Origin of the sequence: Streptomyces sp. NBC_00400, assembly GCF_036048035.1 — a bacterium.
GTDB lineage: Bacteria > Actinomycetota > Actinomycetes > Streptomycetales > Streptomycetaceae > Streptomyces.
Map to the genome: position 1 here is coordinate 3,525,546 of NZ_CP107940.1, position 461,373 is coordinate 3,986,918.

At 71.2% G+C, this 461,373-nt stretch carries 357 protein-coding genes, 8 tRNA genes, 1 other RNA gene and 3 pseudogenes (2 of these 369 running past the window's edge); 174 read left to right on the plus strand and 195 right to left on the minus strand.

The window, feature by feature from the left end; genetic code table 11:
* On the plus strand, positions 1 to 669 hold the 3' portion of the coding sequence (locus OHS81_RS15470; protein ID WP_328385352.1) for an NACHT domain-containing protein. Its footprint begins 2,577 nt before the window's first position; 669 of the gene's 3,246 nt are visible here — the last part of the coding sequence; the start codon falls outside the window, past its left edge; it ends in the stop codon at positions 667 to 669.
* A gap of 289 nt (positions 670 to 958) precedes the next feature.
* On the opposite strand, the gene OHS81_RS15475 is transcribed toward OHS81_RS15470, so the two are convergent.
* A complete protein-coding gene (locus OHS81_RS15475; RefSeq protein WP_086720454.1) occupies positions 959 to 3,484 on the minus strand; it encodes an ATP-dependent Clp protease ATP-binding subunit in 2,526 nt (841 codons plus the stop codon).
* Positions 3,485 to 3,982: 498 nt separating this feature from the next.
* On the opposite strand from OHS81_RS15475, the gene OHS81_RS15480 reads away from it, so the two are divergent.
* Positions 3,983 to 4,672 (plus strand): SCO3374 family protein, encoded by a 690-nt coding sequence (locus OHS81_RS15480; RefSeq protein ID WP_328385353.1) that lies wholly within the window; start codon positions 3,983 to 3,985, stop codon positions 4,670 to 4,672.
* On the opposite strand, the gene OHS81_RS15485 is transcribed toward OHS81_RS15480, so the two are convergent.
* From OHS81_RS15485 to OHS81_RS15530, 10 genes are all read right to left on the minus strand, one after another.
* Entirely contained in the window at positions 4,603 to 4,941 is a 339-nt protein-coding gene (locus OHS81_RS15485) for a histone-like nucleoid-structuring protein Lsr2 (RefSeq protein ID WP_328391183.1), read from the minus strand. The two genes, OHS81_RS15480 and OHS81_RS15485, sit on opposite strands and share 70 nt — an antisense overlap.
* 156 nt (positions 4,942 to 5,097) lie before the next feature.
* On the minus strand, positions 5,098 to 5,616 hold the full coding sequence (locus OHS81_RS15490; protein ID WP_328385354.1) for an amino-acid N-acetyltransferase: 519 nt from the start codon (positions 5,614 to 5,616) through the stop codon (positions 5,098 to 5,100).
* A 9-nt stretch (positions 5,617 to 5,625) separates the two neighbouring features.
* Entirely contained in the window at positions 5,626 to 6,096 is a 471-nt protein-coding gene (locus tag OHS81_RS15495; RefSeq protein WP_443058854.1) for a BlaI/MecI/CopY family transcriptional regulator, read from the minus strand.
* A 171-nt stretch (positions 6,097 to 6,267) separates the two neighbouring features.
* Entirely contained in the window at positions 6,268 to 6,447 is a 180-nt protein-coding gene (locus OHS81_RS15500) for a hypothetical protein (protein ID WP_129294912.1), read from the minus strand.
* Between the two features lie 45 nt (positions 6,448 to 6,492).
* A complete protein-coding gene (locus OHS81_RS15505) occupies positions 6,493 to 7,110 on the minus strand; it encodes a hypothetical protein (protein ID WP_328391185.1) in 618 nt (205 codons plus the stop codon).
* A gap of 194 nt (positions 7,111 to 7,304) precedes the next feature.
* The gene (locus tag OHS81_RS15510) at positions 7,305 to 8,102 is read right to left on the minus strand and encodes a type III pantothenate kinase (protein ID WP_030081646.1); all 798 of its coding nucleotides are present in this window, start codon (positions 8,100 to 8,102) and stop codon (positions 7,305 to 7,307) included.
* Between the two features lie 109 nt (positions 8,103 to 8,211).
* Positions 8,212 to 9,309: a carboxylating nicotinate-nucleotide diphosphorylase gene (gene nadC, locus OHS81_RS15515; RefSeq protein ID WP_443058709.1), complete on the minus strand. Its 1,098-nt coding sequence runs from the start codon at positions 9,307 to 9,309 to the stop codon at positions 8,212 to 8,214.
* Between the two features lie 47 nt (positions 9,310 to 9,356).
* A complete protein-coding gene (locus OHS81_RS15520) occupies positions 9,357 to 11,246 on the minus strand; it encodes an L-aspartate oxidase (protein ID WP_328385357.1) in 1,890 nt (629 codons plus the stop codon).
* Positions 11,243 to 12,478: a pantoate--beta-alanine ligase gene (gene panC, locus OHS81_RS15525; protein ID WP_328385358.1), complete on the minus strand. Its 1,236-nt coding sequence runs from the start codon at positions 12,476 to 12,478 to the stop codon at positions 11,243 to 11,245. Before panC ends, OHS81_RS15520 begins: the two co-directional genes overlap by 4 nt.
* Positions 12,475 to 13,437, minus strand: coding sequence for a Rossmann-like and DUF2520 domain-containing protein (locus tag OHS81_RS15530; protein WP_328385359.1), 963 nt, complete (start codon positions 13,435 to 13,437; stop codon positions 12,475 to 12,477). Before OHS81_RS15530 ends, panC begins: the two co-directional genes overlap by 4 nt.
* Positions 13,438 to 13,732: 295 nt before the next feature.
* Here OHS81_RS15530 and OHS81_RS15535 point away from each other — a divergent pair, with 295 nt between their 5' ends.
* Positions 13,733 to 15,037 (plus strand): threonine aldolase family protein, encoded by a 1,305-nt coding sequence (locus OHS81_RS15535; protein WP_443058710.1) that lies wholly within the window; start codon positions 13,733 to 13,735, stop codon positions 15,035 to 15,037.
* Between the two features lie 314 nt (positions 15,038 to 15,351).
* Positions 15,352 to 16,461, plus strand: coding sequence for a DUF5937 family protein (locus tag OHS81_RS15540; RefSeq protein ID WP_328385360.1), 1,110 nt, complete (start codon positions 15,352 to 15,354; stop codon positions 16,459 to 16,461).
* A 58-nt stretch (positions 16,462 to 16,519) separates the two neighbouring features.
* Here the strand turns inward: OHS81_RS15540 and OHS81_RS15545 are convergent, their stop codons facing one another.
* Entirely contained in the window at positions 16,520 to 17,203 is a 684-nt protein-coding gene (locus OHS81_RS15545) for a response regulator transcription factor (protein ID WP_328385361.1), read from the minus strand.
* Positions 17,204 to 17,324: 121 nt separating this feature from the next.
* On the minus strand, positions 17,325 to 18,527 hold the full coding sequence (locus tag OHS81_RS15550) for a sensor histidine kinase (protein WP_328385362.1): 1,203 nt from the start codon (positions 18,525 to 18,527) through the stop codon (positions 17,325 to 17,327).
* A 173-nt stretch (positions 18,528 to 18,700) separates the two neighbouring features.
* Between OHS81_RS15550 and OHS81_RS15555 the strand changes: the two genes are divergently transcribed.
* Positions 18,701 to 19,747: an SAM-dependent methyltransferase gene (locus OHS81_RS15555; RefSeq protein WP_328385363.1), complete on the plus strand. Its 1,047-nt coding sequence runs from the start codon at positions 18,701 to 18,703 to the stop codon at positions 19,745 to 19,747.
* A gap of 44 nt (positions 19,748 to 19,791) precedes the next feature.
* Complete coding sequence (locus tag OHS81_RS15560; RefSeq protein WP_328385364.1) at positions 19,792 to 20,934, plus strand: NADH-quinone oxidoreductase subunit D; 1,143 nt, start codon at positions 19,792 to 19,794, stop codon at positions 20,932 to 20,934.
* Between the two features lie 140 nt (positions 20,935 to 21,074).
* Here OHS81_RS15560 and OHS81_RS15565 read toward each other — a convergent pair whose 3' ends face one another.
* From OHS81_RS15565 to OHS81_RS15600, 8 genes and pseudogenes are all read right to left on the minus strand, one after another.
* The gene (locus tag OHS81_RS15565) at positions 21,075 to 22,409 is read right to left on the minus strand and encodes a hypothetical protein (protein WP_328385365.1); all 1,335 of its coding nucleotides are present in this window, start codon (positions 22,407 to 22,409) and stop codon (positions 21,075 to 21,077) included.
* 83 nt (positions 22,410 to 22,492) lie between these two features.
* Positions 22,493 to 22,687, minus strand: a pseudogene (locus OHS81_RS15570) (glycine betaine ABC transporter substrate-binding protein); the annotation flags it as partial.
* 152 nt (positions 22,688 to 22,839) lie between these two features.
* Positions 22,840 to 23,331, minus strand: a complete 492-nt coding sequence (locus OHS81_RS15575) for a DUF3180 domain-containing protein (protein ID WP_328385366.1) — start codon at positions 23,329 to 23,331, stop codon at positions 22,840 to 22,842.
* A 123-nt stretch (positions 23,332 to 23,454) separates the two neighbouring features.
* Positions 23,455 to 24,102 (minus strand): 2-amino-4-hydroxy-6-hydroxymethyldihydropteridine diphosphokinase, encoded by a 648-nt coding sequence (folK, locus tag OHS81_RS15580; protein ID WP_328385367.1) that lies wholly within the window; start codon positions 24,100 to 24,102, stop codon positions 23,455 to 23,457.
* The gene (folB, locus tag OHS81_RS15585) at positions 24,099 to 24,458 is read right to left on the minus strand and encodes a dihydroneopterin aldolase (RefSeq protein ID WP_030077148.1); all 360 of its coding nucleotides are present in this window, start codon (positions 24,456 to 24,458) and stop codon (positions 24,099 to 24,101) included. The genes folK and folB overlap by 4 nt, the downstream gene beginning before the upstream one ends.
* 486 nt (positions 24,459 to 24,944) lie before the next feature.
* Complete coding sequence (locus OHS81_RS15590) at positions 24,945 to 25,424, minus strand: nuclear transport factor 2 family protein (RefSeq protein ID WP_129294924.1); 480 nt, start codon at positions 25,422 to 25,424, stop codon at positions 24,945 to 24,947.
* Positions 25,425 to 25,429: 5 nt separating this feature from the next.
* Positions 25,430 to 26,368 carry a dihydropteroate synthase gene (folP, locus tag OHS81_RS15595; RefSeq protein WP_328385368.1) on the minus strand — a complete coding sequence of 313 codons (939 nt, stop codon included), beginning with the start codon at positions 26,366 to 26,368 and terminating at the stop codon, positions 25,430 to 25,432.
* A gap of 136 nt (positions 26,369 to 26,504) precedes the next feature.
* Positions 26,505 to 28,352, minus strand: coding sequence for a phosphatidylglycerol lysyltransferase domain-containing protein (locus tag OHS81_RS15600; RefSeq protein WP_328385369.1), 1,848 nt, complete (start codon positions 28,350 to 28,352; stop codon positions 26,505 to 26,507).
* A 141-nt stretch (positions 28,353 to 28,493) separates the two neighbouring features.
* Between OHS81_RS15600 and OHS81_RS15605 the strand changes: the two genes are divergently transcribed.
* Positions 28,494 to 29,609: an alpha/beta hydrolase gene (locus OHS81_RS15605; RefSeq protein WP_328385370.1), complete on the plus strand. Its 1,116-nt coding sequence runs from the start codon at positions 28,494 to 28,496 to the stop codon at positions 29,607 to 29,609.
* A gap of 177 nt (positions 29,610 to 29,786) precedes the next feature.
* On the opposite strand, the gene folE is transcribed toward OHS81_RS15605, so the two are convergent.
* From folE to dacB, 6 genes are all read right to left on the minus strand, one after another.
* The gene (gene folE, locus OHS81_RS15610) at positions 29,787 to 30,392 is read right to left on the minus strand and encodes a GTP cyclohydrolase I FolE (protein ID WP_088799191.1); all 606 of its coding nucleotides are present in this window, start codon (positions 30,390 to 30,392) and stop codon (positions 29,787 to 29,789) included.
* 116 nt (positions 30,393 to 30,508) lie between these two features.
* The gene (gene ftsH, locus OHS81_RS15615) at positions 30,509 to 32,521 is read right to left on the minus strand and encodes an ATP-dependent zinc metalloprotease FtsH (RefSeq protein ID WP_328385371.1); all 2,013 of its coding nucleotides are present in this window, start codon (positions 32,519 to 32,521) and stop codon (positions 30,509 to 30,511) included.
* A gap of 282 nt (positions 32,522 to 32,803) precedes the next feature.
* Positions 32,804 to 33,343, minus strand: a complete 540-nt coding sequence (gene hpt, locus OHS81_RS15620) for a hypoxanthine phosphoribosyltransferase (RefSeq protein WP_328391189.1) — start codon at positions 33,341 to 33,343, stop codon at positions 32,804 to 32,806.
* Positions 33,344 to 33,429: 86 nt separating this feature from the next.
* Positions 33,430 to 34,488: a tRNA lysidine(34) synthetase TilS gene (gene tilS, locus OHS81_RS15625; protein WP_328385372.1), complete on the minus strand. Its 1,059-nt coding sequence runs from the start codon at positions 34,486 to 34,488 to the stop codon at positions 33,430 to 33,432.
* A 188-nt stretch (positions 34,489 to 34,676) separates the two neighbouring features.
* On the minus strand, positions 34,677 to 35,825 hold the full coding sequence (locus OHS81_RS15630) for a zinc-dependent metalloprotease (RefSeq protein ID WP_328385373.1): 1,149 nt from the start codon (positions 35,823 to 35,825) through the stop codon (positions 34,677 to 34,679).
* Between the two features lie 291 nt (positions 35,826 to 36,116).
* Entirely contained in the window at positions 36,117 to 37,712 is a 1,596-nt protein-coding gene (dacB, locus tag OHS81_RS15635) for a D-alanyl-D-alanine carboxypeptidase/D-alanyl-D-alanine endopeptidase (protein WP_328385374.1), read from the minus strand.
* Positions 37,713 to 37,798: 86 nt separating this feature from the next.
* On the opposite strand from dacB, the gene OHS81_RS15640 reads away from it, so the two are divergent.
* A complete protein-coding gene (locus tag OHS81_RS15640; RefSeq protein WP_030077125.1) occupies positions 37,799 to 38,293 on the plus strand; it encodes an inorganic diphosphatase in 495 nt (164 codons plus the stop codon).
* A gap of 155 nt (positions 38,294 to 38,448) precedes the next feature.
* Here the strand turns inward: OHS81_RS15640 and OHS81_RS15645 are convergent, their stop codons facing one another.
* Entirely contained in the window at positions 38,449 to 40,197 is a 1,749-nt protein-coding gene (locus tag OHS81_RS15645; protein WP_328385375.1) for a threonine/serine exporter family protein, read from the minus strand.
* A 224-nt stretch (positions 40,198 to 40,421) separates the two neighbouring features.
* Positions 40,422 to 41,129 (minus strand): DedA family protein, encoded by a 708-nt coding sequence (locus OHS81_RS15650; protein WP_328385376.1) that lies wholly within the window; start codon positions 41,127 to 41,129, stop codon positions 40,422 to 40,424.
* A 208-nt stretch (positions 41,130 to 41,337) separates the two neighbouring features.
* Between OHS81_RS15650 and OHS81_RS15655 the strand changes: the two genes are divergently transcribed.
* Entirely contained in the window at positions 41,338 to 41,706 is a 369-nt protein-coding gene (locus OHS81_RS15655; protein WP_088799183.1) for a YbjQ family protein, read from the plus strand.
* 97 nt (positions 41,707 to 41,803) lie between these two features.
* Here the strand turns inward: OHS81_RS15655 and OHS81_RS15660 are convergent, their stop codons facing one another.
* A complete protein-coding gene (locus OHS81_RS15660) occupies positions 41,804 to 42,562 on the minus strand; it encodes a MerR family transcriptional regulator (protein ID WP_328385377.1) in 759 nt (252 codons plus the stop codon).
* A 115-nt stretch (positions 42,563 to 42,677) separates the two neighbouring features.
* Here OHS81_RS15660 and leuE point away from each other — a divergent pair, with 115 nt between their 5' ends.
* The 3 genes from leuE to OHS81_RS15675 all read left to right on the plus strand — a co-directional run bounded on the left by leuE (position 42,678) and on the right by OHS81_RS15675 (position 45,559).
* Positions 42,678 to 43,343, plus strand: a complete 666-nt coding sequence (leuE, locus tag OHS81_RS15665; RefSeq protein WP_328385378.1) for a leucine efflux protein LeuE — start codon at positions 42,678 to 42,680, stop codon at positions 43,341 to 43,343.
* 160 nt (positions 43,344 to 43,503) lie between these two features.
* Positions 43,504 to 44,127: an NAD(P)H:quinone oxidoreductase gene (gene wrbA / locus OHS81_RS15670; protein WP_328385379.1), complete on the plus strand. Its 624-nt coding sequence runs from the start codon at positions 43,504 to 43,506 to the stop codon at positions 44,125 to 44,127.
* A 16-nt stretch (positions 44,128 to 44,143) separates the two neighbouring features.
* The gene (locus OHS81_RS15675) at positions 44,144 to 45,559 is read left to right on the plus strand and encodes a glutamate decarboxylase (protein WP_328385380.1); all 1,416 of its coding nucleotides are present in this window, start codon (positions 44,144 to 44,146) and stop codon (positions 45,557 to 45,559) included.
* A 98-nt stretch (positions 45,560 to 45,657) separates the two neighbouring features.
* Here OHS81_RS15675 and OHS81_RS15680 read toward each other — a convergent pair whose 3' ends face one another.
* The 6 genes from OHS81_RS15680 to OHS81_RS15705 all read right to left on the minus strand — a co-directional run bounded on the left by OHS81_RS15680 (position 45,658) and on the right by OHS81_RS15705 (position 51,492).
* Positions 45,658 to 46,449: an ABC transporter permease gene (locus OHS81_RS15680; protein WP_328385381.1), complete on the minus strand. Its 792-nt coding sequence runs from the start codon at positions 46,447 to 46,449 to the stop codon at positions 45,658 to 45,660.
* On the minus strand, positions 46,446 to 47,534 hold the full coding sequence (locus OHS81_RS15685) for an ATP-binding cassette domain-containing protein (RefSeq protein ID WP_328385382.1): 1,089 nt from the start codon (positions 47,532 to 47,534) through the stop codon (positions 46,446 to 46,448). The genes OHS81_RS15680 and OHS81_RS15685 overlap by 4 nt, the downstream gene beginning before the upstream one ends.
* A gap of 80 nt (positions 47,535 to 47,614) precedes the next feature.
* Positions 47,615 to 48,322 carry a PadR family transcriptional regulator gene (locus tag OHS81_RS15690; protein ID WP_328385383.1) on the minus strand — a complete coding sequence of 236 codons (708 nt, stop codon included), beginning with the start codon at positions 48,320 to 48,322 and terminating at the stop codon, positions 47,615 to 47,617.
* 63 nt (positions 48,323 to 48,385) lie between these two features.
* Positions 48,386 to 48,934 (minus strand): DinB family protein, encoded by a 549-nt coding sequence (locus OHS81_RS15695; protein ID WP_328385384.1) that lies wholly within the window; start codon positions 48,932 to 48,934, stop codon positions 48,386 to 48,388.
* Positions 48,935 to 49,086: 152 nt separating this feature from the next.
* The gene (locus OHS81_RS15700; protein WP_328385385.1) at positions 49,087 to 50,544 is read right to left on the minus strand and encodes an aldehyde dehydrogenase family protein; all 1,458 of its coding nucleotides are present in this window, start codon (positions 50,542 to 50,544) and stop codon (positions 49,087 to 49,089) included.
* Between the two features lie 84 nt (positions 50,545 to 50,628).
* A complete protein-coding gene (locus OHS81_RS15705) occupies positions 50,629 to 51,492 on the minus strand; it encodes a helix-turn-helix domain-containing protein (RefSeq protein ID WP_129294940.1) in 864 nt (287 codons plus the stop codon).
* 313 nt (positions 51,493 to 51,805) lie between these two features.
* Between OHS81_RS15705 and OHS81_RS15710 the strand changes: the two genes are divergently transcribed.
* A complete protein-coding gene (locus tag OHS81_RS15710) occupies positions 51,806 to 52,288 on the plus strand; it encodes an ATP-binding protein (protein WP_328385386.1) in 483 nt (160 codons plus the stop codon).
* Between the two features lie 95 nt (positions 52,289 to 52,383).
* Here the strand turns inward: OHS81_RS15710 and OHS81_RS15715 are convergent, their stop codons facing one another.
* The 5 genes from OHS81_RS15715 to rpmG form a co-directional block, all read right to left on the minus strand.
* On the minus strand, positions 52,384 to 52,623 hold the full coding sequence (locus OHS81_RS15715; RefSeq protein WP_086718280.1) for a DUF397 domain-containing protein: 240 nt from the start codon (positions 52,621 to 52,623) through the stop codon (positions 52,384 to 52,386).
* A gap of 389 nt (positions 52,624 to 53,012) precedes the next feature.
* On the minus strand, positions 53,013 to 53,249 hold the full coding sequence (rpsR, locus tag OHS81_RS15720) for a 30S ribosomal protein S18 (RefSeq protein ID WP_328385387.1): 237 nt from the start codon (positions 53,247 to 53,249) through the stop codon (positions 53,013 to 53,015).
* Positions 53,250 to 53,389: 140 nt separating this feature from the next.
* The gene (locus OHS81_RS15725; protein ID WP_328385388.1) at positions 53,390 to 54,538 is read right to left on the minus strand and encodes a CobW family GTP-binding protein; all 1,149 of its coding nucleotides are present in this window, start codon (positions 54,536 to 54,538) and stop codon (positions 53,390 to 53,392) included.
* Positions 54,538 to 54,831, minus strand: a complete 294-nt coding sequence (locus OHS81_RS15730; RefSeq protein WP_328385389.1) for a type B 50S ribosomal protein L31 — start codon at positions 54,829 to 54,831, stop codon at positions 54,538 to 54,540. Before OHS81_RS15730 ends, OHS81_RS15725 begins: the two co-directional genes overlap by 1 nt.
* A gap of 5 nt (positions 54,832 to 54,836) precedes the next feature.
* On the minus strand, positions 54,837 to 55,001 hold the full coding sequence (gene rpmG / locus OHS81_RS15735; RefSeq protein WP_006604069.1) for a 50S ribosomal protein L33: 165 nt from the start codon (positions 54,999 to 55,001) through the stop codon (positions 54,837 to 54,839).
* Positions 55,002 to 55,074: 73 nt separating this feature from the next.
* Here rpmG and rpmB point away from each other — a divergent pair, with 73 nt between their 5' ends.
* The 3 genes from rpmB to tatA all read left to right on the plus strand — a co-directional run bounded on the left by rpmB (position 55,075) and on the right by tatA (position 55,963).
* The gene (gene rpmB, locus OHS81_RS15740) at positions 55,075 to 55,311 is read left to right on the plus strand and encodes a 50S ribosomal protein L28 (protein ID WP_328385390.1); all 237 of its coding nucleotides are present in this window, start codon (positions 55,075 to 55,077) and stop codon (positions 55,309 to 55,311) included.
* Entirely contained in the window at positions 55,311 to 55,616 is a 306-nt protein-coding gene (rpsN, locus tag OHS81_RS15745) for a 30S ribosomal protein S14 (RefSeq protein ID WP_328385391.1), read from the plus strand. Before rpmB ends, rpsN begins: the two co-directional genes overlap by 1 nt.
* Positions 55,617 to 55,729: 113 nt before the next feature.
* Positions 55,730 to 55,963, plus strand: a complete 234-nt coding sequence (tatA, locus tag OHS81_RS15750; protein WP_328385392.1) for a Sec-independent protein translocase subunit TatA — start codon at positions 55,730 to 55,732, stop codon at positions 55,961 to 55,963.
* A 35-nt stretch (positions 55,964 to 55,998) separates the two neighbouring features.
* Here the strand turns inward: tatA and OHS81_RS15755 are convergent, their stop codons facing one another.
* The 7 genes from OHS81_RS15755 to OHS81_RS15785 form a co-directional block, all read right to left on the minus strand.
* Positions 55,999 to 56,844: a nitrilase-related carbon-nitrogen hydrolase gene (locus tag OHS81_RS15755; protein WP_328385393.1), complete on the minus strand. Its 846-nt coding sequence runs from the start codon at positions 56,842 to 56,844 to the stop codon at positions 55,999 to 56,001.
* A 393-nt stretch (positions 56,845 to 57,237) separates the two neighbouring features.
* Positions 57,238 to 57,855 (minus strand): chaplin, encoded by a 618-nt coding sequence (locus OHS81_RS15760; protein WP_328385394.1) that lies wholly within the window; start codon positions 57,853 to 57,855, stop codon positions 57,238 to 57,240.
* A gap of 134 nt (positions 57,856 to 57,989) precedes the next feature.
* Complete coding sequence (locus OHS81_RS15765; RefSeq protein WP_328385395.1) at positions 57,990 to 58,385, minus strand: rodlin; 396 nt, start codon at positions 58,383 to 58,385, stop codon at positions 57,990 to 57,992.
* A gap of 458 nt (positions 58,386 to 58,843) precedes the next feature.
* Positions 58,844 to 59,242: a rodlin gene (locus OHS81_RS15770; protein ID WP_328385396.1), complete on the minus strand. Its 399-nt coding sequence runs from the start codon at positions 59,240 to 59,242 to the stop codon at positions 58,844 to 58,846.
* Between the two features lie 323 nt (positions 59,243 to 59,565).
* Positions 59,566 to 59,853 carry a hypothetical protein gene (locus tag OHS81_RS15775; RefSeq protein WP_328385397.1) on the minus strand — a complete coding sequence of 96 codons (288 nt, stop codon included), beginning with the start codon at positions 59,851 to 59,853 and terminating at the stop codon, positions 59,566 to 59,568.
* A gap of 269 nt (positions 59,854 to 60,122) precedes the next feature.
* Complete coding sequence (locus OHS81_RS15780; RefSeq protein ID WP_328385398.1) at positions 60,123 to 60,356, minus strand: chaplin; 234 nt, start codon at positions 60,354 to 60,356, stop codon at positions 60,123 to 60,125.
* Positions 60,357 to 60,722: 366 nt separating this feature from the next.
* A complete protein-coding gene (locus OHS81_RS15785) occupies positions 60,723 to 61,121 on the minus strand; it encodes a rodlin (RefSeq protein WP_328385399.1) in 399 nt (132 codons plus the stop codon).
* 480 nt (positions 61,122 to 61,601) lie between these two features.
* Here OHS81_RS15785 and OHS81_RS15790 point away from each other — a divergent pair, with 480 nt between their 5' ends.
* Positions 61,602 to 63,284, plus strand: coding sequence for a bifunctional 3'-5' exonuclease/DNA polymerase (locus OHS81_RS15790; protein ID WP_328385400.1), 1,683 nt, complete (start codon positions 61,602 to 61,604; stop codon positions 63,282 to 63,284).
* Between the two features lie 194 nt (positions 63,285 to 63,478).
* Positions 63,479 to 64,639, plus strand: a complete 1,161-nt coding sequence (locus OHS81_RS15795) for an alpha/beta hydrolase (protein WP_328385401.1) — start codon at positions 63,479 to 63,481, stop codon at positions 64,637 to 64,639.
* Positions 64,640 to 64,645: 6 nt separating this feature from the next.
* Here OHS81_RS15795 and OHS81_RS15800 read toward each other — a convergent pair whose 3' ends face one another.
* Complete coding sequence (locus OHS81_RS15800; protein WP_328385402.1) at positions 64,646 to 65,809, minus strand: FAD-dependent oxidoreductase; 1,164 nt, start codon at positions 65,807 to 65,809, stop codon at positions 64,646 to 64,648.
* A 425-nt stretch (positions 65,810 to 66,234) separates the two neighbouring features.
* Here OHS81_RS15800 and OHS81_RS15805 point away from each other — a divergent pair, with 425 nt between their 5' ends.
* Together OHS81_RS15805 and OHS81_RS15810 are read left to right on the plus strand one after the other, a co-directional pair.
* The gene (locus OHS81_RS15805; RefSeq protein WP_328385403.1) at positions 66,235 to 66,375 is read left to right on the plus strand and encodes a hypothetical protein; all 141 of its coding nucleotides are present in this window, start codon (positions 66,235 to 66,237) and stop codon (positions 66,373 to 66,375) included.
* Between the two features lie 267 nt (positions 66,376 to 66,642).
* Positions 66,643 to 67,089 (plus strand): RidA family protein, encoded by a 447-nt coding sequence (locus tag OHS81_RS15810; RefSeq protein ID WP_328391191.1) that lies wholly within the window; start codon positions 66,643 to 66,645, stop codon positions 67,087 to 67,089.
* A 212-nt stretch (positions 67,090 to 67,301) separates the two neighbouring features.
* Here OHS81_RS15810 and OHS81_RS15815 read toward each other — a convergent pair whose 3' ends face one another.
* The 14 genes from OHS81_RS15815 to eccD all read right to left on the minus strand — a co-directional run bounded on the left by OHS81_RS15815 (position 67,302) and on the right by eccD (position 147,875).
* Complete coding sequence (locus tag OHS81_RS15815) at positions 67,302 to 68,570, minus strand: acyltransferase family protein (RefSeq protein WP_328385404.1); 1,269 nt, start codon at positions 68,568 to 68,570, stop codon at positions 67,302 to 67,304.
* A gap of 374 nt (positions 68,571 to 68,944) precedes the next feature.
* Positions 68,945 to 69,829 (minus strand): glycerophosphodiester phosphodiesterase, encoded by an 885-nt coding sequence (locus OHS81_RS15820; protein WP_328385405.1) that lies wholly within the window; start codon positions 69,827 to 69,829, stop codon positions 68,945 to 68,947.
* Positions 69,830 to 70,274: 445 nt separating this feature from the next.
* On the minus strand, positions 70,275 to 71,792 hold the full coding sequence (locus OHS81_RS15825) for an RICIN domain-containing protein (RefSeq protein ID WP_328385406.1): 1,518 nt from the start codon (positions 71,790 to 71,792) through the stop codon (positions 70,275 to 70,277).
* 28 nt (positions 71,793 to 71,820) lie between these two features.
* Positions 71,821 to 75,075: a hypothetical protein gene (locus OHS81_RS15830; RefSeq protein ID WP_328385407.1), complete on the minus strand. Its 3,255-nt coding sequence runs from the start codon at positions 75,073 to 75,075 to the stop codon at positions 71,821 to 71,823.
* Positions 75,076 to 75,415: 340 nt separating this feature from the next.
* Positions 75,416 to 76,366 (minus strand): type VII secretion system-associated protein, encoded by a 951-nt coding sequence (locus OHS81_RS15835; protein ID WP_443058711.1) that lies wholly within the window; start codon positions 76,364 to 76,366, stop codon positions 75,416 to 75,418.
* Positions 76,367 to 76,437: 71 nt separating this feature from the next.
* Positions 76,438 to 138,981 carry a lonely Cys domain-containing protein gene (locus OHS81_RS15840; protein WP_328385408.1) on the minus strand — a complete coding sequence of 20,848 codons (62,544 nt, stop codon included), beginning with the start codon at positions 138,979 to 138,981 and terminating at the stop codon, positions 76,438 to 76,440.
* Positions 138,982 to 139,413 (minus strand): hypothetical protein, encoded by a 432-nt coding sequence (locus tag OHS81_RS15845; protein ID WP_328385409.1) that lies wholly within the window; start codon positions 139,411 to 139,413, stop codon positions 138,982 to 138,984. It lies immediately after the preceding gene.
* Positions 139,410 to 139,877, minus strand: a complete 468-nt coding sequence (locus OHS81_RS15850) for a YbaB/EbfC family nucleoid-associated protein (protein ID WP_328385410.1) — start codon at positions 139,875 to 139,877, stop codon at positions 139,410 to 139,412. The genes OHS81_RS15845 and OHS81_RS15850 overlap by 4 nt, the downstream gene beginning before the upstream one ends.
* A gap of 43 nt (positions 139,878 to 139,920) precedes the next feature.
* Positions 139,921 to 143,286 (minus strand): AAWKG family protein, encoded by a 3,366-nt coding sequence (locus OHS81_RS15855; protein WP_328385411.1) that lies wholly within the window; start codon positions 143,284 to 143,286, stop codon positions 139,921 to 139,923.
* 83 nt (positions 143,287 to 143,369) lie between these two features.
* Positions 143,370 to 143,882: a type VII secretion system-associated protein gene (locus tag OHS81_RS15860; protein ID WP_328385412.1), complete on the minus strand. Its 513-nt coding sequence runs from the start codon at positions 143,880 to 143,882 to the stop codon at positions 143,370 to 143,372.
* Positions 143,883 to 144,010: 128 nt separating this feature from the next.
* Positions 144,011 to 144,337 (minus strand): WXG100 family type VII secretion target, encoded by a 327-nt coding sequence (locus OHS81_RS15865; protein WP_328385413.1) that lies wholly within the window; start codon positions 144,335 to 144,337, stop codon positions 144,011 to 144,013.
* Positions 144,338 to 144,424: 87 nt separating this feature from the next.
* Positions 144,425 to 144,754 carry a hypothetical protein gene (locus OHS81_RS15870; protein ID WP_328385414.1) on the minus strand — a complete coding sequence of 110 codons (330 nt, stop codon included), beginning with the start codon at positions 144,752 to 144,754 and terminating at the stop codon, positions 144,425 to 144,427.
* Positions 144,755 to 144,975: 221 nt separating this feature from the next.
* Positions 144,976 to 146,457: a type VII secretion protein EccB gene (gene eccB / locus OHS81_RS15875; RefSeq protein WP_328385415.1), complete on the minus strand. Its 1,482-nt coding sequence runs from the start codon at positions 146,455 to 146,457 to the stop codon at positions 144,976 to 144,978.
* Between the two features lie 17 nt (positions 146,458 to 146,474).
* Positions 146,475 to 147,875 carry a type VII secretion integral membrane protein EccD gene (gene eccD / locus OHS81_RS15880; protein WP_328385416.1) on the minus strand — a complete coding sequence of 467 codons (1,401 nt, stop codon included), beginning with the start codon at positions 147,873 to 147,875 and terminating at the stop codon, positions 146,475 to 146,477.
* Between the two features lie 324 nt (positions 147,876 to 148,199).
* On the opposite strand from eccD, the gene eccCa reads away from it, so the two are divergent.
* Both eccCa and OHS81_RS15890 read left to right on the plus strand, forming a co-directional pair.
* On the plus strand, positions 148,200 to 152,162 hold the full coding sequence (eccCa, locus tag OHS81_RS15885) for a type VII secretion protein EccCa (protein ID WP_328391193.1): 3,963 nt from the start codon (positions 148,200 to 148,202) through the stop codon (positions 152,160 to 152,162).
* A 303-nt stretch (positions 152,163 to 152,465) separates the two neighbouring features.
* On the plus strand, positions 152,466 to 153,227 hold the full coding sequence (locus OHS81_RS15890; protein ID WP_328385417.1) for a DUF3152 domain-containing protein: 762 nt from the start codon (positions 152,466 to 152,468) through the stop codon (positions 153,225 to 153,227).
* 173 nt (positions 153,228 to 153,400) lie between these two features.
* Here OHS81_RS15890 and OHS81_RS15895 read toward each other — a convergent pair whose 3' ends face one another.
* Complete coding sequence (locus tag OHS81_RS15895; RefSeq protein ID WP_328385418.1) at positions 153,401 to 153,628, minus strand: hypothetical protein; 228 nt, start codon at positions 153,626 to 153,628, stop codon at positions 153,401 to 153,403.
* Between the two features lie 304 nt (positions 153,629 to 153,932).
* The gene (locus OHS81_RS15900; RefSeq protein WP_328385419.1) at positions 153,933 to 155,165 is read right to left on the minus strand and encodes a S8 family serine peptidase; all 1,233 of its coding nucleotides are present in this window, start codon (positions 155,163 to 155,165) and stop codon (positions 153,933 to 153,935) included.
* A 197-nt stretch (positions 155,166 to 155,362) separates the two neighbouring features.
* On the opposite strand from OHS81_RS15900, the gene OHS81_RS15905 reads away from it, so the two are divergent.
* Complete coding sequence (locus tag OHS81_RS15905; protein ID WP_328385420.1) at positions 155,363 to 158,677, plus strand: right-handed parallel beta-helix repeat-containing protein; 3,315 nt, start codon at positions 155,363 to 155,365, stop codon at positions 158,675 to 158,677.
* A gap of 243 nt (positions 158,678 to 158,920) precedes the next feature.
* The gene (locus OHS81_RS15910; RefSeq protein ID WP_328385421.1) at positions 158,921 to 159,187 is read left to right on the plus strand and encodes a hypothetical protein; all 267 of its coding nucleotides are present in this window, start codon (positions 158,921 to 158,923) and stop codon (positions 159,185 to 159,187) included.
* 379 nt (positions 159,188 to 159,566) lie between these two features.
* Here the strand turns inward: OHS81_RS15910 and OHS81_RS15915 are convergent, their stop codons facing one another.
* From OHS81_RS15915 to OHS81_RS15930, 4 genes are all read right to left on the minus strand, one after another.
* Positions 159,567 to 161,546, minus strand: coding sequence for an AAA family ATPase (locus OHS81_RS15915; RefSeq protein ID WP_328385422.1), 1,980 nt, complete (start codon positions 161,544 to 161,546; stop codon positions 159,567 to 159,569).
* Positions 161,547 to 161,618: 72 nt separating this feature from the next.
* Positions 161,619 to 162,224, minus strand: a complete 606-nt coding sequence (locus OHS81_RS15920) for a hypothetical protein (protein WP_328385423.1) — start codon at positions 162,222 to 162,224, stop codon at positions 161,619 to 161,621.
* 788 nt (positions 162,225 to 163,012) lie between these two features.
* Positions 163,013 to 163,663 (minus strand): response regulator transcription factor, encoded by a 651-nt coding sequence (locus tag OHS81_RS15925; RefSeq protein WP_328385424.1) that lies wholly within the window; start codon positions 163,661 to 163,663, stop codon positions 163,013 to 163,015.
* On the minus strand, positions 163,660 to 164,298 hold the full coding sequence (locus tag OHS81_RS15930) for a sensor histidine kinase (protein ID WP_328385425.1): 639 nt from the start codon (positions 164,296 to 164,298) through the stop codon (positions 163,660 to 163,662). Before OHS81_RS15930 ends, OHS81_RS15925 begins: the two co-directional genes overlap by 4 nt.
* Before the next feature lie 342 nt (positions 164,299 to 164,640).
* Between OHS81_RS15930 and OHS81_RS15935 the strand changes: the two genes are divergently transcribed.
* Both OHS81_RS15935 and OHS81_RS15940 read left to right on the plus strand, forming a co-directional pair.
* Positions 164,641 to 165,396 (plus strand): class I SAM-dependent methyltransferase, encoded by a 756-nt coding sequence (locus OHS81_RS15935; RefSeq protein WP_328385426.1) that lies wholly within the window; start codon positions 164,641 to 164,643, stop codon positions 165,394 to 165,396.
* Positions 165,393 to 166,109, plus strand: coding sequence for a DedA family protein (locus tag OHS81_RS15940; protein WP_328385427.1), 717 nt, complete (start codon positions 165,393 to 165,395; stop codon positions 166,107 to 166,109). The genes OHS81_RS15935 and OHS81_RS15940 overlap by 4 nt, the downstream gene beginning before the upstream one ends.
* 201 nt (positions 166,110 to 166,310) lie before the next feature.
* Here OHS81_RS15940 and OHS81_RS15945 read toward each other — a convergent pair.
* The 5 genes from OHS81_RS15945 to topA form a co-directional block, all read right to left on the minus strand.
* Positions 166,311 to 166,384 (minus strand) — tRNA-Thr (locus tag OHS81_RS15945).
* A 103-nt stretch (positions 166,385 to 166,487) separates the two neighbouring features.
* Positions 166,488 to 168,077: an alpha/beta hydrolase gene (locus OHS81_RS15950; protein ID WP_328385428.1), complete on the minus strand. Its 1,590-nt coding sequence runs from the start codon at positions 168,075 to 168,077 to the stop codon at positions 166,488 to 166,490.
* 370 nt (positions 168,078 to 168,447) lie between these two features.
* A complete protein-coding gene (locus OHS81_RS15955; RefSeq protein WP_328385429.1) occupies positions 168,448 to 169,761 on the minus strand; it encodes a DNA polymerase III subunit delta' in 1,314 nt (437 codons plus the stop codon).
* A 280-nt stretch (positions 169,762 to 170,041) separates the two neighbouring features.
* Entirely contained in the window at positions 170,042 to 173,539 is a 3,498-nt protein-coding gene (gene tmk, locus OHS81_RS15960; RefSeq protein WP_328385430.1) for a dTMP kinase, read from the minus strand.
* Positions 173,540 to 173,719: 180 nt separating this feature from the next.
* Positions 173,720 to 176,626: a type I DNA topoisomerase gene (gene topA, locus OHS81_RS15965; protein ID WP_328385431.1), complete on the minus strand. Its 2,907-nt coding sequence runs from the start codon at positions 176,624 to 176,626 to the stop codon at positions 173,720 to 173,722.
* Between the two features lie 505 nt (positions 176,627 to 177,131).
* Between topA and OHS81_RS15970 the strand changes: the two genes are divergently transcribed.
* Both OHS81_RS15970 and OHS81_RS15975 read left to right on the plus strand, forming a co-directional pair.
* Entirely contained in the window at positions 177,132 to 177,833 is a 702-nt protein-coding gene (locus OHS81_RS15970; protein WP_328385432.1) for a hypothetical protein, read from the plus strand.
* Positions 177,830 to 178,270, plus strand: coding sequence for a DUF2752 domain-containing protein (locus OHS81_RS15975; RefSeq protein WP_328385433.1), 441 nt, complete (start codon positions 177,830 to 177,832; stop codon positions 178,268 to 178,270). Before OHS81_RS15970 ends, OHS81_RS15975 begins: the two co-directional genes overlap by 4 nt.
* Before the next feature lie 108 nt (positions 178,271 to 178,378).
* On the opposite strand, the gene OHS81_RS15980 is transcribed toward OHS81_RS15975, so the two are convergent.
* The 7 genes from OHS81_RS15980 to bldG form a co-directional block, all read right to left on the minus strand.
* Complete coding sequence (locus OHS81_RS15980) at positions 178,379 to 178,783, minus strand: hypothetical protein (protein WP_328385434.1); 405 nt, start codon at positions 178,781 to 178,783, stop codon at positions 178,379 to 178,381.
* Positions 178,784 to 179,059: 276 nt separating this feature from the next.
* A complete protein-coding gene (locus OHS81_RS15985; protein WP_328385435.1) occupies positions 179,060 to 179,257 on the minus strand; it encodes a hypothetical protein in 198 nt (65 codons plus the stop codon).
* A gap of 129 nt (positions 179,258 to 179,386) precedes the next feature.
* Entirely contained in the window at positions 179,387 to 180,925 is a 1,539-nt protein-coding gene (locus OHS81_RS15990) for a DUF7059 domain-containing protein (protein WP_328385436.1), read from the minus strand.
* A gap of 150 nt (positions 180,926 to 181,075) precedes the next feature.
* Positions 181,076 to 181,660 carry a small secreted protein gene (locus OHS81_RS15995; RefSeq protein ID WP_328385437.1) on the minus strand — a complete coding sequence of 195 codons (585 nt, stop codon included), beginning with the start codon at positions 181,658 to 181,660 and terminating at the stop codon, positions 181,076 to 181,078.
* 218 nt (positions 181,661 to 181,878) lie between these two features.
* Positions 181,879 to 184,284, minus strand: a complete 2,406-nt coding sequence (locus OHS81_RS16000) for a sodium-translocating pyrophosphatase (RefSeq protein WP_328385438.1) — start codon at positions 184,282 to 184,284, stop codon at positions 181,879 to 181,881.
* 947 nt (positions 184,285 to 185,231) lie between these two features.
* Entirely contained in the window at positions 185,232 to 185,672 is a 441-nt protein-coding gene (locus OHS81_RS16005) for an ATP-binding protein (protein WP_328385439.1), read from the minus strand.
* A 111-nt stretch (positions 185,673 to 185,783) separates the two neighbouring features.
* Complete coding sequence (gene bldG / locus OHS81_RS16010) at positions 185,784 to 186,125, minus strand: anti-sigma factor antagonist BldG (protein WP_004571875.1); 342 nt, start codon at positions 186,123 to 186,125, stop codon at positions 185,784 to 185,786.
* A gap of 162 nt (positions 186,126 to 186,287) precedes the next feature.
* Between bldG and OHS81_RS16015 the strand changes: the two genes are divergently transcribed.
* Positions 186,288 to 188,651 carry a DEAD/DEAH box helicase gene (locus tag OHS81_RS16015; RefSeq protein ID WP_328385440.1) on the plus strand — a complete coding sequence of 788 codons (2,364 nt, stop codon included), beginning with the start codon at positions 186,288 to 186,290 and terminating at the stop codon, positions 188,649 to 188,651.
* A gap of 117 nt (positions 188,652 to 188,768) precedes the next feature.
* Here the strand turns inward: OHS81_RS16015 and OHS81_RS37440 are convergent.
* The 7 genes and pseudogenes from OHS81_RS37440 to ssd all read right to left on the minus strand — a co-directional run.
* Positions 188,769 to 188,984, minus strand: a pseudogene (locus OHS81_RS37440) (Rv3654c family TadE-like protein); the annotation flags it as partial.
* 31 nt (positions 188,985 to 189,015) lie between these two features.
* The gene (locus OHS81_RS16025; protein ID WP_443058712.1) at positions 189,016 to 189,474 is read right to left on the minus strand and encodes a TadE family type IV pilus minor pilin; all 459 of its coding nucleotides are present in this window, start codon (positions 189,472 to 189,474) and stop codon (positions 189,016 to 189,018) included.
* A complete protein-coding gene (locus tag OHS81_RS16030; RefSeq protein ID WP_381854467.1) occupies positions 189,461 to 189,598 on the minus strand; it encodes a DUF4244 domain-containing protein in 138 nt (45 codons plus the stop codon). Before OHS81_RS16030 ends, OHS81_RS16025 begins: the two co-directional genes overlap by 14 nt.
* Positions 189,599 to 189,902: 304 nt before the next feature.
* On the minus strand, positions 189,903 to 190,751 hold the full coding sequence (locus OHS81_RS16035) for a type II secretion system F family protein (protein ID WP_328385442.1): 849 nt from the start codon (positions 190,749 to 190,751) through the stop codon (positions 189,903 to 189,905).
* 13 nt (positions 190,752 to 190,764) lie between these two features.
* The gene (locus tag OHS81_RS16040; RefSeq protein ID WP_328385443.1) at positions 190,765 to 191,685 is read right to left on the minus strand and encodes a type II secretion system F family protein; all 921 of its coding nucleotides are present in this window, start codon (positions 191,683 to 191,685) and stop codon (positions 190,765 to 190,767) included.
* Positions 191,682 to 192,848 (minus strand): TadA family conjugal transfer-associated ATPase, encoded by a 1,167-nt coding sequence (locus OHS81_RS16045; protein WP_328385444.1) that lies wholly within the window; start codon positions 192,846 to 192,848, stop codon positions 191,682 to 191,684. The genes OHS81_RS16040 and OHS81_RS16045 overlap by 4 nt, the downstream gene beginning before the upstream one ends.
* Positions 192,845 to 194,125 carry a septum site-determining protein Ssd gene (gene ssd / locus OHS81_RS16050; protein ID WP_328385445.1) on the minus strand — a complete coding sequence of 427 codons (1,281 nt, stop codon included), beginning with the start codon at positions 194,123 to 194,125 and terminating at the stop codon, positions 192,845 to 192,847. Before ssd ends, OHS81_RS16045 begins: the two co-directional genes overlap by 4 nt.
* Before the next feature lie 455 nt (positions 194,126 to 194,580).
* Here ssd and OHS81_RS16055 point away from each other — a divergent pair, with 455 nt between their 5' ends.
* Entirely contained in the window at positions 194,581 to 195,489 is a 909-nt protein-coding gene (locus OHS81_RS16055; protein WP_328385446.1) for an HAD family hydrolase, read from the plus strand.
* A gap of 366 nt (positions 195,490 to 195,855) precedes the next feature.
* On the opposite strand, the gene OHS81_RS16060 is transcribed toward OHS81_RS16055, so the two are convergent.
* Positions 195,856 to 196,758: an oxidoreductase gene (locus OHS81_RS16060; protein WP_328385447.1), complete on the minus strand. Its 903-nt coding sequence runs from the start codon at positions 196,756 to 196,758 to the stop codon at positions 195,856 to 195,858.
* Positions 196,759 to 196,859: 101 nt separating this feature from the next.
* Here OHS81_RS16060 and OHS81_RS16065 point away from each other — a divergent pair, with 101 nt between their 5' ends.
* From OHS81_RS16065 to OHS81_RS16095, 7 genes are all read left to right on the plus strand, one after another.
* Positions 196,860 to 197,846, plus strand: coding sequence for an ATP-binding protein (locus tag OHS81_RS16065; RefSeq protein ID WP_328385448.1), 987 nt, complete (start codon positions 196,860 to 196,862; stop codon positions 197,844 to 197,846).
* Between the two features lie 451 nt (positions 197,847 to 198,297).
* Positions 198,298 to 200,646, plus strand: a complete 2,349-nt coding sequence (locus OHS81_RS16070) for a SulP family inorganic anion transporter (RefSeq protein WP_328385449.1) — start codon at positions 198,298 to 198,300, stop codon at positions 200,644 to 200,646.
* 148 nt (positions 200,647 to 200,794) lie between these two features.
* A complete protein-coding gene (gene acs, locus OHS81_RS16075) occupies positions 200,795 to 202,762 on the plus strand; it encodes an acetate--CoA ligase (RefSeq protein WP_328385450.1) in 1,968 nt (655 codons plus the stop codon).
* A gap of 429 nt (positions 202,763 to 203,191) precedes the next feature.
* Entirely contained in the window at positions 203,192 to 204,544 is a 1,353-nt protein-coding gene (nhaA, locus tag OHS81_RS16080) for a Na+/H+ antiporter NhaA (protein WP_328391197.1), read from the plus strand.
* A gap of 44 nt (positions 204,545 to 204,588) precedes the next feature.
* Entirely contained in the window at positions 204,589 to 205,047 is a 459-nt protein-coding gene (locus OHS81_RS16085; RefSeq protein ID WP_311623969.1) for a phage holin family protein, read from the plus strand.
* Positions 205,044 to 205,982, plus strand: coding sequence for an alpha/beta fold hydrolase (locus OHS81_RS16090; RefSeq protein WP_328385451.1), 939 nt, complete (start codon positions 205,044 to 205,046; stop codon positions 205,980 to 205,982). The genes OHS81_RS16085 and OHS81_RS16090 overlap by 4 nt, the downstream gene beginning before the upstream one ends.
* Before the next feature lie 278 nt (positions 205,983 to 206,260).
* Positions 206,261 to 206,458 (plus strand): hypothetical protein, encoded by a 198-nt coding sequence (locus OHS81_RS16095; RefSeq protein WP_088799112.1) that lies wholly within the window; start codon positions 206,261 to 206,263, stop codon positions 206,456 to 206,458.
* A gap of 267 nt (positions 206,459 to 206,725) precedes the next feature.
* Here OHS81_RS16095 and OHS81_RS16100 read toward each other — a convergent pair whose 3' ends face one another.
* The 3 genes from OHS81_RS16100 to nth are packed head-to-tail and all read right to left on the minus strand — an operon-like array spanning position 206,726 to position 209,822.
* Positions 206,726 to 207,925, minus strand: coding sequence for a MarP family serine protease (locus OHS81_RS16100; RefSeq protein WP_328385452.1), 1,200 nt, complete (start codon positions 207,923 to 207,925; stop codon positions 206,726 to 206,728).
* A gap of 13 nt (positions 207,926 to 207,938) precedes the next feature.
* The gene (locus tag OHS81_RS16105) at positions 207,939 to 208,691 is read right to left on the minus strand and encodes an NUDIX hydrolase (protein ID WP_328385453.1); all 753 of its coding nucleotides are present in this window, start codon (positions 208,689 to 208,691) and stop codon (positions 207,939 to 207,941) included.
* 51 nt (positions 208,692 to 208,742) lie between these two features.
* Positions 208,743 to 209,822: an endonuclease III gene (gene nth / locus OHS81_RS16110; protein WP_328385454.1), complete on the minus strand. Its 1,080-nt coding sequence runs from the start codon at positions 209,820 to 209,822 to the stop codon at positions 208,743 to 208,745.
* A 443-nt stretch (positions 209,823 to 210,265) separates the two neighbouring features.
* Between nth and OHS81_RS16115 the strand changes: the two genes are divergently transcribed.
* Positions 210,266 to 210,940, plus strand: a complete 675-nt coding sequence (locus OHS81_RS16115) for a Crp/Fnr family transcriptional regulator (RefSeq protein ID WP_006604164.1) — start codon at positions 210,266 to 210,268, stop codon at positions 210,938 to 210,940.
* A 221-nt stretch (positions 210,941 to 211,161) separates the two neighbouring features.
* On the plus strand, positions 211,162 to 211,983 hold the full coding sequence (locus OHS81_RS16120) for a nucleotidyltransferase domain-containing protein (RefSeq protein ID WP_328385455.1): 822 nt from the start codon (positions 211,162 to 211,164) through the stop codon (positions 211,981 to 211,983).
* A 120-nt stretch (positions 211,984 to 212,103) separates the two neighbouring features.
* Here OHS81_RS16120 and OHS81_RS16125 read toward each other — a convergent pair whose 3' ends face one another.
* From OHS81_RS16125 to OHS81_RS16140, 4 genes are all read right to left on the minus strand, one after another.
* Positions 212,104 to 212,940 carry an MBL fold metallo-hydrolase gene (locus tag OHS81_RS16125; RefSeq protein ID WP_328385456.1) on the minus strand — a complete coding sequence of 279 codons (837 nt, stop codon included), beginning with the start codon at positions 212,938 to 212,940 and terminating at the stop codon, positions 212,104 to 212,106.
* Positions 212,937 to 213,971 (minus strand): NUDIX hydrolase, encoded by a 1,035-nt coding sequence (locus OHS81_RS16130; RefSeq protein WP_328385457.1) that lies wholly within the window; start codon positions 213,969 to 213,971, stop codon positions 212,937 to 212,939. The genes OHS81_RS16125 and OHS81_RS16130 overlap by 4 nt, the downstream gene beginning before the upstream one ends.
* A 170-nt stretch (positions 213,972 to 214,141) precedes the next feature.
* Positions 214,142 to 214,606, minus strand: a complete 465-nt coding sequence (locus OHS81_RS16135) for a RidA family protein (protein ID WP_088799107.1) — start codon at positions 214,604 to 214,606, stop codon at positions 214,142 to 214,144.
* Positions 214,603 to 214,761: a DUF4177 domain-containing protein gene (locus OHS81_RS16140; RefSeq protein WP_003967454.1), complete on the minus strand. Its 159-nt coding sequence runs from the start codon at positions 214,759 to 214,761 to the stop codon at positions 214,603 to 214,605. Before OHS81_RS16140 ends, OHS81_RS16135 begins: the two co-directional genes overlap by 4 nt.
* Before the next feature lie 210 nt (positions 214,762 to 214,971).
* Here OHS81_RS16140 and OHS81_RS16145 point away from each other — a divergent pair, with 210 nt between their 5' ends.
* Together OHS81_RS16145 and OHS81_RS16150 are read left to right on the plus strand one after the other, a co-directional pair.
* A complete protein-coding gene (locus OHS81_RS16145; protein ID WP_328385458.1) occupies positions 214,972 to 216,030 on the plus strand; it encodes an ArsA-related P-loop ATPase in 1,059 nt (352 codons plus the stop codon).
* Positions 216,027 to 217,439 (plus strand): ArsA family ATPase, encoded by a 1,413-nt coding sequence (locus tag OHS81_RS16150; RefSeq protein ID WP_328385459.1) that lies wholly within the window; start codon positions 216,027 to 216,029, stop codon positions 217,437 to 217,439. The genes OHS81_RS16145 and OHS81_RS16150 overlap by 4 nt, the downstream gene beginning before the upstream one ends.
* A gap of 391 nt (positions 217,440 to 217,830) precedes the next feature.
* Here the strand turns inward: OHS81_RS16150 and OHS81_RS16155 are convergent, their stop codons facing one another.
* A complete protein-coding gene (locus OHS81_RS16155; RefSeq protein WP_328385460.1) occupies positions 217,831 to 218,172 on the minus strand; it encodes a WhiB family transcriptional regulator in 342 nt (113 codons plus the stop codon).
* Positions 218,173 to 218,554: 382 nt separating this feature from the next.
* Between OHS81_RS16155 and OHS81_RS16160 the strand changes: the two genes are divergently transcribed.
* Positions 218,555 to 220,762: a transglycosylase domain-containing protein gene (locus OHS81_RS16160; RefSeq protein WP_328385461.1), complete on the plus strand. Its 2,208-nt coding sequence runs from the start codon at positions 218,555 to 218,557 to the stop codon at positions 220,760 to 220,762.
* A gap of 169 nt (positions 220,763 to 220,931) precedes the next feature.
* Here OHS81_RS16160 and OHS81_RS16165 read toward each other — a convergent pair whose 3' ends face one another.
* Positions 220,932 to 221,396, minus strand: a complete 465-nt coding sequence (locus OHS81_RS16165) for a GatB/YqeY domain-containing protein (RefSeq protein WP_328385462.1) — start codon at positions 221,394 to 221,396, stop codon at positions 220,932 to 220,934.
* A 127-nt stretch (positions 221,397 to 221,523) separates the two neighbouring features.
* Here OHS81_RS16165 and OHS81_RS16170 point away from each other — a divergent pair, with 127 nt between their 5' ends.
* The 3 genes from OHS81_RS16170 (at position 221,524) to OHS81_RS16180 (ending at position 223,614) form a co-directional block, all read left to right on the plus strand.
* Positions 221,524 to 222,450 carry a metallophosphoesterase gene (locus OHS81_RS16170; RefSeq protein WP_328385463.1) on the plus strand — a complete coding sequence of 309 codons (927 nt, stop codon included), beginning with the start codon at positions 221,524 to 221,526 and terminating at the stop codon, positions 222,448 to 222,450.
* Between the two features lie 352 nt (positions 222,451 to 222,802).
* Complete coding sequence (locus tag OHS81_RS16175) at positions 222,803 to 223,528, plus strand: integral membrane regulator (protein WP_328385464.1); 726 nt, start codon at positions 222,803 to 222,805, stop codon at positions 223,526 to 223,528.
* A gap of 12 nt (positions 223,529 to 223,540) precedes the next feature.
* Positions 223,541 to 223,614: transfer RNA gene (locus OHS81_RS16180), tRNA-Pro, on the plus strand.
* A gap of 34 nt (positions 223,615 to 223,648) precedes the next feature.
* On the opposite strand, the gene OHS81_RS16185 is transcribed toward OHS81_RS16180, so the two are convergent.
* Positions 223,649 to 224,110: a class I SAM-dependent methyltransferase gene (locus tag OHS81_RS16185; protein WP_328385465.1), complete on the minus strand. Its 462-nt coding sequence runs from the start codon at positions 224,108 to 224,110 to the stop codon at positions 223,649 to 223,651.
* Positions 224,111 to 224,609: 499 nt separating this feature from the next.
* Between OHS81_RS16185 and OHS81_RS16190 the strand changes: the two genes are divergently transcribed.
* Together OHS81_RS16190 and OHS81_RS16195 are read left to right on the plus strand one after the other, a co-directional pair.
* Positions 224,610 to 228,623: an nSTAND1 domain-containing NTPase gene (locus OHS81_RS16190; protein ID WP_328385466.1), complete on the plus strand. Its 4,014-nt coding sequence runs from the start codon at positions 224,610 to 224,612 to the stop codon at positions 228,621 to 228,623.
* A 473-nt stretch (positions 228,624 to 229,096) separates the two neighbouring features.
* Positions 229,097 to 229,885 (plus strand): GntR family transcriptional regulator, encoded by a 789-nt coding sequence (locus tag OHS81_RS16195; RefSeq protein WP_328385467.1) that lies wholly within the window; start codon positions 229,097 to 229,099, stop codon positions 229,883 to 229,885.
* Between the two features lie 54 nt (positions 229,886 to 229,939).
* Here OHS81_RS16195 and OHS81_RS16200 read toward each other — a convergent pair whose 3' ends face one another.
* A complete protein-coding gene (locus OHS81_RS16200; RefSeq protein ID WP_328385468.1) occupies positions 229,940 to 231,157 on the minus strand; it encodes an amidohydrolase family protein in 1,218 nt (405 codons plus the stop codon).
* A gap of 187 nt (positions 231,158 to 231,344) precedes the next feature.
* Here OHS81_RS16200 and OHS81_RS16205 point away from each other — a divergent pair, with 187 nt between their 5' ends.
* Positions 231,345 to 231,794: a DoxX family membrane protein gene (locus tag OHS81_RS16205; protein WP_328385469.1), complete on the plus strand. Its 450-nt coding sequence runs from the start codon at positions 231,345 to 231,347 to the stop codon at positions 231,792 to 231,794.
* A gap of 87 nt (positions 231,795 to 231,881) precedes the next feature.
* Here the strand turns inward: OHS81_RS16205 and OHS81_RS16210 are convergent, their stop codons facing one another.
* A complete protein-coding gene (locus tag OHS81_RS16210) occupies positions 231,882 to 233,057 on the minus strand; it encodes an LCP family protein (protein WP_328385470.1) in 1,176 nt (391 codons plus the stop codon).
* Between the two features lie 576 nt (positions 233,058 to 233,633).
* Positions 233,634 to 235,730, minus strand: coding sequence for a bifunctional polysaccharide deacetylase/glycosyltransferase family 2 protein (locus tag OHS81_RS16215; protein ID WP_328385472.1), 2,097 nt, complete (start codon positions 235,728 to 235,730; stop codon positions 233,634 to 233,636).
* An 832-nt stretch (positions 235,731 to 236,562) separates the two neighbouring features.
* On the opposite strand from OHS81_RS16215, the gene OHS81_RS16220 reads away from it, so the two are divergent.
* Both OHS81_RS16220 and OHS81_RS16225 read left to right on the plus strand, forming a co-directional pair.
* A complete protein-coding gene (locus OHS81_RS16220; protein ID WP_328385473.1) occupies positions 236,563 to 237,249 on the plus strand; it encodes a TetR/AcrR family transcriptional regulator in 687 nt (228 codons plus the stop codon).
* Positions 237,250 to 237,471: 222 nt separating this feature from the next.
* Positions 237,472 to 238,764, plus strand: coding sequence for a cytochrome P450 family protein (locus OHS81_RS16225; protein ID WP_328385475.1), 1,293 nt, complete (start codon positions 237,472 to 237,474; stop codon positions 238,762 to 238,764).
* A 152-nt stretch (positions 238,765 to 238,916) separates the two neighbouring features.
* Here OHS81_RS16225 and OHS81_RS16230 read toward each other — a convergent pair whose 3' ends face one another.
* Positions 238,917 to 239,750 (minus strand): class I SAM-dependent methyltransferase, encoded by an 834-nt coding sequence (locus OHS81_RS16230; protein ID WP_328385476.1) that lies wholly within the window; start codon positions 239,748 to 239,750, stop codon positions 238,917 to 238,919.
* A 270-nt stretch (positions 239,751 to 240,020) separates the two neighbouring features.
* On the opposite strand from OHS81_RS16230, the gene OHS81_RS16235 reads away from it, so the two are divergent.
* On the plus strand, positions 240,021 to 241,850 hold the full coding sequence (locus tag OHS81_RS16235) for a S9 family peptidase (protein WP_328391199.1): 1,830 nt from the start codon (positions 240,021 to 240,023) through the stop codon (positions 241,848 to 241,850).
* A gap of 204 nt (positions 241,851 to 242,054) precedes the next feature.
* Here the strand turns inward: OHS81_RS16235 and OHS81_RS16240 are convergent, their stop codons facing one another.
* The 11 genes from OHS81_RS16240 to ffs all read right to left on the minus strand — a co-directional run bounded on the left by OHS81_RS16240 (position 242,055) and on the right by ffs (position 254,599).
* Entirely contained in the window at positions 242,055 to 243,230 is a 1,176-nt protein-coding gene (locus tag OHS81_RS16240; protein WP_328385477.1) for a cation diffusion facilitator family transporter, read from the minus strand.
* A 101-nt stretch (positions 243,231 to 243,331) separates the two neighbouring features.
* Positions 243,332 to 244,207, minus strand: coding sequence for an SURF1 family protein (locus tag OHS81_RS16245; RefSeq protein WP_328385478.1), 876 nt, complete (start codon positions 244,205 to 244,207; stop codon positions 243,332 to 243,334).
* A gap of 72 nt (positions 244,208 to 244,279) precedes the next feature.
* Positions 244,280 to 245,890, minus strand: a complete 1,611-nt coding sequence (locus OHS81_RS16250) for a hypothetical protein (RefSeq protein ID WP_328385479.1) — start codon at positions 245,888 to 245,890, stop codon at positions 244,280 to 244,282.
* Positions 245,887 to 246,552, minus strand: a complete 666-nt coding sequence (locus OHS81_RS16255) for a SigE family RNA polymerase sigma factor (RefSeq protein WP_311624809.1) — start codon at positions 246,550 to 246,552, stop codon at positions 245,887 to 245,889. Before OHS81_RS16255 ends, OHS81_RS16250 begins: the two co-directional genes overlap by 4 nt.
* Before the next feature lie 506 nt (positions 246,553 to 247,058).
* Positions 247,059 to 248,174 carry an aspartate-semialdehyde dehydrogenase gene (locus tag OHS81_RS16260; RefSeq protein WP_328385480.1) on the minus strand — a complete coding sequence of 372 codons (1,116 nt, stop codon included), beginning with the start codon at positions 248,172 to 248,174 and terminating at the stop codon, positions 247,059 to 247,061.
* Positions 248,171 to 249,442 (minus strand): aspartate kinase, encoded by a 1,272-nt coding sequence (locus OHS81_RS16265; RefSeq protein WP_088799022.1) that lies wholly within the window; start codon positions 249,440 to 249,442, stop codon positions 248,171 to 248,173. The genes OHS81_RS16260 and OHS81_RS16265 overlap by 4 nt, the downstream gene beginning before the upstream one ends.
* A 410-nt stretch (positions 249,443 to 249,852) precedes the next feature.
* The gene (locus OHS81_RS16270; protein ID WP_328385481.1) at positions 249,853 to 250,515 is read right to left on the minus strand and encodes a DUF5063 domain-containing protein; all 663 of its coding nucleotides are present in this window, start codon (positions 250,513 to 250,515) and stop codon (positions 249,853 to 249,855) included.
* Positions 250,508 to 251,107: a recombination mediator RecR gene (gene recR / locus OHS81_RS16275; RefSeq protein ID WP_018089931.1), complete on the minus strand. Its 600-nt coding sequence runs from the start codon at positions 251,105 to 251,107 to the stop codon at positions 250,508 to 250,510. Before recR ends, OHS81_RS16270 begins: the two co-directional genes overlap by 8 nt.
* Positions 251,108 to 251,158: 51 nt before the next feature.
* Complete coding sequence (locus OHS81_RS16280; RefSeq protein ID WP_093484352.1) at positions 251,159 to 251,509, minus strand: YbaB/EbfC family nucleoid-associated protein; 351 nt, start codon at positions 251,507 to 251,509, stop codon at positions 251,159 to 251,161.
* A 306-nt stretch (positions 251,510 to 251,815) separates the two neighbouring features.
* Entirely contained in the window at positions 251,816 to 254,455 is a 2,640-nt protein-coding gene (locus OHS81_RS16285; protein ID WP_328385482.1) for a DNA polymerase III subunit gamma and tau, read from the minus strand.
* A 45-nt stretch (positions 254,456 to 254,500) separates the two neighbouring features.
* Positions 254,501 to 254,599: signal recognition particle sRNA small type (ffs, locus tag OHS81_RS16290), an RNA gene on the minus strand.
* A 142-nt stretch (positions 254,600 to 254,741) separates the two neighbouring features.
* Here ffs and OHS81_RS16295 point away from each other — a divergent pair.
* The 5 genes from OHS81_RS16295 (at position 254,742) to OHS81_RS16315 (ending at position 258,819) form a co-directional block, all read left to right on the plus strand.
* A tRNA-Ser gene (locus OHS81_RS16295) sits at positions 254,742 to 254,829 on the plus strand.
* A gap of 396 nt (positions 254,830 to 255,225) precedes the next feature.
* Entirely contained in the window at positions 255,226 to 256,200 is a 975-nt protein-coding gene (locus tag OHS81_RS16300) for a helix-turn-helix domain-containing protein (RefSeq protein ID WP_328385483.1), read from the plus strand.
* Positions 256,201 to 257,076: 876 nt separating this feature from the next.
* Positions 257,077 to 257,406: a type VII secretion target gene (locus OHS81_RS16305; RefSeq protein WP_328385484.1), complete on the plus strand. Its 330-nt coding sequence runs from the start codon at positions 257,077 to 257,079 to the stop codon at positions 257,404 to 257,406.
* A 1-nt stretch (position 257,407) separates the two neighbouring features.
* On the plus strand, positions 257,408 to 258,562 hold the full coding sequence (locus OHS81_RS16310) for a WXG100-like domain-containing protein (RefSeq protein ID WP_328385485.1): 1,155 nt from the start codon (positions 257,408 to 257,410) through the stop codon (positions 258,560 to 258,562).
* Positions 258,559 to 258,819 carry a hypothetical protein gene (locus OHS81_RS16315; RefSeq protein ID WP_328385486.1) on the plus strand — a complete coding sequence of 87 codons (261 nt, stop codon included), beginning with the start codon at positions 258,559 to 258,561 and terminating at the stop codon, positions 258,817 to 258,819. Before OHS81_RS16310 ends, OHS81_RS16315 begins: the two co-directional genes overlap by 4 nt.
* Before the next feature lie 74 nt (positions 258,820 to 258,893).
* Here OHS81_RS16315 and OHS81_RS16320 read toward each other — a convergent pair whose 3' ends face one another.
* From OHS81_RS16320 to OHS81_RS16335, 4 genes are all read right to left on the minus strand, one after another.
* On the minus strand, positions 258,894 to 260,549 hold the full coding sequence (locus tag OHS81_RS16320) for an APC family permease (RefSeq protein WP_328385487.1): 1,656 nt from the start codon (positions 260,547 to 260,549) through the stop codon (positions 258,894 to 258,896).
* Between the two features lie 177 nt (positions 260,550 to 260,726).
* Positions 260,727 to 262,568 carry an ABC transporter ATP-binding protein gene (locus tag OHS81_RS16325; protein WP_328385488.1) on the minus strand — a complete coding sequence of 614 codons (1,842 nt, stop codon included), beginning with the start codon at positions 262,566 to 262,568 and terminating at the stop codon, positions 260,727 to 260,729.
* Positions 262,569 to 262,903: 335 nt separating this feature from the next.
* On the minus strand, positions 262,904 to 263,038 hold the full coding sequence (locus tag OHS81_RS16330; protein WP_328385489.1) for a hypothetical protein: 135 nt from the start codon (positions 263,036 to 263,038) through the stop codon (positions 262,904 to 262,906).
* A 279-nt stretch (positions 263,039 to 263,317) separates the two neighbouring features.
* A complete protein-coding gene (locus tag OHS81_RS16335) occupies positions 263,318 to 264,214 on the minus strand; it encodes an MBL fold metallo-hydrolase (RefSeq protein WP_328385490.1) in 897 nt (298 codons plus the stop codon).
* A 128-nt stretch (positions 264,215 to 264,342) separates the two neighbouring features.
* On the opposite strand from OHS81_RS16335, the gene OHS81_RS16340 reads away from it, so the two are divergent.
* Complete coding sequence (locus OHS81_RS16340; protein ID WP_328385491.1) at positions 264,343 to 264,915, plus strand: TetR/AcrR family transcriptional regulator; 573 nt, start codon at positions 264,343 to 264,345, stop codon at positions 264,913 to 264,915.
* 7 nt (positions 264,916 to 264,922) lie between these two features.
* Complete coding sequence (locus OHS81_RS16345) at positions 264,923 to 266,134, plus strand: SLC13 family permease (RefSeq protein WP_328391201.1); 1,212 nt, start codon at positions 264,923 to 264,925, stop codon at positions 266,132 to 266,134.
* An 81-nt stretch (positions 266,135 to 266,215) separates the two neighbouring features.
* Here the strand turns inward: OHS81_RS16345 and OHS81_RS16350 are convergent, their stop codons facing one another.
* Positions 266,216 to 266,380, minus strand: coding sequence for a hypothetical protein (locus tag OHS81_RS16350; protein WP_328385492.1), 165 nt, complete (start codon positions 266,378 to 266,380; stop codon positions 266,216 to 266,218).
* 177 nt (positions 266,381 to 266,557) lie between these two features.
* On the opposite strand from OHS81_RS16350, the gene OHS81_RS16355 reads away from it, so the two are divergent.
* Positions 266,558 to 267,811, plus strand: a complete 1,254-nt coding sequence (locus OHS81_RS16355; protein ID WP_328385493.1) for a sensor histidine kinase — start codon at positions 266,558 to 266,560, stop codon at positions 267,809 to 267,811.
* Complete coding sequence (locus OHS81_RS16360; protein WP_328385494.1) at positions 267,799 to 268,443, plus strand: response regulator transcription factor; 645 nt, start codon at positions 267,799 to 267,801, stop codon at positions 268,441 to 268,443. The genes OHS81_RS16355 and OHS81_RS16360 overlap by 13 nt, the downstream gene beginning before the upstream one ends.
* A 67-nt stretch (positions 268,444 to 268,510) precedes the next feature.
* Here the strand turns inward: OHS81_RS16360 and OHS81_RS16365 are convergent, their stop codons facing one another.
* Positions 268,511 to 269,233 carry a TetR/AcrR family transcriptional regulator gene (locus OHS81_RS16365; RefSeq protein ID WP_328385495.1) on the minus strand — a complete coding sequence of 241 codons (723 nt, stop codon included), beginning with the start codon at positions 269,231 to 269,233 and terminating at the stop codon, positions 268,511 to 268,513.
* 75 nt (positions 269,234 to 269,308) lie between these two features.
* On the opposite strand from OHS81_RS16365, the gene OHS81_RS16370 reads away from it, so the two are divergent.
* Positions 269,309 to 271,042, plus strand: coding sequence for an FAD-dependent monooxygenase (locus tag OHS81_RS16370; RefSeq protein WP_328385496.1), 1,734 nt, complete (start codon positions 269,309 to 269,311; stop codon positions 271,040 to 271,042).
* 1,438 nt (positions 271,043 to 272,480) lie between these two features.
* Here OHS81_RS16370 and OHS81_RS16375 read toward each other — a convergent pair.
* The 3 genes from OHS81_RS16375 to OHS81_RS16385 all read right to left on the minus strand — a co-directional run bounded on the left by OHS81_RS16375 (position 272,481) and on the right by OHS81_RS16385 (position 277,002).
* Positions 272,481 to 274,823 (minus strand): terpene synthase family protein, encoded by a 2,343-nt coding sequence (locus OHS81_RS16375; protein WP_328385497.1) that lies wholly within the window; start codon positions 274,821 to 274,823, stop codon positions 272,481 to 272,483.
* 155 nt (positions 274,824 to 274,978) lie between these two features.
* Positions 274,979 to 276,016 carry an ATP-grasp domain-containing protein gene (locus OHS81_RS16380; protein WP_328385498.1) on the minus strand — a complete coding sequence of 346 codons (1,038 nt, stop codon included), beginning with the start codon at positions 276,014 to 276,016 and terminating at the stop codon, positions 274,979 to 274,981.
* Positions 276,013 to 277,002, minus strand: coding sequence for an ATP-grasp domain-containing protein (locus OHS81_RS16385; RefSeq protein ID WP_328385499.1), 990 nt, complete (start codon positions 277,000 to 277,002; stop codon positions 276,013 to 276,015). The genes OHS81_RS16380 and OHS81_RS16385 overlap by 4 nt, the downstream gene beginning before the upstream one ends.
* 409 nt (positions 277,003 to 277,411) lie before the next feature.
* Between OHS81_RS16385 and OHS81_RS16390 the strand changes: the two genes are divergently transcribed.
* The 3 genes from OHS81_RS16390 (at position 277,412) to rocD (ending at position 280,252) form a co-directional block, all read left to right on the plus strand.
* Positions 277,412 to 277,906, plus strand: coding sequence for an Lrp/AsnC family transcriptional regulator (locus OHS81_RS16390; protein ID WP_328385500.1), 495 nt, complete (start codon positions 277,412 to 277,414; stop codon positions 277,904 to 277,906).
* A gap of 283 nt (positions 277,907 to 278,189) precedes the next feature.
* Positions 278,190 to 279,020, plus strand: a complete 831-nt coding sequence (gene ddaH, locus OHS81_RS16395; protein ID WP_328385501.1) for a dimethylargininase — start codon at positions 278,190 to 278,192, stop codon at positions 279,018 to 279,020.
* A complete protein-coding gene (rocD, locus tag OHS81_RS16400) occupies positions 279,017 to 280,252 on the plus strand; it encodes an ornithine--oxo-acid transaminase (protein ID WP_328385502.1) in 1,236 nt (411 codons plus the stop codon). Before ddaH ends, rocD begins: the two co-directional genes overlap by 4 nt.
* Positions 280,253 to 280,358: 106 nt before the next feature.
* On the opposite strand, the gene OHS81_RS16405 is transcribed toward rocD, so the two are convergent.
* Positions 280,359 to 280,763, minus strand: coding sequence for a hypothetical protein (locus OHS81_RS16405; RefSeq protein ID WP_328385503.1), 405 nt, complete (start codon positions 280,761 to 280,763; stop codon positions 280,359 to 280,361).
* Positions 280,764 to 281,233: 470 nt separating this feature from the next.
* A complete protein-coding gene (locus OHS81_RS16410) occupies positions 281,234 to 281,776 on the minus strand; it encodes a CGNR zinc finger domain-containing protein (RefSeq protein ID WP_328385504.1) in 543 nt (180 codons plus the stop codon).
* A gap of 144 nt (positions 281,777 to 281,920) precedes the next feature.
* Here OHS81_RS16410 and OHS81_RS16415 point away from each other — a divergent pair, with 144 nt between their 5' ends.
* The 3 genes from OHS81_RS16415 (at position 281,921) to OHS81_RS16425 (ending at position 283,661) form a co-directional block, all read left to right on the plus strand.
* Positions 281,921 to 282,235, plus strand: a complete 315-nt coding sequence (locus OHS81_RS16415; RefSeq protein ID WP_328385505.1) for a VOC family protein — start codon at positions 281,921 to 281,923, stop codon at positions 282,233 to 282,235.
* 13 nt (positions 282,236 to 282,248) lie between these two features.
* Positions 282,249 to 283,136, plus strand: coding sequence for a pyridoxamine 5'-phosphate oxidase family protein (locus tag OHS81_RS16420; RefSeq protein ID WP_328385506.1), 888 nt, complete (start codon positions 282,249 to 282,251; stop codon positions 283,134 to 283,136).
* A gap of 66 nt (positions 283,137 to 283,202) precedes the next feature.
* Positions 283,203 to 283,661, plus strand: coding sequence for a nuclear transport factor 2 family protein (locus OHS81_RS16425; protein WP_088798999.1), 459 nt, complete (start codon positions 283,203 to 283,205; stop codon positions 283,659 to 283,661).
* A gap of 115 nt (positions 283,662 to 283,776) precedes the next feature.
* Here OHS81_RS16425 and pdxR read toward each other — a convergent pair whose 3' ends face one another.
* Positions 283,777 to 285,297, minus strand: coding sequence for a MocR-like pyridoxine biosynthesis transcription factor PdxR (gene pdxR, locus OHS81_RS16430; RefSeq protein WP_328391203.1), 1,521 nt, complete (start codon positions 285,295 to 285,297; stop codon positions 283,777 to 283,779).
* 187 nt (positions 285,298 to 285,484) lie between these two features.
* Here pdxR and OHS81_RS16435 point away from each other — a divergent pair, with 187 nt between their 5' ends.
* From OHS81_RS16435 to OHS81_RS16445, 3 genes are all read left to right on the plus strand, one after another.
* Positions 285,485 to 286,306 carry a methyltransferase domain-containing protein gene (locus OHS81_RS16435; RefSeq protein WP_328385507.1) on the plus strand — a complete coding sequence of 274 codons (822 nt, stop codon included), beginning with the start codon at positions 285,485 to 285,487 and terminating at the stop codon, positions 286,304 to 286,306.
* Between the two features lie 422 nt (positions 286,307 to 286,728).
* A complete protein-coding gene (locus tag OHS81_RS16440) occupies positions 286,729 to 286,980 on the plus strand; it encodes a hypothetical protein (RefSeq protein ID WP_086716653.1) in 252 nt (83 codons plus the stop codon).
* 12 nt (positions 286,981 to 286,992) lie between these two features.
* Complete coding sequence (locus OHS81_RS16445; RefSeq protein ID WP_328385508.1) at positions 286,993 to 288,153, plus strand: flotillin family protein; 1,161 nt, start codon at positions 286,993 to 286,995, stop codon at positions 288,151 to 288,153.
* Between the two features lie 82 nt (positions 288,154 to 288,235).
* Here OHS81_RS16445 and OHS81_RS16450 read toward each other — a convergent pair whose 3' ends face one another.
* Entirely contained in the window at positions 288,236 to 288,766 is a 531-nt protein-coding gene (locus OHS81_RS16450) for a MarR family winged helix-turn-helix transcriptional regulator (protein ID WP_328385509.1), read from the minus strand.
* A 323-nt stretch (positions 288,767 to 289,089) separates the two neighbouring features.
* On the opposite strand from OHS81_RS16450, the gene OHS81_RS16455 reads away from it, so the two are divergent.
* The 4 genes from OHS81_RS16455 (at position 289,090) to OHS81_RS16470 (ending at position 293,035) form a co-directional block, all read left to right on the plus strand.
* Complete coding sequence (locus tag OHS81_RS16455; RefSeq protein ID WP_328385510.1) at positions 289,090 to 290,328, plus strand: cytochrome P450; 1,239 nt, start codon at positions 289,090 to 289,092, stop codon at positions 290,326 to 290,328.
* Positions 290,329 to 290,420: 92 nt separating this feature from the next.
* On the plus strand, positions 290,421 to 290,636 hold the full coding sequence (locus tag OHS81_RS16460; protein WP_088798993.1) for a ferredoxin: 216 nt from the start codon (positions 290,421 to 290,423) through the stop codon (positions 290,634 to 290,636).
* Between the two features lie 222 nt (positions 290,637 to 290,858).
* On the plus strand, positions 290,859 to 292,358 hold the full coding sequence (locus OHS81_RS16465) for an MFS transporter (RefSeq protein WP_328385511.1): 1,500 nt from the start codon (positions 290,859 to 290,861) through the stop codon (positions 292,356 to 292,358).
* Positions 292,355 to 293,035 carry a TetR/AcrR family transcriptional regulator gene (locus OHS81_RS16470; protein ID WP_328385512.1) on the plus strand — a complete coding sequence of 227 codons (681 nt, stop codon included), beginning with the start codon at positions 292,355 to 292,357 and terminating at the stop codon, positions 293,033 to 293,035. The genes OHS81_RS16465 and OHS81_RS16470 overlap by 4 nt, the downstream gene beginning before the upstream one ends.
* A 34-nt stretch (positions 293,036 to 293,069) precedes the next feature.
* Here OHS81_RS16470 and OHS81_RS16475 read toward each other — a convergent pair whose 3' ends face one another.
* Positions 293,070 to 293,501: a nuclear transport factor 2 family protein gene (locus tag OHS81_RS16475; protein WP_328385513.1), complete on the minus strand. Its 432-nt coding sequence runs from the start codon at positions 293,499 to 293,501 to the stop codon at positions 293,070 to 293,072.
* A gap of 108 nt (positions 293,502 to 293,609) precedes the next feature.
* On the opposite strand from OHS81_RS16475, the gene OHS81_RS16480 reads away from it, so the two are divergent.
* Positions 293,610 to 294,179, plus strand: coding sequence for a PadR family transcriptional regulator (locus OHS81_RS16480; RefSeq protein WP_328385514.1), 570 nt, complete (start codon positions 293,610 to 293,612; stop codon positions 294,177 to 294,179).
* 102 nt (positions 294,180 to 294,281) lie between these two features.
* Positions 294,282 to 294,629 carry a hypothetical protein gene (locus OHS81_RS16485; RefSeq protein WP_328385515.1) on the plus strand — a complete coding sequence of 116 codons (348 nt, stop codon included), beginning with the start codon at positions 294,282 to 294,284 and terminating at the stop codon, positions 294,627 to 294,629.
* Here the strand turns inward: OHS81_RS16485 and OHS81_RS16490 are convergent.
* Positions 294,584 to 295,489, minus strand: a complete 906-nt coding sequence (locus OHS81_RS16490) for a helix-turn-helix domain-containing protein (RefSeq protein ID WP_328385516.1) — start codon at positions 295,487 to 295,489, stop codon at positions 294,584 to 294,586. The genes OHS81_RS16485 and OHS81_RS16490 overlap by 46 nt on opposite strands.
* Positions 295,490 to 295,607: 118 nt before the next feature.
* Here OHS81_RS16490 and OHS81_RS16495 point away from each other — a divergent pair, with 118 nt between their 5' ends.
* Positions 295,608 to 296,663: an NAD(P)-dependent alcohol dehydrogenase gene (locus OHS81_RS16495; RefSeq protein ID WP_328385517.1), complete on the plus strand. Its 1,056-nt coding sequence runs from the start codon at positions 295,608 to 295,610 to the stop codon at positions 296,661 to 296,663.
* A 292-nt stretch (positions 296,664 to 296,955) separates the two neighbouring features.
* A complete protein-coding gene (gene rpmF, locus OHS81_RS16500; protein ID WP_328385518.1) occupies positions 296,956 to 297,126 on the plus strand; it encodes a 50S ribosomal protein L32 in 171 nt (56 codons plus the stop codon).
* Between the two features lie 66 nt (positions 297,127 to 297,192).
* Here the strand turns inward: rpmF and OHS81_RS16505 are convergent, their stop codons facing one another.
* The gene (locus tag OHS81_RS16505; RefSeq protein ID WP_328385519.1) at positions 297,193 to 299,496 is read right to left on the minus strand and encodes an MMPL family transporter; all 2,304 of its coding nucleotides are present in this window, start codon (positions 299,494 to 299,496) and stop codon (positions 297,193 to 297,195) included.
* A 189-nt stretch (positions 299,497 to 299,685) separates the two neighbouring features.
* Here OHS81_RS16505 and OHS81_RS16510 point away from each other — a divergent pair, with 189 nt between their 5' ends.
* From OHS81_RS16510 to OHS81_RS16545, 8 genes are all read left to right on the plus strand, one after another.
* Positions 299,686 to 300,075 (plus strand): ArsR/SmtB family transcription factor, encoded by a 390-nt coding sequence (locus OHS81_RS16510; RefSeq protein ID WP_328385520.1) that lies wholly within the window; start codon positions 299,686 to 299,688, stop codon positions 300,073 to 300,075.
* Complete coding sequence (locus tag OHS81_RS16515) at positions 300,072 to 300,308, plus strand: hypothetical protein (RefSeq protein ID WP_328385521.1); 237 nt, start codon at positions 300,072 to 300,074, stop codon at positions 300,306 to 300,308. The genes OHS81_RS16510 and OHS81_RS16515 overlap by 4 nt, the downstream gene beginning before the upstream one ends.
* Before the next feature lie 239 nt (positions 300,309 to 300,547).
* Positions 300,548 to 301,171: an LPXTG cell wall anchor domain-containing protein gene (locus OHS81_RS16520; RefSeq protein WP_328385522.1), complete on the plus strand. Its 624-nt coding sequence runs from the start codon at positions 300,548 to 300,550 to the stop codon at positions 301,169 to 301,171.
* Between the two features lie 39 nt (positions 301,172 to 301,210).
* Positions 301,211 to 301,915 carry an RNA polymerase sigma factor gene (locus tag OHS81_RS16525; protein ID WP_328385523.1) on the plus strand — a complete coding sequence of 235 codons (705 nt, stop codon included), beginning with the start codon at positions 301,211 to 301,213 and terminating at the stop codon, positions 301,913 to 301,915.
* Positions 301,912 to 302,691 carry a hypothetical protein gene (locus OHS81_RS16530; protein ID WP_328385524.1) on the plus strand — a complete coding sequence of 260 codons (780 nt, stop codon included), beginning with the start codon at positions 301,912 to 301,914 and terminating at the stop codon, positions 302,689 to 302,691. The genes OHS81_RS16525 and OHS81_RS16530 overlap by 4 nt, the downstream gene beginning before the upstream one ends.
* Before the next feature lie 342 nt (positions 302,692 to 303,033).
* A complete protein-coding gene (locus tag OHS81_RS16535) occupies positions 303,034 to 303,666 on the plus strand; it encodes a DUF4232 domain-containing protein (protein WP_328385525.1) in 633 nt (210 codons plus the stop codon).
* A 197-nt stretch (positions 303,667 to 303,863) separates the two neighbouring features.
* Complete coding sequence (locus OHS81_RS16540) at positions 303,864 to 304,160, plus strand: type II toxin-antitoxin system VapB family antitoxin (RefSeq protein ID WP_030084955.1); 297 nt, start codon at positions 303,864 to 303,866, stop codon at positions 304,158 to 304,160.
* 162 nt (positions 304,161 to 304,322) lie between these two features.
* Positions 304,323 to 304,970, plus strand: coding sequence for a LytR C-terminal domain-containing protein (locus OHS81_RS16545; RefSeq protein WP_328385526.1), 648 nt, complete (start codon positions 304,323 to 304,325; stop codon positions 304,968 to 304,970).
* Positions 304,971 to 305,046: 76 nt separating this feature from the next.
* Here OHS81_RS16545 and upp read toward each other — a convergent pair whose 3' ends face one another.
* The gene (upp, locus tag OHS81_RS16550) at positions 305,047 to 305,682 is read right to left on the minus strand and encodes a uracil phosphoribosyltransferase (protein WP_328385527.1); all 636 of its coding nucleotides are present in this window, start codon (positions 305,680 to 305,682) and stop codon (positions 305,047 to 305,049) included.
* A 175-nt stretch (positions 305,683 to 305,857) separates the two neighbouring features.
* Here upp and OHS81_RS16555 point away from each other — a divergent pair, with 175 nt between their 5' ends.
* From OHS81_RS16555 to OHS81_RS16570, 4 genes are all read left to right on the plus strand, one after another.
* Complete coding sequence (locus OHS81_RS16555) at positions 305,858 to 306,076, plus strand: hypothetical protein (RefSeq protein ID WP_328391205.1); 219 nt, start codon at positions 305,858 to 305,860, stop codon at positions 306,074 to 306,076.
* A gap of 190 nt (positions 306,077 to 306,266) precedes the next feature.
* Positions 306,267 to 306,833, plus strand: coding sequence for a tRNA adenosine deaminase-associated protein (locus tag OHS81_RS16560; protein ID WP_328385528.1), 567 nt, complete (start codon positions 306,267 to 306,269; stop codon positions 306,831 to 306,833).
* A gap of 71 nt (positions 306,834 to 306,904) precedes the next feature.
* On the plus strand, positions 306,905 to 307,486 hold the full coding sequence (locus tag OHS81_RS16565; protein WP_328385529.1) for a nucleoside deaminase: 582 nt from the start codon (positions 306,905 to 306,907) through the stop codon (positions 307,484 to 307,486).
* A 78-nt stretch (positions 307,487 to 307,564) separates the two neighbouring features.
* Positions 307,565 to 307,651, plus strand: a tRNA-Ser gene (locus OHS81_RS16570).
* A 179-nt stretch (positions 307,652 to 307,830) separates the two neighbouring features.
* Here OHS81_RS16570 and OHS81_RS16575 read toward each other — a convergent pair.
* On the minus strand, positions 307,831 to 308,616 hold the full coding sequence (locus OHS81_RS16575; protein ID WP_241720962.1) for a hypothetical protein: 786 nt from the start codon (positions 308,614 to 308,616) through the stop codon (positions 307,831 to 307,833).
* Between the two features lie 291 nt (positions 308,617 to 308,907).
* On the opposite strand from OHS81_RS16575, the gene OHS81_RS16580 reads away from it, so the two are divergent.
* On the plus strand, positions 308,908 to 309,123 hold the full coding sequence (locus OHS81_RS16580) for a hypothetical protein (RefSeq protein WP_143034551.1): 216 nt from the start codon (positions 308,908 to 308,910) through the stop codon (positions 309,121 to 309,123).
* Positions 309,124 to 309,265: 142 nt separating this feature from the next.
* Here the strand turns inward: OHS81_RS16580 and OHS81_RS16585 are convergent, their stop codons facing one another.
* Together OHS81_RS16585 and OHS81_RS16590 are read right to left on the minus strand one after the other, a co-directional pair.
* On the minus strand, positions 309,266 to 309,742 hold the full coding sequence (locus OHS81_RS16585; protein ID WP_328385530.1) for a hypothetical protein: 477 nt from the start codon (positions 309,740 to 309,742) through the stop codon (positions 309,266 to 309,268).
* 33 nt (positions 309,743 to 309,775) lie between these two features.
* A complete protein-coding gene (locus tag OHS81_RS16590) occupies positions 309,776 to 310,555 on the minus strand; it encodes a DUF2127 domain-containing protein (protein ID WP_328385531.1) in 780 nt (259 codons plus the stop codon).
* A 711-nt stretch (positions 310,556 to 311,266) separates the two neighbouring features.
* Here OHS81_RS16590 and OHS81_RS16595 point away from each other — a divergent pair.
* The 6 genes from OHS81_RS16595 (at position 311,267) to OHS81_RS16620 (ending at position 315,622) form a co-directional block, all read left to right on the plus strand.
* Positions 311,267 to 311,431 (plus strand): hypothetical protein, encoded by a 165-nt coding sequence (locus tag OHS81_RS16595; RefSeq protein ID WP_164993001.1) that lies wholly within the window; start codon positions 311,267 to 311,269, stop codon positions 311,429 to 311,431.
* A gap of 139 nt (positions 311,432 to 311,570) precedes the next feature.
* Positions 311,571 to 311,864 carry a Dabb family protein gene (locus OHS81_RS16600; protein ID WP_328385532.1) on the plus strand — a complete coding sequence of 98 codons (294 nt, stop codon included), beginning with the start codon at positions 311,571 to 311,573 and terminating at the stop codon, positions 311,862 to 311,864.
* Between the two features lie 223 nt (positions 311,865 to 312,087).
* Complete coding sequence (locus OHS81_RS16605) at positions 312,088 to 312,897, plus strand: RNA polymerase sigma factor SigF (RefSeq protein ID WP_026169670.1); 810 nt, start codon at positions 312,088 to 312,090, stop codon at positions 312,895 to 312,897.
* Between the two features lie 190 nt (positions 312,898 to 313,087).
* The gene (locus tag OHS81_RS16610) at positions 313,088 to 313,924 is read left to right on the plus strand and encodes an RNA polymerase sigma factor SigF (RefSeq protein WP_026169669.1); all 837 of its coding nucleotides are present in this window, start codon (positions 313,088 to 313,090) and stop codon (positions 313,922 to 313,924) included.
* Positions 313,925 to 314,114: 190 nt separating this feature from the next.
* Positions 314,115 to 314,981 (plus strand): hypothetical protein, encoded by an 867-nt coding sequence (locus OHS81_RS16615; protein ID WP_328385533.1) that lies wholly within the window; start codon positions 314,115 to 314,117, stop codon positions 314,979 to 314,981.
* Between the two features lie 167 nt (positions 314,982 to 315,148).
* Positions 315,149 to 315,622: a VOC family protein gene (locus OHS81_RS16620; protein WP_328385534.1), complete on the plus strand. Its 474-nt coding sequence runs from the start codon at positions 315,149 to 315,151 to the stop codon at positions 315,620 to 315,622.
* Between the two features lie 166 nt (positions 315,623 to 315,788).
* Here the strand turns inward: OHS81_RS16620 and OHS81_RS16625 are convergent, their stop codons facing one another.
* A complete protein-coding gene (locus OHS81_RS16625) occupies positions 315,789 to 316,340 on the minus strand; it encodes a MarR family winged helix-turn-helix transcriptional regulator (RefSeq protein ID WP_328385535.1) in 552 nt (183 codons plus the stop codon).
* 76 nt (positions 316,341 to 316,416) lie between these two features.
* Between OHS81_RS16625 and OHS81_RS16630 the strand changes: the two genes are divergently transcribed.
* On the plus strand, positions 316,417 to 317,754 hold the full coding sequence (locus tag OHS81_RS16630; RefSeq protein ID WP_328385536.1) for an amidohydrolase family protein: 1,338 nt from the start codon (positions 316,417 to 316,419) through the stop codon (positions 317,752 to 317,754).
* A gap of 74 nt (positions 317,755 to 317,828) precedes the next feature.
* Complete coding sequence (locus tag OHS81_RS16635; protein WP_328385537.1) at positions 317,829 to 318,506, plus strand: class I SAM-dependent methyltransferase; 678 nt, start codon at positions 317,829 to 317,831, stop codon at positions 318,504 to 318,506.
* A gap of 1 nt (position 318,507) precedes the next feature.
* Here the strand turns inward: OHS81_RS16635 and OHS81_RS16640 are convergent, their stop codons facing one another.
* Positions 318,508 to 319,422 carry an SMI1/KNR4 family protein gene (locus OHS81_RS16640; protein ID WP_328385538.1) on the minus strand — a complete coding sequence of 305 codons (915 nt, stop codon included), beginning with the start codon at positions 319,420 to 319,422 and terminating at the stop codon, positions 318,508 to 318,510.
* 58 nt (positions 319,423 to 319,480) lie between these two features.
* Between OHS81_RS16640 and OHS81_RS16645 the strand changes: the two genes are divergently transcribed.
* The 6 genes from OHS81_RS16645 (at position 319,481) to OHS81_RS16670 (ending at position 322,825) form a co-directional block, all read left to right on the plus strand.
* Positions 319,481 to 319,648, plus strand: a complete 168-nt coding sequence (locus OHS81_RS16645) for a hypothetical protein (protein ID WP_328385539.1) — start codon at positions 319,481 to 319,483, stop codon at positions 319,646 to 319,648.
* A gap of 57 nt (positions 319,649 to 319,705) precedes the next feature.
* Positions 319,706 to 320,002, plus strand: a complete 297-nt coding sequence (locus tag OHS81_RS16650; protein WP_328385540.1) for a WXG100 family type VII secretion target — start codon at positions 319,706 to 319,708, stop codon at positions 320,000 to 320,002.
* 22 nt (positions 320,003 to 320,024) lie between these two features.
* Positions 320,025 to 321,284, plus strand: a complete 1,260-nt coding sequence (locus tag OHS81_RS16655) for an amidase domain-containing protein (RefSeq protein WP_328385541.1) — start codon at positions 320,025 to 320,027, stop codon at positions 321,282 to 321,284.
* Between the two features lie 65 nt (positions 321,285 to 321,349).
* Positions 321,350 to 321,724, plus strand: a complete 375-nt coding sequence (locus OHS81_RS16660; RefSeq protein WP_328385542.1) for a hypothetical protein — start codon at positions 321,350 to 321,352, stop codon at positions 321,722 to 321,724.
* A gap of 34 nt (positions 321,725 to 321,758) precedes the next feature.
* Entirely contained in the window at positions 321,759 to 322,145 is a 387-nt protein-coding gene (locus OHS81_RS16665) for a hypothetical protein (RefSeq protein WP_328385543.1), read from the plus strand.
* A 194-nt stretch (positions 322,146 to 322,339) separates the two neighbouring features.
* Positions 322,340 to 322,825: a hypothetical protein gene (locus OHS81_RS16670; RefSeq protein ID WP_328385544.1), complete on the plus strand. Its 486-nt coding sequence runs from the start codon at positions 322,340 to 322,342 to the stop codon at positions 322,823 to 322,825.
* A 75-nt stretch (positions 322,826 to 322,900) separates the two neighbouring features.
* Here the strand turns inward: OHS81_RS16670 and OHS81_RS16675 are convergent, their stop codons facing one another.
* Positions 322,901 to 323,137: a GntR family transcriptional regulator gene (locus OHS81_RS16675; protein WP_328385545.1), complete on the minus strand. Its 237-nt coding sequence runs from the start codon at positions 323,135 to 323,137 to the stop codon at positions 322,901 to 322,903.
* A 4-nt stretch (positions 323,138 to 323,141) separates the two neighbouring features.
* Positions 323,142 to 323,417 (minus strand): GntR family transcriptional regulator, encoded by a 276-nt coding sequence (locus tag OHS81_RS16680; protein ID WP_328385546.1) that lies wholly within the window; start codon positions 323,415 to 323,417, stop codon positions 323,142 to 323,144.
* Positions 323,418 to 323,568: 151 nt separating this feature from the next.
* Here OHS81_RS16680 and OHS81_RS16685 point away from each other — a divergent pair, with 151 nt between their 5' ends.
* Together OHS81_RS16685 and OHS81_RS16690 are read left to right on the plus strand one after the other, a co-directional pair.
* Entirely contained in the window at positions 323,569 to 323,805 is a 237-nt protein-coding gene (locus tag OHS81_RS16685) for a hypothetical protein (RefSeq protein ID WP_328385547.1), read from the plus strand.
* Positions 323,802 to 324,080 carry a hypothetical protein gene (locus OHS81_RS16690; protein WP_328385548.1) on the plus strand — a complete coding sequence of 93 codons (279 nt, stop codon included), beginning with the start codon at positions 323,802 to 323,804 and terminating at the stop codon, positions 324,078 to 324,080. Before OHS81_RS16685 ends, OHS81_RS16690 begins: the two co-directional genes overlap by 4 nt.
* A 112-nt stretch (positions 324,081 to 324,192) precedes the next feature.
* On the opposite strand, the gene OHS81_RS16695 is transcribed toward OHS81_RS16690, so the two are convergent.
* Positions 324,193 to 324,411 (minus strand): hypothetical protein, encoded by a 219-nt coding sequence (locus OHS81_RS16695; RefSeq protein WP_128509230.1) that lies wholly within the window; start codon positions 324,409 to 324,411, stop codon positions 324,193 to 324,195.
* A gap of 347 nt (positions 324,412 to 324,758) precedes the next feature.
* On the opposite strand from OHS81_RS16695, the gene OHS81_RS16700 reads away from it, so the two are divergent.
* The 4 genes from OHS81_RS16700 (at position 324,759) to OHS81_RS16715 (ending at position 329,971) form a co-directional block, all read left to right on the plus strand.
* Positions 324,759 to 325,247: a MarR family winged helix-turn-helix transcriptional regulator gene (locus tag OHS81_RS16700; protein WP_443058713.1), complete on the plus strand. Its 489-nt coding sequence runs from the start codon at positions 324,759 to 324,761 to the stop codon at positions 325,245 to 325,247.
* A gap of 11 nt (positions 325,248 to 325,258) precedes the next feature.
* On the plus strand, positions 325,259 to 327,883 hold the full coding sequence (locus OHS81_RS16705; RefSeq protein WP_328385549.1) for an MFS transporter: 2,625 nt from the start codon (positions 325,259 to 325,261) through the stop codon (positions 327,881 to 327,883).
* Between the two features lie 218 nt (positions 327,884 to 328,101).
* Entirely contained in the window at positions 328,102 to 328,944 is an 843-nt protein-coding gene (locus OHS81_RS16710; protein ID WP_328385550.1) for a YceI family protein, read from the plus strand.
* 346 nt (positions 328,945 to 329,290) lie between these two features.
* On the plus strand, positions 329,291 to 329,971 hold the full coding sequence (locus OHS81_RS16715; protein ID WP_328385551.1) for a hypothetical protein: 681 nt from the start codon (positions 329,291 to 329,293) through the stop codon (positions 329,969 to 329,971).
* Positions 329,972 to 330,271: 300 nt separating this feature from the next.
* Here OHS81_RS16715 and OHS81_RS16720 read toward each other — a convergent pair whose 3' ends face one another.
* The 6 genes from OHS81_RS16720 to OHS81_RS16745 all read right to left on the minus strand — a co-directional run bounded on the left by OHS81_RS16720 (position 330,272) and on the right by OHS81_RS16745 (position 339,233).
* The gene (locus OHS81_RS16720) at positions 330,272 to 331,036 is read right to left on the minus strand and encodes a TetR/AcrR family transcriptional regulator (protein WP_328391208.1); all 765 of its coding nucleotides are present in this window, start codon (positions 331,034 to 331,036) and stop codon (positions 330,272 to 330,274) included.
* 193 nt (positions 331,037 to 331,229) lie between these two features.
* Positions 331,230 to 332,828: an MFS transporter gene (locus OHS81_RS16725; protein WP_328385552.1), complete on the minus strand. Its 1,599-nt coding sequence runs from the start codon at positions 332,826 to 332,828 to the stop codon at positions 331,230 to 331,232.
* A gap of 132 nt (positions 332,829 to 332,960) precedes the next feature.
* On the minus strand, positions 332,961 to 335,204 hold the full coding sequence (locus OHS81_RS16730) for a glycosyltransferase family 39 protein (protein ID WP_328385553.1): 2,244 nt from the start codon (positions 335,202 to 335,204) through the stop codon (positions 332,961 to 332,963).
* Entirely contained in the window at positions 335,201 to 336,523 is a 1,323-nt protein-coding gene (locus OHS81_RS16735) for a dolichyl-phosphate beta-glucosyltransferase (RefSeq protein WP_328385554.1), read from the minus strand. Before OHS81_RS16735 ends, OHS81_RS16730 begins: the two co-directional genes overlap by 4 nt.
* Before the next feature lie 126 nt (positions 336,524 to 336,649).
* On the minus strand, positions 336,650 to 338,212 hold the full coding sequence (locus OHS81_RS16740; protein WP_328385555.1) for a sensor histidine kinase: 1,563 nt from the start codon (positions 338,210 to 338,212) through the stop codon (positions 336,650 to 336,652).
* Positions 338,213 to 338,531: 319 nt separating this feature from the next.
* A complete protein-coding gene (locus OHS81_RS16745) occupies positions 338,532 to 339,233 on the minus strand; it encodes a response regulator transcription factor (RefSeq protein WP_328391210.1) in 702 nt (233 codons plus the stop codon).
* A 385-nt stretch (positions 339,234 to 339,618) separates the two neighbouring features.
* Here OHS81_RS16745 and OHS81_RS16750 point away from each other — a divergent pair, with 385 nt between their 5' ends.
* Positions 339,619 to 340,224 (plus strand): NADPH-dependent FMN reductase, encoded by a 606-nt coding sequence (locus tag OHS81_RS16750; protein WP_328385556.1) that lies wholly within the window; start codon positions 339,619 to 339,621, stop codon positions 340,222 to 340,224.
* Between the two features lie 86 nt (positions 340,225 to 340,310).
* Here the strand turns inward: OHS81_RS16750 and OHS81_RS16755 are convergent, their stop codons facing one another.
* From OHS81_RS16755 to OHS81_RS16770, 4 genes are all read right to left on the minus strand, one after another.
* A complete protein-coding gene (locus OHS81_RS16755) occupies positions 340,311 to 341,186 on the minus strand; it encodes an amidohydrolase family protein (RefSeq protein ID WP_328385557.1) in 876 nt (291 codons plus the stop codon).
* 322 nt (positions 341,187 to 341,508) lie between these two features.
* Positions 341,509 to 342,462, minus strand: coding sequence for a DUF2797 domain-containing protein (locus OHS81_RS16760; RefSeq protein WP_328391212.1), 954 nt, complete (start codon positions 342,460 to 342,462; stop codon positions 341,509 to 341,511).
* Positions 342,463 to 342,688: 226 nt separating this feature from the next.
* On the minus strand, positions 342,689 to 343,216 hold the full coding sequence (locus OHS81_RS16765; RefSeq protein WP_328385558.1) for a DinB family protein: 528 nt from the start codon (positions 343,214 to 343,216) through the stop codon (positions 342,689 to 342,691).
* A 302-nt stretch (positions 343,217 to 343,518) separates the two neighbouring features.
* Positions 343,519 to 344,685, minus strand: a complete 1,167-nt coding sequence (locus OHS81_RS16770) for a GlxA family transcriptional regulator (protein WP_443058714.1) — start codon at positions 344,683 to 344,685, stop codon at positions 343,519 to 343,521.
* Between the two features lie 45 nt (positions 344,686 to 344,730).
* Between OHS81_RS16770 and OHS81_RS16775 the strand changes: the two genes are divergently transcribed.
* Complete coding sequence (locus OHS81_RS16775; RefSeq protein WP_328385560.1) at positions 344,731 to 345,522, plus strand: NAD(P)H-dependent oxidoreductase; 792 nt, start codon at positions 344,731 to 344,733, stop codon at positions 345,520 to 345,522.
* An 87-nt stretch (positions 345,523 to 345,609) separates the two neighbouring features.
* Here the strand turns inward: OHS81_RS16775 and OHS81_RS16780 are convergent.
* Positions 345,610 to 345,683: transfer RNA gene (locus OHS81_RS16780), tRNA-Met, on the minus strand.
* A 158-nt stretch (positions 345,684 to 345,841) separates the two neighbouring features.
* Here OHS81_RS16780 and OHS81_RS16785 point away from each other — a divergent pair.
* The 4 genes from OHS81_RS16785 to OHS81_RS16800 all read left to right on the plus strand — a co-directional run bounded on the left by OHS81_RS16785 (position 345,842) and on the right by OHS81_RS16800 (position 350,637).
* Positions 345,842 to 346,516, plus strand: a complete 675-nt coding sequence (locus OHS81_RS16785) for a hypothetical protein (protein ID WP_328385561.1) — start codon at positions 345,842 to 345,844, stop codon at positions 346,514 to 346,516.
* 79 nt (positions 346,517 to 346,595) lie between these two features.
* Positions 346,596 to 346,760, plus strand: coding sequence for a hypothetical protein (locus OHS81_RS16790; RefSeq protein ID WP_328385562.1), 165 nt, complete (start codon positions 346,596 to 346,598; stop codon positions 346,758 to 346,760).
* 263 nt (positions 346,761 to 347,023) lie between these two features.
* Entirely contained in the window at positions 347,024 to 349,423 is a 2,400-nt protein-coding gene (locus OHS81_RS16795) for an IPT/TIG domain-containing protein (protein ID WP_328385563.1), read from the plus strand.
* A gap of 332 nt (positions 349,424 to 349,755) precedes the next feature.
* Positions 349,756 to 350,637: a hypothetical protein gene (locus OHS81_RS16800; RefSeq protein ID WP_328385564.1), complete on the plus strand. Its 882-nt coding sequence runs from the start codon at positions 349,756 to 349,758 to the stop codon at positions 350,635 to 350,637.
* A 177-nt stretch (positions 350,638 to 350,814) separates the two neighbouring features.
* On the opposite strand, the pseudogene OHS81_RS16805 reads toward OHS81_RS16800, so the two are convergent.
* A pseudogene (locus OHS81_RS16805) lies at positions 350,815 to 350,928 on the minus strand (NUDIX hydrolase); the annotation flags it as partial.
* A gap of 763 nt (positions 350,929 to 351,691) precedes the next feature.
* Here OHS81_RS16805 and OHS81_RS16810 point away from each other — a divergent pair.
* The 11 genes from OHS81_RS16810 (at position 351,692) to OHS81_RS16860 (ending at position 362,254) form a co-directional block, all read left to right on the plus strand.
* Positions 351,692 to 352,849 carry a putative T7SS-secreted protein gene (locus tag OHS81_RS16810; protein WP_328385565.1) on the plus strand — a complete coding sequence of 386 codons (1,158 nt, stop codon included), beginning with the start codon at positions 351,692 to 351,694 and terminating at the stop codon, positions 352,847 to 352,849.
* A gap of 32 nt (positions 352,850 to 352,881) precedes the next feature.
* The gene (locus tag OHS81_RS16815) at positions 352,882 to 353,292 is read left to right on the plus strand and encodes a hypothetical protein (protein WP_328385566.1); all 411 of its coding nucleotides are present in this window, start codon (positions 352,882 to 352,884) and stop codon (positions 353,290 to 353,292) included.
* A 624-nt stretch (positions 353,293 to 353,916) separates the two neighbouring features.
* Positions 353,917 to 355,269, plus strand: coding sequence for an IS4 family transposase (locus tag OHS81_RS16820; RefSeq protein WP_328384961.1), 1,353 nt, complete (start codon positions 353,917 to 353,919; stop codon positions 355,267 to 355,269).
* 335 nt (positions 355,270 to 355,604) lie between these two features.
* On the plus strand, positions 355,605 to 356,858 hold the full coding sequence (locus OHS81_RS16825; RefSeq protein ID WP_328385567.1) for a helix-turn-helix domain-containing protein: 1,254 nt from the start codon (positions 355,605 to 355,607) through the stop codon (positions 356,856 to 356,858).
* 350 nt (positions 356,859 to 357,208) lie between these two features.
* Positions 357,209 to 357,448 carry a hypothetical protein gene (locus OHS81_RS16830; RefSeq protein ID WP_235449927.1) on the plus strand — a complete coding sequence of 80 codons (240 nt, stop codon included), beginning with the start codon at positions 357,209 to 357,211 and terminating at the stop codon, positions 357,446 to 357,448.
* Positions 357,449 to 357,921: 473 nt separating this feature from the next.
* A complete protein-coding gene (locus OHS81_RS16835; RefSeq protein WP_328385568.1) occupies positions 357,922 to 358,080 on the plus strand; it encodes a hypothetical protein in 159 nt (52 codons plus the stop codon).
* A gap of 207 nt (positions 358,081 to 358,287) precedes the next feature.
* Positions 358,288 to 359,193, plus strand: a complete 906-nt coding sequence (locus OHS81_RS16840; protein ID WP_328385569.1) for a radical SAM protein — start codon at positions 358,288 to 358,290, stop codon at positions 359,191 to 359,193.
* 28 nt (positions 359,194 to 359,221) lie between these two features.
* Positions 359,222 to 359,350, plus strand: coding sequence for a hypothetical protein (locus OHS81_RS16845; RefSeq protein WP_328385570.1), 129 nt, complete (start codon positions 359,222 to 359,224; stop codon positions 359,348 to 359,350).
* A gap of 60 nt (positions 359,351 to 359,410) precedes the next feature.
* Positions 359,411 to 359,719, plus strand: a complete 309-nt coding sequence (locus tag OHS81_RS16850) for a transposase (protein ID WP_328385571.1) — start codon at positions 359,411 to 359,413, stop codon at positions 359,717 to 359,719.
* Positions 359,716 to 360,588, plus strand: coding sequence for an IS3 family transposase (locus OHS81_RS16855; protein ID WP_328385572.1), 873 nt, complete (start codon positions 359,716 to 359,718; stop codon positions 360,586 to 360,588). Before OHS81_RS16850 ends, OHS81_RS16855 begins: the two co-directional genes overlap by 4 nt.
* 1,480 nt (positions 360,589 to 362,068) lie before the next feature.
* Positions 362,069 to 362,254, plus strand: coding sequence for a hypothetical protein (locus OHS81_RS16860; protein ID WP_328385573.1), 186 nt, complete (start codon positions 362,069 to 362,071; stop codon positions 362,252 to 362,254).
* Here the strand turns inward: OHS81_RS16860 and OHS81_RS16865 are convergent.
* Complete coding sequence (locus OHS81_RS16865) at positions 362,251 to 362,685, minus strand: GntR family transcriptional regulator (RefSeq protein WP_328385574.1); 435 nt, start codon at positions 362,683 to 362,685, stop codon at positions 362,251 to 362,253. The two genes, OHS81_RS16860 and OHS81_RS16865, sit on opposite strands and share 4 nt — an antisense overlap.
* 169 nt (positions 362,686 to 362,854) lie before the next feature.
* Here OHS81_RS16865 and OHS81_RS16870 point away from each other — a divergent pair, with 169 nt between their 5' ends.
* From OHS81_RS16870 to OHS81_RS16895, 6 genes are all read left to right on the plus strand, one after another.
* Positions 362,855 to 363,202 (plus strand): SCO3933 family regulatory protein, encoded by a 348-nt coding sequence (locus OHS81_RS16870; RefSeq protein ID WP_266738976.1) that lies wholly within the window; start codon positions 362,855 to 362,857, stop codon positions 363,200 to 363,202.
* 194 nt (positions 363,203 to 363,396) lie between these two features.
* The gene (locus tag OHS81_RS16875) at positions 363,397 to 364,734 is read left to right on the plus strand and encodes a cell division protein FtsK (protein ID WP_328385575.1); all 1,338 of its coding nucleotides are present in this window, start codon (positions 363,397 to 363,399) and stop codon (positions 364,732 to 364,734) included.
* Between the two features lie 121 nt (positions 364,735 to 364,855).
* Positions 364,856 to 365,593: a DUF2637 domain-containing protein gene (locus tag OHS81_RS16880; protein ID WP_328385576.1), complete on the plus strand. Its 738-nt coding sequence runs from the start codon at positions 364,856 to 364,858 to the stop codon at positions 365,591 to 365,593.
* Between the two features lie 129 nt (positions 365,594 to 365,722).
* A complete protein-coding gene (locus OHS81_RS16885; RefSeq protein ID WP_328385577.1) occupies positions 365,723 to 367,306 on the plus strand; it encodes a replication initiator in 1,584 nt (527 codons plus the stop codon).
* A 22-nt stretch (positions 367,307 to 367,328) separates the two neighbouring features.
* Positions 367,329 to 367,463: a helix-turn-helix domain-containing protein gene (locus tag OHS81_RS16890; RefSeq protein ID WP_323139209.1), complete on the plus strand. Its 135-nt coding sequence runs from the start codon at positions 367,329 to 367,331 to the stop codon at positions 367,461 to 367,463.
* Complete coding sequence (locus OHS81_RS16895) at positions 367,463 to 368,749, plus strand: site-specific integrase (protein WP_328385578.1); 1,287 nt, start codon at positions 367,463 to 367,465, stop codon at positions 368,747 to 368,749. The genes OHS81_RS16890 and OHS81_RS16895 overlap by 1 nt, the downstream gene beginning before the upstream one ends.
* 102 nt (positions 368,750 to 368,851) lie before the next feature.
* Here OHS81_RS16895 and OHS81_RS16900 read toward each other — a convergent pair.
* The 3 genes from OHS81_RS16900 to OHS81_RS16910 all read right to left on the minus strand — a co-directional run bounded on the left by OHS81_RS16900 (position 368,852) and on the right by OHS81_RS16910 (position 370,302).
* Positions 368,852 to 368,924 (minus strand) — tRNA-Arg (locus OHS81_RS16900).
* Positions 368,925 to 369,057: 133 nt separating this feature from the next.
* Complete coding sequence (locus OHS81_RS16905) at positions 369,058 to 369,729, minus strand: HD domain-containing protein (protein WP_328385579.1); 672 nt, start codon at positions 369,727 to 369,729, stop codon at positions 369,058 to 369,060.
* A 482-nt stretch (positions 369,730 to 370,211) separates the two neighbouring features.
* Positions 370,212 to 370,302, minus strand: a tRNA-Ser gene (locus OHS81_RS16910).
* 243 nt (positions 370,303 to 370,545) lie between these two features.
* Here OHS81_RS16910 and OHS81_RS37445 point away from each other — a divergent pair.
* Both OHS81_RS37445 and OHS81_RS16920 read left to right on the plus strand, forming a co-directional pair.
* A complete protein-coding gene (locus tag OHS81_RS37445) occupies positions 370,546 to 371,349 on the plus strand; it encodes an SSI family serine proteinase inhibitor (RefSeq protein ID WP_443058715.1) in 804 nt (267 codons plus the stop codon).
* A 192-nt stretch (positions 371,350 to 371,541) separates the two neighbouring features.
* Positions 371,542 to 376,209, plus strand: a complete 4,668-nt coding sequence (locus OHS81_RS16920) for a PAS domain-containing protein (protein ID WP_328385580.1) — start codon at positions 371,542 to 371,544, stop codon at positions 376,207 to 376,209.
* 94 nt (positions 376,210 to 376,303) lie between these two features.
* On the opposite strand, the gene OHS81_RS16925 is transcribed toward OHS81_RS16920, so the two are convergent.
* Positions 376,304 to 377,953: a long-chain fatty acid--CoA ligase gene (locus OHS81_RS16925; RefSeq protein WP_328385581.1), complete on the minus strand. Its 1,650-nt coding sequence runs from the start codon at positions 377,951 to 377,953 to the stop codon at positions 376,304 to 376,306.
* Between the two features lie 334 nt (positions 377,954 to 378,287).
* On the opposite strand from OHS81_RS16925, the gene OHS81_RS16930 reads away from it, so the two are divergent.
* Positions 378,288 to 378,527, plus strand: a complete 240-nt coding sequence (locus tag OHS81_RS16930; RefSeq protein WP_328385582.1) for a hypothetical protein — start codon at positions 378,288 to 378,290, stop codon at positions 378,525 to 378,527.
* 83 nt (positions 378,528 to 378,610) lie between these two features.
* Here OHS81_RS16930 and OHS81_RS16935 read toward each other — a convergent pair whose 3' ends face one another.
* Complete coding sequence (locus OHS81_RS16935) at positions 378,611 to 380,449, minus strand: SpoIIE family protein phosphatase (RefSeq protein ID WP_328385583.1); 1,839 nt, start codon at positions 380,447 to 380,449, stop codon at positions 378,611 to 378,613.
* A gap of 300 nt (positions 380,450 to 380,749) precedes the next feature.
* Between OHS81_RS16935 and OHS81_RS16940 the strand changes: the two genes are divergently transcribed.
* Entirely contained in the window at positions 380,750 to 385,060 is a 4,311-nt protein-coding gene (locus OHS81_RS16940) for a HAMP domain-containing protein (protein ID WP_328391214.1), read from the plus strand.
* On the plus strand, positions 385,057 to 385,908 hold the full coding sequence (locus OHS81_RS16945; protein ID WP_328385584.1) for a response regulator: 852 nt from the start codon (positions 385,057 to 385,059) through the stop codon (positions 385,906 to 385,908). Before OHS81_RS16940 ends, OHS81_RS16945 begins: the two co-directional genes overlap by 4 nt.
* Before the next feature lie 203 nt (positions 385,909 to 386,111).
* On the opposite strand, the gene OHS81_RS16950 is transcribed toward OHS81_RS16945, so the two are convergent.
* From OHS81_RS16950 to OHS81_RS16965, 4 genes are all read right to left on the minus strand, one after another.
* Positions 386,112 to 386,267 (minus strand): hypothetical protein, encoded by a 156-nt coding sequence (locus OHS81_RS16950; protein WP_328385585.1) that lies wholly within the window; start codon positions 386,265 to 386,267, stop codon positions 386,112 to 386,114.
* 580 nt (positions 386,268 to 386,847) lie between these two features.
* Positions 386,848 to 387,435, minus strand: a complete 588-nt coding sequence (locus tag OHS81_RS16955) for a Uma2 family endonuclease (protein WP_328385586.1) — start codon at positions 387,433 to 387,435, stop codon at positions 386,848 to 386,850.
* A complete protein-coding gene (locus OHS81_RS16960) occupies positions 387,416 to 388,423 on the minus strand; it encodes a helix-turn-helix domain-containing protein (RefSeq protein ID WP_328385587.1) in 1,008 nt (335 codons plus the stop codon). The genes OHS81_RS16955 and OHS81_RS16960 overlap by 20 nt, the downstream gene beginning before the upstream one ends.
* Positions 388,424 to 388,773: 350 nt before the next feature.
* Positions 388,774 to 389,187, minus strand: coding sequence for an ATP-binding protein (locus OHS81_RS16965; RefSeq protein ID WP_328385588.1), 414 nt, complete (start codon positions 389,185 to 389,187; stop codon positions 388,774 to 388,776).
* A gap of 111 nt (positions 389,188 to 389,298) precedes the next feature.
* Between OHS81_RS16965 and OHS81_RS16970 the strand changes: the two genes are divergently transcribed.
* Both OHS81_RS16970 and OHS81_RS16975 read left to right on the plus strand, forming a co-directional pair.
* Positions 389,299 to 390,147 carry a helix-turn-helix domain-containing protein gene (locus tag OHS81_RS16970; protein ID WP_328385589.1) on the plus strand — a complete coding sequence of 283 codons (849 nt, stop codon included), beginning with the start codon at positions 389,299 to 389,301 and terminating at the stop codon, positions 390,145 to 390,147.
* Positions 390,144 to 390,470: a DUF397 domain-containing protein gene (locus tag OHS81_RS16975; protein WP_328385590.1), complete on the plus strand. Its 327-nt coding sequence runs from the start codon at positions 390,144 to 390,146 to the stop codon at positions 390,468 to 390,470. The genes OHS81_RS16970 and OHS81_RS16975 overlap by 4 nt, the downstream gene beginning before the upstream one ends.
* A gap of 52 nt (positions 390,471 to 390,522) precedes the next feature.
* Here OHS81_RS16975 and OHS81_RS16980 read toward each other — a convergent pair whose 3' ends face one another.
* Positions 390,523 to 390,873 carry an SH3 domain-containing protein gene (locus OHS81_RS16980; protein ID WP_328385591.1) on the minus strand — a complete coding sequence of 117 codons (351 nt, stop codon included), beginning with the start codon at positions 390,871 to 390,873 and terminating at the stop codon, positions 390,523 to 390,525.
* Between the two features lie 527 nt (positions 390,874 to 391,400).
* Here OHS81_RS16980 and OHS81_RS16985 point away from each other — a divergent pair.
* Complete coding sequence (locus tag OHS81_RS16985; RefSeq protein ID WP_328385592.1) at positions 391,401 to 391,934, plus strand: GNAT family N-acetyltransferase; 534 nt, start codon at positions 391,401 to 391,403, stop codon at positions 391,932 to 391,934.
* 34 nt (positions 391,935 to 391,968) lie between these two features.
* Here OHS81_RS16985 and OHS81_RS16990 read toward each other — a convergent pair whose 3' ends face one another.
* A complete protein-coding gene (locus OHS81_RS16990) occupies positions 391,969 to 392,337 on the minus strand; it encodes a cupin domain-containing protein (RefSeq protein ID WP_328385593.1) in 369 nt (122 codons plus the stop codon).
* A 49-nt stretch (positions 392,338 to 392,386) separates the two neighbouring features.
* Between OHS81_RS16990 and OHS81_RS16995 the strand changes: the two genes are divergently transcribed.
* The gene (locus tag OHS81_RS16995) at positions 392,387 to 393,247 is read left to right on the plus strand and encodes a helix-turn-helix domain-containing protein (protein WP_328385594.1); all 861 of its coding nucleotides are present in this window, start codon (positions 392,387 to 392,389) and stop codon (positions 393,245 to 393,247) included.
* A gap of 345 nt (positions 393,248 to 393,592) precedes the next feature.
* Here OHS81_RS16995 and OHS81_RS17000 read toward each other — a convergent pair whose 3' ends face one another.
* From OHS81_RS17000 to OHS81_RS17030, 7 genes are all read right to left on the minus strand, one after another.
* Positions 393,593 to 394,126: a SigE family RNA polymerase sigma factor gene (locus tag OHS81_RS17000; RefSeq protein WP_328385595.1), complete on the minus strand. Its 534-nt coding sequence runs from the start codon at positions 394,124 to 394,126 to the stop codon at positions 393,593 to 393,595.
* A gap of 316 nt (positions 394,127 to 394,442) precedes the next feature.
* The gene (locus OHS81_RS17005) at positions 394,443 to 395,609 is read right to left on the minus strand and encodes a lipid-transfer protein (RefSeq protein WP_328385596.1); all 1,167 of its coding nucleotides are present in this window, start codon (positions 395,607 to 395,609) and stop codon (positions 394,443 to 394,445) included.
* Complete coding sequence (locus OHS81_RS17010; RefSeq protein WP_328385597.1) at positions 395,606 to 395,998, minus strand: MaoC family dehydratase; 393 nt, start codon at positions 395,996 to 395,998, stop codon at positions 395,606 to 395,608. Before OHS81_RS17010 ends, OHS81_RS17005 begins: the two co-directional genes overlap by 4 nt.
* Positions 395,995 to 397,209: an acyl-CoA dehydrogenase family protein gene (locus tag OHS81_RS17015; protein WP_328385598.1), complete on the minus strand. Its 1,215-nt coding sequence runs from the start codon at positions 397,207 to 397,209 to the stop codon at positions 395,995 to 395,997. Before OHS81_RS17015 ends, OHS81_RS17010 begins: the two co-directional genes overlap by 4 nt.
* Before the next feature lies 1 nt (position 397,210).
* On the minus strand, positions 397,211 to 398,233 hold the full coding sequence (locus OHS81_RS17020; RefSeq protein WP_328385599.1) for a bifunctional MaoC family dehydratase N-terminal/OB-fold nucleic acid binding domain-containing protein: 1,023 nt from the start codon (positions 398,231 to 398,233) through the stop codon (positions 397,211 to 397,213).
* The gene (locus OHS81_RS17025; RefSeq protein WP_328385600.1) at positions 398,233 to 399,471 is read right to left on the minus strand and encodes an acyl-CoA dehydrogenase family protein; all 1,239 of its coding nucleotides are present in this window, start codon (positions 399,469 to 399,471) and stop codon (positions 398,233 to 398,235) included. Before OHS81_RS17025 ends, OHS81_RS17020 begins: the two co-directional genes overlap by 1 nt.
* A 226-nt stretch (positions 399,472 to 399,697) precedes the next feature.
* Positions 399,698 to 400,003, minus strand: a complete 306-nt coding sequence (locus OHS81_RS17030) for a hypothetical protein (RefSeq protein WP_129295224.1) — start codon at positions 400,001 to 400,003, stop codon at positions 399,698 to 399,700.
* A 713-nt stretch (positions 400,004 to 400,716) separates the two neighbouring features.
* Between OHS81_RS17030 and OHS81_RS17035 the strand changes: the two genes are divergently transcribed.
* A complete protein-coding gene (locus tag OHS81_RS17035) occupies positions 400,717 to 401,697 on the plus strand; it encodes a bifunctional DNA primase/polymerase (protein ID WP_443058855.1) in 981 nt (326 codons plus the stop codon).
* Between the two features lie 71 nt (positions 401,698 to 401,768).
* Here the strand turns inward: OHS81_RS17035 and OHS81_RS17040 are convergent, their stop codons facing one another.
* From OHS81_RS17040 to OHS81_RS17055, 4 genes are all read right to left on the minus strand, one after another.
* On the minus strand, positions 401,769 to 402,527 hold the full coding sequence (locus OHS81_RS17040; RefSeq protein ID WP_328385601.1) for a class I SAM-dependent methyltransferase: 759 nt from the start codon (positions 402,525 to 402,527) through the stop codon (positions 401,769 to 401,771).
* 75 nt (positions 402,528 to 402,602) lie between these two features.
* On the minus strand, positions 402,603 to 403,139 hold the full coding sequence (locus OHS81_RS17045) for a GNAT family N-acetyltransferase (protein WP_328385602.1): 537 nt from the start codon (positions 403,137 to 403,139) through the stop codon (positions 402,603 to 402,605).
* Positions 403,140 to 403,175: 36 nt separating this feature from the next.
* On the minus strand, positions 403,176 to 403,463 hold the full coding sequence (locus OHS81_RS17050) for a DUF4186 family protein (RefSeq protein ID WP_328385603.1): 288 nt from the start codon (positions 403,461 to 403,463) through the stop codon (positions 403,176 to 403,178).
* Between the two features lie 883 nt (positions 403,464 to 404,346).
* Entirely contained in the window at positions 404,347 to 404,583 is a 237-nt protein-coding gene (locus OHS81_RS17055) for a hypothetical protein (RefSeq protein WP_328385604.1), read from the minus strand.
* 393 nt (positions 404,584 to 404,976) lie between these two features.
* On the opposite strand from OHS81_RS17055, the gene OHS81_RS17060 reads away from it, so the two are divergent.
* On the plus strand, positions 404,977 to 405,381 hold the full coding sequence (locus OHS81_RS17060) for a hypothetical protein (RefSeq protein ID WP_328385605.1): 405 nt from the start codon (positions 404,977 to 404,979) through the stop codon (positions 405,379 to 405,381).
* Between the two features lie 348 nt (positions 405,382 to 405,729).
* Here OHS81_RS17060 and OHS81_RS17065 read toward each other — a convergent pair whose 3' ends face one another.
* The 3 genes from OHS81_RS17065 to OHS81_RS17075 all read right to left on the minus strand — a co-directional run bounded on the left by OHS81_RS17065 (position 405,730) and on the right by OHS81_RS17075 (position 408,412).
* Positions 405,730 to 406,038: a hypothetical protein gene (locus OHS81_RS17065; protein ID WP_328385606.1), complete on the minus strand. Its 309-nt coding sequence runs from the start codon at positions 406,036 to 406,038 to the stop codon at positions 405,730 to 405,732.
* Between the two features lie 193 nt (positions 406,039 to 406,231).
* Entirely contained in the window at positions 406,232 to 406,492 is a 261-nt protein-coding gene (locus tag OHS81_RS17070; RefSeq protein WP_328385607.1) for a DUF7683 domain-containing protein, read from the minus strand.
* Positions 406,493 to 406,969: 477 nt separating this feature from the next.
* Positions 406,970 to 408,412: a hypothetical protein gene (locus OHS81_RS17075; protein ID WP_328385608.1), complete on the minus strand. Its 1,443-nt coding sequence runs from the start codon at positions 408,410 to 408,412 to the stop codon at positions 406,970 to 406,972.
* Between the two features lie 81 nt (positions 408,413 to 408,493).
* Here OHS81_RS17075 and OHS81_RS17080 point away from each other — a divergent pair, with 81 nt between their 5' ends.
* Positions 408,494 to 408,670 carry a hypothetical protein gene (locus OHS81_RS17080; protein ID WP_328385609.1) on the plus strand — a complete coding sequence of 59 codons (177 nt, stop codon included), beginning with the start codon at positions 408,494 to 408,496 and terminating at the stop codon, positions 408,668 to 408,670.
* 336 nt (positions 408,671 to 409,006) lie between these two features.
* Positions 409,007 to 409,201, plus strand: coding sequence for a hypothetical protein (locus tag OHS81_RS17085; RefSeq protein WP_328391216.1), 195 nt, complete (start codon positions 409,007 to 409,009; stop codon positions 409,199 to 409,201).
* 91 nt (positions 409,202 to 409,292) lie between these two features.
* Here OHS81_RS17085 and OHS81_RS17090 read toward each other — a convergent pair whose 3' ends face one another.
* Positions 409,293 to 410,639, minus strand: coding sequence for a transcriptional regulator (locus tag OHS81_RS17090; protein ID WP_328385610.1), 1,347 nt, complete (start codon positions 410,637 to 410,639; stop codon positions 409,293 to 409,295).
* Between the two features lie 225 nt (positions 410,640 to 410,864).
* Here OHS81_RS17090 and OHS81_RS17095 point away from each other — a divergent pair, with 225 nt between their 5' ends.
* The 3 genes from OHS81_RS17095 to OHS81_RS17105 all read left to right on the plus strand — a co-directional run bounded on the left by OHS81_RS17095 (position 410,865) and on the right by OHS81_RS17105 (position 413,428).
* A complete protein-coding gene (locus OHS81_RS17095; RefSeq protein ID WP_328385611.1) occupies positions 410,865 to 411,302 on the plus strand; it encodes an ATP-binding protein in 438 nt (145 codons plus the stop codon).
* Between the two features lie 463 nt (positions 411,303 to 411,765).
* A complete protein-coding gene (locus OHS81_RS17100) occupies positions 411,766 to 412,860 on the plus strand; it encodes a radical SAM protein (protein ID WP_328385612.1) in 1,095 nt (364 codons plus the stop codon).
* 22 nt (positions 412,861 to 412,882) lie between these two features.
* Complete coding sequence (locus OHS81_RS17105) at positions 412,883 to 413,428, plus strand: class IV adenylate cyclase (RefSeq protein WP_328385613.1); 546 nt, start codon at positions 412,883 to 412,885, stop codon at positions 413,426 to 413,428.
* A 431-nt stretch (positions 413,429 to 413,859) separates the two neighbouring features.
* On the opposite strand, the gene OHS81_RS17110 is transcribed toward OHS81_RS17105, so the two are convergent.
* The 5 genes from OHS81_RS17110 to OHS81_RS17130 all read right to left on the minus strand — a co-directional run bounded on the left by OHS81_RS17110 (position 413,860) and on the right by OHS81_RS17130 (position 418,908).
* Positions 413,860 to 414,390, minus strand: coding sequence for a hypothetical protein (locus tag OHS81_RS17110; RefSeq protein WP_328385614.1), 531 nt, complete (start codon positions 414,388 to 414,390; stop codon positions 413,860 to 413,862).
* Between the two features lie 158 nt (positions 414,391 to 414,548).
* A complete protein-coding gene (locus OHS81_RS17115) occupies positions 414,549 to 415,151 on the minus strand; it encodes a hypothetical protein (protein WP_328385615.1) in 603 nt (200 codons plus the stop codon).
* 235 nt (positions 415,152 to 415,386) lie between these two features.
* Entirely contained in the window at positions 415,387 to 416,841 is a 1,455-nt protein-coding gene (locus OHS81_RS17120) for a pentapeptide repeat-containing protein (RefSeq protein WP_328385616.1), read from the minus strand.
* Between the two features lie 414 nt (positions 416,842 to 417,255).
* A tRNA-Ser gene (locus OHS81_RS17125) sits at positions 417,256 to 417,342 on the minus strand.
* 54 nt (positions 417,343 to 417,396) lie between these two features.
* Entirely contained in the window at positions 417,397 to 418,908 is a 1,512-nt protein-coding gene (locus OHS81_RS17130; RefSeq protein WP_328385617.1) for a S1C family serine protease, read from the minus strand.
* A 626-nt stretch (positions 418,909 to 419,534) separates the two neighbouring features.
* On the opposite strand from OHS81_RS17130, the gene OHS81_RS17135 reads away from it, so the two are divergent.
* From OHS81_RS17135 to OHS81_RS17145, 3 genes are all read left to right on the plus strand, one after another.
* Complete coding sequence (locus tag OHS81_RS17135) at positions 419,535 to 420,380, plus strand: glycerophosphodiester phosphodiesterase (RefSeq protein WP_328385618.1); 846 nt, start codon at positions 419,535 to 419,537, stop codon at positions 420,378 to 420,380.
* A gap of 140 nt (positions 420,381 to 420,520) precedes the next feature.
* The gene (locus tag OHS81_RS17140; protein ID WP_328385619.1) at positions 420,521 to 421,123 is read left to right on the plus strand and encodes an ATP-binding protein; all 603 of its coding nucleotides are present in this window, start codon (positions 420,521 to 420,523) and stop codon (positions 421,121 to 421,123) included.
* Positions 421,124 to 421,310: 187 nt separating this feature from the next.
* Complete coding sequence (locus OHS81_RS17145) at positions 421,311 to 422,279, plus strand: DUF5926 family protein (RefSeq protein ID WP_328385620.1); 969 nt, start codon at positions 421,311 to 421,313, stop codon at positions 422,277 to 422,279.
* Between the two features lie 248 nt (positions 422,280 to 422,527).
* Here the strand turns inward: OHS81_RS17145 and OHS81_RS17150 are convergent, their stop codons facing one another.
* Both OHS81_RS17150 and OHS81_RS17155 read right to left on the minus strand, forming a co-directional pair.
* Positions 422,528 to 423,160, minus strand: coding sequence for a hypothetical protein (locus tag OHS81_RS17150; protein WP_328385621.1), 633 nt, complete (start codon positions 423,158 to 423,160; stop codon positions 422,528 to 422,530).
* Positions 423,161 to 423,503: 343 nt separating this feature from the next.
* Positions 423,504 to 424,214 (minus strand): bifunctional DNA primase/polymerase, encoded by a 711-nt coding sequence (locus OHS81_RS17155; RefSeq protein ID WP_328385622.1) that lies wholly within the window; start codon positions 424,212 to 424,214, stop codon positions 423,504 to 423,506.
* A gap of 697 nt (positions 424,215 to 424,911) precedes the next feature.
* Here OHS81_RS17155 and OHS81_RS17160 point away from each other — a divergent pair.
* Both OHS81_RS17160 and OHS81_RS17165 read left to right on the plus strand, forming a co-directional pair.
* A complete protein-coding gene (locus OHS81_RS17160; protein WP_328385623.1) occupies positions 424,912 to 426,570 on the plus strand; it encodes a PP2C family protein-serine/threonine phosphatase in 1,659 nt (552 codons plus the stop codon).
* A gap of 255 nt (positions 426,571 to 426,825) precedes the next feature.
* On the plus strand, positions 426,826 to 428,286 hold the full coding sequence (locus tag OHS81_RS17165; RefSeq protein ID WP_328385624.1) for an aminopeptidase P family protein: 1,461 nt from the start codon (positions 426,826 to 426,828) through the stop codon (positions 428,284 to 428,286).
* A gap of 85 nt (positions 428,287 to 428,371) precedes the next feature.
* On the opposite strand, the gene OHS81_RS17170 is transcribed toward OHS81_RS17165, so the two are convergent.
* Positions 428,372 to 429,019 carry a TetR/AcrR family transcriptional regulator gene (locus OHS81_RS17170; RefSeq protein ID WP_328385626.1) on the minus strand — a complete coding sequence of 216 codons (648 nt, stop codon included), beginning with the start codon at positions 429,017 to 429,019 and terminating at the stop codon, positions 428,372 to 428,374.
* A gap of 373 nt (positions 429,020 to 429,392) precedes the next feature.
* On the minus strand, positions 429,393 to 429,890 hold the full coding sequence (locus tag OHS81_RS17175) for an ATP-binding protein (RefSeq protein ID WP_328385627.1): 498 nt from the start codon (positions 429,888 to 429,890) through the stop codon (positions 429,393 to 429,395).
* A gap of 246 nt (positions 429,891 to 430,136) precedes the next feature.
* Between OHS81_RS17175 and OHS81_RS17180 the strand changes: the two genes are divergently transcribed.
* The 9 genes from OHS81_RS17180 to OHS81_RS17220 all read left to right on the plus strand — a co-directional run bounded on the left by OHS81_RS17180 (position 430,137) and on the right by OHS81_RS17220 (position 440,897).
* Positions 430,137 to 431,027, plus strand: a complete 891-nt coding sequence (locus OHS81_RS17180) for a hypothetical protein (protein WP_328385628.1) — start codon at positions 430,137 to 430,139, stop codon at positions 431,025 to 431,027.
* Between the two features lie 139 nt (positions 431,028 to 431,166).
* Entirely contained in the window at positions 431,167 to 431,955 is a 789-nt protein-coding gene (locus OHS81_RS17185) for a YcnI family copper-binding membrane protein (protein ID WP_328385629.1), read from the plus strand.
* Positions 431,956 to 432,042: 87 nt separating this feature from the next.
* Entirely contained in the window at positions 432,043 to 432,687 is a 645-nt protein-coding gene (locus tag OHS81_RS17190) for an SCO family protein (protein WP_328385630.1), read from the plus strand.
* A complete protein-coding gene (locus tag OHS81_RS17195; RefSeq protein WP_328385631.1) occupies positions 432,684 to 433,133 on the plus strand; it encodes a copper chaperone PCu(A)C in 450 nt (149 codons plus the stop codon). Before OHS81_RS17190 ends, OHS81_RS17195 begins: the two co-directional genes overlap by 4 nt.
* 138 nt (positions 433,134 to 433,271) lie before the next feature.
* Positions 433,272 to 435,455, plus strand: a complete 2,184-nt coding sequence (locus OHS81_RS17200; protein WP_328385632.1) for a copper resistance CopC/CopD family protein — start codon at positions 433,272 to 433,274, stop codon at positions 435,453 to 435,455.
* The gene (gene efeB, locus OHS81_RS17205; RefSeq protein WP_328385633.1) at positions 435,455 to 436,900 is read left to right on the plus strand and encodes an iron uptake transporter deferrochelatase/peroxidase subunit; all 1,446 of its coding nucleotides are present in this window, start codon (positions 435,455 to 435,457) and stop codon (positions 436,898 to 436,900) included. Before OHS81_RS17200 ends, efeB begins: the two co-directional genes overlap by 1 nt.
* Positions 436,901 to 437,118: 218 nt before the next feature.
* Positions 437,119 to 438,045: a prephenate dehydratase gene (gene pheA / locus OHS81_RS17210; RefSeq protein ID WP_328385634.1), complete on the plus strand. Its 927-nt coding sequence runs from the start codon at positions 437,119 to 437,121 to the stop codon at positions 438,043 to 438,045.
* A gap of 750 nt (positions 438,046 to 438,795) precedes the next feature.
* The gene (serS, locus tag OHS81_RS17215; protein WP_129295253.1) at positions 438,796 to 440,085 is read left to right on the plus strand and encodes a serine--tRNA ligase; all 1,290 of its coding nucleotides are present in this window, start codon (positions 438,796 to 438,798) and stop codon (positions 440,083 to 440,085) included.
* Positions 440,082 to 440,897: an HAD family hydrolase gene (locus OHS81_RS17220; RefSeq protein WP_328385635.1), complete on the plus strand. Its 816-nt coding sequence runs from the start codon at positions 440,082 to 440,084 to the stop codon at positions 440,895 to 440,897. The genes serS and OHS81_RS17220 overlap by 4 nt, the downstream gene beginning before the upstream one ends.
* 13 nt (positions 440,898 to 440,910) lie before the next feature.
* Here OHS81_RS17220 and OHS81_RS17225 read toward each other — a convergent pair whose 3' ends face one another.
* Positions 440,911 to 441,723 carry a rhomboid-like protein gene (locus tag OHS81_RS17225; RefSeq protein ID WP_443058856.1) on the minus strand — a complete coding sequence of 271 codons (813 nt, stop codon included), beginning with the start codon at positions 441,721 to 441,723 and terminating at the stop codon, positions 440,911 to 440,913.
* A 5-nt stretch (positions 441,724 to 441,728) separates the two neighbouring features.
* Complete coding sequence (locus OHS81_RS17230) at positions 441,729 to 442,946, minus strand: Lrp/AsnC family transcriptional regulator (protein WP_443058716.1); 1,218 nt, start codon at positions 442,944 to 442,946, stop codon at positions 441,729 to 441,731.
* A gap of 221 nt (positions 442,947 to 443,167) precedes the next feature.
* Between OHS81_RS17230 and OHS81_RS17235 the strand changes: the two genes are divergently transcribed.
* Entirely contained in the window at positions 443,168 to 444,787 is a 1,620-nt protein-coding gene (locus OHS81_RS17235) for an MFS transporter (RefSeq protein ID WP_328385637.1), read from the plus strand.
* Positions 444,788 to 444,974: 187 nt separating this feature from the next.
* Positions 444,975 to 446,045 (plus strand): LysR family transcriptional regulator, encoded by a 1,071-nt coding sequence (locus tag OHS81_RS17240; protein ID WP_328385638.1) that lies wholly within the window; start codon positions 444,975 to 444,977, stop codon positions 446,043 to 446,045.
* On the opposite strand, the gene OHS81_RS17245 is transcribed toward OHS81_RS17240, so the two are convergent.
* On the minus strand, positions 446,035 to 447,030 hold the full coding sequence (locus OHS81_RS17245) for a MerR family transcriptional regulator (RefSeq protein WP_328391220.1): 996 nt from the start codon (positions 447,028 to 447,030) through the stop codon (positions 446,035 to 446,037). The genes OHS81_RS17240 and OHS81_RS17245 overlap by 11 nt on opposite strands.
* A gap of 382 nt (positions 447,031 to 447,412) precedes the next feature.
* Between OHS81_RS17245 and OHS81_RS17250 the strand changes: the two genes are divergently transcribed.
* From OHS81_RS17250 to mltG, 5 genes are all read left to right on the plus strand, one after another.
* On the plus strand, positions 447,413 to 447,727 hold the full coding sequence (locus OHS81_RS17250) for an SAV_915 family protein (RefSeq protein ID WP_328385639.1): 315 nt from the start codon (positions 447,413 to 447,415) through the stop codon (positions 447,725 to 447,727).
* 14 nt (positions 447,728 to 447,741) lie between these two features.
* Entirely contained in the window at positions 447,742 to 449,232 is a 1,491-nt protein-coding gene (gene lysA, locus OHS81_RS17255) for a diaminopimelate decarboxylase (RefSeq protein ID WP_328385640.1), read from the plus strand.
* Between the two features lie 301 nt (positions 449,233 to 449,533).
* Positions 449,534 to 450,244: a FadR/GntR family transcriptional regulator gene (locus OHS81_RS17260; protein ID WP_328385641.1), complete on the plus strand. Its 711-nt coding sequence runs from the start codon at positions 449,534 to 449,536 to the stop codon at positions 450,242 to 450,244.
* A 176-nt stretch (positions 450,245 to 450,420) separates the two neighbouring features.
* A complete protein-coding gene (locus tag OHS81_RS17265) occupies positions 450,421 to 451,707 on the plus strand; it encodes a CynX/NimT family MFS transporter (protein ID WP_328385642.1) in 1,287 nt (428 codons plus the stop codon).
* 169 nt (positions 451,708 to 451,876) lie between these two features.
* Positions 451,877 to 452,719, plus strand: a complete 843-nt coding sequence (gene mltG / locus OHS81_RS17270; protein WP_328385643.1) for an endolytic transglycosylase MltG — start codon at positions 451,877 to 451,879, stop codon at positions 452,717 to 452,719.
* A gap of 143 nt (positions 452,720 to 452,862) precedes the next feature.
* Here mltG and OHS81_RS17275 read toward each other — a convergent pair whose 3' ends face one another.
* The 4 genes from OHS81_RS17275 to OHS81_RS17290 all read right to left on the minus strand — a co-directional run bounded on the left by OHS81_RS17275 (position 452,863) and on the right by OHS81_RS17290 (position 456,637).
* Complete coding sequence (locus OHS81_RS17275; protein ID WP_328385644.1) at positions 452,863 to 453,639, minus strand: ABC transporter permease subunit; 777 nt, start codon at positions 453,637 to 453,639, stop codon at positions 452,863 to 452,865.
* A 23-nt stretch (positions 453,640 to 453,662) separates the two neighbouring features.
* The gene (locus tag OHS81_RS17280; protein ID WP_088798904.1) at positions 453,663 to 454,574 is read right to left on the minus strand and encodes an ABC transporter ATP-binding protein; all 912 of its coding nucleotides are present in this window, start codon (positions 454,572 to 454,574) and stop codon (positions 453,663 to 453,665) included.
* A 76-nt stretch (positions 454,575 to 454,650) separates the two neighbouring features.
* A complete protein-coding gene (locus OHS81_RS17285; protein ID WP_328385645.1) occupies positions 454,651 to 455,592 on the minus strand; it encodes an ABC transporter permease in 942 nt (313 codons plus the stop codon).
* A complete protein-coding gene (locus tag OHS81_RS17290; RefSeq protein ID WP_328385646.1) occupies positions 455,582 to 456,637 on the minus strand; it encodes an ABC transporter ATP-binding protein in 1,056 nt (351 codons plus the stop codon). The genes OHS81_RS17285 and OHS81_RS17290 overlap by 11 nt, the downstream gene beginning before the upstream one ends.
* A 206-nt stretch (positions 456,638 to 456,843) precedes the next feature.
* On the opposite strand from OHS81_RS17290, the gene OHS81_RS17295 reads away from it, so the two are divergent.
* The 3 genes from OHS81_RS17295 (at position 456,844) to OHS81_RS17305 (ending at position 460,898) form a co-directional block, all read left to right on the plus strand.
* Positions 456,844 to 457,710 carry a M24 family metallopeptidase gene (locus OHS81_RS17295; protein ID WP_328385647.1) on the plus strand — a complete coding sequence of 289 codons (867 nt, stop codon included), beginning with the start codon at positions 456,844 to 456,846 and terminating at the stop codon, positions 457,708 to 457,710.
* A complete protein-coding gene (locus tag OHS81_RS17300; protein WP_328385648.1) occupies positions 457,707 to 459,557 on the plus strand; it encodes an SDR family oxidoreductase in 1,851 nt (616 codons plus the stop codon). Before OHS81_RS17295 ends, OHS81_RS17300 begins: the two co-directional genes overlap by 4 nt.
* Before the next feature lie 156 nt (positions 459,558 to 459,713).
* Entirely contained in the window at positions 459,714 to 460,898 is a 1,185-nt protein-coding gene (locus tag OHS81_RS17305; RefSeq protein WP_328385649.1) for a MerR family transcriptional regulator, read from the plus strand.
* Positions 460,899 to 461,089: 191 nt separating this feature from the next.
* Here the strand turns inward: OHS81_RS17305 and OHS81_RS17310 are convergent, their stop codons facing one another.
* A protein-coding gene (locus tag OHS81_RS17310; RefSeq protein ID WP_328385650.1) for a carotenoid oxygenase family protein crosses the window boundary here: on the minus strand, positions 461,090 to 461,373 show its final stretch. The gene runs 1,063 nt beyond the window's last position; only the last 284 of its 1,347 coding nucleotides appear in the window; its start codon lies off the right edge, out of view; it ends in the stop codon at positions 461,090 to 461,092.

A 461,373-nucleotide genomic window follows, 5' to 3' on the forward strand; every position in this document is an offset into this window, starting at 1 on the left:
GTGGACTGCCCCGGGGTCGGCAGCCTCGGGCCACTCGCCGGAATGCCGTTGACCGCGCTGGCGGTCACGGAACGGGACCGCGTCGGGATGCACTGTCCGGACGGACTGCACCTCCTGAAGCACCTCCGCCACCTGAATCTCCTCGTCCCCCTCCCGCCGGCGGGGCTGCGGGCGCTGCCGGCGGATGCCCCGCTGACCTCACTGATGCTCGGCCACCCGGTCGAGGCCGGGTTCTCCGCGCTGCGCCACTGGCAGCAGCTCAGCGCCCTGCAACTGCGGAGCCTCACCGGAGCCTTCACCGACGACGCCTGGGACACGCTGGCGCACCTGCCGGGCCTGGAGGATTTCTCGTTCGGCCTGGCGGCCGGGGAGACCGCCCTGCGGATCCCGGCGGGCCTCCGGCTGCCGCAGGTGACGACGCTGAGCGTCATCAACGTCGCACACGGCCCGCTCGCCGACCTGAGCCGTTCCGTGGCCGCCGCCCTCCCGGCGTTCCCCGCCCTCCGCAAACTCCAGCTCTACGGCCTCACCGGCGGCACCATCGCACTGCCGCCGCTGACCGGCCTGCCCGAGCTGCGCGAGGTCTTCCTCTCCTACCTGCGCCCCGAGCCCGCCCCCGACCTCCCGCCGCCCATCGAACTCACCCGCTTTCCCCGCCCGCGCGCATAGGCCGGCCGCCTTTCCGAAACTGGACACTCTGCGCATCGGCCGTCGCATTCCGCCGGTGCGGGGTGTTCCCGCGGGAATGCGCGTCGTGCAGAGGTATAGAGGTAAGGGGCGAGCGTCGGTGACGTTGTCCAGAAACGGCTGAAAATGACCTAGCAATTACGGAGCTGAATTTCCCCGCCACATACGGCGTCGCATACGGCACGGCATACGGCGTCACAAACGGCGCTGCCCCGGAACCGTAAGAAACGATTCCGGGGCAGTGCCGTATGCGGGATATCCGCGGTGCCGCTCAGGCGTCCTTGCTCAGGTTCGGGCCCGAACCGCCGGTCGCGGACTCGATCGGCGGGGCGTCGGGCAGGGCCGACTTCTCCTCGCCGCGGAAGGTGAACTTGGCGGTGTCACCCTCGCCCTCGACATCGACGACCACGATGTGGCCCGGACGCAGCTCGCTGAAGAGGATCTTCTCCGAGAGGGCGTCCTCGATCTCGCGCTGGATCGTGCGGCGCAGCGGACGGGCGCCGAGCACCGGGTCGTACCCGCGCTTGGCCAGCAGCGACTTGGCCTCGCCGCTGAGCTCGATGCCCATGTCGCGGTCCTTGAGCCGCTCGTCCACCTTGGCGATCATGAGGTCGACGATCTGGATGATGTCTTCCTCGGTCAGCTGGTGGAAGACGACGGTGTCGTCCACACGGTTGAGGAACTCGGGGCGGAAGTGCTGCTTGAGCTCTTCGTTGACCTTGTTCTTCATCCGCTCGTAGCTGGACTTGGTGTCGCCCTGGGCCGCGAAGCCGAGGTTGAAGCCCTTGGAGATGTCCCGGGTGCCGAGGTTGGTCGTCATGATGATGACCGTGTTCTTGAAGTCCACGACCCGGCCCTGGGAGTCGGTCAGCCGACCGTCCTCCAGGATCTGCAGCAGCGAGTTGAAGATGTCCGGGTGGGCCTTCTCGACCTCGTCGAAGAGCACGACGGAGAACGGCTTGCGGCGCACCTTCTCGGTGAGCTGGCCGCCCTCTTCGTAGCCGACGTAGCCGGGAGGCGAACCGAACAGCCGCGAGACCGTGTGCTTCTCGCTGAACTCCGACATGTCGAGGGAGATCAGCGCGTCCTCGTCGCCGAACAGGAACTCCGCCAGCGTCTTGGACAGCTCCGTCTTACCCACACCGGACGGACCGGCGAAGATGAACGAGCCACCGGGACGCTTGGGGTCCTTCAGGCCGGCACGGGTACGGCGGATGGCCTGGGAGAGCGCCTTGATGGCGTCCTTCTGGCCGATGACGCGCTTGTGCAGCTCGTCTTCCATCCGCAGCAGCCGGGAGGACTCCTCCTCGGTGAGCTTGAAGACCGGGATGCCGGTGGCCGTCGCCAGGACCTCGGCGATCAGCTCCTCGTCCACCTCGGCGACGACGTCCATGTCGCCGGCCTTCCACTCCTTCTCCCGCTTCGCCTTCGCGGCCAGGAGCTGCTTCTCCTTGTCGCGCAGGCCCGCGGCCATCTCGAAGTCCTGCGAGTCGATCGCGGACTCCTTCTCCCGGCGCACATCGGCGATCTTCTCGTCGAATTCGCGCAGGTCCGGCGGCGCGGTCATCCGGCGGATCCGCATCCGGGAGCCGGCCTCGTCGATCAGGTCGATCGCCTTGTCCGGCAGGAAGCGGTCGGAGATGTAGCGGTCGGCGAGGGTGGCCGCCGCGACCAGCGCGGAGTCCGTGATGGACACGCGGTGGTGCGCTTCGTAGCGGTCCCGCAGACCCTTCAGGATCTCGATGGTGTGGGGCAGCGACGGCTCCGCGACCTGGATCGGCTGGAAGCGGCGCTCCAGGGCCGCGTCCTTCTCCAGGTGCTTGCGGTACTCGTCGAGCGTGGTGGCACCGATGGTCTGCAGCTCGCCTCGCGCCAGCATGGGCTTGAGGATGCTCGCGGCGTCGATCGCGCCCTCGGCGGCGCCCGCACCCACCAGGGTGTGGAGCTCGTCGATGAACAGGATGATGTCGCCGCGGGTGCGGATCTCCTTGAGCACCTTCTTCAGACGCTCTTCGAAGTCACCGCGGTAGCGGGAGCCGGCGACCAGGGCACCGAGGTCGAGGGTGTAGAGGTGCTTGTCCTTGAGGGTCTCGGGCACCTCGCCCTTGACGATGGCCTGCGCCAGGCCCTCGACGACCGCCGTCTTGCCGACGCCGGGCTCGCCGATGAGGACCGGGTTGTTCTTGGTACGGCGGGACAGGACCTGCATGACCCGCTCGATTTCCTTCTCGCGCCCGATGACCGGGTCGAGCTTGGTCTCGCGAGCGGCCTGCGTCAGGTTGCGGCCGAACTGGTCCAGGACGAGGGAGGTCGAGGGAGTGCCCTCGGCGGGGCCGCCGGCCGTGGCGGCTTCCTTGCCCTGGTAGCCGGACAGCAGCTGGATGACCTGCTGCCGCACGCGGTTGAGATCGGCGCCCAGCTTCACCAGGACCTGGGCGGCGACGCCCTCGCCCTCGCGGATCAGGCCGAGCAGGATGTGCTCCGTACCGATGTAGTTGTGGCCGAGCTGGAGGGCCTCGCGGAGCGAGAGCTCCAGGACCTTCTTGGCACGGGGGGTGAAGGGGATGTGCCCGGACGGGGCCTGCTGGCCCTGCCCGATGATCTCCTCCACCTGCTGGCGGACCGCCTCGAGCGAAATCCCGAGGCTCTCCAGGGCCTTAGCGGCGACACCCTCACCCTCATGGATCAGGCCCAGGAGGATGTGCTCGGTGCCGATGTAGTTGTGGTTGAGCATCCGGGCTTCTTCCTGAGCCAGGACGACAACCCGCCGCGCACGGTCGGTGAACCTCTCGAACATCGTTAATCGCTCCTCAGAGCGGTCAGGCAGTTAGGGGTCGGTCCCCTCCCTGTCCTTCCGCATGCTAGTCCCGCGGGGCGGGACAGCTCATTCCAACTGCCGACACCCGTCCGGATCACCCCCGCTCCGGCGGGGAAATTTACTGCCGAACAGCTGACATCTGCTCCAACTCGATGGTGCGAGACGATGTTCCCGCAGGCCAGGCATATACGCCCACTGCCACTACGCCCGTGGCGAACGCGCCCTGTACCGACACGCCGTCCGCCGCCGGCCGTCAGCCGGGGAGAAGCGCCTCGGGCGCCGGTCACACCGTCTCTTCCCACTGAGACTGTCTTACCCGCCGGCACGGACACTCCATGCGGCGCGGGGCCCTTCCATCCGCTACGGGCGAACATCCGCACGCCACCGGATACTCCCTCACGCCCCTCACCTGAGCACGATGCGTATCCATAGTTCTACCCAGCGTAACTTCCCGGGTCTCCGGGAGTTGCACCGGGCATGGCTCGCGTGCTTCCGCGCCCCCGCACTCCCCTCGCCCCCCGCGCCTCGGTGCGCCGCCGGTACGAGGAGGAGCTGGGCTGGCCGACCACCGGCACGGAGCCGGTGGAACTGCTGACGGGGCTGCGCTTCGATGTCCTGGAGATGCCGGCCGATGCGGGAAGTGCCGTATTGCAGCGGCTGCCGCGCACCGGCCCGGTGGCGCTCCTCCGGGACCGATGCGGCGGGAAACAACCGGGTGATCGGCCGAAATTGCTCATGCTCATCGCGGCCGGTGGCGCGGAAGAACTTCCGGGAATCCTGGAATGGCTGGAGTGGGGCACACTCGCAGCGGATCTCACGACCCGGGGGACCGGCGACCGGATGCCCGCGCCGGCGTTCCCGGGCGGCACGGCACCGTCATACGGATTTGGCTCTTGGGAGGCCGCGAGTTGGGTGCGGCCTCCCCGGCCCGGGTACGAGGCGGAGAATTCCCTGCCCACCACGGGGTTGGGAGCAGGAATCGGGGACGTTGGGGGCGCCCCCGACCTCGTACGGCTCGTGAGCGCGGCAGCGACCGAGTGCCACCGTGCCCGGTTGTGGCGTGCTCGTAATGCCCAATCGGACCGCGAGTGCGGCGATCAGCCGTTGGCCTTCTCGAATGCCTCACGAATGTCGGCGGGGACGCGGCCACGGTCATTGACGTTGTAGCCGTTCTCCTTGGCCCAGGCGCGGATCTTCGCAGTGTCCTGGCTGCCACCGGAAGCCGCCGCACGCGACTTGCCACGGCCCGAAGAAGCGCGGCCACCGGTACGGCGCCCCGCCTTCACGAAGTCGGCAAGCGAGTCGCGCAGCTTCTGCGCGTTGCTGTCGGAGAGGTCGATCTCGTAGGACTTGCCGTCGAGAGCGAACGTCACCGTCTCGTCCGCCTCGCCACCGTTGAGGTCATCGACAAGAAGAACCTGAACCTTCTGTGCCACCGGTTTCCCTTTCATCGAATGCGGATTACGACGGAAAGCAAACCGCTTTTCCGGGAAAAACACAAACCCTTGGGTAGGGTTCACTTGCCCGCAGACCGGGGAACGCATGCTTCCGCAGCCATGAGATAGGGGAGCGATTCGGACATAGAACACTCATCACAGGTGCAGAAGCATCCGGCTGTTACCCAGGGTGTTGGGCTTCACTCGTTCGAGACCCAGGAACTCCGCAACGCCCTCGTCATAGGAACGCAGCAGCTCACTGTAGACATCACCGTCTACCGGAGCTTCGCCGATCTCCACGAAGCCGTGCTTGGTGAAGAAGTCGACTTCGAAGGTGAGACAGAAAATGCGCCGCACTCCGAGCCAGCTCGCAGTGCGCAGCAGCTTGTCCAGCACTTGGTGGCCGACGCCCGATCCCTTCGCCCTCGGATCCACGGCCAGGGTGCGGACCTCCGCGAGGTCTTCCCACATGACGTGGAGCGCTCCGCAGCCGACCACCTCGGCGTCTTCGTCGCGCTCCGCCACCCAGAACTCCTGGATGTCCTCGTAAAGCGTGACGGTGGCTTTGTCGAGCAGGATCCCGTCACGTGAGTAGGAGTCGATGAGGCGGCGTACGGCCGGTACATCGGCGGTCCTGGCACGGCGGACGGTGAGGCCTTTTGAATGCGGAGGCATGCCGGGACGCTATCGCCCGTTGCCGGTGGCACTCGCCCCGGGTTCATCCCCTTCGGCCGGTCCGGCTTCGCCGGTGCCTTCCGGTGCCGCGGGCGCTTCGCCTTGTTGTGCGGGGGCGGGCCGTGGTGCCTGTTGTTCCGTGCCGTCCGCCGGTTCGTCGACTTGCACCATCCGTACGGCATCCCGCAGGGCATGCCGCTGTTCCGGGGACATCATGCCGAAGAAGGCCACAAGAGCGGCCGCGGGGTTGTCACTGGCGGACCACGCTTCGTTCATCAGTGCGGCCGCGTAGGCGGCGCGAGTGGAGACCGCCTCATATCGATAGGCGCGGCCTTCGGCTTCGCGGCGCACCCAGCCCTTCTGATGGAGGTTGTCCAATACGGTCATGACCGTGGTGTAGGCGATCGACCGTTCCTTCTGCAGATCTTCCAGGACTTCTCGAACGGTGACCGGGCGGTTCCACTCCCAGACCCGCGTCATGACCGCGTCTTCCAGATCACCCAAGCGTCTCGGCACACAAGAACAATAGTGGGAGATGTCGCGAATGCCCGTTGATCTTGTTGCGTTTGGGCCGGAAAAGGAGGCACGGCCCGGGAGAATGCCTCCCGGGCCGTGCGGTGCGTGCGGGCCGCCGAACGGGCGGCGGGCGGCTCAGGCGCCGTGCGCCGTGGGCTCCTGGCCGGCGGACTCGGCGCGGGCCAGCACGGCGTCCGCGGCGGCGTCCTCCTTGGCCTTGTTCGCCCCGCCCTGGCTCTTGACGATCGTCACGATCAGGGCGGTGAAGGCCACGGCCATCACTACGGGCGGGAGCAGCGCTGCGACGTAATCCATGGCGTTCGGCCTCCTTTGGGGCGGGGAGTCCAGAGTACGCAGCCCTCAGGCGGTGCGGCTCTCGGGGGGCCGGGCGGGCCTGCGGCGGGGCGGGAACACCTCGCCCGGGGTGGGGATCGGCCGGTCCCGCCGCGGAGTCTCCGGCCGCGGCGACGGCGCGGGCTCCGGTTTGCGCTCCGGCTCGGGCTCCCGCTCGGGCTCCGGCTCCCGCCCGCCGCGCACTGCCGACCGGCCGCCCGGCAGTGCGCGGAGCCGGGTCCGCACGGACTGCTCGGCCAGCTGCTCGCAGTGCCGCAGGAGGACTCCGCGGCGTTCGCGCTCGGCCGGGCCGGCGGACCGTGTGGTCAGCGAGCGCAGGGCGGCGAGGTCGTCGGGACCGGGGACATGGCCGGCTGCCAGTGCCTCGGCCAGCTGCGCGAGGTAGCCGGCGGCCGAGCCGGGCAGGGCTTCGCGGTACCGGGCGAGGTCGGCGAGCAGGAAGGCACGCAGCCGGCCGCCTTCGCGGACCGCCTCGTCGACCGCCTCCGCCAGCCGGAGATATTCCTGGATGTCCTGTGACCACTCGGGGCCGAGGGCGCCGAGCGGAGCGGGGTGGGACGTCGTCTGCAGGGCATGGGCGAGGGCGCGACGGAGCACACGCAACTCATCGGCGCTGAACGCCATGCCGCCGCGGGTTCCGTTTGGCATTGGCATGTGGCGACTTTACGACCGTTTTCGACAAAAGCCGCTTAATTCGTGAACGGTGGCGCGGCAGCGAGCCGCACCACCGCGCACCCGGCACCGGGTACGGCCCCGCGGGCCGGGCAAGGCGCGTCCAGGACCGGGCCGGGCGCGACTCGCATCCGGGCCAGGCGCGGCTACGACCGGGCGATGTTCCGCTCGTAGACCAGCCGCAGGCCGATGAGGGTGAGCCACGGCTCGTGCGCGTCGATCACCGACGACTCACCGAGCACCATCGGCGCCAGCCCGCCGGTGGCGATCACGGTCACCTCGTCCGGATCCTCGGCCAGCTCGCGCGCCATCCGCTGCACCACACCGTCGACCTGGCCCGTGAAGCCGTAGAGGATGCCGGACTGCATGGCCTCCACGGTGTTCTTGCCGATGACGCTGCGCGGCCGGGCCAGTTCGATCTTGCGGAGCTGGGCGCCCTTGACGCCCAGCGCGTCCACGGAGATCTCGATGCCCGGAGCGATCACGCCGCCGACGTACTCGCCGCGCGCACTGACCGCGTCGAAGGTGGTGGCCGTGCCGAAGTCGACGACCACCGCCGGGCCGCCGTAGAGCTCGACGGCCGCCAGGGCGTTGATGATCCGGTCGGCGCCGACCTCCTTCGGGTTGTCCATCAGGATCGGCACGCCCGTCTTGACGCCCGGCTCCACCAGGACGGCGGGGACGTCGCCGTAGTAACGGCGGGTCACCTCGCGCAGCTCGTGCAGGACGGAGGGGACCGTGGAGCAGATGGAGATGCCCTCGATGCCGTCGCCCAGGTCGTCGCCGAGCAGCGGGTGCATGCCCATCAGGCCCTGGAGGAGGACGGCGAGCTCGTCGGCGGTGCGCCGGGCGTCGGTGGAGATCCGCCAGTGCTCGACGATCTCCTCGCCGTCGAAGAGGCCGAGCACGGTGTGGGTGTTGCCTACGTCGATGGTCAGGAGCATGCTCCGCACCGCCTCCGGTTCACGTCATGCAGGAAGGGCTCGCCCGGGGTGGCGGGCGGGGCGACGGGTGGGCGCGGGGCGCCCGCGTCGATGGTCGGGGGCATGGCCGTCAGCTGCCCTCACGCGCGTCGTCGTCCGCGTCCTCGGCACCCTGCCCGTCGTCCTCGCGCAGGTCGAGGCCGATGTCGAGGATCGGGGAGGAGTGCGTGAGCGCACCCACCGCGAGGTAGTCGACGCCGGTCTCGGCGTAGGTGCGGGCGTTGTCCAGGGTCAGCCGGCCCGACGACTCCAGCATGGCCCGCCCGGCGACCAGCTCCACGGCCTCCCGGGTCTGCTCCGGGGTGAAGTTGTCCAGGAGGATCAGATCGGCGCCCTCGGCGAGGATCGGCGGGAGCTGGTCGATCCGGTCGACCTCCACCTCGATCGGCACACCGGGGAACTCGGCCCGTACGGCCGTGAACGCCGCGGCGACGCCGCCCGCCGCGACCACGTGGTTGTCCTTGATCAGCGCCGCGTCCGAGAGCGACATCCGGTGGTTGACGCCGCCGCCGCAGCGCACCGCGAACTTCTCCAGGGCGCGCAGTCCCGGCGTCGTCTTACGGGTGTCGCGGACCTTCGTCCTGGTCCCGTCGAGCACATCGGCCCAGGCCCGGGTCGTGGTCGCGATGCCCGACAGGCGGCACAGGATGTTCAGCGCACTGCGCTCGGCGGTGAGCAGATCGCGGGTGCGGGTGGTGACGCTCAGCAGCGGGGTGCCGGCCGCGACCCGGTCGCCGTCCTCGACGTGCCGCTCGACCGCGAACTCGTCGGTGCACACGATGGACAGCACGGCCTCGGCGATCCGCAATCCGGCGACCGTACCGGCCTCACGGGCCGTGAAGTCGCCGGTGGCGACCGCGTCCTCGGGGACGGTGGCCACGGTCGTGACGTCCACGCCTTGGTCGAGGTCCTCCTCGACGGCGAGGTGCGCGATGTCCTCGACCTGGACGGGGTCGAGCCCGGCGGCCACCAGGAGGGCGGCCAGGTCGGGGTCGAGGCCGCAGGTCAGCGGGTCGAGCTCGTAATCGCCCTCGTCGCCGCCGCTGCAGCCGCAGGCGTCGCCGCAGCTGCCGGCCGAGGCGCCGCCGGTGGGCCCGCCGATCTGGAGGAGGGGGAGGTCGTCGCGGGTGCTGCTCACGGGCTGGGCTCCGTCTTCGTGGAAAGTCATCGGCGGGTCGGCGATCGGTGGATCGGCGGGATCGGCGGGATCGGTGGTCAGGAGGGCGTGGTCGGCGGGAAAGCGGCGGTTTCCGTCGTATGGAGGGTCAGCGCGCGGTCCGCGTCCAGGGTGATGCGGAAGTGCCGGCGCCAGGAGGCATCGTCCCGGTCCGGGTGGTCCTCGCGCCAATGGCAGCCGCGGGTCTCCGTACGGCGCTGTGCCGCGGCGACCAGCACCCGGGCGACACACAGGAGGTTGGTGGCCTCCCAGGCCTCCACGCCGGGCTCGGGGGACTTGGTGGTGCCGGCGCTCGCCTCCGTCGCCTCGCGGTGGAGACGGTCCAGTGCGGCGGCGGCGCGGGCGAGGCTCCCGGCGCTGCGCAGCACGCCGGCTCCGGCCGTCATGATCCGCTGCACGGCGGTCCGGGTCTCGGGGGCGAGGAGGGGGAGGGTGGTGCGCGGCGCGGATGCCGGGGCGGGATCCGTGGCGGGCGCCGGGCCGGGGTGCGTGACGGACGCCGGCGCGGGATCCGTGGCGCGCGCCTGGTCGGGATCCGTGGTGCATGCCTGGCCGGGATCCGTGGTGCACGCCGGCGCGGGGCCTTCGGCGATGTCGGCGGCGATGCGCTCCGCGAAGACCAGGCCCTCCAGGAGGGAGTTGGAGGCGAGCCGGTTGGCGCCGTGGACACCGGTGCAGGCGACCTCGCCACAGGCGTAGAGGCCGGGGACCGTGGTGCGCCCGCGCAGGTCGGTGCGTACGCCGCCGGAGGCGTAGTGCGCGGCCGGGGCGACCGGTATCGGCTCGGTGACCGGGTCGATGCCGTGGCTGCGGCAGGCGGCGAGGATGGTCGGGAAACGGGTCTCCCACATCTGCGCGCCGAAGTGCCGGCCGTCCAAATACATGTGCTCGACGCCCTGTTCGTGCGCCCGGCGCATGATCGCCTTGGCGACGATGTCGCGCGGCGCCAGCTCGGCGAGTTCATGTTGGCCGACCATGAAGCGGGTGCCGTCGGCGTCGACGAGGTGTGCGCCCTCGCCCCGGACGGCCTCGGAGATCAGCGGCTGCTGGCCTTCCGCGTCCGGGCCCAAATACAGGGGGGTGGGGTGGAATTGGACGAATTCCAGGTCGGAGACCTCCGCGCCGGCGCGCAGCGCCAGGGCCACCCCGTCGCCGGTGGAGACGGCCGGGTTGGTGGTCGCGGAGAAGACCTGTCCCATGCCCCCGGTGGCGAGCACCACCGCCGGGGCGCGTACGGCGCCGACGCCGTCGTGCTGGCCCTCCCCCATGACGTGCAGGGTGACGCCTGACGTATGGCCGTCGGCGTCCGTGAGCAGGTCGAGGACGAGGGCGTTCTCGATGGTCCGCAGCCCGGCGGCGCGGACCGCCTCGACGAGCGCGCGGGAGATCTCGGCACCGGTGGCGTCACCGCCAGCGTGCGCGATCCGACGGCGGTGGTGGCCGCCTTCGCGGGTGAGCGCTATCTCGTCGCTGTCCGGTGCGGTGTCGAAGCGGGCGCCGGTGCGGATCAGCCGGTGGACGGCGTCCGGGCCCTCGGTGACCAGGGTCCGTACGGCCGCCTCGTCGCACAGTCCGGCGCCTGCGACGAGGGTGTCGGCCAGATGCTGCTCCGGGGTGTCGCCGTCGCCCAGGGCCGCCGCGATACCGCCCTGCGCCCAGCGCGTGGAGCCGTCGTCCAGGCGGGCCTTGGTGACGACGACGGTGCGGCGGCCGGCCGCGGCGCAGCGGAGCGCGGCGGTCAGCCCCGCCACTCCCGAGCCCACGACCACGACATCCGCTTCGATGGACCAGCCGGGGGCGGGGGCCTTCAGGCGTATGCCGCTGCCTGGTGCGGGGCCGGGTCCGAGGCCGGGGCCGTTGCCTGCTCCGCTGCCGGTTCCGGGGCCTGTTCCGGTGCCTGTTTCGGTGCCTGTTCCGGTGGCGGTCATCGGGTCGCTCCGAGGGGGCCTTGGGGGGTGGTGGGGGGTGTGGCGGGTGTGGTGGAAGTGGCCGCGTCCGTAGTGCCGCCGCCTTGCCTGGTGGCGCCGCCGTGGTGGGCGGCCGTTGACTCCGGTCGTCCGGCTCCGAAGACGAGACGGATGTTGTCGATGAGCCGCGTGCTGCCGACCTTGGCGGCGACCGCGAGGATGGCCTCGCCCTCGTACGCATCCGGGATCTCGGTGAAATCGGACGGGTCGACCAGAGCCAGGTAGTCCAGCGTGAGCGGCGGGTCGAGCCGGGCGGCGTCCTCCAGCACCGCGCGGGCCGCGGCGCGCGCCACGGAGGGGCCGTGCAGGGGGCCGGCGGCGGCGTAGGCGACGGCGTGCGCGTCGGCGGCCGCCCGGTCCTCGCCGAGGGCGGCCAGGGCGGCGGAACGGTGCTGGGCCGCGTGGCCCACGGAGGCGGCGCGGGCGCGCAACGCCTCCTCGGCGGCGAGCCGGTCGCGGGCCGCGAACAGCGCCGCCGACAGCGCGAGCGCGGTGCTCCGCTCCGGGGCCGAGAGATAACGGTTGCGGCTGGAGAGGGCGAGGCCGTCCTCCTCGCGCACCGTGGGGACGCCGATGATCTCGACGGGAAAGTTGAGGTCGGCGGCCATCCGGGTGATGACCGCGAGCTGCTGGGCGTCCTTCTGGCCGTAGAAGGCGAGGTCCGGCGCGGTCAGGTGCAGCAGCTTGGCGACCACGGTCAGTACGCCGTCGAAGTGGCCGGGGCGGCTGGCGCCCTCCAGGAGGGTGCCCATGGGGCCCGCGGCGATCCGGATCTGCGGTTCTCCGCCGGGGTAGACCTCGTCGGCGGACGGGGCGAAGACCGCGTCCGCGCCGGCCGCTGTGGCCAGCTCGACATCCGCGTCGAGGGTGCGCGGGTAGCGGTCCAGGTCCTCCCCGGCGCCGAACTGCAGCGGGTTGACGAAGACCGTGACGACGACCTGGCCCCCCGGACCGACGCGGCGACGGGCGGCGCGGATCAAGGTGGCGTGGCCTTCGTGCAGTGCGCCCATGGTCATGACGACGGCGCGCGCGCCGTCGCGCCGGGGTACGTCGCGCAGGGCGGCGGCGGTGTGGACGAGGTGGACGGGGTGGCCTGCGGCGACGGGCGGGGCGGGGTGGCCGGCGTCGGCGGAGCGGGCCTGGCGTGCGTCCATGGACTGGTCCGGGTCCGGAATCTGCGGCGCGGCGGTCATCGGTCGCCTTCCTCGGGGCCGTGGTCGGGGGTGTCAGGGCCTTGGCCGGGAGCGTCGGGGCCGTCCCCGGAGTCGGCGAGCACATCGAGGAGGTCCGCGGCCAGTTCCGGCTTCAGCAGGCCGTGGTCCAGGGCCCGGTCCGCGGTCGTACGGGCCATGGCGACGTACCCGGCAACGCTCTGCGGCGCATGCCGGCGCAGCTCCGCGATATGGGCGGCGACCGTGCCGGCGTCCCCCCGGGCGACCGGGCCGGTCAGCGCCGCGTCACCGGAACGCAGCGCATTGTCCAGGGCGGCGCCGAGCAGGGGCCCCAGCATCCGGTCCGGGGCCTGCACACCCGCGTCGTGCAGCAGCTCCATCGACTGGGCCACGAGCGTGACCAGGTGGTTCGCGCCGATGGCGAGCGCCGCGTGGTAGAGCGGACGCGCCGATTCCGTGATCCACTCGGGCTCCCCGCCCATCTCGATGACCAGCGCCTCGGCGGCCATCCGCAGCTCGTCGGGCGAGGTCACCCCGAACGAGCAGCCGGCCAGCCGCTGGACGTCCACGGACGTGCCGGTGAACGTCATGGCCGGATGCAGGGCGAGGGGCAGGGCGCCGGCCCGGGTGGCCGGGTCCAGCACCGCGGTTCCGTACCGGCCCGAGGTGTGCACCAGCAGCTGGCCGGGCCGTACGGCGCCGGTCTCGGCGAGGCCGCTCACCAGGTCGGCCAGGGCGTCGTCGGGGACGGTCAGCAGCACGAGGTCGGCACGGGCCAGCACCTCGGCCGGGGTGACCAGCGGGACATCGGGCAGCAGCTCGGCGGCACGGCGTACGGAGGCGTCGGAGACGCCCGACACGGCGACCGGACGATGCCCTGCGAGCTGCAGCGAAGCGGCGAGGGCGGGCCCGACACGGCCCGCGCCGACGACTCCGACGGTCAGCCGGGCGGGGCGGTCCTGGGCCTCGGTGGGTGGCATTGCATTCACGCGGCGATGGCCTTCCGTTCCAGTCCGCGGGGGGTACCGGACGATTCCTCGCCATGCTACGCGAGTGTTTCCGGCGGCCTTCAGAGCTGTACGGAAGGTGAGACGGGGGTCTCTCACGAGGTTATCCACAGGGGTCGCGGCCTCGGGCGGGTCTGCGTGATGCTCGGTGCAGTGCCGCGCGGAGGAGCGGCAGGGACGTGGCAGAGGCATGGCAGAGGCATGGCCTCGGGCCGTGAGAGAAACAGCAGCCAGGGGGGCGTTGAAACACATGAGGCACATGAGGCACATGAGGCACATGAGGGAAGCGGGCGCGGGCGTCACGGGCGCAGACGTCACGAACGCGGGCATCACCGATGCAGGCGACACGAGCCCCGGCGTCACGGCCCCGGGCCTCACGAGCCCGGGCATCCCGGGCGGCGCTCCGGGGGAGGAGGGGACCGCGTCGGCCGAGCTCGCGCGCAGGCTGGCCGCTTTCCGCGGCGCGGAGCGGATGCTGACGGGGAACGCGTCCCTGGAGACGGTCCGCGAGCGGCTGGAGGGCCTGGTCGCCGAAGCACCGGCCGTCTACGACCTGGACAACCGACCCGATTTCTACGGCGACGACGACAGCATCGTCGGCGAGCTGGAGCGCCGGACCGCCGACACCCTGGGTACCGAGGCCGCCGCCTTCTTCCCGAGCGGCACGATGGCCCAGCAGGTGGCGCTGCGCTGCTGGGCGGGGCGTACGGGCAACGCCACGGTCGCCGGACATCCTCTGTCGCATCTGGAGATGCATGAGCGCGACGCCTATGCGGTGGTCAGCGGGCTGCGCATGGTGCATCCGACGGACGCACCGCGGCTGCCGACCGCCGCGGAGGTGTCCGGCCTGGCGGAGCCCTTCGGAGCCCTTGCGCTCGAACTCCCGCTCCGCGATGCCGGATTCGTACTGCCGTCGTGGGACGAGCTGACCGCGGTGGTGGCGGCGGCCCGGGAGCGGGATGCGGTGGTGCACTTCGACGGCGCGCGGCTGTGGGAATGCGGCCCGCACTTCGGCCGTACGCTCCCGGAGATCGCGGCCCTCGCGGACAGCGTGTATGTCTCCTTCTACAAAACGCTGGGCGGCATATCGGGCGCCGCGCTCGCGGGCAGCGAGGACTTCATCGAGGAGGCGCGGACCTGGCAGCACCGCTACGGCGGCCGGCAGTTCCAGCAGTGGCCGGCCGCGCTGGCCGCCCTGATCGGCCTGGACCGTGAGCTGCCGCGCCTGCCGGAGTACGTGGCCCAGGCAGAGATCGTGGCCCGCGCGCTGGGCGAGGGCTTGGCCGCGGCCGGTGTCCCGTGGTTCAGGGTGCACCCGGAGGTGCCGCACACCCATCAGTTCCAGGTGTGGCTGCCACACCCGCCCGCGCTGCTAGACGAGGCCGTCGTACGCCAGGCGGAGAAGGCCGGGACGGCGCTGTTCCAGAGGTGGTTCGAGCCCGCCCCGGGCGGTCCGCCCGGGGTGGCGCTGACCGAGGTGACCGTCGCCGCCTCCGCCCTGGGCTGGACGGCGGACGAGGTGCGGGCGGCCGTCAGGGAGTTCGTGGAGTTCGTGGGCCGGGTCGGGGGGTGAGGCGGCGCAGCCAGGCCGTGAGGCCCGACCGCCCGCCCCGCCGGACCCGTCCCCGAAGACGGCTGCCGGGGTCCGTGACGACGGCCTGGAAGCGGCGCCATTGCCGGATCTCACGCGCGGTGCGGACGGTGTGGGTGCCCGGGGCGGGTGGGGCTGCTTCGCCCCGCCGGGCGGCCCGGTAGGTGTCGAGGAGGTGCTGCTGAGCGGCGTTCATATGCCTCACTGTGGGGCGGTTCCGTGGCCGGTGGCCCGTCGATTGACGGGAGCCGTCAATCGACGTCCGTGCAGGTGGTGGCTTCGCGCATGATGGGCGCATGGCCAACGTCATCGACATCACCGGGCTGCCGCCGGAGCGCGTCGTCTTCTGCCCCTCGCCGTTGGCGGAGCTGGGCGCCGCGCTGCATGCGCTCTCCGAGCCGGGCCACCACCCCGGGCTGCACGGCTGGGTCACCGCCACCAACGCGGCGCTGAAGACCGACCTGGCCGACCGGCTGTGCGAGGCGGACTTCCTGTGGCGGTCCTCCCGTGCCGACATCCTGCTGCCGGCCCGTCCCGGGGCGACGCTGGCCGCGGAGCTGGACGAGCTGGACACGATCGACGACGAGCGGTTCGTGGCCTCCGCGTTCGAGATCACCTGTTCGGCGAGCTACACCTCCCCCACGCCCTCGCCCCTCGTCGATGCGGGTGAGCGGGCGCGGGTACGGGAGATGGCCGCCGCACGCGGTCCGCGGCAGGCGGCCTTCACCGACCGGATGCTCACCGACCCCGACGGCCTGCGGGTATGGCTGCGCCGCCTGTTCGAGGACTGCGAGGAGGCGTTCTTCGGCGACATCTGGCGACGGGTGGGCATCCAGCTGGCGGCGGATGCCCGGCACAAGACCGAACTGCTGCGCCACAAGGGCCTGGCCGAGACGCTGTCCGCGACGTCGAAGGCGCTGTCCCTGGAGAGTGCGCGGGACGGCAGCGGCGGTACCCGCATCCTGGTCGACAAGCTGGCCCGGGGGCGTACGACGGCCTTCTCCAGGCCCGAGGATCCGGGCGTCACCTTCCTGCCGACGTCGTTCGGCTGGCCGCATCTGCTGTTCGGCCACGCCCCGGGCTGGCGCCCCGTGCTCCAGTACCCGGTCGCCGACCGGGAGTTGCCGGCGCCGGCCGCACTGGAACTCGTCCAGCAGCGGCTGGAGGCGCTGGGCCACCCGATGCGGATGCAGCTGTGCCGGACGCTGTCACGGGGGCCGCATACGACGGGAGAGCTGGCGCACGCTTTCGGGATCACCTCGCCGGAGGTCTCGCGGCATATCGCCACGCTGAAGAAGGCCGGGCTGATCCAGACGCGGCGTCGCGGGCGCTATGTGCTGCACCAGCTGGACCTCCAGGTGGTGGCCCGGCTGGGCAGCGACTTCCTTGAAGGCGTGCTGCGTTGACGGCGGTCCGGCCGGAGGAGGGCAGAGCGCGCTGAAGCTCCCGCGCCGCGCGCTCCTGCTACGCCCCCGCTCCCCCTGCCCGCACCAGCCCCGTCTCGTACGCGAGTACCACCGCCTGGACCCGGTCCCGCAGGCCCAACTTGGCGAGGATGCGGCCCACATGGGTTTTGACCGTGGCCTCCGAGAGCACCAGCCGTGCCGCGATCTCGCCGTTGGACAGGCCCTGCGCGACCAGCAGCAGCACCTCCCGCTCACGCTCCGTCAGCCGCTCCAGCTCGGGCCGGGCCGGCTCGGCGGAGGTGGCGGGCAGCATGGGGGTGAAGCGGTCGAGGAGCCGGCGGGTGGTGGACGGGGCGACGACCGCATCGCCGCTCTGCACCGCCCGGATCGCGGCGAGCAGGTCACCGGGCGGGACGTCCTTGAGCATGAAGCCGCTGGCCCCGGCCTTCAGCGCGGAGAAGGCGTATTCATCGAGGTCGAAGGTGGTCAGGATGAGGACCTTCGGCGCGTCCGCCTTCTGCCCGCCCTCGCAGATCCGGCGGGTGGCCTCCACGCCGTCCAGATGCGGCATCCGTACGTCCATGAGGATCACGTCGACGTGGGTGGCGCGCAGCACCTCCAGGGCTTCCACACCGTTCCCCGCCTCCGCGACGACCTCCATGTCGGGCTGTGCGGCCAGCACCATCCGGAAACCGGTGCGCAGCAGCACCTGGTCGTCGACGAGCATCACACGGATGGTCATGGGCAGGGGGTCCTTTCGTGCAGGAGTGGGGGCCGAGCGTACGGGGTGAAGTGCGGCGGGCCGGATTCCGGGGCGGGCGTCCGCGGGCCGGCCGCCCGCGGCACCGGCCCGGTCGTCCCGCTCACCGCACCGGTTTGAGCGGCAGGACGGCGCTGACCCGGAAGCCGCCCCCCGGCCGCGGTCCGGCAGCCAGGGTGCCGCCGACCATGCCGACCCGCTCGCGCATCCCGATCAGGCCGTGGCCGAGGCCGTCCGCCCCGCCCTCTTCGTAGAGCTCGCGCTGCGCGCCCCGTCCGTCGTCCTCGATGAGCAGATCGAGATCGTCGTCCTGGTAGGAGAGGCGGACGGTCGCGCCGACGGCGGGGCCGCCGTGTTTGCGGGTGTTGGTGAGTGCTTCCTGGACGATGCGGTAGGCGGTGAGTTCGACGCTGCTGGGCAGCTCCCGCGGCTCGCCCTCGACCTGGAAGTCGACCGGCAGCCCCGCGCCGCGGACCTGCTCCATGAGGTCGCTGAGCTGGTCCACGCCCGGCTGGGGGACGTATTCGCCGCCCTCGGGCTGTTCGCCGGTGCGCAGGACGCCCAGCAGCCGGCGCATCTCGGCCAGCGCCTGGCGTCCGGTGCCGGAGATCGTCTCCAGGGCCTGCCGGGTCTGCTCCGGCGCGGCATCGAGGACGTATGCGGCGCCGTCGGCCTGGACGACCATCACCGAAACGTTGTGGGCGACGACATCGTGGAGTTCGCGGGCGATACGGGCGCGCTCGGCCGCGACCGCGATCCGGGACTGGGCCTCGCGCTCCTTCTCCAGCCGGGCGGCCTTCTCCTCCAGTTGTGCCCAGTAGGCGCGGCGGGTGCGCATGGAATCGCCGAGCACCCAGGCCAGGACGAAGGGCACGGTGAACAGCACCGTACCGAACAGGCTCTGGCCTATCGTCCGCCCGCCGAAGGCGTCATTGAAGCGAATGGTGGAGAGGGCGGGACCGACGAGGGCGCCGGCGAGGGCGCAGCGGGAGGCCCAGCGGGGGACGGCGGGTGCCGACGCGACGGTGTAGGCGATCACGAACATCGCGAAGTCGGCGGGAACGATCTGGACACCGGTGATCAGCTGGCCGACGCCGATGGCCGCCGTCAGCAGCAGCATTTTCACCGGAGCCTTGCGGCGCAGCGCGATGACGAGGCACAGGCCGGCCGAGAAGATCGCGCCGAAGATCCGGGGGCTGCCGGCCTCGGTCATTGCCCACAGGCCGCTGAGCCCGAGCAGGAGGACGGCCCAGAAGGTGTCCACTCCCGTCGGGTGCCTGCGGAGGAAGTCATAGAGGCGCTGCACGTAACCCAGCGTAGGCACCACGCATACGTGTACGAGTCAACCGGAGGAGCGATCCTGTGCGCCGGGCCTACTCCCCAAGGTGGAGACTCCATGCGCCAAATGTGTGGGAAGGGGGGACGGCCCGCGTACCACCCCGCCCGCGCGGGGCGGCGCCCGCCCGTACCGTGGGGCGGGTGACGAACGAGTGGTGCGGGTGGCGCGAGGCCACGGAACGGGCGCTGTACGGTCCCGGTGACGGCTTCTACACACGCCCTGGAGGCCCCGGTCCGGCCGGCCACTTCCGCACCTCCGTGCACGCCTCCCCCCTGTACGCCGAAGCCGTCGCCACCCTCCTGCGCCGGGTGGACGCCGCGCTGGGCCGTCCGGACCAGCTGGCGCTGGTCGATGTGGGCGCGGGGCGCGGTGAGCTGCTGACCGGTGTGCTGGCCGCGCTGCCCGACGAGGTGGCCGCGCGGCTGCGCCCGTGCGCGGTCGAGCGCGCCGCGCGCCCCCGGGGTCTCGATCCGCGGATCGCCTGGCGCAGCGAGCTGCCCGCCCCCGGCTCGGTCACCGGCCTGCTGTTCGCGAACGAATGGCTCGACAATGTGCCGGTGGACGTCGTCGAGACGGACGCGGACGGGGTGCCGCGCCGGGTTCTCGTCCGTGCCGACGGCACGGAGCGGCTGGGCGAGCCGGTGGACGGCGCGGACGCACAGTGGCTGGGCCGGTGGTGGGCGCCCCCGCCCGCGGGTGCCGCCGTGAACGCCCCGGATGCCGCCTCCCCCGGGCTGCGTGCCGAGATCGGCAGGCCCCGGGACGAGGCCTGGGCGCAGGCCGTCCGTACGCTGCGCGCCGGGCTCGCCGTCGCCGTGGACTATGCGCACGAGCAGGGCGACCGGCCACTCTTCGGCACGCTCACCGGCTTCCGCGACGGCCGCGAGGTGGCGCCCGTACCGGACGGGAGCTGCGACATCACGGCGCATGTGGCGCTGGACGCCTGCGCCGGGCCGTCGGCGCAGCGCCTGACCCAGCGCGCGGCGCTGCGTGCCCTGGGGGTGGACGGCCGCCGTCCGCCGCTCGCCATGGCCGCCACCGACCCTGCCGGCTACGTACGGGCCCTGAGCGCGGCCGGGGCCGCGGCGGAGCTGACCGATCCGGCGGGCCTCGGCGGCTTCGGCTGGCTCCTGGAGCCGGTGGGCGGGGCGTGCGCGGGCCTGCTCGGGCCGGCGGACGCCGCCTGAGGGCCAGGGCGGCTCCCTCGGCGGCGTGCTGCAAGACTGTTCCCATGACGGAGACGACGGTCGGCATCGGCGGCGCGGCGGAGAGCACCGACATGGTGCTGAACATCGGCCCGCAGCATCCCTCGACGCACGGCGTGCTGCGACTGCGCCTCGTCCTGGACGGCGAGCGCATCCAGCACGCCGAGCCGGTGATCGGCTATATGCACCGCGGCGCCGAGAAGCTCTTCGAGGCGCGCGACTACCGCCAGATCATCATGCTCGCCAACCGGCACGACTGGCTGTCGGCGTTCTCCAACGAGCTGGGCGTGGTGCTGGCCGTCGAGCGGATGCTCGGCATGGAGGTGCCGGAGCGCGCCGTATGGATGCGGACGCTGCTCGCCGAGCTGAACCGGGTGCTGAACCATCTGATGTTCCTGGGCTCGTACCCCCTGGAGCTCGGCGGGATCACCCCCGTCTTCCACGCCTTCCGTGAGCGGGAAGAGCTCCAGTCCGTGATGGAGGAGATCTCCGGCGGCCGGATGCACTACATGTTCAACCGCGTCGGCGGCCTCAAGGAGGACCTGCCGGCGGGCTGGCTCGGCCGGGCCCGGCACGCCGTCGCCGAGGTGCGCTCCCGGATGGACGTCTTCGACAATCTGGTCCTGGGCAACGAGATCTTCCGCGGCCGGACCCGCGGGGTCGGGGTGCTCGCGCCGGAGACGGTGCACGGGTACGGCGTCTCCGGGCCGATCGCCCGGGCCTCCGGTGTGGACTTCGACCTGCGGCGCGACGAGCCGTATCTGGCGTACGGGGAGCTGCAGTCCACGCTCAAGGTCGTCACCCGCGAGGAGGGCGACTGCCTGGCCCGCTTCGAATGCCTGCTGGAGCAGAGCCACAACGCGCTCGATCTCGCCGATGCCTGCATGGACCGGATCGCGGAGCTGCCGCCGGGGCCGGTCAATCAGCGGCTGCCGAAGGTGCTGAAGGCCCCCGAGGGCGCGACGTACGCCTGGACCGAGAACCCGCTCGGCATCAACGGCTACTACCTCGTCTCCAAGGGCGACAAGACCCCCTACCGCCTCAAGCTGCGCTCGGCGTCGTTCAACAACATCCAGGCGCTGGTGGAGCTGCTGCCGGGCACGCTGGTCGCCGATATGGTCGCCATTCTCGGCTCGTTCTTCTTCGTCGTCGGGGATATCGACAAGTAGACCGGACGGCCGCCTTTGCGCCCTCGTCACGGCCCGGGCGCCTTTGCGCCCTGCCCGTCACGGCCGGCTCGGGCCTGCCGAAAGCCGTCCGGCCCCGGAGCCGGTGAACGCTCCGGGGCCGGACGGCCGTCAGCTCAGGATCAGGAGATGGCGCTGCGCAGGGCGCCGAAGGCGAACTGCTCGGTCTCCTCGTGCGCGGTCAGGTCGATGACCTCGCCGGTGCCCGCGGTCGTGGCGCCGTCGCTCTGCTCGTCCGCGCGCCCGCCGTCCGTCCGCTGCTCGTCGCGGGGCTGCCCGTCGCGGGCGTTCCCGTCACGGGTGTGCTCGCCATCGGCCGCGGCGTCCTCCGCGGACGGCTGTGGACGCGCGTCCGTACGGGCCGCGCGGGCCGTACGTGCCCGCGCACGGGCCGACTGTTCGGCAAGCGCCTCGTCGCCGACGACATCCGCCAGGTCGTCCTCCAGCGGCGTGGACAGCTCCCGGGGGCCGGCGGCGGTCGCATTGCCGAAGAAGTCGAAGCCGCCCTGTGCGCGGGATGCGGCGGGGCGGGACGGGGCGAGGGCGGCTGCGGTGGCCGGGACCGGGCGGAGCGCGGGTCCGGAGGCGGCGGCCGTACGGGCCGGCGCGTCGCCCGTGCGCGGTGCGGCGGCCGCCGGCGGGGTCCCCCGGCCGTTCTCACCGTCCTGGCCGTCCCCGGCATCGCGGGCCGCGGGCGGCCCGGACCGGGTGGCCCCTTCGGCACCGGCACCGGCGCCGTCCCGCGCCAGGCGCGCGGCCTTCTGGGCGGTGCGCTGCCGGGCGGCGTTGCGGGCCAGCTGACGCAGCGCCCGGTCGGCCTCGGCGAAGGTCGCGGTGGCCCGAGCCGGGGCCGGAGCCGGGGATGCGGACGGGTCCTGGCCGTCCCCGTTCGCGGCGGGCTCGCGCCGGACCGGGAACGAAGCCGTCGAGGTCCCCCCTGTCCGGACGAAGTCGAGCGCGCGGGGCAGAGCGGCAGCGGCCGGCAGCGCCTTGGCCGGGGCGGCCGCCTCGATGGCGAGCAGCCGGCGGCCTTCCAGGGCGCTGGCCCGCTCGGTCTCCGCGGTGGCGTAACGGCGCAGCAGGGCGGCGTGTTCGCTGCGCAGCCGGGCCAATTCGGCGCGCTTGGCACGGAGTTTGGTCTCCAGGGCGGCGCGGCGCTCGCGGGATTCCTCCACATCCGTTTCGAGCTCGGCTATCCGCTCCTCGGTGCGCCACTCGTCGCGCACCCGGGCGCGGTCCAGTTCGGCGACCCGTCGGCCGGCGGTACGGTCCCAGCTCCGCAGAAGGACGGCGCCGGTGAGGGCGGCGGCCGCCGCGCCCGCGGCGAGCACCCGTTGCACCAGATCGTCGCCGACACACCACGCGCCCGCGGCGCAGGCAATTGACGCACCGGCGACCGTCGCGGGAGGAAGCAGCCGGTGGAGGGGTGGTGATTGGCGGTGGCGTCCTCGTGGCATGGCCAGAAACTTACCGTGCGTGCGGGACCTATGGGGCCCTGCACACGAATCCGTTTCCCGCTGGTTACTTCTCGACCAGATCCCTGGACTCCGGTCACCGTCTTACCGGTGCCGCCGGAGGCGACGGGCTTCGCCTTGGTGCCGTTCTTCTTCGCGTTGAGGAATTCGGCGAGGGTGGAGGCGTATTCCGGAACGACGTCGAACTGGCCCTTCTCCAAGGCCGGTTCCTACAGCTCGCGACGGTCCAGGGTCTGAACCCGTGTGCGGTAACCGGCATCGTCAGGACGCGGGAAGAGATCTACACACGTGTAACACCGCTTTCACGGCCGCCCGTCCACAAGGGGGCTCCACCACTGGGGACTCCTCGGCCCGCCCCCGTCGGCCGCACCGGCCGCACCGGCCTCAGGCCACCCCGCCGACCGCCCCGGCCTCACACCGACACATCCGCCCCGCCGTTCCCGTTGCCGTCGTCCTCCGGGAGCTTGCACACCCGCTCCAGGAAGACCGCCGCGGCGACCACCGCCACCCCGGCGGCCACCGACAGACCGGCGTAGATCGCCTGGTCCCGGCGCGGCACGGCATCGAGGCCGGTGGTCAGCAAAAACACGCCGACGCCGCCGTACAGCCCCGCGACCAGCGAGGCCACCAGCGCGCTCGCCTGGCCGAAGACCACCGCGCGGGCGGCCACCAGCGGATCGACGCCCTTGGCGCCCGGCCGGCGCTCGCGCTGCGCGCGCAGCCGCGCCCGGAGCGCGAGCGCGGTGGCGGCGAGCACCGCGGCGATCAGCGCCAGCACGATCGGCGCCGCCACCGGAACGCTGGGGAGGGTGCCGAGGGAGTCCCACAGCCGGGCGCCTCCCCATGCCAGCACCCCGGCCGCCAGAAACAGCCCGACCAGCACCTTGATGTGTAGCTGCTTCACCGAGCGATCGCCCCTCGCGCCGTCATGACCATCCCTGCCGCGGCAACCATTCTTACCGTTATGGCCGCCTTGTCCGTCCCGTACGCATGCATCCCGCAGGGAACCGACCCGCAACCCTAACGGCTACTCCGGCAGCCGCAGTTCCAGGTCCGCCCGCGGCGCCACGCCGTCACGGCCGACGGCCGACAGCAGCGCGGCCACCGCACCGTGCCCCGGAACCTCCGCCTCCGGGTCGATGTCGTGCCAGGGCGCCAGCACGAACGCCCGCTCATGGGCGCGCGGGTGCGGCAGCGTCAGCCGCGGGTCGTCGGAGAGCACATCCTGGTACGCCACGATGTCGACGTCGATCGTGCGCGGACCCCAGTGCTCGTCGCGGACCCGCTCGAAGGCCTCCTCGATGGCGTGCCCGCGCTCCAGGAGAGAGGCCGGCGGCAGCGTCGTCTTGATCAGCACCACGGCGTTGAAGTACGCCGGCTGGGAGCCCGGGGCCACACCCCACGGCTCGGTCTCGTAGACCGGGGAGACCGCCTTGACCCGCAGACCAGGGGTGTCCTCCAGCGCGTCGACGGCGCCCTGCAGCGTCTCCAGGCGGTTGCCGAGGTTGCTGCCCAGCGAGATCACGGCGCGTTTGGGGTTGGAGAGCGTCACATCCGCGGCGTCCACCTGCTCCACGACGGAGGCGGGCACCGGCTGTACGGTCGGGTCACCGGGCTGGGGGCGCCGCACGGCGGTGCCATCAGTGGTGGTGGTCGGCTGACGGGCGGAATTCATACTCGGCTCCGAGTGATGGTGATGGTCACGTCATCGAAGGGGACGGTGATGGGCGCGTCCGGCTTGTGCACCACCACCTCCACCTCCTGCACGCCCTCGTGCTTGAGGCACTGGCCGGCGATGCGCTCCGCCAGGGTCTCGATGAGGTCAACGGGCTCGCCCTGCACGACGGCCACCACCTCCTCGGCCACAACGCCGTAGTGCACGGTCTTCGCGAGATCGTCGGAAGCCGCTGCCGGGCGGGTGTCCAGGCCGAGCACCAGGTCGACGATGAAGGTCTGCCCTTCCTCGCGCTCCCGGGGAAACACCCCGTGGTGGCCCCGGGCCTTCAGCCCACGCAGCGCGACACGATCCACGCGAATCACTCCCACTGGTCCACGGCACCTCTGGCGCCACTGTTCGTCGGATTCCGGGCAGCCGCCGGAGCGATCCGGCAACACTGCCCCGGCGTCGAATCTACCTTCGAGGAACGACAGTCCTCGCCTACGGGGGCTATGGACAAGACCCCGTCCTGCTGCTAGAAGCCGCCCTTCGGGACAGCGTCCGGCAAACCGGGAGATCGTCCGCGCGGCCTCTTACCCCCCTGCCCACGCCCCACCCCTACCCGTGCCGCACTTGGCTCGAACGGGTGCGCCCTCGCCCGGATGGCTGACCCCCACCACTGACGACGGGGCAGGGCGCCGCCCCGGACGCAAGGGCGGGCGGCATGGCGAGGCTCACACCCCGTCCGCATCTCGATCGCGCCCCCGTCCGCCCCCGGATCGCGTCCCCGGGCGCACCGCCGCACTCGGACCCGCGCCCCGGGCGCACCGTCCCCTGACAGGGACGCCCCGGCAGCGGGCTCAGAGGGCGTCCTCGTCGCCGTCGCCGGCTCCCCCGGCCTCGTCGTCCTCGTCCTCCTCGTCGCGGTCCGCCAGCACCGGCGAGCCGTGGTGCGACCACACCCGCCAGCCGTCTTCCGTACGCCGGAAGACATTGGTCGCCACGACCAGCTGGCCGATCAGCGGCCCCACCGAGCCGTCGTCCTCGGCGGGCCCGCCGCTGAGGATGTTCTCGGTGCAGGTCACCAGCGCGGTGTCACCGACGACATCGATCTCCACATCGGTGAGGAAGAACTGGATGTACTCGGTGTTCGCCATGATCAAGGCGTACGAGCGCAGCACCTCGCCGCGCCCCCGCAGCACCGGCCACCCGGGGTGGACCACACTCACCTGACCGTCCAGCCACAGCTCGGACAGCGCCTCGTGATCGCCGCGCTCGATGGTCTCGTACAGCGTGGTGTTCGCCTGCTCGACCAGCTCGATGTCCGTCCGTGGGCCCAAGCCGCTCACACCGTTCCCGTCGTGTTCGCCGTCGTGTCGCTCATCTCACCCGCACCGGCCGCACCGGCCGTTCCGCCACGCCGGGCCGCCGCCGCGTCCTCCACGGCACGGGCCACCCGTACCGCGTCCGCGCTCGCCCTGACCTCGTGCACCCGCACCGCCCAGGCCCCCTCTCGCGCCACGATCGCCGACACCGCCGCCGTCGCGGCGTCCCGCTCCCGGGCCGGCGGCGGGGCAGCTCCCTCGTCCCCTGCCAGCACCCTGCCCAGGAACCGTTTCCTCGATGCCGCCACCAGCAACGGACGGCCCAGCGCCCGCAGCCGTGCGAGCCCGGCGACCAGCGCGAGATCGTGCTCCGCGTTCTTGGCGAAGCCCAGGCCGGGGTCGATGACGATCCGGTCCGGGTCGATCCCGCCGGCCACCACGCGCTCCACGCTCCGGGCGAGTTCGTCGACGACCTCCGCGACCACGTCCCCGTAGACGGCGCGGTTGTTCATGTCGATGGACTGGCCACGCCAGTGCATCACCACGAACGGGACGTGGTGCGTGGCCACCACGGGCACCATCGCCGGGTCGGCGGCGCCCCCGCTGACGTCGTTGACCAGGCGTGCCCCGGCCTCCACGGCCTGTTCGGCGACCGAGGCGCGCATGGTGTCGACGGAGACCACGACACCGGCGGCGGCAAGCTCCCGGACGACCGGGACGACCCGGCGCAGCTCCTCGGCCTCGTCCACCCGCGCCGCGCCCGGCCGGGTCGACTCACCGCCCACGTCCACCATGTCGGCGCCCTGCGCCACCAGGTCGAGGCCGTGTTTGACGGCGAGTTCGGTATCGAACCAGTCACCGCCGTCGGAGAACGAATCGGGCGTCACATTGACGACGCCCATCACCGCGCAGCGTTCCCAGTCCGGCAGTCCGGCCACCCGGCCACGCAAGGTACTCATGGCACCAGCCTAGGCCGTGTGCCGACCGGCCGGATTGCTGCCGTCGGCTGCGGGGCCGCCCGGGCGCCGGCACGCTCCGGGACGATACGGAACGACTCCCTCCGGCGCCTGGTCCGGCAGTCGGTCAGGCGGTCGGTCAGGCCGCCCGCTCGACCGCGCCCGCCGCCCTGACCGGCTCCGGCGTGTGCACGCACGGCCGCGGCTCGGCGGGCTTCCGGCGCCGCAGTACGCGCGGCAGGCTCAGCTCCAGATAGCCCTCGGCCTGCAGCGCCGCCAGGCCGATCCGGGGGATGTCGCGGCTGTTGCGGAAGACCACGAAGCGGGGCTCCCAGCGCGGCCGGAACTTGTCGTTGAACTTGTACAGCGACTCGATCTGGTACCAGCGGGACAGGAAGACCAGCATCCCGCGCCAGACCCGGATGACCGGCCCCGCGCCCAGCTTCTCGCCCCGCTCCAGGGAGGACCGGAAGACCGCGAAGTTCAGCGACACCTGCTTGATCCCGAGGTCCGGGGCGGCCTGCAGTGCGGCGACGATCAGCAGCTCGTTCATGCCGGGGTCGGCACTGCGGTCGCGCCGCATCAGCTCCAGGGAAATGCCGCTGTCGCCCCACGGCACGTAGTGCTGCATCGCCTTCAGGTCCCCGTACGGGCCGGGCTCCTCGCCCTCGCCGGCCGCCAGATGCGCGGTGGCGATCACCGCGTCGCCGTCGGCCACCGGGTCGATCCGGCCCAGCGCCATGGAGAAGCCGCGCTCGGTGTCGGTGTCCCGCCAGGCGTCCGCGGCCTTCTGGACCTGCGCCAGTTCGGCCGGGTCCAGATCGCGCACCCGGCGCACCCGGGTCTCGTAACCGTTGCGCTCGATGCGCTTGACCATCTGCCGTACGTTGCGCATCGCGCGGCCGGCGAGGGTGAAGTCGGCCACCTCCACGATCGCCTCGTCGCCGAGCTCCAGCGCGTCCATCCCGGTCTCCCGGGTCCACACCTGGCCGCCGGTCTCGCTGCAGCCGGTGACCGCCGGGGTCCAGGAGTGCGCCTTGGCCTCCGCCATGAAGCGCTCGATGGCGCCCGGCCAGGCCTCGACATCGCCTATCGGGTCGCCGCTGGCGAGCATCACACCAGAGATCACCCGGTAGCAGACGGCGGCCTTGCCGGTCGGGGAGAAGACCACGCCCTTGTCGCGGCGCAGCGCGAAGTAGCCGAGCGAATCACGGGCGCCGTGCCGGGCGAGCAGTTCGCGCAGCTGCTGCTCGTCGTCGCCGGTCAGCCGGGCCGCCGGGTGCTCGGGGCGGAAGGCGAGGTACGCGGTGGTGGCGACCGTCAGCAGGCCGAGCGCGCCGAGGGAGTAGCCGACGGTGTAGTCCACGTGCTCGGTGTAGCCGATCGGACCCTCGAAGCCGCACAGGCCCCACAGGACGTGCTGGACACGGTCCCAGACGGAGGGCGAGCCGATGATCTTGTTGGGGTGGGAGCTGACGATGATCATGCCGATGCCGAAGCCGGCACCGCCGAGCACGACGAAGTTGGCCACCGCCTTCCAGCGGCTGCGCGGGTCGGGCAGCGCCGCGAACTCCCTGCGGTGCCACACCAGGAACGCCAGCAGGGCCAGCGAGAGCACCGCGCCGAACACGGAGTGCCGGTAGACCAGCTGAGCGGCGATCCCCACCGGGAGCAGCGCCACGGCCGCTCCCCAGGCCCGCCGCTTACGCCGCTTGAGCCCGTGGGCCAAAAGGAGCAGCAGGATGCCCACGACGAGGGACGCGGCGGCCGCCAGCGGGCTCACCGCGCCCGGCAGCACCTCCGCGAGGGCGTGCACCCGGCTGTGCCGGAACCGCGGGAACATCCCGGCGGCGAGGTTCAACAGGCCGACGACCACACCGGCCGTGCCGACGCACGCCGGCACCACTTCGGGCCGCGGACCGCGGAGCCAGCGTGGCGGACGCCACGCAACCTTCTCCGACTTTTCGCCATCTAGCCTGTCAGACATCACTTTCCCGTCGCCCCGGTCGAGAGAACGTGCGAGCCTTGTCGCAGCATCTGGACTTTATGCGCCCTGTATGACGGCGTTTCAGGGCTAAGGGTTCCACCAGCGGTACGGATGGCCCGGCCGCCCGGAAGAAAGCACCACATGGGTCTCACCAGCAAGAAAGTGCTGCTTCTTGCCGTCCTCGTTGCGGTGGCACTGTTCGCCCTCACCGTTTGGCTCTGGCCCCGCCTGGCCAAGGGGAACTGGCGCGCCGTCCTCGGCCGTGTCGGACTCCTGTTGGCGACCCAGCTTTCCCTCTTCGCCGTGATCGGCCTGTCCGCCAACAACTCGTTCGGCTTCTACGCGTCCTGGGCCGACCTCTTCGGCCAGGAGCAGGAGCCGGGTGTGGTCACCAATTACCAGACCGGACCGAACGGCACCAAGCTGCAGATGCTGGGTACCGAGCGGGTCAGCGTCCGGAACGGGTCGCGCCCGGCGGTCGGCGGCCGCATCGACAAGGTGTTGATCCAGGGCGAACACTCCCGGATCGCCAGCCCCGCCTTTGTCTATCTGCCGCCGCAGTACTTCCAGAAGGAATACGCGCACAAGAAATTCCCGGCGGCCCTGGTGCTCACCGGCTATCCGGGCACCGCCCAGGCGCTCTACAAAAAGCTGCATTTCCCGCAGACCCAGCACGAACTGCTCAAGAAGCACAAGATGCGGCCGACCGTCCTGGTGATGATGCGTCCGACGGTCGCGCCGCCCCGCGACACCGAGTGCATGGACATACCGCGCGGCCCGCAGACCGAGACCTTTTTCACCAAGGACCTGCGTGCGGATATCGCCGGGCACTACCGAATAGGGCGCGAGGCCGAGAGCTGGGGTGTCATCGGTGACTCCACCGGCGGCTACTGCGCGCTGAAGATGACCATGCGCCACCCCGACGCGTACTCCAGCGCCGTCGCCCTCTCCGGTGTCTACAAGGCCCCCCTCGACGCCACCACCGGCGACCTCTTCGGCGGCAACCCGCAGCTGCAGCGCGAGAACAACCTGCTGTGGCGTCAGCAGCACCTGCCGGCCCCCGAGGTGAACCTGCTGGTCACCAGCAGCAAACAGGGGGAGGGCAATTACCACCAGACGCTGCGGTTCATCCAGCAGACGAAGTCACCGAGCCGGGTCTCGTCGATCATCCTCGACAGCGGCGGCCACAACTTCAACACCTGGCGCCGCGAGATCCCGGCCGCCCTGGAGTGGCTGGGCAACCACCTCAAGGCCTGACGGGGCGGTACGCGTCCATATGGCCCTGCCCTCGGCCGGGTTCCTCAAGCAGCGTCTTGAGGGGCCCGGCCGTTGGCGTTCTCGGGCACGCGCCACGGCGAGCGAGTACCGGGCTCGCGCCTCGGCGGGCGGGTATCGGGCTCCTCGCCTCGGCGGGCGGGTATCAGGCTCCTCGCCTCAGCGGGCGAGTATCAGGCTCATCGCCTCGGCACGCGTGGCGGCGTCGCGCAGCTGGCCGCGGACGGCCGACGTCGTCGTCTTGGCTCCCGGCTTGCGTACGCCGCGCATGGTCATGCACATGTGCTCGCACTCGATGACGACGATCACGCCGCGCGGCTCCAGGATCTCCATCAGCGAGTCCGCGATCTGCGTGGTCAGACGTTCCTGCACCTGCGGCCGCCGGGCGTACACATCGACCAGCCGGGCCAGCTTGGACAGGCCGGTGATCTTGCCGTCGGCGGACGGGATGTAGCCGACGTGCGCCACGCCGACGAACGGCACCAGATGGTGCTCACAGCTGGACACCAGCTCGATGTCCTTGACCAGCACCATTTCGTCATGGCCGAGGTCGAACGTGGTGGTGAGCACGTCCTCCGGCTTCTGCCACAGCCCGGCGAAGATCTCCTTGTACGCCCGTGCCACCCGCGCCGGCGTCTCCAGCAGTCCCTCTCGGTCCGGGTCCTCGCCCACCGCGATGAGCAGCTCGCGGACGGCGTTCTCGGCGCGCTTCTCGTCGAATGTGCCGATCTTGCCGTCGACGCCCAGCGTCACAGGGTCGGTCATGTGGTGCCTCGTTCCTTCTGCGCCCGCTCGTAATCGCGGTGGAATCGCGAAATGCCGCGCCCCCCAGATTAAGCCTGGGGGGCGCGGCATTTATTCCGGGGCCGTGGGCCCGGGAATCAGCTCTCGGGACGCTGGTCCTCGGGGGCTTCCGCCTTCTCCGTGGAGACGGAGGCGGTCGTGGTCACCGAGCCGTTGGCCGGGGCCAGCTCCCGCGGCGAGAGCACCGGCGGGCGGCTGGAGGGCGTACGGCGCGAGGAGCCGGTCCAGGCCGGGCGGGCCGGGCGCTTGACCACGTGCTTGAAGAGCTCGGCGATCTCCTCCTTGTTGAGGGTCTCCTTCTCCAGCAGCGTCAGCACCAGGTTGTCCAGCACATCGCGGTTCTCGACCAGGATCTCCCACGCCTCGTTGTGCGCGGTCTCGATGAGACTCTTGACTTCCTCATCGACCAGCGCGGCGACCTCTTCCGAGTAGTCGCGCTGGTGACCCATCTCACGGCCCAGGAAGGGCTCGGAGTTGTCGGTACCGAACTTGATCGCGCCGAGCCGTTCGGTCATGCCGTACTGCGTGACCATCGCGCGGGCCGTTGCGGTGGCCTTCTCGATGTCGTTGGCGGCACCCGTGGTCGGGTCGTGGAAGACCAGCTCCTCGGCCGCGCGGCCGCCCAGCATGTACGCCAGCTGGTCGAGCATCTCGTTGCGGGTCGTGGAGTACTTGTCCTCGTCGGGCAGGACCATGGTGTAGCCCAGGGCCCGGCCGCGGGACAGGATCGTGATCTTGTGCACCGGGTCGGAGTTCGGTGAGGCCGCCGCGACCAGGGCGTGTCCGCCCTCGTGGTACGCGGTGATCTTCTTCTCCTTCTCGGACATGATCCGGGTCCGCTTCTGCGGGCCGGCCACGACGCGGTCGATCGCCTCGTCCAGGAAGTGGTTGTTGATCAGCTTCTCGTCGCTCCGGGCCGTCAGCAGCGCGGCCTCGTTGAGCACGTTCGACAGATCGGCACCGGTGAAGCCGGGGGTGCGCTTGGCGACGGCCGAGAGGTCGACGTCCTGGGCGACCGGCTTGCCCTTCTGGTGGACCTTGAGGATTTCGAGACGTCCCTGCAGGTCCGGGCGGTCGACGGCGATCTGCCGGTCGAAACGGCCGGGGCGCAGCAGCGCCGGGTCGAGGATGTCCGGACGGTTCGTGGCGGCGATCAGGATCACGCCGCCCTTGACGTCGAAGCCGTCCATCTCGACCAGCAGCTGGTTGAGGGTCTGCTCGCGCTCGTCGTGGCCACCGCCCAGGCCCGCACCGCGGTGCCGGCCGACGGCGTCGATCTCGTCGACGAAGACGATCGCCGGGGCGTTCGTCTTGGCCTGCTCGAAGAGGTCACGGACACGGGAGGCACCGACACCGACGAACATCTCGACGAAGTCGGAGCCGGAGATCGAGTAGAACGGGACGCCCGCCTCGCCGGCGACGGCACGCGCCAGCAGCGTCTTGCCCGTTCCGGGCGGGCCGTACAGCAGCACGCCCTTGGGGATCTTGGCGCCGACGGCCTGGAACTTCGCCGGCTCCTGCAGGAACTCCTTGATCTCGTGGAGCTCCTCGACCGCCTCGTCCGACCCCGCGACGTCCGAGAACGTCGTCTTGGGGGTGTCCTTGGTGATCAGCTTCGCCTTCGACTTCCCGAAGTTCATCACTCGGGAGCCGCCGCCCTGCATCTGGTTCATCAGGAACAGGAAGACGACCACGATGAGGACGAAGGGGAGCAGCGAAAGCAGCACCGAGACGAATGGGTTCTGCTTCGACGGGGAGACGGTGTACCCGTCCTTGATCTCGCCGGTCTGGTACTTGGCCTGCAGGTTCTTGGCCACGTCGACGCCCTGGTCGCCGATGTAGCTCGCCTGGAGCTTGTTGGAGCCGTCGATCTTGTTGGAGCCCGACAGCTCAATCTTGATCTTGTTCTCGTCACCGGTCGTCAGCTCGGCGGATTTCACCTTGTTGTCAGCGATCGCCTTGACGACCTGACCGGTGTCCACCGTCTTGTAGCCGCCGGACGAGCCGACGACCTGCATCAACACGACCACGGCGAGGACGGCCAGCACGATCCACATGACCGGCCCACGGAAGTATCGCTTCACGTCCATCCATACGGAGCCGCTGAGGCCCCGTCCCTCCTGCCACAGTGAGGCACAACGCCCTTGGGAGGGCTGGTCGTGCGTACGGTGTATTACTGGCCCGAAAAAGAACTGCCTTCGGACGGTACCCCAGCATTGTCACCCGGCGCCTGCGCCGAGGGTGAACACGAAGCCGAGGATTCCGTTCTCCCTGCTCCAACGGCGGGAGGCCCCGAAGGGTTCCCGCCGCCCCGCGGCAGCCGGTCCGGGCCCCGCCCGGCCAGGCCGGCCGGACGGGCACACAAAGCGCCCTCAGCCGCCGTAGACGTGCGGCGCGAGAGTACCGACGAACGGCAGATTGCGGTACTTCTCCGCGAAATCGAGGCCGAACCCCACCACGAACTCGTTGGGGATGTCGAAGCCGATCCACTTCACGTCGATGGCGACCTTGGCCGCGTCCGGCTTGCGCAGCAGCGTGCAGACCTCCAGCGAGGCCGGCTCCCGCGAGCCGAGGTTCGACAGCAGCCACGACAGCGTCAGACCGGAGTCGATGATGTCCTCGACGATCAGGACGTGCTTGCCCTTGATGTCGGTGTCGAGGTCCTTGAGGATGCGGACCACACCGGAGGACTGGGTGCCCGCGCCGTACGACGACACGGCCATCCAGTCCATCGTGACGGGGGTGGACAGCGCGCGCGCCAGGTCCGCCATGACCATCACGGCGCCCTTGAGGACACCGACGATGAGCAGGTCCTTGCCCGCGTACTCCGCGTCGATCTTCGCGGCCAGCTCCGCCAGCTTCGCGTCGATCTCTTCCTTGCTGATGAGAACCGACTGAAGGTCGGAGCCCATGTCCTTGTCGTCCACCCGTGCCACTCTCGCTCTGTTCGGTGTTCGCGTCAGTCGTGAGACTTCGGATGCGGGGCAGCGTCTGCGGCTCAGCCCTGCCGGATCACCAGTCTGCCACCCTGCCGTCGCACACCCACTCGCCCGGGGAGGTTGATGGCCCCCTGCCCCCGCCAGGCCGTGATGAGCCGGTCCACTTCTTCGATGTGGCGGGCGAAGAGCGAACCGGCCGGTGCGCCGGCGCCGATGACGGCCCGGCGCAGCACCCGGCGGCGCACCGCGGGAGGCAGGGCGAAGAGAGCGGCGACGTCGAGGGTGCCGGTGTCGTCGAGGACCGTGCCCTCCGCGTCCGCGGCCCAGGCGTCCAGGGCGTCGGCATCGTCGCGGGAGAGCTGGGCGGTCCGGGCCAGCGCCTCGACGACGCCCTTGCCGAGCGCCTTCTCCAGGGCGGGCAGGCCCTCGTGGCGGAGGCGTGAGCGGGTGTAGGCGGGGTCGGTGTTGTGCGGGTCGTCCCAGACGGGCAGCGACTGGATCAGACAGGCCTTGCGGGCGGTCTGGCGGTCCACGTCGAGGAAGGGGCGGCGGTAGCGGCCGTCCCTGCCGCTGGTCGCCGCCATACCGGAGAGCGAGCGGGTCCCGGAGCCGCGGGCGAGGCCGAGCAGCACCGTTTCCGCCTGGTCGTCGCGGGTGTGGCCGAGGAGGACCGCGGTGGCGCCGTGGCGCTCGGCGGTGGCATCCAGGGCGGCGTAACGAGCGTCACGGGCGGCGGCTTCCGGTCCGCCCGCCCCTCGCCCGCCACCACCCCGGTACGCGGTGCCGTGCGCCACCCTGTTCGGCGCTTCCACATCGACGGCGACGACCTCGACGGGGTCCAGTCGCAGGCTCCGCAGCCGCAGGGCGACCTCGGCGGCGCGGAGGTCCGAGCCCTCCTGGAGGCCGTGGTCGATGGTGACGCCCCCGGCGCGGACCCCGAGCTTGGGGGCCTCGAAGGCGAGAGCGGAGGCGAGCGCCATCGAATCGGCGCCGCCGGAGCAGGCGACGAGCACGAGCGGGGGCTCGTGCCGGTCCTGCGCGCAGTGGTGGGTGAGGACGTCGTGGAGTACGCGGCGGACCGCCAGGCGTATCGCGGCGACCGCTGGATGGGGACCCATGTCCGTTTCCAATCGTTCAGCTGGGAGCCCGCCGGTGAGGGCATCTTCGTCACACAGAGTGCCTAGATGGTGACAGAGGCGAGCGGTTCCCCGAGCATTGCACGCCTATCCATCCGTAACGGTCCCTCAGACGGGTGATTGAAGGGGCGCGCTACTGCCACCCGGCGTGCCCAGCTCACGCCGTTCGATTACGGTGCCCCGTCCGCTTTGCGGTGCACCCGCGCGACCCAGTCCGCCGGTTTGGCGATCTCTTGTTTGGTCGGGAGGGTGTTCGGCGACGTCCAGACGCGGTTGAAGCCGTCCATCCCGACCTCCTCGACGACCGCGCTGACGAACCGCTCGCCGTCGCGGTACTGCCGCAGCTTGGCGTCCAGGCCGAGCAGCTTGCGCAGCGCCTGGTCCAGCCGCCCGGCGCCGCTGGCCCGGCGCTTCTGGAACTTCTCGCGGATCTCGGCGACCGACGGCACGACATCGGGGCCCACGCCGTCCATCACGTAGTCGGCGTGGCCCTCCAGCAGGGACATCACCGCCGTCAGCCGGCCCAGGATCTCGCGCTGCGCGGGCGTCTGGACGAGATCGACGAGGGAGCGGCTGCTCTCCTCCTCGCCCTCCTCGCCCTCGGGCTTGGCGCCGGCCAGCGACTGGGCGGCCTCGCGCAGCCGCTCCAGGAGGGTGCCCGGATCGATGTCCGTCTCGCCGAGGAACGCCTGGATCTCGCCCTCGATGTGGTCCCGCAGCCAGGGAACGGCGGTGAACTGGGTGCGGTGGGTCTCCTCGTGGAGGCACACCCACAGCCGGAAGTCGTGCGGTTCCACGTCCAGCTCGCGCTCCACGTGCACGATGTTGGGCGCGACGAGCAGCAGCCGTCCGCCCTGTGCCCCCGCCGGCAGGTCCCGGGAGGCCGGGGCGAAGGTCTCGTACTGGCCGAGGACCCGCGAGGCCAGGAACGACAGCAGCATGCCCAGCTCCACGCCGGTGACCTTGCCGCCCACCGCGCCGAGCACCGCGCCGCCGGGGACCGCCGAGCGGCGGTCCTCCATCTTGGCCAGCAGCGGCTTGAGCACGGCCCGGAAACCAGCGACGTTCGCCTTGATCCAGCCGGGCCGGTCCACGACGAGGACCGGCGTGTCATGCGGCGCCTCGCCCGTCGCGTCGGGCTGTGCCATCCGCGTAAAGGCCCGGACGTGCGCCTCGGAGGACTTGGCGTGCTTGCGCAGCTCGGCGACGATCGCGCGCGCCTCGTCCCGGCTCACCTCTGGCCCCGGCCGTACGAACCGGGTCGCGGTCGCGACCGCGAGGTTCCAGTCGACCATCTCGGTTCCACCGATGCTCGTCATGAGTTCACCGTACGTGGGCGCCTCGCCGGGGGGTAGCGGACTGTGGGTTTCGCGGTGCGCTGCGCCTTGTTTGCGGCCCACGTTTTTGGCTTTCCCGCCGTGGGGGTTGCTCGCCTTTGCGCCTGCGGCGGGCGGGGTCCGCTGCGCGGGGCTGTGGGTGCGGTGACGGGCCTGCGGGGCAGGGGTGTGGGACTGCTTCGCTTTACGTCCCACACCCCTGCCCCTCCGGCCCGTCACCTCCCGTGAGTGGATGAGTGGCAGGTGGGTGGGGGCGGGCGGAGGTCTCGGGGTCTAGCGGCAGCCGCAGTTGGCTACTGCGGAGGCGAGTTTGTCGAGGGCGTTCTGGGCGCCCTGGGGGTCGGTGGTGCCGGTGGTCATGAAGGAGAAGACCAGGAGGCGGCCGTCGGCGTCGACGACGGTGCCGGCCAAGGTGTTCACGCCGGTGAGGGTGCCGGTTTTGGCGCGTACGGCGCCGGCGCCGGCGCTCTGGCCCCGGTAGCGGTTGCTGAGGGTGCCGGTGAAGGCGGCCACCGGAAGGCCGGTGAGGACGGGGCGCAGCGCGGGCCGGTCGGGCGACGAGGCCTGCAGCAGGAGGTGGGAGAGCAGGGCGGCGGTGACCTTGTCGTCGCGGTCCAGGCCGCTGCCGTCCTCGAAGACCGCGCCGGACAGGGGCAGGTGCTGCCGGGCGAGGGCGGTGTGGACGGCCTTTCCGGCGCCGGTGAAGCTGGCCGGCTGGTGTGCGGCGAGGGCGGTCTGGCGGGCCAGGGCCTCGGCGATGTCGTTGTCGCTGTAGGTGAGCATCCGCTCGACGAGCGCGGACAGCGGCAGCGAGCGGACGGTGGCGATCCGGTCGGGCTTCTTGGGGGCCTTGGCGGCTGCCGGGTCGCCGTCGACCGTGATGCCGCGCTCGTGGAGCAGTCCGGCGAAGGTGCGGGCCGCGTCGCGGGCCGGGTCGGTGCTGCGGGGGGCGGTGCCGTGGTCGCTGTCGTCGAGGCGTCCCTCGTCGGTCATCAGGGCGGTGACGGGGGCGATGTTCTCGTTCGGGCCGATGGGGTGCAGGGCGGAGCCCGTGTACGCGCCGGTGTCGTAGCCGAGGCCGACCTTGGTGGTGTGGCGCTTCTTGAGGGCGCGGGCGGTGGCGTCGGCGAGGGTGCGCAGATTCGCGGGCTGTTCCTCGGTGCCGTGCCGCGGGGCGCGGGCGGTGAGGGTGGGGTCGCCGCCGCCGGCCAGGACGATGCGGTTCTTGCCGCCCATGACGACGGTGGTGTCGATGCGGTGGTCGGGCCCGAGCGCGGAGAGCGCGGCGACGGCGGTGGCGAGCTTGACGGTGGAGGCGGGGGTGGCGGCCTTGCCCTGGCCCTCGCCGAAGACCTCGCGGCCCGCGGCGACGTCGAGGACGGAGGCGGTACGCAGGGGGCCGAGCGCGGGGTCCTTCAGCAGCGGTGCGAGCGCGTCGGCCAGCCCCCCGTCGGTGGGCACGGGGGCCGCGCCGCGGCCCGCTGAGCCGGGCGCCGCATCGCCGAGCGCGGGCAGGACGGGCGGGGCGCTGGGCGCCGGCCCGGGGTCGGCGGCGTGATGCTCACCACTGGCACCGTCCATGGAGCCCGCCTGTGCGCGCTCGGCCGTACGCTGACCCGAGTCCCACGGCCCCGCCGCTGCCACCGCGGCGAGCGCGACCGCCAGGCCGGTGGCTGCGGAGACCGCCGTCAGCCGCCAGGTTTGCCGGGTATGGCGCGGTGTGGCCTCCCATGCCTGCCGCGCGGCCTCGGCCGTACGTCGCGCCGCGTCGCCCGCGCGCTGCGCCGCACGGACCGCCGCGCGCGTCGCCGCCCGCCCGGACCGCTGCGCCGACTGCCATCTGACCTGCCACTTTCCGGTCTCCGGCACCTCGGACCAGCCCCTTTCGCCACCACACACCTGCGTGGGGGACACTTAATCACCAGACGTATGTGTTGATCATGGAGGAGCCACCCGTGGAGTTCGACGTCACCATCGAGATCCCGAAGGGTTCGCGGAACAAGTACGAGGTGGACCACGAGACCGGTCGGATCCGCCTGGACCGTCGACTCTTCACCTCGACCAGCTACCCGGCCGACTACGGCTTTGTCGAGAACACCCTGGGCGAGGACGGCGACCCGCTGGACGCGCTGGTCATCCTGGACGAGCCGACCTTCCCCGGTTGCCTCATCAAGTGCCGTGCCATCGGCATGTTCCGGATGACGGACGAGGCCGGCGGCGACGACAAGCTGCTGTGTGTCCCGGCGTCCGACCCGCGTGTGGAGCACCTTCGGGACATCCACCACGTGTCGGAGTTCGACCGCCTGGAGATCCAGCACTTCTTCGAGGTCTACAAGGACCTGGAGCCCGGCAAGTCCGTCGAGGGCGCCAACTGGGTCGGCCGCACCGAGGCCGAGGCCGAGATCGAGGCCTCGTACAAGCGCCTCGAGGCGCAGGGCGGCAAGCACTGACACAGCCGTACGGTCCCGGCGCGCGGCGGGGTTTTTCCGACCGCGGCGCGCCGGGATCCGCGGACTGATTTTCTTACGCGAACGGGCGGCACCCGGTTGGGTTGCCGCCCGTTGTGCGTGTCGCGGGCGGTGTGCCGCCCGCCGGGGACCGCCGCCTAGAAGCCGCGGGTGCGCTTGGCGGCGCGGCGGCCGCCGGCCTCCTCGATGCCGGGCGCCCGCAGGAACAGGCGGGCGACCTCGGCGCCGAGGTTGACCCCCACCGCGATGGCCAGCGCCAGCGAAGCGGCCTGGACCAGCGACGTCAGGCCCTGCGGCAGATGCCCCTGGGCGAAGTTGAGCAGGCCGAAGTACGTGGCGCTACCGGGCAGCAGCGGGCCGATGGCCGCGGTGACGTACGGCAACGCGGACGCATAGCGGTAGCGGGAGAGCAACTGGCCGAAGAGGCCGACCAGTCCGGCCGCGATCGCGGTGGCGGGCACGGCGTTTATCCCGGCGACGTAGGTGAGCGCGCCGTACACCACCCAGGCGACGCCGCCGTTCAGGGTCGCAAACGCCACGGTGTGACGTTCCTGCTGCAGCAGCACGCAGAACGCCAGCGCCAGCAGCATCGCCGCGACCGTCTGCACCAGCGGCTCGTTGTAGTCCCCCAGCGACTGCTCGGGGTTGAGCCGCCGCAGGCCGGGGTTCAGCTGAAGACCGATGTAGAGCACGCTGAGCACGCCGACGACGATGCCGACGATGAGGTAGCCGACCTCCAGCAGACGGGCGGCGGCGGTGATGTAGTAGCCGGTCAGCCCGTCGTGGACGCCGGCGACCAGGGCCCGCCCCGGGATCAGCGCGAACAGTCCACCAGTGATCACCGCGGACGCCTGCACATTGAGGTGGGCCAGGCCGAAGGCGACGCCCACCGCCGCGGGCGGCATCGCGGCGACCACGAACTGGTAGAACTCCGGCAGTCCGCGCCCGGACGCGAGCCAGGCCAGCCGGTCGCCGAGCATCGAGCCCACTGCGGCCGCGACGAACACCAGCATGGTGCCGCCGACCAGCATGGAGGCCGCACCGGACAGCAGCCCGGAGGCCACCGTCAGCGCCCAGCTCGGGTACGGATGGCGGTTACGGCGGATCTCGGCGAGTCCGCGGTAGGCCTCTTCGAGGGTGATGTCCTCGGAGGCGATGTCGTCGACGAGCCGGAAGACCGCGGACAGCCGGTTGTAGTCGACGCCGCGGCGCCGGACCGTACGGCTGGCGGTGACCGGGTCGTCGACCAGCGACGGCTGGTAGGAGATCGACAGCAGGGTGAAGGTGACCGTCGGCTCGACGCGCTCCAGCCCGTAGGCGTGCGCCACACCGAACATCGCGGCCTCGACGTCCTCGGCGCCCTCGCCGCCGGCGAGCAGGATCTCCCCGATACGCAGCGTCAGGTCGAGCACGCGGGGTACGGCCGGGCCGCTCTCGTCGTCGGCCCGCTCCAGGCGCTCGGGGACCGGCCGCTCCCCCACCGGCATCCGGAGCATCGTGCGCATCCGGTCCTGCCAGGGAGCCTCCTTGGTGAGGCGGACGGCGGGGATGCCGTGCGGCGGGGTGAAGGCGTAGCTCAGGGCGGTCGAGCCGGCGGGCATCGGGGTCTGGCCGGTGGTGCCGCTGGGCGGCGCGAACGCCGAGCCCTCCTGCTCCGCGGGAGTCTCCGGGCGCAGGCCGGTGGGCAGCGCGAATTCGGAGGTGGGGTGCTCGTCCTCGGGCAGCGGCGGATACGGCACACCCAGCGGCGGGGTGAAGGCGCTGTGCACCTCGTCCGGCTGGGGCTTGCGCTCCTCGGAATCTGCCGGGTCCGAGCCGCCGCCGCTGCCGCTGCTGCTGCCACTTCCGCTCGCGCCGCGCTGGCCGCGTTGTGGGTCCGACGCCACGGTTCTTCGCTCTCCTCGTAAGCCTCCTGACGGATACGAAGGACACGATGCCTGATAGGGGTGGGCGGCGCGTGCGCGGGGGCGACGTTTCGGCTGCCGGTCCGCTGCGCTTTGCCGGCGGGCGGCGGGGGCAGGGGGGCGTTTTCGGCTGTCACGCCGCCGTGGCGTCTGTGACGGTTGCCGCTGCGCGGGGCCGTGGGTGGGAAATGAGGGGTGGCTGGTTGTCAGCGCTTGGCGTGGCGGCCGCGGCGGGTGTCGGGGGCGGTGCCGTGGGCGCGGTCCGCCGGGTGGGACGGGGCGGGCTGCTCGTTCTTGGCCTTGCCGCGGGCGCGGAGGTACTCGATGGCGATCGGCACGACGGAGACCAGCACGATCGCGACCAGGATCAGCTCGATGTGCTTGTGGACGAACGCGATGTTCCCCAGCGAGGCGCCGAGCAGCGTGACGCCGGCGCCCCACAGTGCGCCGCCGATCAGGTTGAAGGTGATGAAGGAGCGGTAGTTCATCCGGCTCACACCGGCGATGATCGGCGTGAACGTCCGCACGATCGGTACGAAGCGGGCCAGGATCAGCGACTTGGGGCCGTGCTTCTCGAAGAACGCATGCGCTTTCTCGACGTTCTCCTGCTTGAAGAGGCGGGAGTCGGGGCGCTTGAAGAGCGAGGGGCCGACCTTGCGGCCGAAGAGATAGCCCGCCTGGTCACCGAGGACCGCGGCCAGCACCACCAGGGAACACACCAGCCACAGCGGCCGGTCCAGCTGGTTCGTCGTCACCAGCAGTCCGGTGGTGAACAGCAGCGAGTCGCCCGGCAGGAAGAAGCCGATCAGCAGGCCGGACTCCGCGAAGACGATGACCAGGACGCCGGCCAGGCCGAAGGTCGCGATCAGATAGTCCGGGTCCAGCCACTGGGGGCCGAGCGCGAGAGTATTCACGGGGTGAAGGCTCCTGGGTCGAGGGCGCCGGATCGTGCGGTGCGACGAGCGAAGCGACGAGGGTGCAGGCGCGTGTGCGGCCCAAAACTATCAACGCCACACGGCCCCCCGTGGTTCCAGGCGGGCCCCGGGGGCCCCACCCGAGCGCCCCCGACCGCTGGCCGCGCCCGAGGGACCGGGTGATGCTGGCCGCAAGGAGGTGCGCGCCATGGGCATCGAGGAGTACGGCGGCGGGCAGCATGCGCAGTCCGATGTGCTGGTGGTCACGACCAACGACGTCCCGGGGTTTCACGTGGAACGTGTCATCGGCGAGGTCTTCGGCCTGACCGTGCGCTCGCGCCACCTCGGCAGCCAGATCGGCGCGGGCCTGAAGTCGATGATCGGCGGCGAGCTGCGGGGCCTGACCAAGACCCTGGTCGAGACCCGTAACCAGGCGATGGAACGGCTGGTGGAGCAGGCCCGCTCGCGCGGTGCGAATGCGGTACTGATGTTCCGCTTCGATGTCACGGAGGCCGCGGACGTGGGCACCGAGGTGTGCGCCTACGGGACGGCTGTGGTGCTCTCCCCGCAGGGCTGAGCACCGGTCCGGGATGTGCGGAGGGTGGCGTACCGCCCCCGGAGCAACAGGCAGAAGCAGGCCGTACGGGCCGGGGCGCGCTCCCGGCCCGTACGGATCACAGGTGGCGGACGGCGTTGGCCAGCATCGCGTCCCGCATGTAGACGGCGAGGCCGGGCCTGATGGCCTCGTAGGTGGCGGTGAACCGCTCGTCGGTGACATACATCTCGCCGAGCCCGCTGTGCATCTCGTAGGGGCAGTCGTAGTACGTGCCGCTGATGAACCGGCGGTGCTCCTCCGCGACGTTCATGGCCGCCTCGGAGTCCGCCGGCACGTCCTGTGCGAGCAGGTCCGCCATCCTGCGGTGCAGGGCGTCGAACTCCGCCGTCAGCCGCTTCCAGTCGTCCTTGGTGTACGTGGCCGCCCTGCGCTGCGACTCCTTGTAGGCGTCCGTGCCGCCCCAGCGTTCCTCGGCCTCCGCGGCGTACTCGTCGGGGTCGAAGTCCCCGAAGACCTCGAACTTCTCCTCCGGTGTGAGCCGTACGTTCATCCTGCGTGCCTCCATCGCGTGTTCGACGGCCGCGGCCATCTCCTGGAGTCTGCCGATCCGCCCGGTCAGCAGGTCGTGCTGGCGCCGCAGATGTTCCTGCGGGTCCGCGTGCGGGTCGTCCAGGAGGGCCCCGACCTCGTCGAGCGGAAACCCGAGCTCCCGGTAGAACAGGATCTGCTGCAGCCGGTCCAGATCGTCCTCGCCGTAGCGCCGGTGACCTGCGTGGTTGCGTTCGCCGGGCAGCAGCAGCCCGATCTCGTCGTAGTGGTGCAAGGTGCGCACCGTGACGCCGGCGAAGGCGGCGACCTGCCCTACCGAATAGCTCACTTCCGCTCCCTTCTCGGTACGCGCTCCACGATGTGTCCTCACGTCGCGTGAGGTGCAAGTCCGCATCATGAAAAGCCGGTGAGGCGGCGAACAGGGGGATGAGATCCTGCCGCACATGCTGGGGATAACGGATCTGTCCACGTATCTGGTGGGTCTCGCACTGATCATTCTGCTGCCGGGGCCGAATTCGCTGTACGTCGTTTCGGTGGCGGCCCGGCGCGGCCCGCGGGTGGCCTACCGGGCGGCGGCCGGTGTGCTGTGCGGTGACACGGTGCTGATGACGCTGTCGGCCGGCGGGGTGGCCTCGCTGCTGCAGACCAGCCCGGTGCTGTTCGCCGTCGTGAAGTTCGCCGGCGCGGGCTATCTGACATGGCTGGCGGTCGGGATGCTGCGCGGCGCCTGGGCGCTGTGGCGCGGGCGGGAAGTGCGCCGGGCCGAGCGGCGGGGCGGGGCCCCCGAGGCGCCGAAGGAGACCGTGGAGCGGCCGTACCGCAGGGCGCTGGTGGTCAGCCTGCTCAACCCGAAGGCGATCCTGTTCTTCATCTCCTTCTTCGTGCAGTTCGTCGACCCGTCCTATGCCCATCCGGTGCTGTCGTTCCTGACGCTGGGTGCCTGGGCGCAGCTGTTCAGCTTCACCTACCTGTCGGTCCTGATCTTCAGCGGGACGTTTCTGGCGGCGACCTTCCGCCGCCGCAAGCGGCTGACGGCCGGGCTGTCCGCGGGTGCGGGGGCGGCGTTCCTCGGCTTCGCCGCGAAGTTGTCGCTGGCGAGCGCGAGCTGAGCCGCCGCCGGGCGGGCGAGCCCGGCGGCGTCCCGCAGAGACGGATACGGGCGGGTGGCCATCCCTCGGGACGGCCCCCGCCCGTTGCGCTTCCACTGGGTGAACCCTGGAGGCCGCTTACCCCCTATGCCCTTATTGTCGGGTTCCAGGAGGTACGCCGATGCCCGTGCACGATGTGAAGGTCGCCGTCATCTACTACTCGTCGACCGGCACCATCGCCGAGCTCGCCCGGCGGATCGCGGACGCCGCCGAGCACGCGGGGGCCGATGTACGACTGCGCCGGACCGCGGAACTCGCGCCGCAGACCGCGATCGACGCCAACCCGGCATGGGCGGCGAACGCCGCGGCCACCGCCGACATCATGGAGGCCACCCACGAGGACATACTCTGGGCGGACGCGGTGATCTTCGGGACCCCCACCCGCTTCGGGAATGTGTCCTCGCAGCTCAAGCAGTACCTCGACACCCTGGGCGGCCTCTGGCAGCAGGGCAGACTGGCAGACAAGATCTACAGCGGCTTCACCGCGAGTGCCACCAAGCACGGCGGCCAGGAGTCCACCCTGCTCGCGCTCTACCAGACCGTCCACCATTTCGGCGGCATCCTCGTGACGCCGGGCTACACCGACCCGGCGAAGTTCACCGACGGCAATCCCTACGGCACCTCTCACGTCGGCGGCCCGGACACCCCGCCCGACGACGACGCGCGCACTGCCGCCCGCATCCAGGCGGAGCGCGTAGTGAAGTTCACCAAGGCCGTCAAACACGGCCTTTCCTTGGCCAGTTGACGGGTAGGGGCGAGAGATGACTCTGCACAAAGGCGCATCGGCATCCGACCGCAAGCACATCGGGCATCCGGTCAACCCGTTCTACGGGGAGGCCGACCCCATCGCCGGTATGGAGTCCGCCCCACCGCGGCACACCCTGCCCGACGGCCCGGTCTCCCCGCGTACCGCCTACCAGTTCGTGCACGACGAGCTGATGCTGGACGGCAACTCGCGGCTGAATCTGGCGACGTTCGTCACGACCTGGATGGAGCCGCAGGCCGGGGTGCTGATGGCGGAGTGCCGGGACAAGAACATGATCGACAAGGACGAGTACCCGCGCACCGCCGAACTGGAGAAGCGGTGTGTGGCGATGCTCGCCGACCTGTGGCACGCGCCCGTCCCGTCCGAGGCCGTCGGCTGCTCCACCACCGGGTCGAGCGAGGCCTGCATGCTCGCGGGCATGGCGCTCAAGCGGCGCTGGATGCAGCACAACAAGGACCGGTATCCGGGTCAGGCCCGGCCCAATCTCGTCATGGGCGCCAACGTCCAGGTCTGCTGGGAGAAGTTCTGCAACTTCTGGGAGGTCGAGGCACGCACGGTCCCGATGGAGGGCGACCGCTTCCATCTGGACGCGGACTCCGCCGCCGCGCTGTGCGACGAGAACACCATCGGCGTGGTGGCAATCCTCGGATCGACCTTCGACGGGTCGTACGAGCCGGTGGCCGAGATCTGCGCGGCGCTCGACGAGGTCCGGAAGCAGAAGGGCTGGGACATCCCGGTCCATGTGGACGGAGCGTCCGGCGCCATGATCGCGCCGTTCCTCGACCCGGACGTGGTCTGGGACTTCCGGCTGCCGCGGGTCGCCTCCATCAACACCTCGGGGCACAAGTACGGCCTGGTCTACCCGGGCGTCGGCTGGGCGCTGTGGCGCAATACGGAGGCGCTGCCCGAGGAGCTGGTCTTCCGCGTCAACTACCTGGGCGGCGATATGCCGACCTTCGCGCTCAACTTCTCCCGGCCCGGCGCCCAGGTGGCCGCGCAGTACTACACCTTCCTCCGGCTCGGCCGGGCCGGCTTCCGCGCCGTCCAGCAGGCGACCCGCGACGTGGCCCGTTCGATGGCCGAACGGATCGGTGCACTGGGCGACTTCAGACTGCTCACCCAGGGCGACCAGCTGCCGGTCTTCGCCTTCACCACCGCGGACGACGTCACCGCCTTCGACGTCTTCGACGTCTCCCGGCGGATGAAGGAACGCGGCTGGCTGATCCCCGCCTACACCTTCCCCCCGAAACGCGAGGACCTGTCCGTCCTGCGGGTGGTCTGCCGCAACGGCTTCTCCCTGGATCTCGCCGACCTGTTCATCGCGGACCTGGAAGAGCTGCTGACCGAACTCCGGCAACAGCCCGGGCCGCTGCAGCGGCCGGAGAATGTCGCGACGGCGTTCCATCACTAGGGCCTGAAGACGGGCTCCAGGGCCTGAAGACAGGCCCCAGGGTGCCGCCGGGCCGTCCGACTGCTGCCGGACGGCCCGACAACCGCGCCCCGCCGGCCCTAACGCCCCAGCCCCCGGTACCTCCGCACCGCCGCCGGAAAGAACACCGCGAGCAGTACCAGTGGCCACACCACGGCCAGCAGTCCGGCGTGGCCCGCCGCCCAGCCGTCCCCGGACCACCGCGGGTTGGCGAACAGCTCACGCACGGCGCTTGCGGTCGCCGACATCGGGTTCCACTCGGCGATCGCACCCAGCCAGCCGGGCATCGACGCGGCGGAGACAAAGGCGTTGGAGAGGAAGCCCACCGGCCAGACCAGGATCTGTACCGCCTGCACCAGCTCCGGTCTGCCCGCGAGCAGGCCGAGATGGATGCCGATCCACAGCATCGCGAACCGCAGCAGAAGCAGCAGCCCCACCGCCGCCAGAGCGTCGGCCGCGGTGCCGTGCCAGCGCCAGCCCATCGCCAGCCCGACGCCGATCATCACCAGCAGACTCAGCGCCGACTGCAGCATGTCCAGGACGCTGCGTCCGACCAGCACCGCGGACGGCGCCATCGGCATCGACCGGAAGCGGTCGAGCACCCCCTTGCCGAGGTCCTGGGTCACCGCGACCATCGTCGATTCGAGCCCGAACGCCATGGTGAGCGCGAACATCCCCGGGACCAGGTACTCCTTGTAATCGCCGCCGCCCGGCACGGCCATCCCGCCTCCCAGGAAGTACCCGAACATCAGCAACAGCATTACCGGAAAGACCAGTTGTACGACGATCTGCACCGGCTGCCGCGCCCAGTGCGCGAGACCGCGCCGGGTCATGGTCCAGGAATCGGCGACCGCCCACGTCATACCGCTCATACCGCCGTGCCCTCCTTGTCCGCCTTGCCCGCCTTGCGCGCGTCCACCGCCGCGGCAGCCGACCGGCCCGCACCGGCCGCACCGCCCGTGTCGCCCGTACCGCCCGCCCTGCCCGTACCGCCGGCCGCCCCGTCCCCCGTCAGATGCAGAAACACCTCGTCCAGCGTCGGCCGCCGCACCGCGAGGTCCGCCGCCTCGATCCCTGCCGCGGCCAGCACCCGTACCGCCTGGGCCAGCCCCGCCATCCGGTCGGCGACGGGTGCGCTCAGCCGCCGGGCCTCGGCGTCCGCGGCGACCGCACCACCGCCCGCCGCACTCCCCAGCGCCTCCTCCAACAGGGCGGCCGCCCGGCCCAGTTGCCCGGCGTCGTGCAGGACGACATCGATCCGGTCGCCTCCGGTCGCGGACTTCAGCTCGTCGGGGGCACCGTCCGCGACCACCCGGCCGCCGTCCACCACCGAGATCCGGTCCGCGAGCTGGTCGGCCTCCTCCAGATACTGCGTGGTCAGCAGCACCGTCGTACCGTCGTCCACCAGCGAGCGCACCGCCTGCCACACCTCGGTACGGCCCCGCGGATCGAGCCCGGTCGTGGGCTCGTCGAGGAACAGGATCCGCGGCGCCCGCACCAGACTTGCCGCCAGATCGAGCCGGCGCCGCATCCCGCCGCTGTAGTGGCGTACCGCCTTACGGCCGGTATCGGCGAGCCCGAACCGCTCCAGCAACTCGTCCGCGCGCTCGCCCGCCCTGCGCGCCCCGAGGCGGCAGAGCCGACCGAACATCTCCAGGTTCTGCCGCCCGCCGAGCTCTTCGTCGACCGCCGCGTGCTGGCCGAGCAGCCCGATCCGCATCCGCACCTCGTCCGGCTGCCGCAGCACATCGAAGCCGGCGACCTCGACCCGGCCGCCGTCGTGCCGCAGCAGCGTGGACAGGATCCGTACGAGGGTGGTCTTGCCTGCGCCGTTGGGTCCGAGGACACCGTGCACCACTCCGCGCGCAACGGTGAGGTCCAGCCCGTCCAGGGCCGCTTTGGCGCCGTAGTGCTTGTGCAGTTCTTCGACGACGATCGCTTGATCGCGGTCCGTCACGACATCTCCTCCCGGCTGTAGTCAAGTTTGACTACATGTCGCCGCAAGGTATGCCCCGCGGTGCGGTTAGTCAAACTTGATTAATGAGCTTCCGTGGCAGCAACGCCGCCGCCGCTCTTGCGCCCGGCGGCCCCGCCGCCCTCGGACTCCGCACCCTCTCCGGAGCGCGCATCCTTTGTCGCGTACGGGTTCTCCTGCCCCTCGGCGAGCACGCCGACGAACGGTTCGCCCTCGCCGGCGAAGACATACGCCCCGCCCTCGATCCGCTCGATCAGCCCGCGCGTCCACACCGCCCCGCTGTCCGCGGAGTGCACCCACATATTCATGATCTCGCCGATGTGGCCGAGCTGTTCGGTCCCTCCCTCGGGCGTGTAGTGGCTGGTGACCGCGGTGCGCCACTCCTCCAGCGCCCGCACCCGCTCCTTGAGCAGCGCCACCGCCTCGGCCCGCGGCAGGTCGACGACGAAGCCGATGCCCGCACTGAGCACGTCGACCTTCTGGTCGTGCTGGGCGAGCGCCGCGCGCAGCAGCGCGAAGTACTCCGCCTCGCCCGCCGCGGTCAGCTCGTACTCGGTACGCGGCGGGCCGCCGGCGGTGCTGGGCGCGATGTCATGGGCGTGCAGCAGCCCTTGCTTGGCCATCTGCTTGAGCGCGTGGTAGATCGAGCCGGGCTTGGCGTTGGACCACTCATGGGCGCCCCAGTACTCCAGGTCGTTGCGCACCTGATAGCCGTGCGCCCGTCCGTGCTGCCGCACCGCGCCCAATACCAACAGCCGGATCGCCGACATCGTCTCCTCTATCCTTCACGCGCCCCTGCCGTCAGCCTAGAACGCCCCGGCAGGGCCCCGCGCTCACCCCTGCCGCGCCGCGCGCTCCTCGTCCACCAGGGCAAAGGCCGTCTTGCCGTCCAGGGACTCGCGGAGGATGTCGGCGTGACCGGCGTGCCGGGCCGTCTCCTCGATCAGGTGCAGCAGCAGCCAGCGCATCGACTGCCGGGCCTGCGGCGGGAACCACGGCGCCTCGGGCAGCGGGAAGGTGTCGTTCAGGCTCGGCACGGAGCGGATGAAGTCCTCCGTACGCCGCGCGACCTTGTCCCAGAACGCCAGCATCTCCGCCAGGCTCTCGTCGTCCGCGAGCCGGAAGCTCAGGGGCCAGGTCTCGGGGGTCCGATGGATGGAGTGCGGCCGTTCCTGGGCGGTCTCGAGCCAGGTCTGCTCGGTCTGCGCGACATGCTTGACCAGCCCGGCCAACGACAGCTCACTGGCGCTCGGCCGCCGGGCCGCCTCGGCGTCGGTCAGCCCCAGGACCGCCCGCCGCAGCCCGCCGCGCTGGGCCTCCAGGAAGGCCAGCAGTGCGCCGGTCTCGTCGCCGTGGGCCTCGGCAAGAACGTGAGTGGGCATGAGATCCGCCTTTCCTGACGCCTTGTGACGTCTCGTGACATCCCCCGGCGGCCGGCTCGTCGCCGTCCGCCTTCGACATCACTCAAGGTAGGAACCCATGCGGTCAGCTTCTGTCCGCAACCCGCGGCCGATGCCCCCGGATCATCCGCCGCTCAGAACGGGAACCGGGACCGCCCGTGCTGGATGGAGATCCACTTGGTGGTGGTGAAGGCCTCCACCATCGCATCGCCGTTCAGCCGCCCCACGCCGGAGGCCTTCGCGCCGCCGAACGGCACGATCGGCTCGTCGTGCACCGTGGCGTCGTTGACGTGGAACATCCCGGTCTCGATCCGCTTGGCGAACCGCACACCGCGCTCGATGTCGGCGGTGTGCACGGCGCCGCTGAGCCCGTACGGCGTGGTGTTGGTGAGCCGCACCGCCTCGTCGTCACCGTCGAACGGCACCAGCACCACCACGGGCCCGAAAATTTCCTGCTGCAGCAGCGGGGAGTCGTCCGGCAGCCCGCTCAGCACGCTGGGTGCCACCAGCGTGCCCCGGGTCTCACCGTGCAGGAGCGCCGAGGCGCCGTCGGCGACCGCCCGGTCCACCAGCGAGGTGATCGCCTCGGCCTGCCCCTCGTTGATCAGCGGGCCGATATGGGTCTGCGGGTCGGTGGGGTCGCCCACCTTCAGGGCCGCGACCCTGGCGACGAACTTCTCGGTGAACTCCTGCTCCACGGCGCGGTCCACGAGCACCCGGTTGGCGGCCATGCAGACCTGGCCCTGGTGGACGAAGCGGCTGAAGACGGCCGCGTCCACCGCGTAGTCGACATCGGCGTCGTCGAGCACGACCAGTGCGCTGTTGCCGCCCAGCTCCAGCACGGAGTGCTTGAAGTGGGACGCGGCGACCGTGGCGACATGCCGGCCGACCTTCTCGGAGCCGGTGAAGGAGATGGTCTTGGGCACCGGGTGCTCGATGAGCGCATCGCCGATCTCGGCGATATCGGTGACCACGACATTCAGCACGCCTGCCGGCAGCCCCGCCTCCTCGAAGATCTTGGCGACCAGACCGCCGCCGCACACCGGGGTGTTCTGGTGCGGCTTGAGGACGACCGCGTTGCCCAGCGCAATGGCCGGCGCAACGGACTTGAGCGACAGCAGGAAGGGGAAGTTGAAGGGGCTGATGACACCGACGACACCGACCGGCAGCCGGTAGAGACGGTTCTCCTTGCCGTCGATGGGCGAGGCCAGAATGCGGCCCTCGGCGCGCAGCGCCAGCTGGATCGCCTCGCGCAGGAACTCCTTGGCCAGATGCAGCTCGAAGCCCACCTTGACGAGCGTGCCGCCGACCTCCGCGGCGATCGTCTCGGCCAGCTCCGCCTCACGGTCGTCGATGATCCGCAGCACCCGCTCGAAGACGGTCCGCCGGTTGTACGGATTGGTGGCGCCCCACTCCCGCTGCGCGCGCTCGGCGGCACGGTAGGCCTGGTCGATCTCCTCGACCGTGGCGACGGGTATGGAGGTCAGCTTCTCACCGTTATAGGGATTGAAGTCGACGATGTCCCACGAACCGCTGCCGGCCCGCCACTCGCCGTCGATGAACTGATACGCCAACTCGTCGAAGTAGGACATGCCATCCCGATCTGGAGAACAGGGCGCTCAGGGCGCCGCATTGGGGGGTGCTGACTCCTGATGGTGCGCCATCCTACCGACGCGTCACATCAGTTGGAGCAGCCCGCGCAGCAGGTCCCTGGTCTCGGCCGGATTCGGCCCCTCCTCCTGGAGGCGGTCCATCACCCGGGCGTATTGCGCCACTTCTTCGGGCTTGTCCACATAGAGCGCACTCGTTAGCTGCTCCAGGTAGACGACGTCCGGCAGACCGGACTCCTGGAAGCCGAGCATCGTGAAGGCTCCGCTCTCGCCCGCATGCCCTCCCAGACTGAAGGGCATCACCTGGAGCCGCACATTCGGTCTCTCGGACACCTCGATCAGATGCTTCAGCTGCTCGCGCATCACGGACCGTTCGCCGTAGGGGCGGCGCAGCGCGGCCTCGTCCAGGACACAGTGGAACTGCGCCGACCGCTCGGTCACCAGCAGCTTCTGGCGCTCCATGCGCAGCGCGACGCGGCGCTCGATCTCGGCGGGCCCGGCATCCGGCATGCCCCGTCTGACGACGGCCTGCGCATAGCTCTCCGTCTGCAACAGCCCGTGCACGAACTGGACTTCGTAGACCCGGAGGAGGGAAGTGGCGCCTTCCAGACCCACATACGTCTGGAACCAGCCGGGCAGCACATCGGTGTAGCTGTGCCACCAGCCGGCCACATTCGCCTCGCGCGCCAGGGACAGCAGCGCCTCGCGCTCCTGGGCGTCACCGACCCCGTACAGCGTGAGCAGGTCCTCCACATCCCGTGCCTTGAAGCTCACGCGGCCCAACTCCATGCGGCTGATCTTCGATTCGGACGCACGGATCGAGTAGCCGGCCGCCTCACGGGTTATCCCGCGCGATTCACGCAGCCGACGGAGCTGCGACCCGAGCAGGATCCGCCGCACCACCGACCCGCTCGACTCACTTGCGGACACCTCTCAGACCCTCCTGTGACCCCACCCTGTCCAACAGTGGGCCGCAGTCTGCCACGTTCGGGCTTCGTTGAGTGCTCATCCGGTTACTGATATGTGAGGTCCCCGCAACCCCTCCACACGAACCGGCGGGAAGAATCCGGAGGAAAACCGTCCGGGCTGGCGCAATCACGGCACGTGCACGTGCATCTGCCCTTGCATCTGTCCCGCGCATTGGGAACCATAGGCGTCGCACGCATGCACGCTCGTGAAAGATCCGCCAGATCCGGCTGACCGGCCAGGGTCATGACGTCCGCGAACGCCAGGAGTGCCTCGCATGGGGACCAAGGTTTTGACCATGCTCGAGCCGTTATGGCAGGGCTTTCCTCCCGTCGACCCCTTGGCTGTCTCCGGATCGGCGTCCCGCACACTCCCGCCGCGCTATGAATCGGTGCGCAGTGCACGTGCGTTCACTCGCGAGACCCTGCAGAGCTGGGATCTTGACGATCTCTTCGACTCGGTCGCCCTCGTGGTCTCCGAGCTCGTCACCAATGCCCTGCGGCACGCGATCCTGGCCGCCCCGGAGCACCACGACGCCACCCCGCCCGCCCGGCTGCATCTGATGCGCTGGTCCTCCCGGCTGATCTGCGCCGTACGGGACCCGAGCGATGACTCACCGGTCGCCGGGGAGGCGGACTCCGCCGCGGAGTCGGGTCGCGGCCTGTATCTCGTGGACTCCTTCAGCGACAGCTGGGGCTGGCATCCGCTGGCCGGTGCCGCACACGGCAAGATCGTGTGGGCCCTCTTCCGGCTGCCGTAGCCACTTCCCGCGCACCGGGCGCACCGTCACGTACGGGCGCCCGGTTGCCGTGTACGGGGAGTCGCCCCCTACAACCGCCGGGACCCCACGGGCACTCAGTCCCGCACGAGATGGTCGAACTCCCCGTCCTTGATGCCGAGCAGCATCGCCCGGACCTCGGCCGGCGTGTAGACGAGCGCGGGACCGTCCGGGAAGCGGGAGTTGCGTACGGCGATGTCACCCCCGGGCAGCTTGGCGAACTCCACGCAGGAGCCCTGGGAGTTGCTGTGCCTGCTCTTCTGCCATGCCACATCACGGAGATCTGTGGCGGCCATGCCGTTGTATGCGTGGAGCACAGGGGTCTCCCGGTGATAAATGGTGTCAACTGCCCGGGAGCATAGCCGCGTTCTCATGCGGATGCATGCGCAGATGCACGTGCACGACAGCCGGTGCAGAGGCGGTCACAGCTCGTCGAGCACCCGGGCCGGCCGCCCTCTCGCGGCCGGCTTCCGCTCGTCGCCCCTGCTCAGGTGCGCCCTGCACCTGGTACGGATCACGGGACCGAAGCCCTCACGGCCTTGGGAGAGACGTGCACCACGCCCTGTGGGTTCCAGAGGGGCGGGCCGGCCGACGCGCGGACGCCCAGGGGGCGCCCCGCCCCGTACACGCCAGAGGTCCCCTGCGCGCAATCCGCAGGGGACCTCCCGCCCGTCACCGGACGGCACCCGTCACCAGGAGGCGGTCGTCACCGTGACGCGTACGGGAGCAGCGCCATCTCCCGGGCGTTCTTGATCGCCCGGGAGAGCTGCCGCTGTTGCTGCGCGCTGACGCGGGTGACCCGGCGGCTGCGGATCTTGCCGCGGTCGGAGAGGAACTTCCGCAGCAGATCGGTGTCCTTGTAGTCGATGTAGGTGATGCCCGCGGCGTCCAGCGGGTTGGGGCGGGGCGTGGAGGTCCGGCGCGGGTCGTGCCGACGGGGCATGAGAGCTTCCTTGTACGGGGTGCGGGGGCGTGGTGGTGCGTACGGGGTGCGGGGGTGTACTGACGTGGACGAGCCTGGGGGGACCGGCTCCGTGCGGGCGGGCGGGCATGCGGGCGGACGGGCTGACGGCCGCGGCCGGCTCACGAAACAGGGTCGAGGAGGGCGTCGAAGGCGGACGGCAGGCTCTTCCAGGCCGACCGGCCGCCCGCGTACTCGGCGTCGGTGAGCAGGCAGGACTCCAGGAGGGACGCAAGGCCCTCACGGTCCAGGCCGGGCGAGGTGAAGACCAGATGCTGGGCGCGGTCACCGTGCTCGGGGTGCCAGTCCAGCGCGGCGGCGGCCCGGCGCATCGGTGGCACCATCTCCCAGGCGGCGTCCGGCAGTGCGGCCAGCCAGGGCCCGGCGTTCTCCACACACAGCGCTCCCCCGGCCGCGTCCCACGACAGCAGGGTGTCGGGGCGGTCGGCCAGCCAGAACCTGCCCCGGCTGCGCGCGGCCGCACAGGCCAGGTCCTCCAGCGCGCCGTAGAGCCGCTCGGGGTGGAAGGGCCGGGTGTGCTGCCACACGAGAGTGCCGACCCCCTCCGCTTCGGCCTCCTGCGGCAGCAGCGCGCAGGCCGGGTGCTGGCGCGCCGCGGCCGCCGCCACATCGAAACCGGCCCTCGCGACGCCGGCCAACTCCCCCGATTCGACGGGGACCTGGTGTGCCATCGGATGCAGCTGGGCGAGCAGGGCGAGGTCGGCCGGGTCCGCCGCTTCCTCCCCCGTGGCGAGCGCCAGCACCGGCGCGTACTCCAGCTGACGCGCCCAGGTGTCGGCGACCGTGCGCTGGTCGGAGGCCGCGGCGGCGAGACCGGCCTCGGCGAGGTCGTCACCGCAGCCGAGGTAGGGCAGCACCAGCGCCGGGTCGACGGCGGTGATCACCCCCGTCAGCGCGAAGTTCTCGCTCCCGCACGCGGTGACCACCTCGGCCATCGCCTTGGGCTCGACCGAGTCCCACAGCTCGACGATCGCCAGCCGGCAGGTGCGCCCGGCGGCCAGCCGCTCCAGCTCGGGCACCAGGTCCTCGCGGAGCGCACAGCAGGCGCAGTCGTTGACCAGCGGTGCGTCACCGGTGTCGAGCGTGCCGCCCGCGTCACGGACGGTGCGCCGCACGGTGCCTTCGGCGGCCGAGGCGAGGTCGTGGTGGAGGGCGACGCTGCCGGGGACGGAGCGCAGCAGCCGTTCGACGGCGGCCTGCCGCGCCTGTGCATGCAGGCCGCCCACCAGCACGACGTGAAGCGGCTCCATCAGCGGGCCCCGCGGGTGCCGTAGCGGCGCTCGAACCGCTCGACGCGGCCCGCGGTGTCCATCACCCGGGCGTTGCCCATGTAGAAGGGGTGGCTCGCCGAGGAGATCTCGACGTCGATGACGGGATAGGTGCGGCCGTCCTCCCACTCGATTGTCTTCTCGCTGGTGGCGGTCATTGGGGTCTCCCCTGGTCGAGCGGAGCCGAGAGCTCGGGGAAGCGTCAGAAAGGCGACGTCAGCGGCCCGGTCGCGGAAGACGACCGGCCCGTAGGCGGGGTGGATTCCAGGCTTCACGGTGCTCAGCGCTCCTCTCGGAAGGCCACGTGGCGGCCGGCCACCGGGTCGTACTTGCGCAGTTCCAGGCGGTCGGGGTCGTTACGGCGGTTCTTGCGGGTCACGTAGGTGTAGCCGGTGCCGGCGGTGGACCGGAGCTTGACGACCGGGCGTAGTTCGTTGCGGGCCATGGGGTTAGTATACGGAAATGGTTTCCATTTTCAATAGCCTCTCACCAGGGGCCCCGGCCGAAGGGACCGCACCATGTCCGCCCACTGCCAGCTGACCGGCCGCACGCCGGGCTTCGGCAACTCCGTCTCCCATTCGCACCGGCGCACCCCGCGCCGCTTCGACCCCAACATCCAGCGCAAGCGCTACTGGCTGGAGAGCGAGGGCCGGCACATCCGGCTCACGCTGAGCGCCAAGGGCATCAAGACCGTGGACACGATCGGGATCGAGGCGGCCGTCGCCCGGATCCGCGCACGAGGGGAGAAGGTCTGATGGCCAAGCAGAGCAAGATCGCCAAGAACGAGAAGCGCCGTATCACCGTCGCCCGCTACGCGGCCCGGCGCGCGGTCCTCAAGGCCGTCATCCGCAGCCCGCACACCCCCGAGGAGGAGCGCACCGCCGCCCGGCGCGAGCTCTCCCGCCAGCCGCGGGACGCCAGCGCCACCCGGGTGCGCAACCGCGACAGCGTCGACGGGCGCCCGCGCGGCTACCTCCGCGCCTTCGGCCTGTCCCGCGTAAGGCTGCGCGAGCAGGCGCACGCGGGCTACCTGCCGGGGGTCCGCAAGGCGAGCTGGTAGCCGCGCCGCCGGCCGTCCGGCCCCGGGGGCGACCCCTGGACCGGACGGCCGGACCGTTGGGGTAATACTGGACAGAACGTCCGCCGCCCCTCCCGACGAAAGCGAGCGCGCGCATGCTCCGCAACGCCTTCGAACCCTGGCACCTGATCCTGATCATCGCGGTACTCGTGCTGCTCTTCGGCTCGAAGAAGCTGCCCGACATGGCGCGCGGCCTGGGCCGCTCGATGCGCATCCTCAAGGCCGAGGCCAAGACGCTCAAGGCCGACGAGCCGGACGCGACGCCCCGCCCGGACGCCACCCCCCGCCCGGAGGCCACCCCCCGCCCGGAGGCCGCCGCCCGCCACTGAGGCCGGGCCGCGGCCGCTCCATCGTCTCCGGCCGCTCAGTGATCGCCGCCCTCGTCGATCAGCCGCCGCACCTCGCGGTCGATCAGCCCGAGCCGGGCCTCGGCGACCAGCGGCACCGCCCGGCGCTGCCGCCGCGCCTCGGCGAGATCGATCTCCACGGTGACCAGCGAGGTCTCCCACTTGGGCGCCTGCGCCACCACCGCGCCCCGTGGGTCCACCACCCGCGAGCCGCCCCAGAACGCCGCGCCGTGCTCATTGCCCACCCGGTTCACGAAGACCACCCAGCACTGCAGCATCTTCGCCGTATAGGACAGCAGGGTGTCCCAGTAGAGCCCGGTGTCCATCGCCTCCGGATCCAGGCTCGCCGCACTGTTCGTCGGGATGAACAGCACCTCGGCACCGTCCTGCACCGCCAGCCACGGCAGGGTCGGCTGCCAGGCGTCATTGCACACCAGCGTCGCGCCCCGGCCCCCGCTCTTGTCCCGCTTCAGCTCGTACGCACGCAGTGACTGCCCCGGACTGACGTGCTTGCGCTCCTCCCAGGCCAGGTAGTTGGGGAGGTACAGCTTGCGGTGGGCATGCAGCAGTTCACCGGCCGCGTAGTGGGCCGCGGTGTTGTAGGCCCGCAGACTGGTGTGCTCGTGGAAGCCGACCAGCGCATCGGGGCCGAGGGTGCTCAGCTCCAGCAGCCTCGGATCGCTCGCCGCGAGCGACTCATCGCGCTCCAGCGCGCCCAAGTGGTAGCCGTGCAGGCTCAGTTCGGGAAAGACGACAAGATCCGCACCCTGCGCCGCCGCCTGCTCGATCTGCTCACGGGCGACATCGAGGTTCTCCGCCACCCCGCCCAGCACACAGTCCGTCTGCGCCAGCGCAACGAGCATGGCCCCACCTCATCGACCCATCGCCTTTGCGGCTTTCACCCCAATTTTGCCAGAGGGTGCAGCGCGCGGCACGGCTCCGCGGCGCTTCCGGTTCCGCCCTGCTCCACACACCCGGAGAACGGGTCCCCACCAATGAGCGAAAGAACGATCCTGCCCGTGCCGGACACGGCCTTCGCGCGTTGATCCGCACGATCCGTCGTACGACCCGCCGGGCCGCTTCCAGCCGCAGCGCCGCCCTGGGCGGCGTGGCACGACGGCCCGCGGTCGAGTCGTCCGGCGATGCCGACGGCCGGCTCGACCGGGCGGGCCCGGCCGAGCGGCCCGCCGGACCCGCTCGGCCGGCCGTCCCGCCCGCCGCATCCAGGGCACAGGCCGCCGCGGACGGAGCCGGGCTCATCGGCGTCGCGTACCGGCCCTGCGCAGCAGCAGCACCCCGCCCACCAGCAGCCCGCCGCCCGCACCGGCCACCATGCCCAGCTCGCCGGGCCCGGTGGCGGCCAGCAGCGCGGAGCCCTCCGACGCCCCGTCCCGCGCCGACGCTCCCGCCCGCTCCTCCTGCGCGGGCCGCGGGGCGGGCCCGGGGGCGGGCTCCATCGGCGCCGCGGCAGGGTGCTCGGCCCGCTCCGGGGCCGGTCGCCGCTCCGGCTCCGTGCGGTGCTCCGGCTCCGGGGTCGTCCACCGCACCCCCGGGGCCTGCCCGGCCCCCGGTGGCCGCTGGGCCAGGGGAGTCCGCTGCACCGGCGGCCGGCGAAAGGCCGCCGCGGGCGGCGCACCGTTACCGCACGCGTTGCCCATGGCGGGATTGAGCGCCGCGCCGCCGTCCACCGAGTTGCCACATACATTGACCGGGGCGTCCACGGTCACCTGGATGTTGTTCCCGGACAGCACCCCGGGAGAGTTCGCCGTGCCGCCCCCGGCGCCGGCATCCGCGTACGCCACGCCACCGCCCGCGCCGAGCACACCCGACGCCGCCGCTGCCACGACCGCCCACGTCTTCAGGCTCTGTCCCATCTCTTGTCCCTCCTTGGCAGTCAGTGCGTACGGCCCGCCGCCCGCACCGCTCGCACGACCGGGCGGCCGGCAGCACATACGCGGCGCCGGCCGCCCGGGGGCACAAGCGGTGGAACGGCCGAGGCCGTCGGCCGTCAGCGGTTGCCGACACCGTTCCCGGACAGGACCGGGATGTTGTCGAGGATGTGCGACAGCGGCTCGTCGCCCTTGGCCTGCGTCGAGTTCTCCGTGCACTGCTGGTTCTGCGGGTTGGACAGCAGGTTGAGGTCAGAGACATGAGCCACGTGCGCGAGGTGCACGGGCACCTTGTTGATAGCGAGGCAGGGCTTGTTCAGCGAGCCCTGGACGAGGCCGAGCTGGGGGCTCAGACTGCCGCGCGTGGTGGAGTTACCGAAAACCGACTGCGCGCCGTTTCCGTTGACCGTCCTGGTGCCCTCTTGGTCGCCGATCGCCATGGCCTGTGGAGCGGCCGCAGCGGAAATTCCGACCAGCGACGCCGCCACAGCCACGCCCGCGAACATCTTCTTCATCACGAAACCCTTCAGGAGAAGGAACTCCCGAAACGGGAGCCCTGTTTGAACAACCCGCCATACCGGATTGAGTTCTGCACCATCACCCGAATAGCTGGCACCAGGCCCTCCGGGAAGGCGTCACCCGTCATCGCTGCCACCGCGGGTGCATCAATTCGGATACAGCCACGGCCGACTTATCGCGCCGGAGCATCAATTGACTTTGCGTGCCGCAGGCCTGCGCTACCGGTGGGCGGCCCACATGCCCCGCTCTCTTTCGGACAGCGTGCCAATGCCCTGGCAGCCCCATCAAACTCGCCAGGGCATTGGCACGCCTCCCTCCACACATCATTCCTAACGATCCGGCGCAGCGGAGTTCAGTCACAGGGGAATAACATTTCCGCCCCGGTGCCGGACAGCAGAAACCCGGGGCGCCCGGAAGAAGGAGGACCGGGCGGCCCGGGTGCTGTTCGCCAGGGTCAGTGGTTGTGGGCGCCGTTGCCCGAGAGGATCGGGATGTTGTCCAAGATGTGCGACAGCGCCTCGTCCCCCTTGGCCTGGGTGGAGTTTTCGGTGCACTGCTGGTTCTGCGGCGACGACAGAACGTTGATGTCACTGAGGTGGCCCAGGCCGACGCCATGAACGGGCAGCTTGCCCACAGCGAGGCAGGGCTTGTTCAGCGAGCCCTGGATCAGGCCGATCTGCGGACTCATGTAGCCGTACGTGGTGGAGTTGCCGAAGTACTCCCGCGCACCGTTGCCATTGACGGAAGACGTTCCGTGCTGGTTACCGATCGCCATCGCCGCGGGGGCCGCCGCTGCGGCTACACCGACGATGGAGGCAGCCGCTGCCGCGGTCGCCAAAACCTTCTTGATCATTTTGGTCCTTCGTGTTTCGGGATGCCCTTGGGCCGGGCAATCTGCCCAACTCACAGGGATGATTTTGGTTGCCCTCATTCACTCAAATGAGCTGGCCGGTCTGATCCGTCTTTCCGATCGGGAGCACGACCGGAAGGCGGAGCGGGAATAACCGGGATGCGGCGGAGTTCCGGTTCCCATCAATTCCATCGTCGAGTGTCGCGGAATATCGATACCGTGCCGAACTCACCGGCGCGACGGGGGAACAGTGAAGTCCACACCTGCGTCACCGCGCCCGGGGCGGTCGGGTTTCGCCGTCCGTCCGCCGCCGGCGCGCCCGGTACTTACGTGAGAGGAAGGCCACCGAGCAGCGGGGTCTTCTTGGTCGCCCCGGTAACGCCACGGAGCACCTTCTTCGGGTTGGTCGACCCGATCTTGCCCTGCGCGGTCTTGACCGTGCTGACCAGCGGCATGAGCTGGTGGCCGTCCAGCTGCTTGCTGCTCAGCGCATCGTTCAGTCCGCCGTTGAGGCTCATGGTCGGAGCTCCGGGCTGAGCGGCGAATGCGGGCGCGGCCGCACCCAGCGCCATGACGGAACCGGCAACAACCGCGGCAGACTTTGCGTACTTCACTTCAACTGTCCCTTCTCGGGCGGTGCTTGACGGTCCGGCGGCAGCAACGCCACATGAGCAATCATTTCGCTACTCGGGTGACCGATTTCAGCGTGACTAACGAGTGCCTGCGTCCTGAGAAACCCTGGAGTTCCACTCTTCTCGGACGAGCCGCCCGAAATTGCGGGCGTTATACGTCCACCCACACAAAGCCAATGGCGACCGGCCCCGGTACGCTGGAGACCGCGCACCGGGGCCAGGTCACATCGACAGGCTCGATTTCCTTCGAGTCAGGCGTTCACGCAGGTGTTGCCGAACGCCGGGTTCAGCAGCGCAACGATGTTGACGGTGTTGCCGCAGAGGTTGATCGGGATATGCACCGGGACCTGGATGGCGTTGCCGGAGAGCACACCGGGCGAGTTCTTGGCGCCACCCGCAACCCCTGCGTCGGCGAAGGCCGGCGACGCCGCACCCACCGCCATGATCGTACCGGCAGTGATCGCTGCGACCTTTGCGTACTTCACTTTCAGCCCTTCCTTGCAGCGGGTCCGTAGCGACCACGACCGTCGTGTCCCGCACGGGCGCTGTTCTGCTCGCCCGTAACACCGCTGCGACATTGGTAACGATTTCCCCTCGTGCACGAAACTCTTGCCGGGAGGTTTTCGGAGGAATCGCCCGAACGATGCAACACCGCTTCAGGAGATTGTCACCGCGCATACGACGCGGAAAAAACACCGGAGTTCGAACAGGCGAGGTACCCGCCGAATACGAATTCCTACCGAAAGGGGGATCGAGGAATTCCGTCCCTACGGTTCATAACGGGGTGCACAGGCTCCGGACCGCTCTGGAAGCGAGAGCCGGCGGTCCAGGCCTGCGACCGATGGGCCGGCTCAGTGGTTGCCGACACCGTTCCCGGACAGGACCGGAATGCTGTCGAGGATGTGCGACAGCGGCTCGTCGCCCTTGGCCTGCGTCGAGTTCTCCGTGCACTGCTGGTTCTGCGGGTTGGACAGCAGGTGAACCTCGGAGACGTGGAACGCCCACAGGATGTGAGCGGGCACCTTGTTGATGGCGAGGCACGGCTTGTTCAGCGAGCCCTGGACGAGCTCCAGCTGCGGGCTCATCTTGCCCACGGTGGTGGAGTTACCGAAGGCGCTCTTGGCGCCGTTGCCGTTGACCGTCGACGTGCCGTTGTGGTTGCCGATCGCCATCGCCTGGGGGGCGACCGTTGCCGAGATGCCGACGACGGACGCGGCTACAGCCGTCGTGGCCAGGACCTTCTTGATCACGATTTACCCTTCTCGAAGCGGAGTGCCCGTTTCCGGAGCGCACTGGTCAACTCGCTTCTGGGGGTGCGGTTTCGCCGTTTCACCCGAATGCCACGAAACCATAGATACATATCACTGCACCCGGGCCAAGTTCGCCTTCCGGATGCCGTTTTGGCATTTCAAAGGCCGGTACGAAGAATTCGTACCGGCCTTTGCCGGCGGGCGGCCGGCCCACTGGATTCCGTCCTCAAATGCCACGGAGAGAACCTGAGTTGCCGCAGGTGTTGCCGCACGCCGGATTCGGCCGGGCGGCGACATGAGGGGCGGTGTGCACACCGCACGGTGCGCGAAACGCCAACCTGCCGCAGAGCGCGTCCGGTTGGGGTCGGCGCCGTGGGCAAGGGTGCCAGGAGGTGACCGTCGCCGGCATAAGAGGTGCCGGGGTCGTGTCGTCTGCGCTGGTCAGGGCGAATGTCAGACCCTGGTGGAAGACTCTGAGGCATGAGATGGGCGGTGGTGGAGACGGGCGACGGGGGTGCTCGTCTCTGCCCGCTCGGCCGGGACGGGCGGCCCGCCGGACCGGTGTTGCGGGAGCCCTCGCTCGCCGAGGCCGTGCGTACCCGGCCCGAGGTCGAGCGGTGGGTGTGGCGGTCCACCGCGGAGATCTACCGGCGGCTGTCGGCGGCGGGGGTGCGGGTCGAGCGCTGCTATGACGTGGAGGCCGCCGAGGCGCTGCTGATCGGCCATGAGGAGGGCCAGTCGGGCCAGCCGCATTCGCCGGCCGCCGCCTGGGCGCGGCTCCACGGCCTGCCCGTCCCGCAGGATGCCCCGGTCCGTTCGGCTCAGGCCCAGCCGTCCCTGTTCGAGCCGGGCCCGGTGCCGCTGCCGCCCGGCACGGACGAGCTCACGGCGCTGCTGGAGGTCTACGCCGGCCACCTGACGCGTACGGAGAGGGCGGAACACCCGGACCGGATGCGGCTACTGCTCGCCGCCGAATCCGCGGGCATGCTGGTCGCCACGGAAATGGGGCGGGCCGGGGTGCCCTGGCGCGCCGATGTGCACCGCAAGCTGCTCGACGAGCTGCTGGGAGAGCGCTATCCGGGCGGAGGGGAGCCGCGCCGGATGGCGGAGCTGGCCGACGAGGTGTCCCGGGCCTTCGGGGCGGGCCGGCGGGTGCGCCCGGATCTGCCCAACGACATCATCAAGGCCTTTGCCGGTGCCGGGATTTCCCTCACCTCGACCCGTAAATGGGAGCTGCAGCAGATCGATCACCCCGCGGTGGCACCGCTGCTGGAGTACAAGACGCTCTACCGCCTCTACACCGCCCACGGGTGGGCATGGCTCCAGCAGTGGGTGCACGACGGCCGCTTCCGCCCCGAGTATCTGCCCGGTGGCACGGTCTCCGGTCGCTGGACCACCAACGGCGGTGGTGCGCTGCAGATCCCCAAGGTGATCCGGCAGGCCGTACGCGCCGACCCGGGGTGGCGCCTGGTGGTCGCCGACGCCGCCCAGATGGAACCCCGCGTACTGGCGGCCGTCTCCCGCGACCGGGGCCTGATGGAGCTGGCCGGCCGCGGCGAGGATCTGTACGCGGATCTGGCCGCCCGCGCGTTCGGGGGCGACCGCGACCGGGCCAAGCTCGGCCTGCTGGGCGCCATTTACGGCCAGACGTCCGGCGACGCCCTCAAGCACATGGCCGATCTGCGCCGCCGCTATCCGGCCGCGGTGGCGTATGTGGACGAGGCGGCGCGCGCGGGCGAGGAAGGACGGCTGGTGCGCACCTGGATGGGCCGTACCTGCCCGCCGGCTTCCGTGGCACCACCCGACGAGGCGGGCCTGCCCCAGGAGGAGGAACCGTCCCCGGCATACGGCAGCGGCTCGGCGGCCGCCCGCGCGCGCGGCCGGTTCACCCGCAATTTCGTCGTCCAGGGCAGCGCTGCCGACTGGGCCCTGCTGCTACTGGCCGCGCTGCGCCGCTCGTTGTCTGAGGGCGGGCTCCGCGCCGAACTGGTCTTCTTCCAGCATGACGAGGTGATCGTGCACTGCCCCGCGGCGGAGGCGGCGACGGTCGCCGAGGCGATCACGGCGGCCGCGGCGACTGCCGGGCGGATCGCGTTCGGGGAGACCCCCGTCCGCTTCCCGTTCACCACGGCGGTGGTGGAGTGTTATGCGGAGGCGAAGTGAGCGGCACGGTCGGGCGGCGGGCACGGCGGGGCCGGTGCAGCGGGGCCGTCGTGCAGCGGGCCGGAGCAGGCTGTGGCTGTGCGCGTGCAGGCTGTGAGTGTTCACGTACAGCTGGCCGGCGGGCGCGGGCGCGTGCGGGCGGAGATCGTGAGCAGAAGCTGTGGCATGTCCGTTCTGAACGAGGAGCACTCCGTATGAGCGTCCAGCCCGAGACGAATGACCGGACCGTGATGCGGGTGCACCCCGAACTCGTGGCGGCCTTTGAGGCGTTGCCGCGGAACTCCGATCCGTATGAGGACATCGAGGCCGCGCGCGCCGGATTCCACGAGCTGCTGGCCGCCTTCCCGGCGGACCGTACGGGCGTGTGCAGTGAGCGGTTCGACATCCCGCGAAGGGGCGGCGGCGCACCTACGGACGGCGGCACGCCGACCGATGGCGGCACGCTGACGGTCGAGGTCTACCGTCCGGAGGGGGCGGTGGGCGCCGATCCGGGGGCCTGTCCGGAGGGCGACTCGGGCGCCGAGCCGGGAGTGGGCAAGCACGGTGATGCCGCCGCCGAGGAGACCGGGAGCGCCGGGAGTACCGGTAGCGCCGGGAACGTGCTGCCCGCCGTACTGCACTTCCACGGGGGCGGGTTCGCCCTCGGCCGGGCGCTGCCGGGGCAGGACCGGGTGGCCATCGAGCTCTGCCGTGAACTGCCCGCCGTCATCATCACCGTCGAATACCGCCTCGCCCCGGAGCACCGTTATCCGGCCGCGGTGGAGGACTGCTATCTCGCGCTGGAATGGGTGGCCGGGCGGGCCGCCGAGCTGGGCATCGATCCCGCGCGGATCGCTGTGGCCGGCAAGTCGGCGGGCGGTGGACTCAGCGCCGCGGTCGCCCTGATGGCCCGCGACCGCGGCGGGCCGGAGCTCGCCTGTCAGTCGCTGTGCGTCCCCGACCTGGATGACCGGGTCGGGGCGGACCCGGCGGCCGACGGGGCGGCCGACGCGGAGGGAGCCCCGGACGCACGGGTGCTCACCGGGCGCGGCGTCCAGTCGTCGTGGCAGCACTACCTTCCGGAAGGGACGACGGAGGCGGAGGCGTATGCCGCGCCCGCTCGCGCCACCGAGCTGGCGGGGCTGCCACCGGCCCATGTCCTGGTCTGCGATCTCGATCCGATGCGCGAGGCGGGGCTGGCCTACGCCCGGCGCCTGATGGACGCCGGGGTGCCGGTCACGGTCCGCAATGTGCCCGGCGCCTGGCACGGCTTCGAGCTGTACGCGCCGGACACCCGGGTGGCGAAGGAGATGACGGCCCACTGGACGGGGCAGTTGCGGGCGGCGCTCCATCCGGTGTCCCCGGCGGTGGTGTGAGGCCGCTCAGTCCGTCCCTCCCGGCGGGCCGGGAGTGTCCTCCCCCGCCGGTGCCGCGGCGGCTTCGGCGTCCTGTCCGTTGCCCCCGTGCCCGCCGCCCGGGGCCTCGACGGTGGAGATCAGACCACGGGTGATCCGTACGCTGCGGGGGAACATGGCCTGCTCGTACTCGGTGAGTGCGGCCTCGATGTCGTCGGGGCGGGTGGCGAGGGCCTTGCCGAGTTCGGCGCCGTCGTACATGGCCAGGTTGGCGCCGTCGCCGTTCGGGGGCGCGAGGTGGGCGGCGTCGCCGAGCAGGGTGACCCCCGGCACCCGGTCCCACCGGTGCCCGGTCGGCAGAGCGTACTGGGGGCGCAGGACCGGCGCTGTGTCGCCGTCGGTGATGAGCGTGGTGAGTTCCGGTGCCCAGCCGTCGAACTCGCGCGCGATCCGGGCGGTGGCCGCGGCGGCATCGGTGAAGTCGATGGCGGCGAACCAGTCCTGTGGCCTGGTCAGCGCCACGTAGGTGTGCAGGGTGTCGCCGTTCTCCCGGTGAGCGAAGATCTCCTTGCCCGGAGAGGGCGCGATCAGCAACCCGCCACCGACCGCTTTCGCGGCGGCTGGGTGGCGGGTGTCGGCGTGGAACAGGTACGTCTCGACGACCGACGTGCCGGCGTACTCGGGTGTGGCGGTGGTGAGCAGTGGCCGTATCCGTGACCAGGCGCCGTCCGCGCCGACCAGCAGGCGGGTGACGACGGTGCCGCCGTCGGCGAACGTCACCTCGTGGCGGCCGCCGCCGAGGGCGCGGGTGCCGCTGGCCTTGTGCCCCCATCGGACGGTGCCGGCCGGGAGTGAGTCGAGCAAGATCTGTCGTAAGTCGCCGCGTTGCACCTCGGGGCGTCCGCCCATGCCGTCGTCGACCTTGTGGAGCAGGACGGTCCCGTCCGGGTCGAGGACCCGCGTCGCCTGGCGGCCCTCCAGGACGATGGCGTGGAACTCGTCCATCAGGCCGGCCGCCTTGAGGGCGATCTGTCCGTTGTAGTCGTGGATGTCGAGCATCCCGCCCTGCGTGCGCACCGTCGGGGAGGACTCCGCCTCGTAGACCGTGACCGGGATTCCGTGGACGTGCAGGACGCGGGCAAGAGTGAGTCCGCCGAGTCCGGCGCCGATGATCGTGACGGGCATGTGCATGGTGACTCCTGGGGATCGGGGCCGCCCAGTGAGCTCCGGCCGGCCGTCTCTGGAACGGTGCCGGACCTCGCCGACAAGCCACCGACCTCGAACCGGCAGCCGCCGATGGATGACCGACACCGCGCATCAGTCCCGACACCCACCCGGCATGGGGTTCCGCTCGGCATCCGGGTCGACCGTGCTCATGCTCTCGTTCTCGCATCGCTCCCCGAGCGACGAAGCCCGGCCTGCACGGAGGGACAACGAACGGCCCGACGGGCACGGTGGCCGGCCGACATGATCCAGGAGGCGTGAGCGAGGGGTGCCTCCCGTTCTCGCGTACATCGGATATGCGCGCGAGCGTGCGACTCCCCATCTCGTGTCGAAACGACGTCGCAACTCGCGTACACAGCCATGGACCCCGATGCCGGCCGAAACCGACCCCGGTGGAAGCGGTCAAGGAGCACGCGGCGAAGCCCTTCCACCACGAGGCGGCGTTTCTGCGCTGCCGTCCCTATGGCGTCCAGGGCACACTGGACGGCCATGAGCCGATGGCAGTGGCCACGAAAGCGGCGCGGACCCCCTAGCCAGGCGGGCCCCGGCCGAGGGCCAGGTGAACGGCGTGGGCGGGATGAGCGGTGAAGGGCTACCCGGACGGAACGGAACGCGCTTCAATTCCCGGGAGTGCGCAACACGTTGGCGGCCAAGCCCATGGGCCGCGAATCCCATTGACCGCGAGACACAGTGCTCGCGGGACGCCCTCACTGCGAGGCACATTGACCGCGAGACACGTTGACGGCGGAGGGGAGCCGGTGAGGATGAGTGACGAGAGCAGGACGGACGCGGGGGTGGGAATGAGTGCCGGGAGTGGTGACGACGGTGCCGGCGCGGGCGCGCGCGGCGGCGAGCTGGAGCGCATCAATCCACCGCATCTCGCGCCGCCGACCGGATTCAGCCATGCCGTGCGCGCCGCCCCGGGAACCATGGTCTTCCTCGCCGGGCAGACCGCTCTCGACGGTTCGGGCCGGATCGTCGGGGACGGCATCGTCGAGCAGTTCGAGCGGGCGCTGACGAACCTCCTGGACGTCGCGGCGGCCTCCGGCGCCCGCCCGTCCGACCTCGCCAAGCTCACCGTCTTCGCCGTCGATGTCGCCGACTACCGCCGCCATGCCCGTGACCTCGGCGCGGTGTGGAAGCGCCTGGCCGGCAGCGACTACCCGGCAATGGCCGTGATCGGCGCCACCCGTCTGTGGGACGAGACGGCCCTGGTCGAGATCGAAGGCATCGCCGTCGTCCGCTGACCGCACGACGCCGGCGCCCGGCCACTGCGCCACCGTGGCACCCCCCAGGGCGCCGGCGCACCAGGGGCCGCCCGGCCACTGCGACTCCCCCACGCACGAGGGGCGCCCGCCCCGCCGGTCTCCCGGCGGAACGAGCGCCCCTCGCGCTGTTCACGGACGTACGCTTCGGTCGCCCACCCGCTGACACCTCACCGAGCACAGAGCACGATCACTCAGTTCCGGCCGCGGGCCATCCCCACCGGGTCCTTCTTGAAGGCCCAGGTCATCTTGGGCTCCATGGCGAAGCGGAAGATCCGCTGCACAGGTGGTGTGCACAGCAGCGTGATGACGGTGCCCGCGATGAGCGTCAGCAGTACCGCGCCCCACGGGGTCTGCATCCAGTCCGCGTCGTACCAGTTCCAAAAGCGCGACCCCTTGGCGAGGAAGCCGTGCAGCAGATAGCCGTAGAGCGTGCCCGCGCCCAGCGCCGTGCACCACATCGTGCGCCCCGGAATCCAGGCGAAGAAGCAGGCCACCAGAACGAGTGAGCAGCCGAACATCGCCAGCGTCATCACCGCACCGCTCCACCACGGGGCGGCCAGCTCCTGCGCGGCGTCGCGGTGGTAGAACCACGCGGCGTTCATCCGCGGCGCCGCCCAGTACGCGAAGACCAGCGCGGCCGCGAAGACCGGTACGGCCAGGATCCGCGCCTTCCTGCGGCGTACGAGCTTGAAGTGCTCCGGCCGCAGCGACAGCCCGATCACGAAGAACGGCAGGAACTGCAGCACCCGCTGAAGGTCCAGGTCGTCGCCGATGTCCGGCGAGAGGGAGGCGAGCACGGCAATGGACAGGGCCAGCGGGACCGGCCAGCGCACGATCTTCCACAGCGGAGTGGTCAGCCGCCAGATGAACAGGGCGGCCAGGAACCACGTCAGATACCAGGGATCCATCAGGCTGATCGGATAACCCGGATCGTCATCCGCCCACCTCTTGAAGAGCGTGTAGGCGACTTCGAAGAGGATGTAGGGAACCGCGACACCGGTAATCAGCCGCTGCAGCCGGTCCTTGCGCATATCGAAACTGCGCGAGAAATAGCCGGAGATGATGATGAAGGCCGGCATATGGAAGGCGTAGACGGTGATGTAGAGCGCGGCCGCCGTCCGGCTGCCGTCGCGCAGCGGTTCCCAGGAGTGGCCCATCGCCACGAGCACGATGGCCAGGTACTTCGCATTGTCGAAGAACGCGTCGCGCGGCTTCGCCTTGGCGTCGCCCGCCTCGGCCTTCCCGTCGCGGCCCGTGCCCCGGCGCTTGGCATGACTGCCGGGTCCGGCCTGCGAAGTACCGGCAGTGGAAGCGGATTGACGGTCCGTCGCCGAACCGGGGGCGGTCGTCGCCGCCGGCCCGGATGCGGTCGCCCTCGCGGCCGCCGTCACCGGTGCCATCGTTGCCGTCGCAGCGCCGGCCGCGGCCGCGCCCGCCGGACTCAGCTCGTCATGCGGCATCTGCCGAGGCGGGGGAAGCGGCACCCGCCGTTCGCCGTACGCCGGAAAATTGTCTTTCAAGGAGCCTCCCGGAAGGATCCCAGAGGAGGAGCTGGACGCTGGCCCGCACCGGGCCGCAAATCGGAACCCAAAAGCCAAATCCTGCGTCTTAGTTCTTTTACGGGGAGTGTGGCGGCGTCGAACATCTCAGGCACCTTAGCCTCGCGGCGGGAATCACGTAAATCCCCGCCTCCAGCGGCCACACGCGCCGCATCCGCCCTCCACAGGTCCTTCACGCGGCACGGGCGGCAGCGCGGCCCGGACCATCATCCGGCGCACCGCGAGACCGGGGCCGAGATCCGGACAATGTCGCCCCCATCCCCGCCCCTTGCCCATTATTCAATAACACCTTCGGCACCTCGGGCTCTCACCGACCGGGCGCTGGTGTTCTTCGCCACGTCCCACACATAGACCTGCAGCCGGCGGCCGTGCGGGCCGCGCAGCCGGTGCACGGCCGCCAGCCATCGTGAACTGAGCGCGGACGCACGGGGGTTGATCTGATCGGCGAACCGCGCATAGCGGGCCAGTTCGTCCACCGCGGGCGCCCCGAGAATCCCCGTACGGATCTCGGGCACCGCCTCGTGCACGGCCTTGACGCACGATGCGGAGAAGCTCTGGACGACCAGCCGGCTCCGGACATGGGCCCGGTCCAGCCACCCCCGTGCCCGCAGTTCGCGGATGACCTGCGCCTCGATTCCGGGATACTTCTCCGGGGCCTTGATCTCCAGCAAAAGGCGCTGCCCGTTGTGGTCCAGGCGGCGTAGATAGCCGGCGAGCGTCGGCACCCGCTCCCCGGTGAACCGCCTGCCGAACCAGCTGCCGGCGTCCAGCCGCGCGAGCTCGGCGGCCGTGAAGTCCCCCACCCGCCACGGCGCCCGTCCGGGAAACACCTTCGCGGCGTCGGTCGTCCGCCGCAGGGTCGCGTCGTGCATCACCACCAGGCGGCCGTCCTTGGTGCGCTGCACATCGTTCTCGACCCATATGAGCCCGCGGTGGTGTGCGGCGTCGACGGCGGCGAGGGTGTTCTCGGGGGCGTAGCGGGAAGCGCCGCGGTGGGCGATCACCAGGGTTGCCGCGGTACCGGGGCCGGCCCGTGTCCCGCTGCTCACGGCGACATCCGCGAACTCCTGCGGACCGGAGGCCATCGCGGACGACGTCACCGCGGCCGCCACCAGGTAGGCGACCCCGGCGGCGGGTATCCGCAGCGATCTCCGATGCATGCGGGAGCCTCCTGGTCCGCTCACCCGCGGACGGCCCGTCCGCGTCAGGTACGCCCCCTGAGGCCCTTCCTTCCGTCCAGGAATGCGGCTGCCTCCCCAACATGCCCGCATCCCCCGTCACCCGCCACGCGAGCAGCCCTGCGACGGCGGTGCACCACCCGCCCCGCTGGTCGCCTTTTCCCAGGCCAGCAGGGTCGGACGGGGCGGTGGAGCAGGTGAGCCGCGGCTTCCGGACCGCCCGCCATCCGTGCGTACGCCGTCGCCGAAGCGCCGTGGGTGCGGTGCGCGGTGTTCCCGCACCGGGCCGCATCCGGGACGGTGGCCGGGCGCATGACGAGGCCCCCGCGGACGTGTGGTGGTCCACGGGGGCCGGGTCGGGCAGTCAGCCCGGTCAGGCGGAGCCGGTCAGGGCCGGGGGATCACAGGGGGGTCCCCCGGCGGGGGATCAGGTGAGCCGCCACTCGTGGTCGTCGGCCGGGTAGCAGTTCGCGACGCCGAGCCGGGCGGCTCGGCCACCGGTGCCGAACTCCTTGCCCCAGACGTCCAGGCACATGTTGTTGCTGGTGTAGTTGCGCAGCCAGAACTTCCCGTTGCCCCGGTCCTCCTTCCACCAGAGCTGGTTGTCCCCCAGGGTGCCGTCGCAGGTGTACTCGGAGACCGCCGTCGCCCCGGGCACGGCGCCGTAACCGGGCAGGTCCATGCACAGCCCGTCCGTGCTGTTGCGGACCACGAACAGGTCACCGCCGCCGGGGGCCTTGCCCTTGAGCTTCACATCGATGTCCCACATCTCGTTGTCCGTGGTCCTGGGGTCGATGCAGGTGAACTGGTCCACCTCCCCGTTGATTTTGCCCTTCCCTCCGTAGCCCGGAATGTCGGCGCACATTCCGGTCATGACGTTCCGCAGTTGCAGCTGCTTCGTGCCGAGGACAGCGGGGCCGGGCCCCCCGAACAACCCGATCTTGCCCGCCGGCGAGGCGGGCTTGCCCTTCTCCCCGCCCTTCTTGCCCTTTCCGGGGGCGGGCGCCCCGGACTGGCCTTTGCCGTCCGGACCGGACGGGGAGCCCTCCGCCTTCTCCCCGCCCTTCGTGTTCTTACTGCCCTTATCGCCCTTCGGCGGGGTCAAGGGCGACTTGCCCGTATACGAGCCGGGCGCCCGCAGACCGTCGCCCTTCGGAACGGTGATCTCCGCGGCAGCCTCAGCCGTCTTGTCCTTTTTGTCGTCATCCCCCATCGTGAGGGCCAGCAGCGGCACGGCAATCAAGAGCGCGCCCGCGATGGCCGCGGCGGCGCGCAGCGCCTTGGTGGGCCGGCCCGAGGGGGGTTCCTCGCCCCCGCCCGTCCCGGTGGACGCCTCCGGCGGCTTGCCGCCGGCCGCGGCCGCCGTGCCACCGGCGGCACCCGCGCCACGCCCTCCGCCGTGCTCCGACGAGAAGGACGCCGTGGCGGCCGTCGATCCGGTGGCCGACGCGGACGAGCCCGCCAGGGCCTTGGGTGCGGCGGGCGTCGTCGGAGCCTTCGCTTCGGACGTGCCCTCCTCGCCGCCCGACGCCGCCTCGGATCCCGCTTCCGGGGCCGGGGCGGAGCTCGGCCCGGACGACGCGGCGGACTCGGACTCGGACTCGGCAGGCTCGGACGCCGCGGAGCCGGCGGACGCGGTGGGCCCGGACGCCGCAGTTCCGAACGACTTGGGCGGCTTCGGCGCCGTGAACCCGGCCGACGCGGTCGGCCCGGACGCCGCGGACCCGGCCGGGCCCTTCGCGCGGGCCGACGAGGCCGGTTCGAAGGAGGCCGGCGGAGTGGGCGGCGCGGACGGTCCGTCCGGCGCCGGCGTGCTCGACGGGCCGCTCACGTCACCGGTCTTGTCCGGCGGCGCGTCCGGCTCGGGTTGGCCTGCGGAGCCGGGCAGCGGCACGGCGCGGCGCACCGCTGGTCCCCTCAGGCCCGTTGGTTCCTTGTTGGGCATCGTGACTCCGTTTCGGTTCGCGGGTCGGTCAGCGGGCGGCGCCGGACGCGGTACCGACCGCGTCCCCGCGCCGCCCCAATGGCCCCTCGCACAACTCCGGCCAGCGAAACAGCCCCGGTGCGAGAGGGTGACGGCGCAGGGCCTGGTCCAGCCTGTCCAGCGCCGCACGGTCGTGGTCGTCGAGTTCGGTGCTCTGCGGCACCGCTGAGGTGGTCGCGGTGGCGGGGGTGGCGGGCACCTCGCGCAGCAGCACCAGCGGGGCGCCGTCGCTCTCGCGCACGTCGAGCACCCGCAGCAGCGAGCCCGGCGCGAAGACGACCTCGTCGCGGCCGGCGGCGCCCGGCCCGCCCGCCAGCTCGCGTACCCGGCGTCCGGTCGCCGACCAGATCGCGTACTGCGGACCGCCCGGCCGCGGCGCGCCCACCCCGGCCGGCAGCGCGCTCACCGGGGCCGCCTCGCGCAGCAGGTTCCCCGGCGCGAGGGCGGCGTCCGCCGCGTCGGTGCCCCGGAAGGCGAGCCCGCGGTACGAGGGGAGCCGGCGCAGGGCGGAGGCCACGCACGCGGCGTAGGGCAGCAGCCGCGGCTCGCCCGCCCGCAGGCTCCGGGCCAACTCGCCGTGAGTCAGCGGGCCTTCGGTGGCATGCAGATACATGTGCAGTGCGATCAGGTCGTCGCGGGCATCCTCCTGCTCCGGCCCGCGCAGCGCGGGCATCCTGGTGAGCGCCCGCATGACGGCGGAACTGTGCCGCTCCCACCTGTCCTCCGCCAGCCCGCGGAACGAGGTGCGCTCCGCCGGGCTACTGACGTACCCCGGCAGGAACGGGACCGGCGGCAGCGGGTCGGCAGCCACGGCGGCGGGCCGCCGCGCTCCGGACGGGTCGACCGCGCGCGGTGCCGTAGGTGCCGCCGGCGAATCGGGGGCCGTAGGTGCCGCCGGCGTCTCGGGTGCCGTAGGTGCCTCGGGCTTTGTGGGGGTCGCGGGTGGTGTGGGTGGTGTGGGTGCCCCGGGCATGGTGGGCGCCGTCGATGCCGTGGGCGCCATAGGCCGCGTCGGTGCCGTGGGCGGCGTGGGCGCCTCCCGGGCAGGCGGCTCGCCCGGCCGTTCACCGGATAACGGCGTGACCGGGTCCGGCATGACCCCGCGCTCCGGCGACGAGGTGCGGTCCGGAGCGGCCCCGGTGGATCCCGGGCCTCGGGGACCGGGACCTGGAACGCTCCGCGAAGGCGGCTGTGCACGGGACCAGTTCGACGGTCCGGCGCCGAGCGTTCGCGCGGAGGGCTCCGGTGCGCGCTCGGGCTCCGGCGAAGGGCCGGGAGCCGCCGCGGGCCCGGAGGGCTCGGTGCTCCGGGGGGCGGGGGGCTCCGGGTGCGGGGCGGGACCGTCCGGGCGGGGGCCGGCGCGTCGCGGCTCGGGGGCCGGGTCCGGGGCCCCCGTCAAGGCCCGGGAGATCGAGGCGGGTTCGGGTACCGGAGGCTCGGGGTCCGCCGGGGGCCGGGGGCGGCTCGGAGCGGAAGGGCGTCCGGAGCGCTCGGCCGAGCCGACGGCAGCCGCCTCCGGTGCGGGAGCACCGGCGGGCGCCGAGGCGGCGGGGCGGGCGGTCGAGGCCGATGTCGTCGGCAGCGTGGGCGGGGGACCCGGCAGGGGCGGCGACTCCGGCTTCCCGGCCGGGTTCGCCGGGTTCGCCGGGTTCGCCGGGAGCGCGGGCGGGGCGGGCAGAGCAGCCGGCGCGGGCGGGGCGGACGGGGCGGGCAGGACAGCCGGGGCGGCCTGCGCGTGGGGGGAGGCTGCCTGCGGCGGGGCGAGGGCGCTGCCGAAGCGGATGGCGCGCAGGCCGTGTTCGGCGGCGATACGGCGCAGTTCACGTCCGCCGTCCACGCTCGTACCGTGCACGAACAGCCGTGCCCTGCTGCGGACGTCGACGCCGAGGCTGCTCAAGAGCGTGCCGAGCGCGGGGAACAGCGACGCCTCAAGGGACTGGCCGGGCCGGCCCACCTCGATTGCCGGGCCCTCCGCGTCCGCCGGCCGGGCCGCCGCCGGGGGACGCCCCTCCGCGGCATCGGTGATCCACAGGCCCGCCCGGGTCACGCCGGCCTGCCACCCTTCGGAGAGGGAGACGACGCCGTGTTCGGACAGCTCCCGGCCCGCGGTGCCGTGGATCTCGGGGAGCCGGCCCCAGCGCAGCAGCCGGGGGGCCTGTGCCGGTGCGTTCTCCCCGGCCGGCAGGCACATCACCGCGTCCACGAACGCCTGCCAGCGGGGCGCGCCGTCGGCGCCGACGAGTACCGAGCGGACCGTCCCGGGGTGGGTGGGCGTGCCGTGGGACAGCAGCGGCATACCGGTGTACACCACGACCTGGGTCCCCAACGCGTCGGAAACCCATTGACCGGTACGCAAAATGTCACGGGGGCTGCCCGGGGCGAGCCGGACCTGCTTCCGCACGGCCTCCGGCAGGGCGCTGAGCACCTCCACGAGGTCGCCCGCCGAGACGTCCTCGCCCTCCGGGACGCCCACCAGCACGGTGGGCCCCCCAGGGTCGGCGGGTACGGAGTAGCACAGATCGCCGAGGCGGGGCGGGGCGGCGTCCCGGGAACGGGTCAGCACTCCGGCGGGGATCTGCTCGATCACACAGCCGCCCGCGACCTGGTCGGGCAGCTGGTCGACGGCCGGCTGCCAGCCGGGGGCAGGCTGCCGGGGGCCGATCCGCTGCGGCTCCGCCCCCGGCCGGAAACGCCACCAGCTGCCGCGTTCCGGCACACCCACGCCGACCGTGGCACCGGGCTCGGCCTGCCGGACCGGCACGAACAGCCCGCCGCCGGGCACCACGAGGGCGAGCCCGTCGGGGGCGATGACCTCCAGCTCCCAGGCGTCGGCGATCCGGCGGGCCAGCGCGGGCGCGCCGGGCCGGTCGTCCCCGGCGGCGGTCATGACGAGCCGGACCGTGCGGATGCCGTCTTCCCGCAGCTCGTCGAGCAGCCCGCCGAGACGGGGCCACAGGTCGGCGGACTGCGGCGCGTCGACCCCGGCCACCACCGTGACGGTGTGCGCGTCGGCGGCGAGGGCACGGGCCAGGTCGAGGACATCGGAGTTGCTGAGCGTGTCATCGGAGGGCGTACGCAGCAGCCTGATGCCGTCGTACTCCTCGATGAGCAACCGTTTCGGACGCCCCTCGTCGGCGCCCTCGTCCCCGGGACGGTGCCCGCCTGCCGCCGCCGGCGCGGCCGGGGCAGGCCGGCCTCCCCTTTTGCCGAACCACCGCGCCCGGCCGCTGTCGGAACGGCTCACGCCTCTTCTCCTCGGTCGGGAGCCGACCCGGACGGGTCGGCCGGGGTCGCACGGCAACTCGGGGTCTGGCACATACCGTTGTCACCTGATGGAGTCGACATGTCCTGATTCCGTGGTTCTAGCGGTGGAGAGAGTCATGGTGCGGCGGTGGAACCAAGGGGCCGGTGCAGTTCCCTGACGTTTCGGTGAAGCGGCGGCAACGCAGCCGACGTTCAGGGAGGTTCAGGGAAACTCCGCCCTGATATGTGGGATGCGCGTACAGCCCGAAAAGTTCACCTCTGCACGGAGAATCTCGCGCCCCGGGGCCGACGACGTTCCCGCCGCCGGCCCCGAAGCGGTCTCAACGCCCGTTCTCCGCACCGGCGTCGGGGTCGGTCCCGTCACCCGGATCCGGGGCGGACGCCTGCTCCGGCTCCGGCAGGAGAAGGTCCTCCACGCGGCTGCTCCCGTCAGCCTGGGCAGCGCGGGACCGGCCGCGCTTGACCGCGCCCTTGACCACGCCGTTCGCCGAGTCGTTCGCTTCCGGCTCGTTCGCCTCCTGGCCGGACGCCTCTTGGCCGGACGCCTCCGACCAAGAGGCGTCATCGGTGCTCATCGTCGGCGGCCAGACGGACCCGGCGGCGGAGCCGGACTGTGCCCCGTCCCCCTCGGGCGCCTCTTCGGCCGCCTTCATGACGTCCGCCAGGCCGTCGGTGGTCATCACCATGCTGACCGGACCCGAGCTGTTGATGCACAGGCTGTGCCCCTCGGGGATCCGCTCCAGGAACTCCGGCACCCGCGTCGTCTCGAAGGCCAGCCGGCCGGCCAGGTGCAGGTACTTCGGGGAGCTGTAGACCAGGACCACCGGGGTACTGTCGGGCGCCGCCGCGCGCACCGGGTCGCCGTCCGCCGTCACCAGTACCGCCACTTCGGCCTTGGCCAGGGCCTTGGTGACATCGTCGGCGGGGCCGTAACCGGTGGTGGCGAGCTGGATGGCGGCGTCCACGTCGTCGGCGGGCTCCGGCCAGCCCATCGCCGACGGAGAGGGCCGGTAGTCCTCGTTGTCCTGCCATTCGACGATCTCGCCCTCGGCGTCGGAGCGCCACTGGCCCACCACGGCCCACTCCGGCGGCGGGCCCTCGTCGGACCAGGTCGGGTCGATCAAGTACAGCCAGTGGTCGGGCGCGAGCTTGGCCGCCTCGATGAACTCCTCGGGCGGGGCGGGGTCCACCGTCGTGGTGGCGGTGCCGCCGTCCGGTGCCGCCTCCGCGGGGTCGATGGCGGCACGGGCCTCGCCGCTGGTCTCACTCATCTTGTCCTCACTTACTGGTTTTCCCGGTCGTACTGTTCAAATATCGTCACGTTCCCGCTGTTTCCGGTCTCTCACCGATTGTCGTCGGCGCCCTCCCGGAAGTGCGGGTTGGGGAGGTAGTCGCCGACGGGCACCCCGTTCTCCAGCCGTTGCGCGCCCTGGATGAAGCGGCGGTGGACGCCTCCGGGGAACAGCACCTCCCCCTGGTCGGGGAAGGGGGAAGCGAGGCCCAGAGTGGCGTTCACATCGATTCCGCCGGGAGCCTCGATGCCGAAGCGCCAACTACTGCCCTGAGAGGGGCCGGTGGACAGGTTCGCCGTCGCACTGACCCACGCCGAGGTGGACCGGTCATCGCCGTATACGTGGTCAATCGGATGGATCCATTCGTCTCCGCCCGGCCGCAGCCCCTCCTCGAAGACCCGTCGGGTCGACCAGGAGCTGAAGGTGTACAAGGGACCCGTGTGAGCGCGCCACTGGGCGGCGGCAAGCAGGTCGTCCGGCGGGAGCAGGAGAGGCGGCACCGCCGCAACAGTGGCCGGGTCGACCGGCGGCGTCGCGCTGACGGGGCCGGTGGCCGGCCAGGCGGCCGGCACCGGCAGGACACCCGAGTCGTTCGGGTCGCCCTCGGCGTCTTGTGCCAGGAGGATCATCCGCAGCCGGGAGGAGGCGACCAGGCCGCGGCCCGCCAAGTACCAGTCCCAGGCGGGGCCTTCACTGTACAGCCGCCCCTCCGCATCCGTCACCCGGCCGGCGGACGGCCCGGCCGGGTTGTACTCGCCGCGCAGCCCGAGCCCGGGCAGCTCGGCCACGAACAGGTGCAGGTCCGGATCGTGGTGTCCCTGGCCCCACACCGTGCTGCGCTCCGTGGAGATGACGAGCGGGGACGGGAACTGCTCCCGGGTGCCCGCGAAGCTCTCGTCGAACCAGCCGTCGACCGAGTACGGCACGCCCCGCGGGATCTGCGCGGCCCGCGCGGCCGGCCCGGCGGGCCGGGTGCGGTACCAGCCGCCCGCCGACCCGGTTGCCTGGTCCGGGAGGGCGGTGAGCCAACTCGGCTCGGCCGGGTCGCCCTCGGACAGCAGGACCGTGCCGCTGTAGCTGACCGCGGTCCGGTTCTCCCGCTCGGAGTACGCCCGCTGCTCCGCCCGCCGGGACTCTGTGCTCGGGCCGGCGGACAGCAGCGCGACCCACCGGTCCGGGTCGGCCCGGCGCAGTTCCGGGTCGGCGGCCAGCAGCGCGAACAGCTCCGCGTCGGAGAGCGACACCGTGCCGCCCGGCAGGCAAAGGACGTGGGCGCCGGTCGCGTCGTCGGTGCCGGTGTCGGTGTGCACGAAGTACGGCGGTGGTCCGCCGTGTCCGGCCCACGGGGCGAACTTCAGCTCGGTGGTGTTCCCGTGGGGCCCGGGTCGGACCGTGTACATCCGCAGCGGCTCCAGCCCGCCGGGCGTGCGCGTGCTGCCGTAGTTGCGGCCCTGGTGGTTCCCCTCGGAGTCCAGGAGCCGGGTGGCGTCCGAGAACGCGCCGAGCCTGCCCAGGTGCAGGAGCGCCACAACCGCCGGGTCGGCCGGGTCCTGCCCGGTGGCGACGGCCTGTTCCTGGAGTTCCGCCAATTCGGCGTACTTCTCCGCGTCCCACACGGTGTCCGGGGCGAGGTGCAGCGCCGCGCGGCCCAGCTCCTCCGCCGCGCGGACGTCCTCCTCCGGCGGCGTCACCACGATCTCCGGTACCGGCGACTCGTCCGGCGGCGGCGTCACCACGATCTCCGGCACGGACACGGGTTCCGGCTCGGGCTCCGGCTGCGGCTCGGGCTCGGGCTCGGGCTCGGGCTCCGACTCAGGCTCCGACTCAGGCTCGCCCTCCGGCTCCGGCTCCGGCTGCGGCTCGGGCGCCGGCGGCGCGGGCGGTACCGGTGCGTCGTCCGGCCCCCGCTCCGGCGGGGTGAAGGGCAGGTGGACCGGGCCGGCGGGGGTGCGCAGGACCAGGGTGACGGGGCGGCGGGCGAGGCCGGCGGCGTGGGCCGCGGCGCCCATGACAGCCGAGAGGCCTTCGGGGAGTTCGGCGCCCGCGGCCTCCCGTGCGTCGGCGAGCGTGCCGCCGTCCAGCAGGGCGGTACGCGCGCTGAGCAGCGCCCGCCGTGCCGCCGTCGGGACATCGCCGGGGTCGAGCCACACCTGCGGGGCCGTGTCCTCGTCGGTGAACGCGGCGGCGAGCTGTTCCCCGAAGAACTCGGGGTCCAGCACCCGGTCGGAGGCGTCGTGCGCGGCGAGGACGGCCGGGGCGTCGTAGACGTTGGGGGACGACCGGGGCGGCATCTGGGCAATGCCGAGACCGAGGACGTCCTCCAAGGTGGCCCGCGCCACGATGTTGCCGGTCACCCACCGGGTGCCCTCGGGACCGCTGACCTCCATGAGCACGTGCGCGGTCACCGTGAATCCGAGCACGCCGCTGTCGTCCTGTTCGTCGTCCTCGTTCTGCGACAGGCCCGTGCCGTACTTGATGATCTCGCGGCGGAAGCTGGTGACTCCGGTGGAGTGCCCCGTCGTGATGTTCTCGCCCGCGAGGGGGATCGAGCCGCTGAAGGTGTCCGCGTTCCCCTCGGTAAGCCCGCCGCTCAGCGGCACGTTCACGCCCGGTGAGTACGTCTGGCTGCCGGTGGACGAGGCGCTGCGGATGGTGGTGCGCATCCCCATCAGGGTGATGGAGCGGCCGGCGGACTCGGTCTGCGGACGGTAGAGGGTCAGCTGGACCGACGCGGAGCCGCCGGACGGCAGCTTGCCGGTGAAGCGGGAAGCCTGCGCCGGGGTCAGCGTGACCTTGCCGGAGCCGACGAGGTTGCCGATGCGGAGCATGGTGGCCTCGTGGGACTCCGAGGAGTTCGGCAGGCCCTCGCCGCGCAGGGCGGGGTCGACGGTGCGCAGCGCGTCGGCGAGTTGGTCCACCGCGTCGAAGTCGCCGACGATCAGCGTCTGCTCGGGCGTCCAACGGGCGGTGTCCGCCAGCGGATCCGGAGCCGGAGCCGGAGCTGGAGCTGGAACTGCTGTCGGGTCCGCCGTCGGGTCCGCGGCCGGCTCCGGGCGCGGGAGGGGCCGGATCTCGCGCGGGTCGCTCTCGTGGATCTGCGGGGCCAGCAGCTCGGGCGCGGCGGACCACTCCACGGTGCCGTCCTCGCGCTCGTACGGCGTCTCGCTCGCGGGGAAGCGCAGCTTGACGGTGACGGGCGTGCTGGAGACGGGGGTGCCGGACGGGGGCTCCCAGTCCGGCACGGCGGTCTCGGTGGTCGTGGCCGACTCGGCGGTCTCGCCCTCCGCGGCGGCGGACTCGCCTTCCGCGGCGACGACGGGCCGCTCGCCGGAGGCGGTCAGCGGGCCGAGGGGGATCCCGTCGCCGGAGGCGGTGGCCGGTGCGGGTAGCGTCCCCTCCTCCGGCAGCGTCTCCTCCGCCGGGGTACCCGACGCCCGGCCCAGGGCCCGCCCCAGCCGGCGCGGCACGCTCGTCATGCCGTCGGCCAGGGCGCTGATCAGCCCGCGCAGTCCGGTGGTCTCACTCGCCGACAGCGTGCCCGCGGCCAGCAGCTCGGTCAACTGCCCGAGCGAGACGACCTGGTTGACCAGGAAGCCCGGCACCGTGTCGGGCAGCCGCTGCGAGGAGGCGGCCACCCGGTACTCGTACTCCACATCGAACTGCGCGGACGGCGCGTAGGTGCGCAGCCACTGCTGGCGGTTGCGGGAGAGGGTGAGGGAGGTGGAGCGGGAGCTGTTCGAGGAGAAGGACGCCGAGGCCCCCGCGCTGCCCGTGTTGCCCGTTCCGGTCGCGACCGTGTAGCCGGCCGACGGGCTGAGGCCGAGGGTGAAGGTGCCCGACCGGGAGGCCGTGCGCGTCACCGAGCTCGGCGCCGAGGAGTAGATGACCTCCACACCCGACTTCGGGCGCAGCGCGCCGCGTACCTCACCCAGTTCGCGGTGCGGGGCCGGGCGGGCGTTGACCGCCAGCGTCACCAGGTACAGGCCTCCCCAGCCCTTGTGCACGAAGGTGATCGGCCGCTGCCACTTCTCGGTGCCGGTGCCGGCCAGTGCCCGCGTGCCGATGACCGAACCGACCTCCGCGATACGGGAGTCCAGGCCGTAGACCTGCGTACCGCTGCCCGGGGTGAGCGAACCGGGGGCCTCCCGCGTCGCCTCGGCGCCAAGCGCCTCGACGAACGCGTCCAGCGGACCGGCCGGGAGGGCTTCCGGCACGGTGGCGGGGCCCAGGGCCCGGCCCTTCGAGCGGACGAAGTACGGCGGGAGGAGCCGGTCCGGCTTCGGCACCGCGTGGGGGAGCCCGGCCAGCGCCGCCAGCCGCAGATCCTCCCGGACGTCGGTCTCGGAGACCCAGAAGACGACGCCGCCCGGCACCCGCTCCGCGCTGGTCCGGACACCGCGCGGACCGAATCCGACGGCGTTGGCCGGCGCGTTGCGGTAGCCCTGGGCCAGCGCGAAGACATAGGTGATGTCGGCGCGGAAGGCGTGCAGCGGTTCCCTGGCGTCGGCGTTCATCCGGTCGGTGAACACGCCGTCGGTGTCCGTCTCGCTCCACGACACCGAGAAGCTCTGAGTCCCGCTGCCCGCGACCGTGCCCGAGGCGTCCCCGACGGTGCGGGTGCCCGAACCGCTGAATCCGAGCTGCACGGTGCGCTTGCCGCTCCTGCCCCGCCAGGCCGAGTCGGTGGCGGTGACGTCGCTCTCCATCCAGTCCAGGTTGCCCCCGAAGTCCTCCCCCGGCGGGAGGCCGGGCCCCTCGTAGACCACGTCGTGCAGGTAGCCGCGCACCTCCCCCTGGGTGTCGGTGCCCAGCAGGGAGCCGGCCGCCCCGGCGTCGAAGGCGTAGACGCCGCGCAGGATCTGGTGGGACCGGGCGAAGACGACGGTGCTGGACAGGGCGGCCCGGCCGGCCTCCTGGGCAGGGCTCTCCGGGTGCGTCAGGGACTCGCCGAGCGTGACGTCCTTCAGCCACTGGGCGGGCTGGGTGACGAACGACGGCAGCATCCGGCCCACCTGGCTGCCGTGCTCGGCGGTCCAGTTCAGGATCCGGGCCAGCGCCCCGGGCTCGGCGTCGCCCCCGGGGAGGCCGCCCGCCAGGAGCTGCTGGAACGCCGTGAACAGCTCGGCGCTGCCGAACGCCACCGTGACGTGCGCGGCGGCCGGGAGCAGCAGGGCCTCCTGCGGCCGGTTGCCCTCCTCGTCCGGCTGCATCCGGGCCAGCCGGTAGTCCTCGTCGGTGGCGGGCCGGCTGGTGGGCGCGGGAAGCGGGGCCGGCCGCTCGGCGAGGGTGCGGGCCAGCGGGAGGGTCACCGCGAGGTTCCCGTTGCGCGGGGCGGACGTCCACACGGGCTCGGTGCCCCGTCCGAAGTAGAGCTCCGCGGAGTGGGTGACCGGGATGTCGAACTGGGCGAGGCCGGTCTGGGGGTACAAGAGCATGTCCAGGCCGAACCCGGAGGAGGAGCCGGCCGTGTGCGCGCGCTGCCCGCCGATCGAGGCGCTGGAGGGGATGCCGCCCTTCATCGTGGTGTCGCCGGAGACCGGGCCGTGAGCCTCACCGGAGAAGTCACCGGACAGTGTGTGCGTGGAGGTGACCGACTCGCCGCTCGCCGTCGACATGCCGTTGCCGGTCAGCGAGGACCAGTTCGGGAAGTTCCTGCGGTGGCGGGGGTAGGTGCCCTCCTGCGGCTTGGCCCGCACCACCGCGCAGGCCCGCCAGCTGTCGTACTCGAAGGGCAGGTCGAAGTAGATCGCGTGACCCGCGCCCACCATGTCCCGCGAGGCGCAGCGCAGCCCGATCTGCGAGCGGGCCAGGGACAGCGCGCGCTGGTTGGCCGCCCAGGCCTGGAGAATCTTCTTGCGGCCCACCTCGTCCATCCAGGACAGCGACCGGCGTTCGGCCGGGGGCAGCAGATGGAAGGTGCGCAGCTGCGTCTCCAGCTCCTCGAACTGCTCGTCGGTACCGGTGATTTCGAGCGGCGTGGCGAACATCCCGAACGAGCGCAGCTCCAGCGTCTCCGGCGGCAGGTGCCGCTCCTGGCCCGGCAGGACCGGGACGCCGTCGACCTCGGCCCGGCTCGGCACCCGCAGGAGGTGGCCCGCGGGCCGGCTGAAGGTGAACGGATCGGTGCGGCCCCCCTCGGGGAAGACCAGTACGACCTCGAACTCGATGTCCGCCTCCACCAGGAGCTGCGGGTTCTCGCTGACGAGACCGAACCAGTCGTAGGCCGTCCCGCCCGAGTGGAAGGCGTGGTCGCGCTGGTACTGGTAGGCGCCGGAGAAGGCCGGGCCGCCGCCGACGCCCGAGCCGCCGGGGTCCGCGAAGGCGGGGGCGAGCGAGAAGCCCGGCTTCACGGCGTTGGACACCGTGTGGGAGTTCTTGGGGCCCACCGTGTAGAACACGCTGTTCTCCAGCACCACGTTCTTCGACCTGGCCAGCACATCGGGGTTCAGCCACGTCAGCCGCGCCCTGACCTCCATGAAGGCCAGCGGGTCTCCGGCGCGGTCCTGCAGCACCGGTGACGGGTAGGCGTTGGCCAGCATCAGCGGCAGCCCGGCACGCTGGTTGTTCTCCGAAAGGAATTCGCTCAGCTCCTCCGCCGACTCCGGCGACAACCGGCGCAGATGCGGGCGCAGTTCATCGGCCGCGACGATCGCGTCGTGCAGCGCGGCCGGGTCGCGCACGGTGTCCGTGCGCATCGGCAGCACTCCGCCGGTGAGGGTCTGCGGATCGGCCGGCAGCTCCTCCGCCGACGCGAAGAGCGGGCCGAACGGGCGCGGCTCCGGGTCCTGGGTGAGGTAGTCCGGGAACAACGCGGCGAGCCGGCCGGGGGCGGGCTCGGGCACGATGCCGTCCCAGCCGTCGTCTTCGGCCGCCTCGTCGGTCTCGGGGGCGGGGTCGGGGACGGGGGCGGGGTCGGGGACGGGGGCGGGGGCGGGGGCAGGGTGCGCGCCATCGAGCGGTTCGACCTTGATCTGCGACGCCATGCCGTAGTCGTAGGCGCGCGACGATTCGGCGGCGAAGGCCAGCGCGGACATCGCCATGTAGTCCCGCACCACCGTCACCGAGGTGGCTTCCTGGTTGTGCGTGAACGTCAGCTTCGGGGTGAATCCCAGGGACGCCAGCCCGGGGATCCCCGAGCCGTTGACCGCCCAGGTGCGGCCGTAGGAGAGCGGGATGCTCCGCACCGTCTGCCGTCCGCTGGTGTCACTGGACGTGACGGTGGTCTTGTTCCGCTCCTCGATCTGGATCCGCTGCCCCTCGGGCACGTCGGGGGCCATCGCGGGCGCGGGCCGGGCATCCCCGAGATCGAGCCGCCACGTCACCCGGTACCAGCGACCCCGGTAGGTCACGATCCGGACCATGCCCTTGGCGCTCAGCACATACGGCAGCGCCTCCAGCACCGCGTCCTGGGCGAACTCGGCCGCCACCTCCTTCTCCAGCGCCGCGCTGCCGCGCCGGTCCTGCGCCTCCAGGTCCTCGGCCGTCGCGCCCACGACCGCCTGGTGCCGGGCGCGGACGGCGGCGCCGATGCCGGCGTGCAGCCACTGAAGCGTCTCGTCCGGGAACGGCATGACGTGCACCGAGCCCAGGAGCCCGCGGTGCCCGTGGCCCAAGTCCGCGACGAGGGCGGAGGGGGCGTCGGACTCAGGGTCGCTGTCCGGGGCGTGGTCCGAGTCGCCATCCGGGTCGTCGTCCGGGTCACTGTCCGGGTCGCCATCCGGGTCGTCGTCCGGGTCACTGTCCGGGTCGTCGTCCGGGTCGTCGTCCGGGTCGCTGTCCGGATCCGAGTCGGGCGCCGGTTCCGTGTGCTGCTCGGCGGGCGGTGACGTGGGGTCGGGGGCGGACGGGTCCTCGGGCGCGGACTCGGAAGCGGGCCCGGACCCGGACCCCGGCGCGGACTCGTCGCGCGGCCCGTCGCCGTCCTCCACCGTCGCGGGGGCGGCGGACTCGCGTACGGGCGGCGGCACGGACAGGGAGGACACCTCCGGGACCGGGAAGGGCGGTCGGGGACGCGCGGTCTCCCAGCCCTCGTCGGCCGGCGCCGGCGTTCCCGCGCCGTCCGTGCCGTCCGTGCCGGGGCGGAACGTGAGGACCGGCAACCCGCTGTCGCCCACGCCGGACAGGTCCGTCGGCACCCTCGTGAACAGCACCTTCCGGCCGAGCCTGCCGGCGGCCCGCTGCGCCACCAGGGCGACGGACGGGTTGACCTGCGACAGGCTCAGCACGACGGGAGTGGCCGGCTTCCACAGCAGCAGCTTGCGATCGGCGGCCAGCATCTCCAGCCAGGTGTCCACCGACACCCACTGCTCCACTCCGGCCACCTCGATCCGGACGAGGTCCGGGTCCGTCGGGTGCAGGGCGGCGCCCGCCAGGAAGGGGCACGGTCCGCCCGTCCAGGGCGCGTCCTCCAGTCCGGCGGACGTACGGATCCGGGACAGGTCGACGCGCTGGGGCCGCGGGCCCGGCCGAAGGTCCCGCCCGCAGCAGTCGAACCCGCGCCCGCTCTCCGCCACCCGCTCCAAGGTGGCCGGCTCGGAGACGGTCAGTACCAGTGAGTCGCCGTCCTGCGCGCCGAGCCGCTCCAGGCGGTGGGCGGCGACCGCGTCCGGGTTGGACCCGTCCCAGCCGGCCGCGTACGCGTACGTGAAGTCCCTCCGCAGCTCCGCGTGCGGCGCGTCGTCCGGTTCGGCGGCCGGGTCGATGCCGAGCACCTTCGGCAGCAGCGCGTCGGCGTCGAGCCCCGCCAACGTCTCCTCGGCCTTGACCCGCGCCCAGAACATCCGCGAGCGCTCCGCGTCCGTCACCGCGTCCCGGTCCGTCCGCAGGGCCTCGGCCGCCTCCCCCGCCAGGTCCGCACCGCTCGCCCAGACGGCCGCCCGGTCCACCGCGTCCGGGAGCCCCGGCACGAAGTCCCGCAGCGACGTGCCCGCCGGCTGCCGCCCGGCCGCCGCCAGCACCGCCCGGTACGCACCCTGGTCCGCATCCGCGCCACCCTCCGGCCGGGCCGCCACCACCCGGTGGAACATGTCCAACGTGAACCGGCCCAGCCCCGCGAACCGGTCGTCGGCCCGCCACATGTCATCCAGCGCGGCGAAGCCCCGCAACAACTCCTCGTAGCCGCCCTGCCGCGCCGCCTCGGCCAGCGCCTTGACGTTCCAGCCGAACACCAGCCGCAACGCCCGCACCCCGCGCAACACCCGCAACCGGACCTCGGCCGACGCCTCACCCGAACCGTCATGCCGGCCGACCACCTCGGCCAACCGGTCCAACTCGGCGCCCTTGGGCTCCGGCAGGAAGATCAGCCACCGGCCGCGCCGGCCCCAGGGATCCGTGTGCAGGATGCGGACCCACCTGCCGTCCGGCAGCTGAGCGCCGGTCTGCGGACGATTGGGGGTGCGCACCGCGCGGTCGTCGTTGTTCGCCCTCCGCTGCCCGACGGGAACGTGCGTGAGCGGATCCGGTACGAACGCCTCCTCGTCGGCCCACAGGTACTTGCGCGGCGGAACCGACCGGTCCTCGTAGGCGCCCGGCCGGCAGCCCGCGATGTCGGTCCAGCCGTCGGGGTTCGCGGTCACGCTCGGCCGCCGGCCCCACCGGCGCAGCTCCTCCGTCCCGGACACCTCCCGCGGCCCCTCCAGCCCGGCGAGGAGCAGGCCGCGCTGGTTGGCGTGCAGGTCCTCGTAGTACGCGTCGCGCTCGTCGCCGGGAGCCGGCACGGAGAGCTCCTCCGAGACATCGTCGGCGTTCAGGTCGAGGTGCACGAACGTCCTGGCCTCGCGCAGGTGGCGGCCCAGCTCCTCGTACCCCTCCTCGACCAGGTCCGCGTCCGTGTGGGAGCCGCGGCCGAACTGCTCGCCGGTCCCGGGGTCGATGAGGGCCCGGGTGAGCACGTCGCGGAACTCGGCCATCGGGTCGCCGTTCCGCGGGTCGCGGCCCATACCGGGCGGGTTGGGGATCCAGTCGCCCTGCGGCTTCGACGGCCGGTGCTCGACCTGGAGGGTGACTGCCTTGCCGGGCTGCACCCGCAGCGCCACCTCGCCACTGTGGGCCAGCACCAGCAGACCGGTCCGGTCCGCGAGCCACCGCGGCCAGTCCAGCAGCCCGTCGCCGGCGAGCGGGATCGCCAGCACGATCCGGGTGCCCGGCGGCAGCTCCAGGCGCCGCACGTCGGCGGTCACCAGCTCGATGAACTCCTCGAAGTCGACGAGCACTTCCCGCCCGCCGACACCGCCCGGCCGCACGACGAGCTTGCCGGCCCGCACGTCGGCCGCCACGGCGTAGGGGCGCGGCACGGGCTTCGGGTCCGCCTGCCGGCCGGCGGCGCGGTGCTTCCCCGTCACATGGACCGGGATGCCGTCCAGGTCCAGTTCGACGACCTCGGACTCGCTGAAGTTCAGGCCGGGGACGCGGACGCCGCCCATCGTGAAGTACCGGCCGTCGCCCGTCGAGGCGCGCAGTTCGTCCAGGTGGAAGGCGGCCAGCGCGGCCAGGCTCGTCGCCCGCCCCGCCGCCCGAGCGCGCTCCACCAGGTCGAACAGCTCGGCACGCTGCGGCACGTCCACCGGCGTGTCCTGGCCCAGGTGCAGGATCTGCCGCGCCGACGCGTCCAGGTCCAGCGGCTGTCCGTCCAGCCGCCGGTCCTGCCCGTGCAGCACGTCCAGCAGCTCCACGGCCGCCGGGGTGCCGTCGCTGGTCGGCGACTTCGCCTCGGTGTCCGCCGGTTCGGTGTCTGCCGGGGTGGTGTCCGCCGGGGCGGGCGGCTCCGGTTCCGTGTCCGCCGGGGCGGGCAACTCCGGCTCGCTGTCCGCCGGAGCGGGCGTTTCCGGCGCGGCGTCCATCGGCTCCGGGTCCGGCTCGGCGTCCATCGGCTCCGGCTCCGGCTCGGCGTCCATCGGCTCCGGCAGGAGTACCGGCAGGGGCGCGACGGTCATCACCGTGGCGGCCGTCGACGGGTCGGGCAGCGGTGCCGATACGGGCAGCGGGTCCGGTACCGCGAGCGGGGCGTCCTGCGGCTGGGCCGGGGTGCGGGGCGCGCTGCGGTTCCAGGCCGGCGGGGTGTCCGGATCCGCCGGCGAGGGCCGCAGGGTGAGCACGGAGCTGCCGTCCCGCCCGGTGGGCTCCAGGCCGGTCGACGCGGCCGTCGACCAGACGCCGCGGCCGAGCAGTTGGGCGAGGTCGTCGGCCAGGCCGGGCGCCAGCCGGTCCAGCTCGGGGATGTCCAGCACGACATCGACGGCCAGGTCCATGGCCAGCAGGGCGGGGTCCGCGGCGAGCAGGTGGGGGATCTCGCTGTGCGGTGCCCGGTGCGTCGTCCCGTCCGGCAGGGTCAGCAGGAGGTAGCGCCGGTCGGCCGGGTCCAGCGTGCCGCGGACCAGGGTGGGCATCCGGCGGCGCCACTCGTCCTTGTGCGGGTACGGCCACGGAGCCGGCTGCCGTGCGCCGTCCACCTCGACGGTCGCCAGGTCCGCCACCGGCAGGGTCCGCAGGCCGGTGAAGTCCCGCCCCCGGCCGGTCTCGTCCCCGGTGCCGAGCGTGCCCGAGGCGGTGCCGTCGCCCAGCATTCCGGCCTGTTCGAGGTGGTAGGCGGCGGCCACGTCCGGGTCGGTGGCGGCGCGGCCCTCGGCGAACGCCCAGGTGAGCACCCGGCGCAGCTCCTCCTCGCGGGCCGCGTCCACGTCCTGGTCCGGGCCCAGGTGCAGCACCTTCCGGGCGAGCGCGGGGAGGTCCGCGCCGGCCAGCGCGTCGTACGTCTTCACCCGCGCCCAGAACATCCAGGAGCGCAGGTCCGCCCCGGTGTAGGCGGTCTCCGGGGTCCGGGCGGTCAGCGCGTCGGCGCCCGCCTCGCGCAGCCACTGGACGGTCCGCGCCACCGCCGGCATCGGGGCGAACCCGTCCAGCAGGGTGCCCGGCGCGGCGCGCCGGGCGGCGGCCAGCACGGCGCGGTAGCCGTCCTGGTCCACGCCCTGCCGGCCGTCCGGGTGTGCGGCCACCGCCCGTTGGAACGCGTCCAGGGTGAACGGGCCCATCCCGGACAGCGCCGGGTCGTCCCGCCACATCCGCTCCAGGGCCGCGGCGCCGCGCAGCAGGTCACGGAAGTCCGCGGCGTCCTGCACATCGCGGCCGAAGGTGATCTTCAACGCCCGTACCAGCCGCAGCGTGCGCACCCGCGCCGCGTCGGAGGCCGGCCAGGGGCCCCGGTGCAGCCCGGCCACCCGCGCCAGCCGGCCCAACTCGGCCGACCGCGGCTCCGGTCGGAAGTACCGCCACCGGGTGCGCCGTCCCTGCGCGTCCGTGTAGAGGGCGTGCACGTACCGGCCCGCGTCGTTCCGCATCGGGGCGTGGATGTGGTCCGGGGCCCGCACCGGGAGCCGGCAGGCGTTGGCGACCGGCTGGCCCGCCGGGACGTCCCGGAGCGGGTCGACGACGAACGGCACTCCGGCGGCCTCGCCCCGGCCCATCCGGCCCCGGCCGCCGTCGAGGTCGAGCGGTGTCCCGCCCCAGCAGGCCACCAGGCTGATCCAGCGGACCCGGGAGCGGCGCAGCAGCCGGCCGGCCCAGGTCTCCGTCTCTCCCTCGCCGAGGAGCCAGTACGTACCGTCCCGCATCGCCTGGAGGAGGCGCCCCGGCAGGCCGTGCCCGAACAGGTGCGCGGCCTTCTCCTCCGAGTCCTCCGGCGTCGGGCCCGCCAGCGGGAATTCCTCGGATATCTCGTTCGTGGCCGGGTTGTAGTGCACGAACGCCGGCTGCTGTGCCAGTTGGCGGCTGAACTCCTCCCGGGGTCCCGCCAGTTCCGCTGCCGAAAAGAAGGAGCTGCCGATCCGCCGGTGGTCCCGCGTGTCGACCGCGGGGCGCAGGTACGTCTCCCGGTGCCAGTCCGGCCCGTCCTCCGCGGGCTCGGACGGACGGGGGGAATCGACGGCCAGCCAGTCGCCCTCCGGCTGCCCTTCCTGGTGCACCACACGGATCACATCGGAGCCGGCGCGGAAGTCCACCAGGCCGCTGTGCACCCACACCGTGCGGTCCGTGAGGTGCGCGAACAGCTCGATCAGTGCCAGGTCGGCCTCGTCCGCGACGGAGGTGGGCCACACGATCGGGACGTCCCGGCCCAGGCCCTCCCGGGCCAGGTCCGCGCGCATCACGACGGCGGCCTCCTCGACGCTCTGCTCCCGCACCGAGCCGTCCGGCAGCCGCATCCGTACCAGCCCGTCCCGCAGGGCGGCGGAGACGGGGTAGACCGGCCCGCGCCACGGGGCCGGCTGGTGGCCGGCCCCGCCCACCAGCGAGCCGTCGGCCGACCGGCGCAGGATGTCGAACTCGGCGGCGTCGAACTCGGCGACCTCCTGCTCCCCCCAGTTCAGGCCCGGGATCCGCTGCCCCTGGTGGGTGAAGTGCCGCACCCGGTCCCCGGCGGCCACCCCCAACCGCTCCAGGACACCCGGCTGCCGCAGATGGAAGGCCGCCAACTCCCCCGTCGACCGCGCCTGACCGGCCGCCCGCGCCTGCCCCACCAGGGTGTAGAGCGCGCCGAGCACCGCGAGGTCCACCACGGCGTCCGGAGCCAGGTGCAGCACCTGGCGCGCCTGCTCCTCGGGCGTCATCCGGGGCCGGCCGAGCCGGTCGGCCTCCCGCGCCGCCAGCGCGCCCAGCGTCCGCCGCGCCTCCGCGACCGACGGGCCGGACACGTTGACCACGGTGTGCCGCCGCGCGCCGTCGGTGCGCGGCGGTACGGCGGCGGCCCGTCCGCCGCCGTACCGGGCCCGCACGGTCACATCCGCCGCCCGCAGCGGCACCTGACTGGCCGTCAGGCCCGCCTGGAGGGCGGCCAGTTCCCGGTCCAGCGCCCGGTTGAAGACGGCGGCCACCGCCGCGGCCCGCGCCGTGCCGACCCGCTCGGCCCACCACTTGGTGCCGGGCAGCCCGTCGCTGTAGCCGACGATGTCGACCTCCTGGGGCGCCACCCCCAGCTTCCGGTGCGACAGGGCGACCCGCGCCACCCGGCGGGCCGACTGCTCGATCGACGCCCACTCCTTGCGCGCCGGCTGGGTGGATGACCGCCAGAACGGTACGAACGTCGCCGAGGAGCGGGCGGGAAGAGCGGGCGCCGTTCCCGTGCCGCGCGTCGGCGCGGTGACCGGGGCCGCGAGCACCGGCTTGGCGACGGCCGGGACCGGTGCGGCGCTCGACACCGGTGACGGCTGGGCGCTCAGGGCGGACTTGAGAGGGGGAGCGGAGGGGCGCCGCACAGCCGCATCCGGCTCGGAGCCCGGCTCGGAGTCCGGCTCGGAGTCCGGCTCGGAGCCGGCGTACCCCGAGTCCTCGGTCGCCTCGGAGTACTCGGTCAGCTCGGAGGAATCGGTCAGCTCGGAGGACTCGGTCGCCACGGAGCCGGCGTACCCGGAGTCCGAGTACGCCCCCTCCGAGGTGACCGAGGCCGAGTCGTCCGGGTCCGAGAGGTCGGAAACGTCAGAGGCATCAGAGACGTCAAAGGCGTCCGCTTCGAAGACGTCCGCGGCGAAGACGTCCGACGCGGAGACACCGGACCCCAGCGCGGCGCGCACCGCGGCGCGGTCGGCGGAACGGGACACCGGCGGCGGGACGGAAACGGAGTACGCCGCCGGAGAGTTGTGGTGTCGGGGCCCCGTCCTTCCCCAGGCGTCGGCGGTCGGTGCGGGCGTTCCCGGGTGGCCCTTCTTCAGTTCGAGCAGCGAGCGTCCGTCTGGTCCCCCCTTGACCAGTTCCACCGGCAGGCTCGTCCACCACACGCCCCGGCCCAGCCGGTCGGCCAGCCGCTGCACCAGGAGGGGAGCAAGCCTGCCCAGCTCCGACAGGGCCAGCACGACGTCGACGTCCCTCGGACGCCCCTTCAGGAGGCGGTCGGCGGCCACCAGCTCGACGAACGCGTCGAGCGTGACCCGCCACTCCCTCCCGCCCACGTGCACCTTGATGCGGCCGGGGTCGAGCGGGTCCGGGGTGGCCACAATCAGGTGGGGGCACTGTGCTGGGCCACTCTTCGGATCCGTGGGCTGCCACTTGGCGCGCTCCGGCCCGCTCGGAGTCCGGATCCAGGACAGATCCACTTCCCGGTGCTCATCGGCCGGCCCGAAGTTCCGCCCGTCGCCGAGGGATGTTCCCAGGACGGTGTCCTGCAGGCTGTCCGAGCCCATCGCGCCGTCGATCTCCAGCTCGTGCGCGGCCACCACGGCGGGGTTGGAGGCATCGCGTCCGGCAGCGTAGGCGACGGTGAAGGCCTGCCACATCTCTTCGCGCAGGAAGTCGTCGGGTACCAGCCGTGGGTTGAGGTTGAGCACGCCGGCGATCAGACCGTCCGGATCCACTCCGGACGCGCGCAGTGTCTCCTCCGCCTTGACCCGGGCCCAGAACATCCGCGAGCGCTCGGGGGCACCCACCGCGGTCTGGCTCACGGCCAGGGCGTAGGAGGTGTCCTCGTCCAGGTTCACCTTCCCCCGCCACGCCAGGGCAGCGTCCACCGCCGGAAGGGTCACGAAGCCGGCGAGCGTGGTGCCGGGCCCGGCCGCCGCGGCCTGGGCCAGAACCGCCCGGTACGCGGCCTGCCTGGCGTCGGGGCCGCCCTCGGGGCGGGCCGCCACCACCCGCCGCAGCAGGTCCATCGTGAACGGGCCCAGGCCGTCGAACCGGTCGTCCGCCCGCCACATGTCGTCCAGCGCCGCGATGCCGCGCAGCAGGCCGAGGTACTCCGCCTCCGTGGACGTCCGCTCGATGTCCCAGCCGAACGTCAGCCGCAGCGCCCGGACCGCGCGCAGCGTCCGCTCCCGCGCCTGCGTCCGCGCCTCGTCCGTGTCGGCGAGCCAGCCCACCTCGGCGGCCAAACGGTCCAGCTCGGGGTCCTCGGGCTCCGGCAGGAAGATCATCCACTCTCCCGGCCGCCCCCAGGCATCCGTGTTCAGGTACCGGACGTACTTGCCGTTGATCCTCGTCAGCCCCTGGGAGCGGTTGGCGGAGCGCACCCCGAGGCGGGTGAGGTTCGCGATGCGCTGCCCGTGCGGGACCACCGCCAGCGGATCCGGGACGAAGCTCCCCTCGACAAAGTGGGTGAGGTCGCGTATCCGCGGCATGGACGAGTCCTGGAACGCACCGGCCGAGCACCCCCCGATCGACAACCAGGTGCCGGAGATGCTCTTGCGCCGGTACCAGTCCCGCAGGGGCTGGTCCTCGGAGAGCTGCAGGTCGCTGCCGTCGTCCCGTGGCAGAGCTTGTCCCTGAGGGGAGGCGTGGGTGTCCTCCTGGAAGGCGTCGCTCTCCTTGCCGGGCGCCGGCAGCGGCAACTCAGCCGAGAGTTCCCCGGTCAGGGGGTTGCGGTGAACGAACGTCGTGATCTGGTCCAGATAACGGCCCTGGTCCTCGAACTCGAAGTCGACCAAGTCCTCGACAGAGTGCGCGGAGCGGCCGATCTGCAAGCCGGTCCGCTCACTGATGATGGCGTGGGTCAGTACGTCACGGAATTCGGCCAGCGGGTCGCCGTCCCGCGGGTCCCACGCCATACCCGGCCGACTCGCTGCCCAGTCACCCGTTCGTTCCCTCCACCGGTACACCACGTCCACGGTGCTCGCGGCGCCGGGCCGCATGCAGAGCGCCGCCTCACCGGTGTGCGCCCAGACCGTCCGTCCGGTCCGGTCCGCCAGCAGCCTGGGCAGATCCATCAGCCCGTCAGCGGCCTCGGCGAAGGCGAGCACGATCGGGTTGGCGGCGGGCAGCTCCGCCAGCGCCGGATCGGCCGCCACCAGCTCGGCGAACTCCTCGATGTCCAGCTGGTGCGACGACCCGTCCGGCAGCCGTGCCTGGATCCCGTCGGACGAGCCGACACCCGTCACCACGTAGGGCCGCTGCCAGGAGTCGCTCCCCCACGGAACGGTCCGCCCCGGCAGCTCCTGCCACGAGTCCGTGCCGTCCGCCGACTGCCGGTGGACGAAATGGCGGGTGGTGTCCAGCTCCAGGACCTCGGACGCCGGGGCCCAGTTCAGGCCGGGTACCCGGACCTTGTCCTTGGTGAAGTGCCGGGCCCGGTCGCCCGCCACCGTGCCGCGCTCCACCAGATCGAAGGCCGCCAGCGCCGCGAAGCCCCGCGTCATGCCCGCCTTCCGGGCCCGGAGGACCAGCGCGAAGAACCTCTCGCGCACCGCCGCGTCCACGACCGCGCCCTCGCCCAGGTGCAGCACCCGGCGGGCGAGCGCCGGGATGTCCAGCGGCTTGCCGTCCCACCGCCGGTCCTCCCCGCGCAGCACGTCCAGGAACTCCACCGCCTCCGCGTCCGCCTCCTGCCAGACCTGAAGGGTGGCGTGCCGGTCCTTCGCCTCCCGCAGATCCGCCCGCTCCGGCGCGGTCGCCGCCCAGGTGCGGTCCGAGACACTCGCCTTGCTCCGCGTCCGGACCCTGAAGTGCTTGGCCTTCAGACGCTCCTCGGCCGGCAGGTCCTGCTGAAGGTCCCGCAGCTCCAGAGCCAGGCGCCGCATGAACGTCCGGAAGGTCCGCTGCGCACGCTGCTCACCGGACTGCCGAGCGTCCGCCTCCCAGTCCTGGCCGGGACCGCCGCGCACGGTGTCGGCGCCGTAGCCGCTGATGTCGATCTCCGGCAGCGACACACCCAGCCGCCGGTTGCGCAGCCCCGCCCAGGCCACCTGCTCCGCCAGCCGCCCCACCGTGTCCTCGTCGCCATCGGTGAACACCGCGGTGAAGGGAACGAACGGCACCAGCGTCGCGTACGGCAGAGCCGGCAGCGGCGCCTCGACCGGCTCCGCGACCGGCTCCGCGACCGGCGAGGACGGCACGGGTGAAGCCGGTGCCGACGGCACGGGCGAAGCCGGCGACGGCGTGGGGGAACCCTCCGCCCCCACCCCGGGCATCGGCTGCCCGGAGGTGGAACGAGCCAGCACCCGGGCCCGGTCGCGGGTCCGGGCACGGGCGCGGGCGCGCCGGTCGGCGGCGGTGCGCCCGCCGTCCGGGGCCGCGGCCCGGGTCCGGAGCTGTCCGGCGGAACCGCCGGTCCGGTCGGCGGGCGCGGCGGAGTCGGGCCGGTCGAACGGCGCGGCGCCACCCGGCCGCGGGACCTCCGCCGGGTCCTCGGGGTCCTTCGGCCGGGCCTGCTGCCAGCCGCTGTTCCGCAGCGTCGGTCCGGAGTCGGAGTCGGAGTCGGAGTCGGAGTCGGAACTCGAGTCCGTGTCGGAGTCCGGCTCGGGACCGGGATCGAAGTCCAGCGTCAGCACCCGCACGCCGTTGATGTCCTGCTTCGACGTGCCCACCTCGAAATCGGTCCAGAAGACGGTCCGCCCCAGCCGCTGCGCGATCTGCTGGGCCAGTCCGGGCGCCCGCCGGCCCAGGTGCGATATCGCGAGGACCACCGGGACGTCCAGCGGCTGCCGGCGCAGCTGAGGGTCGACGGCCAGCAGTTCGACCAGTTCGCCGACGGGGACGCGGTCCGTTTCACCGTCCAAGGTCAGGGACACGAAACCCGGGTCGGCCGGGTCGAGTTCGGCGCGCACCAGGGCGGGGACGGGCCTGTTCTTCGTTCCCGTCCTCTTGCCCGCTCCGCTCCACGGCGTCGCCTTCGACCCGGCGCGGGTCTCGATCCGCGCGAGATTCACCTTCGCCGGCTTCTCTCCGCCGGTGAAGTCGCGCCCCTCGGCCGTGTCCGGGCCCATGAGTGTGCTCAGGGCCGTGCCGTCATCCAGCAGGCCGGTCCTCTCCAGGTGCAGGGCGCCCACCACGTCCGGGCCCGTCACCTCACGGCCCTGGGCGAAGGCGATGGTGTAGAGGGAGCGCAGGGCGGCGTGGTCGGCGCCCTTCCCGGTACTCGCGTCGGACAGGTGCAGCACCTTCGCGGCGAGCCGGTTGCGCTCCGCACCGGGTGCGGGCAGTGCCTCGGCGGTCTTCACCGCCGCCCAGAAGACCCGCGACCGGTCGGCGTCGCTCACCGCGTCCGGACCGGGCAGTTCGAGGATGTCCACGACTCCGGCCGCCAGGTCCACGTTCCGTGCCCAGGCCAGGGCCTCTTCCACGGCCGGGAGCGAGACGAAATCGCGTATCCGGGTGCCCGGCGCGGCGTCCCGGGCCGCGGCCAGCACCGCACGGAAAGCGGCGTCGTCCGGATTCTGCCCACCGGCCGGGTGCGCGGCCACCACCCGCCGGAACAGGTCCATCGTGAACCTCCCCAGCCCCGCGAACCGGTCGTCGGCCAGCCACATCCCGTCCAGCGCGGCGACCCCGCGCAGCAGGTCCTCGTAGTCCTTCCCGTACTCCACCCGGTACCCGAACGCCAACCGCAGCGCCCGCACCGCCCGCAGCGTCCGCACCCGCACCTCCTCCGGAGCAGGGCCCGTGCCCGCGTGCCAGCCGACCACCGCCGCCAGCCGGTCCAACACCCGCTCCGACGGCTCCGGACGGAAGATGTCCCACCATCCCCGGCGGCCCTGGGCGTCACCGATCATCGCCCGCCGGTACCTCCGCAGCAGCTTCGTGCCCCTCGTCGCCTGCATGAGGTACGAGACCCGGGTGACCATTCCCAACCCGTTGGCGATCTGCTGCCCAAAGCTGATCGTGTCGAGCACATCGGCGACGAAGGGCCCGGAGTAGGAGTCGTTCAAGAAGTGGGGGTCGACGGCGTCGTCCTCCAGTGCCCCGGCATAACAGAGCACCAGGTCCAGCCACTTCTGCGCGGGGCGCCCCGTGCCACCCCGCTCGGGGGGCACGGGGAGAAGGGGCGCGGTCAGGCTCTTGCGCCGCTTGAGCCAGCGCACGAACCCCCGCCTCAACCGCTTGCTCCCGCCCCCCTCCATGGGGACCGTGACGCCGCCCGGTTCCGCGTGGGCGTCCAGGGCGTACGGGTCGCCGAAGGGCTCCTCGCCCGGGCCCGGTTCGGGCCGCGGCAACGGCCGCTCGACGGAGACGCCGCCGGTCGCGGGGTTGACGTGGACGTACGTGGTCATCTGGTCCAAGTACGAGCTGTGCTGCGTGAGCGTGAAATCGTCTTCCTTGTGCAGTGAGCGCCCGATGTGCTTCCCGGTCAGGGCGCTGATGATGGCCCGGGTGAGCACCTTGGGGTACCAGTCCGCAGGGGCGTCGTCGGGGTCGGGCGCCATCCCGGGCGGGTTCTCGATCCAGTCGCCCCGCCGCGTCCCGGGGGAGAAGATCTGGACCTCGCCCACCCCGTCCTTGCCGGTACCGAGCCGTGCCTCGCCGCTGTACGCCCACACCGTCCTGCCGGTGCGGTCCGCGAGCGTGCGCGGCAGGTCCAGGGTGCGGTCTCCGGCGAACGGGATCGCCAGCACGATCGGCGTCCCCTCCGGCAGTCCGCGCCGCTGGGTGTCCGCGGCCACCAGCTCGACGAACTCCTCGATGTCCAGTGTCAGCTCGGAGTCGTCCGGCAGCCGGACCACCACCCGGTCGTACCGCCCCTCGGCCGCCACCACGTACGGCGTCGTGCCCGTCGGCCACTTGGCCGGGAGCGCGTACAGGGAGTCCTTGGTGCCGGGCACGCGGACGCCGACGGCGCCCGGCCGCAGTTCCTGGACCTGCACGCCCGACCAGTTGAGCCCCGGGACCCGGGTCTCGTCCACCGTGAAGTGCGTGGTCCGGTCGTCGTCGAGCAGCCCGAGCCGCTCCAGGTGGAAGGCGCCCAGTGCCCCCAGGCTCCCCGCCCGGTCCGCCGCCCGCGCCGCCTCGGTGAGCGCGAACAGTTCCTCCCGCGCGGCGGTGTCCACCGGCGCGCCGTCCGGCAGGTGCAGCACCCTGCGCGCCACCGCCGCCAGGGTGAAGTCGCCGCCGCGCAGCCGCGCGTCCCGCCGCCGCAGCGCGTCCAGCAGGTCCCGCAGTTCCAGGCGCGGCGGAACGGCGACGCGCACCGCGGCCTGCGGGCTCGCCGCCGCGCCACCCGTTCCGGCGGCCGGCGCGGCGGGGGCGCTCTCCTCGTGCCCCTCCCAGTCGATGCTGAAGTCCGAGACCCGCAACGGTGTCGCGTCCGTGGTGAGCCTGCGCTGGAGCCGCTTCAGCTCCTTGTCCAGGCCGCGGGTGAACTCCTCGTACACGGCCTCCGCACGACGCTCCGCCACGGATGTCCGGCCGGAGGCACCCGCGCCGTAGCCGTGGACGGTGACCGACGGCAGCGGAAGCGCCTCGCCCCGCGCCCGGATGCCGAGCGCGGCCACCTGGCCGACCAGCTTCCGGATCCCGTCCCGCTCCACCGCGGTCAGCTCGGTCCGGTCCGACGCCGGGTCCGCGAACAGCGTGGGGAGCAGCGAGGGAACGTCCGCCGCCGGGTCCGCGGACGGCGCGGCGGCCTGGTCGGTGACCGGCCGGGTGTGGACCGGCCTGGTGTGCACCGGCCTGGTGTGCACCGGGAGGACGGTCGAGGTGCTGGACGGACCGTCCTGCGGTCCGGGAGCGCGCGCGGTGTCCGCCGCCCGGCGCAGATAGGGGCCGGACTCGTCGTCGGACGTGTCGTCGGACTCGACGTCGGACGTGTCCGGGGTCCCGTCGTCGGATGTGGCGGTGGTGCCGGTGTCCGACAGCACGGAGAACACGTCGTCGGACATGACCGAGGAGGCGTCGTCCGGGGTGGCGTCGGTTCCCGCGTCGGATACGACGGAGCGTCCGTCGTCCGCCGTCCCGGCGTCCGTATCGCTGTCCGAGTCGATGTCCGTCTCGAAGTCCGAGTCCGCGTCGAAGACGTCCGCCGCGTACGCATCCGCCGCGGACACGCCCCCCAGGGCGGCGCGCACGGCGGCGCGCGCCGCGGCGGACGGGTCCGGGTCCGGGGACGGGGCGGGGGCGGAGTCGGCGGCACGGCCGCCGGAGTGCGGCACGGGGGGCGCTACCGCGAGCGAGGCTCCCGCCTGCCCAACGGATCGGGGCAGCCTCCGCCGCCAGCCTCCGTTCGGCGGCACCGTCGAGCCGGGCGGGGCGTGCACGGTGAGCACCGGCAGTCCGCTGTCGCCCTTCTCGGACAGGTCCACGTCGTATTCCGTCCACCACACCGTCCGGGCGAGCCGGTCGGCGAACCGCCGCGCCACCTTCTTGGCGTTCGAACCCAGCCCGTCCAGGCACAGCACGAGGGGAACGTCCGGCCCCTGCTTCATGAACTCGCGGTCGGCCGCAAGCAGTTCGAGGAAGACGTCGAGCGGTGCGTCGTGGTCCGTCCCGTTCAGCCGTACCCGGACGACGTCCGGGTCCCGCGGGTCCACGGCCGCCCGCACCAGAAGAGGGCTCGGGGACGATGCCGCATGGTCCTTCGGGCTGGTCCAGCTCACCTTGCCGAGCCCCCACGGCGTGTGGACCTGGGACAGGTCGACACGGTCGGGCTTCGGACCCGGCCCGAAGTCCCGCCCCGGGCTGTCGTACAGGTCGGCGGAGAACGTGGCCTCCGGCTGTCCCGACTGCTCGTTGTCCTCCCGCTCCCTCTTCAGCGCCGTCAAGGTCTCGGCGGTGTAGGCCGCCCTCAGCAGGGTGTCCTCGCTCTGGGCGCCGATCCGCTCCAGGCGGTGGGCGGCGACCACGTCGGGGTCGGACCCGTCCCAGCCGGCCGCGTACGCGTAGGTGAAGGCCGTCGTCACCTGCGCGCGCAGCGCGTCGTTCGGGTCGATGGCCGGGTCGATGCCGAGCACCTTCGGCAGCAGCGCGTCGGCGTCGAGCCCCGCCAACGTCTCCTCGGCCTTGACCCGCGCCCAGAACATCCGCGAGCGCTCCGCGTCCGTCACCGCGTCCCGGTCCGTCCGCAGGGCCTCGGCCGCCTCCCCCGCCAGGTCCGCACCGCTCGCCCAGGCGACCGCCCGGTCCACCGCGTCCGGGAGCCCCGGCACGAAGTCCCGCAGCGACGTGCCCGCCGGCTCGGCCGCCGCCAGCACCGCCCGGTACGCACCCTGGTCCGCATCCGCGCCACCCTCCGGCCGGGCCGCCACCACCCGGTGGAACATGTCCAACGTGAACCGGCCCAGCCCCGCGAACCGGTCGTCGGCCCGCCACATGTCATCCAGCGCGGCGAAGCCCCGCAACAACTCCTCGTAGCCGCCCTGCCGCGCCGCCTCCGCCTGCGCCTTGACATTCCAGCCGAACACCAGCCGCAACGCCCGCACCCCGCGCAACACCCGCAACCGGACCTCGGCCGACGCCTCACCCGAACCGTCATGCCAGCCGACCACCTCGGCCAACCGGTCCAACTCGGCGCCCTTGGGCTCCGGCAGGAAGATGACGATCCGGCCCTCCCGGCCCCAGAAGTCGGTGAACAGCACCCGGACGCGGCGGCCGTTCACCGTGTCGAGGGTGTCCATGCAGGTGGTGGCACGTACCGGCTGCTCGTTGTCGTTCGCGACACGCTGCCCGTAGGGGAGCTGTGCGAGCGGGTCCGCGGTGAACTTGCCCTCGTTCGTGCGGGAATCGGCCGTGCTCGGCACGGAGACGTCCCGGTAGTCACCCGTCGCGCATCCCTGGATGTCCATCCAGGGGCGGGGCCGCTCCAGCACGCTCTTGCGCCGGTGCCACCGCTTCTGGGGCTCGCGCCCGAACAGCGCCCGCGAATCACCGTTGCGCAGCGCGAGGTGCGGCCCCCGCGGATCAGCGTGGAAGTCCTCGAAGAACGCGTCGCTCAGCGGGCCGGGCGCCGGCATGGTGAACGGTGCCGAGTACGTGTGGGTGACGGGGTTGTAGTGCACTGCCTCCGTGATCGTGTCGAGGTGGCGGCTCGCCTCCTCGAAGCCGTTGTCGACGAGGTCCTTGCGGTGGAAGGAGCGGCGCCCGATCTGCTCGCCCGTCCGGTCGCTGATGATGGCCTGGGTCTGCACGTCCCGGAACTCGGCCATCGGGTCTCCCCGCAGCGGGTCGAGCGCCAGACCCGGCCGGCTGGGAATCCACTCGCCCTTCCGCTCCCCCTTCCGGCGGACGACGAGCGCCGTGGACACCGTGCCGTCCGGCTGGGCCAGCCCCACCTCGGCGCTGTGGGCGAACACCGTCATCCCGGTCCGGTGCGCCAGCAGGCGCGGCCCGTCCAGCAGCCCGTCGCCGGCGAACGGGATCGCCAGCACGATCGGAGTGCCCCGGCGCAGCTTCTGGCGCCGCACGTCGAGCGCCACCAGCTCGGCGAACTCCTCGAAGTCGATGAGCACTTCGCGGCCGTCGTCCGGCCGCACCACGTACTTGCCGTCGCGCATGTCGCCCGCCACGACGTAGGCCTGCGGGGTCTTCCGCCACGGGACACCCGACCAGTGCTCCGTGTAGGTGGTGCTGCTGTCCAGGTCGCGCGTCCGCAACCGGGTGGTGTCCAGGCCGGTGACGGACTTCTCGCTCCAGTTCAGGCCGTAGGTCCGGTTCGTGCTCATCCCCTGGGTGAAGTGCCGCTTCCGACGGGGCGCCAGGACGCCCAGCGTCCGCTCCAGGTGGAAGACGGCCAGCGCCGCCATGCTCGTCGCCCGTCCCGCTTCCCGGGCGTCCCAGCACAGCGCGTACAGCTCGGCGCGCTGTTCCGCGCTCACCTCCGCGTCCTCGGTCAGGTGCAGGATGCGCCGCGTCGCCGCGTCCAGGTCCAGCGGCCTGCCGTCCAGCCGCCGGTCCTGCCCGCGCAGCTTGTCCAGCGTCTCCACCGCCGCCGTTTCCGGGTCGTACAGGAACTCCAGCGTCGCCTGCCGCTCGATGTCCGCGGCCCCGGCCGTGCCCGCCAGCGCGGCGATCACCGGGTCGCCCTCCGGCAGCCGCACCTGGCCGGTGGCGCGCGTCACGAAGTCGGAGGCGTGCAGGCGCAGTTCCGCGGGCACGCCGGACTGCCGGTCCGCCAGCTCGTCGTCGAGCTCCGCCAGGAATTCGTCCTGCGCGGCCTCCGCGCGCTCGGTGCCGAGCCGGAGCGCGCTCCGCATCCGGTTCCGGTCGCTGTCGCGCGGCGCGTCCGCCCCGTATCCGGTGAAGTGGAGGTCCGGCAGGGACACTCCCAGCGCGCGGTTGCGCAACCCGGTCTCGGCCACCCGGACGATCAGCCGCTGGAGGTCCAGCGAGTCCGCGGGGGTGTCCGACCCCGCGGCGAACGGCACCAGCGTCACCTCCGGCAGCGGCTGCACCGGCTTGGCGGCCACCGGCTCGGTGTGCGGCGCGGAGGCCGGGCGCGCGGCGGTGCCGGTCATCTCCAGGCCCGGCATCGACTGGCCGGCCCCGGACCGGGCCATGACCCACTTCCGGGCCGCATCCTTCCGGGCGGCATCCAGAACTCCGGGGTCCGGCCGGGAGGATGCGGAGGACACGGAGGACATCGACGATATGGAGGACATCGACGACACGGATGCCGACGACGACACGGACAACGAACGGGACAGGCGGTACGAGACCGAGGATTCCGACGCGGTGGACGCGGTGTCGGACCAGGCCGAGTCCGTGCGCCCACGGTCCGCCAGGCGCGTCGGCGCGTCCGCCCTCATCGCCATGGCGATGACCCGTGTCGCGGCGACGTTCCGCGGGCCGGGGTCGGCGGGGCGCGCGGAGCTGAACTCGCTGTCCGTGTCCGACGCGGTGTCCGTGTCGGCCCCGGTGTCCAGGTCGGCCGCGCTGGCGACGTCGGCGCCGACGGCCGGGCGCATGCCGGCCCTCTGGCCACTCGCGCCGGCTGCTGCCGGAGCGGACGGAGCCGCCTCGCCCGGCAGCGGCGCATGCTCGGGCACCGGGTCCGGTATGGAGCCCGGGGATTCCACCGGCTCGGCCGGGTCTTCGGGCTGGCTCTCGGTCCACGTGACGCCGGACGACGTGCCCGAAGCGGCGGCCCGGTCCCGCACGCCGAGCACCGAGCTGCCCTGCCGGCCGCCCTTGCGCAGCTTGGTCCGCAGGGCCGTCGACCACACGTGCCGGCCGAGCCGCTGGGCGAGGCGCCGCGCCATGCCGGGCGCCAGCCGGTCCAGCTCCGGGATGTCCAGCACGACGTCGACCCGCAGCGAGGACCGCCGGAAGACGACGTCCTTCAGGTTCTGCAGCACCGGGTCCTCGGCGAGCAGTTCGATGAACTCCCGCTGCGTCACCCGCCAGGTACGGCCCCGGGCGACGAGGAGCAGATGGTTCGGGTCGGCCGGATCCAGCTTGGCCCGTACCAGGTAGGGGTCCGGGCGCGAGCTCTTCACACCCTCGGTCAGCCACGGCGCCTCCGACGGCCGGCCGTCGGACCCGCTGTAGGCGAGATCCACCACCGGGCGGGGCGACTCGCCGGTGAAGTCCCGGCCCTTCCGTGCTGCGCGCACGAGGTCCAGCGTGCTCAAGGAGGTGTCGGAACCCAGCAGCTTGACGTGCTGGAGGTGGTACGCGGCCGCCACATCGGGATCGGCCGCGTCGCGCCCCTCGGCGAACGCCCGGGTCAGCGTCCAGCGCAGCTCCTCCAGCCGCGCCTCGTCCACGGTCTCGGCGGACTCCAGGTGGAGCACCCTCCGGGCCAGCGCCACCGCGTCCGTACCGTCCCGGCCCAGCACGTCGTACGCCTTGACCCGCGCCCAGAACACCCGCAGCAACTGAGTCTCTCCGGGCCGGTCCTTCTCCAGCACCTCCCGGATCACCTCGTCCGGGTCCCTGCCGTCCAGCCACCGGAGAGCGGCCTCCACCGCCGGCATCGTCACGAACGCGGTCAGCCCGGTGCCCGGAGCGGCCTGGGTGGCGGCGGCCAGTACCTGGCGATAGCCGACCTGGTCCACGCCCTTCCGGCCGTCCGGGTGCGCGGCGACCGCCCGCTGGAAGGCATCCAGCGTGAAGAGCCCCGCCCCACGCAGGCTCGGGTCGTCGCGCCACATCCGCTCCAGCGCCGCGGCCCCCCGCAGCAGTTCCGCGAAGTCCTCGACATCCTCATCCTCCACATCCCGGCCGAACGTGATCTTCAGCGCCCGCACCAGAATCAGCACCCGCTCCTGCGAATGGGCCCGCCACATCTCGGTGTCGGTGCGCATGCCCAGCTCGGCCGCCCACTGGTCAAGGTCGGTTACCGACGTCTCCGGGTGGGCTGCCGACGGCTCCGGACGGCAGAGCTCCCACTGGGTACGCCGCCCCTGGGCATCCGTCCGCAGGGCATGCGTGGGCTTGCCGTCGGAGTCCTCCCGCGACAGGTGGATACGCTTGCTGCCCAGCACCCACTTCCGTGACCTGTTGGACGCCCGCTGCAGCGGCGAGATCTCCCGGAGCGGGTCGACGACATACGGCGCGGACACGGAGTCCTGCGCCCCCCGGGCGTGTCCGGGCACGGTGCCCTGCCCGCAGCGCACGATGTGCAGCCAGGTGCCCTTGAACGTGCGCACCAGATGGTCGATCCACTGGTCCTGCTCCGCCTCGTTGAGCCGGCGAATGCTGCCGTCCAGCAACTGGACGCTCATGTGGCCCTCAGCGTTGCCGTGCCCGTAGTCGTGGATGGCCCCGGCTGCCGTCTCGCCGGGGGGCGTCGGCGCCGCATACTCCCGGGACACGGTGTCCGTTGCCGGGTTGCGGTGGACGAACGTCGCGATCGCGTGCAGTTTGCGGCTGAACCGCTCCCGCAGCCCCGCCAGGTCGTCGGCGTCGAAGCTCACGCTGCCGATCGGCCGGTGCGAGGTCTCGCTGACCGCGGTCCGGGTGTCGACCTGCCAGAGCCAGTCCGGCATGTCCTCGTCCAGCAGCGAGTCGGGGTCGATGCGCATCCAGTCGCCCTCGGGCCGCCCCTCCCGGTGGGTCACCACGATCATGCCGGTACGCGGGTCGAAGGCGGTCTCGCCGCTGTGCGACCACACCATGTGTCCGCTGCGGCGGGCGATCATCCGCAGCAGCAGTTCGTGGTGGAGGTGCGCGGGGGCGGCGCGCACCACGAGGGGGACGCCCTTGTCCAGGCCCGCGCGCTCCAGCCCCAGGGCCACCACTTCGGCGACCTCCTCGTGGGCGGCCGGCCGCTCCCCGCCGGGCAGCGGCAGCATCATGCCGGACGGGTCGTCGTCCAACACCATGAACGCCTTGTGCTTCCAGGGGCCGGACTTGGTCACGGTCTTGCCCCGCCGCTTCCCCGCGCCGTCGCGGCGCACCAGGCCGAAGCTGGTTCGGTGCAGCTCGGCCTTCCGCTGCGCCGTCCAGTTCAGCCCCGGAATCCGGCGGCCCTTCGAGTCGGTGAAGTGGCGCTCGGAGTCGGTGGAGTGGCCCTTGGGGTCCGGCCCGAGCAGGCCCAGCTCCTCGGCCACGCCGGGCTGCCGGAGGTGGAAGGCCGCCACCTGCCCCAGGCTCTTCGCCTGCCCCGCCGCCTCGGCCTGGCCCACCAGGCCGTACAGCGCGTTGAGGACCGCACCGTCCACCTTCGTGTCCGGGTGCAGGTGCAGGATCCACTGCGCCTGCTCCTGGGGGCTCATCCGTTCCCCGCCGAACCGGCGCACGTCCCGCTCGTCCAGCGCGACCAGCGTCTCCTTCGCCTTCTTGTTCGGCGGACTGACGACGTCGATCATCGTCTGCCACCGGGCGTCCGCCGCCTGCGGCGAGCCGGGGCCCGCGGGTGCGTCGTCGCCCCGCACGGTCAGCGTGAAGTCGCCGACCGTCAGCGGCCGCCGCCCCTTCGGGAGCTTCTTCCCCTGCGCGGCCAGCTCCCGCTCCAGCTCCCGCCGGAAGACCGCGGCCACCGCCTCGGCCCGCTGCCGCCCCACCTCGGTGACGTGCGAACGCTCGCCGTCCGGCAGGCCGTTGCCGCGCCCGACGATCCGGACCTCCTCGGGCCGCACGCCGAACGTCCAGCGCGGCAGCGCGCCGGTCACCATCTGCCGGGCCCGCTTCTGGACCGACTCGCGCTCCTCGTCGGACAGTTCGGCGGCCCCGCCCGAGAACGGCACCAGCGTCGCCGAGCGCGGGGTGGCCGCGCCCCTGCGCTCGGCCGGGACCGCCGGTGCGTCCGGTCCGGTGGCGGGCGCGGTGAAGACCGGGCCGGCGGAGGTCGCCAGCAAGGTGGGCGGCCGGTGCGCCGACGCGGCGCTGTCGGACCGGGGGCGGGAGGTGACGTCGGCGGAGCTTCCCTCGGCGAAGGACGGCAGTTCGGAAGGCGCCACAGGCCGGGGGGCCGCCGGGCCGGTCCTCCTCGCGGGTACCCGTCCGGACGGCGCCGTCGACCCGGGCCGGGCCCCGGCACCGGGCGCTCCCGGACCGGCGGGGCCCGGGAGGGCGGCGTGCCGCGGCGGCGTGTCGTCGGGGCGGGGGGAGACCCACTCCCCGGTCACCCGCCCGAACCGGCTGATCAGCACGGCCCGGCCGGTGTCGTAGGAGAAGGTCACCACCCCGGAGTGCCCGAACGCCTGGTGGCCGGTGTACCGCTGCAGCAGCCGCAGCAACTTGAGGTCGTTCGCGGTCGGGGACGGGACGATCGCCACGATCGGGATGTTCCTGTCCAGGCGCACCCGTGCCACGTCCGCCGCCACCACCACGGCGGCCTCTTCGACGCTCAGCTCCCGGCGCGACCCGTCCGGCGTGCGCCACTCGATCACACCGCGCTGTCCGTTGGCCACCCAGAAGTAGGCGTCCCGGCCCCGCCACGGGAGTTCCGCGCCGGCCGGGCCGGGCATCTGGACCCCCAGCTGGACGCCGTCCTCGTCCAGCTGCTTGAGCCCGATACGGGTCGTGTCGAGCCGGACCGTCGGCCGGTCGGTCCGCCCCTCCGCCATCGACTCATCGATGTTCACCGTGGGGCGGCCCCAGTTCAGGCCGGGCATCCGGCGGCCCCGCGCGTCGGTGAAGTAGCGCTCGCGGTCCGGCTCGTTCCAGCCGAGCCGGTCCAGCACCCCTGGCTTGCGCAGGAAGTAGGCACCCAGCTCGCCCAGGGTCCGGGCCTGTCCGGCCGCCTCCGCCTCCCCGAAGAGGGCCAGCAGCGCCTGCATCAGGTCCTCGTCCATCTCCACGGACTCGTCCAGTTGCAGCACCCGGCGTGCCTTCTCCCGAGGGTTGCCCGTGCGCGGGTCCTGCCTCACCAGCGCCGCCAGCTTCCGCGTCGCGACGGTGGGGTGGACCGTGGTCACCTGGATCAGCGCCACTCGCCGCTGCTCGCGGTCGGCCATGGCCGGCGGCACGGCCACCAGGCGCGAGACACCGTTGCGCACGGACACGATCTCCCGTGCCCTCCGCGCGATCTGACCGCCCGTCCACCCCGGGTGCCGAACCCCCAGCTCCCGCTTCAGCGCCTCGTCGAAGACACTGAGCACCCACCCCGCCCGCTCACGGCCCCGGGTCTCCGCCGACCGGCCCCTCGACCTGCGCGAGCCGTTGCCGTAACCGGTGATGACCACCTTCAGCTGATCGTTCGAGGCGAGCGCCGCCACCTGCCGCGCCAACTCCGCGATCGGCGCCTCCTGCTCCCGCGACAGGGCCGAGGACGCCCGGTCGAACGGCACCAGGGTCAAGGCCGCCGGCCCGTCCTGACCCCGGCCCGCCGGCCTACCGTTCGCCTCCGGCGCGTCGTCGGACTCCGACTCGTCAAAGTCCGACGAGTCGCTGTCTCCCCCGAAGAGGGAGTCCACGTCGACGCCCGCCAACGACCTGTCGTCCTCGTCCGACTCGCTGTCCTCGATGAGGGTCGATGAATCGGAGTCGTAGGCGGTCGACGACCCGGAGTCGCCGGCGTCCGGCGCAGCGGCGTCGTCGGCGTCCGACGTCGACGCTCCGCCGACCGGCGCGGCGAGCACCTCGCCGACGTTCGCCGCCGCCGGAGTGGCGGCCGGCGTCCGGCCGGCCGCCCCGGCCGGGGACCCGGGGGCCGCCGGGGCCGCGGTCGCCTCGCCGGGCAGTGGCGCCGACGCCGGGACCGGGTCCGGTATCGGGCGCGGGGCCTCCACCGGCCGGTCCGACCAGCGCGGGGTGCTCTCGTTCCAGGCCAAAGGCGCGTTCGCGTCCACGGACGAGGGCAGCAGCTTGAGCACCACGACGCCGTCCTGGCCGGTCGGGGAAAGCTCGGTCCGTACGGCCGCCGAGGCCACGTGCCGCCCGAGCCGCTGGGAGGCCGCGTCGGCGAACCCGGGTGCCAGCCGGTCCAGTTCCGGGATGTCCAGCACGACGGCGGTGACCAGGCTCTTGGCCTGCAGGGCGGGGTCGGCGGCGAGGAGTTCGAGGAACTCGCCGTGCGTCGCCCGCCGGGTCACGCCCCCGCTGGTGAGGAGGAAGACACCCGGGTCGGCCGGGTCCAGCCCGGCCCGCACCAGGTAGGGTGCCGGCTTGTCCTTGCCCCAGGGGTCCTTGCCCACCCAGGGGGCGGCTCCCACCCCGAGCTCGCCCTCGATCCGCGACAGGTGCACGGTCGGGAGGTCAGCGGCTCCCGTGAAGTCCCGGCCCTCCCCGGCCGTGTCACCGGCGTACCGGGTGCGCAGCGCGGTGGCCTCGCCCAGCAGCCCGGCGTACTCCAGGTGGTAGGCGGCGGCCACGTCCGGGTCGGCGGCATCGCGGCCCTCGGCGAACGCCCGGGTCAGCGTCCGGCGCAGTTGGTCGTGGCGCGCCTCGTCCACGGTCTCCGCCGGGCCCAGGTTCAGCACCTTCCGGGTGAGCGCCGTCAGTTCGTCCTCGTTGAGTTCACGCGTGCTGTCGTACATCGCGGCCCGCGCCCAGAGCATCCAGGACCGCAGCCGGTCCGGCCGGCCGGACAGCGGGGATTTCGGGGCGGTGGCGGTCAGTTCGTCGGCGCCGGCTGCGTCCAGCCAGTCGAGGACGTCCGCCACCGCCGGCATCGTCACGAAATCGGTCAGCGCGATGTCGCCCCGCTGCCGGGCGTCGGCCAGCACCGCGCGGTAGCCCACCTGGTCCACGCCCTGCCGGCCGTCCGGGTGCGCGGCGACCGCCCGGCGGAACGCGTCCAGGGTGAAGCCGCCCAGCGTGCCGAGCACCGGGTCCTTGTGCCACATCCGCTCCAGGGCGGCCACACCGTGCAGCAGGTCCCGGAAGCCCACCGCGTCCGCCGTGTCCGCTGCGTCCGCCACGTCCACCGCGTCCACCGCGTCCTCGATGTCCCGGCCGAACGTCAGCTTCAGCGCCCGCAGCAGGACCAGCACCCGCTCCCGCACCTCGGGCGCCGCCTCGCCGGTCCCCGCGTGCAGCCCCAGGTCCCTCGCCCACGTATCCAGCTCATCGGCCAGCGGCTCCGGGCGCGGGCTCTGCCAGCGGGTGAGCCGCCCCTGCGCGTCGGTGTACAGGACGTGTACGGGCCTGCCGTCCTTCACGATCCCGCCGTTGCTGCGTTCGGAGATGTGCTTCTCCTTCCGCGTCGCGTTGGCCCATCGCTGCCCCGCGGAGATGTCCCGCAGCGGGTCGACGACGTACGGCGGCGCGGCGGCCTCCCCCACGCCCCGGTTGCCTGCCGACGCGGCGGCGTCGACGGGGGTACCCGCATAGCAGGACACGGGGCGCTGCAAGTTGGGGAGCAGGCGGCCGAGCCAGCCGGCCCAGCGGTCCAGCTCCTCCCCGCCGAGGGCGCGTTGGCTCCCGTCCCGCATCGCCACGACCGCCTGGCCCGGCACGCCGTGCAGGTACGCATGGTCCGCTTCGTCTTCCGGACCGGGGCCCGGCAACGGCTGCTCGTCGGACCACTCATTCGTCGCGGGGTTGAAGTGGACGAACGTCCGTACCTGGTCCAGCCAGCGGCTGAAGGGCTTCCGCAGGCCGGCCAGGTCTTCGGGGGTGAAGCTCATGACGCCGTTCTGCCGGCCCGTCCGCTCGCTGACGGTCGGCCGGAGGTCCACGTCCGCGTACCAGGCCGGCGCCCCGGGCGGGAGCTCCTTCCAGTCGCCCTTGTCCCGCCCGTCCTGCTGGATCAGTTGGAGCACGCCGGAACGGGTGCTCAAGCCCACCTGGGCGGCGTGCATCCACACCCGGTGGCCCGTGCGGTGTGCCAGCAACGCGGCCAGCACCATGATCTGCCCGCCCGGGACGGAGCGGGGCAGCACGATCGGCACGTCCTTGGCCAGGCCCTCCCGTTCCAGGTCCCGGGCCACCACCTCCGCCAGTTCCTCGACGCTCAGCTCCCAGACCGACTCGTCCGGCAGCCGCAGCGTCATCGCGCCGGACCGCTCGCCCGGCAGCACGACGTAGGCGTCCCCGTCCCAGGGGACCCGCTGGTGGAGGTCGATGCCCTGCATCGTGCCGTCGGCCGCCAGCCGCACGATGTCGGCCTGGGAGGTGTCCAGCTCGGCGACCTGCCGTGTCCACCCGTTCAGGCCCGGGATCCGGTTGCCGTCCCGGGTGAAGTGGCGCTCCCGGTCCGCGGCGCTCACGCCCAGGCCCTCCAGCACACCCGGCTGCCGGAGATGGAAGGCGGCCAGCTCGCCCATGGTCCGGGCCCGGCCTGCGGCCTCGGCCCGCCCGACCAGGGCGTGGAGCGCGTCGAGGACCGGGCCGTCCACCGCCGCGCCCGGCGGCAGGTGCAGGATCCGGCGCGCCTGGTCCTCGCTGCTCGTCCTCGGCCTGTCGAACCGTCGTGACTCCAGACCGTCCAGCGCCGCCAGCTTCTTCTTCGCGCTCTCGGCCCGGGGGCCGGCGGGCGGCGCAACGAGCTGGACAGCGGCGGTGTCCGGCCTGGCGACGGGCGCCACGAACACCGGCCCGGCGTCCGTGGCCACCGGGGTGGGTGCCGCCGCGTCGGCCACCGGCGGCTCGGCGAGAACTGCCGGGCCGGTGCTGTCCGGGAGGCCCGCCAGGTCGGACAGCTCAGCCGTCGTCAGCACCCTGCCGGGGCCCTGGCTGGTCGTGCCGGCGGAGGCGGTCTCCGCACCGTCGGCCGGCGCCGGTTCCGGGGTGGCGTCGGGCTCCGGGGCGAGCGCTTCGGCCGGCTGCCGGCGCTTGCGCAGCCCCAGTTCGTCCTGCCGCAGCGTGTCGGCCAGTTCGGCGGCCGAGGCCACGCCCGTCCGGCCGACGTCCATCAGGTGCAGCGCGACCTTGTGGACCGCGCTCCGGAAGGGGGGCTCGGCGTAGCGGGAGTCGGCGAGCACGTCGTGCAGCTCCAGCGGCAGCACCAAGGAGACAGCGGCGGCCCAGGCCGGCTCGACGCCTGTCTCCAGGGGACCGTCGGGAGCCATGCTCGTGAACTTCCCGTCCATGGCGTTCACGAACTCCTGCTTCGCCTCGCTCCACAGCCGGCGGGCGGTGTTGGCGGCCGCCGTGTGCAGCTCCGGCTGCCAACTGTCCTGCACCGACCGCAGCTTCGCCTGCGACAGCGGCTGCTTGAAGCCGTCCAACGACACCCACTCGCCGCCGTTCAGCACCAGCTCCATCCGCTGGTCGCCGGTCAGCTCAAGGCCCGCAGCCTCGACTTCCGCAGGGCGGACGCGCTCGCCCGGGGCAGCGCCCCGCAGGCCGGCGGGCAGGTCCTCGCCGGTCATCGCGCGGGCCAGCCACCTGCGGTGGTCCGCGTCCCTGGGCACGAGGGGGGCGGGGGGCGGGCCGTCGGAGCCGGAGCCGGTCCCCGCGTCGGAGTCGGCGGTCTCGGATTCGGTGATCGGCGCCGTGCGGGCCGCGGTCAGGTCCGGCAGCGGGACGCCCAGGCTCCGCAGCCGGGCCTCGGCGTCCTCCCACTCCGCGCGGGCCTCGGCGACCCGGGTCCAGGGCTCCGCCGCCGGCTCGGCAACGGTGGCGGCACCGGACCGCGCGTCCGCCTCGGCCGCGGCGATCGCCTCCCGCATGCCTGCCAGCGCCTCCGCGTGCGCGCGCCACGCCGAGTCGAGCGTCGGGTCCGGCGCGGGCTCGGCCTCCGGCGTGGGCTCGGCCTCCGGCGCGGGAAGGGCGGCCGGGGGTACGGGCTGCGCCGGGCGGCCCTCGGCGGCGGCAGAGGGGACCTCGTCGCCTTCGAACGCCGGGGCGGGCAGCGCGTGGTGGTCCGGATCGGTGGTGCCCGGCGCCGCGAAGGTCCCGGTTCCGGCAGCGGATCCCGAGGCGGCGGGGGCTGAAGGTGCCGCGGTCGCCGCCGGCTGCGGCGAAGGGGCCGGCAGCCCCATCGGCTCAAGGTGGGCCGGCCCGTCGCCCAGGTCGGGGTCGGCCTTCCGGATGGAGTTCTCCGGGGCCTCGGTCTGACCGGGGGCCGGGACCACGGCGAGGGTGAAGACCCCGGTGACCGGATCGGGCCAGAGCACCATGCCGTTGGTGGAGGCGTACGTCGTCCGGGCGGTGCTGCTGGCGAACGCTCCCAGCAGTCCGCCGCCCACGGGCGCGGAGCCGGCCGGCATGGGGCCGGCAGGCAGGGTCAGGATCAGCGGACCACGCCACATGGAAGCCCGCACGCGCGGGTCACGGTAGGCCAGGTCGGCCAGCACCTCGACCCGGTGCAGCCAGTGGACGGGCACGTCGTACACGAAGACCGGGCCGGTGTCCCCGGACCACGGGGCCACCTCCCTCCCGCACGCCTCGAACGTGCCGTCGGCGTTCCGTTGCAGCCGGGTGAGCCAACGGGGGTCGAAGGACTGCCCGCGCGGGCGGAGTACGTCGTGGAACTGCCGTCCCCAAGCGTTGTCGGACGTGCCCAGCACACGCGAGCGCGACAGCATCCCCTTCAGCTCCAGCTGGAAGGACGCCAGCTCGGCACGCCGGAGGTAGTTCCGACCGGCGGCGATCGCCCTGAGCGCCACATCCCAAGCCTCCGGGTCGGTGGACGCCTGCGCTGCGGGCCGGTCCAGGATGAACCCGGCGAGCTCCGCCCATCCCGCCTCGGTGAGCTTCGCTTTGTGCTGCCGGTACTTGATCACGGTCCACACCGCTCGGGACCAGTCCGACTCCTCCAGCGCCTGCGACGCGGGGTAGCTCAGGATCATCCGGGCTTGGCCGCCGCCGTCCGGAGTGGCCAGGAAGCTCAGCGCGTTGGACAGGAACCCCACGGGCATGAAGCGGGTCAGCGGCATCCCTGGCTGCGCCTGCCACGCCCGGTTCACCACCAAGAGGAAGTCGCGGAGGATGGTCGGCACATCCGACGCCATCGCCAGCCCCTGTGCCCGCATCTGGTCGGCGTAGGCGTTCAGCAGAGCCCCGCTCAGCTCGATGGTGAACTCACGACCGCCGGGAAGGTCCAGACTCCGATCGGCCGCCCGCATCCGCTCCAACTGCCCCATGCCGCGCAAGAGCTGCGGGAAGTCTGCGGCCTTCACCACATCGCCGTCCATCCAGTGGACCAGCACGCGTGCCAGGGCCAGGGTCCGCTCCCGGGCCTCGGAGCGCTCCCGCTCCGAGGCCCCGGGGCGCGGAGTGAGACCGGCCGCGCTCACCCACGGGTCGAGCGCCTCGCCCTTCGGTTCGGGATGCTGGACGTACCACTTGAGCGCGCCTTCGCCGCGCTCATCCGTGTACATCGTGACCGAATGCCGGTACGCGGGAGGGTTGCTGCCGGGGATCAGGTCGGTACGGCTACCGAACGTATCGCGGACAGCGAATCCCGACCTTTCCGACCGGTTCGCCACCTCGCGGAGGGTGGAACGGTCGCGGTCGGAGAGGACATTCGACACTCCCATCTGCGCACCGGAAGCAAACCAGGACGGCAACGCCGCGTCCCGCCCACCGGGAGCCGCGCCATAGCAGTTGACCAGCACGAAGCGAACGTCCAGCGGAGCCCCGGTCAGGGCCAGTTGGTGGGCGATACGCCGCCCGCTTTCCTCGACCTGCACCGCCACTTGCCCGCTCGGGGTGTTGAAGGCGCACCGCCCCGGCAAACCATGCAGGTCGACGCTGATGACGGGCCGGCCGCGCCACGGCACCTGGAGCGGACCCGCGAGGGGCGTGGACCGACGGGGACGCGTGAAGTAGAAGTCCTCGATCTGGTGGAGGTTGGTGGCCCACAGGGTGACACTCCAGGCACTCATTGCCTTGGAGAACTCCATCGACACGAAGCCCACCATGCGGTGCGACCGGCCGCGATAGTCCCTTCCGCTGACGGGCAGGGCCATGATGTCCCGGTCCCACACGAGGTCCCCGCCCGGCAGGGCAGCCACCGCGGCCAGGGTCTCCCGGTCCCGCACCAGCCAGCGCGAGCGGGGCGCGACACGCGTGCGGTTGTCGTTGTCCAGTTCGAGCTGGTACCTGCGATTGTCCGCGCGTCGCCCCCAGCGGGTCGGGCCGGTCGCGGCCCAGGTGTCGTTCCCGTACCGGCGCACGAGCTCGTCCTGGAGGTAGGTGTTCCACAGGTTGATGTCCGGCATCACCAGCAGGAAGGCGTCGTCCCGTCCCATTACGGTGGGCCCCTGCGGATCGCCCGTGACCGGTTCGAGCCGCTGCGGATCGAACGTGACCAGTTCGACGAACACCTCGAAGGGAATCGTCTCCTGGAAGCCCCCGATGCCCCGTACGGTGACGGACTGCTTGTCGGCCGGGGCGCAGTAGAGGTACGGCTGGTAGTCGGCCGCCCGTCCTTCGGTCCAGGGGGCGGGCCCCTCCTCGTCGAAGACGTACGCGGTCCCCCTTCTCCCCGTCGTCAACGTCCGCGTCCGGGTCAGGTCGAGCTCGGGCATCAGCAGCGAATCCCAGTTCCAGCCGCGCGGATTACCGGGGGAAACGGGGATGCGGTACTTGCGGTGGAACACCCCCTTGCGCACCAGGTAGAAGGCGGACACCGTCGCCAGGCGCGACGCGTCCCGCACCTCGTCGGCCATCGCCGCCTTCATCAGGTCCTGCTCGTCCTCCGGCATCACCACCCGGCCTTGCTCGAACATCAGAACCCGGGGGATGAGCTCTTCCAGGTCGAGCCGCCCGCCGCTCAGCTCCGGAACCTTCGCCCGCAGCCGGTCCAGCAGGGCCAGCGCGGCCCTCCGCTTGCGCCAGATCGCGGCACCGGTGGGCTTCTGGCCGTACAGACCCGTGAGGATGTCCTCGTAGTGCTGTGCCACGGCCTGCGGTACCGGGACCACGGCCACGGCACCGGGGGCCTGCGTCCCGGCCGACGCGTCCGCGTCCGGCATCTCGGTATCGGCGCCGGGCATGGCCACGTCCGCCATGTGGGCGCTCACCGGCCGGGTGAACACCGGCCGGGCCGCCGGGGCCGGAGCCCGGAAGTTGGTTTGTGGCTGGTGCAACCGGGCGGGGGCCGGGCGGGGAGCGGGCGGGGGCCCGGGTACCGGAGACGTCGCGGCCGCGGACGCCGACGACGCGGGCACCAAAGACCCGGGAACCGGGGACGCGGGAGCGGACGGCACCTGAACCGGGGACCCGGCGGAAGAACTCGACGAGCTGCTGGACGAAGCCGACCCGAGGGGCGAGGAGACCGGCAGGTCGGCGTCCTCCGGGAGGGCCAGTCGCAAGGCCGTCTGGGCCTGGGGGTCCCCGGGCTCCGGGTACACCGCGACCGTGCAGACTTCGGACTTCGGATCGATGAACAGCTTGCTCGGGACGCTCCAGCCGAACGCCCCCTTACCGGTGTTGCGCGCCAGGGCACCCGGCCCGTGGAGAACAGGATCCTCACCGGCCGGTACGGCCCGGTCACTCGTCAGCAGCATCATGCCGTCGTGCGGGGCCTGCCGCACCCAGTGATCGCGGTACGCCAGGTCGCCGATCTCGCCATCCGTGGCATGGTCGCCGGCCACGTCGTAGATGAGCGGAGCCGGCATGCCCCGCAGGGACCAGGGGGACCGGACCCGGCCCACGACCATGTCCGAGCCGTCGGCCGCCTTCCGCAGCAGCGTGACGTGGCCGGGGTCGAAGCTGCGGAAACGCCGAAGGCCCCTGCCGAATGAACGGGCCCACACAGTCCGCTGGGAGTCGTGCGCCCAGGTGGCAGGGGTGAAGGCACCGCCCCGTTCCTTGACGTGGGAGGCCAGCTCGTCGAGGTTCCTGCTGTCGCGGCCGTCGGCCACCGCTCTGCGTACCGCTTCCCATGCCTCCGGCCAGCGCGTCGGGTCGGGGCCGGGCAGGAGCAGCATCCTGCGCGCCAGCTCGCCCCGGTCCTGGCCGCCGCGCGAGAAGCGGGCTGTTTCGACGTCGGCCCACACGGTCCGCGCCCACTGGCGCTCGGCGACCGGCGCGCCGGCGTGCATCCCCAGCACGTCCCGGATCATCGGCTCCGGGTCGGCCAGGGACGACAGCCACTGCAGTGCGTCCGTCACGTCCGGCAGGGGCAGCCATCCGGTCAACGGACCCTGTTCGCCCGCCTGCCACCGACGTGCCGAATCCTTCAGCAGGCCGGTGTAGTCGTCGACGGTCACGTCCGGCATGTCCTGCCCGCCGCCGGCGTGCTCCCAGGCCAGCGCTTCGAACAGGTCCATGGTGAACTGCTCGCCACCGGGACGGTGCAGGGCCGGGTCGGCTTCCCGGCGCGCCTCCAACGCCCCGATGCCGCTGATCAGTTGCCCGTAGTCAGGCCGGTCGCCCACGTCCGCGCCGAAGACCAGCCGCAGCGCCCGCACCAGCCGCAGCGCCCGGTAGCGGTTCGCCTCCGACGCCGGCCCGCTGCCGTCGTGCAGATGCGCCAGGCGCGCCACCTCGTCGAGCTGGTGGCCCTTCGGCTCCGGACGGAACTTCTCCCACCCCGCCTCGTCGCCCCGCAGGTCCCCGATGACGATCATCAGGGCCTCGTCGGGAGGAAGTTGCGGGGCGTACTTCTCCGCGAATTCGACGGCGTTCGTGAAGTTGGTGGTGAAGACGGTCCGGTCGGACTCGTTTGACGTGTGCTGGCAGTCCGGCGGTTCGGAGAGCGGGTCGGCCCCGGCCGGCATCCGCGCACGAGAGGTCGCCGAGCGGCGGCCGTCGGCGACCGGCGGATTCGGTACGTCGCGGAACTTCCCACCGGGCATGGCGCCGAAGCAGGACAGCAGCACGATGGGGTGGTCTAGCGGCAGACCGGACAGCGCCACCTGGCGCGCGACCCGGCGCCCGGTCTCCGGCCCGGCGGCTCTCTCGTGCCCGTCCTCGGTGAACCACTCGGACCACCCGGCTCCCCCGTGCATGTTCGCGAAGAACGGGGTGGGCCGCTTCTCCCCGACCCACGGCAGGAGACGCGCGGTGCGCAGTTCGGCGCGGCCAGGACGGAAGAGGACCCACCGGGTGGTCTGGGCGAGCCGGCTGTAGATCCGGCTGCGGTAGCTTCCGCCGTCCGGCTGCTCGCGGAAGTCCATCGAGATGTAGGTGTTGAAGCGGTGGTCCGGGCCCGCGACCGGGATGGCGATCTCGCGCCTGCTCCAGTCGACCGGGCCGCCGTGCGGCAGCTTGGCGGCCGCGGCCACCGTCGCCGGTTCCCGCAGCAGCCACTGTCCGTGGAACCCCGTGCCCTCCTGGACCTGCCGCACGAGCATGGCCGGGGTCGACTTCCCCTGCGGGACCCATCGCAACAGGCCGTTGGAGGCCCACACGTCGTGGCCGTGCTGAGCGACCAGCGCGTCCTGGAGGTTGAGGTTCCAGCCGCTGGCCTCGGACATCGCCAGCAGGACGGGGACGTCCGGGCCCACCTTGGGCCCCGCCGGCTTCGGGTCCGCCGGGTCCGCCGGAGCCAGGTCCTCGTTGAGCGCCATCAGCGCGGCGAACACCTCAGGGGTCACCACCTGCTGGAAGCCCTTGTCGCCCCGCAGCAGGATCCCCGCCTGGTCGGACTCCGCGGCCAGCAGATACGGATCGGTGCCCCACGGCGCGGAACCCTCCTCCTGGAAGGAAACTCCGCCCTGCGCGTCGGTCACCTCCAGTGCCGTCCTGCCCAGATCGGCGTTGAGCGGCACCCGCGAGCCCTGCGGGCTCCAGTCCCAGCCCCTCGGCTCGCCGTTCTTGCCGTAACGGCGGAACGCGTCATGGAACACGCCCCGGCGCACCAGGTGGACCGCAGTCAGGACCACCAGATTCGGGGCGCCCTCGGCCCGCGAGTCCATCGCCACGTTCAGCAGCTCGCGGCGCTGCTCCTTCGTCACCGCTGCCGCGGGGTCCAGCAGCAGCACGTGACGGGCCAGCTTGTCCAGGTCGAGCGGGCCGCCGTGGAGAGCCGGCTTCTTCTTCCGCAGCGCGTCCAGCCGGGCCAGGGCCACCCGCGCGTTCGACCAGCCGGCCGGGTCACTGCCCGGCGGACCGTACAGCTCGGTGAGGAGCTGCTCGTGGGGGTCCGCGAGAGGCGACGGCCGCGTGGCAGGGGCCGCCGCAGCCGTGCCGGGCGCGGTGGTGGCGGTGCGGGGCCCGGCCGGGGGCCTGCTGCTGCCGGCCGGGGACGTGCCGGGCCCGGTCGAGGACTTCGTACGCCCGCCGGAGGACTTGCCGCGCTTGCTCGACGGCGCCGTCCCGGCCCCGGACCGGGGCATGTTCGTCCGCGGCTCCGGGCGGTCCGCGTACGCCGCGATCAGCGGTGCGGCGCTCTCCCACCCGGGCGCGGGCGGACGCAGCGGGGACTTCGGGTCGTCCACCGGCTGGGTGTACACCGGCCGGGTCGCGGCGGGCCGGTCCGCGCGGTCCGCCGGGGCGCGGTGGGCCGGCGGGGCGGGCAGGCGGGTGGGTACCCGGCCCGAAGACTCCTCGGCGGAGGAGGAGAGTGCGGGCAGGGGATCGCCGTGGACGGGGTTGGCCCATCGCCATGTGCCCTGCGGGGCCCGCTGCTCCCAGGTCTCCGGGTACACCGCGAGGGTGAGCACCCCGGTCTTCTCATCGCGGTGCAGTCCGGTCGTCCGGGTGGAGGCCCACGCCTGCTTGGCCATGCTGCGGGCGAGTTCGGCCAGCGCGCTGCCGAAGGGGCCACGGCCGGCCCCGGGGGCGCGCACGAGCGTCGTGACCACCGGGACGTCGGTGGGCAGCGCCCGCAGCGCCGGGTCCCGGTAGGCCAGATCGGCGAGCTGTCCGAGCGGCGGAAGCGAACCGAAGCCGGCGTAGACGAAGGGAGACGACTCGCCCGCCGCGTTCCAGGGAGCGTCCTCGGTGATACCGCTGGGTACGAACGAGCCGTCCGGCGCCCGTTCCATCAGCGTGATCTTTGCCGGCTCGAACGTCTCCGGGGCGTAGGACTGCCCGGACTGCTGGGATATCCCCCTGCCCCACGACGAGCCGTCCGGCGCCTTCAGCAGCCGCTCCGGGGACAGCAGGCCGGCCAGCTCCAAGCCGTGCGAGGCCAGCTCGTCCAGGTTCTGGGCGTCCCGGCCGGCCGCCAGCGCCCTGCGTACCGCGCCCATCGCCTCCAGGTAGCGGCCGGGATCCGGCTCGTCGAGGCGCAGCATCCGCTGGGCGAACCCGCCCTGGTCGGTGACCCCGGCCGCGATCTGCTCGGTCCTGACCAGCGCCCACAGAGCCCGGGAGTAGTCCGCCTCCCCCAGCGGCGCCTCGGCACGCAGGCTCAGGATGTCCCTGGCCGCGTTGTCCCGGAACTGCCGTGCCGACATCGCCTCCAGCGCCCGGGTGACCTCCGGCAGCCTCAGCCAACCGGTCAGTGCAGCACCGCGCTCGCCGTCCTCCCACCGATCCGCCGACTCCGTCAGCAACGCCAGGTAGTTGTCGGGGGAGACTGCCGGGATACCCGGCCCGCTCTCCGCGTGTTCCCGGGCCAGCTCCTCGAACAGCTCCATGGTGAACTGCTCGCCACCGGGACGGTGCAGGGCCGGGTCGGCTTCCCGGCGCGCCTCCAACGCCCCGATGCCGCTGATCAGTTGCCCGTAGTCAGGCCGGTCGGCCACCTCCGCGCCGAAGACCAGCCGCAGCGCCCGCACCAGCCGCAGCGCCCGGTAGCGGTCCGCCTCCGACGCCGGCCCGCTGCCGTCGTGCAGATGCGCCAGGCGCGCCACCTCGTCCAGCTCCGCGCCCTCCGGCTCGGGCAGGAAGAACACCCAGTCCGCCGGGACGCCCCGCTCGTCCGTGAAGAGGACCCACACCAACTCGTCGGAGGTGCTGCCCTCCACGACGTCGCGCTCGGGCTCCAGGGCGATCTCGTACGGGGCGGCGTACGCCCCGCGCTTGGCCTCGTTCGCGGCGTACTGGCCGACGGGCAGGTCCGCCAGCCGGTCGAAGACGGCGGGCCCCGGCGTCGCGGCGGAGCAGGAGCCCACCAGGAGGGGGGCGCCCTGGTCCAGCCCGGCCCGGTCCACCTGGCGGGCCATCCGGCGTGCGGACTCCCGGGCGGGCAAGCGCTGTTCCCCGCGCACCGTCTGCCAGAAGGTGACCGCCGGCCGGCCGTGCGTGGCCGCGTTGAACGGCGATACCTTCCAGCGCACCTCCTTGGGAGGTTCGGCGGACTTACCGCGGCCCTTCCCGAGCACGACATAGCGCCTGACGGCGGCGGCTCGGGCGTAGTTCCTGGTGCGGCTGCGGCCCTTGTCCGGCTCAGCCGCGAAGTCGAACGAGACCGAGCCATGCAAGCGGTGGTCCGGGCCCGGCAGGGGCCAGGTGATCTCTTCCTGGTACCAGTCGACCGCCCCGTCCCGCACCTCGGCCGGGTCCCGCCGCAGCCAGCTCGCCCAGACGCCCTCGGAGCCCCGGTTGTCGAGCGCGGGCACGAACCGGGGCTGCGGCCCGGGCAGCGGGGCCCAGACCAGGTTGCCGCCGGTGGCGAAGACGGACCGGTTCTGCTGGTGCGCCAGGGCGTCGGGAAGGTTCAGGTTCCGCGCCAGGGCGTTCGGCGTCCACAGCAGCAGCGGGACCTCGGCCGGGACCTCGGGCAGCACCGGGTCGAGATCCACCAGTTCGGCGAACACCCGGTGGGGGGCCCGGCGGGAGAAGCCCTGCAACCCGCGCACCCGCACCGAGCGCGCGGTGCTGTTGGCGGCGTAGAGGTGCGCTTTGTCACCCCACGGGGCGGTGCCGATGTTCGTGACGGCCGTCGCGCCGCCCTGATCCGTCGTCACCATTCCCGACGTGCTCAGGTCCGCCTGTGGCGGAACACCGGAGCCCCAGTCCCAGCCCTTCGGGTTCCCCTGGTCGTCGAGAATGCGGAACCGGGCGTCGAACACGCCCTTGCGCACCAGGTGGACCGCGGACAGCCGGTCCAGGCTGCGCGGCCCCTTGGCGCGCGGGTCCACCGCCGCCTTCAGCAGGTCGCGCAGGTCCGCCGGCGTCGCGGGCTCGGTCCGCTCCAGCATCAGCACCCGGCGGACCAGCGCCTCCAGATCGAGCGAGCCGTCCGGCCGAAGCCGCGGGTCGCCCGCGCTCAGCGCGTCCAGCCGCTCCAGTGCCGCACGTACGCGCGTCCGCTCGTGATCCCTACCGGCCGACGCCCCGAACAGCTCGTGGAGCACCGCGTCGTAGCCCGGTCCCACCGCCTTCGGGAGCGGCACCGGCACGACCCGGGACGCGGACCGGACGGGGGCCGGCTGTCCGGTGCCCGGCGACGGGGCGTTCGTCGGGTGCGCCCGCAGCCTGGACGCCGTGTTCACCGGCGCCGGCACCCTCGGAGGCGCTCCCGGACCGGGCTTGGGCGCCGGCCCGGCCTGGGGCCCGGTCTCGGAGCCGCTGTCGGAGTCGGATTCGGAGCTGGAACCGGGGCCGGGGCCGGGGCCGGGGCCGGACTCGAAGCCCGAGTCGGTCTCGGAATCCAGGCCGGGGCCGGGGTCGGAGTCGGTCTCGAGGCCCGAGTCGACGCTGTCGTCGGAGTCGGACTCGTCGTCGGAGCTTGAACTCGAACTCGAACTGGAACTGGAGCTGGTCTCGTCGTCGTAGTCGGACTCGTACTCCGAGCTGGAGCCGGAACTTGAGCTGGAGCTGGAGCTGGAGCCGGACTCGGAGTCGGTCTCGTGCTCCGATCCGGACTCGGAGCTGGAGTCGGAGCTGGAGTCGGACTCCGACTCCGCTTCCGCGTCCGCGTCGTCGGCCGGCTCCTCCACCGGCCGCGCGAAGATCCGCCCGGGGGTGCCCGAGGCGTTGGTCGGGATCGACGTCGTCGGGGCCTGCTGCGAGTTCGAGTCGCCGTACCAGGGGGCCGCCAGCGGATCCGGCGCCGGCGCGGGGGCCGCACCGGGGATCCCCTGGGAGAGCACGTCGGCCTCGTCGGGACCGATCTTGTTCCACGTGCCGGGCGGCGCCTGTGTCATGCCCTCCAGCGGGAACACCGCAACCGTGTAGACCTGCTTCTCCTGGTCGAAGTGCACGCCGACCGAGAGCGTGGAGAAGTGCTGCCCCCTGCCGGTGTTGCGGGCCAGCTCCACCGGCAGGCTGCCCGCCACGGGCGGCCCGGCCGGGCCGGTCCGGCGGATGGCCTGCACCACGTGGTGCTGCGTGGTCAGCGCGCTCAGGAAGGGGTCGTGGGAGGCCAGGTCACCGAACTGCCCGGCCGGCGCGAAGTCCTCGTCCGCCACGTAGACGATGGGGGCGGCGGCGTCCTTGCCGAACCAGGGGGCCGGTTCGGTGCCGTACGGCTCGACGGAGCGGCCGTCGGCCGTCCGCTGCATCAGCGTGACCACTCTGAGGTCGACGTTCCGCGGCGGGTACGACTCGCCGTTCAGGATCCTGGCCCACGTACCGCCCTGACGGTTCTTCAGCAGCCGGTCCGGAGACAGCGCACCGTCCCGCTCCAGCCCGTGCGAGGCCAACTCGTCGAGGCTGCCCGGGTCACGGCCGGCCGCGATCGCCCGGGTGGCCGCCATACGGGCATCCCCGAACCGCGCCGCCGCATCCGCCGCGCCCAGGCGCAGGATCGTCGCCGCGAAGGCACCCCGGTCGGCCGCGCTGGTCATCCCGTCGGTGAGCCGTTGGGCCTTGACCCCCGCCCACAGCGTCCGGGACCACTCCCACTCCCCGACCGGCGCGCTGTCGTCCAGGTCCAGCACGTCCCTGATCACCGGCTCCGGGTCCGGGAGGGAGGCCAACTGCCCAAGGACCTCGATCATCTTCGGCAGTCCGAGCCAGTCCGTCAGCACCGGCCGCGCGCGCTCGTTCCACCGGTTCCCGGCGTCCTCCAGCAGTCGGCCGAAGTGCTCCTCGACGAGCGGCGGCACCGCGCCCGCCGCGCTGCTCCGGGCCGCCGGCGCCTGCCCGAACAGCTCTCGGTGCTTGTCGGCCAGCGCCTCGAACAGGTCGACGGTGAACAGCCGGGCGCCGGGCCGCCGCGGGTCGTTGAGTGCGGGATCGGCTGCCCGCATCAGCTCCAGCGCGCCCATGCCCCGCAGCAGCAACCGGGCCCGGTCGTGCCGCGGATCCGGTACCAGCCGCGCGTCCGGCAGCGGCAGCGCGTGCTCGTCGACGGCCAGGAACCGCCCGTTCATGTCCTTGAAGGGAGGGGCGATCCGCCGCAGCGCCCGCACCAGCCGCGTCGTCCGCGCCCGCACGTCGTCGGACGCCGGGCCGGTGCCCGGGTGCAGACCGGTGAGGCGCGCGCACTCGTCCAGTGCCTCGTTCTTCGGCAACGGCCGGAGGGCGACGATGCCGGTCTCGACGGTCACCCCCTTGCCCCGGGGGTCCGTGCCCGACCCGAGAACCGGCTGCTGGGGGTGCAGACCCAGCTGCGGGACCTCCGAGCCGACGCCGAGATAGCCCTCGCCCGGCAGCGCGAACACCGTCTGGCCCCGGCCGTCCGCCAGCAGTTCGAGTTCCGACATGTCCGCGAGCGGATCGGTGCCGCGTGCTTCGCGGCCGTAGACCGACCCGCTCATCTGGGGGCGGTGCCGCTCTCGCCCGGACGCCCCGAAGCAGTTCTGCGCCACGATGGGGTGCCGCCTGGAGCGGCCCAGCTGGTCGATCGCCGCGCTCATCCAGGCGACGGACTCCGCCCCGGAGGTGGTCCTCGTCCCGCTGGACGTGGGCAGGATCGTGCCGCCCCGTACCCCGTGGATGTCGAGGTAGACCGGCGACGGGAGATCGAACTCCACCCACGGCACCTGTCGCAGGTCCGCAGCGCGCACCTTGCGACCGAAGCGCATCAGGACGGACCACGAGAGCCCCGTCAGCAAGGTGTCCCGCACGCTGCGGCGCCAGCGCTCGGGCCCGGACATGGCGGTGTAGTCCATCGCCGCGACCACGCTGGGACGGCGGTCCGGACCGCCGAACGTGCGGAAGGCCAGCTCCCGGCTCCAGCGGGCCGCGACGCCCTCTCCCGCGGCCACCGCTGCCCGGGCGGTGACCGGATCCACCCGCAGCCAGTTCCCCCACGCGTCCTCGTGCTCCCTGGCGAACAGCGTGAGCATGAACGGATCCGAGGTGCCGCGAGGCTGCACCCACTTCGGGACGGTGTCGGTGCTCCAGGTCTCCCGCCCGTACTTGGCCGCCAGCCCGTTCGGCAGCACGAGGCCCCGCTCGCGGATCCGGCCCATCGTCAGCAGGAAGTCGGCATCCGCCGGGACCTGCCCGAGATCCGGGTCGAACGCCGGCAGCTCGACGAAAACCCGGTGCGGTACGCGCCGCCAGAAATCGCCCCGCCCGGCGATCCTCATCTCCGTCGGGCTGCTCGGCGCGGAGTACACGTACGGCTCGGGCTTGCCGTCCCTGAGCCACGCACTGCGGTCCACGTTCACGGAGGGCGTGCCGTTCCGGCCGACGATGACCGTCGCCGACTGCCCCAGGGTGAAGTCCTTGGGCATCTGCCCGGTCCAGTCCCAGCCCCGGGGGCGGTCGCCGGCGCCGGGCGCGAGGCGGAACTTCTCGTCGAACGCCCCGTTGCGCGCCAGGTATCCGGCGGAGAGCACGGCCAGGCTGTCCACCTTCAGTCCGCGGGCCTCCAGTGTCCCGGCGTTCCGGGCCAGGGCGAGCAGCTCCCTGCGCAGCTCGGGTGTCGGCTCTCCCTGCCCGAGCATCAGCACATGGCGGGTGAGCGCGGCGATGTCGAGCGGTCCGCTCGCCGGCTCCAGCTCCGGCTCCAGCTGCCGCAACCCGTCCAACCGGGCCAGCGCCGCCCACTCTTCGGAGCCCCGGCCCTTGCCCTGCCCGGCGTACAGCTCGTCGAGGATCTCCTGGTAGCGCTCCTCGACCGCCTGCGCCTCCTGCGGGCTGTCCAGCTCCATCGGCGAACCGTGGGACGCGGAGCCGGCCGACGGCGCCGGGGCGCCGGACCGCGGGGCGTGGGTCACCACCCTCGGCCGGTCGGCCAGGGCGGCGTCCCGCCTTCTGCGTGACGCCCTCCGGTCCTCTCCCCGCCCGCTGTTGGCGTCCCGCATCGTGTCCGCCACCGGCAGGATCGGGATGCGCGGCGTGGGCCTGGCGGGCGGGGGCGCCGTCGGCGCCGCACCGCCGTAGCCGCGCCCCGTGGGCCGGTCCACCAGCGCCTGCCCGGTGGAGCCGGACTCCGCGAAAGGTTCCAGCACGTCCGGCTCCACCTGGCCCGAAGCGCCGACGATCACCGCCCGCCCGGCCAGCGGCGGCAGCTCCAGCGGTGAGCGCCCCTGCCCCTGCCGCCACAGCAGCTCCGCCGGCGGCTGCCCCTCCTGCGTCGCCGAGAGCCGGCCGTCCGGCTCACCCGTCAGGTTGATCCATGCCACCTGGTCGTCCGCCAGGAGGTACGCCGCCCACGCGTGGCCCGGCCGGCCCGCCCGCAGCTGTCCGCCGTCCTGCCGCCGCCCCAGCACGAGCGCCAGCGACCCCGCACCGGACCTGCGGAGTCCACGCTCCACCTGCGCCCACGACTCCACCGAACCCCAGCCCGGCCCCGCCGCGAGCGCGTGCTCGGTCGTCGTCCGGCCCACCACCAGGTCGTCCAGCGCGAGCGCCGCCCGCGCCCCGCCCGCGAGCACCCCGGAGCCGGGGAACACCGCGGCGGCCAGGCCCCGCACCAACGCCGCGCACTCGCCCAGCCGCGGCTCACCCACCGGGCCCCGGTCGGCGACCGCGTCCACCCGGGCGGTCAGCTCGGCGCGGGTGAGCACCCCGCCGGGCGCGGGCCCGGCGGCCGGCGAGTCGGCCGCCGAGCCGTCGCGCGGCCCGCGGCGCGCGGACGAGGCGGAAGCCGCCGGCCGGCCGCCGGGGGCGGCCTGTTCCTTGCCCGTGTGGGCGGATTCCCTGCCCGCGTGGTCGAACGCGTGCCAGGTGCCCTCCGGTGCTTGCGAGTGGCCGTCCTCCGGATACACGGCGATCGTGTAGACGCCGCTGTCCTCGTCGAAGTGGAGCGCGACCGGATGGTCGGAGCCCCACGTCCCACCGGTCGTGCCGAGGGCGGCCTGGGCCGCCAGACCCTTCGGCTGCCCGGCGCGGTCGACCACCAGGATCCGGACGTCGTCGGAGCCCGCGGAAGGGTCGTGGTGGAGCAAGTCGGCGAAGGGGCCGGGGGGCGCGAAGTCCTCGCCCGCGGCATACACGAACACGTCCCGCGACAGCACGTCCTCGCCGCTCTTCTTCCACGGAGCGGTCTCCGTGGCGTACGGCTGGAAGGAGCCGTCCTTGCGTTCCATCAGCGTGACGACGCCGCGTTTGAAGGTTCCGCGCGGGGGATTCTTGCGGTCGGGTTGCCGGCCCCACATCCGACCGCCGCGGCTCCGGAGCAGCCGGTCGGCGGACAGCGCTCCCTCCAGCTCCAGGCCGTGCGAGGCCAGCGAGTCCAGGCGCCCGATATCACGGCCGGCGGCCACCGCCTTGACGACCGCCGTACGGGCCTGGCCGAACAGCTTCGGATCGTGCTGGTCGTGCTCGTCCAGGCGCAGAATCCTGGCGGTGAACGCGCTCTTTTCGGCGTCGCTGCGGATCCGGCTCGTGAGCTGCTCGGTCCAGATCCCCGCCCACAGCGCCCGGGACCAGTCCGCTGCCCCGACCTCCTCGGCGCCCGTCAGGCCCAGTGCGTCCCGGACCAGTCGCTCGGGATTCTCCACAGCGGCCAGCGTCCGCACCGCGTCGGTCACCTGTGGCAGCGGCAGCCAATTGGTGAGCCGAAGCGTCTCGGCCGCCGGCCCCACCTTGGCCGCGTCCATCAGCAGACGAAGGAAGCTCTCCCGAGTGACCGGCGGCAGCCCGAGCGCGAGGGTGGCCTGAGCGAGAGACGCCTGAACGCGAAGAGCGTGCTCCCACGCCAGCGTTCCGAACAGCTCGACGGTGAAATGACCGACGGCCGGGTGAGCCAGCGCCGGATCGGCCTGGCGCATCCGGTCCAGCGCGGCCACGCCCTGCAGCAGCTGTCGGCTCTCCTCGCCCACCGGGTCGCGCCGGTCCCGGAGCAGCCGCGCGTGCTCGTCCACGGCACGCAGCACCCCGTCCGCGTCCGTGAAGGGGGGGAAGACGTCTCGCAGCAGCATCACCAGGCGCAGCGTCCGCTCGCGCACCGTCTCGTCCGCCTGCCCCGGCCTGGTGTGCAGACCGGCGATGCGCGCGATCTCGTCGAGCGCCACCCGCGTCGGCCTCGGCCTGGCCGTGTGCACCGCGTTCTCCGGGGTCACTCCCTGGCCCCGCGCGTCCGGGTACGCCTGGAAGACGGCCTCCCCGGCGCCCGCGCCGGGGATGTCGTTCTCCAACCGGGAGACGCCGCTCACGTAGTAGCCGAGGGAGTACACGGTCGTGCCGGGGACGTCCGCCATGTGCTGGATCTCCGGCACGTCCACGAGCGGATCGGCCCCGCGCGGCTCCTGCCCGAGGAGACCGGGCTCCGTCGTACCGCGGCGCGTCCTCGTACTGGGCATCGCACCGAAGCACTGGCTCTTGAAGACGGAGTAGTCCCCGGACGGCCCGGTCAGCGCCAGCAGGGCCTGGACCATCCGGCCGGACCTGCGCCCGGAGGTGCGCATCTGCCCGTGCGGGGTGTGCCAGATGGTGAAGCCGGGCCTACCGTGGTTGTCCGCGAAGAGGGGAGCCGGCTGCTCCAGCTGCACCCAGGGCAGCTGAAGCGCTTCCCACCGGCTCTCGTCAGGGTCCTCGATGACGTACGACCGGGCGGGGCGGCCGAAGGTGAACTCGGCGAAGAACGCGGTGGACCACCAGCCCTCGTCCGCCTGTTCGGAGAAGTCGTCCGACGAGTAGCCCTGGAGGCGGTGGTCCGCGCCGATGACCGGCCAGAAGATCACCTTCCGGCTCCAGTGGGCGGCGTCGCCCAGCCCCAACTCGGCCACGGTGCGCACGGTGTCCGGATCCCGCCGCAGCCAGCCGCCCCGGGGTCCCCGGTCCTCCGGGGCCGTGAGTGTCAGCACGGGCCGGATCTGGGCCGGGTCGGAGTCGGGCACATCCCAACCCGGCTTGCCGCTGGTGGACCACACCGTGCGGTCGAGCCCGGTGACGAGCCCGTCGGCCGCGTGGATGCCCTGCGCGCTGATCTGCGGCACCACCAGCAGAACGTGCGCGTCCTTCGGAACCCGGGCCAGGTCCGGGTCGAGGGCCACCGCTTTGCTGAGCACCTCGAACGGCCACTGCCGCATGCGCCCGGCATAGCCCGGCAGCGAGACCTCCTCCGCGTCGCCGTCAGCGGAGTACAGGTGCGGCGGCACGTCGCCGTTCATCCAGGGAGCGGGGGAGAGCACCTCCTCGCGTGTCCCGTCCGCCCGCTCGACGACATCCAGTGCCCGGCTCGGATCCATGTCGGCCGGCACGTCCGCCGTGCCCCAGCACCAGCCCCGGGGACGGCCCTGGCCGTCGGGCGAAAGGCGGTACCGGTCGGCGAACAGCCCGTCCCCATGGGTCCACAGGTGGTGGACCGACAGCTCCGTCCAGGACGTCGCCTCGGGCCGCTCCACCGCCAGCCGCACCAGTTCCTTGAGCCCGGCGTCCGACTCCTCGAACGCCTCGCCGTCCTCGAGGTGCATCACATGGCGGGCGATCTCCTCCATGTCGTCCAGGTCGAGCGGGCCGTTCTGCGCATTCGGAACCGCGTCGGAGCTAGGGTCCGAGCCGTAGTCCGAGTCGGAGTCCGGGTCGAAGTCCGAGTCCGGGTCCGGTTCGGAATCCGCGTTCGGGTCCGGGATCGGGTCCGTACGGTACAGCCGGGCCAGCCGGGCCAGCGCCTCCGCGCGCTCCCGCCAGGAAGCCTCCCCCTGCGCGTCCCGCGGGCCGTAGAGGTGCTCCAGAAGGTCCTCGCTGACCGGCTCGGGCGACCCCTGGCCCGCCGATCCGAACAGGGACCGGGGCGAACCCGCGGACACCGGGCCCGGCGTCCGCGGGGAACGGACCGGCTCCTGGATCCGGCCGCTGCGCCGGCCGCGGGGCACCTTTGGCCCGGAGGCCGCCCCCTGCCGGGAGCTGCCGGGCCGGTCCCCCACCTCCGACACCGGGCGCGTGAACACCGGCCTCGGCGGCCGGGCGGCGTTCGTCCGTACCGACGCCGTCGCCTCCGGCTCGGCGCCCAGCGCCTGCGACGGCGATGCGGCACCCGGGCCGGCGGACGGCACGCCGCGCCGCGCCCTGGTGGCGGAGGACCGGCCGGGCCGGTACGCGCGCGGCGGCGACGAGGCGATGTGCGCGTCGGAGGAGGCCGAGGACGCGCTGGAGGCCCCCGCGATCTCGTCCTGGACGTCCTGGTAGGGCAGGTAGCCCCACACGTCGTCCGGAACCGTGGAGCTGCCCTCCTCCGGGTAGACGGCGAGGGTGACGATGCCCCGTGCGTCGCGGTACGGCTTCACCGGGTGCGTGCAGGCGTGCCAGTCCAAGGACGTGTGCAGGGCGACCTGCGCCGGAAGACTGTCCACGTCGAGGTCGTCGCCCGACGGCATGGCCCGGCCGATGGCCAGGATTCCCTCGGACGGCGGGTTCTGCGTGCGCAGCACGGGGTCACGGGAGACGAGATCGGCGAACGCGCCGGTCGGTGCGTAGCCCTCGTCCGCGACATACATGAACGGCACCGGGTAGTCCGGGTCGTCCTCGTCATGCCACGGGGCGAAAATCCGCCGGTCCGGCATGAACGAGCCATCGGGCAACCGCTTCATCAGCGTGATGACCCGGTGGTCGAAGGTCCCGTCCACGAGATTCCCGGTGAAGTCCCTGACCCACGCATCACCGTTCCAGTTGGCCCGCAACGCGTCCGAGGACAGCACGCCCGCCAGCTCCAGGCCGTGCGAGGCCAGCGCGTCGAGGTCGCCCGGGTCACGGCCGGCGGCGATCGCCCGGACCGCCGCGAGATGAGCCTTCGGGAACAGTCCGGAGTCCGGCTGGTCCAGGCGCAGGACCGCCGCCGCGAACTCCCCCTTGGCCGCCGCGCCGGCGTCCCAGCCGACGATCCGCGCGGCCTTGACCTCCGCCCACAGCAGACGCGACCACTCCCGCTCCCGCACCGGCGCGTCATCCGGCAGCCCCAACGCCTCCCGCGCCAGAGCCTGCGGGTCGCTCGCGCGCCCCAGCATCTCCAGCGCCCCGGACACCTCCGGCAACGCGATCCACTGGGTCAGCCCCAGCCCCGGCTGCGCGGCCCGTGCACTGACCGCGTCCTCCAGCAGACGGGCGAAACTCCGCTGCCGGTCCGCCGACGACAGCGCCACCGCACCGCCGGGCTGCCCACTCGAAGCCCGGTGCTTCTCCCCCAGCAGCCCCAGCAGATCCGTGGTGAACAGCGGGGCGCCGGGGCGTCCCAGCCGGGCGTCCTGCTGCCGCATCAGCTCCAGCGCGCCGATGCCCTGGACCAGCACCCGGCTCAGCTCTCCCCGGGGGTCGTCGGGGTCCCGGAGCAGCAGCGCGTGCTCGTCCACAGAACGGTAGTTTCCGTTCCGGTCCTTGAAGGGCTGGAAGAACCTGCGCAGCACCCGCACCAGAAGCAGGGTCCGCTCCCTGACCTCCTCGGTCGCCGGTCCGGAGTCCTGGTGCAGACCCGCGCCGCGCGCGAGCATGTCGAGCGACTCGGACTGTGGCCTCGGCGGGACGGCGACCCACGCGTCCTCCGGGGTCACGTCCCGCGACCCCAGGTCGGCAATGACCTCGAACTCGCCCTCGTCGACGCCGGCCTCCGGCGTGGACTTGACGAGGGAGGCGGTGGCGGTCACGTGTGCGAGCACCATCTTGCGGAGTGCGTCCGCCACGTGGTCCGCCTCGGACAGGTCCACCACCGGATCGGCCCCGCGCGACTCCGTGTCGTAGACCGAGTCATCGCCCCCCTGGAGGGTGCCGGGCTCCCTGGACAACGCGCCGTAGCACTGGTCCATCACGAAGGGGTGGTTGTCGGGCAGCCCGGTCAGCGCCACCAGGGCGGCGATCCTGCGGCCGGACTCCGGCCCGGTGGTGGCCTCATCCCCGTGCGGGGTGGACCAGACGGTGGAGCCGGCCACCCCGTGGCCGACCCCGAAGACGGGAGACGGCAGGTTCTGCGCGACCCACGGCACCGGGCGTGCCGGCGACCGCTCGCCTTCGCCGCGGCGGACGACGTACGTCTCGACCGGCGTACCGGCGGTGAACAGGGCATAGAACGAGGTGACCTTCCAGCCCCCGTCCTCCTCCTCGGCGAAGTCCATCGAGATGTAGCCGGTGAGGCGGTGATCGGAGCCGATGACGGGCCAGTAGGACAGGCGCCGGCTCCAGTAGGCCGCGTCGCCCAGGCCCCGGGCGGCGGCGGCGCGTACGGTCTCCGGGTCCCGCCGCAGCCAGCCGCCCAGGGCGTCCTGCTCCTCCCGCGCGGTGATCGCGAGCACGGAGCGGTCCGGGTCCCCGGCCGGCCGCGTCCACTCCAGCCTGCCGCTGGTGGACAGCACATTGATGCCGTACTTGGCCACGAGCCCGTCGGCGAGGTGGATCCCCCGGGAGCTGACCGCGGACATCGCCAGGAGGCGGTCCGTACCCTCCGGGACCCGGGCGGCGTCCGGGTCGAACGCGGGCAGCTCGATGAATACCTCGAACGGCACGCGCCGCATCCGGCCGCCGTAGCCCGGCAGCAGGATCCAGGACGCGCCACTGGACGCGGAGTAGAGATACGCGGGCCCCCACGGGGCGGGGGTCAGCTTCTCCAGAAGCGTCCCGCTCTCCCGCTCGATGACCTGCGCCGCGACGCCGAGATCGGCATCGGCCGGCACACCCTCCGGGTTCCAGTTCCAGCCCCCGGGTCGGCCCTGCGCGCCGGCCGGAAGACGGTACCGGCCGGCGAACAGACCCTCCCCGAAAGACGCCAGATGGTAGGCCGACAGCTCCGCGAGGCTCCGCGCCTGCGGACGCTGCACCGCCACCCGCAGCAGCTCGGAGATCGACTCGTTCGTCAGCTGCTCCTCCCCATCGAGGTGCAGCACGCCGCGGGTCAGCTTCGGCAGATCGAACCGGCCCCGTGCCAGGTCGGGGTGCTGCTTGCGCAACCCGTCCAACCGCTCCAGCAGCCCGTCCAGCGCCCCGTCCTGGGCCGCCGCAACCGGGTCCAACGACGCGAACAGCCGCTCCAAGGCGTCCAGCTGGGCCTGCGGAACAAGCTGCCCCTGCTCGTCCTCGGAACTGTCCAGGGACATGTCCGAGCCACCGGACTCCGACGTGACGGGGGACATCGGCACCGGACCGGGCCGCCCGGAGCGGGGCCGCGAGGGGAGGACCCTCTCCCCGGGCCGGGCGCCCCGCCGGCCGGGGCCTGCCGGTGCCCCGGAGGCCGCCCCCGACGTGCGGGAGGTACCGGGCCGGTCCCCCACCTCCGACACCGGGCGCGTGAACACCGGCCTCGGCGGCCGGGCGGCGGGGGCCGACTCGACCATTCGCCGCGCCCCGGTGGCGGAGGACCGGCCGGACCGACGGGCATGAGGGGATGCCGAGTCGAGGAGCGCGTCGGCGGAGGTTGCTGCCGTGCCGGAGGCAGCCGCGAGCTCCTCCCGGACACCCTCGTAGGGCACATAGCCCCAGATGTCTTCCGGAACCCGCGCGCTGTGCTCCTCCGGATACACGGCGACGGTGAAGGTGCCGTCCTCGCCCCGGTACAACGTCACCGGGTGCGTGCAGGCGTACCAGTCCTTGGACGTGTGGAGGGCGACCTGCGCCGGAAGGCTGTCCACCTCGAGGTCGTCGCCCGGCGGCATGGCCCGGCCGACTACCAGGATGCCCGGGGTTCCCTTGTCCAGCTCCCGCAACACCGGGTCGCGGGAGGTGAGATCGGCGAACGCGCCGGTCGGTGCGTAGCCCTCTTCCGCGGCATACACGAACGGAACCGGGTTGTCCGGATCGTCCTCGTCGTACCAGGGGGCGGGGACCTGCCGGTCCGGCACGATCGCACCATCGGGCAACCGCTTCATGAGCGTGATGACCGTGTGGTCGAAGTCCCCGTCCTCGAACTCCCCGGTGAAGTCCCTGGCCCACAGGTTGTCGTCGGAGTCGGAGAGCAGCGCGTCCGAGGACAGCACGTCCGCCAGCTCCAGGCCGTGCGAGGCCAGCGCGTCGGGGTCGCCCGGGTCGCGGCCGGCGGCGATCGCCCGGACCGCCGCGAGATGAGCCTTCGGGAACAGTCCGGAGTCCGGCTGGTCCAGGCGCAGGACCGCCGCCGCGAACTCCCCCTTGGCCGCCGCGCCGGCGTCCCAGCCGACGATCCGCGCGGCCTTGACCTCCGCCCACAGCAGACGCGACCACTCCCGCTCCCGCACCGGCGCGTCATCCGGCAGCCCCAACGCCTCCCGCGCCAGAGCCTGCGGGTCGCTCGCGCGCCCCACCATCTGCAGCGCCCCGGACACCTCCGGCAACGCGATCCACTCGCTCAGGCCACGTTCCGGCTGCTCGACCCATGCCCTGACCGCATCCTCCAGCAGTCGGACGAAACTCCGCTGCCGGTCCGCCGGCGACAGCGCCACCGCACCGCCGGGCTGCCCGCTCGAAGCCCGGTGCTTCTCCCCCAGCAGCTCCAGCAGATCCATGGTGAAGAGCGGGGCATTCGGCCGGTTCAGCTGGACGTCCCGCTGCCGCATCAGCTCCAGCGCGCCGATGCCCCGCAGCAGCACCCGGCACCTCTTCCCCCTCGGGTCGTCGGGGTCCCGCAGCTGCAGCGCATGCTCGTCCACGGAACGGAAGTTCCCGTTCCGGTCCTTGAAAGGCTGGAAGACCCGGCGCAGCGCCATCACCAGAAGCAGGGTCCGCGCCCGGACCTCGTCGGACGCCGGTCCGGAGCCCTGGTGCAGACCCGCGCCGCGCGCGAGCACGTCGAGCCACTCGGCCTTCGGCCGCGGCCGGTCGACGGCCCACGCGTCCTCCGGGGTGATCTCCTTGAACCGCTGGTCGGGCCGCACCTCGAACACGCCCTCGTCCGCACCGATCCCCGGCATGGACACGCGCGTGACGCCGACGGTGGCGAGGTAGCGGAAGGGGAACACCGTTTTGCCGAGGTCGTCCGCCCGGTACTGGCTCTCCGACAGGTCCACCAGCGGATCGGCCCCGCGCGGATCGGTGTCGTGGACCGAGCCGCCTTCCTCCCAGGGGCTTCCCCCCTCCCTGGGCGTGGCGCCGTAGCACTGGTCCATCACGAAGGGGTGGTCATCGGACAGCCCGGTCAGCGCCACCAGGGCAGCGGTCCTCCGGGCGCCCTCCCGCCCGGAGGTGGTCTCCGTCCCGTGCGGGGTGTACCAGGCGGTGGCGCCCACTTCACCGTGGTTGACCCCGAAGACCGGAGACGGCAGGTCCTGCGCGACCCAGGGCACCGGGCGCGCTGCCAGCCGCTCGGCATCGGGGTAGCGGATGACGTACTTCTCGACCGGCGTACCGGCGGTGAACCGGGCGTAGAACGAGGTGACCTTCCAGCCCCCGTCGCCCTCCTCGGCGAAGTCCATCGAGATGTAGCCGGTGAGGCGGTGATCGGAGCCGATGACGGGCCAGTAGGACAGGCGCCGGCTCCAGTAGGCCGCGTCGCCCAGGCCCCGGGCGGCGGCGGCGCTCACCGTCTGCGGATCGCGCCGCAGCCAGCCGCCCAGGGGGTCTCGCTGCTCTCGCGCGGTGATCGCCAGCACGGAGCGGTCCGGGTCCCCGGCCGGCCGCGTCCACTCCAGCCTGCCGCTGGTGGACAGCACGTTCATGCCGTACTTGGCCACGAGCCCGTCGGCGAGGTGGATCCCCCGGGAGCTGACCGCGGACATCGCCAGCAGGAGGTCCGTACCCTCCGGGACCCGGGCGGCGTCCGGGTCGAACGCGGGCAGCTCGATGAACACCTCGAACGGCACACGCCGCATCCGGCCGCCGAAGCCCGGCAACGCGACCCAGGACGCGCTGCTGGACGCGGAGTAGAGATACGCGGGCCCCCACGGAGTGGCGACCAGCTTCTCGTCGCGCGTCCCGTCCTCCCGCTCGATGACCTGCGCCGCGACGCCGAGATCGGCATCGGCCGGCACACCCTCCGGGTTCCAGTTCCACCCTCCAGGACGGCCCTGCGCGCCGGCCGGAAGACGGTACCGGCCGGCGAACAGACCCTCCCCGAAAGACGACAAGTGGTAGGCCGACAGCTCCGCGAGGCTCTGCGCCTGCGGGCGCCCCGCCGCCACCCGCAGCAGCTCGGAGATCGACTCGTTCGTCAGCTGCTCCTCCCCATCGAGGTGCAGCACGCCGCGGGTCAGCTTCGCCAGATCGAACCGGCTCCGCGCCAGGCCCGGGTGCGCCCTGCGCAACCCGTCCAACCGCTCCAACAGCCCGTCCAGCGCCCCGTCCTGAGCCGCCGCGACCGGGTCCAACGACGCGAACAAGCGCTCCATGGCGCGCAGCTGAGGCTCCGGAACAAGCTGCCCCTGCTCGTCCTCGGAGCTGTCCAGGGACATGTCCGAGCCACCGGACTCCGACGTGACGGGGGAGGTCGGCACCGGACCGGGCCGCGACGCGTGGGGCCGTGAGGAGAGGATCCTCTCCTCGGGCCGGGCGCCCCGCCGGCCGGGGCCTGCCGGTGCCCCGGAGGCCGCCCCCGGCGTGCGGGAGCTGCCGGGCCGGTCCCCCACCTCCGACACCGGCCGGGTGAACACCGGCCTCGACGGCAGGGCGGCGGGGGCCGACTCGGTTGCCCGGAGCGGAGGGAGGCCGGGGTTCAGGTCGGCGTCGGTCGCGAGCGGTTCGTCCGGCTGCACCGACCCGTCCGGGGTGGTCGACTGCAACGGATGCAGTGCGTCAAGCGCATCGCTGCCCTCGTAGTGCTCCTCCCCCGCCGGAACCCAGCGGGTGGTGGTGACGCCGTCCTCGGTGCCGGCCCGCTGCTCGTAGGACGTGCTGTGGAACAGCTCGATGGTGCGGGTAGCGTCCGCCGGGCCGACGGGCTGGTGTATCCGGAAGTCGAGCGGCCCGGCCTCGCCGTACCGGCCGGCCCGGAAGACGTCGACGCGTACGTCGAGGACGTGTGCCAGCAGCGGCAGGAACGCCTCGCCCTCGGCGGAGTTCCAGTGGTCCGCCCAGTCGAGGACCGCGGCGGTGAGGGCGGTCAGCTCCTCGTCGCTGAGCGGCTCGTGGCGGAGCAGCAGGTCGGCCAGTTCGCCGCGCAGCCCCCCGTCGGTCGCGAAGCGGCCCTCCGCCGGCAGCTGGACGTCGAGTTCGCCCAGCCTGGTGACCAGTTCCGCCAGGTCCATCGCGGCGGCGCGGGCCGCGAACGAGTCGTCCCCGAGGTTGCTGAGGCGGTACTGCCACAGTGCCTCGGTGGCGCCCCGGCCGCGGCGCGTCAGCAGCTCGTCCGCGACCAGCCCGCGGGCGGCGGCGAGCACGGCGGCGTGCGGGGTGTCCGCCAGTGCGTCGGCGGGTCCGGCCAGATCGCGCCGGACCCGGGCCGGGTCGGACAGCCACGCGTGGGCGTCCGGGTCGCGCTCGGCCAGGCCCGGAAGGCGGTCGCGCAGCAGCGTCGGGTCGCTCGCCAGAACGGCGGACAGCAGACCGTTGCCGTCCTGCGGCACCGACTGCCGGGCGCCCCGGGGGCGGGGCGGGAGAGCGATCGCCTCGCCGGTGGCCTCCTCGTTGACGCTCTCCTCGTCGTCCTCGCGCCGCCCCGCCGCGGCGGGGGCGGGGAGCGCCGCAGTCGTGACGTCGCGGTCGGGTGAAGCGGGGGCGGCGTCGTCCGCCAGGTCGCTGGACGTGGTGACGGTGGCGGTGGCCGTGGCGGTCGGCGGAAGCGGGGTTGCGGGGTCCGGGGAACCGGAGCCGGTGGACGTGGTGGCCGCGCGCCCGAGGGGCGGCAGGCCCAGCTCGCTGCGGGCCTCGTCGGCGCGCGCGACGCCGGACTCCGCGTCCGGTCCGTGGGTCAGCAGGTGGCCGGCGACCTTCCGTACCGCGCCGCGGAAGCCGGCGCCCGCGAACCGGGAGTCGGCCGACGCCGGGTGCGGACCGGGCGGCAGCACCAGCGAGAGGGCCATGTCCCAGGCGCGGGCGACGTCCTGGGGCGCGGTGCTCCCGGGGGCCGTGCCGGCGAAGTCCTGGTACGCCGACTCCCAGATCCGGCGGGACGCCTGTGCCGCGACGGTGTCGAGCCGGTCCGGCCAGGGGCCGGGCCGCACCATGAGCAGCCGCGCCTGGTCCAGCGGCGTGAGCCCGCTGTCGCGCACGGGCAGCTTGCCCTCGTTCAGCTCGGCGGCGGTGCGCTGAGCGAGGTCCGGGGTGAAGCCCGCCGCCTTCAGCTCGGCGACGCCCACCATCTCGTCCGGACCGAACGGCGCGGGGCCGTCGGCCAGGTCGGGGGCCACCAACTGCTCCGCTATCCAGCGGCGTTGGGCGTCGTCACGCTGGACGCGGGGCACCTGGCCGGCGGGGGTCCCCGTGCCAGGCGTGGTGCCAGGTGCGGTGCCCGGCACGGTGCCAGGTGTGGTGCCGGCGCCCGGTGTGCCGGTGGTCTGGGTGGACATGGGCACCGGGGGCGTGGGGGCACCCTGTTCGTCGCGCTGCCCGGGGGCGGAGGCCGGGGTGCGGCGCGACGTCGCCTCGTTGTCCGGGTCCGTGTCCGGGTCCGTGTCCGTCCGTGCGTCCGGGTCCGCCTGCGGATCCCCGGCCGTCACCGCGTCCGGACGGGAAGCGGCGTCCGGCTGCGACGTCTCGGAGCCCGTCGCCCCGGACACATCCCGGGCGCCGGGGCCGCGGGTCCCCTGACCGCCGGGCTGCTGGCTCCCCTGGTGCTGGCCCGACGGCTGCTGGCCCGACGGCTGCTGGCCACCGGGCGTGCCCGGCGTCTGCGGGGTGGACGAGGCAGGGGGCGGGCCGCTCATCTCCGGGTTGAGCGCCGGGTCCGCGTTGAGCACCGGGTCCGCGTTGAGCACCGGGTCCGGGCTGGAGGCGGTGGGCTGGCCTGCCGGGCCCGCGACGGACCCCGGCAGCCCGCCACCCGGCATCGGGGGCGTGCCGACCGTGCCCGGCCGGACGCCGGAACCCGGCCCCAGGAGACCCTTGTCGGTCGTCATGCCCGTGGTGCCGGGGTCGGCGTCGGGGGTGGGCAGCGGACCGCCGTCGGTGCCCTCGTCGTCCGGCATCGGGTTGAGGGCGTCGTCCGGGGCGAGCCCGTCGCCGTAGCCCGGGGTGCCGTCGAAGCCCTTGGTGAGGGACGTGTTGAGGTTCGACACCTGCGGGAGGTTGCCCGTGGACGACCCGAGGCCGCCGGTGGGGTTCGCTCCGGGCATCCGCGCGGGCGGGATCTCGGAGACGGTGGAGCCGGAGTCGGACTCGTTGCCGGACTCGTAGCCGGAGTCGTAGTCGAGGTCCGAGGAAACGGTGGTGGGCGGCGTCGAGGACGGGGTGGTGCCCGTGCCGGGGGTCGGCGTCGGTCCGGTGAGGGGGTTGTTCCCCGTCACGGGCGGCGGCGGGGCGAGCGGCCCGGGGGGAGACGTGACCGGGGGCGTGTCGGACCCGGTGGCGGGGCCGTTGCCCGTGTTCACGTCTCCTCCGGAGCCGCCCGACCCGCTGGAGGAGCGGTTCGAACTGCCCGGGAAGTAGGCCTTGTTGATGTACTTGGTGAGGAGGTTCCCGTCCGGGTAAATCTTGGTGTGCAACCAGTGGCCGGGGGCGGTGAGCCCGGTTTGGATGCCCTCGTGGGCCAGGCTGCTGACCCCGGGGCCCACGAAGTTGTTCCAGCCCCAATCCGCCTGGCCGTAAACCGCCTGCATGACGGCCGCCCCGCCCAGTCCTTCGCCGGCCCCGTGGGCCACGATCGTCACGGGGACGTGCCAGATGACGTTCGCGACCGGGTCGGGCTTCTTGAAGACGCGCGCGAGGTCCGGGTTGTCGAAGATCTTCTTCTTGTTGAGCTGGTTCTTGTCGACGGGCGGGAATTTGTTCTTGTCGAACTTGAAGAACAGGTCCGTGTCGAAGTTCTTCTTGAAGATTTTCGAGATGTGGTTCTTGAGGATGTTGCTGATCTTCGTGAACAGATGGGTGAAGCCCCCGGCCGCGAGCCCCATCAGGCCGCTCACCCCGACGTTCTTCCAGTCGACCCCGTCCGGACGCCACTCGGGCGGGTTGATCGTCAACTGGGCCAGGTTGACCGCCAGGGACTGCAGCATCTCCTCGAACATCTCGAAGATGCTCGGCCCCAGCGGCAGGTAACTCAGCAGCCGGTGCAGCGACATCAGGATGTTGAACGCCGCCCGGATCTTGGCCATCGTCGCCTGGAACAGCGACGCGCCACCCGTGAAGGGCGCCAGCGCCACGGATATCGCGATCTCGATGAGCATGGTGGCCAGCTCGGCCCAGATCTCCCATATCGACGCCTGGAGTTTCTGCGACTGGGTGTTCCGCTGGTCGCCCATCGTCCGCAGATCACGCCGGTAGCTGTCGAAGACGTTCTTGCCCCCGACAGCACCCGTCAGCAGCCCGACGGCCGCCTCGAACGCCTCGGCGGCCTCCTCCGGGAACGCCTCCGCCACCCTGCTGATGGCGTCCTGCAACTCGGACTCCAGGGCAGTGAGCTTCTCCGACATCTCATCGAACATCGCCTCACTGGCGAAACCGAGCTCCGGGATACCGGACGGAGGAAACTCACCGATGAGCGTGAACATCCATCCGCGCTCCTCCTCCGTCCAGGCCGCGCCCTCGTACTTTTCGAGCATCTAGTGCTTACCGCCACCGGTGTGGTCGGAATCGCCGCTCTCGTAGCCGCTGTCGTCGCCGTCCGACTCGTCGCCGTTCAGCACCGACTCCGCCTTGGCCTTCGCGTCCTTGACGAGGTCGTCGGCGAACCCCTTGGCGCCGTCGATGCTGTCGGCGGTCGTCAGTGTGGCGCTGACCGCGCCGTGCATGGCGTCATCGATCCCCGAAGGCTCGGTGAGCGACTTGATCATCTTTTCCTGCTCGGGCTGGGTCTGCTCGTAGAAGCTGTCCGCCACGGCGCCCGGCCGGCCGTTCCACCCCTCGAAGTCCTTGTAACGGGCCCGCGTTTCTTCCCGGATCTGCTTCGGGCGCTCCGCCAAGCTCAGGAGATACTGCGCGGTTTCGCGCATCTTCTGGGGGTTGGCGTTGTAGCCACCACCGCCGCCGCTCATGCCCGGCCTCCCGGTGTCACGTCGGTGTCGTCCTCGATGATCTCGTCACGCAGCCGGGACCTGGACCGCCCGGCGCCGGTGCGCTGACCGCCGGAGAGGGCCGAACCGAAGATCTGCTCCCAGTCGATGCTGACGCCGCCGGCCTCCGGCGCGTGCGGATTGGGTCCGGTCAGCGGCGCGAACGTCTCCATGACGCGCTCGGCGACCCGCCTGCGCGCCTCGTCGGACGCCTCCAGCACCGAGGCCGCCAGCTGCGGGCCGGTCATGCCGCTGAACTTGTTGTCCGGGAACGTGAGTCCGGTCAGCTCGCCCTGCGGTCCGACGGTGACCTCCACCGAGCGGTCGCGTGAGCGCACCGTCTCCGAGGTGTTCCGCAGGTCCTCCCCGGCCCTGCCGATCGCCGCCCGGGTCTCCTCCAGATGGGCCCGCGCCTTGGCTATCCGCTCCGCCATGGATTCCGTCATCGTGTCCTCCCCATCCGCTCGTCGCGCATCGTCCGATCACGGCTCATCGTCCGATCACCGCCGGTGACCCGCCCTCGTCGGAGCCCCAGACGTCCTCGTCCTCCGGCACCCACGCCTCGCGCTCGCGGTCTCCGCTCTGCGTCTGCTGCCGGCCCGGCCCGGCCGCACCGTTCCCCCCGGGCGCGAAGGGCGTGCCGCCACTGGTGTTGATCACGGCTTCGCGATCATCGTAACGTCCCCCGCCTGCACGGCCGTTGGACGGACGACGCCGGTTGCTGACCACGTCGCCGCCGTCGATGACGTTGCGGGTGCGCTCCGAGGGGCCGCCCTGGCCCTGGCCGCCGCCGCCCCCCATTCCGCCCATGCCGCCGCCCATCATCCCCGGGCTCATCGGCATACCGCCGGGGGCTCCGCCCTGGCCGCCGGGGGGCCCGCCCAGGCTGGCGGCGGCGCTGCCGGCGCCCTGCTGCCCGCCGGAGCCGCCGGACTGGGGGTCGTACAGCTCGTGCTCGTAGTCGGACTGGCCGCCGAACGACCGGGACTGGCCGCCGGAGCCGTGCGCGTCCGGGCCCGAACCACCGGTCAGATAGCCGGAGTTCGTCGTACCGTCCGGGCTGGTCTGCGACGCGGCGCCGGTGCGCGGGTCGACCGTGCTCGTACTGCCGTCCCGGTACTCGGTGACCACCTGGCCGTGCGAGTCGAGGTGGCTGACGCTGCCGTCGGGATTCCTGAGCACGTCACCCGCGTTCAGCGGCCCGGTGTGGGTCCTTCCGTCGGAGCCCGTGACGCTCGACGTCTGCGTCTGCGGGTCGATCGTGGCCTTGCTGCCGTCCGGGTACTCGGTGACCACGCGGCCGTGTGAGTCCACATGCGAGTGGCTGCCACCCGGGTTCGTCAGCGAGTCGTCGCCGTTGACCGGGCCGGTGATGCCGTCCGGCGCATAGCTCTGGTGGTCGCCGTACGGGGAACCCCCGTGCTGGCCACCCAGGATCTCGCCGGCCTTGTCCTGGTACTGCTGCTGCCGCTGCTCCTGCCGCTTCTGCAGCTCCTCCTGGCGGCGCTCCTGCTCCTTGCGCTGCTCGTCCTGGCGCTGCTGCTGCTGGTCCTGCCGCTGCTCCTGGTGGCGCTGCTGCTCCCCCTGCTTCTGCTCCTGCTCCTTCTGCTGCTGCTCCTGCTTGGCCTGCTGCTCCTCGCGGATCCGGTCCTGCTTGGCCTCCTGCTCCTCCTGCTTCTGCTCCTGCTTCCGCTGCTGCTCCTCCTGCTTGGCCTCCTGCTCTTCCTGCTTGGCCTCCTGCTTCCGCTGCTGTTCCTCCTGCTTGGCCTCCTGCTCCTTCTGCTGCTGCTCCTGCTTCTTCTCCTGCTCCTCGCGGATCCTGTCCTGCTTGGCCTCCTGCTCCTCCTGCTTCTGCTCCTGCTTCCGCTGCTGCTCCTCCTGCTTGGCCTCCTGCTCCTTCTGCTGCTGCTCCTGCTTCTTCTCCTGCTCCTCGCGGATCCTGTCCTGCTTGGCCTCCTGCTCCTCCTGGCGCTTCTGCTGCTCCTTCTCCTTCTTCTCCTGCTCCTTCTTCTGCTGCTCCTGCATGATCCGCTGCTGGAGCACCTGCTGGTCCTGCCGCTCCTCCTGGCGGTGCTGCTGCTCCTCCTGCTTGGCCTCCTGCTCCTTGCGGATCTGGTCCTGCTTGGCCTCCTGCTCCTTCTCCTTGGCCTCCTGTTTGGCCTCCTGCTCGTGCTGCTTGGCCTCCTGCTCCTTCTGCTGCTGCTCCTGCTTGGCCTCCTGCTCCTTCTCCTTGGCCTCCTGCTTGGCCTCCTGCTCGCGCTGCTTGGCCTCCTGCTCCTTCTCCTTGGCCTCCTGCTTGGCCTCCTGCTCCTTCTCCTTGGCCTCCTGCTTGGCTTCCTGGTCCTTCCGGATCTGGTCCTGCCGCGCCTTCTCCTCCTCCTGGCGCTTGAGGTCGTCGGCGCGCTGCTTGTCCGCCTTGGCCTCCTGCTCCTTCCGGATCCTTTCCGCTTCCGCCTTTTCCTTGAGCCTCTCCCTCTCCATCCTTTCTTCTTTTTCTTTGTTTAGTTTGTCTTGCAAGGCCTTGTCATCGATGGCCTTCTTCTTGTCCTTGGCGGCCTGGTCCTTCTGGAGGCTCTGCTGGAGGTCCTCACCGCGCGGCGGGCGAATGCTGCCGATGTCGGCCTCACTCGTACTCCACGCCTTCATGAGATTCTGCTTCGCGGCTTCCGCAGGCTTCCCCAAATCATTGCGGATATCCCGCCACCAGCGGTCCAGCGCCTCTTGGCCGATGTTCTTCCAGGTCTGCGGCGAGTCCAGCGCCCCGTACGAACGGTCGTCATCCCTGGCCTCGCTCGAAAATCCCGGTTGCGCCGCAAGGTATTCTGAATCCGGCTTGTAGCCGCTCGCCCCGGTAGTATAGCCACTGGCGTTCGAACTGTATTTCTTGCTGACCTTGAAGATATTCTTTTCCCAGACATTGTTCATGACCTGGTTAAGAATCCGGTTGAGATAGAACAAGGGGTTGGCCTTGGGAGTCGGGCTGAACCCGCCATACCCTCTGGTAAGCCCCGACCAATCCACCCACGCATCGTGAAGTTTTTGGGCTTCGTCGAGCAGCGCCATTCCTGCATAGCGGACCGCGGCGCCCTGCTTTGACCCGTGGGCCGTCCCGGTCAGCCCAACGGTCCTCTCCGCGGTCGCGTGCATGTCTTCGGAAAGGCGTTCATAGCGCCGCACCAGCAGATGGACCAGATTCCACCAGACGCCGGCCGCTTGCCCTTTCCAATTTTCATTCTCGACCGCACCGAAGTCCTTCTCCCAGCCATCGAGGACTTCCTTGCGGCTGTTGACAAAGTTCTCCACGCGGTCGAACGCCTGCGCCGTCGCCTCGAAGGTGGACGGATCGACGTAAGCCTTGTCCTCAACGCCGGGTCCCCAGTCGAAACCCCTCGTACCTTGGGGCTTGGTGAGCAGCCAGTCCAGGACGTGCCCCGCCCCGTAGGAGTACCGGGCCAGCGCCGTGGTATCCCATTTCGACTCCTCCCCACCGTCCTCGGCCTTGAACGATCCGGCGGCGCCCCCATCATGCATTGCCGCTTTTGTGTCCTGGATACCGATCAGTTGAATCGAGACGTAGCGCTTTTTCAGACCACCGTTATTTGTGTAGAACGGGATCTTGATGTGCATCGTCTTGATTTCATTGTAAAAATTCTCGCTCTGCCAATTGGTCTCCTCCAGCTCGGGCATTTTGCTGTCGCCCGCGTCCTCGATCGTGACATGCATCATCGGAGTACCGTCGTGGCCTTTAAGATTGTCAAGGACTTCCTTGACCGACGGCACCGGGTATCCGGTGAAAGTATGGACGACCTTCTGCCAGTCGTCGTTACCCGGATTGATCGGTGTGTCATCTGGCATAACGAAACTCCAACGGCACTGACGCGAGCGGGACTCGGAGGTTGCCTCACAGGGCAGGGATCACCGGCGACGGTGAAGAGATATCAGTGCTTGCCACCGCCGCCATCGCCGTCGCCGCCACCGCCGGCGAGAGAGTCGGCAATGTCGTCCACCACGTCCTCGAAGGCGGTCATGAACTTGTCGCCGTCGATCTTGTCGAGGCTTTCACCTTCGGTCGTGAGCAGCGTCTTCATCGTTTCCCGCAGGTTGTCCTCGATGTCATCGAACAGCTTCTTCTGGTCCGTGATGACGGTCTCCAGCTCTTTGGCCGCACCCATGACCGCCTTGACCAGGCCCCCGGCGAGGCCCTCCGGTCCTGCCAAGGCACCGAGCGCCAGCGGAGTGTGGTTCTCGCTATGGATGTTGCCCCGGGGTTCTCCGAAGGAGAGAACGCTCTGCACGTCCACGCCGTGCATGTCACTCGCGAACCGCTCCGAGGGGCCGTCCTTCGATATCTTGTCGATCGCCGTCTGGAACTCCTCGACTTTCGTGTCGATGAAGTTCTTCATCCACTCCTTGTTCAGGACGATCTTTCCGCCGCCATCGCCGTCCGCCATGGTGCCGCTCCCTTTCTACTTCCGTAGTCCGCCCACGGCGCGGCTCCCGCGCCCCCCTGCAACCAGCACGGGCGGCGTCCGCGTTCGCCCCTACGCCGACAGCCGCCCGTTACCGAATCCGCCGCGGGTCAGGCGCCGACCCGCAGGTTCGAGAAGCCCTGGGCAGCGTTCTGCTGGTTCTTCCGGAAGGCGTCGGTCACACCGTTCAGCGTGCTGCCGTACCGGGTGAGCAGGTTGCCCATCTCCTCGGCCGCACGGTTCCACGCCGCCTGCTTCTGCTCGTAGACGTCCTTGTCGTCACCGACCCACGTCGCCTTGAGGGCCTGGAGCTCCTGGTCCAGCTCCGCGAGCCACTTCTTGATCTGAGCCGTCTGCAGGGCCAGATCCTCCGCCGCGTTGTCGCTGCGGCCGAAGTCGATGTTGATCTCGCCGTCCATGAAGTTGCCACCGGCCATGCCGGACCTCTTTTCGATCGTTGTGTACGTTCCGAGAGATACCGATTCGAGAAGACAGGGCCGCGGTGGGCGCACCCCGCGGTCGGCTCAGCCCGCGAGCGAGTTGAAAACGGACTGGGACCGGGTGAACTCCTGGTTCACTGCCTCGTCCGAGGAACCGATGGTCAGGCCGCTGTTCCGCAGAGTGGTGTTCAGCTCATCGATCATTTCCTTGAGGTTCTTCGAAATGATCTCCGCCTGGTCGTCCCACTGCTGCAGCAGCGTGTTGAAACTGCCGCCGACCTGACCTTGAAGCCCCGAATCGTTCTTCGTGTTCTCCAGTTCCTGACGGCTGCGCTGCACACCGGTGAACGCCTGCTCCAAGGCGTTGATGCCGTTCCGCGTGGCTTGCTCTTGCTGCTGTGCCATCTGTCCCATGGGCGTACCCTTCGGCCGTAATTCGCCGCCAGGCGAGGCGCGCTGGCAGCCGGTGCCCTCAATTGCATGGAGCCGTCCTCCAGTTGGCCCATACAAAGCGATACTAGAAGTCCGTAAACCTCATTTGCAACACTATTTGGGAAGAATCTGCGTGATGTTCCGCATTTCCCGATACTGCTGTGAGCAGATCGCTACGGCATGAACTCACCACCGCCCGCCCTTCATTCCGCCGGCTGCCGAGGCTGTGTTGTCTTCCGCTGGTTCCCGCACTTCGGTGCCGTCGATTTACCGTTCCCGGAACTCGCCGCCTGTGGCGTGAGATCCGGCCCGGTCGGAATCATGGAAAGCAGTGAGGACGGAAGTCCCTGTGCGCGGGCCCCGGTATAGCCGAGCGCTTTCAGCGTTTCCTGCGACGGCAGCCGGTACTTCATTCCGGTGTCGGTCACCAGATACAGCGTGCTGCCGACATCGCTGCCGTCGGCACCCAGCGCGTGCACCAGCGCACCGCGGCCCGGTCGCACGGCGATCCGGTTGACGGTCACACACGCGGGGACCATCCCCTCCGTCGACGCCTGCGCGGTGGGGCCCAGCTCCCGGGGGTCGGCCAGGGTCACGCTCACCCGCGTACCGTCGCCGCCCGACCGCACCCCCACGCACGGCGTCTGCCCCGTGCCGAGGTCCACCGGCTCCGGCGGCGCCTCGGGCATGCCCTCCGCGCGGTCGGCCGGACCCGGGTCCTTCGCCAGATTCCCGTTCAGCGCATCGGTGCCCAGGCTGCGCGCGGCGGCCGAACCGCCCCCGTACGTCTTCTGCTTGGTCTCCGGGTCGCCGAGCACCAGCGCCGCGCCGGTGGCGGTGAGCGGGGCCAGGCCCTCCTTGCGCAGCTGGTAGTAGCGGGCCCGCGCGCCGGAGGCGGCGACCTTGAAGATCTCGCCGACCCGGGTCTGCCCCCCGCCCAGCGCCGGTCCGGCGTCGCCCAGGCCCGGTACCTCGGGCGGGGTCAGATCGGGGCCGGTGGGCAGCGAGTTGAGGAGTGCGGCCGACACCGGCACGGGCTTCTCCGCGCCGTAGCCGAGTGCCGCGAGGGCGTTCGCCTTGCCGTCCAGGCGCAGCTTGCGGCCCTGCCACACCAGGTAGTTGTCCTTGTCGGGGCCGGTGACCAGCAGTCCCTGCCCCTGCTTGAGGCCCGGCCCGTCGGGCTCGGTGCCCACGGCGACCGTGGTGCCGGTCGAGCCGGTGCCGGTTCCCGAGCACACCTGCCACGGGCCGTCGTCCAGGTTGCCGGTGCCGGGCGGGTCGTCCGGGGCACCCGGTATGCCGACGGGTGCGCCGTGCGGGGTGCCGTCCAGCGACTGGCCGCCGACCGTCATGACCTTCATCTGGTCGCCGGCCAGCAGCCGCGCCGAGGTGAAGTTGCGCACCGGCCGCAGCCTGCCGCCGAGGAAGAGATAGCGGGCGCCGGTGTCCCTGTTGACGACCAGTGTGCCCGGGGCCCGCCAGGACTCCTTGGTACCGGGCTTGATCAGTCCGAAGACGAAGGCTCCGGCGCAGATCAGTACCGCGATCAGCACGCTGATCGCGATCCCGCGGTTGGTGCGGCCCTGCGGGCTCTCCGGCGCGTCGGGGTCGGCACGCAGCATGCCGGAGGTCAGCCGCCCCATGATGAACAGGTGCGCCTGGACCTGGTCCCGTTTGTCCTGCATCGCTCACACCTCCCGTCTCAGCCCATCAGCCCGCGCAGGGCGCCGTACACGCCGAGCACCCACAGCGCCAGCGGCAGCAGGCTGACCGCAGCCAGGGTGTGCAGGATCTCCGCCGCCCGGCCCCAGTAGGGCACGAGCCGGCGGCCCGGCACCGTCCAGGAGGCGATGGCCACGGCGGCGGCCAGGGCCAGCAGCGCGACCACCACCAGCGGACGCCCCTCGGGTGCGAAGGAGACGGCGCAGGCGAGGATCAGCAGGAGCGGGCCCACCGCGCCCGGAAGGGTCAGCGAGAGCCGCTGCCAGGCGTTGCCCAGACCGCGGCCGTGCAGCAGCAGGAGCAGCGACAGCGCCACGACCATGATCGAGGCGGCCAGGTCCGCGTACCACGCGAGCACTCCCAGGCAGCCGGCACAGACCGCGCCCACGGCCCCGTACAGCGAACTCATCCAGCCGTCCGCGAGCACCGCGCGAGCGGCGACGCCGCTGGGCGAGTGCGGCTCGATGCCCACTTGCAGCTGCTGGGCGTTGGTGGGCAGGGGCGGCATCCGCAGCCCGGACATCCGGAAGGACAGCGAGGGGACGAACGCGCCGAGGATCACCGCCACCAGGGCAACGACCCCGGCGACCTGGTGCGGTGCGAGGTCCACGGTGAGCATCAGGGCCCCGGCGAGCGCGCCGAACACCGCGACGACGGCGATACCGAGAAACAGCGAGGCGAAGGCGGAGACCGCCGCGAGGACGACGATCGCGCCGCCGGCGCCCGCCGCACAGCCGGCCAGCAGCCGGAAGCCCACCATCGCGTGGGCGTCCGGACCGGTCAGCTCGCCGCCGGGCAGCAGCCAGCCGGCGCACGCGAGGTAGGGCGCGGCCATCGCGCCCAGTGCCGCGCCCGCTCCGGCGTCGCCGACGGCGCGGCTGGCCGAGCCCGCGCCGGCGATCAGCAGCAGACCGGCCACTGCCGCGCACACCGCGCGCAGCCCCACCGATCCGCCGGGCAGCGCGAGGACGGCCAGTCCGCCGGTGAGGGCGAGGACCGCGAGGCCGCGCAGCAGCCGGCGGCTGGCCTGCGGGGTCCAGCCGTAGGGGCTCGCGGCCATGGTGGTGGAGATACCGTCCACCAGGTCGTCGAGGTGGACCTCGGGGAGCGCCTCGGTGCGCGGCCTGAGGTAGAGGGTCTCGCCGTCGCGCAGGTCGTAGGAGTCGAGGGTGCGTTCCTCGTCCATCGGCTCGGCGCCCAGCCGTTGCAGGACCCAGCCGCCGTGGTCGATCCCCGCCTCTTCGAGGTCGTCACCGCCGTAGCCGACGACGGCGGGCAGCAGGTCGGCCACGGGCACGTCGGAAGGTACCGCGAGGTCGACGCTCTTGCCGGGCGCGCGGACCGTCAGACGGCACAGTCCGGCCGTCTGGATATCACTCATGGGGCTGGCTCACGCTTCTCCGGACGGATTCGGAAAGTGCTCCGGACCCGTATGAGGGTGGCTGGGTCGATCGGTTTTGGTGCGGGCGAAGGTGAACTCCCGCCCACACGTGGTGTTGTCGGGCATTCGCCGTACGGTGCTTTCGACCGTACGGGGGAAAGGAGCGAACCGATAGTCCCGTTGGACAGAGTGGGCAGAAGAAAGGGCATGTTGGCCACGCATTGACACAAGAATGAGCACGGCAATTCTGACAACGACCCTTCCCGCCCTCGAAGATGCCCTTGTGCCGCGCAGCATTGCCCGTGAGGAGACCGTCCGTTGAGTGTGGTTCTGTTCCGCAGGCCGGCCCGCCGCCGCGGCCCGGACATGCCCGAAGGGGAGTTGACCCTCCAGGAGCCGCCGACACTGCCCGAAGTGGTGCCCGACAGCTCCGCCGTGTGGACCTATCTGCCCATGGCGATGATGTCGGTCTCCATGATGCTGATGTTCATGCGGCCGGGCACGGGCGGTTCCTCCGGGGGCCACTTCATGTACCTGGCCGTCGGCATCATGGTGGTGGCGTCCGGCGCGATGATGGTCGGCCAGATGATGCGCAAGTCCAGTGAGCGCAAACAGCGGCTCAAGGGCGAGCGCCGGGACTACCTGCGCTACCTCACCCAGACCCGGCGCAAGGTGCGGGCCGCGGTGGCCGACCAGCAGAAGGCGCTGGCCTGGCGGCACCCCGAGCCGGCCGCGCTGTGGTCGGTGGTGGGCACCACCCGGCTGTGGGAACGCCGCCCGCAGGACGAGGACTTCGGCGAGGTCCGGGTGGCCGTGGGCGACCAGCAGCTGGGTCTGCGGCTGACGCCGAACGCCACCACCCCCGTGGAGGACCTGGAGCCGCTGTCCGCGCATGCCCTGCGCAGCTTCATCCGGGCCTACGCCACCGTGCCCGAGCAGCCCATCGCCATCTATCTGCGGGCCTGGGCCCGGGTGCTGCTGCGTGGTGACGAGGAGCGCATGCGCTCCCTGGCCCGCGCCATGATCGCCCAGCTGGCGACCTTCCACGCGCCGGACGACGTGTGGGTGGCGCTGTGCGTGTCGGATGAGCGGCGCGCCGAGTGGGAGTGGGTCAAGTGGCTCCCGCACAACCTGCACCCGCAGGAGAGCGACGGCGCCGGCCCGGCCCGGATGTTCGTCTCCGCCTTCAACGAGCTGGAGGACCTGCTCGGCGCGGAGTTCCTGGAGCGCCCGTCGTTCGACCCCGAGGCGGTCGCCGGGCGCGAGGAGCCCTTCACCGTGATCGTGGTGGACGGCGGGAGCGTCCCCTCCGGACACCGGCTGGACGGCTCCGGCTTCCGCAACACCGTGGTCCTCGACCTGAGCGGGGCGCTGACCTGGCGGCCGGGCCGGGTCACGCTGCGCTTCGACGTGTCCGAGGACGACTTCTCGCTGGTGCGCACCGACCGCGAGCGCAAGGAGCAGACCACCCGGCTCGGCCGTCCCGACCGGTTCGGGCCGACCGGCTCCACCGCACTGGCCAAGCGGATCGCCCCGTACCGGATGGGGGTGGGCGCCGACACCTCCGCACCGCTGTCCACCACCTTGGAGTTGACCACGCTGCTGGGCATATCCGACCTGTCCCGCCATGAACCGCAGGCTCATTGGCAGCGCAGCACCGGCCCCGCCCGGCTGCGGGTGCCGATCGCGGTGAGCGCCGACGGCGCCCCGGTGGAGCTGGACATCAAGGAGTCGGCGCAGGGCGGCACCGGGCCGCACGGCATGCTCATCGGGGCCACCGGCTCCGGAAAGAGCGAGCTGCTGCGCACGCTGGTGCTGGCGCTGGCGCTCAACAACTCCTCCGAGACACTCAACTTCGTCCTCGTCGACTTCAAGGGCGGCGCCACCTTCCTCGGCCTGGACGAGCTGCCGCACACCTCGGCCGTCATCACCAACCTGGCCGGCGAGGCCGCGCTGGTGGGCCGGATGCAGGACGCGCTGCACGGCGAGCTGATGCGGCGCCAGGAGTTGCTGCGCTCGGCGGGCAACTACACCTCGGCGCTCGACTACGAGAAGGCGCGCGCCTCCGGCGTCCCGCTGGAGCCGCTGCCCAGCCTGTTCGTCGTGGTCGACGAGTTCAGCGAGCTGCTGGCCGCGCACCGGGAGTTCATGGAGCTGTTCGTGATGATCGGGCGGCTCGGGCGCAGCCTCGGCGTCCATCTGCTGCTCGCCTCGCAGCGGCTGGACGAGGGCCGGATGCACCAGCTGGAGAGCCATCTGTCCTACCGGATCGGGCTGCGCACCTTCTCCGCCATGGAGAGCCGCGGCGTGCTCGGTGTGCCGGACGCCTACCAGCTGCCGCCGCAGCCGGGCAGCGGCTACCTCAAGTCAGGGGTGGAGGCGCTGACCCGCTTCCGCGCCGCCTATGTCTCCGGCCCGTACCAGGAGCGCCATTCCAGCGCCAACCAGGCCCGGGTGGCCAGCCAGACCGTGCCGTGGACCTCCGGCTACGTGGTGCCGCGCCAGCTGCCCGACCTTCCGGAACCCGAGCCGGAGCCGGACGAAGAGAGCGGTGACACCCTGCTGTCCGTCGCCGTGGACCGGCTGCGTGACGCCGGCCCGCCCGCCCACCAGGTGTGGCTGCCGCCGCTGGACCGGCCCGCCACCCTCGACCAGATCCTGCCGCCGCTCACCCCCGACCCCGAGCTGGGGCTGACGACCGTGGGCTGGCCGGGCCGCGGCCGGCTGACCGTGCCCATCGGCATCGTCGACAAGCCCTTCGAGCAGATGCGCGACCTGCTGACGGTCGACCTGTCCGGGGCCGGCGGCCATGTGGCCATCGCAGGTGGCCCGCAGAGCGGCAAGAGCACCCTGGTGCGCACCATCCTCACCGCACTCGCCGTCACCCACACCCCGCGCGAGGTGCAGTTCTTCTGCCTCGACTTCGGTGGCGGCACGCTGGCCTCGCTGTCCGAGCTGCCGCACACGGCCGGCGTCGCGGCGCGGCTGGAGAGCGAGCGGGTGGGCCGTACGATCGCCGAGATCACCTCGCTGCTGAGCGCGCGGGAGCGGTTCTTCCTGGAGCACGGCATCGACTCGATGCCGACCTTCCGCCGGCGCCGGGCCGCCGGGGAGTTCCCCGAGCAGCACTACGGCGACGTGTTCCTGGTCATCGACGGCTGGTCCACGGTGCGGGCGGACTTCGACCGCTACATCCAGACGTTCAACGGGATCGCGGCCCGCGGCCTCAACTACGGCGTGCACCTCATCGTCACCACGGCCCGCTGGGTCGAACTCTCCGCGGGCGTGCGCGATCAGGCGGCCACCCACCTGGAGCTGCGGATGGGTGACGCGATGGACTCCGAGATCGACACCCGCCGCGCCTCGACCGTCCCGAGGCTGGCCGGCCGCGGACTGACCCGGGAGGGCAAGCTGCACTACCTGGGCGCGCTGCCCCGCATCGACGGCATGGAGAGCGCCGAGGACCTGGCCGACGGGGTGGCCGGCCTGGTGTCCGCCCTCAAGGAGAGCTGGCCAGGGCAGCAGACCCCGCAGGTGCGGATGCTGCCGACCCGGCTGCCCGCCGGGCAGCTGCCCGCCCCGGAGGGCGGTATGCGGATGCCGATCGGTCTGGAGGAGAACGAACTCTCCGTGGTCTGGCACGACTTCGCCGAAAACCCGCACCTGTTCGTGGTGGGCGACACCGAGAGCGGCAAGACGAACATGCTGCGGCTGACCGCCAAGGCCATCATGGACCGCTACACCCCGGCCGAGGCCCGGATCATGGTGGTCGACTACCGCCGCGACCTGGTCGAGGCGATCCCGGACGAGTACCGCCTCGGGCACGCCGTCTCCATCGACGCGCTCAAGGACCTGGTCGACGGCGCCGCCCGCGCGGTCCGCACCCGGCTGCCGGGGGAGGAGATCACCCCGGCCCGGATGCGGCTGTGCGACTGGTGGACGGGGCCGCGGCTGTTCATCCTCGTCGACGACTACGACATGCTGGGCACCGGCATCGGCAACGCGCCCTTCGACCCGCTGCTCTCGCACCTCGCGCTCGGCTACGAGGTCGGGCTGCACATGGTGGTCGCCCGCTCGGCGGCCGGCGCCAGCCGCGGACTGACCGAGCATCTGATGCGGCGCCTCCAGGAGGTCAACACCCCGGCCCTGCTGCTGTCCTGCCCGCCGACCGAGGGCTACCTCATCGGCAACATCAAGGGCCGCACCATGCCGCCGGGACGCGCCACCCACGTCGTCCGCCGGAAGGCGACCCAGGTGCAGACAGCACTCGTGGACGACGGGGAGTGAGTGCCGCGCCCGGCGGGAGGGCCGCCCGCCGGGCCGCGCGCCACGCGCCACGCGCCACGCGCCACGACGATCCGGTGCGGTTCCCCGTGAACATTTCTTGCTGTGCGTGCATCTGACATACCGCAGGAGGCTGAAGCGGCCTCTGCGGATGGGGCAGAGCACGATGAATGAGCAATACGGCAACACCGGCGTCACCCGCACCACCGGGGCGCGCGGGCGCATGGCCTGGCACGCCGGCGGCGCCCGCACACCGAACACCGGACGCAACCGATGAGCAAGCCGCGGTCCGACGGGAAGTCATCGATGTCATCCGCCCCGCCGTCGCAGGGCAACGGGCGTCGGCGTTCGCGGTCGCGCTCCGTGTTGCTGGCGGTGTGCGGTGTCACGCTGGCCGCCGCGGCCGCGGTCCTGGGCGTCGGGTTCGTCTCGGAGCACCATCCCGGGTGGGCCGGCGGCGAGGCGACCGCGTCGCCGCCGGGTGACTCCGATGCGCGCTACCCGGCGGACGGCCCCGGGGAATTCCGTATGGCGACCGCCTCAGGAGGGCGGATCGGCACCGCGGGCCGGTTCTTCCGCTACGAGGTCAAGGTGGAGAACAACCTGGCCCAGACCCCGAAGGCGCTCTCGGACGAGGTGCATCGGATCCTGGCCGATCCTCGCGGCTGGACGGCCGGTGGCGAGGCCTCCTTCCAGCAAGTCACCAGCGGCGCACACGACTTCACCGTGGTCGTCGCCACGCCCGGCACCGTGGACCGCATCTGCGGGCAAGGCGGCCTCGACACCGGGGGCGAGGTCAACTGCCGCGTCGGCAAGAACGTGGTGGTCAACATCAAGCGCTGGCTGCTGGCCAACCCGTACTACCAGCACAGCCTGCCCGGCTACCACGCGCTGACGATCAACCACGAGGTGGGACACTTCCTCGGGCACGGACACGCGTCATGCCCCGCGCCGGGCCGGCCCGCTCCCGTGATGATGCAGCAGATAAAGGGGCTGCACGGCTGCGTGCCGAACCCGTGGCCGTACGACCGCCACGGCACCTATCTCACGGGGCCGCCGGTCGCCTGACCGGCGGGAACCGGCGCCGGCCGGGCGACGACAGCGGGTCATTCCCCGGAGGATTGCTCCGCGGCGAACCCTTCCAGGGTGCACGCGCCCCGGAAACCTGAAAAACCTCTGCCCCGGCGTGACACCGGGGCAGAGGAAGACGCGGTCCTACCGGTCGTGAGGAAATGAACCGGTCACCAGGGGTACATGATGACCTCAAAGCCGTTGTCGACACAGTCGAACCCCGTCAGCAAACCCTGCTGGGCAGCCTGGTTACCGAGCGTCTGGCACTCCTGGAGGGATGCCGTGTGGTGGGGCAGGAGACGGGTCTCAGCGGAAGCCGGACCCGCCATGGCGAGGACCAGGGCTCCCGTGGCGAGGACGCCGAGACCGGCCTTTGCGGCCAGTGCGGTCTTGAACATGACTTCTCTCCCGTTTCGGTCACAACGTAGCGACCATGACGGGATAGAGCACCGCCCGGTCCTACGGAGCATCTGCGCGCAAGCGCGCCATCACTGGCGTGATGGGCGCAATGCTGGAACATCACGATGCTCACCACAAGGTCAGGACATATCCAGCACGAGGTCAGCCCGCGCCCACGACGACGAGCCGGGAGCGAAGGGGAACGAGGCGCGAGCACGACAACGGCCGAGCGGGCCACGGCCGGTTGCCGCGGGCCGGCCGAGACCCGGCCGGCCGCCTCACCGGCCCGCCGGGGCGGCGTCCCTACAGGCCCCCGCCGCTTGCGGGGGCCGGATGCCCGGCCTCGGGCGCCCCGGCCGGCCGCCAGCCCCTGGCCCGGCCCCGGGGGATCACCACGGCGCCGCCGGCCACCAGCAGCACCAGCCCGCCGCACGCTCCGGCGATGAGCAGCGCACGGTTCTGCGGCCCGCTCGGCGCCGCCGCCGGGACGTGCGCCGCGGCCTGCCGGGGTGCGGTGCCCTGCTTGTCGGTGAGCAGCGTCGTGAGTGCCGCGTACGGGTCGAGCCGCGGCGGGTCGTCCGGGTAGCCGGCCACCGTGAGCTGGCGGGCGACGTCCTGGGCCGTCATCTTCGGGTGCCGGGCACGGACGAGGGCTGCGGCACCTGCCACATGCGCGGCTGCCAGCGAGGAGCCGGAGCCGAAGTAGTGGCCGTCGCCCTTGGGCCCGACGCTGACCACCGCGTCGCCCGGGGCCGCCAGGTCCGCGTTGAGCGCCCGCGGGGCGTCCTGCGGACGCTGCCCGTCGGGGCCGTAGTCCATGACGGAGAGCACTCCGGGCGCGGACGCGGGCCAGTACCAGGGCGCGGGCTGCACCGGCTTGCCGGTGTTGCTGTCCTTCGGGAGGGTGTCCGGGACGACCGGAGCGACGACGAGGGCGCCCCGCTCGGCCGCGTGCGCGACGGCGGCAGTCAGCTCGTCCTTGCCGGTGGCCACCGCCCGCCCGACGTAGATGACACCGGCTCCCCGGTCGGCCGCCGTGCGGATGCCGTCGGCGAGCTGGCCGGCCGTCGTCTCGCCCCGGGTGTCCGTGCCGCGCACCGCCAGGATCCGGGCCTGCGGCGCGAGCCCGGCCACCCCCACGCCCGCACCGGGTGCGGCGGCGATCAGGCCCGCCGCGAAGCTGCCGTGGCCCACGCAGTCCTCGCCCGCGTCACCGACCGCCTCGACCCGGCCGGACAGCGCGGGGATACCGGTCCCGACGCCGGTGTCCACCACCGCGACGGTCACCCCGGCGCCCTCGCTGAACTTCCAGGCCTGGGACAGCCCGAGCGGCCGGCGGGTCCATGGCTGCTTCTCGGCCTTGTCGGTCGACGCCTTGGCGCACGACGCGCCGGCGGGCAGCACCGGGGTGACGGTGGGCAGTTGGATGTCGGCGGCGGCGGCCGGCGCCGCTGCGGCGGCCGGCGTGAGCGCGGCCAGCAGTGCGGCGGCCACCGCCCGTGCCACCGGATGACGGTGTGAGAGTGCGCGTCGCATGCGCGCATGGTACGTGGCACCTACCCGCGTTCGGCAGTGCGGGAGGCCCGGTAGGACGTGAACTCCTCGGTCACGCCTGGCTGATGGCGGCCGGGTTCCCGTAGCCTGCTCACGTGCGCGTCCCTCTGACCGCAACCACAGCCCCCACATTCTCGGGTCACCGGGGCCGGCAAGCACCACAACGAGGAGGTCCCAGCGTGTCACGGCAGTTGCTCAGGGTCGACCCGGACGGGACGGACGGTTTCCCGACGATCGGCGGGGCCCTGGCGCAGGCGCGCACCGGAGCCGTCATCCGCGTCAAGCCCGGCCGCTACCGGGAGAACCTCACCGTCAAGACCCGGCTGACCATCGTCGCCGACGGCGAGCGCGGCAGCGTGGAGATCTGCCCGGCGCGCGGCACCGCCGTCGTGCTGGTGGCCGACGCCGTGATGCTCACCGACCTGATGCTGCGCGGCGGCAGCGAGGACCTGCCGGTGGTGGACGCGCCGCGCGGCCAGGTCGCCATGGACGGCTGCACCGTGGTGGGTTCGGGCTGGACCGCGGTCCTGGCCCGGGAGACCGGCTCGCTGGCGATGCGCGACTGCCGGGTCTCCAACCCGGAGGGCGCCGGCGTGGTGGACACCGCGCCCACCGACAGCGTCGTCGCCGACTGCCTGATCGAGCACCTGGGCACCTCCGGCGTCGTCCTCGGCGAACAGGCCCGCACCACGGTGCGCGGCTGCCGGATCCGGGACGCGCAGGGCAACGGCGTGCTGGCCAACGGCGAGGCGCAGGGCCGGGTGGAGGACTGCGACATCTCCGGCACCGAGAAGCCGGCCATCGCCCTGGAGGGCCGGTCCGCCACCCGCGTGGTGCGCACCACCGTGCACGACACCTCGGTGGGCGTCTACGTGACCAGCGGCTCCCGGCCCATCCTGGAAGAGGTCACGGTCACCGACACCAGCGGCCCCGGCATCGTGCTGGCCCAGGGCGCCGACCCGGAGCTGCTGCGCTGCGGCACCGCGCGGACCAAGGGCAACGGGCTGGCGGTGACGGAGCGCTCCCGGGGCGTCCTGGAAGGCTGCAGGTTCGACACCGCCGCCGTCGCCGCGATCCGGGTGGCCGGGTCCAGCGCCCCGCTGCTCACCGGCACCACCGTGCGCGAGTGCGCCGACAAGACGGCCGCCGTCCTGCTGGCCGAGGACTCCTCGGCGGAGTTCGACCGCCTGGAGGTGCTGGACGCGTCCGGCGTCGGCGTCTCCATTCGCACCGGCGCCAACCCGCTGCTGAGCAAGGCCCGGATCACCGGCGCCGGGGGCCACGGAGTGGAGGTCCTGGAGGACGGCCGCGGCCGGCTGCACGGCTGCACGGTCGAGCGCTCCGAGGGCGCCGGCGTGCACATCGCGAACGGCGGCGCGCCGGAGCTGGCCGACACCGTGCTGCGCTCCACCGGCCAGGCCGGCGTGCACATCGGATCCGAGGGGCGGGGCACGGTACGCGACTGCGAGATCGACGCCGTCCACGCAGCCGGCCTGCACGTGGACAGCGGCGGCGAGTTGACCGCGAGCCGCACCCACGTGACCGGCTCCGGGGCGCACGGCCTGCTGGTCGCCAACGGCGGCCGGGCGGCGCTCGACGGCTGCCAGCTGAGCGGCAGCACCGGCGACGGCGCCCGGATCGACAGCTCCGAGCAGGTCGCCCTCACCGACTGCGCCGTCCGGGACAACCGCGGCGCCGGGCTCAAGCAGACCCGCGCCACCGAGCGGCTCACCGTCGAGGGGCTCAACAGCAGCGGCAACACCGCCCCGGACTCCTGGGGCGAGAGCGCGGGCGACCTCGCCGCCGAGGGGGCCGGCAGCGGGTCGGGGCAACAGCGGGCGCAGGGCCCGCTGGCGGAGCTGGAGTCGCTCATCGGGCTGGGCGACGTCAAGCACCAGGTGCGCACCCTGATCAACCTCAACCAGCTCGCGCAGCGCCGTGCCAGCCTCGGCATGCCGGCCCCGCCGATGAGCCGCCACCTGGTCTTCTCCGGCCCGCCCGGCACCGGCAAGACCACCGTGGCCCGGCTCTACGGCGGCATCCTGGCCGAGCTGGGCGTGCTGCCCTCCGGCCATCTGGTGGAGGTCTCCCGGGCCGATCTGGTCGCCCAGGTCATCGGCGGTACGGCCATCAAGACCACCGAGGCGTTCAACGAGGCCATCGGCGGCGTGCTGTTCGTCGACGAGGCGTACACCCTCTTGTCCGACGGCAAGGGCTCCGGTGCCGACTTCGGCCGGGAGGCCATCGACACGCTGCTGAAGCTGATGGAGGACCACCGGGACGACGTGGTGGTCATCGTCGCCGGATACACCGAGGAGATCGCTTCGTTCCTGACCTCCAACCCCGGTCTGGCCTCCCGCTTCACCCGCACCATCGAGTTCGCCAACTACTCCGTCGCCGAGCTGGTGACCATCACCGAGAGCATGTGCGAGGCGCACCGCTACGCACTGGACCCGGGCACCCTGGACGCGCTCGCCCGGCACTACGAGCGGATGCCGCGCGACGCCGGGTTCGGCAACGGCCGTGCGGCACGCCAGGTGTTCGAGGAGATGGTGGACCGGCAGGCGTACCGGCTCGGCTCGCTGGACAACCCGGCCGAGGCCGACCTGTCGCTCCTGCTGCCCGAGGACGTCGCGGACCAGGCGGCGGCCGCCCAGGCCGCGGACGGGCGCGGCTCCGCCGAACTGCTGGCCGAACTCGACGCCATGATCGGCCTGCACGCCGTCAAGCAGGAGGTCACCGACCTGGTCAACCTGCTCTCGGCCACCCGGCAGCGGCAGGCCGTTGGCCTGCCCGTCCCGAAGATCAGCCACCATCTGGTCTTCTCCGGCCCGCCCGGTACCGGCAAGACCACCATCGCCCGGCTCTACGCGGACCTGCTGCACTCCCTCGGGGTGCTGAACTCCGGCCGGCTCGTGGAGGTGGCCCGCGCCGATCTGGTGGGCCGCTACGTGGGCCACACCGCGCAGCTCACCAAGGAAGCGTTCGACAGTGCCCTGGGCGGCGTGCTGTTCATCGACGAGGCCTACACCCTCACGCCGGAGAACGCCGGCTCCGACTTCGGCCGGGAGGCGGTGGACACGCTGCTGAAGCTGATGGAGGACCACCGCGACGAGATCGTCGTCATCGTCGCCGGATACACCGAGGAGATGCACCGCTTCCTGGCCTCCAACCCGGGCCTGGCCTCCCGCTTCGCGCGCACGGTGGAGTTCGGGAACTACTCCACCGACGAGCTGGTGGAGATCATGAGCCGCTACGCGACGGCCTCCGGCTACGACTGCGCGCCCGAGACCCGCGAGGCGCTGCACGCCTACCTGGACCGGCTGCCGCGCGACCGCTCGTTCGGCAATGCCCGCACCTCGCGGCAGACGCTGGAGGCGATGATGACGCGCCAGGCCCGCCGGATCGGGGCGATCGCCGCACCCAGCCTGGACGACCTGCGGCTGCTGCTGCCCGCGGACCTGCCCCAGGAGGCCCGGCTGACGACGGGGTGACCACCGGCCGGCCCCTGCCGGGCGCTCCCGAGCCGTCCACCGCGCCTGCGGGAGCGCCTGCTCCCGGACCCGGGCGGCACCGGCCCGAAACACACCCCGGAAAAAACCCGCCCCCGGTGAACTTCCGTCCCCGTGCGCGCATCAAACCAGGTGAACGACGCACAGAGCCGGGGACTTTCGGCCGCGGCGTCTCTCCAAGAGAGCTGTGCGGAACACGACTTGAAGTAGCACACGGAGGATTTCATGAAGTCCTGGCGCACTCGTATCGCTCTCGGTTTCGCCGTGGGTGCCGCTGCGGTCACCATGCCGCTGACCGCCACGGCCGCTTTCGCCGACACCAAGCCCAATGACGGCTGGGTGCAGGTCGGTGGCGAGCAGTTCGACTCCTTTCAGAAGTGCGTCGACCAGGTGAAGAGCGACCTGGCGCTGAACCCCCAGTACCACGAGGCCACCTGCCAAAGCGACCCCCAGCCCGGGCTCCCCAACTACTACATCGAGTGGATGCGCTGAGCTTGTTCTTGACGGTCTGGCCTCGAACGATTCCCCGAACGTGATCGCTCGTACAAGGATTCCGGGGACGTGAAGACGGCCTTCGTCCGGTCCTGTGCTCCGGTCCAAGGGGCACAGGACCAGGGCGAAGGCCGTCTTCGTCTGTTCCTGTGCTCCGGACCCAAGGCCCCACAGGAACCACAGGACCCGCACGAAGGCCGTGGGGGAATGATGTCTGCGGCAACCCACCGTCCGCAGGCCGCGTTTGCGGTGGTGTCACACGCCAGGGACGGCCTCGTCGACCGCCCGACCGTGCGCGGGGACCTGCTGTTCGTCCCTCAGAACCGGTTCAGCCGCTGCTCACCGGTTCGCGCAGCCCCGCCCCGGGCCGGGTGCGGCCTCACCGCGGCACCGACCCGTACAGCTCGCGCTCGCGCAGCAGTTCCGCCGCCCTCGTCAGCGCGGCGGACAGCCGGCGCCGGTAGGTGCTGAAGGACAGGGACGCCCGGCTCGCCGCGGCCTGCTGGCTGCGCGGCCCGTTCAGATAGGTGATCTCCAAAACGTCGCCTAACTGCCGCTGTCCGGGCAGCGCACGCAACTGCGCCACGGTCTCGGTCAGCACCGTGCGCAGCGCCGCCGGGTCCGCGCCGGGTGCCACCAGCCGGGTCCCCAGCAGCGCACTCTCCGCGAGCTGCCGCGGGTTCAGCGCGCTGCGGTAGGCGTGCTTGACGGCATCCGCGAACTGCGGCCACGGCATGACGGGAGCCGCCCCGTCGGTGACCGGCGCGGGGATCGCCGAGGGCTCGTCGGCCAGCAGCCGGGTACGCAGCGCCGCGGCCCAGCGGTCGAAGGGTGCGCTGCGCCAGTCCTGCACGAACGGCGACACCCGCTCGCCGTCCGGGCCGTCGACCGGGGTCGTGCGCTGCTGCCCGTACAGCTCCAGCAGCGACGACAGCGCACGCTGGTCCTGCGCCGTGCACGTCCAGCTCATCGCCAGGCCGGGCGTGGTCGCCCACAGCGTGGTCAACGCGCCGCAGGCCACCGCCGCGCCGCCGGTGCTCCAACGCCCCAGCAGCAACCGCTCGTTGCGCCGCAGCGGCGACCGGTCGGCCGCGTGCTCCAGCGCGGCGTGCGCCACCGGATCGTCGGGCAGCCCGGTGGCACCGGCCTCAAGGCAGGGCGCGACGACCACGCCGGTGATCCGGCGGCGGCCGTCCTCCGCGACGATGAAGGCCGCCGGCTGGTGGTTCCACCACTGACGGGCCAGGCGGCCGGCCGCCCAGCCGTGCTCCTTCTCGATCGCGGCCAGCACCTCGTCCAGGTCCGCCGGACGGGCAGCCCGCAGCTGCTGACGGTCCGCGCCGTGCCAGTCCACCGCCTCCCGCGCGATCCGGTTCGTCCGGCCCAGGTAGGCCAGCCCCGCACCGAATACCCAGCGGCCGCCCCCGCGCTCCGCCAGCCGCTCGGCCAGGTGCGCGTGCAGCCGGCGGAAGAGGCGCTCGTACGTCTCCAGGCTGCGCCAGCGCAGATCGGCCACCAGCGCTTCCCGCACCAGGTCGTGCGGGACCAGGCCGTCAGCGGTGCTGTGCACGAACGACAGTCCGCTCAGCCAGGCGCACAGCGTCCGGGCCTCGGCCACCGGAACTTCCAGCGTGTGCCGCACCAGTTCCTCGGTGGTCACCCGGGCCAGCGCCAGCACGCGGAGCGCGTCGGCCCGGTCCGGCGAGGGGCTCTCCCGCAGCAGCAGTCGCAGTAGCTCGCGCACCACGTCGGGGGAGTCGCCCAACTCCCAGCCGCGGTACGGCTCCCCGGCCCGCGTGGCACGCTCCCTCGCGTCGGCGAAGAGCGCCAGGGCCAACGGCAGTCCGTGTGCGGCCCGTACGAGGTCAGGGACGGCCGGCCCGGACACGTCCCGGTGGTGCAGCAGCTGCGCGGCCTCGGCTTCGTCCATGCCGTCCAGCTCCACACTGCGCAGCGCGTGCCACCACTGCGCGTCGGTGCGCCACTCGGCCGACGGGGGCCGCCGGCCGCCGACCGCGACCAGCACATGCGCGGGCATGCGCGGCAGGAACTCGTCGCGCAGCCACTGCTCCAGCGCGCCCAGCGACTCCGCCGAGTCGACCAGCAGCACCTGCGCCTCTTCCAGCGGGCCCTGCGCCTCCAGCGCGGCCAAGAACGCCTCCGGCGTCGGATCCGTGCCCCGCATGTCGACCCAGCGGGCGGTCCTGCCGTGCGCCGTCGCCTCGTCCGCGAACCGGCGCAGCAGGGTGCTCTTGCCCATGCCACCCATGCCGTGCAGCCACACCACGAAGCAGCTCCGGCGGTCGCTGAGCAGCAGCTCCCGCAGCAGCCGCAGTTCGGCGGCTCTGCCGGTGAACACCCTTTTCCGCAGGGCCGCCAGCGCGTCCCCGTGCGAGTCGACCGGTAGGGGTGGGGGAGGTGTCCGCACCGTCTACCCGCTGAACCGCTGGTTGCCGTCGGCGTGCGCGCCGAGGACGCCGGCGATGTCGCAGCCGGTCGCCGCCCCGCGCACCCGCGCCTGCCCGGCCACGAGTTCCGTGCTGCCCGGTGGAGCCGCAAGTGTGATCATTGAGCCTGTGTTTCCTGCTTCGGGGGCCGACGCCCTGATGGCGGGTACCAACGATGCCGCGCCGAAGGGCACCGGCACCTCGGCGAAAACTACGTGGCCCGGACGGTTGCGCCATATGACGCCCGATGGATACAGGGGCATCTCCCGCAGCCGGCGGCGCGGGGAAAGGCCCGGTGTGCGGAAGGCGTTGCGCAGCTGTGCGTCGACCGTGCGCGGGCTGAGGAACAGCACCGTCGCCACTTCCTCGGACGTCGCCCCGGCGGTGGCCTTCCCGGCGACGAGCCGGCCGAGCGGGTTCTCGCCGGGCCGGCGCGGCTGCGCACCGGTGGCCTCGAACCGGCCGGCCACGACCCCGGCGATCGTCTCGTGGCACAGCGCCTGCGGCGGTACGACAAGGGCTCCTTGACGACGCGTCACCTCCGCCCGCCGGTCCGCGATCTCCTCCATCAGCTCGTCACCCCGCAGCACGATGACGAGCCGGCAGTCCAGCTTTCTCCGCCACCGGCCCGTCCACGCCCGCCCGGCGGCACGGCACGCCCCCGCGCCGCACATCGCCCGCCGCCAACCGCCGCACCCGCCACGTGATCTGCTCCCGCTGACGAAAGGCCGGGGCTCACGCGGTGACCACTGCGCCCGTCTCGCTTGCCGGTCCCGGGTCCGGGCGGCCCCGAATCAAGCCGGCACCCGGAGCCACCCCACAACGCCTGATCTTCACACCCCACCCGCGAACCGGGGCCCGTCGCAGTCGCGTTGACGAGCCGGCCGAACACCACCTCAAGGGCTCCGCGTGCCGACAGCGCGCCGGGTGCGGCGACGAACGGTGGGACAGTGGCGCTGGAGCTCATTTCGGGTCCCCTGGGGCAGTTCGGTGTCGCCGTCTCCTCGGTACGTCACCCACCCTGACCGGGACCGCTATCGCAAGCCTGCCGCACTGCTAACGTCCGGTTAACACGGGCATGAGCAGCACAGACACCAAGGAGAACCCGAAGAACCAGGCGCCGGCCGCCCGGTCGGGATCACGCAGCCGCAGGCGAGTATCCGGTGTCGTCCCCTTGGGTCCCCACCGTTCCTGCAGCAGTCTTGCCGGCGATCCAGACCGGGCGACTTTCCGGCGGCCCGCAGCCAGCTGACGATCTCTCAGGTGCTGCGCCCGGCGGCTCGACACGGTGAGCCGGCGACCGCGTCCTCAAGGTACTGCTCCCGCCCAGCAGCGGTCGTAGGTGATCTTCGCTACGCCTGCTGGATCGACGTGTCCTTCAGCACATCAACCCGGCATCCTTGGCGCACAGCGCGGCCTGCACCCGGTTGTCCACCTCGAGGGCGGCCAGAATACGGCTGACGTGCGCCTTCACCGTGCTCTCCCGCATACCCAGACCGGTGGCGATCTCAGCGTTGGACGCACCGCCGGCCAGGAGCCCGAGCACGTCGGTCTCGCGCGGTGTCAAGCGCTCCATCCGGGCCCGGGCAGCGGCCGAGGCGCCGTGCGCCGTGTGGTGATGGTGCGCGATGAGTCGTCGGGCGGCAGAGGGGTGCAGCATCGCCTGCCCGTCGGCGACGACCTCGAAGGCCCGGATGATCTCCGCAGGGTCGGTGTCCTTCAGCAGGAAGCCGACCGCGCCGGGGGCCAGCCCGTCGTAGACGTACTGGTCCAGGTCGAAGGTCGTGAGCATCACGACCTTGGGCGGCTCGGACAGCGCGCTCAGCCGCCTGGTGGCCTCGATACCGTCCATGTGGGGCATCCGCACGTCCATCAGCACGACGTCCAGGCGCTGCACGGTGGCCCGTTCGAGGGCTTCCCGGCCGTCGGAGGCCTGTGCGGCGACGGTGATGCCGGGGGCGTCCTGAAGGATGTCGGCGAGTGCCAGCCGCACCAGGCCGTCGTCGTCGACGATCATCGTCCGGATCACGCCGCCCCCCTGCTGCGCTGGTCGTCGAGCGGGATGGTGGCGGCCACCCGCCAGCCTCCCGATCCCGTAGGACCGTACTCCAGATGGCCGTTGAGCGCGGCGACCCGCTCGGCCAGTCCGACCAGGCCGTAGCCGGAACCCTCGGCCGCGGCCTCGGACGAGGCTCCGGCCGGGTTGCGGATCACCACGGTGGACTGCGGCGGCCCGTAGCGCACCTCAAGCTGTGCGGTCGCTCCGGCGGCATGCTTGCGGGCGTTGGTCAGGGCTTCTTGTGCAAGTCGGTGAATGGCGAGCCGGTGGCTGGCCGGTACGGAGCCGGGGTCGCCCTCAATGACGGCTTCGATCGGCGCTCCAGCCGCCCGCGCCTCGTCGATCACCGTCGAGAGTTCCGGCAGACCGGGTACCCGTGAGGCCGGTGTCTCCCCGGTGTCGTGGCCGCGCAGCACACCCAGTACGTCCCGCAGATCGCCGAGCGCTTCGGTGGACGCGGTGCGCAGCAGGCCGATCCGGTTCGCCACCGGCCCGGGCAGGTCGGCGGCCCGCTGCTTGAGAGCACCGGTGTGCAGGGCGATGACCGTGAGCCGGTGGGCGAGCACATCGTGCATCTCGGCGGCGATCCGGGTGCGTTCCTCCAACCTGGCCTGCTCTGCGCGGAGTTCGCGCTCCACCCGCAAGCGGTGGACCTGTTCGGCGAGCGAGGGTCAGCACCACGGCCGCCCCGACACGGGGGCTGAGCAGCGTGCCCCCCGCAGCTACATACGCCTGTTGCACCCCTCCCGCTCCGACGACGCAGGTCATCAGCGCCTCGGCCCACCACGGCCAGGCCCGGCCCCTCACCTTGTTCACCAGGTCAGCATAGGTGGGCAACTCCCTTGCCGGCTTGGCTGATTGGCGGTCGGCACCCCCTACTTTCGTACCGGGTGGCCGCGGCGGAACGGCCGATGGAACAGGGCCGGCCGCTTCCTAGCGTGGTGAGCATGAACCAGACACCGGCTACTGCCCCAACCCCTCCCGGGACCACCGCCCTCACCGGTCCTCGACAGCGCCATGCCGCCGTCGCGTTCTTCCGGGAGTCGGTCCTTTCCCGGCAGACCACCGGCGCTGTCGCCCCGAGCGGCTCCCCCCTCGCCCAGCGGCTCGCCGCGCCGCTGCCCGCCCCCAGCGGCCGCAGCCCCCTGCGTGTCCTGGAGGTCGGCGCGGGTACCGGTACGGTCACCCGCGCGCTGGCCGAGCGCATCGGTCCTGGCGACCGGCTGGACACCGTTGAGGTCAACCCCCGGTTCGTACAGCTGCTGACCGGGGCGCTGCGCACGGACCCGGTGCTGGCCGCCGCCTCCGAACAGATCCGGATCGTCCCGGAGTCGATCAGCCACACGCCGCTGCCCCCGAAGAGCTACGACGTGATCGTCTCTTGTCTGCCCTTCATGAACTTCGCCCCCGACATGGTGCGTTCCCTGCTGGAGCGGTACATGGCCGCCCTGGTCCCTGGCGGGCATCTGACCTTCTTCAGCTATCTCGGCACGCTGTCCCTGCGGACCCTGTTCGCCCAGCGCACCGAGGCCGCCCGGTACCGCGCAGTGGCGGCTGTACTGGCCGAGTTCTCCGCCCGCTACGGCGGCGGGGACGGTGGCGGCGTCGCATGGCGCAATCTGCCGCCCGCCCGGGTGACGCACCTGAGGGCACCCCGGCCGTGTGCAGACATCGCGGACCCGGATTCTCTCGCTCAGCGATGACGATGACGCCCGGCGACCTGCTGACGGCGGTGCCGCCCCCGGCCGCGTACCCCGTGATCACCACGCTGGTGGCGCTGGAGTCGGTGCTCTTCCTCGGCCCGTTCGTGCCCACCCTCGGACTGCTGCTGGTCACGGGCGGCCTGGCGTACGCGGGCACGCTGACGCTGCCCGCCGTCATCGCCTGCGCCGCGGCCGGCGCCGTCCTCGGGGACTTCCAGGCGCACCGGACCGGACACCGGCTCGGCGACGGCCTGCGCACCGGCCGCTCGGGCCGCCGGATACCGGGACCGGCCTGGGACCGGGCCTATGGCGCGATCCGCCGCCGCGGCCGCCACACCCTGCCGGTCTGCCGCTTCGTACCACTGGTCCGCACCCTGGCACCGCATGCGGCCGGCGCCGCCGGGATTCCCTACCGCCGCCTGGCCCCGTTCAGCGCGACGGCAGGAGTCGCCTGGGCCTGCACCGAGGCCGGCGTCGGCTACGCCGGCACAGCGTCCTGGAGCCAACTCCCCTGCACCCAGGACGTCGTGCTCACGGTGGGTGCCGTCGCAGCCACACTGTTGCTCGCACTCGGCGTACGGGCCGTGGTGACATGCCGCCGGTCCGTCCTGCGTCCCTTCGCGCCCCGCACCAGCACGGCTACGAACCGTACGATCGCCTGTGCCACGCCGGGCCGCCGTCGACCCGGGCCCGGCCCCCGTGCCGTCCGGTGACGGAGTCCCGCCTCGGCGTCGGACGGGTGCTCAAGGCCCAGGAAACCGAAGCGGTTGCCACCCGGCAGCACCGTCCGGCCGGCCCCCTGAGACCAGAACGGAGACCGTCGCCACCCGCACGGAGAGCTCCCGGCGTCGCCACCCCCTCCGGCAAAAGCAAAAGCCCCAGGTCACGGCGAGTGAGTCCTGGGGCTTCCACGGAGCCGCCTTCGGGATTCGAACCCGAGACCTACGCATTACGAGTGCGTTGCTCTGGCCAACTGAGCTAAGGCGGCGTGGTGCGCGGCCCAGTCTACACATCGCGGAGGGGTGCTCTGTAACCGGTTTAGGAGCTGGTCAGGGGTGGGCGGGAAGTGAGGCGTGGAGGTGTGAGGTGGGTCACTTGCAGTGTTTGTTCTTCGGGGGGACGGTGCCGTCGAGGAGGTAGGCGTCGATCGTGGAGTCGATGCACTTGCTGCCGCGGCCGTAGGCGGTGTGGCCGTCGCCCTCGTAGGTGAGGAGGGTGGCGCTGGAGAGCTGGGAGGCGAGGGCCTGGGCCCAGCTGTAGGGGGTGGCCGGGTCGCGGGTGGTGCCGACGACGAGGATCGGGGCGGCGCCCTTGGCCTCGATGCGGTGGGCGGTGCCGGTGGGCTTGACCGGCCAGTATGCGCAGTTCACGGCGGCCCAGGCGAAGGTGTCGCCGAAGACCGGGGAGGCCTTGCGGAAGCTGGGCAGGGCCGCGCGGACCTGGCCGGGGCCGGTGAAGGCGGGCGCGAGGTCGAGGCAGTTGACGGCGGGGTTGGCGTACATCTGGTTGCTGTAGGAGCCGTTCGGGCTGCGCTCGTAGTAGCTGTCGGAGAAGGCGAGCAGCCCGCGGCCGTTGCCGGCCTTGGCCTGGGCGAGGTATTCGCGCAGGAGGGGCCAGGCGCGCTGGTCGTACATGGCGGCGATGACGCCGGTGGTGGCGAGGGATTCGGTGAGCTTGCGGTCCTCGCCCGTGGCTGCCGGGTGGGCGTCCAGCTTTTTGAAGAGGGCGGAGAGCTGCTTGGCTGCGTCCTCGGTGCTCTTGGTGCCGAGGGGGCAGTTCTTGCGCTGGATGCAGTCCTCGGCGAACGCCGTGAAGGCGGTGTTGAAGCCGGCGGTCTGCTGGACGTTGGTGGCGCGGGCGTCGAGTTCCGGGTTCATCGCGCCGTCGAGGACCATGCGGCCGACGCGGGAGGGGTAGAGGCCGGCGTAGGTCGCGCCCAGGAAGGTGCCGTAGGAAGAACCGACGTAGGTGAGTTTCTTGTCGCCCAGGACAGCGCGCAGCAGGTCCATGTCGCGGGCGGCCTCGACGGTGGAGATGTGCGAGAGCAGCTTGCCGGAGCGGGATGCGCAGCCCTTGGCGAAGTCGCGGTAGGCAGTGGCGAGCTTGTTGACCTCGGCGGGTGAGTCCGGGGTCTGGTCGGTCTCGGTGTAGCGGTCCATCTGCTTGTTGGTGAGGCACTCGACCGGCTGGCTGTGGGCCACGCCGCGCGGGTCCATCGCCACCATGTCGTAGCGCGCACGGACCGCGGCGGGCTGTGGCGCGTACCGCTCGAGGTATTCGATCGCCGCGCCGCCGGGGCCGCCCGGATTGACCAGGAGGGAGCCGAGCCTGTGGCCGGCCGCGCCGGTGGCCTTCTTGCGGGCGACCGCGAGCTTGATGTCGCCCCCGCCGGGGTGGGAGTAGTCCAGGGGCGCCTTCATCGTGGCGCATTCGAAACCGCTGCTCGCACAGGGATGCCAGCTCAGCTTCTGGTCGTAGTACGGCCGGAGGCTTGCCGGGGTCGAGGCCGGGAGGGGCGCGAGGGTCGGCTCGTCGGCGGGGCGCTGGGCGCCGGCCTCCGTGGTGCGGCCCGGGGACGCCTCGTCGTCGGGGGAAGAACTCCCCGAGGAGCAGCCGGAGATCAGCAGAGCGGTGGCCGCGAGGAGAGCGGCGGAGGTGCGGAGCAGTCGGCTGGTGGCCATGGACGGTCCCTTGGTCTCGGTCCCTGGGATAGGGGGTGAGGTGAGTGCGGTGTCGGTCTCTGGAGGTCCCTGGAAGGTGGAGTGCGGGGGAAGTACCGGGAGGGGCTAGGAGGCGGTGCCGGGGGCGGTGGCAGTCGTGAGGGTGATGGTGAGCGCGTGACGGATGTCGGGGGGCGGGGAGAGCAGTGGCGCGTTCGGACGGAGGGCATTCGGAGGTTATTCGGAGAGTATCCGGGCGGGGACGTTGTGTGCGCGTCTCCTTGAAGGGGCGAGCCGGGTGAGCGGCGGGGGCGGATGGGCTGCAGTGGGTGGACTGAGCCAGGTGGACTGAGGCAGATGGACTGCGGTAGGTGGACTGCGGTGGCGGTGGTCAGCCGGCGCGGAGGGCCGCCGTCATTGCCTCGACCGCGAGGAGGGGGGCCACATTGCGGTCCAGGGCCTCTCGGCAGGCGATCACGGCTTCTATACGGCGGAGGGTTCGTTCGGGGGACGAGGCGGTGGCGATGCGGTGGATGCTGTCGCGCACCTCGTCATTGGCGAGGGGTACCGAGGCGCCCATCTGGAGGGCGAGGACATCGCGGTAGAAGCCGGTGAGGTCGACCAGGGCCAGGTCGAGGCTGTCGCGCTGGGTACGGGTCGAGCGGCGCTTCTGCTTGTCCTGGAGCTCCTTCATGGCACCGGCCGTGCCGCGCGGCAGGCGTCCGCCGGTGCCGGCGGCGGCGCCGAGCGCGGCGCGCAGCTCCTCGGTCTCCTTGGTGTCGACGTCCTCGGCGACCTGCTTGGCGTCCTCCCCCGCGGCGTCGATCAGCTCCTGGGCGGCCTTGAGGCAGCCGCCGATGTCGTCCACGCGGAGGGGGAGTTTGAGTACGGCCGCCCGGCGGGCCCGGGCGCGCTCGTCGGTGGCGAGGCGGCGGGCCCGGCCGATGTGGCCCTGGGTGGCGCGGGCGGCCCGGTCCGCGGCCTCCGGCTCGATGCCGTCCCGCCGGACGAGGACGTCGGCGACCGCGCCGACCGGCGGGGTCCGCAGGGAGAGGTGGCGGCAGCGCGAACGGATGGTGGGGAGGACGTCCTCCACGGAGGGGGCGCACAGCAGCCAGACCGTACGGGGCGCGGGCTCCTCGACGGCCTTGAGGAGGACATTGCCGGCGCCTTCGGTGAGGCGGTCGGCGTCCTCCAGGACGATCACCTGCCAGCGGCCGCCGGCCGGGGAGAGGGAGGACCGGCGGACCAGGTCGCGGGTCTCCTTGACGCCGATGGAGAGCAGGTCCGTACGGACGATCTCGACGTCGGCGTGCGTGCCGACCAGGGACGTATGGCAGCCGTCGCAGAAACCGCAGCCGGGGGCGCCCCCGAGGGCGCGGTCCGGGCTGACGCACTGCAGGGCGGCGGCGAAGGCGCGGGCCGCGGTGGAGCGGCCGGAACCGGGCGGGCCCGTGAACAGCCAGGCGTGGGTCATCTGGGAGGCGCTGCCGCGGTCGCTGGACGGCCGCGGTTCCGACTCCGGCTGGTGTCCCGGCTCCGGTTCCGGCTCCGGTGCCTGCTGCGGCTGCTCACCGGGCCTGCGCCCCGCCTCCGCTCCCGCTCCCGCATGCTCCACGGTGACGAAGGCGTCCGCGTCGCGCGCGGCCGCGGCCAGCTGTGCCGTCACCCGGTCCTGGCCGACCACGTCGTCCCATACCGCCATCGCTGTCCGCCGTTCCTGTCCGTGCCGTCCTGCTCGTGCCGTGCGAGGTGGGTGTGTGCCCGGCCGCACACCGCGCATTGCTCCACACCTGACCCATTGTGGTGCAACCCACTGACAAACGAATCCGGAAGCCGGGGCCGGTCGGCCGAAGGGGGACCGACCGAGGACCTACTGAGAGCCGAAGGAGCCCGCCCGGGAACCAGGAACCGGCCGTGGCCGCAGCTGTTGCGCTGCGGCCACGGCCGGTTCGTCCGGGCTTCGTCCGGGCTGCGCGAGGGGGTCAGCCGCGCCGTCCCCGGCCGCCGCGACGGCCGTTGTCGTCCGCACCGTCGTCCGCCTCGTCGTCGCCGCGCGAGCCGAGCAGTTCGTCGGCGAGCGTCGGCAGATCGTCCAGCGGGGTCTCCTCCGCCCATTCGGGGCGGGGGCGGCTGCGTTGCGGGGGCTCCACGGGGTGGCCGGTCGCCGGGTCGATCTGCGGGAGTTCGCGGGTGCGCTCGACGTGCGACTCGGCAGGGGCGGCGGGGTGTCCCGAGGCCGCACCGCTTCCGCCGTGCGCACCGTTCGCCCCGTGCCCGCCGTGGGGCGTCTCCTTGCGGAACATCCACGGCGGCACGCGGTCGGCAGGGGCGTCGCCCCGGCCGTCCACGCCCCGCGTGCCTTCGCCCCGTACGGGCGGCAGCACGGCGGTCTCCTCCGCGTCCGAACCGGCGCCACGGCCGCTCCAGGCGTCGTGCGTGTCGCGCACCGACGGCAGCACCGCCGTCTCGTCCGCCGCGCCGCCCTGCTGCGTCCCGGAGTGCCGCGTCCCGCCCCGCGGCCTCCCGGGCTGCGGCAGCGACTCCTCGGTCCGCTCACCGTCCGAACCGGAAGCGCCCGATCCGGAAGCGCCCGATCCGGAACTGGAGAGGCCGGAAGCGCCCGATCCGGAACCGGAAGAGCCAGAACCGGAGGAGCCGGAACCGGACGCACCGGAACCCGACGCCCCGGAGTCATCGGCCGCGTCCTGCCCCAGCCGCTTCCGCAGATCCGCGACGTACGTCTCCGCGGTGGCCGCCTCGGCTGCCTCGGCTTCCTCGGCCGCCGCCCTGGCCTCCGCCGCGGCCGCCGCCTCGGCTGCCGCGATCCGGGCCTTCTCGGCGCGCAGCAGAGCGTCCTCGGCCTTGCGCTGCTTCTCCAGGCGGCGCTCCTCGGCCTCCTTGCGCAGCCGCGCCTCCTCCTCGTGCTGCTTGCGCAGCCGCTCCTGCTCGGCCTCGCGGGCCCGCTCCTCGGCCTCGCGCCGCTGCCGCTCCGTCTCCGCGGCCTGGCGGGCCTCCTCGGCGCGCTTGCGGGCCTCTTCCGCCTGGCGGGCCTCCTCGCGCGCCCTGGCCTCCTCGGCCTCGCGGCGCTTGCGCTCCTCTTCCTCGGCGCGCAGCTTGGCGAGCTGCTCCTGGCGCTCGTGCTCCAGGCGCTCCTCCTCCGCCTTGCGCGCGGCCTCCTCCTCGGCCTTGCGGCGGGCCTCTTCCTCGGCTGCCTTACGGGCCTCGGCCTGCGCCGTGATCTCGGCCTCGGACAGCGGGAGCACCTGGTCGAGGCGGTGGCGTACGACGGTGGTGACGGCTTCGGGCTCCTGCCCGGCGTCGACGACCAGATAGCGCGCGGGGTCGGCGGCGGCCAGTGTCAGGAAGCCGGCCCGCACCCGCTGGTGGAATTCGGCGGGCTCGGACTCCAGCCGGTCCGGTGCCTCGGTGAAGCGTTCCCGTGCGGTCTCCGGGGAGATGTCGAGCAGGACCGTCAGGTGAGGGACGAGGCCGTCGGTGGCCCAGCGCGAGATCCGGGCGATCTCCGTGGGCGCGAGGTTGCGTCCGGCGCCCTGGTAGGCGACCGAGGAGTCGATGTACCGGTCGGTGATGACGATCGCGCCGCGCTCCAGGGCGGGGCGGATGACGCTGTCGACGTGCTCGGCCCGGTCGGCGGCGAACATCAGCGCCTCCGCACGGTCCGAGAGCCCGGAGGTCGAGACGTCGAGGATGATCGAGCGCAGTCGCTTGCCGATGGCGGTGGCGCCCGGCTCACGGGTCACCACGACCTCGTGGCCCTTGTTGCGGATCCACTCCGCAAGCGCCTCGACCTGGGTGGACTTGCCGGCCCCGTCGCCGCCTTCCAGGGCGAGGAAGAAGCCGGTGGGGGCGGGCGCCTGGGCCGGGTCGCCGCCGCGCAGCGCCTCGCGCAGATCACGCCGCAGCGGTACGCCCTGCCGGTCGTCGACCTTGCCGAGCACCAGGGCGGCGACCGGCAGCAGCAGCGCGCCGGCCAGCATCAGGGTGTAGGCGGCGCCGCCGTAGGCGAAGTTGAAGGTGCCGCTGCCGAGGTGGTGCGGGCCGATGATCGCCGCGAGCAGCGGCGCGAGGACGGCGGCCAGCGCGACCGTCAGCCGTACGACGGCGTGCAGATGCTCCGTCGTACGGGCGCTGCGGGATTCCTCGGTCTCCTGCTCCAGCAGCACATGGCCCGTATTGGCGGCGATACCGGCGCTGACGCCGGACAGCAGCGCGAGGACCAGCACCGTCGTCGGGTCCGGGACCAGCCCCATGGCCAGCAGCCCGAGGCCGGTGGCGGCCACCGCAAGGGCGAGCAGCCGGCGCCGGGAGAGGGCGGGCAGCACGCGGTGGGCGCCACGGATGCCGACGGCCGTACCGCCGGTCAGCGCGAGCACCAGCAGCGCGAAGGTGGCCGGACCGCCGGCCAGGTCGTAGCCGTGCAGGACGGCGAGCGAGACGGCCGCGGCGATCGCCCCGGCCACCGCGGCGCAGGACGCCACCAGCAGCGGGAGCGCACCCGTACGGCCCTTGTCGGCGCCCGCCCGGGCCGCGCCGTTCTCCGGCTTGTCGTCCGTGCCCGTCGCCGCTCCGGCCTTCGCTCCCGCGGCCTTCGGGCGGCGCAGCCCCTCCAGAGGGGAGCGCGGCCGCGGCGTCGGCACTCCGGGGAGCTCGATGAAGTAGAGGATCGATACGGAGGCGGCGAACAGACCGGCGGCGACATACGAGCCGAGCGCGGCCTGGTGAAGGTGGAACCAGTCGATGCCGGTGCCCAGGAGCTTGCTGACGAGCGTGACGACCACCAGGGCGGCGGCCGCGATCGGCAGCGAGACGAAGCCGGTGCGCAGCGAGAGACGGCGCAGGGCGTCCATGTTGTCCGGGAGGGGCCGCACGGCGGCGCCCTCGGGGGGCGGGGCGGGCAGCAGTCCCGGTGCGGCGCTCTCCCTGGCGACGGTCCAGAAGCGTTCGGCGACGCCGGTGACGAAGACCGTGACCAGTAGCCAGGCCAGTGCGTCGTTGGGCGTCCAGTCGATCCAGAGGGGCGCGATGACCAGCAGCGCGAGCCGCAGCACATCCGCGCCGATCATGGTCCAGCGCCGGTCCAGCGGCCCGCCGGACGAGGCTCCCCCCGCGCGCGAGGCGGGGGACGTCATCGCCGACAGCGGGCCCAGCAGGACGGCCCCGAAGAGCAGCATCGCCAGCATCCGGGCCGCGAAGACCACGGTGACCGCAAGGGCTGCTCCCCGATAGCCGCCGCCGAAGACGGGCTCGCCGCCCAACGGGACGTACAACGCCGCCTGCAGGGCGAGGAGTACGAGGACAAGCATGGACAGGGCATCGCCGATGCCCCCGACAAACTGGGCGCTCCACAATCGCTTCAGTGGGGGGAAGCGGAGCAGGGCTCGCACGGCGCGCTCGCGGGAATCCGCCGCTAGGGCGCCTGATGTGGGGGTCACGACCGTTGGCTGCTCGGCACGCGTCATCCCGCCAGCCTAGCGGGACGGTGCACGCCGTCGAGCGCCCACCCGAACAAATGGGCGGGTACAACGGAACGCATCCGTTGTACCCGCCCATGTCCTGCGCTTTTACCGGCGCGGCCGTGCCGGGACCGGCACGGGCCTCGGCCCTCCGCCTTACCGGCGCGGCCGGGAGCGGCGCGGGCCTCAGTCCTCCGCCGGCGCCGCCGTCTTCTTCGCCGCCGCCGTCTTGGCGGTGGCCTTTTTGGCGGTCGTCTTCTTGGCGGTCGTCTTCTTGGCCGCCGTGGTCTTCTTCGCCGTGGTGGTCTTCTTGGCGGCCGTCTTCTTCGCAGCCGTCTTCTTGGCCGGCGCCTTCTTGGCCGCCTTCTTCGCGGTCTTCTTCGCCGGCCCCTTGGCGCGCTTCTCCGCCAGCAGCTCGTAGCCCCGCTCGGCGGTGACCGTCTCGACGTCGTCGTCCCGCCGCAGCGTCGCGTTGGTCTCGCCATCGGTGACATACGCACCGAACCGGCCGTCCTTGACCACCACCGGCTTGCCGCTCACCGGGTCCGTGCCCAGCTCCTTGAGCGGCGGCTTGGCGGCGGCCCGCCCGCGCTGCTTGGGCTGTGCGTAGATCGCCAGCGCCTCTTCGGTCGTGATCGTGAAGAGCTGCTCCTCAGTCTCCAGGGAGCGCGAGTCGGTGCCCTTCTTCAGATACGGGCCGTAGCGGCCGTTCTGCGCGGTGATCTCCACGCCCTCGGGGTCCTTGCCGACGACGCGCGGCAGCGACATCAGCTTGAGCGCGTCCGCCAGGGTCACGGTGTCCAGGGACATCGACTTGAAGAGCGAGGCGGTGCGCGGCTTGACCGCGTTCTTGCCGGTCTTCGGGGTGCCCTCGGGCAGGATCTCGGTGACGTACGGGCCGTAGCGGCCGTCCTTGGCGACGATCTGGCGGCCGGACTCCGGGTCCATGCCCAGCTCGAAGTCTCCGCTCGGCTTGGCGAGCAGCTCCTCCGCGTACTCCACGGTCAGCTCGTCGGGCGCCAGGTCGTCGGGGACGTCGGCGCGCTGATGGCCCTCGGCGTCCTTCTCCCCGCGCTCGACGTACGGGCCGTAGCGGCCGACCCGCAGCTTGATGTCGTCGCTGACGGGGAAGGACGAGATCTCCCGGGCGTCGATGGCGCCCAGGTCCTCGACCAGTTCCTTCAGGCCGCCGAGGTGGTCGCCGTCGCCGTTTCCGGCGTCCGAGGCGGCTCCCGCGGCATCGCCCTCGCCGAAGTAGAAGCGCCGCAGCCACGGCACGGCCTGCGCCTCACCGCGGGCGATGCGGTCGAGGTCGTCCTCCATCTTGGCGGTGAAGCCGTAGTCGACCAGCCGGCCGAAGTGCTTCTCCAGGAGGTTGACCACCGCGAACGAGAGGAAGGACGGGACGAGCGCGGTGCCCTTCTTGAAGACATAGCCGCGGTCGAGGATGGTGCCGATGATCGAGGCGTACGTCGACGGGCGGCCGATCTCGCGCTCTTCCAGCTCCTTGACCAGCGTGGCCTCGGTGTAGCGGGCGGGCGGCTTGGTGGCGTGCCCGTCGGCGGTGATCTCCTGCGCGGCGAGCGCATCGCCCTCGGCGACCTGCGGCAGCCGGCGCTCGCGGTCGTCGAGCTCGGCGTTGGGGTCGTCGGCGCCTTCCACATAGGCCTTGAGGAAGCCGTGGAAGGTGATGGTCTTGCCGGACGCGCTGAACTCGGCGTCCCGGCCGTCGGCGGCCCGGCCACCGATCTTGACGGTGACGGAGTTACCGGTCGCGTCCTTCATCTGGGAAGCGACGGTCCGCTTCCAGATCAGCTCGTAGAGCTTGAACTGGTCGCCGGTCAGACCGGTCTCGGCCGGGGTGCGGAAGCGGTCGCCGGAGGGGCGGATCGCCTCGTGCGCCTCCTGCGCGTTCTTGACCTTGCCGGCGTAGGTGCGCGGCTTGTCCGGCAGGTAGTTCGCGCCGTACAGATGCGTCACCTGCGCCCGGGCCGCGGTGACCGCGGTGTCCGAGAGCGTGGTGGAGTCCGTACGCATATAGGTGATGAAGCCGTTCTCGTACAGCTTCTGCGCCACCTGCATCGTCGCCTTGGCGCCGAAGCCGAGCTTGCGGCTGGCCTCCTGCTGGAGGGTGGTCGTCCGGAACGGTGCGTACGGCGAGCGGCGGTAGGGCTTGGACTCGACCGAGCGCACCGCGAAGTCGGTGTTCTCCAGGGCGGCGGCGAGCGCGCGGGCGTTCGCCTCGTCCAAATGGAGGACGCCCTCCCGTCGCCCACCGCCGCCCTTGCCGGAAGTCGCTTCGCTCCCCTCTTGACTCTTGAGCTGCCCGTTGGGACCGAAGTCACGGCCCTGGGCAATACGGCGGCCGTCAACGGTGTTCAAGCGGGCGGTCAGCACCGACGGGTCGCTGGCGTCGCCCGCCCGGCCGGTGGCAAAGGTGCCGGTCAGGTCCCAGTACTCGGCGGATCGGAAGGCGATGCGCTCGCGCTCCCGCTCGACGACGAGCCGGGTCGCGACGGACTGCACCCGGCCGGCCGACAGCCGGGGCATGACCTTCTTCCACAGAACCGGCGAGACCTCGTAGCCGTAAAGGCGGTCGAGGATCCGGCGGGTCTCCTGGGCGTCGACCAGCTTCTGGTTCAGGTCGCGCGGATTGGCGACGGCCTCGCGGATCGCGTCCTTGGTGATCTCGTGGAAGACCATCCGGTGGACGGGGACCTTGGGCTTGAGGATCTCCTGGAGGTGCCAGGCGATGGCCTCGCCCTCGCGGTCCTCATCTGTGGCGAGGTAGAGCTCGTCGGACTCGGCCAGCAGCTCCTTGAGCTTCTTGACCTGGTCCTTCTTGTCACTGTTGACGACATAGATCGGCTGGAAGTCGGCGTCGACATTCACGCCGAGGCGGGCCCAGGGCTCGCCCTTGTACTTCGCCGGGACCTCTGCGGCGCCATTGGGCAGGTCGCGGATGTGTCCGACGCTCGCCTCGACCACGTAGCCAGGGCCGAGGTAGCCCTTGATCGTCTTCGCCTTGGCAGGCGACTCGACGATGACGAGTCGGCGGCCGCCGCCGTCTGTGGTCTCGCTGGTCGGGGACAACTTCGCTCTTCTCTCCGGTCGACGCTGGAAATGCCTCCCGGCCGGACGCCGGGGACGCAATGCGGTGACGCTTGACGCTGCGGAGTGTGACGGTACCTCCCGGCCCCGTGTCAAACGGAAAAACCCCGCAACGCCACTCGAACGGTAACCCGACTACATGCCTTCCTGCCGCCCGGACCGCATCGGGCGCTCACTACGGGCCCGGGGCGCGCCTTGTGGATCACGGCGGTGCCGTACGGCTCCCCGGCGCCCACCTCGGACGTTCCCCGTGCGGCGCAGCTGCGGCACCCTCGGTGATGTCACACAGTGACGGATCCTGGCCGTCCGCCACCCGCCCGCAGTCGCACGCCGCACCGTCCGCGGACCGGCGACTGTCACAGGGCGGCGCCGGTTGCCGTCATTGCCTTGATACAGCACGTAAGCGGGCTGGCAGGATGGAAACGGCACGGCTCGCCGTTCGAGTCGAGTACTGCCGTCATCACGCACTCTCGGGGGGACCTCACCCATGGCGAACCAGTACCCCGGACCGCCGCCGGACCAGCCGCCCGGTCAGTCCGGCCAGTCCGGCCAGTCCGGCCAGAACCCTTACGCCAAGCCGGACGGCCCGCAGCCCGCCGACGCCGGTTACGGCAACCCGCAGGGCGGCCGCCCCGGGGAGCCCGGATACGGCTATCCGCAGGCCGGCTCGCCGCCGCCACAGCCCCAGGCCCAGCCCGGATACGGCTACCCGAGCGACGTCCTGGCGCCGCCCACGCCCGGATTCCCGCCGGGCGCTCCGCCGCAGCCGGCCCCCGGCGGGTTCCAGGCCGGGCCCGGCGGGTTCCAGGCCGGGCCCGGCGGGTTCCAGGCCGGGGCCCAGCCCGGCGGGATGGTGCTGTCGCTCGGCGACATAGCGGTGACCGGCGACACGATCATGACGCCGGCCGGGCCGATGCCGCTCAGGGGCGCGGTGTGGACGGCGACCGATATGTCGCGCACGGAGGAGAAGATGCCGACGCACGCGGTCGTGCTCGCCATCGTTTTCTTCTTCTTCTGCCTGCTCGGGCTGCTCTTCCTGCTGATGAAGGAGCGGGTGACCACCGGGTTCGTGCAGGTCACGGTGAACAGCGGAGGCCGGCACCACGCCACGATGATCCCGGTCCAGTCGCGCGAGCAGGTGATGTTCATCCTCAACCAGGTCAACTACGCCAGGTCGCTGAGCGTGTGAGCCCCGGCACGCCGTGGGGTCCTGCCGAGCCTGCGGAACCCAGCGCGACATCGGTCCGGGTACGTACCGTCCGCCAGGCGTCGATCGCCCTCGGTGCCGGGGCGGCGGCCGCCGTCTATCTCTGGCACACCGACCCGCACCAACCGGGGCAGCTGCTGCTCCCCTGTCCGTTCAAATGGACCACCGGGCTGCTGTGCCCGCTGTGCGGCGGGACACGGATGGCGTACGACCTGATGCACGGCGATGTCGTGCGGGCCTTCCACGACAACGCCGTGCTGCTCACGCTGGCCGGCCCGGTCGTGGCGTACGCCGTCGGGCGCTGGCTGGTCGCCGGGATCGGCGGGCGGGTCTACCGGCCACGCCTCCGGGCCCGCGGCAACGCCGTGGTGCTCGGCATTGCCGCGGCCTGGACGGTCGCCCGCAACCTTGTCGGTTAGGGGTTTGATCCAGGGACATCACGGATGATCCGGGCGCGGTCCGGACCGTCCGGTGTCAGCGGACCGTCCGGTGCCGGCAACCATCCGGTGCCGGCGGACCGTCCGGTGTCAGCGGACGGTGACCTTGACCACCGGGGAGACGGTGCTGCCGGCTCCCATACGGAGCTGGTTGACGCCCTTGATGCCGAGCTTGACCCGCACCGAGTACGTGCCGCTGGCGTTCACCGGCGTCTGTGCGGGCAGCGAGACCCACTTCGTGCCCTGCTTCTGCTGGACGGTGACCTTGGTACCGGCCTTGATGCCCTTGGCGGTGCCCGAGATCCGGAACTCCTGCCAGGCGTTGACGGTGGACACGCTGGCCTTGGCCGTCAGTGCGGCTGCGGCCGGAGCGGTGGCCACGACCGGCGTGGGCGAGTGGAGGTCCTGCGGCGCGGCGAAGGCCGCGGCCGAGCCGCCGGCGAGCAGGGAAACGGCAATGGTGCCGACGGCGACGTAGCGGAGTGCACGGTTCATGTTGGTTCCTCACTGAAGGGTCGTGAGCGTGCCGGTCGTTGCTGACCTTCACTGAGGAACATGGCCAACGGCCCGGAAAAGTTCCCGTGTACCACCACACATCGGCCATCTGTCACAGAACTGGCGTGAAGTGAACGTAGCCCCACGCAACGGCAGTTGAGAGGCGCCGTGTCCTGGCGGCGGAAAGCCGCCGTCAGGTGGCTCTCCGCACCGCGGCGCCCGTGGGACGACGGCCGGCGGGACGGCACAGGGACAACAGGTCCCGGCGCCCCACGGCTACAACGCTGCCAGCAACCAGCAGCCCGTGGCCAGGAACACCACGCCGGCCAGCAGCGCCGTCACAGCGGCGACCGGCCGGCTGACGCCCTCGGCGACCGGCGCACCGGTCCGTGCGCAGACGCCCGTCCACACCAGCAGTCCGGCGCCGAACAGTGCGAACGCCGCACCGGCGAACACCTCGGGTCCACTCTCCATGCGGGCAGCGTGGCACCCCAGGGCGGCATTCCGGCGAACGCCGGATGAACTACACCCGTTCGCCTCGCGCCTCTCCCGTCCTGCTCCCCCACATCCCCCTTCCCCCGTTTCCCCCGTCGCTCTCCCCTGTCAGCCGCCCGCGGCCACCGGCTCCAGGAACCCCTGCTCGACCAGCGTCCGGATCGAGGCCGGCGTACGGTCCCGCAGCAGAACCGGATCCTCGCCGACGAGTTGGGCGATGGCGTCCAGAATCCGCCCGGCCGGGAGGGATCCGTCACACACTCCGGCGAAGCCCGCGCCGACCGTGTCCACCTTCGTTGCCCGCCGCATACCGCGGTTCTGACGCAGCACCACATGCTCGGGGTCCTCCGCCCCGGGCAGCCCGACCTGCTCCTGCACCACCTCGTCGGCGAGCCGGAAGTGGCCGGCGAGCAGCGCCGCATCGTCGGTGGCCCGCAGATAGTCCTGGCGGTCGAAGTGCCGTACGACCGACTCCCCCAGCGGCTGTTCCACCGGATGCGGCCATTCCTCGACCGTGATGGACGGGGAATCCGACCCGGACTTGCGCAGCGTGATCCAGCCGAAGCCGATGGCCTTGGTCTTGCGTGCCTCGAACTCGTCGAGCCAGGCGTCGTAGCGCGCGGCGTACGCCTCGTCCCCGGCGCGGTGGTCGCCCGCGTCACGCAGCCACAGTTCGGCGTACTGGGTGACGTCCTGTACCTCGCGCTGCACGATCCAGGCGTCGCAGCCGGGCGGCACCCAGGAGCGCAGCCGGTCGTGCCACTCCTCGCCCGCCACATGCTGCCAATTGGCCAGCAGCTGGCAGTACCCGCCGTCGTTGAGATGCGCGGCGGACTGCTGGACGAGCGTCCGGCACAGGTCGTCACCGCCCATGCCGCCGTCGCGGTAGGTGAGCCGGGCGCCCGGCGAGATCACGAACGGCGGGTTGGACACGATCAGGTCGTACGTCTCGTCGCCCACGGGCTCGAACAGCGAGCCCTCCCGCAGATCCGCCGGCCCCGCCCCGGAGAGCGCCAGGGTCAGCGCGGCGATCCGCAGCGCGCGGGGGTTGAGGTCGGTGCCCGTGACGCGGGTGGCGTGCTGAGCGGCGTGCAGTGCCTGGATGCCGGAGCCCGTGCCGAGATCGAGCGCCTTGGCGACCGGCCTGCGCACCGTGATCCCCGCGAGGGTCGTGGAGGCACCGCCGACACCGAGCACCAGCTGTGAGCGGTCCGGTTCCCCGGCGCCCCGGATGCCGCCGGCGCCACCGACCGCACAGCCCAGGTCGGAGACGATCCACCAGTCCTGTCCCTCGGGGCCGCCATACGGGCGCACGTCCACACTGGCGCGCAGCTCGTCGCCGTCCTGCACCAGCCAGCCGTCGGCGAGGCAGTCCGCGACCGGCAGCGCGGCCTGCGCCCGGCGCAGCTCCACCGGCCGCTGCAGCAGGAACAGCCGCACCAGGGTCTCCAACGGGCTGTCGCCGCGCGTCGCCCGCAGGGCGGGGACGGTCTCGCTGCGCGCCAGCGCGGCGTAGGCCGGCGCGCCGAGCAGCTCCAGCAGCCCGTCGGCGGTGAAGGCGGCGGCCCGCAACGCCTCGCGCAGCCGGGCGGTGCGGGCGGTGCTCTCGGGGTCCTGGACATCGGCGGTGGGGAGGTGCGTACTCACATCCACCATTGTCGGCCCTGCCACTGACAATCGGCGACGGCCCGGCGCCACACCCTTCTCGGGCGCGTCGCCGGGCCGTACGGAGCCGCTGCGGTGGACGTTCGCCGCAGGCTCCCCGTGCTCACAGGACTCCTGGGACTTCTTGGGCTCCTAGGACTTCTTGGACTGCGTGGGTGCCGGGGAGCCGGACGCGGCCGGGTTCTGGCAGCCCTTCTGGGCGGCCATCGCCGTGCCGACCTCGCCGGACTCCAGGTTCTTGAAGGCCGCCTCGCTCTGCTTGTTCAGCTTGTTGATGCCGCTGGAGAGGTCGCGCAGACCGTCCGCGAACTTCAGCTTGTCCGAGGTGTCGAGCTTGTTGACCTGCTTCTGAAGGTCCGCATAGCCCTTGGAAAGCGAGTTGAGCTCCTTGACGGCGTTCTGCTGTGCCTGCTTCCCCTGGTCGGTGGGCGGCGGCCCGGCCTTCTCCAGGGAGGTGGCCAGCGAGGCGTAGGCCTGGGAAATCTTCTGGAAGGCCGCCGAGTCCGTCTGCTGGACCTTCTTGGAGTCGGTGCTGCCGTTGTCGGCCGTCTGCATGGCGCCGTTGGCGTCCTGGATCTTCTTGAACTGAGCCTGCGCAGGGTCGCAGAAACTCTTCGCCCAGTCATTGAGCTTCTTGTTGCTGTCGTCGCTGCAGCCGGTCAGCGCGAGCACCAGTGCCGCACCGCCGGACAGTGCAGCCACAAGCTTCTTGTTCACCGGATTGGTCCCTTCCATGGCTCTCGGCCCCGGAACATACACGTCCAAACGGCCTGGGCCACCGGTCGGGCATCCCGCCCTGCCCTCATTGCAGCCATTTGCACCAAGGACCGCAGGGCCACCCGAGCACGCGGAAGGCGGGTGGGCGGCGTCTGCAACATACGCCGTCCACCCGCCCAGTTGAGCGGCCCGCGGGCCCTTCCGGAGGTGCTTTCCGGCTAGGACGCCACCGCCGTCTCGGCCGACTTGGCGATGCTTTCCGGGTCTTCGGAGTTGTCTTCGTCACCCACGGCGATTCCGCGCCGCTTGGAGACGTACACCGCACCGACGATCACGGCGAGCGCCAGTACGGAGACGACGATGCGCACGCCCGTGCTCTTGTCCTGGCCGTATGAGAACTTCACCACAGCGGGCGCGATCAGCAGCGCCACCAGGTTCATGACCTTCAGCAGCGGGTTGATCGCCGGGCCCGCGGTGTCCTTGAACGGGTCACCCACGGTGTCGCCGATGACCGTCGCGGCATGCGCCTCACTGCCCTTGCCGCCGTGGTGGCCGTCCTCGACGAGCTTCTTGGCGTTGTCCCACGCGCCACCGGAGTTGGCGAGGAAGACCGCCATCAGCGTGCCGGTGCCGATCGCACCCGCCAGGAACGAGCCGAGCGCGCCGACGCCGAGCGAGAAGCCGACCGCGATCGGGGTGAGCACGGCCAGCAGCCCGGGGGTGGCCAGCTCACGGAGCGCGTCCTTGGTGCAGATGTCGACGACCCGCCCGTACTCGGGCTGCTCGGTGTAGTCCATGATTCCGGGGTGCTCGCGGAACTGCCGCCGCACCTCGAAGACCACCGCTCCCGCCGACCGCGACACCGCGTTGATCGCCAGCCCGGAGAACAGGAAGACGACCGAGGCCCCGAGGATCAGCCCGACCAGGTTGTTGGGCTGCGAGATGTCCAGGCTGAGCCCCATCCCGCTCGCGGCGTTGCCGATGTCGCGCACCGCGGTGGCGATCGCGTCCCGGTACGAGCCGAAGAGCGCAGCAGCGGCCAGTACAGCGGTCGCGATGGCGATGCCCTTGGTGATGGCCTTGGTGGTGTTGCCGACCGCGTCCAGGTCGGTCAGCACCTGCGCGCCGTCACCGGTGACATCGCCGGACATCTCGGCGATGCCCTGCGCGTTGTCGGAGACCGGTCCGAAGGTGTCCATCGCCACGATCACGCCGACGGTGGTCAGCAGACCGGTGCCGGCCAGCGCCACCGCGAACAGCGCCAGGATGATGGAGGCGCCGCCCAGCAGGTACGCCCCGTAGACGGCCAGGCCGATCAGCACCGCCGAATAGACCGCCGACTCCAGGCCGATCGAGATGCCGGAGAGGATCACGGTGGCCGGGCCGGTCAGCGAGGTCTTGCCGATGTCCCGGACGGGGCGCCGGCTGGTCTCGGTGAAGTAGCCGGTCAGCTGCTGGATCAGCGCGGCCAGCACGATGCCGATGGCGACCGCCACGAGCGCCAGCATCCGCGGATCACCGCTGCGGCCCAGCACCTCGGTGTCGGTGACACCGGTCAGGTCCTGATAGCTGGACGGCAGGTAGGTGAACACCGCGACGGCCACCAGCACCAACGAGATGCCCGCGGAGATGAAGAAGCCGCGGTTGATCGCCGTCATACCGCTGCGGTCGCTGCGCCGGGGCGCGACGACGAAGATGCCGACCATCGCGGTGAGCACCCCGATGGCCGGGACCAGCAGCGGGAAGGCCAGCCCGGCGTCACCGAAGGCGGCCATCCCCAGGATGAGGGCGGCGACCAGGGTCACCGCGTACGACTCGAAGAGGTCGGCGGCCATACCGGCGCAGTCACCGACGTTGTCGCCCACGTTGTCCGCGATGGTCGCGGCGTTGCGCGGGTCGTCCTCCGGGATGCCCTGCTCGACCTTGCCGACGAGGTCGGCGCCGACGTCCGCGGCCTTGGTGAAGATGCCGCCGCCGACCCTCATGAACATCGCGATCAGCGCGGCGCCGAGGCCGAAGCCCTCCAGCACCTTGGGCGCGTCGACCGCGTACACGAGCACCACGCAGGACGCGCCGAGCAGGCCCAGCCCCACGGTGAACATGCCGACGACGCCACCGGTGCGGAATGCGATCTTCATCGCCTTGTGGGAGACCGCCGTAAGATCCTTTTTCTTGGTATCGCCCTCGGCCGGAGTGGCTTCCCGTGCGGCCGCGGCGACGCGCACATTGCTGCGCACGGCGAGCCACATCCCGATATAGCCGGTGGCCGCCGAGAATCCGGCGCCGATCAAGAAGAAGGCGCTGCGTCCGGCGCGCTGCGTCCAATTGTCCGCGGGCAGCAGCATGAGCAGGAAGAACACCACGACGGCAAATACGCCGAGAGTCCGCAACTGCCGTGCCAGGTAGGCATTTGCGCCTTCCTGCACGGCCGCCGCGATCTTCTTCATACTGTCGGTTCCCTCACCGGCCGCGAGCACTTGGCGGACCAGCACCGCCGCGACAGCCAGCGCCGCCAGGGCGACCACGGCGATCACCAGCACGATGCCGCGGTTACCCGCCGTGAGCGAGGGCCCGGCCAGAAAAGTGGGGGTGTCAAGCAACTGAGGGGTGTAAGGCCCCGCCATTCGTCCTCCTTGACGTTTGGCACATGGGCGCGCGGAAGCACGCTCAGGCGTCCTGAGCAAGATGTGGACGGATTGTAGGGAGCCACGGTTGATCAAAACAGTACGCGTCAAAGGGAATTCGCCGATAGCAGCGAAGATCAAAAGGTCGACGCCACACGGAATTCGCCCGGACGAAGGAAAGTCGCAAATTCACTGACCACCACCCGATGATCTCTCTGTCGTATTGATCGCCATGGGCGGCAAACTGATCGCCGCTGCTCACGGACGCCGCCCCCGAACCCGGGACCACGGAGACCCGCGTGACCCCGGTGAGAATTGATCCGCCCGGCTGCGGCCGGACGGGTGACCCGCGGCGCGCGGGACGCATCCCGGCGCCGGTTGAGGCTGCGTCAGATCGAGTCCGGATCGCAACGCATGAGGCCTGATCGAGAGGCCACGGCGAAGGGCCACGGCGAGGGGCCACGGCGAGGGCCGGAGGGCCGGATGACTGGCTGGAGCGAGGGGCTGGAGCGAGGGGCTGCTGCTGTCAGGGGCCGGTGGGCGAGCCGGCGTGGCGAGCGGGAGTGAGGGGCCGGGGCGAGCGACTGCCGCGGGTCCGACCCGGCAGGTCCCCCCGGGTCGGGCCCCCGGTCAGGCCCACCCTGTCGGGCCCACTCGGGAAGGCCGACAATCAAGATCAAGAAATGCGGCGGGGCCGGATGCCGGACGGGAGCACGGAGCCCGCTCAGGCCCGCCTGGTCAGCGCACGACGACCGACCACAGAGGGTCGAGAGGGAAGGCGCAGGCGACAGGGGGTGCGCGGGCAGCAGGAGCCGCACACGGGGGCAACAGAGCGAGCGCAGGCAGCAGGCAGCAGGCAGCAGGCAGCAGGCAGCAACGATGCGCGCCCCCACCGGCTACGGACGAAGTCCGGGGTCAGGGCATTCGCCGGGCACCGGTCCCGGGCGCTACGGCACCACCACGGCCGTCGTGGTGGGCCAGGTCATCCGGATCAGCCCGCCGTCCTTGCCGGCGGTCACCTCGACGTCGTCGACGAGCCCGCTGATCACCGCGAGGCCCATTTCGTCCTCGCCCTCGGCGTCGCTGTCCGCGGCGCCCTCGGGCTCGTCGCCGCGCGCGCCGGACGTACCGGAGTCGCCGGAGACTCCGTCGCCGACCTCGATCGAGAACTTCTTCTCGTCCTCGATCAGCAGGACGCGGACGGGCTCCGCGATGTCATGGCTCTCGTGCAGCCCGACGGCTCGGCTGCAGGCCTCACCGACGGCGAGCCGCACTTCGTCCAGCACGGCCTCGTCCACCCCGGCGCGCCGTGCCACGGCAGCCGCGACCAGACGCGCGGTGCGGACATGCTCGGGAAGGGCGCTGAAGCGAAGTTCGACGGTGGCCATGCCATCCCCCTCGTTTTGCGGGCGTGCGACGCAGGGGGCCGGACACCGTGTCCGGAACCCCCCACTGCTTCCTCCCCCCGCGCCTGATGGCGCGGGGGACCGGCAAAACCGTCAGTCAGTGGCTGCGACGGCTTCGTCGACCGAGGTGTGAATGGGAAACACCTTGGTCAGTCCGGTGATTCGGAAGATCTTGAGAATGCGCTCCTGGTTGCAGACCAGGCGCAGCGAGCCCTCATGGGCACGCACCCGCTTGAGTCCGCCGACCAGCACGCCGAGCCCAGTGGAGTCGAGGAAGTCGACACGTTCCATGTCCACCACGAGGTGGTAGCTTCCGTCGTTCACAAGCTCGACCAGCTGCTCCCGCAGCTTGGGCGCGGTGTATACATCAATCTCGCCACCGACCTCGACGACCGTACGGTCGCCAACGGTCCGGGTCGACAGGGACAGGTCCACGGATCCTCCAGCACCTTGCTATCGAGCGGTCGCCCCCCTGGGGCCTCCCCACCGAAGGTAGGGGCGGATCTGGCAGCCGCGATGGCATTCAATCACTTACCGGCAGGCGTGCACGACGCCCTTTAGGCATTGTCCGTCACTCCGGTGACACACTCGGTGCCGATGGCCTCCAATCCAGTCCCGCCGGATGCGGGCGCGCGCCCTTCCCCAGGCATGATTCTCGAACGTCTCGCCCGGGGCGCGACCCGCGCTGCGCGCATCACTCATACGGAGCACTTGCCCCCGCGCATCGGCAGCCATGCCGACTGGCCGGAACAGATCCGGCCGGAAGTGATCGATGCCATCCGTTCGGCCGGAATCGATCGTCCCTGGGCCCACCAGGCACGGACATCCGAACACGCACTGCGCGGCGAGTCGGTCGTCGTCGCCACCGGCACCGCCTCGGGGAAGTCCCTGGCGTATCTCGCGCCGGTCCTCTCCACGCTCCTGGACGGCTCCGAGGCGCCGAACGGAAGGGGCGCCACGGCCCTGTATCTGGCCCCCACGAAGGCGCTGGCGGCCGATCAGCGGCGTGCCGTACGCGAGCTGGCCGCTCCCCTGGGCACGGCCGTGCGGCCCGCGGTCTACGACGGCGACACCCCCGTCGAGGAGCGCGAATGGGTCCGCCAGTACGGCAACTACGTCCTGACCAACCCCGACATGCTGCACCGCGGCATCCTGCCGGCCCACCCCCGCTGGTCCTCCTTCCTGCGCGCGCTGCGCTATGTCGTCATCGATGAATGCCACAGCTACCGCGGTGTCTTCGGCTCGCATGTCGCGCAGGTCATCCGCCGGCTGCGCCGCGTCTGCGCCCGGTACGGCTCCGAGCCGGTCTTTCTGCTCGCCTCCGCCACGGCCGCGGAACCGGCCGAGGCCGCGACCCGGCTCACGGGCCTCCCCGTGGTGGAAATCACCGAGGACACCTCGCCGCGCGGTGAGTTGGTCTTCGCGCTGTGGGAGCCGCCGCTCACCGAACTCCATGGCGAGCAGGGCGCCCCGGTCCGCCGGACCGCCACCGCCGAGACCGCGGACCTGCTCACCGACCTCGCCGTCCAGGGCGTACGCACCGTCGCCTTCGTCCGCTCCCGGCGCGGCGCCGAGCTGATCGCGCTGATCGCCCAGGAGCGGCTCGCGGAGGTGGACCGCTCGCTGCCCGGGCGGGTCGCCGCGTACCGGGGCGGATATCTGCCCGAGGAGCGCCGCGCCCTGGAACGTGCGCTGCACAGCGGTGACCTCCTCGGTCTGGCCGCCACCACGGCGCTCGAACTGGGCGTGGACGTCTCCGGGCTGGATGCCGTGGTCATCGCCGGCTATCCGGGGACCCGGGCGTCGCTGTGGCAGCAGGCGGGCCGGGCGGGCCGCTCCGGGCAGGGCGCCCTCGCCGTGCTCGTGGCCCGCGACGACCCGCTGGACACCTATCTCGTCCATCACCCCGAGGCGCTCTTCGACCAGCCCGTCGAGTCCACCGTCCTCGACCCCGACAACCCGTACGTGCTCGCCCCGCATCTGTGCGCGGCAGCGTCCGAACTCCCGCTCACCGAGGCCGACTTCGCGCTCTTCGGGCCCGCGGCCGCCGGACTGATGCCGCAGCTGGAGGCCGCGAACCTGCTGCGCCGGCGTGCCAGGGCCTGGCACTGGACGCGCCGCGAGCGGGCCGCCGACCTCACCGACATCCGCGGCCAGGGCGGCTCGCCGGTGCAGGTCGTGGAGGACGGCACCGGACGGCTGCTGGGCACCGTGGACGCCGCCGCCGCGCACACCGCCGTCCACGACGGCGCGGTCCACCTTCACCAGGGCCGTACCTATGTCGTCCGGCACCTCGATCTGGCCGACAATGTGGCGCTCGTCGAAGAGGCCCACCCGCCCTATTCCACGACCGCCCGCGACACCACCGCCATCGCCGTCCTCGAGACCGACACCGAGATCCCGTGGGGGGACGGCCGGCTGTGCTTCGGATCCGTGGAGGTCACCAATCAGGTCGTCTCCTTCCTGCGTCGCAAACTGATCACCGGCGAGGTCCTGGGCGAGACCAAGCTCGATCTGCCGCCCCGTACGCTGCGCACCCGTGCGGTGTGGTGGACGGTCACCGAGGACCAGCTCGACGCCGCCCGCGTCAATCCCGAGCAGCTGGGCGGCGCGCTGCACGCCGCGGAACACGCCTCCATCGGCATGCTGCCGCTCTTCGCCACCTGTGACCGCTGGGACATCGGCGGCGTCTCCGTGCCGCTTCACCCGGACACCCTGCTGCCGACCGTTTTCGTCTACGACGGCCATCCCGGCGGCGCCGGATTCGCCGAGCGCGCCTTCCACACGGCCGCCGACTGGCTCACCGCCACCCGCGACGCCATCGCCTCCTGCGAATGCGAGGCCGGCTGCCCTTCCTGCATCCAGTCCCCCAAGTGCGGCAACGGCAACGACCCGCTCCACAAGCGCGGAGCCATCCGGTTGCTGGGGGAACTGCTGCGGGGCGTGCCGGAGCAGGCCTAGCGGGCGGGCACGGGCAGCGGCGCCGGCTCGGTCCCGCGCCGGGTCACTGCGCCCCGGCGGGCCGGCCCGGGCCCGTACCCGGGAGGTGAACGGGCTGCGGCCCGCCTCGGCAAAGACATCGGCGACCGGCCCGGCCAGCGCACAGCGCACCAGGCGGGTGTGCTGCGCGGCCGCCACCCGGCGAGCCGCAGCGCAGGCCTCGGCGGGCCCAAGCCGGGCGTGATCCGCGGCGGCCAGCGCCGCCAGGTCCGCGGCGCCACCCGCGCGGTGCCGCGCCGTGACCGCCTGGCCCACTCCGATCAGGGCCACGAAGACCGCGCACAGCGCCGCCACCGCGAAGACCGTCCAGACCGTCGCCGAACCCTCATCGCCGCACCGTCTCCTCCGCAAGAGCCACCGCCTCCCCTCCGACCCGCACGGTGAGTTGCCCCACGCCGGGCAGCTCGGCCTCGACCCGTACGCGCACCAGGTCGCCCTCCCGTGCCAGCGCGACCCGCGCGCCCTTCGGAGCCGCACCCCGTGCCGCCGAGAGCACCGCCGTCCGCGGTTCCGACCGCGCAGCGGCCCGCGCCCCGGCCCGCGCGGCGTCCACACACTCGATGCGGGCGCAGACCGCCATCAGCCCCCAGATGAGCGCGGCCACCACCGCCACCAGCACGGGCAGGACCACGGCGGTCTCCGCCGTCACAAATCCGGCGTCACGAGCTCCGCGCGGGACGCCCCCGGTCGTGGGACCCAGGCCTCGGCGGCCCGGGGCCGTGAGGCGCGGAGCCCGCAGGCACGGGGCCCGGAGGCACGCAAACCGGCTGTCAGAACTGGACATTGATCGCCCGCTCCAGCACCGACTGGAGCAGCGCCTTCACCGGCCCGCTCGTCACCACCTTGTAGAGCACCGCCGCCAAGGCGCAGGCCGCGAGCGTCCCCACGGCGTACTCCGCCGTGGTCATCCCCCGGTCGTCGGCCCCGCGCGCACGCAGCTCCGCCCACCACCGTCGAAAACTTCCACCCCGAAACATTCCATCCCCCTCTGCACAGCCTCTGAATGAATGGCCTTTGATACGTGGCTTCTGATGTGCGACCTCTGATGTGCCGCTTCTGATCTGTGGCCTCTGATGCGTCACTTCTGATGTGCGGCCTCTGACATGGCAGGTGAGACGGTCCCGGCCACCGTTGGTCCGTCCTCGGCCGCCCTTCGACTGCCGCCCTCGTCCCGCTCTTCTCGCCGGGGCTCGAACTCACTTCTCCTGCAGGTCAGTTACGCCCCAGGAGGCCGCCGGCCAGCCCGATCAGCACCGGCGCGACTCCGAGTGCCAGAAACGCCGGCAGGAAGCACGCCGACAGCGGCAGAGTGACCAGCACCCCGGCCCGCCGGGCCCGTGCGGTCGCCGCTCGCGCCTGCTCCGCACGGAGTTCGGCGGCGATCCGGGATGCCGACTCGACGGCCGGCACCCCGGATATCCCGGCGCGCTCCATACAGCGCGCCAGCCCTTCGGCGCCGGAAAGAGCCGCCAGCCGAGGCCATACGACCGCGGGTTCACCGCCCAGGCGCAGTTCCGCCGCCACCTGGCGCAGCCGCTCGGCAACCGGCCCGTCGAGCGACCGGCCCACCGCCTCGGCCGACTCCCGCGGCCCGGCCCCCGCCGCGAGGCAGGCCGCCAGCAGGTCGCCGGCCGGTGCCAGATCCGCTCGTACCTCCGCGTCCGCCGACCGGGCCGCCTCCGCGCCCCGTTGCTGCGCCAGCTTGCGATGCGCCCCATAGCCCACGGCGAGTCCGGCCAGGACGCCCGTGACGCCACCGATGAGAATGACCATGAATGCCGCCGCTCCGAGAGGCCCGGCCCACTCCTTCAGCAGGCCGTTTCGTGGGGTGCCGTCCTCCGTGCTCGACATTCGGCTGCGGCGCCGGAGCCGGAGCCGGGCGAACTGCTTGTGCGGGGCGCCGGGCCCGCCGTACCGGCCGGGCCCGGTGGCCCACATCTCCGATACCCGCCTCCGTACGGCACGCCCCCGGCGCGCCTCCCACACCAGGGCCACGGCGCACAGCGCCGCCGCCATGACGGCAACCGTCATCCCCACCCTGTGGACAACTTCCGCGCTCACTCCGATCCCCTCCCTACGCGTCTTCCGCGGCAGCGACGATCCGGACCGTCCAGGCCACTCCGCACCACTCCAGGAGCCCGCCGACCGCCAGGCAGCCCCACCCGGCCGGGGTGTGCAGCAGCACCCGCAGCGGGTCGGCGCCGAGTGCGCTGCCCATCAGGAGCCCGCCCGCCGGCAGCAGCGCGAGCATCAGTGCGGTCGCCCGCGGGCCCGCCAACTGCGCCCGTAGTTCGTCGCGTTGATCCCTCCGGGCTCTGAGCCCTGCCGCGATCCGCTCCAGGCCCGAGGCCAGTCCTGCGCCGCCCTCCACCGCCACCTGCCAGCACGCGGCCATACCGGTCAGTCCCGCGGCCCCCGGCAGCCGGGCCGCCGCCCGCAGCTCCCGGGGCACGTCCCCGCCGTATCGCGCGGCCGCCATCACCGCCGATCCGGCCGCGCCGAGCCCCGGGGCCCCCGCGGCGAGCAGGGCCTGGGCGGGCTGCCGTCCGGCCCGTAGCTCGCCCGCCACCGCCGCACACAGGGCGATCACCGCGGCAGAGCGCCCGTCCCGTGCATGCGCCGCTCCGCGGGCGGCAAGCCACCGGCGGACAAGGAAGAAGGCGACCACAGAAGCGAGTACCGGGAGTACGGATCTGCCCATCACTGCCGGCACCAGCCCCACCGGCAGGCACCAGATCTCCCGCCCGCAGTCCCCCCAGCGCCCGAAGCTCCAGCGCCGCCCCGCTTCCCCCTCGACCATCCGCCCCGCGCACCACTTCCGCACCCCCTCGCCCCGCAACCAGGCCCGCCACCCCACTTCCGGAGCCACCTCTCCGACGCCCCCGAACAGCGCCCGGGCCCGCTGCCGTACGTCGTCCCGGCGGCCGCTGACCAGCCGGCCCGCGCCCACCGCGCAGAGCACCGCGGCCCCCAGCGTCATACCGACCGTGCTCATCGGGCTCCGCCCTCGCTCCGCTCACACAGCCGCAGCAACCGCCCCCAGCCCCGCGCCTCCTGGAAGCCGTCGGGGCCCCAGACGGCGGCCGGCACGGTCACCACAAATCCGTCGCGGTCCCGCTCCAGGACATGGAGCTCGGCGATCCGGCGGCGGCCGGCCCGGTCGCGCACCAGATGCAGGACGACGGAGAGTGCGGCCGCCAGCTGGCTGTGCAGCGCGGCGCGATCGAGGCCGGCTGTCGAACCAAGGGCCTCCAGGCGTGCGGGGACGTCGCATGCCGCATTGGCATGGACCGTGCCGCAGCCGCCCTCGTGGCCCGTATTGAGCGCCGCCAGCAGGTCCGTGACCTCGGCGCCGCGCACCTCCCCGACCACCAGCCGGTCCGGACGCATCCGCAGCGCCTGCCGTACGAGGTCGCGCAGCGTCACCCGCCCGACGCCTTCCTGATTGGCCGGCCGGCTCTCCAGCCGCACCACATGGGGGTGATCCGGCCGCAGCTCCGCCGAGTCCTCGGCCAGGACGATCCGCTCGGCCGGGCCGACCAGCCCGAGCAACGTGCTGAGCAACGTGGTCTTTCCGGAGCCCGTACCGCCGCTGATGAGAAAAGACAGCCGGGCCGCCAGCACCGCCGCGAGCAGCCGGTCGCCGCCCGGCGGAACCGTGCCGGCCGCCACCAGTTCCGCGAGGGAGAAGGCCCGCGGCCGCAGCACCCGTAACGACAGACAGGTCCCGGCGACCGCCACCGGGGGCAGCACCGCATGCAGCCGGGTGCCGTCCGGCAGCCGGGCGTCCACCCATGGCCGGGCATCGTCCAGCCGCCGCCCGGCCACCGCCGCCAGCCGCTGGGCGAGCCTGCGCACCTCTGCCGCGTCCCGGAAACGGACGCCGGTACGCTCCAGCCCACTGCCGCGGTCCACCCATACCTCGTCCGGCGCGGTGACCAGGACGTCCGTGACATCGGGCGCGGCCAGCAGGGGTTCCAGCGGCCCGCTGCCCACCATTTCGGACCGCAACGCGGCCACCACGCCCAGCACTTCGGCATCCCCCAGGAGCCGCCCCTGCTCGCGCAGCGCCACCGCCACCCGGGCGGGCGTGGGCTCCGCCCCGGCCTCGGCAAGCCGTCTGCGCACCACTTCCAGCAAATCCTGGCCCTGGCTCATGACCATCCCCCGTCCCGGCCGGCTGCACGGGACCCCATGAGTCCGGCCACCGGCGACGACACCGCACCGGCCCTCGATCCCGCCCCGGGCCCCTGACCACCACCCGGCTCCGGCCCCGGACCGCTGCCGGGCCGGACACCCGGCGGCTCGGCAGGTCCCGCGCCGCCGCCTTCGCTCCCGCTCTCCGCCACGCGCCCCCAGAACCCCGCGCAGAATCGCGCCAGCGGTCCGCGCACCTGCGCCCCCGGTGGCACGCCACGCGCCAGATCCGCCACCAGGCTTGCCTCCCAGGGCACTTCACCGGCGAGTGGCAGCTCCACGAGACGGGCGATCTCGTCCGGCGGCAGTCCGTGCCCATGGCGTCCGGGAGTCCCGCGCGCCACCACCCGCAGATCGCCGAGGACCTTCTGCACCCCCGGCACCACCCGTTGGGCCGCCGCTGCCGCGCGCAGTTCCGTAGGGATGAGCAACAGGCCCATGTCCACCTGCCCGAGGGCTTCCGCGGCCGCCTCGTCGACCCTGCGCGGCAGGTCCACCACCACGACGCCGCCCCGCCGCCGGGCCGCTGCCATGACCGCGCGCATGGCAGCGGGCGGGATGGTGACATCGGCTCCCCGGTCCCAGCTGAGGACCCGCAAGGCGTGCAGCCGAGGCAGCGACTCCGCCAGCGCGCCGCAGGCCACCCGGCCGCGCGATTCGGCGAAGGCGGGCCAGCGCAGGCCCTTCTCCTTCTCCCCGCCCAGCAGGACGTCCAGCCCGCCGCCCAGGGGATCTCCGTCGACGAGCAGGGTGCGCCGCCCCGTCCGGGCCGCGGTGACGGCCAGCGCGCCGGCCAGAGTGCTGGCTCCGGCGCCCCCGCAGCCGCCGATGACTCCGACCGTCAGGGCCGGGGGCCCGACGCCTTCGACCGCGTCGGCGATCCGGTCGGCCAGCCAGCGCTCACCGTCGGGGAGAGCGAGGACACGCTCGGCCCCGAGGGCGACAGCTTCGCGCCAGAGTTCCGGGTCGTCCGCATCGCCGCCCGTGAGGATGACCCCCGCGCGCCGTGCGCAGCCGAGCAGCCGGGGCGCGCAGTCACCGCCGACGATCACCAGGGGCGGCGCTTCCCAGTCCGCTTTGCGGGCCGGGAGGCCATGCGCCACTTCGGGCAGCGCACCGGCCGCGGCACACAACCGCAGAAGATCGTCGAGGAGTCTTTCGTCCTCGGTGATGATCAACGGTCCGCCCCGCTCTTCGCCGGCCCGGACCGATGCTTTCGATGGCGTGGTTTCGGCCACGTTCCGTCCCCCTGTCGCTACGCAGCTCGCACATCCGCGAACTCGCGACTTTTACGATGCAGCGATCGGGAAAATCTTGTGGATCTTGAGCCGAAATTGTGGACAACTCCAGGGCTGTGAATATCCCCGTCACCTATTCCAGCGACGAACGGCTACTTCCGGGACTCACGGGACTCTCCTCGGAGCAGCGCGCCGACTACGGTGTGTAATGGGATGCTTGCATCGAGGGTGCCAACGGCCCGCAGGCAAGGGCTGGAGCGGATCGGCGTCCGGCCGCGGAAAATGCGTCCGGACATGCGACGACCCCCGCCGGGGGGGAGAGCGGGGGTCGTCCCCACGGCCGACTCGGGGGGGGAGGAGCCGGACCGGGTTAGCACGGTCGCGAACGATCCGTGACTTCCATGGTGTACCCGAGAGCCTTCTCAGGCAAACCCACGCGCCGCACCTTACGCCGAATGGTGGGCGCCTATGCTCGCCCCGTGGAAAACCACTCCGTGCCTCACTCGACTCCCCGTACTGCCGCGTTCTTCGACTTGGACAAGACCGTCATTGCAAAGTCGAGCACGCTGACCTTCAGCAAGTCCTTCTACCAAGGCGGCCTGATCAATCGGCGGGCCGTACTGCGCACTGCGTACGCCCAGTTCGTGTTCCTGGCGGGCGGCGCCGACCACGATCAGATGGAGCGTATGCGGGAATACCTCTCCTCACTGTGCCGCGGCTGGGACGTCGCGCAGGTGCGGGAGATCGTCGCCGAGACGCTGCACGATCTGATCGACCCCATCATTTACGACGAGGCGGCCTCGCTCATCGAGGAACATCACGCCGCCGGACGGGATGTCGTGATCGTCTCCACTTCCGGCGCCGAGGTCGTCGAACCGATCGGTGAACTCCTGGGCGCGGACCGGGTGGTGGCCACCCGTATGGTCGTCGGCGAGGACGGCCGCTTCACCGGTGAGGTGGAGTATTACGCCTACGGCCCGACCAAGGAGGAGGCCGTCCGGGAACTCGCCGCATCCGAGGGCTACGACCTTGAACGCTGCTATGCGTACAGCGATTCGGCGACCGATGTGCCGATGCTCTCGGCGGTCGGTCATCCGTACGCGGTCAATCCGGACCGGGCACTGCGCCGTGAGGCGATCGCGCGCGGTTGGCCGGTTCTCTCCTTCCATCGCCCGGTCCCGCTCAAGCAGCGGCTCCCGGCGCTGACGATGCCCTCCCGGCCGGTGCTCGCCGCCATGGCGGCGGTGGGTGCGGCCATGGCCACCGCGACGCTCGTCTGGTACACGAGCCGGCGGAAATCCACAAAGCCGCGGCTCGGCCTTATCGGCCGGACCGGCCGCACCGCCCGCAATGCCCGCGTTTGAAGCCAAACGTAAAGATCTGCAGGTGGGGGTTCCGCTTGTCCGGCCCGAGTAGTACAAAGGACTTAACGGCCCGCGAGACCAAGGACATCCGAGAGGAACACCTTTAACGCAGGAAGTGGCCCACGGACCGATGCATGAATGCCGAGCACCCACGCGACGCCGACCCGTCGATTACGGGCCAGCCGCACCAGGTAACCGGACGAAGATTCCGACCTGATGGGCATATATGTGAGCACGCATGGTAACTAGGCGGACATGCCAGCGGCGGTACCACCCATTGGTACCGCCGCAACCCTGTTCGGGGGCGAATGAAGCAATGCTTCCGGAATTGTTGAACACCACCCGAAGCTTTCGCCCCGGCTCCCCTTATGCCGCGCCGCGCTGCAGGGCCTCACAGACTGCGGTGCTCTCCCGTACGCCCAGTTCCACCGCGCGTCCGCAGTGTGCGATCCATGCCGCGACACCCTCCGGGGTACCGGACACATAGCCGTCCAGGGCCGCGACATAGGCCGCGCGCCCCAGTTCGGCGTGCCCGACCTCGGCAGGGCAGATCGACTTCGGGTCCAGCCCGCTGCCGATCAGCACGATCCGCTCCGCGGCCCGCGCGACCAGCCCGTTACAGGTGGCGAACGGCCGCAGGGCGAGCAGTTCGCCGTGTACCACCGCCGCGGTCACCAGGGCCGGGGCCTCGGTGCCGGCGAGCAGCAGCCGCGACAGCCCGTCCAGCCGCCCGGCGACCTCGTCGGCATCCGGCAGCGGCAGCTCGATGAGCGGTTCGTCCACCGGCTCGGCGGCCAGCCGGGGCCGCCCCACCGTCTCGTCCGCCGTCCCGCCCGGCTCTCGCGCCCCGTCGGCCCCGTCGGAGATCCGCCCGCCTCCTGATGCCGCCACCAGATGGAGCCGCGCCAGCACCCGCAGCGGCGACTGCCGCCACACGCTGAGCAGCTGTCCGGACTCGGCCGTCAGCCGCAGGGCCGCGCCGACCGTCCGCGGTTCGCCCTCGACCCCGAAGTCGGTGCGGCGCCGCACCTCTTCGAGCGCCCAGTCGGCCCCCGAGAGGGCCGCGGAACCGCGCGCTCCGCGCAGCGCCGCCTCGGATGTCACCTCATTGCTGCGGCGTCGCATGATCCGGTGCCCGTATACCCGGTCGACGCCCTTGCGCACGGAGTCCACGGAGTCGGCGACCCCCGGGAGCGAGGCCAGGGTCGCGAGCGGGTCGTCGCTCGCCTTCGGGGGTGCGGGGGACGTCCCCCGGGTGTTTCCAGCCATGGGTACGACCCTACGCACCACCGGGCCCGACCCCTCGAAGGAGTGGTCTTCCTCACGCAGATCTCTCACTCAGAGCGATATCGCACTTACCCTTGGTGAACATGAAGATCGCTTTCGTAGGCAAGGGCGGCAGCGGCAAAACCACCCTGTCCTCCCTGTTCATCCGGCATCTCGCCGCGGCCCGGCTCCCCGTGATCGCCGTGGACGCGGACATCAACCAGCATCTGGGCGCCGCCCTCGGCCTCGACGAAACGGAGGGCGCGGCGCTTCCCGCGATGGGCGCCCATCTCCCGTTGATCAAGGACTACTTGCGCGGCAGCAACCCGCGGATCCCGTCCGCCGAATCAATGATCAAGACCACCCCGCCCGGCGAGGGGTCACGGCTGCTGCGGGTCGGCGAGGACAACCCCGTTTACCAGGCCTGCGCCACGACGGTGCAGCTCGACGACTCCGCCGTGCGGCTGATGGCGACCGGGCCGTTCACCGAGTCCGACCTGGGCGTGGCCTGCTACCACTCCAAGGTCGGCGCGGTGGAGCTGTGCCTGAACCACCTCGTGGACGGCCGTGAGGAGTATGTCGTCGTCGACATGACGGCCGGCTCCGACTCCTTCGCGTCCGGGATGTTCACCCGCTTCGACATGACCTTCCTGGTCGCCGAGCCGACCCGTAAGGGCATCGCCGTCTACCGCCAGTACAAGGAGTACGCACGGGACTTCGGCGTCCCCCTGAAGGTGGTGGGCAACAAGGTGCAGGGCCCCGAGGACCTGGCGTTCCTGCGTGACGAGGTGGGCGACGACCTGCTGGTGACCGTCGGCCACTCCGACTGGGTGCGCGCCATGGAGAAGGGCCGCCCGGCCGCCTTCAGCCGCCTGGAGGAGGGCAACCGCCACGCCCTGCAGACCCTGCACCGCACGGCTGACGCCGCTTACGGGCGCCGTGACTGGGAGCGCTACACACGCCAGATGGTGCACTTCCATCTGAAGAACGCGGAGAGCTGGGGCAATGCGAAGACCGGCGTCGACCTCGCGGCCCAGGTCGACCCGTCCTTCGTGCTCTTCGAGGGAGCAGCCGCCCCACAGCCCGCCTGATCTGCAGACGGGTGCCGGCGGGCGCGGCCGGCCCGGCCGGCTGCCCGCCGGCCGGGAGGGGGCCGGGGTGGAGGGCGCCGGGAGGGGAGGTGCCGGTGGGGACGACTCTTTTCCCGCTCCCGGCGCCGGGGCGCACCTTCCCGGCGCCGGGGCGCACCTTCCGAGTGATGCACCGAAATAACTGCGCACCCGCTCCATGCGCGAAGAAGACGGCAGGGAAAGGGCAAGCCAAAAACCATCGAATTCACCCGATAGGGGGGAGGGTGACGGCATATGCCGGTAAAAGCTTCTCCTTTCCTTTACCTGTCATTACGGTTCATTTACCGATGCTTGAGAGTCACCGGACCATCGCCCCACGGCGATAACCGCCGGTCGGCTCACGTCCCGCCGCAGTACACCGCCGCCCCACGATCGCGCCCCGCGCGACCGCGTCGCCCCGGAGGAGACGGGAATGCCGCAGATCGAGAAGTCATCGCCACAGCCGCCGCGCACCTCGCACCCCACCAAAATCCCCACCGAGATCCCTCCCGAGCTCCCTACGTCCCCCGGGGCAGGCCCTCGCACCAAGAAGGCCCGCCGGGCCGCTTTCCGAGGGGACCTCTCCGCCTCGGCCGTCGTCTTCCTGCTCGCCGTCCCGCTGTCGCTGGGCATCGCCCTGGCCACGGGCGCCCCGCTCCAGGCCGGACTGGTCGCCGCGGTCGTCGGCGGCATCGTCGCCGGCCTGCTGGGCGGCGCCCCGCTCCAGGTGAGCGGCGCGGCAACCGGCCTCCTGGTGGTCACCGCCGACCTGGTCCAGCGCTACGGCTGGCGCGCCACCTGCGCCATCACGGTCCTGGCCGGCCTCGCCCAACTCGCCCTGGGCGCACTGCACGTGGCGCGGGTGACGCTGGCCGTCAGCCCGGCGATCGTGCACGGCATGCTGGCCGGCATCGGGGTCACCATCGCCCTCGGGCAGCTCCATGTGGTGCTCGGCGGCAGCCCCGACGGCTCGGCGCTCGACAACGCGACCGCGCTGCCGGGCCAGTTGGCGCATCCGCACGCCACCGCGCTGCTGATCGGCGCCGCCACCGTCGCCGTCCTCATCGGCTGGGGACGGCTGCCGGGCCGCGCCGGACGGTGGGCGCGAGTACTCCCCGCCCCCTTGGCCGCCGTGCTCGCCGCGACGGCCGTCAGCGCGGGGGCGACAGTATCGCGCGTGGAACTGCCGTCCTGGCGGCTGCCCGAGCAGCCCGCGCTGCCGGACGCGTCCCTTCCGGCCCTCGCCGCCGCGGTGCTGACCGTCACCCTCGTCGCCAGTATGGAGTCGCTGCTGTCGGCGGTGGCCGTGGACCGGCTGGCGGCCGAGCGGCCGGGCGCTCCGACGGGGCGGACGCGGCTCAACCGCGAGCTGGCGGGACAGGGCGTGGCCAATGCCGTCTCCGGGCTGCTGGGCGGGCTGCCGGTCTCCGGAGGTGCGATGCGCGGCTCGGCCAATGTGCGGGCCGGCGCGGCCACCCGTCGCGCCACCGTGCTGCACGGCGTATGGGTGCTGGTGTGCGCGGGCCTGCTGGCCGGGGCACTGGAGATGATCCCGTTGGCCGCGCTCGCCGCGCTGGTCATGGTCGTCGGCGTGCGGATGGTGAGCTTTGCGCACATCCGGCACGTCCAGCGGCACCGCGAATTCCCGGTGTACGCCGCCACGCTGGGCGGCGTCGTGCTCCTCGGCGTGCTTCAGGGCGTGGTGACGGGCATCGCGGTCGCGCTCTTCCTGGCACTGCGGCGGCTGACGCACACCCGTGTCACCGTGACGGAGGAGGCCGACGGCTACCGGGTACGCGTCAGCGGGCAGTTGACGTTCCTGGCGGTGCCACGGCTGACCCGGGCGCTGGGGCAGGTGCCTGCGCACACCGATGTCGTCGTCGAGCTGGGCGGCTCGTTCATGGACCATGCCGCCTACGAGGCGCTGCAGTCCTGGTCCGGCGCCCATCGGGCGCACGGCGGCTGGGTGACCCTCGGCGGCCGCTCGGGCCGGCCGATCGCCGAGCCGGCCCGAGCGCACTCCTGCCGCCCGTGGACGCCGTGGCGCAACCATCACTGCACCCGGCCCGCCGCGGACCCGGCAGCGGCTCCGGAGAGCAGCGGCAGCCAACTGCTGGGCGGGGTCAGCGCGTTCCAGCGCCATACGGCTCCGCTCGTGCGCGAGGAGCTGGCCCGGCTGGCGCGCGAGGGCCAGCGGCCCCGTCAGCTGTTTCTGACCTGTGCGGACTCCCGGCTGGTCACGAGCATGATCACATCGAGCGGGCCGGGTGATCTGTTCACCGTGCGCAATGTGGGCAACCTGATGCCGCCGCCCGGATCGGATGCTTCCTGCGACTCCGTGGGGGCGGCGATCGAGTACGCCGTCGAGGTGCTGCGGGTCGGCTCGATCACGGTGTGCGGCCATTCGGGGTGCGGTGCCATGGGGGCACTGCTGGGCGCCGCCGCACCGGAAGAGGCCGAGCCGACCTCGCTCACCCGCTGGCTGCGGCACGGCCGGCCGAGCCTGGCCCGTATGGAGCGCATCGGACGGCTGGGGCGGGGCGAAGTGTCGCTGAGCGGACGGCCGGTGAGCGACGACCACGAGCGACTGGCGCTCGTCAACGTCATGCAGCAGCTCGACCACCTCAGGGAGCACGCCTGTGTGGCCCGCCGGGTGGCCGAGGGCACGCTCACGTTGCACGGCATGTATTTCCATGTCGGCGAGGCCCAGACCTACGTGCTCGACGAGGCGACCGGGCGGTTCTGCCCGGTCCACGGCGAACCGGCACCGGTAACGGTCTGACCTGCGCGGCGGCCTCACAACACCCTTGGCACAGCGCCGAACCGACAGGTCTACACCAATAGTTGTCCACAGCCCTTGTCAGAGCCAGGCGCGGGCTGATGAGCTATGACCTGGGGACACATCGGAAGCCCTGGGAATGGGAGAAGTTGTGAGCAACGAAAGCCTGGCCAACCTGCTCAAGGAGGAGCGGCGGTTCGCGCCGCCCGCCGATCTGGCCGCGAACGCCAACGTCACGGCCGCCGCGTACGAACAGGCCGCGGCGGACCGGCTGGGCTTCTGGGCCGAGCAGGCCAAACGCCTGTCCTGGGAGACCGCTCCCACCCAGACCCTCGACTGGTCCAACGCGCCCTTCGCGAAGTGGTTCGCCGACGGCAAGCTCAACGTCGCGTACAACTGCGTGGACCGTCATGTGGAGAACGGCCTGGGCGACCGGGTCGCCCTCCACTTCGAGGGCGAGCCGGGTGACACCCGCGCGATCACCTACGCCGAGCTGCAGCGCGAGGTCTCCAAGGCCGCCAACGCACTGACCGAGCTGGGCGTGCGCAGCGGCGACCGGGTCGCCGTCTACATGCCGATGATCCCGGAAGCGGTCATCGCCATGCTGGCCTGCGCGCGCCTGGGCGCCCCGCACTCCGTCGTCTTCGGCGGCTTCTCCGCGGACGCGCTGGCCACCCGCATCAACGACGCGGACGCCCGGGTGGTGATCACCGCCGACGGCGGCTACCGCCGCGGCAAGCCCTCCGCCCTCAAGCCCGCCGTCGACGAGGCACTGACCAGGCCCGGCACGGAGAACGTCCGCAGCGTCCTGGTCGTCCGCCGCACCGGCCAGGAGGACGTCGCCTGGCACGAGGGCCGGGACGTGTGGTGGCACGAGATCGTCGAGCGGCAGAGTGACCAGCACACGCCCGAGGCCTTCGACGCCGAGCACCCGCTCTTCATCCTCTACACCTCCGGCACGACGGGTAAGCCCAAGGGCATCCTGCACACCACCGGCGGCTACCTCACCCAGGTCTCGTACACCCACCACGCGGTCTTCGACCTCAAGCCGGAGACCGACGTCTTCTGGTGCACCGCCGACGTCGGCTGGGTGACCGGCCACTCGTACATCACCTACGGCCCGCTCTCCAACGGCGCGACCCAGGTGCTCTACGAAGGCACGCCGGACACCCCGCACCAGGGCCGCTGGTGGGAGATCGTGCAGAAGTACGGCGTGACGATCCTCTACACCGCGCCGACCGCGATCCGCGCCTGTATGAAGTGGGGCGACGACATCCCGGCGAAGTTCGATCTGTCGTCGCTGCGGGTCCTCGGGTCGGTGGGCGAACCGATCAACCCCGAGGCCTGGATGTGGTACCGCAAGCACATCGGGGCCGACGCGACGCCGATCGTCGACACCTGGTGGCAGACCGAGACCGGCGCGATGATGCTCAGCCCGCTGCCGGGCGTCACGGCCACCAAGCCCGGCTCGGCCCAGGTGGCGCTGCCCGGTATCGCCGCGACCGTCGTGGACGACGAGGCCCGCGAGGTCCCCGACGGCGCGGGCGGCTACCTCGTGCTGACCGAGCCCTGGCCGTCCATGCTCCGCACGATCTGGGGCGACGACCAGCGCTATCTCGACACGTACTGGTCGCGCTTCGAGGGCAAGTACTTCGCCGGCGACGGCGCCAAGAAGGACGACGACGGCGACATCTGGCTGCTCGGCCGGGTGGACGACGTGATGCTGGTGTCCGGCCACAACATCTCCACGACCGAGGTCGAGTCGGCGCTGGTCTCGCACCCGAAGGTGGCCGAGGCCGCGGTCGTCGGCGCCGCCGACCCGCAGACCACCCAGGCCATCTGCGCCTTTGTCATCCTGCGCGGCGGCGCCACCGCCGAGGACGAGGGCCTGGTCGATGAGCTGCGCGCCCATGTCGCCCAGCAGCTCGGCCCGATCGCCAAGCCCCGGCGGATCCTGCCGGTCGCGGAGCTGCCCAAGACCCGCTCCGGCAAGATCATGCGGAGGCTGCTGCGTGATGTGGCCGAGAACCGTGACCTCGGCGATGTCACGACCCTCACCGATTCCTCGGTCATGGACCTGATCCAGGCGAAGCTGCCGAGCGCGGCCTCCGAGGACTGAGCGGGACGGATGGAGGAGAAGGGGCACCCGGCCGCGCGGTCGGGTGCCCCTCCGTCGTCTGCGGCAGTCCGGCCTCTGCGGCACTCCGGCTTCCCCGGCGATCCGCGGCCTCCGCCGGCCAGCCCGGCCTCCCCGGCACTCCCGTCACCTCCGGCGGCCCGGCCTCCGGTCCGCCCGACCCGGAGGCCGGGCCCGGCATTCAGGCCCGTTCCAGCGGCTCGGGGCCCGAATTGCCCGTAAAGTGAGGCCACCGTGTAGCCGCTCCCCCCACCCCGGTACAGTGGGAACCGCGTCAATGACGCGTCAAGAAACTCAGGGTGCGCCGGGAAGTCTGGTCGGCAACTGCAACAGCCGTACGCAGCTACCGAGAGGCCCGGAGGTCACCGCGTGAGCACCCCCACCCACCGCCGCTCCCCCTTCCTGGGGCGGATGCCGCTGCCCGAGCGGAACTTCGTCGCGGACGCGCTGCGCGCCGAAACCGTCGGCGGCGTCCTTCTGCTCGCCGCCGCCGTAGCGGCCCTGATCTGGGCAAACACCCTTGGCGGGAGCTACGAAGCGGTCCGCGGCTTCCACCTGGGACCGGCCACGCTGGGCCTGGACCTGTCCGTTCAGCACTGGGCCGCCAACGGACTGCTCGCGGTCTTCTTCTTCGTCGCCGGCATCGAGCTCAAGCGTGAACTGGTGGCCGGCGAACTGCGCGACCCGAAGGCCGCCGCACTGCCCGTGATCGCCGCGCTCTGCGGCATGGCGGTGCCGGCGGTGGTCTACTTCGCCGTCAACAGCATCGGCGGCGGCTCACTGCAGGGCTGGGCGGTCCCCACCGCCACCGATATCGCCTTCGCCCTCGCCGTACTCGCCGTCATCGGCACCTCCCTGCCCGCCGCGCTGCGCGCCTTCCTGCTCACCCTCGCCGTCGTCGACGACCTCTTCGCCATCCTGATCATCGCGGTCTTCTTCACCTCGACGATCGATTTCCTGGCGCTCGGCCTGGCTGTCGCCGGTCTGGTGCTCTTCTACGTGCTGCTGCGCAGGGGTGTCCGGGGCTGGTACGTCTACGTCCCGCTCGCCCTGGTCATCTGGGCCCTGATGGAGAACAGCGGGGTGCACGCCACGATCGCCGGCGTCACCATGGGCCTGATGCTGCGCTGCACCCGGCGCGACGGCGAGACACAGTCCCCGGGCGAGCACATCGAGCATCTGGTCCGCCCGCTCTCGGCCGGCCTCGCCGTGCCGCTGTTCGCCCTCTTCTCCGCGGGCGTCTCCATATCCGGCGGCGCGGTCCACGACGTCTTCACCCGGCCGGAGACGCTGGGCGTCGTGCTCGGCCTGGTGGTGGGCAAGACGCTCGGCATATTCGGCGGCACCTGGCTCACCGCCCGCTTCACCAAGGCCACGCTCAACCCCGACCTCAAGTGGCCGGATGTCTTCGCCGTCGCCTCCCTGGCCGGTATCGGCTTCACCGTCTCGCTGCTCATCGGCGAACTCGCCTTCTCCGGGAACCCGGTACTGACCGACGAGATCAAGGCATCGGTGCTGACCGGCTCGCTGCTGGCGGCCGTTTTCGCCGGCATCCTCCTCAAGCTCCGTAACACCAAGTACAAGAAACTGTGCGAGGAAGAGGAGCGGGACGAGGACCAGGACGGCATCCCCGACATCTACGAACGCGACAACCCGGAGTACCACCTGCGGATGGCGGCAATCCACGAAGCCAAGGCCGCGGAACACCGGCGGCTTGCCGAAGTGGCCGCCGGCAGGCATGCCGGGGACGATGGTCCGGCATGATCTGAGAGGCTTTGCATCCGGGTGAAGAAAAGAGGGAGACGGCGATGAGCGCAGCCGACGACGGCACGGACCGCAGCCTCGGACAGCTGGTGGCCACGGCCACGGCCGAGATGTCCGCGCTGGTGCACGACGAGATCGCGCTGGCCAAGGCGGAGTTCCGGCAGGACGCCAAGCGGGCGGGCATCGGCAGTGCCGCGTTCATGGTCGCGGGCGCGCTGGCACTGTTCGCGCTGCCGGTACTGAGCTTCGCCGCGGCCTACGGCATCCACAACCTCGGACTCGGGCTCGCCTGGTCCTTCCTGATCGTCGGCGGCGCCTTCCTGGTCCTCGCCGGCCTGCTGGCCCTCATCGCGATGGCCAAGATGAAGAAGATCAAGAAGCCGGAGAGGTCCATCAGCTCGGCCAAGGAGACCGCGGCCGTGCTCCAGAAAGCCAAGCCGCACCCGCGCCTGGCCCCGGTGGAACACCCGGCGCTGGAGTCTGTGACACGCTCATCGGTATGACAGCCCCTGACAGCACCGCCTCGGTCGTACGGCTCGGCATCCCCGGCGGGAAAGAGGTGTCGCACCGCGACGTCGCGGCCAACGGCGCCCGCTTCCACATCGCGGAGCTGGGCGAGGGCCCGCTGGTGCTGCTGCTGCACGGCTTTCCGCAGTTCTGGTGGACCTGGCGGCACCAGCTCACGGCCCTGGCCGACGCGGGCTTCCGCGCGGTGGCGATGGACCTGCGGGGCGTCGGCGGCAGCGACCGCACCCCCCGCGGCTACGACCCGGCGAATCTCGCGCTGGACGTCACGGGCGTCATACGGTCCCTGGGCGAGCCGGACGCCGCGCTCGTCGGGCACGACTTGGGCGGCTATCTGGCCTGGACGGCGGCGGTGATGCGGCCCAAGCTGGTGCGCCGGCTGGCCGTGTCCTCGATGCCGCACCCGCGGCGCTGGCGCTCGGCGATGCTCGCCGACGTCCGGCAGAGCGCCCGGAGTTCGCACATCTGGAACTTCCAGCGGCCCTGGCTGCCCGAACGCGCACTGACGGCGGACGGTGCGGCGCTGGTGGGCCGGATGATCCGTGACTGGTCCGGGCCCCGGCAGCCGGAGGACGAGGCGGTCGCGGTCTACCAGCGGGCGATGAGCATCCCGTCGACGGCGCACTGCTCGATCGAGCCGTACCGCTGGATGGTGCGGTCGATGGCGCGCCCCGACGGACTCCAGTTCAACCGCCGGATGAAGATGCCCGTACGGGTCCCCACACTGCATCTGCACGGCTCGCTCGACCCGGTGATGCGCACCCGCAGCGCGGCCGGCTCGGGCCAGTACGTCGAGGCACCGTACCGCTGGCGGCTGTTCGACGGCCTGGGCCACTTCCCGCACGAGGAGGACCCGGTGGCGTTCTCCACGGAGCTGATCAACTGGCTCAAGGACCCGGAACCGGATCGCTGAGCGGCCGCGCGCGGCAGCGGACCGGCGGCAACAGCGGCCCCGGGACCGACCGTTGAGGGCCGTGCCCACCTGCCGTGCGTACCGACCGTGGCGCCTGCCGTGCGCGCGGCTCCGCCATGGGCCCTACCCCGCTGAGCGGGCGGCGCGAACCGCTCGGCGGGGCTCGCCCAACCGAGGCTCGAACGTTCGTATGACGAACAGCCACTTGCCTGGCGCATAGGCCAATTGGCGGCCCCCGAGGCGGTTACGGACCTTGGGGCACGGGCAGAGTCGAGGGTATGGGCTGGACGCACGACTACCGTGACGTGGCACGCAACCGCCGCAGCAGTGCCGCTGTAGTGGGTACTCAGGACAGGGGAACCCCGGACCTCGGGTCCGGCCAATCCCCCGACCCGGCGCACCCTATGGGCATCCCGCGCATCCTGCGCCGCAGAGCGCGCTGGATGAGCGCGCGGCTACGCCATCCCCGTACCTGAACCACGGCGTACCTGAATCCACGGCGTACCTCGATCGGCCGCACCGCCGGCAGGGCGCGGGAAGCACCTCTCCCCGCGCCTGACGCGCCCTGTGGCGCGTGTCCGGCCTCGCGACCGACCGCAGGCACACCTGACCGGGCGCCGGGCACACGCGCCGGGCACACCCGCGGGGGCCTTACGGACACCGTCTGGATGCGTCTCAGGGCGGCACCCCCCTGGAGTGTGCCGCCCTGACTGCCGACCAGATAGCGCCGCCCCGGCCGGCGGCTAGATGGCGCAGCCCTGGCTGTCGGCCTGCTGCCGTGCCGTACGTCCCTTGAGGACGTCCTGGCGGACCTCGTCGGCGGTCAGCGCATAGCCGGTGTGCGAGTCGTCCAGCGACTTCGCGAAGACGACGCCGTAGACCTTGCCCTGCGGAGTGAGCAGCGGGCCGCCGGAGTTGCCCTGCCGGACCGTGGCGAAGAGGGAGTAGACATCGCGGCCGACCGTGCCGCGGTGGTAGATGTCCGGGCCGTTGGCCTGGATGCGGCCGCGGATGCGGGCGGAACGGACGTCATAGCCGCCGTTCTCCGGGAAGCCGGCGACGATGGCGCTGTTGCCGCTGTTCGCGTCCCCGTCGGCGAACTGCAGCGCCGGCGCCTCCAGGGAGGGCACTTCCAGGACCGCGATATCGCGCCGCCAGTCGTAGATCACGACCTTGGCGTCGTACGTACGGCCCTCGCCGCCCACCTGGACGGTCGGCTCGCGCACACCGCCGACCACATGGGCGTTGGTCATCACACGGTGCCGGCCGAAGACGAAGCCGCTGCCTTCGAGGACCTTGCCGCAGCCGGGGGCCGTGCCGACGACCTTGACGATGCTGCGCCTGGCCTGCGCCGCCACCGGACTGGAGGCCAGCCGGGGGTCGGGGGCCGGCACGTTGTGGATCGGCTCGTTGGAGAACGGCGTGAAGACCTGCGGGAAGCCGTTCTGCGCGAGGACCGAGGAGAAGTCCGCGAACCAGGTGCCGGCCTGCTGGGGCATCACCCGGGACACACCGAGCAGCACCTTGGAGTTGCGGACCTCCTTGCCGAGCGTCGGCAGGGACGTACCGGCCAGCGCCGAGCCGATCAGCCAGGCGACCAGCAGCATCGCCAGGACGTTGACCAGCGCGCCGCCGGTCGCGTCCAGGGCTCTCGCCGGTGACCAGGTGATGTGGCGGCGCAGTTTGTTGCCCCAATGGGTGGTGAGCGCCTGGCCCACGGATGCGCACACGATCACGATGGCAACCGCCGCGATGGCCGCGAAGCTGCCGGGTGTCGCATCTCCGGTGATCTCGTTCCAGATCACGGGCAGCAGATAGACCGCGATCAGACCGCCTCCGAGGAAGCCGATCACGGACAGGATGCCGACGACAAAGCCTTGCCGATAGCCGATGATCGCGAACCACACGGCCGCGACCAGTAGCAAGATGTCCAGGACGTTCACGCCGGACACCGTCTCATGAGCGCCAGTCCAGTGGGACCGCCTTGTCACGGTCCCACGGAATCTCCCAGCCGGCGTAGTGCAGGATCCGGTCGATCACTCCGGCCGTAAAACCCCAGACCAGGGCATTCTCGACAAGGAACGCGGGTCCGGTGTGGCCACTGGGATGGCAGGTTGTCACCCGATGGGCCGGGTCCGTGAGATCCGCCACGGGAACCGTGAAGACCCGGGCGGTCTCCGCCTGGTCGACCGCGCCGACCGGGCTCGGCCGGCGCCACCACCCCAGGACCGGTGTCACCACGAAGCCGCTGACGGGGATGTAGAGCCGCGGCAGCACGCCGAAGACCTGTACACCGGAAGGATCGAGGCCGGTCTCCTCCTGGGCCTCGCGCAGCGCCGCCCGCACGGGGCCGGGGCCGTCGGGGTCGCCGTCCTCCGGGTCGAGGGCGCCACCGGGGAAGGAGGGCTGGCCGGCATGCGAGCGCAGGGTCCCGGCGCGCTCCATCAGAAGCAGCTCGGGACCGCGGGCGCCGTGGCCGAAGAGGATGAGCACGGCGGACTGCCGGCCTCCGCTCTTGGGCGGCAGGAAGCGGCTGAGCTGGCGTGGCTCGATCGTGGCGGCCGCGCGGGCCACCGGGGCCAGCCACTCGGGCAGGCCGTCGGCGGTGACCGTGGCGTCCCGGCCGGACGCCGCCTCGGACGCCGCGCCGGACGCCGCTGCGCGGACGTCCGCTTCCTCGCCGTACCGCTGCTCCCGTGCGCTCCTCATACGCGCCCCCTCAGGCCTGGCATCGATCGTCGGTCACCTCTGGCGGCCGCCTCATGAGGCGGCCACCGGGGGCGCCATCGGGGGCGCGGGCTTCCCCGGATAGCCGGCCGGCGGCTTCAGCCGCTGCCCCGGCTGACCGCCGAGCTCGTACTTCAGCAGCTTCTTCGCCTTCTCCGGGTCCGTCTCGCCCTCGCCGTACGCGGGGCACAGGGGGGCGATGGGGCAGGCGCCGCAGGCAGGCTTGCGGGAGTGGCAGACGCGGCGGCCGTGGAAGACCACCCGGTGCGAGAGCATCGTCCACTCGCTCTTGGGGAAGATCTCGGCGACATCCGCCTCGACCTTCTCGGCGTCCTCGGCGGTGGTCCAGCCGAAACGGCGGGCGAGCCGGCCGAAGTGGGTGTCGACGGTGATGCCCGGGACGCCGAAGGCGTTGCCCAGCACCACATTGGCGGTCTTGCGGCCGACCCCGGGGAGGGTGACAAGGTCCTCCAGGCGCCCTGGCACCTCACCGCCGAAGCGGTCGCGCAGCGCGGCCGACAGACCGAGCAGCGACTTCGTCTTGGCCCGGAAGAAGCCGGTCGGCCGGATCAGCTCCTCCAGCCGCTCCGGATCCATCGCGGCCATGTCCTCGGGCGTCGGGCAGACCGCGAAGAGGCGCGGGGTGGTCTGGTTGACCCTCAGGTCGGTGGTCTGCGCGGACAGGACCGTGGCGACCAGCAGCTCGAAGGGGTTGGTGAAGTCCAGCTCGGGGTGGGCGTACGGATACAGCTCGGCCAGCTCGCGGTTGATCCGGCGGGCCCGCCGGACCATGGCGACACGCGACTCGGGCTTGCGCGCGGGGGTCTTCTTGGCGGCCTTCTTGGCGGAGGCCTTCGGGGCGGTCTTCTCGGCCGCCGTCTTCTTGGCGGCGGCCGTCTTCTTGGCGGCGGTCGTCTTCTTGGCGGCGGTCGTCTTGGCCACCGCCGTCTCCTTTGTCGCCGCCGTCCGCTTTGCCGGGGCCGTCTCCTTGGCCGCCGCCTTCGTCGTGGCGGTCTTCTTGGCGACGGCCTTCTGCGCGGTGGCCTTCTTCGTGACGGCCTTCTTCGCCGCGGCCTTCGTGGCCGCCGCCGGCTGCTCTGGGGGTTCGTTCACGGCGGCCTTCTTCCCTGCCGAGGTCCTGCCTACCGGGGTCTTCTTCACGGAGGTCTGCGAGGTGGTGTCCTGCGCCGCCGGTCGCGACGCGCCAGGCTTGAGGGTGTCCGGCGCCCTGCCGGACGTCACCCCGGAGGGCGATTTGTTACTTTTATCGGAATTCGATGTGCGGCCGGACGGCTGTTCGCCCACAGCGGAATCACGCCCTGCGCTCACTCTTCCGGCCCCCCACTCCTCTGCGCTCACCGGCGTATTGGACACTCGGCCAGACTAAGGCCAGCCACTGACATCCGGCTTGATCGCTGTGATTCCTGACCCCAATCGGCCCCCTGCCTTATGGCTCGGGGCACCGGTCCGGCAAACTTGTGATTGATCGCACTGTTTTGCATTCCGGCATGATGGGGACCACAGTCCCCCGGAGCATGTCGACAAGGAGAGATCTCGTGGACGACGTTCTGCGGCGCGCACCGCTCTTCGCGGCGCTCGATGACGAGCAGGCGGCCGAGCTGCGCGCCTCAATGGGAGAGGTCACGCTCGCCCGCGGCGACGCCCTGTTCCACGAAGGGGACCCCGGCGACCGCCTGTACGTGGTCACCGAGGGCAAGGTGAAGCTGCACCGCACTTCCCCGGACGGCCGGGAGAACATGCTCGCCGTTCTCGGCCCCGGCGAGCTGATCGGGGAGCTTTCGCTCTTCGACCCGGGCCCGCGTACGGCCACGGCCTCCGCCCTCACCGAGGTCAAGCTGCTCGGCCTGGGCCACGGCGACCTTCAGCCCTGGCTGAACGCCCGCCCCGAGGTGGCCACGGCCCTGCTGCGTGCGGTGGCCCGCCGACTGCGCAAGACCAACGACCAGATGTCCGATCTGGTCTTCTCGGACGTGCCGGGCCGGGTGGCCCGCGCCCTGCTCGACCTGTCGCGCCGCTTCGGCGTGCAGTCCGAGGAGGGCATCCATGTCGTCCACGACCTCACGCAGGAGGAGCTGGCCCAGCTGGTAGGTGCCTCCCGCGAGACCGTCAACAAGGCCCTCGCGGACTTCGCAGGCCGCGGCTGGCTGCGTCTGGAGGCGCGCGCCGTGATCCTGCTGGACGTGGAGCGGCTGGCCAAGCGCTCGCGCTGACCCCCGCAGACGTCCTGGAAGGGCCCCGCTCCGGCGGGGCCCTTCGTCATGGGGTCACGGGGCCGCAGCTTCCTTCGTGAGGGGTCTGCCGCTTCCTTCGTGAGGTGCCCGTCGCTTCCTTCTTCAGGGCCCGCGGAATCACCGGCTCCGCCCGTAACGCAGTCACGTGCCCCCCCGTAAACAGGTCGCCGCACCACCGCCCTCCTGGCCATAGTGGCGCCATGACCGAAAACGGGGCGGGGCTGGACCGGGACGGCTACTTCCTGCGGGAAGGCTCCCTGGACCGCGTCTCCGCGCCGTTCGCGCCCGTCGTGGCGGAGCTCGGCGCCCGGACCGGCGCATACTTCGGCCGCGGCCGCCTGCACAGCAGCTATCTCTTCGGCAGCGTCCCGCGCGGCACCGCCGTCCCCGGGGTCTCCGACCTTGACGCGCTGATCGCCCTGCGGGACGAGCCGACCGATGCCGACCGCGCTGCCGTCCGAGCCGTCGAGCACAGCCTGGATGCCGCGTTTCCGCAGATCAACGGCGTGGGAATCCTGCTGTTCGGTGCGCACCGGCTGCGCAGCGAGCGGGAGCGGTACGACCTCGGATGGTTCGTGGCCTGTCTGTGCACCCCGGTCAGCGGTCCGGATCTCGCCGCCGAGCTGCCCCGCTACCGTCCCACCTCGCTCCTCGCCCGCGAGACCAACGGCGACCTCTTCCGCAGCCTGCCCGGTCTGCGCGAGAAGGCGGCGGCGGCCACTACGGAAGCCGAGCGCACCCGGCTGACCCGGGGTGTGGCGCGCCGGCTGGTGCGCACCGGATTCACCCTGGTCATGCCGCGCTGGGGTGGCTGGACGAGCGATCTCACCGAGTCCGCCGAGGTGTTCGGCCGCTACTACCCGGCGTACGCCGGGCAGATGCACGCCGCGGCGCGCGCCGCCCGGGCGCCCGCCGCGTACCCGGAGCTGCTGGACGACCTGCTCACCGGCCTCGCCCCCTGGCTGGCCGCGGAGTATCTGGCCGTCCACGGGGCGAAGGCGCCCCCGCCCCGGGCGGGCTGACGGCGCCTCTCAGCCGGGCCAGGCCCCGGGGCCGGACCCGTCCTCGCCCTCGGCCCCGCCCCGGCCGACCACCCGGCCCGGAGTTCCCCGGCCGCCGGCCCTCGTCCCCGCCGGCCGCCGTCAGCTCTCGATCAGCCCGTGTTCGCCCAGGTAGTCCAGCTGTGCCCGCACGGACAGCTCGGCGGCCGGCCACAGCGAGCGGTCGACATCGGCATAGACGTTCGCGACGACCTCGGAGGGTGAGCGGTGGCCGGCCTCGACCGCGGTCTCCACTTGGGCGAGCCGGTGCGCGCGGTGCGCCAGATAGAACTCCACCGCCCCCTGGGCGTCGTTCAGCACCGGCCCGTGGCCCGGGAGGACCGTCGCCACCCCGTCGTCGACCGTCAGGGAGCGCAGCCGGCGCAGCGAGTCCAGATAGTCGCCCAGCCGCCCGTCGGGGTGTGCGACCACAGTGGTGCCGCGCCCCAGGATCGTGTCGCCGGTGAGTACCGCGCGGTCGGCCGGGAGGTGGAAGGAGAGCGAGTCGGCGGTGTGGCCCGGTGTGGGCACCACGCGCAGTTCCAGGCCTCCGGTGGTGATGACATCGCCCGCGGCAAGCCCCTCGTCGCCCAGGCGCAGCGCCGGGTCCAGCGCCCGTACGGCCGAACGGGTCAGTTCGGCGAAGCGGGCGGCGCCATCGGAGTGGTCGGGGTGACCGTGGGTCAGCAGGGTCAGTGCGATGCGCTTGCCGGCCCGCTCGGCGGTCTCGATGACGGCCCGCAGATGGCTCTCGTCGAGCGGCCCGGGATCGATGACGACGGCGAGATCGGAATCCGGCTCGGCGACGATCCAGGTGTTGGTGCCGTCCAGCGTCATCGGCGACGGGTTCGGGGCCAGTACACACCGGGCCCGCGCGGTCGCCTGCCCGGCGATCACACCGCCACGGGGCTGACCGGGGAGGGCGGATGCTTCGGTCATGCGGGGGTCCCTCCCGAGGGGCCGGGGCTGTCCGAGGGGCCGGGGCCGTCCGGGCCGGGGCCGTCCCCGGGGGAACGGGTGTCGGCAGGGGCACCGGAATCAGTGCCGGCATCGGTATCGGCACCGGCATCGGCATCGGCATCGGTATCGGCACCGGCACCGGCACCGGTCTGGGCGATGTGCTTGGTGAACTCGTCGTGCCCCGGCCAGCTCAACTCGATCTCACCGCCCACGAGGCGGGCCCGCGCCAGCACCGGCGTCAGGTTCTGGGCCTCCGCCCCGGCCAGCACCTCCGCGGAGGTGGCGTACGGCTGGAGCGAGCGCAGGGTCGCGATGGTCGGCGGCATCATCAGCAGCTCACCGCGGTCGTAGCCGCCCGCCGCCTCCTCGGGCCGGATCCACACCGTACGGTCCGCCTCCGTGGAGGCGTTCCAGGTGCGCTGGCCCTCGGGAAGCGCGGCGACGAAGAACCAGGTGTCGTAGCGCCGCGGCTCGAACTCGGGGGTGATCCAGCGGGCCCAGGCACCGAGCAGGTCGGAGCGCAGGACCAGGCCGCGGCGGCCCAGGAAGTCGGCGAAGGACAGCTCATGGGCGACGAGGGCGGCGCGGTCGGCCTCCCAGTCCTCGCCGGTGGTGTCCGCGACGACCGTGTCGGCCGAGGCGCCCGCGAGCAGCACGCCCGCCTCCTCGAACGTCTCGCGGACCGCCGCGCAGACGATGGCCTGCGCGGTCGCCGGGTCGACGCCCATACGGACCGCCCACTGGGCACGCGACGGGCCGGCCCAGGCCACCGGTCGCTCGTCGCGTGGATCGACGGAACCGCCCGGATAGGCGTACGCGCCTCCGGCGAAGGCCATGGAGGTGCGTCTGCGCAGCATGTGGACGGTGGGGCCGCCGGAGGCGGAGTCCCGCAGCAGCAGGACGGTGGCGGCCCGCCGGGGCTCGGCAGGGGTCAGCTCGCCGTTCGCGAGTGCCCGGATGCGGTCCGGCCACTCCGGTGGGTACCACTGGCCGTTGGTCGTGGACGACATGGCCGGATGCTATGCGCTCGCGCGCGGATGTTCGAGGGCGTCTTTCGCGCCGGAGGGCCCCTGCTGACGAGGGGCCCTCCGGCACACGGCGCACGCTTCGGGCGCAGAGCCCGTACGGGTCCTGGCCCGGCGCCCTAACGGGGTGTCTTCCCGGCGCCGTTACAGGGTGTCTACTCGGCGATCTCGACCTGGATCTCGACCTCGACGGGAGCGTCCAGCGGCAGCACCGCCACACCCACCGCGGACCGGGCGTGCACGCCCTTGTCGCCAAGGATCTCGCCCAGCAGCTCGCTGGCGCCGTTGAGGACACCCGGCTGGCCGGTGAAGTCCGGCGCGGAGGCCACAAAACCGACGACCTTCACGACCCGCTGGATCTTGTCCAGGTCGCCGATGACGGACTTCACGGCGGCCAGCGCGTTGAGTGCGCAGGTCGCGGCGAGTTCCTTGGCCTGCTCGGCGCTGACCTCGGCACCGACCTTGCCGGTGACCGGCAGCGCGCCGTCCACCATCGGCAGCTGGCCGGAGGTGTACACATAGGCGCCGGAGCGCACCGCGGGCTGGTAGGTGGCCAGCGGCGGCACGACCTGCGGCAGCTTGAGCCCGAGCGCCGCGATCTTGTCCTCCGCCGCGCTCACGCCTTCTCCCGCTTCAGGTAGGCCACCAACTGCTCGGGGTTGTTCGGGCCGGGCACGACCTGGACGAGCTCCCAGCCGTCCTCGCCCCAGGTGTCCAGAATCTGCTTCGTCGCGTGCACCAGCAGCGGCACGGTCGCGTATTCCCACTTGGTCATGGGCCGAGCGTAATGCCTGTCCACGAGCGCGGTGGACGCCGTCCGCCGCGGGCCGCCCGCACCCCTTCCGTACGGCGCTCCGACGGCGCGGCCGCCCGACCCCTACGGAGCATCCCGGAACCTTCCCGGAGAAGCCGCGGGAAGATTCTCCGGGGCTTCCCAGGCGTATCCCGTGCGTAGCCGGGACGCGGACTGGTTAGGCTCCTTTGCGTGAGCAGGCTCCATGTCGTCAGCGGCAAGGGCGGCACCGGCAAGACCACGGTCGCCGCTGCCCTCGCCCTCGCCCTGGCCACCGAGGGACGACGAACCCTCCTGGTCGAGGTCGAGGGCCGGCAGGGCATTGCCCAGTTGTTCGAAACAGAAGCGCTTCCTTACGAGGAACGCAAGATCGCGGTGGGTCCGGCATCGGACGGTGCGTCGCCGTGGGGCTCCCCCCGGGCGGAGTCCGCGGGAGAGTCCTCCCGGAGCGGCGCCGGAAGACGGTCGGGCGGGGAGGTCCACGCCCTGGCCATCGACGCCGAACGCGCCCTTCTGGACTACCTCCAGATGTTCTACAAGCTCGGCAGCGCGGGCCGGGCGCTGAAGAAGCTCGGCGCGATCGACTTCGCCACGACCATCGCGCCGGGTCTGCGGGACGTCCTGCTGACCGGCAAGGCGTGCGAAGCGGTGCGCCGCAAGGACAAGAGCGGAAAGTTCGTCTACGACGCGGTCGTGATGGACGCCCCGCCGACCGGCCGGATCACCCGCTTTCTGAACGTCAACGACGAGGTCGCCGGCCTCGCGAAGATCGGCCCGATCCACAATCAGGCGCAGGCCGTGATGCGCGTCCTCAAGTCGCCCGAGACCGCGGTGCATCTGGTGACGCTCCTGGAGGAGATGCCGGTCCAGGAGACCGCCGACGGCGTCGCCGAGCTGCGCGCCGCCGGCATCCCCGTGGGCGGCGTCGTCATCAACATGACCCGCCCGGCGCTGCTGGACAACGGCGCCCTCGACAGCGCCGCCCGCGGGGCGCGTACGGGCGTCGCCAAGGCGCTCTCCGAGGCCGGTCTGGGCGGCGCCCGCCGCGGCGGCCTGGCGGACCGGCTGATCGACCCCCTGCTGGAGCAGGCGCGCGAACACGCCGAGCGGGTCGAGCTGGAGCGCGCCGAACACGCCGAACTGACCGCAATCGGCCTGCCCACCTACGAGTTGGAGCTGCTCCCCGAGGGAGTGGACCTCGCCGGGCTCTACCGCCTGGCGAGAGACCTGCGGAAACAGGGGCCCATATGACCTCGGACACCACGACGCTGGACGCCTCGGCCCCGCGGCTCGAGGTCGATGCGCTGATCGACGACCCGCACACCCGCATCGTGGTGTGCTGCGGCTCGGGAGGCGTCGGCAAGACCACGACCGCCGCGGCCCTGGGTGTACGCGCCGCCGAGCGCGGCCGCCGGGTCGTCGTACTGACCATCGACCCGGCCAGACGGCTGGCCCAGTCCATGGGCATCTCCGAGCTCGACAACGTCCCGCGCCAGGTCAAGGACGTCGACGAGAGCGCGGGCGGCGAACTGCACGCGATGATGCTGGACATGAAGCGCACCTTCGACGAGATCGTCGAGGGCCATGCGGACGCCGAGCGGTCCCGCGCCATCCTGGAGAACCCCTTCTACCAGTCCCTGTCGGCCGGTTTCGCGGGCACGCAGGAGTACATGGCCATGGAGAAGCTCGGCCAGCTCCGCGCGAACGACGAGTGGGACCTGATCATCGTCGACACCCCGCCGAGCCGCTCCGCACTGGACTTCCTGGACGCGCCCAAGCGCCTCGGCTCCTTCCTGGACGGCAAGTTCATCCGGGTGCTGATGGCGCCGGCGAAGGTCGGCGGCCGGGCCGGCATGAAGTTCCTCAACGTCGGCATGTCGATGATGACCGGCACCCTCAGCAAGCTCATGGGCGGTCAACTGCTGCGCGATGTGCAGACCTTCGTGGCCGCCATGGACACCATGTTCGGCGGCTTCCGCACCCGCGCGGACGCCACCTACCGCCTGCTGCAGGCGCCCGGCACGGCGTTCCTCGTGGTGGCCGCGCCGGAGCGGGACGCGCTGCGCGAGGCGGCGTACTTCGTCGAGCGGCTGGCCGCCGAGCAGATGCCGCTGGCCGGCCTCGTGCTGAACCGGGTGCACGGCAGCGGCGCCGCCCAACTGAGCGCCGAGCGCGCCCTGGCCGCCGCGGAGGCCCTGACCGACCGCATGGCGGAGGACACCCACGCGGACACGATGCCGGACACGGACACCGAGGCGGCCCCGGTCGCAGCGGCCGGCCCCGACCACGGCTCCGCCATGGATGCCGGCCCGGCTCCCGGCCGCGCAGAAAATAATCTTGAAACCACCGGCATTGTGGATCTCGACGGCGGGAAGGCTGGATCACGTACCGCCGGCGGCCTCTCCCCCGCTGCCGCGGCGGATCATGTGGCACCCACGTCGGTCTCGGCGGCGCAACTGGCCGCCGGGCTGCTACGGCTGCACGCGGAACGTATGCAGGTCCTCGCGCGCGAACGTCGCACGCGGGACCGCTTCACCGCGCTGCATCCCGAGGTTCCGGTGACCGAGGTCGCCGCGCTGCCCGGCGATGTCCATGACCTCGCAGGGCTGCGTGCCATCGGCGACCGCCTGGCACTGAACCCCACGGACACCGACGGCTGAGCCCTACGCACGGCCGGCTCAGCCACTCACCCCACAGCGCCCGTCACCACTCACGAAGCGCCTCTCCACTCACGAAACACCTCTCACCAGCGCGCACAACAGGTAGGCACACGCACACCGGCACGTCCGCACGCCGACGCATGTCACACACAGCCAAGTGTCACACCGCACCACCTGCGCACGCCCCGGGCGCCCCACACCTGGCAGCCCGACTACCGGACGCCCCACTGCCGGAGCCCCTAACCCTCGGAGCACCTAACTCCCGGGCGTCACAACAACACTGATGGCACGTCACCACGCACCACTCAGAACGCGCCACCAGCAAGAACTTCTCGGCCAAATCTCCCGGCCACAGTCTGCGGACTACGGGACACAGCCCGCAGGTGCCCGCCTACCCGACCGCGGCGAACTCGTCGAACATCTCGTCCTCGCAGTCCAACGGCAGGATGCCCGTGCTGCGCTCGTACTCCGTGCGCGCTGTCTCCAACAGCCGACGCCATGACGTCACGGTCGGGCGGCGACGCAGCAGCGCCCTCCGCTCGCGCTCGGTCATCCCGCCCCACACGCCGAACTCCACCCGGTTGTCCAGGGCATCGGCCAGGCATTCCGTGCGTACCGGACACCCGGTGCACACTGCCTTGGCGCGGTTCTGCGCTGCCCCTTGTACGAACAGTTCATCCGGATCGGTAGTGCGGCAGGCTGCCTGTGCACTCCAGTCGGTTACCCAGCTCATGCTGGCGCCGTCCTCTCCCGAATCGAGGCTCCCCCACGGCGGCAATCGGCATATTCACCGTTGCCAGTTGAGGACGTTACGGAAGGCAGGCAGGGCGCAACACCCCCTTCGGGCCCAATCTTGAATGGCCCGAACGGACTATGCGTACGCGGCAGATCACCCAACGGAGTGACCGAACGACATACGTCACGTTGCGCACAAGACGGGACAGTTCACCGTCCTGACACGGGGTTTCTCTCGACATACACGGGCACGTGGGGGCGCGGCCCGCGGGAGGAGGGGGTTGACGAACCGATGCGTAACCGTTCAGCTGTGGTAGCTGAGAACAGGCTAAACGAACAGGTGCGCCCCTGTCCGGCGATTGAGAACGTAGGGTGCCCTCATGCCTAAGAAGCGCGATGGCGGGGGTCTGCCCAGGACTCAGCAGGCCGCCAAGTTCCTCGGTGTCAGCGTCCTGGCCGGAGCGGTGCTCGCCGGCCTTGCGCTCCCGGCGGCCGGGGCGCTGGGCCTGACCGCCAAGGGATCGGTCGAGGGCTTCGACGACATCCCGGCGAACCTCAAGACGCCGCCGCTCAGCCAGCGGACCCGGATTCTGGACGCCAAGGGCGGCGAGATCGCCAAGGTCTACTCCCGTGACCGTACGGTCGTCGACCTCAAGGACATGTCGCCGTACATCCAGAAGGCGATCGTCGCGATCGAGGACGCGCGCTTCTACCAGCACGGCGCCGTCGACGTGAAGGGCATCCTGCGGGCGCTCAACAAGAACGCCCAGTCCGGAGCCGTCTCCCAGGGCGCCTCGACGCTGACCCAGCAGTATGTGAAGAACGTCTTCATCGAAGAGGCGGGCGACAACCCGGACAAGGTCGCGCAGGCCACCCAGCAGACCCTCGGCCGCAAGGTCAAGGAGCTCAAGTACGCGATCCAGGTCGAGAAAGAGCTCGGCAAGCGCAAGATCCTGCAGAACTATCTCAACATCACGTTCTTCGGGCAGCAGGCCTACGGCATCGAGGCGGCCGCCCAGCGCTACTTCAGCAAGCACGCCAAGGACCTGGACCTCGGGGAGTCGGCGCTGCTGGCGGGCATCGTCCAGTCGCCCAGCCGCTACGACCCGGTCAATGACCCGCAGGAGGCCACCCGGCGGCGCAACACCGTGCTGCAGCGGATGGCCGATATGAAGGACGTCACCCAGGCGGAGGCCGACGCGGCCGCCAAGAAGCCGATCAAGCTGGCGGTCAGCCGCCCCAAGAACGGCTGCATCACCGCCTCCCATGGCGCCGGCTTCTTCTGCGACTACATCCGCACGGTCTTCCTCCGCGACAAGTCGTTCGGCAAGAGCCGGAAGGTCCGTCTGCAGCGCTGGAACGAGGGCGGCATGACGATCCGCACCACCCTCGACCCGCAGACCCAGAAGTCGGTGCAGGCGTCGCTCAAGGACCACGTCTACGAGGACGACCCGGTCGCCTCGGCCGCCACCATCGTCGAACCGGGCACCGGCAAGATCCTCGGCATGGGCCAGTCGCGCCCGTACGGATTCGGTGAGAACGAGACCGTGATCAACCTCTCGGTCAACCACGACATGGGCGGTGGCGCCGGTTACCTGCCCGGGTCGACCTTCAAGCCGGTGGTCGCGGCGGCCGCGCTGGAGCAGGGGACGGATCCGGAGCAGGAGTACCCGTCGCCGTACCGGATGCCGTACCCCAGCCCCGTCCAGACCTGTGACGGCCAATGGCAGGGCAACGGCTCCGAGAACGTCGAGAACGAGAACAAGGAAGAGGTCGGCCCGTACGCCATGAAGGAGGCGACCGCGAAGTCGGTCAATACCTACTTCGTGCAGCTGATCAGCAACATCGGCGTCTGCCCCGTGGTCAACATGGCGCAGAAGATGGGCATCGAGCGGGCGGACGGCAAGGCGCTGCAGCAGGTTCCGTCGATGACACTCGGCACCCAGGAGATGTCGCCGCTCACGATGGCGGCCGGCTATGCCGCCTTTGCCGGCGGCGGCCGGTACTGCTCGCCGGTGGCCATCGAGTCGATCACCGACGCACGCGGCCGCGCGCTGAAGGTCCCGCAGACCAGCTGCCGCACCGCCATGTCCAAGAAGACCGCGGACACGATCAACACGCTGCTCAAGGGTGTGGTCGAGGACGGCACCGGCAAAGAGGCCGGGCTCAAGGGCCGCGACAGCGCCGGCAAGACCGGCACCACCGACAGCCGCTACGCCGCCTGGTTCGTCGGCTACACCCCCAACGCGGCCGGCGCGGTCTGGGTCGGCGACCCGCAGCACAAGCGCAAGATGTACAACATCACCATCGGCGGCGTGCCGCACGACAAGGTCTACGGCGCCGACACCCCCGGCCCCATCTGGCGCGATGCCATGTCCGGCGCGCTGGCCGGCCGGCCCGCGCCCACCCTTCCCACCGTCGCGATCGACGATCCCGCGAAGGACAAGAGCCAGGGCGACGAGGGCGACAAGGGCCGCGGCAAGCACAAGCCCGGCCGGGGCGGCCGCGGCGGCGACAACAAACCGGGCGGCGGCTGGCACATTCCCGGCTTCCCCGACATCCTGGGCGGCGGCAACGGCGGCTGGTGAACGGCTGATTGGCGCGAACGGCCAAGAAGGATGCCGGCCCGTACGGCGGCGCCGGATGCCGGCCCGGCCCGTACGGCGAAGGACACCGACCCGTACAACGAAAGATGAGGGGCGCCCCACTACATGGGGGCGCCCCTCATCTTTCCCTGAAAAGCTCCGTCCGGGCCGCTCAGCCGGCGAGCAGCTTCTTCACCACCGCGGCCACCCGGCCGCCCTCGGCGCGGCCCGCCACCTGCGGGTTGACGATCTTCATCACGGCACCCATCGCCCGCGGCCCCTCGGCACCGGCGCCCTTGGCCTCGGCCACGGCCGCCGCGACCAGCTGCTCCAGCTCGTCGTCGGTCAGCTGCTTGGGCAGATAGTCGGCAAGCACCTCGCCCTCGGCACGCTCCCGCTCCGCCGAATCGCCCCGGCCACCCTTCTCGAAGGCGTCCGCGGCCTCCCGGCGCTTCTTCGCCTCCCGCGCGATGATCTTCTCGACCTCGCCGTCGGACAGCTCGCGCGCCTCGGTGCCCGCGACCTCCTCCTTCTGGATCGCGGTCAGCGTGAGACGGAGGGTGGAGGAACGCAGTTCGTCGCGCGCCTTGATCGCGGTGGTGAGGTCGTCCTGCAGCTTGGACTTGAGCGTGGTCATGCCGTTGAGTATGCCCCCACCCGCCGACAACCACCGCGCCTTTCCCTCCCCGCGCCGCCACGCCGCCACCGCGCCGGGCGGCTCCCACCCGCTGCATCCACCCCCCGCACTCTGCGACGATGGGTGCATGCGCGCGCGATACGGAGTACCCCTGACCCTGACCGCAGTCGGCGCGGCCGGCCTGGCCTACGCCGCCGGCTTCGAAGTCCGCTCCTTCCGCCTCCGACGCGTCACCGTGCCCGTACTGCCCCGCGGCATGCGGCCGTTGCGCGTCCTGCAGGTCTCCGACATCCACATGGTCAGCGGACAGCGCAAGAAGCAGCGCTGGCTGCAGTCGCTCGCCGGGCTGCGCCCCGACTTCGTCATCAACACGGGAGACAACCTCTCCGACACCGAAGGCGTCCCCGAGGCGCTGGACGCGCTCGGCCCGCTGATGGAGTTCCCCGGCGCCTACGTCTTCGGCTCCAACGACTACTACGGCCCCAAGCTGCGCAATCCCGCCCGCTACCTCATCGAGCGGGCCCAGGGCAGGCACGGCCTCAACGGCAATGCACCCGCCGTGGGCGTCGTCCACAACCCGTGGGAAGAGCTGCGCGACGCCTTCGACGCGGCCGGCTGGGTCGGGCTGTCCAACTCCCGCGGCCGCCTCAAGCTGGAGGGCATCGAGATCGCCCTGACCGGCCTGGACGACCCGCACATCAAGCGTGACCGCTACGCCGAGGTCGCCGGCGGCCCGGAGTCCGGCGCCGATCTCTCGCTGGCCGTCGTCCACGCCCCTTACCTGCGCTCCCTGGACGCCTTCACCGCCGACGGCTATCCGCTGATCCTGGCCGGCCACACCCACGGCGGCCAGCTCTGCATCCCCTTCTACGGCGCCCTGGTCACCAACTGCGACATCGACACCGACCGGGTGAAGGGCCTGTCCACCCACACCGCCGCCGGCCACACCTCCTACCTCCACGTCTCCGCCGGCTGCGGCACCAACCGCTACACCCCGGTCCGCTTCGCCTGCCCGCCGGAGGCGACGCTGCTGACGCTTACGGCGCGGGGCTGAGCCTTAGGGGCCACCCCTAATGGCGGGGGGCTGGCCCTGGCGGCGCGGGGCTGAGGCGGTCCGGAGCTGAGGTGATCCGGGGCAGATGCGGCCCGGGGCACCCTGGGCCTGGGCACCCTGGACCCGGGGTCCGGTGCCCCGTACCGGGAGCCTGCCGGACGGGCGTCCGTCTCCTGCCAGGCGGGCGCGGCCGCCTTACCGGAGGGCCCCTACCGGGCAGCCGCCTTGCCCAGCGGCCGCCTTACCCGATGGCCGCCTTGCCCAACCTCCGTGTGCCGGCTCCGTCTGCCGGATGGGCGTTTTGCCCGACGAGGTCTCCCGCACCCGTTGATCATCCCTCTACCGTGGAGAGATGTCCGATCCCACCCGGACCTCACAGTCCACGCGCCACGCCACCGGCCCGGCCGGCGCCGCCGCCCGCACCCCGGCAGCGGCCGTCGCCCCCACCAGCCGCCACCCCCTGGCAGCCGCCTTCCGCCTCCTCATCACCGCGGCCGCCCTGACGGGCGTCATCCTGGCGGCCCTCGGCACCCCCGCCCCGGCCCAGCTCCTCACCCGCTTCACCGTGCAGGCCAACTTCGCCGCGGCACTGGTCTCCGCCTGCTCCGCGCACCGCGCCTGGACCGGCCGCCACCCCGTGAGCCCCCGTATCGCCGGCGCGCTCGTCCCCTTCCTCGTCCTCCCCGCCCTCCTCCACCACGTCCTCCCGGCCGGCGACACCACCGCCTTCACCTTGCCCGCCACCACCCCGGGCGTCGCTCAAGCCCTCTCCCCTCAGCTCCTCTACGCCGTCACCCCGCTCGCCACCCTCGCCGACTGGCTCCTGCTCACCACCCCCCGCGGCTTCCGCCCCTCCTACGCCTGGCAGTGGCCGGCCTACCCCCTGCTCTACCTCGCCTTCACCCTTGCCCTCCCCACCACCACCGGCGCCCCCTCCCCCACCGTCACCTCTGCCCTCACCCTCGGCCTGGCCATCTGCGCGCTCCCCTTGATCACCATCGGGATCGACCAGGTCAGGCCCGCTCCCCGGCTCCACAACAACCGGATTTCGCCTACGGGGATCAGTCCGCTAAAGTAGAGCTCGTTGCTTCGGGGTGTAGCGCAGCTTGGCAGCGCGCTTCGTTCGGGACGAAGAGGTCGTGGGTTCAAATCCCGCCACCCCGACTGAAGAAACAACATCGGGCCCGGTGCTGAGAGATCAGCACCGGGCCCGATGTGTTGTGCGGCCCGTTCGGGGCGCGATTCGGGGACGACTTCGGAATCGGGTCCCGTGGAACCGCACCGCGCGGCCGCTGCTGTCTGTGCGCGGGGAGGCCGTCGAGCCAGGAACCTGTGATCTCGGGCACACTCCACTGTTGCGCCGGTGCCGACCGGCATGCCGGTACCGCCCGTTTCCGGCAGGTGCCCGACCGCTGCCGGTGCGGAGCGTGCGCCCTTCGGCGTTCTCACGCGACGCACGGCGCGGGTCGTGCCAGTGGTGCACCGTCAGGACCGCCATGGCCGCGTCGAAGGTCCCGTCCGGAAAGGGACGTTGCGCGGCCCCGGCGAGGACCTTCCTCGGGCCCGGATGCCGGCCGAGCATGACCGGGGTCGGATCGACGGCGGTGACCTCCGCGTCCGACGGCTCGTAGGAACCTGTCCCCGCACCGACGTTGACCACCGTGCGCGCCCCGCCCAGGGCCCGTGGCGGCGCCCTTCACGACCGGGTCCGGGTCGCGCCGCGCCGCGAAAACTGCGCCGCGCCATTCGTCACCGGTCCCTCCCCTCGTGGGGACCGGTGCCGAATGGCGCAGGCGGGGGCGGTCCGCGCCGGGTGGCGCGGAGCGTGGACGGTGCCGGGTCCCGGGGGCACCGTGCGAGCGGTCCGGAGGGACCGGCTCCACGGGTTCCCCGGGCTCATGAGCCGAGACCGTCACATGGCTCGTGAGTCCGGCAGCAGGTGGCCGGGAACAGGCATCAAGAAGTGCTTCTCCGGGGCTGAGCCGGTGGCTTGCCGGAGTAGGGCACCCCTTGATGCGCCGTTGGGAAGTGATCCTGCCAGGTGACGTTCCCCCTGGGGAGATTCCGGTATCGGGCCGAGGTCTTCGCCGCAGGTCAGGCCGCTAAGGTGAGTTTTCCGGTCCGGATGTCCAGATGCGGGGGAAGGAAGGGGGGAGGCCGTGAGTTCCGACGCAGGGGCACGCACAGCCTTCGCGGAACGTCTCGCGCTGCTGTACAAGGAGGCCGGCAACCCTCCGCTCAAGAAGGTGGCCGAGGCGGTCGTCCGGCTCCAGCGGGTCGACGAACGAGGGCGGCCCGTGCGGGTGTCCGTGCAGCGGATCAGCGACTGGCGGCGGGCCAAGAACGTGCCCGCGCAGTTCGCCGCGCTCGCCGCGGTGCTGCACATCCTGATCCCCCAGGCACGGCGCCAGCGGCCCACCCCGGTGTCCGCGGGCCTGTACGACGCGGCCGAGTGGCAGCGCCTGTGGGAGCGCGCGGTCGGCGGCCGTGCCGCGGCAGCCGAGGAAGAGGAGGGGCGCCCCGCGGCCGAGTCCCCGGCCGTCCCCGGCGTGTGCCCGTACCGGGGGCTGGCTTCGTACCGTCAGCAGGACGCCCGGTGGTTCTTCGGCCGGGAGCGGTGCACGGATGCCCTCGTCGCCCAGCTCCGCGCAGCGGAGAAGACGGGTGGCCTGGTCATGCTCGTGGGCGCCTCGGGGGCCGGAAAATCCTCCCTGCTGAACGCCGGTCTGGTCCCCGCACTGCGCAACGGTGCGCTGGGGGACGGGAAGAGCCAAGAGGGGGAAGCCCAGGAGGGGCAGGCCCAGGAAGGGAAGGTCCTGCAGCTGGTGCCGGGAGGCGATCCGCTCGGGGAGCTGACCTCGCGGATCCCCGAGCTGGGACCCGTCCTGGCCGCCACGGGGGAATCGGCGGCGCGGGAGCCCGGCACGGTGCACTTCGCGCGTGCGGTGCGGGAGGCCGTCGGGACCTGGGCGGGGCGGGAGGCGTCCGCCACCGCGCGTCCGGTCGTCATCGTGGACCAGTTCGAGGAGGCGTTCACCCTCTGCTCCGACGAGGCGGACCGGCGCGCCTTCCTCCAGCTCCTCCACGCCGCGTGCACCCACGGCGGCGTGGATGCCCCGGCCCCCGTGCGCGTCATCCTCGGCATACGCGCCGACTTCTACGACCGATGCCTCGGGTATCCCGAACTGGCCGATGCGCTGCAGCACCGGCACATGGTGCTCGGCCCGCTGACCACCGCGGAGCTGCGCGAAGCGGTGACCGGCCCGGCCAAGGCCGTGGGCCTGGAACTCGAACCGGGGCTGGCGGAGCTGGTCGTCCGGGAGGTGAGCGCCGACGGTCCCGGCGGGACGCACGACGCGGGGGTGCTGCCCCTCCTCTCCCACGCCCTGCTCGCCACCTGGCAGCGGCGGAAGGCGGGAAGGCTGACGCTGGCCGGCTACCGCGCGGCGGGCGGCATCCAGGGAGCGGTGGCGGCGACCGCCGAGCGGGCCTGGTCCGGTCTCGACCCGACGGCACGCACGGCCGCGCGGCTGCTCCTGCTCAGGCTGGTCCGGCTGGGCGAGGACACTCAGGCCACCCGCCGGCGGGGGACCCGGCGCCAGCTGGCGGACGAGTCCGCGGACCCCCACAAGACGGAGGAATCGCTGGAAGCGCTGGTGCACGCCCGGCTGGTGACACTCGACGCGGAGGCCGTGGAGATCACCCATGAAGCGCTGCTCCACGCCTGGCCGCGCCTGCGCAACTGGATCGACGAGGACCGGACCGGCAACCTGCTGCGCCAGCGGCTGGAGGAGGACGGCAGAGCTTGGGAGGGCGCCCACCGTGACACCTCGCTGCTCTACCGGGGTTCGCGGCTGGAACAGGCCCGCACCTGGGCGCAGTCCGCCGGTGACACCTTTCTGACCCGGAGCGCGGTGGACTTCCTGGCCGCTTCGGTCAAGCTGCGCAAGCGCACGGCCTGGATCAGCCGCGGTGCGGTGTCGGCTCTGGCCGTCCTGGCGGTCGTGGCCATCGGTTCGGCGTTGATCGCCTGGCAGCAGCGGGACGACGCCGTGTTCGCTCAGGTGCTCGCCGAAGCCGACCGCGTCCAGTTGACGGACCCGTCGTTGTCCGCTCAGCTCGACCTGGTGGCACACCGCCTGCGACCGGACGACGAGGGCACGAACAACCGGTTGATCTCGACGGTGAACGCGCCACTGGCCACGCCGCTCCTCGGCCACACCGGCGCCGTCTACCTCACCACGTTCAGCCCGAACGGACGGATCCTGGCCACCGCGAGCTACGACCGCACCGTTCGGCTGTGGGACGTGTCGGACCCGACGCGCCCCAAGCCCCTGGGCAAGCCCCTCACCGGACACAAGAGCTGGGTGAGCACCGCCGTCTTCAGCCCGGACGGACACACCCTGGCCAGCGCTTCGGACGACGGCACGGTCCGGCTCTGGGACGTGCGGGACCCCCGTCACCCGCACCCGATCGGTGCGCCCTTGACCGGCCACGACGGCACCATCTTCCTGCTCGCTTTCAGCCCGGACGGACGCACGCTGGCGGCCGCCGACGAAGAACACACCGTCCGCCTGTGGGACGTGGGCGACGTGCGCCGGCCGAGGCGGCTCGGTGTCCTGACCGGCCACACCGCCGCCGTGCGCTCCGTGGCGTTCAGCCCCGACGGGCGGACACTGGCGGCCGGTGGCGACGACGACACGATCAGGCTGTGGGACATGGCCGATCGGCGTCGTCCGAGGCCGATCGGCAGACCTCTGACCGGTCACAAGGGCACGGTGCACTCCCTGGCCTTCAGTCCGGACGGCCGCACTCTCGCCAGCGGCAGCGACGACGACACCATCCGGCTCTGGAACGCGGCCACTCCACAGCACGCCACACCGCTCGGCGCGCCGCTCACCGGCCACACCGGCCCCGTGTGGTCCGTGGCCTTCAGCCCCGACGGGACCATGCTCGTCGCCGGCAGCGCGGACAGAACGGCGAGCATGTGGAACGTCAGCAATCCGGCATATCCCTCGCAGGTCGGCCAGCCCCTCGCCGGCAGCAGTGACGAGATGTACGCCGTGGGCATCAGCCCGGATGGGCGAATCCTCGCCACCGGGAGCGGCGACAACACGGTCCGCCTGTGGTCGATGCCGCCGACGGACATGATCGGCCGCACGGGAGCGTTCCGCCCGGACGGGCGGGTGCTGGCAACGGCCGCCGACGACGAACGGGTCCGGCTGTGGAGTGTGCAGGCTCCGCACCGGACCGCATTGCTGGGCAAACCGTTCAAGCCCGGGGAGGGGGACGCGCGGTCGATGGTGTTCTCCCCCGACGGCCGCATACTCGCGGTGCGGACCGGACGCCGCGCGCTGCGTCTGTGGAACGTGGCCGACCCGAAGCGGCCCGTCCCCTACGGGCCGCCCATCACGCTGCGGACACGGTACGTGGACTCGCTGGCCTTCAGCCCGGACGGGCACACTCTGGCAACTGCCTACGACGACCGCACCATTCAGCTGTGGAGCGTCAGCGACCCGTCCCGCCTTCATCCGCTCGGCCGGCTGCTCTCCGGCCACAAGGGCTACGTCAACTCCCTCGTCGTCAGCCCGGACGGCCGTACTCTCGCCAGCGGCAGCGCCGACGGCACCATCCGGCTCTGGAACATGACCGACCCTCGTCGCGCCACCCCGCTCGGCGCACCTCTCAGGGGACACCTGGGCCCCGTCAACAGACTCGCCTACAGCCCGGACGGCCATACCCTGGCCAGCGGCAGCGACGACAATACGGTCCGGCTCTGGAACGTCACCAACCCCCGCAAAGCCACCCGGCTCGCCACCCTCACGGGTCACACCGAAGCGATAGCGTCGGTGACCTTCAGCCAGGACGGCCGCACCCTGGCGAGCGGCGGCGACGACGACATGGTCCGGCTCTGGAACGTCGCCCACCCTTCCAGGGCCACTCCCATCGGAGAGTCGATCAGCCCCCACGCCAAGACGGGCAATTTCCTTGCCTTCCGCCCCAAAAGCCACATGCTCGGAGTGTCGAGCGGCGCCGATACGGTCCGGCTGTGGGACCTGGACACCCATGCGGCAATTCGCCGTATCTGCTCCACCACCCGGGGCGTTCTGACCCCGGAGAGGTGGCAGGAGTATCTGCCCCGCCTCTCGTACGCGCCCTCGTGCACCGAGTAACCGGGCATCACAGCCAGCGGCCCGCCCGCGGCTTCTCGTCCGAGCGCCGGGCGTGAAGCCTCCGGACCGCCCTGGGCCACCCGTGGCGTTCCGCCCCCGCAACGGGCCGGGGGACGTGATCCCGATCACAACCCCGCATTGTGTCAGGGTAGTTTGCACCGCCACGCAAGCAGCCTTGTTACCCTTGGCCAAGCCCGACCGCTGGTGCATCCCCCGTCGCCAGCGGTCGGGCATTTCCATGTCCGGCGGGAAACGCGGACAGCCCCTGCCTCCGTTCTCCGCACCTCCCCGCCGCCCCCGAGCCGGGTTCGCTGTTGTCGCCGCGCCGCCCCCGGAAGAAGTCGCCGGCAGCGAGCGCCGGCTTCGGCCGTCTGGACGCTTCTGGCAGGTCAACGGCTCGTGATGAGTCATAAAGTGGCGCCGTCGGGACGGTCGGCCCGGCCGGGCGCCGAGCGACGGAACGGTGAGCAGGCATGGCAGTGGCGTACGAGCGGATCGCGGGCCAGCTCCGGCAGGCCGTCCGGGCGGGCCGGTGGAAGCCCGGCGACCTGCTGCCCCCGGAGGCGGAGCTCGCCGAGGAGTTCGGGCGGAGCGTGCCGGCCGTCCGGGTCGCTCTCCGGTTCCTGTGCGACGAAGGCCTCATCGAGAACCGGCACGGGCGCGGCAATGTCGTCCGGCGCCCACGCACCGTTGCCGTGCGCACGAACCTCAGCCACCAGTGGGAGAAGAGCCGGGCCCGCGGGCCGCTGGAGGAACGGGCCCGGACCGGCGCCACCGAGCGGGACACCGGTCTGCACGTCGACGACCTGGTGTTCCACGCGTCGTACCGCGAGACCGAGGCGGACGAGGCCCTGGCGCGGGCCTTCGCCCTTCCGGAAGGCACTGCGCTCCTCGAACGCCGCTACAGAACGCGGTACGCGGCCGAGAGCGCGCCCTTCAGCCTGATGACCTCGTACCTCGTCCGCGACATCATCGCGAAGAACCCCGACCTTCTGGACGAGACCAAGGAGCCCTGGCCAGGCGGGTCACAGGCCCAGCTCTATACCCTCGGCATCGAGCTGGGCCGCATCGAGGAACGCGTCACCGCCCGCCCGCCGGCCCCCGAAGAGGCGGCCGAGCTGGAACTGCCGCCCGGGACGTCGGTGCTCGTCCTCCGGAAGACCTCGATCGACGTCAATGACCGGATCGTGGGCGTCGCCGACGTCGTCCTGCCCGGTGACCGCACGGAAATGCTGTTCGTCACGCCGCTGGAAAGGTGGTGAGTGACGACCGGCCTTCCCGGCGGCGGCCCCGAGCCGGCCAGGACCACCTTTCCGTCAGTCCCGGTCGAACGCGAGGTCCAGCATGCGGATGGCGTTCCCCCGGAGGATCTTGTACGTCACCTCCGCCGGCAGCCCCGCCACGTGCTCGGCGGCCACCTCCTTCGTATGCGGCCAGGTCGAGTCGACGTGCGGGTAGTCGGTCTCGAAGGTCGCGTTGTCGACCCCCACCGTCTCGATCGCCTCGATGCCGTGCCGGTCGCGGAAGAAACAGCAGAAGATCTGCCGGTAGTAGTACGACGACGGCGGCTCGGGGATCAGATCCTTGACCCCGCCCCACGCCCGGTGCTCCTCCCAGACGTCATCGGCACGCTCCAGGGCGTAGGGGATCCACCCCATCTGGCCCTCGCTGTACGCCAGCTTCAGCCGGGGGAACTTCACGAGGACGCCGCTGAACAGGAAGTCCATCATCGAGGCCATCGCGTTGTTGAAGCTGAGGGAGGCCTGCACGGCGGGCGGTGCGTCCGGTGAGGCGGCCGGCATCTGCGACGACGAGCCGATGTGCATGTTCACGACGGTCCCGGTCTCCTCGCACGCGGCGAAGAACGGGTCCCAGTAACCGGAGTGGATGGACGGCAGCCCCAGGTAGGTGGGAATCTCGCTGAAGGTCACCGCCCGCACCCCGCGGGCGGCGTTGCGCCGGATCTCGGCGACGGCCAGCTCGACGTCCCACAACGGGATCAGGCACAGCGGAATCAGCCGCCCGCCGCTGTCCCCGCACCATTCCTCCACCATCCAGTCGTTGTATGCCCGGACGCACGCGAGCCCGACCTCCTTGTCCCCGGCCTCGGCGAAGGTCTGCCCGCAAAAGCGCGGGAACGTCGGGAAGCAGAGCGACGCCTCGACATGATTGACGTCCATGTCCGCCAGCCGTGCCTTCGGGTCCCAGCACCCGCGCCGCATCTGCTCCCGGGTGATCCCGTCCAGCGTCATCTCGTCGCGGGAGAATCCCACGGCGGCGATGATGCGCTTGTACGGGAAGATCAGGCCCTCGTACTCCCACCAGTCGGTGAGCTGGCCCTCCGGGTCCGTGGTGAACCGGTACTTCCCGCCGACGTACTCCAGCCCGCCGATACCGGCGGTGAAGGGTTTCGGCCCCCTGTCCTGGTACTTCTTCGGAAGCCAGGTCTCGAAGAGGTGCGCGGGCTCGATCACGTGATCGTCCACGCTGATGATCCTGGGAAGCTCCGCCGTGCCGCTCTCGTTGCTGCTCACGCTGTACCCCCAACTGCCCGCCGGTGGGTCACGCCGGACCGGTATCTGACGACCCATCAGTTTCGAGGTTATGGGCTCCCCCGTGCGACGACAAGGCGAGGCCGCAAACTCCACCCCTTGCGCGACAGCGCGAGGTCCGCTGAACTGACACACCGTCAGTTCACTGGATGAGCAGCGAGGGGACAGCATGCAGACGATCTGGCTCAGCGGTGCCGAGTGGTTCGCCGTCCTCCGTATCGGCCTCGGGCTGTGGTGGCTGGAGAGCTGGCGCCACAAGGACAAGAAGACCTGGTTCACCGGCGGCGGCATCACCTGGGCGGCCGGCATCGCGGCCAAGCACCGGTGGTCCGCGGTCCGTACGGGCTTCGACCGCTGGGTGAAGCCCCGCCCCCAGCCGATGGCGTACCTCGTCGCCTACGCGGAACTGGCCCTCGGCCTCGGGCTCGTCGCGGGCTTCCTGACGCCGATGGCCCTGGTCTGCGGAGCGGTGCTCAACCTGATCTACCTCGTGCTGATGATCCACGACTGGGCGGAGCAGGGGCAGAACCTGATGATGGCCCTGGTCTCGCTCACGGGGCTGCTCGCCATGAGCTGGCAGTGCTGGTCGCTCGACAGCGCGCTGGGCCTGTTCCGCTAGCCGCGCTGCGAACGGGCCTTCGGCGGGCCGGCGCCCCGGGCGGGAGCGCCCGCGGGGCCGACCGGCCGAAGACCCGTTCGCAGCGGCTCAGCCCTTCTCCCCGACCGTCACCGGACGGTCGTCGTTCAGCTCGGTGAAGAGCTCCTTCGCCTTCGCCTCGTTCCACTGCACGGCGCTGCCCTTGGGGGTGCGGAGGTTGAGGTTCGACACGGGGACGTTGAGCCGCTTGCCGTCGCCCGCCGTGACACCCTTCATCGCCTTGAACAGCGAGGTGAGGTTAGTCAGGCCGGTGTCCTTGTCGACGATGAGCGTGCCGAGGCCCGCGCTCATGGTCGGGTAGACCTTGGCCGGGTCGAGCAGGATGCCGGGCGTGGCGGCCTTGCGGGCGAGGGCGGCCAGGAACTTCTGCTGGTTCTGGCTCCGGCCGAGGTCGCCCTGGGCCTCCTGGTGGCGCTGGCGGACGAAGGCCAGTGCCGTACGGCCGTCCAGGGTCTGGCAGCCCTTCGTGAGGTTCGCGCCCGACTTCTTGTCCTTGACGGCCTTGTCCAGGCAGATCGGGACGCCGCCGATGGCGTTGACGATGCCCACGAAGCCGGCGAACCCGATCTCCGTGTAGTGGTCGACGTGCATGCCCGTGTTCTGCTCGATGGTCCGGACGAGCAGATCGGGGCCGCCGAACGAGAACGCCGCGTTGAGCTTGTTCTTCGCCGCGGGGTAGTGCTTGCCGGTGTCGGGCCGGATGTACGGCGGGATGGTCACCCACGAGTCGCGCGGCAGGCTCACCATCGTGGTGCCGTGGGCACCGGTGTGCAGCAGGATCATCGAGTCGGTACGGCGGCCCGCATCAGCCGAACCGCCGGTGTGCAGGTCCTTCTTGGCCCGGTCGGAGAGGCCCACCCGGCTGTCGGAGCCCACGATCAGGTAGTTGGTCCCCCGGCCCTGCGGCATCCGGTCCGCGATCTTGTCCAGGTCGACCTCGCGGTTGAGCTGGGTGTCGGCCCAGACGTAGGTGCCGAGGGAGCCCGAGAGCAGCACGGTCACCAACAGGATCGCCGTCCGCCTGATCCGGCGGCGGCGCGGGGAACTGCGGGCGGCGCGCCGGCCGCGGCCCGCATGCCCGGCTTCGGGGCCCGCGCGCCCGGCGCCGGGGCCCACGCGGCCGGGCCGGACCGCACGCCCGTCGTTCCCGCCGGGTGCGTCGGACCGGACCGGGGGCGCCGGCGCCGGTGCGGGCGCCCGGACGCCGGGCAGCGGGCTGTTCATGGGCCCTTCCGGGTCCATCCGGGGCCAGTGCATCTGAGGCGGAGGCCCCTGAGACGGGTGCGTCTGGGGCGGAAGCTCCTGGGGCGGGTACATCTCGGGCGGAGGCCCCAGGGGCGGGTACGTCTGGGACGGAGGCCCCTGGGGCGGGTACATCTCGGGCGGAGACCCCTGGGGCGGGTACGTCTGGGGCGGAGGCCCCTGGGGCGGGTACATCTCGGGCGGAGACCCCTGGGGCGGGTACGTCTGGGGCGGAGACCCCTGGGGCGGGTACATCTCGGGCGGAGACCCCTGGGGCGGGTACGTCTGGGGCGGGTGCTCCTCCGGGAGCCACACCTGCCCGGGGCCGGGGTACGTCGTCTCCGTTTCGCCACCGCGCCAGGTTTCGGGCGGCCTGTCCAGCCAGTCAGTCATGCGCGGAAGTCTCCAATGTCATGTCCTCTTCACCAAAGAGGGCCCGGATCTGCACAAGCGAGCGGGAGGGTGCGGGACCGGGCCGGGGGGCCGGCTGTTGGCCGGCGCCCGGGGCGTCCGCACGGCACATGGCCGTACGGACGCCCCCCAGGGCCCGTTACGGGGTCATCTCGACGTCAGGCCCTCGTACGCGACCGTTTGGCCGATCTGCTGGTCCGCGGTGCCGGAGCGGTGCATGCGCTGCCACTTCAGGCGGGTGCCGAGCAGGAAGGCCACCACGGACTGGATGACCACCAGATACATCAGCTGCCGGTAGACGAAGAGCTGGAACGGCATCGCCCACAGCGACTTCACCGGTTCCCGGTCGAGCTTCAACGCATAGGCGCAACAGGCCAGTTGGAGTCCGAGGAAGCCGAACCACACGGTGGCCGCGAGCACCGGGCCGCGGAACAGCGCCGCGTACAGCGCGAAGACGTCGACGACCGGCGCGAGCAGCGGCAGGGCGACCTGGAAGAGCGCGAGGTAGCTCAGCCCGCGCCGTCCGAACCGCCCCGACGGGCCCACTTCGATGACGGCCCGGCGGTGCTTCCACATCGCCTGGATCGTGCCGTAGCACCAGCGGTAGCGCTGCCGCCACAGCTGCCGCAGCGAGCTGGGCACCTCGGTCCAGGCGATCGCGGACTCCTCGTAGACCACCCGCCAGCCCGCCTGCCACAGGGCCATCGTCAGATCGGTGTCCTCGGCGAGGGTGTCCTCGCTGACGCCGCCGACGCCCATCAGCGCATCCCGGCGGAAGGCCCCGATGGCGCCGGGGACCGTCGGCATGCACTCCAGCACCTCGAACATCCGCCGGTCGAGGTTGAACCCGAAGACGTACTCCAGGTGCTGCCACTGGCCCAGCAGCCGGCTGCGGTTGCCGACCTTGGTGTTGCCGCTGACCGCACCCACCGCCGGGTGCGCGAGCGGCTGGATCAGCCGGTAGACGGCATCCGGTTCGAAGACCGTGTCGGCGTCGACCATGACCACGATCTCGTACCGGGCATGCGCCAGGCCGGTGTTGAGGGCTGCCGCCTTGCCCGCGTTGTACTGGCGGATCACCTCCACACGGGGATCTCCGATCCGGACGGCGATCTCCGCCGTGTCGTCCGTCGACCCGTCGTCGATCACGATGATCTGCAGCTGCACGTAGGCGGAGGCGAGCAGCGAACGGACGGTGGACTCGATGCCCGCCTCTTCGTTGTAGGCGGGCACGAGCACCGTCACCGGATCGGTGATCTCCCGTAGCCACGGGGAGCCGGGACGGAAGCGGGTCAGCCGCCGGACGTGCGTCCGGGCGAAGACGACGAGGGACGCCAGCCGCAGCACACCCAGGGTGCCGGCGATGCCCAGCACCCAGGTCATGCCGTGCACGAAGGTGTAGCCGGCGACCTTGACCCAGACCAGGGCCGTGCCCAGCCCTTGTTCGGTGCCGGAGACCGTCTTCTCGGCCGGGGGCAGCTTGGCCCCGGCCGTCACGGTGGTGAACCTGCCGACGTTCCGGTTGGCGAGCAGCCGCTCGGTGTCCTTGTAGGCGGTGTCGTTCTGACTGAACTGCCGGATGAGGCCCTGCGACGGCTTGCGGTACCACCGGTCGGCGGCGACCAGTGTGTAGCCCTCCGCGCCGGCCTTCTTGGCGGCCTTCCACTCCGCGCCGCACATGGTGTCCGCCGAGGTGGTCTGCGGCAGCCGCAGCAGCCTGGTGTGGATGCCCGCCGTGCCGGCCAGCGCCTTCTGCGTGAGCGAGAGCTCCATCCGGGCACGCAGGGGCGAGGCCTCGCCCATGACCGCGCCGGTGTAGGTGTTCGAGCCGATCTCATGGCCCTCGTCCCTGATCCGCCGTACCAGGGCCGGGTGTTGGGCGGCCTGGGCGCCGTACAGGAAGAAGGTGGCGTGGACATGGTGCTTGCGCAGCAGATCGAGCAGCCGCGGCGTCCACACCGGGTCGGGTCCGCCGTCGTAGGTGAGCGCCACCGTACGGGCCGGCATCCCGGCGGTCTTCACGGCGCCGCCGCGAAGATCCACCACCGGGCCGCCCTTCTCCACCGCCGGCGGCACGGGCTGGGTGCAGTCGCTGCGGACCTTGGCGGCATCCACCTCATGGGTGGTCCAGCCCTCGAAGAACAGGGCACCGAACACCAGGGGCAGCACAAGGCTCAGCAGCAGCCAATGGCCCCGCGGGTCACGGGACTGGGCATGCCTGCCCCGCTTGCTCCGGCCCCTCACGTCGCGACCGGAACGGTATCGGGCGCGGCCGGGGTGGGGTGTCTTGAGACCGGGGCGGTGGTGGGGGTGTTGGGGAGCGTGGGGGTGTTGGGAAGCGTGGAGGTATGGGGGTGTGGGGGAATGTGGGGGGTGATGCGCAATGTGGGGGTCATGGGGGGTGTGGGGGTGGGGGATGTGGGGGTAGTGCAGGCGCTGCGGGTGCCGGCGGTGACCGTCGGGGCGGCCGCCTTGACGGGGAGGGCAAACGGCGCGAGGCCCTCGGAGGCCGAGGTCTTGGCCGCTCTGCCCGTCAGGGCCACTCGCCCGGTCGGAACCCGCCCGTCGCCGGCGGCGAACGCCCGCAGGGGAGCGCATCCGCCAGCGGCGGCCGGGTTCCGCACAGCCTTTCCCTGCCAGTCCGAAGCGTCGGCACATGGCTGAGAAACGGGTATATTTTGCCGTTTTGTGTTCCCGCTGGCCTCACACATGGTCGGCGAGTGTACTCACCAGTTACCCTCAGCAGTGGAGAACTTCGAACATCTCTCGTCACCTTGACAGGGCCGCGCCCCACCGCCCACACTCCCGCATCCCGCGCGCATATGGCCAGGTCACGGCCGGTCTCGGGCACACCTCGCGCGGCCTGGCGCACTTCGCCTCACAGCGTCGAGCCACCCCGTTTTGAGAGTGTTCTAACACCTGACGCCGGCTCACCCCGGCTCGGACACGAAGGCCCGTCCGGCCAACTCCTGGCCGGAATAGCCCTTATCCCACCGTTCCGACGGATCTAGCGTTGACTCCGTGACCAGATATGAAATCTGGTCACGGAGTCAGAGGGGGACTGACGGTGGACCGGGTGGAGCGCAGTGAGCGCATCCTTGAGGTGGCCGGAGAACTGCTGCTCGCCTGGGGCTACGAGCGCCTGACGATCGACGAGATCGCCCGGCGCGCCAAGGTCGGCAAGGGCACGGTCTACCTCCACTGGAAGACCAAGGACGCGCTGTTCCTGGCAGTCGTCCTGCGGAGCCAATTCCGCAACCATCACCGGCAGGTGGCGCGCATGCGCGCCGATCCGCTGGAGATCCTGCCGAGCCGGATGCTGCGCGGACTCTTCTGCGACTTCCTGAATGACCCGGTGCTGCGGGCCGTATACACCGACGACGCCGACGTCCTCGGCCGGCTCAACGACACGGCGAAGAAGGAACTCACCGAGCTGATAGCCGAAGGCGACCGGATGCTGTGCCGCCATCTCGAAGTGCTGCGCGGGTACGGCCTGGTGCACGACGACCTCGAGGTGCACCACCAGCAGTACGCCCTGATGGCCATGGCCACCGGCTTCTTCACGGGCGAGGCCCTGCTCGCCGGCCGGGCCCCGGCCGCCCCGGAGGTACGCGCCGACATACTCGCCCGAACGGTCCGCGGCGCGCTGGAGACCCCCGGCGGACAGAAGGCCGCCGCCGCAGCGGCGCCGGAGATCATCGCGCTCTACGAACAGTTCGGGGAACTCACCCTGCGCGAGATCCGCCGGCAGGTACGCGACTGAACCGGCAGATCCGACCGGTCCGGCTGATCCGACCGGTCCGGCCGGTCCGACCGGTCCGGCCGGTCCGACCGGTCCGGCCGGTCCGACCGGTCCGGCCGGTCCGGCTGCCACGGCGGCGCGGCCGACGCCGAGACCGACTCCCAGACCGACTCCGAACCCGACTCCCAGCCCGACTCCCAGCCCGACTCCCGACCCGACTCCCGACCCGGAGGAGAACGAAAGATGTCGGCATTACCCACCTCACCGTTCGCTGCACACGTCGGGAAACACCCGGGCGAGCCGAACGTGATGGACCCGGCGCTGCTCACCGACCCGTTCGCCGGCTACGGCGCGCTGCGCGAGCAGGGCCCGGTCGTACGCGGCCGCTTCATGGACGACTCACCGGTCTGGTTGGTGACGCGGTTCGAGGAGGTCCGCCAAGTCCTGCGCGACCAGCGGTTCGTGAACAACCCGGCGGCGCCCTCCCTGGGCCACGCGGCCGAGGACAACCCGCTGACCAGGCTGATGGACATGCTGGGCCTCCCCGAGCATCTCCGCCCCTACCTGCTCGGATCGATTCTCAATTACGACGCCCCCGATCACACCCGGCTGCGCCGCCTGGTGTCGCGGGCCTTCACGGCCCGCAAGATCACCGACCTGCGGCCGCGGGTCGAGCAGATCACCGACGCGCTGCTGGCCCGGCTGCCCGAGCACGCCGAGGACGGCGTCGTCGATCTCATCCAGCACTTCGCCTACCCGCTGCCGATCACCGTCATCTGCGAACTGGTCGGCATACCCGAAGCGGACCGCCCGCAGTGGCGGAAGTGGGGTGCCGACCTCGTCTCGATGGATCCGGACCGGCTCGGCACCTCGTTCCCGCCGATGATCGAGCACATCCACCAGATGGTCCGGGAGCGGCGCGGCGCGCTCACCGACGATCTGCTCAGCGAGCTGATCCGTACTCATGACGACGACGGCGGCCGGCTCAGCGACGTCGAGATGGTCACCATGATCCTCACGCTCGTCCTCGCCGGTCACGAGACCACCGCTCACCTCATCAGCAACGGCACGGCTGCGCTGCTCACCCACCCCGACCAGCTGCGCCTGCTCCAGGACGACCCGGCCCTGCTCCCCCGTGCCGTCCACGAGCTGATGCGCTGGTGCGGGCCGGTGCAGATGACCCAGCTGCGTTACGCCACCACCGACGTCGACCTGGCCGGCACCACGATCCGCCGGGGAGACGCCGTCCAACTCATCCTGGTGTCGGCGAACTTCGACCCCCGCCACTACACCGACCCCGACCGCCTCGACCTGACCCGCCACCCCGCGGGACATGCGGAGAACCATGTGGGTTTCGGCCACGGAGCGCACTACTGCCTGGGCGCCACACTCGCCAAGCAGGAGGGCGAAGTCGCCTTCGGCAAACTGCTCGCGCACTACCCGAAGATGTCGCTGGGCATCGCACCGGAACGCCTGGAGCGGATACCCCTGCCGGGCAACTGGCGGCTGAACGCGCTGCCGGTGCGGTTGGGGTGAGCACCACTCTCGCGGCAGGCCGTTCGGACGGCCTGCCGCGGGGGCCGGGGCCGTCAGCGGATACGGCCCGCCTTCACCGCGGGCACGGCTGCCTTCGGCGAGCAGGACGTGCTTTCCGCGAGTACGGCCGGCTTCAGCGAGTACGACTCGCCTCAGTGAGTACGACTCGCCTTCAGTGAGTACATGAGGGGGACGCGAGGCCGGTCTCCGGGGAACCGGTGATAGCCGTCGTCGTCTCGTCGCAGTGCGGCGAAGCGCCGGAACATCGTCATGTCGTGTTCGTGCAGGAAGTTGATGCGCAGGCCGGCGCCGGCCAGGGCCGAGACGACATCGCCGAGCGGGTGCTGCCACTCGACGCTGCGGTTGTTGACCGTCGGTGCGCCGAAATCCGTGTACGTACCGGGGGTCTCGTCCACCCATGCATCGCGGCTGAAGTAGTCGTGGACGAGGCGCGAGCCGGTCTCGTCGTCCAGGGCGTCGCACAGCGGGTGGAACTCGGCCAGGTAGAGGAAGCCGCCGGGAGCGACCAGGGAGGCGGCGGTGTCGGCCCAGCGCTCCAGGTCCGGGAGCCAGTTCAGGGCGCCGATGCCGGTGTAGACGATGTCGTACGCGGTGTCGGGGACGGCTTCGGCGGCGTCATAGACGTCGGCGGCGACGAACGCGGCGCGGTCCGGGCCGTAGCCGAGTTCGGCGGCCAGCTCTCGGGCGGTGTCGATGGCGGGTTCGGAGAAGTCCAGGCCGACGACCCGGGCCGCACCGCGATGGGCCCAGGAGAGGGTGTCCTGGCCGAAATGGCACTGGAGGTGAAGGAGGGACCGCCCGGTGACGTCCCCTACCTCCGCAACCTCGAAATCACGGAGCACGTCGCGCGCCCTGCGAAATCCGTCCTGGTCGTAAAAATCGCTCACGGTGTGGATGGCGACGCGCTCGTCCCACATCGCGCGATTGGCCTCCCACCAGTCGTCGGGACCGGTGTGTCTTCGCATACAGCGAAGTTATCCACAGGCTTGTGGCCCTCGCCAACGGATTTCCTGCGCCGGGCGCAGAATGGGCCCATGACTGACGAGACGACCGCAGACCCAGGCCACACCACCGCTCCGAACCCTTCGCACTCTTCACATACGTCAACGGCCGATACCCACCCCGCAGCCGTGCCGGGGACGGCCTCGGCCGACCCGGTAGCGGTGTCGGACGGTGCGACGAAGGACTCGGGTGGCTCGGCGGGCCCGGCGGATACCCGCGCTGCGGATGCCGCGATGCCGGACTGGGAGAAGCGCTTCCGTGCGCCGCGGATCGGACTGCCGGACTGGGCCGAGGACGCCCCGGACCGCTCCCTGTTCGTCTCGAACGCCACCGGCACCTTCGAGCTGTACGCCTGGGACCGGGCCACCGGCAGCCGGCGGCAGGTCACGGACCGGCCGAACGGCACGACCGACGGGACGCTGTCGCCGGACGGCCAGTGGATCTGGTGGTTCTCGGACACCGACGGGGACGAGTTCGGCGTCTGGATGCGGCAGCCGTTCGCCGGCGGCCCGGATGAGCCGGCCACCCCGGGGCTCGCCGCCTCGTATCCGGGAGGGCTGGCGATCGGCCGGGACGGCACGGCGGTCATCGGGTGCTCCACGGACGAGGAGGGCTCGACGGTCCACGTCGTACGGCCGGGTGCGGCACCGGTGGAGATCTACCGGCACCGCGAGTCCGCGGGCGTCGGCGATCTCTCGCACGACGGCTCGCTGATCGCCCTTGAGCACACCGAACACGGCGATGCGATGCACTCCGCGATCCGCCTCGTACGGCCCGACGGGTCCACGGTCGCGGAGTTGGACGACACCAAGGGCGGGACCGAGGAGCTGGGCCTGTCGGTGATGGGTTTCGCGCCGGTGGACGGGGATGCCCGGCTGCTGGTGGGGCACCAGCGGCGGGGCCGCTGGGAGCCGATGATCTGGGATCCGCTGACGGGGACGGAAACGGCCCTGGAGATAGACCTGCCCGGCGACGTGGGTGCCGACTGGTATCCCGACGGGTCGGCGCTGCTGGTGGAGCACGAGTACCAGGCACGGAGCGAGCTGTGGCGCTACGAGCTGGGCCGGCCGGGCGGCACCGGCGCTCCGGCCGGCGCCACGGACGCGGCTGCCGCGCCCGGCGGTCCTCGGCTGACGCGGGTCGAGACCCCGGCCGGCTCGGTCTCGGGTGCGACGGCGCGGCCGGACGGAACGGTGGAGTTCCTGTGGTCGTCGGCGGCACAGCCCCCGGAGGTGCGGTCGACGAGCGGCAAGGTCGTGCTGGACCCGCCCGGCAGGAAGGCGCCCGGTTCGGTGCCCGTGCGGGACGTGTGGGTGGAGGGACCGGGGGGCCGGATCCATGCGCTGGTGCAGCAGCCGGCCGGTGAGGGCCCCTTCCCGACGGTCTTCGACATTCACGGCGGCCCGACCTGGCACGACAGCGACGCCTTCGCCTCGTCCCCCGCGGCCTGGGTGGACCACGGCTTCGCGGTCGTGCGCGTCAACTACCGCGGCTCGACCGGCTACGGCCGGGCCTGGACGGATGCGCTCAAGCATCGCGTCGGGCTGATCGAGCTGGAGGACATCGCCGCGGTCCGCGAGTGGGCGGTCTCGTCCGGCCTGGCGGATCCGGAGCGGCTGGTGCTGTCGGGCGGCTCATGGGGCGGTTATCTGACCCTGCTGGGACTCGGCACCCAGCCGGAAGCCTGGGCGGTGGGTCTGGCGGCGGTCCCGGTCGCGGACTACGTCACGGCGTACAACGACGAGATGGAAGCGCTCAAGGCGATGGACCGGACCCTGCTGGGCGGCACCCCCGAGGAGGTCCCGGAACGCTTCGAGGCGTCGTCGCCGCTGACCTATGTGGACGCGGTGCGGGCACCGGTCTACATCTCCGCGGGCGTCAACGACCCGCGCTGCCCGATCCAGCAGGTGGAGAACTACGTCCAGCGGCTGGCGGACCGAGGCCATCCGCACGAGGTCTACCGCTACGACGCCGGCCACGGCTCCCTGGTCGTGGAGGAGCGCATCAAGCAGGTCCGCCTGGAGCTCGACTTCGCCCAGCGGTATGTGACCGAGAAGAACTAGAACGGGAGAGGAAGCGGAGGGGAGGCGGGAAGGGGCGAGAAGCACCGGGGGCGTCCCACGGGGGAGCTCCCGGGCTCCGAGGGGGCGCCCCCGTGACATCTGCCTCCCGTGCGAAGTGCCTCTGGTGGCAGATGCCGCCGAGGGCCGGAGGTCGGTGGCGGGGCGGGGTGGGGAGGGGAGGGGAGGGGAGGGGGCGGGGCCCGGTCAGGCAGTGGCGTGATGCACCAGCGCCGCATGGGGATCGGTGCCCTCGCTGGTGTGATCGGTGTGCACGGTCGCGGCGGTGAGCCGGGGGACGGCGTGGATCAGGGCGTGTTCTGCGGCGACGGCGAGGGCATGGGCCTGCACCACGGTGAGACGGGAGTCCACGACGATATCGGCCTCGGCCCGCAGGGCATGGCCGATCCAGCGCATACGGACCTGGCCGATGCCGCGGACGCCGTCCACGGTGCGCAGAGCCGTCTCGGCGGCGTCGATGAGTCCGGGGTCGACGCAGTCCATCAGCCGCCGGTAGACCTCCCTGGCGGCGTCGCGCAGCACCATGAGGATGGCGGCGGTGATCAGCAGGCCGATGAGCGGGTCGGCCACCCGCCAGCCGAGGGCCGCGCCGCCCGCGCCGAAGAGGACGGCGAGGGAGGTGAAGCCGTCGGTACGGGCGTGCAGGCCGTCGGCCACCAGTGCGGCCGACCCGATCTTGCGCCCGGTACGGATGCGGTAGCGGGCCACCCATTCGTTGCCGATGAACCCGACCACGGCGGCCGCTGCCACCGCCCACAGGTGGGTGATGTCGCGGGGGTTCAGCAGACGGTCCACGGCCTCGTAGGCGGCCAGCGCCGAGGAGGCGGCGATCGTCAGCACGATGGCGATACCCGCAAGGTCCTCGGCCCGGCCGTAGCCGTAGGTGTAGCGGCGGTTCGCGGCCCGGCGCCCGAGGACGAAGGCGATGCCCAGCGGAACGGCGGTCAGGGCGTCGGCAGCGTTGTGGATGGTGTCGCCGAGCAGTGCCACCGACCCCGACAGCACCACGACCACCAGCTGGACCGCGCTGGTCAGACCCAGGATGCCGAGCGAGAGCCACAGCGTGCGCAGGCCCTCGCGGGAGGTCTCCATCGCGGTGTCGATCTTGTCCATGGCGTCATGGCTGTGCGGGGTGACGAGGTGGACGAACCGATGCCGGATCCGTGACCAACGGCCGGAACCGTGGTGGTCTTGATGACCATGGTGGCCCTGACGGTCATGGTGGCCGGGTTGACCGTGATCGGAGGGGCGGGGGTCGTGGGAGTGATCGGAGTGGTGGGCCTGTGCGTGGTGGGCGTGATGGGGGCGCTGGGGGCGACGGGCGTGATCATGACCATGCGGGTGGGTACTCTTGCCTGCCATATGGCCTACCGTGGCACGCCGATCCGATTGCGGCTACTGCCGTGATACGGCCTCTGACCAGGTGCAACATGGTCGCAGTAGCAGGGGCCCGGCGGCTGGCTTCAGGCCCGCTGAGCCGGGACCGCCGCACCCTGGCCGGCGCCCCGCTCCTCGCCCTGAGCCGCGCCCCTCTCCGGCGCCGGCTCCTCCTCCGCCACGATCCCCAGCGCCTCGTCCTTGGCGGCTTCGGCGTCGCGGCGGAAGAGCCGGAACCACATGAAGACGACAAAGCCGGCGAAGACGAACCACTCGCCGGTGTAGCCGAGGTTCTGGAAGGCCTTGAGGTCCAGGCCGCTGCCCTCGGCGGCAGCCGGGGGGACGGCGCGCAGCGGCGCCTGGGTGTCGGTGAGGGTGATCCAGGCGTCGTAGACCTCGTACGGCACGATGTTGACCAGCGATGCCGCGCTGATCATGCCGAGCTGTCCCTGCGGCAGCCCGCCGCCGGCCTGCACACCGTCGGTGCCCTGGTTCTCGGAGGCCTGCAGCGCGCCGGTGACCGTCACCTCGCCCTTGGGCGGCGCGGGCACCTTGGCCGTGTCGGCCTTCGAACCGGCGTCGCCGGGCAGCCAGCCCCGTACGACCGGCAGCGCCTTGCCGCCGTCCGTACGCAGCAGATCGAGGACGTAGAAGCCCTGCTGCCGGCCGTGCTTGTCCTTCAAGGTGCGGTCGGGTACGAGCAGTTGGTGCCCGGTGTCGTAGTGCCCGCGGGCGCTGGCCTGCCGTCCGGAGGTGACCGTGTCGACGGGCAGCAGACCGGCCAGCGGACGGGCCGCCTCGGTCTTGGCCCGGGCGGAGCGGTCCTCCTGCTGCTGATGGGTGTTGACGCGGTCCTCGAAGCGGCTCAGCTGCCAGCTGCCCATGAAGAGGCACAGCGGAATCGCCAGTAGGGCGAACACATTGATTCCCCACCACCGCGGGGTCAGCAGGAACCGGTACACACCACCACGGTACGGGGCCCGTGCGGCGGGGCCGCACCGCCCCCTCCCGGCCATGCCCCTGCCGTCGCCCCCCTACGGGGCCGCCAGCGCCTCGGTGCGGTACACCGTTCCGGCGCAGGCGTCCGTGACCTTGGCGTCGGCCGCGGAGGGTTCGCCGGCCTCCGGCGTATGAGTGAGAACGATTCCACCGGACGCGCTGCCGCCCCCGGATCCCTCGCCGCCGCCCGCCTGGCCGCCACCGCTGCCACCACCGCCGTCGCCCGTCGCCGTGGCCCCGGCGTCCGGGGACTGCCCCGGGTCCTTGGAGGGGGCGGGGGTGGGCGAGGGACCGGGATGGACGCATCCGGTGGTGCCGCCGCCGGACTGCGGGATCCAGGCGAACTTGACCTCGTACGCCTCCCCCGGCTTGAGAACCAGCTGGTCAGGGGTGGTGGCCGGGTCGGGAAGGCCGGTGGCCTCATCACCCGAGGTGTGGTCGACGACATGGATGTGGTCAGGGTTCGTGGAGCCGTGTGCGACCAGGCCGACGGTGCCGCCGCCCTCGACGGAGCATGCGGCGCCGGAGGTGTTGACCACCCGGAATGTGCCGTAGATGCGGCCCGTGGAGTCCGCGGGACCGACCGTGCTGCTGCCGTTGCCGAGCTGGTCACGCCCGCAGACCGGCGAGGTGACGTCCATGGTCTCGTCCGGGCCGGGGGTGCCGGCACCCGTGCCGGGGCCCGCGCCGTTCTTCCCCTTGGCCTGGCCGTCGCCCTGCGGCTCGCCGCCGCCCGGCGTCTCGCCGCCCTCCCTGGTCGGCCGCGGGCCGGCCTGCTCGGTGCCTTCGCCGTGTGTGCCGCCGGTACCGCCCTGGGCGTGCTGGTTGCTCGCCGCATTGGCGGCCCGTTCCTCGGAGCCGTCGGCGAGGTTCACCACATGGACCATGGCGGGGATGGACGTACCGCCGAGGAGCAGCGCGGCGGCCGCGCCCAGGACGACATGCCGACGCCGCTGACGGCGGGCGGGCACCGCGCGGCGCAGCTGTTCCAGCGCGTCGGGCGCGGGTTCGAGGCCGCCTACACGGGACTGCAGCAGCCGCCTCAGGTCGTCCTCGCCGCCGAAGCCGCCGAAACCGCCGGTGGGGTGGCCGCGGCCGTGGCCGTCGCCCGCGCCGCCGCCGAAGGCGGTGCCGGTGTGCTCCTCGCTGTCGTCGCTGCCGTACGTATGGCTGCCGGGCCCCTCACCGGCGTCCGTTCCGCCCAGGGCACCCGGCGAGCCCTCCGCCGTGCCCGCGGGTGCTCCCCCGGCGCGGGCCGCTGCGTCGTCCGTACCGGCGGGGGCCTGCTCGGCGCGGATCGCCGGGCCGTCCGTACCGGCAGGTGCCTGGCCCGTACCGGCAGGTACTCGCTTCGTACCGGCAGACGCCTGCGCCGCGACACCGATGTCATCGCCGCTGCCGGAATTTTGGCCGGATTTCGCGCCCTGCCAGACCGTTTCGCCCTGTCGGCGGCCCGTACCCGGCTCGTCACCCGGATGACCGGCACCCCGTTCGCCTCCGGGATGCTCCTGCGCCTCGCGCCCCGCGCGCAGCTCACGTACCGGGTCGAGCGGCCGGCCCGACGTGGCCGGGTACCCCGGGCGGGTCGCCCCGGACGGGCCACACGAGTCGAACGGGTCGCACCGGCCGCGCGTCGTGCCACTCATGCGGGAGCCTCCATCGCGACGCGGAGCGCCGCGATGCCGCGCGACCCGTAGGCCTTGACGGAACCGAGCGATATGCCCAGCGTCTGGGCCACCTGCGCCTCGGTCATATCGGCGAAGTAGCGCAGCACCAGCACCTCGCGCTGCCGGCGCTGCAGACCGCGCATCGCCTGGATCAACTGGTCCCGCTCCAGCAGGTCGTAGGCGCCTTCCTCGGCGCTCGCCATGTCGGGCATCGGCTTGGAGAGCAGCTTGAGACCGAGGATGCGGCGGCGCAGCGCGGAGCGCGAGAGGTTGACGACCGTCTGCCGGAGATAGGCGAGGGTCTTCTCGGGTTCGCGCACGCGTCCACGCGCGGAGTGCACACGGATGAAGGCTTCCTGGACGACGTCTTCGCAGGAGGCGGTGTCGTCCAGGAGCAGCGCGGCGAGACCGAGCAGGGAGCGGTAGTGCGCGCGGTAGGTCTCGGTGAGGTGGTCGACTGTGGTGCCCGCTGCCATCGCGTCGTCAGTGTCCCCACGCTGCGGAGGAATCTGCGCGGGACGCGTGGTGGTGGGCCAGGGAGCGATCACTGGCATGCCCCCGGACGCAAGGGGCCGCGGCGGGCGCACCGTTGCGCCCGCAGCCCCCGCCGGGGCGATGGTGAATCCGAGTACCTCTGCCACGCCTGTTGGACACGCTTCCCCCTATAAGGGTTGTACGCGCAAGGCACCGCTTTCGACGATGCATCAAATGCCCTCATGCGCACCAGCTCTTCCTGAATGCCCTAATTGCCCGATGCGAATTCCCCGATACCGGGGCCTCACCCTGCGACCCGCGGACATCCCGGGCCACCCCTGCGGGCGGCCGCAAAGACGCTCCCCGCCCAACTGCCGGTTGCAGTCTGGCGGGGAGCGAATGGTCGAACAGACCGTCAGCCCAGATCAAGAGGTTCGGACCAGTAATCCGCTCACAGAATCTTCACACGCTCCGCAAAGTATCCCCCAGGCGGTGGGCACACGACGTCCGATCCCGCCAACTCGGCTCCACACCACGGCCGGAGCCCGCACCGGCATCCCGCCGAAACCCGTAAGGGAATGAAACCCGGAAGGGACCGGAACCCGGAAGGGACCGGACCTACAGCCGCGGGCCCAGGGGCACCCGCCCCTACCACCCCCAGGGGCACCCGCCTCTATCCCCGAAGCTCCCCCGCCACCAGCTCCCCCACCTGCGCCGTGTTCAGGGCAGCCCCCTTGCGCAGGTTGTCCCCGCACACGAACAGCTCCAGCGCCCGCGGATCATCCATCGAGCGCCGCACCCGTCCGACCCAGGTCGGATCCGTACCGACGACATCGGCAGGGGTCGGGTACTCGTCCTCGGCCGGGTCGTCGCTGAGGACGACCCCGGGGGCGGCGGCCAGGATCTCGTGCGCACCGCCGACCGAGACCTCGTTCTCGAACCGGGCGTGCACGGTCAGGGAGTGGGTGGTGATCACCGGCACCCGTACGCAGGTCGCGGTGACCGGCAGATCCGGCAGTCCCAGGATCTTGCGGGACTCGTTACGGATCTTGAGTTCTTCGGAGGACCAGCCGTCCTCCTGGAGCGTGCCGGCCCAGGGCACGACATTGAGGGCGATCGGCGCCGGGAACGGCCCCAGCGTGTCCCCGACGGCCCGGCGCACATCGCCGGGCGCGGTGCCCAGCTCCGTACCGGACACCGCGGACAGCTGCGCGCGCAAGGTGTCGACGCCGGCCTTGCCCGTCCCGGAAACGGCTTGGTACGAGGAGACGATCAGCTCGCTCAACCCGTACTCGGCATGCAGCGCCCCCAGCGCGACGATCATCGAGAGCGTCGTGCAGTTCGGGTTGGCGATGATGCCGCGCGGACGCACCCGCGCCGTGTGCGCATTGACCTCGGGCACGACCAGCGGCACGTCCGGGTCCATCCGGAACGCGCCGGAGTTGTCCACGACCACCGCGCCCTTGGACACCGCGACCGGTGCCCACTGCGCGGAGACCTCGTCGGGGACGTCGAACATCGCGACATCGATGCCGTCGAAGGCTTCCTCGCTCAGCGCGACGACCTCGACCTGTTCGCCCCGCACGGTCAGCTTGCGGCCGGCCGAGCGGGGAGAAGCGATCAGCCGGATCTCGCCCCAGATGTCGGCCCGCTCGGACAGGATGCCGAGCAGGACCGAGCCGACGGCGCCGGTGGCGCCGACGACGGCGAGATGCGGCTTGGCGGCCTTACGGGCGTCCGCCCACGCCGTATCGGCGAGGGACGGACGGCCCGCCTCGGCCGGAATCATCGGCCGGTGCCGCCATAGACCACGGCCTCGTCACTGTCGGTGTCGAGACCGAAGGCGGTGTGCACGGCCCGTACGGCCTCGTTGACGTCATCGGCACGGGTGACAACCGAGATGCGGATCTCGGAGGTCGAGATGAGCTCGATGTTCACGCCCGCGTTCGACAGCGCCTCGAAGAACGTCGCCGTGACGCCGGGGTTGGTCTTCATCCCCGCGCCGACCAGCGAGATCTTGGCGATCTGGTCGTCGTAACGCAGCGAGTCGAAGCCCACCGCCGCACGGGTCCGCTCCAGGGCCGCGACGGCCTTGCGGCCCTCGGCCTTGGGCAGCGTGAAGGAGATGTCGGTCAGGCCGGTCGACGCGGCGGAGACGTTCTGCACCACCATGTCGATGTTGACCTCGGAGTCCGCAATCGCACGGAAGATGCGCGCGGCCTCGCCCGGCTTGTCCGGGACTCCGACGACCGTGACCTTCGCCTCGGAGGTGTCATGTGCGACGCCCGAGATGATTGCCTGCTCCATCGGCTGGTCCCCTTGCGGTTCGTTGCTGACCCATGTGCCCTTGAGCCCCGAGAACGAGGAGCGGACGTGGATCGGGATGTTGTAACGGCGTGCGTACTCGACGCAACGGTGCAGCAGCACCTTGGATCCGGAGCTGGCCAGCTCCAGCATGTCCTCGAAGGAGATCCAGTCGATCTTCCGGGCCTTCTTCACGACCCGGGGGTCGGCGGTGAAGACACCGTCCACATCGGTGTAGATCTCACAGACATCGGCGTCCAGGGCGGCCGCCAGCGCGACGGCGGTCGTGTCCGACCCACCGCGCCCCAGCGTCGTGATGTCCTTCTTGTCCTGGGACACACCCTGGAACCCGGCGACGATGGCGATATTGCCCTCGTCGACGGAGGTCTTGATGCGGCCCGGCGTGACGTCGATGATCCGTGCCTTGTTGTGCACGGAATCGGTGATGACGCCGGCCTGGCTACCGGTGAAGGACTGCGCCTCGTGACCGAGGTTTTTGATCGCCATGGCCAGCAGAGCCATGGAGATCCGCTCTCCGGCGGTCAGCAGCATGTCGAACTCGCGCCCCGACGGAATCGGGGACACTTCCTGCGCGAGATCGATCAGCTCGTCCGTCGTGTCGCCCATCGCCGAAACCACCACGACAACCTGGTTGCCGTTCTTCTTGGCTTCGACGACTCGCTTGGCAACGCGCTTGATGCCCTCGGCATCCGCAACGGATGAGCCGCCGTACTTCTGCACGACAAGGCCCACGTGCGCTCCTCGCAACTGTCTCTTCGGGAGTTTCCTCCCGGACCCCCGGAAATGGGGGTACTGCGGTCGGCTCAGTCTAACGAGCAAGCGGAATCCGCCCTGCTGATACCACATCGTGAGACATGAGACTCACTGGTTGATCACGGATTTTGGCCGTGATCACCTGTCCCGTGAGTTCCACGTCCCGAGGCGGCTCCACAAGGCGCACCGTCGCACCTGCTCGGCGAGCACATGCCCGCTTCTGGGCAGTACACACGAAAACGTAACCCAGGTCACAGGGTCCGGCCACGGCGAAGAGGCCCGCAGGGCGGACGGCCCGGGCGCCTCACGCGCTCCGGAGCGACACGGCGCGCGCCGTGCGCGCTACGGCGCAGCGGCCCGTGAGGCGGCCGGTGCAACCGCCTCCCGGCTCACACCCCCCGCAGCCCCAGCGGTCCCGCGATCTCCGCCACCATGACCTTTCCGGCCTCCTCGGCGAGCCGCTCCTCGTCGCCGGTGATGCTGCTGTCGGTGTCCAGGCCGTCCAGCTCGACCAGCGGCTGGTCGAGGCGTACGTGGGCGACCAGCGACTGCAGCGCGCGCAGGGCGGCCGAGGCGGTCGGGCCCCAGTTGGACAGGTAGGAGAACTGCCACCACCACAGGGCCTCACTGACCCGGCCCGCCCGGTAGTGCGCCAGGCCGTGCCGCAGGTCGGTGATGATGTCGGCCAGGTCGTCGGAGATCCGGCTGGCGACCGGCTCGCTACGCGGCACATACGGGTCGAAGACCTCGGAGTAGACGTCCACCGGGTCGAGCAGGGTCGCGAAGCGCTCGCGCAGGTCGTCGACGTCCGGCTCCGGGCCGGTGTCCGGCTCGTACCGTTCGTCCGGCACGAAGTCCTCGTGGGCGCCCAGACGGCCGCCGGTGAGCAGCAGCTGGGAGATCTCCAGGAGCAGGAAGGGCACCGCGCTGTCCGGTTCGTCGCCCTTGGCGACCTCCGTCACCGCGACGATGAAACTCTCGACCGAGTCGGAGATCGATACGGCGAAGTCGTCCGGGTCCTGTGTCGCGTTGTGCAGCGTGGCATCAGACATCGAGAAGTCTCCTCCCTTCGAAGGCCCGCCCCAGCGTGACCTCGTCCGCGTACTCCAGATCGCCACCGACCGGCAGACCGCTCGCCAGCCGCGTCACTCTCAGGCCCATGGGTTTGATCATGCGGGCCAGATACGTGGCCGTGGCCTCGCCCTCGAGATTCGGGTCGGTGGCCAGAATCAGCTCGGTGACGGTGCCGTCCGCGAGCCTGGCCAGCAGTTCCCTGATCCGCAGGTCGTCGGGTCCCACGCCCTCGATCGGGCTGATCGCCCCGCCGAGGACGTGGTAGCGACCGCGGAACTCACGCGTCCGCTCGATCGCCACGACGTCCTTGGGCTCCTCCACGACGCAGATGACCGCCGGATCACGCCTCGGGTCCAGGCAGACCCGGCACTGCTCCTCCTGCGCCACATTGCCGCAGGTGCCGCAGAACCGGACCTTCGCCTTGACCTCCATCAGCGCGTTCGCGAGCCGGCGGACATCGGTGGGCTCGGCCTGAAGAATGTGGAAGGCGATCCGCTGCGCGCTCTTGGGACCGACGCCGGGCAGCCTGCCCAACTCATCGATCAGGTCCTGGACCACGCCTTCGTACACGGAACGTCTTCTTTCTCTTCTGCCGTGATGCGTACGCTAGTTGGCTACTCCTCAGAAGGGGAGACCCGGGATTCCGCCACCGCCCAGCCCCTGGGCGAGCGGACCGAGCTTCTGCTGCTGCAGCTGCTGGGCACTGGCATTGGCATCGCGGACCGCCGCCAGCACGAGGTCGGCGATCGTCTCGGCCGTCTCCTCGGCGGAGTCGGTGTCGACCGCCTTGGGGTCGATGACCAGGCCCGTGAGTTCACCGGAGCCGGTCACCGTGGCCTTGACCAGGCCGCCGCCCGCGGAACCCTCGACGGGTGTCTCCGCGAGCTCCTGCTGGGCGGCCGCGAGGTCCTGCTGCATCTTCTGGGCCTGCTGAAGCAGCTGCTGCATATTGGGCTGACCACCGGGGATCACGACGTGACTCCTGCCATACGACAACGTTTGTGCGGTAGCCCGAGCCTACGTGTTTCACGGGCCCCGCGCCCTACGCCGTAGGGAGGAGCACGGGTGTACGCCTGGTGTACGCCCGCTTACCCGTTCTCCGGCCCTGCGCCCCGGACTTGCCCGCGCACCGGCGCGCTGCCTACGCGGTGCTGCCGCGCCGGCTACGCACCGTGGAAGCCCTCTCCCCTTTGCTTTCCACTCATCCACCCGCTGCTGCTGAGTGACCACTCACTGCTGCTGCACGCCCACTCGTTGTTGCACTCTTCCCGTACGCGACTACTCGTTGTTGAACTCTTCCACCACGGTCGCGCCGAGTTCGCGCACGATCAGGTCGTGGCCGCTGAGTGCGGAGTCGACGAGGTCCGGATCGTCCTCGGCCGGCATGTCGTACTCGATCGATGTCGGCGGGGGCTCCGGCGGCGAGTAGGAGGTCTCCGCCCCGGACGCCGACTGCCCACCGCCCGCGGACGCCGACGGGGAGACGGCCTCCCGCGCCATCCGCGCCCCCTGGCTGCCGCCGGCGCTGCCGCTGCCACTGCCACTGCCACTGCCGGCTGCGCCGCCGCCCTGCCCGTACTGGCTCCCGGACGACGGGGGCGCCGACGGGCCGCTCTGCTGGGGCGGGGACTGTTGCCCGCCCTGCTGTGGCGCGGCGGGCACCCCGCCGCCGAAGCCGCCGCCCCCTCCGCCGCCGAAGCCGCCACCGCCACTACGGGGAGCGCCGCCGGCCGGCGGGTTGGCCCCGCCCGACGGGTCGACGATCGCCTCGACCCGCCACTGCACCTGGAAACGCTCGGCCAGCACGTCCTTGAGGACGTCCTCGCTGCCGCCGTTGGCGAAGCTGTCGCGGGCGCCGGCATTGGGGAAGCCGATCTGGAGCGTCGTGCCGTCGAAGCCGGAGACCTGGGCGTTCTGGCTCAGCAGGATCCACGTGAAGCGCCGGCGGTCCTTCACCGCCTCCAGGATGTCCGGCCACATCTGCCGCACCTGAGCGGCACCCTGCGCCGCCCCCGGGGCCGCCCCGGCCTGCGGCTGCTGGGATACGGAGGGCGCGGGCGGCCCGGCCGCCGGCTCGGGCGAAGGCGCGGGCGCGGGCGACCCGCCCTGGGGCGCCTGGCCCCCCTTCCCCGGCGCCACGGCCGTGGGCCACCCACCGGGCTGCCGCCCGCCACCGGGGCCACTGCCGTCCCCAGGGGCTCCGCTGCCCGCACTGGCTCCGCCGCCGCCATTGCCCCGGCCCGTGCTCCCGGGCCAGGCTCCGGGGCGCGCGCCCCCGCCGTCATGGCCACCGCCCTGCGCCTCGGCCTGCGGAGCGGACGCCGGACCGCCCTGCGGCGCCGCCGCGCCACCGCCGTCACTCACACTCCACTGCTGCTCTCCACCGGACGCCGCCGCGCCGGCCGCCGGCGCACCCTGAGCGGGAGCCGCCGGGGCAGCCGGAGCCGGCGGGGACGGAGCCGGAGCAGGGGGAGCCCCCGCACCGCCCGCCGGACCGCCACCCGCCGTACCGCCGCCCCCGGCACCGCCGCTCACCGCGCCCCGCACCGCGGCACGCGCAGCGGCCGGCCCGGACGGTGCTGCCGGTCCTGACGGCCCGGCCGCCGGCATCGGCGGATGAGCCTCCGGCCCCGGTACATATCCGGCCGCGGGCCCGCCACCGGACGCCACCACGGGCGCCGGGCCGGCCCCGAGGTCTCCCCCGGCGACCGCACCACCGCTCATGCCACCGGCCCCGCCGCCGCCCAGCAGCGCTGCACCGGCGCCACGCTCCAGACGGTCGAGCCGCGCCTGCACCGACCGCTCGTCGTCGTACGCCGCGGGCAGCAGCACCCGCGCACAGATCAACTCCAGCTGCAGCCGCGGCGAGGTCGCCCCGCGCATCTCCGTCAGGCCCGTGTTGACCAGATCGGCGGCCCGGCTCAGCTCAGCCGCCCCGAAGACGGACGCCTGCGCCGTCATCCGCTCCACCACATCCGCGGGGGCGTCGATCAGCCCCTTCTCCCCCGCGTCCGGCACGGCCGCCAGGATCACCAGATCGCGCAGCCGCTCCAGCAGGTCCGCGACGAAACGCCGCGGGTCGTTGCCGCCCTCGATGACCCGGTCCACCATCTCGAAGGCCGCCGCGCCGTCCCCCGCGGCGAACGCCTCCACGATCGAATCCAGCAGCGAGCCGTCGGTGTACCCCAGCAGCGCCGTCGCCATGGCATACGTCACACCGTCCGCACCGGCACCGGCGAGCAGCTGGTCCATCACGGACATCGAGTCACGCACCGACCCGGCCCCGGCGCGCACCACCAGCGGCAGCACCCCGTCCTCGACCGGGATGTCCTCCCGCCCGCACACCTCGGCCAGGTACTCCCGCAGCGTCCCGGGCGGCACCAGCCGGAACGGGTAGTGATGCGTACGCGAGCGGATCGTCCCGATGACCTTCTCGGGCTCCGTCGTCGCGAAGATGAACTTCAGATGCTCCGGCGGCTCCTCGACGACCTTCAGCAGGGCGTTGAAGCCCGCCGAGGTCACCATGTGCGCCTCATCGATGATGTAGATCTTGTACCGGCTGCCGGCCGGCCCGAAGAACGCCTTCTCCCGCAGCTCACGGGCGTCGTCCACGCCACCGTGCGATGCCGCGTCGATCTCGATCACATCGATCGAGCCCCGGCCGTTCCTGGCCAGGTCCAGGCAGGACTGGCACTTCCCGCAGGGCGTGGGGGTGGGACCTTCCTCACAGTTGAGGCAGCGCGCCAGGATCCGCGCACTGGTCGTCTTGCCGCAACCTCGCGGCCCACTGAACAGATAGGCGTGGTTGACCCGGTTGTTCCGCAGTGCCTGCTGCAGCGGATCGGTCACGTGCTCTTGCCCGATGACCTCGGCGAAGGTCTCGGGGCGGTAGCGGCGGTACAGCGCAAGGGACGACACGCATACGACGATATCGGGCCGCACTGACAACTGACGGGCCCCGTAAACGCAAGCGCCCCCCACGCACCCGCCAGAGCCGACCTACCCTTGCTGCCTTCCGGCCCTGGGGGAGTTCAGTCAGATAGCGCCACGTGAGGGGCTGCGCACCACAGTAGCGGATCCCCCGCCCGGGAAACGAACCCACACCCCACCGCGGGCCCGCGCCACCCCCTCACCCACTCCTCACCCAACCCCTCCTCCGGATCATGGTCGCGAGCACTCCTCAACGTCTTGTATTGTTTGCGGCGGAGGATTCGCCTAGTGGCCTAGGGCGCACGCTTGGAAAGCGTGTTGGGGGCAACCCCTCACGAGTTCGAATCTCGTATCCTCCGCCATTGCTCTCACCGGGCAATACGTCGAAGGGCCCCACCGCTTGCGGTGGGGCCCTTCGCGGTTCTCCGGCTCCGCTCTCCGTCTCAGTTCTCGGCTCGGTCGGCCTCGACCGGTCTCGGCAGGCGTCCGAAGCACGTCTGCGATCTGCTGCGCGATCTTGCGGAGCACCGGCCGCGCTCTCCGCCCCGCTCCCGGTCCTGGGTGTCCCGATCCCGTGGCCCGGATGCTCTCGGAACCTCTTGATCAGAGGGCCGGGCAGACCCATGGTGTGCCGGCCCGCACGCGGCCGTGGGCGTCCGCGCTCCCGGCCGCCGCGGCATGGAACCGGGGCCTCCGGCACACCCGTGTACAACTCGACGGGAGCTCTTGACCGCCGGTTCAGAAACGGGGAAAGACTGTTGTTGGACGAGATGGTGTTCCGGACCGATGCTCTGCCTGCGGCGGACCGGTTCGACTACTGGGTCGAGCTGCTGGGCCGCACCCATGCCCCCATGGAGCTGCGCAGCGACCACACCGACGATTTCCGCGCTTCCCAACGCGTGCTGGACCTCGGTGGTGTCACCGTGTGGTCTGCCACCTACCAGCCCCTGGTCTTCCGGCGCACACCGAAGTTGATCCGGCAGTCCGACCCAGAGGCCTACCATCTTTCCCTCGTCGTACAGGGGACCGGGACAGGCGAGTGGAGGCACCGGGAAACCGAGTACGAGCCGCACGACCTGTTCGTCACCTCCACCTCACTGCCGAACGACATCCGCAGCACCGGGGGCCCGGTCACGATCATTGCGCTGGAGACTCCCAAGGCCCTGCTGCCGCTGCCTCGCGACATGGCCCCACGGATAGTCGGGGCGCCGGTGTCGGCCCGGGACGGTATGGGTGCCCTCCTGGCACGGCTTCTCACTCAGCTGACCGCGGACTCGACCGCGTACCAGCCCTCCGACGGACCCCGGCTGGGCACGGTCCTGAACGATCTGGTCGCCGCGCTCTTCGCCCACCTGCTCGAAGCCGGCGACTGTCTCCCCCCGGAGACCCACCGACAGGCCCTCACCTTGCGGATCCAGGCGTTCATCCGGGAGCACCTGCACGACCCGCACCTCACCCCGGCCACCATCGCCGCCGCGCACCACATCTCCACCAGCTACCTGCACCGCCTCTTCCGGGACGAAGACGCCACAGTCGCCGCCTGGATCCGCCGCCTGCGCCTGGAGGCCGCCCGCCGCGACCTCACCGACCCGGCGCTCCACGCCCTCCCCATCCATGCCATCGCCACCCGCCGGGGGTTCCCCCGCGCAACCGACTTCAGCCGCGCCTACCGCGCCGCGTACGGCACCACGCCCAAGGATCACCGGCATCAGGCCCTCAACGGCCACGAGTGAACCCATTGCCAAGACGGTTGTGCACGCAGAGCCAGCGACTCACCGGCCGCGTACCGACATCATGGAGACGCTGGTTCGATCATTGCCTGTGCACGGGCCGGGGGCCTGTCGCGAGGGCGACCTGCCCCGAACGACCAACCAGGCAGTGATCCGCAATCGCCTTATCCACAGGGGGATCCATGCGCACTCTCACATCGTCCGGAGCACTCGTGGCCGCCGACGGCCTCGCCCTCGGCCTGATGGCCGCACCGGCCGATGCGCGCTCCGTACCGCGGCAATACGCAAACCGTCTGCGAGTTCAGGGGTTACCCCGGCGGTGCCAAGGGCTGGACGGCTTGCGGTTTCTCCAGCGAGATGAGGGAAGGCAGGGGATCAATTTCATCGCCATGGCCCGGAAAGGCAGCACCCCTGAAGTGCAAGAGCCGCACCGCGTGGCGGGCCCAGTGCCATGGCTCCTCGTCAACCGGCACCCTCCACACTCCGCCACCCGGCGCGGACCGCCCCCGCCTGCGCCGTTCGGCACCGGTCCCCACGAGGGGAGGGACCGGTGCCGAACGGCGCGGCGCTGTTTCTTCCGAAGTTGCCGTGCCTGCTCAACGGTTGACGTGCGCCGGCCGGGAACACCCGTGGTCGGCGAAGGCGACCGGGACATCGACGTCGGCTCCCGTTCCGTCCGCACTCGTCAGCACGCCGTCGGCCAGGACCACATTCCGCAACGATCGCGCCCGGATTTGGTCATGTGCAGGTTCGGGTTGGTCCATGGAGTTAAAGCACACGCCAATCCCGTATTCCGAAACCGTCAAGGGCCTTCCCTGCGAGCACTCCCCGACGTACCCCTTGAGGGCTTGTGGGTGTGGCGAACAGGGGGGAAGCGGGATGAGTGGGCAATTCGGTGTCGATCCGACAGTGCTGACGGAACTGGCAGGCACATTCGACCGGGAAGCGAAGGATCTGGCCGCCCCGGTCCATTCGTTCGCGGCGTCATCGTCGGAGGTCGGAGAGGCGTTCGGCGTCCTCGGTGCCTGTGACGGCGCCATGGAGAAGTATCAGAAGCTGCTGAGCAGCACCGTCAAGGCTCTGGGGCACCTTCCCGAAGTACTCAAGAGCGACGCTGACCGGCTGCGGATCAACGCCTCCCACTACCAGGACGCGGACCAGGCCGCCATCGGTCACCTGCGGTCCGTGCCCCGGTACCAGGGGGCCTGAGGTGAGCATCAACAGCTGGATCGACGGCAAGGTCCTGGAGATCCTTCAGGCATTCGGTGTGGATCTTCCCGGAGGCAACGGCGACACGCTCCGTTCGATCGCCCGTGGTTGGGACTCCATGGGCACCGAACTGACCGGGGCCGTACGGGCCCTCGACCGCGCCGTCGCGGGTGTCGACAAGCAGGGCTGGCACGGTGCGGCCCACGATGCCTTCGAGAAGCACTGGCAGGACCAGAAGAAGACCCTCACCGACGCCGCGAAAAATTTCCACCATGTCGCCGACGGGTTGCGGAACTTCGCCGATGAGATCGACAAAATCAATGAAGAGATCATCGATATCTGCGTCCAGATCGCCGAGATGGAAGTGCTCGGCGCCGCACTGTCCGCCTTCACCGGATTCCTCTCCGACCTCGTCGCCAATACGGCCGTTGCCGCGAAGGTCGCCAAGATCGTGGACCTGGTCAAGCTGTTCACCTCGGCGGCCGAGAAGGTGGCGGCCCTGCTGGAGCGCTTCGCCGGGCTCAGCGCCGAGACCGCGGCGACGCTGGAGAAGATGCTCTCCACGGTGGCCCGGCTCAGCGCCAAGTTCGCCACGAAGACCGGGGAGAGCTTCGCGACGAACTTCGTCGCCGACTCGGCCAGCTCGATGCTGAACCAGGCGGTCACCGGACAACAGGTGACGGTCGGGGACGACCTCGTCAACGGCAGCCGGGCCGCGCTCGGGACGGCGCTGTTCACCGGAGGCAGCGCGACGCTGGCGGACGCTGCGGGCGCGACCGGGGTGGCCGGCCGGATGCTGAGAGGGGACGGCCTGCTCGGCACCACCGTGAACGGCGCGGCCGGCAATGTGACAGGCGGGCTCACCGCGGACGTCTGGTCCGGCAAGGACGGGTCGACCAGCGCATGGGACGCGGGGACGAACGCCCTCACCGGTGGGCTCGGAAACGCCCAGAATCACGGTGTCCACCACGCTCTGGAGCAGCACGGGAGTCTCGGCGGCGAAAACCTCAGCGACCGGGGCAAGCTCGCCGACGGCGCGTTCAAGAACGTGGTGGACACGGGCTTGAACACGGGTGTCTACGGGGCGGGTTCTGGCATCGAGTCGGATGCCCAGAGCCTGGTCGAGGACGAGAAGAAGATGGCCAAGGGCGAATGAGAGCTGTCGGCGACGTGACACTTGCGGCCGTCTGGCACCCGGATCCGCACCACCCCATCACCTGGGCCATGTTTTTCGGGGCGCTCATCGTGGTGGCCGGGAGCGCGATGGTCCTCATCGGTGTGTTCGCGGCGGTCGACACCTGGCGCAAGGCCGGACGGCCGCGTGGCGATTCCCTGCGCGGGGTGCTCCTCGGCGGGGGCTGCTGTCTGGTGGCGGGTCTTGTGGTCGCCGCCTTCGGTATCTGGCTGTACTGACCGTCGTCGAGAAGTCGGGAGCCTGGAGGCCGGGAGCCGGGAGCCTGGAGGCCGGGAGCCGGGAGCCGGGAAGATTACTGTGCTGAGGCGGCGGGTGGGGGGACCGATTCGTCCGCCTCCTCATGCTGCACGGCGGCCTCGACCGCCTCGGGGGGCATGGCCATGCCTACGGCGGTGTAGAAGATGGCGAGGCTGAAGACGATCACGATGGCCAGGTCCCACCAGGCGGGGAGTGCGCGGGTGCCGCCGTAGCGGCCGAAGTGGCCGATGAGGATCATGCCGCCGAGCCAGGGCCACACCCAGGCGGCCGATTTTGCGCGCAGCCCGCTGCGTTCGGCGGCGGGAATGCCGCGGCGGGTGAGCGCCAGGACGACGAAGCCGAGCAGGGCGGCGATACCGAGCTTCCAGTCCGCCTCGTAGCCGGACCAGTAGAAGATCAAGTTGGCGAAGACGAAGCCGGCGGGGGCCAGTACGGGTCCGGCGGGGAGCCGGTAGGGGCGGTTCCGGCCGCCGTCCTGTACGCGGAGGGCGTACAGCGCCACCGGCGCGAAGGCATACATGATCGCCGCCGCCGACGTGACCACGCTCACCAGCGCCTGCCAGCTGGGAAACGGCAGGAACGCGATCTCGCCGACCACGAAGGCGAGGAGGATCGAGACGACGGGTACCCGGCTGCGGCCGACCTGGGTGAGGGCTTGGGGCAGGACCCGTTCGCGTCCCATGGCGTAGGAGAGACGCGCGGCGCCGGCCATGTAGACCAGGCCGGTGCCCGCCGGGGAGATGACGGCGTCGACGTAGAGGATGGTCGCCAGCCAGCCGGCCCCGACGAAGGTGGCGAGCGTGGCGTAGGGGCCGAAGTTGCCCTTGCCCACGGGGTTGTCCCAGCTGTGGGTCACGGCGTCGGGGTTCAGGGCGGCGATGAAGGCGATCTGCAGCAGGAGGTAGAGCGCGGTACCGACCGCCATGGCCACGATCACCGCCCGGGAGACATCACGCTGCGGGTCGCGCGCCTCACCGGCCAGCTGGATGGCCTGTTCGAAGCCCAGCAGCGCGAACACCACACCGGCGGGCAGGGCGGCGAAGACCCCGTGCGCGCCGTGCGGTGCGAAGCCGCCGCCCGCGGTGAAGTTCGAGCCGTGGAAGGACAGGGCCATCAAGACCACCACGGTCAGCAGCGGTACGGCCGTCTTCACCACCGCGGTGACCGAGTTGATCCCGGACAGCAGGCGTACGCCGAGGACGTTGATGAGCGTGAAGATCAGCATGAAGACGCTGGCGATCAGCAGGCCGGCCGCGGTGAGGGTGCCGTTCGGGTGCAGGACGTGGACCCGGTCGTGGACCCAGCCGATGCGGTCCATGTACGAGAGTGTGGCCTCGACCTCGATCGGTGAGATCAGGACCGAGCGCAGCCAGGACATCCAGCCCGCGGTGAAGCCGACCAGGGGGCCGAAGGCGAAGAAGGGGAACCGGGCGGTGCCGCCCGCGATCGGGTAGGTGGCGCCCAGTTCCGCGTGGGCCAGCGCGAGCACGGCGAGCATCGTGGACGCCAGGACCCAGGAGATCAGCGATGCCGGTCCGGCGATGACGGCGGTGGTCAGGGCGCCGAGCAGCCAGCCGGAGCCGATGATCGATCCCAGGGAGATGAACATCAGCCCCCAGAACCCGACCGCCCGGTGGAGGTGGCGGGTTCCGGTGGCGCTGTCACTCCCCGCTGCGGATGGCCTGGTCACGCGCGCTCCTGGTTCACGGGACCATCTTGGTCCCGGGAGGCGGACCAGACGCGTATGCACTGTGCGTGTCGCCGTGCATACCGAGAGTGAGAAGGGGGGGCGCGGTCGTGGCCGTGCCGGTCGTGGCCGCGGCGGTGGCGGTCCCGGCGGTGCCCAGGTGCCGGTTACCGCCAGTGGCTAGTGGCTGCCCGACGGGCGGGCGACGGGGTGCGGGGAGCCGTTGCGGGGTGGCGGGTGGGCGTGGAAGAGGGTGGCGTACAGGCCGTGGTCGGCGAGGAGCTGGGCGTGCCGGCCCGACTCCACCAGGCGTCCCTCGTCCAGGACCAGGATGCGGTCGGCGTCCGTGGCGAGGTCCAGGTCATGGGTGATCACGAGGGTGGTGCGGCCTTCGGCGAGGCGCCGCAGCGGGCCGAGGATGCGCTGGGTGGCCAGGGCGTCCAGGCCGGTGGTGGGCTCGTCGAGGATGAGCACGGGGGCGTTGCGCAGCATGGCGCGGGCGATCGCGATGCGCTGCAGCTGGCCGCCGGAGAGCCGGGAGGTGCCGGGGGCGATGACGGTGTCGTAGCCGTCGGGGAGGGCGGAGATGAACCCGTCGGCGTCGGCGGCCCGGGCGGCGTCGACGACGTCGTGGTGCGTCACGTCGTCGCGTCCGCAGGCGATGTTCTCCTCCACCGTGTCGTGCAGGACGAGGGTGTCCTGGGGCAGCAGGGTGATGTTCCGGCGGAGCTGGGCGAGCGGCAGCCGGTTCACGGGGATGCCGTCCAGCCGGACGCTGCCGGTGTCCGGGTCGTAGAACCGCAGCAGCAGGGCGGCCAGGGTCGACTTGCCCGCGCCGCTGGGGCCGGTGATCACCACCAGTTCCCCGGGTACCGCGGTGAAGGAGAAGTCCTGGAGTACGTCTTCCGTGCCGCCGGGGTAACGGAAGCCGACCCGGCACACCTCCACCGCACCGACGGCGCGCGCCGGTGCCGGCACGACAACCGCGGGGTCGGGGTCGTTGACGGAGGGCGGGGCGTCAAGGATCTCCAGCAGGCGCTCGGCCCCGGCGGTCGCTTCGGTGACCGTCAGACCGAGCTGGCCGAGGTCGCGGATCGGCGGGTAGAGGTAGCCGACGAATGCGGCGAATGCCAGGAGCTGCCCCAGCGACATCCGTCCCGCGGAGATCTCCCACGCGCCCAGGCCGATGATCGCCAGGACGCAGAGCGTTTCCAGGACCTCGACCAGCTGCCCGTACAGCTGGTTGAGACGGGCGCTGGTCACCGATGCCCGCAGCCAGTTGCGCGCTTCGCGGCGGAGCCGTTCCTGTTCGTCCCGCTGCCGGTTGTAGGCCTGCGTGAGGACGACGTTGACCAGCCCTTCTTCGACCACCGAGGTGATGGCGCCGTCCGCCGCCCGTTCCCGGCGGGACACCTCCTTGACCCGGCCGGTGAAGCGGGTGGTGGCGAGCCAGAACAGCGGGGCCAGGGCGAAGGTCGCGAGCGCCAGGTCCCAGCGCAGCCAGAGCGCGGCTCCGGCGTAGAAGATGACGCCGAATCCGGCGGTGGCCACCTGGACGAGGCCGGAGACCACGAGTTGTTCGATGGCGTCGACGTCGCCGGTCAGCCGCTCGACCAGGTCACCGCGGCGGTTGCGCTGGAAGAAGTGCGGCGGCAGCGTCTGGAGATGGGCGAAGATGCGGGCGCGCAGCCGCATCACAAAGCGTTCCGCCGTCCAGGCGGCGAGTGAGCCGCCGAGGTACCCGACGATCGCGCCGGCGACGGCGACGCCGAGCCACAGCCCGGCAGGTCTCCAGAAGGCGCTGACCGAGCCCTGCTGCAGGGCGTTGTCGGTGAGTTCGGCGAAGAGGAGGATGGCCACGGTCTCCGCGAGTGCGGCGACGATGGCACTCAGGATGACCAGGGCGATCCAGCGCCGGTCGCCCCGGGTCAGCGGCCAGAAGCGCCGTACCGCTTCCTTGAAGCCCACCCGTCTGGTGCGGATGGAGTTGTCCGCCACAAGTGCACGGAACACCCGGTCCATGGCGGGGTCCGGGTCCGGGGCCGGCTGCGACCGGGCCCGCGCACCGCTGACGGGTTCGCTGGTGTCGGTGGAGGGAGTGGAGGGGGTGGATGGGGTGGAGTGGTCGCCGGCATCGTGCGGCAGTGCCGAATTCTCTCCAACGGGCCCTGATTCCGTGCCTCGTTGGGGCGATGCTGCGGGGCGCTCTCCGCGCCGGCGTGAGCTACGCAGGTGCATGTCGCTACGTCATCTCGTCGCTGGTGGGGTAGTTGAGCGGAACCACGAGGCACCGCCCCCTAAAATGACGAGGCAAACTCGCGCCGTACGCGAGCCTGCCTCGAACTCAGAGGTGTGCGTCAGTAGCCGTAGCCGTAACCGCGCCCGCGGCCTCGACGGAACCTCCTGCGGCGCCTGCGGCGGTCGTGGTCGTGGTCGTGCCAGTCGTCATAGTCGCGGCGACGCCTTCTGGGGAAGACCTTGCGGAAGCTCATACCCGCCTCCTCGTTGGCTTTTCCTTGTTGTCGAACCGTTACCGGCTCCGACAACTCCCAAGCTACGACGCTCAACTGTCCCCAACAAGGCGAAATGCGTGAAAATTCAGACATAAGCCGAATTTCTTATTAAACGTGGCTGAGAGTGGCGAGGGATCACTCTCCGGAGGGCATGCGCGGGGCGGGAAACGGCGTGCCGACGGCGACAACCGGCAGGGCAGCGGCCCGGCAGGGCACCGGCAGGGCAGCGGCAGGGCAGCGGCGGCAAGGGGGTCAGGCTCAGTCCGGGGCGACGGGGGAGAGCCGGTAGGCGTCACCCTCGGCGATGACGCGGCCTGCCGTGGGCGGCGGGAAGTGGCTGCCCAGGAGCAGGGTGTCGGTACCGGCGAGCGAGGCGAGGAGGCTACGGCGGGTCCTGGCGGCCTGTGCGGGGTCGACGTCCGCGCAGCTGCAGATGTCGGGGCGCGGCAGCTGGACCGGGTGGTGGATGCAGTCGCCGGTGATCAGGGCCGTCTGCCCGGCGCTGCGCAGCTCCACGGCGAACTGGCCGGGCGTGTGTCCGGGGGTGGGCAGGAGCCGGACGCCGGGAGCGACCGTGGCGCCTTCGCCGGACACCTCGACCAGGTCGAGCAGTCCGGCGTCGCGGACGGGGTGGACGGAGTCCCGGAACATCTGACGGCGGGCGTCGTCCAGGTCCTGGCCCGACCAGTGGTCCCACTCCGTGCGTGCCGCCAGATAGCGGGCGTGGGGGAAGGTGGGGACCCAATCACCCTTGTCGGCACGGGTGTTCCAGCCGACGTGATCGGCGTGCAGATGGGTGAGGAGGACCAGATCCACCGCGTCCGGGGCGAAGCCGGCCGCCGCCAGACGCGGGAGGTAGTCGCTGTCCAGGTGGTCCCAGGCCGGGTTGGTCCGGGGTTTGCCGTTGCCGATTCCGGTGTCGACGAGCAGGCGCAGCCCCTGCACCTCTATCGCGAAACTGTGCGTGGCCAGGCGGAGGGTGCCGTCGTGGTCGGTGAAATCCCGCTGCAGCCAGGGCGCTTGGGCCACCACGTCCGGAGTGGCGTCGGGCAGCAGCCATCGGCCGGTCGGTGCGGGGAGCGCGGTCTCGTCGATACGGCGGACGGTGATCTCACCCACCGTCCAGGCGGGGACCGCGTCACTGACGGCAGGCATGAGGTGTCCTCTCCGCGAACCAAAGGCAATTCCTTTGCGTTAAGTCCACGCTACCGCGCTCGCGACGCTAACGCAAACGCATTGCTTTTATGTGGACCCGCGCGGCTCCGAGCCCTTAAGGTGGAGCCATGAGCCCCAGGCCGATGACCCGCCCCGGGGGACGCAGTGCCCGCGTCCAGGAATCGGTGCACGCAGCCGTGCGCGCCCTCGAAGCCGAAGAGGGCCGTGCGGCGCTGACGGTTCCCCTGGTCGCCGCTCGCGCCGGGGTCACGCCGTCGACGATCTACCGCCGGTGGGGAGACCTCCAGGAGCTGCTGTCCGACGTGGCCGTCGAGCGCCTGCGTCCGGAGGCACCACCCGCCGATCACGGAGCGCTGCGCACGGACCTGGAGGCATGGGCCGAACAGTTCCTGGAGGAGATGGCCTCGCCCCCGGGGCGGGCCTACCTCCGCGACGCGCTCGCCGGCGATCCGGACGGCAGCAATGCGGGCCAGTGCTCGGCCTACGCCGCCGAGCAGGTGAACGTCATCCTCGCCCGCGCCGCCGAGCGCGGCGAGCCGGCCCCGGACACCGAACTCGTGATGGACCACATCGTCGCCCCCATGATGTACCGGCTGGTCTTCCGGCCGGGCCCGACGGACGCGGCGTATGCGCGCGGCCTCGTGGAGGCCACCCTCTCCGGGCTGATGCCACGGCACTGACCCCGTTCTGGTGCTGGTGTGTGCCGTGAGCCGGCCGTTCCGGCTGCCCGAGGCGGTCTTCGCGGTGCCGGCCGCCGCCGTGGTGATCGTGGCCGGGGTGATCCCGTTGGCCCATGTCCGCGACGAGGCGGAGCGGCTGGGGCCGGTGATCGGCTTTCTCGCCGCGGTGCTGATCCTCGCCGGACTCTGCGACGACGAGGGGCTTTCCCACGCCTGTGGCACCTGGATGGCGCGCTGGTCGGCGGGGCGGCCCAGCCGTCTGCTGGGCGCGGTCTTCGCCCTCGCGTCGGCCATCACGGCCGTGCTGAGCCTGGACGCCACCGTCGTCCTGCTGACCCCCGTCGTGTTCGCCACCGCCGCGCACATGGGTGCCCGTCCCAAACCCCATGTATACGCCTGCACCCATCTGTCGAACACCGCGTCGCTGCTGCTGCCCGTCTCCAATCTGACGAACCTGCTGGCCTTCACGGCGAGCGGGCTGAGCTTCACCCGGTTCGGCGCGCTGATGGCGCTGCCGTGGGCGGTCGCGATCGGCGTCGAATACCTGGTCTTCCGCCGCTTCTTCGCCGCTGACCTGCGCGCCCCGACACCCGGCCCGGACCCCGCCGAGCCCCCCGAGCTGCCGCTGTTCGCCCTGGTGACGGTGGCCTGCACGCTCGCCGGTTTCGCGCTGACCTCCGCGCTGGGCATCAATCCGGCCTGGGCCGCTGCGGCCGGCGCCCTCGTCATGGCGGTCCGTGCGCTCGCCCGGCGCGACACCACCCCGGCCGCCGTCGTCCGGGCCGCCGGGCTGCCGTTCCTCGCGTTCGTGCTGGCCCTGGGCATCGTCGTGCGCGCGGTCGTCGACAACGGGCGCGCCGATGCGCTCGGGCATCTGCTGCCCGACGGCACCTCGCTCCCCGCCCTGCTCGGCATCGCCGCGCTGGCCGCCGCACTCGCCAACATGATCAACAACCTGCCCGCGGTACTGGTCCTGGTGCCGCTGGCCGCGCCGAGCGGCCCCGGTGCCGTCCTCGCCGTGCTCCTCGGCGTGAACATCGGCCCCAACCTCACCTACGCCGGATCGCTGGCCACCCTGCTGTGGCGGCGCATCGTCCACCACCACGAGCACGACGTCGCCCTCAAGGAATTCACCCGGCTCGGTCTGCTCACCGTGCCCGCCGCCCTGGGCCTGGCCACGGTGGCGCTGTGGGGCTCTCTCCAGCTCATCGGCAGCTGACCCGGCGGCCGATGCCGACCCGTCGGGCGTCAGGACCGCTTGGTGCGCCTCAGGATCAGGTCCGCTTGGTGCTGCTCAGGATCAGGTCCGCTTGGTGCGCCTCAGGAACAGCCCCACCCCCGACCCGATCGCCACCACGCCCGTGCCAACGCTGATCAGCACCTGCTGCACCCCGTCGAAGGCGAAGCTGGTGGAGACATTGACGAGGACGGCGAGGCAGAGCACACACCAGAGCAGGGCCTTCATGGGAGTTCCTTCCGCAGGGAGGTGAACAGAGGTGAACGTCTGTGGCACCGACGATGCCGCGGCCGGGCCGCCGGTTCGAGGGAGCGTCCTCCCGAATGCGGGGTGGAGTGCGCTACACCCCCGGCCCGGTGGCTCACTCCCGCGCGGTGGCCGGGGCGGGCCGTCTAGCCTGTGCCCATGGGGGAGACGGTCGGGCGGGCGGGGCAGGCCACGGTTCAGCTGCTGGTATCGGCCGGGCTGGCCCTGGTGTCGTATCTCTTCCTCGCCTTGCTGCTGTTCACCGCTGTCGTGACGCTCCTCGTGGTCGGTGCGGGGGTGCTGCCCGAGACGGTCCTGATGCTGCGCAGGATGGCCGGGTACAAGCGGCGGCGGGTGGCGGCCTGGACGGGTGAAGCGGTCCCCGAGGCGTATCTGCCGCTCACCGGGGAGCTGTTCGAGCGGGTGCGTACGGCGGCCGCGGACCCGGGCACCTACCGGGATCTGCGCTGGCTCGCCGCCCATTTCGGCTACGGCTTGCTGCTGCCCTACCTGTCGCTGCCGCTCTGGGCCCTCGGTCTCCTCACCGACGGGGTGTGGTGCGGACTGCTGCGGCGCCCGGCCGTTGTCCTGCCGCTGATCCGGCGCCTCGCCGACCTCGACGCGGCCTGGTCACGTGCGCTGCTGCTGCCGTCCCCGGACAGCCGGCGCACCGCCCTGCTCGCCGAGCGCGTCGAGGAGCTGACCGTCACCCGGGCCGGCGCCGTCGCCGCGCACGGCGCCGAACTGCGGCGTATCGAACGGGATCTGCACGACGGCGCCCAGGCCCGGCTGGTGGCGCTGTCGATGCGGGTGGGGCTGGCCAAGCGGGCGTACGACACGAACCCCGAGATGGCGCGCAGGCTCCTCGACGACGCCCAGGACCAGGCAGAAGAGGCCCTTACCGAGCTGCGCCATGTCGTACGCGGCATCCATCCGCCGATCCTCACCGACCGGGGTCTGGTGGGGGCGGTGCGGGCGCTGGCGGCGAGCAGCGGGCTCGATGTGGCGGTGCGCGCGGACTCGGTGGAGGAGGGCCCGCGCGCCCCGGCGGCGGTCGAGGCGGCCGCGTACTTCGTCGTCGCCGAGGCGCTGACCAACGCCGCGAAGCACAGCGGGGCGGATCGTGCCGTGGTGGAACTGGTCCGTGGGGACGGCCTGTTGGCGATGTCGGTCCGCGACGAGGGCCGCGGCGGCGCCGGGGTCGGCTCTCCTGGGGAAGGGGTTGGGACCACCGGCTCCCCCGGGGAAAGCTCAGAGACCCACTCCCCCAGGGAAAGCTCCGCCGGAGCGCCAGGAGGCAGCGGGCTGCTCGGCATCCGGCGGCGGGTCGCTGCGCTCGACGGGACCGTGGAAGTGACCAGCCCCGTCGGGGGCCCGACCGTGATCGAAGTGGAGCTGCCGTGCGTGTGGTGATCGGTGAGGACAACGCCCTGCTGAGGGAGGGCCTGGTGCTGCTGCTGACCTCCGCCGGGCACGAGGTGGTGGCGGTCGCGGCCAGCGGGCCCGAGGTGCTGCCCGCGCTGCTCGCCCACCGCCCGGATGCCGCGGTGCTGGATGTCCGGATGCCCCCCTCCTTCCGTGACGAGGGGCTGCGCGCGGCGCTGGCGGCGCGGCGGGAGATACCCGGTCTGCCGGTTCTGGTGCTGTCGCAGTACGTGGAGGAGACCTACGCCGTGGAGTTGCTGGGCGGTGGCGCCGGCGGGGTCGGCTATCTGCTGAAGGACCGGGTGGGGCGGGTCGACGAGTTCCTGAGCGCGCTGGAACGCGTCGCGGCGGGCGGCACCGCGCTGGACCCCGAGGTGGTCACGGAGCTGCTGACCCGGCGCCGCGACGCTCCCCTCGATGCCCTGACGCCGCGCGAACGTGAGGTGCTGCAGCTCATGGCCCAGGGCCGGGACAACGCGACGATCGCGCAGTTGCTGGTGGTGTCGGACCGCGCGGTGAGCAAGCACATCGGAAATATCTTCGCGAAGCTGGGACTGCCGGCGAGCGACAGCGGGCACCGACGGGTGCTGGCGGTGCTGGCGTACCTGAACGGGCGGTAGGCGCGGCCACGACGGCGGGGCGGAGGCCCTGAGACGGCGGGGCGGCACCGATGGCCCCGGCCGGCGGTCAGCTGCCGGTGGGTGGGGGCGGGGGCGTGGGACCCGGCCCGGTGGCCCGCAGTCCTTCGATGAGCAGCCGCAGGCCGAAGGCGAAGTGCGCGGCGAAATCCGTGCCGGCGAACACCGGCAGCGCGGGGGCGAGATGGGGGTACTGCGTCGGCGTCACCGCGGCGCGCAGCCGGTCGGGGTCCGCCGGGCCGTCGCCTGCGACCTGGAGGGCGGCCTGCTCCTCCAGGGTGTGGCCGATGGTGAAGTGGACGACCGCGAGGGCGGCGCGGGCGGCGTCGTCGGGGGCGAAGTCCGCCTCCCGCAGCACACCGATGAGGGTGTCGGCGAAGCCGAGGGTGTGGCTGCCGGTGGAGTGCGTACCGGCGTAGACGCGGGCCCCGTCCCGGCGGCCGAGGAGCGCCGCACGCATCCGGCGGGCCAGTTCGGCCAGGCGCTCGCTCCAGTCCGCCGGGGGGAGCGGCCGTTCGAGGCAGCCGGCCAGCAGCGCTTCGGCCATGGCGGTCAGCAGCTCGTGCTTGGTCGCGAAGTAGCGGTACAGCGCACCGGCCCGTACGTCCATGGCCTCGGCCAGCCGGCGCATGGTGAGTGCGTCGAGCCCGACCTCGTCCAGCAGCGCCAGGGCGACTTCGACGGTGCGCGCCTGGTCGAGCTTCGGGGGCCGGCCCCGGCTCGTGACAGCGGCACGGGCGGCGGGCGAGCTGGGGGTTGACGCGGCACTCATGGATCTCACTATAGTGAACATCGTTCACCTGAACGTTGTTCACTAAATCTGGCACGCCTCGACCGGAGGTCAGTCATGCATGCCGCCAGGGATCTCGCCGCCAATACCCACGGCCACGCCCACGCCGACACCGACACCGACACCGACACCGACACCGACGTGATCGTGGTGGGTGCGGGGCCGACCGGCTTGCTGCTCGGTGCCGAACTGGCGCTGGGCGGCGTACGGGTGCAGATCCTCGAACGGCGGGCCACGGCACAGCGGGATTCACGGGCACTGACACTGCATCCGCGCAGTATCGAGCTGATGGACCAACGCGGCCTGGTGGAACGGTTCCTGGCACATGGGCGCCGGGTTCCGGGGTGGCACTTCGCTGGGCTGGACACCCGTCTGGACTTCAGCGCGCTGGACACCCGGCACGGCTACACCCTGTTCCTCGCCCAGGCCCGCACCGAACAGCTGCTGGCGGAGCGCGCGAGCGAACTCGACGTGCCGGTCCGGCGCGGATACGAGGTGGTCGGACTGCGTCGGAACCCCGGCGGCGACGGCGCGGGCGGCGGAGGCGTCACGGGCGGCAGAGGCATCACGGGCGGCAGAGGCATCACGGGCGGCAGAGGCGGCGGGGAATCGGACGAGGCCGGCGTGGAGGTGGACGTCCGCGGCCCCGACGGCACCCTGGAGACCGTACGCGCACGGTATGTGGTCGGGTGCGACGGCGGGCGGAGCGTGGTGCGGCGGGCCGCCGGGATCGGTTTTCCCGGCACCGACGAGACGCTGAGCGGAGCGCTGGGGGATTTCGCGACCGTCGACCCGGCAGCCCTCGACCGCGCGCGGGCCCATGGCGTACTGGCCGTACCGCTGGAGCCGGCACCCCCGGCCGGGACCGGCCCTGAGGGCGGACGGGAGGGAGGCGGCGCCACCCGGATCGTCCTCCTGGATCCACAGCGCATGCGGACCCCGTCCGCCGAACCACTGGCACTCGACGAGTTCCGGGCCTCCCTGCGACGGATCTGCGGAACCGACTGCGGAGTGGCGCAGCCCCGCTGGCTGTCGCGGTTCGGCAACGCCACCCGTCTCGCGGCCTCTTACCGTGCCGGGCGCGTCCTGCTGGCCGGCGATGCCGCCCATATCCACTTCCCGGCGGCCGGCCAGGGTCTCAACACCGGGCTGCAGGACGCGATGAACCTGGGCTGGAAGCTCGCCGCCGAGATCAACGGCTGGGCCCCGCCCGGCCTGCTCGACAGCTACCACGCCGAGCGGCACCCGGTCGGGCAGGCGGTCACGGAGAACACCGAGGTCCAGACGCTGCTGGCGGAGCTGACGCTGCTCCCGCCGTATCAGCGGCCGGCCGCCGCACTGCGCACGCTGCTGACCGAACTCCTGGGCATCGAGGAGGTCAACCGCCGCCTGGCCGGGCAGGTTTCCGCACTCGACACCGCCTATCCTCCCGCCGGCACGGATACTGCCGACCCGTTGGCGGGACGGCGGATGCCCGATATCGCGCTGACGGCGACCGGCACGGAGGCGCTACGCCTCTACGAACTCCTCCCGCACGGCCGGTTCGTCCTGCTCGACCTCGCGGGGGACCAGGAGATGCAGCAGTGCGCCCCGACCGCATGGGGGAAGCGGGTGACCGCACTCAGCGCCACCGCGCACGAATCCCGCACCGGCCTGGAAGGGGTGCGCGAGATCCTGGTCCGCCCCGACGGCCATATCGCCTGGGCCACCCGCAGCACGGACGTACCGACCCGCCGCACCGAACGGTTCCGCGCGCTGACCAGCTGGGCCGGCCGCCCCGCAGGGGACTGAGGGGCGGCCGTGCACGTCAGCCGGCGAACCCCGGGTACACGAACCCGGGGTACACAAGGCCGGAGTGGACGAGGCCGGGGTACACGGGGCTTCCCGGGTAGAGGGGGCTCCCCGGGGTGACGGGGCTTCCCGGACGCACGGGGCTTCCCGGATTCCCCGGGCGCGCCCGGTGTGCGGAGTTCACCCGGTGTGCGGAGTTCACCCGGTGCCTATTGTTCACTCGATGGCCGGCGCTCACCGGGTGCCCGGTGTTCACCCGGTGCCCAGCACTCACCCGATGCTTGGCACCCGCCGGGTGCGCCGCGTTCACCCGGTGCTTGGCGCTCACCGAGTGCCCGGTGTTCACCCGGTGCTTGGCGCTCATCGGATGCGCGGCATTCACCGGATCCACGGGACGCTCCGTGTCGGCAGGCTGATCCGCACTGTCGGAGCTCCCGGGGCCCTCCGAGTTCCCAGGTTCGTCGGCGTTCCCGGGCCCATCCGAGTCCCCTGGACCGTCCGAGTTCCCCGGCCCGTCCGAGTCACCCGGGTCATCCGAACGCCCCACTTCATCCGCACGCCCCGGATCGTTCGAACGCCCCGGATCATCCGAACGCCCTGGGCCATCCGAACGCGCCGGGCCATCCGAACGCCCTGGGCCATCCGAACGCGCCGGGCCATCCGAACGCCCTGGGCCATCCGAACGCGCCGGGCCATCCGAACGCCCTGGGCCATCCGAACGCGCCGGGCCGTCCGGGTCACCCGGGCCGTCCGTACGCGCCATGGTGTCCCGGTCCTCCGGCTCCTGCGGATAGCGCGGGCCGTCCGCGCTCAGCCGCAGGCTCCCGAACCGTGCATTGCGCCAGGATCCGGCGCGCACCGTGGTGACCACGGATCCGGTGCAGTCGCGACCGTTGTAGAGGACCAGGTCGGTGGGGGTGTCGTTGTCCACCTCGCCGTACCCTTCGCCCACGCCGTAGCAGTGGTCGTCGCCGGGGTCCTCGATCCGGTACATCCGGTTGCCCTGCCGGATGTGGTACGTGATGACGCCGGAGACGGCCTCGGCGTCGGTGGGGCCGAACGCGGCGGACGCCCCCGTGAAGGCCACAGCGCCAAGCAAAGCGATCATGCGTCGCACAGTCGGAACTCCTCGTCAGCCATGGGCAGCGGTCCGGCCCTCGGTCACACCCGTGCGGGATTTCGCCATGTGAGGTTCCCGATGACATATCGGGATATTCACCCCGGACGGGATATTCACCAGCCAGCAGGAGCCCGCGGGAGGCATTGCGGGGCCTGGGGCCGCTGTTCGAGGGACGGGCCGGACGCCGCCCGTGACCGGTATCCGTGGACCGGTGTCCGTGAACCGGCGCCCTTGGACCGGCGTCCGTGCGGTGGCCGAACTCCAGGCGGGCCAGCCGGTCCGCCTGGACCGGCTGGACCGCCCGATCCGCCCGGCCCCCTACCCCACCCCCGCGACCGACGCCCTGAAGAGCCGGGCCGCCGACATGCCCAGCCCGGTCGGCGCGGCCAGCCACCCCGGCGACCCCATGGGATGACGCAGCTCGGCCTCGGTGTAGCGCAGGCAGCCCCGGTGCCAGGTGAGGATGGCGGCCAGCCAGTTCTCCAGCTCGTGGACGTAACCGTCGAGGGCCTTGCGGGCCTCGGGCGAGAGGTTGAAGTCGGCGCAGACGACCGGGAGTTCATGGGCCGCGACGTGCTGGAACTCGTGCATACGCGACGTCATGAGGTCATTGATGATGTTCAGCGCGGTCGGGTAGTCGCAGTCGAAGAAGTTCTGGACGACCAGGATGCCGTTGTGGATCTCGCCCTCGTACTCGATCTCCTTCTGGTAGGAGAAGACATCGTTCAGCAGACAGGCGTAGTCGGCCGCGGCGTTCTGCAGGGAGAGCAGGGTGCGGGTGCGGTAGATCTCCGGCGGGATCTGCGCACCGTGGCCGATGCGGCTCAGGCTCATGGTGAGGTCGGAACCGAAGGTCGCGCGGCGCATCTCGATGTAGTCGACGGGGTCGGGGATGCGGTGGTGGAGCTGGTTGTCGAGCTCCCAGAGCCAGCCGGCCGTCATCGTGTCGACGGCTGCGCGGAACATCCGGCGCGCCTCGGGGTTCATCGGTCCCGCCGTACGTGTCCACAGGTCGGCCAGCCCGCGTTCCATCGCGTTGACCGGCTCGGGCACGGCGGCCGACGGGTCGAGCGGCATCACGGCCGACAGCCGCTCGGTGCACACCTTGGCCGCGGCGATGTCGCGGGTCCGGCCGAAGACCTGGGGGTAGTAGTCGTCGGCGTAGGTGCCCCAGGCCAGCCAGGCGGCGTCCAGGTCCAGTTGTTCCGGAGTGGCGTCCGGGTGGAGGCCGGCCGCGCACAGCGCCAGGTCGTAGCGGACCATGGCGGGCTCGTCCCAGACATCGGACAGCGGCACCCCGGGCTGCGGGCCGAAGATACCCATCCGGTGCGCCCATGCGATGACGCGGCGGCGGGCGCCCTCAAGATGCGGACTGAGGGTGGTGGTGAACGGCATGAAGAGGTCGGGGATGCGCGAGGGGCCGACCTTCTGGTGCGGGACGTGGGTGGAGCTGCGGAGACGGCGCGCGCCGGCCGCGGTCGGCTGCGTATCGGCCGTGGTCGGCTGCCCATCGGCCGTGGTCGGCGGCGTACCTGCCGTTGCCGGCCGCGCATCGGTCGCGGTCAGCCGCGTACCGGCCGTGGTCAGCGCGGTTCTCAGATCCGCCGCCGAGGTGCCGAATCCGCCCAGGGAGAAGGGGGACCAGGGCCGCGCGGCGCCGGCCGCGGAGCCGCCGCCGTTCATATAGCGGCTGGAGCGCATATGCCATTCGTGGCCGCCCGACTGCCAGTCCTGGAGCCCCTTGGCGTACGCCAGCACATCCGCACAGGACCGGGGGTCCAGGCCCTGTTCGAGGAAGAGCGCGGGGAGCTCGGTGACCACGGTGTTCTCGAACTGCTGCAGCCGCGAGGTGATCAGGTCGTTGACGGCGTCCGCGGCCTCCTGGGTGGTGCAGTTCAAGAAGGTCTCCAGCACCAGGACGCCATTGCTCAGCTCGCCCTCCTCCTCCGTCTCCCGCTGGTAGGAGAAGAGGTCGTTGCGCAGATGCACCCCGTCGGAGAAGGCGTCGCGCAGCACCCGCAGCGGACGGGAGCCGGCGACGGCCACGGGCACCTCGGCGCCGGTCGCATACTCCACCAGGCCCGCCGACCAGGGCGCGCCACCGACCTTGCGGCGCATCTCGATGTACTCGACGGGGTTGGGCACCCGGTGAATGTTGATGTTGGACAGTTCCCACAGCGACTCGTTGAGCAGATGCTCGGTGCTCTCGGCGAACCGCTTCCGCCACGCCATGGACATGTGCGGCACCGTGCGCGCCCACAGATCCGCGAGCCCCGCCTCAACGGGATTGGCCGGTTCGGGCACGGCCGCGGTCAGCTCCATCGGCATGAAGGCGGCCAGCCGGTCGAGGTACTTCTTGCCGCCCTCCCGGTCCAGCGTCCGCTTGAACTTCTCCAGGAAGTGGTCGTCGAAGAAGAAGACCCAGACGTACCAGTCGGTCACCAGCGAGAGCGCGTCCGCGTCGCAGTCCGGGTGGGTGTAGGAGCACAGCAGGGCGTAGTCGTGGGCGTCGAGATCCTTCTCCTCCCAGATGTTCGAGCCCTCCAGCATCCCCATGTCGCGGGCCCACTTCTTGGAGTGCGTACGCGCCGTCTCCAGATGCGGGTTCAACCGCGCCGGGTAGGGCGTATAGAAGTCAGGCAGTTCGAATGGCTGTGTCACCGTTGCCGGCCTCTCCCCTTACGTACGGAAGGAAGGCGCGGGGAACCACGCCCTCCGGACGGGGCAGCGCTACCCCAGGGGTCAACGCGTTAGGCCTTACGGAGGAGGAGCTTCCGCCACCGATCCACTTCGGTTCGGCGCCCTCCGAACGGGGGCTACTTCTCGCCGACTTCTGCCGCTTTTCTTTCGCCGGTGCCGCTTTGGTCGGCGCCTCGTTCGCTGCCGACACGTCCTCCGTCGGCGCCTCGTTCGCCGGCGCCGAGGCTCCGGCCTCCTGCGGCCGTGCGCAGGGCGAGCTGTGCCAGCGCCTCCGGGGCGCCGGCCTGGCCACGGATGCCGGGGAAGGCATTGATGTCCACGATGAGGGGCGCACCGCCACCGGCGTCGAGAACATCCACCCCGTAGACGTCCAGGCCGAAGATCTCGCCGGCCCGGAGCGCGGCGCCGGTCCAGCTCTCGGGCAGCTCACCGACCGGCAGCGGCAGCGTCGGCCCGCGGCCGTCCGGGGACAGCTCCGACCGGCGCAATCCGGCGAAGAGCCGCCCGTCGACCACCCACAGCTTGTGATCCCAGCCGCTGTTCGCGGTGAACTCCTGGACCACCACCGGCTCATCGGACCAGTCGGCCGCCAGCTCCCGCAGTCGTACGGCGCTGTCGGCGCGGGCCACGAGGTCATGGCGCCGGCTGAACCGGCTCTTGATCACCAGGGGCCCGTCCGGTTCGCCGTCCGCGGCCAGCTCCCCGACCGTGGCCACGGCGGCGGTACCGGCGAACGGCAGCCCGGCCGCGCGGGCCACCGCCGCCATCTCGACCCGGTCCTGGCATCGCGCGGTCGCCGCCGCGGAGTTGAGCACCGGGGCGCCGTGCTCCTCCAGGCGGGCGGCAAGGGCCAGCGCCCGGGGCGTACGCGCCTTGAGGAGATAGACATCGGCGAGCGAGGAGGGATCGAACGGGGAGAGATCGAACGGGGAGAGATCGAACGGGGAGAGATCGAGCGAGGAGAGATCGAGCGAGGCAGACCCCAACGCGGAAGAGCCGACCGCGGAAGAGCCGACCGCGGAATGGTCCGGATCCGGGCCCTGCCCCTCCCCGTCCGGGTCCAGCCATACGACCTGATGCTCCGGGGCCAGCAGCTCGGTGACCGCGGCCAGCAGCGGATGCCCGGGATCCGCGGTGACCAGCCCGATCCTCACCGGCCACCACCGATCGAGGCCGCGGGCCGGCTGGGGCGGGGCACGGGCGGCGCGGTGAACGGGGGTGCCGCGGGGGCCGCAGCGGCACCCGGCTTCGCCGCGACAGGCCCCGCCGCCGGCTGCCCGGCGGCCGGCCCGGCCGCCTGCCCCGCCCTCCCGTGGCGGGCGAGGTCCAGGATCGCGGCGGACACCCGGGCGACCGCGTCCGGCACCTGACGGAAGCTCGGGAAGTCATTGATGTCCACGACCACCGGGCCGTCCGGTCCGAGCAGAATGTCGACTCCGTACAGGTCGAGGCCGAACACCGTGCCGATCTCGGCCGTGATCCGGGCGATGTCGGGGGTGAGCGGAACCTGACGTTCGCGTACGGCGTGCGCGGGATGCAGCGGAGAGCACCGCTCGGTCGCGTACAGCTCGCCCGCGACGCTGTACACCTTCAGATCCGTACCGGAGTTGGGCACATAGGGCTGGGCGATGAGCAGCCCTCCGCCCGGCGCGCCCGGGTCCCCGGCGCCGGCCGTCTCCACGGGATCCAGCAGCCGGTCCGGCGTCGCCACCAGCCGCACGGCACGCCCGGAACTGCCGTCAGCGGGCTTCACCACAAGGGGGAACTCCGCCTCGGGGATCTCCGCGAACTCCTCCGGACGGGCCGCCGCATACGTCACCGGGACGGGCAGCCCACTGCGGCGGGCGATCACCGCGGCCAGCGCCTTGTCGCGTACGCCGCGGATCGCCCGGACATCGTTCACCGTCGTCAGCCCGACGGAAGCGGCGGCTTCCAGCAGCGTCAGCCCCGGACCGCCGGAAACGGTCTTGAGGACCCAGGCATCATGGCTGCCGGCCTGGATCGCCTCGGATATGGGAATGAGCGAGCGGCCGGGCCACAGGACGTCCACCCGGTGTCCCCAGGAGCCGAGTTGGCGGATGACGTCCAACGGCATGCCGTCGTGGCGGTACTGCTCCTCCACCAGGAAGCAGAGTCTCATCGGGGCACCCTCATCATCGCCGCACGTCCGTCCACCGTCCGTCCGTCCGGCAGAACCATGACGTACCAGGATCCCATGCGGATTCCGCCGAGGGCCGCGGGCCCACGCACCCGGCTCCGGCCCGCATTCCGGCGAGGCTGCGCCACCGCGTACGCCAACCCAGCCTTTACGGCCCCCTCCTGGCCCGCTCGACCCCACTCGTCCGCTCGCCTTTCCCCTCTCCTCTCGCCCGCCCGTCCGCTCTCCCTCTCGCCTGCCTGTCCCCTCTCCCGCCTCCCCGCGCCCCGCTACCGTGAGGCGACCACGACGGAGAGGGACCGGCACGGACCGGCGCGGACCGGTCCGGACCATTACGGACCGGTACGGCCCCGCCCGGACTCGTACGGACCAGCAGGATTCGGGAGGCCCAGTGACCAACAAGGCCGCGCCCTTCGACGACCTCGACCGCAAGATCGTTACGGCGTTGATCGACAACGGCCGGGCGAGCTTTGCGGAAATCGGTGCGGCGATCGGGCTGTCGTCCACCGCGGTGAAGCGGCGGGTGGACCGGATGCGGGAGAACAACGTGATCACGGGGTTCACCGCTACCGTCCGGCCGGCCGCCCTGGGCTGGCTGACCGAGGCGTATGTCGAGGTGTACTGCGACGGCGCGGCGCCGCCCCGGCGGCTCGCGGAGGTGGTACGCAACCATCCGGAGATCGCCGCGGCGATGACCGTGACCGGTGGCGCCGATGCGCTGCTGCACGTACGGGCGAAGGATGTCGAGCACTTCGAGGAGGTGCTCGAACGGATCAGGGCCGAGCCGTTCATCCGCAAGACGATCAGCTACATGGTGCTGTCCCATCTCCTGCCGGACAGCCCGGAGGCGGGCGCCAGCCAGTCCTCGGGCGGCTCCGCGCCCTGACCCGCCGGCCGGACGCCTACGGAGCAGGTGCGCGCGCCACGCGACGCGAGGGCCGGACGCCTACGCAGCAGGTACGCGCGCTACGCAACGCGCGCAGCAATCCGGCTCCCAACGGCATGACCACGCAGCATTCCTGCGCTGATGAGCAGCATTTGTTTCTTGTGACCCGAATCCGTCGCTCCTTACCGTGGAAGGACCCCGGGTGACCCTCAGTGACAACCGGGCGCCCCGCAGTGCCACGCCTTACCCCGCAAGCCCCGTAAGAAGCGAAGGGATCGTCCCCGTGCCGAAGAGTCGTGTGTCGCGCCCCCGGCGCTATCTGGTCTGCGAGCCCAGACACTTCGATGTGCGTTACGCGATCAATCCGTGGATGAGTGCGGACATCCCGGTGGACACCGTCCTCGCGGGGCGCCAGTGGGAGGCGTTGATGAGCGCCTACCGCGACCACGGGCACACGGTGGAGACCGTGCCCCCGGTGGCCACGCTGCCCGACATGGTGTTCGCGGCGAATTCCGCGCTGGTCGTGGGCGGCCGGGTCTTCGGCTCGTCCTTCCATGCGCCGCAGCGGCGGCCGGAGTCCGTGGAGTACGAGACCTGGTTCAAGGCGGCCGGGTACGACGTCTACCGGCCCGAGTCACCGTGCGAGGGCGAGGGCGATCTCATCCCGGCCGGCCGCTACATCCTGGCGGGTACGGGCTTTCGCACCACGCCGGCCGCGCATCGCGAGGTCCAGGAGTTCTTCGGCGTACCGACCATCGGCCTGCAGCTGGTGGACCCGTACTTCTACCACCTGGACACCGCGCTGTTCGTCCTGGAGGAGACGGCGGAGACGGGCGAGGCGAATGTCGCCTACTACCCCGGGGCGTTCTCGACCGGCAGCCGTGAAGTGCTGCGCCGGCTCTTCCCCGAGGCGGTGATCGCCACCCGCGACGACGCCCTGGCCTTCGGCCTCAACTCCGTCTCCGACGGCCGCCATGTCTTCGTCGCCCCGCCGGCGACCGGCCTGATCGACCAGCTCAGCGCGCACGGTTATGTCCCCGTCCCCGTCGACCTCTCGGAGTTCCACAAGGCCGGCGGCGGCATCAAGTGCTGCACCCAGGAGATTCGCTCATGACCGCTCCCACCCGTACCGCCCGCGTGCACGCCCCCCGTTCGTCCGCGGAGCTGATCCAGGCCGAGGGCCCGGTCCTCGCGCACAATTACCACCCGCTGCCCGTGGTGGTCGCGCGCGCCGAAGGGGTCTGGGTCGAGGACGTCGAGGGGCGCCGCTACCTCGACATGCTGGCCGGCTATTCGGCGCTCAACTTCGGCCACCGCCACCCGGCCCTGATCGAGGCCGCGCACCGCCAGCTCGACCAACTCACCCTCACCTCCCGCGCCTTCCACAACGACCGGCTCGCCGGTTTCGCCGAAGGCCTCGCCGAGCTGACCGGGCAGGACATGGTCCTGCCGATGAACACCGGCGCCGAGGCGGTGGAGAGCGGCATCAAGGTCGCGCGCAAGTGGGCGTACGACGTCAAGGGCGTCCCGGCGGACCGGGCGACGATCGTGGTGGCCGGCGGCAACTTCCACGGCCGGACGACCACCATCGTCGGCTTCTCCGACGATGACACGGCCCGCGTCGGCTTCGGCCCCTTCGCCCCCGGCTTCCGCACCGTCCCCTACAACGATCTCGCCGCGCTCGAAGCGGCCGTGGACGAGACGACGGCCGCCGTGCTGATCGAGCCCATCCAGGGCGAGGCGGGCGTCGTGATCCCCGACGACGGCTATCTCACCGGCGTACGCGAGCTGACCCGGCGGGCCGGGTGCCTGTTCATCGCCGACGAGATCCAGTCCGGGCTGGGCCGCACCGGCACCACCCTGGCCGTCGAGCACGAGTCCGTGGTGCCGGACGTGCTGCTGCTCGGCAAGGCGCTCGGCGGCGGCATCGTCCCGGTCTCCGCGGTCGTCGCCCGCCGTGACGTGCTCGGCGTACTGGGCCCCGGCCAGCACGGTTCGACCTTCGGCGGCAATCCCCTGGCGGCGGCGGTCGGTTCGGCCGTCGTCGAGCTGCTCATGACCGGAGAGTTCCAGCGCCGCGCCGCCGAACTGGGCGAACGCCTGCGCAGTGGCCTGGCCGCGCTGACCGGCAAGGGCGTGACCGGCTTCCGCGCCCGCGGCCTGTGGGCCGGTGTCGACATCGACCCCGCGCTCGGCACCGGCCGGGAGATCAGCGAACGCCTGCTCAAGGAAGGCATCCTGGTCAAGGACACCCATGGCTCGACGATCCGGCTGGCCCCGCCGCTGACCATCACCGGTGAGGAACTGGATGCGGCGCTGGGGAGCCTGGAGCGGGCGCTGGTCTGACCCCCGCCGGAAGGCCGACGCGGCCGCAGCTCGGGTGAGCTGCGGCCGCGTCGTGTCCGCGTGGTGCCCCGGAAGGAGCCGTGCCCTCCAGCGGGAGCCGTCGCCCCTAGAAAGAGCCGTTGCGGTTGATCATCTCCAGGCAGGCCTTGTGCGAGCTGCCCTTGAAACGGACACAGAGCGTGCTGCCGCTCGGCTGCAGCCCCGGGACGGTGTGGCCGACGATCTCGCCACCGGACCGCTTCGCCTTGAAGGAGTAGCTGTTCCCGCCGTCCGTGGTGGTGAGGTAGACGGTCGCGGACTGCCGGCTCTTGGGCGGGTTGGTCCAGGAGGCGGTGACAGTACCGGGGTTGGGCGTCCCGTCCCTGCCGTCGGTCTTGATGCAGATCTGCGGACCCGACCAGTCATGGGTGCAGGAGGACGCGGCGGCATGCGCGGCCGGGGTGGTGGCAACGGCGCTCAGCGCGATCGTTCCGGCGACGGTCAGCCCACGGAGCAGCTTCGAACGGGTCATGTGTGGGGGGAATCCTCTCCTCGATGTACCGGCAGAAGACACAACGGCCCCGCCACGAATGGGGCGTGGCGGGGACCGCGGTCGTGTAGTTGATCTTAGTCGGATCCTCGAACTCACGTGCCGTCAGAGGGGTTACCCACCGCGGCTGTGACGAGATCAGTACGGGTCGCGGCACCGGGCCGCGCCGCCCTGACCCCGGCCGGACAACGCCGGCCGAGGACCGCTCCCCCGGGCGGCTTCCGTCGGCTTCCGGTGGCCGCAACGCCCCCTTTGACACGCCCGTCGCGTGACACGCCCGTCGCGTGACATGTCCGCCGCATGGCACGCCCGTCCCGTGACACACCCGCCGGGTGACAGGCCCCGTCCCGTTCCGCGAAACGGTCAACAGGGAGCCGCGCCCTCCCGCACACGCGGCACGCCCGCCGGCCCTCGCACGGGACGGCCGGCGGCAGCCCCTCGCCGAACGGCGCTCAGGCCTCGCGCGCCTTCGCGTAGTGACGGGAAGCCTTCGCGCGGTTGCCGCAGGCCGCCATCGAGCACCAACGGCGGGTACCGTTCCGCGAGGTGTCGAAGAAGTGCAGGATGCATGCCTCGTGCGCGCAGCCGCGGATCCGGTCCGGGGCAGTGCGCAGCAGATCCAGGTAGTCACGGGCCGCCATCCAGGCCGCACCCCAGGAAGGATTCTCGAACTCCGCCACCTCGCCGGGGCCCTCGGGAGTCAGGGTGGCGCGGATCCGGCCATGGTCGAGTATGGCGTTGACGCCCTCGATACCGGCCGTGCCGCCGGGGACGTCGACGGCGGCGGCGAGGGCCTCGCGGGCGGACAGGACATGCTCCAGTGCGGCGGCGTCCGCGGGAAAGCGGCGGTCGAGACCGTTGCTCGCGAGCCAGATGTGCAGCCCTTCGGGGCCGGTGAGCAGATCCTGGCGTACGCCGTCGGCCACCCAGCGGGTGTTCAGCAGATCCAGCGAGACGGGCTCTCCGGTCAGGGGACGGGGGTCGAGTGCGGGCATCTCTGCCTCCTTCTGACGTCCGTGTCCCCGTGGGGCTAACCACTCAAGGGTACGTAAGAGGTTGCCTGCCACCTCACTAACCCTTAACATTAATTTTACCAGTTAGATCGGCGGATCGGTCGATCCGCCGGAGAGGGGTCTGCCATGACGGCGACCAGCACACTCCGGGCCGGCCACATCGGCCTGAACGTCACCGACCTCAAGCGCTCACTCGCCTTCTACGGGGAGGTGCTCGGATTCGACGGGACGGTCGACGAGGTGAAGGCGTTCGAGGCCCGGCTCCGCGAGCGCGGCATCGACTTCGCGTACGACGGCTTCGTCGCCCACGGCGAGGGCGCCCGCTCCGGCGGGATCTTCTTCCACGATCCGGACGGCACGCGGCTGGAAATCTGCGTACCCTCCGGCGCGGAAGGCGCACCCACCCCGGTGGCGGCTGCACCGGCCTGCGGATTCTTCTGAGGAGCTGAGGACCGTGGATGATCCGTACCACGAGGGCTCGCGCGCCGTGCAGGACCGGCTCGGCGTACGCGCCGTGGCCGATCACATCGGCCGCTCCATCGGGCCGGGCATCCGCGAGGTGGCCGCGGCCTTCCTCGGACTGCAGCCGATGCTGGTGATCGGTGCGATGGACGAGGCCGGCCGGATGTGGAGCTCGCTGCTCACCGGTCCCCCCGGATTCGTGCGGGCCACGGGCCCCCGATCGATCGCGGTCACGGGCGGCCCGCCGGACGGCGACCCGCTCACCGCGGCCCTCGCGACCGAGGGAACCGACGTCGGCACGATCGCCCTCGACCCCCGCACCCGGCGGCGTATGCGCCTCAACGGCACGGCCGCACCGACGCCCCGCGGGTTCGTGGTGGCTGCCGAGCAGGTTTTCGCCAACTGCCCGAAGCATCTCCAGCGGCGGACGCTCCTGGCACCGGTCCCCGCCCAAGCCGGTGCCGTGCGGCGGGGCCGGGAACTCACCCCCGGTCAGCAGCGGCTCGTCCGTGCCGCCGACACCTTCTTCATCGCCACCGCGGCCGCCGACGGCACCGACGCCAGCCACCGCGGCGGCAATCCCGGGTTCGTCCGGGTGACCTCGCCGAACGAACTCTGCTGGCAGGACTACCCGGGCAACTCGATGTTCCTGACCCTGGGCAATCTCGAAGGCGATCCGCGCGCCGGGCTGCTGTTCGTCAACTGGAGCACCGGCAGCACGCTCCAGCTCACCGGCACCGCGACCACCGTATTCGGCGCGGCCGGCCGCACCCTGCGCTTCACGGTGACCGACACCGTGGAGACCCCGCACGCCAGCCCGCTGCGCTGGTCCACACCCGAGTACTCGCCCGCCAACCCACCCGTGCGGGACAGCGTATGAACCTCCTGGGTGCCGCCTCACCCCGCGCCCCGGGTTCTCCCCCACAGCCAAGAGAAGGAGCCCGCCATGGCGCCACGCCCACCGTTCCCGCCGTTCGACGAGCCGAGCGCGCTGCAGAAGGTCCAGGCGGCCGAGGACGCCTGGAACACCCGCGATCCGGAGCGCGTCGCCCTCGCCTACACCGAGGACTCCATCTGGCGGAACCGGGACACCTTCCTCACCGGCCGCGACGAGATCATCGCGTTCCTGCACCAGAAGTGGGCCCGCGAACTGGACTACGCCCTGCGCAAGGAGCTCTGGTCCTACAGCGGCAACCGCATCGCGGTGCGCTTCCAGTACGAGTCCCATGACGCGGCCGGCCAGTGGTGGCGCAGCTACGGCAACGAGCTGTGGGAGTTCGACGAGGAAGGCCTGATGCGCCGCCGGGAGGCCGGCATTCACGACGTCGCGATCACCGGCGACGAACGCCGCATCTTCGGCCCCCGCCCGGAGGAGGAGAAGGGGCGGCCTCTTCCCTTCCGCTGATCAGCTGGGGGGGCGGGGAGCCTGCTGCGCGAATGCCTCTGCCGCAGGCTCTTGGACCGGGGCGGCCGACGCGACCGGCACATCCGACGCGACCGGCAGGGCCCCGCCCCCGGCCTCACCCGCCCCTCAGCGCCTCCCCCAGGACGGCCACGCCCTCCGTGATCTCGCCCGGTGTGCGGGCGGCATAGCCGAGGACCAGGCCCGGAGCCGCGGGGAGTTGCCGGTGCCAGGACAGCGGCTGGACCTTGACGCCGCGGGCGAGGGCCGCCGCGGCCAGGTCCGTATCGGAGCCGCGGCAGACGCCCGGCGCGAAGGTGATCGTCAGATGCAGGCCGGCCGCCGCGCCGTGCACGGTCGCGCCCGGCAGCCGGGCCCGGATCGCCGCGATCATGGCGTCCCGGCGCTGCCGGTGGCGCCGGCGCAGCAGTCGCAACCGGCGTTCCAGCTCGCCCGATTCCATCAGCCGGGCCAGCACCAGCTGCGGCAGTGCGGCATTGCCGAGGTCCGCGAACCGTTTGGCGTCGACCAGCGCGGTGCGGTACCGCGGCGGCGCCAGCACCCAGCCCACCCGCAGGGCCGGCGCGAGCAGCTTGGAGATGCTGCCGGCGTAACAGACCTGGTCGGCGAGGAGTGAGCGCAGCGCGGGGGCCGGCGCACGGTCGTAGCGGTGCTCGGCGTCGTAGTCGTCCTCGATGATCAGGCCGCCGTCGGCCGCCCAGCGCATCAGCTCGCGGCGCCGGCCGCCGTCGAGCACCACCCCGGTCGGGAACTGGTGCGCCGGGGTGAGCAGTACGGCCCGCGCACCGCTCGCCCGCAGTGCGTCGACCCGTATCCCGTACTCGTCGACCGGCACCGGCGGCGTCGCCTGCTGCCAGTGGCGCAGATGCTGTTGCGCTCCGAGGGACCCGGGGTCCTCCACCGCGATCTCCCGGACCCCGTCACGGTGCAGCACCTGGGCGATCAGGCCGAGGGCCTGCGCGGTACCGGAAACGATCAGCACCTCGTCCGGGTCCGCCCTGATCCCGCGGCTACGGGCCAGCCAGTCGGCGACGGCCAGCCGTAGTGCGGGCGTGCCGCGGGGGTCCCCGTAGCCGAGCTCGGCGGACGCAAGACCGGCGAGCACCGCGCGTTCGGCGCGGAGCCAGGACGTGCGGGGGAAGGCGGACAGGTCGGGTACGCCGGGTGAGAGATCGATCCGCGCGGGCGCGGTGCGCAGCTCGTCGAAGATCTCCGGGCCGGGCGGAGCGGCGAACGGTGTGGCGGCCCGGTGCACGGAGGGCGCCGCGCCCGTGGAGCTCGCCGTGACCGCCACCGTGGCCGCCACCGTGGCCGTCACAGGCGCGGCGACGACCACGGTCCCGCCTCTCCGCCGCCCGGCGAGCTGTCCGTCCTCGGTCAGCCGCTGATACGCCTCGGTGATCACACCCCGCGATACCCGCAGCTCGGCGGCGAGTACCCGGGTGGCGGGCAGTCTGCTCCCGACCGGCAGCCGGCCGTCCGCGATCGCGCGCCGCAGCTCCCGGGCGAGCCAGTCCGACCGGCCGCCCGCGGGCGCTTCCGCGATGTTCAGCTGCAGGAAGTCGGAGGAGCCGGAGGAGCCCGAGGAGTCCGAGGAGCCCGAGGAGCCGGCGGCCAGGGGAGGGGCCGACGAGGCGGCGGACGAGGACGCCGGGGTCGAGGGAGCCGAGGAGGTCGAGGGAGCCGAGGGAACCGAAGAAATTGGCGGAGCCGGAAGAGAGGGAAGAGTCGGAGGAGTTATGGACCTGTCGGCGGGCCGTTCTTTGGACCTGTGCACCGGGCCATTGTCCCGGCACGGTGAAGCCATGAACAGGAACACGGCGTACGTCCACGGCTACCTGCCCCGCGAAGCCCGGCGCCTCTGCGACCAGGCGGACACTCTGGCTCCCTTGCTGCATGCCGGAACGGCGTACCCCGCCGGCAGCTGGGTCCTGGAGGTCGGCTGCGGGGTGGGTGCGCAGACCGTACATCTGGCCAGGAACAGTCCGAGGGCGCGAATCGTCGCGGTCGACCGCTCCGAGGAGTCGCTGGCCCAGGCCCGCGCTTACGTGACGGAGCAGGAGCCCGAGGCCGACGTGATGTGGCGGGCCGCCGACCTGTTGCATCTCCCCTTCAAAGAGGCCGAGTTCGACCACATCTTCGCCTGCTTCGTACTGGAACACCTGTGGGAACCCGGCAAGGCGCTGGCCACTCTGCGCCGGCTCCTGCGCCCCGGCGGGACGCTCACCGTGATCGAGGGCGACCACGGCTCGGCGGTCTTCCATCCGGACAGCCTGCACGCCCATGAGGTGATCGGCCATCAGATACGCCTACAGGCAGCGGCCGGCGGAAATGCGCTGCTGGGACGGGAGTTGCAGCCGCTGCTCAGCGGCGCCGGATTCGACAAAGTGGTCATCCGTCCGCGCACGGTCTACGCCGACCGGACCCGGCCCGCTCTGGTGGACGGCTTCACCCGGAACACCTTTATCGCCATGATCGAAGCGGTCCGGGACGACGCCCTGGGCACCGGCCTGACCACCGCCGCCGACTGGGACCGGGGCATCACCGATCTGCGGCGGGCCGCGGAAGACGGCGGGACCTTCCACTACACCTTCTTCAAGGCCGTGGCCGTCAATCCGATGTCGTAGGGCGCGCAGGGCCGAGCTCTTCGTGGCGCAGGCCGGGCACGATCGTGCGCACCGGCCCCGCGCCCACGCGCTCGACACGGCACCACACGAGGAGAGGCGAGTCTCGACGGGCCGAGACGGGCCGCGGCTGGACGAGACGGGCCGAGACGGGCGCGGCTGGACGAGACGGGCCGAGGCAGGTCGGCACAACGCGGAAGACTCTGTTCCGGAAATTCTCCCCAGCCGAACCCTCCGACATCCTCGCCGCCCTCGACGCATTGCCCCCGGCGCGCTGAATTCCGCACTTCATTTCCGGATGCCTTAACGGGAAATTGACTGCCGCGGCGCGTTGTACCAACTCGCCGCCAACCCCCCATAGGCCACCGCGTGCCGGAGCGCTATGGTCGGTTTTCCAGGAACGTAACGGGGGAGGGCAGCCGCGGATGGCACAGGACGATGCTGTGATCGGCTGTACGGGAGTGCTGCTGATCGGCACGCGCGGGGCTGCCGGTCCCGGTGAGGTCCTGGTACGGATCAGAGGCGGTAGCGAGGCCTTTCTCGCCTGGTCCGCCGAGCCCCTTCCGGTAGGGGCGACCGTGCTCGTGATCGAGTCGCGTGGCAGTCGTCAGGTCGACGTCATGGAGTGGGCCGATCCGTTGGACGCGTTGTCCGGCAATGCCGGCGACGCCGGTTGAGGAGACTTGAGGATGTTCGGTTACCGCGTTCCTGCCCCCGATCAAGCCATGCTGATCTCGGGAGGCAGGCGTGGACAGGGGGGCGCGCCATTCCGAGTGGTGACCGGGCACGGAAAATTCGTGCTTCCGGTCTTCCGCAAGGTCCGCTTTCTGACGCTGGCGATGTGTGAGGCGGAGGTCGCCGAGACCTGCGTGACCCGGCAGGGCATCGCGCTGACGGTGCGCGCCGTCATCGCGTTCAAGGTCGGCAACGACACCGAGAGCGTGGTCAACGCCGGCCAGCGGTTCCTGTCCGACCAGGACCAGATGTCGGTGCTGACCGGCCGGATCTTCGCCGGTCACCTGCGCTCCATCATCGGTTCGATGACGGTCGAGGAGATCGTCACCGAGCGGCAGAAGCTGGCCACCGAGGTCCTGGAGACGTCCAAGACCGAGATGGCGAAGATCGGTCTGATCGTCGACTCGTTGCAGATCCAGTCGATCGACGACGGCGACACCGGCTATATCGAGGCGATGTCCGCCCCGCACAAGGCAGCCATCCAGCGGCAGGCACAGATCGCCCAGGCCCAGGCCACCCAGGCTTCGGTCGAGGCGCAGCAGGAGGCCGCGCGTAATCAGGCCGAATACTCCCGGCAGACCGCCGTGGTCCAGGCCGAGTACAACGCCGAGGTGGACCGCGCCCAGGCCCACGCCGCGCAGGCCGGTCCGCTCGCGCAGGCCCATGCACAGCAGGAAGTCCTCGCCGCGCAGACCGAGCTCGCCGAGCGCGCGGCGCAGCTGCGTCAGCAGGAGCTGGTGGCCGAGGTCGTCAAGCCCGCCGAGGCGGAGGCCGAGCGCATCCGGCTGCTGGCCCTGGCCGAGGCGGAGCGGATGAAGATCCAGGCCGAGGCCGCCGCGTCGCACGACCGCGTGGCCCTGGACCGGATGCTGATCGACCAGCTCCCGCAGATCGTCAAGGAGGCCTCCGCGGGCCTGGCCAACGCCAATGTCAATGTCCTCAACGGCACCGACGGCCTGGGCGAGATCGCCGCGGGCCTGGTCGGCCAGGGCCTGACCATCCTCGACTCGGTCCGCCGCAACCTCGGCACCCCCGAGGGCCAGGACGGCAAGACCGACAAGAACGGCGGAGCCGCCGGGCAGCAGGGCCACAGCGGCCGGGTCGAGATCGAGTAGGGCCCGAGCGGGGAACGAGCAGCGGTTCCGGGCGGGTCGGGGCCCAGGGCCCCAGGGGTGTCCCCCCGGGGCCCGACCCCGCTCACATCCCCGCCCCGCTCACCTCCCCGCCCCGCTCGCACCCCCGCCCCCGTGGCCGGTCTTCTGCTGTGTGCTTGTGACGGGCGTGGGCCACCAGATGGTTGAGCACGGCGACGGTGGTGGCGATATCGGCGTCGTCGAAGCCGGCAAGTGCCTCGTGCAGACCGGCTTGGCTGGTGTGCTGGAGGCGGCCCAGGACGGCCTTGCCGTGGGGCGTGATCGCCACCTGCCGGGCGCGGCGGTCGAGGGAGTCCGGGGTCCGTTCGACCAGGTCCTGGGACTCCAACTGGCTGATCTGGCGGGTGACATGAGGCGGCTCGACCATCAGCAGCGCGGCCAGATCGCCGACCCGGCTGACCCCACCGCTGTCCTCCAGAGCCATCAGCAGCCAGAGGTCGGAGCGCGCCGCCGTGACGCCCGCCTCGGCCGCCTGGCGTTCGTGTGCCCGGGAACGGGTGAGCAGGTAGGACAGCGTGGCCAGCACTCTTTGCAGTGCGGCGATGGGGTCCTGGTCTCTTCCGGGGTCCGGCATGCAGGCACTTTAGCCGCCCTTGAGGTGCCCGGATCCGCCCTGTGACAGGTCGCCCCGTGCGCGCGCGTCCGCTCGGATTGAGCCAACCTCAGGGGCGCCTTGATCACCTCTTCCCTCCCCCGTTCGCGGTGAGTTAACGTGTGAACAACTTACTTGCTTAAGTTAGGTAACTAGAGGTGAGCCAGCCCTCGGTGACCGTGATCCCCGCTGGTCACGGCGGCTGCCGAGGTGGTTACCGAGTTCGCAGAGCCCGTCAAGGAAAAGCGCTACCCGCACCGTTCGCCACGGCAGTGCCGTGTCCCGATCGTGGAAGGACCAGCCGCATGACGACTGCAGAACGTACCGAGGCGGAGCACGACACCGGCCCGGGTGCAGGCCCCGCCCCCCTTGCCGTCCCGGCCGCACGGGCCGAAGGCTGCCCCTTCGATCCCGCGCCCGGCGTCGAACGGGCCCGCCGGGAGGAACCGATCACCCGGGTCACGCTCTGGGACGGCTCCACCTGTTGGCTGGTGACCCGGCATCAGGACGTACGGGAGGTGCTGGGCGACCCGCGGTTCAGCGCCGACGCGACCCGGCCCGGCTTCCCCTTCCTCACCGCGGGCGGCCGGGAACTCGCCACCGTCAGACCGACCTTCATCCGCCAGGACGACCCCGAGCATGCACGGCTGCGCCGGATGCTCACCGCCGAATTCATGGTGAAGAAGGTGGAGGCGATGCGCCCCGAGGTGCAGCGCCTCACCGATGACCTGCTCGACCGGATGACCGCGGGGCGCAACTCGGCGGATCTGGTGGCCGAATTCGCGCTGCCGCTGCCGTCCCTGGTGATCTGTCTGCTGCTCGGCGTCCCGTATGACGACCACGAGTTCTTCCAGGAACGCAGCCGCCTGCTGCTCAGCCTCCGGTCGACGGCCGAGGAGGTGCGTGGCGCGCAGGAGGATCTGCGGGGCTATCTGACCCGGCTCGCCGAGTCCAAGCGACGCGAGCCGGACGACGGCATCGTCAGCCGGCTGGTCGCCCGCGGCGAGCTCGACGACGAGGAAGTCTCCTCCATGGGGCGGCTGTTGCTGATCGCGGGCCATGAGACCACCGCCAACATGACCGCGCTGTCCACTCTCGCCCTGCTGCGCAACCCCGGCCAGCTGAAGCGGCTGCGCGAGGACCCCTCGCTGATCAAGGGGGCCGTCGAGGAGCTGCTGCGCTATCTGACGATCGTCCACAACGGTCTCCCGCGGGTCGCCACCGAGGACATCACGGTCGGCGGCCGCACCATCCGGGCCGGTGAGGGCGTGCTGTGCACCCTCAACTCCGCCAACCGTGACGACGACGTCTTCCCCGGCGGCGACGCACTCGATGTCGGACGCGATGCCCGGCGTCATATCGCCTTCGGCTTCGGTGTCCACCAGTGCCTGGGCCAGCCGCTCGCCCGGGTGGAACTGCAGATCGCCGTCGAGACGCTGCTGCGCCGCCTGCCGGACCTGCGGCTCGCCATCCCCTTCGAGGACGTCCGGTTCCGTCACGACATGGGGATCTACGGGGTCCACGCCCTGCCGGTGGCGTGGTGAGCCTCAGCCCGCCCGTCCTTCCATCCCGTCCATCCCGTCCAGCCCGTCCGCCCGCGGCCTCAGCAGCCCGGCGGCCCATCGTGGGGAGCACCATGCGCGTACACATTGACCAGGAGAAGTGCTGCGGCGCCGGAAGCTGTGTGCTGTCCGCACCGGAGGTGTTCGACCAGCGCGAGGAGGACGGCATCGTCGTCCTCCTCGATGCCGAACCGCCGGCCGGGCTCCACGACGCCGTCCATGAGGCAGTGGCCATCTGCCCGGCCGCGGCGATCTCGGTCGAGCAGGCGGACCGGGCGGGGCGGGTCTAGACGACAGGCCCAGGGGGAGCCCCCCGGACCTGGCCCGGCCAGGATCCGCCGGAGGGGACCTGGCGGGTCCTGCTCGACGGCGGATCCGGTCCGCCGGGCGGCATCCAGCGGCTCCGGTTCGGTATGCGACATCGCATGCGACAGGGGTGCACAGGCGTTTACCCTGAGGGGTGAACGTCCGTGCACCCCTGTCCGCCGTTCCGCCGCGCCCTACGGAGAGCCATGCCCGCAGCGATACCCGAGCCCGTCGAGACCGCCGCACCCGGCGGGGCCGGCCACCCGCGCGCACTCGTCGGCGTCCTCGCCTTCTGCGGTGTCGTCGTGGCCCTCATGCAGACCCTCGTCGTACCGCTGCTGCCGCACATCCCCCAGCTCACCGGCGCCACCCCGGCCACCGCGAGCTGGCTGGTCACCGTCACCCTGCTGACCGGCGCGATCTGCACCCCCGTCCTCGGCAGGGTCGGCGACATGTACGGCAAACGCCGGGTGCTGCTGGCCTCCCTCGGCGTCCTGGTGCTCGGCTCCGTGCTGTGCGCCGTCAGTTCACAGATCGGGGTGCTCATCGCGGGGCGGGCCCTGCAGGGCGCGGCGCTCGCGGTGGTACCGCTCGGCATCAGCATCATGCGCGACGAGCTGCCGCCGGCACGGGTGCTGTCCTCGGTCGCGCTGATGAGTTCCACGCTGGGCATCGGCGCGGCGGTCGGGCTGCCGATCGCCGCGCTGGTCATCGAGCACTCCGACTGGCACACCATGTTCTGGGTGTCGGCGGCGCTCGGGCTGCTGGACGTCGTGCTGGTGCTGAGCTGCGTGCCCGAATCGCCGCTGCGCTCGCGCGGCCGCTTCGACGTCCTGGGCACGCTCGGCCTGACCGTTTCGCTGAGCTGCCTGCTGCTCGCCGTGACCCAGGGCGCCGGCTGGGGCTGGGCCTCCGCGCGCACCCTCGGGCTGCTCGTCACCGCGGTGCTGACCGGCCTGGTGTGGGGCGCCTACGAACTGCGCTGCGTGTCGCCGATGGTCGATCTGCGGGTCTCGGCCCGGCCCGCGGTGCTGCTGACGAACCTCGCCGCGCTGCTGATCGGCTTCGCCTTCTACGCCAACTCGCTGGCCACCGCGCAGATGGTGCAGGAGCCCCGGAGTACCGGATACGGGCTGGGCGCATCGCTCGTGGTCAGCGGGCTGTGCCTGCTGCCGGGCGGACTGTCGATGGTGGCGCTGTCGCCGGTGTCCGCGCGGATCTCGGCGAAGCACGGACCGAAGGTCACCCTGGCGCTGGCCGCCGCGCTGATGGCGGTGGGGTATGTGGTGCGGTTCTTCACCAGCCACCAGCTGTGGATGATCATCGCGGGCGCGACCGTGGTGGCCTCGGGCACCGCGATCGGCTACTCCGCACTGCCCGCGCTCGTGATGCGCGCGGTGCCGGCCGGTGAGACCGGGGCGGCCAACGGCCTGAACACCCTGATGCGTTCGGTGGGGCAGGCGTTCTGCAGCGCGGCGGTCGCCGCCGTACTGACCAATGTCACCTTCCAAGCGGGTGGCCGGACCGCCCCGACCCTCCATGCGTACCTGCTGGTCTTCCTCATCGCCGGCGGCGCCGCGCTGCTCGCCCTCGCCGTCACGCTGTGCCTGCCGGGGGGCCGCACACCGCCGCCGGCCGGTACGGTCGGACAGATCCGGCGACCGGCCCCGCCGGCGCGGACGGCGCTCACCCAGGAGGACGCATGACCGCTCAGGCCGAGGCCGCCGCAGCCGCCCCGGAGGGCCCGGGACGCCCGCGCCCGGCCACCGTCCCGACGCCCGCGACCGCTTCCGCTTCCGGGACGGGCACAGACACCAGCACCGGCACCGGCACCGGCACGGAACCGAGCACCGGCACCGGCCGCGATGCCATCCTGCGCGCCGCCCAGCGGGCCTTCGCCCTGCGTCCGTACGCCGAGGTCACGCTGCGCGGTATCGCGGCCGACGCGGGGGTGAGCGCCTCACTGATCGTCAAGCGGTTCGGCGGCAAGGAACAGCTCTTCGCCGCCGTGGCCGACTTCGGCCCGGCGGCCGACGCGCTGTTCACCGCACCGCTGCCGGAACTCGGCCGGCACATGGTGCGCACCCTCGTCGGCCAGCGCCGCGCCCAGCAGGGCGATCCGCTGCTGCGCGTCGTCTTCTCGCTGGGCATCAGCGACGAACGCTCGCTCCTGCGCGACCGGTTCCAGGAGCAGATCACCGACCGGCTCGCCACCCTGCTCACCGGCCCCGACGCCACCCTCCGGGCCGAGCTGATCGCCGCCCAGCTGATCGGCCTGGGCGCCACCCTCAGCATCCACCGCACCGGCGCCACCTCCCAGGCCCCGCCCGAACGCCTCGCCGACCTCTACGCGCCCGCCCTCCAGCAGCTCATCGAAGGCTGACCCGGCAGGGCACAAGCGGGCCTGGAGGAGCCCCCTACGCCCGGGGCACCAACCCGTCCTCGACCAGCCCGGCCAGCACCGCCTCCCCCAGCGCCTGCACCGCGGACTGCGGCCGCACCATCACCGTGAACTCCTTGATCCGGCCCGCCTCGTCGAACTGCAGCAGATCGATGCCGTGGATCTGCTTGCCGTTCACGGTGGCCCGGAAGATCAGGATCGTCGAGTCGGCGGAGCCGCCGTCCGGCCCCGCCGCCGTCTGGGCGCTGCCCGCGAGCTCGCCGACGTAACGGAAGTCCTGGAACGTACGCAGCAGTACCCCGAAGAGCCCGAGCACCATCGGCCGCCCCTCGAAGGGCGTGAACTTCACCGGGCTGTACAGGCGCACGTCCTCGGTGAACAGCTCCTCCACCCCGTCGAGATCCGCTGCCTCCACCGCCGCCTTGAAGCGGTCCGCCGTCGTCCCCATCGCTCTTCCTCCTCGCCCCGGCCGGGCACACGACCCGGCCGGCCCCGGCGCCTCTTAGTCGCGACTATGATTAGTCATATTCTTGAGTATGGGAAGGGGCGGCCGGACATGGCTCTCAAGCACGCGGTGCTGGCGGCACTGCTGGACGGCGAGTACAGCGGCTATCAACTGGCCAAGGCGTTCGATGCCGGTGTCGCCAACTTCTGGCACGCGCTGCCGCAGCAGCTCTATACGGAGCTGGCCAAGCTGGAGGCACAGGGCCTGATCGCCGGCCGCCAGGTGGTCCAGGAGACCCGTCCCAACAAGCGGCTGTTCCACGTCACCGACGAGGGCCTGGCCGAGCTGGAGCGGTTTGCCGCGGCCGCGTCCAAACCGTCGTTCATCCGTGACGATCTGCTGGTCAAGGTGCAGGCCGTGGACCGGATCGACGCCGCGCCGGTGATCGAGCAGCTGACGGAGCGGGCGCAGGTCGCCGCCGCCAAGGCCGAGATCTTCGACCAGCTGCTGACCCGGCTGCGCGGGGGCAGGGGCGAGGCGGAATTCCTGGCCGACGGCGACCGGATCGGCCCGTATCTGACCTGTCTGCGCGGCCTCGGCTTCGAACGGGAGACCCGCGCGTGGTGCGAGCGGATCGCCGGCGTCCTGCGGGAGCGGAGCGAGGCACGCCCGCGCCCGTAGGGAACCGTTGCCCAGAACTCCTTCGTGTGACAACGGACATCAGCCGACGCACACCCGGGAAACAGACATTCCACAAGAAAAGGAATGGAAGGGAAAATCCCCATGCGTCTTCGCCACACCGTCGCCACCGCCGTCGGCGCCCTCGCGCTCGCCCTGGCCCTGCCCACCGCCTCGGCCGGAGCGGCCACCGGCCCCTTCACCTACGTGTACACCGACTCGACCGGCACCCCGCACGTGGGCCTGCTCGCCGACCCGCCCAGCCGGGCGTGCCTCGCCCTCCCCGAGGTGACCGACCCCGCCGTCCAGCCCGGCCACACCCCGAAGAACTACACCTCGTCCGTCGCCACGGTCTTCACGGGCTCCGACTGCACCGGCGACCACTTCAGCCTCCGGCCGAACGGCGGTCACGCCTCGGAGCAGCTGAAGGTCCGTTCGGTGGTCTTCTCCTGATCCGACGCCACCGCCTGATCTGACGTCACCACCGCATCCGACGCCAGCATCCGGAGCGCTTCGGCCGACCGCGACCCCGGTTCGGCGTGGTAGGTGATCACCTGCTGGTCGGGGTCGGCGGGCAGGGTCAGGGTCTCGTACGCCAGGGTCAGCCGCCCGGCCAGCGGATGGCGCAGGACCATGCCGCCGAACCCCTTGTCCTGCACGTCGTGGGCGGCCCACAACTGCCGGAATTCCGCGCTCCCGAGCGAGAGCCTGCCGATCAGCGAGGCCATCTCGGGATCGTCCGGATTACGGCCGGCATCGCGCCGCAGATAGCCGACCACAGCGGTGGCCTTGGCGTCCCAGTCCTCGTAGAGCTCGCGCGCGGCCGGATCCAGGAACACCTGCCAGGCCAGATTGCGGCGCTCGGGCGGCAGCGCGGCGAAGTCGCCGAGCAGGGCGCAGGCGAGCCGGTTCCAGCCGATGATGTCCAGCCGCCGGCCGATGACATAGGCCGGGACGCGCTCCATCGCGTCGATCAGCTGCTGCAGCGCGGGGCGCACCCGCTGCGGACGGCCGGCCGGGCGGATGCGGCGGGAGACCGGGCGGGCGAGGTGGGTGAGGTGATCGCGCTCGGCGGGGGTCAGCCGCAGGGCGGTGGCAATGGCGTCCAGTACGGCGGACGAGACATTGCGGCCGCGGCCCTGTTCGAGGCGGATGTAGTACGCCACACTCACCCCGGCGAGCTGCGCCAGCTCCTCCCGGCGCAGCCCCGGCACCCGGCGCCGCCCGCCGTACTCCGGCAGCCCGACGTCCTGCGGCCGCAGCCGGGCCCGCCGGGAACGCAGGAACTCGCTCAATTCCGTTCGCCGGTCCATGACCGCAGCCTGCGCCCGCGGACCGGGCCGGAGGGTGGTTCCGTCAGTACTAGGCACGCCATGCATACGTTCAAGGGTGCACTGGTTACGGCAAGCGGGACGCCGCATTCTCGGTGGCATGACCCACACCTCTGTCTTCGCGTACGCCGCACCCGCCCCGAAAGCACCGCTGGAGCGGATCTCGATTCCGCGCCGCGAGCTGGGTGCCCACGACATCCTGATCGACATCAAGTACGCCGGTATCTGCCACTCCGACATCCACACCGTGCGCGCCGAGTGGGGCGACGGCGGGGCCTTCCCGATCGTCCCCGGCCATGAGATCGCCGGTGTGGTCGCCGAGGTCGGCGCCGAGGTCACCCGCTACAAGGCGGGCGACCGGGTCGGCGTCGGCTGCTTCGTCGACTCCTGCCGGGAGTGCGAGAACTGCCGGGCCGGCCTGGAGCAGTACTGCACCGGCGAGCTCGGCAACGTCGGCACGTACAACGCGACCGGCCGGGACGGCGAGACCACCCACGGCGGCTACTCCACCCACCTCGTCGTCGACGAGAACTACGCCCTGCGCATCCCCGAGAGCATCCCGCTGGACGCCGCGGCCCCGCTGCTGTGCGCCGGCATCACCCTCTACTCGCCGCTCGCCCACTGGCAGGCCGGCCCCGGCAAGAAGGTCGCCATCGTCGGCCTGGGCGGCCTCGGCCACATGGGCGTGAAGATCGCGCATGCGATGGGCGCCGAGGTCACCGTGCTGAGCCAGTCGCTGCGCAAGAAGGACGACGGCCTGCGGCTGGGCGCCGACCACTACCACGCGACCTCCGACCCGGCCACGTTCGAGGAGCTGGCCGGCACCTTCGACCTGATCGTCAACACCGTCTCCGCCAACCTGGACCTCAACGCCTACCTCGGGCTGCTGCGCACCGACGGCACCCTGGTCCAGCTCGGCGCCCCGGAGAACCCGCTGCCCGTCGCGCCGTTCGCCCTGATCCCGCGGCGCCGCTCGATCGCCGGCTCGATGATCGGCGGCATCCCGGAGACGCAGGAAATGCTCGACTTCTGCGGTGAGCACGGGCTGGCCTCGGACATCGAGGTGATCAGCGCCGAGCAGATCAACGAGGCGTACGAGCGGGTCCTGGCGAGCGACGTCCGCTACCGCTTCGTGATCGACACCTCGACGATCTGAACCATCCGAGCCATCGGATCAATCCGAGCCATCAGATCCACCTGATCCGCCTGATCCGCCTGATCCACAAGCACCTTCCGCCCGGTTCCGGGTGGAGGCGCGCACGCCCGGGGCGGTCTGCCGAAGACCGCCCCGGGCGTGCGCATGCGGTGACTCCACAGCGCAGGGAACCTCACAAGGCACTCGCGCGACCCATTTGAAAACGGTATCCATTTTCATATAGCCTCCCGACGGCGCCCACCGCCGGTGAACCGCTCCGGCCCGCCTGCCGTCCCGAAGGAGGCCCCGCCCCATGGCCGTACCCAAGCGCAAGCTCTCCCGCAGCAACACCCGCCATCGCCGCGCCCAGTGGAAGGCCACCGTGCCCCAGCTGGTGCCCGTCACCGTCGACGGCTCCGTCTACCAGGTCCCGCGCCGCCTCGCGAAGGCGTACCGGCTCGGCCTGATCGACCCGAAGGGCTGAGGGCCACGGAGGTCCAGAGGTGCACGGGTCCGGGAAACGCCGCGGCCAGGAGGCGGACCGGTCACCTCAGCCGCACCGACGGCCCGTTGAGGCGCCGGCGGCGCCGGGCTCCCCGCCGTTGCCCGTGCCGCCCCTCTCCCGAAGCGCTCCTCGGCCCTGTGCCCGCCGCATCGTCCGGGACGGCCACCAGGCAACCCGCCCCAGGAGGATCAGTGCCGACGGCAGGATCACGACGCGGATGACGAAGGCGTCCAGCAGGACGGCCACCGCGAGGCTGAACCCGATCTGCTTCATCTCGGCGAGGTGCAGGAACATATAGCTGGCGAAGACCGTCACCATGACCACGGCCGCGCTGGTGACGACCTTGGCGGAGGCGCCGACCCCGTGCAGCACCGCCTCCCGGGTCGGTACGCCGCGCAGTGCCGCCTCCCGTATGCGGCTGACGACGAAAACCTGGTAGTCCATCGACAGGCCGAAGAGGATCACGAACAGGAACAGCGGGACACGGGACCCGATGGCGCTGGTCGCCGTGGCGTCGAAGCCGAACAGGGTGGTGGCCAGGCCGTGCTGGAAGAAGATCACGACCAGGCCGAACGCGGCGGCGGCGGAGAGCAGGTTGAGGGCGACCCCGATCAGGCCGATCACGACGGAGCGGAAGACCAGGGCCGTCATCAGGAACGTCACGAGCAGCAGCGCCCCGACGACCAGGGGCAGTTTCTCGTTCTGGTGGGCGAGGTAGTCGGTGTCGTGCGCGACGTCCCCGCTGACCGCGAACGTTGCGCCGGGCACCTTGCCCACCGTGGCCGGCAGATAGTCCCTGCGCAGGCGGTCGAGCGAGGCGAGCGCCTGTGGGGAACTGACCTTGTGGGGCGTCGACACGTCCATGGTGGTGGTGCGCCGGTCCCGCGAGGTGCGCAGGGGCGGTGCGGTGTCCTTGGCGTAGAGGGAATCCCCTCGAGTGCACGCACCCAACTCCCGTAGTGCGGAAGCTACTTCGGGCGCCCGTGCGGCGGCGGCACGGACCACGATCTGATGCTGGACGCGCAGGTCGGGGAAGGCCGCGGTCAGCCGGTCATAGGTCTGCAGGGCAGGGATCTCGCGTGAGTGGCTGTCCTTGTTGAGGACGCGCAGCTGCATGCCCACGGCGGGTGCCGCGAGGCCGAGCAGCAGCAGGACGGACAGGCACAGGGCACGGACCGGATGGGTGCGCGCCGGGCGCAGCAGGGCGCGCCAGAGGCGGCCGGTGCTGTCCGGTCCCACGCGCGGCGCCGGACGGCGGCCGGTCCGCCGCTCGCGGCGTGCCGCACGGCGTTCGGCACGCTGGGCGATCTTGACCAGGAGTGCGGGCAGCGCCGTCAGCGAGCTGAGGACCGCGGCCAGTACGACGATGACGGTGCTGGTCGCGAGCGAGGAGAAGACCACGTCGGTGGCCAGGTAGAGGGTGGCCGTGGAGACGACGACCGCGAAGCCGGAGACGACGATCGCCCGGCCGGAGGTCGCGGCGGCCAGTTCCACCAGCGCCTCGGGCCGGAGCCGGCCGCCCGCGCGGGCCCGCTCCTCGCGTTCGCGCTTGAGGAAGAAGAGCGTGTAGTCGACGCCGACCGCCATGCCGATCAGCAGGATGACGTTGGTGCCCACCCCGGCGTCCGGCAGGACGTGGGAGACCACCATCGACAGGCCCACGGCGGCCGCGATCGAGGTCAGCGCCAGCAGCAGCGGCACCGCCACCATCAGTGCGGACCCGAAGGCGGCCAGCAGGGTCAGCAGGGTGACGGGCAGGGTGATCGCTTCGGCGAGCGCCAGATCCTGGCTGCGCTGCGCGTTGACGCCGACGCTGACCGACGGGCTCCCGGTCTCCGCCACCCGCAGCCCCGGGTGGCTGCGCTGCACCGCCGCGGTCTGCGCGGCGAGCGGGGCGACATGGTCCTTGGCGTCCGCCTCCGCCCCCTTCATGATCACGGCGACCCGTAACGCGTCGCCCCCGGCCGAGCGGGCCGGGGGCGCGACCCGCGCCACCTCGGGCAGTGTCCGCATCCGGGCGGTGAGGTCCCGGACGGCCGCACCGGTCGCGGCGTCGTCCAGCGGACCGGACCGGCCGGTGATCAGTACCTGCTCGACCGGCTCATGCCCCAGATGGGCCTCGGCTGCCAGGGTCTCCGCCCGGCCGGCCTCCCCGACGCGGTAGTCCTCCGCGGTGGCGTTGTGGGTGCCCGCCGAGAGGCCCACCCCCAGGCACAGCACCACGAACGCCAGCCATCCGGCGAGTGCGCGCCATGGATGCCGCGCACTCCAGGTCGCACACCGCACCGTGACCGGCCGTCTTTCCTTCGGCCCGTGCTCCGTCGGCCGTGTTCGTACCGCCACGTTCATGTGCCTCGTCCCCCTCGACAACACATCGCACCGTCAGTGGTACGCATGTAAGTCGAGAATTACAGGTGTCGATGCAGAGCGTCAACTGTAAGATTGCGGTGGGCCGGAGGGCGCGGAGGTGTTTGACAGTCCGTCGCGTCATGCGAAAACCTCCGCTGACAGGCGTCCGGAACGGCAAGAAGGTGGGCCATGAACAGCGAGGAGCTGCTGGCCCTGCTGTCCGCCGTAGGCCATGCACAGCGGCTGCGGGTGATCGCCGAGCTGGCCGGCGGCCGGCTCTACGTCAGTGAACTGGCCCGCCGGCTGGAGATGTCCCGGCCGCTGCTCTATATGCACCTGGACCGCCTGGAGAAGGCCGGTCTGGTGGTGGGCCGGCTGGAGCTGTCCGAGGACGGCAAGGCGCTCAAGTACTTCGAACTGACGCCGTTCGAGCTGAAGCTGAACCTGGCCACCGTCCTCGCGGCCCTCCAGGAGGACCGGTCCGTCACGACCGCACCGCACGGGGCCGGGGACGCGGAAGGCGCGGTGGAACCGTCGGCCGCAAAGGGACCGAACGACCCTAGGGGGACCCGTACATGAACGGCAGCACCATCATCCCGATAGCCGTCCTGGTGATCATCTTCGGTACGGTCACCACGATCGTGGCGTCGTACTTCAAGCTGCAGCGGCATCGCGCGGATGCCGCTGCGCTGGCCGAGTACCGCAAGCTGGCGGAGCAGATCTCCGTCCAACAGGAGACCGTGAGCGCGCAGTTGGCGGAGCTGGGCGACCGGGTCAAGGCCGTGGAGAAGCTGCTGCACAGCGTGGGCTGACGGCTGCTGCCCGACGTAGGTCGAGGGCTGCTGCCCGGCGTGGGCCGAGGGCTGCTGCCCGGCGTGGGCCGAGGGCTGGTGACCAACACGGGTTGAGGGCTGCTGACCAGCGCGCGCCGAAGGCCGCCGGCGGGCGGAAGCGGGCCCGGCGAAGATTTTCCGCACCGCCCGGCAACCCGCGCCCCCGCCGCACGTCGTCACGGGTGAGGGCGCCTGCAGGCGCCGTCCCGTCGACGAACGTGGAGCAGCCGACCGTGAAGTCCGTGAAGTTCAGCCGCACCTCCCGCACCGCCCGTACCTCCCGCGCCTCCCGCGCCTCCGCCGGTTTCCGGCCGTACGCCACCCGTCTTCACCCCCGTCCCCGTCCGCGCGGTGCGGCCGGCGCCGGGCTGGTCGCGGCGCTCGCGCTGGCCGCGCTGTCCGTGACCGGCACCGCGCAGGCCGACGACCGGGCACCGCAGCCGCGCCCGCACACCGGCTCCGCGACCCAGGCACCCACCCCGCGGCCGGCCGACGGCAGCACCCGCCCCACGCCCCAACCGGCCACCAGCGTCTCTCCGGCACCCTCCGCCCCGACCGGCGCCCCCGGCACGCCCCGCCCCTCCGCCTCGCCCAGCCGCCCGGCGCCGTCGCAGAGCAGCGCCGTGCCCCGCCCCAGCGTCTCGCCGGCCTCGCCCGGCACCCGCGGCGACGGCCCCGGCGCGTCCGCCCGCCCCGCCCCCGCCAAGGGATCCGGGAGCGAGAAGGAACTCGCCCGCACCGGGGCCTCCTCCACGACCACCATGGCGCTCGGCGGCACCGCCGCGGCCCTGATCGCCGTGGGTGGCGGCACCGTCTACGCGGTCCGCCGCCGGCGCGGCTGAGCCAACGCGCCAGGCCGCCCCGCGCACCCCGAGGAATCGATGGAGTACTCCGCCGGCCCGCACTGCGCCCCGGTACGGTTCGCCCTGCCGGGGCCCCGGCCTGCCCTGTGGCGGTGGCTGCTGCGCACCGCCCGCCCGGCGGCCGCCCGCCGCGAAACACCGCACCCCGGCCACCCGGCCCGGTATCCCGCGTACGGCCAACCGGTAGATTTCGAGGCCTGGTTGCCGGACGAGGCCGCCCCCGCACCCCCCGAGCCACGGCCGACGATCAGTGAGCTCTACCACGCCCACCGGCTGACCATGGTCCGGCTGGCCGTCCTGCTCGTCGACGACCGCGCCACCGCCGAGGACGTCGTCCAGGACGCGTTCGCCGCGCTCTACAAGCGGCACGGCGAACAGCTCGGCGAGGTCGACAATGCGCTCGCCTATCTGCGCACCGCGGTCGTCAACGCCGCCCGCTCGGTGCTGCGGCGCCGGCGCACCGCACGCGGCTACACCCCGCCGTACGAGGCGGATGCGCCGTCCGCCGAGGAGCGGATCGTGCTGGACGAGGAGCACCGCGAGGTGTTCGCCGCGCTGAGCGGGCTGACCGCCCGCCGCCGGGAGGTACTGGTCCTGCGCTACTGGGGCGATCTGACAGAGGCACAGATCGCGGCGACGCTGGGCATCAGCCGCGGCGCGGTGAAGTCGATCGCCAGCCGCGCACTGAACGCGCTGGAGAAGATCTTGGAGGAGCGGTCATGAACGGCCCCGGCACACGTACCGGTGGCGCCGGCGGCGGACCCGGCGATGCCGCGGGCGGCGGCGGCATCGGCCCCGCCGACGGCGCCGGCCGTACGGGCGGCAGCGGTACGGGAGGCACGGGAGGCACGGGAGGTACGCGCAGCAGGAGCGGTACGGGCGGCCGGGGCGGCAGCGGTACGGGCCCCGGCCCCGACGGCGCCGCGTCCGGGCACCCCGTGGAAGACCGGCTGCGCGGCGCCTTCGCCGCGCGGGCCGAGAGCATCACCCTGAGGGACCTGCGGCCGGCCGCGCCCCCGGGCCCGCACGCCCGCCACGGCCGGCTGCCCGGCCCGGTGCGGCCGTGGCTGCGCCGGTTCGGACTGCCGCTGGCCGCGGCCGCCGCGACCGCCGCCGTCGTGATCGGCTTTCTGTCGACCGCCCCCGCCGCCCCGGACCGGCCCCTGCCCGCGACCCCGCCGAGCCCCGTCGGCCCGGCAGCGTCCCCGTCGTCCCGTACGGGACCGTCCCCCGCCCCGTCCCCGAGCCCCCCGTCGCGGGTCCCGCCCCGTACGGCCGGCCCCTCCCGCTCGGGGATGCCCAGCGGGAGACCGGTCCCGCCGCCGCGCCCCTCCCGTTCGGACGCCCCCACACCCCGGCCGACGGAGGAGCCGGGCGGCGGCCCCTCGGGGACCACCGTGGCGCCCTCCACGACCCCGTCGGCCACCCCCACCCCACGGGGCAGCACCCACGCAGCACCCGGCAAGGGCGGCACCTCCTCGTCACCGTCGCCCAGTTGAGAGCACCGCGAACGGGGCTTCCCCGGGCAGTGGCCCGCGGACAAGGCGGACAGCGGACAGCGGACAGCGGACAGCGGACAGCGGGCATCAGACAGCGGCCCCGGGCGGCCGCCTCCGGTACGAGCAGCAGTCCGCGGGCCGACGCCCGCCCCAGCCTTGCACCGCCCCGCGCACCCCGGCCTCCCAGCGCCCCGCGGGACGCCCCCCGACCGGCCGACACGCCCGCCCCGCCCCACCGGACACAGGGGCCAAAACCCATGGCCTCCGTTAGCCGTGCGTTAGCGGATCACCAGCCCCCGCGCCGAAGGTCGTGTACACGCCGCCGTCCCGGGGGAGCCCCCTATGCCGTTCACCGCCACCACCTGCCGGGCCACCACCTGCCGGGCCGCTGCCGCAGGTCTTCTCGTCGCCGCCGCGCTGACCCTGGCCTCCGGCTGCCACGGCGCCCCCGGCAAGGGAGGCGACAGCTCCGTCACGGCCGTCTCGCCGGCCCCCGCCCCGCCCCTCCCGGACGGCGGCAATCCGCCCCCGGGCCGGGGCGGCCGGGTCGCCTGTACCCCCGAGATGCTCAGATTCCACGCCGGCGCACTGCCGCGACGGGACCGCCGCATGCTGCTGACGGTCACCAACTTCTCCCGCCGGACCTGCGACTTCGCCGCCCAGCGCTATCCGCTGCTGCGGTTCGGCAACGACCGGCAGCCCGCCCTTCCCGCGATCGGTGCGAGCCGGCCGCTCACCGTGGTCTCCCTGGCGCCCGACGACACGGCGTACGCCACGATCATCACCTCCGCCGCCGGCGGGCCGGGCGGCACAGGCCACCGCGGCCGGAAAATCGCCCAGTTCGGCGTCGCGCTGGCCGCCCGCGCCACCCCCACCCAGGTCGGCCTGGACGGCCGCGCCCCCGTCCACGTCGATCCGCGCACCGCCAGGGTCACCTACTGGCAGCCCTGCCTGGAGGCCGCCCGGAAGTGGTGACGGTCCGGGTCCGGACCGCCGCGAACGGGGAGAGCCCCGCGCCCTCCGCGACGCGCCGCGCGGTAGCCCGTTCGGGTCGCATCCAGCCATATCCTCCGGCCCACCCCTCCCCAATGATCCAAATTTGCCGCCAATGATCCTTTTGCGTTGCTGCGGCATGGCTGCGCCCGGTGCCGCTCGCCCGGTAGGCTTTCCGTGTGATCTTCAAGCGCATCGGAAACGGTCGGCCGTACCCGGACCACGGCCGGGAGAGCACCCGCCAGTGGGCGGACGTCGCCCCGCGCCCGGTACGCCTCGACCAGTTGGTGACGACCAAGCAGCAGCTCGATCTCGAAACGCTGCTCGCCGAGGACTCGACGTTCTACGGCGACCTCTTCGCGCACGTCGTGAAGTGGGAGGGCGACCTCTACCTGGAGGACGGGCTGCACCGCGCGGTACGCGCGGCTCTCCAACAGCGCCAGGTGCTGCACGCCCGCGTGCTCGAACTGGGCTGACACACCGCCTCCCCGACCGGCCGGCCAACCGGCCGGAAACCCCCCTTTACCGCCCGGCACCACCCAACCCGCCCTGCCCGAATTGACCCTTTTGGGTTGGCTCTCGCACGACGCGTTGATCATCTAGTAGGCACGGCGTACCTACCGCACTACGCTGCGCCCATGAGCATGCTGACGCCCCCAGGGATGGGCGGTAAGAAGTACCGCATCACGGGCGACAGGTATCCGCGGATGCGCCGCCCCCGCCACCGTCGCCGGATCGTCCTCACCGTCGTCGCCACAGCCTGCGCCCTCGGGCTGGCCGGCTGGGGGACCCTGCAGCTCATCGACGTCTTCGGCGGCCGTGGCAGCACCGCCCAGGCCTCCCAGGGCACAGCGCACTGCCGCGACCACGGCAAGACGGACACCGCACAGGCCAGGACCGCCGCACGGAAACTGCCCGCGCCCGGCTCGCTGACCGTCAACGTCTTCAACGCCACGCCGCGCTCCGGGCTCGCCAAGCGCACCGCCGACGAGCTCCAGAAGCGCGGCTTCAAAATCGGCAAGGTGGGCAACGCCCCCGCCGCCTACGACAAGAAGGTCAAGGGCTCCGGGATACTGCTCGGCCCCGAGGCGGCCGACGGCCCGCTGAAGGTTCTGGCCACCCAGCTCACCGGCGCTCAGCAGAAGACCGACGGCCGCAAGGGCACCGACCTCGACCTGATCATCGGTGACACCTTCAAGGACCTGACCACCCGGCAGAACGCCGCGAAGTCCCTGGCCCTGCTGACCCACCCGTCCCTGGCCCCCGCCGCCGACGCCAAGTGCTGACCGCATGCGAACGGGCCCCGCACCAACCCGTGGTGCGGGGCCCGGACACTGATCGGACGGGAAGGCTGCAGCTCGGTCAGCCGGCCGTGCCGTACATCCGGTCCCCCGCGTCGCCGAGGCCCGGCACGATGTAGCGGTCCTCGTTCAGCCGCTCGTCGACCGCCGCGGTGACCACCGTCACCGGCGCGCCGGCCAGCTCCTTCTCCATGACCGCGACGCCCTCCGGCGCGGCCAGCAGGCAGATCGCGGTGACATCGTCCGCGCCGCGCTTGATCAGCTCACGGATCGCCGCGACCAGCGTGCCGCCCGTGGCGAGCATCGGGTCGACGACGTACACCTGACGGCCCGAGAGGTCATCGGGCATCCGCGTGGCGTACGTGTGCGCCTCGTACGTCTCCTCGTTGCGGACCATGCCCATGAAGCCGACCTCGGCGGTGGGCAGCAGCCGCACCATGCCGTCCAGCATGCCCAGACCGGCGCGCAGGATCGGGACGACCAGGGGACGCGGGTGCGACAGCCGCACACCGGTGGTCGCCGTCACCGGTGTCTCGATGCCGACCTGCTCGGTGCGCACATCACGGGTGGCCTCGTAGGCGAGCAGGGTGACCAGCTCGTCGGCGAGCCGCCGGAAGGTGGGGGAGTCGGTGCGCTTGTCGCGCAGAGTGGTGAGTTTGTGCGCCACCAGCGGGTGGTCGACGACGTGGATCCGCATGACATCGACACTAACCGAGCCGGAAGGCCGCGGCGCCCGCCGTGCAGCACCCGACCGCCGCACACGGCATCGGAGTGTGGTCGGCATCAAACCACCGAAAGGAGGGAAAGTGGGCACGTACGCCCGATCGGCCGTCCTGCCGTCGGGCGAAGTCCTCGCCCGAGGTGGTGTGCGCGTGCCCGACCACAAGCGGACCGATGACCCGAACGACGCCGCCCTCGGCACCGGGGGCGCAGCCCCGGACGCCGGGGCCCAGGCGGCGCGCCGACGGCGCCGCGCACAATTTCTGTGGGAACTGCACGAGGCCAAGGAGCTGCGGAACCGCGTCCAGCCGCGTCGCGCACGGGCCGAACGGATGCGCCAGGCCCTGCGGATGCGCACATTCCGCTGGTAGCAAAGCCCATTCCGCTGGTAGCGAACCGCCTCCTCGCCCCCGCCCGCACTGCGGCACGTGAGCGACATCTCTCACAACCTCCGCACGACGCAGCGTCGAAGACCCCGCGCGAACGCGTTGTTTCTGCCACGATTCCGAAAGGGGCGGGACCAACGGCGTGCAGCGCCGCCCCGCCCGACCCGGCACGCCTATGACCAGTGGGAGAGTCACGGTGTACTTCGCCGCACTGCTCGCGCGCACCGAAGACGGGTGGGAAGCGAGCGATACGGAGCTCGACGATGTGGAGACGCTGACCGATCTGGCCGATCTGGCCCGAGAGGCGGCGATCGACGACGACACGGTGGTGGCCTTCATCGAGCAGGAGGACGCCTGGTTCGGCGTCGTCCGGGTGGACGGAGAGGAAGACCCGCGGGTCTTCCTCTCCAACGCTGCCGCTGCCGCCCGAAGCTCGTACGGCGCGATGCTGACCGACGAGCTGCTCGGCCGTGAGGAGGACGATGCGGCCGACGACCTCGACAGCCTCGACCTGGACGGCACGGAGGACGGCGAACCCGAATCGGACAATGACGTGGAGGACGACGACCCCCTGGAGGCGGTGAACGGCACGGACGGCCCGCCGCACGGCCCGCTCGGCGATGCCGGCCTGCTGGCCGACCTGGGCATCGGCGAGAAGGAGCTGCTGGCCCTCGACGGCGACGCGCTGGGCACCATCGCCGACGCACTGGGCTGCACGGAGGTCCTTGAAGCCGTGCGCTGAGCCGGCCCCGGCCGGGCTCTCGCCCCGGGGCCCGGCGGCCCCGCCCCGGTCACGTCCCCGACACTGGGGACATGACCGTCCCCCCATCCGCCTCTCACTCCTCCCCCGCACCCGACCCGCTGCGCGATCCGTGGATCGCACCGATGCGGCAGGCGCTGGTCGAGGCCGCCCGCGCCCCCGGGACCGGTGATGTCCCGGTGGGCGCCGTCGTGCTGTCCGCGGACGGCACGGTCCTCGGCACCGGCCACAACGAGCGGGAGGCCACCGGCGATCCGACCGCCCACGCCGAGATCCTGGCGCTGCGGGCCGCGGCCCGGACCCTACGGGAGCAGGCATCGCGCCCGGAGGGCCCCCGGGCGGCCCTCGCGCGCGAGGGCGCCGCGGAGGCCGGCGGGCGACGGGCGGGCGAGTGGCGGCTGACGGACTGCACGCTCGTGGTCACCCTGGAACCGTGCACGATGTGCGCCGGCGCGATCGTGCTCTCCCGGGTCGACCGCGTCGTCTACGGCGCACGCGACGCCAAGGCCGGCGCGGCCGGCTCCCTCTGGGACGTCGTCCGTGACCGGCGTCTCAACCACCGCCCCGAGGTCATCACCGGCGTCCTCGAAGCCGATTGCGCGGCCCTGCTGACCGACTTCTTCCGCGACCGCTGACCGGCGTGCAGCCCCGCGCAGGCCCCTCTCCCGAATCCGATTTCGGCGCACGGCCCCCCTTGGGCTAAGCTCTCTCTCGGTAGCGTGTCCGAGCGGCCGAAGGAGCGCGCCTCGAAAGCGCGTGAGGGGGCAACTCCTCCGTGGGTTCAAATCCCACCGCTACCGCTCAGAGGGCGAGGGCCCCGATCCCCAGGGATCGGGGCCCTCGCCATATCCCGGGCCCTCGTCATATCCGGGACCCGGCCCGCGGCGCGGCCGGTGCGGATGCCGCGGCGGGCGTGGGGAGCCTCACCACGGTCCGGCCCTCGGCTTCGCGGCCAGGGCGACGCCGGCCGCGAAGCCGGTTACTTCTTCACGGCCAGGGCGACGCCCAGCATGCGGGCGAATACTCCGACCATGGTCACGTCGTCCTGGTGCAGATCCCCCGGCCGCAGGCCGTCGACGGCCAGTACTCCGAAGGATTCATCTCCCGCCGTCACGGCACAGGCGATATAGGTCTTGTAGCTGTCGCTGTCGGGCTTTAACGCATCGGGTAAGAGGTCCACATTTTCCACGAACGTGCTGGTGCCGTCGTCGAGCAGCTTCAAGAGCTCCTTGCCGCGGAGGTCCGTCTCCCGGAATGTCGTCACGGGTGCCACATTCCGGCCCGACCAAAGACTGTTACGGCATTTCACCTCGCGTTGCCCGGCCGGCGTACCGGGAACCTGCTCCAGAAAACAGGCCCGTACATCCTGAGGGCCGATCAGTGAAGCAGTGAGCGAAACGATGGCCTGCTTGGTCTGCTGCTGCAGTGCATTTCGTTCAGCCTTTGTCGGACTCGAAACAATCTGACCGAGGTTGGACGCAAGAGGAACGAGCACATCTTCGAAAGCCCGCCGCTGGTTCTTCGTCGCCGCCTTCGCGGCTTCGTTTGCCGTGGTGACCCGCCGGCTGGCCAGCCAGACCGTGGCCACCGTGGCCACGCTCCCGACTCCTGTGATCACCCAGAACAGCCACGTGGCCATGTCCAGTCCGATGACCATTTGAGCCACATACGCCAGGACCGCCAGCGCACCGGCGGAAAACGCACCCCACCCCATATGCAACCCCTCCCCTGTCCCCAACCCCAGGCTGCTTGCGCTGTCACGCACGATACACACAGAGTAGTCTCATCGGGCGAAATTCGTTTATCTCAGGGTTGATTCGGGTACTCCTGAGCTAGTGTGTGATGCCGGATAAGGGCGATGTGCTCGGCGTACGGTGGGTGCACGTCGGGAGGGGGCCGCTCATGATCGCAAGGCGAGTGGCCAGTGGTAGTGATCTCGCTGTGCAACGGATCGGCAGCTCACGGCGGGTGTTCACCTCGGGGGTTAGGGACGGAACTCATGCCCGACCGCCGCGACAAACGCACACGCGATGCAGAATCCTGGGGGGATTCAGTCATGAGTACGACTGCAGGTGTCTGGAACGGCGTGGCCTTAGAAACAGACCCGCGCATCGGGGAGTTTCAAGCAGATCCCGCTGCGTATATGGAGCAGCGCGCCGGAGCATGGCGTTCAGGCGACCTGGCGCAGGAGCAGGCCCGCATCCTCAAACAGAAGAACCAGTCCCTTCGGCTGACGCTGAAGACATTTCTGGGGCTTCTCCGCGGCAAGTGACACAGCCGGTGCTGTAGTCGGCCGGAGCGGAATCCCGGCAGCGCCGGAACGCCGATGGCCCACGGCACGGTGGACACAGCAAAAAGCGGCGCGCCCGCCGGAACGGACGCGCCGCGAGGCCTCGTCGGCCCGTGGGGAATGGCTAGTCGTTGCGCCGGTTGCGCGCCGCGCGACGGAAGAAGCGCACGATCAGCCAGATCACCAGGATCACGACGACGAGGAAGAGAACGAACAGCACGATCAGGAAGATGCCCAGCTTCTTGAAGAAGCCGCCCTTCTTCTTCGCCTTCGACTTCGACGTCTTGGACTTCTTGGCCTTGAAGACCGTCTTGAGCGGGGCCGAGTGGTGCGCGCTGTGGTGGCGGTAGACAGCGGACCGTGCGGGCGCGGCGGCGAGCCCGGAGGCATCGGCATTCCGGCCCGGGGCGCTCGCAGTGGCCGCCGCCCGTGTGCCGTCCACCGCGTCGCGGCCCGCCGCCGTGGCCGGTGCGACGGCCGCGGCCAGCAGGCCGACCAGCAGCGCCAGCACAACGGCCGGCCGCCGCCGCGCCAGCGGCGACCGGGGAGCCGGCCGGGCTGCCGCGTAGGACGAATCGGGCTCGCGCGGTTCGGAGTTCATGGGCATTCTTCGTTTCCCCCTTGGATCGAGCGTTCAGCCATTATGGGCGGTGACGGACACTCCGGCGGAAGTCTCGACCTCCAGAAGAGAGGCGCTGTGCCGCTCCTCGTCGAAGGCCGCGCGGCCGCCGCGCAGCCCGAAGAGCCGCTTGGTGAGCAGGATGTAGAGCACCGCCAGGATGTTGATCACCAGCGTGGCGATCTTGAGCCAGCTGACCTTCTCGGTCAGCTCGTAGATCTCCAGCGGCAGGAAGGCCGCCGTCGCCACCACCGTCAGATACTCCGCCCACCGCTTGGCGCGCCAGAGGCCGACGCCCTCGACGATCTCCACCAGGGCGTACACCAGCAGCAGCCCGGCCACCAGCATCAAGGTGGAGTGGCGGTAGCCGAAGGTCTTCTGGATGGTGCCGACGACCGGCGAGTTGTCCAGGTCGTAGTGGAAGTGCCGGGCCACCGGGCGGAGCACGGCGATGTACTCGTCGAAGAACCGGCGGACGGCGTCCTTGCGGTTGCTGAACTGCCATACGCCGACCGCGGCCAGCACGATGAACACGCCGCGCACCGCACGCTCGACGGCCAGGAACCGCAGGATGAACAGATCGCGCAGGACCTTGCCCCGTGGGACCAGCGGGGCATCGGCCGCCGGGCCGGAGCCGTGCGGGTCGCCGAGGGCGAAGTCGCCGCAGCGCAGACAGCGCCAGGCCTCGCCGAGAGCGGTATCCGCGCGCAGTTTGTCCCGGAGGTGTTCCTCGTGCGGGAGGTAGGTGATGTGCCCGCGGCGCGCGCAGGTACGCCGGTCCCAGTCGATCTTCATCGTTGGAGCCTGTGTTCCTTTCGTCGTCCCGCACGGCCGCACGCCGCGGCTCGCGGCGCGCTGCCGCGCTCCGTTGTGTCGCGTACATGATGCATGCCGTGTGCCGCGTGCCGACCAGGCGCTCCGAGCCGTATGACGTCCGCGGGTGTCCGGGGCGTACACCTCGTACGACCCGGACGACTCGCCGTACGACTCGCATGATGCATACGGGGTGGGAGACGCGGGGGCCGCGCGCGCGGTTGCAGATGCACGACGGAGCCCCGCCACCGTGCCGTGTCCTGGGATCCCCCGTGGCATCCAGGGACGGCTCGGAGGCGGGGCTCCTGTCCGGGCGGGAGCGGTGTAAGGGACAACCACTCGCCCGGTGCGGACCGAACCCCGAGCCCGCGCCGCCGTCACGAGGACGGTGAGGGCGCGGGCCCCGCAGCGAGGCCCTGGTCCCGGGCCCGTGGATTCCTGCCGGATCCACCGGGCCACCTCACTCATGGTGCCGTGGGGGACCTGTCCCAACAGGCAGGCAAAAGCCCTCCTTTGGTGGGCCTTTGGTCCATAAAGTCCGGATCAGTGGTGCAGTGCGGGGGTGCGGCCGGCGGGCGGTTGCAGCGGACCCGTGGGCTCGACTCCCGCGATCGAACACGTGTGGTTACACTCGCCCGACTGCCGGGAAGTGCAGGTACTGCCGTAGGGGACTGCGTAGGGGAGACGGGACTGATGGCGCAGGCGAAGAAGATCGCGTTGTACATGGTCATCGTCTTCGTGCTGTACACGATCATCACCTCCCCTCAGCGGGCCGCCGAAATGGTGCAGATAGGCTTCGAGGGCATCTCGTCCGCCGCCCAGGGCGTCGGCGAGTTCATGACGCAGCTGATCAAGTAGGGGTTGCCCGGTCCGACCGGCGGGCCCTGGAGCCGCCCGAAGCACCGGACCGGTCCGCGATCGGCCGGCGCCCCAGCCCCAGCCCCGGCCAGCCGGCCCACCGGACCGGCTGCGCCCCGCCCGCCGTACGGAGGCCCCAGTGATCCGCCACCTGGTCCTGTTCAAGCTCAATGAAGGTGTCTCCCGCGACGAGGAGCGGGTGCAGGCCGGCTTCCGCGCCTTCGAGGCACTGGAGGGCCAGATTCCGGAACTGACGTTCTGGGAGTACGGCTGGAACATCACCGACCGCCCGATCGCCTACGACTTCGCGATCAACTCCGCCGTGGCCGACACGGACGCCCTCAAGCGCTATATCGAGCACCCGGCCCACCAGGCGGCCGCCGCACAGTGGCGCGAATTCGCCACCTGGGTGATCGCCGACTACGAATTCTGAGCCCCGGCACCCCCGCACCTCATCTCGCGAAGCCCCCCGCCCCCTCCGGGCGGGGGGCTTCGCCGTACCCCCGGGCGCCCACCGCCGCCCACCCGCCTCCCGGCCGCCCCGCACTCACCCCAACTCTCTGTTCAACACGGCGTTATGGGGTGCTTGCACACAGTGCACATGTCTTGTGATGCTATGACCGCTTTTGCCGGATACATGCACTGTGAAGGGTGGCGTGACCGTGACGGCCCGTACTGCGCCCAAGGCTCCATCCCGCGAGAGCCGAAGCGCGGACACGCGGGCGCTCACGCAGGTGCTGTTCGCGGAGTTGACGGACCTGGAGCCCGGCACCCCCGAGCACACCCGGGTCCGGGCCGCACTGATCGAAGCCAATCTGCCGCTGGTCCGCTATGCCGCGGCCCGCTTCCGCAGCCGTAATGAGCCGATGGAGGACGTCATCCAGGTCGGCACCATCGGCTTGATCAATGCCATCGACCGATTCGATCCGGACCGGGGCGTCCAGTTCCCCACCTTCGCCATGCCCACCGTTGTCGGCGAGATCAAACGCTACTTTCGAGACAATGTCCGCACGGTCCATGTACCGCGCCGCCTCCATGAGCTCTGGGTGCAGGTCAACGGCGCGACCGAGGATCTGACGGTGCTGCACGGCCGCTCCCCCACCACCGCCGAGATCGCCGAACGGCTCAAGATCGGCGAGGACGAGGTGCTGGCCTGCCTGGAGGCCGGCCGCTCCTATCACGCCACCTCGCTGGAGGCCGCCCAGGAAGGGGACGGCCTGCCCGGCCTGCTGGACCGCCTCGGATACGAGGACCCGGAGCTGGCCGGTGTCGAGCACCGCGACCTCGTACGGCACCTTCTCGTCCAGCTGCCCGAACGCGAGCAGCGGATCCTTCTGCTGCGTTACTACAGCAATCTGACGCAGTCACAGATCAGTGCGGAGCTAGGGGTGTCGCAGATGCATGTCTCGCGGCTACTGTCGCGGAGCTTCGCCCGACTGCGATCCGCAAACAGGATCGACGCGTAGCCGGGACGAGCGACCCGATCCTGCACAGATATGTCGACAAGGCGCTACAGCGTGTTGCCGACATGTGACATTCTGCAGGAACCGCGTTTGCCGTAGCGCTGCCTCCGGTATTCAGGTGGAGGCATCACTCCTCGGTCCGCCCCGGCCCGAGGACGCCACAGCGACCCGACCGCGACCTCAAGGGGGTGGCATGTCCGTAGAACTGGGCAGCTCGAAGGTGCTTCCCGCGATTCCCGCGCCCGCACCACACGTGCATGACGACGACGCCATCAACACCCGCACGCTCTCCCGCTCCCTGTTCCTGCGGCTGGCCTCGCTCGACAAGGACTGCGCGGAACGCACCTACGTCCGTGACACGCTCATCGAGCTGAACCTCCCGCTCGTCCGCTATGCGGCCGCTCGCTTCCGCAGTCGCAACGAGCCGATGGAGGACATCGTCCAGGTCGGCACCATCGGCCTGATCAAGGCGATCGACCGTTTCGACTGCGAACGCGGCGTGGAATTCCCGACGTTCGCGATGCCGACCGTGGTCGGCGAGATCAAGCGCTTCTTCCGTGACACGTCGTGGTCGGTACGCGTTCCGCGCCGGCTCCAGGAGCTCCGGCTCGCCCTCACCAAGGCCAGCGACGAGCTCTCCCAGAAGCTGGACCGCTCGCCGACCGTCCCCGAACTGGCCCTGTGCCTGGGGGTGTCGGAGGAGGACGTCGTCGACGGCCTGGCCGTCGGCAATGCGTACACCGCCTCCTCGCTCGACTCCCCCTCTCCCGAGGACGACGGCGGCGAGGGCTCCCTCGCGGACCGCCTCGGCTACGAGGACTCCGCTCTGGAAGGCGTGGAGTACCGCGAATCGCTCAAGCCCCTGCTGGCCAAACTCCCGGCCCGCGAGCGCCAGATCATCATGCTGCGCTTCTTCGCCAACATGACGCAGTCCCAGATCGGCGAGGAGGTCGGCATCTCCCAGATGCACGTCTCCCGGCTGCTCACCCGCACCCTGGCGCAGCTGCGCGAGGGCCTGATCTCCGACTGAGGAACGGTCCGCCGAGGGGCCGCACAGCGCTTGGTGCCGCTCGGCGGACAGTTGCAAGGACGCAGGGAGGAATGGCGGGGGCGTGGCGCGAGGTGCGCCCGCCCGGCCGCGAGAGAGCCAGGGCCTGGCCGGCCGACGGCCGTGCGACCGGCCTCTGTACACCTGACGCACCGTCAGCAACACTGTGCCGATGCGACGGACGACGACTGTGGCCGCCGCCTCGGCGGCCGTGCTGTGTCTGGGTTCCCTGCTCACCGGCTGCGGAAGCGCGGCCGATCAGGGCTATGCCGCGGTGGGTGCGGCAGGCCCCTCCGATGATCGTGCGCCGAGCCGGGCCGTACCGCCCGAGGGCGGTGTCGAGCTGACCCCGCTGGACGGCGCCGGAGGCCGCGCGGACGGTGGCGACCGTGGCGACGACCGCGGTGGCGGAGACGGCGGCAGTGGCAGCGGACGGGCACGCACCGGGCGGACCGCGCCGGAGTCCCCCGCCGGAGCAGGCAAGGATGACGAGGCCGGCGGTGCAGGAGCTCACGGCAGCCCCGGCGCATCCGGCACCCCTTCCGACTCCTCCACCTCACCCTCCGGCGCACCTGGCGACCACGGCAGTCACGGCAGTCACGGCGACGGCGCGACGCCCCCGGACTCACCGGGCGCGCCCAACTCCCCCGGCGGCCCCGGAGGTTCCACCCCGCCGCACGGCTCCCCGGCCCCCGAGCCCCCTTCCCCCACCATTCCGGCCGGTCCAGGGGCTCCCGCCGGCCTCCTGATAGGCAAGCCCGCCCTCGCCGGCACGGACGTCCGCTGGTGCCAGAAGGTCACCGTGGACTTCCTCAACAACGGCGACCGGCCCGTCACCGCCGGCAGCGTCATCTTCGGCACCCACATCATCGGCGCCCTCGGCATCGACTGGGCCACCTTCACCTCCACCCACCCCCTTCCGCTGCCGCTCGCCGTGGGCAGGAGGCAGACCGGCACCTGGCGGGTGTGCGTGGACGGCTGGCGGGTGCCGCTGGGGATGCACCTCGACACCAAGGACGTCACCTTCAGGTGGAAGTGAGGGCCGGTCCGGGGGGAGTGAGGGCCGACTCTCGGGCCTGGCCGAAAATCGCCCCTGACGGGCGACGCGAGAGACCTTCCCGAAGGGCGATGAGTTCCGGCCGGTGGGACCGTCTAAAGAGGCACAGACGCAGCCACCGGCAGCGACCTCGTCGCAGGAGGAAGACCATGCCCCAGATCACCCCCAACCTCTGGTTCGACACCCAGGGCAAGGAAGCCGCGGAGTTCTACTGCTCGGTATTCCCGAACTCGAAGATCAAGAACGTCACCTATTACAACGAGGCAGGTCCGCGCCCTGCGGGGACCGTACTGACGGTCGAGTTCGAGCTCGACGGCCAGCAGTACACCGCGATCAACGGCGGGCCCGAGTTCACCTTCGACGAGGCGATCTCCCTGATGGTCGTCTGCGCCGGCCAGGACGAGATCGACTACTACTGGACCAAGCTCTCCGAAGGCGGCGAGGAGGGCCCCTGCGGCTGGCTGAAGGACAAGTACGGCCTGTCCTGGCAGGTCGCGCCCGGCGGCATGGCGGAGCTGCTGAGCGACCCGGACCAGGAGCGCGCGACCCGCGCCATGAAGGCCATGCCCGGCATGAAGAAGATCGATGTCGCCGCCCTCCAAGCGGCGGCGGATCAGGCGTAACGCGGGCGCCGGGCGCAAGCCGGGCGCCGGAAGCAAGCCGGGCGCGCCATAAGCAAGCGGGGGGACGGTCGCAAGCCGGGAGCCGGGTTCCGGGTTCCGGGTTCCGGGTTCCGGTGACACGTCACGAGAGCCCCCGGGCCGGCCACGGTCCGGGGCCACCGGCACCTCACGACCGGCTGCGCTTGCGCCCCGTCCGTAGCGGGCGCGGTGCGGGGGCTCGGTCCACGCCCACCTCGCGCAGCGCCCGGGCGGCAGCATGCACGGCCGCGGGGGACGCCTCGGCGAATACCGCCTCATGGGCGTCGGCATGGGCGCGGACGGCGCGCTCGGCGGTGCGCACCCCCTCCCGGGTCAGCCGGATCATGGTGCTCCGGCCGTCGTCCGGTGAGGGCTCGCGGAGGACGAGTCCGCGGCCGGCGAGGTGGTTGACCACGTTGCTGATGCCGCCGGAGGACAGCAGCAGGGCGCGGACCAGTTCGTTCGGCTTCATACGGTACGGCTCACCGGCCCTGCGCAGGGCCGCCAGGATGTCGAACTCGGCGACGGTCAGCCCGAGTTCGGGCAGCAGACCGCGGGTGGCCGCGTCCAGCGCGCCCGCGAGCTGTGTTATCCGCTTCGACAGCTCCGTCGTCGGGCGCAGCACATCCGGCAGCTCGGTGCGCCAGGCGCTCAGCAGCGCGTCGACGGGGTCGGGGCCTGGTCCGGATGCCGCGGTCACCTCGACAGGATAGTCGATCACTATCGTGATAGCTTTCAATAAAGCTTTCTTCCGAACGTGCAGAGGGAGACGTGCCATGGGAATCGAGCGCCACCACACGCCGCGCCTGCTCCTGCGCGGTGGCCTGGTCATCGACACCGCCCCCCACCCCCTCGCCCGCCCGCACACCGATGTCCTCGTCGAGGAGGGCCGGATCGCCGCCGTGGGCCCCGACCTGCCCCTCGACGACACCGATACCGGCCTGGAGGTGATCGACGCCCGCACGATGGTCGTGCTGCCCGGCTTCGTCGACACCCACCGGCACCTGTGGCAGGGGGTGCTGCGGTCCGCCGCGGTCGACGAGAGCCTCGACCACTACCTCCGCCGGATTCTCGGTGACCTCGGCGCCCGCTGCACGCCCGCCGAGGTGTACACCGGCAACCTCCTCGGCGCGCTGGAGTGCCTGGACTCCGGGGTCACCACCGTTCAGGACTTCTCCCACGTCCAGCACACGCCGGAGCACACCGCGGCCGCCGTCGAGGCGCTGACGGAAGCGGGGATCCGTGCCGTCTTCGGCTACGGGTATCCCGTCTTCGACGAGGCCGCCCGGCAGGCCGACTGGGTGCGCAAGGCCCGCACCGACCACTTCCCGTCGCGCGAGGCGCTGGTCACGATGGCCCTGGCCCCGGTCGGCCCCTCTTTCACTCCTCCGGAGGCCGTGCGGGAGGACTGGCTGCTCGCCCGCGAGCTGGCGCTGCCGCTCGCCGTCCATGTGCAGGCCGGCCCGGTGGCACAGCGGCCGATCGCCGCCCTTCAGGAACAGGGCCTGCTCACCGCCGGCACCCTGTACGTACACGGCAACTCGCTGCCCGACTCCGAGCTGCGGCTGATCGCCGAGTCCGGCGGGGCGGTGGCGATCACGCCGGCGATCGAGGCCTCGATGCGGTTCGGCGCGCCGATGGCGGGGCGGCTGCGCCGGGCGGGCATCACCACGGGGCTGGGCGCGGACGCGGTCACCTCGGCGCCGGGCGATATGTTCTCGCAGATGCGCGCCGCCTTGATGAGCAGTCACTTCGACGGCGACACCGCTTCCGGAACGCCCACGATCAAGGCGGCCGATGTGCTGCGCATGGCCACCGCGGAAGGGGCCGCGGCCCTCGGCCTGGGCGACGAGGTGGGATCGCTGGGAATCGGCAAGCGCGCCGACCTCATTCTGCTGCGCGCCGATGCGCTCAACCTCGCCCCGGTGACACACGATCCGATCGGCGCGGTGGTGACCGCCGCGCACCCCGGGAATGTCGACACGGTCCTGGTGGACGGGCGCCCGGTCAAGCGCAACGGACGGCTGCTGTACGCGGACCTCGGCGGCGTACTGACCGAGGCCCACCGCGCAGCCGAACGCCTCGGGGCGTCGAGCTCTCGGAAGGGCTCTTAGCGGCAATCGCGATGCTCTCGGCTCGCCTCAGCGCCGGACGGCGCCGGTCAGTGCCAGGAACTACTGTCGCGCGCATGGTCGAACACGATGCCCTCAGTGCCACCCGCGAGGCCTACGACGCCGTCGCCTCCACCTATGCACAGCTGTACCGCGACACACTGCGGGACAGTCCCCTGGACCGTGCGATCCTGGGTGCCTTCGCCGAGGCCGTACGTGCGAGTGGGGACGGTCAGGTCGCGGACCTGGGGTGTGGGCCCGGCCATGTCACTGCCTATCTGGACGAACTGGGACTGACGGCGTTCGGTGTGGACACCTCGGCTGCGATGATCAAGTTGGCTCGCCAGGCCTATCCGGGCCTGCGGTTCGACGTGGGCTCGATGGCCGAGTTGGACATCGCTGACGGCACGCTGGGCGGCATACTCTCCCGTTGGTCCCTCATCCACACCCCGCCGCAAGAACTCCCCGCCATCCTGGCGGAGTTCCACCGCGTGCTGGCGCCTGGCGGCCACCTTCTGGCCGGCTTTTGGGCAAGCGAGGATCCGTCTCACCCCACACAGGTCTTCGATCACGCGGTCGCGCCGGCCTACCGGTGGTCGCCCGATCACCTTGCCGCGATGCTGCGCACGTCCGGGCTGGCCGAAGTGGCCCGGATGGTTCGCGAGCCCCAGCCCACCGACCGGCGGCAGTTCCAGGAGGTTCACCTGCTCGCCCGCAAGGACTGGGCAGGGGCCGTCCGGCCGTGTGGCGCGTGAGTCACCCGACTGACGGGCCAGGAGAAGGATCTGCTGACGGGCCAGGAGAAGGACCCCAGGACGACGTGCCGTGGACGGTGCCGAAGGACTGTACGGCACACCCCATGCGGTCGATGGCGGCGAGGACCGCGCGGCGGGCCGCTTCGCTTTCGGCGGGCGGGAACGCGACGCGGAGTTGATGCCCGTAGGCCGTCTCGTAGGTCAGCTGCCAGCCGGTGTCGGTGACGACGAAGTGGTCTTGCCGCCTGCCGTTGTACTCGTAGCCACCCCGGTCCGCGGTGGGAGCGAGCGCGTCGCGCAGGATCCGCAGGCGCTCGGCGTAGGGGAGGAGAGCCCCTTCCCCTTCCCCTTCCGCCGGTTCCTCCAGCCGGACGTAGACGTGATCGCGTTCGATCGCCGCATCGAACCAGGGGGCGGTATCCGTCTCGTGGTGCAGGAGTTCGGAGCTGAGGCGGCCGTTGATCCACCCGTCGAGAAACGCGGCGACCCCGCAGTCGAATCGTTCGTAGTCGCTGTCGCGTGACCAGATCACCACCGGCCAGGACTCGGGCGGCCCCTCGGTCAGCCAGCACACTTGTGCCGAGTCGTCGGTCACCGCCCAGGTGAGCAGTCCGCCCGGTTCCGGGAAGAAGGGATAGGGATACTCCTCGGGCCAGCTCTCGCGCAGCGGGCCGAAGTCCTCCACCAGGTTTGTTTCGAGCCGGACCGGGTTGTCGTCGCCGAACGGGGTACACAGGCACAGTGCACCCCAGAAGTCACCGCGGCCGTAGGTCTCGACCAGCCTTTTGTAGTCGTCCGGCAGCCGGGTGCCCAGGGTCCGCTCCGTATCGGCCCAGTCGCCGCGCCCGTTGACCGCTTCGGCGGGCGGCGGCACCCGCTCGATGATGCGGGCGAGCGGGCTGTGCTCATCGATCATGAACACACCATAGAACCGGCGTCCGGGAAGGCCCGGCCCGTTCGCAGCGTTCAATCCGTTGGCTGAGTTCAGCCTGTTCGCTGAGTTCAGCCTGTTCGCTGAGTTCAGCCTGTTCGCTGAGTTCAGCCTGTTCGCCTTGTTCAATCTGCCCGGCTTCCTCCGGAACCGCCTGCCGAACGCCCCTTCCGCACAGGCCCGTTCACCCTCTCCTACGGTGTGCAGGTAGGCGCACTGGTCATGCACAGGACCAATGCGGAGAAAGCGAAAACGGAACGGGGGACCCGTGGGTGACATACGGGTGGACACGGCGAAGGTCCGCAGCACCGGCGACGACATGAAGGCCTTGTCGAGCGACACTCAGCGGCGGCTGTCGCATGTCCTCGACAGCTCTCAGGAGGTCTACTACGACGCCATGTTCTGGAAGTCCGGAAACGCCGCGATGTCGTGCCGCAACGCCTGGCAGGACCACATGGTCGACCTCGCCAAGAGGATGGGCGAACTGGGGCAGCGGTTGCAGGACTCCGCAGACGGCTACGACGCCGCGGACCAGGAAGCGGTCGCACGGCTGAGGCCGCCATGAAGGACCTGGGGAGGCACTGACCGTGGTCACATACTCGGAACTCATCAGCGCCCACCCCCGGAAATGGAAAGAGGCCGCGGACGACTGGGCGGCACTGGCGAAATACGCGCTGAACGCCGCGAATGAAGTACGCGAGCAGGGCGCCAAGCCCCTCGCCGACAATTGGGCCGACGAAGTCGGCGCGTCCGCGGCCGGCGATTTCGTCAAGCTGGCGAATCAACTGGAATCGGCGTACGACCTGCTGCTCAGCGTCAAAATGGTCATGGAAGGCATGCACACCAGCCTGGAAACGGCGATGAGCCTCGCATGCCAGATCACCGACCTCTCCCGGGCCCACGACCTGCCCATAGGCGATGACGGGATGCCGCTGGAGTGCCCCGCCCCGAACGCGGGCGCGGACAAGCAGCAGGCCTACAACGACATCGTCGCCCTGTGCGAACAGGCCCTGCGACAGGCGACGGAAGCGGACGAGAAAACATCCGCCGAGCTGTACCGCCTGGCGGGCATGACCGGTATCGGCGACCCGGACAAGGCCCTCAAGGAACAGAACCGCGCCTCGCATGTCGAGATGGACATGCTTGCCGCCGATATCCCGAAGGCGAACACCGACCCGAGTGCGGTACGCGCCTGGTGGAACGGCCTGAGCGAGAAGCAGCAGTACGACATGATGCGGGCCGAGCCGGTGAAACTCGCGCACCTCGACGGCATTCCCGAGAGCTCGAAGCGCGAAATGCGCGGCACGGACGGGAAGTTCGACCGGGTGAAGATGGTGGAGTACGCGCTGGACAACTGGAACAAGGACGACCCGATCCACTTCGAGAACAACTGCACCAACTTCGTCTCCCAGGCGCTCGACCACGCGGGCATGCAGAAGAAGATCGACCCTTGGTCAGGGGCCCGGGGCGAGGACACCTGGGGAAACACCGGCGGCATCGGCATCGACGCGATCGACGCAAGCCTGTACTACTCCAAGACCTGGGCCGGAGCCGAGAACCAGCAGAACTTCATGCTCAAGCACGGTGGGGAGGAAGTCCCGCAGTCCCAGGCGCGTCCCGGCGACATCATCTACTACGAGCAGCAAGGGCCCGACGCCGAAAGCGAGCGTGGCAACACCCACCACGCCGCCGTCGTCACGGCCGTGATGCCGGACGGCGAGGTCAAGTACACCCAGCACCAGGACTCTTACCAGAACGTGAGTCTGCAGGGCCGGCTCCCGGCAACGGAGAAGGCCGAAGGGCAGCAGAGAATCCGCATCGTTCGCCCGCACCCGGATTGGTACTGACAGTGACGACCGAAGCGAGTCCACAACCCGCGACGCCGGCACCACGTCCTTCGGGACGCCGGCAGATGATGATCCTCTCCGTGCCGTTGCTCTCGGCGGCGGCAATCGTCGGCTTCTTCGGGTCGGTCTCACTCTCCAACGGACACTACGCTTCCCAGTCGAGGGCGTGCCGTTACATGCTGCTGCCGTGGACGAACTTCGCCGTCGCTTACGGCGGCCTGGTAGCGGCCGTCCTCGCCGTGACCGTCCATCTGTTGATGTTCCGGTCCGCGCGACGCGCCGGGCAGGACCCCCATCGCGGCTGGCAGAGCATGGTTTCGACGCTCTTCTTCGCCCTCGCTTGCCTCATGGTCCTGCTGACGGCCGGCATGGTGGTCGTGACCCATATGCAAGCCGCCGAGGCAGCCGCGGACATCGGAAAGACGATGTGCGAGGGCTGAGGGCCTGGCGCTGCCCGCCCCCGGATGGGTACGGATGACGGACACCTCAACCAACAGCGCCCGGCGCTCTCCCCTGCTGGTCCCGCTGTTCGCGCTGCTCGGGCTCGGCGGTCTCACTGCCTACGGCAAGGCTGACGACGCGCATGTCGCTGCGGAGTGGGCACACTGCGGGGACATGCCGCTGACCTGGCAGATGTACCTCAGCGCCTACGGTGCGCCGGCTTGCGGGGTACTCACACTCGCGCTGTTCTGGTGGCTCGCCAGGCGCGCCCGGCGGCGCGACACATGGGTGGGCGACGGCCGGCCGGGCAAGCTCGCGATTGCCGCCCTCGTCGTCGACATCCCGCTGGTGGCACTGCAGCTCTTCGTGGTCTGGTACCTGTATCAGCCGTCGCCCGGTGGGCCCCTCAGCTGTGTCTAGCTCAGTCCCTCGGAACGCAGCCCGGGTGCACCTTCTGGCTCGTGGTGGTGGCGATGCCGAACTCCTCCGGCCTGTCGACCACTGTGGGGACGGGGCCCCTCTGACGGACGGCACATCGAACGGAGAGGACACGCCATCGTGTGGTGCGGGCTGGTTAAGCTGCGAGAGAAGCAGGACCAACTGATGGGGGGAAGATGGCTGTAGAACCAGTCGAGCCGACCGCATTCCTCGACGCAGCGGAAGCCGAGACGAAGAAGGAACAGAGAGACTTACCCCGAGACGGAGACATCGGGCCCACCGGCCCCGGAAACCCCGGGTCTGCGTTTGCCGAGGTCGTCATCACTGCTGTGGGCACGGCAGCCGTACTCCCTTTCATGCAGGCGCTTGCGACCCAAGCCGGGAACAGCGCGTTCGAGGCTGCCCGTCGGCTGGTGACGCGCTGGGTCCGCGATCCCGGATCGAGTACTCCACCGGTGGTGGACGAGGGGGAGACCCTGAGGGTCATCGACGAAGGCGGCGGACGGCTGACATTCGAGGTTCCTTCAGGGCTTCCTGACGAAGCTTTGGAAGCCCTGACCCGTGTCAATCTGGAGGCTCTTGCCGCACCTTCTCGCGATGGCGGCAAGGTGCTGATCCGATGGGACCCCGACGGCTGCGAGTGGACCAGGACCATCATGTAGCCGGCTTGCAGGAGTTCGCAGCGTCAGCGGCCTGCGTCGGCGACCAGGAAGCCGTGAGGGGTGCTCGGGGCCGTGTCAGGCGTCCGGTTGCCGCTGCGTCACGAAAGAGCCCATACCGGGTGTGGTGACGATGAGCCCTTCTCCCCGGAGGGCGGCGGTGGCCTTGCGAATGGTCACGCGCGCGACGCCGAACTCCTGCTCCATCCGCACCTCGGAGATGAGCCGGCGTGGCGGGTACGTGCCGTCCGCGATCCGCGCTCGGACCACGTCGGCGATCTGCTTCCACTTGGGCAACGTCGGGTCGAACTCCATGGTGTCAGGAGTCGTCGGAGGACCGGGCCGCCTTTTTGAGGATTTCGGCGGCGTTCCGCGCGACGAAAGAGCCCATGCCGGATTCGGTGTAGATCAGCCCCTCGGAACGCAGCCCGCGGTGCACCTTCTGGCCCGTGGTCGTGGCGATGCCGAATTCCTCCAGCATCTCGACCACTGACGGGACACGGGTACCGGGCTGGTAGGTGCCGTCTGCGATGCGCTGACGGATCACGTCGGCGACCTGTCGCCATCGAGGCCGGTCCGGGGCAAATTCGATCACCTGAACAAGGTAGGCACGCCACACCATGCCAGGCGAGATGTACTAAGGTGTGCCAAGGGGTACCAGACTGCACTAGGCTTGATGTCGCAAAGCCCCGGCGGGTGCGCCAACACCCCCGGGGCACGGCCAACGCTGTCCAAGGAGCGTCGACATGCAGAACTCTATGCGCCGCCTGCTCGCCCGGTTAGGGAAGCGCCGGACCCACACCGCCCCCACAGCCACCTACCGGCCACAGCACCCGCCCCACCAACCCCTTCCCCTCCGCCGCCCCGAGTCCCCCCTCGACGGCGAGGCCAGCCTCCTCGTACGCCCCTACCTCCTCGCGCACGAGCACCAACAGGCGCAGTGCGAGCGGGCGTTCCTACGCGAGATGGCGGCCACCTCATGAGCGGCGGGATGCGGCTGCTGCCCTGGAGCGGGCCGGACGGGCAGCGCTGTTACCTCTCCAGCGACGAGGGCGGCGGGTATCTGTCCCAGCTCGCCGACGACATGGAAGAGGCTCAACTCGGCACCGGCGAGGAACTGCTGCGGCACACGGCCGATCTGCTGAACGGACCGGCGGAGGCGACCGCCCGGGAGCTCCGCTTCTGTGTCCACAGGCTGTGTGAAGCGCTGCGGGATGCACTGCGGGTCGCGGAGAGCAGGGGCGGACGCCTGACGTGACCGGGGGCGGACATGCCACGGGCCCGGCATCGTGATGCCGGGCCCGTGCACGTAAGGGCGGGCTTACGCGCGACAGCAGCCGTACGCGTAAAGACAGCCGCGAAGAGACTGGTTACGACAGCGCCAGCCAGGCCGCGCCCGCGACGACCAGGATCGCGACGATCACGCCGACGATGACGCCCACACGGGGGCCGGCGGACTGCTGCGGGGCGGGGGCGCGGCGGCTGCCGGCCTGCGGGGTGCCGCCCTCGTCCACGAAGGCGCGGAACATCTGCGTGCTGCCCGCCGGGTCGTAGTTGCCGCCGGCCTGGTTCTGCGGGTTGGTCGCCATGGGGAAGGACCCTAGCGAACCGGGGGCCGGGGGGCACCCCTGGGGCGCCTATGGGGCGCCGGCGGGGCCGCCTACGGAGCGGGGTCGGGCCGGGTACGGGGCGTGGACGGGGGCGCGGGCGGGTCGTCTGGGGGTGTCCCGCTACCGACCGGTATCGGCCGGGGCCCCTCACCTGGCCGCCGACCTGCATCTTTGCGCGCCACGTCACCCCGATTGACCGATCCCCCACGCAGACTTTTCGTTCCCTTTACTTCAACCCTGGACGATTTCGTTTGCCTTCAGCAACCAACTTTGATTATGGTTGCCCCAAGCAACAAAAGATCGTGGATGCATGCGATGTGCGAGGGATGGTGGATGAGCCCGTGGCCGCCCACAGTCAGTACGAGGAACTGGCCAGGCAGCTCAGCGCCATCGGTGCCGTCAAGCGCGAAATGGGGCGGATGCTGCCCCAGGAGTGCCCGCCCGCTTCGGCCGGGGTGCTCACCCTTCTCGACCGGCACGGTGAGATGCGGATGAGCCAGCTCGCCGAGCTGCTGGCCATCGACATGTCGGTGACCAGCCGGCACGTCGCCCATGCCGCCGAGCGCGGCTGGATCGAGCGGAAGCCCGATCCGGCGGACAAGCGGTCGCGGCTGCTGCGCCTGACCCCGGGCGGCACACAGCTCCTGGAAGAGCTCGCCGAGCGCTACACCGCAACGCTCGCCCGGTACCTGGACGACTGGACCGACACCGACGTCGGACACCTCACCGAACTGCTCGCCAGGCTCCGTACGAGCTTCGGCGACTGCCGCCCCCGGGCGCATCACGACTCCACCACCCGTACACCCGCAGGATGAAAAGGAACTACATGGCTACGACCACACCAGCCGGTGTGCGGGGCGGCCACGCCAGGCACGGAGGCGGACACCATGCCTCCGACGGGGCCCCTATGACGCACCGTCAGATCATGGAGGCGCTGTCCGGGCTGCTGCTCGGCATGTTCGTCGCCATCCTGTCGTCGACGATCGTCTCCAACGCACTGCCCGAGATCATTCACGACCTCGACGGCGGACAGAGCGCCTACACCTGGGTCGTCACCGCCTCGCTGCTGGCGATGACCGCGACCACCCCGCTGTGGGGCAAGCTCTCCGACCTGTTCAGCAAGAAGCTGCTGGTGCAGTTCGCGCTGATCATCTACGTCGCGGGATCGGTCGTCGCGGGTCTGTCGCAGAACACCGGGATGCTGATCGCCTGCCGCGTGGTGCAGGGCATAGGCGTGGGCGGTCTGTCCGCCCTGGCCCAGATCGTGATGGCCGCGATGATCTCGCCGCGGGAGCGCGGCCGGTACAGCGGCTACCTCGGCGCCACCTTCGCCGTCGCCACCGTCGGCGGCCCGCTGCTCGGCGGCGTCATCACCGACACCGACTGGCTCGGCTGGCGCTGGTGCTTCTACGTCGGTGTGCCGTTCGCGGTCATCGCACTGATCGTGCTGCAGAAGACCCTGAAGCTGCCCGTCGTCAAGCGCGAGGGCGTCAAGGTCGACTGGGCGGGCGCCTTCTTCATCAGCGCGGCGGTCTCGCTGCTGCTGGTGTGGGTGACGCTGGCCGGTGACAAGTACGACTGGATGTCGTGGCAGACCGCCGCGATGGTCGGCGGCGCGGTCGTGCTCGGCGCGGTCTTCGTCTTCGTCGAGACCAAGGCCAAGGAGCCGATCATCCCGTTGCGGCTGTTCCGCAACAAGACGATCACCCTGGCGTCGGTGGCCTCGCTGTTCGTCGGTGTCGCGATGTTCTCCGGCACCGTCTTCTTCAGCCAGTACTTCCAGCTGGCGCGCGACAAGTCGCCGACGATGTCCGGCGTCATGACGATCCCGATGATCGGCGGCCTGTTCATCTCGTCGACGGTCTCGGGCCAGATCATCACCAAGACCGGCCGCTGGAAGGCCTGGCTGGTCGCCGGCGGCGTCCTGGTGACCGCGGGACTCGGGCTGCTGGGCACCATCCGCTACGACACCGAGTACTGGCACATCGCGATCTTCATGGCCCTGATGGGCCTGGGCATCGGCATGATGATGCAGAACCTGGTGCTCGCCACGCAGAACCAGGTGGCCCCCGAAGACCTCGGCTCCGCCTCGTCCGTCGTGACCTTCTTCCGCTCGCTCGGTGGTGCGGTGGGCGTCTCGGCCCTCGGTGCGGTGCTCGCCAACCGCGTCACCCACTACGTCAAGGACGGCCTGGCCGACCTCGGCCCCAAGGCCGCCAAGGCCGCCGCCCACGGCGCCGGCAACAGCGGCGGCGGCATCCCCGACCTGGACTCCCTCCCGGCGCCGCTGCGCACCGTCATGGAGAGCGCCTACGGTCACGGTGTCGGCGATGTGTTCCTCTACGCGGCGCCCTGCGCGCTGCTCGCCTTCCTCTTCACCCTGTTCATCAAGGAGGTCGCGTTGAAGACGCGTGGCGGACTGTCCCAGAGCACGGAGAGCGCCCGGGCCGCGGGCGTCCCGTCGGCCACCCCGGCGGCGGATGCCGTCGTCCCGGACCTCGCCGTCGCCGCCGCGGCGCCGGACGAGGAGCGGGAGCCCGCTCTGGTGGGTGCCCCGTCGGCGGCCCCCGACGACGACGTGCACACGCCCTCCTGGGCGCAGCCGGCCGCGGTCGCAGCCACCGCCACCCAGCCGCTGGCGGCGTACGCCTCGGCCGGCGGCGGTGACGCCCTCCCGACCGGTTCCGCGGTCCACGGCTTCGTCCGCAATGCGGAGGGCCACCCCGTACCGCGCTCCGCGGTGACGCTGATCTCGCTCAGCGGGCGCCAGCTGGGACGCGCGGTCGCCCAGGCCAACGGCTCGTATGTGCTCGACGCCCCCGGCGCCGGCTCGTACGTGCTGATCGCCGCGGCCGACGGCCACCAGCCGCAGGCGTCCACGGTCGTCGTCGGCGACCAGCCCTACGGCTACGACATCCTGCTCAGCGGCACCAGCGGCCTCGGCGGCCAGGTCCGCAGCGCGGCCACCGGCCGGCCGGTCGAGGGCGCGATGGTCGTGGTGACCGATGTCCGCGGAGAGGTGCTGGCCACCGGAATGACCGGCGCCGAGGGCCACTTCGCCTTCGACGAGCTGGCGCCCGGGACCTTCACCGTCGCCGTGAACGCCCCGAACCACCGCCCGGCCGCGCTGCCGGTCGAGATCGGCGGCCAGGGCACGACCCGGATCGAGATCGAGCTGCTGTCCGGCGCGCGGGTGCAGGGCATCGTGCGGGCCGGCGGTCCGGACGGATCCCGTCCGCTGCCCGACGCGCGGGTCACGCTGGTGGACGCGGCGGGCAATGTCGTGGCCACCTCGACGACCGGGGAGGACGGCGCCTACGCCTTCACCGACCTGGACGCCGGCGACTACACGGTCATCGCGAGCGGCTACCCGCCGGTCGCCACCGGCCTTGCGGTCGGTGCCCGCGGAGTCGACGGCTACGACGTCGAGCTCGCACACCCCGAGGGCTGAAGCACCCCGGGCCCGGGGATGTGCCCCGGGAGCAATACCCCGGGCCGGGACGCGCGTTGAGCGGAGGCGCGTCCCGGACCGGACCCCGGGGCTCCGGCGGCGGCGCTGCGCACAGGCAGGGGACGGCCTGCACGCCGCCGTCCGGAGCCCGACACTCCCCCACGCTCCCGGCCTCGCCGGAGCGGGGGACCCCGACCAGGCAGGAAACAGGAGAGGCAATGACTTCGACGGGCGCGGGAGCTGCGGGACTGAGGGCTCAGATCCGCACACGCGACGGCTGGGCGGTCCAGCACGCCGTACTGACCGTCACCGATATGACGGGCGCGCAGGTGCTGCGCGCGGCGGCGGACGACGAGGGCGCCATCCGCAGCGCAGAGCCGCTGCCCGCCGGCCCGTACACGGTCATCGTGACGGCCGTCGGCTATGCACCGGTCGCCTCCAGCGCGATCGTGACCGCGAGCGGCCGGATGGACGTCGGCAGCGTCGTCCTGGCGCGGCAGGGCGGGGCCGAGCTGCCGCCGCCCGGCGCCTGGACCATCGACCCGATGCACTCGACGGTGGCCGCGGTCGCCCAGCACCTGGGGATCTCCAGCGTGCACGGCCGGTTCACCGAGTTCAGCGGCCGGATCGAGATCGCCGAGGACCTTGCCGCCTCGCGGGTCGAGGCGGCCATCAAGGCCACGTCCATCGACACCGGCAACGGGATGCGCGACGGGCATCTGCGCTCCGAAGACTTCCTGAACGTCGAGAAGTTCCCGGAGATCACCTACCGCAGCTCGGCCCTGGCACCGGCAGGGCCGGACCGCTGGACGGTACACGGCGAGCTGTCGCTGCACGGTGTCGTACGCCCGGTGGACCTCGATCTGAGCTACCTCGGCACCGGCCCCGACCCCTGGGGCGGGGTGCGCGCCGCCTTCCGCGCCACCGCGGAGCTGCGTCGCGAGGACTTCAAGATGAACTACAACCAGGTCGTTGCGGCCGGCATCGCGGCGATCGGCACCACCCTGAAGGTCGAACTGGACATCCAGGCGGTGCAGGGGGAGAGCCTGCCGATGGGGTGAGGCGGCCGGTCCCGCGGCGCGATCGACGTGGTGACCGTGGCGGCCCTGGAATGCGCGACATCCCCCTACGTGATCACACCGCTGCCGGAGGCTGACGCAAGCGTGCGTGGGGGGTGTTACGTGCCCATCATCCGGTCATCCAGAAACCACCATGTGACCTGCCTAGCTTGAAGCACGGAGGCCCGAAGCCGGCGTCATGCCGGCCCCTTGGGCAGGGCTTCCTTCCTCCATCCCCCATCCGCGCATGACGTCAGTGATGCGCTCCTCCCACAGAAGGCAGGATGACGAAGAGATGAGAGAGATACGCAGCGTGCTCCCGTCCGGGCGAGGCTTGAGGTCGGCAGTGGTGGGATCGGTGTTCGCCGTGGCGACGCTGGGCCTGAGCATCACTCCCGCGCAGGCGGACTCTCCTGGCGGCGGCGGCAGTCTCATGCCCAAGCCGGGAGTCGGCGTGGTCCCCAGCGGGCCCGACCCTCTGGACGACCCCGCGCAGCTCGCCGACTTCCTGTCGCGTTGCGGCGACAACTGCACCGTCGAGAACGCCCGTTACGCCGGGGACAAGACCGAGGGCACTCCGGAGCGGATCGGGAAGCCCGTACCCAATTGCAATCCCTCCGCCATCAACACGGGGTGGTCGGAGGCGGAGACGAAGACCGAAGGCCTCGTCATCGGCATGTCGCTCGGCATCGGCGGGGAGCCCACCAAGACCGTCACGGCGACGCCGAGTATCCAGTACACCTCGACCACGTCGACGACGGTGGGTCAGGACGTCAGGCTCACCGAGCAGCCGGCCTACACGATTGCCTGGCTCGACAAGGTTCCCACCACCCAGAAGCTGGAGGGAACCTGGAAGCTCAAAGGCGTCGACCAGTCGAACCCCTTCGCCCCTGTGAACGAATTCAACAGCAAGGGTCCGCGTACGTTCGACAACGTCGTGGCGAAGAGCACCTTCGTATCCCTCAAGCCGCACTACCGCGCCATGACTGCAGAAGAAAAGGCACAGTGCTCCAATACGAGCGCCACATGAACCGTGACCGTCCAGGTGAGGGCGCCCACCACACCTGAGCGGTCACCACGGGCGCGAGGGCCTTCCGGCCGGTGCGGACCACACGTCCACCACCACCGGCCGGAGGGCCCTCACTCCTGTGGGCGGCCGGGCAAGGCTGCCTCACGTCGGACGCGTTTTCCGTGGAGGCTCGCACCGGCCGGCCCGTTCCTGCGCACTACGGCACCCTCGCCACCCGCTGTGCGGACCGGGTTCGAAGCCCCTGGCACAAACCCCCGAAGAACGCGCCGTCATGGCGCTGTTCGCCGGCTTGGACGGCGGCTACGGCCGGTCCCGCATCGCCTCGATGCCCGCGATCTGGAGATCGAGGGCGAAGGCGAAGTCCCGGTCCAGCATGTCCACGGCGCTGCGGCCCCGGCGGATGTGGTCGGCCCGGGTGGAGGGTTCCAGCAGCCCGGCCAGCTCCGGCCGGTCGGTGAGCGCGGCGACGACCTGTTCGAAGTAGTCGTCGAGGCTCATGCCCACGGCCCGGCAGCGGGCCTCGTGTGTGGCCCGGATCGTCGAGAAGCCGTAGACGAAGTGGAAGAGGGACGCCAGCGCGCCGGACATGCGGTCCGCGTCCAGGCCGCTGCGGCGCATCACCCGCTGGGTGGCGTGGGCGAAGGCCGTCGCGTGCGGGCCGATGTTGAGGAACTCGCCCAGCAGGCGGGCCGCCCAGGGGTGGCCCAGCAGCATGTCGCGGTAGCCGACGGCGAGCGTGCGCAACTGGTCGCGCCAGTCGGCGCCGGAGTCCGACGCATCGGGCAGGGTCATCTCGCCGACCACCGCGTCGACGGCAAGTTCCAGCAGGTCGTCCTTGGTGTCGACGTACCAGTAGACGGACATCGCGGTGACGCCGAGCTCGGCGGCGAGCCTGCGCATCGAGAACTTCGACAGGCCGTCGGCGTCCAGCAGCCGGACCGTCGCCCCGACGATCTTGTCGAGGTCGAGTGCGGCCGGCTGCTCCGCCTTCCGTTTGAGCGGGGGCCGTTCGGTCAGCCAGACGCTGTTCGGCCGCTTTCCGGTGCGGTCGTCCGTCGCTGCCATGGCGCCCCTCCCTGTCCCGAGCGTCTTCGACGTCGTGGGTGCCGTCGTCGCGGTCGGCTTCGGTGTCGTCATGCGATGACGCCCTGCGGTGACGTCGTCGGCGTTGTCATCGGTGTCGTCGGCGGTGACGGCACGTTTGGGTGTCATACGTGCCGCCGGTACGCGCTGTTCACGCGCACCTGCCGAGCCGATGCTATTCCGCCGCGGCGGTGGCCGGTTGCGCACCGGGAGCCGTGGCGGCCTGCTCCGCGTCCCCTCCGGTACGCTCCGCCCGGCGCAGCAGGACGGCGGCGAGCAGCCCGCCGAGGAACACCGCGGCCGCGCCGACCAGCTGGCTGGTGCCGATACCGGCCGCGAAGGCGTCGTGGACGGCGTCCCGTCCGGCACCCGTACGGGTCCGGGCGAGCGCCGCGGTCAGCGACCCGGCGCCCGCGGCGGCCGCCGGAAGCAGCGCCGCGAAACGGGAGTTGAGGACCGCGCCGAGGACGGCGACGCCGAGGCCCTGGCCGAATTCCATCAGGGTGCCGTTGACGCCGGCCCCCACGCCCGCCTTGGCCGGCGGGATCGCGGACATGATGGCGTTGGCCATCGTCGGCATGGCGAACGCGACACCGGCACCCATCACGACCAGGCCGCACAGCATGCCGCCGTAGCCGGCCCCGCCGAACAGGGAGACGGCGGCGAGGCCGGCCGCGAGCAGCGACATTCCCGAAACGATCATTCCGGGGGTGCCGAGCCGGGGGATCAGACGGGCGCTCAGACCGGTGAAGTTGACCAGGATGACGGTGACGGCGAGCGGCGCCATCCGCAGTCCGGCATCCAGCGGTCCGTAACCGAGGACCAGTTGGAGATGCTGGGTGAGCAGGAACATCGAGCCGCCCATCCCGAAGGCGACGAGGATGCCGCCCGAGACGGCGCCGATGAACCGGCGGTTGCGGAAGAAGTGCATGTCCAGCATCGGGTGCGGGACGCGCAGCTCCCACAGCGCGAAGACGGCGAGCCCGGCGACCCCGAGGGCCGCGGAGATCAGCACCCGGCCGGACAGCCAGCCGTACATCGGTCCGGAGATGATCGCGAAGACCACCCCGACCATGCCGATCATGGACAGCAGGGCACCCAGCAGGTCGAGAGGGGTCCGCCCGGCCGAGGGCGTACCGGCCGCGGAGAGGGCGCCGCCACGGCTGCTCGATTCGGGAACGAGGACGGCGACGGCCGCCAGCGCGATCACCGCGACCGGCAGATTGACCAGGAACAGCGAGCCCCACCAGAAGTGGTCGAGCAGCGAACCGCCGATCAGCGGGCCGGCGGCGAAGCCGAGGGAGTTGACCGAGCTCCAGATGCCGATGGCGCGGGGGCGCTCCTCGTCGTCGAAGATCTGCATGACGACGGCGAGGGTGGTGGTCACCAGCAGGGCCCCGCCGATGCCCATACCGGCGCGTGCGGCGATGAGCTCGCCGGGTGACCCGGCGAGGGCGGCGCCGAGCGAGGCGGCCCCGAACAGCGCCAGGCCGACGATGAGCATCCTCTTGCGGCCGTAACGGTCGGCGGAGTTGCCCGCGGTGAGCAGCAGACCGGACTGGACCAGCGAATAGGCGTTGATCATCCACTGGACGTCGGCGGTGGTCGCGCCCAGTTCCTCGGTGAGGGAGGGGATCGCGACGTTCAGGACGGTGTTGTCGAGGACGACCGTCAGCTGGGCGAGGCAGATGACGGCGAGGATCAGCCAGCGGGCGGCGGGGCGGCCCGGTGGCTCAAGAGTGGCGGTGGTGGCGTCGGAGGCCACGGAGGGCATACGGGCTCCCTGTACGGTGCGAGCGGAGAACTTACACCGTACAGGGAGGGTTATACGCCGTACATTTCCTTTTCGGCCGCCCGGGGACCGGGCCGGTCTCGCGCTTACGCCTTCCGGGTCACGCCTTCCGGGTCACGCCTTCCGGGTGAGGTCGTAGAAGGTGGCGCTGCCCACGGTGACCTTCTTGAAGGTCTTCTCCACCCAGGAAGTGATCTCCGACGAGCCGCCCCGGCCACCACCGGGGCCGCCCTTGCCGCCACCACGGCCGCCACCGGGACCCCCCGGACCGCCACCGGGGCCGCCCTTTCCGCCCGCGAGGAAGTAGTGGATCTTCCCCGCCGCCACCTCCTTCCTGAACTGGTCAAGGGTCGGCGAAGGGTCGCTCCCGTTGAAGCCGCCGATCGCCATCACCGGCTTCTGGGTGGCGAGTTGATAGCTCGCGGCGTTCTGCGAGCCGATCGCCGCGGCGGCCCAGGTGTAGTTCCCGGCGTCCTTCTCCAGCATCGCCTCGGCCCGGGCGCTCACCTTGCTGCCGTTGAGCAGACCGCCCATGCCGCCCATGCCGTGCATCCGCCCGGCGCCCCGCTCACCGAAGCCGCCCGGTCCGCCCGACCTGCCCGGCCCGCCGGGGAAATGCCCCGTGCCCTGGCCCTTGCCCTGCCCTTGGCCCCCGCGCTTGCCCTGGCCACCCGGCATGGCTCCGTTGTTCCCGCGCCACCTACCGGGCCGCCCGCCGCCGGGGAAACGGCCACCGGGCCCGCCCATGCCGCCGCGCACCGTGGGGCCCGCGGTGATGATCGACCCGCCCTTGGGCGTGTTGACCGTCTGGAGCGTGTACGCGACCGGACCGGCCAGCGCCGTCGCCACCCCGAGTCCGCCCGCCAGCACCGCGAGGCGTCGGCCCGTCCGCCGCGGCGCCCGTTCCCCATCCCCCGCCGGCTCTCCGCCCCGCGCCGACGCTCCCGCCCATACCGGCACCAGCAGTCCCAGCACCGACAGCGCTCCGAGGGCCACCACGGTCCAGCGCAGCCACGGCAGCCAGCCCGGCGAGCGGTCCAGCAGCACATACGACCATCCGGCGGTCACCGCGACCGTCCCGGCCAGTACGAGCGCGGCGCGCCGCCCGCCCCGCCGCCACCACAGCGTCGCCCCCATCCCGACCAGCGCCGCGAGGTACGGGGCCAGCGCGATGTTGTAGTACTGATGGAAAATCCCGGACATAAAGCTGAAGATCGCGAAGGTCATCAGCAGCGCGCCGCCCCACACCAGGAACTCCGCCCGCTGACCGGCCTGTTCGGCATCGGTCGCGCGCCGGGCCCGCCACAGCACCCACACGCTCGCGACCAGCAGGATCAGCGCGGCAGGCAGCAGCCACGAGATCTGCCCGCCCATGTCGGACGAGAACAGCCGGGTGATCCCGGTCTGCCCCCAGCCACCACCGCCATGACCGCCGCGGCCGCCACCGCCGACGCTGCCGGTCTCATTGCCGCTGATCCGGCCGAGGCCGTTGTAGCCGAAGGTCAGCTCCAGGAAGCTGTTGTGCTGCGAGCCGCCGATGTACGGGCGCGAGGACGCCGGCCACAGCTCGACGATCGCCACCCACCAGCCGCCGGACACCACGATCGCCAGCCCGCCGAGCAGCAGCTGCCCCAGGCGCCGGCGCAGCGCGACCGGCGCACAGCAGGCGTAGACGACGGCGAGGGCCGGCAGGATCAGCCACGCCTGCAGCGTCTTGGTGAGAAACCCCAGGCCGAAGCAGACACCGGCGAGCACCAGCCACTTCGTACGGCCGTCCGCGAGCGCCCGCAGGACGGCGGCGATCGCACCGACCATCAGCAGGCACAGCAGCGCATCGGGGTTGTTGAACCGGAACATCAGTGCCGCGACCGGCGTCACGGCCAGCGCCCCGCCGGCGAGCAGCCCCGCCCCGGCACCGAACCGACGCCGTACGGCCCCGTAGAGCACCCCGACCGTCGCCACGCCCATCAGCGCCTCGGGCACCAGGATCGCCCACGAACTGAGCCCGAAGAGCCGTACGGACAGCGCCATCGGCCACAGTGCGGCCGGCGGCTTGTCGACGGTGATGGAGTTCGCCGCGTCGGAGGAGCCGAAGAAGAACGCCTTCCAGCTCTCGCTGCCGGCCTGTACGGCGGCCGAGTAGAACTGGTTGGCATAGCCGGAGGCGGACAGGCTCCAGAGGTAGAGCACGGCCGTGACCAGCAACAACGCCAGCAGCGCGGGCCGCGCCCAGCGCGGAGAGGCGGCGGGGTCCGACGCCGCCGGGGAAGCGGCGGCCGGGCCCGGCGGCCCTCCCTGCGGCGTGGACGGGGGCCGGTACGACGGCTGGGCCGGCGTAGCGGGCGGGTGCGGGGTCATCGAGTGCTCCTGGTCAGGTCGTGGTGATCGTGCGAAGGGTGCGGCTGCGGTCCGCCGGCGTCGTCGCGCCGCTCGCGGTCCGGGAACACCCAGGCGCGGAAGAGCAGGAACCGCAGCACCGTCGCCGCGAGGTTGGCGGCCACCAGCACCGCGAGTTCGGTGCCGTGCGAGGCCTCGCCGCCGGCGGCGGCGAGGGCGGCCAGGGACCCGCTGGTCAGCGCCAGCCCGATGGCGAAGACCACCAGTCCCTGAGCCTGGTGCCGCACGGCCCGGTCCCGGCCCCGCACCCCGAAGGTCAGCCGCCGGTTGGCGGCCGTATTGGCCAGCGCCGACAGCAACAGCGCCACGGCATTGGCGGCTTGGGGCCCCACACCGAGCCGGAAGACCGAGTACAGGCCGAGGTAGAGCAGGGTGCTGAGCCCGCCGACGACACAGAAGCCGACCAGCTGACGGGCCAGGCCGCCGGGCACCCCGGACAGCTCACGGTCCCGCGGATCGTCCCCGAACGGCCGGGCGAGCCGGTCCAGCGGCAGTCCACCGGTCGCCAGCGCCCGCCCCACCCGCCATACGCCCTTGAGGTCGTCGGCGGCCGTCCGCACCAGCTGCACGGTGCTGTCGGGGTCGTCGACCCAGTCCACCGGCACCTCGTGGATCCGCAGCCCGGCACGCTCCGCGAGCACCAGCATCTCGGTGTCGAAGAACCATCCGGTGTCCTCGACCATCGGCAGCAGCCGCGCGGCGACATCACCGCGGATGGCCTTGAACCCGCACTGCGCGTCGGAGAACCGTGCGGCGAGCGAACCGCGCAGGATGAGGTTGTACATCCGCGAGATGAACTCCCGCTTCGGGCCGCGCACCACCCGCGCGCTGCGGCTGAGCCGGGAGCCGATCGCCAGATCCGAGTGCCCGGAGATCAGCGGCGCGACCAGTGGCAGCAGCGCGTTGAGGTCCGTGGACAGATCGACGTCCATATAGGCCAGCACCGGCGCCTCGGAGAGGGACCACACGGTGCGCAGCGCCCGCCCGCGCCCCTTCTGCTCCAGCCGTACCGCCGTGACCTCGTCGATCTCGTCGTCGAGCAGGGCGGCGACCTCCGGCGTACGGTCCGTGCTCGCGTTGTCGGCGATGGTGATGCGGAAGCTGTACGGGAAGGTGCGGGCGAGGTGGTCGTGCAGCCGCCGCACACAGGGCGCCAGGTCGCGCTCCTCGTTGTAGACCGGGATCACCACATCGAGGACGGTCGCGATCTGACCGAGCCGCAGATGCTCGCGCGGCGGGAGGGAACCCAGCGGTGTGCGGGGCGGCTGTGTCGTCGTCATGCCTACGACATTCGCCGCCCGCGCTGTCACGGCAGTGTGCTGAGCCTGTGTCCTGGCTGTGAGGGGGACGGTGTTCTCGGGGGCGGCCGGTGCCTTCGGGGCGACAGGCGCTGTCGGGACAGCCGCTTACGGGAGAGGCTCCGCCGGGAGAGGCGCCTTCGGGGCAGCCGCCGCCCTCGGCAGCGTCACCGTGAAGACCGTCCGCCCCGGCACACTGCTCACCCCGACCGTGCCTCCGTGCGCGGCAACCACCGCCTGCACGATGGCGAGGCCGAGCCCCGTGCTCCCGGCGGCACGCGAACGCGAGGCATCGCCCCGCGCGAACCGCTCGAAGACATGCGGGAGGAGCGCGGCCGGAATACCGGGCCCGTCGTCCTGCACCTGCAGCTCGACGACGCGAGCGACGAGGTCACGGCGCCCGGCAGGACCACCGGCGGTGGCCGGGGCGCCCGCACGGTCTGCGGCGTGGGCACCGGCCCTGTCACCGGCAGCGGGCAGAGTCGCCATACGACCGGCAGCGCGCACCCTGGCCGTCACCGTCGTGCCCTCGGGCGTATGCGTACGGGCGTTGGCCAGCAGATTCACCAAGATCTGGTGCAGCCGCCCGCCATCGCCGTGGACCAGCGCGGGCTCGTCGGGCAGCTCCAGCCGCCACCGGTGACCGGGCCCCGCCACCTGCGCATCACTGACGGCATCCACCACCAGCGGCGACAGATCGGTGGTCTCGTACGACAGCGGGCGCCCGGAATCGAGCCGGGCGAGCAGCAACAGGTCCTCCACCAGCCCCGTCATCCGCTCCGCCTCCGACTCGATCCGTCCCAGGGCGTGCCGGGTCTCCGGTCCCGGCTGCTCCCGCCCGCGCCGGGTCAGCTCGGCATAGCCGCGGATCGACGCCAGCGGCGTACGCAGCTCATGGCTGGCGTCGGCGACGAACTGCCGCACCCGCGTCTCGCTCTCCTGACGGGCCGCGAGCGCCGAGCCGACATGCCCCAGCATCCGGTTGAGCGCCGCACCGACCTGCCCCACTTCCGTCCGGCCGTCCGATTCGGAGGCCGGCACCCGGACGTGCAGCGCCACCTCGCCCTGGTGCAGCGGGAGTTCGGACACGTGGGTGGCGGTGGCGGCGACCCGGCGCAACGGCCGCAGGGCGATACCGACCATGGTGGAGCCGGCGATACCGGCCGCGATCAGACCGGCGACCGTCACGCACTCCTCGATGACCACCAGTTGGCTGACCGTGTCCTGCACAGAGCCGAGCGGCAGACCGAGCGCCAGCGAGCGCGAGCCGCCCCTGGTGGACACCACCCGGTAGTCATCGAGGCCGGGCAGCTCGGCGGTGTGCGGCCGGCCGTCCCGCGGCACCGCATTCAGCGCCGCCACCTGCACCCCGGACAGCGGCGACAGCCGGTCCTCGGGCAGCCGGTTGGTCGAATTGCTCAGCATGGCACCCTCATCGGCCATGCCGTCGGGGCCGAACCGCGCCCCCACCGTCTTCAGCGGCTGACCGCCCATGGCCACAAAGTCCAGCCCCTGCATACGCCGCGGGTCATGCGGCCGCGGCTCCTTGGCATGGATGACGAAATCCAGCAGCTGCCGGTCCAACTGCCGTTGCAGATAGTCGTGCAGCGCAATGGTCGTCACCGTGCCGATGACGGCACCGACGACCGCGATCAGCGCCACCGCCGACACGACGAGACGGGTCCGGAGCGACCAGCGGCGGCGGGGGGTGGGGGCCGGGGTGGCCGGCCTTGCCGGGATGGCAGAGGTGGCTGGGGTCGATGGGGTGGCCGAGGAGTCTGGACCGGCCAAGGCACCCGGACCGGCCAGGTCACTCGGACCCGCCAAGGCATTCGGACCGGCCAGGTCACCCGGACCAGCCAGGCCACCCGGACCAACTGGGTCAGCCGGACCAACCGGGGCACCGGGACCGGCCGGGGCACCCGGACCGGCCGGCGCATCCGGACCGGTCGGCCCCGTGGCCGCCGGGTTTCGCGTTCGCGGCACCGGCCTACCCGCCCGGCTTGATGAGGTAGCCCGCGCCGCGCCGGGTGTGGATCATCGGCGTCCGCCCCGCGTCGATCTTCCGCCGCAGGTAGGAGATATACAGCTCCACGACGTTGGCCTGGCCGCCGAAGTCGTAGCTCCAGACCCGGTCGAGGATCTGGGTCTTGCTCAGCACCCGCCGCGGATTGCGCATCAGATAGCGCAGCAACTCGAACTCGGTGGCGGTCAGATGGATCTCCTGGCCGTCCCGCCACACCTCATGGCTGTCCTCGTCGAGCGTCAGGTCGCCCACCGTCAGCCGCGACTCGCTCCGGGCCGCTGCCGCCCCGGCCCGGCGGAGCAGCCCCCGCAGCCTGGCCACCACCTCTTCCAGGCTGAACGGCTTGGTGACATAGTCGTCGCCGCCCGCCGTCAGCCCGGCGATCCGGTCCTCGACCGCGTCCTTGGCGGTCAGGAACAGCACCGGCACATCCGGCAGTTCCCGCCGCAACCGCCCGAGCACCGTCAGCCCGTCCATGTCCGGCAGCATCACATCGAGCAGCACCGCATCCGGCCGCCAACTACGGGCACAGCGCAGCGCTCCCGCCCCGTCCCCTTCCGAGCGGATGTCCCAGCCCTCGTAACGCAGGGCAAGGGACAACAGGTCGGCGAGCGAGGACTCATCGTCCACGACCAGCACTCGCAGCGGACTGCCGTCGGGCCGCAACAACGCCGGCTGCTTCTCGGGCGCGCCCCTGGAGGACGAGGCCGTAGCCGGGATACGAAACGACGCTGAGGACGACGAAGTCACGGTCATGCCCGGGAGCCTGACCCGCCCCCGTGAGAGCTCCCTTGCGCCTTTCTGTGAATCTCCTGAGAATCCCCCGTGCTTCGTTCCTCCGGGGCCTCTCCCCTCCCCGGGCGCCCCCAGCCCCCTGCCGCCCTGCCCCCTTCGAGTCCTACCCGGCCCTGGTCTCCCGGCCCTTGACCGGCCTGGGCCGCCCCCCGCGCGGTCCAGGCCGATCACCACTTCGTCAGCATCGCACCCCCCACTGACAATCGCTCTGACCAGCACATTCGCAGCCCTGCACAAACCCCTATACCGTCACGCCATGAGACTCCTCGCGCTCTCCGGAAGCCTGCGTGCGCGCTCCTCCAACGGCGCGGTGCTGCGCTCCGCGCTCGCCTTCTGGGACGGCCCGGCCGCCACCGCGGACATCGGCGCCCTGCCGCACTTCAACCCCGATCTGGACGGCGAGGACGCCACCCCCACCGCACCCGTCGCCGCCCTGCGCGCCGAGGTCGCAACGGCCGACGCCCTGCTCGTCGTCAGCCCCGAGTACGCGCACGGCGTCCCCGGCGTCCTCAAGAACGCCCTCGACTGGCTGGTCAGCAGCGGCGAATGCGTCTCGAAGCCGGTTGCGGTGATCACCGCCTCGCCGTCCCCCACCGGCGGCGACCACGCCAACGCCCAGCTCCGCGAGATCCTGCGGATGATGACCGGCGAGGTCATCGAGGCCGCCTGCCGCGAAATCCCTGCCATCGGCCCGAAGATCGACCCCGCTACGGAACGCGTGACGGACGAGGCCACCCTCTCCGAACTGCGCGCCGCCCTGTCCCACCTGTCGGCAGCCACCGGCGCAGCCGCAACCGCATCCACACCGGCGACCGCGCCCGCATCCACAGCCGCCGCCCCACACCCATCCGAACGGCCCTGATCGCGGCGCCGAACGCATCCCGCACCCGGCTCAGGAGGCCCCGATCGCCCCGATCGCCCCGAGAGCGCGCAGCGCCGCCAGGGGCCTCACACCCCGAACAACCGGGCCGCATTCCCGTAACAGACGCCCCGCAGCCATTCCTCGCCCAGCTCCAGCCGCTCAAGCGCCTCCAGCGCATGCGCGTACCCATAGGGGATGTTGGGAAAGTCGCTGCCGAACAGCACCCGGTCGCCGAGGTCGGTGAGCCGGTGGCGTTCGGCCCGCGGGAACGGCGCCCTCCGCTCGGAGAAGTCCGTGAAGACCATCGTCGTATCGAGGTGCACGCCCGGATAGCGCTGCGCCAGGTCCAGGAAATCGGCGTACTCCGGCATCCCCATGTGCGCGATGATCAGTCGCAGCCGGGGGTGGCGGGCCAGCAGCCGCCCGATCGGCTCGGGCCCGGTGTGTTTGCGCGGCGCCGGATCCGACCCGCAGTGGATCACCACCGGCACACCGGCCTCGGCGAGGGCGCCCCACACGGAGTCGAGCAGTGCATCGGTCGGGTCGTAACCGCCCACCTGCACATGCGCCTTGAAGACCCGCGCCCCGCCGGCCAGTTCGTCCCGCACATACGCCGCGGCGCCGTCCTCCGGAAAGAAGGTCGCGGTCCGCAGACAGTCCGGCGTACGGGAGGCGAAGTCGGCCGCCCAGCCGTTCAACCACTGCGCCATATCCGGCTTGTGCGGATAGACCATCGACGTGAACGCCCGTACCCCGAAGCCACGCAGCACCGCCAGCCGCTCGTCCTCCTCGAACCGGTACGTGATCGGCCACGCCCGGCCCACCAGCGGCCCGGCCGCGTCGAAGTACGCCCAGACCTTCGCCATCACCCGCTCGGGCATGAAGTGCGTATGGACATCGATCAGCCCCGGCAGCCCCAACTCCCGCCAGAACGCGCCGACCCGCTCATCACCCTCCGCCACGCCGGGCCCCTCCCCATACGGTTCCGACCACTACGTTTCCGACCGCCCACTACGTTCCCGGCCGCTGCTGTTCCGGCCACTACACCCGCCACCAGGACACCCGCCCCTCCGGCAAGCCGTCCCTGCCACCGCCCCCCGGTCTACCTGCACACAGCATCCAAACGCCCCCACCGGGCCCGGAACAACCCCCATCAGCCGCTTTCCGGCAAGCCCCACAGCCCCCGCAGGCCAGAGAACACGGATTCCCAGCCCTCCGCCGGCCCCGAGGCCCCCACTTCGTCCCCAACGGGCCTGCCCACGGGGCCGGCCGGACCCCGGCCCCTCAGAACAGCCCCTCCTGGCGCCCCTTCTCCTCCTCCCCCTCCCTCATCCCGGACCCCACGGCCCGCACCGGCGCCGTCGTCACCCGCCCCACGGCCGCCCCCAGCACCCACCCCGACAACACCCGCGCATCCATCACCGCAACCACGCCACCGGCCCTGCTCGACGCACCGGTCCCGCTCTCCACACCAGCCCTGTCCGTCGCACCGCCCAGGCTGGTACCACCAGCCACGCCGGTCACAGCCCCCCGGCCCGCCCCAGCGCCCCCAGCTGCCTCTTCCCCCTCCCCCACCAGCCGCAGATACACATCGGGCCCCACCCCGGTCAGCACCTCCCCCACGATCTCCATCCCGGATGTCATCCCGCCCAGCTCCGCCACCTCCCCCGGAATGCGGTCGAGCCCGAACAGCTCCGTATGGTCCGCACAGGCGAACTCCACCGGCTGAAGCGTCTCCGGCCAGCCCGGCAACCTCCGTGCCGCCCCGTGCAGTTGAGCCAGCTCAGCGGCCCGTTCCGGCACCGGCGGCAGCGCCCCACGAGCTGCCCGCTTCGTCGCCTTCCCGAACCGGTCGGGCACCGCCAGTGCGCTCCCCAGCAACGCCTCCGCCCGCCGCGCCGCCATCAGGGGCCCGCGCCCCAGCCATGCGTACGCCACCGCCCCCTGCTCCACCAGCCGGGCCGGACCACGCTCGACGGCCGTGATCCCCACCTTGATCAGGCCGGGACCGAAGTACGCGAGGTAGACGCCGTAGGGGCGCGGATCATCGGCCATGGTGTCCGCGGCCACCGAACGCGACCGGTCCAACCGGGCGCACCGGGCGCACTGGTCCTTGGCACTCGCACCGTCGAGCACCGCACCGTACGGGCACACGATCCGGCCGGCGGCCCTCCGTACGCCCAGACAGCGCCGCTCCCCCTGCGCGGCGAACGCCAGCACCTTGCCCGCGGGGAGCATGCTCACCCGCTCCTCGCTCCGCTCGGCGCAGTACCAACCGAGCCGCTGCCCGAACCGCCCCTCCGGCCCCGGCCCCGGCCCGCCACCTGACCAGCGCGGTCCCGTACATCGCCACACACCGCCAGCGTACGACCACCCACGGACAACGCCCCCCGCACGCAGTCACCGACGGCCTCAGCCCACACCCCACCGGGCCTCACACGTCGCGCCCACGCGTCTTGGGTGATCACCGTTGAGCGGTGGTGCTGGCCCCGTCGAGCGCTTCCCGGATGATGTCCGCGTGCCCGCCGTGCTGGGCCGTCTCCCTGATCACGTGCAGCAGGATCCGGCGTGCAGACCAGTGGACGGTCTCCGGCGGGGACCACGGAGTCTTGGGGAGTGGCACACTCCGGCCGAGGTCCGGCAGGGCAGCCACGGACTCCTCGGTCCCCTGAGCGGCAGCGGTGTACTGCTCCAGCAGCCCAGCGAGCGTCTCGCCTTCGACCATGCGGTACTGCTCCAAGTCCAGCATGCCCTCCGGCAGTTCTCCCTCCCCCTTGACCATGATCTGCGTCCACACCTGCTCACACCGGGTGAGGTGTTTGACGATCCCGCCCAGCGTGAGCTCGCTCACGGTCGTGCGCTGTGCGGCCTGGGCGTCGGTGATGTCGCGCACGGTGATCAGCAGCAATGTCCGCTGCTCCGCGAGTGCTTGCAGCAGTTCACCGTGTTCGCCTGGAAGAAACGGGGCTGTGCCGTGCGATGAAGTGGTCATGGGCCGACCGTAGGGGGCATTCAGGACAGCGATTGTCCTCATTGCCCGTCCCGGCTTCCCCGGTCGGCCCGGTGAGGGCAGCTCAAGGCCGCTCGGTCTCCGATCACCGCGCTCGCGGACGCGCGGGCGGCGGTCTCGCCGACGAGGTTCTGGCCGGTGGCTCTCAGCCGGGACGCGACCCTGACCGCGTCCGCCTCCACCACAGTCGCGCAGACAGGCATCCGAATCCGTCGGCACACAGCTGGCATTCACCTACCGCCCGCACAGGCATCGTGAGTGTCGTCGAACAGCCCCGCCAGACCTCACACCACCAGCCCATCCCCACCGCCGTTCCCACCACCGCCCCCGTCCCTGCCCCCGTCTCCCGGCCCCCGGAACGTGCTCCGATAGGCCCGCGGCGACACCCCCAGCACCGCCTGCAGATGCATCCGCAACGAGGCCGCCGTCCCGAAGCCCGCCTCCGCCGCGATCCGGTCCACCGTCAGCTCCGTCTCCTCCAGCAACTGCCGCGCGCGCTCGATCCGTTGCTGCGTCAGCCACTGGAGCGGCGAGACCCCCACCTCGTCCCGGAACCGCCGGGTGAAGGTCCGTACGCTCATCGACTCGCGCGCCGCCAGTTCCCGCAGGCTCAGCGGCCGGTCCAGATGTTCCAGCGCCCAGGCCCTCGCCGCCCCCGTGGAGGACACCTGCGGCTCCGGCACCGGCCGCCGGATGTACTGCGCCTGCCCGCCCTCCCGGTGCGGCGGCACGACCGTCCGCCGCGCCACATCGTTGGCCACGGCCGCCCCGTGATCACACCGGACCATGTGCAGACACAGATCGATCCCCGAGGCGACCCCCGCCGCGGTCAGCACTTCCCCCTCATCCGTGTACAGCACCTCCGCATCCAGCTCGACCGCCGGGAACAACTGCCGGAAGTCCTCCACCGACCGCCAGTGCGTGGTCGCCCGCCGCCCGTCCAGCAGCCCGGCCGCGGCCAGCACGAACGCCCCCGTACAGATCGACGCGATCCGGGTCCCGGGCCGGATCCGGCCCAGCGCCGCCGCCATCGCCGGGCTCAGCCGCCCCGCGCTTCCGCCCTCTCCCCGCCCGTAATCCGCCCCGTAATCCGCCCCGGACGCCGGCACGACCACGGTGCCGGCCGCTTCCAGCGCCTCCGGCCCGTGCGCGACATTCACCGTGAAATCCGTGTCCGTACGCACCTCCCCGGGCTCCAAGGCGCAGGTCACCAGCTCGTACAGCGGCTCCCCACCCGCCGACCGGGCCTCCCCGAAGATCCGGTGCACGATCCCCACCTCGATCGGCAGCATCCCGTCCCGCACCAGCACGGCCACCCGATGCGGCCGCCCGCCCCTTGGGACGGCCCGCACCTTCCCACCCCCACTACCGCTGTAGCCGCCACCACCACTGCTGCGACCGCCACCGCTCTCCCTCACACCCATGGCCCGATCCTTGCACACCATGGCCATCGGGCCACTCGTATGCCGCCCACCGCTCCCGGGACAGTGGAGGACATGAAGGTCCTCTGGCTGTTCGCCCACCCCGACCAGCGCTCCCTGAGCGGCGCCCTCCTGGCCGAAGGGCTGCGCACCCTCGACGCCCACGGCCACCAGCACCGCGTCTCCGACCTCTACGCCATGAAGTGGAACCCGGTGGTCGACGCCGCCGACTACGACCACGACCCGGCCGACCGCCTCCGGATCGGCACGGCCTCGGAACGCGGCTACACAAACGGCCGCTTGAGTCCCGACATCGACGCCGAACAGCAGAAACTCACCTGGGCGGACACGCTGATCATCCAGTTTCCCCTCTGGTGGTACGGCATGCCGGCCATCCTCAAGGGCTGGTTCGACCGCGTCTTCGTCAAGGGCTTCGCCTTCGGCCTCACCGACCCCGCCACCGGCCGCCCCCGGCGCTACGGCGACGGCAGACTCACCGGCAAGCGCGCCATGGTCATCACCACCGCCGGCGCCCGCGCCGCCACCCTCGGCCCGCGCGGCGTCAACGGAGACCTCAACGATCTCCTCTTCCCCCTCCAGCACGGCACCCTCTGGTACACCGGGATCTCCGTCGTCCCGCCCCTCCTGATCCCCGGCGCGGACCGCACCACCCCCACCGCCTACGCGACCGCCGCCACCCGCCTGCGCAAGCGCCTCCGCACCCTCCCCACCACCGAGCCGCTGCCCTTCCGCCACCAGAACAACGGCGACTACGACGACGACCTGCTCCTCCACCCCGGCCTGGCCCGCCCCCACACCGGCCCGGCCGCCCACTACACAGCCCCGCCCCCACCGGTCCACGGCTGAACCGCACGCACCGGACGCCGCCCGCCCCCGCACGCACAAAAGCCGCAGGCCCAGTGGAAGAAATTCCACTGGGCCTGCGGCTATCAGTAGCGGGGACAGGATTTGAACCTGCGACCTCTGGGTTATGAGCCCAGCGAGCTACCGAGCTGCTCCACCCCGCGTCGGTGAACTGAACATTACGCCACTCCCCCACCAATGCCTAATCGTTTCCTTCACCGCCACCCCCCGCCCACGCCACCCCCACTCAACTCGCCACATCAACAGACCAGTTGAGGCCAAAAACAGATCCCCTCCCCCTCCCTCATGCCAAGCTGCCGCCATGACGAGGCACCTGATAGCAGTCGTCGGCAACAGCCCGGGCGTCGGAAAGTCCACCCTCTGCCGCTCCCTGGCCGCCTGGCTGAAGGACACCGGAGCAACGGTCGACCACTTCCCGGAGGCCGACATCCTCACCCGCCCCGCCTTCCGCCCCGTGGCCGAAGAGTTCGCCGACGGCAACCACAGCGTCCGGCCCGAGACCTTGATCGAATCCACCCGCGCCTACCTCGCCGAGTCCCGCGCCGCCGGCATCGACGTCCTGGTCACCGACGCGCTGCTGCCCTTCATCCCTTCCCTGGTGGCCTGGGGCCACGACGAGCCCTCCCTCGCCCGCGTCCTGCACGAGTTGACCACCGCCGTCGAACCGACCCAGGTGACCGTGGTCTACCTGCACGACGACCCCTCGGCCGCCCTCCAACGCGCCCTCACCCGCGAGGGCCCCGACTGGGCAAACTGGTACGTCACCACACTCGCCGCCTCCCCCGGCACCCGCTCCGTCCACGACCTCGCCTCGGCCGCCGCCCACCTACACCACGAAGCCGCCCTGACCCAGCGCCTCCTGGCCACCACCCCATGGAACGTCCTCACCGTGGACGTAGCCCACCTCGACGCCTCCCAGACCGCCACCCACGTCCGCCACCGACTCACCGGCCTCATCGACTGCCCACCCCGCTGAAGATCCCCCTGCTCCACTCCCCCCTGTCCACGCCGTCGCCGCCCGCTGGGGCTTCCCCCGCGCAGCCGACGGAACATCCATGACCTGGGGGATTTCCTTGCATTTCCGACGCAATGCCATAGCTGCCGCCACCGCCGCCACGCTGGGACTGGGCGGCATGGCAAGCACGGCACACGCCGACAGCGAGGACGTCGACGACGGCCGAGGTGCTCTCCTGGCCCTGCAGGACACCGTCAAGCGGTGACTCCGCGCGCTCCGCCATACGGGTCAAATTCAGTCGGCTGCGTAGACGCGGTTTTCCGGCGGTGTCTTACTGCTGTGAGTGAATTCCGGCGGGCCGCCCATCCCTCACCGGGGGTGGACGGCCGTGCCCAGGAAGCACATGAGACCTCGGTATGGCTGCGGTGTGAGCACCCCCGCTGAGGAGACTTCACCACCCGCTGAGCCGTGGCGAACAAGGCGGCCCCAGACAGGTGGTTGACGGCCCCTGACTCCAAGGAGGCTGTCATGGATACGACAGACATGTGGACCACCGCGCAGTCGCTCCCGCTGCACATGGCCGGGGCGAAGGCGACGCCGATGAGCCCCACGGGACGAGAGATGTCGGCGGCAATTGTCGCCGCCATGCTGTCGCAGGGGGGCGTCCTGCCTGGCGCAACGCTCCCGTTCGAAGGCGGACTTGCCGCGATGACGTCGCCGGCCGTGGCGATGCTGCTCGCCAATGCGCTGGTACCCGTGGGAACCGGGCCGATCGGCGTGGCGATCACTCCGAACGGGAGCTTCGCCTACGTGGCGAACAACGGCTCCAGCACCGTCAGTGTCATCGACACCGCCACGAACCTGGTGACCGCCACCGTCACGGGCCTGAACGGACCGATCGATGTGGCGATCACACCGAACGGCAGCTTCGTCTACGTCACCAACGGCAGCGGCAACACCGTCAGTGTCATCGACACCGGCACCAACACGATCACCGGATCCCCCATCACCGTCGGCGCCAACCCGTTCGAGATCGACATCACCCCGGACGGTGCCTTCGCCTACGTCGCGAATCACGGCAGCGGCACGGTCAGCGTCATCGACACCAGCACAAACCTGTCGGTGGCCACCATCACCGTCGGCAGCTTGCCGAACGGCGTGGCGGTGAGCCCCGACGGCCTGACCGTCTACGTCACCAACTCCGGCAGCGGCACGGTCAGCGTCATCGACACCGGCACGAACCTGGTGACCGCCACCGTCGCCGTCGGCAGCACCCCGATCGGAGTGGCGTTCACCCCTGACGGCAACTTCGCCTACGTGGCGAACAACGGCTCCAGCACCGTCAGTGTCATCGACACCACCACCGGCCCCCCGAGCGTCGTCACCACCATCAGCGGCTTCGGGACCCCGGCCGGTGTGGCGGTCAGCCCGGACGGCACCCGGGTGTTCGTGGTGAACTTCGGCGCGAACAACGTCAGCGTGATCGACACCGGCACCAACACGATCCTGACCACCCTGGCCGTGGGCACCCAGCCCTCCCGGGACGCGGTGACCCCGGACGGCAACTTCCTCTACGTCACCAACAACGGAAGCAACAACGTCAGCGTCCTGCAGATCCGGCCGATCGTCACCAGCATCACCCCGGCGTCCGGCTCGACACTGGGCGGCGACCCGATCACCATCACCGGCAGCGGCTTCACCGGAGCGACCGCCGTCACGCTCAACTCCACCCCCGTCGCCGGTTTCATCGTGGTCGACGACAACACCATCACCGCCACCACACCCCCGCACGCCGCCGGAACCGTCCAGGCGAGCGTGACCGTGCCCCTGGGCACCGGAACGGGCGGCAGCTTCACCTTCGTCCCTCCCGCACCCACGATCACCAGCATCAACCCGGTCTCGGGCACCACCTCCGGCGGCACCCTGGTCACCATCACCGGCACCAACTTCACCGGTGCGACCGCCGTGAGCATCGCCGGAACCCCGGTCACCAGCTTCCAGGTCGTCGACGACACCCACATCTCCGCGATCACCGCGCCGCACGCACCCGCTACCGGCCTGGTGTCCGTCACCACCCCCGGCGGCACCGCCACCGGACCGGCGACCTACACCTACGTCACCCCGGCCCCGACGATCAGCGGCTTCACCCCCGCCTCCGGCAGCACCACCGGCGGCACACAAGTCACCATCACCGGAACCGGGTTCACCGGCGCCACCGCGGTCACCCTCGCCGGAGCCCCCGCCGCGAGCTTCCAGGTCCTCAACGACACGACCATCGTCGCCATCACGGCACCGCACGCACCCGCGAGCGGCCCGGTCACCGTCACCACCCCCGGCGGAACGGCCATCAGCGCCACCAACTACACCTACGTCACACAGGCCCCGACCCTCACCGGAATCGTCCCCACCAGCGGCCCGGCCGGCGCCAGCACCCAGGTCACCCTCAGCGGCACCGGCCTGACCGGCGCGACCAGCGTCACCGTCAACGGCACCCCGGTGCCCTTCACCGTCGTCTCCGACAACCAGATCACCGCGACCCTGCCCCCGCACGCGGCCGGAACCGTCACCGTCACCGTCACCACCCCCGGAGGCAGCGCCAGCATCCCCTTCACCTACACCCGCGACCGCACCCAGCTGGTCGCCACCCCCGCGATCGTCCAGATCTTCCCGCCCCACCCCTACGCCGGGATTCTGACCGCGACGCTGACCGACCTCGACACCGGACAGCCGATCCCCGGACAGCCCATCACCTTCACCACCGGCAACAACACGCTGTGCACCGTCCTCACCGACGCACAGGGAGTGGCGGTCTGCCCCGCCATCCTGGCGCTGCCGCTGATCATCCTCAACCGGGGATACACCGCCACCTACGCGGGCAACGCCAACCACCAGCCCGCCACCGCCCACGGCGCCGTCATCACCCTCTGACAAGCCCAACGGCACTTCCGGGGCCGCGCCGACGAGCATGGCTCCTGGCGCTGCCGGGCCGCCCGCCCCTCACCAGTCGGACGGTGCTCCGGTCAAGAGGCGCAAGAGAACCTGAAAGGTGACGCCCATCCGGCTCACCTGACGGTCAATTCACTCGGCTGGCGTTAGCGGTCCTCATCGCCCGCTCCGGCGACATCTGGCCGGACGCCGACCACACGCCATGAGCGGAATTCGACAAGCGGTACAACGCGCCGCATCGAACCCGCAATCGTTCCCGGGCGCACCGGAAAAAGCCCGTGAACTCTCCGTCTCCACACATCCCAGGAGCAGCAATGAAGCACAGCAGAACGGCAATCCGCACACTCGCCACCGTGGCCGGCGCAACCCTCGTGGCCACCGGCCTCGCCATCACACCGGCAGCCGCACAGACGTTGGTCCCGTGCTCCCCCGCCGCACTGACGAGCGCCATCACCACGGCAAACGCCTCAGGTGGCACGCTCATCCTGGCACCGGGCTGCGTCTACGCCCTGCCCAGCCCCCTGCCGTCCGTCCAGAACACGATCAACATCCTGGGCAACGGCGCCACCATCACCCGCGCAGGATCGGCCCCCGCCTTCCGCATCCTCAAGGTGGACGCCTCCGGAAAACTGAGCTTGGCTCACACCACCATCAGCAACGGTGACGCGACAGGCGACTTCGGCGGCGGCATCCGCAACGACGGAACCCTCAACGTCGTGCAATCCGTCATCCGTAACAACCGCGCCGACTTCTCCGGCGGAATCGGCGGCAACACCGGTTCCACCACCCGCGTCGCGCAGAGCATCATCTCAGGCAACACCGTGATCCATAACGGCGGTGGTCTGGCCAACGACGGCGATATGACCATCGCCCAGAGTTCCCTCACCCACAACACGGCGCAGGAAAAGGGCGGCGGGGTGGCCAACGACGCGACACTGAAGATCCTTCAAAGCGACATCAGCCACAACACGGCATCAGGGCCGACGGGTGTCGGGGGTGGAGTCGCCAACTTCGGCGGGGCCGGAGCCACGACCACTCTCGTCGAGAGCCGCGTCGCTGACAACACCGCCACGAACGCTCCCGGCGGTATCTACAACGACAGCGGAAGCGTCGCACTCCTCCTCAGCTCCGTCCGCAACAACCACCCGACCAACTGCACCGGCAGCCCCACCGCGGTCCCTGGCTGCCTGGGCTGACCCCCAGCCGCACCCTCGCGAGCGCTCGACGGCGGCCGGACACCGGCCGCCGTCACCTCTGACACCTGGAGGCAGTGGAGACGGGAAGAGCCGCCTGCCAGGCACTGACCGTCTCCGGCTCCGCTACGCCTGCCGCCCTGCGGACGTATGACCACCGTCTCCGGCACCACCGGACCAGCTCGCACAGCTCCTGCGGGACCACCCTCCGGCTGGCTTGCAGCGGAAGACCAGGGCGACGATGCCGCGTGTTGTGTTCTTGTACACCCCGGCGAGCTCGTCCACCTCGACGTGGCACCGGCTGACCCGGTTGCTGTACTTCGCTGCTGTACGGCACGACAAAGCCCCCGTCCGGGTGACCCGGCGGGGGCTTTGACCTGCTGTGCGCTCGGCAGGATTCGAACCTGCAACCTTCTGATCCGTAGCTTTGGGCATGGTTGTGCAGCATCTACGCCTGCTTCGCCGGCCCGTGCACCGATGTCGGCCGCTGTCGGCCCCCGTGTGCTGTCGTTGCCGTCAAGGTTGCCGTCATTTTCACCGAGGCAGGAAGCCAGCGGCCCTGCGGCTCCGTGCGCGCGGCACCAAGGCCGCCCTGGCCGGCCAGTCCTTCGCCGGACCACCCGCCTACGCACTCTATGGCCTTGGCTTAGTTTGATGGCTCTCCTGAAGGACAGTGAGACACTGGATGTGCTCATGACAGAAATGGCCAGCAAGGAGCTATGGGGGGGCGAATGTCGGAGGGGTTCCGAGTCGATCTCGGAGCGTTGGAGAAGGCGGCGGAGGGCGTCAATGCCACGCTGTACGACCTAAACACCAAGAAGGTCAGCGACCTAGTCGGGGACCAAGGTGATATAGGGCACGCACACCTTGCCGAGACCGTCACAGATTTCTGTGACCGCTGGGAGCTGGGGATAGAACATTTGGCGAAGGATGGACAGGAGATCGCCAGCCGACTATCCAGAAGTGTACAGAGCTACCTGCACACGGACAGTTCCCTAAAAGGGCACCTGGACGGCATTTTGGAACGCCACAGCGGCGGGGACCCGGGAGTGCACTGATGTCAATGGACCTCGACGAAACCACCGACCCAAAGGAACTCATTCCCGGCGTTCCGAATTCCGTAACTGTTCTCCTCAAGGCGATTCGCACCCGTGGCGATGCTCTGCATAAGGCAGGAGCAGGACTAAAGCGCATCGACACCGCTGACGGTTGGACAGGGAAGGCCGGTGACGCCTTCCGGGAAGTATTCGAAGGACAGCCGAGCAAGTGGCTACAAGCTGGAGATTGCTTCCACGACGCTGCGAACGCGTTGGAAAATTACTGCCACACCCTGACCTGGGCGCAAGGACAGGCTTCCGACGCAGTCAAGCAATGGCACGAGGGTGAGACCGCAACAAGCCAGGCAAAGTCTCAGCATCAGCAAGCCGAACAGCAAGCTGGGCACGAGCTGACGTTCCATGACCCTGGAGAATCGAAACGCCAGAATGCCCGAGAAACCCTCAATAAGGCCCGCAAACAACTAAGTGACGCAGGTGACACCGCCGCTAAGGCAGTCGGGGCAGCACGAGACAAGGCGCCGGAGAAGCCTGGCTTCTGGAGCAAGGTCGGTGACTTCTTCGAGAACGCCGGCGCTGGCCTTGAGAACGCAGCCGGAACCGTCGTCAACAGCCTTGCCTCTTTCGGAAACAACATCATTCACCATCCCCTCGATGCTGCGGGAATGGTCGCCGGAACCGGCATGATGTTGCTGGGGGGCGCAGGTGAGATAGGCGGCGGCGCGCTAGACATCACGGGTGCTGGAGCAGCTGTCGGCGTACCTGTAAACATTGCCTCTGCCGGGCTCATCGGTTCCGGCGGAGCCGTTACGGCCGCAAGCGCCACCGACATGGTGATGCACATGAACGGCGACGACCGAGTGTCGCCGATGCGGACGGACCACACTGGCGCAGCCGGCGACGAGTACGAGGCCGAGGAAGGGTTCCGCCATAGCGAATTCAGCAAGGATGAGATCGTCGAATTTACCAACGGGCACACTGGCGACGGGAATCCCGCGATGGGGCGCCCAACTAAATCAGAGATAGATGCTGCCCTGACAAATGGGAAACCCCAGAAACTTCCAGGCCAAAACGCCGAGAAATTCGAACATAATGGCGTTCGAGTAATCGTCAACTACGACATGCCCTGGAAGTCCACAACCTACTACCCCGGAAGGTAGAAGTGCGAATCATCCCTCCCGAACTTCAAAACGTGTTCAACGAAACCGAGGTGTCGGAGATCGGAGAAGCCTCGGTCACCCTTGGCGCTACGCGCCGCGATCCCATCGATCTCGCGATTGCATGGGAGAATGGCGTAAAGAAGATTAATTCGGATCGGTCGCTACCCTCATCGGATCGCAGCGTTTGGAGCGAGCACGATCTCGCCGGCACGCTGTTCCTGCGTGACCACTTGGAGAGGGCTTTGCAGAAACTTCGCCCTTCGCTTCGAGAGAAGATGGAGCGATATGTCGCCGAGGCAGATGGGCTGTTTCGGTCATACACGGTAGATGACCCCGAACATCGCATGCTGAGAGTTGCCGAGGTCGACGCACAGGGGAGGAAATGGTGGTGGTCCCGCGTCCCCGACTCCGGGCCTATCGCTGAGGACCTCTCTCGCTATTAGATAATATATGCCGTCCGCCTGGGAGCCCGGACGATACCGCCCAAGCAAGCGGAAGGTGCCACCCAGTGCGCCCGGTTGAAGCATCAGCCGTGTCCCGCATTTACCGCACAATCGTGCGGGCGGGATCGTCGACGCTCCACCTTAATGTTGGCCTGCCTTCGGCGTTTGCCCGGCAACTTTGGCTCCTCACTCGTACGCCCCGCCGCTTCCCCCCTCCGGCGGGGCGTACGCATGTCCGCCGGGAGGTGAGCGCCCGCCATCAGCTGCTCCAGATCGGTGAGCTGATACCCCTGCCGCGCCCGGCCGGCGCCGTGCAGCATCGCCCTCAGCAGCACATTCCCGTACCGGCCCTGTCCCAGCGCCCGCCCCACACAATCCTGCGCACGTTGTCCCGACAATAGACTCCGCAGCCGCTCCGGCTACGTCGTCCTCACCCGATCTGAGACTGGACAACTCCGATCCCGCTCGGCACCCGCGACCGGACGGCCACGGCCGCAAAAGCGCTAGAACCAACGCCGTTCAGTTAGGCGCGGAGGTCGTTCGTCAAGGCTGGTGAACGAGGCAGCGGAGCTGCTGTAGAAGAGGGCTGTCCTCCAAGACATCCTCACTACGGGAGCTCCGCTGTTGGAACAGGCTGCCATAACCAGGACGGCCCGGGTAGCGGCCGGGGTGTTCGCGCCGGGGCATATCGGTGAGCTGACCCGGATCGTGCCGTTCGAGATGGTCGATGCGGTGCTGGCGGAGACCGGTGCGGTGCAGCGCAGGGTCCGGCTGGTGCCGGCGCGGGTCACGGTGTACCTGCTGCCGGCCGCGGCACTCTTCAACGGGCTGGGCTACCAGCAGGTCTTCGACCGGCTGTGCGCCGGGCTGGCGGGCCTGCCGCTGCTCCGGCCCAGCGGCAGTGCTCTTCGCCAAGCCCGCCAGCGGCTGGGTCCGGCACCGATGAAGGCGCTGTTCAACCTGGTGAGCGGACCCGCGGCCACGACCGCTGCCGCCGGGCGGTGGCGGGGACTGAGGGTCGTCGCGGTTGACGGCACCCTGCTGCCGGTCCCGGACTGCCCGGCCAACCTCGCGGTGTTCACCCGGCAGCGGCTCGGCAACGGGACCTCGGGCTACCCGCAACTGCGTCTGGCCGCGCTGGTGGCCTGCGGCACCCGGTCGGTGATCGGGGCCGTGTTCGGCCCGGCCACGCATGGCGAGCTGGAATACGCCCGCTGCCTGGCAGACAGCCTGCGGCCCGGAATGCTGCTGCTGGGCGACCGGAACTTCTCCTCCGCCGCCCTGCTGAACCAACTGGCCGCCACCGGCACCCATCTGCTCGTCCGCTGCAAGGCCAACCGGAAACTGCCCGCGGTGGCCCGCTGCCACGACGGCTCGGTACTGACCCGGATCGGACCGCTGACCATGCGCGTCATCGACGCCGAGATCACCATCCGCACTGCCCAGGGCACCCGCACCGGCCACTACCGGCTGCTGACCACCCTTACCGACCCGGCCACCCACCCGGCTGGTGAACTCGTCCGGCTCTACCACGAGCGCTGGGAGATCGAGACCGCCTACGCCGAGCTGAAGTCGACGACTCTGGGCGGACGTGTCCTGCGGGCCCGCACTCCCGACGGCATCGAACAGGAAGTCTGGGCCCTGCTGACCGCCTACCAGGCATTACGCACTGCGATGACCGACGCCACCGACAGCGCCCCGGGCACCGACCCGGACCGGGCCGGCTTCACCACGGCCCTCGCCGCTGCCCGAGACCAACTTGTCCTGGCCGCGGGCGTCATCACCGGCACCGACATCGATCTCGTCGGCACCATCGGCCGTCACGTCCTGGCTCACCTCCTGCCGGCCAGGCGGGTCCGCACCAAAGACCGCATCGTCAAACGCGCAATCTCCAAATACAACGCACGCGGACCCGCCATCGACCGCACCACCTACAAGGCCACCATCAGCATCACCATGCTCACAAGCAGCCCTTGACACCACCGAGCCCGCCCTAACTGAACGGCGTTGGCGCTAGAACCCCTGAGCCGGCCGAAGAGACTGAGCAGGCAATCAGCCACAATCTTCACCTGACCGGGCACAGAAGAGACCGGAAACGCCGCCTTGCCCCGGCAAGACCTTCCTGGCTCAGGCCCGCCGGACCGGGCAACAGACCGAGACGGGGGCACACCGTCCGGGGAGACAGAGCCGGGCGAGGTGTTCGGCAAGGCTGGCCCCATGCCCTGGAGGAGGCAGGCCCCCTTACTGTTCACCCGCCCGATCTGGATGAGTACCGTTCTGATGTCGAGCCTGAACGGAACCAGGAGTCCAGCATGGCGCACGAGTTGGAAGAGCAAGAGGCCATTGGTCGTCGCATCAAGCGCCGTAGGCTCAGTCTCGGAATGCCACAGGCTGATCTAGGAGCGGCAGTAGGCAAGTCTCAAGGCTGGATGTCCAAGGTCGAGAAGGGGCACATCGAGCTTGACCGAGCTGTGCTGATCAACGGCATCGCTGCCGCTTTGCACTGCCACCCGAACGACTTGATCGATCGTCCCTACGTCGGGACCGCACCAGACAACCAGTGGCAGCCTGCTGCGGCTTCCATCCTGCGTGAGCTGCGCCGCTACGACCTGACGCCGGTCTTTGACGGGACACCCCGCCCCTCAGGCGCGCTCTGGCAGGAGATGAAGCGTCTGCACCGGCTCCGGGACTCAGCGGCGAACGTCGCGATTCTGCGGAGCCTTCCTGACCTGCTGCGTGAAGCTCACGCTCTGGCTGAAGTCTCGGCCGGCCACGAGCAGGAAGAAGCCTTCGGCGTCTACGCCGTGTGCTGCAAGTTCGCGCACACGGCTGCCCATGCGCTGGGCCATCCCGAGCTGATTGCCACCTCGTGCGAGCGCGCGTCCTGGGCGGCCAGGTTGTCCGGCGATCCGGTGATGCCCGCCGTCGCGGACTGGATGCGGGTATGGGACATGTGGGCGACCGCCGACTGGGCCGACGCGTCCGCCCTCGCCGACAAGGCGCTACTCGGCATCGAATCGCAGTACGAGGAGGGTGCGCCGCTCGCCGTACGGGCTTGGGGAAGTCTCCAGCTCCGTGCGGCTGTGTCCGCGGCGCGGGCGAACAATCCCGCCGAAGCGGATCACCGCATCGGCCTTGCTCGGCAGGCCGCAGAACGTGGCGACGCCAGGAGCGGACCGCCAGTAGACGACCGCCATTCGCTCACGTTCTCCGCTGGAAATGTGGCCATCCATGGGATCAACGTCGCCCTGGAGATGAGCAACCAGACCAAGGCCCTGCGGCTGAACAATGAGGCTGACCCGGAGCAGCTGGCCGTGCTGCCCAACTCCCGACGGGGGCATCACCGCATGGATCTAGCCCGAGCGTGGCTGTGGGACGGGGACCGGCACAAGGCTCTTGGGGAGCTGCGAGAAGCCGAGAGGCTGGCGCCTCAACTGATCCGCAACCACCCCATCGCGCGGGCCACCCTCCGCAAGATCGTCTATGCCGAACGCGCGTCCACCCGCGAGCAGTTGCGGGGAATGTCGAGCCGTTTTCACCTGGATGACCAGGAGCTATTCCCCTGATTCATATTCGTGGGTAGTTGCGTCCTTACCGTCTGTTGCATGACGGAAGGACGACGCACCCCACAGAGCGTCCAGCGCCGCCGCGCGTTGGCCGATGCAGCTGCTGGATGGGCACCCGATCGCGGAGACCTCGCATACGACACCGAACGGCGGTGCCCCGGTGTCGTGGTCGCCTTACCGGAGGACACCGGGACCACCGTCTACCACCTGCGACCGGAAGGCGGTGGTGACGGCTGGACAGCTCCCCTTATTCGCCTGAAGGTGCACACCGAGCCGACGGACAACGACCTCACTCTGGATGAGGCTGCCATGCCCCCGGGCGGCTTCCCTGCTGACCGAGGGGGCGCTTCATGAGCAGGCAGGCTCTTGGACTCGGCCACTTGGACCACCCGCTGTTGGGTCGCTTGGTCATCGACCACGCCCACGGCGATCGGCGCGGTGTCCTCCGGGCACTTGCCCCGGATGTGAAGGGAAACAACCTCGGCCCTGTGCTCAGGGTTCCGGACACTCCACCTGTGGCATGGCTCGCGCCTGAGGCCGGCGGCCTGGAGTGGACAACAGACCCCTCTGCAATCGAGGCGGTCAAATGAGCGGCTCGCATGCCAGGCCGCGCCCCGAGTCGTCGATTCGGTTAGCCGTTTGGCGCCCCATCGCTGCCCTCGCTCTTCTCGGCGCAGGCGGTCCTGCTGTGGTCCTCGTTGGGGCCAGTGATGCCCGTAGCGCGCCGGCACCAGTCAGCTCTCCGGACGTGGACCCCGGCGCCGCCACGACGGCACATCACGCTCCCCGACACCCCTGCCGTTGCGGTCCCCGCAGCAGTCCTTAGAGCCCAGAGCTGCCTGAGGCAAGGAAAGACTCTCGCGCTGGATGCAGCGTCGACTTCTTGTCTACCGCGGGAGCGGTAGCCCCCTATGACTTCCGCCATCGGCGGGGACTTCCCGAGGGCGCCGGTACCCATCACGGCCGATAGCCCACCGATGGCGGATGCCCGCCCCGCTGTGACGAACGGGCGGGCACCCCCGGTTCCAATCGGGCCGGGACCAACGAGAGAGAGGAGACGGGCATGCCCGTCAGTACGGAGCCTGAGACGGAACAGCCCGAGACGGAACAGCCTGAGACCGTCACGACCGACACCGAGATGCCCGACCCCGCCAGCACGGACGACGAAAGCGCCGATCAGGCCGAAGCGTTCGATCTGGTGGGCGCATTGGCTGCTGCGTAAGCCAACTGCCGGCACGCCCCCACGGGGCGCCCTGCCACTAGGTACCCGTCCTGGTCGCTCCCAGCTCCCCGCTGCGACCAGGACGGCCCCCCGTACCGACCAGCCTGTACCTGCCTTCGGCGGACCGTTCTGAGGCTGGCGCGCCTTTCGGTACCCGCTCGGGTCACTAGGCCCGATTGCCGCGAATCCCAAGGAGTGAGTGTCACGATGAGTGCTGCCCAAAAGCCGTTGAAGTTCGCGTGGCTGGAAGTGACGGGCTTCTGTAACGAGCACTGCGATCACTGCTACGCCGACTCGTCCCCGCAGGGAACCCACGGGACCATGACTGTTGATGACTGGAAGGGTGTCATCGACCAGTTAGCGGAGATCGGCGCGCGCGATGTGCAGTTCATCGGTGGTGAGCCGACCCTGTACCCGTACCTGCACGAGCTGATCTCGTACGCCCACGGGGCGGGGTTGGCAATCGAAGTGTTCTCTAACCTCACGTACGTGCGTGAACATCTGTGGGACGTGTTCACCCGTTGCGGGGTCAATCTCGCCACGTCCTACTACTCCGACAGCGCGCAGGATCACGGCAAGGTGACCAACCTGCGGGGCTCCCACCGACGCACCAGGGCGAACATCAAGAAGGCGCTCAGCTTGGGCGTCCCGCTCCGCGGCGGCGTCGTCGCGGTTCACGCGCAACAGCGCGTGCACGAAGCGGCGGAAGACCTGACAACCCTCGGAGTGCAGCACGTCGGCGGAGACCGGACACGGGCGTTCGGACGCGGGAGTAACGGGGCTCATCCCACGGTTGATGACTTGTGCGGTCATTGCGCCCTTGGACAATGCGCAATCGGCCCGGATGGCAACGTCTGGCCGTGTGTTCTGGGGCGCTTCATCACCCTTGGCAACATCCGCGAGACCCCGCTCGCCGAGATCTGGAACAGCCCCGGCACGGCAGAAGCACGCGCAGAAATCGCAGCTGCGCAGGGCCTGAAGCCGGCGCAGTCTTGCACGCCCCCGCAGTTCCTCCCGAGCTGCGGACCGTGCAGCCCGTGCGTGCCCTCGGTGGGCCACTGTGATCCGCAGGAAGCCGCGCCCGCCGCGGCTACGATCGGCGCACCCGCGTAAGCGCTGATCGAGTCGTAGGAGCACGCACATGGTTGATCACGGCGACGACTTCGGCAGGTGGCTGGAAGAGCAGCACCCCGGAGCTGTGCAGCGGACCGAAGAAGAGTGGGACCAGATCGCCCGGTATGTGCGCCACGCGGCGAACAAGATCGGCTGAGCTTGATCCGCTTTGACGGACATCCGAGATCAGGGGTTCACCCCCGGGAGGATGTCCATCATGGAGAGCATGGGGAAGAAGAAGCCTCGCCCTCGCCGCTCGTTCACACCCGAGTTCAAGGCCGAGATCGTGGAGCTGTGCCGACGCGGTGACCGCTCGGTCGGTCAGATCGCCAAGGACTTCGATCTGACCGAGACCGCGGTGCGCGACTGGGTGAAGCAGGCCGAGGTCGACGCGGGCGAGCGGGACGGCCTGACCAGCAGCGAACGAGAGGAACTGGCCGCGCTGCGGCGGGAGAACCGCCGCCTGCGCGAGGATGTCGACATCCTCAAGCGGGCCACGGCTTTCTTCGCGCAGGAGACCCGGTGACGGTGCACCCGTTCATCGAGGCGGAGAAGCGTGCAGGTCACAGCGTCAAACGAGCGTGTGAGCTGCTGAAGGTCTCCCGGACCGCCTTCTACGCCCGCCGCAGCGGCACGCCCGGCCCACGGGCGGTCCGTGACGCCGAGCTGGCGGAACAGATCGCCGACGTTCATACGCGATCGCGGGGAAGCTACGGCGCCCCGCGCATCCATGCCGTACTCAAGAGGGAGGGCGTCGGGTGCGGCCGGCGCCGTGTCGCGCGGCTGATGCGGGCTGCCGGCCTGCAGGGCCGACACCGCAGGCGACGGCACCTGACGACGATCCCCGATCCACGAGCTGCCGTGCGGCCCGATCTCATCGTCCGGGACTTCCAGCCCGACGCCGGCTCGTTGGACACCCGCTGGTGCGGCGACATCACCTACATCGCCACGGAGGAGGGCTGGCTCTACCTGGCCACCGTCATCGACATCGCCTCCCGTCGCGTGGTCGGCTGGGCGACGGCCGACCACCTGCGGACCGATCTGGTCGCCGATGCCCTCACGGCCGCCTGCCGGCAGCGTCGCCCCGCCGGTCCGGTGATCTTCCACTCGGATCGCGGCTGTCAGTACACCAGCCAGCAATTCGCCTCGCTGGCAGACCAGTTGGGGATCCGTCTGTCAGTCGGCCGCACCGGACAGTGCTGGGACAACGCACTCGCCGAGTCGTTCTTCGCCACCATCAAGCGCGAGTTGCTCCACACCGCCGCCTGGCCCACTCGGGCCGCCGCCCGCACCGCGATCTTTGATTTCATCGAGAGCTGGTACAACTTGCACCGCTTGCACAGCAGCCTCGGCTATCGCAGCCCCGCCGAATACGAGACTGCACTCGCAGCCTGACCACCACACCAATGGTGTCCGTCAAAGCGGAACAAGCTCACGGCCCCGCTCTCCCGCACTGCCTTCCGGGCGAGCCCCAGGAGTGCGGGCGCACCGCTCAACAACATGTGCTGGCCTGGTCAGCGGCTGTGAAAGCTGCCGCCCACCACCTCATCGAACAAGCCTCTCCCACTCCGGCGCGTGCGGCGCACGTCGCGGGGCCGCTCTACCAGAGGCGGCTGGCCGAGTTGCGCGCCCACGACGCCCCAGCCGCTGACGCCTCCACCACACAGCACGAAGGCCCGTATCTGACCGGGTGAACATGGACCGCGCGGGTCAGTCTGCGCGGTGAGAACAGAGCTCCGACCGGCTATGACGCTGTAGCTGGTCGGAGCTCTACTGTCTTCTGGCGGCCGCCGGCCGGGTCGAGAATGATCGCGTCGGTCGTGGCCCCGAGCCACCGAAAGTCAGCCACGATGCGCCCGCGCCGTGACGAGCGCCCGTCACGTGTGCCACCCACGCCACAGCGGACCTGCGCCCCTCTGCTCTGTCCTGGGTCGGTTCGCGAACTGCGTGGTGTCACTGCGGATTTGGCTCGGCCCTGGCTGATGGCGGCGCGCGCCTGGTCGCGGTGCCTGCGGCGGGTGCTGTCGTGGTGTCGGCCTGCTGGTGCTGCTTCGGGCTGGTCGGGTTGCTTCCTGGGCTCTGTCGGAGCGCTTGCTGTCCTTGCGCGCTGAGCTGCCGGGGGCTGCCGAGAGCGGGGCGGTAGACAGGAGCGTCGGCGGCCTTCGGCCGCCAGCGCGCGCGGCCCGCGTAGCGGGCCGCCTTGATCCAGTAAAGAAACTTTGAACAGCTCGCCTGCGCTCCGCCTCGCCGCTGCTGCGAAGCGTCCCGCGGCTGCTCCCTCACTCATGCAGCTCGCATCCCTGCTTGCCCTGGACCGCGCAGATCTATGGGGCTTCGTATCGCTGATCGCCGGACTCAGTCCACAGGCCTTCTGGCAAAGAGTTCGCGTGTCCGAGGTGGTGTCCGACAGGGGGTTGGACTTGTCGAGAAGGGCCGGGATTTTGGCACGGGATGCCGGACTGGGGAAATCCGGGATCGGCTGGTGTCGTGATGGCTGGTCAGGACGCTTGGCTGGGTGGCCTGAAGGAGTGGAGGCAGGTGCCGTGTACGCGGTGAGCAGTGAGCGGCGAGCGGGTCTGCCGGATGGGACGCCGGTGTGGTTCGTTTCCCGCAGGACGGGATGGCGGAACGGGCTGGACCGCAGGGCGGGAATCGCTCCAGCGTCTCTGCCGCCTCGTCTGCAAGGTGGTGCCAGATGCCTGCACGGTGACTATGGCCAGGTGCAGGCGCGTAGTGAACGAATCCGCGCTTACCGCGCCTGCCAGGGGCTTACCACGGGCCTTACCAGGGCGGTCGTGCCACTTCCGTTACCGCCGCAGGCGGATTCGGTAAGCGGGGCGGTAAGGGCGCTGGGGCTGACTGGGGTGGAAGCGAAATGACGCACAGGACGGGGATCTACGCGATGAACGAGAACGAGTTGGACGCCTCGGCTGCCGGTCGGCAAGCAGAATCGCTCACCCTGCTCCGGGAGATGACGGCGATGGCGGTGCGCCTGAGCGAGGAGATACGGGCGGTGCGGGAGGACCTTGCCGAGCTACGCAAGGACCAGGCGCCGGCTTAGGACTGCTTTCGCTCCGCCTTCAGGTCGTCCACTTCCCGGCGCAGTTCTTGGAATGCGGCATTGAGAGTGCGGAGCTGCTCATGCAGAGCGCGGATCGCTTCGTCGATAGGCCCGGTGGCTTCGCCGCCCTCCGGGCCTGCTCCCGCCTTCCGCCCCGTGACCTTGGCCACCTCGGCGTCGCCGCTGTGCTCGCCGGGCTTGTCGGCCACATAGCTGCCGCGCCCCTGCACGGTGTAGATCAGCCCCTCTTCTCGCAGCACGCGTAGTGCGGAGCGAGCCGTCATGTTGGCGATGTTGAAACGCTCTTGCAACTCGCGGTGCGAGGGGAGCTGCTGGCCAGGCTTGAGTCGGCCGGCCTCGATGTCGCCTCGGATCTCGTCCGCGGCCTGCTGGTAAGGCGGGCGTGGGTCGTGCTGGCTAGGGGGCGTCATGGCCTCAGGGTAGCCCGCGATAGCCCTGCTAACCCAGGAAACAAGCCCACCCCCACAGAGCTAGGTCACACATCTCTAGCTCGGTGACTTGACTGAGCTAGCTGGGCTATGTGTAAATGGAGTCACCGAGCACCGCACACAGCGGGTGCCGATCGAAAGGGAGAAACACATGGCTCGTACGAGCATCCGCGTCGGCCTGACGGACGAGACCCAGCTCATGGTGGGTGCCCTCCCCGTGGCGAAGTGGGCGGACCAGGAGAAGGGGGAGCGCGCCCTCGACCGCGACACCAACGCCCCGCTGTACACGGTGATGATCTTCCTGATGGAGGGCGAGCGCGCTGAGGCGCTGAAGGTCACCGTTCCGCAGACGGGTCTGCCCGACGGCCTCAAGCCCGGTGTGCCGGTCAGGACTGTGGACCTGATGGCCAACCCCTGGGCCAACCTGTTCAACGGTCAGGTGTCCTCGGGCGTGGCCTACCGCGCCAAGGCACTGGTGGTCGGGGAGTTGGCGGAGTGAGGGACTCCATTCCGGGCTGGGACCGGGCTTATCCGGTCCCAGCCCCCGGCCCGATGGCCGCTTCAGCGAACAGGTCACGCACGACGTAGCGGCCGTGCTCGTCGCTCACAGATTCCCCAGGTCATCAACGACTTCGACCGGGGCTTCCTCGATACGGCCCTGTGGGGCTTCCTCGACGAAGAAAGGAAGTAGACGTGACACTCAACGAACTCACCATCTACGCCCCGATGGTGGCGATGTTGGTGCTGACCGCCTTCGGGGTCATGGGGGCCGTGTGGCTGGGCCGCTACATAGCGGCGGATCGCATGATGCGGGCCAGCATCCGCCAGGCGGTTCGTGTCCGGGTGGGCTGGAAGCGGCTGGCTCCGATGGCCGGACTGTCCGTCACCGACAAGACTCCTGCGCTGCTGGCCTCACTGGGCAACAGCGATTCCGACCAGGCGCCTAAGCCACGCGTACGTATCCCGGCGCTGAAGGTGAAGCCGGACCGCCACGGCGTCGTGGTGCGGGCGAACTGCCTGCCCAAGGTTGGCCTGGAGGAGTTCCAGAAGGCTGCACGGTTCTTGGCGGACGCCTGGCGCTGCGAACGGGTTTCCGTACTGCCGGACGGCCCTGGGCATGTGGTGATCCGTGGTGTGCGGGTCGATCCGCTGATCACCCCCACCGAGCATGTGCCGACAGGTAAGCAGCCGGAGAAGCTGACCAAGTGGCTTCTGGGCCTGGATGAGTACGCGCAGAGTGTGTCCGTGGACCTGGCGGAGGTGCCTGGTGTGACTGTGGCCGGCCTGCCCGGCTTCGGGAAGTCCTCACTGATCAACCGGTTCATCTGTGACTGCGCACCCTCTCCCGCGATTCAGTTCGCCGTGGCAGACGGCAAGGTGTCGGCGTCCCACGAGGGCGACTACGCCGACCTGATTGACCGGCTCTTCGCGTTCGTCGGCGATGACCTTGAAGAGGCCAACAAGCTGTTCCAGCGGCTGGTGAACCTGCGCAAGGCACGCTCGTCGTCACTGCGCGCCGTGCTGAAGACCAAGGACATGTGGCATGTCGGCCCTTCCTCCAAGTGGCCGCTGACGGTGCTGATCATCGATGAGGCACACACCTATCTCCGCGATCACAAGGGCAACGACAAGGAGTCCAAGAAGCTTGCCGGCCTGGCAGCGGAGAATGCCCGGCTGATCGAAGATCTCGTGAAGAAGGGCCGCAGTGTCGGCATGCTGGTCATCCTGACCACGCAGAAGACCACGGGTGACGCCATCCCCACCTTCATCCGGGACGTGTGCACGGTGGGCATGTCCTTCGCACAGAAGACGGCTGAAGCCTCCGTGGCCGCGCTGGGTGAGGCCATCCGCGACTGGCGGATGCCAATCCGATCCATCTGCAAGACCCGGTCTATGTCGGGGTGGCGGTCATGCAGCACCAGGGCCGTCCCGGCTTCACCCGGATCCGCACTCCCTTCGTTGCAGAGGCCGACGCCGTGCGCATCGCGGCAGAGACCGCGCACCTGGCCCATGACCCGGCGGACCTCCTGAGCGCACAGCTTCCTGACGGGGCGGTGCAGCGGGTCCTGCTCGCCAAGGACGACGAGAGCAGGCCCAAGGCGGCCTGACCAAAACCACGGCCCAACGAGCACTTGGAAGGAGGTGACCCCTTATGTCTGAGGACCGGATCACTCAGCGCACCGTGACCGTGGTCATGGCCGTCATCGCCGCCTTGGCGTTCGTCTTCTCCTTCGGCAACGTCTGGTCCCTGGCTCTGCGCCTGGGCGTCCCCCGCCCCGTCGCACCGCTGATCGCCCCCATGGTCGACCTGTCCGTGGTCGGGCTCCTGGTGGCTCTGCGCTACCTGTCCCTGCGCGGCATACCGGCCGAACAGATGCGCTCCGCCTCCCGGCTGATGCACCTGTCGGGGCTACTGACCCTGGCCCTCAACATCGCCGAACCCCTCATCGCACACCACTGGGGCCGCGCCTGCGTGGACGCAGTGGCACCCCTGCTCCTCCTCGGCTGGGGAGCAGTCGGCCCCCAGCTCCTGCGCCACTTCCACACCGTGACGCAGCCCGCCCCGGCCCCGGCTTCCACCGACACCACCCCGGCCCCGGCCCCGGCCCCGGCCAGCGAACCGGCACCGGCTCCGGAACCTGCGGACATGGCTCCGGTCCCTGTGCCCGAGCCGACTCCCGCCCCGGCCCCGGTCGCGGCTCCGGCCAGAGCAGCAGAGGCCCCCGCGGCTTCGACTCAGGTACCTGCTCCGCTGCTGGAGGAAGCCCGCAAGATCGCCGCATCCCACCAGGCCGAGCACAGCGAGCCCATCACGGCCGCCCAGCTCAAAGCCCGACTCGGCGTCGCCCTCCCGCTGGCCACAGCCGCACACCAGGCCCTGACCGCCTGACCCTCCGCCGGCCTTTCCGGCAACTTCCCCCGCCCTGCCCTACCGGGCTTGGTCCGCCATGCCCCGAGCAGCACCACACCCCTGTCCAGTGCTGCTCGGGGCCCCATCTCAACGGAAAGGACAGCCCCCATGCCCCGCGTGCTCGACCTGCGCCACGTGAAGAGCCTCGCCGTGCGGGACCTGATCGAGCTGGCCAACCTCGGCGACTTCGGCCGCGTCAACGAACAGGTCCGCCAAGTCGCCGGATGCACCCGGCCCGTCAACCTCGTCGGCCAGACCACCACCCTTGACGCCACCACCCGCACCGTCCTGCGCTCCTACAGCACCGCCAATGAACCGACCGGCCGCCTTCTGACCACCTGCGGCAACCGCCGAGCCTCGCGCTGCCCCGCCTGCTCCCGCGTCTACGCGGCCGACACTTACCACCTGATCAAGGCCGGACTCTCCGGCGGCAAGACCGTCCCCGAAGCCGTCCGCACCCACCCCCGCGTCTTCGCCACCCTCACCGCTCCCTCCTTCGGCCCCGTCCACAACCGCCCCACCGACAAGCCCCGCTGTGCCTGCGGTGCCCAACATGCGGAAGACGCAGTCGAGTTGGGTACGCCGCTGCGCCCGTCCACCTACGACTACACCGGAGCCGTCCTCTGGAACGCCCACGCGGGCGCCCTGTGGGCCCGGACCACCACCTACATCCGCCGCGCCCTCGCCGCCCACCTCGGCATGACCCAAAAGGCTCTGAATGCCGCACTGCGGATCTCCTTCGCCAAGGTCGCCGAGTACCAAAAGCGCGGCTTGGTCCACTTCCACGCCGTCATCCGCCTCGACGGGCCCAAGGGCAGCAACCAGCCCCCGCCCACTTGGGCCACCGTCGACGCCCTGAAGACCGCTATCGAGAGCGCCACGATCAAGAACTCAGCGGAATCCCGCGGGAGGGACACCCGCGCCCGTCTCACGGTCACGTCCGCCCACACCGGAGACCGCGAGATCCGCTGGGGTGATCGCCTCGACGTCCGCCAGATCACTGCACTCGGCGACGGCGAACTCACCGACAAGGCCGTCGCCGGATACGTCGCCAAGTACGCCACCAAGAGCGCCGAAGACTCCGGCACCGTCGACCGCTCGTTGATCTGCGCCCCCTGCGGTGGGCGCGGCTACCAGACGGGGCCCGACGGGTATCGCCGCAAGCGCCTATGGAAGCGGGCGGACGCCCCCAGGAACCCCGACGGCAGCCGCCCACGCCTCGACATTCCGCCCGGCCGCTTTCGCGACCTGTGCCCTCACTGCGAGGGCACCGGACAGACCGAGCCCATCGAGAACCTGCCCGTACAGGATCACGTCCGCCGCATGATCGGCACGGCATGGGAACTCGGCCAGTTCCCCGAGTTCGCTGACCTCAAGCTCTCCAAGTGGGCGCACATGCTCGGATTCCGCGGCCACTTCTCCACCAAATCCCGCCGCTACTCCACCACCCTCGGCGCCCTCCGCAATGTGCGCAGGGCCTGGCGGGTGGAGCAGGCACGTGCCCGCGCCGGCCTGCACGCCCCGGACGAGAGCAGCACCCTCGTCACCGAATCCTCCTGGGCCTACCTCGCCTCCGGCTACCGCCCCGGCGAAGAACTTCTCGCTGCCCAAGTCCGCTACGAGATCAAACAAGAACTCCGGTTCCGCCAGGAGGAAGGTGGCCTCGGTGCCGAGTGCGCTGCTGACCGTTGACCAGGTAGCTGCACGACTCTGCGTGAGCCGTTGGACGGTCTACAACCTCATCCGCTCCCGTGAGCTGAACTCTCTGACCATCGGCCGGTGCCGTCGCATCAGTGAAGCCGCTCTGGACGCCTACATATCCCTCCGCACAGAACAGGAAGCTGCCTGATGGCCTCCAAGCCGAAGAAGAACGCCAACAACGAGGGCACCATCTACCAGCGCAAGGACGGCCGCTGGGAGGGCAGCGCGTACGTACTCACCAGCGACGGCACGTACAAGCGGCGCAGCGTCTATGGCAAGTCCTGGGACGACGCGCACGAGAAGCTGACCAGGCTCAAGGCCGACTCCCTGAACGGTCTCCCGGTCGCGACCAGCAAGATGACGCTAAGCGTGTACCTGACGTACTGGCTGACCAACGTCGCCCAGGGCAAGGTCCGCAGGACGACTTACGTCAACTACGAGTCGCTGGTCCGCAACTACGTCACCGCGGACTTCGGCAGGAAGAAGCTGGCCCGGCTCACCGCCCGCGACATCCGCGCCTTCCTCACCAAGACGGCCGCCACCTGCCAGTGCTGCGTGCAGGGCAAGGACAAGAGCCGTCCGAAGCACAAGCAGCGCTGCTGCGCCCTCGGGAAGTGCTGCAAGAAGCTCCCGTCTGACCGGACCGTGCGCTTCCTGTTGGTAATCCTGCGCGCCGCCCTCCAGCACGCGGTGCGTGAGGACGAGCTGCCGCGCAACGTAGCCCGGAACGTCAAGCTGGGCATGGGTACGAGGCGCGAGATCGAACCGCTGTCGACTGGGGAAGGGCGCCGGCTCCTTGCGGCGGCTCGGGACAACCGCCTGTGGGCCGCGTACGAACTCGCGGTTCGCATCGGCCTGCGACGCGGTGAGGTGCTGGGCCTGCGCTGGTCGGACGTGGACCTGTACGAGGGTGTGGTGACCGTCCGGCAGGCACTTCAGCGGGTCGGCGGGGAGCTGCTGATCGTCGCACCGAAGACGCAGCGCTCGGCCCGTCGCGTGGCGCTGCCGTCTGAGTGCGTGACGGCTCTCCGTGCCCAGCGCGCCCAGCAGATCGCCGACAGGAAGGCGGCGGGCGACACCTGGAAGGGAGCGGGGCACGACCTGGTCTTCACCACGAAGAACGGGACCCCCATCGAGCCGCGCAACCTGAACCGGTCCTTCGAAGTTCTGTGCGCCCGTGCAGAGGTCCGCCGGGTGCGCTTTCACGACCTGCGTCACACGTGCGCGTCTCTGCTCCACGAGCAGGGGGCCGATGCCCGCATGATCATGGAAGTCCTGGGTCACAGCTCCATCCGCGTGACCATGGACATCTACACCTTCGTACGGCTCGACTCCCAGCGCTCCGCCTTCGACCGCGTGGGGGACGCGCTGAGGGGTGACGGCAACTCGCCGGACGATGACGACGGCACGGCCGGTGTCCCGGTGGCCACCTGATCGGCCTCACACCGACCGCCTGAGACGGTTGCCGTCAATCACTGCCGTCAAGAGAAACACCAGAGGCCCCGTTCGATATCGAACGGGGCCTCTGGCCTGCTGTGCGCTCGGCAGGATTCGAACCTGCAACCTTCTGATCCGTAGTCAGATGCTCTATCCGTTAAGCTACGAGCGCTTGGCTTTCCGGCGGTTTTTCTTGCCGGTCGGCGTTGCGGGAACAACATTACATGACCTGCGCCGTGAGGCGAAATCCATTGCTCGCAGCACCTCTGACCTGCGGAAACGTGCCTCTGGGGAGGCTCGGGGGGCTATTCGGGCCAGGGGGAGTCCTCGATGATCCGGACGAAGTTCGGGCGGGTGTAGCCCTCTTCGAAGCGGTCCAGGACGTCGGCCTTCACATTGCCGAAGGTGGTCTGGGGGCGGTGGGCCAGGCCGGCGTGGAAGGCGTGGAGGATGCGGCGCTTGAAGTCGGGGCGCGGGTGGGCGGCGACGACGGCCTCGCGGGCTTCCGGGGGAAGGGTGTCGTAGCCGATGCCGAGGACGTCGAGTTCGACGCCGGCCGTGACGAGCGCCACTTCCGGGGCCATGTGGTGCGGAATTTCCGGCGTGGTGTGCAGGGCGATGCCCTCCCAGACCAGGCGGGCGCGGTCCGCGGGGATACCGCGGGCGGTCAGGAAGGCGCGGGCCTCGTCGGCGCCGTCGAGCTCGAAGCGCTGCTGGGAGGTGCGGAACTTCTCGGTGAGGCCGAGGTCGTGGAAGAGCGCCCCTACGTACAGCAGCTCCGGGTCGAAGGCCAGGCCGTGCCGGCGGCCGTGATGGGCGCCGAAGAGGTAGACGCGGCGGGAGTGGTGGTAGATGAGGTCGTCGGTGACATCGCGGATCAGCTCGGTGGCTTCCCGGGCCAGCCGGCTGTCGGGGAGCGGGATGCCCCCGATGGCGGAACCGGTGGCCGACGAGGGTGAGCGGTCTTGAGGTGTCATGGATCCAGGGTTGCGTGGGCAGGTGGCCGGCGCCCAGTAGGCGGGGTCCGATTGGCCTGGATGTTGCCCATGGAGGGTCGGTGGAGGTGTCCGGCACTCCGGTGCTCCGGTGCGACTCCAGGGTGGAGGTGTTCGTGGATGCGTCGTGGTGTCCGTGCACGTGTCCATGGGTGCTGCGGAGGGCGGGCAGGCGGTGGACGGCGAGGCGTAGCGGCCTCTCGGGCGGACGGACGGGCAATCGGGCAATCGGGCAGACGGGCAGACGGACGAGCAGACGGACGGGCGTGGCGTTGATCGCTCCGGCGGGTGACCCGGGTGCCGCGTGGAGGAGCCGCGGGAAGGCAAGATCACTCCGCTGGTGCGGGGAGCAGATTGCGCCTGCGGGGAGAAATCGCTTCGCGGCGGGCGAGAAGATCCTTTCGGGAGCGCGGAAAAGCGTTCAGGCCCCGGTCGGTGAGGACCGGGGCCTGAACGAAGCAGAGCGGAGGCGGAGGGATTTGAACCCTCGATGGGGGGTAAGCCCCAAACCGCATTAGCAGTGCGGCGCCATAGACCGGACTAGGCGACGCCTCCACACACCCCACGCGTGCAGGCACGCTGTGGTGTGTCCAAATGATGGCACAGCCCCCAGGGCTGTCACCAATCGCCCCCTACGGTACTAGGCGCGCGGGCTCGTGGGCAAAGACGTTCCTGCAGCGCAACGTCGGGGGCGGCAGCGCGTTAGAAGTGTCGGGGCCCGTGGCGGCTCGCGTCGTCGTGCGCCCCCGGCGTGTACGTACCGCGTACCGCCCCGCACTCGCCTCCCTGGAGCCTGTGATGCCGCACCGCCGGACGTCATCCCTCTTCGCCGCGGCCGCCAGCGCCGCCACCACGGCCGTGACCCGCCTGACCGCCACCGCGGGCGCCGCCGGCCGCGTGTCCGCCACCGCCGCCGTGTCCGTCGTCTCCGTCAGCGCGGCGCTGGTCCTGGCGGCGCCCGCCGCGTCGGCCGCCCCGATCCCGCTGCGGCACCACTGGTCCGGGGGCGGCATCACGGGCGCGGGGCACCACACGGCCGCCGCCCGGCCCGGCCGCACCGAGCACGGCAGACACGTTGATCACGGCAGACCCGTTGAAGACGACGCGCCTCTCGATCACCGCACACCCGCCGGTCACGACGCGCCCCTCGATCACCGCACACCCGCCGGTCACGACGCGCCCCTCGGCCACGACGCGTCCTTCGGTCATGACGCGTCCCCCGGCCGCAGCACGCCCCCCGGCCACGGCACACCGGTTTCCCGCCGCACCCCCGCCGACCACCTCACCGTCACCGTCCACGACTCCGGTTCGGCGGCCACCAACGGCACCTTCGAGCTGTACTGCCACCCGGGCGGGGGCAACCACCGTCAGATCCAGGGCGCCTGCGCCAAGCTGGACGGGATGACGAAGTGGGGCAAAGACCCGTTCGCCCCCGTGCCGCAGGGCGTGAACTGCACGATGATGTACGGCGGCCCGGCCACCGCGCATGTCACCGGGACCTGGGCGGGACGTCCCGTCAACGCGGATTTCCGGCGCACCAATGGGTGTGAGATCAGCCGCTGGGGCCGGTTCGAACCCCTGCTCCCGTCGACCAGTTCCTGACCCGGTTCATGCCCTAGTAGCGCGCCAGGTCAGGACGAGGGGCACATGTCGGGCGTGCGGTGAGTCGCACAAGCCCGTGGCATTACCTCCTCGTCATCCGCCTCCGCGCCTGGGGCAAGTGCCCGTAGACTCCATTCCAGCGATCCGCCACGGTGGGTCGGCAAGGTGCGGTAACAGGGAGGAAGCGTCGTCGTGAGCAGCAGGCCATCCCGAGGCGCTGCTCGCCTCGCAGCCATACTCGACGCCCTCCCCGACGCGCTGTTGCTCGTCAACTGCAACGGCACGGTCGTCAACGCCAACTCCATCGCGCTGGAGACCTTCGAGGCGCCGGGCACGGCCCTGGTGGGGCGCGGGCTGCTCGATCTGCTGCCCTCCTTCGACTCCAAGCGCATCCCGGGCTCCATGCGGCGCCGGGACGAGGACACCGAGGGCGGCCGGACGAAGCCGACCCGCATGGTCGCGCGGCGGACGGACGGGACCGAGCTGCTGGTCGAGGTGACCAGCGCCAACCTGGAGGACGGGCGCACCCCGTACGAGTCCGCCTTCGAGGCCGCGTACGCCGATCACCGCAATGGCTACACGGGCAATGAGCTGCTGATGCTCGTCGTCCGTGATCTGACCGGGACGCTGGACACCGAGACCGAGCTGGCCCGCCAGCAGCGGCAGACCGAGATGATCCTGCGGGCGGCGGCCGAGGGCGTGGTCGGTGTGGACTCCGAGGGCAAGGTCGTCCTGGTCAATCCGTCCGCCGCGCAGATCCTGGGGTTCCGGGCGAGCGAGCTGGGCGGCAAGGAGCTGCACCCGCTGATTCACCACTCGCGGGCGGACGGCTCGGCGCTGCCGTGGGAGGACACCCCGCTGGCCGACACCCTCAAGTCCGGGCGCAAGCACCGGGTGCGCGGGCAGGCGCTGTGGTCGAAGGACGGGCGGGCGGTGCCCGTCGATCTGACGACGGCGCCGGTGCGGGACGGCGATCAGCTCGTCGGCGCGGTGATGACCTTCACCGACCGCCGTGCGTTCGACTCGCTGGCGGCCCGGCACACCCAGCTGCTGGCGGTGCTCGACCAGGCGCTGCGCGGGCCGCTGGAGGAGCTGAAGGGCGAGCTGGGCACGCTCGCCTCCGACCCGGCCGGCCAGCTCTGGCCCGAGGCGAACCAGATCCTGCACCACCTCGCGGCCGGCCACGCCCGGATGACGACGCTGGTGGACAACGTCCTGAGCTATCAGCGGCTGGACTCCGGCAAGGAAAAGCTCAACCGCACGAAGGTTTCGCTGGACGGTGTGGTCGCGGCGGGCGTGGAGGGCGCGATCGAGCTGATCGGTCCCGGCCGGGCGCAGTTCGCGGTGCATGCGCCGCCGATAGAGGCGACGGTCGACGCGGAGCGGATCGCCCAGGCGCTCTCCCATCTGATCGCGGATGTCGCCGGGGTGGACTCGACGGGCCGGATGGCGGCCGGTGAGGCTGCCGTCGGCGGGCGTTCGGGGCCGATCCCCGGCGATTCGACGATCGTGGTGGCGGCGGCCAAGCGCGGTGACGTCGTACGGATCGAGGTGCGCGGCCCGTTCGACGGCGGCGACCCGGTCCATGAGCCGATCGTCCGCGGGATCGTGCGGCAGCACGGCGGGCTGATGCAGACGCACGAGGTGCCCGGCGGCGGGCCCGGCGCGGGCGGCAGTGCGTATGTCCTGGAGCTGCCGGTGGTGGCGGACGGCACGACGGTGGACGGCGCGACGGGCGGCGCGGACCGGGCGGACGGGCCGACCGGCAATGAGACGACGGTGATGCCGGTACCGGCTGCCCATGCGCGGGGCACCCGGGGCAATGCGGCGGACACCGGCGATGGCGCGGGCAATGGCGCGGATCACGGCTCGGGCGACGGCACCGGCAAGGGCTCGGGCAATGACGATCAGGGGCCGGGCGGCGAAGGGCACGAGGGCGGCGACGAGGGCCGCCCCGGTGGGTCCGGCGGTCCTGGCGGCTCCGGTGGTCCCGGCGGTTCCGGTGGGTCCGGTGGGCCGCTCGGCGGCAGTGGCGGTGGCGCGGAGCGCGGCGCAGTGGTGCCGGAGCAGGCGCGCGGGGCACAGCCGACCGGGCGTCGCCGTGCGCGGCACTCGGGCGCGGAGCAGGGCACGGAGCACGGCACGCACCCGGGCGGCCCGGCCACGGGAGCGGGCGCGGTGCCGGGGGCCGGTGTGGCGCACGGTGCCATGGACGACGGTGGGACGGGGACGGGCGGAACGGGTCCCGGGGCGGCCGAGGGCGGCCGCGGGGCTCATCCGCCGCACGGTGACGGCGCGCCGGGTACGCAGGGCGGCCGGCCGGCGGACGGTACGGGGCTGCCGCCGGGCATGACGGGTGCCGAGTCCGTACCGCCGACCGGACGGCGCCGGGGACGGCAGGACGCCACGGAGGGTGGCGGGCTGCCCGCGCTCCCCTCCGGAACGGGCCGGCCATCAGGATCGGGGCAGCAGCCGGGACACGGTCCGGTGGCGGGCGCGCAGGGCGGGCCGGCGGCCGGTCCCCAGGGGCCCGCGGCGACGCCTTCGGCCAACGGGCAGGCGCCGGCTCCGGTCCCCCCGCAGGGATCGGCTCCGGCTCCCGCGCAGGGATCGGCTCCGGTTCCTGCCCGGGCGCTTCCTGGCCGTCCACAGATTCCCGGGCAGGCGTCGGCCTCGGGTCAGACACCGGTTCCGGGTCAGACCCCGGCTCCGGGTGGGCCGCATGTTCCCGGTCAGACCCCGGCTCCGGGCGGGCCGCAGGGCCTCGGTCCCGTACAGCCGAGCGGTCGGCGGGCGCGCCGGGCGCTGGCCGAGGCGCCCGAACGGTCCGCGCAGGGTGAGCGGGAGCGGGCATCGGCGGCCGCCGCCTCCGGGGCGCAGCAGCAGGCCGGCGCGCGTACCGCCTTTGCGCTGCCGCCCGCCGCGGCGGACCGCACCCCGCAGTCGCTGCCCGCGACCGCCGACCAGGTGCCCGCACAGGCCGGTCCGCACGAGGCCGCCGCTCCGCACGACGCCGCCGGTCCCCAGGAGAGCGCCGGCACGGGACGCCGTCGGGCGCGCCGGCCGGTGGCCAACGGGCCTGAGCAGGCGAGGCCCGGCGGAGAGCCGGGGTACGAGCTGGAAGCCGCCGTCAACTCCGGTGCGGCGCAAGGCGGGTGGGACGGCGAGCCGACCGGCCGGCGGCGGGCCAGACGGGCCGCGGCCGAGGAGCGGGCGGCGGCCGCCATGGCCGATTCCGAGTCGTCCGGCACGTTCGTGGCGGGCCCGGAAGGGCTCGTGACGCAGCACACCGAGCCGTCGGAGGCGACGGGTACGGCCACCGGCACGGCGCCCGGGATCGCCCAGGGCCAGACACCGGCCCAGGCCCAGGCCCAGACGCCGACCCCGGACGCGAGTGCGCCTCAGGCGCCCAACGCGCCCCAGCCACCCCGCGCACCCGCCACCACCCAAGACCCCCAGAACCCCCAGAACCCCCCGTACTCCCAGGCGCCCAGCGCTCCCGCCCCCACCGGCCGTCGGCGCGGTCGCCCCAGCCCCGCCGAAGAGGCCGCGGAGCAGGCACCCGTACCCCCGCAGGGCGGCCCCGCCGCCACCCCGCACCGTCAGCCGCTGCCGCCCGCCGCCGAGGACGACGCGCACGCCGCGGGGCACTCCCACGGGCGGGCGTTCAGCGTGCGCACGCTCGGGCAGGGCGTGCCGTTCACCCAGCAGATCGCCGACCAGCAGCGCCCGCAGATGCCCCCGGGCAGCACGCCCCCCGGCAGCACGCCCCCGGGCACCCCACCGCCCGGCAGCACACCACCCGGCGGTACGTCCGCGGGTTCGGGCCGCCGCCGTAAGCTCGCCGCGCCGCCGCAGGAGGGCGCGGCCGCCGGGTCGATGCCGGCCGAGGCACGTCCGCACCCCGGCGCACCGCAGCCTCGGCAACAGCAGCCCGGACCGCCGGCGCCGAACCAGGCCCCCGCCCAGCCGCCGTCCCCGCCGCAGCCGCAGCCGCATCTGATGGACGCCGGCGAGGGGCGGGCCTTTGCCATCTCCGCGCCCGACGAGGGCAGCGAGGGCCCCGAGCCGCTGGACGGCCCGAACGGCGCCATAGAGGTGATGGACCGTCAGCCCATGCCGATGGACGACGAGTTGCCGCCGGAGCCGCTGGACAACCCGCGCCGGCTGCTGGTCTGGCCGGCGCCGGACGTCGCCACCCAGCAGGCGCTCAGCGACCGCGGCTACCGCCCCGTCATCGTCAACTCCCGCGAAGAGGTGGACGCCCAGATCGCCGCGTACCCTGCGGCGCTCTTCGTCGACCCGCTGACCGGGCCGATCACCCGCACCGCCCTGCAGTCACTGCGCCAGGCGGCGGGGGCGGCCAAGGTCCCGGTGCTGGTGACCGCCGGTCTGGGGCAGGCCACCCGGGAGGCCGCGTACGGCGCCGACCCGGCGGTCCTGCTCAAGGCGCTGGCCCCGCGCGACAGTGAGGTCCACCCGCCGCGGGTGCTGCTGATCGAGGAGAACGACGCCATCGCGGGCGCCCTGACCACCTCGCTGGAGCGGCGCGGGATGCAGGTCGCACGGGCCGGCGGCGACGCCGACGCGGTCACCCTCGCGACGCAGATGCGGCCGAATCTGGTCGTGATGGACCTGATGCAGGTACGCCGCCGTCGGGCCGGGATCGTCGACTGGCTGCGCGCCAACGGCCTGCTCGACCACACGCCGCTGGTCGTCTACACCTCCGCCGACATGGACCCGGCGCAGCTGCCGCGGCTGGCGGCCGGCGAGACGGTGCTCTTCCTCGCGGAGCGCTCCACGAGCGCCGAGGTGCAGGCCCGGATCGTCGACCTGCTCGCCAAGATCGGCACGAACTGACCTGTACTGAGCTGTACTGAGCTGAACTGACCGCGGTGGGCGGCGGGCGGCGGCCGGACGCCCCTGCCGCCGCCGTCGCCCGGCCGCCGCCGGCTCACGCCAGCAACGTCACCTCCAGCTCGCCCTCCGCGTACTGCCGGCGCAGCACCTTCTTGTCGAACTTCCCCACGCTCGTCTTCGGCACCGCCGGGATCACCGCCCACCGCTCCGGCAGCTGCCAGCGCGCGATGCGCTCACCGAGGAACGCCTTCAGCTCCTCGTACCCGATGGTCGCGCCCTGGTGGAGCACCACCGTCGCCAGCGGCCGCTCGCCCCACTTGTCGTCCGGTACGGCGACCACCGCGGCCTCCGCGACATGCGGATGGGCCATCAGATGGTTCTCCAGCTCGACCGAGGAGATCCATTCGCCGCCGGACTTGATGACGTCCTTGGCGCGGTCGGTCAGGGTCAGATAGCCGTTCGGGGTGATGGTGCCGACATCGCCGGTGCGCAGCCAGCCGTCGGGGCTGAACTTGTCCTCGGGGCGGAGCGGTCCGCTCTGTGCGCCGCCGTAGTAGGCACCGGCGATCCACGGGCCGCGGACCTCCAGTTCGCCCGCGGCCTTGCCGTCGGAGGGCAGCTGTTCGCCGCCCGGGCCGATCAGCCGCGCCTCGACGGAGGCGGGGAAGCGGCCCTGGGTGGCGCGGTAGGCCCACTCGTCGTCGCCGCTGACTCCGGCCGGCGGGTGGGCGACGCTGCCCAGCGGAGAGGTCTCGGTCATGCCCCAGGCGTGCACGACGCGGATGCCGTGCCGCTCCTCGAAGCCGCGCATCAGGGCGGGCGGGCAGGCGGAGCCGCCGATGACGACGGTCTGCAGACAGGCGACATCCCGTTTCGCGGCGTCGAGTTCGGCGAGCAGGCCCTGCCAGATGGTGGGCACGGCGGCGCCGATGGTGGGCCGTACGGTCTCGATCATCTCGGCGAGCGGCGCGGGCTGCAGGAAGCGGTCCGGCATCAGCAGCGAGGCACCGGCCATGAAGGCGGCGTGCGGCAGGCCCCAGGCGTTGACGTGGAACATCGGCACGACCGGCAGCGTGATGTCGCGGGAGCTGAGCGCGAACGCCTCGGCGGTGTTGACCTGCATCGAGTGCAGATACAGCGAACGGTGGCTGTAGAGCACGCCCTTGGGGTCGCCGGTGGTCCCCGAGGTGTAGCAGAGCGCCGCGGCCTCCCGCTCGTCGATCTCCGGCCAGTCGTAGCTCTCCGGCCGCCCGGCGATCAGCTCTTCGTAGTCGTGCACCCGCGCCGGGCCGCCCGCCACCAGGGAGTGGTCGCCGGGGCCGACGACGACGACGTGCTCGACGTTCGGCAGCTGGGGCAGCAACGGGGCGAGCAGCGGCAGCAGGCTGCCGTTGGCGAGCACGACCCGGTCCTCGGCGTGGTTGATGATCCACACCAGCTGCTCGGCGGGCAGCCGCAGATTGAGCGTGTGCAGCACCGCCCCCATGGAGGGGATCGCGAGATAGGCCTCCAGGTGCTCCGCGTTGTTCCACATCAGGGTGCCGACCCGTTCCTCGTCGGCGACCGACAGCTCCTCGCGCAGCGCATGGGCCAGCTGCGCGGCCCGGCGGCCGACCTCGGCGAAGGTGCGCCGGTGCGGATCTCCCTCGGTCCAGGTGATGACCTGCGACTCACCGTGAACCGTCGCCCCATGGGCCAGGATTCGCGAGACGGTGAGCGGTACGTCCTGCATCGTGCTGAGCACCGGGTGCCTCCGCTTTGTTACGGGCGGGTAGTGGTGCTGAGATTGTCAGCGCATACCGATTGGTATGTCACGCCCTCCGAGGTGTGTTCTTACCCTCTCGTGCCGGAATGCGGCCATGAGCGGGGCACGCCCGGGCGCATGACGAGGAGCCGCGAGCCCCCTCGTTGCGTTGTGCGCCTGCCGGTCCTCGCGCTGCCGACGAGGACGGGCCGGGCGCCGCCGAGGGGCCCGGGCCGGTCCGGAAGGCGTGCCCCGGTCGCCCCCGCAGGCGTGACCCGGCACCCCGTCACTCGGTTAGTCGGCTACTCCATTCCCTCCCCTGAAGGAGCATCACATGCGCGCCCGTCTCCGCCGTTTCCTCGTCGCTGCCGCCCTGGGCGGCTTCGGTGCGCTCGCCTGCGGTTCCGCTCAGGCGGCGCCGCAGGCCGCACCGGCGCAGCGGCCTTCAGGTGACGGTCCTTCACTCGGGCGGCCGCTCTTCGGCGGGCAGTTCGATCCCGTCGCCGGTATGGGCGGAGGGGTGATCTCCGGGGGTGGGAGGTCGGTGTTCACCCAGGCCGGCAGCAGGGCCTGAGACCGCGGAGACGGGGGCGGGTCGCCGGGGCCGGAGCGGCCACCCGTCTCCGGCGGCCCGGCTCCCCCTCACGCCCCGCCCCCTCAAGATCTCCGCTCAGCCGCCGGCGTCACCGCCTGGAGGACCAGCACCGAGAGATCGTCCTCGACCGGGCCGGTGCCGAAGTCGTGGGCGGCGCGCCGTACGTGTTCGGCGAGGGCCTTGGCGCCCAGGCCCATGCCGTCGCGCATCACCTCGATCAGGCCGTCGTTGTCGTCCAACTGCCAGTTGCCGCAGCGGCGTTCGGTGACGCCGTCGGTGACGCACAGCAGCGTCTCGCCCGGTGCGAGGGCGAAGGAGCTGGCGTGGAATTCGGTGCCCTCGTCGATGCCGAGCAGCATCTGGGGGTCGGAGGCCGGCTCCACGACGCCGTCGACGAACATGTGCAGCGGCGGCGGGTGGCCGGCGCTGGCGACCGTGCAGCGGGCCCCGGGGACGCCCTGGTCGACCTCCAGCTCCCCGTACAGCAGACTCAGGAAGCGGGAGGTGGCCTGCTCGCCGCCCAGTTCCACCGCCTCCGCACTCTCCTCTGCCATGGCCAGATTCAGCCTGCCGAGCACCGACTCGACGCCATGGCCCTCGCGGGCCAGCAGCCGCACCAGATGGCGGGCGAGTCCGGTGACGGACATCGCTTCGGGGTCCTTGCCCTGGACGTCCCCGAGCAGGAAGCACCAGCGGCGGTCACCCATCGGGAAGACGTCGTAGAAGTCGCCGCCGACGGTCTGCCCCTCGCCGTGCGGCTCATAGACGATCGCGGTGTCGACGCCGGGGATGCTGGCGAGCGTGGCGGGCAGCTGCCGGCGCTGGAGCGCCAGGCTGATCGTGGTCTGCCGGGTGTACTGGCGGGCGGTGAAGACGGCCTGGGCGACCCGGCGTGCCACGTCCTCGACCATCCGCACCACGGTGTCGGTCATCTGGAGGTGCCCCGCCCGGCCGAGCAGCAGCATGCCCTGATCGGTGTCGCGGGCGACCAGGGGGAAGGAGAGCGCGGACCCGCCCGAGGGGGCGGCACCGGCGCATTCCGGCCAGGGCCAGGGGTTGCCGGCGGTGCGGATGATGTCGGACGGCGGGTCCCGTTCCAGCTCCGCGCGGAGGGGGGTGATCCGCCGCTCGTCGACGTGCCAGACCCGCGACAGCTGCACCCCGCCGCCGTCCGTGGTGAGCCAGATGGCGCACCAGTCGGCGAGCCGGGGCACCAGCAGCTGGGCGGCGAGCGCGGTGACCATGTCCTGGTCGAGCTGCCCGGCCAGCAGTTCGCTGGTCTCGGCGAGGAAGGACGGGCCGCCGCGGTCGGCCCATTCGGCGGCGAACCCGTGCGGGCGGCCGCGCGGGGTCACGGGGTGGCCCAGGCGTACGGGAGGCTCGGGGCCGCGCGACTCGCGGCGGGGCGCGGCGGGCGCGGCGCGGGCGCGCAGCGGCTCGCCCTCGGTGGCCTCCAGGCGGAACCAGACGGTCTTCACGGCATGGCGGTAGGTCACGCCCCAGGACTCCGCCAGCGCGCTCACCAGCTGGAGTCCGAATCCCGGCTCTCCGGTGCGGGCGTCGACCCCGCCGCGTACGCCCCGGGCGGGATGGCGGTCGGAGACCTCCACCACGACGCCCACCTTGGCCGGGCGGCGCTCCCCGTCGCTCTCGGAGGCCGCCGGCCCGTCGTGCTCCAGGCGGCAGGTCACATCGATGTCGGTACCGGCGTACATCACGGCATTGGTGACCAGCTCGCTGGTGAGCAGGACGGCATCGTGGATGAGCTCGGCGCTGATCGCCGCCGCACCGGTCCCTGCCGTGGCGGGCGGGGTCGTCGCCCGCTCGGTGAGCAGCGCGCGCACGAATTTACGTGCGCCGGCGGCCGCGAGCTGGTTCGCGGGCAGCCCTTTCCGGGACACGGATTCCGTCGTGTACGGGGAGGACAGCGCTACCACTGTGCCCCCTGAATATGCCGGGAAAAACTGATTACAAGCGCTTTATACTATGTCATATCTGCCCAAATGGATCACCCCGCTCGACCGGCTTCTCCGCAACGATCATTGGGGGGATGGTGTGCCATGGCGCTCGACCCGGCCCGGCCCGAGTCTGCTTCCCCGCCCCCGGAGCCTCCCGAGCCCACTGAGCCCCCGCAGCCCCCCGTTCCCCGGCACGACGGGCAGTGGGTACGCACCAGTGAGCTACGGCCTCTCCTCGCGGCGATGATGGCGCTGCGGGACGGGGATTTCACCGCCCGCGCGGATATCCCGCAGGACGGCTCCTCCACGGACGGCGTGGTGGCCGACATGACGGGCGTCCTCAACCAGATCGCCGCCCGCAACGCCCATCTCGCCTCCGAGCTGCAACGCGTCCGCAGCGAGATCATCCGGCAGGGCCGCCTGGACGAGCGGATCTCCGCCAGCCCCGGCCAGGGGACCTGGACGACGAACATCGAGGCGGCCAACACCGTGCTCCAGGCACTGGTGGTCCCGCTCGCCAAGGCCACCCGGGTACTGGACGCGGTGGCAGACGGCGACCTGACCCAGCGGGTCGATCTGCACGACGGCAACCGCGCGCTCCGCGGCGATCTGCGCCGGCTGGGCAGCGGGGTGAACCGCATGGTCGACCAGCTGTCGCTGTTCACCGGCGAGGTCACCCGGGTCGCCCGCGAGGTCGGCACCGAGGGCCGGCTGGGCGGCCGGGCCAAGGTCCAGGGGCTCTCCGGCGACTGGCTCCATGTGACCGAGGCGGTCAACACCATGGCGTCGCGGCTGACCGCCCAGGTCAGGGACATCGCCGTGGTCACCACCGCGGTGGCCACCGGCGACCTGACCCAGCAGGTGACGGTCGAGGCGACCGGCGAGCTGCTGGAGCTGAAGCTCACCGTCAACAAGATGGTCGACCAGCTGCGGGCCTTCGCCGACGAGGTCACCCGGGTCGCCCGCGAGGTCGGCACCGAGGGCCAGCTCGGCGGCCGGGCGCAGGTCAGGGGCGTCTCCGGGGTCTGGAAAGACCTCACCGACAACGTCAACTTCATGGCGTCCAACCTGACCTGGCAGGTCCGCAACATCGCCCAGGTCACGACGGCCGTGGCCAACGGCGACCTGAGTCAGAAGATCACCGTGGACGCCCGGGGCGAGATCCTGGAACTGAAGTCGACGATCAACACCATGGTCGACCAGCTCTCCGCCTTCGCCGACGAGGTCACCCGCGTCGCCCGCGAGGTCGGCACCGAAGGGCGGCTGGGCGGCCGGGCGCAGGTCAGGGGCGTCTCCGGGGTCTGGAAGGACCTCACGGAGAGCGTCAATTTCATGGCGGACAACCTGACCTCCCAGGTCCGCAACATCGCCCTGGTCGCCACCGCCGTCGCGGAGGGCGACCTCGGCAAGACGATCACCGTCGAGGCCAAGGGCGAGATCCTGGAGCTCAAGACCACGATCAACACCATGGTCGACCAGCTCTCCGCCTTCGCCGACGAGGTCACCCGCGTCGCCCGCGAGGTCGGCACCGAAGGAAACCTCGGCGGTCAGGCGCAGGTCAGGGACGTCTCCGGGGTCTGGAAGGACCTCACCGACAACGTCAACTTCATGGCGCTCAACCTGACCTCCCAGGTCCGCAACATCGCCCAGGTCACCACCGCCGTGGCCAACGGCGACCTGTCCAAGAAGATCGACGTCGACGCCCGCGGCGAGATCCTGGAGCTGAAGGACACGGTCAACACGATGGTCCAGCAGCTGCGGGCGTTCGCGGACGAGGTGACCCGGGTGGCCCGCGAGGTCGGCACCGAGGGCCGGCTCGGCGGCCGGGCCCAGGTCCACGGCGTCTCCGGCGTGTGGAAAAACCTCACCGACAACGTCAACTCCATGGCCGACAACCTGACCTCCCAGGTCCGCAACATCGCCCAGGTCGCCACCGCCGTCGCCAAGGGCGACCTGTCCAAGAAGATCGACGTCGACGCCCGCGGCGAGATCCTGGAGCTGAAGACGACGATCAACACGATGGTCGACACCCTGTCGTCGTTCTCGTCCGAGGTGACCCGGGTGGCCCGCGAGGTCGGCAGCGAGGGCCAGCTCGGCGGCCAGGCCCGGGTCGAGGGCGTCTACGGCACCTGGAAGCGGCTGACCACCAGCGTCAACGAGCTGGCGCTGAACCTGACCACGCAGGTCCGGGCGATCGCCGAGGTGGCCAGCGCGGTCACCCAGGGCGATATGTCCGGCTCGATCACCGTGGACGCCCAGGGCGAGGTCGCGGCCCTGAAGAACAACATCAACCTGATGGTCGCCAACCTCCGCGAGACCACCCGCGCCAAGGACTGGCTGGAGTCCAACCTGGCCCGTATCGCCAGCCTGATGCAGGGCCACCGCGACCTGGTCGAGGTCGCCGACCTCATCCTGCGCGAGCTGACCCCGCTGGTGAACGCGCAGTTCGGCGCGTTCTTCCTGGCCGAGGCGGGCGCCGAACCGGGCGAGGGCCTGGAGCTGATCGCCGGTTACGGCACCGGCCAGCCCGAGGGCCGCCGCTCGCTGCCGCGGCTGCGGCTGGGCACCCCCGGCTGGGGCCTGATCACCCAGGCCGCCATGGAGAAGAAACGCATCGTCGTCGACGCCGTCCCGCCCGACTACATCACCATCAGCTCCGGACTCGGCGCGGCGGCCCCGGCCAGCATCGTCATCCTCCCGATCCTCTTCGAGGACCAGGTGCTCGGCGTCATCGAGCTGGCCTCCTTCAGCCGGTTCAGCGAGGTCCACCTCGCCTTCATCGACCAGTTCGTGAACACCATCGGCGTCTCGATCAACACCATCATCGCCAACTCCCGTACGGAGTCCCTGCTGTCGGAGTCCCAGCGGCTGACCGCCGAGCTCCGCCAGCGCTCCGACGAACTCCAGCTGACGAACGCCGAGTTGGAGGAGAAGGCGGCCCTCCTCGCCACCTCCTCCCAGTACAAGTCGGAGTTCCTGGCGAACATGTCGCACGAGCTGCGCACCCCGCTCAACTCCCTGCTGGTGCTCTCCCGGCTCCTCGCCGACAACCCCGACGGCCGGCTCTCCGGCCAGGAGGTGGAGTTCGCCGTCACCATCCACCGCGCGGGCTCCGACCTCCTCCAGCTCATCAACGACATCCTCGATCTGTCGAAGATCGAGGCCGGCCGGATGGACGTCCACCCCAAGGCCCTGCCACTGATCAAGCTGCTCGACTACGTCCGCGCCACCTTCCGGCCGCTCACCGTCGACCGCGGTCTCACCTTCGACGTCAAGGTCGGCGAAAACGTCCCCAAGGAACTCTTCTCCGACGAACAGCGCCTCCAGCAGATCCTGCGCAATCTCCTGTCCAACGCTGTGAAGTTCACCTCCTCGGGCAGCGTGGAACTCATCGTCCAGCGCGTCCCCGGCACGGAATTCGAGGAGGAATCCCTCCGCACCGCCGACGACGTCATCGCCCTCTCCGTCAAGGACACCGGTATCGGCATCTCACCGGAAAAGCTCGACGGCATCTTCGAGGCGTTCCAGCAGTCCGACGGCACCACGAACCGCAAATACGGCGGCACCGGCCTCGGCCTGTCCATCAGCCGCGATATGGCCGCGCTGCTCGGCGGCCGGATCATCGCCGAGAGCGAGCCGGGCGTCGGCTCGACCTTCACCCTGTATGTGCCCGCCCGCTACACGGGCCCCTTCCCCGCCCCGAGCCCCACCGCCGCCACCCGCCCCGCGGACAGCACCGCACAGGCCGGCCCCGCCCGCCCCGTCCTGGCCGAACAGCTCACGGCCACGCCGCCCGGCCCGGCCGCAACCACCTCGCGGAGCAGCCCTTCCGCCGGCGTCAGTGATGTCTTCCCCACCCAGGGGGAACAGGACCAGGCCCCGCACCCGGATACCCCCTCCCCCGACGGCGGCGATGTCACCTGGCCCGAGACCACCCGCCTCAGGGACTGGCTCAGCGGACGCCCCGGCGAGGTACTGGCCGACCGCCGCATCCTCATCGTCGACGACGACATCCGCAATGTCTTCGCGCTCACGCACGTACTGGGCCGGGTCGGCATCAGCGTCAAATACGCCGAGAACGGCCGCGAGGGGCTGGAGGTCCTGGACCGGACACCGGACGTCTCGCTGGTGCTGATGGACATCATGATGCCCGAAATGGATGGTTACGAGATGATCAAGGCGATCCGACAAGCGCCTCGATTCGCGGACCTGCCGGTCATCGCGCTCACCGCGAAGGCCATGCCGGGCGACCGCGAAAGGGCGATCGAGAGCGGGGCCAACGACTACATCCCCAAGCCGGTGGACGTGGACCGCCTGCTGTCCGTGATCTGCGGGCTTCTGGACCCGCAGGAGGGCAATGTGGTCCCGCATCCGGAGGGCGGGCCGGTCCCGCATCCGGAGGGCGAGCCGGTCCCGCATCCGGAGGCCGTCGGCCCTGAGGACGTCGCCCCGGAGAACGTCGGCCCGGAGAACCTCAGCCCGGAGGGCACGGGCCAGGACGCAGCGGGCACGGGCCAGGACGGGCGGGGGATGGCAGCCGGGGAGCAATCATGACGACCGCACCGGACACCTCATCGAGCATCCTCATCGTCGACGACATGGAGGAAAACCTCGTCGCACTGGAAGCCGTACTGGGCTCGCTCACCCAGAAGGTGGTCCGTGCGCGATCCGGCGAAGAGGCCCTGAAGGCCATGCTCCGCGAGGAATTCGCGGTCGTTCTCATCGATGTGCTGATGCCGGGCATGAACGGATTCGAGACGGCCGCCAACATCAAGGGCCTGGACCAGACCAAGGACGTCCCGATCATTCTCCTCACCGGCGCCTCGGTCGACCCGAACTACGCCTACCGCGGCTACACGGTCGGCGCCGCCGACTTCCTCATCAAACCCTTCGACCCCTGGCTGCTGCGCACCAAGGTGAACGTGTTCCTCGACCTCCACCGCAAGAACCGCCAACTCGCCGCCCAGGCCGACCAGTTGAAGCGCCTTCTGACGTCGGACGACCACCCTGGAGGTGAGGGCCCACCGCCCGGCACGACCACGACGGCCACGGCCCCGGCCGCCCCCACGGTCACGACCACGGCAGCCGGCGCGGCAGCCACCACGGCCGGAACGGACGCGGCAGCGCCCCCGCCCGCACCCTCGCCCGCGAGGTCGGGGATGGCCGGGCACCCTCCCATCCCCCCGGAAGGCCCCGGCGCCCCGGCACCTCCGGAGCCGCCCCCGCAGCCCGCGGCACCCGCCGCCGGCGAGGCATCCCGCCTCGCGGAAATCGCCGGCCAGCTCGCCGAGGTGGAACTCCTCCTGCGTGACGCAAAAGGCTCCGACAAGAAGCATCTTGCCGACCGCATCACCGAACTGGAGGAAGCGGTCGGCCGGTTGATGGTCAGCCGGGGGACGTGAACCTTAAACCCTTGAGCTTTCCCGGCTGCTCTTTCCACGAGGCCCCGGCACCTTGTCGACAGTGAAGGCGTATATTCCCCCCAGGGCGAATATCGCCAGATACTGAGCCCAGATGGCGTGATCCAGCACCCTGTTTACCGCGATGAGCACGCCGGCCCAGAGAACAGTAAATACAATCTTGCCCATCAGGATTTCCCAATCCTTCAGGCGAGAGACGAGAGGCAGGCGGTGGCGCCGCCCGCAACGGTCTTCTTCGCGAGGTCCGAGGCGAGGTCCGAGGCGACGTCCCTGCTGACGTACCGGCCGACGACCAGCGCCCCGGCCCCGCCCGCCACCGCACCCGAGGCAAGGCTCTTCATTGAATTTCCCCATTCAACTTTTTCACGCAGGGCGGTATGGGTCAGATACCGCGCCCGTTCTTGGTCATCCACGAACGTACTAGTCCGCATCTCTATCGGGAACCCAGGGCGCGGATCTTGAGCTGTCTTGATTTTGAGGATTCTGTGAAACTCACACGCGGCAGTCCATCGTGGTGTTTCGGCTGACTGATAGCTCAATGTCCGGGTATCCGCAGTCGCGAGCGCGTCGAGAAGCACGCACGCAGTACGAGGCTTCTCTTCCCAACTCCCTCAGACACAAGAGCAGTTCACATGCATGGGTCATGAGCGCAGCCCGCCCGGGAATTTCCGAGGGCCGTGACGTGGACCCAGGCCACACAAAGGAGTGACCGGGGGCGCTTGACGATCAGAAGGAGCGAACGGACCGGTGGGCCCGGCGGGCGGCACAGTGCGCCCGGACGGAGCCGCCGTTGCCCTCCCCCAGAGCTGTCCTCGCACCACAGCAGACAGCAGACAGCAGACAGCAGACACTCTCGCCGCATGCCCCGGCCGGACGGTGCACTGATGCACTGACGCGCCTGTGGATGTGAGGCTCCCGAAGCTACGCGTAACGCGGGAGGTCCTGCGTCGTGGTGGTCCACTCGCCGATGGTGACGTCCTCGCCGTAGACGAATTCCTTACGGGTCGCATAGCGGGGGCCACTCGGCGTCGGATGGATATCGGAGAGCACCGCGCCCGAGCCCGTACGCGGGTCGAAGATCGCGTACACAGGAATACCGAGCAGGGGGTAGTCGCGCATTTTGCTCACCCAGTCGTTGTCCGGGTTGGAACGGGAAACGACTTCGATGGCAGCAAGGAGCGTACGGGGATCGAAGGCCCCCTCGACCTCCATGTCCGCCTCGGCGATCACCATGACATCGGGGTGACGCATGATGCCCTCGGCCTGGCTCTCCACGTCGGGAGTTCCCGTATGGGCCACCGGTAGTTCCGGCATCACCTTTTCAAGGCGTTTACGGACACGTAGCGTGGTCAACTCGTGCGGCCCGACGGGCGCCCTGCTGTCGTGAACGATCCCTTCCTTCGTGATCTCGAACTTGCCTGGAAGGGTGTCGTCCATGGACTGAACGAACTCCCGCATGGTCTGGTACAGAAGGGCGTCCCGCTGCGCGTCATCGGGGGCCATCGTCATGGCGCTCGCTCCTCATCTCTGTCGGCATCTCTGCCGGCGTGTCCACCGGAGTCCTCAGCTTCATGCTGGGCGGCTCCTTGCTCTGAGGCTCCGGGTGGCGGCAGTCACGGCAGAGGCCCGGGGCGGTGGCGCGGAAGGCCCGCTCGCAGCCGTCGCAGGTCTGGAGCGGGGGTGGGCCCGGGGGTGGGCCCGGGGGTGCGGCGGCGCAGGGCGGTGTGGGGGCCGCCGGGAGGGGTGGGGGCAGGAGCTCCGTGAGCCGGTGGGCGAGCAAGGCCGCCGGGTGGCGGAGCGTGGGTGGGAGGCCCGCGGTCAGGGCGCTGCGTACGGCGTCCGGGGAGGCGCCGCGTTCCAGCCAGGCGGCGACGGGCGGGGCGAGGCGGTGGATGTCCCGTACGGAGAGCAGGAGGCGGGGGTCGTCGCGGCGGAGGTTCGCCAGGAGGGCGGCGGCCGGGGTGTGGTGCGCGCGGGTCACGGGCTCCGGTGGCTGCGGTGCGGGGCAAGGCCTTGGCGCGGGGTCCGGCTGCGGGGATTGCCTTACGGGGGCCGGGTCCGGCGCGGGAGGGGGCGGTTCGACGGCGGTGCGGCGTTTGGCCTGCTCGGCGGCCTCGCGGGCGCGGCGGGCGCGGGTCGCCTCCGGGTTGTTGTACGAGATGGTGACCGTGACCACTCGCCCGTCATCAGTGCGCCGCCGGACCCGTTCGAGGTAGCCGTACGCCTCCAACTCCCGTAACGCAGCGGCGATCCGGTCCCGTCCCTCCGGGAAGCGCTTGGCCAGCGAGCGGATATCGACCGGCGCGCCCTCGGGCAGCGACTGGATGTGGGCGGCGAGCCCGATCGCGAGGCCGGACAGGGAGCGGTGCTGGGTGAGGTGGTTGCCGACGATCGTGTAGCCGGGGTCCTGGTACTCGGTGACCTTGCGGACGCCGGCCGGGGATCGCCGAATCTCGTACTGGGCGCGCGCAGGCGCATTAAGCTTTTGCTCAGCCATCAGGAAGCGTTCTCTTCCTCGTTGGTCAGGCCCTCGATCGGGATGCCAGTCCCGGCCGGGGGCCGTCGCATGTGTGCGGGTTTTTGGGGTTGTTGTTGCCGAGCGTGCATGGACGAGGGCAGCGGAGGCGAGCCTTCCGGTCATGGATCACCCGAGCGAGTGACGGCGGGGTGCACCGGGGCGGGCCGGGCGGGGTCGGGCTGGGTTGGACCGGTTTCTCTACCTGGGGTGATGGGTCTTTTACGGGCCGAAGCCCCGGCGCTCGGCGCACCGACGCCCGGCTTCCCGGCGTCCGGTTTCCCGGCCTCCGGTTGACGGGCCGCCAGTCGTCTCCCCTCCACCCCCGGGCCTCATCGGCCCCACATCGGCAGGTCGAATTCCGCCCAGACCGTCTTGCACGGGAACGGCCCCCGACAGGTACCCCAGCGGTCGGCCAGCGCTTCGACCAAGACCAGTCCATGACCCGATTCCCGTAGCCCTGCCGCCTGTGGGGCCGGGAGCCCGTCACCGCGCGCGTCCGTCACCTCGATACGGAGCGTGTCCGCGTCAGACAGCACGGCAAGGCGGAAATCGCGGCCCGGCAAGCGCCCGTGCGTGGCGGCGTTCGCGGCCAGATCGGCGATGACGAGGGCCGGGGATTCGAACGGCAGGCCCCAGGACCGGAGTTGTTCGGTGGCGAGAAGCCGCGCGAGGCGCGCGCCCCGGCGGGTGGCGGAGAGCTGGACCTTGAACTGGAGCTTGTACTCGGCGATTTCCTGATTCATGTCACTCAGCGTGGTCGGGCGTGCTTACGCTGAATAGTGATGACGCCAGTACGCATGGTGATGTCCAGGATTTGTCCAGGGGCGTCCCCGCTGTCCAGGAGGTGGAAGCGGATGAATGTTGACGGTGCGGAAGACGGGGGCTGGGAACTCGACCCGGAAGACGATGCCCAGGCGGCCGTGGAGACGGTCGGGCGCCAGCTCAAGTTGTGGCGGGAGGCGGCAGGTCTGCGCCCTGCCGAGTTCGGGGCAGCCATCGGCTACGGGGAGAACCTGATCTACAAGATCGAGCGCGGCACCCGTATCCCGCGCCCGGAGTTCCTGGACAAGGCCGATGAGGTCTTGGGCGCGGGCGGCAAGGTCGCCGCGATGAAGAAGGACGTGGAGCTGGCCCGGTACCCGAAGAAGGTCAGGGATCTCACGAGGTGGGAGGCCGAGACGGTCGAGCTGGGGGCGTACGGCAGCCACAATCTGCATGGACTGTTGCAGACGGAGGAGTACGCGCGGGCGCTGTTCGAGATGCGACGGCCGGCCTGGACCCAGGACAAAGTAGATCGCTTAGTGTCCGGCCGCATGACCCGAGGGTCAATTTTCGACCGCGCCCCCGCTCCAGCCCTCTCATTCGTCCAGGAAGAGGTGACGCTTCGCCGCCCCCTCGGAGGCAAAATGATCCTACGCCGACAGCTCGAACGTCTGTTGGAGGTAGGTCAGTTGCGGAGCGTCGAGATCCAGGTGATGCCGACCGACCGCGAAGACCACGCAGGAATGGGAGGTGAGATCGAGGTGCTGAAATTCGGAGACGGGACAGCAGTGGGCCACTCACCGAGCCAGTTCGGCAGCCGCTCGATCTCGCAGCCGAATCAGATCCGAATCCTCGAGCTGCGCTACGGCGTCATCCGGGCCCAGGCTCTCTCACCCCGGGAGTCACTGGCCTTCATCGAAAAAGTGCTGGGAGAGACATGACCCTCAAGCCCTCTGCCGGAAGCGTTGCCGAGCTGGAGTGGACCAAGAGCAGCTACAGCGACAACGGCAACAGCAACGAGTGCGTCGAAGTCGCCTGGCAGAAGAGCAGCTACAGCGGCCAGGGCAACGGCAACGAGTGCCTCGAAGTCGGCTGGGAGAAGAGCAGCTACAGCGACAGCAGCAACGGCCACGACTGCATCGAAGTCGCCACCACCCCCGACACCATCCGCATCCGCGACTCCAAGAACCCCCACGGCCCGCAGCTCCGTCTCCGGCCCTCCGCATGGGCCGACTTCGTCGCGTTTGCCGTCGAAGGGGGTTGAGCGCACGGCTGCTGCCGGGGGTGGGCTCACCTAAGCGGACTTGGCGAACAGATCAGACGCCGAAGCCGACACACTCGGCGGCAACCCAGCCGTCCTGCCCGCTGATCCTCACGTTCGTCCAGTCGGCACTTCCACCGCAGGCGCTGTACCACGAGCCCTTGATGGTGGTGTCCTGGAGAGAGCCACAACGGAGCTTTCCGCCCTTGGCGATCGTCCCGATGGTCGAGTACCGCTCCCCCGGGCCGCTGCGCACGTTGAGCGTGCCCTTGGTGGCGTTGTAGACGTAGCACGTGCCGGCCTTCGCCGAAACACTCTCCGCCGCGAAGGACGGCGCTGCCGCCAGCCCCAGCAGCCCCAGGGCTCCCGCGCTGACGGACGCCGCTGTCTTCACCAAAGCACGCATGACCGTTCCCCCTTGTCTGGGCTGATCCACTAGAAAAACCAAGATCAATTTACGCAGGGTCGGCTCCATGTCAACTTATTGTGTACACAGTCACATTGAATCGACCATTCCGGCATAAGAGCTTCCTGACAGTTGCCGCCTGAGCCTGTCTCGTGCGCGGTGCCGGGGCAGACGTTGGGGTCGGCGGGGTCGAGACCGCAGACGGAGTCCAGGGCGCCTTCGCTGCTGCCGGCGGGCAGGGCGGCGTCCTCGCAGCGGCTGCTGGTTGGTGGCGGTTGCTCAGCGGTGCTGTTTGTGATCTTTCGCGACGGCCCTTCAGGATCTGCACCCCGACAAAACAGATGCCGCAGACTGCACCGCAGCGTAATGTGTGATCCTGGCTGCTGCCTATTACCTGGCCGTTGATACGGCCACAGCTTCGGGAGGGCTTGATGGTTGCGGACATCGTCAGGACTTGGGTGGCGGGCTGGGCCTTGTCCCGGCGGACGCCTCCGCCTGTCAAGAAGCCCTGGGGGTTCTCTATCGAGGTGGCCGGCAACCCCGACGAAGTGGGACGCCATGTCCTGCCCGAGGCCGAGGAGTCGTTGGTTCGCAGCGCCGCGGCCTCGGTGTCCGTGCCGCGGACCTGGATGAAGATGCCCGCGGAGCCGGAGGAGATCGAGTCCTGGCTGCCTCAGGGGTGGGTGATGGAGGAGGCCGGCCATCTGATGGCCGTTGACCTGATGGCCACGGACCCGGTCGCGCCTGCGGGGTACACCGCGACCGTGGAGACCATGGGAGCCGTCACCTACGCTCGGGTGCTGGATGCGGCGGGCGAGCTGGCGTCCCAGGGGCAGATGGCATCCCTCGGGGAAGCTGTGGTCGTGGACCGGATGGTGACCGAGGCGGCCCATCAGCGGCGCGGGCTGGGCAACTTCGTGATGCGGACGCTTGCCGACCGCGCCCTGGAGACGGGCGCGGTCCTCGGCGTTCTGGGCGCGACCGATGCCGGGCGCGCGCTGTACGAGACGCTGGGCTGGAAAAAGCACACGACGCTGGCGGAGTGCAGCTACCGGCCCTGAAGCAGGGAGAAGGCCGCGGCGGGGCGCCGACGTGTCAAAGGGCCTCGGGCGCTTTGCTCCTGGGCCCGCCCGCGTCACCCGTGTTGAGCGTGCCGGCCGGTTCGAAGAGAAGGATGGCGGTCTCCTCCTCGGCCACCGGGCAGTGCTCGACGCCTCGGGGAACGACTATCAGCTCGCCGGGGCCTAGGACCACATCACCGTCCCTGAGCCGGATGGTGAGCCGGCCGCTGACGACCATGAGCAGTTCGTCGGTGTCTTCGTGCGTGTGCCAGACGAACTCCCCGTGCAGCTTGGCGAGTTTGACCTCGTAGTCGTTCAGGTCGGCGATCTTCTTCTGTGACCACAGGTCGCTGAACTGCGAGAGCTTGTCGGTGAGATTGACGGGAGCGGGAGAGTTGGTCATGCCTTGAGACTGCCGTGCCCCTGCTCCGGCGGTCTTGTACGTTCCTGGCATGACAGGAGGAGGCCCGCCCCGTACGACGATCAGCGCCTGGCGGCCGCCGGTCCCGGGCATCGCCGAGGTCTTCCACGCGCACTTCACCGAGCACGCGTACCCGTCCCACACGCATGACACCTGGGCCCTGATGATCCTCAATGACGGGGCGGTCGACTTCGCCTGTGACCGCCACCGTCATGGCGTGACCGGCTCCGACACGGTCGTCCTGCTGCCTCCCGGGGTCGCCCATGACGGCAGGACGGTCACCGCGGCGGGCTTCCGCAAGCGCGTGCTCTACCTCGACGCGGCCGTGCTTCCCGAGGGCCTGACCGGCCGCGCGGTGGACGGCCCGGTCTTCGGCGATACGCTGCTGCGCCATCGCATCCACCAGCTGCATACGTCGCTCGGCCACGCGGGCGACGGGCACGCGGGCGAGGCGCGTACGGACGACGCCTTCGAAGCCGAATCCCGGCTTGCCTTCATCCGGGAACGGCTGCGCTTCCACCTGGACGCGCTCCAGCCGCCGCGTACGCCTGGCCGCGAGGCGAACCGCCTGGCCGCCGCCTTACGGGAGCTGCTGGATGCCCGTCTGCCGACCGGCCTGTCCCTGCAGGAGGCCGCCGCCGTCCTGCACGCACACCCCACCCATTTGATCCGCTGTTTCAAGCAGACCTACGGCCTGCCGCCGCACACCTACCTGACCGGCAAGCGCATCGAGCGGGCTCGCGGGCTGCTGCTCGACGGCAGGCGTCCGGCGGAGGTCGCGACCGCCCTGGGATTCCATGATCAGTCCCATCTGAACCGGCACTTCACCCGCCATGTGGGCACGACACCGGCGCGCTACGCGGCCGGACGGGAGAGCCGGCCCGAAACCTGACAGCCCCGCTGTCGGCACCGTCGCCGTATCGCGTGACAACCCCTCACGCTCGTCCACCGGTCACGTTTCCCTGTCCGGCTCCGTCACCTCTCATGACGGACGCAACGCAACGCAACTGAAGTGACGGGAGAACCGGTGACGTCTTTGCTGCACCTGGATTCCAGCGCCAATCGTTCCGGCGAATCGGTCAGCAGGCAGCTGACCGCGTTGTTCGCCCACACCTGGCGGGCTGTGCACGGCCCGGCCGGATACCGGTACCGGGACCTGGCGGCCGCCCCGGTCCCTGGCATCGGCCCGGCCGGAGGTCAAGGCGACCTCGTAGCCGGCGATGGCCACACCACCGCTTCAGGCGATCACCGCCAGTTCCGGGTCTTCCCGGAGTTTGGCCAGGGCGCGGGAGACGGCGCTCTTGACCGTGCCGATCGAGACCTCCATGATCTCGGCGGTCTGGGCCTCGCTCAGGTCCTCGTAATACCTGAGGACGACCATGGCCCGCTGGCGGGCGGGGAGTCGCATCACCGCGCGCCACATCGCGTCGCGCAGGCCCTGGAGTTCGGCCGGGTCGGGGGCGGGCAGCGGGTCCGGCTCCGGCATCTCGTCGACGGTGAATTCCTCGACCTTGCGCTTGCGCCACTGGGAGGTGCGGGTGTTGATCAGCGCGCGGCGGACATAGCCGTCCAGGGCGCGGTGGTCCTCTATCCGGTCCCAGGCCACGAAGGTCTTGGTCAGGGCGGTCTGGAGGAGGTCTTCGGCGTCGTTCGGGTTGGTGGACAGCGACCGCGCGGTGCGCAGCAGGACCGGCCCCCGGGCCCCTACATAGGACGAGAACGTCGGGAACACAGCGGCGGTCGAAGCGCTGGTGCACACTGGCGTGGTCATGTGGACCACGCTAGAAGCGACGGCGGGCGGGCGGATCGCCCCAAGGTGCCGAAGCGGCATCCCTCTCAAGTTGTAGGGGTGGAGCCGGCTCTACCTACTCTGGGGGGACGGGGGCCGGCGGACCCCTAGGGTCCGGGGTCGTGCGCGCACCGGTCCCGGAGGGGATTCGGTGACGGACCCCCGCCCCGGACACGGCCCTGCCGGTGGCGGCTCTCCACCCTGACACGGCCCTGCCGGGGACGGACCTCCACCCCTGATACGGCCCCACCGGGGACGGACCTCCGCCCCTGACACGGCCCCACCGCCGAGGGGACGTTCAGCCGTCCGCGCCCAGGATCAGCCCGGAGGTCGGGACCCCGGTTCCGGCCGTGACCAGGACATGGGCGGGGCTGCCGGCCTGGTTGACGGAGCTGCCGCGGAGCTGGCGGACGGCCTCGGCGATGCCGTTCATGCCATGCAGATAGGCCTCGCCGAGCTGGCCGCCGTGGGTGTTCAGGGGGAGGCTGTCCGCGGCGACGAAGTCCGAGGCCTCGCCCGGGGCGCAGAAGCCGAACTCCTCCAGCTGCATCAGCACGAAGGGGGTGAAGTGGTCGTAGAGGATCGCGACGTCGATGTCGGCGGGGGTGAGGGCGGCGGTGCGCCAGAGCTGGCGGGCGACCACGTTCATCTCGGGGAGGCCGGTCAGGTCGTCGCGGTAGAAGCTGGTCATCTGCTCCTGGGCGCGGCCCGCGCCCTGCGCCGCGGCCGTGATCAGCGCCGGCGGGTGGGGCAGCGTGCGGGCCCGCTCGGGCGAGGTCACCACGATCGCCTGGGCGCCGTCCGTCTCCTGGCAGCAGTCCAGCAGCCGCAGCGGCTCCACGATCCAGCGGGAGGCGGCGTGGTCGGCGAGGGTGATGGGCTTGCGGTAGAAGTACGCGGCCGGGTTGCGGGCGGCGTGGCGCCGGTCGGTGACCGCGACCGGGCCGAAGGCGTCCGGGGTCAGCCCGTAGGTGTGGAGGTAGCGCTGGGCGGCCATGGCGACCCAGGAGGCGGGGGTGAGCAGGCCGAAGGGGAGGTTCCAGCCCAGCGCCGCGCCCTCCGCGGTGGGCTCCCGCTGCTGTACGCCGGAGCCGAAGCGGCGGCCCGAGCGCTCGTTGAACGCGCGGTAGCAGACGACGACTTCGGCGAGGCCGGTGGCGACCGCCAGGGCCGCCTGCTGGACGGTGGCGCAGGCCGCGCCGCCCCCGTAGTGGACCCGGGAGAAGAAGGACAGCTCACCGATGCCGGCCGCCTGCGCGACGGTGATCTCGGGGTTGGTGTCCATGGTGAAGGTGACCAGGCCGTCGACGTCCGCGGGGGTCAGCCCGGCGTCGTCGAGGGCGGCGCGTACGGCTTCGACGGCGAGCTTCAGTTCGCTGCGGCCGGAGTCCTTGGAGAACTCGGTCGCGCCGATCCCGGCGATGGCGGCCCGGCCGCCGAGGGAGTCGGGGCGGTGGACGCTCATGCCGTGTCCTCCGGGAGGCTGACGGTCACCGTGCCGGTGACGTGGTGGCCGATGCCGTTCGCGCCGACGATCCGCACCACCGCCGTACCGTCCGTCACCTCGGTGACGGTGCCGCTCAACACCATGCTGTCTCCGGGATAGTTGGGGGCGCCGAGGCGGATGGCGACCTTGCGCAGGGTGCAGCGCGGCCCGAAGTGGTCGGTGATGTAGCGGCCGACGAGTCCGTTGGTGGTCAGGATGTTCATGAAGATCTCCGGGGAGCCCTTCTCCCGGGCCGCCTCGGGGTCGTGGTGCACGTCCTGGTAGTCGCGGGAGGCGATCGCCCCGGCGACGATCAGGGTGCGGGTGAGGGGGATGGTGAGTTTCGGCAGTTCGTCACCGGCCTTCATCCGGTCTCCTTCCGGTCCTCTTCTCCGTCTCCGTCCCCTTTGGGCTTCTTCTCCTTCTCCTTCTCCTTTGAGTCTCCGCCGCCCCTAGGTGATGACGTCAGCAACTCCCCCAATTCGTCCAGGATTTCCGCCCCGGGCCCCAGATACCCGGCCAGCTGTCTGCCCCACAGGAAGTGCCGGTGGACGGGGTGGTCGACGTCGGCGCCGATGCCGCCGTGCAGATGCTGGCCGGTGTGCACCACACGGGTACCCGCCTCGGACGCCCACCAGGCGGCGGTCAGCGCATGCGGCCCGGCATCCAGGCCCGCATCCCGGCGCCAGGCCGCCTCGTAGGCGGTGACGCGGATGGCCTCGGTGTCCATGCAGGCGTCGGCGGCGCGGAGCTGCACCCCCTGGTTCGTGGCGAGCGGGCGGCCGAACTGCTCGCGGGTGGTGGTGTGGGACACCGCCCGGGCCAGGGAGCCGGCGCAGACCCCGGCCTGGAGGCCGGCGAAGGCGGTGCGGGCCAGGGCGAGGACGTCGGCGTAGGGGGTGGGGTGGGGGTCGGCGTAGGGGTCGGCATCGGGGGCAGCGGGGGTGTCGGCGTACGTGGCCGCCGGCAGGTGGAAGGCGGCCCGCCCGTTCAGGCCTTCGGCAGCGGCGTCGTCCAGGGTGAGCCGGCCCGCCGACCACGGGGCGGTGGTCTCGACCGGGTCCCGCCGCACCCCGGCGTCGTCGGTGCGTACGAGCCACAGCGTCCGCGCCGTCCCGTCCGGCACCAGTACATGGGTGGCCTCGCGCAGCCACGGCACCACGGGGACGGTGCCGGTCAGCCGCCCCGTACCGTCCGCCGTGCGCTCGGCCCGTACACCGCCGCGCCGCGCCGGAAACGCCCCGGTGGCGATCGCGTCGCCGTCCCGCAGCGCGGGCAGCAGCCGCGCCCGCTGTTCCGGGCCACCATGCGCGCCGATCGCCAGCAGTCCGTACACACAGGTCGCCGCGAACGGCACCTGCGCCGTCGTACGCCCCTGCTCCTCCAGCATCAGCACGAGCCCGAGCAGGCCGGTCTCCTCCACCGCGCCCGGCAGACCGGCCGCGCACAGGGCCTTCCACAGCGTGGCGTCCGTGTCGCCGCCACAGACGGCAAGGCGCTCGGGCGTGGACAGGTCGCCGAATATCCGCGCCGCCAGCTCGCGGGCCGCCGCCTGCTCCGGCGTGGGAGTGAAGTCCATGTCACCCCTCACCGCCCTCTTCCGCGTGGAAGACCGGAAGCTCCAACTCCTCGTCGACGCGCAGGAACGCGAGCCGTACCGGCATCCCGATCCGCACCTTGTCGGCGGGGACGCCCATGACATTGCTGACGATCCGTACCCCCTCCGCGAGCTCGATCAGCCCGACCGCGTAGGGGCCGGAAGCGTCCCCGCCGTGCTCGGGAGCCGTGAAAGCAGGCACCGTGAAAGCCGGGAAGGACGGGTGGTGCATCACGACGTAGGAGAAGACCGTTCCCGCGCCGCTCGCCTCGACGGTGTCCCACTCCGCCGACCCGCAGCCGTTGCACCCCGGCAACCAGGGGAAACGCAGTGTCCGGCACTCCGTGCAGCGCTGGATCAGCAGCCGGTGCCCGGCGACGCCTTCCCAGAAGCCGGCGTTGTCGCGGTTGACGACGGGGCGGGGCCGCCGGGCCCGGGGCTGCTGGGGTGCGTCCGGCTTCTGGCCGGCACCATCCGACTGCTGAGGTGCCCGCGCCCGCTCGGCCGTCTTGGGGTCCCGCACCGCCGGGGCGTACTTGAGGACCCGGAAGCGATGGGTGCCGGCCGGGTCGCCGTTCGCGCGGATGTCCATCCGGGTCGTGAGGAAGTGCCCGGTCCCCAGCTTCGTGGTCTTGCGCTCCGACACCGACTCGATCACCGCGTCGAAGGTGATCCGGTCGCCGGGGCGCAGCGGCCGCAGATACTCCTGCTCGCAGTCGGTGGCGACGATGGAGGTGTACCCGGCGTCGTCCAGCAGCGCGGACAGTTCGCCGTACGCCCCCGAGCGGTCGGTGTGGCCGGAGAGGCCGCCCATCGTCCAGGCCTGCAGCATGGCCGGCGGGGCGATGGCGTCCGGCCCCCGGTAGGCGGGGTTGGCGTCGCCCACGGCCTCGCACCAGTGCCGGATCATCGGCTCGTTGACCAGGTCCTTTCCCACACCGGCGGTCCCGGTCGGCCGGCCCTCGTAGGCCTTGAGCTGTTCGTGGGTGAGCTGCACCTGGCTCATCACCGCCCCCTCCGCTTCCCCAGCCGCATCCCCAGCCGCATCGACGCGACGATCTCCCGCTGGACCTCGCTCACTCCGCCCCCGAAGGTGTTGATCTGCGCCGCGCGGTTCATCCGCTCCAGCTCGCCGTCCCCGAAGGCGCCCGGCGAACCGGCGCGCACCAGGGCGGCGTCGCCCACCACCTCCTGGCACATCCGGTAGACCTCGACGGCGCTCTCCGTCCCGGCGAACTTGACGCCGGCGGCGTCGCCCGGCCCCAGCGTCCCGGCGCCCACGTCACCGACCAACCGCCAGTTCAGCAGCCGGGTGGCGGCCAGCCGGGCGTGCGCCTCGGCGAGCCGGGACCGCACCCACGGACGGTCGGCGGGCCGCTCACCGGTCTGTGCATCCGGCGTACGGGCATGAGCGAGCGCCGCCTCGAAGGCGTCCTCGGCCTGCATACCGATCGCCGCCAACGCCACCCGCTCATGGTTGAGTTGGTGCGTGATCAGCTGCCAGCCGGCGTGCTCCTCCCCTACGAGGTTCCCGGCCGGGACACGGATGTTGTCGTAGTAGGTGGCGGTGGTCGTCAGCCCGCCGACCGTCTCGATCGGCGTCCAGGAGAAGCCGGGGGCGTCGGTGGGCACGAGGATGATCGAGATGCCCTGGTGCCGGGGGGCGTCGGGGTCGGTGCGGCAGGCGAGCCAGATCCAGTCGGCGCGATGGGCATTGCTGGTGAAGCTCTTGGCGCCGTTGATCAGCCAGTGATCGTCACCGTCGGCCGTCCCGCTCGCCGCGCCTCTGGTCGCCGCTACCGTCGCGCCTCTGGTCGCTTCTCCCGTCACACCTCTGGTCGCGCGGGTGCGCAGCGCGGCGAGGTCGGTGCCGGCCTCGGGTTCCGTATAGCCGATCGCGAAGACGAGCTCCCCACTGAGGATCCGCGGCAGGAAGTAGTCCTTCTGGCGCCGGGTGCCGTATTTCATCAGGGTCGGGCCGACGGTGTTGAGGGTGACCATCGAGACGGGGGCGCCCGCGCGGTACGCCTCGTCGAAGAACACGAACTGTTCGTCGGCGCCGCGGCCCTGCCCCCCGTACTCGGTCGGCCACCCCAGTCCCAGCATGCCGTCGGCGCCGATCCGGCGGAGCACCGCCCGCTGCTGGACGGGGTCCTCGACCGGCCCGTCCGGCAGCACCTCGCGGAAGTACGAACGGAGTTCGGTGCGCAACTGCTCCTGGCGCGCGGTGGGGGCGAGGTGCACGTCGGCGGCTCCCCTTCTGGTGGCCGTACGTCCGGTGCACAGGGCCCCGGCGGACGGACGGAGGGTCCCGGCGCACGAACGAGCGAGCGGGTTTCTGACTGTCCGTCAGAAACCCGCTCGCTGTCAAGGCCGGCGCAGTGAACCCCGGAGAAGCCCCATTCTCTCCGTGCCGCCCCTGACGCATCACCCCTCGGTCAGCCGCCGCCTCCCCTTACGGCGGGCCGGGTCACCAGAGGTTCGTGAAGTTGACGGTGGCGTTGGTCTGGTCGATACGCGTGGGGCCGGAGCCGTTCACACTCGCGGTGTTGTTCTGGTTGGAGGCGCCGGCGCCATTGGCGACCTGCTGACCGGTGGTGGAGTTACCGAAGTTGCTGCCCCCGACACCGGTTCCCGTCTGACTCGTCGCCGCCGAGCTCGACCCACCCGTCGCAAAGCCGCCGTTGTCGGCCTGCGCCACGCCCGTGAAGAGTGCGGCCGCGAAAGGCAGTGCGGCAGCAACGGCGATGACGCGGGCGGTACGGGTACTTGCCATGTCTCTTCCTCCTACGGAACACGACTACTGGATCACTTGGGTCGCCGGGATCGCTTGGATCGGTCGGGTTGCCTGGATCGTTCGGACCACTCGGATCGCTTGAGTCGCTTGAGTCGCTTGGATCGTCAGGACTGCTTGCGGATCGTCTGGGCTGCTTGGATCGTTTGCGTTGCTCGGACTGCCCGGACTGCCCGGGCCGCTCGGGCCGCCCGGGCCGCTCGGATCGATGGAACTCCGCTTGCTCACCGGGCAGTTGGCCGACCGCCACGATGCTTGCTTCGACGTCGCGCACTCAGGCTTGCCCATCAATCCCCGGCGAATCCGCCACGAAGAGTCGATTCCCCCGCAAGCATGAGGAACCCCGGGTAAACCCCGGCCGGCGCACGAACCTCCCCGTCGGCAGCCCACCGGCGGCACAGCACCCCGCCACGGCCCACCCGCCACGCATACGTGCACCCCACACGCCCGGCCACCACAACCGGCGCGCGGACCGGTTCACGCGCGCCCCCCTTCCCTTTGTCGAACGTTCGTACGAAAATAGATCCATGGCCTTGCACCGACGCCATGGACGCCCCACCGGAACACCGACCGGCAGACCGACCACCCCGCCGGATACCGGCACACCGGCCCGCACACCGAACACCGGCAGACCCGTCGGCCCGCCGGACACCGGGACATCGGCCGGCCCGCCGACGGAGGTCCGTCCCAAGCCGCTGAGCGAGGACCGGCCCGAGCCGCAGCCGGAGGACCGGCCCGAGCCGCAGCCCCTCGCCCTCCGTCCCACCGGGCCCACCCAGGCCACCGGGCCCACGGATGCGCACGCCACGGATGCGCACGCCGCGGCCCTCGCCCACGCCCTCCTTGCCGCCGACCGCGGCTACCCCGTCTTCCCACTGACCCGCAACAAACTTCCGGCCCTCCGGTCCCCGCACCGCGGGCATCCCGAGGTCCCGCCCTGCCGCGGCGAGTGCGGCCGGCTCGGGCACGGCGTACACGACGCGAGCACCGACTCGCTCACCATCCGCCGCATGTTCGCCGTCGCCCCTTGGGCCACCGGTTACGGCCTCGCCTGCGGCCGGCCCCCGCACCACCTCATCGGCATCGACCTCGACACCAAACACGGCGCCGACGGCCTGACCGCCCTCCGCTTCCTCGCCGAACAGCACGGCTTCCCGATCCCGCCCACGATCACGGTCCTCACCCCCAGCGGCGGCCGCCACCTCTGGCTCACCGGCCCGCCGACCCCCGTCATTGCGAATTCGGCCGGCCGGCTCGCGCCCGGCATCGATATCCGCGGCGCGGGCGGCTACCTCGTGGGCCCCGGCTCACTCACCGTCCACGGGCACTACGCCCTGGCGCCGGACACAGCGCAGCGTCCCGCCCCCGTACCGGACGCCCTGCTCACGCTCCTCACGGCCCCGCCCCCGTCCGCCCGCCGTGAGCCCGCGCCCGATGTCCCGCCCCAGCCCGCCGCGGCGCTCGTACGCTTCGTCCGCGCTTCCCCGGCCGGCCAGCGCAATGCCCGCCTCTTCTGGGCCGCCTGCCGCGCCGACGAGTCCGGCCTCGGCCAGGAACTCGCCGCCCGCCTGACGGAGGCCGCCCGCCACACCGGCCTGTCAGCACAGGAGGCGCGCGCCACGATCGCCTCGGCTGCCCGCCACCGGCAGGGGGGCGGCAAGCGCGGGATCCCGTAGGGGAAACGGGCGGAGAGGCGGTAGGGACGGTAGAGGTGTTAGGGCCAGAGGGAGGGCGGCGACATGGAAGGTCAGTTCCGACGCGCCTCAATCAAGTACCGGCTCGTATGCGCCACAAACGCCCCCTCCGCACGGATCACCTCATCCAACTCCCGCAAGCGCTCCCGGTATTGCTCAACCGTGAACCCGGGAACCATCCACACCACCTTGCGCAAGAAGTAGATGACCGCCCCGATGTCGAAGAACTCGGTCCGCAGCGACTCCGCACGCAGACCGACCACCTCCAGGCCGGCTGCCTCCGCCGCCCGGCGCGCATCCTCGGGGTGACGGGCCCGCCGGACGTGCTCCGGCTGCGGCCCCAGGAAGTACTCGACCAGCTCGAACACGCTCGCCGGACCGACCTGCTGGGAGAAGTACGTACCCCCGGGCCGCAGCACGCGGGCGATCTCCTCCCACCACACGGTCACCGGATGACGACTCGTCACCAGGTCGAACGCCGCATCGCCGAACGGCAGCGGCGGCTCATCCTCGTCGGCCACCACGACCGCGCCGAGCGGATGCAACAGCTCCGTGGCCTTGGCGACATTCGGCGGCCAGGACTCCGTCGCCACCATCACCGGCGGCAGCTTCGCCGCCCCGGCAAGCACTTCACCGCCACCCGTCTGGATGTCCAGCGCCGCCGACGCCCGCGCCAACCGCTCGCTCATCGCCCGCTGATAGCCCCACGAGGGCCGCTCTTCCGTGGCCCGCCCCGCCAGCCACGAGAAGTCCCACCCCTCGACCGACACGGCCTCGGCCTCGGCCACCAGCTCCTCAAAAGTTCGCGTCATCCCCCCACACTCACTGCCGAGAGCCCACCTGGCCACCGATTTACTCCCGGTCCGTGTCCCGGTGCGCGCCCCCGGCTAATCAACCACCACGAATTCGAGCTCCGGCCGGTCCCACCTCACCGCCGGCGGATCCGCGGGCACCGTTCCGGCCAACCTGGCGCCCACACTGCGGTAAAAGCCCTCGGCCGGCGGATGCGAAACCACCCGCACCTTGCCGATCCCGGCGCTCCGCGCCTCCCCCAGCATGTGCTCCACCAGCCGGCGCCCGATGCCGTACCCCTGTGCCTGGTCCGACACAAACATCAAGTCCAGCTCGGCCGGCGCCACCATCAGCGAATAGAACCCCACCACCCGCTCGCCGCCACCCTCCTCACCGGGCAACTCCTCCACGGCGACAAAGACCCGATGCGCCAGGATGTAATCCGGCCCCACCCGATACCCCTCAACCATCGAGGAATAGCGCCCTTCATAAGCCCGAGATCTCCGCACCAGCCGCGTAAGCCGCCCCGCATCCCGCTCCTCGGCCCGCCGGATCACCACATTCCCCCGCCGCACCCCACCTACCACCCCCGCCCTACGCGCACCCACGGCGACCTCTCCCACTTCCCGCATCTCGACGACAATCCAATTCCATTCCCCACCACCACTCTACGGCACAAGAAAATCCCCATTATCAACCGCCCCAGAATCCCCCTGCATCGAATAGGGCGGAAAACTTCTTTCATTTCCGCCAGACAGCACGACGCCGTCGCATGTTGCCAGCCGCTTGGCAATGAGGTCGTAGGCATGCCACCGCATCGTGGCCGGCCCGCTCAACTCGGCAGTGGCCCGCTCACGGCCGCGCAGAGGAAACTTCGCACGAAACGGATGCCGCGCAAGGGCATCCAGCCGTTGATCAAGCGAGCGAGGCAGCGGACGAGGCAGCGGATGGGACATCGAAGGGTCCCATGAAAGACAGTGCTCCCCCTCGATCCTATAGCCGAGGTCGCGCGAATTAACACGTCAGAGAAGCAGCCCGAGAAACAGGCGACGCACATCAAGTGGACTCACGACCCACGACTCACGACCCACGACTCACGAATGAGAATGAAGACCAGCCCTGACCTTCTCCCTGACCCCTCTCTCCCCTACAACAATGGACACCGAACGCTCCGCACTCGTCGGCTTGACGACATCAAGCGAACCCCGATATTTCGAAGCCTTGGAGAGGTTCGGGGAGGAGAACTTCACCACCATTGCATCCTTCCCACAGGAAAGAGATGCCCAGGTGCCACCCGACCCATTGACCGAAGTACCCGAGTAGGGCCCATAGGGAAGGTCGGCAGCGCCTTGAGTGCCATCTTTCGGCCAAGCGTCGAGCACGTGAAGGGAAAGATTCTTCTGGTCGCCCTCACGCGTAGTCGCCAGACCGCATTTCCGCCCCGCGACGTAAACGATGATCCGGTCGGCCCCATTGCGGACCTCCCCGATCACCCTCCGCTTCTCCGGTCCGCTCGAACCATCCTGCTCGTTTAGTGGATCGTCCGGCAAATTGACCACTGGAAGCTGAAACAGCCGCGAATGCTCGGCGGAAGCGGACGCGGGGAGGGCGGAACGATTACCCTCACCCTCCGCCGATGTACATGCAACGCACGCAAGCAACAGGGCAGATCCGACGACCGCATGTTGGGTCAGACGCCTCACCGGAGAGCTCCCATCGCGCCAGACATCCATCACCTTTCCCGCTTTGCCGAGAATCCCACCTCAGCGAAGAGTTCTTCCTCCGGGGTTCCGCCCCGGTCCGGTTGCCCCGCGCCGTCATTGAGGTCAGCTGTGGATGTCAGAAAGGGGCCTCACCCGAGTCCTCAGCGATCTGGCACGCCAGGTCGTCGACGACCTGTGGAACGACCCGTTGCGCGCCTTCCCGGATGAGTCCTTCGGCAAGCACCTGGCGGACTGTGTCGTACGGTTGCCCGGCGCAAAGGGCACGGGTCCGGCCGACCGCACGCTCGATCTTCGCCAGGTGGGCCGCCAAGATCGGCACTGCCGCCTCGTACTCGCTGGGGTCCGTGGCCATGGGCAGAGTCGAGCAGTGCGAACCGATGAGTTCAACCCCGACGGTCGTGGTACGCGAAGATCCTGCCTGGCCAGGAATACCGGGCCACTCCGCTCAATTGACGATGCGCTGGGCGCAACCGCCCCAACCGACGCCACCGGCGGCTGACGGACTCCTGTCCTCCCCCGAGGGCCCCGCGCCCGAGGAGCCCACGCCCGCCACCTCGCGTTCGATCCACCGGCAGATCACGCCCACCGCATACGCACGCTCCGCACGGCTCAGTTCCCGTTCCTTGGGGATCTGGTGCCGGCGCTGCGGGGCCGGCAACTGTCGCTCGTAGAAGGGGTGTTGAGTGACCGTTGATCGACATGGTCTTCAATAGACGTGATCAACGCCCACGTGAAAGGATCTTTCGTGCGTATACGTACCACCCTGGCCGCGTTCGCCTCTGCCGGACTGCTCGCCGGCGCCCTCACCGGTCTTACCGCCACCCCCGCCTCCGCCGACAGCGGCATGAGCTGGAAGACCTACACCTACTCCAACGGCGACGTCCGCATCGTCGCCAAGGCCAGGGGCAAGGTCCACGGCTACGTCGAGTGGAACGCGGACGGCGACAAGCTGTGCGCCAGCGACCAGTTCTCCAACTCTGAGGGCATCCGGGGCGAGCTCAGCACCGGCCGGACCGCCACCAGCAAGAGCCCCGGCCACGATTCCTGCAAGGGCGGAAACCTCCCCGAAGGCACCGCCTACACGATGCGGGCGTGCATAGTCGGCCCGCTCGGCTCCGACTGCTCGTCCCGGGTGCGCATCCGCGCATAGTCGGGCCGAACCGGGCAGGTCAGGGGCAGTGTTGTGCTGGTACCGGGCCCGGTCGTGACCACCGGCGTGGCAGCGATGTCACCGTGGGGTCACATCCCACACCCTGCGCAGCAGGTCGGTGGATGAGCCGATCGGAAGGGGCGCCCCGTTTCCGGGGTGCCCCTTCCGCATGGGCGGCTTCGCGGGTGGTAAAGGGTGTCCGACTGCATCTGCACCTAACGCGTACCTTCCGGTCTCCTTGGGGAGGGAAGGCCCTGAGACAGCGCCCACGCCGCCCCCAACCCGGGCCGGTTCACGTCGGGGCTACCGACCGCGCCGGCGGGCAGCCCGGTCAAACTGCTGCTCGTATCAGCCCCGTGGTCCGCGCTGCTGCAGGTAGAACTCGGCAGTTCCCTCCACTCCCATGTACGGGAGGTGCATGATCCTCCCGTCCTCCTTGTCGATGACGGCGCATCCCACCGCGGGCGCCGGCTGCGAAGGCGAGGCGGCAGGCGGGAACTGGTCCGGCAGGATGATGTACCCGTGGCTGAATTCCCGGGCGATCAGCTGCCCGGCACTGCCGTCGGGCCGACACCAGCCGTAGTGGGGGCGAGCCATCTCCACGGCCTCCTCCGGAGTCCTGGGGCCCGCAAGTGAGGGGGTGTTCCTATCGGGCATCGAAACTCCTTCATAAGGAAGGGGCGACTCTTCCAGCCGCGCGCCGTGCGGAATCGTCACGCAAACGATCTTCACCGTAGGGCGATCCGCCGGGAAACCGGAGCGCCGGACCGGGGCCTGAACCGTCGCCCACGCCCTGGTCGCCCACGCCCTGGAGGACGTCCACAGCACGGTGACCACTGCAATCCGTCGGTCAATCGCCAGCGCTGGCGGAGAGCTGGTAATCAAGGCATGGATCAGCCGGGCCGCATTGCAGGATCTCTTCCACTGCAGTCCAGACGTCGAGAGGTACCTCGTAGCAGTAGGTCATCCAGGGATCGTCGGCATCCGGGGTGATCACCTCGCGAAGCTTGATGATTTGCTCCCGGCTGATCGCTCGCTGCGTACGCAGAAGCTCGTCCTGCTTGCTGAAACCGTCCAACGACCAAACGACGCACGGCTCTTCCCTGACCATGATCTCAGCGTAAGGGTCTGCCACGTAAGGTCGTTTCTCGATGCCGGGGCATTGGCCGGCCCGGCGCCCTGCCTGGGCTGAGCGGCCCGGCTCACCGTCCACAGCGTGGCCGTGCTCTACCGCTTCTACGCCAAGTTGCTCGACGGCAAGCGGCCAACGGGCGGATCGAGCGGGCACGAAGTCAAACGGACGGTCACTGCTGGCCGCTTCTCGTCCACACCTCCTCCACGGGGCGTGAGCTGCAGACATTCGGGACGCTCACACCGGACTCCGTGGGAGGGGCACGCTCCTGCCGGAAGACTGCTCCCTCGGGGTGCCGGCCCGCTCTCGCCGAGGCCTGCACGCAGGTCGGCAAGAGCGACGCGCACTCGGCGCTCGACGCCGGCCTCGACGACAACGACCAGTGGGGATGGTCAGTCTTCACCGTCTCCCAGTTCCGGAGGTGTGACCCGCTCCCTGGCCCTGGCAGGCTCCCGGTTACTTACGGCTCTGGCCCCGCACCACGTCCATGAGATCCGTGGGAGCCAACCGGACGCCGTACAGGAGCGCAACCAAGACCAGCGCAGACACCCCCGTCACCTGTGCCGTCACCTGGTCGGGGAGATCCAGGAGCGCACCGCCCACAGCCACCCCGCATACACCGGCGCCCAGGATCACCAGCCGGACCCATTCCCGGTTCACGGCCGCCGTGACGCCCTCGAGGTCGTCCGGGTCCAACAGGGCCAGCGTGCGGCCCTGGGCGTACCGCTCGGCAATCTTGGCCAACAGGCGCGCCATCTCATCGAACACCGCCCTGGTGTCTGCGTCGGAGTCCTGCCGCGCTTCAACGGCCCGCAGGGCACCCACCACATCGGCCGCGTGCCGCTTGAACCGGGCCGCCTGAACACCCCGCACGGCCGTATGCCGCGTACGCCAGGCCGACCAGACCACACGCTCGGCTTCTGCCAGGTGCACCCGCGGGGCGGCCAAGGGCTCACGGATCTCGGCCATCCGGAGATAGTGACGGCGCGCGTATCCCACCCGGGCCAGGCACCGCACCAGGTCCACCACGGGCCTGTTCCTCCTGGCCGCTCCCACCCGCAGGCTCAGCAGTGCCCGGGTTGCCGCGAATCGCGGGGTGGGGTCGAGGTGCGCCGTCTTCTTCTCCTGCTGGTACCGGGTGGGAGGTGCCAGGAACCCGACCGCGACCAGGACCGCCCGCACCGCCATGAGGGCCCCCACCGTCAGGACCAACGCCACCACGGCCGTTGCGGCGTCCCTGGGCCGGCCCAGAGGATCTGCAAGCGCTGACAGATACGGCGTGGCCGTACCGGCGATGGCCTCGGCCACCCTTCGGAACGTCGCAACGGTCGAAGCAAGCGGATCAATGGCCCCGTCACCGAGACCCTTCATGACGCCGGGCGGCGTGTCCACGCGAGTGATGAGGGCACCGTGCGCCTCGGCCGCCTCGGCCGCTTGACCGCTCCTCTCCCACAGGCCAACCGTGCCCCGCGTCAGGGCTGTCACGAGTGCACCGGCGTTCAGGGTTACCTGTAGGAAGACGTACGCCTTGACGACGTACAAGAGGAACGCCGCCGGGATGGATTCATACCACCGCGCCACCGCTTTGCGCACCGCGTACGACCGCGGGAACAACCGATTCGCAGACGGGCCGAACCCCCGGCGGGCCCACGCCAGGTATCGCCCGGTTGACCGCGCGCGGACCCGTGCGGCCTCACGTACGACTCTCGCCCACCCCAGGATCACCAGGGCCACCACGCGGGCGCCAAGGGACATGGCAGTCGCGCGCACGCGCCATCGGTCGCCGGGGTCAAGCAACCGCAAGATCACAAACGCCAGCAAACCGACGATTCCTGTGACCAACCCCCAGAACGCCAGCACAAACAGCGCTGTGAACACCACTGCTATGAGATCGAGCATTCGGGCAGTCTCACCCACCACCCCAAGCGCCGGGGGCTCGACGCGGGAATGAGACAAGGCCACGCGTCCGGGCGTGGATGCGTGGCCCGGCAGCGTACGGGCCAGGCCGCCGCATACGGGGCGTACTGGATCGGTGGTCAGCAGATCGCCACCGACGCCCGCTCCGACTGGATCGGTGGTCAGCAGATCGCCACCGACGCCCGCTCCGACTGGATCGGTGACAAGCCGGGCCTCCGCCGGCAGCACCAACACCCGTAGCTTTCCGACTGACCAGCACCACGACCGCCTCTGCCGCTCACCACCACAGAGCGGCCACGCACGGCCAAAACCGTCACCCGTGGATCAACCGGATCGACGGCGCAGGGGCAAAGAAACGGCCCCCGACCGGGAAATCCCTGGTCAGGGGCCGTCCACCTGCGGAGGCTGTGGGATTTGAACCCACGGTGACGTTGCCGCCACGACAGTTTTCAAGACAAGGCCCAGAAGCGGGAGAGGCAGTGGGCCAGATGTCGTTTCCGTCGGACATCCCGTTGGGGCCCTTCCTAGTCTGAGACGATCAGCAGGACCGTACGACTGAACGCAGGGGTGAAGTACATGGTTGGTCTGGTGCTGTTCGGCGTCTTGGTGCTCGCCATCGGCGGGTGTGCATGTGTGGTGTGGGCGGAGCGTGGCGGTCCCCGCTGGGTCCGCCACGTGGCGACCGTGACGCTCGCCGCAAGCGAGCTGGTGCGTCGCTCCGAGAAGCGCCGGCGCCGGAGCCTGACGCGGACCACCAGCGGTGGTGACTAGGAACGGTCAAAGTCGCCTGGCAATCGGTCAAGACCACTTGTCAGAGGTCACCGATCGCCCGGCGCAAGTCAACGGCGGCGCCAAGCGACGGCTACGCAGCCAGAGCGGCGATTCGCTCCGAGACCTCCCGGACCTTCGGCTCATTCTTGACGGGCCGAAAGGCACGACGGACATCTTGCAGGCGTTCCACGCCACGCCGCGAGTGGATGCCGTCTTCGATGAGATCGGCGGCCTTGTACGTGGCGTCGAGCGCACCGTCCAGGTCACCGGTCTTCTGATAGGCCAGAGCCAAGGTGCCGTAACGGACCGCCTTGTCGCGTGGTGCAGCCTCGGTGACCGAGCGTTCCAGCGCCTCGGTGGCCTTTTCTGCCTGCCCCGTGGTGAGGAGGAAGCGACCCTCCGTGGACCGGAGCTGCGCCTCACCGAACCAGGCCAGGTAGGAAGGAGTGTCCGAGGCATCGACTCGACCTAGGGCATCGAACGCGCGGTTGAGCGCCGCTGCCGCCTTCCGCTTGTCGCCGGCCTTGTTGTAGACGGTGGTCTGATGGGCGGCGAGCGAGGCCCCCATGATGGCCGGCACCCGCCCCCGGACGGCTTCTGCGGTATCCATCAACCCGGCAGCAGCGAGCTGTTCTTGGTGATTGGCCGCCTGGGTGGCCATGAAGCACAGAGTGTGCGCCCCGAGCGTGTCATCACCCGCAGTCTTGGCGGAACGGAGAGCCACGGCGTAGTGCTGCTGAGCGGCACTGTGGAGGCTGGCGTCATAGCTCATCCAGCCCAGGAGACAACACACCTCGGCGGCTAGCACGTAGAGCTGTTTCGCCGTCTCCTCCGTGTACCGGCCGTTCTCCAACATGCGCATGATCAGCCGGAGATCTGTCCGGGCGGACTCCAGGAACTCACCGCCGCCCGTCACCTGCTCCATGCTGCGCAGAGACTCCACCCTGCCGCGCATGTGATCCACGGTGGCAGAGGTGACCCTGTCACCGGACGCAGCTGCGGCGATGGCTGGATCGGCCGTCGCCCACTGGGCACCGATACCCACGAGTGCCATGCCACCGATACCGAGAAAAGCCCTCCGGTCCATAGGTCCACTCCCAGCAAGTGAGGTCAGGGACTTCAGCGTAGCCTCCTGCGTCCAAGGCGCAGCAAGGTCGAAGGTGTTGTCCCCCGCAAGCAACCAGCGCGGCCACGGCCCCGACAAGCGCACGGCGTCAGAGATTCGAAGCACCCGCCCGATAACCATCTGGGTGATGTCGTCAGGCGCATGGTCTCCGCGTTCCCACTTGAAGACCGTCGAGCGGGTGGTTCCCAGGTTGTACCCCAGGCCCCGCCCCTCAAGGCGGATCAACTGGGCGAACTTGGTCTTGCCCAGGCCGGCCTCGACCCGCGCGTAGGACAGGGGGTGGTGTAACAACTCCGTCGGATACCCGGTCATCAGGTCCTCCTATCGGCCCGCATGCACACTCAACATAGCGCTGCCGACGCTTGCTGGGTCCAGGTTCGGAGCACCCTGAAACCCCCTGAAACCTTATGAGTTGAGGGGCCGCGGGTGGATGTTCTTGTCCTGTCCGGAGTTCCCGGGCACCGACGGACAAGGCATGCGGAGGTGCGATCCACCATGCCCGCACGACTCTCCTCAGCGCCCTCATACGGATTCCGCGTGACGCCTGCCACCAGGTCAGTTGGCGATGCCCGGCGGCGGATCGCAGAACGCGTCCGTCGCTGGCGCACGGGAATCACCGCTGTCCAGGTCGACGACCTCTTGCTGTTGAGCAGTGAGGTGATCACCAACGCCGTGACCCATACGGGCGTGACCTGTGTGGTGTGCGTGCGGTGGACCGGCGCGGAAGTGAGGGTCGAAGTGACCGACCCCGATCCGCAGCTCCCGCATGTCGTCAGCACCGTACCGGCATCGGAAAGCGGCAGAGGCTTGTGGCTCGTCTCCGCCTTGGCAACTGCTTGGGGAACGAAGCAGGGCCCGGCGGGAAAAGTGGTCTGGTTCGAAATCGCGGTCGGTGGCTCGCCGACCGAGGCGAGACCTGTGGCCGCCGTCGCGGATACAGACGGGCCATGCGCTCAGGCCACTCAACCTCGATGAGCCGACGCGCAAACGAATGTGCTGCACGCCCGGCGGCGGAATGCCGGAAGCCCCTCTTAGCCATGCACGAGAAGAAAGGATCAGATGTGAAAGTGCTGTCATCCGCCGGGAGGCACACCGGCGCGCGAGCCACATCCCGTCGCGGCGATGTGGTCACCCGGTGTCTGGAATGGACGTGGGCACTGGGGACGGTCACGGCGATGATTTTGCTCCTCCAGCTCGTCCACAACGATCTCGGAATGCATCCAGCGGCGTGGGCCTCGGCGGCTCGAACCTTGCCTGACGAAGCCGCCCTCCAGAGCTGACTTCGCTCACGTCGCCTGAACTGGCTTGGCCAGGAGGCTCCCCCGCACCGCGCAGGGACTGCGTCACAACTCCCAGGGCCTGCCGTCACTCACGCTCGCAGCGGCAGGACACCGAATCCCTTCACTCTCGCCCTCCAATGACGAAGGAGCAGAGATACGTGATCGATCACCCCGCTTTAAGGAACATCAGCCATGCCGTGCCTGTCCGTGTCACGGTGGACCGGACCCTCCGCGTCAAGGTCATCGACGCCTGTGGCATGACCTGCACTTTCTGCCACAACGAAGGAACGCCGGTCAGCGCGGACAACCAAGAGGACCACGCGGGAGAGTTCGGGGCGGCAGGCCGCTCCGGCCGGGTCTCGATCTACCTCGCCACCAACGGTGCTCGTTTCATCACCGCACCCATATTCCCCGATGACACGTTTCACGCGGCGCTGACACAGCTCCGCGACGTGCTGGACTTCAACGAGGTCCACCTGACCGGCGGAGAACCGACGCTCCACCCCCGCCTTCCTCAGATCGTCGACGTGTCCCGATCGGCCGGCTACAAGGTCAGCGTCACATCGAACGGGGAGAACGGCGGGCGCGTCCTCCCTGGCTGTGCCACGGCCGGCCTGGACCACGTGAACTTCTCCATCTTCGGAACCACTGCCGAAGAACTGGCCCAGGTACAGAACACCCGCTACCGCTCGCACTCCCTGGCAGGACGCAAGATCGATGCGCTGGAGAAATCCATCAGCCTGTCGCTCGACCTGGGACTTGGCGCTCGGGCGAACGTCGTCATTCCGAACGGGCGCCACGTCCGTCGCGTGCACCGGCTCCTGGAGAAGTACTCACCCCAGCTCTCGGTCCGCGTCCTGTCCTCCCTCGCTGACGGGGAGGAGTCGCTGGCAGCCATCGATCTCCTCCTGGAGGAACTGCAAGCTCGGCCGACCGAGGTGAGGCTGATCGCAGGCACATCAGGGTTCAGGATCGGCTACCAACTCCCGCACGGACGCACGCTTTTCGTGAAGCACATACGATCGCTGCGGCTGCCGGAGACCTGCGTCGGCTGCCGGTTCAACAACAGCACTGATTGCCACGAGGGCTACTACGGCGTTCGGCTCTACCGTGACCCGCGCGGAACGTTCCACGTTGGCGTATGTATCCAGCGCATGGACCTGTGCCTGCCGCTCGAAGAGTTCGTCACCAGCACCGTGTGCAGCGAGATCAGGAAGCTGCACGAGCAGGACTATCACGACCTCACTGCGTAGTCCCCGCGACCAGAGGAGAGAGATGGCACAGCACGAGTACGAGGCCAAGTTCCTGGAGATCGACGTGGACGCCCTGCGCGACCACCTGAAGGCCGCCGGCGCAGAGCAGGTCTTCCCCAAGACCCTGTTCACCCGCCTGATCTTCGAGAACGACACCGTTCAAGGCGAGCAGTGGCTGCGGCTGCGCGATGAGGGAGGCAAGACCACTCTGACGTTGAAGCAGGTCACCGACGCCAGCCACATCAACGGCACCACGGAAATCGAGGTCGAGGTCAGCGACCTGGAGAAGACCGCAGAACTCCTTAAGGCCCTCGGGCTGCGCCAGGTGCGCTACCAGCAGAACTACCGGGAGGAATGGCAGCTCGACGGCGTCACGTACGACCTGGATACGTGGCCCGACCTGCCCACCTTCCTGGAGGTTGAGGGTTCCTCGGAGCAGGCAGTCCGCACGGCGGTGGTCAAACTCGGACTGGACTACAACGAAGCCCGTTTCGGCAGCATCGACCTGATCTACAAGAGCGAACTGAACCGGGACATTCTCACGGAGAACACCCTCCTGTTCACGTGAGGGTATCCGCTACAGCTGCGCCCCCAGGAGTCTGACTTCTGGGGGCGTTCGCGTTGCGAAGCTTGGTCAACGTCTCCGACGAAATTCGGCGATCACTTGTGGGCCATACACGGTAACCAGAATCACAGCACCCGCCCCCGCGATCGCGTAACCCTCAATCGCCTGCAGCAAGTCGAGCGATGCCACTGCGAAGACCGCTCCAACGGTCAGCACTACGGCGAGTGCCGCACGTACCGCATCACCGGACCGTTGCCGTACGGGGACAACGTCTGATAGGTCGTCATCGAGCAGTGCCCCCAAGCGTCCCTGCGCGTAACGATCGGCGATTGTCAGCAGCAAATCCCCCAGCTCCGCCAAAGCTGGCCCCGGGTCCCGATCAAGTTTCTGTTCGACGGTGCGAAGTCTCCCGATGACTCGCCCCGTGTGTTCCTTCACGGCAGCACGGCGGTGGGATTTCCACGGCATTGCCCCCGACTGCGATGGGACCTGATCAGCCGCCGCGACACCCGCGCCAGTTGGCCAGAGACCTCGGATATCTCCAGCATCTTGACCTCGCCTCCAGCACTGTGCGCATCCGCACATCCCTGGATCGCGTCCGCAATGACGAACACGGGATGATTGATCGCGAACCGAGGCGTGACCCCAGGGAATAGCCTCCTGAAGTGATGCAGAGACGGTGCTCCGCTGAGGAGGAAAGAAATGATGAAACCAGAACTCAAGATCACAGGAATCACTACGAGAGTAATCCCGAAAAAGACCCCCAGCATCAGCGCCCAGATGCCAACAATAAAGCCATTCGAATGTTGCAATTCCTGAAGCGCTTCAACAATCGAGAATCCTGCGAAGCTCCCACCAAACTCCCACACCCTGTCACCCATCGACAGAAAAAAGACCGCTAATACACCACTCCAACCCCAGAGCAGAAAAATGGCCAGGACGCCTCGCAGTGGATACCACCGCATGAGGGGAATGTAATTCCGAAGAGCGATTGCCACGCGACTGGGGATCGGGCGCGCAATCCCGAGCCTGTCGAGTGCATCGCGTAGCTCCGCTATCGCCTTATCACCTTGACGTCGCCAACGAGCAGAACGCCGAGCTCGCAATTGACCGATCACGTGACTCAATCCCTACCCGGTAGCGACTGCGTTCCATTCAGCGTCAATGCGTGTCGCTGAAGTTGGACGACAACGATCAACTGCTGAGCTGAAGTCCACAACCGCTCACCAGTCGGCTCGTTAACATTTCGAGAAATCCCTTCATTGCGGATTGTGATCAGTTCATTGAAAGCCTCCAGGAATGCTCTGTTCAGCACCCCACGTTCGGACAGTGCATGAGCTGCGCTGCGTGGGCTGCGTCCGACGAGATCTGGGTCAGCCTCAAAAGCAAGCCTGCGCAGTAGACGATCCAGGTCGTTGATGGCTCGATGAGCACGTGCCCCAGGTGACCCGCCTTCAAGTTCCACCAGCGGAGGATTCAGCCATTCTTGAGCGCCACGATCAGCAATGGGTTGCTCATGTTCTGGTCTGACATCCTGGATGGCCTCTTCCGCCGCCCGAGCTGCTTCGCGAGAAGCAGCCTCAATCTCAAGGCCGAGAAAGTTGGCACGGACTATTCGACCGGCCAGTTCGTTCACTTGTCGCCTGAACCCGTAGAGGATAACGAGAACCACCAATGGCCAGATCAAGACCTTGAAAAAATCAAGAATCAAGCGGGCGATCTCCATGATGGCCATCATGTCAGCGGGTTGGCCGAGGATCTATGGATTGGCAGCATCAGGAGCTCACGGTCTCGATCGCTCAGGCTGGCTGATGGCCAGCCAGCTACCGGGGCGCCCGTGGCACAGCACGCGGTCCTACGTGAAAGCTGTTGTCACGAGTAGGGGCCCGCCATTGCCAGCCGGGTGCCCAGCCAGGGGGCCACCGATGTCCGACCCTGTGGTCGACGAGGAGGCCCGCGTGTCAGGGCCTGATCACGTGCCACACCGCAGGGAGGCTCAGCCCCGTTGGCATGGCTTGCCCGGATGGCGGCAGCAGGCCATCAGGCGCGTTACCCCGCGCTGCGGAGAAGCCCACGGTGCCGCCGGCGAACTCCACGCGGTTGAAGGTGACCGTGCCGCTGGAGAACTCCGCGCCGTCGAAGGTGACCGTGCCGCCGATGAACCTCGCGCGATTGAAGGTGACCGCGCCGCCGGAGAACTCCGCGCCGTCGAAGAGGACCGCGCCGCCGGAGAACTCCGTGCCGTTGAAGGAGACCATGCCGCCGGCGAACTCCGAGCTGATGAAGGAGACCGTGCCGTCGGCGAACCTCGCGCTGATGAAGGTGACCCAGCCGCCGGTGAACTCCGCGCTGGTGAAGGTGACAGTGCCGCCGGCGAACTCCGTGACGTCGAAGAAGATCGTGCCGCCGGTGAACTTCGCGCCGTTGAAGGTGACCGTGCCGCCGGTGAACCCCGCGCCCTTGAAGGTGACAGTGCCGCCGGCGAACTCCGTGACGTCGAAGAAGACCCTGCCGCCGGTGAACCTCGCGCGGTTGAAGGTGACCGCGCCGCCGGTGAACCCCGCGCCCATACAGAAGATCGTGCCGCCGGTGAACTTCGCGTCGTCGAAGGTGACCGTGCCGCCGGTGAACTTCGCGTCGTCGAAGGTGACCGTGCCGCCCGCGAACTCCGCGTCGTCGAAGGTGACCGTGCCGCCCGCGAACTCCGCGCCGTTGAAGGTGACGGTGCCGCCCGCGAACTCCGCACGCGAGAAGTCTCCACCGTCAAAGATCATGTTGCTGAAGTCCAGGTCATGCCCCTGCCAGGAGTGAGAGTGGTCGCAGTGGAGGCGGAGATGGTCACGGATGAGGCGGATGACCGTGTGCCGGACCTCTCGCAGGGCCAGGTAGCCGTGGAGTGCGTCCGCGTCGCCTGCCGGGAGATCGGCCTTGGCGGTATAGGGCAGGCGGAGGTAGGCGCACAGGACGTCGATGCAGGTCTGGCGCAGGGCAGGGGTGGGGGCGTCGTCGGCGAGGCCGGCCAAGGCATGCACACCACCGAGGCGGACCGCGGCGGACTCCTCGCCAAGTTGGGAGACAGCGGTGGTGAACCGCTCGGTGTGCAGCCGGGTTGCGTCCCGCAGGGCACCGTCCTCATCGACCCGCTGGCGCCGGTAGGCCACCACCAAGGCCACCAGGGCACCCGCTCCGGCGACCACCCCGAAGGACAGTTTCACCAGATCGAACAGCGTCGTGGCGCTGAGCTGGCGCTCGGGCTTCAGGCCCTGGGCGCCGAGCAGGTCCCAGCCAGCGAAGAACGCGCCGACGGCCACGGTAATCGCGGTGGCAAAGGCCGCGGGCAGCACGATCCAGACGTGCCACAGGCGCAGGGTGCGCTGGCCAGTACCGGACCGGGGCAGATGAAGATTCACACCCACCCAGACCGCTCCGACCCTCCTGCCGGTTGCAGGGCCTCATCGGCGGCCGGTGTCTGGATGACGGATCGGCTAACAAATATGGGTATTGCGGAGGTTTCTGACTTCCTGCAACGGCGAGGGCACACATGGCCTGTCACCAGCGGTGAGCCGAACACGGGCTGATCAGGCGGGCGTCGCTGCACAGCCTTGCCCAAAGCTACGGATCAGAAGGTTGCAGATTCGGATCCTGCCGAGCACACAGCGTCGGCCCACACCCTGTTCAGCCGGGGCTGAGTCACGACTATTTGCACGTGCCAGATCCGTGCCAGACAGGGCGGCCAAACGCGGCCAAGAACGGTCAGCCACGGATCATCGGTCATCGGGAAAGGAAGCGGCCCCCGACCGGGAGTTCCCAGGTCAGGGGCCGTCCACCTGCGGAGGCTGTGGGATTTGAACCCACGGTGACGTTGCCGCCACGACAGTTTTCAAGACTGTTCCCTTAGGCCGCTCGGGCAAGCCTCCCCGCGGCACCGCGGCGCGCGGGGCGCTTGGGTGTCGCGGGATCAGACTAGCGCGTCACTTGTCGCCCGTGCGCTGGCCCAGGGTGACCTGGGTGGTGTGCTCCTTGCCGCCGCGCTTGTAGGTCAGGGTGACCTGGTCGCCGGGCTTGTGCTGCCAGATCTCGCTGATGAGGGTGGGGCCGCTGTCGACGACCGTGTCGTCGAGCTTGGTGATGGTGTCGCCGGGCTTGAGGCCCGCCTTGTCGGCCGGGCCGTTCGGGGTGACGGATTCGGAGCCGTTGTTGCCGGTGCGGGCGATGGTCGCGCCGTTGCCGGTGTCCCGCATGCCGACCTGGACGCCGATCTGGGGGTAGACCGGCTTGCCGGTCTTGATCAGGTCCTGTGCCACCCGCCGCGCCTGGTCGATGGGGATGGCGAAGCCCAGGCCGATGCTGCCGGACTGCTGGGACTCGCCGCCCAGCCCGCCGCCGTTGCCGGCCGACTGGATGGCGGAGTTGATGCCGATGACATTGCCGGCGGCGTCCATCAGGGGGCCGCCGGAGTTGCCGGGGTTTATCGAGGCGTCCGTCTGCAGGGCGCTCATGTACGAGGCGCTGGTGCCGCCGCCGTCGCTGGAGGCCACCGGGCGGTCCTTGGCGCTGATGATGCCGGTGGTGACCGTGCCGGACAGGCCGAAGGGCGCGCCGATGGCGATCGTGGCGTCGCCGACCTGCACATGGGAGGACTTGCCGAGCGGGAGCGGGTTGAGCGGGGCGCCGGAGGTGTTCTTGAGCTTGATCACGGCGACGTCGTAGCCCTGGGCACGGCCGACGACCTCGGCGTCGTACTTCTTGCCGTTGGAGAACGTCGCGGTGAGCTTGCCGCCGTCGGCCGCGCTGGCGACGACGTGGTTGTTGGTGAGGATGTGGCCCTGCTTGTCGTAGATGAAGCCGGTGCCCGTGCCGCCGTCGCCGCCGGCACCCTGCGCCTCGATCGTCACGACGCTGGGCAGCGCCTTCTGCGCTATCCCGGAGACGGAGGTGGGCTTGCGGTTCAGTGCCCCCGGGTCGCCGGACGCGGAGACCGTCGTCGAGTCGCTGTCGCTCTGGCCCGCGGCCCAGAAGCCGATGCCGCCGCCGATGCCGCCGGCGACCAGCGCGGCCACCAGGACGGCCGCGATCAGGCCGCCGTTGCGCCGCTTGGGGGCGGGGCTGCCGGTCGTGCCCCAGGGGTCGCCGCCGCCACCGTACGGGGGCTGCTGGCCCCAGCCGCCGGCACCGGCTCCGGGGCCGGCGGCCGAGTAGGTGGGGAACTGGCTGGTCCGGTCCTCCGCCGGGTCGTCGCCGGGGTGGCCGTAGCCGGGCTGCGGGGGGCGTCCGTCGCTGTACGGCGGCATCCGGCCGGGTTCGTCGAAGCCGTGGCCGGCGGCCGAGGTGACGGTCGGTGCGAACTCCGGCGGCGGGGGCGCCGCGGGCGGGGCGCCGGGAGTCCGGGCGCCGGAGGCGGACGCGGAAGCGCTGTCCGGCTGCGGCCCGGTCGGCGGCCTGGCCTCCGACGGGACGGCGGCTCCCTCGTTCTCGGTGCTCACAGCTCTCTCCTCAGCTTCACGACTGTCGGCGCCCACGGCCTGGCGGGAGGGTGTCCCCTCCGCCCTGTGCCTCAGCGAACTCCGAGGGTATGGGGCGGGCCGTTTCTTCCGGGGCTTGCGGTTCGGCCGGACCCTGGGGGTGCGTCCGGGTGGTGCGGTGCGGCGGGCCGTGCGGTCCGCCGGGTGGTGCGGTTCGTGCGGTGGGAGGCCCCGGGCCTCCCGGTTGTCTCTTCCGGTCCGGCGGACCCGGCGGGCCCTCCGGTTGTGCGGCTCCCCCTTGCCGGACGGGGGACCCGGTACTCCAGCATCAAGGATCCGGGCAGTACGGGCGAGTCCCGTCCACGGATCGGAGTCCGCAGATCAGGATCCGCGGGCCATGACTGCAGGCCCGGTCCGCACATCCCGGCTGTCGCGAGTCCCGGTCCGCAGGTCCGGTCGGCACTACGGGCCGGACGGTACGGGCGAGTCTCCCTTCACAGCCTTTCCCACCGCGCGTCAGAGCGCCGTAAGCCAAGGCTGTGACTGTCACCTCATCCTTTATGCCGGACAAAACCGGCGCATCCCCGGTTCCGCACCTCGGGGTACGCGCCCGGCGGCCCGGCGACGGTGGATGGCACGATAACGCGGTGACCTATGCACGCCCCGCCCAGGACGGCCGTCCGGGCCGTCCCGCCATCTCCGTCGTCGCCCACCGCGGTGCCTCCGAGGACGCCCCGGAGCACACCCTCGCCGCCTACCGCAGAGCGATCGAGGACGGCGCGGACGCCCTGGAGTGCGATGTCCGGCTCACCGCGGACGGCCACCTGGTGTGCGTCCACGACCGGCGGGTGAACCGCACCTCGAACGGGCGTGGCTCGGTCTCCGCCCTCGAGCTCGCCGACCTGGCCACACTCGACTTCGGCTCCTGGAAGGACGACGGGTCCGCGAACGAGGCACCGGACCGGCAGCACGAGGACCCCGAGCGGACCTCCGTACTGACGCTGGAGCGGCTGCTGGAGCTGGTCGCCGACGCCGACCGCCGGGTCGAGCTGGCCATCGAGACCAAACACCCCACCCGCTGGGCCGGGCAGGTGGAGGAGCGGCTGGTCGAGCTGCTCGCCCGGTTCGGGCACACCGGACCGGCCACCCGCACCGACTGGACCTCTCCGGTCCGGGTCATGAGCTTCTCGGCGCGCTCGCTGCACCGTGTACGGGCCGCTGCGCCCGGCATCCCCGGCGTCTACCTGATGCAGTTCCTCACTCCCCGGCACCGCGACGGCCGGCTCCCGCCCGGCGTCGGCATCGCGGGCCCCGGGATGCGGATCCTGCGCGCGCACCCCGAGTACGTCGCCAGGGCGCACCGGGCCGGCCACCAGGTGCACGTGTGGACCGTCAACGACACCGAAGACGTCGAGCTGTGCCGGGAATTGGGCGTGGATGCGGTCATTACGAACCGCCCCAAACAGGTGCGTAAGCAACTCGGCCTTGGCTAAAGCTCCTCACAGGGTGTGCACCGGCGCATTCGGGCCGTATTCGGTTATGTCCAGTGCGTCACTGTGTGCCGCTTGGCCGGTTTCCGGTCCAGTCCATTGGGGCATTCATCCCGTGGCGTGGGGCAAAGGAGGTCTCGGGGGTGGCGTTGGTGGTGGCACAAGAGGTGCCGACGTCGTCGATCATGGCCGTACCCCATGGTCCAGTGGGTGTGGGCATGGCCAGGCGACGCATGCGTGAAGAGCTGTTGGCAAGTGGAGTTCAGGACAGTGTCGTCGATGACGCGGTGCTCGTCCTGTCGGAGCTGTTGAGCAATTCGTGTCGCCATGCGCGTCCGATATACGAACAGGGATCACCGGGTTCCGTAACTCCCGGCGCATCCGTCGCGCCCGACGCACAGGACGCCCTCTCGGCATCCGTGCGGGCCTCCTGGCGCATCGATGCGCAGGGCCGGCTGACCGTCGCGGTCACGGACGGCGGCGGTCCGACCCGCCCCCTTCCGGCCACTCCGTCGGTCACGGCACGCGGCGGCCGCGGACTGGCGATCATCCGGTCGCTCGCCAAGGACTGGGGCGTGCGCGACACGGGCACCGGCGAAGTCACGGTCTGGGCGGCCCTCTCCCTGCAAGGCGCGTTCGCTACGCGCGTGGACCTGATGCCCGATCTGCCGCCCTCGCTCGGCGCGGGCGTGCGCAACGGGCTGCCGCTGGGTCCGGCCTTCCCGGAATTCGACGACCTGACGTAGCGGCAGGCAGCGGCACGCCGAGGCCCGGCGGTGACGGGGCGGCGTCCGGCCGGGACACGCCGGACGTGCACGGCGGCAGGGCATGACACGGCCCGGTACGCAACCGGGCGCGACCGCGCAAACGATCCTCTAGGCTCGCGCAGATACGCGTCCGTATGCCCAGGATCGACCAGGAGACCCCGTCGCCATGGCCAAGAAGCGCCGTCCCCAGTCCCAGGCCGCAGCACCGCAGATCAAGGACGGCGAGGTGCCGGTCGTCGGCGCTCGTGAGCCCTGCCCGTGCGGCTCCGGCCGCCGGTACAAGGCCTGTCACGGGCGAGTGGCGGCGCACGCCGCCACCGAGCTCGTGCAGCGCCCGTTCGAGGGCCTGCCCGGTGAGTGCGACTGGGTGGCCCTGCGCGAGCTGGTGCCCGCCGCCACCGCCGCGTTGACGCTGAAGGGCGGGCTGCCCGAGGGCGTCCCGTCCGTGACGCTGGCGACCGTGCTGCCGATGGCGTGGCCCGCGCTGCGCCGCGACAACGGCGCGGTGCTGCTCGGCCTGCAGAACGACACCGCCTCCGGCGACCTCAGCCGCGACCTCGCGGACACCCTGCAGCGCGCGCTGGCCACGGAACCCGGCAACCCGGTCCCCGCCGAGCGGCACGCCGCCGACGGTCCGCGGCTGCAGGATCTGCTCGACCCGGACGCCGCTTTTGAGCCGACCGTCCACACCGGCTTCGAGTTCTGGGTGGAGAACGCCGAGAACGCCACCGGCGAGGTCGCCGCCTCTCTGGAGCGGGCCAACGCGGCGGCCATCCCGACCGCCCGGATCCCCGGCCTGGAGGGCGCGTACTGGTGCGAGGCCCCGGAGAAGAACCACCTGCGCTGGGTCACCGCGCACCCCGAGGAGCAGCTGCTGGACGCGCTCGCCCGGCTGCACGCGGCGGGCGCCGCCTCGCTCGGCGAAGGCACCCGTCTGGTGGGCTCGTTCCGCGCCCACGGCCTGGTCGTCCCGGTCTGGGACCTGCCCTCGGAGATGGGCGCCGACGAGGTCGCCAAGCCGGCCGCGGCGTTCGCCGAGCGGCTGGCCGAGGCCCTGGCGACGGACACCCCGCTGACCCCCGAGGAGCGCCGGGCACGCGGCGGGCTCACCAACCGTCAGGTCACCCTGAGCTGATCGTGCCGTCCTCGGCCGTGGTCCGGACGCCCCGGGGAACCCCAGGCGTGACACCTGTCACAACTCCCCGTACCTGCCGGTAAAGAGGCGTCCGGAATTCCACGATCGAATTTGCGAACCGCCGATCTCTTGTTACGGTTCTAGAAGCCCGGTCGCTGGTGCATCCCCCGTCGCCAGCGACCGGGCGCTTCCATGTCCGGAACCAGGCATTCCGCTTGGCTCCTCCGGATCCTCGGCAGCCCGCGGCCTCAGTGCCCCGAACCGCTGCCCGCCGCGGACGAGTTGCTGCCGGACCGCAGCAGCAGCCGCTTCCCCGCCGCATCGGCGATCTCCGCCACGGCCGCGTACGGCGGCCGGTTCCGGTGGACGGTCGGGGTGGCCGGCGTCTCACACACGCCCGGTGCGCCACCCGCCGCCACCTCGCAGTTCACCTGGACGGTCCTGCCGTCGGGCCGCAGCAGCGTCAGTACGGCGCGGAGCCGGCCGCCGGTGCGGTTGCGGTAGTACGTACGCCCCCAGGTGACACCGTCCCCGGCGAGTACGCAGGTCTGGGCTGCGATGCCCTGGGGCGCGGCGAGTTCGGGGCCGCAGCGGGAGGTGCGGCCGGAGCGGTGCGGCAGGCCGGGGCGGCCGGAGGAACCGGCCTGCCTCCTGGAGCCGGCGGTGGCAGCGAGGGGGCTCTTGCCCGGCTTGCTGCCGTTATTTCCCCTGTTTCCCTTTTCTTCCGAGGGGCTATTTTCGGCCTTGGCTGCTTCCCCGGATCCCGTTCCCGGGGACGAGGTGCCGGCCGGGCCGGCCATCGCGGCGCCCAGCGGCACGGCGAGGGCGAGCAGCGCCGTGCCGGCGAGCCCGATCATGCGGATTTTCTGCGCACGCTGCATGGGCCCCACCTGCACTCGAGATGCCGCTGACCACGGCTTGACGGTGGGCCGAACCTATCGGCCGGCGGGGGTGCCCCCGGGCACCCCTGCGCCGGTTTCCCCGAGAGACCGGGGCAGGACGCACCCGTACGGGTGATCCGCCGCGAGGCGTTCCTTGCGTCCGCGCCTCGGGTCTCGGCGCGGCCCGGGATCCGCCCGTCCCTCCGTCGCTCATCCGTCCGCGCGGCCCGCGTCCGCCCGTGCCTCCCGCATCCGGCCGTCCGTCCACATCCGGCCGCGGCAGGTGCCCGCACAGCACGAGGGCGCCCGAGTACGCATCGGGCGCCCGGAGCATCCGCGAGGGTCAGTACGCGAGCCGGCTGCCGCCGTCCGGGGAGCCGGTGCTCGCCGTGACCAGTGCGTCCACGATCGTGGCCACCTTCGGCAGCCAGGGCGCGGCCGGGGTGACGGCCGGCGGGCGCTCCCAGCGGACCCGGCCGGCGCCGATCTGGGAGGGCGGGAGCACCACATAGCCGCCCTCGCCGTGGAACCGCAGCGAGCTGGGCACCCAGTCCTGGGAGTGCAGCAGCTCGCCCAATTCCGGCAGGCCGTACGGCGATACGAGCAGCGACCAGCGGGTGGGCGTGGCCACCACGGGGCCCAGGCGCACGCCGAAGTGGTCCAGCGCCGCCAGGGCGCGGGCCCCGGCGACCGCGGGCAGGCTCACCGCGCAGGGCGCGCGGCCGCCGGTGGCGAGCACGACCGGGGCATCGGGGCGGTTCGTCCACCACCAACGCACCATCCGGGCATCGGTGGTGGCCGCGAGCAGACCGGGGTCGAAGGGGTGCGCGCCGGGCACCACGCAGTCGGGGTCCGGGCAGCTGCAGCGACGCGTGACCCGCTCGCCGAGGCCGAGCCGGGCGCCGGCCGGCTGCCGGCCGCCGGACCGGAGTCCCACACCGGGAAGTACGGGCCACTGCCACTCGGTGGCGTAGTGGAGCGCCGCACCGAGCTGCGCCGACTTTCCGCCGCGCCGGAACAGGAGCTTGCGTCGCCTTCCGAGGATCTCGCGCATGAGCGCTCGTTCCTTTCCGTTAACGCCGAGGGCTTTGTCCATCGCACTGCATGGCACTACATGCCGGGTTCACCATCGTTTCGCGCCGTGCCGCTGCATGCCGTTGTGGGGCGTGTCCTGCGGCCCGGCCGGGGAGCCCGGGGTCGATCGGCATCGATCACGCCACGTGGTCACTGGTCACCGCGTGTACAAAGCAGCGCATCACGCCGTACGCCGGGCGTGAAGTGTGGCGAGGGGTGGCGTGCGTTGGCGCTTGCGTTTCCGTGGTGCAGTCCCCGCCTTTTGGGGGTGCGTCGCGGTCGTCGGCTTGTTAGACGCCGGTGCCCGCCGGAGAGTTCCGGTACGGCGCCAACTGACTCCGCACCTTTCCGAGTACGTACCCGCCACTGTGGTGATGACGCGCTGCTGATCGCCGTCAGTCGACCGCAAATTGACGTTCGGGGGGCTTTTTTCAGGCCAATCTACAGACCTCGTGGACACCACAAACCCCATGGTGACAATGCTGGACATCGCATCGCTGCTCCGTGTACATGTGGAGGCATTAATAGCGGAGCAGCATGACATGGGGGTTTGCGATGCTATTGAGGAAATTGAGCGGCCAACCTTACCGCGCAACATCACTCAACAAAATGCCGCACTCCCTACCAAAAAGCGGCCTGACCTGGGGTAATGCCAGGCTCGGCGAGAGCCGCCGGCCATGACCACCCCTCACGTGCCGAAAGTGGCTGGAATCGAACCAGTCCTTCCCGCCCCCGCGCACACTGTCGACCCGCACGGGCCGAAAGCGCCCTCGGGATGCGCTGCCGGCGCCCCGTCAGACGGCTCGCCTGACGGTTTGTCCGACACCTCCGCGGGCGGCTCCCCGGGTGCCGCGCCCGGCTCCGTGCCCGGCGTTGTCCCCGACATCTCCGTCGTCGACCAACTCGCCGCGGTCCAGGACCGGCTGGCCGGCTGGATCTCCGACCTCAGCACCCTGCACGACCTGACCGAACGGCTCGCGCGCACCCGTACGCTGGAGGACGCCCTCCACGAGCTGCTGCGCGCCGGCGCCTCGCTGGTCGGCGCGCGCCGCGGTCTGGTCGTCCTCGCACCGTCCGACGGGCTCGGCCCGGAGACCACCGTCGGCCTCGGCCTCGGCCACGCCGAGATCGGGCATATCGAGACCGTCCCGCGCCGCGCCCTGTCGTACGCGCGGATACTGGACGGCCTCCCGGAGCGGGCCACCGGCGACGACACCCGGTCCGGCCCGCTCGACGACACCCGCCACCCGACGCGCGACGGGAGCCGCGCCGCCGGCCCCCGCAACGACGCGCCGGCCGGTCCCTGCACCGAGATCGCCGAACCCGACATCCCCGGTGAGAAGGACCTCGACCCCCGGCTGCGCGAGGTCGCCGCCCGCCTCGGGTACGCCGCGAGTTATGCGGTCCCGCTCTGCGCCGAACCCTTCGGCAGGACCGGCGCCGCGGTCTGGCTCTACGACGAACCGGCCGAGCCCACCGCGCGGCAGCGCCACCTCGTCGGCCTCTACCGCGCGCACGCCGCCGAGCACCTCGCCCGCCTCCTCGAACTCCACCGCAGCCGCCGGGCCACCGAAACCCTCCGCGAGGAGCTGTTGCCCCACCGGCTGCCACGGATCCCCGGCGTACGCCTCGCGGTGCGGCACAGCACCGGGCCGCGCGGCGGCGGCGACTGGTACGACGCGCTGCCGCTGCCGGACGGCGCCCTGGGCCTGGCCGTCGGCTCGGTGACCGGCTCCGGGCCGAGCGCGGTGGCGGCCATGGGACGGCTGCGGGCGTCCCTGCGCGCCTACGCCGTCATGGAGGGCGAGGATCCGGTCGCGGTCCTCTCGGACCTCGAACTGCTGCTCCGGCTGACCGAGCCGGCCCGCAGCGCCACCGCGCTGTTCGCCTACACCGAGCCGCCGCCCGGCGCTCCGGGCGGGCCGCCGGTGCTGCCCGGCGGCATCGCCGACCCCTTCGCCCGCAAGCTGCTGCTGGCCGGGGCCGGCCACTGCCCGCCGCTGATCCTCGGCGATCTGCGGACCGAGTTCGTGGAGACCTCCTTGTCCGCGCCGCTGGGCATGCTGGCCTGCTGGGAAGCGCCGAGCGTGGAGATCGAACCGGCCGGCGGCGAGACCCTGCTGCTCTACAGCGACGGGCTGCTGCACCGCACCGGCGAGCCCATGGACCGCGCCTTCACCCGGCTGCACGCGGCCGCCGCGGGCGTTCCCCGGGCGAGCCGCCATGATCCGGAGGCGGTCGTCGATCACATCGTGCGCACGATGCTGCCGCAGGGTCTGGACGACCCGTCGTCGGAGGAGGACGTGGTGCTGCTCGCGGCGTACTTCGAGGAGTAGGGGCGGCCGCACGGTGTACGGCGGGCAACCGAGCCGCACCCCGGGATGTCCACCCCAACCACCGGATATCGGACACACGGCACCGGGGAGCGGAGTCTTACGCCGCCCGTCCGCCCTCCGGGAGCGCCCCGCGTCCGGTGGCCGCCGTCCCGGCACGGTCACGCCTTCGTGCGGGAAGGTCACGCCTTTCTGCCTCTGGACCGCATTCGATCCGCACATACGATGGAAGGCGGTTCAGTCTTAAAAGGAGGCATTGTGACCGACGAGCTCACGCCGGAGACCCCGGACGAGGACGAGCAGCCGATCAAGCAGCGCAAGAACGGCCTTTACCCGGGCGTCTCGGATGAGCTCGCGGAGAACATGAAGAGCGGCTGGGCCGACACCGAGCTGCATGATCTGCAGCCGGTCGAGCAGGCCCCGAACGCCGCCCGCCGCCGCGCCGCGCTGTCCGCGCGCTTCCCCGGTGAGCGCCTGGTGATCCCGGCGGGCAACCTGAAGACCCGCTCCAACGACACCGAGTACGCCTTCCGCGCCTCGACGGAGTACGTCTACCTCACCGGCGACCAGACCGACGACAGCGTCCTGGTCCTGGAGCCCACGAAGGACGGCCACAAGGCGACGATCCACCGGCTGCCCCGCTCCCACCGCGAGAACGGCGAGTTCTGGCTCGACGGCATGGGCGAGCTGTGGGTCGGCCGGCGCCACAGCCTCGGCGAGGCCGAGGCGCTGCTCGGCGTCCCGTGCAAGGACGTACGCGAGCTGGCCGGCGCGCTCAAGGAGGCCACAGGACCGGTCCGTGTGGTGCGCGGCCATGACGCCGGCATCGAGGCCGCGCTGACCGACAAGGTCACCGCCGAGCGTGATGAAGAGCTGCGTGTCTTCCTCTCCGAGGCGCGCGCGGTCAAGGACGCGTTCGAGATCGGTGAGCTGCAGAAGGCCGTCGACTCGACGGTGCGCGGCTTCGAGGACGTCGTCAAGGTCCTGGACAAGGCCGAGGCGACCAGCGAGCGCTACATCGAGGGCACGTTCTTCCTGCGCGCCCGCGTCGAGGGCAACGACGTCGGCTACGGCTCGATCTGCGCCGCGGGACCGCACGCCACCACCCTGCACTGGGTCCGCAACAACGGCGAGGTGCGCTCCGGCGACCTGCTCCTGCTGGACGCCGGCGTGGAGACCCACACCCTCTACACCGCCGATGTCACCCGCACCCTGCCGGTCAACGGCCGGTACACCGACCTCCAGCGCACGATCTACGACGCGGTGTACGAGGCGCAGGAGGCCGGCATCGCGGCGGTCAAGCCGGGCGCGGCCTACCGCGACTTCCATGACGCGGCGCAGCGGGTGCTCACCGAGAAGCTGGTCGAGTGGGGTCTGGTCGAGGGCCCCGTCGAGCGGGTGCTGGAGCTGGGGCTGCAGCGCCGCTGGACCCTGCACGGCACCGGCCACATGCTCGGCCTGGACGTCCACGACTGCGCCGCGGCCCGCACCGAGCACTACGTCAACGGGACGCTGGAGCCGGGCATGGTGCTGACCGTGGAGCCCGGTCTGTACTTCCAGGCGGACGATCTGACGGTGCCCGAGGAGTACCGCGGAATCGGCGTCCGGATCGAGGACGACATCCTCGTGACCGACGACGGCAACCGGAACCTGTCGGCCGCGCTGCCGCGGCGGTCGGACGAGGTCGAGGCCTGGATGGCGGGGCTGCTCGGCAAGTAGCCGCGCGGTACGGGGCGGGGCTGCCCGGGCGGGTGCCCGGTGCGCAGCCCCCCTTGCGCCGTTCGTTCTGCGTCTCCCGGTGGCCTCAGCCGCCGGGAGACGTGTCGTCTGCGGGACCGTCGTCCTTGCGCCCGTACGCACCGGCCCGGGCCGCCGCCCAGACCGCGGTGGCGGCGGATGCGGCGAGATCCTGGTCGACGGGGCGACGGGCGATCAGAATCCGGTAGTAGAAGGGTGCGCCGAGCGCCGACATCACCTTCTCCGGGTCGGTGTCCGCGGGCAGTTCGCCGCGCTCGACGGCCCGCTCCACCATCCGGCCGGCCAGCGCCAGCCGTTCGCCGAAGAAGGTCCGCAGCACCGCCGCCGCCTCGGGGTCACGGGCCGCCGCGGAGACCACCGCCTCGATCAGCCGGCGCATCCGCGCCTCCCCGTAGAAGGCGGCTATCGAACCGGCCAGCGCCTGCAGGTCCCCGGGCAGGGTGCCGGAGTCCGGCAGCGGCACATCCGAACTCAGGTCGGTCAGCAGGTCGCACACCAGGCCCTCGGTGCAGCGCCAGCGACGGTAGAGCGTCGCCACATGAATTCCGGACCGCTGCGCGACCCTCTCCATGGTCAGCACGGCGAAGCCGCCGTCGCCCAACTCCTCGAACACAGCGGTCAATACGGCTTGACGGGTGCGGGCGGTACGACCACCGGGCCTGGTCTCGCCCGGGGCATGGTGCGCTGTCGTCACGACGGCTCCGTATTGCAGTGCGGGTTCACGCCAAGTATTGTCCGGGAAAGGTTAACGCGAGCAACTTCGCGTTAACCATGGTGCGCGCTGGTCTCGCCGGGACAGGGGACGCCGCGGGGGAGGTTCTCTCACCGCGAGACCGCGCTGCCCACTTCCCGCAAAGGGCGATTTCCAGCCAGTTTTCGGACTGCTGATGTTAGCCCGGATTGACACCTCATCCACGGGCATCCCGCATACGGCCGCCGCCCTGGGCGCTCCTGAGGTACTGAGGTACTGAGGTACTGAGGTACTGAGGTACTGAGCCCGAGCCCGAGGTACCGCCCGAGTCTCCGACGCGCTCCCCCGCCGGGCGCCCCTCCGCTTCCCGGACGCCCTACGACGCCATCGGCAGCGCCGCCCCCTCGCGCCATTTGAGGATCTTGTCGAAGCTGACGACCGCGCCGGGGCGGCCCGTGCGGTTGCGGTAGCGGACGTGGTCGGTAAGGGCCTCGATCAGAAAAAGCCCCCGGCCGTCCTCGGCAAAGGCGGGAGCCTGTGCGGGGGTGGGCACGGGGGCCGGCGGGAGGGCTCGGTCCGCGGCGGTATGGGGTGGGGCGGGGGGTGCGGGGCAGTGGCGGAACCCGGGGCCCGAGTCGGTCACTTCGATGCGGCAGGTGTCGCCGTCGATGAAGGCCGTGACGCGGTAGTCCTCGGTGGCGGCGTCACCGCCGTGCTCGACGGCGTTCGCACAGGCCTCGGAGAGGGCCACCGCAAGGTCGTAACAAATGTCCGGGTCGACGCCCGCCGTCTCCATCGTGCCCAGCAGCAGACGACGGGCCAGCGGCACGCTCGCAGCCTCACGCCGCAAATGGAGTGACCACCAGATGCTCATCGCTCCAGCCTCCTGGCCGCGGCTCGACATATCGATACCTATTGCCGCGCCGCATGGTCCGTAAGCATGTCCGGGACGTGATACCGCTCATTCGGCGGATGCGAAGAGCGAGCGCATCGGTGTAGGCGAAGCGCCCGCTATGCGCTGCCGCGCGCCCCGCCGGGCTCCCTGGACACCGGGCAGGGCGCCTCCTCGGCGCGCCCTGCCGTAGGCGACAGGTCGGACCAATGGGATGATGGCGCGGCCATGACTCCACCGCCCGCCTCCACAGCGCGCGCAGCCGCCGATCTTCGGCTGTTGAGGGCCGCGGTCTTCACCGCGGTCTGTGTCGTGTTGTCCGCGGGCGGGCACATCGTCGCCTCGTGCGCCACCGTCCCGTGGTGGACGCTGGGTGTGGCGGCGGCCGTGGTGTTCGCGATCGCCGCACCCCTGGCCGGGCGGGAGCGCTCGCTGCCGGGGATCGCCGCCGGTCTTGCCGTCGGGCAGCTCGCCTTGCATGCCCTGTTCGCCTGGGGCCAGCTTCCGATGCCCGCCATGGCGCGGGGCACAGGAAGCGGGGCAAGCGGAGGAAGCGGCTCCGGTGGCGGCAGGCTGTCCGACCGGGCGGCCGAAGCCCTTGCCCGGCATGTGACCTGCGGGCTCGGCAGCGGCCGGGTGGACGGCGCGCAGGCGCGCCGGATTCTCGGCTCGGGCGGCTTCGACACCGCCTCCGCCGCCGGGATGACCCCTCCGGCAGGCGCCGGCCCGGCCGGTGGCGCGGGCGGGGGCGCGACCGCCGCCGACCCCGCGCTCACGCATGGCCTGCTGCCGTCGCTGCCCATGCTGCTGGGGCACCTGCTGGCCGCGCTCGCGGTCGGCTGGCTGCTGCGGCGGGGCGAGGCGGCCCTGTGGCGGCTGGTCCGGCTGTCGGCTCCGGCGGCGTACGAGATCACGGTGCAGGCACTCGTCGGTGTGGTGCGCGGGGCACTCGCCCTTGCTCGCGCCCTGCTCACGGGCCTGGAAACGGCGCACGACGAAGCGCTGCGCGCCCCCGTTTCGTACGGGGATGACAAACCCGGCCCGAAGAACGTCGCACTCCACCACAGTGTCATCAGGCGAGGGCCCCCCGCCCCGGCCCCCCTCGCCCTCGCGGCCTGACGACGCGAAGCACGCTCCCACATGGGGGTCCCTCCCATGTCCTTCCGGCATGGGGAGGGTACGGACTTATGCGCCGTCGTCCGCGCGCGCCAGCTGCACCGTCACCCGTACCTCTCTCCTTCCTGTGGAGTGATTTCCGATGTCGAAGAATTCGAAGATGGCGAAGATGTCGCAGCAGCAGTCGGACGCGTCGTCCACGCGGCGGCTCGCACGGCGGCTGCCGCTGGTGGGCGCCGCCGCGGCCGGGAGCGTGCTGTTGCTCGCCGGCCCGGCCTTTGCGCACGTCAGCGTGCAGCCGTCGGGCCCGGCCGCCAAGGGCGGCTATGCGACCGTCAACTTCAAGGTGCCCAATGAGAAGGACGACGCCTCGACGGTGAAGCTGGAGGTGACGCTGCCCACCGACCACCCGCTGGCGTCCGTGATGCCGCAGCCGGTGCCCGGCTGGAAGATCTCGGTCACCAAGGCCAAGCTCCCCAAGCCGATCGAGATGGAGGGCGAGAAGATCACCGAAGCCCCCTCGAAGATCACCTGGACCGCCGACGGCAAGGGCGTGGAGCCCGGCCAGTTCCAGCAGTTCCCGCTCTCCGTCGGCCAGCTGCCCAAGGACACCGACCAGGTCGTCTTCAAGGCGCTCCAGACGTACGACAACAAGGAGGTCGTGCGCTGGATCGAGCCGACGAAGGAGGGCGCCCCGGAGCCGGAGAACCCGGCCCCGGTCCTCAAGCTCGGCGCGCCCGAGGAGGACGGCCACGGCGCGGCCGGGGCGAACGACAAGAGCGGTGCCACCACCGGCATGAAGGCCACGGCCGCCGCCTCGGACGCGTCCGGCAGTGACACCACGGCCCGCATCCTGGGCGCCATCGGCATCGTCGTCGGCGTCGTCGGAGTCGGCTTCGGTGTGTTCGCCGGCCGGCGCCGCAGCGCCTGACCATCGGCGGGGGCCGGCGCCCGAACCGCGCCGGCCCGCCAACCATTCCCGGACAAACGGGATTTCCAGACACGGGATTTATCTGCAATGCACAGAAGGACCCTGCTCGCGTCCGCCCTGGCGGCGGCCGCGGCTTTCAGCCTGACCGCCTGCAACGGCGATGACAACAAGCCCGCCGCCGAGGTCTCCGGGGGCACCGCGGCCAAGCCGATCGTCACGCTCGACAGCCCCTTGGCGAAGCCGGACCTCGTCCTGACCGACACCAGCGGCAAGAAGTACGACCTGGTGGAGAAGACCAAGGGCCACCCGACGCTGATCTACTTCGGTTACACCAACTGCCCGGACGTCTGTCCGCTGACGATGGCCAACATCGCGGTCGCGGTGAAGCAGCTGCCGGCGGCCGAACGGAAGGATCTGCGGGTCGTCTTCATCACCTCCGACCCGGAGCGTGACACCCCGGCCGCGCTCAAGAAGTGGCTCGGCGGTATCGACAAGGACTTCACCGGTCTGACCGGCGACTTCGACACCATCCAGGGTGGTGCGCGCGACGTCAACATCGGGATCGAGAAGCCGGTCAAGAAGAAGAACGGCGATGTCGTCTCCACCCATGGTGCGCAGGTACTGCTGACCTCCCCCAAGGACAACAAGATCCACTGGATGGGCATGCAGGAGGCGACCTCCGACAACTACACCAAGGCACTTCCGAAGATCGTCAAGGGGCAGAACCCGTGAACCGCCGTACCACCCTCGCCGCCGCCCTCACCCTCACCGCCTCGCTCGTCCTGGCGGGCTGCGGCGGCGCGGACGGCGCACCGCAGCTCAAGGTCGACGGCCCGTACATGCCCCAGCCGGTCGACCAGAACATGGCCGGTGCGTACTTCACCGTCAAGAACAGCGGTGACACCGCGGACAAGCTCACCTCGGTCACCAGCGACCTGTCCAAGGACATCACGCTCCACAAGACGGCCGGCACCAAGATGGAGCAGGTCAACTCGCTGGCGATACCGGCGGGCGGCGAGCTGCGGCTCAGCCGCGGCGGCAACCACCTGATGTTCATGGGGCTGAAGAAGAAGCCGGCCGAGGGCGACGAGGTGGCCATCGAGCTGCACTTCGCCACCGCCGGTCCGATCAAGGTGACGGTCCCGGTCAAGGCCCTCACCTACGCACCGAAGAAGTAGCCGGGGACCGAAGCGGCAAAAAGGGACCAGGGACCGAAGAACCGCACGGGCCGTACGGACCACCGGCGGATCACCGCACGGGCCGTACGGACCACCGCACAGGCCGTACAGAAAACGGGAGTAAGGGGAGCGATCACTATGGTCACCACCGGGCTCGGGCCGCGACGGTCCGCCGTGCTGCGCCTGCTGGTCGTCGCGGTGGCGCTGGCCGGCGCGCTGATCGGCGGGCTCGGCGGCGCCGCCCCGGCCTCGGCGCATGCCGCGCTGACCGGGAGCACCCCCGTGCAGGGTTCGGTGGTGGACCACGCCCCCGGGCAGGTGACGCTCACCTTCTCCGAGGGCGTCGCGATGGGCGACAGCTCGATCCGGGTGCTGGATCCGCGGGGCAAACGGGTGGACCGCGGCAAGCTGCTCAACCTGAGCAGCGGCAATGTCGTCAAATACGGTGCGGGGCTGCCACCGGGGCTCGGCAACGGCACCTACACCGTCACCTGGCAGGCGGTTTCCGCCGACAGCCACCCCGTCTCCGGCGCCTTCACCTTCTCGGTCGGCGCGCCTTCCAAGGCCTCCGCCCCGGTACCGCAGCAGAAGGCCGGCGGCGGTCTGGTCGGGGCGCTCTACGGCGTCGCCCGCTACCTCGCCTACGCCGGATTCGTCCTGCTCGTCGGCGGCGCGGCCTTCGTGGTGGCCTGCCGGCCGGCCGCCGCCCTCGTACGGTCCGTGCAGCGGCTGGTCGTCCAGGGGTGGGCGCTGCTGGCCGGCACCACCGTGGTGATGCTGCTGCTGCGCACCCCGTACACCGGGTCCGGCGATCTCGCCGATGTCTTCGACCTCGGCGGCCTCCAGCAGGTCCTGGTCACCAAGCCGGGCGCGGCGCTGGTCTCCCGGCTGCTGCTGCTCGCCGCCGCGGCGCTGTTCGTGGCGGTGCTCTTCGGGACGTTCGCGCGGCTGCACGAGCCGGTACCGGAAGAGGGGCCGGCTCCGGAAGAGGGGCCGGCTCCGGAAGAGGGGCCGGCAGCGGGCGAGGAGCGAGTGCCGGGCGTGGAGCCGGCACCGGAAGAGGAGCGGGCTGCCGGGCAATCGGCGGAGGGGGACGCGCCGGGCGAGACCGGCGGCGCGGACTCCGGGGAGAAGGACACCGACGCCGCCGGGCAGCCGGCCGTGGAGGCCGCCGACCTCGCCAGGCAGCGCAGGGACCTCACCTTCGGGCTCGCCTTCGGCGGGGTGATCGTCGCCGCGGGGCTCGCCGCTACCTGGGCGTTGGCCGAACATGCCTCGACGGGTCTGCAGACCTCCGTCGCGATGCCGGTCGATGTGCTGCATCTGCTGGCGGTCGCCGCCTGGCTCGGCGGGCTGGCGGCGCTGGTCGTGTCCCTGTACTGGGGGCCGCCCGTCGAGCGGAGGGCCGTACGCCGCTTCTCGCGGATCGCGTTCGGCTCCGTGCTGGTGCTGGTGGCCACCGGTGTGTATCAGTCCTGGCGGCAGGTCGGCAGCTGGCGTGCGCTGACCGACACCACGTACGGGTGGCTGCTGCTGCTCAAGGTGGGCCTGGTCGTGGTGCTCGTCGGGATCGCCGGGGTGTCGCGGCGGTGGACGGGGCGGCTGGCGGAAGTCCGGGCGGCCGAGAACGACAGCGAAGCAGAGCAGGACAGCGAAGCGGAGCAGGACAGGGAAACGGAGAATGCGGCCGTCGGCGCCTCGGGCGGCTCCCCCACCCCCGCCGGCGCCTCGGGCGGCTCCCCCGACCCCGCCCGCGTCGCCCAACTCGCCCGTCAGCAGGCCGCGTTGCGTACCGCCCGTACCAAGCGGCAACGCGATGCCGATCCGGAGCGGCTGGCGCTGCGCCGGTCGGTGCTGGCCGAAGCGTCGGTCGCCGTCGTCCTGCTGGTGGTGACCACGGTGCTGACCGCCACCGAACCGGCCCGCACCGAGGAGGCGGTCAAGGCCCGCTCGGGCGGGCAGTCCACCGCGAGCAGCCTGCCCCAGGTGCTGAAGATCCCGTTCGACACCGGCGGCCCGGGCGGCAAGGGCACCGCCCGCCTCGACCTCGATCCGGGGCGCAGCGGCAGCGCCAACGCCCTGCGGCTGCGGATCTCGGACCCGTCGGGCAAGGCGGTCGACGTCCCCGAGGTGAAGGTCTCCTTCACCCAGAAGGCCAAGAAGATCGGGCCGCTGCCGATCGCCCCGAAGCACCTCGGCAAGGGCCGGTGGCGGGCGGACGGTGTCCAGCTGCCGGTCCCGGGGCAGTGGCAGCTCTCGCTGCTCGTACGGACCTCCGACATCGACCAGGTGACCGAGACCAAGAACGTGAAGATCGGCTGATGAGCAAGCAGACGTCCGGCAAGAAGGCGCCCGGCAAGGTGGCGCCCGGGAAGAAGGCGCCCGGCAAGGCGGCGCCCGGCAAGAAGGGCCCGGGCGCGCAGTCCGCGGGCGCGGGCGGTGCAGCGGGTGTGCCCGCACCGGCCGCCGCCCCGGCGCCCGAAACCGACAGCTCCCCCTCGCCCGCGCCCGCTCCCTCCTCCTCGCTGGAGCTCTCCCGTCGCCGGCTGCTCGGCACCGTCGGCGCGGCGGGCGCGGCCGGGCTGGTCGTCGGCGGGGCCGGCGGCGCCCTCGGGGTCGCCGCCGCGCAGTCCGGCCCGCAGGACGGCGCCGCCAAGGCCGTGACCAGCATCGGATCGACGGAGGTGCCGTTCCGGCCGGCCCGCGCCGGGCACCAGTCGGGGATCACCACCCCGCTGCAGGCCACGGGGCATCTGGTCGCCTTCGACCTGGCGCCGGACGCGGACCGCAAGGCCGCCGCCGCGCTGTTGCGCCGCTGGTCGCGGACGGCCGAGGAGCTGATGGCCGGACGGACCCCGGATGCCGACACGGGGGTCGCGCTCGACGCGGGCCCGTCCTCGCTGACCGTCACCTTCGGCTTCGGCCACAGCTTCTTCGGCCGTACGGGCCTGACGAAGCGGCGGCCCGTACAGCTCGATCCGCTGCCCGACTTCTCGGCCGATGCGCTGGACACCGAGCGCAGCAACGGAGATCTGTGGATACAGATCGGCGCCGATGACGCGCTGGTCGCCTTCCACGCGCTGCGCGCACTGCAGAAGGACGCGGCCGGAGCTGCGCGGCTGCGCTGGCAGATGAACGGCTTCAACCGCACCCCGGGCGCCACCGCGCGCCCGATGACCGCACGCAATCTGATGGGCCAGATCGACGGCACCAACAACCCCAAACCGTCGGACAAGGACTTCGACGAGCGGATCTTCGTGGGGCGGGACGCCGACCAGGACTGGATGCACGGCGGCTCGTACGCCGTCGTCCGCCGGATCCGGATGCTGCTGGACGACTGGGAGAAGCGTTCCCGGCACGAACAGGAGCGGGTCATCGGGCGCCGCAAGGACAATGGCGCGCCGCTGACCGGCGGCTCGGAGACCACCCCGATGCGGCTGGAGGCGAGCGGCCCCGACGGGATGCCGGTCATCCCGGCCAATGCGCACGCGAGGATCGCGGCGCCGGAGTCCAACCAGGGCGCGGCGATGCTGCGCCGCCCCTTCTCCTTCCACGACGGGTTCCGGGAGGACGGCGCCCCGGACGCCGGGCTGCTCTTCGTCTGCTGGCAGGCCGACCCGCTGCGCGCCTTCACCCAGGTCCAGCGGAAGCTGGACCGCGGGGACGCGCTGTCGCGGTTCCTGCGGCACGAGGCGAGCGGGCTGTACGCGGTGCCCCCGGCGGCCGGACCGGGCGACTACGTGGGCCGGCCGCTGCTGGAAGGCTGAGGAGGCCGGCCTGGAAGGCTGAGGAAGCCGGCCGCTGCTGAAAAGGCGGAGGAAGCCCGGCCGCTCCTGGAGGACCGGGAAACCGGCCCCGGGCGGGCAGCCCCCGGGCCCGGCCCTCCGGAGAAGTCCCGCCCCGGTTCCGCGGGGCTGGGTATCGTGGCAGGACAGGGAGAAGATCGGCGGGGTGCCCCCGCAGTCACGCGAGGGAGTCCTTATCCATGTCGGCCAGCCGCTATACCTACCTCGGCCCCGAGGGCACGTTCACGGAGGCCGCGCTGCGCACGCTTCCCGAGGCGGCGACCCGCGAGCTGGTGCCGATGGTGTCGGTGCCGGCCGCCCTGGACGCGGTGCGCGACGGTGAGGCCGCCGCGGCGCTGGTGCCGATCGAGAACTCCGTCGAGGGCGGAGTGACCACCACGCTCGACGAACTGGCCGCCGGCCGGCCGCTGATGATCTACCGCGAGGTGCTGCTGCCGATCGCCTTCGCGCTGCTCGGCCGCCCCGGTACGGTGCTCAGCGATGTGAAGACGGTGACCGGGCACCCGGTCGCCCAGCCGCAGGTGCGCAAGTGGCTGGCGGCCCAACTCCCGGAGGCCGTATGGGAGTCGGCGGCCTCGAATGCCGACGGCGCACGGCTGGTGCAGGAGGGCCGCTACGACGGTGCCTTCGCGGGCGAGTTCGCGGCGGCGACCTACGGTCTGGAACCGCTGGTCACCGACATCCATGACGCGCAGAACGCGGCCACCCGCTTCGTGCTGGTGGGCCGCCCGGCCCGGCCCGCGGCACCCACCGGCAGCGACAAGACCTCGGTCGTGCTGTGGCTGGCCGAGGACCACCCCGGTGCGCTGCTCGAACTGCTGCAGGAGTACGCGGTGCGCGGGGTGAGCATGATGCGGATCGAGTCCCGGCCGACCGGTGAGGGCATCGGCCGCTACTGCTTCTCCGTGGACTGCGAGGGGCACGTCACCGACCGCCGGGTCAGCGAGGTGCTGATGGGCCTCAAGCGGGTCTGCCGCGAGGTGCGGTTCCTCGGCTCCTACCCGCGGGCGGACGAGGCGCCGCCGAGCGTGCGGCGGCAGATGACGGACGCGGCGTTCACCGAGGCGTCGGACTGGCTGGCGCGCTGCATGGACGGGCGGGGCTGAGCCGGTGACGGGTGCTCCGCGCCCCGGCCCGCGGGCCCTGCGGAGCAGCACGACCTGCAGCTTTGGAAGGGCTGTGGGTTATCCACAAAGTTATCCACAGGCTCAGTTCTCGACCTGTGGGTAAGTCGACATGAGAGTCGGACAGAGTCGACATGTCGCCCTACTGGCCACACACCACTCCACAGCACCGCACGCCGGGCGCCGTCAGCACAATTCACGTGATCAATCCTTTAGGGCGAGGTAATCCCACACGAAAGAGTGCGTGAACGGGGTTTGGACAGGGAATCCATAGCCGAGCATTTCGGGGGCGGAATGGCCCGCTCCGACTTCCACAGATCTCACACACAGCCTGTGGATAACGATCCCGAAACCGTTGCCCCCTGTGGACAACCGAGGGATTTCAGGGGATAACCAGGGAAGGAATCAGGGTTCGCGACCCGCTCCGGCGCCCCTTCAACTCCCGTTGTCCACACCATGGATCACCCGGCACCCGGACCGCGAAAGCCCCATCGCGGACAGTGCGAAGATCTCGTGACGGACGCCGCGAAGGCCTCCGGCAGCCACCGCAAAGACTCCCGCCGACCGCGCCGGGGACCCCCTTCCCCGTCATCCGCGACACGGAATGCGCGCGCATTTCCCCTCCGATTTCCGCCCCTCGACCCGAGGGGAATAAATTACCCAAAACGGGCAAACTGACACGTCGGGGAATATCGCGTCGAGGGGCGGAGCGAGGCCCGGTAGCCTGGTGGGGTGATTGACCTTCGCCTGCTTCGTGAGGACCCCGACCGTGTGCGCGCGTCCCAGCGCGCCCGTGGAGAGGACGTCGCACTCGTCGACGCGCTTCTCTCCGCCGACGAGCGGCGCAGGTCGTCCAGCGTCCGCTTCGATGAGCTGCGTGCCGAGCAGAAGGCGCTCGGCAAGCTCATCCCCAAGGCCTCCGGCGATGAGAAGGCCGTGCTGCTGAAGAAGGCCGGTGAGCTGTCCGCCGCCGTCAAGGCCGCCGACGCCGCACAGGACGAGGCCAAGGAGGAGACGCAGGCGCTGCTGCAGAAGCTCGGCAACCTCGTCCACCCCGATGTGCCCGTGGGCGGCGAGGAGGACTTCACCGTCCTGGAGACGCACGGCACGATCCGTGACTTCGCGGCGGAGGGCTTCGAGCCCAAGGACCACCTGGAGATCGGCGAACTGCTCGGCGCGATCGACGTCGAGCGCGGCGCCAAGGTGTCCGGCTCCCGCTTCTACTACCTCACGGGCGTCGGCGCGCTGCTGGAGCTCGCTCTGGTCAACGCCGCCATCGCGCAGGCCACCGCGGCCGGTTTCACGCCGATGCTGACCCCCGCCCTGGTGCGCCCGCGCGCCATGGAGGGCACCGGCTTCCTCGGCCAGGCCGCGGAGAACGTCTACCACCTGGAGAAGGACGACTACTACCTGGTCGGCACCTCCGAGGTCCCGCTCGCCGCGTACCACATGGACGAGATCGTCGACGCGGCCAAGCTGCCGCTGCGCTATGCCGGTTTCTCGCCGTGCTTCCGCCGCGAGGCCGGCACCTACGGCAAGGACACCCGCGGCATCTTCCGGGTCCACCAGTTCGACAAGGTGGAGATGTTCTCCTACGTCGCACCGGACGACGCCCAGGCCGAGCACCAGCGGCTGCTGGACTGGGAGAAGCAGTGGCTGACCGGTCTGGAGCTGCCGTTCCAGGTCATCGACGTCGCCACCGGTGACCTCGGCGCCTCGGCCTCCCGCAAGTTCGACTGCGAGGCGTGGATCCCCACCCAGGGCAAGTACCGCGAGCTGACCTCGGCCTCCAACTGCGACGAGTTCCAGGCGCGGCGGCTCTCGGTCCGGATGCGCGAGACCGTCGACGGCAAGCAGAAGGTCTCGCCGCTGGCGACCCTCAACGGCACGCTCTGCGCCGTACCGCGCACGATCGTGGCGATCTTCGAGAACCACCAGCAGGCGGACGGCTCCGTACGCGTCCCCGAGGTGCTCCGCCCCTACCTGGGCGGCCGGGAGATCCTGGAGCCCGTCGCCAAGTGAGCCCGTCCGCTCCGCTGCCGTACAAACTCATCGCGACCGATCTCGACGGGACGCTGCTGCGCCACGACGAGACCGTCTCCGAGCGCACCCGCCAGGTGCTCGCCGCGGCCACCGCGGCGGGCGCGGCGCATATCGTCGTCACCGGCCGGGCCGTGCCCTGGACCCGGCACATCCTCGACGCCCTGGACTACAAGGGCCTCGCGGTGTGCGGACAGGGCGGGCAGGTCTACCACGCCGGTGAGCACCGCCTGCTGACCTCGGTGACGCTCGACCGCCAGCTGGCCGGTCTCGCGCTGGCCAAGATCGAAGCGGAGGTCGGCCCGCTGTACCTGGCGGCGAGCCGGGACGGCCTGGAGGGCGAGGTCCTGGTCGGCCCCGGCTACCGCGTCCACGAGGGCCCGCTGCCGCACGTCATGCTGGACGACCCCGGCGAGCTGTGGGCGGCACCGCTCAACAAGGTCTACATCCAGCATCCCGACCTGGACGACGATGCGCTGGCGCTGGCCGCACGGCAGGTCGCCGGGGATCTGGTGGGCGTGACGGTGGCCGGCGAGGGCATCGTCGAACTCCTGCCGCTGGGCCTGACGAAGGCCACCGGACTGTCGCTGGCCGCCCGACGGCTGGGCGTCACCGCCAAGGAGACCCTGGCCTTCGGCGATATGCCCAACGACATCCCGATGTTCGCCTGGTCCGCACGCGGGGTGGCCATGGCCAACGCCCATGACGAGCTGAAGGCCGTCGCGCACGAACTCACCGCCTCCAACGAGGAGGACGGGGTCGCGGTGGTGCTGGAGCGGCTTTACCTCTCCTGATGGGCCTCGTCCCTCACTTCTCCTGACGGTCCTCCGGGTGCGGGTCGGGGTCGGGGGATGGGTCCGGGTCGGGGGATGGATCCGGGTCCGGGGATGGCTCCGGGTCCGGGGCCAGTGCCGGGTCATGACGGGGTGGCGGCTTCCGGGCGGACTCCTGGTGTGCGTCCTGCTCCGGGCGCTTCCCGGCTGCCGACGGGGTCAGCGGCCAGGCCGCAAAGCCCATGGTCAGCGCGATGGCATGGCCGAAGTCGGTGAAAGAGGCCCCGGTCGTCAGCGGGATGCCGAAGAAGACCAGCACCGCGGCGAGATAGCCATAGCGCCAGGGCGGCAGCAGCCGGTAGGTCAGCACACCGGCGGCCGCGGCCAGCCCGTACGAGACCCCGATGTCCACCACATGGGTCATCGAACGCGGCAGCCGGTGGCCCTCGATGGCCAGCAGGACGAGCTCTTGGCTGGCGAGGGTGGCGGCGATATGCGCACCGCCGACGGTCAGCAGCCAGCGCATGCTGCCCATCCAGCGCTCCACGTTGGCGTGCAGCAGCTCGAACATCACCACGTAGAGCAGGTAGGACGACGGGCGTTCGATCCAGAAGCCGCTGATGAGCAGCGACGGCAGCGGATGCTCGTTCAGCTCGTGGATGTTGCTGCTGGTGCGGTGGATGAGGAACTGTCCCAGCCCCTCGGACGCGGAGGCGATGACCAGGCTGGTGATGCCGATGACCAGCAGCCAGACATGGGTGCCGGGGCTGCTGCGTACCCAGTCCTTCACCCAGGTCAGGGGGTTGCCGGGCCACGGCCGGCGGCCGCCGCGCGGCGGCTCCGTCAGCGGTCTCACCGTCGGCGCCCGGCGGCGGGGGAGGTGGTGAACACCGGCCCCGGCCCCTTGATGTGCCGGATGCGGGGCGCGCTCTCCATCGCCCGTACGCCGGGCAGCGCCGCGACCCGGGTCGTCAGATAGGTGTAGAGCGCTCCGGTGCCCTGGCACAGCACGGACGCGAAGAGGTTGTTCGGTCCGGTGGTGGCGCAGGCGAAGGCGACCTCCGGGTGTGCCGCCAACGCCTCGCCGGCGGCGGCGAGTTCGGCGGGCGCGACGGACAGCCAGAGGGCGACCATCACGCCGTACCCGAACTGCCGCAGGTCGTAGTCGACGTCGTAGTACAGGACACCGTCCGCACGCAGCTCCGCCAGTCGGCGGCGAACGGTGCTGGGCGACCAGCCGGTGGCGGTGGCGAGGTCGCCGAGCGGCGTCCGGCCGTCACGGGCGAGCGCGTCGAAGAGGCGGCGGTCGGCGTCGGTGAGGGGCAGCGGGGCGGCGGCGGGCGGGGTCGCTGGATTCCGTGGGCCGGGTGGGCTCGGTGGGTTCAGTGAGACGGGTGGGTTCCATGGGCCGGATGGGTTCGGTGGATTCAGTGGGACGGGTGGGTTCGGCGGGCTGGGGCTCAGCTCGGCGATCTGTGCGTCGGTGAGCGCCCCGGACTTGCTGATCAGGCCCTGCGGACCGCCGAAGAACTCATGCAGCAGGCAGTGCGCGGTGACGCCGACGACGCTCGGGGTGCGCGGCAGCTTCTGCAGCAGCAGCGCATCGCTGTGGTCGCTGCTCGGGGCACGGCAGACGGCGGCGATCTCGGTGCCGCCGGACATCAGACTCACCCAGGACGTGTCCGTACGGCGGGCCAGCGCCTCGGCCACGGAAACGGCGGCGTCCGGCGCGCACTGGACCCGCACCATCCAGGTGACGTCGCCCAGCGCCTGCGCATCGGCGAGCCCCAGCACCTTGAGCGCACCGCTGGTGCGGTGCCGGGTGTAGCGGCGGGCGACGGTCTGGTCGGAGACGCCGAGCACCGCCGCGATCCGGCTGAACGGCGCCCGGCCGTCCAGCTGCAGCGCATGAACGAGTTGGCGGTCGAGGGCATCGAAGCCGGCGGAGCCGCCGGGGCTGCTGGGGCCGCTGGGGGGTTGGCCGGGGCCGCCGGGGAGTTGGCCGGTGGTTCTCCCCTGGAACGTTCCGTCGGTCGTCCCGCCGCCGGACTTCCCGTCGATTTTCACCATTCGAGGCTAGCGCGTGTCGGATTGCGCCGCCGGGAGCGTGGTGGCTGGGAGAACGGGTGGCGCGGGCCGCACGGTGGCGTCGGCAATACGGAGCGACGCCGCAGGGCGACGCGACGGCACAGACAGCAAGAGACAGCAAGAGACAGCACGAAGCAGCACGAAGCAGCATGAGACGGCAACAGACCGCAACAGACGGCAACCCGAGTGGAGGAAAGAAAGGCATGGGGAACGCACCCGAGAGGGGGACCGCGGCCGGCGGACGGACCGCGGCCGGCAGAGGGGCGGCGGGCGCGGGCGGGCAGCCGGGCAGGAGACCGGCGGACGGTGCGGTGGGGAGACGGGCAGGGAAGTGGTGGCCGCTGGCCGCCATCACCCTCGGCAACTTCCTGCTGCTGGTCGATGTGACGATCGTGAACACCGCACTGCCCCGGATAGCCGACGGTCTGGGTGCCTCCTTCGCCTCGCTCCAGTGGGTGCTGGACATCTACGCGCTGGCGCTGGCCGCGCTGCTGATGGTGGCGGGTTCGGCCGCTGACCTCTTCGGACGGCGTCGGCTGTACCTGGCCGGGCTGGTCCTGTTCGCGCTCGCCTCGCTGGCCTGCGGTCTGGCCCCGGACGCGGGCGTCCTGGTCGCGGCCCGCGCCGTCCAGGGCGTGGGCGCGGCGGCGATGTTCGCCACCAACACCCCGCTGCTGATGGCCGCCTATCAGGGCCGGGACCGCGGTGTGGCCTTCGGTGTCTGGGGCGGTACCAGCGGCGCCGCGGCCGCGATCGGCCCCGTACTGGGCGGGCTGCTCACCGAGTACGTGGACTGGCGGGCGATCTTCCTGGTCAACCTGCCGCTGGTCGCCGTCGCGGTGTGGATCACCCTGCGCCGGGTCGGGGAGTCGTACGGCGACCTCCCCCGGCCTCGGACGCACGCGGCCGCGGGGACCCCCCTCGCCCGTATCGACTGGCCGGGTGCCGCGTCCTTCACGGGGTGCGCGGGCGCGCTGACGTACGGGCTGATCCGCGGCGGCGAGGAGGGCTGGACGGAGTACGGGACACTCGCCTCGTTCGGCGGGGCGGTGCTCGCGCTGCTGGTGTTCCTCGTCGTCGAACGGCGGGTGCGCCGGCCGCTGCTCGATCTGCGGCTGCTGCGCCGGCCGTCGTTCGCCGCACTGATGGCGGCGGCGTTGCTGCTGCAGGCCGCGGCGTTCCCGTATCTGTCGTTCGTGGGGCTGTGGGTGCAGAACGTCGTGGGCCTGAGCCCGGTCCAGGCGGGGCTCGCGGTGACGCCGATGGCGCTGATGTCCCTGCTGGTCGGCTCGCTGAGTGGCCGGCGGCTGCAGCGGATGGCGCCCCAACTCCCGGTCGGTCTCGGCATGTTGCTCGTGGGAGCCGGGGCGCTGGTGTCCTGGGCGCTGCTGGACGACGACTCCGGCTGGGCGGTGCTGGTCCCCGGACTCGCGGTGAGCGGACTCGGCATCGGGATGGCCATGCCGGTCCTGGTCTCCGCGGCACTCGGCGCGGCGCCCCCGCAGCGGGCGGGCATGGCGAGCGGCGCCGTGAACACCTTCCGCCAGCTGGGCTACGCCCTGGGCATCGCGGTCCTCGGCACCGTCTTCACCACCGCACTGCACGACGCCGCACGGCCCGGCGCCTCCCGTACGGCGCTCGGATCCGCATACATCTCCGGGCTGACGGACATCATGCTGATCTCCGGGGTGGTGGCCCTGGCGGGCGGGCTGCTGGTCCTTGCGGTGGTACGGCGCGAGGAGAGCCGAGGCGGTCCGGCCGGCCCGCCCACGGAGGGCACCGCGGTGGCTCCGGTGCGGGAGGGGGCGCGAGCGGCGGCGTAGTCACGGCGGGGCACGAACCCGCGCGGGATGGCACGCGGGTCGGCACCCGGAACCGACGGCCGTCTGTGGTTCCGGGTTGCCGCCCTGGGCCCTGTGCCGATCTTCGCCGCGCCTGACACCCAAGTCAATCCTCTGACTTCCTTCCAAAGCCCTTAGCAGTAGCTTGGGTTGGGGCTACCGTACGCGGATGACCCTCGATGATCTGCGCGTCTTCGTGGCCGTGTGCGAGGCGGGCAGCCTCAGTGCCGTCGCCCGCAATCTCGGCTGCACCCAGTCGGCCGTGAGCCAGCGCATCAAGCGCCTCGAACGGGAGGCGGGCAGCAGGCTGTTGGAACGCCGGCCGCGCGGGGTGGCACCGACCCAGGCGGGCCGGATCCTGCACCGCGCGGCGGCGGACGGCATCGGCGGACTGGATCTGGCGCTGCACCGGCTGGCCGATCTGCGCGCGGGCGACGGCGGCACGGTCCGGGTGACCACCGGCGCCACGACCGTCCGGCACTTCATGTCCGAGGCGGTCGTCGCCTTCCGCGCCCACCACCCGCACGTCAACCTGGAGTTCCGGACCGAGAGTTCCAGCCGCCGCTGTTTCGAGGTCGTCGCGGACGGAAGCTCCGAGCTGGCCTGGATCACCATCGGCCCGCCGGTACCGGGCATCGAGCAGCATCCGGTGGTCCGGCTGCCCTGGGTGCTCGCCGTACGCGCCGATGACCCGCTCGCCGGCCGGGAGCGGATCGAGCCCGAGGAGCTGGCGGGTATCCGGCACATCCGGCTGCCGGAGAACTCCACCTCCCGTATGCGCCTCGACGATCACCTCAGCCACCGGGAGGCAGGACCCGTGCCGCCCCCGAGCACCACCAGCGTCGCCGACTGGGACACCGCCCTGCTGCTGGCCGAACTGGGCGTCGGCCATGCGGTCGTCCCCCAACTGCCGGGCCTGCACGCCTCCGTCCACCCGGCACTGCGGCTGGTCCCGATCGCGGGGCTGCCCCCGCTGGCCACCGGCTGGGCGGTACGCCGGTGGGAGGCGCTGAGCCCGGCGGCGGTGGCGTTCGCGGAAACGGTCACCGCGGGCCTGGGCGGGGACACGGGGAGGGTGACCGCGGGCCTGGGCGGGGACACCGAGACGGTGGCCGCATGCCTGGGCGGGGACACCGAGACGGAGAAGGGGGTCCCGGTGGGGCTTGGCGGCGAGGTGGGGAGGGGCAGGGCGGCCACCGCGGGCCCGGGTGGCGGCGAGGCGGGGAGCGTCAGGCCCTGACCACCGGCTCCTGGAGCTCGGTGACCCACTTCTCCTGATCCGGCGGGCACTCCAGGTAGAGCTCGCGGGCGTACCCGGCGGAGCGGTAGCCGTTGGCGTCGATCCAGTGCGCGAGGTTCTGTGCGGTCGGCAGGATGCGGCTCATCGGGCCGTGGTGCACCACCGTGGCGGCGCAGTCGAGGCCGGGGAGGGTCACGACGTCGAAGCCGAGGCCGGAGCCCGGGCCGGGGCCGGAGGGGCCGGCGCTTGTGACGCCCGCCTTGGCCAGGGCCTCTTGGGTGATCACGAGCCCCGCGTGGACGACGATGGCGTCACCGCCGGCGGCTGCCTTTCCGCCGGGCCCGGCGGGTCGGCCTTCCCCTGTTCCCGTCCGCGGGCTTCCCGCCTGCTCCGGTGCCGCCGGTGCCTTTGGGGCGTCCGGGGCGTCCGGGCTGTCCGGTGCCTCCGGTGCGTCCTCGTAGTACGCCAGCCCCGGGCCCGCCGGGGTCACCCCTGCCTCCTCCAGCCGTCGGCACAGCGCGCCGTAGAGCGGCTGGATGACCGGCCCGATGTCCTCGGGCCCGTAACCGGCGGCGATCCCGCTCAGCTCCGCCAGCAGCACCGTGTCGGTGGGCTTGACCACCACATCGTCGGCAGACATGCGTCCCTCACTCTCGATCGTCCGGAGCCTCGCCTCGACCTGCGCCAGCCGCGCACGCGCCGCCGTCAGCGACGCTTCCAGCTCCGCCCGCCGCAGCCGCAGCATGCCGCGCAGCTCGGGCACGCTCACTTCCTCGGCCAGAATCGCCCTCACTTGCTGAAGGCTGAATCCGAGGTCCTTGAGCGCGATGATCCGGTTGAGCCGGGCGAGCTGCGCCGCCTCGTAGAAGCGGTAGCCGCTGACGGGGTCGGTACGGGCCGGGCGCAGCAGCCCGATCGCGTCGTAATGGCGCAGCATGCGGGCCGACACACGGCCGTACTGGGCGAAATCTCCGATGCTGAACATGGTGCCCTCCAGTGGAGTGCTTTCCACCGTGTCAAGGTCAAGCGCGGCAGGCCAGGGGGTGGGGTGGACAGATCGGCGGGCGCGGGGCACGCGCCGCCAACGGGTGGACGGACCGGGCCCGTCCCGACCGCACGGGCCCTGGGACCGCCCCGGCCGCCCGCACCGGGGACCGCCCCGGCCGCCCGCACCGCGCCCCGGCGTCACCACCGATACACAATCGGTCACCAGGCGGCAGCATCGCGTCAAGTAGCGTCCACAACCCGTCAATGACGCGTCAGTGGCCGGCGGAGTGCCCGGTTCCCCGGGAATAGCGTCAGGGCCGAGCCCCGGCGTACGCGTTTCCCACCGGTCCGGGGCCGAGGTCCCCTCGAGGAGCAACGCCGTGTCCCACCTTCTGTACGCGGAAGATCCCGAGCCTGCCGAACGTGTCCCGGCCGGGCTTCTCTTCGTCCCTGTCCGGTCGGGCCCCGCGGGCTGCACCGCCCGTCTGTTCCGTACTCCGCTCGGCGGCCGCACCGCCGTCGGCTTCACCTCGCCCCAGCGACTCGCCGCGGCCCTCGGCAGCGATCAGCCCTGGGTCAGGCTCTCCGAGCCCGCGCTGCGTGCGCTGGCCGAACCCGTCGGAGCGACGGCCTTGACCGTCGATCCACGGTTCGCCCCCTGCGTTCCCCGTGGTCAGCACCTACGGGCCGTCTGAGGGAGAGCACCGCCATGAGCCACCGCACACTGCCCCAGCCCCCTCGCCGCACCACGCGCCGGACCGGCGCTCCGTCACCGGCCACCACCGCCGTGGCGAGCGTGCCACCGGCCGCCGACCAGCTGCTGTCCGCGAAGGAACCGCCGTCCGCCGACGAACCGCCGTCCGCCGGCCATCCGTTGCCCACCGACGAACCGCCGTCCGCCGCCGAACCGCTGTCCATCTGGCCCGGGTCCGCGGCGCCGCTCGGCCACGACGACCTCGCCGTGGGCGGTGTCCCGCTCACCGAGGTCGCCGACCGCTTCGGCACCCCCGCCTACGTCCTGGACGAAGCCGAGGTACGCCACCGCTGCCGGGCCTACCTGCGGGCCTTCCCGGGCGCCGATGTCTTCTACGCCGCCAAGGCGTTCCTGTGCCGCGCCATGGTCCACTGGGTGCGGGAGGAAGGGCTCGGCCTGGACGTCTGCTCCGCCGGTGAGCTGGAGTTGGCCGTCACCAGCGGGTTTCCGCCCGCGCGGATCGTGCTGCACGGCAACGCCAAGAGCCCGGCCGACCTGCGGGCGGCGCTGCGGCTCGGCGTCGGCCGGATCGTCATCGACAGCACCTCGGAGATCGCCCGGCTGGCCGCCGCGGTCCCCGCGGGCAGCCGGCAGAAGGTGCTGATCCGGGTCGTGCCGGGCATCGCCGCCGGCGGCCACGCCAAGATCCGTACCGGGACCGACGACCAGAAGTTCGGGCTGTCGCTCGCCGACGGCTCCGCGCAGCACGCCATCACGCGCATCCTCAGCCAGCCACGGCTCGAACTGGTCGGCCTGCACTGCCACCTGGGATCGCAGATCACCACCGTCAAGCCCTATCTCTCGGCCGTGCGCCGGCTGATCGGCCTGCTGGCCCGGATTCACGAGCAGCACGGCATCACCCTGCCCGAGCTGGACCTCGGGGGCGGCCACGGCGTCGCCTACCGGCCCGGCGAGCCCACGCTCGACCTCGCCACCCTCGGCGACCGGCTGCGCGCCGAACTGGCCGGCGGCTGCGCGGCGGCCGGACTGCCGGTGCCACGGCTCGCCATCGAACCCGGCCGCGCCATCGCGGGCCCGGCCGGTGTCGTCCTCTACCGGGTGCTGTCCGTCAAACGCACCGGTACGCACACGTTCGTGGCGGTGGACGGCGGGATGAGCGACAACCCGCGGCCCGCGCTGTACGGGGTGCGCTATGCGCCACGGCTGATCGGCCGCCGCACGTCCGCCGCACCGGAACCGGTCACCGTGGTCGGACGGCACTGCGAGGCCGGCGATGTGCTCGCCGCCGACGTCCGGCTGCCCGGCGACATCCGTCCCGGCGATCTGCTGGCCGTGCCCGTCGCCGGTGCGTATCACCTCTCGATGGCCTCCGGCTACAACCTCGTCGGCAGGCCACCGGTCATCGCCGTCGCCGAGGGGCACGCCCGTCTTCTTGTACGGCGCGAATCCCTCGCGGACATCCAGGAGCGGGACATCGGGCTGTGACGCCGGGAGGGCCCGCCGCGCCGCGTCCCCGCCTCCTGCGGGCGGCCGGCGCCTGCGGGAAGCCGGCGGGCCCTCCCGGCTGTCGCCCTGCCCCACCCCCCTCGCCTCCCTCGCCTCCCTCGCCTCCCCCACCTCCCTCGCCCCCCTTGCCTCCCTCGCCTCCCCCACCTCCCTCGCCTCCCTTGCCTCCCTCGCCTCCCCCACCTCCGTGTATGGTGAACGCATCAGTTGTAGGATGACCGGGCAAAGTCTGGTCACATCAGACGGATCTGACCAGACCCGGACCAGATCGGATCAGGGCATGGCACTGCAGGCAGCGGGACGGCAATCCCTCGTGGACACCGTCGTCGACGCCCTGCGGTCCCAACTGACAGCCGGGGAGTGGCAGGTGGGGGCACGGATCCCCACCGAGCATGCGCTCGCCGAACAGCTCCAGGTCGGCCGGAACACCGTCCGCGAAGCGGTACGGGTACTCGTACACGCCGGGATGCTGCGCTCACGGCAGGGCGAAGGCACCTTTGTCGTCTCCACCGCCGACCCGGGCGACGTCATGCGCGGCGTCCAGCGCGCCGGAATCCGCGACGTACTGGAACTGCGCATCGCCCTGGAGGCGGAAGCGGCCCGGCTGGCCGCGCTCCGCCATCTGCCCGCCGATCTGGAGCGGATGCGAGCGGCCCTGGACGCTCAGGCCGAACTGGCGGACGCCGAGGGACACCCCGATGCCGACAACCTGGAGCTCTACGCCGATCACGACATCGCCTTCCACAAAGCCGTCGTCGAGGCCGCGCACAACACCGCGCTGACCGCGACCTACGGCTGGTTCAGCAGCTCGGTACGGGAGTCGTTGGTCAACTATCTCGGCGACCGGGCGATGCCGAAGATCGTGCACGGCGATCATGTCGCAGTCCTGGACGCGATCGCGGCGGGCGACCCGGAGGCAGCTCAGCGGGCCATCCGCGAGGTCCTGGAGAAGCCGAAACAGGCCCTGGAGAACCTGCTGGCCGGCGGCTGACGCCCTCGCTCACCCCCGATATGCGGATTGCCGCCTTCAGTTCTCCTCTCCCTCTTCTCTTGTTCTCTTCCTTCTCTTCCTTCTCTTTCTTCCTTCTCTCCTGTCTCTTCTCTCTTCCGCGAACGCACACCACTCCCTTACCCGAACGCACACCACCCTTGGCGAGGTAGGCACGTATGGCAGGGCCCAGGTCCGAAACAACCTTGATCGACGCTGAGGAGGATCTGGTCGCGGCACCGCCGGTCGCCGCGGCCCGCCGACGTCTACGGGCCCACCCGGCCCTGATCATGGCCGGAATCGTTCTTGCCGCGGTCAATATGCGGGCGGCGCTGGCCGGGGTCTCGCCGTTGCTCGGCGAGATCGGCCGGCACTTCCGGCTGACCGCGACGGCCAGCAGCCTGGTGACGACCATCCCGCTGATCTTCATGGGCCTCGGTTCGATCGTGGCACCGAAGCTGGCACGCCGCTGGGGCACGGAGGCGGCGCTGTGCGGGGCACTGGTGGCCCTGTGCGGCGGCATCGTGCTGCGGATCGCCCCGCCGGTGCTCGCGCTGTTCGCCGGGTGTGCCGTGGTCGGTACCTCCATAGCCTTGCTGAATGTGCTGATGCCGGGCCTGATCAAGCGGGACTTCCCGGAGCGGGCCGCGGGGATGACGGCGCTGTACTCGACCGCGATGATCCTGGGCGCGACCGTCTCCGCCGCCTCCGCGGTCCCGCTGGAGAGCGCGCTCGGCACCTGGCAGGGTGCGCTGGTCTCCTGGTCGCTGCCGGCCGCCGTCGCCGCGGTCGTCTGGGTTCCGCAGACGCTCATGGCCCGGCGCGGTACCCGCCATGGCGCGGCCGCGGCCACCCCTGTGCACGTCGGCGAGGACGGGCCGAAGCTGAGCCGTTCCCCGCTGGCCTGGCAGGTCACGCTCTTCATGGGCTCGCAGTCGCTGATCGCGTACGTGTCCATCGCCTGGATGCCGACGATCTTCACCGACCACGGCATGGGCAAGGGCGAAGCGGGCCTGGTCTTCGCCTTCAGCACGCTGCTGCAGATGGCCGGTTCGTTCATCGTGCCGATGCTCGCGGGGCGGATGCGGCGTCAGCGGCTGCTGGCAGTGGCCGTGTCCGCGCTGATGGCCTGCGGTATCGGCGGACTGCTGCTGGCACCGGTGGCGGGCGCCTGGCTGTGGGCGGCGTTCCTCGGCGTCGGGCAGGGCGGTGCGCTGGGCCTGGCCCTGACGATGATGGTGCTGCGCTCGGGCGATGCCCACACCGCAGCGCGCCTCTCCGGTATGGCCCAGACCGGCGGGTACCTTCTGGCGGCCGCCGGCCCCCTCGTCCTGGGGGCCGTCCACCAGGTCACCCACGGCTGGACCGTCCCCCTTGTGCTGCTGATCGCCGTCTGCGCGGGACTGGCGCTGGTGGGTATGGGCGCGGGCCGGGACCAGCGGATCGGAGCACCGGCCGTCCGGTGACGAGGGCCGGGGCAGGGCCCCTGCCGGGCTGATGCGGCGTCCTGGAGCTCGTCCCGTTACCGGCCGGGGTGTGGCCGGTGGATGGCGAGCCGGTGAATGATCTCCGCCGTCGGCGGAGATCCGGGGAGCAGCTGCCACGCGCCCCTTCCGTCTCGCCTACCGTGCCCCCATGAGCGATGTGGAGCGCACCGTTCGCCGGTCAGGACCGCGGATCTCCCGCACCGGCCGGCTCGTCCTCGTAGCGGTGCTGTGTGTGCTGGTCGTCCTTGCCGTTCTGCTGCTGCCGCGGCTGCTGCGGGGGCTGCGGCCCGGGCAGACGCTGACCGTCCCGGAGGGGCAGCGGGCCTCGCAGGTCTACGCGGCCGCCGACAAGGCCCTGCACCGTCCGGCCGGGTCCACCGCGAAGGCCGCCAAGAGCGCGCATCTGGACCTGCCGGCCGAGGCGAAGGGCAACCCCGAGGGCTACCTCTTCCCGGCGACCTATCCCCTCGACTCGGACACCACCCCGGCGTCGCTGCTCGGCTACATGGTCAAAACCGCCAAGCAGCGGCTCGCCGCCGACGGCATCGCCTCCTACCGGAAGGTCGTCATCGCCAGCATGGTGCAGGCCGAGGCGGACCGGCCGGCCGATATGGGCAAGGTCGCCCGGGTGATCGGCAACCGGCTTGCGCACCACATGCCGCTGCAGATGGACTCGACGATCAACTACGCGCTGGGCCGCAGCACCCTTCGCACCAGCCACGCCGACACCAGGACCAAGAACCCGTACAACACCTACCGGTACCAGGGCCTGCCGCCGACGCCGATCGACAATCCCGGGGCGGACGCGCTGAAGGCGGCCGGCGCGCCGCCCGCGGGCGACTGGCTCTACTTCGTCACCGTCAAACCGGGCGACACCCGCTTCACCGCCGACTACCAGGAACATCTGCGCAACGTCCGGGAGTTCAACGGCCGGCAGGCGCGCGCCGGGAGTGGTGGGGGCGGTGGCGGTGGGGGCGGTGGAAGGGCTTAGGGGGCGCCCCCGCGCCCGCAGTCCCCGCAGTCCCCGCAGTGACCGGAGTCCCCGCGTGCCCGCAGTCCCTTCCACGTCCGCAGTCCCCGCCGTGCGCGCAGTGCCTCCCCCGCGCCGCCGTGCCCGGATGCCGTTACTCCTCGTTACTCCTCGCCGGCCAGAGTGAGCGCCTTCAGGCGGCGGGCGGCATACCAGGTGGCGGCGGCCGTGAGGGCCACCAGCAGACCGAGGGCGAGCGGGAGTTGGACGTCAGAGGTGATCGCTCCCTCCGCGGCTGCCTTCTGGCCGACCGCCAGCGCCCACTGCTGGACGCTGAGCGTCTTCGCGCCCGGGATGAGAGTGCCGACCAGCGACTCCCAGACCAGGGCGTAGACCAGGCCGAACACGACGGCGTGCCGGCTGATCGTGCCGAAGAGGAGGAAGAGGGCGCTGTAGGCGACCGACGCGACGGCCGCCGCCACGGCGTATCCCACGGCCATCTGCTGGCTGTTCCCGTTGAGGAGGAAGCCGGCGAGCAGCACGGGAAGGGCGGAGAAGGCGACCGTGACGCCTATCGCGACCAGGAGTTTGGTGAAGATGATCGTCGGCCGGGACACCGGCTTGGCGAGGAGATAGACCACCGAGCCGTCGTCGATCTCCGGGCCGATCGCGCCCGTACCGGCGATGACGCCGATCAGCGGCACCATCGTGCCCAGCGCGAAGGTGCCCAGGATGCCTCCGGCGGTGGAGTCATCGGCGCCGGTCAGCACCCGGACGGCCACCGAGAGCGCCACCAGCAGGGCGGGCAGCACGAAGAGGACCAGCGCCCGGCGCCGGCCGAGCAGGGCGCGGTAGGTGAGCCGGGCAACGGTGGGGTGGAAGAGCGCGGCCTTGGGTGCGCCGGGGGGCGCGGCGGGGGCCGTGGGAGTGGTCGTGGACATGCGTCAGGGCTCCTTTCAGGGCCTCAGGCCGCTACGAGGTAGGAGAAGACGGATTCCAGCGACTCGTCGGAGGGCGAGACCGTCAGAAGGCGGATGCCGTGGTCGCGGGCGACCCGCGGCAGGAGTTCGGTGAAGCGGCCGAAGTCGACCGCCTGGATGCGCAGCGCGCCTTCGGCGAGGTCCACCTCGATGCCGGCCGTCGAGGGGTCGGCGATCAGCGCACCGGCCAGTGCCCGGTCGTTGTCCGACCGGACCAGATAGCGGTGCGGGCGGTCCGTCATCAGGCGGCGGATCTTGCGGAAGTCACCGGACGCGGCATGCCGTCCGGCCACCACCACCTCGATGTGGGAGGCAAGCTGTTCGACCTCTTCGAGGATGTGCGAAGAGAACAGGACCGTACGGCCCTGGTCGCCCATCTGCCGCAGCAGCTCCATCAGCTGCATCCGCTGGCGGGGGTCCATGCCGTTGAACGGCTCGTCGAGCAGCAGCACGGACGGGTCGTGGACCAGCGCGGAAGCCATCTTCACGCGCTGCCGCATGCCCTTGCTGTACGTCGAGATCTTGCGGTCCTGGGCGTACTCCATCTCGACGGTGGCCAGCGCCCTGGCCGCCTCCGCCCGGCCGAGTCCGTGCAACTCCGCGTTGGCGAGGACGAATTCGCGCCCCGTGAGGAAGTCGTACATCGCCTCGCGCTCCGGGACGATGCCGATGTGGCGGTAGATACCGGCGTTGCGCCAGATCGTGGTGCCGTCGAGGGTGACCGAGCCGTTGGAGGGCGCGAGGAAGCCGCCCATCATGTTGATGAGCGTGGACTTGCCCGCGCCGTTGGGGCCGAGCAGGCCGGTCACGCCGGGACCGATGGTCATCGTGATGTCGTTGACGGCGACGACGTTGCCGAACCAGCGCGAGACATGGTCGATGGTGAGAGTGCTCATGGGCGCAGCCCATTCCTTAGGAGGGTGGTGGTCGGGCCGGGGGTGCCGACCGCCGGCAGCCGGCGGCCGGGGGCGGTCACAGTCCGGCCTTCCGGTAGCGGCGCATCAGCAGGGCGTAGCAGCCGGCGATGACGGTCAGGGTGACGAGGAGATAGACGAATCCGGCACCGGTCGACGGCTCCACGCCGTTGGGGAAGGAGCTGGTGCCGCCGAGGAAGGTCGACTGCACACCGTCGATCAGCGTGATGGGGGAGAACAGCCCCAGCCAGCCGATGGCGGCCTCGTTGCCCTGCGCGAAGGCGATGCTCTGGACGGCGCTCACCGCACCGTACGGAATGGTGAGGACGGCGATCACGGCGGCGACGCCGAAACCACGACGGGGCGTGATCGCGGAGACGACCAGGCCGATCCCGGCGAACAGCAGGGAGAGCAGCACCACGGCGATCAGTCCTTGTGCCAGCCCCTTGGTCTGGTCGGCGAAGTCCAGCTCGGCCAGCAGCGCGCCGACGTAGAGGACCAGCAGCGGGGCGCCGGTGAGGATCAGCAGAGCGCCGGCCATCGCCGCGAACTTCGATACCACGTAGTCGCTGCGCTCGATGGGGCGGGAGAAGTACAGCGGTATGGACTTGAAGCGCAGGTCACGCGAGACCGACTGCGGGGCCTGGGAGGCCAGATAGAGGCCGATGACGGCCTGGAGGTAGACGGCGTAGCGGGAGTAGCTGACCGGGAGGCTGCCGGACTTGGTGACCACCGCCACCGCGACCATGATCGCGGCGGGCAGGCACATCACCGCGAAGAGCAGCATCGGCAGCACCTTGCTCTTGGCCGAGCGGCCCAGACCGTAGGCACCGCGCAGGCTCTGCGAGAAGAGCGACCGCCGGGCGTAGGCGCGGCCCAGACGGGGGCCGTCGTAGTGGCGGTAGCCGATGTTGTGGATGTAGGCGCCGCCCGGCGCGCCGGATGCGGACGTCGTGGATGCGGACGTCGTGGATGCGGACGTCGTGGGCTCAGGCGACATCGTGGGCGCCTCCGTCCTGGGTGGCATACGGGGCGCTCGGGGCGCCTGCGGTGGCGGGGGTGTCGTGCGCCGCATCCGCATCGTGGAAGACCTCGGCGATCCGGTGCCTGCGCTGTTCCATCCGGATCAGGCCGAGCCCGAGTCCGGCGACGGTGTCCCGCACCAGGTCGTAGGTCTCCTCTCCGGCCGCCTCGACGTACAGGAGGTGCCCGGCGGAGGCGAGGCTTTCCGACCCGGCGGCGCCGGTGGTGACGGTGGCTCCGGCGGCGGTCAGGGCCGCGCGCAGCGCCGCGGTGCCGTCCGGATGGGCATCGTTGTCCGTGACCTCGACCGCCAGCGAGGCCGTGACCTGTGTGAACTCATCCGTCGAGGAGGAGCGCAGCAGTGCGCCGCCGTCGATGACGACGACGTGATCACAGGTCCGCTCCAGCTCACCGAGGAGGTGGGAGGTCACCAGGACGGAGATCCCGAAGTCGGTGTGAACGCGCCGGATCAGGCCGAGCATTTCGTCCCGCCCGGCCGGGTCGAGGCCGTTGGTGGGCTCGTCGAGGAACACCAGCTGCGGGTCGTGGACCAGCGCCTGGGCCAGTTTCACCCGCTGCTTCATACCCGTGGAGTAGCCGCCGATGGGGCGGTAGCGCTCCTCGTAGAGGCCGACGTGGCGCAGGGTGTCCGCGGTGCGCTCACGGGCGGCGGCCGGCGGCAGTCCGGACATCCGGGCCATGTGCACGACGAATTCGGTGGCCGAGACGTCCGGGGGCAGGCAGTCGTGCTCGGGCATATAGCCGACCCGCTCACGGATGGTGCCGCCGTCCTTGGTCACGTCCAGGCCGAGGACGTGCGCGGTCCCTTCGGTGGCCGGGGCCAGTCCGAGAAGGATCTTGATCAGGGTGGACTTGCCGGCACCGTTGGCACCCACCAGGCCCGTTACGCCGGGGGCGATGTCAAGGGAGAGCCGGTCCAACGCGGTCACCCGCGGGTACCGCTTGCTCAGGCTTTCGGTCACGATCACAGTCACGTCATCGACGGTAGTGGCCCCGGCCACACCGGTCGTCAGACCAGACGGTGGGATGTGCCTCCCCCTGCGGTATTACGTGCCCGTAGGGGTCTCCTGCTTCGAGCGGCCATGGCCTCGGGGTGCGGCGCTTGCTCGAAGGCCCCCTTGACGCAGCCGCCGGCCATTGTCACATTCGTCAGTGTCAGGTTACGGGCGCGTACCGCGATGCACCGCTCACGGACGGACGGTTGACGATGGCCTCAGCCACCTCGGGGAGCTCGCCAGGAGCCGGGGAACTCACCGACGGGCTCAGGGGGTTCAGAGAGGTCCAGCGGCTCGCGTACGCCTGTGCCGAGGCGGTGGCCGCCCAGCTCAGGCCCGGGGTCACCGAGCGGGAGGCCGCGCGGATGCAGCGCGAGTGGCTGCGCGAGCGCGGGGTGCGGGACCGGTTCCATCTGCCGTTCGCCTGGTTCGGCGACCGCACCGCCTTCGTCAACTTCCGCCTGCCGCTGCAGTTCTTCCCGACCCAGCGCGAGCTGGAACCGGGGATGGCCTTCATCCTCGACATGGCGCCGGTGCACCGGGGCTTCACGGCCGACATCGGCTACTCCGGCTGCCTCGGACTCAACCCCGTGCACGACCGGCTGCTCACCGATCTCGGAGCGCACCGGCAGCTGATCCTGCGCGAGGTGCGCGAGGGGCGCTCGCTGCGGGAGATCTACGAGGACGTCGACCGGCTGATGATGCGGCAGGGCTACGCCAACCGCCACCGCGCCTACCCCTTCGGCGTCCTCGCGCACAAGGTCGACCGGGTACACAGGCGCCGCTGGTCACCCACCCTCTTCGGGTTCGGCATCCAGTCCCTCAAGGGCCTCGCCTCCGATGCGCTGCACGGCCACCGTGAGGGCTGGTCCCCGCTGTGGAGCCCCTACGCCTTCTCCGACCACCTGCCGCAGCCGGGCCTGTGGGCGGTCGAACCCCACCTCGGGTTCCGGGGAACGGGCGCGAAGTTCGAGGAGATCCTGGTCGTCACGGACTCCAAGGACCCGCAGGAGAAGGCCTTTTGGCTGGACGACGATCTGCCGCATGTGCGGCACCGGCAGGAGGAGAAGGCAGCATGAACACGGGACGAGGCCGGGGAAAGGGACAGCGAACGGGGCGGGGGCCGCAGCCCGGGGCGGGGCTCGACGGTGCAGGGCTCGACGACGCGGGGCTCGACGGCGCGCGGGAGCGCTGGGTGCGGACGGGTGGTATCGAGCTGTGCGTCGCCGAGCTGGGGGATCCGGCACAGCCCACGGTGATGCTGGTGCACGGCTATCCGGACAGCAAAGAGGTGTGGTCCGAGGTCGCCCGCGGCCTGGCCGGCCGGTTCCATGTGGTGCTCTACGACGTGCGGGGCTGCGGCCGTTCCACCGCTCCGCAGCCGCTGCGCGGCGGCTTCACCCTGGAGAAGCTGACGGACGACTTCCTGGCCGTCGCCGACGCCGTCAGCCCCGACCGCCCGGTTCACCTCGTCGGCCACGACTGGGGCTCGGTCCAGGGCTGGGAGTTCGCCACGGTGCGCCGTACGGAGGGCCGGATCGCCTCCTTCACCTCCATGTCGGGCCCGTCCCTGGACCACTTCGGCCACTGGATCAAGAAGCGCATGGCGCGTCCCACGCCCCGGCGCGCCGCCCAGCTCCTCCACCAGAGCGCCAAGTCCTGGTACGTCTACATGCTGCACACGCCTGTGCTGCCCGAACTGGCATGGAAGGGTCCGCTCGGCAAGCGCTGGCCACAGATCCTGCAGCGCCTGGAGAAGGTACCGGGCGGTGACTACCCGACCGCTTCACTGCCGGCCGATGCCGCCCACGGCGCCTGGCTCTACCGTGACAATGTTCTTCCCCGGCTCCGCCGCCCGCGCGGCGACGCCTATGCGCACTGCCCGGTCCAGCTGATCACCCCGACCGGCGACGCCTTCCTCTCCCAGCGGCTGTACGACGACCTGGAACAGTGGGCGCCCCAGCTGGTGCGCCGTACCCTCCCGGCCAAGCACTGGGTCCCGCGTACCCGCCCCGACCAGCTCGTCTCCTGGATCGGTGCGTTCGTCGCCGCCAAGGAAGAGGGGAATCCGGCACAGCAGGTCGTGGCATCCGGCCCGCATGCCGACCGGTTCGGCGGTCAGCTGGTGCTGGTGACCGGCGCGGCCGGCGGCATCGGCCGGGCGACGGCGTTCGCCTTCGCCGAGGCCGGCGCACGGATCGTCGCCGTCGACCGGGATGCCGAGGGTGCGGTACGGACCGCCGAGATGTCCCGGCTGATCGGTGCGCCGGAGGCCTGGGCGGAGGTCGTCGATGTCTCGGACGAGGCGGCGATGGAGAAGCTCGCCGACACGGTCGGCGCCGAGTACGGCACCGTCGACGTCCTGGTGAACAACGCCGGCATCGGCCTGTCCGGCCCCTTCCTGCAAACCGGTACCGAGGACTGGAAAAAGGTGCTGGACGTCAACCTGTGGGGCGTCATTCATGGCTGCCGGAGCTTCGGCAAGCGGATGGCACACCGCGGGCAGGGCGGCCATATCGTCAATGTCGCCTCGGCCGCCGCCTTCCAGCCGTCGAGGGTGCTGCCCGCCTACAGCACCTCCAAGGCGGCCGTCCTGATGCTCAGCGAGTGCCTGCGTGCCGAACTGGCCGGTCAGGGCATCGGCGTCTCGGCCATCTGCCCGGGGCTGGTCAACACCGGCATCACCGCAACGGCCCGCTTCACCGGTGTCTCGGCCGACGAGGAGAAGCGCCGCCAGGCCAGGGCCTCGCGGGCGTACAGGCTGCGGAACTACCCTCCGGAGAAGGTCGCCGACGCCATTCTGCGTGCGGTGGTCCGCAATCAGGCGGTGGTGCCGGTCACCCCCGAAGCCCGCGGCGCCTACCTGATGTCCCGCTTCGCCCCACGCGCGCTGCGCCTACTTGCCCGCTTCGAGCCGCGACTGTAACGCCGGACGCCCGACGCCCGGCCGGCATTCGCAGCCGGGGCCGGGCTCACGGGCCACGGGCCACGGCGGGCACGGTGAGCCGCACGTCCACGCGTAGGGCGCGCCTCTCGTGGCACGCGACCCGTCGTATGCGGCCCTCTCGTAAGGAGCACCCCAGTGACCGAGCAGCCGCCGAAGGGCGAATACCGCATCGAGGACCTGGCGCACCTCAGCGGCGCCACGGTCCGCACGATCCGTGCCTATCAGGACCGCGGGCTGCTCCCCCGCCCGGAGCGCCGGGGCCGGGCAAATGTCTACGGCGACACCCATCTGGCCCGGCTGCGCCAGATCGCCGATCTGCTCGACCGCGGATACTCCCTCGCCAGCATCAAGGAACTCCTCGAGGCCTGGGACGCAGGACTCGACCTCGGCGGGGTCCTGGGCCTGGTCGCCGAGATCGACGGGCCGTGGACCGACGAGAAGGCGTCCTGTGTCAGCCGCCCGGACCTGGACACCGCCTTCGGGGGCTCCTCCGACGAGGAGGCGATCGCCGAGGCCGTCGAGCTCGGCGTCCTGGAAAGGATCCCCGGCGAGGACGACGCGTTCCTCGTCCCCAGCCCGCAGGAACTCGCCGTCGCCGCCGAACTGCACTCCGCCGGCGTCCCGCTTCTGGCGATCACCGGCCATCTGCGGGAGGTACGGACCGAGGTCGAGCACATCGCCTCCCGCTTCCTGGATTTCACCACCGAGCATGTCTTCCAGCCCTTCCTGGACCACCCGCCCACCGAGGCCGAGGCCGCGGAAGCAGCCACCCTCGTACGCCGGCTGCGCCCCCTGGCCCAGCAGACGATTGACGCCGAACTCGCCCGCGCCATGCGCACCCTGGCCACCCGCTACCTGCGCCATCACCTCAGCGAGGCACTACCGGCAGAGGCGATCGGTTCGGTCGAGGCGGGGGCCCTGGCGTCGACAGCGGCGGTCGCCGCCGGGCGGACGCCCGTCGGGACGCAGCCTTCCGAGGCGGGCCACGGAGGCATGCCCGAACCCGAGGCCGCGCCCCGCCCCCGTACCGTGCCCGGACCGCCGTCGGCCGTCCCGACGGCAACGTCCGGACCGGTCGCAGCCCCTCGTACCGCGTCCGGCCCCGACATGGCGGCGGAAACGGTGCTGCTCCCCGCCGAAGCCGTGCAGGCGGTGCGGGCTCTGGTGGGCGCGGAGCACACGGCCGCCTTCATCGCCGCCGCCGCACACCGGGAGGTGCAGGCCCGCACCATGGACACCCTGGCGTCGGGCGCAAGCGGGACCGTGCCGAGGGACGACGCGGCCGGTGCCCACCCGGAGCACCGGACCGGAGCTCCCTGAGCACCACCCAACTCCCACCCCGAGCTTCGCCTGGGGCGCCGGGACGGGCCTGCCCTGCATGCGGCACGGCCGGCCCCCGCCGCGAGCCCTGCCGCCTGCCGCAACCTGCCCGGCTTCGCCGTAGGCAGTCTTGAGTTGTCAAGGATCAGATCGTGGGCGGCCCCGGCCCCCTCATTGCGCCCTTCAATGCCTCAACTCACCGGATCGGGGAGCCAGTTGCCGTGGAATCCGTACGGCACCCGCTGCGGGAGATGGACCGTGGCGACCGGGTCGGCGGATAGGTCTTCCGTGTCGAGTACGACGAGATCGCTGGTGTCCGTGGAGGCGTCGTAGACATACGTGATCAGCCAGCCCGGGCCTCCCGGACGGTCGTCCGCCGGGGCGAAGACGGCCTCGGCCGGAGTGCGCCCCGGGCCGAAGTCATGCCGGACGACCGCACCGGTCTGCAGGTCGTAGCGGAGCAGGGCACCGGGTA

Bases quoted from the DNA above. Each gene is read 5' to 3' on its own strand.
- OHS81_RS15475 (WP_086720454.1), bottom strand. From the start codon at position 3,484: ATGTTCGAGAGGTTCACCGACCGTGCGCGGCGGGTTGTCGTCCTGGCT.
- OHS81_RS15480 (WP_328385353.1), top strand. From the start codon at position 3,983: ATGGCTCGCGTGCTTCCGCGCCCCCGCACTCCCCTCGCCCCCCGCGCC.
- OHS81_RS15490 (WP_328385354.1), bottom strand. From the start codon at position 5,616: ATGCCTCCGCATTCAAAAGGCCTCACCGTCCGCCGTGCCAGGACCGCC.
- OHS81_RS15495 (WP_443058854.1), bottom strand. From the start codon at position 6,096: ATGACGCGGGTCTGGGAGTGGAACCGCCCGGTCACCGTTCGAGAAGTC.
- OHS81_RS15500 (WP_129294912.1), bottom strand. From the start codon at position 6,447: ATGGATTACGTCGCAGCGCTGCTCCCGCCCGTAGTGATGGCCGTGGCC.
- OHS81_RS15505 (WP_328391185.1), bottom strand. From the start codon at position 7,110: ATGGCGTTCAGCGCCGATGAGTTGCGTGTGCTCCGTCGCGCCCTCGCC.
- OHS81_RS15510 (WP_030081646.1), bottom strand. From the start codon at position 8,102: ATGCTCCTGACCATCGACGTAGGCAACACCCACACCGTGCTCGGCCTC.
- nadC (WP_443058709.1), bottom strand. From the start codon at position 9,309: ATGACTTTCCACGAAGACGGAGCCCAGCCCGTGAGCAGCACCCGCGAC.
- OHS81_RS15520 (WP_328385357.1), bottom strand. From the start codon at position 11,246: ATGACCGCCACCGGAACAGGCACCGAAACAGGCACCGGAACAGGCCCC.
- panC (WP_328385358.1), bottom strand. From the start codon at position 12,478: ATGACCGCCGCGCCGCAGATTCCGGACCCGGACCAGTCCATGGACGCA.
- OHS81_RS15530 (WP_328385359.1), bottom strand. From the start codon at position 13,437: ATGCCACCCACCGAGGCCCAGGACCGCCCCGCCCGGCTGACCGTCGGA.
- OHS81_RS15535 (WP_443058710.1), top strand. From the start codon at position 13,733: ATGAGGCACATGAGGGAAGCGGGCGCGGGCGTCACGGGCGCAGACGTC.
- OHS81_RS15540 (WP_328385360.1), top strand. From the start codon at position 15,352: ATGGCCAACGTCATCGACATCACCGGGCTGCCGCCGGAGCGCGTCGTC.
- OHS81_RS15545 (WP_328385361.1), bottom strand. From the start codon at position 17,203: ATGACCATCCGTGTGATGCTCGTCGACGACCAGGTGCTGCTGCGCACC.
- OHS81_RS15560 (WP_328385364.1), top strand. From the start codon at position 19,792: ATGACGGAGACGACGGTCGGCATCGGCGGCGCGGCGGAGAGCACCGAC.
- OHS81_RS15565 (WP_328385365.1), bottom strand. From the start codon at position 22,409: ATGCCACGAGGACGCCACCGCCAATCACCACCCCTCCACCGGCTGCTT.
- folK (WP_328385367.1), bottom strand. From the start codon at position 24,102: ATGAATTCCGCCCGTCAGCCGACCACCACCACTGATGGCACCGCCGTG.
- folP (WP_328385368.1), bottom strand. From the start codon at position 26,368: ATGAGTACCTTGCGTGGCCGGGTGGCCGGACTGCCGGACTGGGAACGC.
- OHS81_RS15600 (WP_328385369.1), bottom strand. From the start codon at position 28,352: ATGTCTGACAGGCTAGATGGCGAAAAGTCGGAGAAGGTTGCGTGGCGT.
- OHS81_RS15605 (WP_328385370.1), top strand. From the start codon at position 28,494: ATGGGTCTCACCAGCAAGAAAGTGCTGCTTCTTGCCGTCCTCGTTGCG.
- folE (WP_088799191.1), bottom strand. From the start codon at position 30,392: ATGACCGACCCTGTGACGCTGGGCGTCGACGGCAAGATCGGCACATTC.
- ftsH (WP_328385371.1), bottom strand. From the start codon at position 32,521: ATGGACGTGAAGCGATACTTCCGTGGGCCGGTCATGTGGATCGTGCTG.
- hpt (WP_328391189.1), bottom strand. From the start codon at position 33,343: ATGGGCTCCGACCTTCAGTCGGTTCTCATCAGCAAGGAAGAGATCGAC.
- tilS (WP_328385372.1), bottom strand. From the start codon at position 34,488: ATGGGTCCCCATCCAGCGGTCGCCGCGATACGCCTGGCGGTCCGCCGC.
- OHS81_RS15630 (WP_328385373.1), bottom strand. From the start codon at position 35,825: ATGACGAGCATCGGTGGAACCGAGATGGTCGACTGGAACCTCGCGGTC.
- OHS81_RS15655 (WP_088799183.1), top strand. From the start codon at position 41,338: ATGGGCATCGAGGAGTACGGCGGCGGGCAGCATGCGCAGTCCGATGTG.
- leuE (WP_328385378.1), top strand. From the start codon at position 42,678: ATGCTGGGGATAACGGATCTGTCCACGTATCTGGTGGGTCTCGCACTG.
- wrbA (WP_328385379.1), top strand. From the start codon at position 43,504: ATGCCCGTGCACGATGTGAAGGTCGCCGTCATCTACTACTCGTCGACC.
- OHS81_RS15675 (WP_328385380.1), top strand. From the start codon at position 44,144: ATGACTCTGCACAAAGGCGCATCGGCATCCGACCGCAAGCACATCGGG.
- OHS81_RS15680 (WP_328385381.1), bottom strand. From the start codon at position 46,449: ATGAGCGGTATGACGTGGGCGGTCGCCGATTCCTGGACCATGACCCGG.
- OHS81_RS15690 (WP_328385383.1), bottom strand. From the start codon at position 48,322: ATGTCGGCGATCCGGCTGTTGGTATTGGGCGCGGTGCGGCAGCACGGA.
- OHS81_RS15695 (WP_328385384.1), bottom strand. From the start codon at position 48,934: ATGCCCACTCACGTTCTTGCCGAGGCCCACGGCGACGAGACCGGCGCA.
- OHS81_RS15700 (WP_328385385.1), bottom strand. From the start codon at position 50,544: ATGTCCTACTTCGACGAGTTGGCGTATCAGTTCATCGACGGCGAGTGG.
- OHS81_RS15710 (WP_328385386.1), top strand. From the start codon at position 51,806: ATGGGGACCAAGGTTTTGACCATGCTCGAGCCGTTATGGCAGGGCTTT.
- rpsR (WP_328385387.1), bottom strand. From the start codon at position 53,249: ATGCCCCGTCGGCACGACCCGCGCCGGACCTCCACGCCCCGCCCCAAC.
- OHS81_RS15725 (WP_328385388.1), bottom strand. From the start codon at position 54,538: ATGGAGCCGCTTCACGTCGTGCTGGTGGGCGGCCTGCATGCACAGGCG.
- rpmG (WP_006604069.1), bottom strand. From the start codon at position 55,001: ATGGCCCGCAACGAACTACGCCCGGTCGTCAAGCTCCGGTCCACCGCC.
- rpmB (WP_328385390.1), top strand. From the start codon at position 55,075: ATGTCCGCCCACTGCCAGCTGACCGGCCGCACGCCGGGCTTCGGCAAC.
- rpsN (WP_328385391.1), top strand. From the start codon at position 55,311: ATGGCCAAGCAGAGCAAGATCGCCAAGAACGAGAAGCGCCGTATCACC.
- tatA (WP_328385392.1), top strand. From the start codon at position 55,730: ATGCTCCGCAACGCCTTCGAACCCTGGCACCTGATCCTGATCATCGCG.
- OHS81_RS15755 (WP_328385393.1), bottom strand. From the start codon at position 56,844: ATGCTCGTTGCGCTGGCGCAGACGGACTGTGTGCTGGGCGGGGTGGCG.
- OHS81_RS15760 (WP_328385394.1), bottom strand. From the start codon at position 57,855: ATGGGACAGAGCCTGAAGACGTGGGCGGTCGTGGCAGCGGCGGCGTCG.
- OHS81_RS15765 (WP_328385395.1), bottom strand. From the start codon at position 58,385: ATGAAGAAGATGTTCGCGGGCGTGGCTGTGGCGGCGTCGCTGGTCGGA.
- OHS81_RS15770 (WP_328385396.1), bottom strand. From the start codon at position 59,242: ATGATCAAGAAGGTTTTGGCGACCGCGGCAGCGGCTGCCTCCATCGTC.
- OHS81_RS15790 (WP_328385400.1), top strand. From the start codon at position 61,602: ATGAGATGGGCGGTGGTGGAGACGGGCGACGGGGGTGCTCGTCTCTGC.
- OHS81_RS15795 (WP_328385401.1), top strand. From the start codon at position 63,479: ATGAGCGTCCAGCCCGAGACGAATGACCGGACCGTGATGCGGGTGCAC.
- OHS81_RS15800 (WP_328385402.1), bottom strand. From the start codon at position 65,809: ATGCACATGCCCGTCACGATCATCGGCGCCGGACTCGGCGGACTCACT.
- OHS81_RS15810 (WP_328391191.1), top strand. From the start codon at position 66,643: ATGAGTGCCGGGAGTGGTGACGACGGTGCCGGCGCGGGCGCGCGCGGC.
- OHS81_RS15815 (WP_328385404.1), bottom strand. From the start codon at position 68,570: ATGCCGCATGACGAGCTGAGTCCGGCGGGCGCGGCCGCGGCCGGCGCT.
- OHS81_RS15820 (WP_328385405.1), bottom strand. From the start codon at position 69,829: ATGCATCGGAGATCGCTGCGGATACCCGCCGCCGGGGTCGCCTACCTG.
- OHS81_RS15825 (WP_328385406.1), bottom strand. From the start codon at position 71,792: ATGCCCAACAAGGAACCAACGGGCCTGAGGGGACCAGCGGTGCGCCGC.
- OHS81_RS15835 (WP_443058711.1), bottom strand. From the start codon at position 76,366: ATGAGTGAGACCAGCGGCGAGGCCCGTGCCGCCATCGACCCCGCGGAG.
- OHS81_RS15840 (WP_328385408.1), bottom strand. From the start codon at position 138,981: ATGCTCGAAAAGTACGAGGGCGCGGCCTGGACGGAGGAGGAGCGCGGA.
- OHS81_RS15845 (WP_328385409.1), bottom strand. From the start codon at position 139,413: ATGAGCGGCGGCGGTGGTGGCTACAACGCCAACCCCCAGAAGATGCGC.
- OHS81_RS15850 (WP_328385410.1), bottom strand. From the start codon at position 139,877: ATGACGGAATCCATGGCGGAGCGGATAGCCAAGGCGCGGGCCCATCTG.
- OHS81_RS15855 (WP_328385411.1), bottom strand. From the start codon at position 143,286: ATGCCAGATGACACACCGATCAATCCGGGTAACGACGACTGGCAGAAG.
- OHS81_RS15860 (WP_328385412.1), bottom strand. From the start codon at position 143,882: ATGGCGGACGGCGATGGCGGCGGAAAGATCGTCCTGAACAAGGAGTGG.
- OHS81_RS15865 (WP_328385413.1), bottom strand. From the start codon at position 144,337: ATGGCCGGTGGCAACTTCATGGACGGCGAGATCAACATCGACTTCGGC.
- OHS81_RS15870 (WP_328385414.1), bottom strand. From the start codon at position 144,754: ATGGGACAGATGGCACAGCAGCAAGAGCAAGCCACGCGGAACGGCATC.
- eccB (WP_328385415.1), bottom strand. From the start codon at position 146,457: ATGCAGGACAAACGGGACCAGGTCCAGGCGCACCTGTTCATCATGGGG.
- eccD (WP_328385416.1), bottom strand. From the start codon at position 147,875: ATGAGTGATATCCAGACGGCCGGACTGTGCCGTCTGACGGTCCGCGCG.
- OHS81_RS15890 (WP_328385417.1), top strand. From the start codon at position 152,466: ATGTCATCCGCCCCGCCGTCGCAGGGCAACGGGCGTCGGCGTTCGCGG.
- OHS81_RS15895 (WP_328385418.1), bottom strand. From the start codon at position 153,628: ATGTTCAAGACCGCACTGGCCGCAAAGGCCGGTCTCGGCGTCCTCGCC.
- OHS81_RS15900 (WP_328385419.1), bottom strand. From the start codon at position 155,165: ATGCGACGCGCACTCTCACACCGTCATCCGGTGGCACGGGCGGTGGCC.
- OHS81_RS15910 (WP_328385421.1), top strand. From the start codon at position 158,921: ATGAAGTCCTGGCGCACTCGTATCGCTCTCGGTTTCGCCGTGGGTGCC.
- OHS81_RS15935 (WP_328385426.1), top strand. From the start codon at position 164,641: ATGAACCAGACACCGGCTACTGCCCCAACCCCTCCCGGGACCACCGCC.
- OHS81_RS15940 (WP_328385427.1), top strand. From the start codon at position 165,393: ATGACGATGACGCCCGGCGACCTGCTGACGGCGGTGCCGCCCCCGGCC.
- OHS81_RS15950 (WP_328385428.1), bottom strand. From the start codon at position 168,077: ATGGCCACCAGCCGACTGCTCCGCACCTCCGCCGCTCTCCTCGCGGCC.
- OHS81_RS15955 (WP_328385429.1), bottom strand. From the start codon at position 169,761: ATGGCGGTATGGGACGACGTGGTCGGCCAGGACCGGGTGACGGCACAG.
- tmk (WP_328385430.1), bottom strand. From the start codon at position 173,539: ATGACGCGTGCCGAGCAGCCAACGGTCGTGACCCCCACATCAGGCGCC.
- OHS81_RS15970 (WP_328385432.1), top strand. From the start codon at position 177,132: ATGGCGAACCAGTACCCCGGACCGCCGCCGGACCAGCCGCCCGGTCAG.
- OHS81_RS15980 (WP_328385434.1), bottom strand. From the start codon at position 178,783: ATGAACCGTGCACTCCGCTACGTCGCCGTCGGCACCATTGCCGTTTCC.
- OHS81_RS15985 (WP_328385435.1), bottom strand. From the start codon at position 179,257: ATGGAGAGTGGACCCGAGGTGTTCGCCGGTGCGGCGTTCGCACTGTTC.
- OHS81_RS16000 (WP_328385438.1), bottom strand. From the start codon at position 184,284: ATGGCGGGGCCTTACACCCCTCAGTTGCTTGACACCCCCACTTTTCTG.
- OHS81_RS16005 (WP_328385439.1), bottom strand. From the start codon at position 185,672: ATGGCCACCGTCGAACTTCGCTTCAGCGCCCTTCCCGAGCATGTCCGC.
- OHS81_RS16015 (WP_328385440.1), top strand. From the start codon at position 186,288: ATGGCCTCCAATCCAGTCCCGCCGGATGCGGGCGCGCGCCCTTCCCCA.
- OHS81_RS16025 (WP_443058712.1), bottom strand. From the start codon at position 189,474: ATGTCCAGTTCTGACAGCCGGTTTGCGTGCCTCCGGGCCCCGTGCCTG.
- OHS81_RS16030 (WP_381854467.1), bottom strand. From the start codon at position 189,598: ATGACCACGGCGGAGTACGCCGTGGGGACGCTCGCGGCCTGCGCCTTG.
- OHS81_RS16040 (WP_328385443.1), bottom strand. From the start codon at position 191,685: ATGAGCACGGTCGGTATGACGCTGGGGGCCGCGGTGCTCTGCGCGGTG.
- OHS81_RS16045 (WP_328385444.1), bottom strand. From the start codon at position 192,848: ATGAGCCAGGGCCAGGATTTGCTGGAAGTGGTGCGCAGACGGCTTGCC.
- OHS81_RS16055 (WP_328385446.1), top strand. From the start codon at position 194,581: ATGGTGGGCGCCTATGCTCGCCCCGTGGAAAACCACTCCGTGCCTCAC.
- OHS81_RS16060 (WP_328385447.1), bottom strand. From the start codon at position 196,758: ATGGCTGGAAACACCCGGGGGACGTCCCCCGCACCCCCGAAGGCGAGC.
- OHS81_RS16065 (WP_328385448.1), top strand. From the start codon at position 196,860: ATGAAGATCGCTTTCGTAGGCAAGGGCGGCAGCGGCAAAACCACCCTG.
- OHS81_RS16070 (WP_328385449.1), top strand. From the start codon at position 198,298: ATGCCGCAGATCGAGAAGTCATCGCCACAGCCGCCGCGCACCTCGCAC.
- nhaA (WP_328391197.1), top strand. From the start codon at position 203,192: ATGCCGCTGCCCGAGCGGAACTTCGTCGCGGACGCGCTGCGCGCCGAA.
- OHS81_RS16085 (WP_311623969.1), top strand. From the start codon at position 204,589: ATGAGCGCAGCCGACGACGGCACGGACCGCAGCCTCGGACAGCTGGTG.
- OHS81_RS16090 (WP_328385451.1), top strand. From the start codon at position 205,044: ATGACAGCCCCTGACAGCACCGCCTCGGTCGTACGGCTCGGCATCCCC.
- OHS81_RS16095 (WP_088799112.1), top strand. From the start codon at position 206,261: ATGGGCTGGACGCACGACTACCGTGACGTGGCACGCAACCGCCGCAGC.
- OHS81_RS16105 (WP_328385453.1), bottom strand. From the start codon at position 208,691: ATGAGGAGCGCACGGGAGCAGCGGTACGGCGAGGAAGCGGACGTCCGC.
- OHS81_RS16120 (WP_328385455.1), top strand. From the start codon at position 211,162: ATGACCGAAAACGGGGCGGGGCTGGACCGGGACGGCTACTTCCTGCGG.
- OHS81_RS16125 (WP_328385456.1), bottom strand. From the start codon at position 212,940: ATGACCGAAGCATCCGCCCTCCCCGGTCAGCCCCGTGGCGGTGTGATC.
- OHS81_RS16130 (WP_328385457.1), bottom strand. From the start codon at position 213,971: ATGTCGTCCACGACCAACGGCCAGTGGTACCCACCGGAGTGGCCGGAC.
- OHS81_RS16140 (WP_003967454.1), bottom strand. From the start codon at position 214,761: ATGACCAAGTGGGAATACGCGACCGTGCCGCTGCTGGTGCACGCGACG.
- OHS81_RS16150 (WP_328385459.1), top strand. From the start codon at position 216,027: ATGACCTCGGACACCACGACGCTGGACGCCTCGGCCCCGCGGCTCGAG.
- OHS81_RS16155 (WP_328385460.1), bottom strand. From the start codon at position 218,172: ATGAGCTGGGTAACCGACTGGAGTGCACAGGCAGCCTGCCGCACTACC.
- OHS81_RS16160 (WP_328385461.1), top strand. From the start codon at position 218,555: ATGCCTAAGAAGCGCGATGGCGGGGGTCTGCCCAGGACTCAGCAGGCC.
- OHS81_RS16165 (WP_328385462.1), bottom strand. From the start codon at position 221,396: ATGACCACGCTCAAGTCCAAGCTGCAGGACGACCTCACCACCGCGATC.
- OHS81_RS16170 (WP_328385463.1), top strand. From the start codon at position 221,524: ATGCGCGCGCGATACGGAGTACCCCTGACCCTGACCGCAGTCGGCGCG.
- OHS81_RS16175 (WP_328385464.1), top strand. From the start codon at position 222,803: ATGTCCGATCCCACCCGGACCTCACAGTCCACGCGCCACGCCACCGGC.
- OHS81_RS16195 (WP_328385467.1), top strand. From the start codon at position 229,097: ATGGCAGTGGCGTACGAGCGGATCGCGGGCCAGCTCCGGCAGGCCGTC.
- OHS81_RS16205 (WP_328385469.1), top strand. From the start codon at position 231,345: ATGCAGACGATCTGGCTCAGCGGTGCCGAGTGGTTCGCCGTCCTCCGT.
- OHS81_RS16210 (WP_328385470.1), bottom strand. From the start codon at position 233,057: ATGAACAGCCCGCTGCCCGGCGTCCGGGCGCCCGCACCGGCGCCGGCG.
- OHS81_RS16225 (WP_328385475.1), top strand. From the start codon at position 237,472: ATGTCGGCATTACCCACCTCACCGTTCGCTGCACACGTCGGGAAACAC.
- OHS81_RS16230 (WP_328385476.1), bottom strand. From the start codon at position 239,750: ATGCGAAGACACACCGGTCCCGACGACTGGTGGGAGGCCAATCGCGCG.
- OHS81_RS16235 (WP_328391199.1), top strand. From the start codon at position 240,021: ATGCCGGACTGGGAGAAGCGCTTCCGTGCGCCGCGGATCGGACTGCCG.
- OHS81_RS16240 (WP_328385477.1), bottom strand. From the start codon at position 243,230: ATGGCAGGCAAGAGTACCCACCCGCATGGTCATGATCACGCCCGTCGC.
- OHS81_RS16250 (WP_328385479.1), bottom strand. From the start codon at position 245,890: ATGAGTGGCACGACGCGCGGCCGGTGCGACCCGTTCGACTCGTGTGGC.
- OHS81_RS16260 (WP_328385480.1), bottom strand. From the start codon at position 248,174: ATGATTCCGGCCGAGGCGGGCCGTCCGTCCCTCGCCGATACGGCGTGG.
- OHS81_RS16270 (WP_328385481.1), bottom strand. From the start codon at position 250,515: ATGTCTGATGCCACGCTGCACAACGCGACACAGGACCCGGACGACTTC.
- OHS81_RS16305 (WP_328385484.1), top strand. From the start codon at position 257,077: ATGAGTGGGCAATTCGGTGTCGATCCGACAGTGCTGACGGAACTGGCA.
- OHS81_RS16315 (WP_328385486.1), top strand. From the start codon at position 258,559: ATGAGAGCTGTCGGCGACGTGACACTTGCGGCCGTCTGGCACCCGGAT.
- OHS81_RS16325 (WP_328385488.1), bottom strand. From the start codon at position 262,568: ATGGACCGGGTGTTCCGTGCACTTGTGGCGGACAACTCCATCCGCACC.
- OHS81_RS16330 (WP_328385489.1), bottom strand. From the start codon at position 263,038: ATGAGCTTCCGCAAGGTCTTCCCCAGAAGGCGTCGCCGCGACTATGAC.
- OHS81_RS16335 (WP_328385490.1), bottom strand. From the start codon at position 264,214: ATGCCTGCCGTCAGTGACGCGGTCCCCGCCTGGACGGTGGGTGAGATC.
- OHS81_RS16340 (WP_328385491.1), top strand. From the start codon at position 264,343: ATGAGCCCCAGGCCGATGACCCGCCCCGGGGGACGCAGTGCCCGCGTC.
- OHS81_RS16350 (WP_328385492.1), bottom strand. From the start codon at position 266,380: ATGAAGGCCCTGCTCTGGTGTGTGCTCTGCCTCGCCGTCCTCGTCAAT.
- OHS81_RS16355 (WP_328385493.1), top strand. From the start codon at position 266,558: ATGGGGGAGACGGTCGGGCGGGCGGGGCAGGCCACGGTTCAGCTGCTG.
- OHS81_RS16365 (WP_328385495.1), bottom strand. From the start codon at position 269,233: ATGAGTGCCGCGTCAACCCCCAGCTCGCCCGCCGCCCGTGCCGCTGTC.
- OHS81_RS16370 (WP_328385496.1), top strand. From the start codon at position 269,309: ATGCATGCCGCCAGGGATCTCGCCGCCAATACCCACGGCCACGCCCAC.
- OHS81_RS16385 (WP_328385499.1), bottom strand. From the start codon at position 277,002: ATGAGACTCTGCTTCCTGGTGGAGGAGCAGTACCGCCACGACGGCATG.
- rocD (WP_328385502.1), top strand. From the start codon at position 279,017: ATGACCGCTCCCACCCGTACCGCCCGCGTGCACGCCCCCCGTTCGTCC.
- OHS81_RS16405 (WP_328385503.1), bottom strand. From the start codon at position 280,763: ATGACCCGTTCGAAGCTGCTCCGTGGGCTGACCGTCGCCGGAACGATC.
- OHS81_RS16410 (WP_328385504.1), bottom strand. From the start codon at position 281,776: ATGCCCGCACTCGACCCCCGTCCCCTGACCGGAGAGCCCGTCTCGCTG.
- OHS81_RS16415 (WP_328385505.1), top strand. From the start codon at position 281,921: ATGACGGCGACCAGCACACTCCGGGCCGGCCACATCGGCCTGAACGTC.
- OHS81_RS16425 (WP_088798999.1), top strand. From the start codon at position 283,203: ATGGCGCCACGCCCACCGTTCCCGCCGTTCGACGAGCCGAGCGCGCTG.
- OHS81_RS16435 (WP_328385507.1), top strand. From the start codon at position 285,485: ATGAACAGGAACACGGCGTACGTCCACGGCTACCTGCCCCGCGAAGCC.
- OHS81_RS16440 (WP_086716653.1), top strand. From the start codon at position 286,729: ATGGCACAGGACGATGCTGTGATCGGCTGTACGGGAGTGCTGCTGATC.
- OHS81_RS16445 (WP_328385508.1), top strand. From the start codon at position 286,993: ATGTTCGGTTACCGCGTTCCTGCCCCCGATCAAGCCATGCTGATCTCG.
- OHS81_RS16450 (WP_328385509.1), bottom strand. From the start codon at position 288,766: ATGCCGGACCCCGGAAGAGACCAGGACCCCATCGCCGCACTGCAAAGA.
- OHS81_RS16455 (WP_328385510.1), top strand. From the start codon at position 289,090: ATGACGACTGCAGAACGTACCGAGGCGGAGCACGACACCGGCCCGGGT.
- OHS81_RS16460 (WP_088798993.1), top strand. From the start codon at position 290,421: ATGCGCGTACACATTGACCAGGAGAAGTGCTGCGGCGCCGGAAGCTGT.
- OHS81_RS16465 (WP_328385511.1), top strand. From the start codon at position 290,859: ATGCCCGCAGCGATACCCGAGCCCGTCGAGACCGCCGCACCCGGCGGG.
- OHS81_RS16470 (WP_328385512.1), top strand. From the start codon at position 292,355: ATGACCGCTCAGGCCGAGGCCGCCGCAGCCGCCCCGGAGGGCCCGGGA.
- OHS81_RS16475 (WP_328385513.1), bottom strand. From the start codon at position 293,501: ATGGGGACGACGGCGGACCGCTTCAAGGCGGCGGTGGAGGCAGCGGAT.
- OHS81_RS16480 (WP_328385514.1), top strand. From the start codon at position 293,610: ATGGCTCTCAAGCACGCGGTGCTGGCGGCACTGCTGGACGGCGAGTAC.
- OHS81_RS16485 (WP_328385515.1), top strand. From the start codon at position 294,282: ATGCGTCTTCGCCACACCGTCGCCACCGCCGTCGGCGCCCTCGCGCTC.
- OHS81_RS16490 (WP_328385516.1), bottom strand. From the start codon at position 295,489: ATGGACCGGCGAACGGAATTGAGCGAGTTCCTGCGTTCCCGGCGGGCC.
- OHS81_RS16495 (WP_328385517.1), top strand. From the start codon at position 295,608: ATGACCCACACCTCTGTCTTCGCGTACGCCGCACCCGCCCCGAAAGCA.
- rpmF (WP_328385518.1), top strand. From the start codon at position 296,956: ATGGCCGTACCCAAGCGCAAGCTCTCCCGCAGCAACACCCGCCATCGC.
- OHS81_RS16505 (WP_328385519.1), bottom strand. From the start codon at position 299,496: ATGAACGTGGCGGTACGAACACGGCCGACGGAGCACGGGCCGAAGGAA.
- OHS81_RS16510 (WP_328385520.1), top strand. From the start codon at position 299,686: ATGAACAGCGAGGAGCTGCTGGCCCTGCTGTCCGCCGTAGGCCATGCA.
- OHS81_RS16515 (WP_328385521.1), top strand. From the start codon at position 300,072: ATGAACGGCAGCACCATCATCCCGATAGCCGTCCTGGTGATCATCTTC.
- OHS81_RS16525 (WP_328385523.1), top strand. From the start codon at position 301,211: ATGGAGTACTCCGCCGGCCCGCACTGCGCCCCGGTACGGTTCGCCCTG.
- OHS81_RS16530 (WP_328385524.1), top strand. From the start codon at position 301,912: ATGAACGGCCCCGGCACACGTACCGGTGGCGCCGGCGGCGGACCCGGC.
- OHS81_RS16535 (WP_328385525.1), top strand. From the start codon at position 303,034: ATGCCGTTCACCGCCACCACCTGCCGGGCCACCACCTGCCGGGCCGCT.
- OHS81_RS16545 (WP_328385526.1), top strand. From the start codon at position 304,323: ATGAGCATGCTGACGCCCCCAGGGATGGGCGGTAAGAAGTACCGCATC.
- upp (WP_328385527.1), bottom strand. From the start codon at position 305,682: ATGCGGATCCACGTCGTCGACCACCCGCTGGTGGCGCACAAACTCACC.
- OHS81_RS16560 (WP_328385528.1), top strand. From the start codon at position 306,267: ATGACCAGTGGGAGAGTCACGGTGTACTTCGCCGCACTGCTCGCGCGC.
- OHS81_RS16565 (WP_328385529.1), top strand. From the start codon at position 306,905: ATGACCGTCCCCCCATCCGCCTCTCACTCCTCCCCCGCACCCGACCCG.
- OHS81_RS16580 (WP_143034551.1), top strand. From the start codon at position 308,908: ATGAGTACGACTGCAGGTGTCTGGAACGGCGTGGCCTTAGAAACAGAC.
- OHS81_RS16585 (WP_328385530.1), bottom strand. From the start codon at position 309,742: ATGAACTCCGAACCGCGCGAGCCCGATTCGTCCTACGCGGCAGCCCGG.
- OHS81_RS16590 (WP_328385531.1), bottom strand. From the start codon at position 310,555: ATGAAGATCGACTGGGACCGGCGTACCTGCGCGCGCCGCGGGCACATC.
- OHS81_RS16595 (WP_164993001.1), top strand. From the start codon at position 311,267: ATGGCGCAGGCGAAGAAGATCGCGTTGTACATGGTCATCGTCTTCGTG.
- OHS81_RS16610 (WP_026169669.1), top strand. From the start codon at position 313,088: ATGTCCGTAGAACTGGGCAGCTCGAAGGTGCTTCCCGCGATTCCCGCG.
- OHS81_RS16615 (WP_328385533.1), top strand. From the start codon at position 314,115: ATGCGACGGACGACGACTGTGGCCGCCGCCTCGGCGGCCGTGCTGTGT.
- OHS81_RS16620 (WP_328385534.1), top strand. From the start codon at position 315,149: ATGCCCCAGATCACCCCCAACCTCTGGTTCGACACCCAGGGCAAGGAA.
- OHS81_RS16630 (WP_328385536.1), top strand. From the start codon at position 316,417: ATGGGAATCGAGCGCCACCACACGCCGCGCCTGCTCCTGCGCGGTGGC.
- OHS81_RS16635 (WP_328385537.1), top strand. From the start codon at position 317,829: ATGGTCGAACACGATGCCCTCAGTGCCACCCGCGAGGCCTACGACGCC.
- OHS81_RS16640 (WP_328385538.1), bottom strand. From the start codon at position 319,422: ATGATCGATGAGCACAGCCCGCTCGCCCGCATCATCGAGCGGGTGCCG.
- OHS81_RS16660 (WP_328385542.1), top strand. From the start codon at position 321,350: ATGATGATCCTCTCCGTGCCGTTGCTCTCGGCGGCGGCAATCGTCGGC.
- OHS81_RS16665 (WP_328385543.1), top strand. From the start codon at position 321,759: ATGACGGACACCTCAACCAACAGCGCCCGGCGCTCTCCCCTGCTGGTC.
- OHS81_RS16670 (WP_328385544.1), top strand. From the start codon at position 322,340: ATGGCTGTAGAACCAGTCGAGCCGACCGCATTCCTCGACGCAGCGGAA.
- OHS81_RS16675 (WP_328385545.1), bottom strand. From the start codon at position 323,137: ATGGAGTTCGACCCGACGTTGCCCAAGTGGAAGCAGATCGCCGACGTG.
- OHS81_RS16685 (WP_328385547.1), top strand. From the start codon at position 323,569: ATGCAGAACTCTATGCGCCGCCTGCTCGCCCGGTTAGGGAAGCGCCGG.
- OHS81_RS16690 (WP_328385548.1), top strand. From the start codon at position 323,802: ATGAGCGGCGGGATGCGGCTGCTGCCCTGGAGCGGGCCGGACGGGCAG.
- OHS81_RS16695 (WP_128509230.1), bottom strand. From the start codon at position 324,411: ATGGCGACCAACCCGCAGAACCAGGCCGGCGGCAACTACGACCCGGCG.
- OHS81_RS16700 (WP_443058713.1), top strand. From the start codon at position 324,759: ATGGTGGATGAGCCCGTGGCCGCCCACAGTCAGTACGAGGAACTGGCC.
- OHS81_RS16705 (WP_328385549.1), top strand. From the start codon at position 325,259: ATGGCTACGACCACACCAGCCGGTGTGCGGGGCGGCCACGCCAGGCAC.
- OHS81_RS16710 (WP_328385550.1), top strand. From the start codon at position 328,102: ATGACTTCGACGGGCGCGGGAGCTGCGGGACTGAGGGCTCAGATCCGC.
- OHS81_RS16720 (WP_328391208.1), bottom strand. From the start codon at position 331,036: ATGGCAGCGACGGACGACCGCACCGGAAAGCGGCCGAACAGCGTCTGG.
- OHS81_RS16725 (WP_328385552.1), bottom strand. From the start codon at position 332,828: ATGCCCTCCGTGGCCTCCGACGCCACCACCGCCACTCTTGAGCCACCG.
- OHS81_RS16730 (WP_328385553.1), bottom strand. From the start codon at position 335,204: ATGACCCCGCACCCGCCCGCTACGCCGGCCCAGCCGTCGTACCGGCCC.
- OHS81_RS16735 (WP_328385554.1), bottom strand. From the start codon at position 336,523: ATGACGACGACACAGCCGCCCCGCACACCGCTGGGTTCCCTCCCGCCG.
- OHS81_RS16750 (WP_328385556.1), top strand. From the start codon at position 339,619: ATGAGACTCCTCGCGCTCTCCGGAAGCCTGCGTGCGCGCTCCTCCAAC.
- OHS81_RS16760 (WP_328391212.1), bottom strand. From the start codon at position 342,462: ATGCTCCCCGCGGGCAAGGTGCTGGCGTTCGCCGCGCAGGGGGAGCGG.
- OHS81_RS16765 (WP_328385558.1), bottom strand. From the start codon at position 343,216: ATGACCACTTCATCGCACGGCACAGCCCCGTTTCTTCCAGGCGAACAC.
- OHS81_RS16770 (WP_443058714.1), bottom strand. From the start codon at position 344,685: ATGGCCATGGTGTGCAAGGATCGGGCCATGGGTGTGAGGGAGAGCGGT.
- OHS81_RS16775 (WP_328385560.1), top strand. From the start codon at position 344,731: ATGAAGGTCCTCTGGCTGTTCGCCCACCCCGACCAGCGCTCCCTGAGC.
- OHS81_RS16785 (WP_328385561.1), top strand. From the start codon at position 345,842: ATGACGAGGCACCTGATAGCAGTCGTCGGCAACAGCCCGGGCGTCGGA.
- OHS81_RS16790 (WP_328385562.1), top strand. From the start codon at position 346,596: ATGACCTGGGGGATTTCCTTGCATTTCCGACGCAATGCCATAGCTGCC.
- OHS81_RS16795 (WP_328385563.1), top strand. From the start codon at position 347,024: ATGGATACGACAGACATGTGGACCACCGCGCAGTCGCTCCCGCTGCAC.
- OHS81_RS16800 (WP_328385564.1), top strand. From the start codon at position 349,756: ATGAAGCACAGCAGAACGGCAATCCGCACACTCGCCACCGTGGCCGGC.
- OHS81_RS16810 (WP_328385565.1), top strand. From the start codon at position 351,692: ATGTCAATGGACCTCGACGAAACCACCGACCCAAAGGAACTCATTCCC.
- OHS81_RS16825 (WP_328385567.1), top strand. From the start codon at position 355,605: ATGGCGCACGAGTTGGAAGAGCAAGAGGCCATTGGTCGTCGCATCAAG.
- OHS81_RS16830 (WP_235449927.1), top strand. From the start codon at position 357,209: ATGAGCAGGCAGGCTCTTGGACTCGGCCACTTGGACCACCCGCTGTTG.
- OHS81_RS16835 (WP_328385568.1), top strand. From the start codon at position 357,922: ATGCCCGTCAGTACGGAGCCTGAGACGGAACAGCCCGAGACGGAACAG.
- OHS81_RS16840 (WP_328385569.1), top strand. From the start codon at position 358,288: ATGAGTGCTGCCCAAAAGCCGTTGAAGTTCGCGTGGCTGGAAGTGACG.
- OHS81_RS16845 (WP_328385570.1), top strand. From the start codon at position 359,222: ATGGTTGATCACGGCGACGACTTCGGCAGGTGGCTGGAAGAGCAGCAC.
- OHS81_RS16850 (WP_328385571.1), top strand. From the start codon at position 359,411: ATGGAGAGCATGGGGAAGAAGAAGCCTCGCCCTCGCCGCTCGTTCACA.
- OHS81_RS16860 (WP_328385573.1), top strand. From the start codon at position 362,069: ATGACGCACAGGACGGGGATCTACGCGATGAACGAGAACGAGTTGGAC.
- OHS81_RS16865 (WP_328385574.1), bottom strand. From the start codon at position 362,685: ATGACGCCCCCTAGCCAGCACGACCCACGCCCGCCTTACCAGCAGGCC.
- OHS81_RS16870 (WP_266738976.1), top strand. From the start codon at position 362,855: ATGGCTCGTACGAGCATCCGCGTCGGCCTGACGGACGAGACCCAGCTC.
- OHS81_RS16880 (WP_328385576.1), top strand. From the start codon at position 364,856: ATGTCTGAGGACCGGATCACTCAGCGCACCGTGACCGTGGTCATGGCC.
- OHS81_RS16885 (WP_328385577.1), top strand. From the start codon at position 365,723: ATGCCCCGCGTGCTCGACCTGCGCCACGTGAAGAGCCTCGCCGTGCGG.
- OHS81_RS16895 (WP_328385578.1), top strand. From the start codon at position 367,463: ATGGCCTCCAAGCCGAAGAAGAACGCCAACAACGAGGGCACCATCTAC.
- OHS81_RS16905 (WP_328385579.1), bottom strand. From the start codon at position 369,729: ATGACACCTCAAGACCGCTCACCCTCGTCGGCCACCGGTTCCGCCATC.
- OHS81_RS37445 (WP_443058715.1), top strand. From the start codon at position 370,546: ATGCCGCACCGCCGGACGTCATCCCTCTTCGCCGCGGCCGCCAGCGCC.
- OHS81_RS16930 (WP_328385582.1), top strand. From the start codon at position 378,288: ATGCGCGCCCGTCTCCGCCGTTTCCTCGTCGCTGCCGCCCTGGGCGGC.
- OHS81_RS16940 (WP_328391214.1), top strand. From the start codon at position 380,750: ATGATGGCGCTGCGGGACGGGGATTTCACCGCCCGCGCGGATATCCCG.
- OHS81_RS16945 (WP_328385584.1), top strand. From the start codon at position 385,057: ATGACGACCGCACCGGACACCTCATCGAGCATCCTCATCGTCGACGAC.
- OHS81_RS16950 (WP_328385585.1), bottom strand. From the start codon at position 386,267: ATGAAGAGCCTTGCCTCGGGTGCGGTGGCGGGCGGGGCCGGGGCGCTG.
- OHS81_RS16955 (WP_328385586.1), bottom strand. From the start codon at position 387,435: ATGACGATGGCCCCCGATGACGCGCAGCGGGACGCCCTTCTGTACCAG.
- OHS81_RS16960 (WP_328385587.1), bottom strand. From the start codon at position 388,423: ATGGCTGAGCAAAAGCTTAATGCGCCTGCGCGCGCCCAGTACGAGATT.
- OHS81_RS16965 (WP_328385588.1), bottom strand. From the start codon at position 389,187: ATGAATCAGGAAATCGCCGAGTACAAGCTCCAGTTCAAGGTCCAGCTC.
- OHS81_RS16970 (WP_328385589.1), top strand. From the start codon at position 389,299: ATGAATGTTGACGGTGCGGAAGACGGGGGCTGGGAACTCGACCCGGAA.
- OHS81_RS16975 (WP_328385590.1), top strand. From the start codon at position 390,144: ATGACCCTCAAGCCCTCTGCCGGAAGCGTTGCCGAGCTGGAGTGGACC.
- OHS81_RS16980 (WP_328385591.1), bottom strand. From the start codon at position 390,873: ATGCGTGCTTTGGTGAAGACAGCGGCGTCCGTCAGCGCGGGAGCCCTG.
- OHS81_RS16990 (WP_328385593.1), bottom strand. From the start codon at position 392,337: ATGACCAACTCTCCCGCTCCCGTCAATCTCACCGACAAGCTCTCGCAG.
- OHS81_RS16995 (WP_328385594.1), top strand. From the start codon at position 392,387: ATGACAGGAGGAGGCCCGCCCCGTACGACGATCAGCGCCTGGCGGCCG.
- OHS81_RS17000 (WP_328385595.1), bottom strand. From the start codon at position 394,126: ATGACCACGCCAGTGTGCACCAGCGCTTCGACCGCCGCTGTGTTCCCG.
- OHS81_RS17005 (WP_328385596.1), bottom strand. From the start codon at position 395,609: ATGAGCGTCCACCGCCCCGACTCCCTCGGCGGCCGGGCCGCCATCGCC.
- OHS81_RS17010 (WP_328385597.1), bottom strand. From the start codon at position 395,998: ATGAAGGCCGGTGACGAACTGCCGAAACTCACCATCCCCCTCACCCGC.
- OHS81_RS17015 (WP_328385598.1), bottom strand. From the start codon at position 397,209: ATGGACTTCACTCCCACGCCGGAGCAGGCGGCGGCCCGCGAGCTGGCG.
- OHS81_RS17020 (WP_328385599.1), bottom strand. From the start codon at position 398,233: ATGAGCCAGGTGCAGCTCACCCACGAACAGCTCAAGGCCTACGAGGGC.
- OHS81_RS17030 (WP_129295224.1), bottom strand. From the start codon at position 400,003: ATGGCAAGTACCCGTACCGCCCGCGTCATCGCCGTTGCTGCCGCACTG.
- OHS81_RS17040 (WP_328385601.1), bottom strand. From the start codon at position 402,527: ATGACGCGAACTTTTGAGGAGCTGGTGGCCGAGGCCGAGGCCGTGTCG.
- OHS81_RS17045 (WP_328385602.1), bottom strand. From the start codon at position 403,139: ATGCGGGAAGTGGGAGAGGTCGCCGTGGGTGCGCGTAGGGCGGGGGTG.
- OHS81_RS17050 (WP_328385603.1), bottom strand. From the start codon at position 403,463: ATGTCCCATCCGCTGCCTCGTCCGCTGCCTCGCTCGCTTGATCAACGG.
- OHS81_RS17055 (WP_328385604.1), bottom strand. From the start codon at position 404,583: ATGGCCACGGACCCCAGCGAGTACGAGGCGGCAGTGCCGATCTTGGCG.
- OHS81_RS17065 (WP_328385606.1), bottom strand. From the start codon at position 406,038: ATGCCCGATAGGAACACCCCCTCACTTGCGGGCCCCAGGACTCCGGAG.
- OHS81_RS17070 (WP_328385607.1), bottom strand. From the start codon at position 406,492: ATGGTCAGGGAAGAGCCGTGCGTCGTTTGGTCGTTGGACGGTTTCAGC.
- OHS81_RS17075 (WP_328385608.1), bottom strand. From the start codon at position 408,412: ATGCTCGATCTCATAGCAGTGGTGTTCACAGCGCTGTTTGTGCTGGCG.
- OHS81_RS17085 (WP_328391216.1), top strand. From the start codon at position 409,007: ATGGTTGGTCTGGTGCTGTTCGGCGTCTTGGTGCTCGCCATCGGCGGG.
- OHS81_RS17090 (WP_328385610.1), bottom strand. From the start codon at position 410,639: ATGACCGGGTATCCGACGGAGTTGTTACACCACCCCCTGTCCTACGCG.
- OHS81_RS17105 (WP_328385613.1), top strand. From the start codon at position 412,883: ATGGCACAGCACGAGTACGAGGCCAAGTTCCTGGAGATCGACGTGGAC.
- OHS81_RS17110 (WP_328385614.1), bottom strand. From the start codon at position 414,390: ATGCGGTGGTATCCACTGCGAGGCGTCCTGGCCATTTTTCTGCTCTGG.
- OHS81_RS17115 (WP_328385615.1), bottom strand. From the start codon at position 415,151: ATGGAGATCGCCCGCTTGATTCTTGATTTTTTCAAGGTCTTGATCTGG.
- OHS81_RS17145 (WP_328385620.1), top strand. From the start codon at position 421,311: ATGGCCAAGAAGCGCCGTCCCCAGTCCCAGGCCGCAGCACCGCAGATC.
- OHS81_RS17150 (WP_328385621.1), bottom strand. From the start codon at position 423,160: ATGCAGCGTGCGCAGAAAATCCGCATGATCGGGCTCGCCGGCACGGCG.
- OHS81_RS17155 (WP_328385622.1), bottom strand. From the start codon at position 424,214: ATGCGCGAGATCCTCGGAAGGCGACGCAAGCTCCTGTTCCGGCGCGGC.
- OHS81_RS17160 (WP_328385623.1), top strand. From the start codon at position 424,912: ATGACCACCCCTCACGTGCCGAAAGTGGCTGGAATCGAACCAGTCCTT.
- OHS81_RS17175 (WP_328385627.1), bottom strand. From the start codon at position 429,890: ATGAGCATCTGGTGGTCACTCCATTTGCGGCGTGAGGCTGCGAGCGTG.
- OHS81_RS17180 (WP_328385628.1), top strand. From the start codon at position 430,137: ATGACTCCACCGCCCGCCTCCACAGCGCGCGCAGCCGCCGATCTTCGG.
- OHS81_RS17185 (WP_328385629.1), top strand. From the start codon at position 431,167: ATGTCGAAGAATTCGAAGATGGCGAAGATGTCGCAGCAGCAGTCGGAC.
- OHS81_RS17190 (WP_328385630.1), top strand. From the start codon at position 432,043: ATGCACAGAAGGACCCTGCTCGCGTCCGCCCTGGCGGCGGCCGCGGCT.
- OHS81_RS17200 (WP_328385632.1), top strand. From the start codon at position 433,272: ATGGTCACCACCGGGCTCGGGCCGCGACGGTCCGCCGTGCTGCGCCTG.
- efeB (WP_328385633.1), top strand. From the start codon at position 435,455: ATGAGCAAGCAGACGTCCGGCAAGAAGGCGCCCGGCAAGGTGGCGCCC.
- pheA (WP_328385634.1), top strand. From the start codon at position 437,119: ATGTCGGCCAGCCGCTATACCTACCTCGGCCCCGAGGGCACGTTCACG.
- OHS81_RS17230 (WP_443058716.1), bottom strand. From the start codon at position 442,946: ATGGTGAAAATCGACGGGAAGTCCGGCGGCGGGACGACCGACGGAACG.
- OHS81_RS17235 (WP_328385637.1), top strand. From the start codon at position 443,168: ATGGGGAACGCACCCGAGAGGGGGACCGCGGCCGGCGGACGGACCGCG.
- OHS81_RS17240 (WP_328385638.1), top strand. From the start codon at position 444,975: ATGACCCTCGATGATCTGCGCGTCTTCGTGGCCGTGTGCGAGGCGGGC.
- OHS81_RS17245 (WP_328391220.1), bottom strand. From the start codon at position 447,030: ATGTTCAGCATCGGAGATTTCGCCCAGTACGGCCGTGTGTCGGCCCGC.
- lysA (WP_328385640.1), top strand. From the start codon at position 447,742: ATGAGCCACCGCACACTGCCCCAGCCCCCTCGCCGCACCACGCGCCGG.
- OHS81_RS17260 (WP_328385641.1), top strand. From the start codon at position 449,534: ATGGCACTGCAGGCAGCGGGACGGCAATCCCTCGTGGACACCGTCGTC.
- OHS81_RS17265 (WP_328385642.1), top strand. From the start codon at position 450,421: ATGGCAGGGCCCAGGTCCGAAACAACCTTGATCGACGCTGAGGAGGAT.
- mltG (WP_328385643.1), top strand. From the start codon at position 451,877: ATGAGCGATGTGGAGCGCACCGTTCGCCGGTCAGGACCGCGGATCTCC.
- OHS81_RS17275 (WP_328385644.1), bottom strand. From the start codon at position 453,639: ATGTCCACGACCACTCCCACGGCCCCCGCCGCGCCCCCCGGCGCACCC.
- OHS81_RS17280 (WP_088798904.1), bottom strand. From the start codon at position 454,574: ATGAGCACTCTCACCATCGACCATGTCTCGCGCTGGTTCGGCAACGTC.
- OHS81_RS17285 (WP_328385645.1), bottom strand. From the start codon at position 455,592: ATGTCGCCTGAGCCCACGACGTCCGCATCCACGACGTCCGCATCCACG.
- OHS81_RS17295 (WP_328385647.1), top strand. From the start codon at position 456,844: ATGGCCTCAGCCACCTCGGGGAGCTCGCCAGGAGCCGGGGAACTCACC.
- OHS81_RS17300 (WP_328385648.1), top strand. From the start codon at position 457,707: ATGAACACGGGACGAGGCCGGGGAAAGGGACAGCGAACGGGGCGGGGG.